The organism is Kribbella polygonati, assembly GCF_050320105.1.
Taxonomy (GTDB): domain Bacteria; phylum Actinomycetota; class Actinomycetes; order Propionibacteriales; family Kribbellaceae; genus Kribbella.
Window position 1 is genome coordinate 6309749 of sequence record NZ_CP190129.1, and the last position, 447544, is coordinate 6757292.

The following is a 447544-nucleotide window of genomic DNA, read 5'->3' on the forward strand; positions in this document are numbered from 1 at the left end:
GTACGCCGGCGACGCTGCCAGTACCGGCGAGTTTGTGGATCTGACGACCCGACAGGCCTTCCTCGGCGGCGGCCAGCACGAGCAGCACCGGCCCGTCGAGTGACGGTACGACGGTGCTGATCGGGCGCGCGAGGTCCACCGCAGCACCTTAGTGACGATCGGCACTCGCTCCGCAATCACACTGACGGCTCAGGGTCCACTCAGGATCGCGTACGTACGTTCGCGGGTATGGAGCGCCGTACAGTCCTGCGATCGGCACTGCTGGCACTAGGCACGGGCGCGTTGGCGGACTGCTCGAGCACCGAGCAGACCAAGGCCCCTCCAGCCTCGGCGCAATCGTCCGCTTCGCCCCCGCCCGTCACAACGACGAAGCCGAAGCAGCGGCCGAAGCCCGTGCCGCCGACCGAGGCCGTCGAGATCGGGCACGGCCCGCGGACGATGCCGCGGGTGGCGCTGACGTTCCACGGCAACGGTGATCCGGCACTCGGCACCAAACTGCTCGACCTCGTCGAACACGCCGGCGCCAAGGTCAGCGTGCTCGCGGTCGGCACGTGGCTGGTCGCGCATCCGGAGATGGCGACCCGGGTCCTCCAGGGCGGGCACGACCTCGGGAACCACACGATGCACCACAAGCCGATGCGCAAGCTCGCCGCGGCCGACGCCCACCGCGAGGTCCACGACTGCGCGGCGGTGTTACGCCGTACGGCGAAGTCGCAAGGGCGCTGGTTCCGCGCCTCGGGAACCCAGCAGACCACGCCGCTGATCCGCTCGGCGGCGGCCGCGTCCGGCTACGCTGCCTGTGTGTCGTACGACGTCGACGGCCTCGACTGGGAGGATCCGCCTGCCGCGACCGTCGTGAAGGCGGTCCTGGACGGCGCGCGCCCGGGTTCGATCGTCAGCCTGCACCTCGGCCACCCGGTGACGCTCAGCGCGCTGCCGCAGATCCTCTCCGGCCTACATGCCAAGCACCTCACCCCGGTCACCTTGAGCGAACTGCTGCGATGAAACGTGCCGTTGCCCTGAGCATGGTTCTGCTGCTGGCCGCCGGTGGTTGTTCCGGCAACAACCACACCGACATCTCGACCACGCCGGCGCCCTCGTCGACGCTGGTTCCGACGCAGGGTCCGCACGTCACGCCGGCCGCGAAGAACACCCTGCTCCCCGGGATGCCGCGGCCGCTGTCGCCCACCGACGTCTGGGCCGCCGACCGTCCGGGCATGTTCGCCGCCTCCGTACGCCGGTTCCCGGAGCGCATCTACGTACCGAACAGCGGCAGCAACACCGTGACCGAGATCGATCCGCGCACGTACAAGGTGATCCGTACGTTCCGGACCGGTCGCGAGCCGCAGCACGTCGTACCGTCGTGGGATCTGAAGACGCTGTGGGTGAACAACGACCTCGGCAACAGCCTGACCCCGATCAACCCGCTGACCGGCATACCGGGGAAGGCTGTCGCCGTCCACGACCCGTACAACCTGTACTTCACGCCGGACGGCAAGCACGCGGTCGTGATGGCGTCGAACGACAAGCAACTGGTCTTCCGCGATCCGCACACGATGGCGGTACAGAAGACGGTGCCCGTCCCGTGCGCCGGGGTGAACCACGCGGACTTCACCGCGGACGGTACGTCGTTCCTGGTGTCCTGCGAGTTCTCCGCCGACCTGCTCGTGGTCGACACGGCCGCGGAGAAGGTGACGCAGGTGGTGCACCTGCCCATGCGCCGGCGGATGGGCATGCCGATGCCCCAGGACGTGAAGCTGTCGCCGAACGGGCGGTTCTACTTCGTCGCGGACATGGTCAGCAACGGGATCTGGGTCCTGAACGCACGACCGCCGGTCGCGATCAAGGCGTTCATCCCGACCGGCAAGGGCGCGCACGGGCTCTACGTCACCCGGAACTCGCGGTACCTGCTCATCACGAACCGCGGCGAGGGGTCGATCTCGCTGCTCGACTTCCGGACCCGCAAGGTGGTGCGGAAGATCAAGATCACCGGCGGTGGCAGCCCCGACATGGGCGGGTTGTCGCCGGACGGCCTGGTGTTCTGGGTGTCCGGCCGGTACAACTCGGTGGTCTACGCGATCCGGTTGAGCGACGGCAAGCTGCTGGCGAAGATCCGCGTCGGCAAGGGACCGCACGGCCTGGCGGTTTATCCACAGCCTGGGCGGTACTCGCTCGGGCATACGGGAGTGTTCCGCTAGAGGCCTCGGGCGTTGGCGCGGGGGCCTGGGGTCGACGTGCGGAGTTCGGTCGTGAAGGCGTAGCGGTCGCCGCGGTACACGGCCGACGTGTACTCGAAGACGCGGTCGCGGCTGTCGAAGCTGATGCCGTGCAGGGCGAGGCACGGCTGGGTGGTCGGGATGTCCAGCCAGCCGGCCGTCTTCGCGTCCGGCATCATCGGCTCGAGCCGGGAGGTCCCGCTCACCACGTCGATGCCGTAGCGGGTGGTCAGCAGGTCGTACAGCGAGCCGTTCAGGTCCTCGGCGCGCAGCCCCGGGACGTACGCCGCCGGCAGCGTGGTGCGCTCCACCACCATCGGGTGGTCGTCGGCCAGCCGCAGCCGGGTGAAGGCGATGATCGGGTCGCCGACCGGGATCCGCAGCCGCCGCGCCGCGGCCCGCTCGGCCTTCTGGTGCCGGAACTCCAGCATCGTGCTGCCCGGCCGCATCCCGCGCCGCCGGATGTCCTCGGAGAACCCGATCATCCCGAGCCAGCGCGCCACCTTCGGCCGGGTCGTGTACGTGCCGCTGCCGTGCCGGCGTACCAGCAGCTCCTCGATCACCAGCTCGTCGACGGCCCGCCGGAGCGTCATCCGGGCGACGTTCCAGCGGGCGGCGAGCTCGCGCTCGGGCGGCAGCGCGGCACCTTCCGGCAGCGTGTCGATCAGACTCAGCAGCAACGCCCGGATCTCGGCGGCCTTCCCCGGCAGCGAACCATGCATCTCACCTGAGTAGCACCGCCCGGACCACCCCCGAAAGCCTTTAGACCTCCGTTGAACAGACCACCCGGAGCGAAAAACAAGCATGCTTGATTCTTTTTCCCCGGAGTGGGAGGCTCGGCTGCATCGATCCCCGGCGAGGGAGTGCGGCGTGCGAGTGGACGAGGTACTGGCCGATCTGTCGGTCGAGAGTGCTGAACTGGATCGGCTGGTCGGCGGGCTGGCGGCGGACAAGTGGTCTACTCCGACGCCCGCGCCGGGGTGGACGATCGCGCACCAGATCGGGCATCTCGCCTGGACCGACGAGGCCGCGCGGCTGGCCGCCACCGATCCGGAGGGTTTCAAGGCGTCGTTGCAGGTCGCGGCGGCGAGTCCGGCGACGTACGTCGACGACGGGGCCGCGGAGACTGCCGCGCTGCCGCCCGACCAGCTGCTGACGTACTGGCGGGAGACGCGGGCCGCGGTCGTGGAGGCGTTGCGGAAGGTGCCGGACGGGGCGAAGGTGCTCTGGTACGGGCCGCCGATGAGTCCGACGTCGATGGCGACGGCGCGGTTGATGGAGACATGGGCGCACGGGCAGGACGTGTTCGACGCCCTCGGCGTACGGCGGCAGCCGAGCAACCGGCTGCGGCATGTCGCGCATCTGGCGGTGCGGACTCGGGACTTCGCTTACCTGCTGAACAACCGTCAGCCACCCGCGGAGGCGTTCCGGGTGGAGCTGACCGGGCCCGATGGTGAGGTGTGGGCGTTCGGTCCCGAGGACGCCGCGCAGCGGGTGGTCGGACCGGCGCTCGACTTCTGTTTGCTGGCCACGCAGCGGCGGAATCGCGCCGACCTGTCGGTACGAGCCGCGGGGGCCGACGCCGAGGAGTGGCTGGGGATCATCCAGGCGTTCGCCGGGTTGCCCGGGAAGGGCCGCGAGGCGGGGCACCATGACTGAGCCGCTGCGGGTCGGGAATGCCTCTGGGTTCTACGGGGATCGGTTCACAGCCGTGCAGGAGATGCTGACTGGCGGGCCGTTGGACGTACTCACGGGTGACTATCTGGCTGAGCTGACGATGCTGATTCTCGGGCGGGATCGGCTGAAGGATCCGGGGCTGGGGTACGCGAAGACGTTCCTCAAGCAGCTGGAGCACGGGTTGGGGGAGGCGCTCGATCGGGGTGTTCGCATTGTCAGTAATGCGGGTGGCTTGAACCCCGCAGGGCTGGCGGCGGCGATCTCCGGACTGGCTGACCGGTTGGGGTTGCATCCGAACGTTGCGTACGTCGAAGGCGACGATCTCCTGCCTAGGACTGTGGAGTTGGGGTTAGGTCAGCCGCTGACGGCTAACGCTTACCTTGGGGCATGGGGGATTGCTGAGGCGATCCAAGCCGGTGCTGATGTCGTGGTGACGGGGCGGGTGACCGACGCCTCGGTGATCGTCGGGCCGGCGGCGGCGCACCACGGGTGGCAGCGGACGCAGTACGACGAACTCGCCGGCGCGGTCGCGGCGGGGCACGTGATCGAGTGCGGCTGCCAGGCGACCGGCGGGAACTACGCGTTCTTCACCGAGATCCGCGACTTCGGGCGGCCCGGCTTCCCGATCGCGGAGATCCACGCGGACGGCAGCAGCGTGATCACCAAGCACGACGGCACCGGCGGCGCGGTCACGATCGACACGGTCAAGGCGCAACTGCTGTACGAGATCACCGGCGCCCGGTACGCCGGTCCGGACGTCACCACCCGGCTCGACACGATCGAGCTGACCGCGGACGGTCCCGACCGGGTCCGGATCTCCGGCGTCCGCGGCGAGGCCCCGCCACCGACGTACAAGGTGTCACTGAACAGCGTCGGCGGCTTCCGCAACGAGGTCGACTTCGTCCTCACCGGACTGCAGCTGGAGCAGAAGGCGGAGCTCGTCCAGAAACAACTGGAGCAGGCCCTCCCGAAGCGCCCGGCCGAGCTGAAGTGGTCGCTCGCCTGGACCGAGAAACCGAACGCCGACACCGAGGAGGAGGCGAGCGTCTTCCTCCGCTGCGCGGTGAAGGACCCGGACCCGAAGGTCGTCGGGCGCGCGTTCAGCAGCGCGGCCGTGGAGCTGGCGCTGGCGAGCTACCCCGGGTTCCACGTGACCGCGCCGCCCGGTGAGGGTTCGCCGTACGGCGTGTTCCGGGCCGGGTACGTCGACATCCACGACGTCGAGCACGTCGTCGTACTGCCGGACGGGACCCGGAAGGTCGTCGCACCGGCGGCCGAGACGCTACCGCTCGCGCCGGTCGACGGCATCGAGGAGCCGATGCCGTTGCTGCAACTGTCGAGCGGACCGCCGCGGACCCGCGAGGTGCCGCTCGGCCGGATCGCCGGGGCGCGGTCGGGGGACAAGGGCGGCGACGCGAACGTCGGGGTCTGGGTACGGGACGAGAAGGCTTGGCGGTGGCTCGCCCATACGCTCACGGTGCCGCTGTTCCAGGAGTTGCTGCCGGAGACGCGGGCGCTGACGGTGACGCGGTACTTGCTGCCGAACTTGTGGGCGGTGAACTTCGTCGTCGAGGGGTTGCTCGGCGAGGGGGTGGCGGCGCAGGCCCGGTTCGACCCGCAGGCGAAGGCGGTCGCGGAGTGGCTGCGGTCGCGGTACGTCGACGTACCGGAGGTGCTGCTGTGAACGACTTCCGGGAGTCGGTACGGCGGTTCATGGCGGCGGAGGTGCTGCCTTCGTTGGACCAGTGGGAGCGTTCCGGCGAGCTGCCGCGGGAGCTGCACAAGAAGGCCGGCGCTTTGGGGTTGCTCGGCGTCGGGTTCCCGGAGGCTGTCGGCGGTGGCGGCGGTTCCCTCCTGGACGCGATCGCGGTCGTCGAGGAGATGCACTACACGGGCGGCTCCGGCGGTCTGGTCGCCTCCCTCCTCACCTGCGGGATCGCACTTCCCCACATCATTGCTGGGGGCAACGAACAGCACATCGAGCGGTGGGTTCGTCCGACCTTGGACGGTGAGCTGATCGGGGCGCTGGCGATCACGGAGCCTGGTGGTGGGTCCGATGTGGCGTCGCTTCGTACGACGGCACGGCGCGAAGGTGATGTGTTTGTGGTGAACGGTTCCAAGACGTTCATCACCTCCGGATGCCGGGCGGACTTTGTCACTACTGCGGTCCGTACTGATGGCCCGGGACCGCACGGGATCAGCTTGCTGGTGATCGAGAAGGGTGCGGCTGGTTTCGAGGTGTCGCGGAAGCTGGAGAAGATGGGGTGGTTGTGCTCGGACACGGCTGAGCTGTCGTTCACGGATGTTCGCGTGCCGGTCGGGAATCTGGTGGGGGCCCAGGGATCCGGTTTTGTGCAGCTCGCGGTGAACTTCGTGGCTGAGCGATTGACGTTGGCGGTGCAGGCGTATGCGGGGGCGCAGCGGGCGCTCGATCTCACGGTCGCCTGGTGTCGCGACCGGGAGACGTTCGGCCGGCCGTTGATCTCGCGGCAGACGGTGCAACACACGTTGACCGAGATGGCTCGGCGGATCTCCGTTGCGCGGGTCTACGTGCACGAGGTCGCGCGGCGGGCGGCCGCGGGCGAGGACGTGATCGCCGAAACCTGCTTCGCGAAGAACACCGCCGTCGAGGCCGGCCAATGGGTCTGCGACCAGGCCCTCCAACTCCACGGCGGCCTCGGCTACATGCGAGACATCGAGGTCGAACGCCAGTACCGCGACCAGAAAATCCTCGCCATCGGCGGCGGCACCACCGAAATCCTCACCACCCTCGCCTCCAAACGACTGGGGTACACCACATGAGCATCCCCCACCCCACCCCCACACCACCCGCGGTGCGAACCACACCATCCGCACCCACCCTCGCACCCGTGCTCACGCTGCGCACCAAACCACCCGAACTCGCACGCGCATTCGCCCCCGTACCCGCCCCCGCACGCACGCTCGCCCCCGCACTGCACACCACACCATCTGCACCCGCCCCGCCGCACCCCGCACGACCCCCACTCGCCGTGCACACAACACCGTCCGCACCCGCCCCCGCGCTGCACACCAAACCACCCACCGCCGCACCCGCACTCGCCCCGGCACTCACCCTGCACGCCACACCATCCGCCCACGCGCTGCACACCAAACCACCCGCACCTGCACCCGCAGGGTGCTTCTTTCCGTCTGCGGGTGCGGGGCGACGGGGAGCGGGCGCATGAGCAACCGGGAAGTGATGTTGGAGAAGCTTGCTGCGCTCGACACCGAGCACGAGAAGGCGCTGGCTGGGGGTGGGGCGAAGTATGTCGAGCGGCATCACCAGCGGGGGAAGTTGCTGGCGCGGGAGCGGATCGAACTGTTGCTTGATCCGGACTCGTACTTTCTCGAGCTTTCGCCGCTCGCCGGCTGGGGGTCCGACTTCACCGTCGGGGCCAGCTTGGTGACTGGGATCGGGGTGGTCGAGGGTGTCGAGTGCCTGATCACGGCGAACGACCCGACGGTGAAGGGTGGCGCCAGCAACCCCTGGACGTTGAAGAAGGCGTTGCGCTCGGACGAGATCGCACGGGCCAACCGGCTGCCGGTGATCAGTCTGGTCGAGTCCGGTGGTGCGGATCTGCCGACGCAGAAGGAGATCTTCATCCCGGGCGGCGCGATGTTCCGGAACCTGACCCGGCTGTCCGCGGAAGGCATCCCGACGATCGCGCTGGTGTTCGGCAACTCGACCGCGGGCGGCGCGTACATCCCGGGCATGAGCGACTACGTCGTGATGGTCGACGGCGGCGCAAAGGTGTTCCTCGCGGGACCGCCGTTGGTGAAGATGGCGACCGGGGAGGACGCCGACGACGAGTCGCTCGGGGGTGCCTCGATGCACGCCCGGCAGTCCGGGCTGGCAGACTACTTCGCGGTCGACGAGCAGGACGCGATCCGGCTCGGCCGGCAGATCGTGTCCCGCCTGAACTGGCGGAAGGCCGGCCCCGCGCCGAGTACGACGTACGCCGAACCGCTGCACGACGCCGACGACCTGCTGGACATCGTCCCGGGCGACCTGAAGATCCCGTTCGATCCGCGGGACGTGATCGCCCGGGTGGTGGACGGCTCGGTGTTCGACGAGTTCAAGCCGCTGTACGGCGCGTCGCTGGCGACCGGGTGGGCGTCCGTGCACGGGTACCCGGTCGGCATCCTCGCGAACGCGCGCGGGGTCCTGTTCAGCGAGGAGTCGCAGAAGGCGGCGCAGTTCATCCAGCTCGCGAACCGGGCGAACACGCCGCTGATCTTCCTGCACAACACGACCGGGTACATGGTCGGGCAGGAGTACGAGCAGGGCGGGATCATCAAGCACGGCGCGCAGATGATCAACGCGGTCTCGAACTCCAAGGTCCCGCACATCTCGATCCTGATGGGCGCGTCGTACGGCGCCGGCCACTACGGGATGTGCGGGCGGGCGTTCGACCCGCGCTTCCTCTTCGCGTGGCCGTCGGCGAAGTCCGCGGTGATGGGCCCGCAGCAGCTCGCCGGCGTCCTGTCGATCGTCGCGCGGGCGGCCGCGCAGGCGAAGGGCATGCCGTACGACGAGGACGGCGACCAGCAGATGCGCGCATACGTCGAGGGTCAGATCGAGGCGGAGTCGCTGCCGATGTTCCTGTCCGGCCGGCTGTACGACGACGGCGTGATCGACCCGCGGGACACCCGCACCGTCCTCGGCATCTGCCTGTCCGCCATCCATTCCGCCCCGGTCGAAGGCACGTCGTCCTTCGGCGTGTTCAGGATGTGACGCCGATGATTTCCGCTGTGCTGGTGGCCAATCGGGGCGAGATCGCCCGCCGCGTCTTCCGGACCGCCCGGGCGCTCGGACTGTCGACGGTGGCCGTGTACTCGACGGCTGACGCGCGGATGCCGTACGTCGACGAGGCAGATGCCGGCGTACACCTGCCGGGGAACGCGCCGGCGGAGACGTACCTGCGGGCCGACCTGATCGTGGCGGCGGCGCTGCGGGCCGGGGCGGACGCCGTACATCCGGGGTACGGGTTCCTGTCGGAGAACGCGGGGTTCGCGCGGGCGGTGATCGACGCGGGGCTGACGTGGATCGGGCCGCCGGTGGACGCGATCTCGTCGATGGGGTCGAAGATCGAGGCGAAGAAGCTGATGGCGGCGGCCGGGGTGCCGGTGCTGGCCGAGCTCACGCCGGCCGAGGTTTCTGCCGCCGACCTGCCGGTGCTGGTGAAGGCGTCGACCGGTGGTGGTGGGCGCGGGATGCGGGTGGTGTCGCGGCTGGAGGACCTGGCCGGGGAGATCGAGGCGGCGTCGGCGGAGGCGCTGTCGGCGTTCGGGGACGGGACGGTGTTCTGCGAGCGGTATCTGGCGAGCGGGCGGCATGTCGAAGTGCAGGTCATGGCGGATCAGCACGGGACGATCTGGGCCGTCGGGGAGCGCGAGTGCTCGATCCAGCGGCGGCACCAGAAGGTGGTGGAGGAGGCGCCGTCGCCGCTGGTCGAGCGGATTCCGTCGATGCGGCCCGCGTTGTTCGATGCGGCGCGGAAGGCGGCGGCGGCGATCGGGTACGTCGGCGCCGGGACGGTCGAGTTCCTGGCGGACGAGAACGGGAACTTCTACTTCCTCGAGATGAACACGCGCCTGCAGGTGGAGCATCCGGTGACCGAGGAGACGACCGGTCTGGATCTGGTCGAACTTCAGTTTGCCGTCGCGGCGGGCGAGCACCTACCGCCCGCACCACCGCAAGCGTCCGGCCACGCGATCGAGGTCCGGCTGTACGCCGAGGACCCGCTGAACAACTGGCAACCGCAGACCGGTGTCCTGCAGCGGTTCGAGGTTCGCGGAACAAGTTCGCCGCCTGGTGCGGGAAATGTTCCGCAAACCCTTCGTGTCGATGCCGGTGTCGAGTCGGGTTCGGAGGTTTCGCCGTACTACGACCCGATGCTGGCCAAGGTGATCGCGCACGGGTCCTCGCGGACGGCGGTGGCGCGACGGCTGGCCGGCGTACTGGAGCGCGCGGCGATCCACGGGGTCGGCACCAACCGCGACCTGCTGGCGTGGATCCTGCGCCATCCGGCGTTCCTCGCGGGCGAGACCGATACGGCGTTCTTCGAAACGTACGGCGTCGGCGCGCCGGTGGACGCGGACGTGGTGCGGGTGTCGGCGCTCGCCGCGGCGTTGGCGGATGCCGCGGGGCGGCGTACTCCGGTGCGGGTGCCGAGCGGGTGGCGGAACCTCCCGTCGCAACCCCAGCGGAAGAGCTATCGGTGCGGCGATGACGTGGTCGAGGTCGAGTACCGGACGACGCGGGACGGACTGGTCGTCGACGGCGACGTTGCGCTGATTTCGCAGGACTGTGAGCGGGTCGTGCTCGAGGTGGACGGTGTGCGCAGGGTGTTCGAGGTGGCGACGTACGGCGGGAGCACGCCGGCGTCGGCCGGGCTGGTTTGTGTGGACTCGGCGCTCGGCAGCGTCACGCTGACCCCGGTGGGGCGGTTCACCGATCCGGCGCAGCAGGTGGCGGCGGGGTCGTTGGTCGCGCCAATGCCGGGGACCGTGGTCCGGGTTGGTGTGCAGGTGGGTGACGTGGTGACGCAAGGGCAGCCGTTGGTGTGGTTGGAGGCGATGAAGATGGAGCATCTGATCGCCGCACCCGTGGACGGCGTGGTCGGTGAACTGAAGGTGACGGCGGGACAGCAGGTCGAGGTCGGCGCCGTACTGGCCGTGGTGGGAGAGGACGCATGAGTTTCGTCGAATCGGAAGAGCGCCGGGAGCTGCGGAAGGTCGTCGCGGAGCTCGGCAAGAAGTACGGCTACGAGTGGTTCAACCGGCAGGCCCGTTCCGGCGGGAGCACCGCCGAGCTGTGGCTGGAGGCCGGCAAGCTCGGCTTCCTCGGCGTGAATCTCCCAGAACGGTACGGCGGCGGAGGCGGCGGGATGGCCGACCTGTCGATCGTGCTGGAGGAGCTCGGCGCGGCCGGCTGCCCGTTGCTGATGATGGTGGTCTCGCCGTCGATCTGCGGCACGGTGATCTCCCGCTTCGGCACCGACGACCAGAAGCAGCGCTGGCTGCCGGGGCTCGCCGACGGTACGACGATCATGGCGTTCGCGATCACCGAACCCGACGCCGGCTCGAACTCGCACCAGATCACCACCACCGCCCGCCGTACCGACGACGGCTGGTCGCTGTCCGGGCGCAAGGTCTTCATCTCCGGCCTCGACGTCGCGAAGGCGGTCCTGGTCGTCGGCCGCACCGAGGACGCACGGACCGGCAAGCTCAAGCCGGCGCTGTTCATCGTCCCGGTCGACGCGCCGGGCGTGGAGTTCCGGCAGATCGAGATGGACCTGATCAGCCCGGACAAGCAGTACGCGTTGTTCCTGGACGACGTACGGCTCCCGCGCGAGGCCCTGGTCGGATCCGAGGACGCGGCGCTGATGCAGCTGTTCGCGGGCCTGAACCCGGAGCGGATCATGGCGTCCGCGTTCGCGCTCGGGATCGCCCGGCACGCGCTCGGCAAGGCGACGGCGTACGTCAAGGAACGCCAGGTGTGGAAGCACCCGATCGGCGCGCACCAGGGACTCGCGCACCCGCTCGCGCAGATCAAGATCGAGCTCGAACTGGCCCGGCTGATGATGCAGAAGGCGGCCGCCCTGTACGACGCGGGCGACGACATGGGCGCCGGCGAGGCCGCGAACATGGCGAAGTACGCCGCCGGCGAGGTCGCCGTCCGCGCCACCGACCAGGCCGTGCAATCCCTCGGCGGGAACGGTATGACGGTCGAGTACGGCGTCGCCTCCCTGGTCGCCGCCGCCCGCGCGACCCGGATCGCCCCGGTGAGCCGGGAGATGATCCTGAACTTCGTCGCACAACACAGCCTCGGGTTGCCGAAGTCGTACTAGGAGGAGTGGGGCCATGATCATCACCAGCCAGTTCCCGCCCGTCGAGGTGCTCGACGTACCGATCCACGACGCCGTTCTCGGCAGAGCCCAGGAGTACGGCGACCGGCCCGCGATGGTCGACGGCGTCACCGGCAAGACACTGACCTACGCGGAGCTGGACCACCTGACCCGCCGGGTCGCGGCCGGTCTCGCCGAGCTCGGCGTCCGGCACGGGGACGTGATCGCGCTCTACAGCCCGAACTCGATCCTCTACCCGGTGGTGTTCTACGGCGCGACCCGGGCCGGCGCGACCGTGACCACGGTGAACGCGCTGTACACGGCGGACGAGTTGCACAAGCAGTTGATCGACTCGAAGGCGAAGTTGCTGGTGACGATTTCGCTGTTCCTGCCGGCCGCGACGGCGGCGGTCGAGGGGACTGGCGTCGAGCAGATCTTCGTCTGCGACCAGGCCGAGGGGTATCGCTCGATCCAGGAGCTGTTCGCGTCGACCGGCCCGGAGCCGGTGGTGCAGATCGACCCGGCCTCGGACGTCGCGGTGCTGCCGTACTCGAGCGGGACCACCGGCGCGGCCAAGGGCGTGATGCTCACGCATCGGAACATCGCGACGAACATCTCGCAGGCCGAGGTGATGATCACGCTCGGCGACGAGGAGCGGATCATCGCGATTCTCCCGTTCTTCCACATCTACGGGCTGTCGGTGTTGATGAACCTGCCGCTGCGGCTCGGCGCGACGGTCGTCGTACTGCCCAAGTTCGACCTGCAGCAGTTCCTCACCACGCTGGACGAGCAGCGGATCACCCGGGCGTTCGTGGCCCCGCCCGTCGTACTCGCGTTGGCGAAACACCCGGCGGTGGACGGCGTCGACCTGTCCGCGTTGAAGTACGTGACCTCGGCCGCGGCGCCGCTCGACGGCGAGCTGGCCGCGGCGTGCGCGAAGCGCCTCGGGTTGCACGCCGTACTCCAGGCGTACGGGATGACGGAGCTGTCGCCCGGGACGCACGCCGTACCGCAGGACGACCCGGAGCCACCGGCGGGTGCGGTCGGGAAGCTGTTCCCGTCCACCGAGATGCGGCTGGTCGGTGCCGATGGCAACGATGCGGACGAGGGCGAGATCTGGATCCGCGGGCCGCAGGTGATGAAGGGGTACCTCGGGCGACCGGCCGACACCGACGCCACCGTCGACGCGGACGGGTGGCTGCACACCGGCGACATCGGACGGGTCGACGAACGCGGCTACCTGTACGTCGTGGACCGGGTGAAGGAGCTGATCAAGTACCACGGGTACCAGGTGCCGCCCGCGGAGCTGGAGGCCGTGCTGCTCACCGACGAAAGGATCGCGGACGCGGCCGTGATCGGGGTCGACGCGGACGGGACCGAAGTACCCAAGGCGTTCGTGGTCCCGATGCCGGGGGTGTCGCTGACCGCCGATGAGGTGATGGAGTACGTCGCCTCGCGGGTGGCGCCGTACAAGAAGGTGCGGCAGGTCGAGTTCATCGACGCGGTGCCGAAGGCGGCGTCCGGGAAGATCCTCCGGCGGGAGCTGCGGGCCCGTGAGTGACGTACTGAAGGCGCCACAGCAGGACCGTTCGCGGGCGACCCGGCAGCGGCTGCTGGAGGCCGCGGTCGAGTCGCTCGCCGAGGTCGGGTACGCCGCGACCACGGTGAGCGTGGTCGCGACGCGGGCCGGGGTGTCGCGGGGGGCGGCGCAGCATCACTTCCCGACGCGGGCGGATCTGTTCGCGGCGGCGGTCGAGTACATGACCGAGGTACGACTGGCGGAGATCCGGGCGCAGGCTGCCGCGTTGCCGAGCGGGGCGGGGCGGACCGAGGCGATCGTGGGGATGCTCGCGGATGTGTACACCGGGCCGTTGTTCCGGGCCGCGTTGCACTTGTGGGTGGCGGCGTCGACCGAGGACGCGTTGCGGGCGCAGATCGTGCGGCTGGAGGCGCATGTGGGACGGCAGGCGCACCGGGCGTTGCTGGAGGTGTTGGAGGTGAGCGAGCGGACGCCCGGGGTGCGGGAGACCGTGCAAGGGGTGCTGGACCTGGCGCGCGGGCTCGGGCTGGCGGATCTGCTGACCGACGACAGCGCGCGCCGCAAGGGCATCGTCCGGCAGTGGAGCCGGATCCTCGATCAGGCGCTGCGCGAACCCGCCGCGTGACCGACGCCGCGCTCCGCGATCCGGCGGTCGACCTTCGCGGCGAGCTCGTCGGGCGTGCATTCGGCCAGGTGGTCGCGGACGAGCAGATGGATGAACGCGTACTGGCTCCGGCCGGTGCGTGCCAGTACGTATCGGTCCGCGGCGTACTGCAGGAACGCTCGGCGCCGCCACGACAGGTAGCCGGTCCACCGCAGCAGCAGGCCGTGCAGCCAACGCGACAACGGGCCGGCCAGCACAGGTGGTCGCCGACGCCACGCCTTCGCGGCGACAGCTCCCACCACGACCCCTGCGGCTGCTTCCAGCTGCGGTGACGATAGATCGGCTCCGAGCAGTACTGCGATCAAGAACGCAGCCACTGCACCGCCAGCGACCCACAGGTCCATCCGCCAGGTGTCACCGACCTCAGCCGCGGGCAGGTGGTCCGTCGGCAACGACTTGACCATCCGGATGCCCTGAGCAACCAGCAGTCCGATAGCCACACCAGAAACGAACGGCCCGGCGTCACCGAGACTCAACACGACCCAGCTCGCCACCACGACCGCTAACAGCCGCACTCCCAGTAGCAACCGCCGCCGGTTGTCGTGAAAGACGATCAGCTCGACCCCATAGGCGCCAGCAACCAGCGCGGCCTCGACAGCAAGAGCCACCTTGGCCGTCAGCAACTCCACCAGCCCCAGCGCAGCACCCGTCACCGCAACCGCACCGGCCGTGCCTGTCAGCAGCACAACCGCATAGAGCAGGAGCTGCCGCGGCCCAGTCCCGGCAAGCTTCTGCCACGGATGCGGCAGCAGATGGACGAGCACCAGCGCCGCACCGGCAACAGCCAGCCCGGCGAGTGCGCCGTACTGCGCAACCATCACCAACGTCGCGCCCGCGCTGAGCGCTCCGAACAGGGCCGGCAGGCAGACCGCATGCGTCAGGTAGTCGACCTCAGGCAGTGCCAGCCCGTACCAGCCGTCCGGCGTCATCCACCGCGGAACGGCGGTCCGGTCGCCGGCCCTGCTCCGGGTCCACCACGCCAGACACCACAGGCGCCGTACGGCGGTCTTGGCGTCGTACTGTCTGCCGATCTTGCGGTTGCGGGCGAGGACCTCGCAGATGAACGTGTCGAAGAGCTCACGCCGCAGGTCGGCGACCCCGCCCGCGGCGACGTCCTCCGGCGCGCGGCCCTGGTACGCAAGCGTCATCACGTTCAGCATCAGCGGTGAGCTGATCAGGTCCCACAGCTCGTCGTCCTGCTCGATCGCGGCCCGCGCACCGTCCAATACCGGGCCGACGGCGGCGAAGTAGTCGAGCACCTGCTGCCTCGACAGCGGTCTGATGTGGACGGCGCCGTACAGGCTGAGCCGGCGCGGCAGGCGCTCGTAGTCGTGTGTCCGGCAGGTGACCGCGAGCTGGTTGACCCGGTAGTTGTGGCGGAGCTCCTCCAGGACCGGTTCGAGCTTGGGGCGGTCCGGCTCGGCGATCTCGTCGAGTCCGTCGAGCAGCAACGCCAGCCGGCCGGCCCGCAACCACGTCCGGCCGACACCGGGCGGGATCCGGTAGCGGTCGTTCAGCTCGTACAGCAGCCACTGGACGAAGCCCGCGAGCAATGCGCTGTCGTTGGGGTCGTCGTCGGTGCGGTGCGACGTCTGGGTGCTCCAGCCGGCCAGGTCGACCACGACCGGGATCGGCTGCTGCTCGTCCGTCTGCGCCTGAGCCGACAGTCGGCGGGCCAGGTTGAGCAGCATCGTGGTCTTGCCCGCACCGGGCGCGCCGAGGATCAGCATGCTGTCCTCGAGGTTGTCGAACACGGTCGCGATGTCGGTGCCGTCCGGGATCCGGGTGGGCGGCTTGTCCAACGGATGTACGAGCAGGTCGAACGGGCGGACCGCGTCCGGCTCCCCGTCCAGCGCGAGCGCGACCCGGGTCCGCGCGGCGAGCGAGCCGGCGCGGCGTTCGGACAGGTACCGGTCGACCTGGAGCAGCGCGTTCTGCCGGTTCCGCGGCTGGTCGGCGGTCCGGTTCGAGATCCGCGGCTGCCGGCGGTTCCGAACCTCGAGCAGCGCCGTACCGACCGCGACCACCCAGAGCACGCCGATCGCCGGCCACACCAGGCCGACGTACGGCTCGAGGAACGCGGGCGCGGTGCCGCCGGTGCCGACGTTGATCGCGATCGGGAGGAGTACGACGGTCAGCGACACGGTCACCACGAGTACGGCGCCGCTCACGAAAGACCGCATCCTCACCCCCGGAGCGTAACGGCCGGTGAGCCGACCGTCCCCGCGGTCCGGCAGGCGATCTCCGGATGCGGGAATGCCTGCCCGTTCACAGAGATTGTTGACCAATATGACTACTGAGCGGATCGACCGGACGAGTGTGGGGCTTCGGTCGGAACGGGGCCCGATCCTGCTCGCGGTGATGCTGAGCGTCGGCCTGGTCGCGATCGACGCGACGATCCTGGCCACCGCCGTACCGTCCGTGGTCGCGGACCTCGGCGGGTTCACCCAGTTCCCGTGGCTGTTCTCGATCTACCTGCTCGCCCAGGCCGTGTCGGTGCCGATCTACGGCAAGCTCGCCGACCAGCGCGGGCGGAAGCCGATGATGCTGCTCGGAGTCGGGCTGTTCCTGCTCGGGTCGGTGCTGTGCGGGTTCGCCTGGAGCATGCCGGCGCTGATCGCGTTCCGGCTGATCCAGGGGCTCGGCGCGGGCGCCATCCAGCCGATCGGGATGACGATCATCGGCGACATCTACACGGTCGCGGAGCGCGCCAAGGTCCAGGGGTACGTCGCCAGCGTCTGGGGCATCTCGTCGTTCGTCGGGCCGACCCTCGGCGGCGTCTTCTCGGACTACATCTCCTGGCGGTGGATCTTCTTCGTGAACATCCCGCTCGGGATCGCGGCCGCCTGGGTGCTGGTCCGCCGGTTCGAGGAGAAGGTCGCGGACAAGAAGGGCCACACGATCGACTACGCCGGCGCGGTATTGCTCGCGGCCGGTGGTTCGCTGCTGCTGCTCGGGCTGCTCGAGGGCGGCGTGATGTGGGACTGGGGATCGGTGCGGAGCATCGTGATCCTGGCGGCGGCCGTCGTACTGCTGGTCGCCTTCGTCCTCGTCGAGCGGCGGGCGGCGGAGCCGATCCTGCCGTTGTGGGTGCTCGGCCAGCGGGTGCTGAACTCGGCGAACTCGGCCGCGCTGCTGATCGGGCTGCTGATGATCGGGCTGTCGACGTACGTGCCGCTGTTCGCGCAGAGCGTCCTCGGTACGTCGGCGTTGGTCGCGGGGTTCACGCTCGCCGCGATGACGCTCGGGTGGCCGATCGCGGCGTCGTTCGCGGGGCGGATCTACCTGCGGGTCGGGTTCCGGACGACGATGCTGATGGGGGCGGTGATCGTCGTACTCGGCTCCGGCATCCTGCTCACGGTCGGCCCGCACAGCTCCGTCCTGCACCTCGCCCTGGCCTGCTTCGTGATCGGCATCGGGCTCGGCTTCTCCGCCTCGCCGTCGGTGGTCGCGGCGCAGTCCTCGGTCGACTGGCAGACTCGCGGCGTGGTGACTGGCGCGAACATGTTCGCCCGCTCGGTCGGCAGCGCCGTCGGCGTGGCGGTCTTCGGTGCCGTCGCGAACGGCGTCGTCGCCGCCCACCTCGGCGACAACCACGCCGACCTTGAGAAGGTCCCGGCCGGCGTCCTCGCTCCGGCGGTCCACGACGTCTACTACGGCGCCGCCGCGGCCGCACTCCTCCTGGTCGTCGCCGTCGTCTTCATGCCGAACCGGATCACCGAGCGACCGCTCCGGTAGCTAGGTTGGCTGCATGCGTGCCGTCGACTGTGTTGGGGCCCTGATCCGGGACGAAGAGCATCGCGTCTATCTGCAGCGCCGTACCGCGGAGCGACGGTTGCTGCCGGGGATCTGGGACATCGTCGGCGGGCACCTCGAGCCCGGGGAGACGCCCGAACAGGCGCTCGTCCGGGAGGTCGAGGAGGAGACCGGGTGGAAGGTCCGCGACATCGTCCGGACCGTGGCGGACTGGGAATGGGAGTGGGAAGGGCGGGTACGCCGGGAGGTCGACTACCTGGTCACCGTCGACGGTGACCTCACCCGCCCGCGACTCGAAGCCGGCAAGCACGACCGGTCCGCCTGGGCGGGACCCGACGACCTCGACCTCCTGATGGTCAACCGCACCGACGGCGACCGCCGCCTGCGGGACCTGGTCGCCCACGCCGTCCGCACCCGCTTCACCGACCGCCTCCGGCTCGAACCCATCACCGGACCGAACGGGGTCCTTCCCGGACATGCGGCGGACCTGGAGCGGATCTTCGCGGACCCGTGGGTGTCGCGGTGGTACGACCTCACCCTGACACCGGAGCAGGCCGCAGCCCAGGCCGCGAAACACCAGGCCGACTGGGACCGCGACGGCGCCGGCAAGTGGATCGCGTACGACCGCACAACCGGCGCCCTGGCCGGCCGCGGCGGCCTCTCCCGCATCCCCGCCGCCACCCCGACCGCCGAGGCGATCACCGCCCTGGTCGGCCCCGACTGGGCAACCGACCGCCTGGAACTCGGCTGGGCGCTGATCGAGCCGGCCCGCGGCCAAGGCCTCGCCACCGAACTCGGCCGCGCCGGCCTCACCTACGCCTTCACCACCCTGAAAGCATCCGCGGTCATCGCCTTCACCGAACAGTCCAACACCACCTCCCAAGCCGTCATGCAACGCCTCGGCATGACCTACGCCGGCCCCATCCACGCCGAAGGCTGGTCCGCCGACGCCTCCGAGGTACAACCGCACGCTCCCTTCGCCGTCTACGTCGCCAACCACGCAACCCGAGCGCAGGAGGTCGACGAGGTCGTCGGCGACGCCGTGCGATGGGCGGCGGAACAGGCGGACATCCGCGGTATGGCGATGGTCGGCTCGTGGGCGCGAGGCACGGCGCGGATGGCGTCCGACCTGGACGTGATCGTGCTGACCGACGTACCGGAGCGGTACCTCGGGAACGACGACTGGCTCGAGGCGTTCGGCGCGGTGAACGTCGTACGCCGGCAGCAGTGGGGACCGCACCTGACCGAGGTCCGGCTCCAGCGGGCCTCCGGGCTGGAGGTCGAGGTCGGCATCACGGCGACCGCCTGGGCCGCGACCGACCCGGTCGACCCCGGCACGCGCCGCGTGCTGACAGACGGCGTACGCGTCCTCCACGATCCCGAGCAGTTGCTCGCCGCTCTGGTCCGGGCCTGCACCGAAACGGACATCTAGCGGTCCAAGGCGGTCATGAAGCGGGTAAGGAGGGTTGCGAAGGTCTGCTGGTCGGTGGGGGTCCAGTCGTGCATGGCGGCGGCGAAGTGGGTGCGGCGGTGGGTGTGGGCGGCGTCCAGTTGGGCTTGGCCGGCGGGGGTGAGGACGAGGTTTGTGCGGCGGCCGTCAGCTTGGTCGGCTTCGCGGCGGATCAGGCCTGCCTTGACGGCGGCGGCGACGAGTTTGCTGGCGCGGGGTTGGTCGACGCCCAGGGCGGTGGCGATCGCGTTCACGCCGAGGGGGGTGGGGGCGGCGGCTTCGATGGCGTCGAGGACGTCCTGGGTCGGCGTACCGGCCTGAGGGGCGAGGGTACGGCGGGTTTGGCGGCGGCGGATTGTGATCATCGCGGCCTCGACCGCGGCGACCGGGTCGGGGTTGTCCATGTCCAGCTCCAACTATATGCTCATTGACATGTATATGTCGGATGACAACAAGCCTATCGGCTGGTGGCTGAAGGAGGTCGACCGGCTACTGGAGGCGTCGTTCGAGCAGCTGCTCACCGAGGAGGGCCTGACCCGCCGGCAGTGGCAGGCGCTGAACGCGGCCGCGGGCGGCCAGACGGTCGCGGCGGCACTGGCGCCGTTCCTGAGCGGCGACCCGGCCGAGCTCGCCGCGGTGACGAATCCGCTGGTCGAGCGCGAGTGGCTGACCGGCGACGAGCTGACGGCGGCCGGGTCGCGTGCCCTGGCGGACCTGACGATCAAGGTCCGGGCGCAACGCCGCAGGATCACGGCGGGCATCTCCACCGAGGAGTACCTGGCCACCGTCGACGTCCTCCGACGGATGGCGGGCAACCTCAGCTAAGGGGCTCCGGGTGTGACCGCCCAGGCGCGGCGGTCACACTCGGAGCCGGCCACCTCAAGGGGGAGGTTCCCGGTGAGGTGTCGGGAGCCTCCGGTGTCCTACCGCCCAGGACACTCGGCCCTGCCTGACCCGAGGTGTCGGTCAGGAGGTGGTTGGAACGGCTGGGCGGCGGCGATACAGGGAACTCAACCGCCAAGCCCAGCCGGGTCGGTGGGCGGCGCGGTCCGGAGTTGAGGAGTACTCCGGACCGCACCTGGGTTTCGTCCGGGGCTGAGGAGTGCCCCGAACCTTCCAGCGCCGGCCCTGGACGTGAGGAGACCCCAGGGTCAGCATCACCAGGTCTGAGGAGGACCCGGCAGCATCGGGTGTTTCAGTCGGTGGAGTCGAGCGGACCGAGCAGGTCGTTGGTGACCTTGAGACCGGCGAAACGGCGCCGCATCGCCTGTTCGTAGCGGGCCGCCAGCGGCGCGTCCGCGACGTACTGCGCGATCACGTGCTCGCCGAACCAGACCCGGACTCTGCGCCGGTGCTGTCTCGACGTCATTTCCGCGATGGTCACAACCTCTCACCCCGTAACTCTCAGGCCTTGCAACCAGTTGGACTTACTGGTTGTCATGGCAGTAATGGTGCACGAGCCCAACGTGACCGCTCTAGGACCTGGACCGGACCTTTGCCGGACCTCTTCCGGTCCTCTCGCGGACATCTGGGGGACAGCACCTTGTCGTGGGGCACAAGTCGAGACAACGTCTGACTGACGTGAACGGGAGGAACGATGGCGGGTAGGTACGCGCCAAAGACGGTCCTGGCGCACCTGATCCAGCGCCGGAACCAGACCTACTCCGAGATCGTCGCCGAGTTCGTCGAGCTGGGTGGAACCATCACCGAGCGGCACCTGCGGCGGCTCGCATCGGGCGAGCGCGCAGGGACCACTCCTCAGACCCGGCGCACCCTGCAACGCATGTTCGGCAAGCCGGTCGAGGAACTTCTCTCGCCGTACGTCGCCGAACCGGCCGCCCAGGTGGTGCCGGCACCTGCCGCGAGTGGACGGATCACGACAGGTAACGAGATGGAGGTTCTCGACATGGCTGCCAGCCGAGCAAGGGCGTTCGCCCTTGCGGCCCAGTCCGGTCTCGGAAGCGAGGCCATGGAACAGGTGTACGACGACGTACGCCACGCCGCCCAGGCGTACCCACAGCGCCCATTGCCGGAGATCCTCGGCCAGCTGGTCGAGACCCAGGACCTGGTGTTCGGTCTGCTGGAGAGCCGGCAACGCCCGGAGAACCACCGCCAGCTGTACTTCCTGGCCGGTGTCACCGGTGGGCTGCTCGCGAAGGCCTCCCACGACCTCGGCAACCCGCACGCCGCCCTGACCCAGGCGCGGACCGCCTTCATGTGTGCCGACAACGCCGATCACCACGGGCTGCGCGCCTGGGTGCGCGGCCTCCAGTCGCTGGTCTCCTACTGGGCCGGCAACCCCCACGACTCGGTGCGCTACGCCCAGCTCGGCGCCGGTTACGCCGCGCAGGCGAACAGCACCACCAGCGTCTGGCTCCCGGTCAGCGAGGCCCGCGCCTGGGCCGCGCTCGGCAACCCGGAGGCCACCCGCGCCGCGCTCGAGCGCGCCGAGGAGGCGTGGAACTCGGTGCACAACGACGACCTGGACGACATGGGCGGCCTCTGCACCTTCGGCCGCAACCGCCAGCTGTACTACGCCGCCGACGCGCTCGCGCAGCTCCCCGGCGAGGTCGAGCAGGCCCAGCGGTACTCCAGCCAGGCCGTCGACGCGTACACCGATCAGAACCACCCGGAGTGGGCCTTCGGCGACGCCGCCGGCAGCCACGCCGCGATGGCGATCACCCGGATCGCGAGCGGTGAGCTGGACGGTGCCGCGGACGCCCTCGCCCCGGTGCTGACGCTGCCCACCGAGCGCCGGATCAACGGTGTCGTGAACTCGGCCCGCCGGGTCCACCAGGCGCTGCGGCAGTCGGGCCGGGCGGACGACGCACGCGAGCTCCAGGAGGAGATCGAGTCCTTCACCCGGACTCCGATGCAGTCCTTCCCCCGGTAGCCTGCGCCAATGGAGCTCAGCGGACAGCTGACTGTGTTGCGCGAATTCCGGTCCTCGGACCTCGACGACTACCTGGCCGTCGCCGGTGACGACCGGGTGACGACCTGGATGGCGTTCGACAGCTACGACCGGGCCAAGGCCGAGCAGAACCTGGCCGGTATCGTCCAGCGGTCGGCGCAGCAGGACCGGCCCGACTACATGCTCGCGGTCACCCGGCCGGACGACGACCGGGTGATCGGGTTCGGCCGGATCGCGCCGAGCGGGCCGTGGGCGGCCAAGCTCGGCTACGCGATCGGCGCCGACCACTGGGGGCACGGGTACGCGACCGACGCGGCCCGGGCCCTCTTGCAGTTCGCCTTCGGGCAGCTCGGCCGGCACCGGGTGACGGCCGCGATCGGCCCGGAGAACGAGGCCTCGATCGCGGTGGTGAAGCGGATCGGCTTCACCTACGAGGGCCAACTGCGCGACCACGTGTTCACCAACGGCGCCTGGCGCGATTCGCGCCTCTACTCGCTGCTGGACGACGAGTACGACGCCTGAGCAACACTGGTGCCATGATCGAACCGCTGCGGGACGGGCTTGCCCGGATGATCCTGACGAAGGTCGCCGGGCCGGATCCGCAGGCTGAGCGGGACCGGGTGCACAGCACGCCGGGGCCGCGCTGGTTCGCGCCGGACCGGCCGATCCGGCGGGTGCACGGTGACGCGTCGATGTTCGCCGGCGGTCTGCGGGCGCTCCTGCTGCAGTCGCTGCACCCGCTCGCGATGGCCGCGGTCGCGGCGCACTCCGGGTACCGGGGCGACCCGTGGGGACGGCTGCGGCGGACCAGCTACTTCCTGGCGATCACGACGTACGGCGCGATTCCGGACGCGGAGGAGGCGATCGCGCGGGTCCGGGCGGTGCACGAGCGGGTGCGCGGGACCAGTCCGGACGGGGTGAAGTACCGGGCGTCGGACCCGCACCTGCTGAAGTGGGTGCACGTGGCGGAGGTGGACAGCTTCCTCGCGGCGCACCAGCGGTACGGCGCGCATCCGCTGACCGCGGCGGAGCAGGACCTGTACGTCGAGGACGCGGCGCTCGTGGCGGAGCGGCTGGGCGTGATCGACCCGCCCACCACGCTCGCCGAGGTGCGACAGCTGCTCAAGGAGTACCAGCCCGAGCTCCGCGGTACGACGGAAGCTCGCCAGGCGGCCCGCTTCATCCTGGTACACCCGCCCGTCCCGTGGGCCGCGCGGCCGGCGTACGGCGTACTGACCGCGGCCGCCGTCGGGCTGCTCCCGTGGTGGACCCGCCTGCCGCTGCGGCTCCCGTACCTCCCGCTGGCCGAGCAGACCGTCGTACGCGCGGCCGGTGACGGGCTCACCAGAACGATCCGCTGGGCGCTGGCGTCGCCAACACTGGCAGAAACCCCCGCATAGGGCCCTCCGCTTGTAGGTTGTTCTCGTGCCGCTGCGTCCTCATCGTCCGCTTCCCCTGGCTACGCCGGCGGGAATCGAGGTGCTGACCAAGATCCTGACCCAGGGGCCGATCCCACGGGTGGAGATCGCGCGTCGCACGGGGCTGTCGCAGGCGGCGGTGACGAAGGCGGTCGCGCCGCTGATCGAGACCGGGTTCGTCACGGACGCGCCGGTGGGCGAGGAGGGTCAGCTCGGGATCGGGCGGCCGGTCAGCCCGCTGACCGTCGTACCCAGCAGCGTGTCGGTGATCGGCGTCAAGGTCACGCCGACCAGCCTGATCGGGGTCACCACCGACTTCACCGCCGGAATCCTGAACGTGCGGCACGAGGAGCTGGACAGTACCGATCCGGAGGTGGTGATCGACCGCCTCGCGGACCATGTGAAAGCCCTGATCAGCGCGCTCAAGACCGGTACGGCGATGGCCGGCCCGCTGGCCGGGATCGGGATCGCGGTCTCGGGTGACGTCGACGCGACGCACGGTGTGGTCCGGGACTCGCCGCTGATGGGCTGGCGCGGCGTCCCGGTCGCGGAACTGCTCGGCAAGCGGATCCGGGTGCCGATCCTGGTGTCGAACGACGTACGGGCGCTGACCGTCGCCGAGCACTGGTTCGGTGCCGGGGTGAACGCGGACTCGTTCGCCGTGGTCACGATCGGCTCCGGCATCGGCTGCGGGCTCTACATCAACGGCGAGGTCGTCTCCGGCGCGTACGGCGTGTCCGGCGAACTCGGCCATCTGCCGTTGGCGCCGGGCGAGCTGGTGTGTACCTGTGGACGGCGCGGCTGTGTCGAGACGGTCGCCTCGTCGGACGCGATCCTCGCGCGGACGCGGGAGCGGACCGGGCGGCCGGAGCTGGATCTGGCCGGGGCGATCGAGCTGGCGCACGAGGGGAACCAGCAGGCGCGCGAGGCGTTCGACCGGGCCGGTGAGGTGATCGGCGCGGCGCTCGCGGCGATGGTGAACCTGGTCGGGCCGGAGCTGGTGATGATCGCCGGCGAGGGCGTGGCGGAGTACGCGCTGTACGAGGAGCGGATGCGGCGCGCGTTCGCGGAGCACGCGTTCGGCGCGGCCGGGGACTGCCGGCTGACGCTCCGCTCACACACGTTCGACGACTGGGCCCGCGGTGCGGCGGCCACCGTGATCCGCTCCTACGTCCGAGGCGAACCGCCGCTCCAACGGTGACGGTCTAGGTACGTGCCGCGGCGAGGATCTTGCGCCAGACCTTCTTGTAGGACTCGAGGCCGTCGGAGGCGAGGGGGCCGGTCGGGCCGGCGGTGATCGAGACGCGCTCGGGGATCGTGCCCCAGACCGGGATGTTCTCGGCGGCGTAGTGCTGCATCGCCTCCTGGTAGGAGCGGGTGTACGTCCGGGCCGAGCAGACCACCAGTCCGGCCGGTACGTCGTCCGGCACGAGCTCGAGCACGGCCTTCACCCGCGGGGTCTCGACGCCGCCGACGCGGGTCGGGATGACCACGATCCGGGCGCGTTCGAGCGCCTTGTTCAGCAGCCGCTCGTGGGACGGCGGCATGTCGACGATGCCGATGCCCTCCGGCGGGACCTTGTCGAGCGCCTTGTTCAGCAGGCGCTCCGTCGGTGCCTCCGCGATCTCGATCCTGGCGAGGTGTTCGTCGCTGGAGTCCGCGATCCAGTCCGCCGCGCTGCCTTGCGGATCCGCGTCGACCAGGGTGGATGTGCGACGGTTGGAAGATGCCAGCGCGGCCAAGTACACCGACGTGGTTGTCTTACCGACCCCGCCCTTCAGTGCAGCTGTCACGATGATCATGGGCACGAACTTACCCGGTTTCGCCGGAATTCCGGCGTGTCGTCGGCGTTGCCGAACCACATCGTGATAGTTGCCCCCGGCCCGTGTGTACAAGCTCAACCACCCTTCAGCCGAGAATCCTTTCCACCGCGGCGCCGTCGTCCTCCGCCGGCGGGCCCGTGGCTGACCTCGACGAACAGCTCGTCCGCGCCGCCCAGCACGGCGACGTCGACGCGCTCACGATGCTGGTCGCGGACTCGCATCCGACCGTACGGCGGTTCGCCCGGACGCTGTGCGCGACGCCCGAGGACGCGGAGGACGCGGCGCAGGAGGCGCTGATCATCCTGTACCGCAAGATCGGGATGCTCCGCGCGACCAGCGCGCTGACGTCGTGGATGTTCCGGATCATCCGCAACGAGTGCCTGCGCCGGGCGCGGTCCGTGCTCCGCGAGCATCCCGTCGTACCGGATCCGGCTCCGTCGGCCGAGGACGAGGCGCTGCGGCAGCTGGAGGCGCAGGCGGTCGCGGCGGCGATCGCGCGACTGCCACCGGACCAGCGCAGCGTCCTCGTCCTGCGTGACGTCCAGGGCTACAGCGGGCCGATGGTCGCCAAGGCCCTCGGCCTCACCGTTCCCGCCATGAAGTCCCGTCTGCACCGCGCGCGGGCGACCGTGCGCGAGACGTTAGGAGTCCCCACATGACCTTCGCCAGCACCTCCGTACCTCGTCACCTCCTCCGCGGAGCCATCGGCTTCGGCTCGCTGATTGCCGCCTTCGCACTCATCCCGGTCGTCGGCGCGTGGAGTCTTCTGCTGCTACCTGTCACCTTCCTCGCCTTCCGCGGTTGTCCGACCTGCTGGGTGATCGGACTGCTCGAGACGATCTCCCGCGGAAAGCTGCAGCGCGAGTGCGTCGACGGCGTATGCAAGCTGACTACGGCTTCCTGACCATCTCGGCCAGCGCGCTCAGACCGTTGCCGCCGAACCCCGCCGCGTCCGCACGAGCGAACAGCTCAGCCACGGCAGCAGGCACCGTCACGTCGAGGCCTGCCTCGGTGAACGCCTGTACAACGTGTTCCGAGCCGACGGCTTGCATGTGGAGGTTGTTCTCGCCGCCTAGGTACTCACCGGCCTCGAGCTCGCGGGTCAGGATCCGCAGGAAGCCCATCGGGCCGTCCTGGGTGAGGTCGGTGAGCATCGTGGCGACATACGGGCGCAGGTGCTCGGCGTTTCCGACCAGGGAGGCGGAGTAGAAGTAGCTGATCAACGTGGTCCAGAAGACGTTCAGCATGGCCTGGTAGTAGAGCATCGCCACGCCGGGGTCGGTGCCGACGTGGTCTACACGGCCGAGGACCTCCAGGGTGGCTCGGTGGGCGTCGATCGCGTCCCCGGGTCCGGCGTAGAAGGCGTAGGCGCCGGGCTTCCCGATGCCCGGGGGCGGGACCATGATGCCGCCGGTCACCAAGGTGCCGCCACGCTCGGCGACCCATTCGGCTGCCTCCCGGAGTCGTCCGGGGCTGTCCGAGCTGAGGTTGACCAGCACGCGACCGTGCAGGTCCGCGTCGGCCAACGAGTCGAACATCGCTGGGTAGTCGACCTGGCTGATCACCACGACCGTGCTCGCCGCAACCGCCTCGGCTGCGGTCGTTGCCGGTACGGCGCCGAGGCCGTCCGCTTTGCCGGGCGTCCGGTTCCAGACGGTGGTCGGGTGGCCGGCGGCGACGTACGTGCGGGCCATCGTGGAGCCCATCGCGCCGAGGCCGATCACTGTCACTGCTTCTCGTGAACTCATGCGGCCGATGCTCGGCGAACGCGCTACGGGTTTACTACGGGTATGTACTTCGGGGTGCTCGGTCCGCTGCTCGTGCGGACGGACACCGGTGTGCCGGTCGCCGTACCCGACACGAAGGTGCGGGTTCTGCTGCTGGATCTGCTGGCGAATCTCGGTACGCCGGTCAGCGCCGACCGGTTGATCGAGGACCTGTGGGGGTCGCGGCCGCCGCGGAACGCGACCGGGACGTTGCAGGCGCGGGTGTCCCAGCTGCGGTCGACGCTCGAGCGGGCGGAGGCCGGCTCGCGGGGGTTGGTGCGGTACGGGCCGGCCGGGTACATGCTCGAGGCGGAGGTTGTCGACAGCAACGTCTTCGAGGGGTACGCGCGGGGTGGGCGGCTGCGGGAGGCGCTGGAGCTGTGGCGGGGGACGCCGTACGTCGAGGTGCTTGACCACGAGTTCGCCCGGGCGGCGCGTGAGCACCTGGAGGAGCTGTATCTGACGGTGCTCGAGCGCGGGGACGACGTACTCCATCGGACTACCGCGCTCGTGCGAGAACGCCCGCTCGACGAACGGGTGCACGCCGTACATCTGAAGGCGCTGTACCGCGCGGGGCGGCAACACGAGGCGCTGCGGGCGTACACCGACCTCCGGGCCGCGCTGTCCGACGAGCTCGGCGCCGACCCCGGGCCGGAGCTGGCCGGCCTCCACCAGGCGATCCTCCGCCACGACCCGTCCCTACAACCCTCCCCACCGCTGCCCGCGCCACTCAACCCACTGGTCGGCCGAGCCGACACGCTGGCCGTCGTCCGCCAGCAGCTCGCCACCAACCGACTGGTCACGCTGGTCGGCCCCGGCGGCGTCGGCAAAACCCGCCTGGCCCTGGAGGTGGGCCGCGGCATCGGCCCGACCCACCCGGAGTCCCAGGCGGGCGGCGGCGACCGGCTGGAGTCAGCGGCGGGCGGGGACGGCGGCGCCCGGCTGGAGGCGCGAGTGGGCGGGGAGGGCGGCGCGCGGCTGGAGTCAGAGGCGGGTGGGGAGGGCGGCGCGCGGCTGGAGTCAGAGGCGGGCGGGGACAGCGGCAGCGGCAGCGGGCTGGAGTCGCAGGTGGGCGGGGACGGCGGCGCCCGGCTGGAGTCAGAGGCGGGCGGGGACAGCGGCGGCCGGCTGGAGCCGCGGGTGGGTGGGGACGGCGGCGCCCGGCTGGAGGCGCGGGTGGGTGGGGAGGGTGGCGCCAGGCCGGAGGCGCGGGTGGGTGGGGAGGGCGGTGGCCGGTTGGAGTTGGGGGTGGGGCGGGGTGGTGGTGGGGTGTGGTTGGTGGAGTTGGCGGGGGTGCGGGAGGGGGATGTGCTGGGGGCGTTGGCCGGTGTGTTGGGGCTTCGGGATGAGGCGGGGGAGCTGTTGCCTCGGCTGGTGGATTCGTTGCGGGTTCGGGAGGTGCTGCTGATTCTGGACAACTGCGAGCACCTGGAGCTGGCGGAGCTTGTGCAGCGTCTGCTGGTGGCCGCGCCGGGGCTTCGGGTGTTGGCTACCAGTCGGGAAGCGCTCGGGGTGCCGGGGGAACTGGTGGTTGAGGTGCCGCCGTTGGCGCCGGCGGCTGCGGTTGAGCTGTTCCAGGCGCGGGCCGGCGTCACCGAGGACGTGACGGCGATCTGCGAGCGTCTCGACGGGATCCCGCTCGCGCTGGAGCTGGCTGCGACTCGTGTACGGGCGCTAGGCGTCCAAGGACTGGCAGAACGGCTCGACGACCGGTTCCGGCTCCTGTCTGGCGGCAAGGCCGGCCCAGAGCGTCAGCGCACCCTCCGCGCCACCATCGACTGGAGCTGGGACCTGCTGGACGCGGAGGAGCGCCAGATGCTCCGGAGCCTCGCCGTACACGCCGGCACGTTCTCCCTGGAAGCAGCGGCGCAAGTGAGCGACCTACCGGAGCACGTGCTCCTGGCTCTCGTCGACAAGTCGCTTGTGGTCGCAACAGACGGCCGCTACCGCCTGCTGGAGTCCATAGCGGCGTACAGCCTCGAAAAGCTCGACAACGAAACAACCCTGCGGCAGCGGCACGCGACCTACTACCTCCAGCTCGCCCAGCAGGCCGAGCTGCACGGTGAGCGGCAGCGCGAATGGCTGCGCCGCCTCGACCAAGAGGTCCAGAACTTCCGCCTCCTTCCGCCGTCCCTCGAGCTGGCCAACGCCCTCGCCTGGTACTGGTACCTCCGCGGCCGCTACGGAGAGGCCCGCCGTACCCTTGACGCCGCCCTCGACCTCCCCGACCAACCGCCCGCCCTCCGCGCCCGCGCCGCAGTCTGGCTCGCTGGCATGACCGCAACCGACGCCCACGGCACCACGGCCGCCAGTGACAGCGCACTCGCGGCGGTAGGCGACGACCCGGATGCACTGTGGTTCCTCACGATGACCCGCTGGGCGTACGGCGACCCCGGCGTACTCATGCAGCGCATCGACCGCGCCATCACGCTCTTCACCGAACGCGGCGACCGCTGGGGCCTGGCCGCCGCACTGAGCACCCGCGCGCAGCTCAACATCGTCCACGCGGACCTGGAGGCGATGCAGCGGGACAGCCGTCGCAGCCTGGCGATCTTCGACGAACTCGACGACGACTGGGGTCGCCTGCAGGCGACGTACGCGCTGATCGTGGCCGCCGAGATCTCCGGCGACTATCCGACGGCGACGGCGTACCTGGAGGACGCGGTCCGGCATGCGAAGGACCTCGGCCTGTGGACGGAGGTGTCGTTCCGTACGGCGGGACTCGGCCGGATCGCGATGCTGACCGGCGACTACGCCCGCGCCGACGAGCTGCACGAACAGGCCCGCCAGCTCGCGGTCGAGCAGTCGAACAAGTCCGCCGAGGAGTACGCCGAGGTCGGGCTCGGCCTGTCCGCGCGCCGCCAGGGTCGCCTCGACGACGCCGAACGGCACTTCACCAAGTGGCTCGCCTGGCTGGAACAGGTCGGCGGGACGCCCGGGATCGGGTTCATCAACAACCAGCTCGGCTACGTCGCCGAACAGCGCGGCGACCTGGCCGAGGCACGGCGGTTGCACGAGCGCGGCCTCGAGCTCGGGCAGCGGACCGGCGACAAGCGGGCGATCGCCCTGGCCCTCGAAGGGCTGGCGGGCGCGACCGAGGATCCCGGCCGCGCCCTGTCCCTGCTCGCCGAGGCTGAAGCTCTGCGGCAACAGGTCGGCGTACCACTGCCGTCCGCCGAGCGCTTCGATGTGGAAAGAGCTATTTCCCGAGCCAGGCGTTGACCTTGGACTGGTTGTCCTTGACCCACTTCTCGGCGGCCTGGTCCGGCGTCAGCTTGTCGACCGCGATCATCCGCGCGACCGTGTTCTGGTCCTCGTTGGTCCACTGGAAGTTCTTCACCAGGTCGTACGCCGGGCTGCCGGAGTCGGCGAACTTCTTCGACACGATCTTGTCCAGGTCGTACGGCGGGTAGTCGCAGGCGACCTTCGCCGGGACCGCGTCACAGCCGGCCTTGTACGCGGGCAGGTTGATCTTCACCAGCTTGACCTCGTTGAAGAACCACTGCGGCTCGTAGAAGTACGCGAGCAGCGGCTTCTTGTTCTTCTCCGCGTCCCGGAACGCCTGGATCAGCGCGGTCTCGCTACCGCTCTGCACGACCTTGTAGTTCAGCGCCAGGTTCTTCACCAGCGCCTCGTCGTTGGTCACGTACGACGGATCGCCGTCGAGCAGCTGGCCCTTGCCGCCGGACTCCGACGTCTTGAACAAGCCGGCGTACTTGTTCAGGTTCTTCCAGTCGGTGATGTCCGGGTACTTGGCTGCCATCCACGGCGGCACGTACCAGCCGATGACGCCCTTGACGCCGGTGGAGCCGGCCTCGACCGCGACCTTGTCGTCGGTGATGTACTTCTTCTTCAGGTCCTCGTGGCCCCAGTTCTCCAGGTTCACGTCCACCTCACCGGTGGCGAAGCCCTGCCAGGCGACCTGCTCGGCCAGGTTCTTCTCCACGACCTTGCAGCCGAGGTCCTTGGTCGCGACGTACGACACCACCGCCGCGTTCGCCGCGTACCCGACCCACGGGCTGACGGTCAGGTTGAACGAACCGCACTCCTTGCCACCGGCGGCCGGCTTGTCGGTCCCGACCTTCTGCCCACCGCAGCCTGCGACCGCCAGCGCGACCGCCGTCAGCACACCGGCGTACCGGAGTCTCTTCACCGCTTGTCTCCTTCATAGTTGTGGGTACGGCGGGCCGCCGCCTGTGTCACCCGATCGAGCAACACCCCCAGAAGAACGATCGCCAAACCTGCCGCGAGCCCCTTGCCGTACAGGTCGCTCTGCGCGAAGCCCGCGGACACGTCGTACCCGAGCGCGCCCGCGCCGACCAAGCCGCCGACGACGACCATCGACAGTACGTAGATCAGGCCCTGGTTGACCGCGAGCGTGATCGCCCGCCGGGCCACCGGCAGCTGCACCTTGCTGATCACCTGCCAGCTGCTGGAGCCGACCGAGTTCGCCGCCTCGACGGTCGCGACCGGCACCGCCTTGATGCCGTCGGCAACGATCTTGGTGGTGACCGGGACCGCGAACACCACCGCGGCCGCGATCGCGGTGAACCGACTGGTCCCGAACAACGCGAGGAACGGCACCAGGTACACGAACGGCGGCATCGTCTGCCCGGCGTCCAGCACCGGCCGGATCCACACGTCGACCCGCCGGTTCCGCCCGGCCCACACGCCGAGCGCGAGCCCGACGGCGACCACGACGACGGTCGCGAGCAGCGTCGACGCGAGCGTGACCATGCTGTCGTGCCACACGCCGGTCGCGACCAGCAGCCCCAGGCAGACGGCGGCCGGCGCCGCGCCCCGCCAGCCGCCGAGTACGGCGGCCAGCGCGACGACGACCACGGACACGAGCCACCAGGGCGAGCCGGTCAGCAGTGCCTCGAGCGGATTCAGGAGCGCGTTGGTCACGACGTCGCGCACGCCGTACGTGAAGCCGCCGAAGACGTCCTGCAGCCAGTTCGTCACGTCAGTGGTGACCGTCGCGATCCGCGAACCGACCTCGACCGACGGGAACTCGGCCGCCCACACGTAGGTCCGCGAGAACCAGACCGCGACGAGCACCGCGACCGCTCCCGCGCCGAGCAGGACCTTCCGCCGGACACTCGCCGTACGCCAGGGCCGGTCGCCGGCCGCGGTCGTCACCCGGTCGAGGACGATCGCCAGTACGACGATCGCGAGGCCGGCGTTGAACGCGACGCCGACGTCCAGCGTCTGCAGCGCCTTCAAGACGGTCTGGCCGAGGCCGGGTGCGTCGATCAGCGCGGCCACGGTCACCATCGAGAGCGCGGCCATGATCGTCTGGTTGATGCCGACCACCACCGTCGAACGCGACATCGGCAGCAGCACCTTGAGCAGCGTCTGGCCGCCGGTCGAGCCGAGCGAACGGGCCGCCTCGACGCTCTCCGGCGGCACCGAACGGATCGCGTGCGCGGTCAGCCGGACCGCGGGCGGCGCCGCGTAGATCAGCGTCGCGATCGTCGCCGCGGCCGGGCCGATCGCGAAGAACAGGGTCAGCGGCGCGAGGTACACGAAGGTCGGCAGCGTCTGCATCAGGTCGAGGACCAGCGTCGCGACCTTGAACGCGCGGTCCGAAAGCCCCGCCCAGATCCCGAGCGGGATCGCGACCAGCAACGACAACAGCACCGCCGCGATCGTCAGCGCGAGCGTGTCCATGCTCTGCTGCCACAACCCCTGCAGCCCGACGAACCCGAGCCCGGCGGCCGTCAGTACGGCGACCTTCCAGTTGCCGAACGCCCACGCGCAGTACGCCGCGATCGCGATCACGCCCAGCCAGCCGATCACCGGCACCGGGCGGTCGAACGACGGCTGCGAGATGACGTCCTGGAGCAGCACCACGACCTGGTCGACGGCGACCCGGATCGCGCCGAAGAACCCGTTGCCCTGGCCGACGTCGTCGCGGTGATCGGTCAGCCAGCGGTGCAGCGCGGTCGTGTCCTGCCCGCCGAGGACGAGCGTGTCGATCCCGCGCAGGCCGAAGTACGCCGCGACCCAGACGATCAGCAGTACGCCGGCAACCACACTGCGCCGCGGCCGGCGTACCTCGACCTCGACGTCGCTGGTGACGGCAGCCATCAGGCGTCCGCGACGACGGCGAGGATCTCTTCGTCGCTGATGACGCCGAGCAGGGTGCCGTTGTCGACGACCTTCACCGGGCGGTCCGACTCGAGCACCAGGCGGGTCGCCTCGCGGACGAGGACGTCGGGGCCGAGCTCTGGGCCGTCCAGCGGCTCGTCCGGGTGCGGGTCGCGGGCGATCCAGCGCAGCGTGAGGACGTCGGCTCGCGGTACGTCGCGGACGAACTCGCGGACGTAGTCGTCCGCCGGGGCGCCGACCAGCTCGTCGCCGGTGCCGAGCTGGACGGCGGCGCCGTCGCGCATCAGCAGGATCCGGTCGCCGAGCTTCAGCGCCTCCGACAGGTCGTGGGTGATGAACACCATCGTCTTGCCGACCTCGCGGTGCAGTCGCACCACCTCGGTCTGCATCTCCCGCCGGATCAGCGGGTCGAGCGCGGAGAACGGCTCGTCGAACAGGAGTACGTCGGGGTCGTTCGCCAGCGCCCGCGCGAGGCCGACGCGTTGCTGCATGCCGCCGGACAGCTGCTCCGGGTACAGGTGCTCGTTGCCGGCCAGGCCGACCAGGTCGATCACCTCCTGGGCGCGGCGACGGCGGTCGGGCTTGCTCTCACCGCGGATCTCCAGGCCGTACGAGACGTTGTCGATCACCTTGCGGTGCGGGAGCAGGCCGAAGTGCTGGAACACCATCGAGAACTTGCTCCGCCGGAGCGCGCGCAGCCGCTTCTCGTCGGCCGCGCGCAGATCCTCGCCCTCGAACGTCAGCCGCCCGGCGGTCGGCTCGATCAGGCGGGTCAGGCAGCGTACGAGCGTCGACTTGCCCGACCCTGACAGCCCCATCACGACGAACACCTCACCCGGCGCCACGTCGAAGCTCAGATCGCGGACCGCCGCCGTACAGCCGGTCTTCGTGTACAGCTCCGCCCGGTCGAGCGCCGCGAGATCCGCCCGCCGCGGCACCCGCTGCGCCTTCGGGCCGAACACCTTCCACAGCCCCTGCACGGACAGCAGCGCGCCGGAATCCTGTACGTCGGGGTACTCGAGCTGAGCGGTCACACGTAAACCCTCGCATCCCCGGCGGCAGACACAGCGTGAACCGGGACTTTACCCAACCCGTGGGGCCGCGACTCCTGTCAGGGCTGGTACGGGGGCGCTTCGCCCCAGCCCCAGTGGGGGACGGGGGCCTGTGGGGGTGGGGTGGCGCCTGGCTGGGAGTTTGCGAGGGCGATGCGGGTGCCCCATTCGATGTAGGCGACGAACGCCGAGCGGAACTCCGGGTCGTCGGGCAGGCCGGCCGGGTCGGCGCTCTTCGCGATCAGGGCCGCCCAGCGGGAACGCTGTTCCTCGGTCAGGCCGAGGTTCAGGTGGTGGCCGAGCATCGCCGGGTAGCCGCCGAGCTCGTCGGTGTAGCGGCTGGGGCCGCGGAACACCTCGCCGAGCCAGATCGCCACGTGCTCACGGTGGTTCTCGCTCATGTGCGCGAAGACCGGCGCGAGGACCGGGTCCTCGAGCACCTGGTCGTAGAACACCTCGGTCAGCCGGCGGAGCGCGTCATGCCCGCCGGCCCAGTCGTACAGCGTCGGAGTTGTCACGTAATCATGTAATCATGAGAACAGGGCACTGGCCACTGCCGCCACTTCCGCCTCGATTCGGGTGTCGCCGTCCTCGACGAACCAGAGCACGTTCTGCAGGAACCGCCCCGCCGTCCAGGCGAGCGCGCGGTCCCGGTCGATCCCGGTGACCTCGAGCATCAGGTCGAAGCGGTTCCGGATCGCCTGGGACAGGTCGCCGGTCGCGACCAGGTCGTCCCATCGGTTCCACAGCACCGGGAACAGGTCGAACGCCGGGTCGCCGGCGAGCGGCTTCGGGTCGATCACCAGCCACGGCTGCCGGTCCGCCGCCATCACGTTCAGGTAGTGCAGGTCCCAGTGCAGCAGGCGGTCACCCGGCTCCGGCAGCACCTCCTGCACCATGGCGACGAATCTCCGGACCAAAGCCTGCTCGCCCGGTTCCTCCAACCGTGGGATCAGGCGTGGGGCGTCGTCGATCATCCCGGCGGCGATGTCCGCGAGCCGCCGGACACCCGGCGGGGCAGCGACGGCGCTGAGGTGGTTGAGGAGCTCGGCGAGGATCCGCGTCGCCTCGACGTCGTCGGGCAGGTCGTCGAGGGTCCTGGGCTCGAGTCGTTCGAGCAGCAACGTCGACGTCTGCGGGTCGTCCTCGAGGACCTCGACGACGTCGTCGTGGTGCCAGGTGCGGAGGGCGAGGGCCTCGCTTTCGCTCTCGTCGTTCACCGACTGGAGTTTGAGCATCGCCGCGGTGCCGTCCCGCCGTACGACGGGCACGATCAGCGACGCCTCGCCGCTCATCACCTCCCCGTCGACGGTCAGGTCCCACTCGCCGACGTACCGCTCGACCGAACCCGGCAGGCTGTCCAGCCAGTCGGGTGCCTTCTCGCGGTGGTTCCGGATGAGCTTCGCGGGAATCTCGATCACCCGATGCACAGTAGGTGCTCGGCCGGGTGATGTGCTTGGGTTTTCCCGTGGAGAGCAGGCATCTGCGGGTGCAGCGGATCGTGGCGGCGACGTACTTGGGTATCCCGGTGCTGTTAGTGGTCGTCGTGGCGGTGATCGCGTCCCGCGGTACGGCGGCCGCGTGGATCGGGTGCGTCGTACCGCTGGCGCTGCTCGCGCTCGGGTTCGTACTACGCCGCCGGCACCGCTACCAGCCGCGCTGGTGGGCGATCGTCGGCGGCTCGTTCGGCGCAGTGACCGGCCTGATGGTGACGCTGTTCCCGCTGGCGGTCGGCGCGTGGTGGCCGGCCGTGCTCGCGCTGCCCGCGCTGATCGTCGGCGTAGCGGCCGGTTTCCTCCTGGCCCGTACAGCGAACCGCGCACTGCTGGTCCCGTTCGACCCGGAGCTCGCGGGTACGCCGTACGAGCTCGTCTTCCGGCTCCGCGGGATGCCGCTGGCGGCCGTCCTCGTCGGTGCCGACCAGGTCACCGTCCAGGCGCACCCGTTCCCGCGTGCCGAGCACCAGACGCGCAGCTACCCGCTGACCGCGATCACCGGCACCCACGGGTTCGACCTCTCGGGCGTCGAACGCCTCAAGTTCCCGATCGCGGTCACGCACGCGGTCGCGACCCCGGGCCCGGCCGTCATCCTCCAGGCGAACGGCGAGGACTGGGTCCTCCCGACCAACCAGGCAACGACCCTGATCGACGTATTGACGGTCCGCCGGGGCTAGCCGGCGGCTTCCTCACGCTTCCTGGTTTCGGCCTTCTCGGCCTGCCAGCCGTCCTCGTTCTTGCCGAGGCGCCAGTAGCCGGACAGCGAGACCCGGTCGCGGGGAAGGGCGCGCTCCTGGAAGAGGTTCTTGCGGATCCGGAAGACGAAGCCGGCCTCGCCGTGGACGAACACGTGCGGCGTTCCGGCGGGGAAGTCGAGGGCCTCGACGGCGGCGACCAGGGCGTCACCCCGGGAGCCGTCCGCGCGGTGGAACCACTGGAGGTCGACGTCGGCCGACGTACTGAACTTCTGCTGCTCGGTCTCGTCCGCTACCTCGACGAGGACCGTCGCCCGCGCACCGGCGGGCAGGTGCTCGACGGCCGCGCCGATCGCCGGGAGCGCACTCTCGTCGCCGACCAGCAGGTGCCAGTCGGCCGCCTCGTCCGGCGCGTACGCGCCGCCGGGCCCGTTGAACCACAGCACGTCACCGGGCTGCGCCGACGCTGCCCACGGACCCGCGACACCCTCGCCGCCGTGGTGCACGAAGTCGATCGTCAGCTCGCGGGTCGCCTCGTCCCAGCCGCGGACGGTGTACGTCCGCATCGTCGGCCACTGCTCGCTCGGGAACGTCTCCCGCACCACGCCCATGTCCAGCGGCTCGGGGTACTCGACGCCGTCCTGCCCGAACAGCAGCTTCACGTACGTGTCGGTGAAGTCGTTGCCGGCGAAGTCGTCGGAGGTCAGCACGACCCGGATCATGTGCGGGGTGATCCGCTCGGTCCGCTGGACGACGGCACGCTTGCAGACGCGGTTACGACGGGGTGCGGGGCTGGGCACGCGACCACTTTCCTCTCGGGCGGATAGGTAAGGTCACCCTAACCCATCCGCCCAAGCACCCTAGGTTCCGCGGATGTAGAACGCCTTGCTGAAGGCGGCGATCGAGTTGCAGGCCGGAACGTACGACCGGTACGCGATGCTGCCCTTGTACGCCGGCTGGGCGTTCACCGTGTAGCGCCCGGACGAGCGGACCTGTCCGGTGCTGACGGTGCGCCACTGGGTCGCGCCGTACAGCCGCTGGAGGTACACCTTGCAGCCGGACGCGACCGTGTGCACGGATCCGTTGACCGGCACGATCGTGCCGACCGGTGCGCTGGTCCGGGACGGTACCGCGGTCACCGTCGGCTTGGTGACCGGACGGGCCACGAAGAACGACAGCCAGCCGATCGGGGCCGGGTCGCCCGGCAACAGCAGGCAGTTGAGGTAGTCACCCAGGGAGCCCGGATAGGACTTCGTCACGACGCCGTTGACGTCGGTGAGGTTCGTGTAGCCCGGCCCGAAGGACTCGACACACCAGTTGTCGTTCTGCAGCGCGACCCGGAGCCGGGATCCGTACGGCTTGCCGGTCTGCGCGTCGGTGACCGCCCACCGGATCGTGTACGGCGCGTTGCGTGGCACCAGCTTCGGCGACACCGTGGCGGTGATCTTCGGCTGGTGTGTTCCGGTGACGGTGATCGTCTGACCGGAGTACGGCGTCGGGTCGGTCATGTTCCCGCTGCCCGGGTTGTACGGGCCGGTCATCACAGCGCTCACCTTGAAGGTGCCGTTCGCCGTCGACGGGACCAGCAGCGACCCGGTCCAGGTGCCGGCGGACTCGTTCCGGACCAGGTTGGTGGACAGCAGCGAATCGTCCATCCCGGAGCCGCCGGTCCGCGACAGGATCACGTTCACCGGCTGGGTCGGCTCGGGCGCGTACGACCCCTTGACCGTCACGGTGACCGGCACCGTGTTCAGGCCGCTGACGGCCACCGCGGTCTTGTTCAGCGTGATCGAGGTGATCTTCAGATCCGGATCGGGCGACGCGTGCGCCGCCAGCGGCGCGGCTGCGAACCCCAGCGCCGCGATCGGTACCGCGAGCAGCGCGGACAGCACTCGTTTCATGGTCACGTCCCTCGGATGTAGAAGGTTTTGCTGACTCCCGCGACCACAGAGCTACAGGCCGGGAAGTAGGCGCGGTAGGGGATCGGCCCCTTGTACGCCGGTTGCGCGTTGAGCGTGAACCGCCCGGACGTCCGCAGGTTCCCGGTCCCGACGGTCCGCCACTGCGAGGCGCCGTACAGCCGCTGGAGTTGCACCGGGCAACTACGGGTCACGTGGTACACCGAGCCGTTCACCGGCACGATCGAGCCGACCGGCGCGGCGGCCTTCGCCGGGGCCGCCGAGACGATCGCCGGGCGCGCGACGCTGATCCACTGGCCGGCGATGTAGTACGGGTCGGTGTAGATGTGCGCGCAGTTCAGCAGGTCGCCGTCGGCGGCCGTGTAGGACTTGGCGATCAGCCCGTTCGTGCCGGTCCGGTACATCGGGCTGCCGCCCTCGGCGCACGGTACGTCGACGCCGAGGCCGATCGGGACCCGGGTGCCGTACGGCTTGCCGGTCGCGCTGTTCGTGACCGCCCAGGTGATCGAGTACGGCTTGCCCCACGGCACCACCCGCGGGTTCACCGCGGCGGTGATCCGCGGCTGGTTCGTGCCCCGGACGGTGAGTGTCTGGCCGGCGTACGGCGTCACGTCGTACGGCGTGCCGGCGACCGGCGCGCCGTACGGGCCGAGCGCCACGCCGGTCACCTTGAAGGTGCCGTTCGCGGTCGAGGCGACGTTCAGCCGGCCGGTCCAGGTGCCGTTCTCGATCGTGCCGCCGGTCCGCTTCAGGTCCGTCGACACGATGTCCTGGCGCCCTCCGGTCCCGCCGGTGCGCTCGAGGTACACGTTCAGGACGGCATGGTCGTCACTGCTGTTGCCCGAGTGGTAACCGCCCTTGACGGTGACGTTGACGGGGTAGGTGTTCAGTCCGGACACCGCGACCGACGTACGGTCGAGGGTGACCTGGGAGACGGTCAGGTCGGGATCGGGAGCGGCCTGGGCGGCCGGCACACCACCGAGCAATCCTCCCGCGAGAGGAATCACAGACAAGGCCGCGAGTACTCGACAGATTCGCATGCCACTCAGCGTGACAGCGGTACAGGCCGGTTCCAATCATTTCGGCGCGGATCTGCGCGATCGGGCGGCCGCACCTAGACCGGATCAGCGGTTGCCGGATTCAACTTCCGGGAGCCGACTGTTAACCCGTAGGTAACTCACCGACAGTGTCGGCGACCGCTACGATCCGCAGGCTGTTCCAATGAGTCAGGTCCCGGGGGTCGACCGTGTCACGCGCACCGACCGGCTCGGCAATCCGATCTCGCTCGGCGACGTGCTGCCGGAGAGCAAGGCGATCCTGTTCACCGGCGCGCCCGGGATGGGCAAGAGCACCGAGCTCGACCGCGCCGAGGACCTGGCCGCACAGCACGGCTGGACCACGATCCGGATGTCGGCGTCGGCCAACATCCCGATCGAGCACCACCTGACCGGGGCGGTCCGGAACAGCCTGGACACCCTGGACCGCCGGTTCCGCGGGCGCCGACCGCCGACCACCGGCATCGGCCGGATGATCGCCCGGTTCCGCCCGGACCCGCTGCGCAAGCTCCGCAAGACCGTCAACGACCTGACCCGCAGCGGCCGGAAGACCCGGGTCGGGGTCGAGACCCGGGTCGGCGGCGGCCCGGTCCAGGTGATCCACAAGACCGAGCAGGACACCACGGCGTACGACAAGCTCGGCACCACGCTGAACGACTTCGCCGACGAGCTCGGCAAGCTGACCGAGATCGACAACAAGCCGATCCTGCTGCTGGTCGACAACATCGACAAGGCGGAGGAGCCGGACCGGGCCGGCCTGAACGAACTGGCGATCCACATCGAGGGCCTGGACCGCCCGGTCTGGCTGATCGCGGCCGGCGGCTCGCTGTCGACCAGCAGCCTGATGGTCGCGTCCCGGCGGATGTCCGGGATCGCGACCACGACCTCGAACCAGTTCGACATCCGCGAGCTCGAGCCGGTCGCGGACGAGCAGCTCCGGCCGGCCGTCACCGGGCCGCTGGACGCCGCCCGGATCCCGTACGACGACCTCGCGATCCAGAACCTGCTCGCCGCCGCCAACGGTCACCCCGCGCGGATCCGGAACTTCTGCAACGCCGCGGTCGCGTACCGGGACCCGGAGCAGGGCATCACCGTGCTGGCCGCGGCCCGGGCGATCGCGCACGTGAACGCCGACGCGGCACAGATGTACCAGGACGTGTGGGACCAGAAGGACACCAACGCCGCGCAGAAGGACCTGCTCGCCCGGGTCGCCGCCGAGGGGTCGAACGGCCTGGCGATGCCGGCCGTCACGCAGGCCGCCGATCCGGGTGCCTGGCAGCAGATCGACGAGGCCCGCCAGGACCTGGTCGCCCGCGGCCTGCTCCGTGAGCACGACGGCACGGTCGTCACGATCCCCGACCACGGCTTCCGGGACTGGCTGAACGACTACCTCGGCCAGACCCCGAAGCCGCCGGCCGCGGCGCCGCTGCCGCCGGAGACCGCCGCCGGGTCCGGTGCACTCGCCCCGGCGCACCCGACCGGCAAGCTCGAGCGGGCCAACGAGGTGTTCGGGTCCGGGACGAAGCTCGTCCACCAGGTCGACCGGAAGGACGAGCGCGGCCGGGCGATCTCGCTCGACCAGCGGGTTCCCCGCGGTACGTCGGTGTTGTTCACCGGCCCGCCCGGATCCGGGACCAGCCAGGAGCTGAACCGGACCAAGCAGCTCGCCGACCAGGAGGGCTGGATCTCGATCCGGCTGGACGCCACCCGCCGGGAGCCGATCGAGGCCCGGGTGATCCGCTCGCTGCAGAGCCAGATGAGCACGTTCGAGGCGCGGTTCCCGCCCGGCGAGGTGAACCAGCTGAAGAAGCTGGTGAACGGGATGGCGATCCGGACCCAGAACCGGATGCACACCGCGCAGGCCCGGTTCGGCTGGCCGGGGGCGTTCCAGGTCGGCGTCCACCGGTCCTGGGAGGGGGTCGCCAAGGACTCGGTCGGGGCGACGCTGAACGACGTGGCCGCGCAGCTCGGCAAGATGGCCGCGCCGACCGGACAGCCGATCCTGCTGATGGTGGACAACCTGGACGCCGCCTCGAAGTCGGACCTGACCACGCTGACCGACCTGTCGTCGCACCTGCGCCGGGAGAAGAAGCCGCTGTTCCTGATCGCGGCCGGCGGCGAGGAGGCGACCAGCCGGTTGCTCGAGGCATCGGGCGGGAAGGCCGGCAAGGAGACCATGGAGGCCGCGCGCTGGGACGTCCGCCGGCTGACCCCGCTGAACGCGGAGCAGCTGCGGCCGGCGCTGACCCGCCCGCTCCAGGAGGCCGGCATCCGGTCGACTCCGCAGGCGGTCGACCAGTTGCTCGCGGCAGCGAACGGCAACCCGAGCCGGCTGCGCACCCTCACCGCGGAGGCGATCGACCTGGCCGGCCCGGACCAGGCGCTCACCGCGGAGACCGTCGGTACGGCGATCGAGCAGCACCAGATCCGGTCCCGGGTGCTGTACGACGCCGCCTGGTACAACTGCACGCCCGAGCAGAAGGACCTGCTGGCCCGGACCGCGGCGCACGGCGCGCAGGGGATCCCGATCCCGGCCCGGTCCGGTGCCGACCCGGACCGCTGGTCGCTCGACGGCGCCGCGCAGAAGCTCGTCTCCAACGGTCTGCTGACCCGGACCGGGCAGCAGATCAAGGTCGGCGACCCGGGCTTCCAGAAGTGGGTGCAGACCCGGCTCGGGGTCGCCGCCGCGCAGTCCGGCGTCGTCCAGGCCGCACAGGTCAAGGCCGCCGTACCGACCGGCGAACGGGCGCCCGAGCTGCGGGCCGTCGGGCAGAACCGGGACCTGCAGGCCAACAGGTAAGGGCCGCGCCTCCAGGAGACGCGGCCCTCGGGGTTCAGAACCTCACGGCCAGATCGAGCTGATCCACTCCGGGTGGTCGATGAACGGGTTCCGGTTGTGCTGGAACTGGTTGTAGATGACCTCGTTGCGGTTCTTCTCGAACGCGTCCGGCGGGTCGGCCGCCGCCCACGCCTTCAGGACCGAGAGCTTGCCGATGTACGGCGCGGTGCCGTTGCCGACCTTGTCGTCGAGCTCCAGGTTCGCGAAGCCGTCGTCGCCCTCGTAGCGGACGGCCATGTAGAAGATCATCCGGGCGACGTCGCCGCGGACGGCCGGGCGGGGCGCGAACGAGTCCGCGTCCGCCGTACAACCGGTGCACTGGGCAACCGCCGTACCGCCGTTGTCGAAGTCGAGGTTGCCGCGCGCCGAGTTCACCGAGACGTCCTCCGGGCGGAGGTGGTGGATGTCGGTGCCGGGGCCGGTCACGGTCCCGAAGTCGCCGTGCGACTTGGCCCAGACGTGCTCCCGGTTCCAGTCGTCGACGCCGCCGCCCTGGCTGCTCTTCGCGATCGAGCGGCCGGAGTAGACCTCGATGATGTTGTTGCTGTTGTTCGGGTCCTGGTCGGTGACCTTGAGCGCGTCCCAGACCTGGTCGTAGGTGAGCTTGGTCTGCTGCGAGATGATCGTGTGCAGCGCGGCCTTCAGCGCGGCACCGCTCTTGCCGGCGGCAGCGGCGTAGTAGTCGCCGGGGTCGGTCGGCGGATCACCCGGGTCCGAACCGCCACCGCCGGCGAAGGCGGTCGCGTTCTTCAGGCCGGGATGCGAGAAGTACGCCGAGAGCGCACCGGTAACGGTGATCTGCTGACCGAGCAGGCTCGGGTTGCTCTGCAGCCCGTACGACGCGCGGAACGCGGCCGGGATCTGCACGTAGAGCATCGCCGACGTACTGGTCTGCGACGCCGAGTCGGCGAGCGCCAGTGCGTAGTCGTTCGGGAAGTTGCTGCGGACAACGGTGCTGGTCGCGGTCGGCTGCCCGACCACGTACCCGGTGACCGAGGCGGTCGAGTTGTCCTGACGGCCGATCGCGGTGGCGACCGTGATCGTGGTGGCGGCGTTCGAGGGCGTGATGCCGAAGCCGAGAAGCGCTAGGACGGCGGTGACGAGCAGCGCCGGACGGAACAATCGGGACACGGCTACTCCCAGGGGCGGGTGGGGACCGGACCTTCACAGATTGCCCGCCCGACCCCCATCGTGAAACCTCCCGCCGGCTGAAACTTGCCGGACCATCGGGCGAACCGTCGGTCACGAGTCAGGATCAGGACAGCTGGATCTCGCCGATCGGGTTGCTGTCGACAACCGGCTTCTTGCTGGGCTTGGCCGGCCCGGGCAGGTCTTCGTAGAGCTGGTACGAACCCGTCGGCAACGGTCCGCCCGTACAGGACCGGACGTCGATGCGCGCGTCGACGACGTTCGCCTGCCCCGGCCGCAGTTCGACCTGATCCGCCGTCGTACTCACCGTCGCCCGGCCGACCATCCGGCCGCTGCCGACGACCGCGATCCACCGTGGTGGCAGCCCGGCGATCAGCGGGTGCGGCAGGCCGCCCTGGTACAGGTACTTCGACCGGACGACCCCGGACCAGCCGGTGGAGGTCCGGTGGACGCTCTTCTGGGTCAAGGTGACAACGGCAACCAAATGGTCCTTCTCGCCTGGTGTCGGAGCCGGGAACGCGACGCCACACTCGTACGGCGCGATCGGCATCGTCACGGTCGACGGTGTGGCGGCCGGACCCGCCGGGGTCGCGGTAGGTCCGGGCAGCGCGGCGTACGCGCCGGCCGCGAGCACCACGACGGCCGCCGCTCCGGACGCGCCGACAAGCCCGGCGCGCACCCGGCGCCGCCGGCGGATCCGGGGCAGCAGCTCGTGCTCCGCGAGGTCCGGGGCGGCGCTGCGGCCGGCCATCTCCTCGAGCAGGTTCTTCAGGTCGGTCATCTCAGGTTCTCCTCGGGTACGGCGAGCTGCGTGGCGAGCTTGCTCCGGGCATCGGCCAGGTGGCGTTTGACCGTCCCTTCCGCGCAGTCGAGTTGCGCTGCGATCTGCGGCACCGTCAGGTCCTCGTAGTACCGGAGCACCACGCACGCCCGTTGCCGCGGCGACAGCGTGGTCAGGGCGCGCCGGACGTCATCGGCGAGCCCGTGATCCGGCTCCTCGGCGACCGGCTGGACGAGCAGGTGCCGCCTCGCCCGCCAGAGCCCGGCGCGCCGCCGCCCGTCGACGTACCGGTTCAGCATCGCCCGCCGGACGTAGCTCTCGAGCCGGTCGATGTCGTCGCCGAGCCGCAGGCGGCTGAAGACGCGCAGGAACGCGTCCTGCACCAGATCGGCCGCCGCGGCCTGCTCTCCGGTCAGGAGATAGCCGTACGCATGCAGCGCGGCCCCTCGCTCGGCGTGGAGCGTCCGGATCGCTTGTTCCCAGTCGGCCATGGCACCCGTTCCGTCGATTGGGCCGTCAGATTCGCACTGTCAGCCGTCAAGACGAGGCGGAACGCCGAAGCGTTGGGGAGGTACGCGAGAAGTTTGAACCGGTGGGGTGCTGAAGGAGTGAGTGTCTCTCAGCACCCCACCTGGGCAAGCGGGCCCCCATCAGGCCGTGACGAGCCGCCGCAGCCTGCTCTGCCCACCTACCAGCGAGGTACCACTGGCGGGCGGCACCTCACCGACTCGGCGGCGTCGGGCGGACGCCGTTACGGACCGTACTCATTTCGACACGTCTTGTCCATACCCGAGCACCGGCCCAGCAGCGCTCGCACATCCCCAGGAACGGCGAAGTGCCGGCGGCCGATGCTGGCGGTTCTGGCGTGGTTGCGCCATGTCGCAGGGACGGCAGTGATGGACAGGGCGGATTTCCGTGACGTGATTGCAAACTCTGTCGGAAGGCTGTCCCGCCCGAAGGAGAAACCGCCATGTCCTCCCCCCGACGGATCGCCGCGCTGACCACAGCGGCGGTCCTTGCCCTCGGCGCGGCGACGGTGGTCCCGTCCGTCGCTGCCCCGCCACCGTCCGCGAACCGGACCACCGGAAAGACCTCCACGGTCACGCTGATCACCGGCGACGTCGTCGAGGTGACAGACGCCGGCGGTGGCCGGAAGGCCGCCACCGTGCACCCGGCGGCGGGCCGCGAAGGCGTCTCGTTTCACACCGTCGAAGCCGACGGCGGCCTGCGGGTGCTGCCGAGCGACGCCGTCCCGTACATCTCGACCGGCGTCCTGGACGTGAACCTGTTCGACGTCGATGAGCTGATCGCGGACGGGTACGGCGCCGCCGCGGACCTCCCGCTGATCGTCAAGGACACGCCCGGGCTCCGGGCCGCGCAGAACCTGACCGGTACGACGACCACCCGGCAGCTGCCGTCGATCGGCGGCCGCGCCGTCGAGGCCGCGAAGGACCAGCTCCCGGCGCTGTGGAAGTCGCTGAAGCCGTCCGTCGGCGTCCAGTCGCTGAACAGCGGGGTCACCAAGATCTGGCTGGACGGCAAGGTGAAGCCGGTGCTGGACAAGAGCGTCCCGCAGATCGGCGCACCGGACGCGTGGAAGGCCGGGTACGAGGGGTCCGGCGTCGAGGTGGCCGTACTGGACACCGGCGTCGACGCGAACCACCCGGACCTGCAGGGCAAGGTCAAGGAGAGCCAGGACTTCTCCGGCAGCCCGAGCGGTACCGAGGACCACTTCGGCCACGGCACCCACGTCGCGGCGACGATCGCCGGTACCGGCGCCGGCGCGGGCGGGACCCGGAAGGGCGTCGCGCCGAAGGCCGACCTGCTGGTCGGCAAGGTGCTCGGCGACGACGGGTACGGGTACGACTCGTGGATCATCGCCGGGATGGAGTGGGCGGCCAACTCGGGCGCCAAGGTCGTGAACATGAGCCTCGGCGGCGACGCCACCGACGGCACCGACCCGCTCAGCCAGGCGGTCAACGACATCACCGCGCAGACCGGCACGCTGTTCGTCGTTGCGGCCGGCAACGAGGGCCAGGACGAGACTGTCGGTACGCCGGGCGCTGCCGCCGCGGCGCTGACCGTCGGCGCCGTCGACCGGCAGGACAAGCTCGCCGACTTCTCCAGCCGCGGCCCGCGCCTCGGCGACTCGGGCCTGAAGCCGGAGATCACCGCGCCCGGCGTCGGCATCATCGCCGCCCGCGCCGCCGGCACCGCGATGGGCGACCCGGTCGACGAGCTCTACACGGCCGCCTCAGGTACGTCGATGGCGACGCCGCACGTCGCCGGTGCCGCCGCGCTGCTCGCCCAGCAGCACCCGGACTGGAAGGCAGACCAGCTGAAGAACGCGCTGGTCAGTACGGCGAAGACGCAACCCGGCCAGACCGTGTACCAGCAGGGCGCCGGCCGCGTCGACCTCACCCGCGCCGTCGCGCAGAAGGTGACCGCGAGCGGGGTCGCGGACTTCGGCCTGCAGACCACGACCGACACGACCACCCGGACCATCACGTACCGGAACGACGCCGACAACGCGGTCACGCTGAACCTCGCCGCCCAGATCACGAACCTCGACAGCGGCAAGCCGACGACCGCCGGCTTCACGGTCCCCGGCACGGTGACGGTGCCTGCGCACGGCACGGCCGACGTACCGCTGGCGCTGGACGCGGCGCAGGTCGGCCGCGGTCAGTACAGCGGCTGGGTCGTCGCCACCGGGCCTGACGGCGTCGTCACGCACACCGCGGTCGGCGCGCTCCGGTCCGGCCCGAAGCACAAGGTCACGGTCCGCGCCGTCGACATGGACGGTCAGCCGACGGGTGTGCCGGTGTTCTCGCTGTACGGCGACAACTCGCGGTCCGACGTACTGGCGTGGCTCCGCGACGGGCAGTCGTACACCGCCGAGGTCGAAGAGGGCACGTACCTGATGCACGCGCTGGTCGAGCACAACGACCCGCAGGACGAGCAGGCCAGCCTGGTCACCGATCCGAACGTGGTGATCGACAAGGACACCGAACTCGTCATCGACGCCCGGAAGGCGGTCCCGATCACGATCGAGACCCCGAAGCCGTCCGAGCAGCAGGCGGTGCTGAGCTACTACGTGCACCGGGTCTACGGCAACGGCCGGTCGATCTCGCACGGGGTGATGCACTTCAGCACGGTCCAGAAGGTCAACGTGACACCCACGAAGCCGGTCAAGGACGGCACCTTCGAGTTCTCCTCCCGCTGGCAACTGGTCGCCCCGATGGTCCAGGCAACCGTCCCCGGCGTGCCTGCTGTGCCCGGCACCCCGCTGGACATCAACCTGCTCGGCCAATCCCCGGCATTCGAAGGCAAACGCCGCTTCCCGCTCGTGTCCACGGATTCGTCCCTCGACGGCGTGCGGGGTGCCGTCGCACTCATGCCCTCTGACGACGAGTCAGCTCAGGTAGAAGCGGCAGCCGCGGCAGGCGCCGCCGGCATCATCCTCGTCCGCCCCGCCGACTGGACCGCCTGGACCGTCTGGCGCCCGACCGGCGACCGCCTGCCCATCCCGGCGATGGTCACCACCACCAAGGACGGCCAAAAGCTGCTGGACCGGATCAAGCGCGGCGGCGCCACGATCGATCTGACGCTGACCACCTCCAGCCCGTACCTGTACGACGTACAGCAGGTGTCGACCGGCGCGATCCCCGCCAAGATCGACTACAAGGTGACCCCGGCGAACAGCGCCCGGATCACCACCCGGTACGCCGACAACGGCGGGTTCAACTGGGCCAAGGAGCAGCGGTTCGGGTGGCGTCCGTGGCAGGAGTACTCCTGGAACGACGCGCAGCGGTTCGTCGAGACGCCGAAGGTGCGCGAGGAGTGGGTGACCTCGGGCGACTCGCTCTGGCAGCACCGGGTGCACCACCTGTACACGTGGGACACGATGAACCCGCTCGGCGGCGGGATGACGTCCGTACCGCAGAGCTACCGGGCCGCGAAGTCGGACGAGACCTGGTTCGGTCCCGTCGTACGGCCGGCGGCCGCGCCGGGGGTGCCGTCGACGCGGACCGGTGACCGGCTGTCGCTGCGGATCCCGACGTTCGTGGACGCGGCCGGGCACTACACCCGCGGCGAGACCACATCCGCGTCGGCGACGCTGTCCCGGGACGGGAAGGTGGTCGCGGAGCTGCCGAACGCGTGGGCGGACGTGATCACGACGAGCGCGGACGCGGCGTACACGCTGAACCTGTCGACCGCGCGGATCGACGAGGACGGCGAGTGGAACTGGGGGACGCGGACGCAGACCTCGTGGGAGTTCCGCTCGGCGAAGCAGCCGGAGGACAAGGCTGTGCCGCTGACGCTGCAGCAGGTCAACTACAAGATCCCGGTCGATCTGACGGGCCGAGTCGCCACCCGCACGCACGTCATCGGCCTGGACTCGCCAGGGGCTACTTCTTTGAAGGCCTGGGCCTCCTACGACGAGGGCACCACCTGGCAACGGCTGGCCGTCGCGGGTGCGCTCGGACACTACGTAGCTGTGGTCCCCAACGCCCACGACACGGTGTCGCTGAAGGTAGAAGCCTCCGGTCTTAACCACACCAAGATCACCCAAACCATCACCCGCGCCTACGGCGTCCGCTGACAAACCCCGCCAAGCGCAACTGGTGCTACAGCCAGTTGCGCTTGGCGGCCTGGAAGGCTAGGCCGGTTCTGGTGTCCACGCCGGCCAGGGCCATCAGGCGGTCCAGGCGGCGTTGGACTGTACGGCGGCTGATGCCCAGCTGGGTGGCGATGGACTTGTCGGGTACGCCGCCGACCAGGAGTGACAGGAGTAGCCGCTCGGAGTCGTCGAGCCCTTCGGGTTCCTCGACGCCGGGCTGCAGGCGCACGGGGGTGGCGAACTCCCAGTAGCTTTCGAAGAGGGCGAGCAGGGCGTCCAGCAACTGACCCTGGTTGATGATCGCGGCGGACGGCTCACCGACGGTCTCGTCGTCGCGGACGAGCGGGCAGATCGCCGTCGACCGATCCACGATGGCGAGCCGGACCGGCAGCGTCGGCACGACCCTCGCCTCCTCACCCCAGCTGACCCCTTCGGCGATCGAATCCAGCTCACCCGGCGTCTCGATCAGCGCGCGCTCGTAGATCGCCCGGTACCGCACCCCGCGCGACAACGCGCCGTACTCCTCGGTGTTCTCGGCGCCCTGCATCGCCAGCGGGTTCGCCCGGCAGAACCAGAGGATCTCCTCGCGCGCCGCGTTCTGCAGATCGCGCAGCCGCTCCCGCAGGGTCGTCGCACCGACGATGACCTCGACCAGGTGGTGCGCGTCCCGCCGGCCCGCGCTCGCCCGGAACTCCTCGCTGAGCGCGGCCACCGTCTTCCGCGCGGCCTCGAGCGACTCCTGCCGGCGGAGCAGCGTCGTACCGAAGGCGACATCCGGCGGCAACGGCCGGAACACCGGCTCCTCGGCCGGCTGCACCGACACCAGGCCCTTGGCCTGCAACCGCTGCAGCACCTCGTCGGCCTCCTGTGGCGGCAACTCCGCGACCTCGGCGAGCTCCGCGGCCCGCGCGGCGGACAGCCCGACCAGCAGCCGGTACGTGTGCTCCTCGTGCGCGTCGAGCAACGAGCCTTCCTGCATGCACCCACCTAACAGCCTTACCCATCAGGAAGCGAGCGCTTTCCCAATGGCACAACAGAGCCATGACCCGTCCGTGCCATCAGAGGCCGGGTGCGCACCCGTCACTCCCCCGTCAAGCGGAACTCGTCGCCGCCCAGCGAACCGCCCTGGAGAAGAGACCGATGATGAGCATGACCGACTACGCCGGCATCGCCGGCCTGATCGCCGCGGCCGCCGTCGCGATCTGGATGCTGCGCAACCACCGCACCGCCCCCGCCACCGCCCGCACCGGCAAACACCGCGGCGCCCCTACCCTCCGCCTACCGCGCCCCACCCACCCCGAGCGCGCTTCTTCGCGTAGATAGCTCAGCGCCGACCTGAGCTGAAACAGGTCAAGGACCGTAGTGATAGCGGCAGGCAACGATGTGGATTCCGTCGTCGGCGATCCGGTACACGAGGCGATGCTCCGAGTTGATCCGCCGTGACCAGTAGCCGGCGAAATCGTGGCGCAGCGGCTCGGGCTTGCCGATGCCTTCATTCTCGATGCGGTCGATGTCCTCGATCAACTGGTTGATCCGCTGCAGGAGCTTCCGGTCATTGGTCTGCCACCACAGGTAGTCGTCCCAACCATGATCCAGGAAGACGACCTTCACGCCGCGCCGCCGGCCGTTCCGCCGTCATCGGCGGAGTCGGCGTCGGCCAGCTCGCGAACTGTGCCGCCGCCTGCCCGGTCCTGCTCGATCGCCTCACGCAGCCGCCGCGCGTTGCCCGGCGAGCGCATCAGATAGTCGGTTTCCTTCAGCGACTCGTACTCGGCCAGCGTGACGACGACGACAGGCTCGTGCCCGGCACGGGTGATCACCAACTCCTCCGCATCACTCTCGACCGCGTCGAGGGCGGCTGCGAGGTTGGCGCGCGTCTCGGTAAAACTCATCGTCTTCACGATGTACAGAATAACGTACAGCGCGCTTCTTCGCGTAGTAGTAGGTGAGGCCGCCGTAGGCGTACATCGACAGGCCTAGGGTGGCCATCAGGGCGATCACGACCCATTGCCATGGGCCGTTCTGGTAGAGGGCCAGGAACCATGACTTGGAGCTGTGGCTGCCGGTCAGTTTGATGATGGCTGGTACGACGGCCTGTGGGATCAAGGGGATCGCGCCGAACCCCAGGCAGAAGCCGGCCAGACCGCGGCGCCACTTCGGGAGTGCGTCGAGGCCTGCGGTCTTCTTGGCCTGCTCCGCGGGCGACCGGCCGTGACGGAGCAGTGTGAGTAGCTCCGGGCCGCGCGCGTCCAGCCGGCGGGCTGCGACGCGGCCGAAGAACCACCAGGCGAGTACGCCGGACAGCACCCCCAGCGGCACGCCCCACCAGCCCAGGTAGAGCGCAACGATCAGGGCCGGTGCACAGGTCGTCGCGACCAGCACGAGCATCACGTAGACGATGCCCATCGTCTCGCCCTCGTTCTCACCCGAGTTGAGCGGGTTACCGGACCGCTTGTGCGCGTCGGTCGTCGGTACGGCGGCGTACACCGAGCACGCGACCACCAGGCCCGCGGCACCACCCAGCAGCGCAGGCAGCACGCTCAGCACCAGCGGCCACGCACTGGCCACGCCTGACCACCACGTCAGCAGCACGGTGATCAGCACCGTCACCGGCCCGAACACGAGCAGGAACGCCCGCTGACGCGCACGGACGTCCGCCCGGCTGGACCCAGGCGTCATCAGCGTCATCCAGTACGCCGTACCGTCCGCGCCGTACAGGTTCGCGCACATCGAGCCGGCCATCACGACCGCCGCCGGACCCGCCCACGGCAGCATCGACCGCATGCCGATCGCCAGCGGCATCAGGCAGAAGAACAGCCCGTACGCGATCGCGAACACCGCCTTGTGCCCATAGAGCAGGTCCCGGCTCCACGAGCGGATCTCCTTGCCCGCCGCGGCACCCTGCGCCGTCTTTGCGGTCAACAGCCGTCGCGGCGTACCCCCGGCCCGGGCTGCGGTCGTACGGCGTACCAGCAGCGCAGACCACGCATAAAGCATCACCACGACGAGCACTACGAGCGCCAGCAACAGCCCGACCACCTGCAGCCAGTCCCCACGCCCAGCAGCCTGTACTGCGTCGAAACCCCAACCGGACGGCGCAATCCGGGCAGCCCGCGCGATCGTCCCCTGTACGTCGGTCGACACGAACGCCGCGATCAACGCCCACCCCTGCGCCATGAACGCCAAGATGAACGCGTTGACGAGCGCGGCGATCACCGCACCGGCCGGCACCTGCAGGAGTACGCCGTACACCGCGACAGCGAGCCGCGATGCCAGGACGAAGCAGAACAGCTGTAACAGCAGTGCGGGCACCGCGACAAGTCCAGCAACAACGCCCCCGCTCGCGACAACAAGGCTGACCAGTGCGATCAGGCTGATCACCGGCGCCACCCCAGCCAGCGCAGCCACCAGCAGCCCGGTGGACAACGTCCGCGGTGACAGCGGAAGCATCGTGAAGTACTCCGGCTTGAGCGTCTCGTCACCGCCGCCCGCGAACAACGGCCCGACCACCCAGCCCAGCATCCACACACCCAGGACGACGACCAGTACGTCGGACTTCCCGGCCGCAGCGAGCCAGATCGTGCCGCCCGCGAGCGCGAGCCCGACGAACGCCCCGGTGACGATCCACGACCGCCGGAACTGGTCCTTCAGCGCGTGCCGGAACGCGGCCAGCCGCATCCGGACCAGCGTGTCCGAGGTGGAGTACGTCAGTGCGAGAGCCACGTCAGCCCCTCCGCGCCGCGCGTCGACGCGCCGACCAGCGACACGAACGCGTCCTCCAGGCTGCCGCCCGCCCGCACCTCCGAGACCGTGCCCGCGGCAACGACCTTCCCGTCCGCGACCACCGCGACCCGGTCGCACAGCTGCTCGACCAGGGCCATCACGTGGCTGGAGATGACGACCGACCCGCCGCCGGCGATGAACCGGTGCAGGATCGTCCGGATGGTCGCGGCCGACACCGGGTCGACCGCCTCGAACGGCTCGTCCAGCACCAGCAGCCGCGGCGCGTGCAGCAGCGCGACCGCGAGCCCGAGCTTCTTCCGCATCCCGGTCGAGTAGCCGATCACCTGCTTGTCGTCCTCGTGGTCGAGCTCGAGCACCTCCAGCAGCTCGGCCGTACGCCGCCGTACCTCGTCCTCGGGCAGTCCGCGGAGCAGGCCGAGGTACGTGAGCACCTCCCGCCCGGTCAGCCGTTCGGGCATCCCCAGCCCGTCCGGCAACACGCCGACGAGGGCCTTCGCCCGCGTCGGCTCGCGCCACACGTCGACGCCGAAGATCCGCGCCGTACCGCCGTCGGGCCGCAGCAGCCCGACCGCCATCGACAGCGACGTCGTCTTCCCGGCCCCGTTCGGCCCGAGCATCCCGAAGAACGACCCGGCCGGCACGCTCAGACTCAGCTCGTCGACGGCCCGCTGCTCCCCGAACACCTTGGTCAGCCCGTCGAGCTCCAGCGCCTGTTCCATACCCGGAACTCTTCCATCGGGACCGCGCCCGCCGCGTCAGTCCAACGGCGGACCCGCAGCATCAACCATCAGGCCAAGCAGCGCCGGCGGGAGAAAGTTACCGGTCGGGTCAGCCGAATCATCCGAAAGGACGAAATCGGGTCCGGCAACGCAAAAGTCCCGGTCGAGAGTCTCGACCGGGACTTTGTCTGTGCGCGAGGGGGGAGTTGAACCCCCACGCCCTTTCGGGCACACGGACCTGAACCGTGCGCGTCTGCCTATTCCGCCACCCGCGCGCAGCCGCCTGAGATGATCTCCTGGCGACGAGAAGGAACAGTAGCACGGGTTGTGCCGGTGCTTCACATTGCGGGTTCGGTCGAACCTCCCGATACGATCGATCGTCGTACCCGGTGTGTCCGCCACGACCGGTGGACGACAGATGGCGTACCGACGGTGGAGGAGGAGGCGTGCGACCGCTACAGCGCTTCGAGCGACGCCTGGAAGGCATTGTCAGCGGTGTCTTCGCGCGCGCTTTCAAGGGTGATGTGGAGCCGATCGAGCTGGCCGCGGCTCTCAAGCGTGAGATCGACAACACCGCGCGGATCCTGTCCCGGGACCGCCGGCTGGTGCCGAACCACTTCACGATCGAGCTCGGCCCGGACGACTTCGAGCGGCTGAACGCCTACGGCCGGACCCTGAACCACGAGCTCGCGAACGAGCTGCGGGACCACGCGGACATCCAGCGGTACACGTTCTCCGGACCCATCGACATCGAGCTGGTCCAGCAGGATGATCTGCCGACCGGTAAGTTCCGGGTGGTCAGCGAGACGGCCGGGACGCCCCAGCGGCGGCCGGCCGAGTACCAGCAGCCCGAGCCCCAGCCCTACCAGCAGGAGCCCTACGTGCCGCCGAACCCGCCGCCGGTCGCCCCGCAGTATCAACAGCAGCCTCCGCAACCGCCGCAGCAGCAGTCGCCGCGCCGCGGCCACCCGCAGGTGATGCTCGAGGTGAACGGCCGTCGCCGCCCGGTCAACCCGCCCGGCGTGGTGCTCGGCCGCGGCACCGACGCGGACATCCAGATCAACGACCCGGGCGTCTCCCGGCGGCACGCCGAGATCCGGCTGATGCCCGAGGGCCCCGGCGGGATCCGGGTGGTGCTGGTCGACCTCGGTTCCACCAACGGCACGCTGGTGAACGGCCGTCGGTCCACCGAGGCCGAGCTGGTCGACGGCTCCACGGTCCGGATCGGCAACACGACCATGACGCTGCGTCTCGCGGACGAGCCGATGGCCCAGCCGCCGAGCAGCGGGTGGTGACTGACCTTCCATGTCGGAACTGACCCTGACCCTGATCAAACTGGGGTTCCTGGCGCTGCTGTGGATGTTCGTCCTGGCGGTGCTGTCCGTGATCAGGTCGGACCTGTTCGGTGCCAAGGTGGACAGCCGGGCGGCGGCCGCCGCCCCGGCGCAGCCCACCCGGACGCCGAAGCCCGCGAAGCCGGCCAAGAAGCGCAAGGGCCTGCCCGGGTCGCTGAGTATCGCGGACGGTCCGCAGGCGGGGGTCGGCGCGTCGCTGGTCGACGAGCCGGTGATCATCGGTCGTGGTTCGGACTGCCAGATCCGGCTGGACGACGACTACTCCTCCACCCGGCACGCCCGGTTGTTCCTGTCCGAGGGCCAGTGGTGGGTCGAGGACCTCGGCTCCACCAACGGCACGTACCTGGACGGCCAGCGGGTCACCCGCCCGGTCCCGGCCGAGATCGGCGGTTCGATCCGGATCGGCCGGACGACGCTGAACATCGCGAAGTAGGCCTGCCCCGATGACCCTGTCGCTCGACTACGCAACCCTTTCCGACGTCGGACGGGTGCGCCGCAACAACGAGGACTCGGCGTACGCCGGTCCGCACCTGCTGCTGCTCGCCGACGGGATGGGCGGCGCGGCCGCCGGTGAGGTGGCCAGTGCCGCCGCGGTCCAGGTGATCCGCCGGCTGGACACCGCCGACATCGGCGGCGAGGACATGATCGAGGCGCTGGCCGGCGCCGTGCACCGCGCGAACGAGCGGCTCTCCGAGCTGGTCGAGGAGGACCCCGAGCGCGAGGGCATGGGCTCGACCGTGACCGCGCTGATGTTCGACGGCAAGCAGCTCGGGCTGGCGCACCTCGGCGACTCCCGCGCGTACCGGTTGCGCGACGGGCAGCTGTACCAGCTGAGCCACGACCACACGTTCGTCCAGTCGCTGGTCGACGAGGGCCGGATCTCCCAGGAGGAGGCCTTCACGCACCCGCACCGGAACCTGATCCTGCGGGTGCTGGACGGCCGCCCGGACTCCGACCCGGACCTGCAGATCCTCGACGTCCAGGCCGGCGACCGGCTGATGCTGTGCAGCGACGGCCTGCCCGACTACGTCAGCGACGACGTGATCCTCGCCTCGATGTCGTCCGGTACGCCGGACTCGGTCGTGGTGGAGCTGATCACGCACGCACTCGAGGCCGGGTCGAACGACAACGTCACCTGTGTGGTGGCGGACGTCGTCGAGACCGAGCCCGCGAGCGGGGTCCAGCCGCAGCTGGTCGGCGCGGCGGCCGAGCTGGCCCAGGGCAGCACCGGTCGCGGTGAACCGACGGTCGCGGTCGGCGCCACCGGCAGCGGTTCCGGAGGCGGCGGTGGCCACGGCGCCGCGGTCGACCCGGAGGAGCTGCGGTACGCGCCGCGCCCGCCGAAACGGTTCCTGTGGGCGCGGCGGATCGTCGTACTGGCCGTGGTGCTGGCGGTGATCGTCGGCGGCGCCTGGTTCGCGTACAGCTGGACCCAGAAGCAGTACTACGTCGGCTCCGACGGCGACTACGTGGCGATCTTCCAGGGCGTCGAGGCGGACCTGCCCGGCATCTCGTTGTCGAAGGTGTACGAGCGGCAGTCGCTGCAGGTGGACAAGCTGCCGACGTACAGCCGTGAGCAGGTGGAGGGCAACATCCAGGCGGACAACCTGGCCGGGGCGCGGTCGATCGTCGCCCAGCTCGAGCAGACCGCCGCCCAGTGCGCCGCGAAGGCCAAGCAGACGCCCAAGCCGACGGTGAAACCGACCGTCAAGCCGACAGTGAAGCCAACAGTGAAGCCGCCCACGTCGGTGCCGGTCTCGAAGCCGCCGGCCACCGTGCCGGCGAGCACCCGGCCCAGTACGACGCCGACGTCGACCCCGAGTACGCCGGTCGACGCCGACGACTGCGACGGCGTCCGATGAGCATCGCGTCCACGTCCGTCATCCAGATCATCCCGCGCACCCGGCGCGGGGTGGAGCTGCTGCTGCTCGTGATCGCTGTCGCGGTCGCGGTCGCGGCGTACGTGAACATCGGCATCACGGCCCAGAACTCGGTCCCGGCCAGCACCGGGTACTACGCCGCCGGCATCGGGCTGCTCGCGCTGATCGCGCACCTCGTGCTCCGCTTCCGGGCGCCGTACGCCGACCCCGTGCTGCTGCCCTGCGCCGTGCTGCTGAACGGCCTCGGCGTCGCGATGATCCACCGGATCGACCTCGGCCTGACCGCGATGGGGCGGACCCGCGGCGTCCCGTTCGCGCCGCAGCAGATCACCTGGACGGCGGTCGGCGTGGTGCTGTTCGTCGGCGTCATCGTGGTGGTCCGCGACCACCGCCGGCTGCAGGGCCTGACGTACACCGCCGGCCTGGCCGGTCTGGTGCTGCTCGTGCTGCCGCTCGTCCCGGGCATCGGCCGGACCGTGAACGGCGCCCCGATCTGGATCCACATCGCCGGCATGTCGTTCCAGCCGGGCGAGTTCGCGAAGGTCTGCCTGGTCATCTTCTTCGCCGGCTACCTGGTCGTGAAGCGCGACGTGCTGACGCTGGCCGGCCGCCGGTTCCTCGGGCTGGACCTGCCGCGGGCCCGCGACCTCGGGCCGATCCTGATCGCCTGGCTGGCCAGCCTGGGCGTCCTGGTGTTCGAGAGCGACCTCGGGTCCTCGCTGCTGTTCTTCGGCCTGTTCCTGTTCCTGCTGTACGTCTCCACCGAGCGGGCCGGCTGGCTGATCATCGGTGGCCTGCTGTTCGTCGGCGGCGCCTACTTCGCGTACGTGACGTTCGGTCACGTGCACAGCCGGGTCACCGACTGGCTGAACCCGTGGGCGATCGACGGCGGCCAGATCAAGCTCGGGCTGATGGGCCAGGCGTGGGGCGGGGTCCTCGGCCGCGGCCTCGGGCAGGGTCACCCGGAGCTCACGCTGTACGCGAACAGCGACATGATCATCTCCTCGATGGCCGAGGAGCTCGGCCTCACCGGCCTGATCGCGATCATCCTGATCTACACGCTGATCGTCGAGCGCGGCCTGCGCGCGGCGCTCGGCTGCCGGGACATCTTCGGCAAGCTGGTGGCGACCGGCCTGGCGATGTCGTTCGCGCTGCAGGTGTTCGTGATCGTCGGCGGCGTCACCGCGCTGATCCCGCTGACCGGTCTGGCCACGCCGTTCATGGCGCTCGGCGGTACGTCGCTGGTCGCGAACTGGGCGATCATCGCGCTGCTGCTGCGGATCAGCGACCAGGCCCGGCGACCACAAACACCGGCCGCTCCGGTGTCCGACGAAACGATCGCGATGGCGGTGCAGAAGCAGTGAACTCGGCGATCCGACGACTGGCCGTGGCGGCGATCATCCTGATGCTCGCGCTGATGGCGAACTCGACGTACCTGCAGGCGTTCCGGTCGAGCGAGATCAACGGCCGCAACGACAACAAGCGGGTCCGGGACTCGCAGTTCTCGGTGAACCGCGGCCCGATCCTGATCGGCACCACCCCGATCGCCAAGAGCGACCCGTCGAACGACCAGTTCAAGTACCAGCGCAAGTACCCGTCCGGTCTGGTGTACGCGCCGGCCACCGGGTACTACTCGTACCTGTTCGGCCGCGGCGGCATCGAGCTGACGATGAACTCCGAGCTGAACGGCTCCGACCCGTCGATGGCGTTCCGGCGGATCATCGACGTGATCAGCAACCGCCCGCAGCAGGGCGGCAGCGTCACGCTCACGCTGAACGCTGCGGCCCAGCAGGCGGCGTACGACGGCCTCGCCGGGAAGATCGGTGCGGTGGTGGCGATCGAGCCGAAGACCGGGAAGATCCTGGCGATGGCGACCCGCCCGTCGTACGACCCGAACCTGCTGGCCTCGCACGACACCACCAAGGTTTCGACGGCCTGGAAGAACCTGCTCGCGGACAAGACCCAGCCGCTGTCGAACCGCGCGGTCCAGGAGCTGTACCCGCCGGGGTCGACGTTCAAGCTGGTCACCGCCGCGGCCGCGCTGTCCAGCGGCAAGTACACGCCGACCAGCACGGTGAACTCGCCGGCCCAGCTGCCGCTCCCGCAGACCACGGTCCCGCTGGTGAACGAGGACGGCAAGAACTGCGGCGGCAGCAACAACGCGACGCTGACGATCGCGCTGCGCTACTCGTGCAACACGGCGTTCGGCACCGTCGGTATGGCCCTCGGCGCGGACGCGCTGAACGCGCAGGCGGCGAAGTTCGGCTTCGGCTCCCGGCCGCTGACCGAGCTGCCGGGTGTCGCGACCAGCCAGTTCCCCGGCGACCCGAACGAGCCGCAGACCGCGCAGTCCGCGATCGGCCAGTTCGACGTCCGGGCCACCCCGCTGCAGATGGCGATGGTGGCCGCCGGGATCGCGAACCAGGGCAACGTGATGAAGCCGTACCTGGTCCAGAACGTGCAGACCCCGGACCTCAAGACGGTCTCCGAGACCAAGCCGGAATCGCTACACCAGGCCGTCACCCCGCAGGTTGCGACCCAGTTGACCGACATGATGATCGACGTGGTCAACAACGGCACCGGCAAGCCGGGCCGGATCAGCGGCGTCCAGGTGGCCGGCAAGACCGGTACGGCGCAGACGTCGAAGGACCGTCCGCCGTTCGCCTGGTTCACCGCGTTCGCGCCGGCGAAGGACCCGAAGGTCGCGGTGGCGGTGCTGATCGAGGACGCCAACGTGCCGCGCACCGACGTGGCCGGCGGCACGCTGGCCGCTCCGATCGCCAAGAAGGTGATGGAGGCGGTGCTGGGCCAATGAGCACGATACGGAATGATGCGACCACAAGGCGTCTTTCCAACGGGGCCCCAGGTGTGGCGATCGCTACCTTGGGCAAATTGAGTGTGTTTTTTGTGAGTGGTTCTCAGACAGGTTGGAAGGCTGGGTCATGACATCGCAGGCACGTCTCGTCGGCGGCCGGTACGAAGAAGGCGAGCCGCTCGGCCGCGGCGGCATGGCCGAGGTCCGCAAGGGCGTGGACAACCGGCTCGGCCGGAGCGTCGCGATCAAACGGCTGCGGGTGGACCTGGCCAGTGATGCAACCTTCCAGGCCCGGTTCCGCCGCGAGGCGCAGTCGGCCGCGTCGCTGAACCACCCGACGATCGTCTCGGTCTACGACACCGGCGAGGAGCCGGACCCGAACGGCTCCGGCGTCACGATCCCGTACATCGTGATGGAGCTGGTCACCGGCAAGACGCTGCGGGACCTGATCCGCGAGGGCCGCAAGATCATGCCGGAGCGCGCCCTGGAGATCACCTCCGGCGTGCTCGAGGCGCTCGACTACAGCCACCGGGCCGGCATTGTGCACCGCGACATCAAGCCCGGGAACGTGATGCTGACCCCGCAGGGCCAGGTCAAGGTGATGGACTTCGGCATCGCCCGCGCGGTCGCCGACACGTCCTCCACGATGACCCAGACCGCGGCCGTCATCGGTACGGCGCAGTACCTGTCGCCGGAGCAGGCCCGCGGCGAGACCGTCGACGCCCGCTCCGACCTGTACTCGACCGGCTGCCTGCTGTACGAACTGCTCACCGGCCGGCCGCCGTTCGTCGGCGAGTCCCCGGTCTCGGTGGCCTACCAGCACGTCCGGGAACAGCCGCTGCCGCCGTCCTCGTTCGACCCGGACATCCCGCCGGAGGTCGACGCCGTCGTCCTGAAGGCGCTGGCGAAGAACCGCGAGGAGCGGTACCAGAGCGCGTCCGAGATGCGCGCCGACATCCACCGGGTGCTGGCCGGCCAGCAGGTGACCGCGCCGATGGCGGCGGTCGCGGAGACCCGGCAGATGCAGCCGACCCAGCTGGCGCCGACGGCCGCCACCCAGCAGCTGCGGCAGACCGGCGGCAACGACCTGCTGCCGCCCGGCGGTGACGACCTGGAGGAAGGCGACGACGGCCGCTCCCGGCGGAACCGTGGCCTGGCGTACTTCCTGCTCGGGCTGGCGATCGTCGCGATCGCGATCGGCGCGTACGCGCTGTACTCGAAGTACAACAGCAACAACGCCGGCGGCGGCCCGACCACGTCGAACACGCCACCCGCGAAGGTCCAGGTGCCTGATCTGCAGAACCAGTCGGTCCCCGCGGCGACCCAGTTGCTGTCGGCGAAGAACCTGAAGATCAGCTCGACCTCGGAGAAGAGCGACTCGGTCGGCAAGGGCTTCATCATCCGCCAGACGCCGGCCGCCGGTACCGAGGCTGACCCGGGTTCGACGGTCGCCGTCGTGGTCTCGGCCGGCAAGAACGCGTACGGCGTGCCGGACGTGATCGGGATGAGCGAGTCCAAGGCCCGCAAGGCGATCGAGGCCGCGGCCGGGCAGTTCACGGTCAAGGACCAGGTCGTCGAGCAGGACAGCGACCAGAAGAAGGGCGTCGTGATCGGCCTGAACCCGGACGCGGGCGGCACCTACCCGCCGGGCACCGAGTTCACGCTGATCGTGTCCAGCGGCGTCGTACAGGTCGACGTACCGAACGTCGTCACGCAGACGTTCGACGATGCGAAGCTGACGCTGGAGCAGGCCGGCTTCCGGGTCGGTCAGACGTTCGGCAACGACCAGAACGCGGCCGAGGGCGCCGTTCTGCAGCAGTCCGTGAAGGCCAACACCAAGGCGCCGAAGGGCACGCTGATCACGCTGACCGTGAACAAGCTGCAGGAGCAGCCGACGCCGCCGCCGTCCTCGCCGCCGCCGAGTGGGGACCCGAGCGGCGGGCCCAGCACGCCGGTCATCACGATCCCGGGCGGCTGACCGGTCCAGAACGTACCGAAACCCCTCGAGGCGCTCGCCTCGAGGGGTTTCGGTTTGCTGGGGTCAGCTGACCACCGGCGCGAGGCCGGCGGAGTTGGCGACCGCGTCCGGGTCGCCGCAGATCGTCAGCCAGTTCGCGAGCATCCGGTGGCCGCCCTCGGTGAGCACGGACTCCGGGTGGAACTGGACGCCCTCGACCGCGAGCTCGCGGTGCCGGGCCGCCATGATCACGCCGGCCTCGGTCCGCGCGGTCACCTCGAGTACGTCGGGGACGCTGTCCTCGGCGATCGCCAGCGAGTGGTACCGGGTCGCGGTGAACGGCGACGGGAGCCCGGTGAGTACGCCGGCGCCCTGGTGGAACACCTCGCTGGTCTTCCCGTGCAGCAGCTCGTCCGCCCGCCCGACGACCCCGCCGTACGCGACACCGATCGCCTGCAGGCCGAGGCACACCCCGAAGATCGGGACCTTGCCGCCGGCTTCCTTCACGATGTCGACGCAGGCGCCGGCCTCTTCCGGCGTACCGGGACCGGGGGAGAGCAGCACCCCGTCGTACTCCGCGGCCTGCCAAGGGGTCACTTCGTCGTTGCGCAGCACGGTGGTGTCGGCCCGCAGTTGCTGCAGGTACTGCACCAGGTTGTAGACGAACGAGTCGTAGTTGTCGACGACGAGGATCCGCGGCATGCGGTCCATTGTGACAGCTATCGTCCAGTCACGGACGGGCTGACCGAGGGAGTGTGCGGGAAGCCCGGCACGGTCGCGGTCTGCAGGTCGAGCGTGCCCTCGTAGGCCGGCATCTGGATCGAGGACTGGTTCTTCACGTCGTACCCGAGCTGGAACTTCACCACGTAGTCCTGCAGGTTCTGGATGTACTGCGAGTCGTCGAGCGCCTTCTGCAGCTTCCGCCGATCGCCGATCGCGGTGATCTGGTACGGCGGCAGGTACGGGACGCCGTGCAGCACGACCGAGTTGCCGACGCACTTCACGCCGGTGGTGGAGATGACCCGCTGGTTCTGGATCGTCATCGCCTCGGCACCGCCGGCCCAGAGCGCGTTCACCACGGCCTGGATGTCCTGCTGGTGGATGACCAGCCAGTTCTCGTCGACGTCCGGGTTGTCCTTGACCACCTCGGGCGGCGCGTCCCGGAGCGTCACGGTCAGGCCCGGGCCGGTGACCGGGCGGGTGCCGACCTGTTCGGACAGGTCCTCGAACTGCTTGGCGAGCTTCGGGTCGATGGACCCCTGCTGCGCCTGCAACGCCTCGATGTCGTGGGTCAGCGCCGCGTGCTGTTTGACCAGGCTGGCGCTGCGCCGGCTCTGTTCCTCCACGAGACCCGCGAGCGTAGTGTTACGGCTGGGTCGCAGGTCGGTACCCCGGGCGTTGGTGGCACTGGTCGCGAACAGCAGACCGGCACACATCAGCGCCAGCGGCGCGCCCACGCGCCACAGTGAAATCCGCCTCAACCTACGCACCCGTGATCTCCACATTGCTCTCTGCACTACGCTAGCGCGGGACCGGACCGGAACAGGTCCTGCTGCGGTCAGCTTATGCGTCCTTACAAGGAGTTCAGACGTGCCCGAGTCGAGCAGTCGCAACAAGAAGAAGACCGAGAAGGTCAAGGCCGAGAAGACGCCGAAGAAGCCACGTACCCAGTCACGCGTCTGGGTGGCGCCACTGATGCTGGCGTGCTGGCTGCTCGGTCTCGCCTGGCTGGTCGTCTTCTACGTGGCCGGCCAGGACATCCCGGTGATGAAGGACCTCGGAAACTGGAACCTGCTGATCGGCATGGGCTTGATCGCGGTCGGTTTCGTCGTCTCGACCCAGTGGGTCTGACCGCTCACTCCTGCTCCGCACAGACCTCGACCGGGCCCACGGGCGTCCCGGTCGAGGTTCTTTTTTGCCTCGACCCCAGAGTTATCCACATCCGCGTCCCCAGGTGTGCACACGGATTTGTGGGAGTTATCCCCAGGTTGGGAGTTAGTTCTCCACTGAATGTGTCCAAAACTGGGCCAAATCTGTGGATAACTCAGGTTTGGCTGCTGGAGTTTCCACATCGTTCAGGTTGGCAGCGGGCGGTTGTCCACAATCTTCTTCATCACGATGGTGGAGGTGAGGCGCAGTACGCCGGGCAGCCGCGCCAGGCGCTCGTCGCGTAGCTTCTGGAACGACTCCAGGTCCGCGGTCGCCACCCGGATGAAGTAGTCGGGCTCACCGAACAGCCGCTCCGCGTGCACCACGTCCGGGATCGCCGCGAGCCCCGCCTCGAACTCGGCCACTGCCCCTTCCCGGTCGATGGTCACCGCGAGCAGTACTTCGAACCCGTGCCCGACAGCCGCGCCGTCGACCACCGCGCGGTACCCGCGAATCACCCCGGACCGCTCCAGCTCCCGGAGCCGGCGGTGACACGGGGCCGCACTGAGCCTGACCCGCTGCGCCAGTTCAGTGACGGTCAGCCGACCCTCGGCCTGGAGCACGGCAAGGATCTGTCGGTCGATGGCATCCACGGCAAGAATCCTATCGCCAGTGCCGGATTCAGAGCATGAATTCGCACAAATCGTTCAAGCGGTCAGACGTAATCTTGCTCCATGCTCGACTTCCTGCCCATCGCCGCCGCCTGTTTCGGCATCCCGCAGTACCTCCCGCAGATCCTCAAACTGCGGCGCACTGGCGACACCGCAGGAGTCTCCTGGGCGTGGGCGACGCTGACGAGCATCAACAACGCGGCGTGGTTCGGCTACTTCATGGCCTCGGGCTACTGGACCGCCGGCCTGCCGTCGACCGCGGCATCGACGCTGGCCGGCACGCTCTCCGTCCTCCTGGTACGCCGCGGCGCGTTGAACCGTCGCGCGATCGGATGGATCTCCGCGTGGTCCGCACTGCTCCTGCTCGCGGCGATCGTCGGCGGCCGGATCGGCTTGGGCACCGTGCTGGCCGCCGCGTCGATCGTCCAGGTCACGCCGTCGTTGTGGACGGCGTACCGAACCGCGCGGCCGACCGGCATTTCGGCCGGTACCTGGAGCCTGGTCCTCGGCGAACTGACCTGCTGGTTCGTGTTCGGCCTGCACAAGGCCGACACCCGCCTGATCGTCCTCGGTGCCACCGGCGTGCTCGCGAGCATCCTGATGCTCGCCCGCGCCCGCCGCGCGGGCGTACCGTCGAAATGCCAACTTGCGGCCTGAGAGACGGGGAGGGTCTCACCATGTTCGTTCAGGTCATTCAGGGCCAGGTCACCGACGAAGCGCAGGCGCATGCCGCGATGGATCGGTGGATGGAAGAACTCGCGCCCGAGGCAACCGGCTGGCTGGGGACGACCGCCGGTGTCACCGCGGACGGGCAGTTCATCGCGCTGGCACGCTTCGACTCCGCCGACGCCGCGCGGCGGAACAGCGACTCACCGGCGCAGGACAAGTGGTGGCACGAGTTCACTTCGCTGCTCAGCGGCGATGCCACCTTCCACGACACCGAGGACGTGGTCACCGACATCCACGGCGATCCGGACTCGGCCGGCTTCGTCCAGGTCATGCAGGGTGCCGGCAGCAACCCGGAGCGCGCGCGTGAAGTGATGGGCCAGCACCGCGACGAATGGGCCGTCTTCCGGCCGGAGATCATCGGCAGCGAGGTCGCCATGTACGACCAGGGCGACTACACGATGGCGATGTACTTCACGACCGAGGCCGAAGCCCGCGAGGGCGAGCAGAAGCAGCCTCCACCGGAGCTGCAGGCGGACATGGACGAGATGAACAGCCTCGCCTCCGGCCCGCCGGCCTTCTTCGACCTGAAGCACCCCTGGCTGTACTCACCGAGGTAAAGGCGGCTCGAACGGCCCGCGACGGATCCCCGTCGCGGGCCGTTCCGCGTCTACGTACAGATCTACGTAGACATAGGCGGAGAGATCTGCGTATAGTTCTACGTAGGAGGAGAGCGATGCCCAACAAGACGATCTATGTGTCCGACGACGACCTGCCGCTCTACAAGCGTGCGCAGGAGATTGCCGGGAACCTGTCCTCGGCGATCTCGATCGCGTTGCGCAAGTACGTCGAGATGGAGGAGGGGCGCCTCGAGGGGTACGACGAGATCACCGTGCGGGTGGGCCGGGGGACCGGCCGCAAGCAGCGGTTCTCCGGCGTACTGCTGGCCGAGGGCGGCCGGTCCAGCAGCACCGGCTACGAGGCCTTCCAGGTCTACCGGAGCCGGACCGGGAAGTTCGTCCTGCACGCGGATCGCCGGAACCAGTTCAAGCAGGGCGCCGACGACGAGCGCTACCTGACCGGCTGGCGCTCCTGGGTCGGCAACTGGAGCAGCGACCAGTCCTGGAGCATGGCGCAGGGCGAGGCCACGCTGTACGTCGTGGACACCGTCGAGGAGCTCCGCGCGCTGATCCCGGAAGACCTCTACGAACTCGTCGAGGAGGCCGCCGAACAGCCGGCCGTCGAGGACCTCGACATCTAACTGAACTTCACACCACCGGACGCCCCTAGCTGAGCGCCCGGGCGGTCAGACACGCCCAGATCCACCCATCGAGCCACTGGGCCGGTTCCCCCTGCCCGAAAGGACCTCTCATGTCACCAGCGATCGACGTCCGCGGACTGCGCAAGTCCTACGGCGACAAACTCGTGCTCGACGGCATCGACCTGAACGTTGCCGAAGGCACCATCTTTTCCCTGCTCGGCCCGAACGGCGCCGGCAAGACCACCGTGGTGCGGATCCTGTCCACCCTGGCCGCGGCCGACGCCGGCGAGATCCGGGTGGCCGGCCACGACCTGGCGAAGGACCCGGAGGCGGTCCGGGCCGCGATCGGTGTCACCGGCCAGTTCTCCGCGGTCGACGGCCTGATGACCGGCCGCGAGAACCTGATCCTGATGGCCGACCTGTACCACCTCGGCAAGCAGGAGGCCCGTCGCCGGGCGGACGAGCTGCTCGAGCAGTTCGACCTCACCGACGCCGGCAAGAAGCTCGCGATGACGTACTCCGGCGGCATGAAGCGCCGGCTCGACCTGGCGATGACGCTGGTCGGCCGCCCGCGGATCATCTTCCTGGACGAGCCGACGACGGGTCTCGACCCGCGCAGCCGGCACAGCATGTGGACGATGATCCGCGACCTGGTCGCCGGCGGCGTCACGGTCCTGCTCACCACGCAGTACCTCGAAGAGGCCGACCAGCTGGCCGACCGGATCGCGGTCCTCGAACACGGCCGGCTCGTCGCCCAAGGTACGGCGGAGGAGCTGAAGCGGCTCGCCCCGGGCGGCCACATCCGGCTGCGGTTCACGTCCCCCGAGCAGTTCACGCTCGCGGGCCGGGTGCTGCCGACCGCCGTACCGAACCACGAAGCCCTCGTGCTGCAGGTGCCGAACGACGGCAGCGTGCACGCGCTCCGCGACCTGCTGGCCACGATCGACGACGCCTCGCTCGAGGTCGGCGAACTGACTGTCCACACCCCTGACCTCGACGACGTGTTCTTCGCCGTCACGGGTCAGCCCACCGAGAAGGTCACCGCATCATGAGCTACGCACTCCAAGACACGTCGACGATGCTCCGCCGCACGCTACGGCACGCCCAGCGGTACCCGGGCCTGTCCCTCGGCGCCCTCGGGATGCCGGTGATCATGATCCTGCTGTTCGGCCTGGTCTTCGGCGACACGTTCGCGCACGGCCTCGGCGGTGGCGGCGGGCGCCGGGAGTACATCAACTTCCTCACCCCGGGCATCCTGCTGATGTCGATCGCGTCCGGGACGATGTCGCCCGCGGTCGCGGTCTGCATGGACATGACCGAGGGCATCGTCGCCCGATTCCGGACGATGGCGATCTTCCGGCCCGCCGTACTGACCGGGCATGTGCTCGGGAACGTGCTGGTGACGATCGTGAGCCTGGCGCTCGTGGTCGGGTTCGCGATCCTGATCGGGTTCCGCCCGGACGCGTCCGTCGTCGACTGGCTGCTCGCGGCGGTGCTGATGATCGCGTTGACGTTCGGCCTGACCTGGTTCGCGATCGCGCTCGGGCTGACCAGCAAGACGCCCGAGGCCGCGAGCAACGTGGTCCTGCCGATCAGCCTGCTGCTGCCGTTCCTGAGCAACACGTTCATCCCGCTGGACGCGATGCCGGGCGCGATCCGCTGGTTCGCCCGGTACCAGCCGTTCACGCCGATCATCGACACCCTGCGGCACCTGCTGCTGGGGACGCCGATGGCGAGCGGCAACGGCTGGCTGGCCGCCGGGTGGTGCGTGGCGATCGCGATCGTCGGCTACTTCTGGGCCCAGAAGAACTACAACAAGGGGACCGTGGCCTAAGACGGTGCACCCAGCAGGTTCGCGCGGGTGCGGACGTGGGCGGGGACCAGCAGGTCGCAGTCCGGGTTGTTCTCCGGTTCGCCGGCGACGACGTGGAGTGGGATGACGCCTGTCCAGTACGGCAGGTCGAAGTCCTCCTCGTCGTCGTTGGCGGCACCGGACCGGGTCTTCACCGAGGCCTCGGTGAGCGAGAGGGCGAGGACGGAGGTCTTCGCCAACTCCTTCCGGTTCGGCGGCCGGACGGCGAGCGAGCGGCCCGGGACCAGGTGGTCGACGATCCGGTTCAGCCCGTGCAGCTTCTCGTCCGGGTCGGTGACCAGCCGTGGTACGCCGAAGATGACCGCGGACCGGTAGTTCACCGAGTGGTGGAACGCCGACCGCGCCAGCACCAGCCCGTCGGCGTGCGTGACCGTCGCGCAGACGGTCTGCTCCGGCGCGGCGACCATGCTCCGGGCGGCGACCGAGCCGTGCAGGTACAGCGTCCCGTCCAGCCCGCGCTCCAGGTCCACGCCGTACGCCGTCGGCAGTACGACCGGATCGCCGTCGAGCACGACGCCCAGATGGCAGAACATGCCGTCGAGCAACACGTCGTACAGCGCCTGGCGATCGGTGGCGGCGCGTTCCTTGGAGCGGCGGAGGGACGTCCGGGCAGTCGGCTGCAATGTGGTCATGCCTCCAGGGTCGATCCGCAGTGGCCTGGCGGCACGGGCCATTCCGCGACGAATCAGCTAGTCCATTCGCGCAGCGGGACCGCCGGGCGGACGACGTGCCGGCGCCGGACCGGCAGGCCCAGGGTCGGGTTCACGACGCCCCAGGCGGCGCCCTTGCAGATCGACTCCTTGTAGACCGCGGCCACCCGCCCGGTGAGCGCGGCGTTGACCGCGCGGTCGTCGCTGGTCACGTACTGGATCAGCCCGTCCTTGCGACCCAGCGAGATGCATTGGTTGAAGTACGCCAGCGGCGCGTGCGGGAGCTTGCCGCCGGTCAGCCGGGCCGCGATCGAGTCGGCGGCCTGCCAGGCCATCGGCTGCCCCGAGGCGCAGGACATCCGCAACGGCTTGTTCTTCGAGCCCATCGCGTACGCCGCGTCGCCGATCGCGTAGACGTCCGGGTGCGAGACGGACCGCATCGTCTGGTCGACCACGATCCGCCCGGTGTCCGAGACCTCCAGCGCGGTCGCCTGCACGATCGGATGTACGGCGAACCCGGCCGTCCACACCGTGACCGCGCTCGGGATCCGCGAGTTGCCGATCGCCACGTGATCGGCGGCGACCTCGGTGACCCGGGCGTTCTCGTGCACGGTGATGCCGAGCCGGTCGACGACCTTTCGCAGATGCCGGCGGCCCTTGGGCGACAGCCAGTCCCCGAGCCCACCGCGGACGACGAGTGCGACGTCGAGGTCGGGCCGCGACTCGGCGAGCTCGGTCACGAACTCCACGCCGGTCAGCCCACCACCGACGACGGTCACCGGCTGGTCGGCCGACAATGACGCCAGCCGTTCGCGCACCCGGAGCGCGCCGGGGCGGCTCGCGATCTGGTACGCGTGTTCGGCCGCACCGGGCACGCCGTGCGAGTTCCACCCGCTGCCGAGTGCGTACACGAGCGTGTCGTACTCCAGGTCCTCCGACTCCAGCGCGACCGTCTTGCGTTCGACGTCCACCGCGGTGACCTTCGCGAGTTTCAGGTCCACGCCGGTGCCGGCGAACAGGTCGGCGTACGGCCGGTGTTTCAGGTCGCGGCCGGTGGCGACCTCGTGCATCCGGACCCGCTCGACGAAGTCGGGCTCGGCGTTGACCAGCGTGATGCTGACCTCGTCGCGGAACAACCGGGCGGCGAGGCGGCCGGCGGCGACGGCTCCGGAGTACCCGGCGCCGAGGACGACGATGCGGTGCTTCATATCCGTGCTCCTGTCTGCTGCGGTGTCGACCCTTGAACCGGGCAGCCCGCCGGTTCATGACAGGAACACGCTGTGAAGCAGCTCACAGGATGGTCAGCAGCGGCTCTCCGTGCTCCGCGGCCGCGAACAGTTCGGTCGCGCGGGCCAGCTTGTCCGGGTTCGCCTGGGTGCGGACCGAAGCGATGCCGTCGGCGGTCACCTGCACGCAGATCACGCCGATGACCTCGCCGTTCACGAGCACCACCAGCGCGGGCTCGCCGTTGGCCGGCCAGGCGTAGACCTCCGCCGCACCGCCGACGTACAGCCGTTTCGCGTCGGTCGGCTTGAAGACACCGCGCAGGTAGCGGGCCACCGCGAGGGCGCCCTCGACCGCGGTCGTCCGGGCCGGGACCTTGCCGCCGCCGTCGCCGACCGAGACCGCGTCGGCGGTGAGCAGCCGGACGATCGACTCGGTCTGCCCGCTGGTCGCGGCGAGGATGAACTCGTCGACGATCCGCCGCGCCGCCGCCTCGTCGACCTCGGCCCGGGCGCGGCCGTCCGCGAGGTGCTGCCGCGCGCGGCGGAACAGTTGCTGGCTGGCGGACTCGGTCAGCTCGAGGATCTCGGCGATGTCCCGATGCGGGTAGTCGAACGCCTCCCGCAGTACGTAGACCGCCCGCTCGTTCGGTGACAGCCGCTCCAGCAGCGTGAGGACGGCGTACGACACCGACTCGCGCTGCTCGGCCGTGTCCGCCGGACCGAGCATCGGGTCGCCGTCGAGCAGCGGCTCCGGCAGCCACTGGCCGACGTACGTCTCCCGCCGCGCGCGGGCCGAGGTCAGCTGGTTCAGGCAGAGGTTGGTCAGCACCTTCGTCAGCCACGCCTCGGGTACGTCGATCCGCCCGAGGTCCGCGGCCTGCCAGCGCAGGAACGTCTCCTGGACGGCGTCCTCGGCCTCGGCCGCCGAACCGAGCAGCCGGTACGCGATGGCCTCGAGCCGGCGCCGGGACCGCTCGAACCGGGACACGTCCTCCGCGGTCATGGCCATGCTGGAATCCTAGACGCGTGCAGAGTTCGCTGCCGCTGACGATCGACCGGGCCTCCGGGGTGCCGCTGCACCTGCAGGTGGCCGAGCAGTTCCGCGCTGCCGTCCTGGACGGCCGGTTGCAGGCGGGGCACCGGCTGCCGTCCACGCGGGACCTCGCGCGGGAGCTGTCGGTGTCGCGGTCGGTGACGCAGGCGGCGTACGACCAGTTGCACGCGGAGGGCTGGATCGAGGGCCGGACCGGCGCGGGCACCTTCGTCACGGACGTCGTACCCCTGCAGCCTGCCGTCCGGCGTCGTACGGCGCACCGGAAGGACGCCGACGCCCGGTTGCTGACGTTGCGGCCCGGCATCCCGTACATCGCGCCGACGCCCGACCCCGGCTGGCGGCGCGCCTGGCGGGAGGTGTCCACGCAGTCCCCGCCCCGCGGGTACGACGACGCGCCCGGCCTGCCCGCGCTCCGTGCCGCGCTCGCGGACCACGTCGCGCGGGTCCGCGGGATCGCCTGCGGGCCGGAGAACGTGCTGGTCACGAACGGGACCGTGCACGGGCTGCGGCTGCTCCTGACCGTGACGCGGCGACCGGGCGACCGGATCGCGATCGAGGACCCCGGCTACCTGAACGCGGTCGCCGCCGCGCGCGACCACCGGTTGGAGATCGTCGACGTACCGGTCGACGAGGACGGGCTGCAGGTCGCGGCGCTGACCGGCGACGCACAGGCCGTGTACGTGACGCCGTCCCACCAGTACCCGCTCGGCGGCCGGCTACCCGTTGCCCGGCGCAACGAGCTGGTGCGCTGGGCACGCCGTACCGGCAGCCTGTTGATCGAGGACGACTACGACAGCGAGTTCCGGTACGACGTCGCGCCGCTGCCCGCACTGGCCCAGCTCGACCTGGACCGGGTCGTCCATCTCGGCACCCTGTCGAAGACGCTCAGCCCGGCGCTCCGTCTCGGCTGGCTGGTCGCGTCCGAGGCGATGGTCGACCGGCTCGCCCTGCACCGCGAGGACACCGGCGACTGGCCCGCCTGGCCGATGCAGGCCGCCCTGCTCGCGATGCTCCGCGACGGTTACCTGGACCGCGTCGTCCGACGCAGCCGCCGGCTGTACGCGGAACGCCGTACCCACACGTGCGAGATGCTGGCACCGTACGGCCAGGTGATCGGCCAGGACGCCGGCCTGCACATCACACTGCTGCTCTCCGGCAACACCGACGACCGCCACATCGCCGCCGCAGCAAGAGCGGCCGGCGTCGTGGTCGCACCCCTCTCCGAATACCGCCGCAGCACCCCCGGCCCACCCGGCCTGGTGATCGGCTACGCAACCCCGTCAACCCCCGACCTCCACCGCGCACTGACGATCCTGACCGACGTCCTCAGTCGCCGTTGAACCGGTCGCGGCCTACGGCTGCAGGGGATTCTGTGCGAGTGGTGGTTGTACTACTGGGACGTCGCCGTGCCAGGTCAGCTTGGACAGCCACATTGTGCGGCCCTTGGGGTCGGTGCCGGGGTGCTTCGGATCCCAGGCGTGGTAGACGAACCAGTCGCCGAGGACCATGTTGTGGCCCGGGCCTGCGGCGTCGGGGGAGGTGGAGAGGATCGGGTCGCCGGACTTCACGCACGGTCCGGTCGGGGACTCGCACAGTGCATGGCCGACGGCGTACGTCGCTTTGTCGTAAGCGTTTCCGGAGTAGAACAGGTGGAACTTCCCGTCCCGCTCGACCATGTACGGCGCCTCGACCAGCGCGCCCTCCCACGGCAGGTCCTGCTTGATCATCCGGTGCACCGGGCCGACCAGCATGAGACCGTCGTCGGACAGCTCGGAGACGTAGATCCAGGTGTCCACACCGATCGCGTTGCCGTCGTTCTTCCAGTACAGCCAGCGCTTGCCGGTCGAGTCCTGGAACGGCGACGCGTCGATCGACCCGCCCTCGTCGGCCTGACTGATCAGCGGACTAGTCGATTTGTCGACATATGGACCTTCGGGCGAGGTCGCCACCGCGACGCCGACCGCCTGCCGATCGGCGGCGGCGTCGCGGGACGTGTAGTACATGACGTACCGGTCCGGGCCGTGCACCGCGACCTCCGGTGCCCAGACCCGGCCGGGGATCGTCCAACCCGGCACCGCCGGCAGCGCGTCACCCACCGGCTGCCACGACACCAGGTCGCGGGAGGTCAGCGTCTGCACGTTGCCGAGCGGTCCGTTGGTCGCGAACGCGTAGTACTCGTTGCCCACCGCAATGATCTGCGGATCGGCGAAACCACCGTCGTACACCGGGTTGGAGAACATTCACTTGCTTTCGTAGAAGTTGAGGTAGTCGAACGTCGCGACCGGCGGCGGGTTCGCGCCGGTGAACTCGCCGTGCGCGTAGATGCCGATCTTCGCCGCGGACGGCAGCACCCAGGACGCGCCCCAGGTCCAGTTCTTCCCGTCCACCGACGTGCCCGCGCGGTACACGTGCTCACCGGCGGCGTTCTTGTGGTACGCGAGCCGCATCCACAGCGTCGGCGCCGACCGGCCGATCGCGGCCGCGCCGTACGACGTGGCGCCGTCGGACGGGCGTGCGACGAGCTCCCGGCCGTACTCCGTCTGCCGGGTCTTCCAGATCGCCACGTTGCCGAGCCGGGCGAAGTCGTTGTCGTTGATGTACGCGATCATCCCGGCCTGCTGGTAGTTGCGGACATCCCCCTGCCCGGTGTCGAGGTGCAGCTTGGTCTCGGCGATCCAGCTGTCCCCGGCCGGCGTGGTGTGGAACAGCAGCCCGGCGTTGTTCGACGAGCCGGTCATGTCGGCGTTCTCCAACGGCCACGACAACTTGCCGTCGGCAACGGTCGCCTTGTCGTCCTTGCGCACCCAGGACCAGTCGGCCCCGAGCGTACCGTCGAAGCTGTCACCGGTCAGCAACTTCCCGGTCCGCGGCACCGCCACCATCTTCTTCACAGGCTTGGCGACGGACCGCACGGTCAGGTTGTCCACCTCAGCAGACCCCACCCACCGCACAGGTGCCGCCTTGAGCTCCAGCCCGGGTACGGCGAGCTGCGCCTCCCCGTAGACATCTCCTAGGCCGGCGTCATTCAGTCGTGCCGTCACGGTGGATTCGGAGACTTGTACCGACAGTTTGTTCCACTGCGTACGGTCGAAGTCCGCCGGCAACTGCACCGAAGACGTACGCCGGCCGACCGTCACCGTCAGACGATTGTTCGCGACAGTCGTCACCACCTGATCGCCTAGAACCGTGGTGAAGGAGGTGCCTAGTTTGGCGTCTGCTTCCACCCGGAGGGGGCCGTCCGGGGCGGACTGGCGGGTTTGGGCGGCGCCGTTGATGGTGGCGGTGGGGCCGCCGAGGGCGTCGCCCGGCTGGCGGGTGGCGCCCAGCAAACCGGCGGCCGGGTCGGTGGAGTCGATGCCGAGTGCGGAGCCGGTCGCCGGTGCGGCGACCGGGTTCTCCGACGGGCCGGCGCCGGCGTTGGTGCGTGGCCAGCCGTCGATCCAGTCGATGTTGTCGATCAGCATCGGCCGCCGGTTGATCCCGAACGGCGTGGTCAGCCACGACTGGTTCCGGTCGATCGCGTGGTAGACGATGTGGTCCTGCCCGGCCGCGTCGGTGATGAACGCGTGGTGCCCGGGTCCGATCCAGCGGTTGCCGTTCTGGGTGATGACCGTCGTACCGCCGACCCGCGAGTCGGTGAGCGCCGCGCCGTCGGCGTCGAGGAACGGGCCCTTCGGCGAGCGGGAGCGGCCGGCGAACACGGAGTACCCGGTGGTGGGGCCGGCGCAGCAGTTCATCGACGAGCCCATGAAGTAGTACCAGCCGTCGCGGTAGACGACGTACGAGCCTTCGTAGCGGTCGCCGATCGTGACCTGGGTCGGCGTACCGACCGCGTGCATGCCGTCGGGGCTCAGTTCGGTGACGGAGATGCCGCCGTAGAAGCCGCCGTAGTACAGGTAGCGCTTGCCGTCGGCGGCGGTCAGCATCGCCGGGTCGATGGTGCCGAGATAGCCGCCGTTGCCGTCCGGGCGCGGTGCGACGACAGGGCCGCCGGTCGCGGTCCATGGACCCGCAGGCGTCGGGGCGGTCGCGACGCCGATGGCCGGGTCGCCGCCGGGGTTGGCGAGGGTGTCGGTGACGGTGAAGTACATGACGTAGTGACCGTCGAAGTACCGGATGTCGGGCGCCCAGAAGAACGAGCCGGGCGCCGCCCAGGACGGTTTCGTCTGGTCGTTGAAGACCGTGCCGAGGTACTCCCAGGAGCTGAAGTCCTTGGTCCTGGCCATGTGCATCAGGCCGAACGGGCCGTTCGCCACCAACGGGTCGGAGGTGGCGTACGCGTACCAGTAGCCGTCCCGGCCCTGGATGATCGACGGGTCGGCGAACGTGTCGGCGAAGCCGGCGGTGACCGGGTTCTTCGTGGTCACCACGGGTGCGGCGGTCGCGGCCGTCGTACCGGCGGCGATCGCGGCCACAGTCATGACTGCGGCGAGTAGTCGTTTCGGAGGCACGGGCGGGTCCTCTCTCGAACTCAACTGCTGAGTTGGATCACGTGCCACGATGCGGGCGGCAGCGTGGCACGGCAGACACCGTCGACAACGGCGGTGGTGTCGACGGCCCGGGGCTGGACCCGGTCCGGATCGTCCGCCGTGTTCACGGCGGTGCGGTCCTCGTCGTAGAGGGCGAGGTGCCGGACAAGCCGTCCGGTCACCGGGACTTCCAGGTCGATCTTGTCGGTCTCGCTCCGGTTCGCCACGAAGATCGCGGTCTCCCCGGTGGCCTCGTCGTACGTCGCGGTGCTCCACAACGCCGGGATCCGCCCGAAGGCGGCGGTCTCGAGGTCGGGTCCACCGGCGATCGCGGTCTGCAGCACGGTCGGGCCGGCGTACTGCGCGGTCAGCGCGAACGGGTAGAAGATCGTCTGCCGCCAGGCGCGGCCGCCCGGCTCGGTGCGGATCGGCCCGATCACGTTCACCAGTTGCGCGAGGCAAGCGATCTTCACCCGGTCGGCGTGCCGGAGCAGCGTGATCAGCAGGCTGCCGACCACCACCGCGTCGTCGACCGTGTAGGTGTCCTCGATCAGCGGGCCGGCCTCGCGGATGTCCAGGCCGAGCTCGCCGGGGAACTCCTGCTGGCGCCAGACATTCCACTCGTCGAACGACAGCGTCAGCTCCTTGTCGCTGCGCTTCAGCGCCTTGACGTGGTCGGCGGTCGCGATCACCGCGGAGATCATCCGGTCCATCTCCTCGGCGCAACCCAGGAAGCTGGTCTGGTCGCGGTCCTTCGGTTCGTAGTACGCGTGCAGGCTGATGTGGTCGACCAGGTCGTAGCAGCGTTCCAGGACGACACGCTCCCATTCGCCGAACGTCGGCATCCCGGCGTTGCTCGATCCGCAGGCGACCAGCTCGAGCCCGGGGTCGACCCGGCGCATCGCGTTCGCGGTCTCCTCGGCGATCCGCGCGTACTCCTCGGCGGTCTTGTGCCCGATCTGCCACGGGCCGTCCATCTCGTTGCCCAGGCACCAGGTCCGGATGTCGTGCGGCTCCGGACTGCCGTTCGCGACCCGCCGGTCGGACAGGGCGGTGCCGGCCGGCAGGTTGCAGTACTCGAGCAGGTTGACCGCGTCCCGGATGCCGCGGGTGCCGAGGTTCACGGCCCAGATCGGCCGTACGGCGGCCTTCCGCGCCCAGGCGACGAACTCGTCGGTGCCGAACTGGTTCGGCTCGATCGCCCGCCAGGCCAGGTCCAGCCGCCGCGGCCGGTGCTCCTTCGGGCCGACGCCGTCCTCCCAGCGGTAGTTCGAGACGAAGTTGCCGCCCGGGTACCGCACCGCGGTGACGCCGAGCTCGCGGACCAGGTCGAGCACGTCCTGCCGGAAGCCGTCCGGGTCGGCGCTCGGATGCCCGGGCTCGTAGATGCCGGTGTAGACGCAACGGCCCATGTGCTCGACGAACGAGCCGAACAACCGCCGGTCCAACGCACCGACCACGAACGCCGGGTCCACCACGAGCCGAGCCACAGGGCCTCCCCATCGACGTTTACAACGTTTAACGTGGATGTCTACAACGATTGACAATCGGTGTAAAGGGTTCGGCGGTGGGACACTCGGGCGACAGCTGCACGACAGGAGGTTCGGATGGCGACCAGGCTGAGTGACGTGGCCGCGCGGGCCGGGGTCTCGGTGAAGACCGTCTCGAACGTGATCAACGACTATCCGCACATCACCGCGCAGACCCGGGCCAAGGTCGAGGCCGCGATCGCCGCGCTGGACTACACCCCGAACGTCAGCGCCCGCTCACTGCGCAAGGGCCGCTCGGACTTCATCGCGCTGGCCATCCCGGAGATGGGCTCGCCGTACTTCGCCGAGCTCGGCGCGGAGATCTCCCGGGCCGCGAAGCGCCGCGGGATCACCGTGCTGATCGACCAGACCGAGGGCGAGGCCGCCGCCGAGCGGTTCGTGCTGGACGGGATGCGCGGGCAGCTGATCGACGGCATCATCTTCTCGCCGCTCGCGACCGCCCCGGCGAAGCTCACCTCGGTCGCGATCGGGAAGCCGCTGGTGCTGCTCGGCGAGCGCCCGGCCGGCGGGCAGTTCGATCGTGTCGCGGTGGATTCGGTGCAGGCGTCGTACGACGCGACCACGCACCTGATCTCGCTCGGCCGGACCCGGATCGCGGCCATCGGCGTCGGCGGCACGAGTACGGGCGCCGTCCGGCGGAAGGGCTACCGGAAGGCGCTGAAGGAGGCCGGACTGCCGCACGACCCGGCGCTGGAGCTGGCCGGATCGGGGTACCACCGGGCGGACGGCGCGGCGGCGATGCGCGAACTGCTGGCGTTGCCGACGCCGCCGGACGCGGTGTTCTGCTTCAACGACCTGATGGCTCTGGGCGCACTGCGGACGCTGGCCGACGCCGGGCTGAGCGTGCCCGAGGACGTCGCCGTGGCCGGGTTCGACGACATCGAGGACGGCCGGTTCCACTCGCCGTCACTGACCACGGTCTCACCGGACAAGGAGTGGCTGGCCGACAACGCGGTCGCGCTGCTACTCGACCGGATCACCGGCGACGACAACTCCGCCCACCGCGACCTGATCGTCCCGCACACGCTGGAGATCCGCGAGTCGACCGCCGGTTAGCGCTCCGGGAAGCCGGCGAGCTGCTTGGCCAGGTCGTTCTGGGTCTTCCCGACCCGGCCCGCCAGCGTGAGTACGGCGTTGCGCACCGGGCGGATCGGGCGGGGAACGTTGGCGAGCCGGGTCAGCCGGTGCGCCAGGCCGATCACGCGGACCGCCTCGGCGCGGCTGTTCGTGGCGTAGGTGTCGAGGCCCGACTCGTCGCCGGCGAGCGCCTGCGAGAGGGCGTCGGCGAGCGCGACGGCGTCCCGCAGCCCGAGGTTCATGCCCTGACCGCCGGCCGGGCTGTGCGTGTGGGCGGCGTCGCCGGCCAGTAGCACGCGGCCGGCGCGGTACTTGTCCGCCACCCGCTCGTGGATCCGGAAGCGCGAGCCCCAGACCACCTCGGTGACCTGCGGGTGCGCCCTGCGCGGGCCGCGGTCGGCCAGCAGCTGCTGCGCGAACGCGACGTCCGGGTGCTCCGGCGCGTCGTGCACCTCGGCCACCAGGCGGAAGCTCCCGTCCGGCAGCGGCGCCACCACGAGCATCCCGGCAGCCGCGAAGTACAGCCCGACCTCATCGGTCGGCAGGCCGCCCGCGACCCGTACGTCGACCAGGCTCAGCGACAGCTCGAGCGTGTTGCCGGGCATCCGCAGGCCGGCGAGCTCCCGGACCGTGCTGTGCATGCCGTCCGCAGCCACGACGTACTGCGCGTGGATCACGTCACCGTTGTCCAGCGTCACGTCGACGCCGTCGGCGGTCTGGCTTAGGCCGGTGGCGGCGTACGGGCGGAGGACCGAACCGCCCAGCTCCTGCAGGCGCTCGAGCAGGACCTGTTCGGTGACCGGCTGCGGGATCATCGTGACGAACGGGTACGCCGTGGGCAGGTCCGCGAAGCCGACCGGGATCAGCTGCCGGTCGCCGGACCGGACCGCGAAGTCCTGCAGCTCCAGGCCGAGGTCGACGAGCCGCTTCGTGACGCCGAGCTGCTCCAGGACCTCCAGCGTCCGCGGGTGGATCACGCAGGCTCGCGAGGTGTTCGCACCCTCGGCCAGCTTGTCCACGACCACCACGTCGTGCCCGTGCAGCCGCAGCCCGACCCCCACCGCGAGTCCGACCGGCCCGGCGCCCACCACGACAACCTCTGCGTTCATCGTTCCTCCCTTGCCAACACCTGTTGACTTTTACGCTAGGACCGCCCGCTCGAAAAGTCAACAAGTGTTGGCATATGCTGTTGGCATGGCGGAGAAGAAGTCCGATCGAACCCGGGCGGCGATTCTCGCGGCGGCCCGGGAGCGGTTCGGCGCGGACGGGTACGAGCGCGCGACGATCCGGGCGATCGCGGCCGACGCGGCGATCGACCCGGCGATGGTGATGCGGTACTACGGCAGCAAGGAGAAGCTGTTCGCGGCAGCGGCCGAGTTCGACGTTCGGCTGCCCGAGCTGCATGACGTACCGAAGGATCGGCTCGGGGAGGTGCTCGTCCGGCACCTCGTCGAGCGGTGGGAGGAGGACGACACGCTGCGGGTGCTGCTACGGACGGCGGTGACCAACGAGTCGGCGGCCGAACGGATGCGGCAGGTGTTCATCGGGCAGCTGATGCCGGCGTTCCAGCGCGCCTCGATCGACCGGCCCGCCGTACGGGCAGGGCTGATCGCGACGCAGGCGCTCGGCTTCGCGCTGTGCCGCTACATCCTCGAGCTCCGGCCGGTGGTCGACCTGACGACCGATGAGGTGGTCGCCTGGCTCGGACCAACCGTGACGCGCTACCTGACCGAGCCCTCGCCCAGCCAGGCGTGAACGGCGGGCAGTGTTTCGGCCAGCGACGGCAAGTGCGGGTGCCACTTCAGCTCCCACTCCAGTGAGAGCGGGTAATCGGTGCCGTCGAGCGCGGCCAGTAGGTCCTGGATCGGGAAGTCGCCGTCATCGATCGCGACGGGTCGATAGTCCTGCCGCGAATCAGCCTGCTTGAACTGGACGAGCTCCAGCCACGGCCGCAGCAGCGCGTACGACTCGGCCGCCGTCTCGCCGTGCGACCACGTGTGCGAGCTGTCCCAGAGCGCCCGCACCTGGTGGCCCGGCGCGTCGGTGTCGAGCAGCGCGAGGAACGCCGCGACCTGACGGCCGGTCGAGTGCGAGTCGTGGGTCTCGAACAGGATCGGCACGTCGCGCGGCGCGGACGTCACCCGGTCCAGCGCGCGGATCTCGCCGGCGCTCGGACCGTCCGGCGTACCGGCGTCGGTGTCCGTGTCGTCACCCGGGAAGACCCGGACGCCGAGCGCGCCGAGGTCGGCCGCCAGCTCCAGGTGCGCCTCCAGCGGCTGCTCCTCGACGGCGCAGAGCCGGACGTAGCTGCTGATCGCGAAGATCTCCAGCCCGGCGTCCTCGATCCTGCCGCGCAGCTCCCGTCGCTGCGCCGGCGTCAGACCGGTGTGGGTGAACTCTTCCGGAGCGGCACGCAGCTCCAGACCGGTGAAGTTGTTGCCCTTGGCAAGTGCCAGGACGTCGTCGAGTGAAGCTCCGGGACAACCGAGGGTGGCGAAACCTAAACGCATACGCTCTATCTGATCAGACCCAGCGGCCACGGCGCGGTTGGGTCCGCGGGCCGTTCGGCTGCTCGGGTTCGGCCGGCTGCTGCTCCTGCGGGTACTGGTACTCGGTCTGCTCCGGGTACTGCGACCCGTACGACTGGTAGCTCTCGTACGACTGGTTGCTGCCGTTCTCGTACGAGTAGCCGCTGTAGTCCGAGGTGTACGACGACGAGCCGTAGTCCGTGTAGTCGTTGCTCGGCGTGTACGTCGGCTCCGGCCCGTACGACGGCACCGGCGGGAGCGGCTTCGACGGAGTCAGGAAGTCGTCCTGTACGTCGTGGCTCGGCGCGGGCTCGTAGTACCCCGAGGACGCCGACACATGCGACGACGGCTGCGAGTGCTCGGACTGCCCGTAGACGGTGTGGTCCTGGTACGCCGACTGCGTGGTGTGCCCGGAGTGCGCGGCGTGCGTAGTGTGCGTGGTGTGGTCCCCGACGGCCGGCTGGATCGCCGACGGGCTGTCGACCGCGACCCGAGCGGCCCGGCGACCAGCGCGCGCAACGGGTGCGGGCTCGGGCTCGGGTGCGGTCTGTGCCTCCGCGGGGGAGGACGTCGAGGTGTAGTCCGACTCGTAGGAGTACGGCTCGGAGTAGCGGGCCGCCCAGTGCTCTTCCTGCGCGGGCTGCTGCGGCTGGTACGAGTACGGGTCCGGCTGAGCGGTCGGCTCCGCACGCCAGCTGCTCGCGGAACCGAGCGTGTCCTGGGTGATGGTGTTGCGGTACTCCTCCCAGGTCGGCTCGGCGGTGTACGACGTCTCCGCGGCCGGCTGCTCTTCCTGCCAGTCCTGGATCGGGCTGAACTGCTCGGTCGCGGGCCCGCCGTCGTTGTCCTGCCAGTTCTGCGCGGCCGGGGCGAACGGGCTCCACTTCGGCGCTTCCGCGGGCTGCTGCGGCTGGTGTTGAGGCTGGTGCTGCGGCTGCTGGGGGGCACCGCCGTACGCGGCCGGAGCGGCGGCGCCGTCGCCCGGGAAGCCCTGCGGCTGCTGCGGCGCGAACGGGCTCGCGACCGGAGCCTCCGGCGCCTGGGGAGCGAACGGGTTGTTCGACTGCATCTGCTGCTGCGGCGCGCCGGCCATCTGCAACTGCGGCTCGCGGACCAGGCCCAGCGACGGCGCGATCGGCTCCGAGATCACCGGCTGCTCGTCGGTGTCGTCGTTCGCGTACGACGGGACCTGGGTCACCTCGTACGTCGGGACGGCGCTCAACTTCGGGCCCTGGTCCCACCACGGCACCCACTTGCGAGTGGTCTGCATGTGGTTGATCTTGCGGATGATCATCGTCGCGGCGACCGCGGAGATCGCGGTCAGCACCAGCGACGCCGTACCCGCCATCGCGATCCCGCGCAGCGAGCCGACCGTCGCCTCCATCCACATCAGGAACCGGCGGACCACCACGTCGAACGCAAGCGCGCCGATCCAGGCCACCCACCAGACTGAGGTCAGCGGGGGAGTCCTGAACCGGCGCAGGTCGTCGGCGTAGACCGGGGTCTTCGGATCGCTGGCGATCCAGACGTCGTCCACGATCTGTTTCGGGTACCAGAGGTTCGGTCCGGGGACGAACCAGCTGGCCAGCACCCAGCCGTGGCTGCGGCGGTGGTCGGCCTGCGAGAAGACCTCGGAGTTGACCCGGACCCGCCACAACCAGATGACGAAGACGACCGCGGCGGCCACCGAGACGATGACGTTCGGAACGGCGGTCACCTTGGCGATCGCGTCCGCGCGGTTCAGATCCGCGTCGTCGACGTTCGGCATCCCGCCGAGGTAGCGGTGCACCACCGAGTACGTGTTCCAGTCGGACCAGGTGGACAGCAGATGCGTCACCGTGGACGCGCCCAGCAGGGCGACGGCGAGCTTGCCGACCGTCCCGATCTGCTGGAACTCCTCAGCCGCGTGCGGCTGCCACTCTTCCTCGTCCTCGACAGGGGTCATCAATGCCTGCGGGTGGCTCACGTCTCGCGTCCCTCGCGTTGCTGGAACTCCGTCGTCTGTCCGGCGCTTCGGCCCGGCCCTGCCCCCGCGTGACCGAGCCACATTGATACCACGAAGTAGGTAGGCCAGGGCAGTCGGCCCCAGCACAGAGGGTGTCGACTTAACGTGTTCTTTTCGTACGCCCATCACCATTGGTAACGAGGCACTGGGCAGGGCGTGACGGTTTGGTTTACCGCGCAGGTGGATGAAACCCGTTCTGAGGTGTCCCGAGCGCCCACCAAGGCACCCATGGGCGCATGCTCTGGAGCTCGTCGACGCGCTGGATCAGGATCACCGCGAACACCGCCGCGCCGGTCGTGAACAGCGCGGAGACGGAGGACAGTATGACGTTCGTCCGCAGGTCTCCCAGCTGCGACGCGCCGGAGAGAACGCCTCTTTGCACGATGTTTCCGGTCACCAGTCCGGTCACCCAGGTCAGCCACCACGCCCAGACCAGCCGGGTGCCCGGAACCTCCTTGAGTTCCGGGGTCAACGGATCGGTCCGCGGGTCGCTGGCCGCGACGATGTCGTCGACGACCTGCTTCGGGTACCAGAGGTTCACCACCGGCACGAGCCAGCAGCCGAGCACCCAGCCGCGGGTGTACCGGTGCTGGCCGCGGCAGAACATCTCCGCGTTCCACCGGACCCGCCAGAGCCAGACGATGAACACCGCCGCCGCCGCGAACAGCGCGAGCGCCGCGACGATCCCGAGCGAGCCGGAGATCAGGTTCGCCTCGGACCACCGGTCGGCGTTGTCGCCGTACGTCCGGCGGGTCCGGTACAGATTGAAGTCCGACCACGCGGTCGACCAACTCGTCACGGTGACCAGGCCGATCAGGACGGACGCACCGATACCCATCGCCCGCTCGGAACTGAACCAGCGGTCGAACGGCGGTACCTGTGCGGGCCGGCTCGGCATGGATCAGGCATAGCACAACACGGCGTGACCGGGCGAGAACATCAGGTTGCGGCCACTCCGTGGCGCTTTTCTGCCAGAAAGTGTCGGTGATCGCGGGGAGGATGGGCGTATGCACTGGTCCGTGGTCGACTCACCGATCGGCGACCTCACGCTCGCGGTCGACGAGACCGGGCTCTGCCGGCTGCACTTCGGCGGCACCGACCGGCCGCTGTCCGGCGACCCGCTGCTGACCGAGGCCGCCGAGCAACTGAAGGCGTACTTCGCCGGCGAGCTCCAGGAGTTCAGGCTGCCGCTGTCGATCCGCGGCGGGTCCGGCTTCGAGCGCGCGGTCTGGCAACAACTGACCCGGATCCCGTACGGCGAGATGCAGACCTACGGCGACGTCGCGAAGATCGTCGGCGACCTCGGCGCCGCCCGCGCCGTCGGCACCGCCTGCAACAGGAACCCGATCGCGATCGTGGTGCCGTGCCACCGGGTGGTCGGCGCCGGCGGCAAGATGGTCGGCTTCGGCGGCGGCATCCCGACCAAGCGGCACCTGCTCGAGCTCGAGGCCCGGGTCAGCTTCGAGACGATGTGGAACTAACGAAGATCTGACACCCGGGCAGGCCGTCTCGAGGCGCGACCGACATCCGTGGGCACTAACGTTTGAAGCGAGCGATTCAGTAGGTCCTCCCAAGCCCTTGGAAGACACATAAATGAACAAAGCCCGCACCACTGACCACCTGCACCCGGACCTCAGCGCGCTGATGGACAAGAGCGCCGAGGAATGGTCGGCCCCGGAGATCCAGGACACCGCCCGCGCGGCGCTCCAGATGCACGCCCCGGACCGGGAGCCGCTGACCTGGACCAGGCGGTTCAAGATCGTCCCTTGGCTGCACCGCAACGACGCGGTCTGCATGAGCTGCGGCGGCTCCTACCCGTGCATCACGCACCGGTACGCCACCCAGCTGCTGTCCGCCGGTCGCTACACGATGACCAAGGGCGAGGAACAGGAGCCGCAGGACGACTGAGAGCGTCGTACGCGCAAGGCGACGCCCCGGACAGACGAAGGTCCCGGACCCCACCTGGGGTTCGGGACCTTCGCCGTTGCGGTGGTGTCAGGAGTCGCTCGGGCGGCTCTCGCCCGCCGGCTTCCTGGTGGTGGTCTTCTTGGTGGCGCCGTTCGACGCGGCCTTCACCTCGTCCTTGGCGTCCTCCACCTTGGCCTCGGGCTTCGCCTCGGCCTTCGGTGCGTCCGCCGTCGGCTCTTCCGGCTTCGCGTCGGACTTGCCGTTCGACGCCGTCCCGTTGGACGCGGTGGTGTCGGCCGGGCGGGTCGACGTACCGGCCGGGGCGGAGCTGTAGTCGCGGCCGCTGGTCGGGGTCGACTGCCAGGCCGGCTCCGGCGGGGTCAGCAGCTTCTTCACCGCTGCCGCGGCCAGCGCGCCGAGGCCCAGGAACAGCGCCACATTGCGGAGCTTGTGGCTCTTCTTCTTCGGTACGTCGAGCTCGCCCTTGAGCGCGGCCTTGGTGGCCTTGCCCCGGCGGGTGGTCTCCTCGACGACCGGCTCGGCGGCCGCTGCCAGGGTGGCCAGTGCGGCGGTCACCTTCGGCAGTACGTCGTCGTTCAACCGCTCGCGGGCCTTCTCGGCCGCGTGCTCGGTGGCCGGGCCGACCTTCGCGAGTGCGTCGTCGAGCACCGGACCGGCCTTCTCCACCGCCTGGTGGGCCAGGTGTGCGCCCCGCTCGACAGCCTTCTCGGCGTACGGCGACACCTTCTCCCGTGCGGTGCCAACGGCCGGCGCGAGGTGCTCACGGACCTGGCCGACGGCCGGTCCGAGCTTCTCGCTCGCCGACTCGGCGAGCGGCCGGACGCGGTCCTTGGCGGCCTCGACCCGGTCCTTGGACTTCCTCAAACCCACGGTTCCCTCCTCGGTGCCGCCCGCCCCGCGGACAGCTCTCCCGCCCATCGGCGACATGGGCTTGTTTCCTGATGACAACTCTGGACAAATCCGGCTGCATCTGCATCGTACGACGTCACGAGCCGATAACCCTGTGCCCCCACCACCCAATCCCACACCTTCTTTGAACGGCATGACAGGATCGAGGGCGTAAGCAGTGGTAACCCGACTAGGAGTGACTCCCGTGGCCGAAGAGCTGTACGCGACCCTGCAGACGAACAAGGGCGACGTCGTCATCAGGTTGTTCCCCAACCACGCGCCGAAGACGGTGAGCAACTTCGTCGGCCTCGCCGAGGGCACCAAGGAGTGGACCGACCCGGAGACCGGCCAGCAGGTCAGCAAGCCGTTCTACGACGGCCTCGGCTTCCACCGGGTGATCGACGGCTTCATGATCCAGGGCGGCTGCCCGCTCGGCACCGGCACCGGCACGCCGGGATACCAGTTCGACGACGAGATCCACCCGGAGCTCCAGTTCGACCGTCCGTACCTGCTCGCGATGGCGAACGCCGGCATCCAGTTCGGGCACGGCACCAACGGCTCGCAGTTCTTCGTGACCGTGGTCCCGACCCCGCACCTGAACCGCAAGCACACGATCTTCGGCGAGGTCGCCGACGACGAGTCGAAGAAGGTCGTGGACGCGATCGCGACCGCGAAGACCGCGCCGGGCGACCGGCCGATCGACCCGATCGTGATCAACAAGGTCGTCGTCGAGCGTAAGAACGCCTGACACAGCTTCATCGTGGGGCCGGGACGTGCCCGGCCCCGCGCTCCCAGAGAGGGACCCCGTGACCGAGACCGTCTGCTACCGGCACCCGGATCGGCCCGCCGGGGTGCGCTGCCAGCGCTGCGACCGGCCGATCTGCCCGGCGTGCATGAACAGCGCCGCCGTCGGCTTCCAGTGCCCGAGCTGTTTCAACGAGGGCGTCCGCTCGGTGCCCCGCACCCGCACCTCGCTCGGCGGCATCCAGCGCGGCGGCAGCCAGCAGATCGTCACCTACACGATCCTGGCGCTGAACGTGCTGGTCTTCATCGCGGCCCGGTACGGCAGCCCGCAGATCCTGAACGATTTCGTGATGGTGCCGGCGCTGGCGAGCAGCGAGCCGTGGCGGCTACTGACGTCGGCGTTCACGCACGTACAGCTCTTCCACATCTTCTCGAACCTGTTCATGCTCTGGCAGCTCGGTCCACCGCTGGAGCAGATGCTCGGACGGCTCCGGTTCACGATCCTGTACCTGCTGTCCGCGCTCGGCGGCAGCATCGCGGTCTGGCTGCTGTCCGCCCCCGGCGGCGCGACCCTCGGCGCGTCCGGCGCGGTCCTCGGCCTGGTCGGCGCCCTGCTGGTGATCCACCGCGCCCGCGGCTTGGACATCACCTGGATCATCATGTACGTCGCGGTGACGGCGTTCCTGTCCTTCGCCATCCCGAACGTCTCCTGGGAAGGCCACCTCGGCGGCTTCGTCGTCGGCGCCGCCACCGCCTGGGTCTTCCTCCAACTGTCGAAGCCCAGGCGCCGCAACAATCAAGCGGCATAGGCCACAACTTCGGCTCAGTTGCATCAAACCAGGTGACAACCGAGGGGAACTGCTCGTCTAATCAGGTGACGTCCCGACGGGGGACCAGCTTGGTAAGGACATCCACATGAGCCCACGCGCAGTGGACAAACGCGCCCGCCCCGGCAACGAACATCAGATAACCCGCCCCGCGGCACCGGAGACCCCGAGCGCGGTCACCGCGCTCAAGGCCGCCGACCACACCACGAACCGCATCTCGCAGCACAAGCCGCCGACGAAGGCCGCCTCCTGACTCAGCGCAGCAGCAGGCAACTGTCGCCGAATTCGTGCCAGAGGTAGTTGTGCTGGATGGCGGCGTCGTACGCGCGTTGGACCTGGTCGCGGCCGGCGACCGACTCGAGGAGCAGCAGGTGCGAGGCCTCGGGGGCGTGCCAGCCGGTGATCAGGCCGTCGACGACCTGCGGCTGGTTGCCGGGGCCGAGCACGAGGTCGGTCCAGCCGCGGGACGGGACGACCGTTCCGCCGACGGCGGCCGATTCGATCGCGCGTACGGCGGTGGTGCCGACCGCGATCACCCGTCCGCCGTTCGCCTTGACCCAGTTGACGAGGCGGGCCGTGTGCGTGGGTACGTCGTACCGCTCGGGCTGAGGTGGTTCGTGGCTTTCCAGCGAGGAGACACCGCAGTGCAGCAGGATCGGCGCGATCAGTACGCCCTGTGACGCCAGGTGGCTCACCAGCTCGAAGCTGAACGGCCGGGCCGCGCTGGGCATCTCCGCGCTGCCGGGCTCACGCGCGAAGACGGTCTGGTACGACGCCAGCGGCCAGCGCTTCCCCACGTAGTTGTAGGTGATCGGCCGCCCGTGCCGCTGCAGGTACCCGAGTACGTCGGGCCTCGGCGGCTTCGCGATCCACAGACGGCCGGGCGAGGCCTGGTACGGCGCCAGCAGGGTCAGTTCGCCTTCGGGCAGTTCTACCCGCTGTCCCGGCGTACCGCCGAACATCGGGGCGCCGCCGTCGCGCAGCTCGACCACCCAGGTGCCGTCGTCGAGCGGTGTGGAGAAGTGCACGGTGTACCTCGTACCGTCGACGGCCGCGGCCAGCGTCCCGGAGGTGTTGACCAGCAGCAGGTCGCCCGGCCAGAGGTGGTCGCCGATCCGGTCGAAGCGCGTGTGCGTGACGGTCGACCCCTCCGCGACCAGCAGCTTCACGTGGTCGCGGGAGAGGCCGCGCGCCTCGGGTGGTTCGCCGGCGTTCAACGCGTCCGGCAGCTCGAACCGGGTGTGCGGGTGCACCCTCACGATGTCACCGCCGGCGCGAACTCGGACGCGCGGTACCTGCCGCTGGCCGGTCGCTTGTCGAGCAACTGCAGGAACGACGGTACGACGGTCGCGGGCTCCGGCCGGTCCGAGATGTCCTCACCGGGGAACGCGGCCTGGTGCATCGCCGTACGCAGATCACCCGGGTCGACGGCGTACACCGCCAGCGCTGGATTCTCCGCGGCCAGGACCTTCGTGGCGTGGTCAAGCGCCGCCTTGGCGGAGCCGTAGCCGCCCCAGGTCTCGTAGGCCTCCACGGCAGCGTCGGAGCTGATGTTGATCAGCACACCGGACGCCGTTGTGAGTGCCGGGAGCAGGAGCTGCGTGAGCGCGAGTGGCGCGAGTACGTCGACCTCGTAGACGCGACGGAGCTCGTCGAGGTCGGCCTCGGCCAGCGCCTGCAGCGGGCTCGGGCCTAGGTAGCTGGCGTTGTTCACGAGCAGGTCGAGCCGGCCCAGCTCGGTGACCGCGTCGAGCAGGTCGGCGCGGTGCTCCGGGTCGGCGACGTCACCCGCCAGCGGTACGACGTCGGTCCGGGCCGCGAGCGCGTCCGCCGCGTCCTTGAGCGCTTCCGCGCCCCGCGCGTCGATCACCAACGTCCACCCGCGCTCGGCCAGCCCATGCGCCAACGCGAGCCCGAGCCCCGCGGAGGCACCGGTGATCAGAGCAACAGGACTTTCAAGAGTCATACGGACACGGTCATACCTCAAGAAAGCTTGAAGTCAAGGGAGCAAGATGCCGGGGTTCATGACGTGGTCCGGGTCGAGAGTTTGTTTGACAGCCTGTAAGGCTTCGGTGGCGAGACCGCCGATCTCCGCTACGTAGGCGTCTTGGTGGTCGGTGCCGACGCCGTGGTGGTGCGAGATAGTGCCACCGGCTGCCGCGATGGCCTGATTGGCGGCGGCCTTGGCGGTTCGCCACTGGCTGATCGGGTCGTCGGCCTGGGCGCAGACGACGGTGAAGTAGAGCGAAGCGCCCGTCTCGTACACGTGTGAGATGTGGCAGAGCACCAGCGGCGGCGTCGTCGGCAGCGCGCCGACCAGTGCCTCGGTGACCGCGGCCTTCAGGGCCGGGATGCGGGACCAGAAGGCGGCGGTCTCCAGGGTCTCGACCAGCGCCCCCTCGTCGAGCAGCGGATCGCGCAGGTACGGCGCGCGGTACCGGCCGACCCGCCAGGTCTCACCGGGTCCCTCGCCGAGGTTCGTCCCGCCGGCCGCCGCGAGTACGTCGGCGGTCGCCTGGTGGTACGGGCCGTCGAAGCCGATGATCGCGAGTACGCCGCCCGCGCTGCCGCCGAGCACGTCCGGATCGGCGAGGTTCACCGCGGTCTCGACCTCGTCCGACAACCGCAGCACGGTCGGCAGCGGCCCGTCCTGCGCGAGCCGCCGTACCGCGGTCAGGCCGGCGTCGAAGGTGTCGAACTTCCAGCCTTCGAAGTGCCGCTCGGACGGGCGCGGGCGGATCCGGACCACGACCGAGGTGATGACGCCGAACGCGCCTTCGGAGCCGAGGAACAGCTGGCGGAGGTCCGGACCGGCAGCGGACATCGGGGCGCGGCCCAGCTCGATCGTGCCGCGCGGGGTGGCGACCGTGAGGCCGACGACCATCTGGTCGAAACGGCCGTAGCCGGCGGACGACTGACCGCTGGAGCGGGCGGCCGCGTAGCCGCCGATCGAAGCGCCCTCGTAGGACTGCGGGAAGTGGCCGAGCGTGTAACCGCGCTCGGCGAGCAGGGCCTCGGCCGCCGGGCCGCGGACGCCGGCTTGCAGGGTCGCCGTCCGTGAGACCTCATCCAGGTCGGTGAGTTGGTCGAGCCGGCGGAGGTCGAGGGTGACGAAGCTTCTGGTCGGGGCCAGGCCGCCGACCACCGAGGTGCCCCCCGAGTACGGGACGACGGCCAGGTCGTGCTCGGCGGCGCGTTCGAGGATCGCTTGCACTTCGTCGTGGCTCGCCGGGAAGACGACGGCGTCCGGTACGTCGGTGGTGTCGGCGGCGCGGAAGCGCAGGAGGTCTGTCGTCGAGTAGCCGCGGGTGTGGGCCCAGCGAATCTGCCACTCGGTCGTCACGTACTGAGGGCCTACGACTGAGGTGAGGAACTTCAGTTGCCGGTCTGTGGCTCCTGGCCGTGGCTGCGGTTCGGTGGGTGAGGGTGGGCGGTGGATGCCTAGGTGTTTGACGGCGTCCAGGGCGGCGGCGGGGAGTTCCGCGGGGTGCGCCGGGTCGCCCCAGCGGCCGGGGGTGAGTTGCGCCACCGGGAGGTCGGATTCGGTCATCGGTGACTCCCTTTCGGCCAGTGCGCGAGGTAGCGTCCAGGGGAGGTGGAGCCCCCTGGCTCCCACCTCCCCTGGACAGTTCCGGGATGCCGAAGGCGCTGATACACTTTGGCATGTGATGTCTCAGCGTAGCAGCGAATCAGAGCAAGAGACCAGTGCCCGTCCGACCCCGGCGAACGCGATCGGCGAGGAGCGGATCCTGGACGCGGCGTACGAACTGCTGCTCGCGATCGGGATGCGCCGGATGACGATGGCCGACATCGCCCGGCATGCCGAGGTCTCCCGCGCGACGCTGTACCGGCGCTGGCCGAACGTGCAGGCCGTGGTCGCCGCGCTGATGACCCGGGAGTGGACGATCGCGCTGGTGTCGGCGTTCCAGCCGGACGCCGCCGACGGCCGCGCGCGCCTGGTCGAGGGCGTCGTCGAGGTGGTCGCGAAGACCCGCGTGCACCCGCTGATGCGGAAGATCATCGAGCTCGACCCGGAGTTCCTCACGCCGTACCTGCTCGAGCGCCGCGGCAGCAGCACGGTCGCGCACCTCGCGCTGGTCGAGGAGGGCCTCCGCCAAGGTCAGGCGGACGGCTCGATCCGCGCCGGCGACCCGGTCTGGCTGGCCCGGCAGATCATCCTGGTCTCGCTGGCGTCCGCGGTGTCCGGCCCGGTAATGGCCGCGAAGGACGAGTACCCGAAGCTCGACGAGGAGCTCCGCGTGATGCTGACGAGGTACCTGATGCCATGAGCACCATCGGCAACGCGAGTCTGAACGCGGCACGGCGTACCCAGGAGCTCAACGAGCTGAAAGCCGTCGACGTGCTTGTGATCGGTGGTGGTGTGACCGGGGCCGGTGTGGCGCTGGACGCGGCCGCGCGTGGGTTGAGCGTTGCGCTGGTGGAGAAGCACGATCTGGCGTTCGGGACCAGCCGGTGGAGTTCGAAGCTCGTGCACGGCGGGCTTCGGTACCTGGCGTCCGGGCATGTCGGGATCGCGTACGAGAGCGCCGTCGAGCGCGGCATCCTGATGAAGACGACCGCGCCGCACCTGGTGCATCCGGTCCCGCAGATCGCGCCGTGGTTGCCGCAGGCAAAGTTCGTGCAGGCCGCGCTGCTGCGGTCGGCGTTCCTCGGCGGCGACGTACTGCGGACCTTCGCGCGGACCAGCGACGACTACCTCCCGCACTCCCGCCGGGTGTCGTCGGCGGAGATCCTCCGCTACGCGCCGACGCTGCGCCCGGAGGGGATGCGCGGCGGCTTCCTCACCTGGGACGGGCAGCTGTACGACGACGCCCGCCTGGTGGTCGCGATCGCCCGGACCGCGGCGCAGTACGGCGCCCGGATCCTGACCCACGTGGCCGCGACCGAGGTTACCGGGCAGGGCGCAGTCCTGGTCGACCAGCTGACCGGCGACCAGCGGTCGGTGGACGCGCGGATCGTGATCAACGCGACCGGGATCTGGGCGGATCAGGTTGCCTCCGGCATCAAGCTCCGGCCGAGCCGCGGCACCCATCTGGTGCTGCCGCAGTCCGTGTTCGGCGGCCTGTCCGCGGTCCTCACAGTGCCGGTGCCGGGCGAGCTGCGCCGGGTGGTGATGGCGATCCCGGCGCCGGACGACCGGGTGTACGTCGGCCTCACGGACGTCGACGCACCGGGCCCGGTCGACGACGTACCGCGGGCGACCGAGGCCGAGATCGACTTCCTGCTGAACACGATCAGCGCCGCCGTCCAGCAGCCGGTGACCCGCGCGGACCTGCTCGGTACGTACGCCGGCCTGCGGCCGCTGCTCGACACCGGCCACCACAGCGGCACCGCCGACATCTCCCGGCGGCACGCGGTGATCACCAGCGACGACGGCGTGGTCACGATCGTCGGCGGCAAGCTCACGACGTACCGGCGGATGGCGCAGGACGCGCTCGACACCGCGCTCGACCGGTCGGACGTCGAGGTACGGCGGCAGTGTGAGACGCACCGGATCCCGCTCGTCGGCGCGGCCGACCGCGTCCACCTCGCCGCGGTCCGGGCGCCGGCCCGGTTCGTCCAGCGGTACGGCGTGGAGGCGCCGCGGGTGATCGACGGTCCGCCCGAGCTACGGGAGCCGATCGCGCCCGGGTTGCGGACGACGTACGCCGAGCTGAGGTTCGCCGTACGGCACGAAGGCGCGCTGACCGAGGACGACGTACTCGATCGTCGGACGCGGATCGGGCTGTCGGCGGCGGACCGGGAACTGGCGCTGCCCGCGGTGCGGGAGGCGTTCGCAGCGGTCTAGACGGGCTTGGGTTACCTTGGCCGCGGGGAGGTGGAAGGTGACGCAGCCGTATCCGGGGCAGTTTCAGCCTGGGCCGTATCAGCCGGTGCCGTACCAGCCGGTGCTGCCGCGGTTCCGGTCGTTGCGGACGGTCGCGATCGTCAGCATGGTGCTGATGGGGCTGAGCGTGGTCGCCGCGATCATCCAGTGCGTGCTGCTCTGGCGGTCGTACGACCAGGTCAAACGGCTCGTTTACGGGCTGCTCTCCGACGCCGAGCTCGAACGCGGCGCCCGCTCGGTCGCGGGAACCGGACCGCTGCTGGACCTGCTCGGCTATCTGTTGATCGGGACCGCGGTCGCCTTCCTGCTCTGGCTGTGGCGCGCCCGCGACAACGTCGACTTCCTGCACTCGCCGTTCGCACCGCGGCCGGTCATGCCGCAGTACCCGCCGCACCGGCACGCGCCGGGCTGGGTGATCGGCTCGTGGTTCTGCCCGGTCGTGCAGTTCTGGTACCCGTTCCAGATCGTCGAGGACGTCGTCCGCGCCAGCAGGCCGCCCGCGCGGCCGCTCGGTCGGGTCCGCGAGTTGCTGTACGGCTGGTGGGCGACCTGGACCGGCTTCTGGGTGATCATGGTCGGCGGCGGAACGGTCGCCGTGGTCGGCTTCATCGTCTGGGTCGTACGGCTCGTCCAGGCGACCGACAACGGTGCCGGCGGGTACGTCGACGTCTACGACCTGCAGGACTTCATGGTGCACGTGGCGCTCGGCGTCGACATCGGCTTCACGGTCGCGACCGTACTGCTGATCGTGTCGGGTGTCGCGATGGTGCTGCTGATGCGCCAGATCGGCGACTGGCAGGACGAGCGGATGGCGCCACCGCCCGCCGTGCAGGACCACCTACCACCGCAGTACGCCCCGCGCCCGGGCTTCCCGACCTACGGCCGCTGAAGCAGTACGACGCTCGCGTCGTCGTACTGCTTCCACCGCCCGCCTCCTGCCGCGTCGTACTGACGGACCCGATCGATCAGCTGTCGTGGACCCGCGGTCGTCAGTACGTCGATCAGCTCGTCCCAGGAGTGCCCGTACAGCTCGGTGAAGCGGGAGGCGCCGTCGGAGAGGATGGCGACCACGTCCACGGCGGCCAGATCGGTGCTGCCGGTGATCGCCTCGTACGCCGCCTTCGGCTCGGTACTCGCGGCCCAGAAACCGCCCGGCTGGTTGCGCAAGCGGCGGACCGCCTCGAGGGTCCGCTCCGGGAGGCGCTCGACCCGGTCGTCGTGGTGGACGGTGATCCGGCCGGCGGGAGAACGCATGACGACGGGTGAGTCGGCGAGGACGAGGTGCTCGACGTGGTCCGGGTGCAGCCGCACGATCGAGACGGTGGACGACGGACTGTCCGGGTTGCTGACGTCGCAGGTGTCCGCGTGGGTCGCCCGCACCGCGGCGATCGCCTCCGCGAGCAGGTCGGGCAGCGGTACGGACGCCTGCGCGAGGAGCGCCGGCGCCAGTTGGATCGCGAACTGCCTCACCAGCCACGGGACGTCGTGGAGGCAGCCCGAGTCGACGCCCTTCGGCGCGGTGGCGCCGTCGAGGACGAGCGCGAAGTCGGGTCCGGTCAGGACGAGGTCCTCGTTGACGGCAGGTGGTCGCCGATCCGGCGCGGCCTCACTCAGCGAACGAATCTGCACGGACCCAGTCTGGCTCAGCCCTGGTCCGGTTCGGCCCAGCTGTCGGCGAGGGACTGCTCGAGGGCGACCTTGGGGGACCAGCCGAGCTGCTGGCCGATCAGCGTGCTGTCCGCCTGCTGCCACGGCGCCCCGAGAAGCGTCTCCTGGCCGGCCTCGTCGACGATCCTCGCCGCCAGCCCGCTGAGCTCGAAGAGCTGCCCGGCGACGTCGCGAGCGAGAGTCGCCCGGCCGGTGCCGACGTTCAGCAGCGGCGGCAGCTTCCCGTCCGCGAGCGCGACCGCGAGCACGGCCTCGGCCACGTCCCGGACGTCGACGAAGTCGCGCCAGACGTCCAGCGCCCCGACCTCGATCAGCTGCCGCGTCCGCAGGTCCCGGATCACCCGGCCGGTGAGCGTACTGTCCGGCGCCCCCGGCCCGATCACGTCGAAGATCCGCAGTACGACGGCGTCCGCGCCGGCCCGCTGCGCCCGCAGGACGAGCTCGGATCCGGCCAGCTTGGTGATCCCGTACGGCCCGAGCGGGTGCGGCGCGCTGTCCTCGGGCATGCTCGTCCCGTGCGCGGCACCGCCGTACTCGGCCGCGGACCCCAGCTGGACGAACCGCGCGTGACCGGCGTGGTCGCGGACCGACGCGAGCAGCGCCTCGACCGCGATCACGTTCGCCCGGACCAGTTCGGCCGGCGCACCGAACGTGGCGCCGACGGCGTTGACGACCACGGTCGGCTTGTACATCCCGATCTGGGTGTCCAGCGCGTACGGGTGCATCGCGGTCAGGTCGCACCGCCGGTACGGCTCGCTCCGGGTCCGGCTCAGCCCGCGGTACTCGATCCCGCGGTCGGCGAGCAGCGCGCAGATCCTGGCGCCGAGAAAGCCTCCCGCGCCGAACACCATCACCCGCTCAGTTCCGGTCACCTCTCCATCGTGCGGCCCGTATTTGTCGGTCGGCCTACCGTTCTCCTGCCTTACCATCACAACTCTGTCCGTACGACGTGGCAGTGTGACGGCATGGCTGATCGTGTGGACGGGCGTCCGGCAGCACCTACCGAGTCGACGGTCCGGGACTGGGACGACGCGGATCCGTCCGGGCAGACGTACCGGCGGGTGCTGTTCGTCGACTCGGATCTGACCGAGGTGGACAACCGCGGGGCGGTCTTCGAGGAGTGCACGTTCCGCGGGGTGCGGTTCAACGCGTCGACGCACACCGATGCCGCGTTCGTGAACTGCACGTTCGTCCGCTGCTCGCTGTTCGACACGACGTTCACCCGGTGCAAGTTCGTCGGCAGCTTCTTCGACCAGTGCGCGCACAGCCTGATGAAGGTGTCCGGGGGCGACTGGTCGTTCACCGGGCTGCCGGGCGCGGACCTGAAGGGCGCGGAGTTCACCGGGGTGAAGCTGCGCGAGGCCGACCTGACCGGCGTCCGGGCGCCGAAGGCGGTGCTCCGGGACCTCGACCTGTCCGGCGCGATGCTGCAGAAGGCCGACTTCTCCGGCGCCGACCTGCGCGGATCGGACCTCTCGACGCTCGATCCGCTGACCGTCACGCTCAAGGACGCCCGGATCGACGTTACCCAAGCGATGGTGATCGCCGCCGCCCTGGGACTCGACGTACGACCGTGACCTGTGGATATCCCCAGGCGGCCACACGGCAATCCACGGCCCCATCCACAGCCTGTGGATAACTATCCGGATAACTGTGTATTCGTTCTGTGATATCTCCCAGCAGCGTTACGGCGCCGCGGTGCCACCAGCGTCGCGCGCCGATGCCGGGCCGGCGGTCTGGACCGTACGACGAGCAGCCCGGCGTGCTCGACGACGTACGGCGGGGTGACGAGCCGCCCGCGGGTCGTGGTCAGGACCCCGTGGGCGATCGTCTGTACGGCGGCCGCGAGGCCGACGCCGCAGACCGAGCCGAGCGAGTTCGTCAGCACGTCGTGCAGCTGGCAGGTCCGCCCCAGCGACGGGACCAGCGACTGGATCGCCTCGATCGCCGCCGACAGCCCGATCCCGGCCGCGATCGCGTCCGCGCGGCGACTGCCGGCCAGCGTCAGCATCCCCGTGAACGGGACGAACAGCAGGACGTTCAGCGGCGCCTGGATCGAGGTCAGGCCGCCGATGCCTTCCAACCGGGAGCCGCACATCCCGACCGGTCCGTACCGGAGCGGAGTCGGGGTGAGCGTCGCGGCGACCACCAGCGCGAACGCCGCCGGCAGGCAGAACGCCGCCAGCCGCGGGAGCAGGTCGCCACGCCGGCGCACCGCGGAGAAGGCGATCGGCAGGGTCATGCCGGTGAGCACGAGCCAGGTGTCCAACAGATGTGGGATACCGCGATAAGTCTCGAGCACGCGTCTGGTCCTCCGTGGTCGACCGGCTGACTCGAACCCTTCTCGACTTCCAGGACGACCATCTGCCGCCGCCTCCCGCCGCCGGAAGTGCCATCCGGACATCTGCACGCAGCCGTAAGCCGTCCGTGACAGTTCGTGACCATCCGTGCACAAACTGACACGGAAGGAAGGTGCTCAAGGCAACGATCATGTGCCACCGGCGGACCGGTGGAGGGCCGCGATCAACCGATCGGTGGAGGCGGATGGGACCGCCCGGGCGATGTGCCGGAAGGGGCCCGAACGGGACATTCGTAGTACCGAAACAGCGCCCCGAAAGGACCACCGAGATGACCACTCCCGCGAACGTCGAACACCCGCGCAGCGCCTCCGCGTTGCGGAGCGTGCAACTGCTGGTGACCGGCTACGTCGCGATCAGCGTGCTCACCCTGATCGCCATCATCGTCCTCCGGAACCACAGCACGGTCGTCAACGCCGCCGTCTGGATCCGCGGAACGATCGTCGTCGGCAGCTCGCTGCTGACCTTCCTCTTCGCCCGCAGCGCGGCCAAGGGCTCCCATCGGGGGTACCTGCGGCTCCGGATCGTGTCGGCCGTGATGCTGGTCGCCATCGTCGTGATCATCGCCCTGCCCGGCACCTTCCCCCTGTGGATGAAGGGCGAGCAGGCGGTCTGCGGACTCCTCCTGCTCGGCGTGACACTCGTGGTGAACAGCAAGCACCTCCGCTCGGTGTTCACTAAGTGACATGAGCGAGCGCGTCTGGCCGGTGCGTTTGACGGTGGTGCCGTATGTGTTCCTTGCCTGCCTCACCGCCGTCACCATCCTGATCAAGCGCGACCGGCCCGGGTCGCTCACCATCGACCTGGTGCTGTGCGCGCTGATCGCGGTGTGGACGCTCGGCATGTTCACCCTCCGCCCGGCGAGGCGGACCGACCACCGCTGGATCGGCGTCTTCATCGCCGGGTACGTACTGCTGCTGGCCGTGCTGGTGGTGCGGGATCCGTGGTTCGGGTTCCTCACCCCGGCCGGCTACTTCTACACGTTCATCCTGTTGCCCTGGCCGATCGAACTGCTCGGCGTCGGCAGCGTCGCGGTCGTCGCCGGCTACGCCCAGGCGTACGCGATCCCGAAGTCGGACGTCTTCGGACTGCTCGGGACCGCGGCCGTGATCGGCGTGAACGTGGTCGGGATGTGCCTCGCGTCCTGGCTCGGCCGCCGCGGCGAGGTACTGAGCCAGCAGCGCAAGGACGCGGTCGACGCCCTGACCGAGACCAACCTCCGGCTCGAGGCAACGCTCGCGGAGAACGCCGTACTGCACGAGCAGCTGGTGACCCAGGCCCGGGAGGCCGGGGTGACCGACGAGCGGCAGCGGATGGCCCGCGAGATCCACGACACGCTCGCGCAGGGGCTGACCGGGATCGTCGCCCAACTGCAGGCCGCCGAGACCGCGGACGACTGGCGGCGGTACGTGACCACCGCGATCGGGCTCGCCCGCGAGAGCCTGACCGAGGCGCGGCGTTCGGTGCACGCGCTGCGTCCGCAGCCGCTGCAGTCGGCGACGCTGGACGAGGCGATCGCGGACGTCGTACGGCGATGGTCGGCGTTGCACGGGATCGACGTACGACTGACCACGACCGGCACGCGGCGGGTGATGACGCCCGAGGCGGAGTCGACCCTGCTCCGCGCGACTCAGGAGGCACTGGCGAACGTGGCGAAGTATGCCGAGGCGACCCGAGTGGGTGTGACCCTGTCGTACATGGAGAAGAAGGTCGCGCTGGACGTGCGGGACGACGGCGCCGGGTTCGATCCGGCGCTGCCCCGGCCGGCGTCGGAGTCCGGCGGATTCGGCCTGGTCGCGATGCGGCAGCGGGTCGAGGCGCTGAACGGGACGCTCGAGATCGAGTCCGAGCCGGGCTTCGGTACGGCGATCTCGGCGACCGTGCCGTTGACCGGAGCGGGCGCATGATCCGGCTGCTGATCGCCGACGACCACCCGATCGTCCGCGACGGACTCAGCGGGATGTTCGCGGCCGAGCCGGGTTTCGAGGTGGTCGGCCAGGCGGGCGACGGCGCGGAGGCGGTCCGGCTGGCGGTGGCGCTGCGGCCGGACGTGATCCTGATGGACCTGCAGATGCCCGGCATGAACGGCCTGGACGCGATCAGCGAACTCGCCGAGCGCGGCGTCGGGTCGCGCGTGCTGGTGCTGACGACGTACGACACCGACGGGTATGTCGTCCCCGCGATCGAGGCCGGCGCCACCGGGTACCTGTTGAAGGACGCGCCGCGGGACGAACTGCTCCGCGCGGTCCGGTCCGCCGCCGAGGGCCGTTCGGTGCTCGCGCCGTCGGTCGCCGACACGCTGATGAACCACGTCCGCGCGCCGCGCGCCCCGGAACAGCTGCTGAGCCCGCGGGAGCTCGAAGTACTGCAACTGGTTGCCGGCGGCAACACCAACCGCGAGGCCGCGCGGCACCTGTTCATCAGCGAGGCCACGGTGAAGACGCATCTGCTGAACATCTACGCCAAGCTCGACGTCTCCGACCGCGCGGCCGCCGTCGCGGAGGCGTACAACCGCGGCCTGCTCAAGCCGGGCTGAGCCGGTACTCGCTGTCGCGCCGGTCGGTGACGAACATGTACCCGGGCGCGTGCGTGATCGCGTACGGCGGGCGGGACGCCATCAACGCCGCCTGCGGAGTCACGCCACACGCCCAGAACACCGGTACGTCGCCGTCCGCCGCGTCGACGGGATCGCCGAAGTCCGGGGCGCCGAGGTCCGCGATCCCGAGCCCGGCCGGATCGCCGACGTGCACCGGACCACCGTGCACGGCCGGCATCGCCCGGGTGATCCGGACCGCGTCGTCGACCCGGTCCGCGGGGAGCTGCCGCATCGAGACCACCAGCGGACCGTGCAGCCGACCGGCCGGTACGCACTCGCGATCGGTCAGGTACATCGCGACGTTCCGGCCCTGCTCGACGTGCCGCAGCGGGATCCCCTCGGCCGCCAGCGCGGACTCGAACGTGAAGCTGCAGCCGAGCGAGAACGCGACCAGATCGTCCCGCCAGAACTCGGTCGCGTCCGGCACCTCGGCGGCCAGCTCGCCGTCGCGCCAGATCCGGTACCGCGGGAGGTCGGTCCGGAGATCGGCGCCGGACGCCAGCCGGGTCGTCGGGTCACCCGGATCGCCGACGTCGAGGACCGGGCAGGCCTGCGGGTTGCGCGTGCAGAACAGCAGCACGTCGTACGCCCAGTCGGCGGGGACGGCGATCAGGTTGGTCTGCGTGTAGCCGCCGGCCCAGCCGGTGGTCGGCACGCTGCAGTCGTCCCGGAACAGGGAGCGCGCCTGCGCCGCGGTGAGCGTTGCGATCGTCATGAGACCCCCTTCTCAGGTGACCCCACTCACGATAGAGATTGTTGAACAATACGACAAGAGATCGCGTCAGTTCGGGCGGTGCTTCCCGACGGCTTCCGCCAGGTCGTCGGCGTGGGTCTCGTGCAGACCGTCGATCACACCGTCGATATCCGCCGCCGGTCGGTTCTGGCTGAGCTTGAACTTGGCCTCGATCCGCGAGATCGCGACCTCCACACCGACGATCGCGCGGAGCTGGCCGCCGATGTACTTCGCCGGCGCGTCGTCCACCGACCACGGCTCGGGCCGCCCCGCTTCGTGCAGCTGCGACAGCCGCCGTACGACGTCCTCGACCCAGGCGGGGTCGTCGTGGACGGTCAGCGTGCCGTAGACGTGAGCGGTGATGTAGTTCCAGGTCGGGACGACGCGACCGTGCTCCTGCTTGGAGGCGTACCAGGCGGGGGAGACGTACGCGTCCGGGCCGCGCATGATCACCAGCGCGTCCCCGATCGCCGGCTGCTGCCAGTGCGGGTTGTTCCGCGCGAGGTGCCCGAGCAGGACGTTCCGGTCGTCGTCGTACACGAACGGCAGCATGGTCGCCAGCAGTCCGTCCGCCGTCGTCGTGACCAGATCCGCCGCACCGTGCCGCGCCAGCAGCTCCTGCACGGCGCCCTCGTCAGGCGCGAAGTGCGCGGGAACGTACATCATCCACATCCTCAACTCGCCGGGTACGTCCCCAGTATTCGGCTCGGCCGCCGGTCTCGGCAGGTCCAATCGGCAGGCGTTTCAGCAGCCCATTCAGGCCTCGCGGTAGCGGGTGCGAAGATCGGCGGCCTGGTCGTAGTCGCGACGCCAGTCGCCGGTCGGGGGCAGGATCACGCGTTCGGTACCGGCGGCCTCGTACGCGGCGAGTTGTTCGAGCGGGTCGCCGGTGAGCTGCGGGGCGACCACCGTGGCCTTCAGTTGTTTGCCGTCGGCAAGTTCGTTGATCCGGTCCAGGTTCGCGCGGACCTCGTCCGGCGGCAGCGCGATCGTCGCCCAGCCGCCGGCGTACTTCGCCGCCCGGCGCTGCGCCCGTACGCCGCTCCCGGCCACGAAGATCGGCGGCACCTGCACGCTCGGCGAGATCTCCGCACCGGCGATCAGGTCCGGCAGCACGGCGAGCGCCTCGTCCGTGAGCCGGCCGCGGTCCGCGTACGCGACGCCGGCCGCCTCCCATCCCGCGGCACCATGCGCCGGGTTGCCCGTGCCGACCCCGACCACGACCCGGTCGTTCGACACGTACTGCAGCGCGCTGATCTGCTTCGCCGCCCACGCCACCGGCCGCAGCGCCAGCAGCATCACGTTGTACCCGATCGTGATCCGCTCGGTCACCGCTGCCGCCGTCGCCAGTACGACGGAACTCTCCAGCAGCGGGGCGCTCGCGATCAGGTGATCCGTCGACCAGACCGAGTCCAGCCCCGCCTCCTCGGCGTACCGCGCGCTCTCCCGGACGTCACCGAGAATGGGCCGCTCCGGATCAGGCGTCGACGTCGGCAGGATCACCCCGAACTCAAGACTCATACTCGGCGGCAACCCCGCCGTCTTCGGGCCTATTCCTGGTCGGCCTTGGTGAGCGAGAGGACCGCCGGGCGGAGCAACTCGACGATCTCGTCGGGGTCGGCGTCGGCGAGCTCGTCGAGTTTGACCAGGTGCCGGCCGAGGACCACGCCGATCAGGATCGCGCTCACCACGGCGGCGCGGAGGTTGCCGTCCACACCGGGGATGGCCTTGCTGACCTTGACGCGTTCGGCGTGCGCGTTGCCGACCTCGGCGGCGGCGTCGGGATGCGTGAGCATCGAGCGCAGCGCGGCCAGGGAGGCGATCGGCTCCTCGATCAGCGACTGGCGGAGAATCCCGAGCAGCTGCTCGGCGACCTCCTCCGGGGTCTCACCGGTGACCAGCGGCGTCTCGGTCTTCGCCGCCTGCGCGAACAGTTGTTCCTTGCTGCCGAAGTAGTGCATCACCAGGCCGGCGTCCACCTCGGCCGCGGCGGCGACCGCGCGGATCGTGGTCCGGTCGTACCCGAGCGCGGCGAACAGCCGGCCCGCGGCGGACAGGATCCGCTCCTGGGTGTCGATCCGCTGCTGGGCCCGCGACGGCCGGGGCGTGGGCTCACTCATCGGTTCATTCTACGGCCGTTGACCCGTCCGGAGTTTCGTTCTACGCTCGTTGAACCGTTCTACATCCGTTGAATGAAGGAGCCTGATGACCCCGCTCGACGTACTCGAACTCCGCCGCAAGCACCTGATCGCCCGCGACTTCGACGCGTTCGCCGACCTCTTCGCCGAGGACGGCGTGATCGAACTCCCGTTCGCCGTCGGCAGCCTCCCCACCCGCCTCGAAGGCCGCGAAGCGATCCGCGAGTTCTCGCTGCGCACCAGCGACCGCCCGATCGACATCATCGACCTGCACACCGTCCAGCTCCACCAGACCACCGACCCCGAGGTCGTCATCCTCGAACTCACCACGGAGGCGCGGCACACCACCACAGGCGTCCCTTTCGAAGCCCGTTGCATCCAGGTCTTCCGCATCCAGAACGGCAAGATCAAACTCTTCCGCGACTACGTCAGCGCCCACACCATCCCGGACCTGACCAACTGATGGTCTAAGGTCCGGCCCATGGCAGAGGGCACCTGGCGCACGTTCTACCTCGTCCGCGACGACCTGGATCGCCGCACCGACGCCGAGGTGGACGCGGCCGAAGCCGCCCTCGGCCTGACGTTGCCGCGGGGCTACCGCGAACTGATGACCGAGCTCGGCCTCGGCGAAGTCAGCCGGGTACTGCGCGCATATGCGCCGGACCGGATCGTGTCGGAGCAGGCGTTCTACCAAGAGCTGATCGACACCGCCTGGTTCTTCGAGAACCTGACGCCCGAGTACGCCCGCGAGTGCGTCGTACTGGGGGACAACGGCGACGGGGACCAGATCGTCTTCCATCCGGCAAACGCTCAACTGCACGTTCTGCCTCGACACGACGAGCGAACGTACGCCGTGGGAGACGATCTCTGGCAGGTCGTCGACTGGTTCCAGGGGGCCGGCGTTCTGGTGCGGCCGCATCCGTTCCGGTACTTCGAATCGTTCGTCGGCCCGGTTGAGGCCGCCAACGGCGCCGGTGAAGATCCCGACCGGATCCGGGCCGCGATCGAGGCGTTGAACCTGCACAACGAACTCGAAGCGACGGAGCACGACCGCACGTATTTCGTGAAGGCGATCGGCGGGTACATCTCAGTCTTCCGCAGCGGTGAACAGGCGAATGTCCACCTGAGCTACTGCCCCGGCAAATCCCCTGCTGTGCGTACTCAACTCTGGGAGGCGGTTGCGGCCGCTGGTGTTGAGTGGGGGCCGACCTGGGAGACCGTGAAGTAGTGGCGGGTTAGGGTCCGGGGATGAGTCAGCGGGTGGGTGCGTATGCCGTGTGCGTCGACGACGGGCGGGTGTTGCTGGCGCGGTACGTGTCGCCGTACGGGGACGGCAGTTGGTGGACCCTGCCGGGCGGCGGTGTCGAGCAGAACGAGGATCCGTTCGACGCGGTGACGCGGGAGGTTGCCGAGGAGACCGGGTACGAGTCGGTGGTCGAGGAGCTGCTCGGCGTCGACTCCCGCGTGGTACCGGCCGCGATACGCCGGCGGCGGGGGCGCGGGGATCACCAGAACCTCGGGATCTTCTACGCGGTCCGCGTCATCGGCGGCACCACCCGTCCGGAGCCGAACGGCGAGACGGCGGAGTCGGCGTGGACACCGATCGCCGACGTACCGGGGCTGCATCGAGCGGCGCTCGTCGACGTCGGGATCGCGCTGTGGGAATCCCGGCCACGAACGGGTCGCGTGGCACCGATCGCAGTCGGCGGCTTGGTCGAACACTGACAGCCTGTCAAATTTCCCACGGGAGGTGGCATGGACGCCAAAGGTGAGATGTTGCGGGCGTTGCAGGAGGCCCGGGTGGGGTTGCTCGGGAAGTTGGACGGGCTGGGGGAGTACGAGTTGCGGCGGCCGTTGGTACCGACGGGGACCAACCTGCTGGGACTGGTGAAGCACGTGGCGGGCCTGGAGTACGGGTACCTGGGTGAGGCCGTCGGACGCGTGCCCGCGGTCCGGCCGTCGTGGTTTCGGGACGACGTCTCGACGGAGATCGACATGTGGGCAACGCCGGACGAGTCGAGTGAGTACGTCGTCGCCACGTACCGCCGACTCGCCGCGCACTCCGACCGGACCGTCGCAGACCTCGAGCTCGACAGTCCGGCGTACGTCGCACACTGGGCGGACGGGCACCGCGAGACGACCCTCGGCGTACTGCTGATCCGGATGCTCGCCGAGACCAGCCGGCACGCCGGACATGCCGACATCCTTCGCGAACAACTCGACGGCGGAGGCGCCACGGTGGCCGAGAACGAAGGGTTCTGGAACGACCGGCGGGCCCAGGTTCAGGCGGCCGCCGACCACTTCCGGCCGTGAGTCAGCGGTGATCCCCGTCGCCGTGCAGGACGCCGCGCGAGGCCCGGTCCGCGAGTTTCGCGATGTTGCGCTCGGCAACGTCCTCGAGCCGGATGCCGAGCCTGGTGGACAGCTCCGACAGGTACCAGAGCACGTCGCCCAGCTCCAGCGTCAACGCTTCCCGGTCCGCGTCGGTGACCACGCCCGCCCGGTCCCGGAAGATCTTCTTCACCTTGCCGGCGACCTCACCCGCCTCGTTCACGAGCCCCAAAGTTGGGTACACAATCGGGTGATCGGTCGCGACCGGACCTCCGGTCCGCGCCGCAGCCTCCTGGTAACCACTGAAGTCGAACGCACTCTGATCGGCCACGGCAGCAGTCTGCCAGCCCGAACCGCCAACCTGACGGAGAGATCGATGGACGACAGCACCGGTGAGTTCGTCACCGAGACCTTCGCGTACGACGGCGGCCGGCAGGTCACGGTCTACGTACCGCCGGCCGCTCCGGAGGCAGTCGTGTACGCCGGCGACGGCCAGCTGATCTCGACATGGGGCCCGGACCTCGTGACTGCCGGCGTACCTCCGACGCTGGTGGTCGGCGTACACCGGACGGACGATCCGGACGAGATGGTGCGGATCCGCGAGTACTCGCCGTCCTTCGAGCCGGAGCAGTTCGCGGCGCACGAGACGTTCTTTGTCGACGAGGTCCGCGAGTGGGTCCGGACGCGCTTCGGCGTCGTACTCCCGGCCGAGCGGACCGCGGTGTTCGGCGTCTCGGCGAGCGCGGAACTCGCGCTGGCGATGGGGGTCCGGCACCCCGACGTCTACGGCTCGGTCTTCGCGGCCTCACCTGGAGGCGGCTACCACCCGCCCGAGGTACTGCCGGACGGGCTGCCGCGCACGTACCTTGTCGCCGGCACCGAGGAACCCTGGTTCCTCGAGAACGCTGCCCGGTGGTACGACGCGTTGCACGCCGCGGACGTCGACGTGGTCATGACGGAGCGGCCCGGGAACCACGGCGACCCGTTCTGGCGGGCCGAGTTCCCGTTGATGGTGAGCTGGGCGTTCTAGTCCGACTCGACGACGTCGACGGAGATCTCAACCGCGGGGACCGTGCCTCGGTTCTCCAGCCAGTGCACGGTGTTCCGGTCCTCGGGCCAGCCCGGACCCGGGCCGTACTCCGTCGTCTTCCCGTCCCGGTGATCCGTGATCGTGCCCTCGAGGACGTACACCGTCCCGGGCCGGCCGACGTGATCGTGCACCGGGCCGAAGACCCCGCCCGGCTCGATCGTCACCATCCGCATCCGCAGTCGGCGCCCGTCCATCCCCGCGATCTCGGCGCCGAGATCGACCGACGCCAGCAACTCCACGGAGACCCCTTTGGGCTCCGCCTGTTCAGCGCTCATGTGTGCCCCTCCCCGCTAAGGGGATTGTGCACCCGCCGGACGTGAACGGCTACTCGCCGGTGACACCGTCGATGCACTCACGGAGCAGATCCGCGTGCCCGTTGTGCCGGGCGTACTCCTCGATCATGTGCAGGTAGATCCACCGGAGCGTGTAGTCCTCGCCGGGGCTGCGCTCGTCCAGGTCGCGCCCGGCGACCGCGGCACGCGATCGGGCGACGCTGGCCTGGTAGCTGGCGAGGTCGTCGTCCGCGCGGGCGGGATCGGCGCCCTCGAACCCGGTGGAGGCGCCGTAGTTCCAGAAGTACAGGTGGTCCGGCCGGCCGTCGTACTCGTGGAACCACGCCTCGACGCCGGACAGATGCCGCACCATCCCCAGCAGCGACATCGTGGACGGCGGCACGGCCCGCAGTACCAGCTGCTCGGGCGTCAGACCACCGCACTTCAGCAGGAGGGTGGTCCGCTGAAACTCCAGCCGGTCCACCAACGCAGCCAACTCGTCCACCGGATCAACCGGCGGCTCGACCCGCTCAGGAACACTCCACACCGACATCCCCGCAACCTACTCAATAGCCGGTGGCACCGTCGATGCTCTCCCGAATGATGTCCGCGTGCCCGTTGTGCCGCGCCGTCTCCTGCACCATGTGCATCAGAATCGCCCGCAGATTGACCTCCGCCCCCGACGGCGTCCTCACCACGTCATCCAGCCCACCGGCCGCCACGACCTCGCGCGCCCGCTCACAAACCCGCAGGTACGCCCCGACCAGCCCCTCGGCCGTCTCCCCGTCCCCCACCCGAAAGTCCTCGTCCGCGGGCCACAACTCCGGCTCGTCCGCCCCCGCGTAAACGCAGATGAACCACCCGTGCTCGGTCGCCGCCAGATGCTTCACCAACCCCAGCAAACTGACCCCCGACCCAGTCATCGGCCGCCGCAACGCCGCATCCTCGAGCCCGTCCAACTTCCCCACCAACGTAGCCCGCTGAAACTCCAACTGCTGCCCCAAAGCCTCCCGCTCCCCAACCACCCGCTGAGGCACAACCCGCTCGACCCGCGACATAAACACCATGGCCCCGACCATAAGCCGGGGCGAGGTTTGGTTCACCGCTGTCGGAGGCGCGGTGGTGAAGTTGATTGGTGGAGACGAGGGGACTTGAACCCCTAACCCCTGCCTTGCAAAGGCAGTGCTCTGCCAGTTGAGCTACGCCCCCGTGAGGGTGGTCAGTGGCCCGGGGTTACCGGGTCGGCGACCTCGGCCCAGAGGTCCTTTTCGGCGCGGGACTGCTGGGTCTTCTTGTAGACGAAGTATCCACCGACGCCGGCCAGCAGCACCAGCAGGAACTTTCTGAGCACTGGGACTCCTCGGATCAGAACTTCGTGACTACGTGATGGGTGGGCCTAACTGGATTTGAACCAGTGACCTCTGCCTTATCAGGGCAGCGCTCTAACCAACTGAGCTATAGGCCCGCGTTCTGCGGTGTCGAACCCGGGAGAGATTACCGCACCAAGTGCCGTACTCCCAAACCGGTTACGGCCGGGCCTCGGCGGGCCCGGCCGGGGCCGGTCAGTCCTCCGACGCCAGCGTGACTTCGAGGCCGCCGAGGAGCGCGGCGGCGATGTTGTAGAGGAAGGATCCGAGGGTCGCGAGCGCGGTGATGATCAGCACATCGGCGCACGCGAGCAGGGTGGTGAAACCCATCACCTTGCCGGTGTTGATGTAGTTCTCCACCCGGAACGGCTCGCCGGTCGGCGTGCCCAGGACCTCGCGGACGGTCGAGTTGATGTTGTCGAACACACCGGCCGCACCGATCGCGGACCAAATGATGAAGACCGCCACCCAGGTGACGATGCCGAACGCGATCGCCAGCAGGAACGCCGTCTTCATCACCGACCATGGGTCGATCCGGGACATCCGCAGCCGCGCCTTCCGGGTCTGCGGCCGGCCCGACGACTTCGTGTCCTTCTCGGCGGCCCGGGCCTGCTTGGCCTCGGCCCGCTCGGCGCGCTCCGCCGACTTGTCCGGCTTCGCCGCCTTCACCGCGGCAGCCTTGTCCAGGACGGCCTGCCGCGCCGCGTTCATCCGGTCACCCAACGACTCGGTCTTCGACACGACCTGCTCGCCGTACGCCGCCCCGTTGGAGGCCGCACCGTTCGCGGCGGCCTCGCCCGGCACCGGGCCCGGGGCCCAGGGCTCCGGGCGGCCCGGCGTACTCGGGGCCGGCTGCTGCGGACGCGCCGGAGCGGTCCCGGCACCCGGCGTACCCGGCCGGGGCTGCGGACGGTACTCCGACGACGGCCGTTGACCGTTCGGAGCGGCTGCTCGCTGGCCGTTGGCGCCGGGGACGCCGTTGGAACGACCGTTGGAAGCCGGATTGCCCGGGGCAGCAGCCGGCTTCCCGCCCGGCGCGGTGCGCTGGGACTTGGAGCCGTCGGCCGCACCCTCAGGCCAGTTCGGCCTCGCGCGGTTGGTCATCAGTCACCCTCCTGGCCGGCTTCGTCGCTTTCGACGGTAGCCGCGCCGTCAACCTCCGTCGAACGCTCGTCACCATTCTGGACGCTCTCAGAGGGGGATTCGGTTGTCGATCCGTCCACATTCTGGGCATCTTCAGCGACAGTACCCTCGTCGGACCCCTCTGACTCCTCCTCGGCGACGGTCAGATCGGTGTTCCGCGCGATCGCGACCACGGCGTCGGACTCGCCGACCCCGGCGAACCGGACGCCCATCGTGTCCCGGCCCTTGACCGGCACGCTGTCCACCCGGCTGCGGACGACCTGGCCGCTGGCCTTGATCGCCAGCACCTGGTCCTCCTCGACCACGATAATCGCGCCGACCAGCGAGCCGCGCTCGTCGTTCAGCTTGACCGCCTTGATGCCGAGCCCGCCGCGGCCCTGCTGGCGGTACTCCGCGACCTTCGAGCGCTTGGCGTACCCGGCGTCGGTCACGGTGAAGACGAACTGCGAGTCCTCGTCCGCGCCGGCCCGGATCACCGACATCGACAGCAGTTCGTCGCCGGACCGGAACTTCATCCCGGTCACACCGGACGTCGCCCGGCCCATCGGCCGCAACTGGTCGTCACTCGCGGTGAACCGGATCGACTGGCCCTTGCGGGACACCAGCAGCAGGTCGTCCTCGGCGCTGGCCAGGTCCGCACCGATCAGCTCGTCGTCGTCCTCGCGGAAGTTCACCGCGATGATGCCGCTCTGCCGCGCGGAGTCGTAGTCCCGGAGTGCCGTCTTCTTGACCAGGCCCTTCTTGGTCGCGAGCACCAGGTAGTCAGACTGGTCGTAGTCACGCAGCGTCAGCACCTGCGCGATCTCCTCGTCCGGCTGGAAGGACAGCAGGCCGGCCACGTGCGAGCCCTTGGCGTCGCGGGCGGACTCGGGCAGCTGCCACACCTTCGCCCGGTACACCCGGCCCTTGGTGGTGAAGAACAGCATCCAGTGGTGGTTCGTGGTGGCGAAGAAGTGGTTGATCTCGTCCTCGGCCCGCAACTGCGCGCCCCGGACCCCCTTGCCGCCGCGGTTCTGCGTCCGGTACAGGTCGGTCTTGGTCCGCTTGGCGTAGCCGCCGCGGGAGATCGTGACGACGACCTCCTCGTCCGGCACCAGGTCCTGCACCGACAGGTCGCCGTCGGCGGCGATGATCTCGGTACGGCGTTCGTCGCCGTACCGGTCGACGATCTCGGCAAGCTCGTCCTTGACGATCGTGCGCTGCCGCTGCGGGCTGGCCAGGATGTCCTCGAGGTCGGCGATGATCGCCTCGAGCTCCTGCAACCGCTCGATGATCTTCTGCCGCTCCAGGGCGGCCAGCCGGCGCAGCTGCATGTCCAGGATCGCCTGCGCCTGGATCTCGTCGATGTCGAGCAGCTGGATCAGGCCGGTACGCGCCTCGTCCACGTCGGGGCTGCGCCGGATCAGCGCGATCACCTCGTCGAGGGCGTCCAGCGCCTTCACGTACCCGCGGTAGATGTGCGCGTTCTTCTCGGCCTCACGCAGGCGGAACCGGGTCCGCCGCTGGATGACCTCGATCTGGTGGTCGATCCAGTGGCTGATGAACAGGTCCACACTGAGCGTCCGCGGCACACCGTCGACGAGAGCCAGCATGTTGCAGCCGAAGGTGTCCTGCAGCGGCGTGTGCTTGTACAGGTTGTTCAGTACGACGCGCGGCTGGGCGTCCCGCTTCAGCACGATGACCAGGCGCTGACCGGTCCGGGACGAGCTGTCGTCGCGGATGTCGGCGATGCCGGTCATCTTGCCGGTGTTCACCAGCTCGGCGATCTTCAGCGCCAGGTTGTCCGGGTTGACCATGTACGGCAACTCGGTGACGACCAGGCTGGTCCGGCCCTTGGCGTCTTCCTCGATGTCGACGACCGCGCGCATCGTCACCGAGCCGCGGCCGGTGCGGTACGCGTCGTCGATGCCCTTGTAGCCGACGATCAGCGCGCCGTTCGGGAAGTCCGGGCCCTTGATGTTCTGCAGGCAGGCCTCGAGCAGCTCCTCGCGGGTCGCGTCCGGGTGCTCCAGTGCCCAGTCGACCGCGGCCGCGACCTCGCGCAGGTTGTGCGGCGGGATGTTCGTCGCCATCCCCACTGCGATGCCGGACGAGCCGTTGACCAGCAGGTTCGGGAAGCGGGCCGGCAGGATCACCGGCTCCTGCGACTTGCCGTCGTAGTTCGGCCGGAAGTCGACGGTCTCCTGGTCGATGTCGCGGACCATCTCCATCGCCAGCGGCGCCATCCGGCACTCCGTGTACCGCATGGCGGCCGCCGGGTCGTTACCGGGCGAGCCGAAGTTTCCCTGGCCCTGGATCAGCGGCGCCCGCATCACCCACGGCTGCGCGAGCCGGACCAGGGTGTCGTAGATCGCCGAGTCGCCGTGCGGGTGGTACTGACCCATGACGTCACCGACGACGCGGGAGCACTTGTTGAAACCGCGGTCCGGCCGGTAGCCGCCGTCGTACATCGCGTAGAGGATGCGGCGGTGCACCGGCTTCAGGCCGTCACGTACCTCGGGCAGCGCCCGGCCGACGATGACGGCCATCGCGTAGTCGAGGTACGACTGCTGCATCTCGGTCTGCAGGTCGAGCGGTTCGACCCGGTCGTGGCCAGTGGGGGTCTCGGTCATGAAAAAGTCCCGTTCAGATCAGTACGTCGGTGAGCAGCGAGATCAGATGTCGAGGAAGCGGACGTCCTTGGCATTGCGCTGGATGAAACTGCGCCGCGCCTCGATGTCGTCGCCCATCAGCGTCTGGAAGGTCTCGTCGGCCCGGATCGCGTCGTCGAGGGTGATCTGCAGCAGCACCCGGTTGGCCGGGTCCATCGTGGTGTCCCACAGCTCGTTCGCGTTCATCTCGCCCAGACCCTTGTAGCGCTGGATCGGGTTCTCCTTGGGCAGCTTCTTGCCTGCCTCGTAGCCGGCCTCGAGCAGGCCGTCGCGCTCGCGGTCGGTGTAGGCCAGTTCGTCGGGCTGGTTGCTCCAGCGGATCTTGTACAGCGGCGGCTGCGCGGCGTACACGTGACCGCGCTCGATCAGCGGGCGCATGAACCGGAACAGGAGGGTGAGCAGCAGCGTCCGGATGTGCTGGCCGTCGACGTCGGCGTCGGCCATGATCACGATCTTGTGGTACCGGAGCTTCTCCTCGTCGAAGTCCTCGTGGATGCCGGTGCCGAGCGCCGAGATGATGGCCTGGACCTCGTTGTTCTGCAGGACCTTGTCGATCCGGGCCTTCTCGACGTTCAGGATCTTGCCCCGGATCGGCAGGATGGCCTGGAACTTCGGGTCCCGGCCGCCCTTCGCGGAGCCGCCCGCCGAGTCACCCTCGACGATGTAGACCTCGCACTCCTCCGGGTTCGTCGACTGGCAGTCGGCCAGCTTGCCGGGGAGGCCGCCGCCGCCGAGCAGGCCCTTGCGGTTCCGGGCCAGGTCGCGGGCCTTGCGGGCCGCGATCCGGGCGCTCGCCGCGGCGCTCGCCTTGCGGATGATCTCGCGGCCCTCGGCCGGGTTCTGCTCGAACCAGGCACCGAGCTTGTCGTTCACGACCCGCTGGACGAAGCCCTTGACCTCGGTGTTGCCGAGCTTGGTCTTGGTCTGGCCCTCGAACTGCGGCTCGGCCAGCTTCACCGAGATGATCGCGGTCAGGCCCTCGCGGATGTCGTCACCCGTGAGCCTGTCCTCTTTCTTCTTGATCATCCCCTGGTCCTCGCCGAACGAGTTGACCAGCGAGGTGAGCGCGGCCCGGAAGCCCTCTTCGTGGGTACCGCCCTCGTGCGTGTTGATCGCGTTCGCGAAGGTGTGCACGGACTCCTGGAAGGAGCCGCTCCACTGCAGCGCGACCTCGAGACTCATGGTGTCGTCGGCGGTCGCGGCCTCGAACGAGATCACGTCCCGGTGCACGGTCTCGCGGATCCCGGTCAGGTACTTCACGTAGTCGACCAGGCCGTCGGCGTACCGGAAGGACTGCTCGAGCGGCTTGCCGTCCTCGTCCAGGTGGTCGGGGCGCTCGTCCCGGATCACCAGCTCGAGGCCTTTGTTCAGGAACGCGTACTCACGGAACCGGGTGGCCAGCGTCTCGTACGAGTACGTCGTGGTCTCGAAGACGTCCGGGCTGGCCCAGAAGGTGATCGTCGTACCGTTCGAGGTCGACGTACCGATCTCGGCGAGGTCGGCGTCGGGGTTGCCCATCGTGAAGGTCTGCGTGTACAGCTTGCCCTTCAGCCGGACGTCGACCTGGAGCTTCGTGGACAACGCGTTCACCACGGAGACGCCGACGCCGTGCAGACCGCCGGACACCTTGTACCCGCCGCCGCCGAACTTGCCGCCGGCGTGCAGCACGGTCAGCACGACCGTGACGGCCGGCTTGCCCTCGGACTCGACGATGTCGACCGGGATACCGCGGCCGTTGTCCTCGACCCGGACCCCACCGTCGGCGAGCAGCGTCACCACGATGCGGTCGCCGAACCCGGCCATCGCCTCGTCCACCGCGTTGTCCACAACCTCGGTGACCAGGTGGTGCAGGCCCCGCTCACCGGTGGACCCGATGTACATACCCGGCCGCTTGCGGACCGCGTCCAGACCCTCCAGGACCTGGATCGCGCTCGCGTCGTACTCCCGTTCGACGACCGACGACGGGATCTCGTCGAGATCGGGTGCGGCGGTATCACTGGGGCCGATGGGGTCGGCGGACTGGTTGGCGTCGATCTCGATCGGCTCGTCGGTCACCGGTGGTTGTCCTCCTCGGACCCCGCGTTCGCGAGGCATCGCGGCACAGTAGAGCCGCCCTCTACGGTGATGGCAAAGGCGCGGCTCGCTCTACGCCGTCCATTCTACCCGTCGACCGAAGCAGAACCTGCCACCAGGCGCCTGAAACTCACCTCAGGGCGTCTTTTCTCCCTCGTCGCCATGTCCCCTCTCGCGGGTGGGGGGCCGGAAAGCGCTCACGGGCACTCAGTGGCCTTCGACCGTTTCGCGACTGACCGTTCCGTCGATCACCGGTCCAGACCGCTCACCGCCATCCTGAGCGGCGGTGGAGGACGGGGTGGACGACAGTTGACCGGCGCGCACCCACCGCCCCTTAGGATCGCAGCCGTGGAGAGTCTCGACGAGGTCATCGACGCGATGATCGCCGACCGGGTGATTCACCGGCACCGCCGAGTCTGGCTGCTGGTGATCGCCCTGCTCATCGTGGCGATCCTGGTGATCCTGGCGACCGGCGGCTGGAAAGAGAAGAAGGGCCGCACGGTCCCCACCCTCGACGCCCCGGCCACAGTCACCGCCGGCCGCTTCGAGTACACGTTCACCAAGGCGGAGATCGTCCGCAAGCCCAAAACCGAGTACAGCAAGGCCGAGGCCAGCCTGAAGGTCTACTTCACCGCCAAGAACATCGACTCCGAAGAACAGAAGAGCGACTCGATCACGGGCGAGTTGCTGAGGCTCGTGCCCGGAGGCGGCGCGGACCTCGTCGAGTCCAACGGCGACTCGTGCAAGGGCGACAACCTGAACTGGGTGCTCGTCTACGGGCTGCCGCCCGAGGACTGCAGCACCAAGTTCGAAGTCGGCCCGAACTTCAACGCCGAGGTCGTCGAGATCGGCGTACTGCAGGAGCACTACGAGGGTGACAACTCCGCGCTCGGCGCGGACCCGAAGCCGTACTGGCACAACGAGGACCCAGCCGCGGTCGTGCGGCTGAAGCCGACCGTTGTCATCGACGACGGGAAAGCCAAATGAAGCTGTACCGCCCCGCGACCATCCTGGTCGGCCTGGTGTTCGTCCTGCTCGGCGGAATCATCCGCCTGGCCGGCTCGGACAACGTGTACCACGACACCCCGAACCTTGCGATCGTCCGCGGCCAGATCGGTCAGTCGCTCGAGTTCGCCGGTACCGGGACGATGTTCAAGGTGACCCGGATCAAGTTCGCGCAGAAGATCATCAGCGCCAAGGCAAGTGACGACGACAAGCCGATCGAGACGAACGGCGTCTTCGTCGCGGTCGAGTGGGACGCGGTCCGCGGCGTCGTCAAGCCTGACACCTTCACCCCGACCCTCACCACCGCCGGCGGCAGTGTCTACGCGGAGGTCAGCGACCCGTCCAACAGCGGGATCAACTTCCCGGACGCCGGCTTCGCACGAACCGGAGCGATCGTGTTCGAGGCCAACCCGGCCGATCTGAAGGACCTCACGCTCCGGCTGAAGCCGAGCCTGTTCTTCAACGTGAACAGCAGCGAGATCCGGGTCGACCTCGGGGTCCCGACCGAGGCCATCGCACAGCAGATGGTCGACACCGCGGAGGAGCAGTACGTCGTGAACGACGCCGTCACCCGGGTGGCCTCGTGAACCTGGGGAGCCGGGCGACCCGGCTGGTCGCGCAGGTCCTGGTGCTGGTCGCTCTCCTGGCCGTCGGCGCGTTCGCCATGCTGCACCCGTACCTCAGCGACGACGAGGACGCCTACAAGGAAGGCCGCATCGACCAGGTCGTGAGTCAAGGTCCGGTGACCGTCGCGAACGTCGAGTGGAAGCTCGACTCGATGAAGGTCTACACGAAGATCCTGAACGGGGACGGCGAGCCGATCGAGCTCGACGGCCCGGCCGGTACCGTGATCGTGCTGGCCACCATCACGGTGACGCCGAAGCCTGGCCTCTACCTCAAGGACCACAGCTTCACCTGCGACGCCGTACTGCGGGACACCAAGGGCAACACGTGGGACGACGAGCAGGCGTACGGCTACCCGTTGCCGACGTACTGCGGTGACAACGACCACCCGTTCACGATGGACAAGCCGGCCAAGATCGCGAAGATCTACGTCGTGCCGAAGAACGTCGTGCCGGACCTGGTCGGCATCACGACCGAGGACTTCTACCTGCACAAGCGGGTCCTGATCACGCCCTGATCAGGACCGGAACGGTCAGGCGCCGGCGGTCACAGGTTGCGCCGCCTGCGGTGCCTTGGCGTCGGCGATGGCCTTCGCCTCGACGCGACGTTCGGTGCCGACCGAGATGCACAGGTCGAAGGCGGCCGCCAGCAGGGCGATCCGGAGCGGCTCGAAGATCAGGCCCTCGATCATGCTGGCGATCTCCATGTCCATCAGGCCCCAGTTCGACCCGTGGATGCCGATCAGTCGCTCCAGTACGACGAACGCCCAGTCGTCTGCGAGCCACCAGAGCGTGTACACCAGGCAGACGACGCCGAGGAAGACGGGTCCGACCCGGACGAGCAGCCGGAACGCGTTGATCGCCGGGTAGAACTTCTCCCGCAGACCGCCGAGTACCAGGTCCGGTGCCTTGTAGGTCAGGCTCACCAGCCGGCCGCGCTGCGGCTCTTCCTCCTGCGCTCCCTGCGCTCCGAGCCGGCGTTCGATGCGCGTGCCCCGGAAGACGCCGCCACTCGACAACACGCGGTGGCCGAACACCACGGTGGTGATCGCCAGCCAGGTCAGCGGCTCGGCGATGCCATCCTTGAACAGCGGCCACAGCGAGTCCCAGAAGAAGCCCCAGAGGAACTCGATACCGGCCGGGATCGGGATATGAATCTTGTCGAAGAAGCCCTTCAGGCCGTCCCACCAGTCCAGCGACCAGTACCAGAAGCTCCGGTCCTTGAACCATTCCTTGCCCTCGGAGATCGCGAACGGCGTGATCACAACCGTGAGCAGCACGAAGAAGGACTCGGCCCAGACCTGGGCGAACTTGACCGGACGGCTCGGCCACCGGTCGTCGACGGACTGCAGCACCCGGCGGAGCACCAGCAGGATGATGAGCGCCGGCAGGTAGTTGTGCCAGCTGTGAATTCCTACCTTGAAGAATCCACCGCCCTGCTGCAGGCCGTTCTGGACCAGATCGGTCGCGCTCAGCTGGCTGACCTGCTTGTCGAAGAAGCCCCAGGCCGACCACACCGCCACGAGCGGCAGCAGCGTGACAGCCAGCAGCTCGAGCAGGCCGCGCTGCGTCGGGTCGGCGGTCTCCTCGGCCTCACTGCTCGCCGCGTCCCGCCAGCGGTACAGCGACATGGCACAGGTCCGGATCATGCCGACCGTCGCCGTGATCTGCAGCAGCACACCGACCGCGAACAGGCCGGTACCGAGACTCGAGTGCGTGTGCTTGGCCAGCCAGATCGCACCCTGCGAGCAGAGCGTGAACCCGAGGAACCCTGCCGCCCACCAAGTGGTCATGGGCAGCAGGTTCTTCCACCAGAGCCGGAACGTATCCCCGATCAGGTGGACCATCTCGCGAAAGCCGTCGACGAGCGTGCGCATCGCGCCTGATCCTAGGGGAGGCGTGGGTCCTCCCAGCAACCCAGGCCGTTATCCGTAGGTGTCCCGGGGGCCGCGGCCGCCGCGGACTGTGCGGGTGCCTTTGCGCCAGGTGTAGGTGTTGGGGCCCAGGACCTTGACCTGGGTGACCGTGCCTTCGCCCAGTTCGGCGTTCAGGCGGAAGAGGAGTTGGGGGACCAGGAGGTCGAGTTGGACCTTCCAGGCGGTGGACGACGTACGGACGGTGAGCACGGTGTCGTCGTACGACTCCGGGGTGCAGTGTTCGGCCATTTCGGGACCGACGATGGTCTGCCAGCGGGCCATCACGCCGTGGACGGCGACGTCGACCTCCCAGCCCTGGTCACGCATCAGGCGGCCTAGGGTGTTGGTCAGTTTCTGCGGGTCGCGGTCGTCGGGGCGGGCGCTGCTGATCTGGGCGCCGTCGATCCGGGGCCGGCGGCGGCGTTTGACCGGCTTGAAGCCGCCCTTGGCCGCCTGTTGCTTGAGGCGGCCGGCGAGCGACTTGGCCAGATCCAGGCCCTGCTTGTCGTGCTCTTCGTCCGTCTCGGGGACGTTGTCGGAGGAATCCGGGGGTTCAGCCACGCCGAACGGCCCCCTCACCCACCTCGAAGCGCGCTCCGCTGAGCTCAGCGGGCACGTCAGCGCCGACCGCCGCGGTCACCAGCACCTGCTCGGCCGGGGCGACCAGCTCGGCGAGCCGGTCCCGGCGCTGCGAGTCCAACTCGGCGAACACGTCGTCGAGGATCAGCACCGGTTCACCTCCGTCCGCGCGCAGCAGTTCGTACGACGCCAGCCGCAGCGCGAGCGCGAACGACCAGGACTCACCGTGACTCGCGTACCCCTTCGCAGGCAAGTCGCCGAGCCCGAGTACGACGTCGTCACGGTGCGGGCCGACCAGCGACACCCCGCGGTCCAGCTCGTCCTGGCGCTTCTCCCGGACAGCCGCGAGCAGTACCTCCTCGAGCTGTTCGCGGGACGCCACCCCGGGCTCGAGGACCACCGATGACTTGTACTCCAGCCGCGCATCACCCTTGCCGCGGGCAACGGCGTCGTACGCGCTGGAGACCAACGGGCGCAGGGCTTCCAGCAGCTCCAGCCGGGTCGCGAGCAGCTCGGCGCCGGTCCGGGCGAGGTTCGAGTCCCAGACCTCGAGCGTGCGCAACTGGCCCTCGGCGGCACTCGAACGGTTCTGCCGGCGGGCCTGCGAGGCGCTCCGGAGCAACGAGTTCCGTTGCTTGAGCACCCGTTCGTAGTCCTGCCGTACGCCGGCCATCCGCGGCGCACGCAGAGTCAGCAGCTCGTCGAGGAACCGCCGCCGCTCGGACGGGTCGCCCTTCACCAGGGCCAGGTCCTCCGGCGCGAACAGGACGGTCCGCAACAGCCCGAGCACCTCCCGCGGCCGCGGGACCGGCGAACGGTTGATCCGGGCCCGGTTCGCCTTGCCCGGGTTGATCTCGATTTCGACGACCACGTCCCGGTCGTACTGGCTGCGGACCTCGGTACGGATGATCGCCCGGGTGGCGCCGGCCCGCACCAGCGGTGCGTCGTTCGCCACCCGGTGCGAGCCGAGGGTCGCGGTGTAGTGGATCGCCTCGACCAGGTTGGTCTTGCCGTGGCCGTTCGGCCCGACGAAGGCCGTCACGCCCTGCGCGAGCTGGACCTCCGCCTGCTGGTAGGACCGGAAGTCGAGCAGACCCAGGGCGGTGACGTACACCTCAGTGCTTGGGTGGGGTGGCGTACGACGGGTCCGCGGCCTCGGCGCCCTTCACCGCGTGACCGCCGAACTGGTTCCGCATCGCGGCGATCGCCTTCATCGCCGGCGAGTCGTCCTGCCGGGACGCGAACCGGGCGAACAGCGACGAAGCGATCACCGGCACCGGTACGGCGAGGTCGATCGCGGCCTCGACGGTCCAGCGGCCCTCGCCGGAGTCGTCGGCGTACCCGCGGATCTTCTCCAGGTGGTTGTCGTCCTCGAGCGCGTTCACCAGCAGGTCGAGCAGCCAGGACCGGATCACGGTGCCCTCGCGCCAGGACTGGAACGCCTCCGGCACGTTCTCGACGATGTCGGACGCCTCGAGCAGCTCGTAGCCCTCGGCGTACGCCTGCATGATGCCGTACTCGATGCCGTTGTGGACCATCTTCGAGAAGTGCCCGGCGCCGACCTTGCCGGCGTGCACGAAGCCGAACTCGCCCTCGGGCTTCAGCGCCTCGAAGATCGGCATCACGACGTCGACGGTGGCCTTGTCGCCGCCGCACATCAGCGCGTACCCGTTCTCCAGGCCCCAGACGCCGCCGGAGACGCCGCAGTCGACGAAGCGGATGTCCTTCTCGGCCAACTGGGCGGCGCGGCGGGTGTCGTCGGTCCAGCGGCTGTTGCCGCCGTCGATCACGATGTCACCGGGGGAGAGCAGCTCGGCCAGCTCGGTGACGACCGGGTCGATGGCCTGCACCGGCACCATCACCCAGACCACCTTCGGCTGGTCGGTGGCGGTCAGCTTGCCGACCATGTCGGCAAGGTCCTTGGAGTCGGAGATGTCCTGGTTGTTGTCGAGTCCGACCACGGTGTGCCCCGCGTTACGGATCCGCTGGCGCATGTTGCCGCCCATCTTGCCGAGACCGACAAGGCCGAGCTCCATCTGAATCCCCTTGTTCTGTTGGCTTTTCAGCTGTTCAGGCGGACCGGCATCAGCACGTACCGGAACTCACTGATCGGTTCGCCGTCGAAGTCCCGCACACCGGTCAGTTCGGCCGGCTTCGTCGCCTGCGTGAAGGCCAGGTGCGCGACCGGCGTACCGATCGCACCGAGGCCGTCGAGCAGGTACGTCGGATTGAAGCCTACGGTCACCGGGTCGCCGACCACACGCGCCTCCAGCGACTCCGACGCCTGCGCCTCGTCGCCGCTGCCGGCGTCCAGCGTCACGCTGTCCTCGTCGAAGGTCAGCCGGACCGGGGCGTTCCGCTCGGCGACCAGCGCGACCCGCTTGACCGCCTCGACCAGGGTCGCGGTGTCGATCCGCACCCGGGTCGCGATCGACGCGTCGTTCGGGATGATGCCGCGGACCTTCGGGAACTCGCCGTCCAGCAGCCGGGTGGTGGCGCGGCGGTTGCCGCCGGACACCTGGCCCTCGAAGCCGACGATGCCGTCGCCGGTGCCGGGAGCGGCCAGCGAGACGGTCACGTCCGAGCCGGTCATCGCCTTCGCGGTGTCGGACAGCACCCGGGCCGGTACGAGCGCGGCCGCGGACGCGTCGGGGGACTCCGGGTTCCACTCGAGCTCGCGGATCGCCAGCCGGTAGCGGTCGGTGGCCAGCAGGGAGATCGTGGAGCCCTCGATCTCGACCCGGACACCGGTCAGCACCGGCAGCGTGTCCTCGCGCCCGGCGGCCGTGACGACCTGTGAGACGGCCTGGGCGAAGACGTCGGCCTTCACCGTGCCGCTGGCCGCCGGAAGCGCCGGCAGGGCCGGATATTCCTCGGTGGGAAGCGTCTGGAGGGTGAAGCGCGAGCTGCCACAGGTGACCTGTGCCTTCGCGCCGTCGACCGCGACGTCCACGGGCTGGTTCGGAAGACTCTTGGAGATGTCGGCGACCAGCCGGCCGGAGATCAGGCACTTGCCGGCGTCCGCGACCTGCGCGGGCACAGTGACCCGGACCGAGGTCTCGTAGTCGAAGCCGGACAGGGTGATCTGCCCGTCCTCCGCCTCGACCAGAAGGCCGGCGAGGATCGGGACGCTGGGGCGACTGGGCAAGCTGCGCGCGGCCCAGGCCACCGATTCGGCCAGTACGTCGCGCTCGACGCGAAACTTCACCGCTGGGTGCCTCCTGTTTCGGCTGTGTGCCAGGCAGATCCTGCCACGGACAAGTGTGCTGTGCGCCATTCGGGCCGGACGTGGCGCTTCGGGCGGGTCGCGTCGGCGTCGTACCGGTCGTGCTCGTGCTGCCTTCGGGAACAGCCTGACAGGTCCCGCAAGCCGGCGCGAGATCGGGGTTTTCCCCAGATCGGGCCGCTCGATCGTTTTCCGGCCTTCGAGCTATCTATAGATTCCATAGCGTTCTTAGCACCGGTGGATAGTGTGGAAAAGCGGCGACTTCGCAGGTCAGACCCCACATTGCCATGTGGATGCCGTGTGGACAGTCCCCGCTTCGGTTGAGGACGGCCGTGGACGAAGATTTCTGTCCCCACAGCCGATCCACAACCACAACCGAGGTTTCCCACAGTTTTCCACAGCTGCGTCCCCAACCTGTGCGTCCTGATTACTGCTGCTTCGCCTGATGTTTGATGCGGTTCGTCAGCTCGGTCACCTGGTTGAAAACACTGCGTCGCTCGGACATCAGCTGGCGGATCTTCCGCTCGGCATGCATCACGGTCGTGTGGTCGCGGCCGCCGAACTGCTGGCCGATCTTCGGCAGCGACAGATCGGTCAGCTCGCGGCACAGGTACATCGCGATCTGCCGGGCGGTCACGAGCACCCGGCTGCGGCTCGAACCGCACAGGTCGTCGATCGAGAGACCGAAGTACGACGCCGTCTGGCCCATGATCATGCTGGCCGTCACCTCGGGCTTACTGCCGTCGGGGATCAGGTCCTTCAGCACGATCTCGGCGAGGCTCAGGTCGACCGGCTGCCGGTTCAGGCTGGCGAACGCGGTGACCCGGATCAGCGCGCCCTCGAGCTCCCGGATGTTCGTCTGCACCTTCGACGCGATGAACTCCAGCACCTCCGGCGGCGCGGTCAGCCGCTCGGTCGCCGCCTTCTTCCGGAGGATCGCGATCCGGGTCTCCAGGTCGGGCGGCTGGATGTCGGTGATCAGACCCCACTCGAACCGGTTCCGCAGCCGGTCCTCCAGCGCCTCCAGGCGTTTCGGCGCCCGGTCGGAGCTGATCACGATCTGCTTGTTCGCGTTGTGCAGCGTGTTGAACGTGTGGAAGAACTCTTCCTGGGTCTGGATCTTGCCTTCCAGGAACTGGATGTCGTCGATCAGCAGTACGTCGACATCGCGGTACCGGCGCTGGAACTGGGACGCCTTGTCGTCGCGGATCGCGTTGATGAAGTCGTTGGTGAACTCTTCGCTGGAGACGTACCGGACGCGCGCACCGGTGTAGAGGCTGCGTACGTAGTGGCCGATCGCGTGCAGCAGGTGCGTCTTGCCCAGACCGGAGTCGCCGTAGATCAGCTGTGGGTTGTACGCCTTACCCGGTGCCTCGGCGACCGCCACCGCGGCGGCGTGCGCGAACCGGTTCGAGCTGCCGATGACGAAGGTCTCGAAGGTGTACTTCGGGTTCAGGCGTGCCTCGCCCTGTGCCTCCGTGGCCGGCTGGCTGGACCCGTTCGGCGGCGGCGCGACCGAGCCGAGCGGCTGACCGAACGGGTTCTGCGGGGCCGGCTGCTCGTACTGCGGTTGCGCGGGCGGCTGGTTGTACTGCGGGACGTTGTCCGGGTCGGTCAGGGCGGACTGGATCGTTGGCTGGTACGCGCCGTCGGTGCGGAGTGGCTCACGTACGGCGGGGGGCTGCTGCACGGGCTGTTGGACCGGCTGCTGCTGATACTGCTGCTGCGGAGCTGGCGGTTGTTGCAAGGGGTTCGGCTGCAGCGGGTGTTGCTGTTGCTGGGGCTGCTGGTGCGGTGGTTGGTGTTGGGGAGCCTGCTGCTGCTCGGGGTCGAGCGACGGGTCGACGGTGACGGCGATGCGGATGTCGCGGCCGAAGCTCTCGGTGAGGATGCGCTCCAGGTCCGGGCGCAGGCGGGTCTCGAGCTGGCCGCGGGTGAAGTCGTCGGGGACCGCGACGATCGCCGTGCTCTCGTGGAGTGTGACGGGGCGCGAGTTGGTCAGCCAGGCACGCTGGTTCGGCGGCAGGCCCGCGAGTACACGCGCCCAGGCTTCCCCTAGGTCGGTAACAGCCGGGGCTACCTCGCTGATGCGCGGCTGCTGCATCGCCGGCTGCTGCAGATGCTGCTGCTGAGCCGACTGTTGCTGCACAGGTTGCTGAGCGGCGGGCTGTTGCAGCGGCTGAGCATGCTGCTGGATAACAGGCTGCTGACCAGGCTGCTGACCAGGCTGCTGACCAGGCTGCTGACCAGGCTGCTGACCAGGCTGCTGACCAGGCTGCTGACCAGGCTGCTGACCAGGCTGCTGACCAGGCTGCTGACCAGGCTGCTGACCGGTCGGCTGCTGGGCCTGCTGCTGACCGAGCTGCTGCGTCGTCGAGTGCTGGGCGTCCTGATGAGCCGGCAGGTGGTGCTGCTGAGCCTGCTGGGTGGTCGGTTGCTGCTGAGCGTGCTGTTGAGCCGCGGGTTGCTGTTGAGCCTGCTGGATCGTGGGCTGCTGGTGCTGCTGTTGAGCCGCGGGCTGGTGCTGGGGCTGCTGGTAGGCGGTGGGCTCGTGTGCGGGCTGTTCCAGTGGCTGGTGGAGCTGCTGCGGAATGTGCTGCTCTGGGGCCTGCGGCTGTGCGGTCTGGTGCTCGGGAGCTTGCTGCGGAGCCTGGTGCTCGGAAGCCTGTTGCTGCGGGGTCTGGTGCTCGGAAGCGTGCTGGTGTGGGGCCTGCTGGTGCTCGGGCGTCTGTTGCTGTGGGAGTTGCTGGTGCTCGGGCGTCTGCTGGGCCTGGTGCAGTAAGTGCTGCTCAGGTGCGGGCTGCTGGGAGACCGGCTGCTGCAGGGCAGGCTGCTGCGAGGTCGGCTGCTGCGAGGTCGGCTGCTGCGCGCTCGGCTGGTGCGCGCTCGTCTGATGCGCGGCAGGCTCTTGTGGTGCGGGCTGGTGGAGTTGGGGCTCCATGGGAGCTTGGTCTTGGGGGGTCTGCTGGTGCTGGTCGGCGTTCACCTGGTCACGCGGCTGCTGCGGCAGGTGTGGCTCGGTCGGGCGGTCCGGCTGGTGGTCGGAGGGCGACTGGCTGGGGACGGCCTGGTCGGGGGTCCCGGGGTGGTCGGCAGCGGGTGGGTGCTGCGGGCGGTTGTCGTCGGGTGACCACTGGTTGTTGTCCACACGTGCCTCGCCCTCGTTCGGTGCCGAGCCAGCTGCGTTGGAGCTGCCGGTACCCCAATCCGCCGTACCCCAGGCAGCACCTGGGTCCGGCCGGCGGTAGTTGCCGACGGCTGGGGCCGCGCCGAAGTACGTCGTACCTGCGGTGGGCATGGGTGGGCCGGCCGGGAGATCGGTGGCCGCACGTTCGAGCTCGGACCGGTAGCCGTACGGCGCCGGCGGCGGCGCGGGACGATACCCGAAGGCCGACGGCTCGGGCATCGGGATCGGGAGCGACGGGCTCAGGTAGTCACCGGGGTCCATCCGCGGCGCCGGCTCCGGCAGGGCAATCGGCAAAGTCTCCGCCTGCGGCGCAAAGTCCGTACGCCGCCGCAACTCCCCCCGCGACGCCGCCCCAGCACCACCCCCAGGCTCCACCCGCCCCCCGAACCGCCCACCAGCCGCCGCCTCCGCCCCGCCCGGGTGCTCCGCACCAACTGAGTGCCCCGTACCTGCCGCGTGCTCCGCACTTGCCGCGGGCGTCACACCTGCCGCGAGCTCCGCACTAGCTGCGGGCGTCACACCTGCCGCGAGCTCCGCACTTGCGGTGGGCGCCGCACCTGCCGCGAGCTCCGCACCTGCCGCGAGCTCCGCACTTGCCGTGGGCGTCGCACCAGCGGCGAGCCCGGCACCTGCCGCAAGCCCGGCACCTGCCGCAAGCCCGGCACCTGCCGCAAGCCCGGCACCTGCCGCGCGCTCCGCACCTGCCGTGGGTGTTGCAGCAGCCGCGAGCCCTGCACTAGCCGCGTGCGCCGTGCCAGCCGCGAGCCCCGTGCCAGCCGCGAGCCCCGTGCCAGCCGCGAGCCCCGTGCCAGCCGCGAGCCCCGTGCCAGCCGCGAGCCCCGTGCCAGCCGCGAGCCCCGTGCCAGCCGCTAGTACCCCGCCAGCGAGGCCTGCGCCAGCCGCGGGCTCCGCGCCTGGCGGGGGTGTCGCGCCTGGGGTGGGGATCGCGCTTGGCGTGGGCTCCGTCAGGGGTGCTGGGTGTGAGCCGAGTGTGGCGTCTGTGTGGGGCGCCGGCTGGGCGTTGAATGTGGGCTCCACGCGGGGTGCCGGTTCTGGGCGGAGTGCGGGCTCCAGGCGGAGGTCGGGCTCCGGGCGCGGGTGGGGTTCTGGGGCGGGTGGGAGTTCGGTGCGGAAGTTGGCTTCGGGTTCGGGGCGGATGTCGGCGTCGGGCTCGGGCCGCAGATCCTGGCGGCCGGTGGCGCGGTGGTCCGTCCGGTACTCGCTTCCCGTGAATTCCGCCGGTGTGAATTCCGCACTGGCGGAATGGTCCTCGACCACGCGTTGCTCCCCGAATCCATCGCTGCGGTGGCCGGCGCGATCCGGAGGAATCCGGGTTGCGCGACCGTTCGACCCGACACCGTGCTGCCGCTCTGTCCACACGGTTGTCCACAGTTGTGAACGACCGCCGGGACGGGTTGGTTACCGATTGCGGGGTGTGGGCCTTCTGGTGTGAGGGAGTGACGCTAACAAGTCTGACCAGCCACCTACAAGCCGTCATCCACAGGCTATGAACAGGAAATTGGGGGCAACCTGCGGCGTGTCGGGTAGACGCCGGAGCGTAGTCATGGTTGGCGATCGCTCTCTGTCGCCACCCGGTCCGGACAGTGACGGGCCGTCCACCAACCAGTTGTCCACTAGACTGTCCACAAGCCTGTGGAAAACTCTGGGGATACCTGGTTTGACCTGTCCACAGGAGGCCACGTACCGTGGATCGGTCGGTGTTGAGCCGGCCCTTTCGTGCTGCGCTCGCTGCGGGACCCTCGTCTGGTTCTCCGACGGTGTGCAGGACAGGCACCCGGGCAGATCCAATCAGTGGATTTGTCGACAAATTTGTGATCTCGAGTAACCGGAGTCATTCCAGTGAGCAAGCGGACGTTCCAGCCGAACAACCGTCGCCGGCACAAGAAGCACGGCTTCCGTCTTCGGATGCGTACCCGTGCGGGTCGCGCCATCATCGCCGCCCGCCGTGGCAAGGGTCGTCAGCGCCTCGCGGCCTGAGCGACCCGTCTGACGGTGACCACCTCGTGTTGCCCGCGTCGAACCGCTTGGTCCGGTCCGACGATTTCCGTCGCGCCGTCCGGTCCGGTCGGCGTGCGGCGCGACGCGCGGTGGTCCTGCATGTGTTATCGGAGGCCGGCCACACCGGCCCCCCGCGCGTCGGATTCGTTGTGAACAAGGCGGTGGGCAACGCGGTTCTGCGGAACCGGGTCCACCGCCGTCTGCGTGCTGTCCTGGCAGCGCGGATCCCGCAGTTGCCGGACGGCAGCCTGACGGTCGTCCGCGCGCTGCCGTCGGCCGCCGCGGCGTCGTACGACGAGCTCGTCGCGGACGTCGACGGTGCGTTCCGCCGATTGTCGAAATCATGATGCGGTTCAATCCCGTGCGCAGCGGGATCATCGGTTTCCTGAAGCTGTACCGCCTGCTGATCAGCCCGCTGTACGGGCAGGTCTGCAGGTTCTACCCGAGTTGTTCGGCGTATGCCCTGGAAGCGGTCGAGCGCCACGGTGCGGTGCGCGGTAGCTGGCTGGCGGTGAGGCGACTTCTCCGCTGCCACCCGTGGAACCCCGGAGGCTACGACCCCGTTCCACCCAAAGATGTCGACCAGCGCGGAGAGTCTGTCTCCGCCAACCAGCCCGGATCGTCGGCCGACGCCGGGCCTGTGCAGCGAGGTGTGTGAGTGACTCTTCTGGCCATCCCCGGGCTCGCGGTGTGGGACGGGATCGTAGATCTGTTCAACACGGTCATGACGCCGCTGTACTGGGCCGTATCGGCACTGCTGGTCGGGTGGCACTGGCTCCTCAGCCAGGTGCTCGATCCGAACAGCGGCTGGGCCTGGGCACTGTCGATCGTCGGCCTGACGATCACCATCCGGACCTTGCTGATCCCGCTGTTCGTCCGGCAGATCCGCTCCAGCCGGAACATGCAGCTGCTGCAGCCGAAGATGAAGGAGCTGCAGAAGAAGTACGGCCACGACCGGGAGAAGCTCGGTCAGGAAATGATGAAGCTGTACAAGGAGACCGGGACGAACCCGTTCTCCTCGTGCCTGCCGCTGCTGCTGCAGTCGCCGATCTTCCTGGCGCTGTTCCGGGTGCTCGACTACGCGGCCAAGGGCCAGTGGCACAGCGAGATCATGAAGCCGTACGTCCAGTCGGTGCAGCACGCGAAGATCTTCGGTGCGGAGATCTCGCAGACCTTCCTGAAGGCGAACGGTTCGGGATCCGGCAACGTCAAGGTTGTCGCGATCGTGCTGATCATCCTGATGACGGCGACGATGTTCACCACGCAGCTGCAGCTGATGCGGAAGAACATGCCGAAGGAGGCCCTCGAGGGCCAGGCCGCCCAGATGCAGAAGATCATGCTGTACGTCTTCCCGGTCTTCTTCCTGATCGGTGGCTTCAACTTCCCGATCGGTGTGCTGATCTACTGGTTCATCTCGAACCTGTGGACGATGGGCCAGCAGTTCTACGTGATCCGCCGCAACCCGGCTCCGGGCACCGCGGCGTACGACGCGATGCAGGCCCGTAAGCGCGAGCACAACCTGCGCCACGGCCGCCCAGCGGACGAGAACGTCCCGGGGACCGCCGGTGCGGTGACCGACACCGAGACGAGCGACCGGCGGCCGGCGCAGCGGCAGCAGCCGAAGCGGCAATCGCGGAGCGACCGGAAGAGCGGCCCGGCGGCGAGCAACGGCCAGACGTCCGCCCGGGCGGCGGATGCTCCGGCGGTTCAGGACGCGACGCCGAAGCAGGACGCGCCCAAGAAGACTCAGGCCGGCGCTGCCAAGAAGCAGCCGGCCGCCAAGAAGGGGTCGGGAGCCAAGCGCCAGCCCGCGGCGAAGTCGGCCGCGCAGAAGAAGGCGGCGCAGAAGCGCTCAGGCGGTTCGCGCTGACCCCAGCGCACCGCAGTCCCGTTCTTTGACGAACCCGGGTCCCCGTGGGGCGGATCTTGACACTATGAAGGAGTGGCCGTGACCGACGGCATGCAGAACACCGAGACGGCGGACGAGTCCGCCGGCCCGAAGAGCTCCGCGTCGGAGCGACTGAAGGCACTCGAGGCGGAGAGCGACATCGCGGCCGACTACCTCGAGGAACTTCTCGACATCGCCGACCTCGACGGCGACATCGACATGGACATCGACGGCGATCGGGCCGCGGTCTCGATCGTCGGTGCCGAGCTGAATAACCTGGTCGGCGAGAACGGCAAGGTCCTGGAGGCGCTCCAGGAGTTGACCCGGCTGGCTGTGTACCGGGAGACCGGCGAGCGTTCGCGGCTGATGCTGGACGTCTCGAACTACCGGGCGAACAGGAAGGCCGAGCTCGAAGAGGTCGGCCGTAAGGCGGTCGAGGAGGCGAAGGCGACCGGTACGCCGGTGCGCCTGGACCCGATGACGCCGTTCGAGCGCAAGGTCGTCCACGACGTCGTCGCGGCCGCCGGCCTGACGTCGGAGTCCGAGGGCGAGGAGCCGCGCCGCCGCGTGGTGGTGCAGCCGTGACGCCCGCATGACCGATCACGTTTCACGTGAAACGCCGCCGCTCGTGGACAAGCTGTTCCCACGGGCGGCGGTCCGGCTTTCGGCGTACGCCGAGTTACTGGCCACCGAAGGCACGTTGCGCGGACTGATCGGGCCGCGGGAGGTGCCGCGGCTCTGGGACCGGCACCTGTTGAACTGTGCGGTCGTCGAACGGCTGATCCCCGAGGAGTCGTCGGTCGCCGACGTCGGCACCGGTGCGGGACTGCCTGGGATCGTGCTCGCGATCGTCCGGCCGGATCTTCAGGTCGACCTGGTCGAGCCGCTGCTGCGGAGGACGACGTTCCTCCAGGAGGCCGTCGACGCGTTGGAGCTCGGCAACGCGCGGGTCGTCCGGGCGCGGGCCGAGGAGTTGCCGCCGGCGTCGTACGACGTGGTCACTTCGCGGGCGGTCGCTCCGCTGGCCAAGCTGGCGCGCTGGTGTCTGCCGCTCTGTGTCGAGGGTGGGCTGATGCTGGCGATGAAAGGGGCGTCCGCAGAGGAGGAACTGGACGGCTCAGAACGCGAATTGATGAAGCTTGGTGCAGAGGTTTGTCATATTCACCAACTCGGCGGCGATGAACTGGCCCTCCCCACGACTGTGGTGAGTATTGTGGCCGGACGTGCTGCAGGGGGATCCCGGCACGGACGACACGGGAGGTGAGCGGGTTGGTGAGTCGTGCCCTCGGATGGCCCGAGAAGAGCACCGGTGAGCCGAGGTCATCACAGGGCATCGGCTGGCCGACAGATGCGGACCCCGCCGTTCGCGTCGTGACTCCGGAACCCGCTCCGGACACCTCGCCGGCACCGGCGCCTCCGGTTGCCACCGCCTCGTCGACCGCGACCGCCTCGCCGACCGCCTCGCCGACCGCCACTGCCTCGCCGACCGCCACTGCCCCGCCGACTGCGGCCGCCTCATCGTCTACCGCGGCCGCTTCACCGCCGGCCGCGACCGCCTCCCGGTCGGCTGAGCGGCCGGCAGTGGTGCCTCCGATCGACACCTCGGGGCTGCAAGCGGCTGCGGCCGCCGGTCTTGGCGGACCAACTGCTGATGACACCCCTGCTGTTTCACGTGAAACGTCGGAGATGCGAGATGATGTTCCCGGGTCCGAGTCGGCGCCACTGGTGGACGCCGAGACGGACCTTTCGGGATCTCCACTGCCTGTGGATGACCACCGCATGAAACTGCCCCCGCACACGGGAATTCGTCCACAGAAGCCTGTGGACGGAGCTGGGGGTAGACCCGCCCCGACCCCTACAGACATCCTCTTCGGGCCGAGTCCCGCACCTATTGGAATGGGCGCTATGACTGCCGCACAGATCGCCGCGCGGGCCACGACGGACGAGCTTCAGCGACGACTCCTCGAGACTCCGATCGCCGCCGCGACCGAACGGACCCTGCTGGTGAATGAAGGACGCACAATGGGCCGCGAGTTCCCGCTGCCCGCCCAGACCCGAGTGTTCGTCGTCGCCAACCAGAAGGGCGGCGTCGGCAAGACCACCACGACGGTGAACGTCGCGGCCGGCCTGGCGTTGTACGGCGCGAAGATCCTCGTCATCGACCTGGACCCGCAGGGCAACGCGTCGACGGCGCTCGGCATCGAGCACGCCGAAGGTACGCCGGGCGTGTACGAGGCGATCATCGAGGGCGAGCCGCTGAGCAAGCTGACGCAGCCGTGCGCGGAGCACCCCGGTATCCAGGTCATCCCTGCGACGATCGACCTGGCCGGCGCGGAGATCGAGCTCGTCAGCCTGGTCGCCCGGGAGAGTCGACTGAAGAGCGTGCTCGAAGCCTTCCTGGCCGAAACCGAGGCCGCGGGGGAGAAGTACGACTACGTCTTCATCGACTGCCCGCCGTCGCTCGGCCTGCTGACCGTGAACGCGCTGACCGCCGCGCGCGAGGTGCTGGTCCCGATCCAGAGCGAGTACTACGCGCTCGAGGGGCTGTCCCAGCTGCTCCGCCACATCGACATGGTGAAGTCGCACCTGAACCCCGGGCTCGACGTATCCACGATCCTGCTGACGATGTACGACGCCCGCACGAAGCTCGCCGGCGAGGTCGCGGCCGAAGTACGCGGCCACTTCAAGGACGCCGTACTGCGGACCGCCGTGCCGCGCTCGGTGCGGATCTCGGAGGCCCCGAGCCACGGGCAGACCGTGCTCGCGTACGACCCGGCCTCGGCCGGCGCGCTGTCGTACCTGGAGGCGTCGCGCGAGATCGCCATGCGGAACAACGCCTGAAGACCTTGCGTTGTGTGGCAGCGTTTCACGTGAAACGAGACACGGGGGCCGGAGTACGCGTGGCGGCACCCGTTCGGCGTTGTGATAGTCCAGCAGTAGCTCAGGATGTCGAACTCGAGGGAGCGCGATGAACACCCGACTCGGACGCGGACTTGGTGCGCTGATCCCCAGCTCGCCGGCCGCCGGCACCACGACCCTCGGCAGCAAGTCGAACTCGATCCCGGGCGCACCCCCGGTGGCGAGGCCGGAGGCGTCGACGGAGCCGGAGCTCACCGCGGTCCCCGGCGCGTCGTTCGCCGAGATCGACGTCGAGAAGATCACGCCGAACCCGAAGCAGCCGCGGTCGGTCTTCGACGAGGACGCGATGGACGAGCTGGTCCACTCGGTGAAGGAGATCGGCCTCCTGCAGCCGATCGTCGTCCGGAAGCTCGAGGACGACAAGTTCGAGCTGGTGATGGGTGAGCGCCGCTGGCGTGCGACCCAGGCCGCCGGGCTGACCACGATCCCCGCGATCGTCCGCGAGACGTCCGACGACGCGATGCTGCGCGACGCGCTGCTGGAGAACCTGCACCGGAGCCAGCTGAACCCGCTGGAAGAGGCGGCGGCGTACCAGCAGATGCTCGACGACTTCGGGTGTACGCAGGAAGTCCTCGCGACGCGGATCGGCCGGTCCCGGCCGCAGATCTCGAACACGCTGCGGCTGCTGAAGCTGCCGGCGTCGGTCCAGCGTCGCGTTGCTGCCGGCGTACTGTCGGCCGGTCACGCGCGGGCGCTGCTCGGCCTGCCGAGCGGGGACGCGATCGAACGGCTCGCGCAGCGGATCGTTGCCGAGGGACTGTCGGTGCGTACGGTCGAGGAGATCGTGGCGCTCGGCGACATGAACGGTGACGACACCGCCGCGCCGCGGCGACGCAACAAGCCGGTCGCCCCGCGACTGGTCGACCTCGCCGACCGGTTGTCCGATCGGTTCGAGACCCGGGTGAAGGTCGACCTCGGGAAGACCAAGGGGAAGATCACCGTCGAGTTCGCGTCGCTGGACGATCTGGAGCGGATCGTCACGCTGATGGATCCGAACAAGCAGAACGAGTCCTGACAAGCCGACACGCCGGAGCAGGCACCCGAATTCTCCGGCGAGTTGGCCAGGAATCACAGAGATGTAAGTCGGTCGAGACAGCTTAGGATCGCGTTCAGCGAGGTAGTTCGAAGTACGAAGTACAGCCAAATCTCGGCAAGGTGATTTGTCGACAAAGTCATCTACGGACTTCCGGGCGATGTTCCACGTGAAACATTGCGCGTCGCCTGGATCAGGTAGGTGGCGGGGATGGCGGAAGCTGCCGGACCGAGGCCGGGATAGCTCTCCGGGTCCGGGGCCTCCGAGAACCTGGTGAGGGTGAGGCCGGCCTTCAGGAGTGCGGTGATGACATCGCTCGGCGGCCAGATGAAGGCCTGGAAGGTCGGAGCGTCCGGGTTGTCCCGGGCGCCGGTCGGCCGCTTCGAGTTCTCGACCGCGGCCAGTGGATTGGTGCGGCCGAAGTAGTTGGCGGTGACCTCGAGTTGGTTCGGTCCGCGGACGGCCAGCGTCTCCCAGACGGGGTGATGCTCGGCGATCAGTACCGAACCGCCGGCCACGAGCCGGGCGGCGACCGACGTGGCGAAGACGTCGAGATCCGGGACCCAGCAGATGGCGCCCCAACTGAGGTAGATCAGATCGAAGCCGGTCAGCGACTCGGGCAGTGCGAGCATGTCGGCGCGGATGAAGCCGGCCGGGATCCCGGTGGCCGTCGACTTCTCGATCGCCATCGCGAGAGCGACCTCGGAGATGTCGACGCCGGTGACCGAGGCGCCGAGCTGCGCCCAGGACAGGACCTCGTCGCCGCAGGAGCAGGCGAGGTGCAGAACCCGGCGGCCACGAACATCGCCCGCCGCGGCGAGCTCCTCCTCGGTGAGGGTGGAGCCACCCGCGACGAAGAAGGACGCGGGCTCGCCGGGGCGGGCGTGGTGGATCTGGTTCCAGCTGGCGCGGTTCGCCGCGGTGATGTCGTGGAGCATGCGGGCGACGCTAGGGCCGCCCGCCGCGGCAGCACAACGGGATTAGCGACCGAGGAGCTCGTGCGACGTCTTGCGCTCGGCGTAGAACGACAGGAACGGGATCGTGCCGGCCAGTGCCATCAGGACGAGTCGCGGGAACGACCAGCGCACCCGGCGGAACAGGTCGAACGTCAGTAGCAGGTACACGACGTACAGAAAGCCGTGCAGCGGGCCGATGACGTTCATGGCACCCGGGTTGTCGCCGAAGTACTTCAGCGGCATCGCCAGGAACACCAGCAGGAGCAGCATCACGCCCACCACGTACGCGATCACGCGGTACCGGGTCAGCGCGCCGCGGACGGCCGGAGTGATCGGCTTCGCGGAGGTGGCGGGGTCGGCAGAGGAAGTCACGCTGAAACGGTACCGCTTGGCTCCACGGCCGCCTCGCCCTGGTCGGCCTCGGCGTCACCGTGGCCTGCGGGATCGTCGGCCCGGCCACCGTCGCCAGAGCGGACGCGAAGACCGTCGCCAGGGCCGTCGTGCGGGCGGTTGCCGGTGGGGTCGGCAGTGGGGTCGGCAGTGGGGTCGGCGTCGGGGTCGGCGTCGGGGGAGCGGTGCGCGTCCAGCACCATCCGGCCCCACATCCACAGCGTGAACGCCGCGAAGATCCACCACTGGAACGCGTACGCCACGTTCCGCAGGCCCGCGTGATCGGTCGGCGGCGGAGGCGGTACGACGGCAGCCGGCGCGGGCGACGTACCGGCCGCGGATGTCTGTACGACGAACGCGTCGTACACCCGGTACTTCACCAGGTGCACGATCGTCGGGATCCGCAGCGACGACAGCACCCGTCCCTTCGCGGCGTCGTCCGACGAGTCCTCGGCCTCCGAGGCAACCACAGCGCCGGTCAGCGACACCGGCCCGCTCGGCGCCTTCGCCGCCGGATCCGTCACCGACGCGACCCAGCCGCGCACCACCATCACCGCATCGGCATCGGACAGCTTCAGTGGTGACACCACCCAGAACCCTTGATGCCCGCCCTGCAGCCGATCCGCGACGAACACCTGGTCCGCCGTCGGACCCCAGGTGCCCGAGATCGTCACCTGCCGACCGACCGCCTTGGCGGGCAGACCCTCGTCGATCGAGAACAGCGACCGCAACGGAACCGGCGCCGCCGCGGCGCGTTCCGCCGTCGCCGCGGCCGTCTTCGACTTGTAGACGCCGAGCTGCCAGACCCCCATCGCGGTCATCACGGCCGCGATCGCCAGCGCGAGAGCGAGCAGCCCAAGCCAGCGTGGCTGAACGGCGGTCCGCCAGATCGGTTGAGGCGTGGCGTCAGACATGAGGCGTCAGCGGGCGGCAGCAGTAGCGAGCAGGTCGCGGCACAGCACGCCGAGCTCGATCCCGGCCGCCTCTGCGGCCAGCGGGACGAGCGACGTTTCCGTCATCCCCGGCGCCACGTTCACCTCCAGGAACCACGGAACGCCCGCTGCGTCGACAACCAGGTCGGTCCGGGACAAGTCCCGCAGGCCGAGCGCCTGGTGCGCCTGAACGGCCGCCGCGGCGCACGCGCCGGCAGCTTCCGGCTCCAGCCGCGCCGGTACGACGAACTGCGTCGCGCCGGCCGTGTACCGGGCCTCGTAGTCGTAGAACCCGGAGTCCGGGCGGATCTCCACGGCAGGCAACGCCCGCGGCCCGTCGCCCGTGTCGACGACCGTCACGGCGACCTCGGTGCCGTCGATGTACTGCTCGATCAGCGCGACCGGACCGTACGCGTAGCAGTTCACCATCGCCGCGGGCAGCTCGTCCGCCGACCGCACGATCGACGCACCGAGCGCCGAACCGCCGCGCGCGGGCTTCACCACGAGCGGCAGCCCGATCTGCGAGACCACGGCCTCCATCAGCGCAGCGGCGCCCAGCTCGCGGAACGTGTCATGCCCGAGTACGACGGACGCCGGCGTGTGCAGCCCCGCGTTGCCGACGACCGTCGACGCCACCGGCTTGTCGAACGCCGTACGGCACGCGGCCGCGTCGGCACCGACGTACGGGACGCCGTACAGGTCGAGGACCTGGCGGAGTGCGCCGTCCTCGCCGGTGACACCGTGCAGGACGGGGAAGACCGCGTCCGGTGGATCCTCGCGCAATCGATCGACGAGGGAGGCGTCGACGTCCCGCTGCTCGACCTCGACGCCGACGCTGCGCAGAGCGTCCGCCACGCGGCGACCGGAACGCAGCGAGACGTCACGCTCGTGCGACAGACCGCCGGCCAGAACCAGCACTCGACCCAGATCACTCATCACAAATATCCCGATCACTCGTGGGCGTCTCCGGCGCGGTCGCCGGCCCCGAGGCCCACTGGAACGGTACCCCTACCGCATCATGGACCCCCGGCCACCCGTTGGTCCCTTGCGCAACCTTTGCGGAGGGTCCTAACTCAGCTCCGGGCCCGGAGCGTCGTAGTCGCGGCCGGCGCCCGGGGGCAGCGGGCCGAAGGTCTGCCGGAGCTCGAGCTCCTCGTTGATCACCGCGGCCAGTCTGCCGACCCCCTCGGTGATCCGCTCCGGCGTCGGATGACAGTACGACAACCGCATGCACTGGGAGCCGAAACCGTCGGCGAAGAAGGCGGTTCCGGGCACGTACGCGACCCGCGCCGTGACCGCCCGCGGCAGCATCGCCTTCGCGTCCAGCCCCTCCGGCAGTGTCAACCAGACGTAGAAGCCGCCCCGCGGCCGCGTCCAGGTCGTTGCCGCCGGCATCTTCTCGGTCAACGCCGCGAGCATCGCGTCCCGGCGCTCGCGGTACATCTCGCGGAACTGCTTCACCTGCCCCATCCAGTCGTGCCGGATCAGGTACGACGAGATGGCGAGCTGACTGAACGTCGGCGGGCACAGCGTCGCGGACTCCTGCGCCAGCACGAGCTTCTCCCGGACCGCGTGCGGCGCGACCGCCCAGCCGACCCGGAACCCGGGCGCGAACGTCTTCGAGAACGAGCCGAGGTAGATGACGCCCTCGCGATCCGCGGCCCGCAAGGCCTTCTGCGGCTCGCCCTCGAACCCGAGCAACCCGTACGGGTTGTCCTCCAGCACCAGGACCGAGGCCTGCTGGCAGATCTCCAGCACCCGCGCGCGCCGCTCGTCGGACAGCGAGACGCCGGCCGGGTTGTGGAAGTTCGGGATCGTGTAGAAGAACTTGATCCGCTTGCCTGCCGCCCGCACCGACGCGATCGCCTGCTCGAGCGCCTCCGGTACGACGCCGTCGTCGTCCATCGCGACGTGCACGACCTCGCACTGGTACGCGCGGAAGACGCCGAGCGCACCGACGTACGACGGCGCCTCGCAGATCACCACGTCGCCCGGGTCGCAGAACACCCGGGTCACCAGGTCGACGGCCTGCTGGCTGCCGACCGTGACCACGACGTCGTCGGGATGCGCCTCGATGCCCTCCAGCCGCATGATGTCGCAGATCTGGTCCCGCAGCGTCGGGTCGCCCTGCCCGGAGCCGTACTGCATCGCGACGGCTCCGTTGTCGATCACCAGGTCGCGGACCGCGCCGCCGACCACGTCCAGCGGCAGGCCGGCGATGTTCGGCATCCCGCCGGCCAGCGACACCACCTCGGGCCGGCTGGCGACCGAGAACAGCGCGCGGATCTCCGATGCGGTCATGCCCTTCGTCCGGGCTGCGTACGCCTCGACGTAGTTGTCGAGACGGGTCTGCCGGACATCGGGCACGTCAGCACTCACGAGGGCACTCCAACGGTGATCGAGGGGGAAGTCACCAGGTTACGTCGATACACCTCAGTCGGGGCTGGGGATCGGCGTGACCTCTCACTACCATGCCTTATAGGGGCAGGTTCGACCATGCCCGAATCTGGCTGCTGAGACAGCCGGCCAGTCCGGTGCGGCCTGAGAGGTGGAACGGAATGAGCGTGGGCAAGACAGCCGGGTGGACGCTGGCCGGCCTGTTGCTGGGTGTGCTGGCAGGGTTCGCCGCGGAGCTGTTCCGGCGGCAGCCGGTCGAGGTGCGGCAGCGGTACGTCGCCCCGCAGGCGACCCGTACCCCGGATGTTCGGCCGCCGGCCACCGTCCCGCGACCGGTGACCGAGCCGGCCGGTCGATGACCCGTCGTGACGAACCTAACAGCCTGTATCGCTGATCGGATGCGCTGATGGCCCGCCGGCTCGAACCGCTGACCCTCGACAACCTCGACGGGTTACCGGTGCCGTGCCGGGAGTGCGTGTTCTGGGAGCTCGACCCGGTCGCCGCGCGGCACGCGATCCGGAACGGCGACACCGCGCTCGAGAAGGAGGCGTGGCTGTCCCAGTTGCTGCTCGACTGGGGGACCGCCGGGATCGTGCTGTACGTCGACGACGAGCCGGCCGGGTTCGCCGTCTACGCGCCGGCGAAGTACCTGCCGCGGATCCAGGCCTTCCCGACCGCGCCGGTCAGCCCGGATGCCGTCGTACTGGCGACCGGGCGGATCCTGCCGCGGTACCTGGGGCTCGGGCTCGGGAAGATCCTGGTGCAGGCGATCGCGAAGGACGTGATGAAGCGCGGGTTCCGGGCCGTGGAGGCGTTCGGGGACTCGCGCTGGGACGGGCCGAGCTGCGTGTGGCCGACCGAGTTCCTGCGAGCCGTCGGGTTCGGGGTGGTGCGGGAGCATCCACGGAACCCGCGGCTGCGGCTCGACCTGCGGTCCGCGATCACCTGGCGAAGCGAGATGGAGGCCGCGGTGGAGCGGCTGATGGGCGCGATCCGGCCGGAGCAGTCGCCGTCCGCGCCCGTGACCGTCCGGGATGCGTTGCGGTCGGGCCCGGAGTAGACCATGGTCTGGCGCGCGCTGGCCGACCTCGTCGCGGTCGTGCACGGCGCCGTGTTGCTGTTCTTCCTGGTCGGCGGCTTCCTCGCCTGGCGGTGGCCGCGGCTGATCTGGTTCCACCTCGTCATCGTGGTGTGGAACGTCGCCATCACGCTGGCGAGCTTCACCTGCCCGGTGACGTGGACCGAGCAGTACTTCCGGAGCCGGGCCGGCGAACCCCGCTACCGGGGCGGCTTCATCCGCCACTACTTCGAAGGCCGGCTGTGGCCGGCGGGCGATACGCCGATCGTCACGTGGGTGGGTTTCGCCGTGGTCGTGATCGCGTACCTCGGCTTCTTCGTCGTACTGCGTCGGCGGCGGACGGCGCGAGCCTTTCGACCCTGATCGACAGGCAGGCCCCGGGGCAGAGGTTGTGCTTTGCTCGCCCGCATGGACAAGGGGCGGGTTCTGGTCGTCGGCGCGAGTATCGCCGGTCCGGCGTTGGCGTGGTGGCTGACCAAGTACGGGTACGAGGTGACGGTCGTCGAACGGGCACCCGAGCTGCGGGCGGGCGGGTACAAGATCGACATCCGCGGCGCCGCGATCGACGTGGTCGAGCGGATGGGGCTGAAGGACGTCCTCCAAGGGCTCGAGACCGACATGCGGTTCATGTCGTTCGTGAACGGCGCCGGCAAGCGGATGGTCGACGTACCGGCGGACCTGTTCATGGGGCGCGGCGAGGCCGACCTCGAGGTGATGCGGGGTGACCTCAGCCGGATCCTGTACGACGAGACCCGGGACACCGTGGAGTACCTGTTCGGCGAGACCGTCACGGGGCTGGACGTGGAGACCGGCGACGTCACGTTCGGGCAGGCCGCGCCGCGGTCGTTCGACCTGGTGTTCGGCGCCGACGGGCTGCACTCCGCCGTACGCGAGCTCGCTCTCGGAGGCAGCGCGCTCGACGATCTCGGCCACCTGGTCTCGATCGGCACCGTGCCGAACCACCTGGAGCTGGACCGCTGGGAGCTGATCTACTCGGTGCCTGGCCGGACCGTGAACCTCTACAGCACTGCGGGCAGCGCCGACGCCAAGGTGCTGTTCCTGACCGCGACACCGGAGGGCCTGTTCGACCGGCACGACCGCCCCGGGCAGCTGCGGATCCTCGAGGACACGTTCCGCGGCGTGGGTTGGGACACGGACCGCTTGCTCGACGGGATCGCCCAGGCGGACGACTTCTACTTCGACACGGTCAGCCAGGTCCGGCTCGACCGGTACAGCCGGGGACGCGTTGCGCTGCTCGGCGACGCGGCGTACTGCCCGTCGTTCGCCTCGGGGCAGGGGACCAGCCTCGCGCTCGTCGGTGCGTACGTGCTGGCGGGCGAGCTGTCCCGGTCGGAGCCGGCCGCCGCGTTCGAGCGGTACGAACAGCTGATGCGGCCGTACGTCGAGCAGAACCTGAAGCTCGGTCGGGACAACCTCGGCCGGATGGTGTCGAAGAGCAAGCTGCAGAGCTGGTTCGGGGCGCAGATGCTCCGCGTGCTGCCGCGGATGCCGGGCAATGACGCGTTGGTCGCGAAGGTGACCAAACCGATCCACGACGCGGCCCGCGCGATCGACCTGCCACGGTATTGATCAGGGGTGACTCAGTGGGACCCCGGACGTGACGTGGGCGGAGGCTCCCCATACTGGAGGGGTGTCCAAAACCAGTACGCCGGTCGACGACTACCTGGCGGCGTTGCGCCGGGAACTGCGCGGGCCGCGGCGGCGGAAGGCGGACCTGCTGGCGGAGGCTCGCGACCATCTGACCGATGCGACCGAGGCGTTCGAGGCGGACGGACACGAGCGGTACGACGCGGAGCGCGAGGCGGTCGCCGACTTCGGTGAACTGCGGGACGTGGTGCCCGGGTATCGCGCCGAGCTGGCGATCAGCCAGAGCCGGCGGACCGCGATGATGCTGCTCTTCGCGCTGATGATCCAACCGATCGTCTGGCAGAGCGGTGCCTGGATCTGGACGCAGGGGCCGGAGCCGACGAGCGCTCTCAACGACATGCTGCAGACGGTCGTCCGTGCGATCGGCGGCGTAGTGATCGCCGGTGCGGTGCTCGCCGTACTAGCGACCGGGATCGGCGTTCGCTACACCGTGGTGCGCGAGCACCTGAGCCGGGTGACAGCGCTCTTCGCGCTGGTCGGATCCGCACTGGTCGCCGGGATCGGCGTACTGATGGCAGCGACCAGCAGCCACGCGCCGGGTGTGCCGGCGTTCGGCGTGGTCGGGACGTTCGTCGTGCTGCCGCTGGCGTTCGTCAGCGTGCAGGCCGCGCGCGGCCTACGCCTGGCTCGGGCGTAGCACCCCTTCCACCACGGCCCGGAACGTCAGCCAGTCCTGCTTCCCGGACGCGAGCATCTTCGCGCCGGAGCTGGTGAGCTGGTAGGTACGCCGCTTCCGCCCGCTGACCGTGCTCCACTCGCTGGCCAGGTACCCCGCCCGCTCGAGGCGCCGGAGCGCCGGGTAGAGCGTGCCGGTCGGCAGGTCGAGCTCCCCGCCGCTGCGCTCGAGCAGCGCCTCCATGATCGCGTAGCCGTGCAGCGGTTCGGCCTCGACGACCGCCAGGATCATCGGGTCCAGGTGTCCACGCAACGCATCCGCCTTCATGTAGCCAGTCTACTCATATGCCTGCTAGTGTCGAGAGGCAACATGTAGCCAACCTACTTATCAAGGACTTGCGATGGCCGTGGACACCCCGATCCGACGAGCGACCCGACCCGGCTTGCTGCACCGGGTGTCGGGCTGGGCGATGCGGCACGCCGGCCTGGCGCTCGTGCTCTGGGTGCTGGTCCTCGCCGCCGTCACCGGAGCCGCGACGGCGGTCGGCGCCAACTACCGCAGCGACAACTCGCTCCCCGGCACCGACTCCCAGCGGGTGGCGGACATCTTCACGGCGCACCAGCCGAAGGGCGACATCGCGTCCGTGCAGATCGTGGTCCGCGCCGACGGCGGCCTGGATGCGGACAAGTCCAGGGTCGAGTCGATGCTCGCCGCGGTCCGGGTACTCCCGCACGTCTCCGCGGTCGCCGACCCGTTCGGTGGACAGAGCGATTTGTCGACAGATCGACGTACGGCGTACGCGACCGTGAGCCTCGACGCGGCCGCCGCGGACGTGCCGGTGGACGGCGTACGGACGATCATCCGGCGCGCGCAGGACTTCGCCCGGCCGGGATTCCAGGTCGAGGTCGGGGGAGACCTGGCGCGGAGCGCGTCCGACAGCTCGGGCGGTGCCGCCGAGGGGGCCGGAATCCTTGCCGCACTGGTGATCCTGGTGTTCCTGTTCGGATCGTTGCTTGCGGCAACACTTCCGCTGCTGACCGCGGTGTTCGCCGTCGGCAGCACGGTCGGCCTGCTGATGCTGGCGTCACATCTGTTCAAGGTGCCGGAGTACACGACGCCGGTGATGATGCTGGTCGGGCTCGGCGTCGGCATCGACTACGCGTTGCTGATCTTCTCCCGGTACCGGCACGAGCTGTTGAAGGGCGAGGGCGATCCGAAGGTCGTCGCGCTGGACACCGCGGGGCGGTCGGTGATGTTCGCCGGGTGCACGGTGGTGATCGCGCTGCTCGGCCTGCTCGCGTTGGGACTTGGCTCGTTGCAAGGCATTGCGCTCGGCGTGACGATGACCGTCCTGATGACGATGCTCGCGGCGGTGACGTTGCTGCCGTCGTTGCTGACGCTGTTCGGGAAGCGGATCGAGCGGAGCGTGCGGAAGCATGCCGCGAAGCAACGGCGTACGCCTGGCGACGGGTGGCGGAAGCTGGCCGGCGCGGTGCAGCGTGGGCCGTGGGTGCCACTCGTACTGGGTGTTGTCGCGCTCGGCGCGTTGTCGCTGCCGGCGTTGGGAATGCGGCTCGGGTTCGCGGACGCCGGGACCGACGATCCGGCGAAGACCAGCCGGAAGGCGTACGACCTGCTGGCGGAGGGTTTCGGGCCTGGGTTCAACGGCCCGCTCGTCGTCGTGTCGGAGAACGGGGACGCGCAACTGCTAGGGCAGACGCTCGCGAAGGATCCCGGCATCGCCGCGGTGACCCCGCCGCAGCAGACACCGGACGGGAAGATCACGACCGTACTGGCGTTCCCGAAGTCGGCGCCGCAGGACGCCGCGACGAGCGACCTGGTCCAGCGGTTGCGCGACGACACGTCGCCGAGGCTGGAAGGGACGTACCTGGTCGGCGGATCGACGGCGGCCGCGGACGACTTCGCCGGGGCGGTCAGCAAGCGGCTGCCGATCTTCGTCGTCGTGGTGGTCGGGCTGTCGGCGGTGTTGCTGATGGCGGTCTTCCGTTCGGTGCTGATCCCATTGAAGGCCGCCGTACTCAACCTGCTGAGCATCGGCGCCTCGCTCGGCGTGATCACGTTGGTCTTCCAGCGCGGCTGGTTCGGCGCGCAGGCGGGCCCGATCGAGGCGTTCGTCCCGGTGATGATCTTCGCGATCGTGTTCGGGCTGTCGATGGACTACGAGGTGTTCCTGGTGTCCCGCATCCACGAGGAATGGCGGCGTACCAAGGACGCGACGGCCGCGGTCCGGGAAGGGCTCGCGACCACCGGGAGTGTGATCACCGCGGCGGCCGCGATCATGATCGTCGTGTTCGGCGCCTTCCTGCTCAGCCCGGACCGAATGCTGAAGCAGTTCGGACTAGGCCTCGCCACCGCGGTACTCCTCGACGCCCTGCTGATCCGCTGCATCATCGTGCCCGCCGTACTGCGCCTGCTCGGCGAACGAGCGTGGTGGCTGCCACGAGGCCTGAACCGCATCCTGCCCAGAATCAAGCTCGAGGATCACTCGTAGCGTTCGTGTCGAAGGTTGCCAGCCCCAATGACTTCCACGCATCGAGGAGGCGTTTGTCCCCGGACGCGACGACGAGATCCGCGTCCTCCAACTGTTCGGCGGATGCGCAGTGGATGGCGTCGTACCCGCGCAGCGCCAGGAGGTCGGCGATTTCGGCCGCGCGTCGAACCAGTTCCTCGTCCACCTCGGTGATCTCCAGTTGCGGCCACAACTCGTCCAGCAGTAGCCGGCATGACGAATACGCCCGGTCGTCCAGGCGCGCCATCCGATGCGCCTGCGCGAGCGCGGCCGCGGTCTCGACATACAGCAGTCGGCTCGACACCACGGCGTCGGCATCATCCCAGAACCGGCGACAGGCCTCACTGGTCGGCTCGCTGACCAGCAGTGGCACGAACGCCGACGTATCGAGATAGCCAATCACCGGCGCTGCTCGGCGATGAGCTCACCAACCAAGCCCTCGGCAGGAATCGGATCGGGCGCAGGCTGCTTCTTCTGGCGGGCGGGCTGAACACGCCCCTCGGAGCGAAGCTGCTCCAGCCGTGTCGGTCGTCCGACAGGCACGATGCGAGCCACTGGTTGCCCGTGGTCGGTGACTGTCACCGTGTGACCGGAACGGACGTCGGCCAGGTGACGGCTCAGGTTGTCGCGTAGTTCCCGAACGCCGACCTCCACGTTGTCCACCCTCCTGTGGCTACATTCCCTGATGGAATTATAGCCACAAGGACCTACACGGTCAGCTGGCCGAGGCGGAGCATGCCGGTGGCGGCGTCTTGCTCCGGGGGGAGGTAGACGCGCTGGATCGCGACCACGATCGACTCCGCGATCACGTCCCGGAACGCCGGGTCGGCGAGTCGGGCCGAGTCGTGCGGGTTCGTCACGTAGCCGATCTCCAGGCGGACCGCCGGCATCTTCGTGCGGCGCAGCAGGTCCCAGGTCTTGGCGTGCGTACGGCAGTCCAGCAGGTCGGTCCGGGCGACGATCTCGCGCTGCACCAGCCCGGCGAACTGCTCCCCGACGCTCGACGACGCACCGTGCAGGTCGTTGCCGTAGTAGTACGTCGCGACGCCCTGCGCGTCCGGGTTCATCGAACCGTCGGTGTGCAGCGAGACGCACAGGTTCGCGTCCGTCTCGTTCGCGAACGCCGCCCGCGCCAGCTCGTCCGGCCCCTGGTCCCGGCCGCGCGAGAGATACGCCCGTACGCCGGTGGCGCCGAGCCGGCCCTCGATCCGGGCGGCCAGGTCGTACGCGATGTCCGACTCGCGCAGCCCGTACCCCTCCCAGCCGTAGTCGAAGCCGCCGTGCCCCGCGTCGATCACGACCGTCTTGCCCGACAGCCGCGGCCCGGCGGCACGCACCGCTTCCCGCGCCCGCAGCGCGTCCGGGCGGCCGCCGGTGGCCATCGGGCGGATCCGCTGCAGCGCCTTGAACGTCGACGGCCCGCAGGTCCCGTCGGCCGGCAGGCCCATGTTCCGCTGGAACTCGGTCACCGCGCGCTGCGTGTCGGCGCCGAAGATCCCGTCGATCCGGGCGACCGCGAACCCGAGCTCCTGCAGCTTCGCCTGCAGACTCAGTACGTCGTCACCGCTCAGCGGATGCGTGGGGACGAACGTCAGCAGCCGGTCGCCCAGCCGCCAGCGGGCGTCGTCGATCGCGCGGTACGTCTGCGGGCCGACGATCCCGTCGATCATCAGCCCGCGTTGCTGCTGGAACCCCCGGACAGCGTGTGCGGTCGCTTCGTCGTAGACGTCGTGGCCGCCGGTGAGCAGCCCCAGTCTCTGCAGCTTGCCGACGATCTCGGCGACCGCCTCACCGCTGTCGCCGATCCGGTACACGCCGTGCGGGGATTCCATCAGGTAAAGCTCCTTGCCGGTGTGGCTCGACCAACTCAGGCGGTGAAGTCTGCCAGCTCCTTCAGCAGCGCAGCCTTCGGCTTGGCGCCGACGATGGACTTCGCCAGCTCACCGTTCACGTAGACGTTGATAGTAGGGATACCGGTGACCCTGTAGTTGCTCGGGGTGACCGGGTTCTCGTCGACGTTCATCTTCAGGAACGTGATCTTGTCGCCGTGGTCCTGGTTCAGCTCCTCCAGGATCGGGGACACCTGGCGGCACGGGCCACACCACTCGGCCCAGAAGTCCACCAGCACCGGCTTGTCGCTCTTCAGCACGGTCTGGTCGAACTCGGCGTCGGTGACGGCATTCATCTTCTCGCCCACGGGCGTACTCCTTCAGGTGTTTGTGTGTGGAGGTTCAGACGGAGACGGGCTCGGTGGCGGCCGCGGCGTGCTCCGCGTCCTCCAGGGTGGCGAGGAAGCGCTCCGCGTCCAGCGCGGCCGCGCAGCCGGTGCCGGCGGCGGTGATCGCCTGCCGGTAGGTGTGGTCCACCAGGTCGCCGGCCGCGAACACGCCGCGCAGGTTGGTCTCGGTGCTGTCCGGCTTGACCAGCACGTACCCTTCCTCGTCCAGGTCGACCTGGCCCTTGACCAGCTCGGAGCGCGGGTCGTGGCCGATCGCGATGAACAGCCCGGTGGCCGGCAGCTCGCGCGTCTCGCCGGTGACGGTGTCCTTCAGCGTCAGGTGGCTGAGCTTGTCCTCACCGTGGATCTTGTCGACCGCGGAGTTCCACTGGAACTCGAGCTTGTCGTTGGCGAACGCCCGGTCGGCCATGATCTTCGAGGCGCGCAGCTCGTCGCGGCGGTGCACCAAGTGCACCTTCTTCGCGAACTTGGTCAGGAAGGTGGCCTCCTCGACGGCGGAGTCGCCGCCGCCGACGACCGCGATCTCCTGGTCGCGGAAGAAGAAGCCGTCACAGGTCGCACACCAGGACACGCCGTGCCCGGACATCCGGTCCTCGTCGGCCAGGCCGAGCTTGCGGTAGCCCGAGCCCATCGCCAGGATGACGGCCTTCGCGCGGTGCTCGGTGCCGGCCGAGTCGGTGACCACCTTGATGTCGCCGGTCAGGTCGACCTTGATCACGTCGTCCGGCACCAGTTCGGCGCCGAAGCGCTCGGCCTGGGTGCGCATCTCGTCCATCAGCGCCGGGCCCATGATGCCCTGCGCGAAGCCGGGGAAGTTCTCCACCTCGGTGGTGTTCATCAGCGCGCCGCCGGCGGTGACGGAGCCCTCGAACACCAACGGTTCCAGCGCCGCACGGGCGGCGTACACGGCAGCGGTGTACCCGGCCGGGCCGGAGCCGACGATGATGACGTTGCGGACTGCGGTGGACTCGCTCATGCAGGCGTTCCTCGGTGTCGTCGAGACAGTGACGTCGTACTCAACGGATCCTAGAGGCCGACCATTCCCCGGAGCCGGGTGGTGGGGTGGGACCGTGTGAATACGGTACCCACCGACAGCCTGCTCTACCGCATCGGCTGATTCAGCGGTTGCGGAGCGTCACCGTCGTGTCGTAGAACGACGTACCGACGCCGCCCGGGGAGCTACATCCGGTGACCGCGAAGATCTGGATCTGGCTCACCGCGGCGCCCTGCAGCCCGACGAGGGTGGCCCGCTTGCCGTCCACCTTGGCGGGCTGGACGAGCCGGACGTTCGAGTTCGAGCGGCCGGCCGCGAACGCCCGGGCGCAGGCCTGCTCGTCGGTCGAGCCGTGCAGGATCGCGTTCGGCGTGTTGTCCAGCCAGCGCTTGGCGGCCGGGCCGATGTCCTTGCTCGCGATCGTCACGGTGTCGGCCGGCGGCGTGTTCGCGTCGGTGGCGGCGGCGCCGTCGTTCGCCTGGTCCTTGGTGGCGAACACCACCCCGACACCGAGTGCGGCGATCAGCACCACACCGGCGGCGGCACCGAGCAGCTTCGGCAGGTGCCGGCGCGGCTGCTCGCGGATCTGGGCCAGCGAGTGCACCCCGACCGTGGACGCGCGCAGCACCGACTCGGACACGATCACCGCGTCCAGGTGCTCGGCGACGTCGGCCGGCATCGGGATGTCGCTGCGGCCCTCCTCGGCGAGGTCCGCGGTCAGTTGCACGAGGGCGTCGTACGTCTGCTGGCACTCCGGGCATGCCTTCACATGCTCACGAGCGCTGTGTGCCTCGGGGGCAGGCAGCAGGTTCTCGATCAGGTCGGCGATCGTGTCCGTGTCCAGGTGCTCGAGGTGCTCACTGGTCGGCAGACCGGGATCGGTCATCGGGGGCTCGCCTCCTCACGGGAGGTGCGCGGCGTGTTCATAAGAGGACTCCGGTAGGGGTCAGTCGTTCGGTCGCCAGAGGCAGGCGACTTCGCTTCGACGGCATACCCACTCATTCGGTTCCCACTGCTTCCGCGGCGGACTCTTTTCGGGAAGTTTGCCAGTGCCGCAGCAGCGGCAACAGTTTCGCGCGCCCGCGCGCACACCGGGACTTGACCGTGCCGGGCGCGCAGTCCAGGATCGCGGCCGCCTCCTCGATCGAGTACCCCTCCATGTCGACCAGGACCAGCGCCGCACGCTGGTCCTCGTTGATCTGCTTCAGGGCGTTCAGCACGTCGAGCCGGCGCTCGCGGACCTCGGCCGGGTCGTCCTCGGCCGGGCCGGCCAGCTCGGCCGCGCGGTCCTCGTCCTCGGGCAGCGGGTCCGCGGCCCGCACCTGGCGGCGGCGGATCCGGTCCAGACAGGCGTTCACCACGATCCGGTGCAGCCAGGTGGTCACCTTCGCGTCGCCGCGGAACGAGTCCGCCCGGCGGAACGCCGAGATGAACGCCTCCTGGAGCGCGTCGGCGGCCTCCTCGGGCTCGCCGAGGGTCCGGATCGCGACCGCCCACATCCGGTCCCGGTGCCGCTTGACCAGGAACCCGAACGAGTCCGGGTTGCCGGCGACGTGCATCCGGAGCAGCTCGTGGTCGTCCAGCTCGTCGAGGCCGGCCGGCCCGCTCGGCCGGGCAGGCTGCGCGCCACCCTGGGCGACCGGGTCCTCCGTGCCGATGCGCGGAACCTCCGGACGACGGGGCGGCGGATTGCCCGAGTCGACATGCGCGGTCATTTCTGGATCGTGACCTCCGAGATGGTGCCCTGGTAACCGTCCGACACCTTCGGCAGCTTGGTCAGCCAGACCAGTACGTACCGCGTCTCGGTCGGCGCCGAGGGGGTCAGGGTCACCGTACCTTCGGGCTGGTCCGCCTTGGTCGCGACGGCCGTCCAGCCGCTGATCGCGGTCGGCGACGTACTGGTGTCGCCCTTCGGGACCATCAGCTGGATGCTGGTGTCGTTACCCTGCAGGGCGACCGCGACCTTCGACACCGGGGTCTTGGTGCCGAGGTCGTAGATGATGCCGACGCCGGTCTTCAGGCCGCCGAGGTTCGGGTTGCCCTTGTACGACTGCGTCTTCCAGGTGGTGCTCGGGTCGCCGTCGTACGTGTTCGGGACGTCCTTGTGGTGCTCCTCGCCGTTGCCCGGCGGCGGGTCGAAGTCCTGGGCGCCGGCGATCGTCGCCTTCCCGCCGGTGGTCGACGGGGTCGTGCTGGTCTGCGGCGGGGCACTGGTCGTGGTGCCGCCGGAGCCGCCGTTGGAGTTGCTGTTGTCCTTGTTCATCGCGCCCTTGAGCAGGAACTGCGCGAGCAGGATCACCGACAGCAGCGCGAGGATCGCGAGCAGGATCAGGATCCGGCCGCCCCACGAGCCCTTCTGCTTCTGCTTCGGCTCGTCCCGGCGGCGGCCGTTCCCGTTCGACGGCGTGGGCTGGCGGCGGACCGGCCGGGTGTCGGTCGACGGTTCGTACGCCGGTTGCGGCGGGCGGTACCCGTTCGGCTCCGAGTTGTACGTCGGGTCGAGCGCCGGCGGCCGGGCCTGCGGCACCACCTGGGTGGCGTCGTCGACGCTGCCGTTCTGGCTGGCGACCTGCACCGTCTCGTCCATCTGGTTCGGCGGCTCGTGCGAGCTGCCGACGACGCCGGACAGCGCGGCGGACAGGCCGGCCGCGCTCGTGATCGGCGGCGCGTGGTGCCGCGGCGGGTCGCCGAGCAGCCGGTCGCTGATGTCGTCCAGCGAGCGCGGTACGCCGGCACGCACCTGGCGCGGGCTCAGCAGCCGGCCGTGCTCGACCGGCGCCGGCTGGAGACCCCAGGCCGGCGCCGGGCCGGGCCAGCGGCCGGTGAGCGACGCGAAAAGCAGTTGGCCGAGCGAGTGCACGTCCTCCTCGGGCGAACCCGCGCCGGACGAGCGCAGCGCCGCCTCGGTGGCGACACCGACGACCTTGATCGCGCCGGCGTCCGTGACCACCACGGTCGCCGGGCTGATCGCGCCGTGCGCGTAGCCGGTACGGTGCAGGTTCTCCAGGGCCTCGGACACCTCGCGGGCCAGCCAGCCCGCCTGCTGCCCGGTGAGCGGGCCGCTGCTGAGCATCCGCTCCAGGGTCCGGCCGCCGGCCCACTCGCGGACGCAGTACGTCACGCCGTCGTGCATGTCGCAGTCGAGCACCCGCAGGAACCGCGGGTCGTTCGCCGCGGCGGCCCGGCGGGCGGCGTCGAAGAGCAGGTTGGTGCGTGGGTCCCCGACCGGCAGCACGTCGACCACGACCGCGCGGCTGAGGACCTCGTCGACGGCGCGCCACACCCGGGCACCGTCGATCTCCGCGAGCAACTCGGCGATCCGGTACCGCCCGGCCAGCAGAGCACCAGGACTCACGGTCTGGTTCGACACGGTGTCTCTCGCCCTCCTAGAAGCGCCAGCGGCCTGATCGCAGGCCCCATGTTAGTGCCCCACTGACCCGACAGGTGGTGCACTAATGCACAAGCGGTTCGGATCAACGCCCGATCGGCAGCTTCGATGTGACCATGGACACCACATCGTTCACCTCATGGATACGGAGTACCCGCGACACGGCGGCGTACACCGGCAGCATCACGATCGCCGCCACCGCGAGCTCGAGGAGCGCGCCGAGCGGTCCGGACCAGTCGATCGCCAGGCTCAGCACCCACAGCACGATCTTGCCCGCACCGGCGCCGGCCACCGCGGCGATCACCATCGCGAGCAGCGGCAGCCCGATCCCGGCGCCCGGCACCCGCGGCACCCTCCGCCGCAGGACCGGCCGGGAGAGCAGTACGGCGACCAGGTAGGCGAGCGCGTACGCCGCGCCGAGCACCACGCCGCTGAACCGCAGGTGGTCCTCGTCGAGCAGCACCCGGACCCCGATCACCGCGGCCGCGATGTTCGTCGCCGCGATCACGCACTGCAGGAAGAACGGCGTACGGGTGTCCTCGAAGGCGTAGAACGTGCGCAGCTGGAAGTACTGGATGGTGAACGGGACGATGCCGAGCGCGAGCGTCATCAGCGTGTACGACATCAGCGGCAGGTTGTTCTTGCCGGAGCCGTAGCCTGCGATCAGCGTGACGATCGGGTACGCGAACGCGATCATCGCGGCCGCCGCCGGGACCACGATCGCCAGCGTCTGCCGGATCGAGCGGGACGACATCCGGGCCACCTCGGCGGTGTCGCCGTCGGCCGCGAGCGCGGACATCTGCGGCAGCGCCGCCGTGGCGAGCGAGACCGTGACGATGCCGTGCGGCACCAGGATGATCAGCATCGCGGTGCTGTACGCGAACAGACCGGCCTTCGCGCCCGGGTCGTCCGAGGCACTACCGGCGATCGCCAGCTGGGTGACGACCACCAGGGTCACCTGGTTGACCGCGACGAACAGCACCGTCCACAGGCCGAGCCGGGCAGTGTGGCCCAGACCGGTGCCACGGAGGCCGAACTTGACCCGGTACCGGTGCCCGCTGGCCCTCAGGTACGGGAGCAGCACGAGCAGCTGTACGGCGATCCCGAGCGTGTGCCCGAGCCCGAGCAGCAGCTCCTCGCCGTGGCTGTACGTCGGCGGCGTGTCGCCGACCCGGTAGATGAACAGGAAGGCCACGATCGAGGCGCACGCGACGATGTTGTTCGCGATCGGCGCCCACATCATCGGGCCGAACCGGCGACGCGCGTTCAGCACCTGGCCGACCAGGACGAAGGCGCCGTAGAAGAAGATCTGCGGCAGGCAGAGCCGGACGAACATCACCATCGACGCCCGCTCGGACGCCCGGGACGGTTCGTGCAGCTCCTTCGGCAGGTACAGCTCCGCGATCGCCGGCGCCAGCAGCACACAGCCGACCGTGACGACCGCGAGTACGACGAAGCCGAAGGTCAGCACCCGGTTGGTGAAGTCCTGGCCGCCGTCGTCGTGGTTCTTGATCGCGCGCACCAGCTGCGGGACCAGCACGGTGTTGAACACCCCGCCGGCCAGCAGGATGTACAGACTGTTCGGGATCGTGTTCGCGGCGGTGAAGATGTCGCCGCGCAGCGCGGTGCCGATGGCGGCCGCGAGCAGGGCGATCCGGATGAATCCGAGCAGGCGGGACAGCACCGTTCCGGCTGCCATCACCGCCGCGGAGCGCAGGGTGCGGTCAGCCATCCTTCGAACCGACTCCTTCTTTCAGCGACGGTCCCGGGGTCTGTTCGGGAACGCCGTTCGCCGCATGGCGGCCGTGGGCGGGATCAGGGGTTTCGTCGCCGGGTTCCTCGGACTCGGCCGGCTCGGTGGGCTCGGTGGCCGTGGTGACCGCGGCCGGGTTGCGGCGCTCGATCCGGATCCGGCGGTAGATCCGGACGAACGACGTACCGAACAGCAGCGCGCAGGCGGCACCGACGAAGATCCATCCGACGCTGCCGTACTGGCTCGCCTGGATCAGTATCTGCTGCGGCTTGCCGACGGGCTCTCCGGCCGCGTTGGTCACCTGGGCGTTGGCCTGGATGAGCCCGTTCTGCTCGGCGCTCGCGCTGATTCGCGGCGTCCACTTCTGGCCGGGGCCGAGGACGACGGTCTGCGGGGTCTTGATCTTCAGGTCGGTCCGGTTCACCGGCGTGACCACGATGCCGACCCGGACCGACCAGCTGGTGTCGTTGGCGATCGTCAGCGGGAATGTTCCCTTGCTGCCGGCCAGGTTGACCTTGATCTCCTTGCGCTGCCCGCTGTCCACCTTGGCGTTGATCAGGTGCACCTTGCCGAGCTGCTGGCTCGCGGAGCCGCGTTCGATCGAGGTGAAGTACCGCGCCTCCTCGGGGTGCCCGGTCCAGCTGGACGAGGTGGACCGCAGCAGCGCCTGGGTCATCACCTCGGGCAGTTGGCTCCCGTCGACGAGCAGGCTCTGCATCGTGGTGGTCGCGCTGTCGAGCTGCGAGACGGCCTGCATCTGGGCCTCGGGCAGTACGCCGTTGGTCCGCGGCGCGGTCGGCGCCCTGGTCGCCTGCGGCTTCGGGTTGGCCGCCACGATGGTGCCGAGGTCGGCGGACTTGATCCACGGCAGCGACGACAGGCTGGCCGCGAGCGCCGCGGTGGCGGTGCCGTTCGGGTCCCAGCCGCGCGGCGGGAGTGCGACCACCGACGCGGTGTTCGTGCCGGCGGCCGCGATCAGCGCGGTCACCGCCGCGAACCGCTGCCGCACCTGGAGCGGGCTGTCCGCGGTCTCCGGGTCGGGACCGCCCTCGGTCAGCGCGGAGTCCGCGATCACGGTCCGGACGGTGTGGTCGGGGCTTTCCGGCGTGAGCACGTTGTAGACCGGGGTGCTGGTGAGGACCGGACGGGTACGCGCGGTCCAGGAAGCGCTGTTGACCAGGTTCAGGTCGTCCGAGGTGGCGCCGGTGAAGCCGCCGGACGCCGCGCCCAGGTACCGGCTCGCGGCCGCGCCGCCCTCGAGCCAGAGTCCGTTGGTGAAGGTCCGGGTCAGCTCGCCGCCGGAGTGCTCGGTCTTGGTGCGGGCCTGCCCGACGAGGTCCTTCAACGGGGCACCGGAGTCCAGCAGCCCGGCGACGTCCGGGTCGCCGTACGGGAGCAGGACGACCTCGTTGCCCTTCGAGGTCGACGCCTCGAACTCCTTCAGCCAGGCGGCCGCGACGGCCTGCCCGGTGCCGGGTGTGGTCTGGCCGTTCTGGCCGAGGATCACGTAGCCCTTGGCCATCTGCTTGACCTCGTCGAGCGTCGCGGGATCCGCCAGCCACGTCACCTTGCGCTGCGCGCCCAGGGCCAGCAGGCGGCCGAGCTCACCCCTCGGGGCGAGGGCCTTGGCGAGTGCCTCGTTCGCGAAGTTGCGACCGCCGAGCTGGGTCGGGCGGAAGCGCAGCGGTACGACGAGGGCCGTGTTGACGGCGCGCTTCAACGGCTGCTTGCCGATCACCGGCATCAGCAGCCGCGCCCGGCCGGCCATCACCCGGCCGCCGTCCGGCGTATCGCCGCGGAACGTCACGCCGACGACGTACACGCCGGTCTCGCCGGAGATCCGCCACTCCTTCCACGGCACCGTCAGCGAGAAGTTGACCGTCTGCTTCGGCGCCAGCGGCTGCTCGAACGGCTGGAACGTATGGCTGTCGTTGGTCAGGTTGCTGCAGCTGTCCCGCTTGTCCATCGGGACGCTCTGCTCGGTCGGGATCGCCTCCAGCGCGGATGTGCTGGACAGCCGGGTGCGGTCGATACAGGCCAGCGCCTGCGGGTTCTCGAAGGTGACCGAGCTGGTGTTCGTCACCCGGCCCTTGATCACCACCGGCTGATCCGGCTTCGGCGCGACCGGGCCGAAGGTGTCGATCGTGACCTCGACCGTCGGGCCGTCGTCGACCGGATGCGCATCGGCCGGAGCACTGAGAGTCGCTGCCGAAGCAGCAACCAACAGGGAGGCACCCAGCACCGCTGGGAGCCTCAGTCGCCGTCTGAACACGCCGTCACCGTAACCTAGTTCCCCGTGTCACCCTTTGCCGACCAGTCAGCCTCCGCCGGATCGTTGTCCGGCGTCCAGCGGCGCGCCGTCCAGGCCCTGCTGGAACTCGCTCCCGTCGTCGACGAACTGGGCTCCCGGTTCGCTGCCGCAGGCCACGAGATCGCCCTGGTCGGCGGTCCTGTCAGGGACATTCTCCTCGGCCGGGGGAGCAAGGATCTCGACTTCACCACGTCAGCGCACCCCGACGTGATCGAGCGGTTGCTGTCCGGCTGGGCGGACCACGTGTGGGACATCGGCAAGGCGTTCGGCACCATCGGCAGTCGCAAGGGGGATTGGGTCCTCGAGGTCACGACGTACAGGTCGGAGACCTACGATCCCACCTCGCGCAAACCGGAGGTGGCCTACGGCGACAGCCTGGAGGGCGACCTGGCCCGCCGGGACTTCGCGATGAATGCGATGGCGGTGCGGCTGCCGTCGCGGCAGTTCGTCGACCCGTACGGCGGGATCGAGGACGTCGCGAACAAGCGGATCAGGACGCCCGGTACACCGGAGGACTCGTTCAGTGACGACCCGCTGCGGATGATGCGGGCGGCCCGGTTCGCGGCCCAGCTCGGCTTCACGCCGGACCCGGCCGTGGTGACCGCGATGCGGGCGATGGCCGACCGGATCACGATCGTGTCCGCGGAGCGGGTCCGGGACGAGCTGGAGAAGCTGATCTGCGCCGACCAGCCGCGGATCGGGCTCGACCTGCTGGTGGCCACCGGGCTGGCCAGGCACGTGCTGCCGGAGCTGCCGGCGCTGCTGGAGACGGCCGACGAGCACCAGCGGCACAAGGATGTGTACCAGCACTCGCTCACCGTCCTCGATCAGGCCATCGATCTGGAACCCCGTCTGTCTGTTCCGACGCCCGATTTCGTCGTTCGGTTCGCCGCGTTGATCCACGACATCGGGAAACCGAAGACCCGGCGGTTCGAGGACGGCGGGAAGGTGACGTTCCACCACCACGACGTCAAGGGCGCGAAGATGGCCCGGAAGCGGATGAAGGCGCTGCGCTTCAGCAACGAGCAGATCGACCAGGTCAGCAAGCTCATCGAGCTGCATCTGCGCTTCCACGGGTACGGCGAGGGCGAGTGGACCGACTCCGCCGTACGCCGCTACGTCCGCGACGCCGGCGACCAGCTCGAGCGCCTGCACGTCCTCACCCGCGCCGACTGCACCACCCGGAACCGCCGCAAGGCCGAGTCCCTGCGCGCCGCGTACGACGACCTCGAGGCCCGCATCGCCCGCCTCCAGGAACAGGAGGAGCTCGACGCCCTCCGCCCGGACCTCGACGGCAACCAGATCATGCGGATCCTCGGCATCCCCCCGGGCCGCGAGGTCGGCGAGGCCTACAAGTTCCTGATGAACCTCCGCCTCGACGAGGGCCCCCTCGGCGAAGACCGAGCCCGCGAAGCCCTCCTCCAGTGGTGGTCCGAGCGTTCCTGACCGGGTTTTCCACAGCCACCGTTTCTTCGCAGAACCGAGACCTGAAACACATATGCTCTTTGTGTGCTGGGGCGTGTGCCAAGCACCCAGAAAGCAGGTATCTCGATGACCGAGTCGCTCTCTCATTTCGGACCGTGGACCACGGCCGATCTCGCCGGTCTGCCCGACGACGGGCAGCGCTACGAGATCATCGACGGGAGCCTGATCGTGACACCGGGGCCCGCACCCCTGCACCAACTGGTAGCCGGACGAATTTCGGTGTTCCTGCGCGAGTCGGCGCCCGACGCGGCCGATGTCATCGAGGCGAGCAATCTGCAACTGTCCACGGGGCGGCTGCTCATTCCAGACGTTGTCGTCGCCGAGTCCGCCGCCATCTTCGCTCGTTCCGTAGCGCTCGAGCCGGCGGACGTGTATCTGGTGGTCGAGGTGGTTTCGCCTTCGAACGCAGCCATGGACAGGATCTTCAAGCCGCAGCTGTACGCGACCGCGGGCATCCAGTGGATGTGGCGCGTCGAGCTCGGCGCCGACAGCGTCGAGATCGTGGTTCTCGACCTGAGGTCCGGTTCGCCTGTCGTTCATGCTCGGTCGAGCGACGTGCTCCAGGTGGATGTGCCGTTCTCCGTGGAGATCCCGGTCGCTCGTCTGCTGGCCAGCCGGGCTGCGTTGTGGGGTGACCATTCGGCCGCCGATCTCGAGGGCTGAGTCAGATCGGCTGGGCCGTGACTGCTGAGTAGGCGCTCGCGATCGCGTTGGCTGATTCGGGGTGGGGTTGATAGGTGACTTCGTTGATGGCGGCGACAGACAGGGCTGGGTCGATGGAGTTGGTCAGGTACGCCGCGTCGAAGGTGGTCAGGGCGGCCAGGGGGACTGGTTCGGTGGAGTAGGTCGGTAGGGCTCGTTGGAGGGTTTGCTGGCGGATGCCCGCGAGGGTGGGGGCTGCGGGGAAGGTCAGGTGGGGGCCGCGGGCGAAGCAGATGTTCCAGATGGAGGCTTCGGAGATGTGGCCGGTGGGGGTGTGGAAGAGGGCGTCGTCGTAGCCGTCGGCCTTCGCCTTGCGGGCGTAGTAGGTGAGGTCGAAGGTGCCGGTGTGTTTGAGGTGCGGGACAGCGCGGTCGTGCTGGTACGTGCGGAGGCGGACCGGCCGGGTCGCGGGCGGGACGGGCGGGCCGACGCGGGTGAGCAGGTGGACGTCGTCGTCGGCGAAGACGTTGACGCGGACCGAAAGGTCGTCGGCGCCTGCCTCCCGGAGAGCCGCGCGCAGCTCGGCACGGACGCGGTCGGCCGGGAGCGGTCGGTCGAAGAGCTCGCGGGTGCTGCGGTCCAGCCGTTCGAAGTGCAGGTCGAGGCCGTCGACGTGACCGGCGCGGACCTGCAGCGAGGTGAAGTGGCCGAAACTGGTTGCGCGCAGCAACATCGGGTCGACCGTCGGCAACCGGGCGCCGTCCAGCAGCAGGAACTCGTTCACGCGCATTAGTCTCCCGCTGTGGACGTGTGGAGTGTCATCGGGTGGGGCGGGTCGGCGCTCGTCGTGCTGTCGTTGCTGCAGACGCGGATCCTCCGGCTGCGGCTGCTGAACCTGGTCGGCTGCGTGATCCTGGTCGCGTTCAACGCGGTGGTCGGCGTCTGGCCGATGGTCGGGATGAACGCCGTACTCGCGGTCATCAACGTCGTACACCTGTGGCGGCTGCTGCGGCACCGGCACGACGAGGCGGCGTACGAGGTGCTGCAGGTGGGCGACGGGGACGCGTACCTCGGGTTCGTCCTGGAGCGGCACCAGAAGGACATCAGCCGGTTCAACCCGGGCTTCACGGCCGGGTCCAGCCCGTACGCGTTCCTCGTGCAGCACGGCGACCGGACCGTCGGGGTGGTCCTCGCGCACGACGCCGGCACCGGGCGCGCGCAGATCGACCTCGACTACGTGGTGCCGAAGTACCGCGACTTCACGCCGGGCGAGTTCGTGTACCGGCGCAGCGACGTGTTCACCGAGCAGGGGTTCCGGCAGGTGATCGCTCCACGCCGGATGCGCGACTCGTCGACGTACCTGAAGAAGCTCGGCTTCCGCCGCGAGGGCGACGACCTCGTGCTGAACCTCTAGAGATCCTTCGCGAAGCAGGTCGAGGCGACGGAGTTCTCGAACGGCGGGTACGGCGGCGTCGGGCGGTACCCGTGGTTCGTGTAGAGCGCGATCGCCTCCACCTGCTGCAGCCCGGTCTCCAGCCGGAGCGTGGTGAGACCGTCGGACCTGGCCTGGGACTCGACGGCGTCCAGCAGCACCCGCGACAGTCCCCACCCGCGGGCGGCCGGGGTGACGTACATCCGTTTGATCTCCCCGAGCCCCGCGGCGACCGGTTGCAGGCCGACGCAGCCCGCCGCGGTCCCGTCCAGGGTCAGCACGGTGAACCTGATGTCAGGATGCAGCCCGACCAGCGGCTGGTCGTCGCCGTACATCCCGGCCAGTTCGGCTTGCTGGGCGGCGGTGAGCGCCAGTACGTCGGGATCCGTCGGCGCGGCCGTGCGCAGTTCCACTCCCTCGATCACCATGCCGTCGGACGGTAGCAACCTGGCATGACGCTGCTGTTTCCGTTTCCTCTCCGGCCTCGCGGACAGGCGTGAGACTCAGGCGCCGAACAGCTTCCACTCGCCCTCGCTGATCACCTCGACGGCGCCGTCGACGACCTTGATCGCGGTGTCGTCGTCGATCGCGTACGTCGGCACCGGGATGCCGGCCGCCCACTTCCCGATGTTCTCCGGGGTGGTGTCCGCCATGTCCGGGTGCCCGAGGTGCGGGTACAGCGTGAAGTCGACCAGCCCGAGCGCCCGCTCGGCACCTTCCCCCATGTCGCTGCCGGGCGGCACGAACTCCAGGTCGAACTCCGCGTCGCAGTTGTACGGCGTCACCGCGATGCTCCCCGCGCTCACCCCGACGTACACCGAGGTCAGCGAAGGCAGGAGGTCCGCGAGCCCGGACTGCCGCATCCAGTACGTCAGGTACAGAACGTCGCCGCCCCACACCAGCAACGCGTCGGCCTCCCGGACAGTCGGGACCCAGCTCTCTTCCCGGATGGTCGGCAGCGCCGTGAGCTCCAGCACGCTCAAGGACTTCCAGCCCAGATCGCACAGCGGACCCTTGGCGTTCCCGGAGATCGCCCGCCACGCCTGGGCCCCGCCGCCGGGGAACGGGTAGATCGCGGTCGGGACGATCAGCGCGTCGCACTCCGCGATCGGCTTGCCGAGCAACTCGACGAGGGCGTCGGAGATGCTCTGGTTACGGATGCCGGAGGACGTGAGCAGGAACTTCATGACGGGACGTTATCCCCAGATCCGGTGATCACGACAGGGCGGCTGTGGTCTGATGCCGGTGTGAGGTCTCTGCAGGAAATCGCTGCCGGCGTACGGGCGGGATCCGTCGACCCGGTGGAGCTTGTCGAGGAGGCGTTCGCGCGGGCCGCCGACGCCGCCGACCTGAACGCCGTCGTCCATCTGGACGTCAACGGTGCGCGGAAGGCCGCGGCGGCACACGACCGGCGCGGGGCGCTGGCGGGCGTGCCGGTGCTGGTGAAGGAGATCATCGAGGTCGAGGGCCTGCCGTACCGCTGCGGCTCGGCGTCGATGGACGAGACCGGCCGGCAGGACGCGGACGTCGTACGGCGGTTGCGCGCGGCCGGGGCGATCGTGATCGGGCTGTCGCACACGCACGAGTTCGCGTACGGCTGCACGGGTACGTCGAACCGGGTCGGCCCGTGCCGGAACCCGCACGACCCGGAGCGGATGACGGGCGGTTCGAGTTCGGGATCCGCGGCGGCGGTCGCGGCGGGCGTCGTACCGCTGGCGCTCGGCACGGACACGGCCGGCTCGGTCCGCATCCCCGCGGCGTTGTGCGGGGTGGTCGGGTTCAAGCCGGCGTACGGCACGTTGCCGACGGACCGGGTGTTCCCGCTGTCGCAATCGCTCGACCACGTGGGCGTGCTCACCCGGACCGCGGTCGACGCGACGTACGCCCTCGCAGCGTTGGGGATGCCAACAGCTCGCAGAGCCCCTCGCTTGGGCATAGCGACAAACCCGGAGTACTTCCAACTCAGTCCCGAGGCAAGCAGTGCGTGGTCATCTGCACTACGGACATTCGACGCGGTGGAAGTGCGGCTGCCGGACTGGGAACGCAGCTTCACCACCGGAGCCAACCTGCAAGGCCCCGAAGCCACCGCCAACCACGCCGGCCGCTCTCACGACCTCTACCAACCCGATGTGCAGCAGCGGCTCCGGGAGGCCGCGGAGGTGCGCGCAGTGAACTACGAACGGGCGAAGGAGGACGCGATTGCCATCACTGCCGAGCTGGACGCTGTGTTCCAGCAGGTCGACGCGGTGCTCGCTCCGACCGTCCTCACGACCGCACCATTCATCACCGAAGCCGATACCGTACGCAGGCTGCTCCTCAACAACACGCGCCTGGCGAACGTCACCCGGCACGCGGCCGTCAGCCTCCCACTCCCGGCTGACGGCCTGCCCGTCGGGCTCCAAGTAATTGCTTCAAGCAACGAAAAGGCAGCGGCGGCCGCCTGCTGGATCGAGGCTCACCTGTAGACCCGTAGATCCGCCAGACTCCACCAGTTGCCCGCGCTCCCGGTCTGTGTGACCCGGATGTACCGTGCGTGCGTCGGCCGGAAGGTCACCGTCGTCAGCTGACCGCTGGGTGTTCCGCTCGCAACAGATCGCCAACTGCCGCCATCGTTGCTCACGGCAACCTCATACCCGCGCGCATAGTCGCCAGCATTCCCACCACTGTCCAACGCGACCTGACGGAACGTCTGCGCCTTCCCGAGATCCACTTGCACCCATTGCCCGGGCGTCTGCGCGGCCTTGCTCTGCCACACCGTCGACCCGTCCTGATCGACCAACTGCCCGGCATCGGCGGCATTGTCGCTCGCCGTGGCCGCCACCGCGGTCAGCTCCTGCGGTACGTCGGCCGCGGTCCGGCCCCACGTGTACGTCGCGATCGCCCCGCCGGGCAGTTCGTACTCGAACGACTGGCCACCCACCGCGACGGCGAACGCCCGCGGATCGTCGTTCTCGTTGTGTACGACGAGCGCCGTCGTACCGTCCGGATTGCGGAACGCCGCCGACATCAGCTGCCCGTTCCACCCGGTCGTCCCGTACGACGTACTCCCGATCCGCACCGCGCCCGGCCGCACGAACTTCGACAGGTGCCCGATCGTGTAGTACTCCGCGTCGGTCGACACCGTTCCGTCCGGCTGCAACGTGACCAGCCCGGTGCAGGTGTCGCAGCCGCCGAGGTGCGGTCCGCCGGTGGAGTCGAGCGCGAGGTTCCAGTTGACGACCGACTTCGCCCAGTTGCGCGTCGTACCGATCATCAACGTCCGCGCGTGCCAGGTGAGCGTGCCGCGGAAGATCTGCGGCGGCGTGTCGTTCGGCCCGTGCGAGCCGGAGCACTCGGTGAACCAGATCCCCTTGGTGGGGAAGGCGTTGTGCAGGTCGGTCTGCTTCGACGGATCACCGGAGTAGCAGTGGTACGCCGTACCCGCGAGCCACTTCGCCGCCGACGTCCGCAGCAGCTTGTACGGGTAGTCGGTCTCCGGGTCCTCACCGGGCGGGGTGGAGGCGACGTCGCCGGGATGAGTCGTCCAGTTGTGGTCGTAGCCGAGGATCTTGGTCCGCGGACTGACCTTCTGCAGCAGCGGCCCGAGCGCGGTGATGACCGCGGCCTCCTGGCGGACCGGCATGTCCGTGCCGGGGTAGCCGCTGGGCTTGCGGTTCTGCGGCTCGTTCTGGATCGAGAGGTAGTCGACCGGTACGTCGGCCTTCGCGTACGCCTGCACGAACTTCACCAGGTAGCGCGCGTACGCGTCGTACACCTTCGGGTCGTCCTTCAGCCGGCCGCCGACTAGCGAGTCGCCGGTCTTCATCCAGGCCGGCGGGCTCCACGGCGTCGCCATCACCGTGAGCTGTGGATTGAGCTGCTTGGCGCGCCGGAGCAGCGGCAGCACCTGTTGCTCGTCGTGCGCGACGCTGAAGTGCTTCAGGCCGAAGTCCGTCTGGCCGGCCGGTACGTCGTCGTACGTGTAGTGCTCGCTCGCGGCGGTGAAGTCGGACGAGCCGACGGGCTGCCGCAGGAAGCTGACGCCGATGCCCTGGTTCGGGTCGAACAGCTTCCGCATCGTCTGCTCGCGGTCGGCCGGGCTCAGCCGGTACAGCACGGCCGCGGCCGAGTCGGTCAGCGCGGCACCGAAGCCGTCCATGGTCTGGTACGTCGTCCGCGGGTCGACCGTGATCGTGGTCCGGTCGCTCGCACCGTCGTGGAAGGAAACCGGCGCGCGCTCGTGCAGCAGCTCGGCGCGGTCCGGTGTGGTGACCCAGACACTGACCTGGGTCGTCGGGGGATGGGCCTGAGCGGGGCCGGTGAGCGACGCCACCGCGAGAGCAAGGGCGACGCCGAAGGCGGGTGTTCTCATCGCACTCCTCGAGGGGATGTAACAAACGGCCTCAGGAAACGACCGCAGTTGACCACTGTCAACCTCTGGGAGCGTTGTTCTAGAGTGCTGAGCGTGAAACAAGGTGATGTAACAAATGCCGCGCGCTAGAGCGACCATGCGCGACGTGGCGGCCGCCGCCGGCGTCTCGCTCGCCACCGTCTCCCGCGTGGTCAACCAGCTCAGTGGCATCTCGCCGGAGACCCGGCGGCTGGTCGAGCAGGCCATCGAGGAGCTCGGGTTGCCCGCGCCCGTCCCCCGGGGCGGTACGCCGAAACCGGTCGAGGGCGCCGTCTACGTCCGCTGCCCGTACGTGCTCACCGACTACTTCGGCCTGATCGTCTCCTCGATCGCCGAGACGCTGGAGCAGCACGGCCGCCAGGTCGTCCTGAACGCGGGCGAGGCCGCCGTACAGGATCCTGTTCTGACCAGGCTGGCCTCCCGCCGGGACATCGGCGGCGCGATCCTGATCCTCCCGCCGGAGCCGAGCGAGGACCTCGTCCGGCTCAGCTCCCGCCGGTTCCCGTTCGTGGTGGTCGACCCGCGGACGGCGCTCCCGCGCGACATCCCGTCCGTCTCGGCCGCGCACCACTCCGGTGCCCGCCAACTGACCGCCCACCTGACGAGCCTCGGTCACACCCGCATCGGTGTCATCGCCGGCCCTCGTGAATGGCTGGCCGCCGACGCCCGCCTGAGCGGCCACTCGGCCGCACTCGCCGACGCCGGCATCCTCCCCGACCCGGCACTCGTCCGCCACGACCAGCCGACGACGCTCCACGGCTACCGAGCGGCTCGCGACCTGCTGGCCCTCGACCCACGCCCCACCGCGCTCGTCGCGTTCAACGACAAGGCCGCCATCGGCGCACTGCAGGCTGCCGCCGAACTCGGCCTCATTGTCCCTGACGACCTGTCCATCACCGGCTTCGACGACCTCGACCTGAGCCGGGCGACCACACCCCAACTGACCACCGTTCGCCAGCCCCTGCAGGAGATGGGCCGGATGGCCGTCAGCCTGCTCACGCGTCTGCTCGACCGGCACGAGCTGGAGGCTCGGCATGTCGAGCTGGCTGTCGATCTGGTCGTTCGGGGGTCGACGGCCCGCCGGCGCTAGCACGGCCGCGGAGGTATCGCTGCTCGGCGGTGTTGGTGGTGAGCTTCGCCGCCATCAGATACGTCTCGGCGGCTTGACCACGGTCGCCGCGGAGTTCGAGGAGATGGGCCCGGACGGCGTGGTAGCGATGACCGCGGACGACCTGCTGGTTCGCCGACAGCGTGTAGAGGAGTGCCAGACCCGCGTCCGGGCCGTGCACCATCGCGGTCGCGACCGCGCGATTCAGCCGGACCACGGGACCCTCGAGCAGTGGCTCCAGCAGGTTGTAGAGCGCGAGAATCTGCCGCCAGTCGGTCTCGCCCGGTTCGCTGTGGACGGCGGCGATCGCTGCCTGCAACTGGTACGGCCCGAGCGCCGTCGTGCGCATCGCCAAGGTGATCAGCTCGGTCCCCTCGGCGATCTCGGCGGCATCCCACAGCGAGCGGTCCTGTTCCTCCAGCGGGACGAGCGCGCCCCCGGCCGTCGTACGTGCGGCGCGGCGCGCGTCCGTCAGCAGCATCAGGGCCAGCAGCCCGGCGACCTCGCCGTCGTCGGGCAGTGCCCGCCGGAGCATCCGGGTGAGCCGGATCGCCTCGCGGGCCAGCTCGACCCGGTCGAGCGCGTCGCCCGCCGTACTCGTGTAACCCTCGTTGAAGATCAGGTAGAGGACCTGCAGTACGGCGGGCAGCCGCTCGTCGTACGTCTCCGGAGGGCGGAACGGCTGCCCGCGGAGCTTCTGTTTGGCACGGCTGATCCGCTGGCCGATCGTGGCCTCCGGTGTCAGCAGGGCCGCGGCGATCTCGCTGGTGGTGAGACCGCCGACCGCCCGTAGCGTCAGCGGGAGCTGGGACGCGACCGGCAGTGCCGGGTAACAGCACAGGAACAGGACGATCAGCGAATCGTCGGCACTGTTGGCCGGAGCCGCGGCAATGTCCGGCGTACGCACCGTGTCCTCGCGCCGCCGCCGAGCCTCCTCGTTGCGGAGCAGGTCGATCAACCGCCGCGAGGCGACCCGGATGAGCCACGTACGCGGCTCGTCCGGGACACCCTGCTTCGGCCACTGCTCCGCCGCGACCAGGAGAGCCTCCTGTACGGCGTCCTCACACGTCTCGAAGTGCCCGTACCGGCGAACCAAGGCGCCGAGCACCTGCGGCGTGAGGCTGCGCCACAGCTCCTCCATTGTCAGAGGTCCGGTCGCATGTCCTCGGGACCGGCCATGATCGGCCGCACCTCGACCGTGTCGCCGACCGCCTCGACGATCCGGTGCGCGATCGCCATCGCCCGGTCGTGGCTGTCGCAGTCAACGATCGCGAAGCTGGCCAGGACCTCCTTCGACTCCGCGAACGGTCCCTCGCTCGCGACCGGCCCGGCAGCGGTACGCCGTACCGTCCGGCTCAGTGCGGGATGCGCCAGCCCCTCCGTGCCGAGCAGCTCGCCGCTCGCGGTCAGCTCCGCCGCCAGGTCCTCGTAGAACTTGCACGCCGCGAGGAACTCCGGGCTGTTCACGTCCACCGTGTCCCAGCCCGCCTGGTCGCCGTACGCCAGCATCAAGTACTTCATCGGTTCCTCCTCAGCCCGCGGTCCGGACCATCGTCGCGTGGTACCCGCCGCCCGGGTACACCCAGTCTCCGGTCAGCCGGTCGCCGCCCTCGGAGAACGTTCCTTTGAAGTAACCCGGCGAGCCCTTGTACCCGCCCCAGATGGTCAGCTCGTCCCCGGCCGGCTCGTACACGTAGTCGAGCGTGTTGCCGTCGGCGTCGTACACCCGTGACTTCACCTCGGTCCCGCGCTCGCCGCCGAACGGGTGCTCGTACCCGATGATCTCGGTGAGCCGCACCTGACGGCCCTCGTGGTCGAGCGTTCCGCGCTGCATCAGGAAGTGCCCGCCGTCCATCCACTCGAACGTGGTGGTGCCGGTCGCGCCGCCCGAGATGGCCCAGGTGCCGACCAGCCGGTCGAGCTGCCGCAGTTCGTTCGTCATGTCCGTCGTCCTCTCCGGTTTCCGTCTGTGCTGCTACCTCGAAGCTGTCCGGCGGCTTTCGACAGCTCTGCTTTGTCCAGATTTGAACCGGGGGGAGTGCGCGAAACGGCTCGGTTGTGGCAAGTTTTGGGCATGAACCTTCGGATCGGCATTGCCGGGATCGCCATCGAGTCCAGCACGTTCTCGCCGCACCGGGCCGGGTTGGCCGACTTCGACGTACGGCGCGGAGACCACCTGCTGGAGCGGTACACCGACTTCCTCGGGAAGGACTGGGCGCAGGGGATCGAGTGGGTGCCGCTCGTACACGCGCGCTCGCTGCCCGGCGGCGCGGTGCTGCCGGAGGTGTACGACGACCTGTCGGCGGAGATCATCACCCGCCTGAAGGACGCCGGCGAGCTGGACGGGTTCTTCTTCGACATCCACGGCGCGATGAGCGTCGTCGGACGGCAGGACGCGGAGGCCGACCTCGCCACCCGGATCCGCGACGTGCTCGGTCCCGACGTACTCATGTCGGCGTCGATGGACCTGCACGGCAACGTCTCCCGCGAGCTCGGTACGGCCGTCGATCTGATCACGTGCTACCGGATGGCGCCGCACGAGGACGCGATGGAGAGCCGCGAGCGCGCGCTGCGGAACCTCGTCGAGCGGCTGCGCGCCGGCGGCGGGAAGCCCGGGAAGGCGTGGATCCAGGTACCGGTGCTGCTGCCGGGCGAGAAGACGTCGACGCGGCTCGAGCCGGCGAAGTCGATCTACCACCGGGTCGCCGAGATCGCGGACGAGCCCGGCGTACTGGATGCGGCCGTCTGGGTCGGGTACGCGTGGGCGGACGAGCCGCGCTGCCGGGCCGCCGTCGTGGTGACCGGCGACGACACCGAGCTGATCACCGCGCGGGCGAACGAACTGGCGAAGGCGTACTGGGACGCCCGGGACGGGTTCGCGTTCGTGGCCCCGACCGGGACGCTGGACGAGTGCGTCACGGCCGGCCTCGCCAGCAGCGCACGTCCGTTCCTGATCAGCGACTCCGGCGACAACCCGACCGCGGGCGGCGCCGGTGACGTGTCCTGGACGCTCGGCGAACTGCTGAAGGTCGAGGACCTCACCTCTGGCAAGGCCACTGCGATCCACGCCAGCATCACCGACCCGGACGCGGTCGCCGCCTGTGTGGCGGCCGGCGTCGGCAACCCGGTCGAGGTCACCGCCGGCGGCAAGGTCGACCCCGGCCCGGCCGGACCGGTCGCGCTCGCCGGCACTGTGTTCTCGATCTCCGAGGACCCGGTCGGCGGCACGGTCGCGGTCGTCAAGGCCGGCGGCCTGCACTCGATCCTCACCAGCCGCCGCAAGCCGTACCACCACCTCGCCGACTTCACGCTCCTCGGCCTCGATCCCGCGAAGACGGACCTGGTCATCGTCAAGATCGGCTACCTGGAACCGGAGCTCTACGACCTCGCCGCCGACTGGCTCCTCGCCCTCACCCCGGGCGGCGTCGACCAGGACCTGCTCCGCCTCGGGCACCACGGCGTACTGCGTCCGCTGTTCCCGTTCGACCCGGAGATGGCCGACCCGGACCTGGCGCCGGAGTTGTTGCCCTGAGCACTGGCTAGGGAGCGAAGCGCGGGTGTAGCGTCATAACGCCTCGTGATCGTGGTGCTGGGGGTAGCGCTTACGTGGGTGACGCTGATCGTTACGGAGCGTCGCCGGGGGTGGGGATCCGACGCCGACGGCGTTCCAGGCGGGGGGACCCATGGTTCGTCGACGGCTGCACGCGGTGGTGCGCGGTCCGCCGGTTCACGGCGTACCGACGGTCGATCTCCGGCACGCCCCTGCCGGGCAGTCGCCTGCCCACGTCCTGCCTGACCGCGGGACGATGCCGCGTCCCCGACTGGTGGGGCAGCCCTTGGACACGGCCGCACCACACATCTCCGTGCTCCACAGCGGAAGGGCACAACCGTGACTTCGCGAAGCACGTCGCAACCGCTCCGGCGGCTGCGGCGACCCCTGATATTCGCGTCCACCGCGGCGTTGCTGCTGGCCATGACACCGGCCGCCGACGCCATCCTGGCGGGCAGCACCTTCGAAGGAAACGACGGCAACATGGTCGTCAACACGTCCGGGAACACCGACTGGGTGAACGCCCCGAACCGGGTCCGCGGCGACGATCTGCCCAGCGGGTCGACGGACAACGCGTTCGGTCAGGGCACCAAGGAAGACGACCCGGCCGTGTCCGTGGTGACCGGCTCGATTCCGCCGCAGAAGAGCGACCTGACCCGCTTCTACGTCGGCAGTGAGACGGCCGGCGGGAACGTCTACCTGTATCTGGCCTGGGAGCGGTCCAACGTCCTCGGCTCGGCCAACATGGACTTCGAGATCAACCAGAAGGCTCAGCCCAACCTGACCACCACCGGAGCGAAGACGCTCAACCGGACGGCCAACGACATCCTCATCACCTTTGACTTCACCAACGGTGGCGGCAACCCGGTTCTCGGTCTGCTCCGCTGGATCCCCGCGGGCGGCAGCGGCACGTGCTTCTCCGCGAACGCCGCGCCGTGCTGGGGCAACCGGGTCAACCTGAGCGCAGCCGGCTTCGCCGAGGGCGCAGTCAACCCCGGCACCATCTCGGAGCCGATCGCCGGCGGCACCCTGGCCGGGCTGGAGTTCGGCGAGGCAGCGATCAACATGACCGCGGCGGGCATCTTCTCCTCCAACGTGTGCACCGCGTTCGGGAGCGCGTTCCTGAAGAGCCGTTCGTCGGCGTCGTTCCCGGCCGAGGTCAAGGACTTCGTCGCACCGCAGCCGGTGAACATCGCGAACTGCGGCAAGATCGTCATCCACAAGGTCACCGAGAACGGCGACGCGACGTTCGGCTACACCACCACCGGTGGTCTGAGCCCGGCGACGTTCAACCTGTCCAACGGCGGCACGCAGACGTACAGCGACACGACCCAGGTCCAGGCAGGCAACTACAGCGTCACGGAGTCGACCGTACCGGCCGGCTGGACGTTGAAGAGCCTGGTCTGTACCGCGACAGGCGCGGGAACGAGTTACTCGGTCAGTGGTGCCACCACGAACATCACGATGGCACCTGAAGGTGTGGTCGACTGCACGTACACCAACCACATCAACGCTCATCCTTCGATCGCCACGACCCTGTCCGCGACCACGGTCGTCGTCGGCGGCTCCGTCCACGACTCGGCAACCCTGTCGAACGCGACAGCCAACGCCGGTGGGACGGTGACCTACACCGTCTACACCAACACGGCGTGTTCCACGGGCGCCCAGGGTGCGGGGACCGTGACGGTGACGAACGGCGTGGTGCCGGACTCGAACGCGATCACGTTCAACTCGACCGGTGACTTCTACTGGCAGGCGGCGTACAGCGGTGACGCCAACAACGACCCCGCCACCAGTGCCTGCACCAGCGAGCATCTGGTCGTGACCAAGAAGTCGCCGTCGATCGCCACCACGCTGTCGGACACGACAGTCACGGTCGGCGGTACGGTGCACGACTCGGCGACGTTGTCCGGGGCAACCTCGGATGCCAGTGGAACGGTGACCTACACCGTCTACACCGACACCGCCTGCTCCACGGGTGCACAAGACGCGGGCACGGTGACCGTGGCGAACGGCGCCGTACCGGACTCGAACCCGATCACGTTCAACACAGCGGGCGACTTCTACTGGCAGGCCGTGTACAGCGGTGACGCCAACAACAACGGCGCGACGAGCGTGTGCACGAGTGAGCACCTGGTCGTCGCCAAGGCGAGCCCGGCGATGGCGACCGCTCCCAACGTGATCCCGAACGACGACGCCACGATCAGCGGCGCCTTCAGCCCGACCGGCTCGGTCACGTTCAAGCTGTTCGCTCCGGCCGACGCCACGTGTTCCGGCTCCGCGGCGTTCTCGCAGACCGTGACCGTGAGCGGCAACGGCACGTACAGCACGTCCAATGCGGCGTTCGTCGCGAGCACGCTCGGGACCTGGCGCTGGCTCGTCACCTACTCCGGTGACGGGAACAACAACCCAACCACGTCCGCCTGCGGCGTCGAGCGCTTCACGCTCGCCAACGGCTGACCTGACGGATCGGGGCCGGCCAGGTGGGGCGGCCCCGGTCTACAGCTTCCGCAGTACGTGCAGGGCCTCGATCGCGTGGTCGATCAGCCGGCCGGCGCCGTACGGGCGGTCCTTTGCGGCGAGGCCGGACCATTCGATCGCCAGGTCCTCGGTGTAGGACAGCCAGGCGTGGATGCGGAGGTACTCGGCCGACGTCGGGTCGTCGGCCACCTCGGGGGTGCCGAGGTAGGTGAGGATCCGCTTGGTCAGGCCCGCACGGGTCTCGTCGTACACCTCGACGGCGAAGTCGTCGCCGCCCGCGGCGCCGCGGACGAACGAGATGTACGCCGTCCGGCGGCGCTCGATGAACGCGACGAACTGGGTCAGCATCTCGCGGAGCTGCTGCTCGGGGGCGAGCGCGGCGTCGGGCTTGGTGACCCGGAGCAGCCGGCGGCCGGCCGCGGAGATGACCGCGACGTAGTAGTCGCGCTTGCTCGGGAAGTAGTGGAACAGCAGCCCGCGGGAGATCCCGGCGGCGCTCGCGATCTCGTCGATCGACAGCTCGTGGATCGGTTTGCTGCGAAGCATCATCAGGCCGATCTTGACCAGTTGCTTCTTGCGGTCGTCCGCTGTCAGACGGTGTTCCATCTATTGAGCATTGCTTAGACGCTGAGCTACGGTCAAGCTGAGGGAGAGGAGTCTTGATGGGGTTCGAACCTTCGGACCGGGCTCAGGATCTGATCGGCCGCGTGCAGACCTTCCTGCGGACCGAGATCGAGCCGGCCGAGGCAACGCTGCACAGTGCGATCCGCGCCGCCGGAGACCCGTGGCAGCCGCAGCCGATCATGAAGGAGCTCCAGGAGAAGGCCCGCGCGGCCGGTCTCTGGAACCTCTTCCTGCCGCCCGCCGAGCCGGGCAACGAGCAGTACGGCGAGGGCCTGAGCAACCTCGACTACGCCCCGATCGCGGAGCTCACCGGCCGTTCGTTCATCGCGCCGTACGTCTTCAACTGCAACGCACCGGACACCGGCAACATGGAGGTGCTCCTCCGGTACGGCGACGAGGAGCAGCGGAAGCGCTGGCTGGAACCGTTGCTGGACGGCACGATCCGGTCGGCGTTCTGCATGACCGAGCCGGACGTCGCGTCGTCGGACGCCACCAACATGGAGGCGACCGCGGTCGTCGACGGCGACGAGGTCGTGCTGAACGGCCGCAAGTGGTGGAGCACCGGCATCGGCCACCCGGACTGCCGGTTGCTGATCTTCATGGGCCTCACCGACCCCGACGCACACCGGTACGCGCGGCACACGATGGTGCTCGTACCACGCGACGCCCCGGGCGTGAAGGTCGAGCGCCTGCTGCCGACGATGAGCCGGTACGACGAACCGTACGGCCACGGCGAAGTCTCGTTCACCGAGGTCCGGGTGCCGGCCGCGAACATCCTGGTCGGACCGGGCAAGGCGTTCGAGATCGCCCAGGGCCGCCTCGGTCCGGGACGTGTGCACCACTGCATGCGGCTGATCGGCCTGGCGGAGAAGGCGCTCGAGTTGGCGCTGCAGCGCGGTACCAGCCGGACCGCGTTCGGCAAGCCGCTCGTCAACCTGGGCGGCAACCGCGAGCGGATCGCCGAGGCGCGAATCGCCATCAACCAGGCGCGGTTGCTGGTGCTGCAGACGGCGTACCTGCTGGACACCCAAGGGCTGGCCGGGGCGTTGAGCGAGGTCAGTCAGATCAAGGTCGCGGTGCCTCGGATGGCGCAGGACGTCGTCGACATGGCGATCCAGCTGCACGGCGGCGGTGGGCTGTCCGACGACTTCCCGCTCGCGGCCGCGTGGACGAGTGCGCGCGCGTTGCGGCTGGCCGACGGGCCGGACGAGGTGCATCGTGGGGTGATCGCCAGGATCGAGCTGGCGTCGTACCTGTCCGCCGTCCAGGAGGCCAAGTGAGTCGCGTCCTCGTCACCGGCGCCGCGAGCGGTCTCGGCGCGGCCCTCGTCGCCCGGTTTGTTGCTGACGGCCACCAGGTTCTCAGTACGGACGTCGGCGCGGACGGCGCGGCGCCGTACCTGAAGCTCGACGTGCGGGACCCCGCGGACTGGGACGCGGCGGTCGCGTGGTGCCAGGACAACTGGGGCGGCCTGGACATCCTGGTGAACAACGCCGGCATCGCGACCGGCGGGCGGATCGACGTCGAGACGCTCGACGAGTGGGACCGGGTCGTCGACATCAACCTGATGGGCGTGGTCCGCGGGTGCCGGGCGTTCGTCCCGGTGTTCAAGCGGCAGCGGTCCGGGTACATCGTGAACACCGCGTCGGCGGCCGGGCTCGTCCATCCGCCGATGATGAGCTCGTACAACACGGTGAAGGCCGGCGTGGTCGCGCTGTCGGAGACGCTGTCGCACGAGTTGCACCCGTACGGCATCACCGTGTCCGTGGTCTGCCCGTCGTTCTTCCGGACCAATCTGGCGGACTCGATCCGCGGCGCCGACAGCGCGATGGGCGCCACCGCGCGGCAGCTGATCGAGAAGTCGCCGCGGACGGCGGACGACATCGCGGCGGTGGTCGTGGCCGGGATCGGCAAGCAGCGGCACCTGATCATCCCGGACCGGCCGGCCCGGGTCGCGTACTGGACGAAGCGCCTGGTGCGGCCGCTGTACAACAGCCAGATGCGCAGGATCGCGGAGCGGGCCCGGCAGCGGGCCGAGGCCAAGGATGGGTGATGGCGCGCGGGCCGTCCGCGCCGAGGACGCGTTCGACATACCGGCGGTGGACGCCTGGCTGCGGCAGCAGACCGCGCTGCCGGCGGGCCTGCCGGAGGTCAAGCAGTTCTCAGGTGGGGCGTCGAACCTCACCTATTTGCTGAGGTACGACGGGCACGACCTGATCCTGCGGCGCCCGCCGGCCGGTACGAAGGCCAAGGGCGCGCACGACATGGGCCGCGAGTTCCGTATCCAGAACGGGCTCAAGCCGGTCTACCGGTACGTCCCGGAGATGATTGCCCACTGCAACGACGCGTCGGTGATCGGCTCCGAGTTCTACGTGATGGAGCGGGTCGCGGGGACGATCCCCGGGCACCACCGGCTGGGGGTCGACCTGACGCCGGCGCAGACGCGGCAGCTCGGGTTCACGTTGATCGACACGCTCGTCGAGCTGCATGCCGTCGATCCTTCGGCTGCCGGTCTCGCCGACCTCGGCCGCGGATCCGGGTACGTCGAACGTCAGGTCAGCGGCTGGACCGAGCGCTACCGCAAGGCGAAGACGTGGAACGTGCCGAGCTACGAGCGCGTGATGGCCTGGCTCGCGGCGAATCAGCCTGTGGATATCCGGACGTGCGTTATCCACAACGACTTCCGGCTCGACAACGTCGTACTCGCGCCGGACGATCCGCTGCGGGTGGTCGGCGTACTGGACTGGGAGCTCGCAACGCTCGGCGATCCGCTGATGGATCTCGGCAGCGCGCTCGCGTACTGGGTGCAGGCCGACGACGACTGGGCATTCCGCCGGTTCAAGCTGCAACCGTCCGACGTACCGGGGATGCTGACCCGCGCCGAGATCGTGGACTACTACGTGAAGCAGTCGGGGCTGCCTGTGGATAACTGGGCGTTCTACGAGGTGTTCGGGCTGTTCCGGCTGGCGGTGATCGCGCAGCAGATCTACTACCGCTACCACCACAAGCAGACCCGGAACCCGCGGTTCAAGAACTTCTGGCTCCCGGTCAACCTGCTCGAGCGGCGCTGCCGCCGGATCATCCGGCAGGCGTAGATGGCGGTCGTCTACCTGATCCGGCACGCGCAGGCGTCGTTCGGTGCGCGCGACTACGACAAGCTGTCGCCGCTCGGCGAGCAACAGGCTGTGCGGTTGGGCTCGACGTTGGGCTCGACGTTGGGCGAAGTCCGGGCGGATCTCGTGGTGTCGGGTTCGATGCTCAGGCACCAGCAGACCGCGTCGCTGGCGGGCTTCACCCCGGAGGTGGATGCGGGGTACGACGAGTTCGACCACCAGGAGCTGATCGTCGCCCACCGGCCGGCGTACAAGCGGCACGCCGTGATGGTCGCGGACCTGGCGCGCAGCGGGCACCCGAAGCGGGCGTTCCAGGAGATGTTCACGGCGGCGACCCAGCGCTGGATCGACGGCGGCGACGGGTACACCGAGTCGTTCCAGGCGTTCTGCGAGCGGTCGGAGGCGGCGGTGCGGCGTACTGCCGGGCGGCTCGGAAAGGGGGAGACGGCGCTCGTCTTCACGTCCGGTGGACCGATCGCGGCCGTCGTCGGGCGGCTGCTGTCCGGCGGCGACGGGCTGTGGACAAAGCTGAACCCGGTCACGATCAACACCGCGATCACGAAGGTCGTGTCCGGGCGCGGCGGGCTGACTGTGGTGAGCTACAACGAGCACGTCCACCTCGGTGCGGACCTGCTCACTTACAGATAGGACATCCCCCGATGCGACGGAACCTCCTGATCACCGGCGCCAGTTCCGGCCTCGGTGCGGAGATGGCGCGGCAGTTCGCCGCGAAGGGCCACGACCTGGCGCTGACCGCCCGGCGTACCGAGCGGCTGGAAGCGCTCCGGGACGAGCTTGCCGCGAGTTATCCACAGGCGAAGGTGGTTATCCACAGTCTGGATGTGACTGACCACGACCAGGTGTTCGAGGTGTTCCGCGCGATTGACGCCGAGCTGCCGCTGGACCGGATCGTGGTGAACGCCGGCCTCGGCAAGGGCGCGCCGCTCGGCACCGGGCGGTTCGACGCGAACCGGGAGACCGCCCTCACGAACTTCGTCGGCGCCCTCGCCCAGGCGGAGGCCGCGCTCGAACTGTTCCGGGCGCGGAACGCCGGGCACCTCGTGCTGATCGCGTCGATCTCCGCGTTGCGCGGCTTCCCGAAGACGGTCACGACGTACGCCGCGACGAAGGCAGGACTGGCCTCGCTGGGGGAGGGGCTCCGGCTGGAACTGCTCGGCAAGCCGATCAAGGTCAGCACGATCTACCCCGGGTACATTCGGTCGGAGATGAACGACCGGGTGAAACACACGCCGTTCATCGTCGACACCGAGCTGGGGGTGCGGGCGATGGTGGCCGCGATCGAGGCGGAGAAGGCGAAGGCGTACGTTCCGGCGCGGCCGTGGTGGCCGTTGGCCCAGGTGATGCGGGTGGCGCCGCTGCCGTTGCTGAAGAGGCTGATCTGAATGCGTTGGGGCCTGACTGTTCCGCTGACGGGCGTACCGCTGCGGGACCATCGTGCGTTGATCTCTGAGCTGTTTTCGCTCGGGTACACCGACTTGTGGTCGGCGGAGGTGGCGGGCGCGGACGCGTTCACGCCGCTGGTGCTCGCGTCCGAGTGGGACTCGTCGCTGCGGCTGGGGACGGCCGTCGTACCGGTGCACACCCGCGGGCCGGCCGCGCTCGCGATGAGTGCCGCGGCGCTGGCGGACCTCGCCCCCGGGCGGTTCGTGCTCGGGATCGGGGCGTCGTCGGAGACCATCGTGACCGGGTGGAACGGGATCACGTACGACCCGCCGCTGGCGCGGACCCGCGACGTACTGCGGTTCCTGCGGCAGGCGTTCGCGGGGGAACGCGTGGACGGGAAGTTCGACAGCTTCACCATCGAGCGGTTCCGGCTGGAGAAGGCACCCGACGTACCACCGTCGATCATGCTCGCCGCGCTGCGTCCACAGATGCTCCGGCTCGCGGCCCGGGAGGCCGACGGCGCGATCACCAACTGGCTGTCGGCGGACGACGTACGCCGGGTCCGCGCCGAACTCGGCCCCGGCAAGGAACTCGCCGCCCGGATCTTCGTCTGCGTCACCGAGGACGCCGAAATGGCCCGCAACATCGGCCGCTACCTGATCGCCACCTACCTCACCGTCCCCGGCTACGCCGCCTTCCACGACTGGCTAGGCCGCACCGACCTCATGCGCCCCATGCGCGAAGCCTGGTCCGCCGGCGACCGCAACGCCGCCATGGCTGCTGTCCCCGAGTCCCTCATCGACGCCCTCATCGTCCACGGCACCCCCACCGAATGCCGCACCCACATCAACCGCTACCTCGACAACGGCCTGGACACCCCCATCATCGCCACCCTCCCCACCGGCACGAGCCTCCTAGAAACCGCCCGCTCCCTAGCCCCCTGAACGACACGACGCGAAAGGTCGCCGCTCCGCGGCGGCTGCCTGTTGGCGCCTTCGGCGCGCGCGGGACGGTGCTCCCAGGCGGAGGTACTGGCGAAGCCGGAGGTTGATCCATAGTGGGCGCCCACCGGACACGCGCGCTGACCGGAAAGGACACCGCGCGAAAGGTCGCCGCTTCGCGGCGGCTGTCTTGTTGACGCCTTCGGCGCGCGCGGGAGGTGGTCGCGGGCGGACGTGCTGGCGAGGTCCTCGGCCGACCCGTCGATGGTTCCTGGGATCGCGCCGGCTCAGGGGTGTGATCGGCGGATGGGGCTGACGGCGTGCCTCCAGCTCGTGGTGGCGGCTGAGGTGTTCCTGCCTCGACGACACGGTGCTCCCGGACCTGCAGGGGCCGACAGCTCCCGGACAGGCAAGGGACCGACGGCTCCCCTCGGGTCGATCCCGGCGGGTGTTGTCAGGGCGCTGGTTGTCGACGCCTGCGTCCCGGAAGCCGACGTACGCGCGATGACCAAGGCGCAGGCGGTCCAGCGGCTGGCTGACTTCTACACGAACGGGACGTAGGTCAGCTGAGGCGGTTTTCGTTCAGCCAGGTGGTGGCTCGGCGGGGGGAGGCTCGGGAGAGCCAGGCGTCTTGGATTACTTCGGTGAGTTCGTGTTTGGTGAGGGCGCCCAGGTCGCGGGCGCGGACGAGGACGGACGGGTGGCCATCGAAGTGGGGCGTGGTGAAGAACGGGTTGGTGTCGTCGGAGAGCAGGGCGAGTTTCTCGGACTCGGATTCGACCCAGATCATGATCACGTCGTCGTACTTCTCGCCGGTGACTGGGTCGACGGCGTCGGGGCGGGGTGTGCGGAAGAAGACGAAGGACTTGCCGCCGACCTGGTAGACGGGGCGGTCGGTGCCGTCGTCGCGTTCCCACTTGGTGACGTGCGGCATCCCGGACGCGATCTCGTGGACATCGGCCAGCCGCGCCTTCCTCGAAGCCATGGCAGCGAGTCTAGGCGGGGATCCAGATCGTGAAGGTGGAGCCGGAGCCGGGGCGGCTGGTGACGGTGATGTGGCCTTGGTGGGCTTCGACGAGGTGTTTGGTGATGGCCAGGCCGAGGCCGCTGCCGCCGGTGGTGCGGGTGCGGGAGACGTCGGCGCGGTAGAACCGGTCGAAGACGTGGGGGAGATGTTCGGCGGCGATCCCCGTGCCGTTGTCGGTCACGGTGAGGTTGTAGCCGTTGTCCACAGGGCGTATGCCGACCAGCACGCGGCCGCCGGTCGGTGTGTACCTGATGGCGTTGGAGACCAAGTTTCCGAGAGCCTGACGTATGCGAGCGCTGTCGACGATTGCTGGTGAGGGCCCAGAAGCTGTGGACAAGAGGCTGACCGAAGCCGCTTCAGCAGCTGGCCGGTGGGCCGACACAACTTGCTGTGTCAACTCGGACAGGTCGCGTTCGGACGGATGCAGGCGGAGCATGCCGGCGTCGGCGAGCGCGAGGTCCTGGAGGTCCGCGACCAGGTGTTCGAGGAGCGCGGTCTCCTCGAGCAGGGACGTGACGAGCGCGCCGTCGAGCGGTACGACACCGTCCTCGGACGCGACCAGGTAACCCTTGATGTTCGCAAGCGGCGTGCGTAGTTCGTGGGCGACGTCGCTGACCATCGCCTTGCGCTGGAAGTCGTGCCGCTGGATCGCCTCGGCCATGTCGTTGAACGCGTGACCCAGCCGCGCGACCTCGTCCTTCCCGCTGACCGGGACCCGCGCCGCGTGGTCGCCGTTCCGCATCCGTTGCGCCGCCCCGGTCAGCGCGACGATTGGCCGTACCAACCGTCGGCCCGCGAACAGCATCACCAGTGCCGCGATCAGCAGTACGCCGAGCGCGGTCGCCGCCGTACGCAGCAGGCCCTCGCCGGAGAAGACGTTGAACGTGCTCTTGGCGCCGAGGTACAGCTTCGCCGGCGGGGCGACGTACGGCGTCAACGCCTGCACGCGGGCCTGGGTGACGCAGTTCGCGAACGTCTCGTCGACCGCGTCCTCCGTCACGGCCGGATCGACGGATCGCAGACCGTTGAAGTCGTTGATCTTGTAGGTGATCCCGGCCGCGTCCAGGCACGCCGTGGACCGCCGTACCTCGTCGTCGTTGACGAGCTTCGCCTTCGCACTCGGCGCGTACAGACCGGGCGGCAGGCACTCGTCCTTCGTGGTCGTGGTGGAGTTCACCGCGACGCCGCCGACCGACTGCTTCGACTCGATCATCACCTGTGGAACGGTCCCGTCGCTGCGCGCCACACTCGCCGACTTGCCCTTCGTGCCGAGGCACTTCACGGCCTGCTTCGCGAGCTGGTTCCGCTGCGCGATCTCGTCGTCCGTCAGCCCCCAGTCCGAAGCGGGCATGAACGGCGGACCGACCGCCGCGGTCGCCGCGAACCCGCTCGCGACCGCCACCGGCTTGCGCAGCTGGTACACGGTCATCGTCCCGCCCAGCTTGCCGATCCCGCCGCCGCGCGCGTCGATGGTTGCCGCCGGCACCGAAGGGAGCTCGGGTGCGGCACCGAGCATCCGGGCCGAGTCCGCGATCACCGACCCGTCCTCGGTGGTGACCGCGACCCGCCGCCCGAGCCGGTCGGCCAGGTCGTGCACGACCTTGTCCACACCCGACCAGGTCGGATGGTCGGAGGCGTACTTCGACAGCTCGCCGTAGATCTCGCCGTCGACCTGCAACTGCCCGGTGTTCGCGTCGATCTCGCCCTGGAGCTTCTCCGAGGTGCTGTACGTCGCGATCAGCGCGGTCGCGATCACCGCCCCGAGCGCCACGGCCAGCGACAACCCGAGGAAGCGGAGCAGCACGCTACGACGCATGGGACGCCTCCGCCAGCTTGTAGCCCACGCCGTACACGGTCCGCAGGTACGTCGGGGCGCCCGGCGACGGCTCGATCTTCTTCCGCAGGTTCATCACGTGGACGTCGACGGTCCGGTCGAACACGTAGTGGTCGAAGCCGAACGCGTGCTCCAGCAGCTGCTGCCGCGAGAACGCCCGCCCCGGCGAGGCGGCCAGACAGGCGAGGATCTTGAACTCGGCCGGCGTCAGCTCGATCAGCCTCCCGGCCAGCCGGACCTCGTGCCGGGACGGGTCGATCTCCAGTTCGCCGACCCGGTACACCTCGCCCTCGGAGCGGATCCGTGTACGCCGCAGCACCGTCCGGACCCGGGCGACCAGCTCGCGCGGGTTGTACGGCTTGGTCAGGTAGTCGTCCGCGCCGAGGTCGAGGCCGAGCAGCAGGTCGTCGTCGGTGGACCGCGCCGTCAGCATGATGATCGGCACGTCGGCGCCGTTCGACGAGTCGGCCCGCAGCACCCGGCAGACGTCCAGGCCGTCGACCTTCGGCATCATCACGTCGAGCACCAGCAGGTCCGGGCTGCGCCGGCGGGCCTCGTCGATGGCCTCCCGCCCGTCGTGCACGACGACGGTCAGGTGCCCTTCGCGTTCGAGGTACCGCCGGATCAGCTCGGCCTGCTTGAGGTCGTCTTCGGCGACCAGGATCCGCGCTGGCATAGTCCTCAATGTCCCGGAAAGAGATGAGAATCCGATGAAGATCGGCTGAGAGCATCGGGTGCAAACCGGTCCTTCACAGGTTCTTCACGACCCGGGCGGCACGCTCGACCGCCATGAAGAGCAAAACAGCACTCGCCCTGGTGGCGGTCCTCGCGTTGGCTGCCTGCGGCAACGACAAGGCGCCGGTCGCGTCCGATCAGCAGAGCGGCAAGAGCCCGCTCGCGGAGTACATGGGCGATGGCTTCGTGAGCTCGTCGTCCGGGGGCGGCTCGTTCCGGATCGCGACCCGGGCCGGCGGCGCGCAGCAGCCGAGCGACGAGGAGCTCGCGAAACAGCGGAAGGTCGAGGACGCCACCGTCGCGTGTATGAAGGACGCCGGCTTCGAGTACGTCGCCGTACCGCCGGAGCAGCAGGCCAAGGGGAAGTTCAGCGACGCGTTCAACCTGCCACCGGACAAGTTCGCCGAGCAGTACGGGTACGGGATCAGCACGATCGACTGGTCGAAGGCCGGGGACAACGACAGCAACCCGAACACCAAGATCCGCAAGGCGCTCTCGCCGACCGCACAGAAGGCGTACGACAAGGCGCTGAACGGGCCGAACGCCACCGGGAACGGCGCGGTCGTGATCCAGGGCGGCGGGCCGAACTCGAGCGGCGAGCAGGACCTCGGATGCCGCGGCAAGGCGGTCAAGCAGGTGTACGGCGACAACAAGGGCGCCATCGACTTCAAGAAGTTCGACAGCCTGTTCAAGGACATCCAGGCTCTGCAGAAGCGGATCGACTCCGATCAGCGGGTCTTGGACGCGACCACCGCCTGGACCGACTGCATGGCCGACGCCGGGCACTCCGGGTACAAGAAGGTGTCGGACCCGCGGGACGAAGTACAGCAGAAGCTCGACACGCTGACCGGGAACCAGCCGCCGGCCAAGGGCGGACCGGCGAAGACGATCACGGGTCCGCCGTCGTTCGACAAGGTCGACTCGGCGAAGCTGTCCGATCTGCGCAAGCTGGAGATCGAGCTCGCGGTCGCGGACCAGAAGTGCAAGGCCAAGGGGTATGACGACGCCTACAAGAAGGTGCAGTACGAGCAGGAGAAGGAGTTCGTCGACCAGCACAAGGCCGAGCTCGAGGCGTACCGCGACGAGATGGCGAACCGGTGACCGCTTCGCCAAAGTCCCGCCGCCGGGTCCTGGTCGGCGTGGCCGGGGTGGCCGTGGTCTCGCTCGGGATCGGGGTCGCGGCGGGCAGCCGGATCAGCTCGCCGGAGGACGCGGCCGCGAAGACCGCGCCGCCGGCCGCGTCCCAGATCACCGTGCCGGTGGCGAAGAAGCTGCTGTCGAGCAAGGTCGTCGGGCGGGGTGACGCGTCGTTCGACGGCGCGGTCAACATCCGCGTCGAGACGTCCGGGCTGACCACGCCCGCGATCGTCACGGGCAAGGTCCCGACGGTCGGGTCGACGATCACCGAGGGCAAGGCCTTGCTGGAGATCACGGGACGCCCGGTGATCGGGTTGGCCGGAGTACTGCCGATGTATCGGACGCTGTCGCCGGGGAGCAAGGGGCCGGACGTGCTGCAGCTGGAACAGACGCTCGACCGGCTCGGGTACAACCCGGGGACGGTCGACGACGAGTACACGCTGTCCACCTCGGCCGCGGTCGAGAAGCTGTACGAGAACGCCGGGTACGACCCGCCCGCGCCGGAGGACCGCCTCACGCAGGCCGTCGACCAGGCGAAGAAGCAGGTGGACGCGGCGAAGAAGCAGCTCCGCCTGGCGCAGTCGCAGCTGAAGGCGGCCAAGGATGCGAAGGCGAAGGACACCTCGGTGCAGCAGGGCGCCGTCGACGACGCCCAGCAGAACCTGTCGGACGCCGAGCAGGCGCGCACCGACGCCGAGTTCAAGGCCGGTACGCCGTTGCCGGTGTCGGAGGTCGTCTACGTGAAGACGCTTCCGCGCCGGGTCGACGACGTGAAGGTCGAGCGCGGCGGGACCGTGAACGGCGTGGTGATGTCTGCCAGCGGCGCCTCGCTGGTCGTCACGCTCAAGGTCGACGCGGAGACGGCGCAGCGGTTGAAGGCGGGGATGGCGGCGGCGCTCGAGCTCAGCGACGGTACGTCGGTCGCGTCGAAGGTCCGGCGCGTGACCAAGAACGGGGCGCAGTACGACGTGGTGGTCGCGCCGAACGCGCTGACCGGCGCCCAGTTGGCGCTGCTCCGGGACGCGAACGTGCGGGTGACGATCCCGGTGAAGAGCACCAGCGGCAAGGTGCTCGCCGTACCGGTGGCCGCGTTGTCGTCCGGGTCCGACGGGGCGTCGCGGGTCGAGGTACTGCGGAACGGGCAGGTCGAGCTGGTGCCGGTCACGGTCGGGCTGTCGGCGGACGGGTTCGCGCAGGTGACGCCGAAGGGCGACGCGAAGCTCAGCGAGGGCGATCAGGTGGTGGTGGGGAAGTGAGTACCGCGGTGGCGCTGCCGGCGCCGGTGGTGGAGATGATCGGGGTACGACGGTTCTTCCCGGGACCGCCCGAGGTCCGCGCGATCAAGGGGATCGACCTGACTATCGGGCAGGGGGAGTACCTGTCGATCGTGGGGCCGTCCGGGTCCGGGAAGTCGACGCTGCTGCATCTGCTCGGGTTGTTGGACAACCCAACGGACGGGGTGTACCGGCTGGACGGCGTGGACACGATGAGCCTGCGCGAACGGCGCCGGGCGGTGTTGCGCGGGCAGCGGATCGGGTTCGTGTTCCAGTCGTTCCATCTGCTCGACCATCGGACGGTGCTGGAGAACGTCGCGCTCTCGCTGGTGTACGTCGGGGTGCCGCGACGCGAGCGGCTCGCCCGCGCCCGGGTTGCGCTGGAGCGGGTCGGCCTGGCGCACCGGATGGAGTTCGCGCCGACGACACTCTCGGGCGGTGAACGGCAGCGGGTGGCGATCGCCCGGGCGCTGGTCGCCGAACCGAGCCTGCTGCTTGCGGACGAGCCGACCGGCAACCTCGACAGCAAGAACGCGGAGGCGATCCTGCAGGTGTTCGACGAACTGCACTCCGAGGGCATGACGCTGGCCGTCATCACCCACGACGACTACGTCAGCCGCCGCTCCCAACGCCAGGTCCGCATCGTCGACGGAACCCTCCAGTGGTAACCCATTCAGGCCCCCCGGACCCGACCGGCGGGCCGTCCACTTCCCCCGACCCCACCGGGCCGAACACACCCAACCCCGCCGGGCGGGACACTCCCGGCTCTGGCGGGCAGGGTGCTGGACGAGGGCTCGGTCGGAGCGTCCCACCACCTGCCGGCCCCGCCGGACCGCTGGGGGCGGGGCGGCGGCGGGCGCGACCGCGCGTCGCGCTTGCGCGACTCATCCGAAGGACGTCCGGCACCAACCCCCAGCCGCAGCAGCGGCGGCGGTCTCGGCCGGCTGTGCGGGACCTGCTCGACGAGGCCTTGGCCGGTGTCGCTGCGCGTCCTACTCGGTTGATTCTCACCACGCTCGGGACTGTGCTTGGGGTTGCGGCGTTGGTGGGGACTGTGGGGTTGGGGCAGACGGCGGCGGGGCAGATCACGCAGCGGTTCGATCTGGCGGCGGCTACGCGGGTGGTGGTGTCGCCGGACGACAAGGGTGGGCAGCAGGGGGAGGCCGCGACGCAGCTTCCGTGGGATGCGCCGGAGCGGATCCAGCGGTTGAACGGTGTCGAGGCGGTCGGCACGGTCTCCAACCTGCAGATCGGCGACGACCTCGTACAGAACGTCACCGGCCTCGACGACGGTGCCGGCAAGGCGCTCCCGGTGATGGCCGGATCCGCCGGCCTCTGGGACGCCGTACGCGCGGTGCTGAAAACCGGCAGGTTCTTCGACGAGGGCCACGACCGCCGCGCCGACAAGGTGGTTGTCCTCGGCAAGCACGCCGCCGAACGCCTCGGCATCAACCGGGTCGACGCGCAACCGGCCGTGTTCATCGGCGCCGAGCCGTACACCGTGATCGGCATCCTCGACTCGGTCACCGGCCGCGCCGAGCTGAACGACGCGGTGATCATGCCGAACGGAACGGCCCGCCAGGCCTACAACCTGGAGTCACCCGACGCGGTCGAGATCCGCACCGCGGTAGGCGCCGCCCAGCTCATCGCCGAGCAGGCCCCGATCGCGATCCAGCCGAACGACCCGAGCACCCTGAACGTCGACGCCCCGCCGAAGCAAGGCGCCGTACGCAAAGGCGTCGAGTCCGACCTGAACGCGCTCTTCCTCCTCCTCGGAGCAGTGGCGCTCCTCGTCGGCGGCCTCGGCATCGCCAACGTGACGCTCCTGTCGGTCCTGGAACGCATCTCGGAGATCGGCCTCCGCCGCGCCCTCGGCGCCGCGCGAAGACACATCGCCGTGCAGTTCCTGGTGGAGAGCGTGATCGTCGGCTTCCTCGGCGGACTGCTCGGTACGGCGGTCGGCGTGATCCTGACCGTCAGCGTGTCCTGGATCCGCGACTGGACGCCGATCCTCGACAACCGGCTGGCGTTCGGTTCACCCCTGCTGGGTGCGTTCATCGGTCTGGTCGCCGGAACGTACCCCGCCTGGAAGGCCTCCGCCATCCAGCCGATCACCGCGCTGCGAGGCACGTGAGTACAGCAAGGCGGTGAGGGCGTACCCGGCCACGATCACGGCGAGCACCGGGTACGACTTCCCGCTGTCGGGCAGGACCGCCGCGCCGAGTGCGGCCGCGGAGACCTGCCCGACGTTGTAGATCATGTCGTACAGCGCGAACACCCGGCCGCGGTACACGTCGTCGACACCCGTCTGGACGAGGGTGTCGACGCTGATCTTGATGCCCTGCGAGCAGAACCCGACGAGGAACCCGCCGATCACCAGCGCGGGCTTGGTGTAGAACCCGATCGGTACGGCGCTGACGACCGCGGCGCCGACGAACAACCAGGTGATCCACCGGCGCAGCGACATCACCCGGGTACCCCAGGGCGTGATCAGCGCGGCGACGAACACCCCGGCGCCGACCGCGCCGGTCGCGATCGCCAGCCCGCCGAACGCCCGGTCGAGCTGCCCGGGCCCGTAGAAGTGGTTGCGGTACAGCAGGATCATCGAGACCGTCATCAGCCCGAAGAAGAACCGCAGCGAGCCGATCGCGGCGAGGCCGAGCGCGGGCTGCCGGCGTTCGCGCAGGTGCCGGCCGCCGTCGACCAGACCGGCCGCGATCGTCCGGAGTGCTTCGAGGATGCCGGGTTCGTCGCCGCTCAGGTCCGGGCCGAGCTGGTCGCGGCGCAGTCGCAGGGCGAGCAGAGCGGCGGTGGTGTAGATGACCACGGTCAGCCCGAGGACGGTGAGGTCCGAGTCGACCAGCAGCTTCACCGCGGCGCCGATCCCGCCGCCGACCAGGAAGGCCGCCGTACCGGACGTGGGGGTGACCGCGTTCGCCATCACCAGCTCGTCGCGTTCGACGACGTGCGGGAGGCCCGCGGACAGGCCGGAGAGCAGGAAGCGGTTGACGCCGAGGGTGAGCAGTACGGCGAGGTAGAACGGAACGCCCGCGTTGCCGACAGCGACGAGTGCGCCGACGCCGATCACGAGCACCGCGCGGGTCAGGTTCGCGCCGAACAGGATCTGACGGCGCGACCACCGGTCCAGCAGTACGCCGGTGAACGGCCCGAGGATCGAGTACGGCAGCAACGACACCGCGAACAGCCCCGCGATCGCGGCCGCATCCGGCGCCCGCTCCGGCGAGAACAGCACGTACGACGCCAGCGCGACCTGGAACACCCCGTCCCCGCACTGCGACGTCAACCGAACCGCAAACAACCGCCGGAAATCCCGCCGCCGCAACAACGTCCACAGATCCCGGATGAACCGCACGCCTGCACTGTAACCGCCGGGCCTGTCGAGAACCCCCGGCCTGCTCCGACGTACCGGACATGAACGACAAGCCGTGGATCGACATCACCGCCGCCGACGCGCAGGCGGCCCGGGACTTCTACGCCGAGCTGTTCGGCTGGCGACTGCAGCTGCTGGAGGCGGCGAACTACGCGCTCGTCGAGCCCGGACCGGGCGGCATCGGGCAGGCCGACGCGACCCACCCGCGCGGCATCGTCACGTACTTCCCGGTGGACGACGTCGAGGCGACCCTCGCCCGCGCCGTCGAGCTCGGCGCGCGGGCGGACACCCCGCCGTGGACCGTCCCCGGCCTCGGCACGATGGCGATCTTCGTCGACCGCGACGGCAACCGCGTCGGTCTCTGGAAGGACTAGGACTTCAGGCGTTCGGCGGCGGTGTCGCCGCGTTGACCCACCGGTACGACGCCTTGCACGCGGCCGAGGCCGAGGAGGGGCATGTTGCCGTAGACGGTCTCGGTGTTGCCGGCCGGGACGACGTACGTCTCGTGCCAGATGCCTGTCGCGCCGCTCTTGTAGGCGTTCCGGAAGAACGCGACCCACGCGGGCCGGTGCTTCCGGTTGTCGTCGTTCGCGAACGCCTGGAGTTTCTCCACGGACTCCCAGTACTGGATCAGCGTGACACCCCGCCACGTCGGCAACGTCCGTACGCCGAGCAGCCCGCTGTCCTTGTCCTTCGACAGCTCCCGCAGCATCGGCCCCATCGCCCGCGCCACCGGCCACCATTCCTTGACCCGGCGTACCGAGTTGATCCGCAGCCCGATCAGGAACACCACCAGTTCCCCGTCGTACGCCGCAGTCTGCCGGCCCTCGACCACGTCACCCATCGGTCCACCCCACGTCGTCCGATTCAAGCCTCTGTTAAGGACATTGTCGGACGCGCCGCAGCTGATGGACGTGACGCCGTACGGGAGTAGTGTTTTTGTGCCGGTGTCACCGTCAGTGGCGTGCCGGTTACGATGGTTCTCAGCTCTGAGCCGCAGTGCGGATGGGATGTTCATGGCCGAATCGCGGAACGCCGAAGTCGACCCGGGGGTCTACGAGCAGCTGCGGCTCGACCGGCCGCACGCGGCCCGCGTGTACGACTACTTCCTCGGTGGCAAGGACAACTTCGCCATCGACCGGCAGGCGGCCGAGCACCTGCTGAAGGCGTTCCCGGGCTGCCGCGTCACCGCCCAGTCGAACCGGATGTGGATGCACCGCGCCGCGCGGTACGCCGCCGAGCAGGGCATCACGCAGTTCCTCGACGTCGGCACCGGCATCCCGACCAGCCCGAACCTGCACGAGATCGTCCAGAAGATCGTCCCCGAGGCGCACGTCGTGTACGTCGACAACGACCCGATCGTGCTCACCCACGCGCGCGCCCTGCTCTCCAGCGGTCCGCTCGGCAAGACGGCGTACCTCGACGCCGACATCACCGTGCCGGGGTCGGTCCTGCAGTCCGAAGAGGTCCGGGAGCTGATCGACTTCAGCAAGCCGGTCGCGCTCAGCCTGGTCGGCGTACTGCACTCGCTCGCCGACGACCTGAAGCCGTACGAGATGGTCCGCGACCTGCTCGAGCCGCTGGCGCCGGGATCGCTGCTGATCATCTCGCACGCGACGCAAGACTTCGCGCCGGAGATGTGGGACCGCGCGGTGCAGGGGTACAAGTCCGACGGCGGCGGCAACGCGCAGGTGCGGAACAAGGAGGACGTCACCCGCTTCTTCGCCGGCACCGAGCTGATCGAGCCGGGCGTGGTGTCGCCGATCCGGTGGTTCCCCGACGACGAGACCAACCGCCGGGTCGACTCGGGGGAGTTCACCGAGATCATGTGCAGTCTGTACTGCGGGGTCGGCCGCAAGCCGTAACCGACCGATGGAGCGTGCAGCGTATCCGCACCACCTGGCGATCACGCTGCGGTGGAAGGACAACGACGTCTACGGGCACGTCAACAACGTCGAGTACTACAGCTTCTTCGACACCGTGATCAACGACTTCCTGATCCGCTCCGGCGGGCTCGACATCCACGGCGGCGAGGTGATCGGGTTGTGCGTCGACTCGCAGTGCACGTTCAAGCAACCACTGGAGTTCCCCGGGGTGGTCGACGCCGGCCTGCGCTGCGCCCAACTCGGCAACTCCAGCGTCCGCTACGAGATCGGCCTCTTCCGCGAGGACTCCACCCGCCCCGCCGCCACCGGCCGCTTCGTCCACGTCTTCGTAAACCGCACCACCCGCCGCCCGATCCCCGTCCCCACCCCCATCCGCACCGCCCTCGAGAGAATCGCGCCGTGATCGTGCGGGGCGCAGTGCTGCGCGAGATGGGGCTGCCGGCGCCGTACGCCGAATCGCGGCCGCTGCGGGTGGAAGAGGTCGAACTCGCGCCGCCCGGCCCGGGGGAGTTGCTCGTCCGGATCCGGGCCGCCGGCCTGTGCCACTCGGACCTCTCGGTCATCAACGGTTCGCGCCCCCGCGTGATGCCGATGCTGCTCGGCCACGAGGCCACCGGCGAGGTCATCCACTCCAAGGCTCCCGGGTTCGCCGCCGGCGACATCATCGCCTGCGCCTTCGTCCCCGCCTGCGGCACGTGCGCCCCCTGCGCCTCCGGCCGCCCCGCCCTCTGCGAACCAGGCGCCGCCGCCAACACCACCGGCACCCTCCTCACCGGCGCCCACCGCCTGTCCGCCGACTCCGGCGTCATCCACCACCACCTGGGCATCTCCGCCTTCGCCGACCACGCGGTGATCTCGGCACACTCGGCCGTGAAGATCGACCCCTCCCTCCCACCCGAGATCGCCGCCCTCTTCGGCTGCGCGGTCCTCACCGGAGTAGGCGCGGTAGTAAACACAGCCCAACTCCAAGCAGGCCGCAGTACCGCGATCTTCGGCCTAGGCGGCGTAGGCCTCTCCGCCCTCCTCGGCGCGGTCCTCGTCGGCGCAAACCCGATCGTCGCCGTCGACGTCGTACCCGCCAAACTCCAACTCGCCCTCGAACTCGGCGCAACCGCAGCCATCGACGCCAACGCCCCCGACGTCGTCGACCAGGTCCGCGCGGCGACCGCCGGCGGAGCGGAGTACGCCTTCGAGACGGTCGGCAGTGCCAAGGTCCTCGAGCAGGCGTACGCCGCAACCGGCCGCGGCGGTACGACGATCACCGTCGGCCTCCCGCACCCGTCGCAGTCGTTCGCGGTACCGGCGGTCTCCCTCGTCGCCGAGGAACGCACCGTAAAGGGCTCGTACCTCGGCTCGTCGGTACCGTCCCGCGACATCCCGCGGTACGTCGCGCTCTACCGAGCCGGCCGCCTCCCGGTCGACCGGCTGCTCACCGCCACCGTCGGACTCGACGACCTCAACGAGGCGTTCGACGACCTCGCCGCCGGTACGTCGATCCGTCAGGTGCTGCTGTTCTGAAGGTTCTCCGCCGCCTTCTGGAAGGTCACCTCGTTCCGGTGCTGGGCCTCGTCGGTGTAGTTGTCGCCGAAGAAGTCGGCGGTGGGGACCGGCCGGATCTCCAGTTGGCCGGAGGTCTGCGGGTCGCCGACGCCCAGGGCGTCCGCCGCGATACACCGCCAGCCCCACTCCTCGGCCTCCGCCCGGGACGCCACCTCGATCAGGCAGAACCCGGCGATCAGTTCCTTGGTCTCGGTGAACGGACCGTCGACCACCCGCCGGCTGCCCTTGTCGAGTTGCAGCCGGAAGCCTTCCGAGCTCGGCAGCAGCCCGTCGCCCGCCAGCAGCACACCCTTCTCCGCCATCTCGGCCATCACCAGGCCCATCGCGGTCAGCGCCTCCTCGCTCGGCGGCTGCCCGGCCTCGGACTCCTCGCTGGCCTTGAAGATCATCATGAATCGCATCGGGACCCTCCCAAGTCGGCGTTAAATCCCGAGACGAATCTATACAGCCGCGGGGACCTTCGGGCAGGCTACGCTGAGTGCGTTCGCGTACACCGCTCGTGAAGATGTCAAGTGAGGCACGCCGGAGTACCTGAGGAGTCCCCGCCCCATGCCGACCCGCCGCCCCCTGAGTCATGCCTTCAACCGCCGCCGAATCGGTGCGTTCGCTGTCGCCGGTGCGCTCGCCTGTGGTTCCCTGGCCGTCGCGCTGGGCAACCAGGCCGACGCCAACGAGCCCGCGCCGCTCGCCATCGACCAACTGCTCGGCCAGGAGCTCCCGGGCCGGACCGCGCTCGGCCGCGTCCAGTCCCGCCTCGACGAGGTCGCCGCGAAGAACAAGCTGTCCACCGACCGGCTGCGACAGATCCTGACCACCGACAAGACGGCTTGGCTCGACCACGCCGGCCGGCTGTTCTACCGCGAGCCGGTCGCCACTGCCACCGAGCGGGCCGCCGACGCCACCGTTTCGCCACGCTGGGCGAAGACCGCGGTCGCCGCCGCCGCGGGTCCGGCGTTCGAGCTGCACAGCAAGCCCGGCTCGAACCGGGTGATCTACCTCGACTTCACGGGTCACACGATCACCGGTACGGCGTGGAACGCGAACGGCAAGCCCGCGACGGTCAACATCACGCCATACGACACCGACGGCAACGCCGGCAACTGGAGCACGGCGGAGCAGGACGTCGTCCATGACGTCTGGGCCCGGGTCGCGGAGGACTACGCGCCGTTCGACGTCGACGTGACGACGCAGCAGCCCACCGCGGCGGCGATCGACCGTACGGGCGCGTCGGACACGCAGTACGGCACGCGCGTCGTGATCGACCCGACGACCTGGTACCAGTCGGGCTGCGGTTGTGGCGGGGTCGCGTACGTCGGGGTGTACGACAACGCCAGCAACCACGCGTACTACCAGCCGGCGCTGGTGTTCACGAAGGGCGTCGGCACCGGCGCGAAGAACATCGCCGAAGCCGCCGCACACGAGGCCGGGCACAACGTCGGCCTGTCGCACGACGGCACTTCTTCCGTCGGGTACTACGCGGGTCATGGCGCGTGGGCGCCGATCATGGGCGTCGGCTACTCCAAGGCGATCAGCCAATGGAGCAAGGGCGAGTACGCCGGCGCGAACAACAAGGAAGACGACTACGCGGTGATCGCCCAGAACGGGCTGACGCTCCGCGCCGACGACCATGGGAACACCACCGCGACCGCGGACGCGCTCACCCTCGGCACGAGCACGAAGGGGATCTACGAGAAGGACACCGACGTCGATGTGTTCCGGATCGACCTCAAGGCCGGCACGTTCACGTTCGCCGCGAACGCCGCCGCGGCCGGCGCGGACCTGGACATCAAGCTCCAGTTGCTCGACTCGTCCGGCGCCGTCGTCGCCACCGCCAACCCGGCGTCCGGCCAGTCCAACGCGAGTACGCCGACCGGCCTGAGCGCGAGCATCAGCCGCCAGGTCGCCGCCGGCCGGTACTACCTGCGCGTCGAGAACTCCGGGTACGGCGATCCGCTCAACACCGGCTACTCGACGTACGGCAGTCGCGGCGCCTACACCGTCCGCGTCACCGCCGCCTGAGCGACCCGGGGCCGTCGATCCCACCGAGACCGACGGCCCCGGGTCTGTTGTCCGGGGGGATCCGCCCGCGGGGGGACGTGAGGAGGAACCCGTATGAACAGAATCCGCCGCGCCGGCGTACTCGCGTGTGCCGGTGCTGTCGCCTTCGGAGGGCTGACTGTCGCGCTCGGCAGCCAGGCCGATGCGCAACAGACGCCGATCGACCAACTGCTGTCCCAGCCGGTGGCCGGCAGCCAGGCGCTCGGAAAGGTGCAGTCGCGGCTGGCCGAGGTTGCCGCGCACAACGGCCTGCCCACCGAGCAGCTGCGCCAGATCCTGGCCACCGACAAGACCGCGTGGCTCGATGCCGACAGCAAGTTGTTCTACCGCGAGCCCGGGCTGACCGCGCCACAGAAGGCGGCCGAGGCCTCGCCGCGGTGGGCGCGTACGGCGGTTGCCGGCGCGACCGGTCCGGCGTTCGAGCTGCACAGCAAGCCCGGTTCGAACCGGGTCATCTACCTGGACTTCGACGGTCACACGATCACCGGTACGGCCTGGAACGCGTCGAAGGGCGTCGACCCGGTCAACGTGTCGGCGTACGACACCGACGGCGATCCTTCGAGTTTCAGCACGGCCGAGCAGGACGTCGTCCACGAGACGTGGGCCCGGGTCGCGGAGGACTACGCGCCGTTCGACGTGGACGTGACGACGCAGGAACCGTCGGCGGCCGCGATCGACCGGTCGGGAACCGCGGACCAGCAGTACGGCACGCGGGTGCTGATCGACCCGGACACCTGGTACCAGTCCGGCTGCGGTTGCGGCGGCGTGGCGTACGTCGGGGTGTACGACAACTCCTCGCAGCACGCGTACTACCAGCCGGCGCTGGTGTTCACCAAGGGCGTCGGAACCGGCGCGAAGAACCTGGCCGAGGCGGCGTCGCACGAGGCCGGCCACACGGTCGGGCTGTCGCACGACGGCACGTCGACGGTCGGGTACTACCAGGGTCACGGCGCCTGGGCTCCGATCATGGGCGTCGGGTACTACCGCGGCATCAGCCAGTGGAGCAAGGGCGAGTACGCCGACGCGAACAACAAGGAAGACGACTTCGCGGTCGTCGGCACCCACGGCCTTGCCCTGCGTGCCGACGAGGCGGGCGACACGACGGCTGACGCGGCCGCGCTGACCGTCGGTACTCCGGTGTCCGGGATCATCGCGGCCGAGGACGACACCGACGTGTACCGCGTCGACGTAGGTGCCGCGGGCAACTACACCGCGACGGCGAGCCCCGCCGCGGTCGGTGGCAACCTGGACATCAAGCTCGACCTGCTGGACGCCTCCGGCGCGATCGTCGCCTCGAACGACCCGGCCTCCGGCCAGACCGACGCCGGTACGCCGACAGGCCTCGGCGCGAGTGTTACCGGCACCCTCCAGCCGGGTACGTACTACCTGCGGATCGACAACGTGGGGTACGGCGACCCGCTCAACACGGGGTACTCCACCTACGGCAGCCGCGGCGCGTACACGCTCGGCATCTCGCCGTCCTGAACCCCTGTGGCTGGTCGATCTTCTGGCGGATCGACCAGCCACAGGTCTCTAGATCGCCCGCTCCAGCGGGGCCGTCAGTGACTGCGGCGCGACCTCCAGCCGGTCGAACCGCCAGCCGTCAGGCGTCCGGCGCGCTCCGTAGTAGTGAATCGCGGCGGCGATCTCCTCGGTCATGTCGTGCCGGACGAGTACCGCGAGGTCGTTGGCCCGCACGGTCGCGGTGTCGCCGTCGAGCTGGATCACCAGGTTCGACTTGTTGTGCAGGGTACGGATGTAGTTGTCGTGACCCTTGCGGGCGAGCTGGACGAGCGCCTCGATGCCGGCGGCTTCGCCGCGGAGCGACTTCACCACGACGTCGTCGGTGAACAGCTGGTCGCTCTCGTCGTACCGCAGTTCGTCGATCCACAGGCTGTGCCGGGCGACCAGCTCGGCGAGCTCGCTGCGGTCGATGAGTTCGCGGAGGTCGGGCATGGTCGGACTCCTTAATAGTTAGGCAGACTAACATTGGCGCCGCCAATGAATATAGGTCGTTAGTCCGACTAACGCAATAGGCGTACGCTGGGCCGCATGGACGACGATCTGCGGTTCGACCACGGCGACCAGACGCCCGAACGGCTGAAGGCGCAGCTCTCCCGTCTGGTCGGGATGACCGCGGCCCAGACGCAGCGCGTCTCCAGCGAGGCGCTCCGTACGATCGGCGCGCACAAGGACCACTTCGTCGTACTCGCCGCGCTGGCCGAGTTCGGGCCGGCCAGCCAGGCAGCGGTCGCGGGGCGGGCGCGCGTCTACAAGAGCGACCTGGTCGCGGTACTCAACGAACTGTCGGACGGCGGCTGGATCCAGCGCGCCCCGGACCCGACCGACAAGCGCCGCAACGTCATCACGATCACCGCCGCCGGGTCCGCGCGGTTAGCGGAGCTCGACAAAGTCCTGTCCGCGGTCAACAACCACATCACGGCGCCCCTGACCGCGGACGAACGAACTCAGCTCTTCACCCTCCTGACCCGGGTCAACGACCACCTCTCTGCTTCTCCCAATCTCTGAACTAGCGTCGGATCAGGTGGCGAGCCGCCAGCTCAGCGAGTGCCGCCGCGTTGTCGCCCAGGACCGCATCGTCGAACCGCACGACACTGGAGTGATTCGACGGCGCCTCACCCGCGGCCACGTCGTCCGGTCGCGCGCCGACCATCGTGAACGTGCCCGGCACCTCCCGGAGCACCATCGAGAAGTCCTCAGCACCCATCAACGGGTTCGTCAACTGCTCCACCCGCTCGGCGCCGAACAATCCGGTCAGCACCTCGGTCGTCTCCGCCGTACGCCCGGCATCGTTCACCGTCACCGGGTACTGCGGGTTCAGCCGCGCGTCGACGGTGCAGCCGTGCGCGGCCGCGATCCGCTCCGCGAGCGCCGGGAGGTCGCGGGTCAGCTGCTCGAGCATCGCCTCCGACAGCGTCCGCACCGTCGCGCCCAGGCGGGCCGAGTTCGGGATGACGTTGATCGCGACGCCGGCCTCGAGTTGCGTCACGGTGACCACCACCGGGTCGAACACGTCCACCCGCCGCGTCACGTACGCCTGCAACGCCAGCACGATCTCCGCCACCACCGACACCGGATCCACCGTCGTCGCCGGCATCGACCCGTGCCCACCCTTGCCGTACACGGTGATGTGCAACTGGTTCGAACTTGCCATCATCGTGCCCGGCCGCAACTGGAACACACCCTTCGCGGCCTGCGCCCAGACATGCAACGCGTACGCCGCGATCGGCTTGTCACCCGTCGCGTCCAGCAACCCTTCACGCAGCATGTACCCGGCCCCGCCGAGCCCTTCTTCGCCGGGCTGGAACATGAAGATCACGTTCCCGTGCAGCTCCTCCCGATGCGCACTCAACAGCCGAGCCGCACCAACCAGCCCCGCCGTGTGCAGATCGTGGCCGCAGGCATGCATGTTCCCGTTCTCCGCCGCATACTCGAGCCCCGTCTCCTCGACCACCGGCAACGCATCCATATCCCCCCGCAACAACACCGTCGGCCCCGGCGCCCCACCCCGCAACACCCCAACCACCGACGTCACCTCACGCCCAGCACTCACCTCCAACGGCAACCCCGCCAACGCATCCATCACCACCTCCTGAGTCCGCGGCAACACCAACCCCACCTCAGGCCCCCGATGCAAAACCCGCCGCAACTCCACCAACCCACCCAAAACCCCCACACCCTCACCAACAAACCCCACAACCAACCTCCATTCCCAAACCAACCCAACCGAACCAACCACGCGACCGAACCAACCACGCCACCGAACCAACCACGCGACCGAACCAACCACGCCACCGAACCGGCCACCCGACCGAACCGAGCACCCGAGCACACCGACCACCCGAGCACACCAAACCCTGATCAGCACATCAGCCTGTTGGCTACCAAGCTCCTGGCCCACTAGCCTGCCTGCGCACCAACCTGCTGGCACGCCGGCTCGCTCAGTACACCAACTTGGCGCCCACGGTATCCACAGCCGCCGGCCTCACCCCACCGCTGCCGTCAGCTCCGCGACACTCCACCCGGCCGATCCGGGCGGCTTGCGGAGTTCCCCGCCGGCCCCGATGCCAACGGCCGACGATCACCAGCCTTGGCATGCCAACTCGGCCGTTGCCCCGACTCCCCACCCTCACCGCGCGAACCGTCGGCACCCCGACCGTCCCGCTGCGGCTTCCGAAGTGGCGTGGTCGCCCCAAGCCCGGCATCAAGCGTCCGACGCAACTCCTGGTGCCCCGCCCAATGCTCAGCAATCGTCTGAACTTCCGCACTGGCGTTCCGGAAGGCTGCGCGTCCCGCCATACCGGACATGCGAATGTCGGACGGGTCCTTCGGGTCGTAGTCATGGATAGCAGCGAACGGCCCATGCATGGATTCGGCAATGCGCCCGATGGCATCCGCTTTCGCAGTCTCGGGAACCAGCGCGCTCAAGTGTTTCGCGTACAAGAGTTCGGCCGCCACCGGGAACTTCTGCGCCGCGTTGACCACTGCCATACGGTGGACCACCTCGGCGGGCTCAAGACCGACGTTCTTGCCGACGGCCGCCGAGAACTCGTCGACCGCTGGAATGTATGCCGCATAGGCACCTTGTGTATTCGCCGTCCGGATACCCGGTGCGACCTGCTCGAGGTCGAGAGCATCGATGTAGTTGGTGAGTTCGTTTCGCGTCGCGCGCTCGGTCACTCCCTCCTCGAAGACCTTGTGTGCTTTCCCTTCGTACTCGTCGAGCGGAAAGACCAACGTCGTACCCGGACCGGCCATCAGATGGATGTTCTCGTGCAACACGGTGCGGATGGCTTCGCGATACCTGACGAGCGTCCTGTCGTCATGCTGCTGCCCGGCACGATCGAACATCTCCTGGACCGGATCGATGACATCGATGGGGTTGTACTCGATGGTGCCGTCCCAGGTCACCTTGGACGCCAGTTCGTCAATCGGTGGGAGTACTTCGTACCGCTTGCTCCAGGTCGAATGATGTGCGCGCAGGGTTGCGACAGCGACATCGGCCTGGACCCGCATCAGTTCGGCCGGACTTGAGACCACGATGTTGGTCCTTGCTATTCGGTCCGTCCTTGGTAGCCCGGGTGGGTGGGGTCGTTGTGGATACGGATGGTTTCGATGTCCATCGCGAGTGGTTCGTTCAGATGGCGGATGCTGCTTGCCTCAGCCCCGTCGACCGATGCGGCGATCCGGCCGATCTCTGTCATTGCGGTCTTGAGGAGCGCAATGCGTTCTTCCGGGGTGCCTTTGCTGAGGAAGGCCTTCGATTGGACCCGGATCGCGGCTGCCATCTCGTCCGACATTGGCGGAGGCTTGAGATTCAGCACGCGCTCCAGCGACTCCATGCTGTCCTCGGCGCGCTGGCGATCGGCCATCGGCTCCACCGATGGGATGAGGGTCTTCAACCGGTCGACCTCGATCCACAGATCTTCCTCGGAGATCGACTTGGCCATCACCGCATCGACCAGCCGCTGTTCCTGCTCGTCGTACGCCGCGTAATCCATGGCTCCCAGTATTGCGTGTGATGGCCTCACCGACGGCGCTATGAGTGAGTCCGGCCTGGTCGATAGTTGGGCCGTTCGGCGGCGATTGCTTGGTCGAGGGGGGCTAGTAGGCGGGTGGCGCGTAGGCGGTCGGACTTGGGGTGGAGGGTGGTGGCGAGGGTTCGTAGGCGGTTGGCTTCGGTGGTTAGTTGGGTTGTGGTCAGGGACTCGATCGACATGAGGAGGTGGTGGTACTCGGTTTGGAAGGCCTTGTAGTCCATGGGTTATCTCGTCAGTTCTGGGATGCGGGCGGGTGGACGGAGGGGAGTGGTGGGGGTGGGGGCGATTGCGGTTGGGCGGGGGGTGGCGAGGCCTGAGAGGGCTGTGTAGGTGGATTCGGCGGTGTGGATCTGCTGGTTGAGGTGGGTCAGGAGGTTTTGGGCGACGAGGTGGGACTTGGTGGTGGCTTCGTTGAGGGAGGTGAGTTCGTAGGTGGCCAGGTGGGAGAGGCCGCTGCGGAGGAGGGACTCGAGGTGGTTGCGGGTGGGGGTGTCTGGGGGTTCGAGGGTCGGGAGGCGGGTGGAGTTGTAGAGGGTGTCGAGCAGGAGGGGGAACTGGCCGGCGGCGGTTTGGCGGTTGAGGGTGGCGAGGGTGTGGCCGGGTGGGTTGCCGTTGCGGGTGTCGAGGTCTGTGGTCAGGTCGCGGACGGCGGGGACGAAGGCGGGGTAGTAGCCGCCCGAGCTGACAGATTCGATGCCAGGGGCAACCTTGTCGATGCCTAGGCGGTGGATGTACTCGTCGAGGTGGTCCTGGGCCCAGGCCTCGGTGACGCCTTCCTCCAGTTCGCGGCTGCCGAGTTTGAGGAAGCCTTCGCGGGCGGCGTCCTGGGTGGCGCCGGACGGGCCGAGGAAATGGGCGTGTTCGTGGAGGATCGTCGCCAGCGACTCCTTGTAGGCGAGCAGGACCGGCGGCGCGTGGTATTCGCCGGCGTGCTCGTACAGATGCTGGAGGGGTTCGAGGATCGCCTCGCGGTCGAGGTACAGCGTGCCGTCCCAGTGGGCGAGGCCGAGCATCACGCTGGAGGTCGCGACGATTCCTCCGTTCCACGCGGACTGGTCCGCGCCGGCGAGCTCGCGGGCGGTTTCGCCGCTGATCGTGAGCAGCTCGCCGAGCGATTCCGGCGTACTCACGGGCGCATCGCGAGCGCGAGCCGGGCGAGGGAGTCGGCGGCGCGGCGGTATCTGGTCTGCTCATGGGGATCGTCGGCGGTCGCCGCGAGCCGGCTGAGCTCGGTGATCAGCCAGTCGTTGCGGGCGCGCCGCTCGGCGTGGGCGTCGGTGCTGGCCGTGGGGTCGGTCGAATGCTCCATGGGTTGTCCTCCCGAGTCGTGAAGTCGGCGGAGAACATACGGAGTTCGGCGCCGTTTCCACGGAGAACTTCTGGAGCTGTGGATAACTAGAACAGCGTGGGCGGCTCGGTTTCGACGGGCTCTGGGAGCGGGGCCAGCGTGGAAACGGCCGCGGCGACGGTTGCGTGGAAGCGGCGGGCGAGATTGAGCGCCTCGGCGTTGTCGGGCGTGTGCAGGAAGATCGTCGGCGAGCGGCCTTCGGAGAGCCAGTGCACGACCAGTTCGACGAGGTACGCCCAGCCGTCGACGGTCTCGGCGGCGGAGTCGCGGCCGATGTAGCGGACGATCGGGTACTCGGTCAGTGCGCGGGTCCGGCGGGCGACGCGCGGCTTCTTCATCCACGCGTCGCGCTCGGCGAAGCTGGTCGGGCGGCGCGAGAACAGCGTGCCGGTGTCGAACGGGATCCACTCCGCCTGCGCGCGGGCCAGCACCCGTTCGAGGTTTCCGGCCGCGCCGGCGTCCTCGAAGAAGGCGCGATGCCGGACCTCCACGGCGTACCGATGAGCATCGGGCGCCTTGTGCAGGAAGGCGGCCAGCGTGCCGAGGTCGGTGGGGGAGAACGCGGCCGGCAGCTGGATCCAGACCGCGTGGTTGCGCGGGCCGAGCGGCTCGATCGCGGTGAGGAACGCGCTGAGCTCCGCGTCGACGTTGGTGAGACGCCGTTCGTGCGTGATGACCTGCGGCAGCTTCACCACGAACCGGAAGTCGGGCGGCGTCTGCGCGGCCCAGTTCTCGACCGCGGAACGGGACGGCGTCGCGTAGAAGGTCGTGTTGCTCTCGACCGCGTTGCACCACGACGCGTACGACCGCAGCTTGTCCCGCGACGGCTGATCCCAGGCGGCATGCGTCCACTGTGCGCATCCGACGTGCAACAGCATGCCTACAACCTTCGCACGTACTGCCTACAGACATGCACCCGCCCGAACCGCTCCCGCATCGCCGCCTCGGCCGAGATCGGCGCCTGCATGAACGCGGTCACCACCCGGTCCACACCCTCCGGCGCGACGAGGCCTTCGTCCGACCAGGTCTTGTAGACATGGAGATACCGGAACTCCTCCGCGAACCCGGACCGCTGGTACCACGCGTTCGCGCCCGCATCCCCGCGCGTCCATGCATCCAGTACGTCGACCGACAAACGCGGAAGTACCGCGTCGAGAAGCCGCGTCGCCAGGCCACGACGCTGATGATCGGGGTGGATCGCGAGTACGGCGATGGTCGCGCGGTCCGGGAAGATCTCCACGTCCATCAACCCGACGACCGCGCCGTGGTCGACGGCGACGAGCCGGTGGGCGACGTTCGAGAACGTCGGACGCTCGACGACCACGTCGTCGAAGTACTCGGTGTTGAAGAAGGTCAGCAGGCGGCAGCGCAGCCAGCTGTCGGCGTCGGAGTCGCGGTACTCACGGATCTCGGTCATCCGGCGCCATGATGGCACGCCGCCCCGGTCTCCCGGAGCGGCGTGCCGTTACGACCAGGTCAGCGCTCGACCTCGCCGCGGATGAACTTCTCGACCAGCTCGCGGCAGACGTCGTCGGCGTACTGCTCCGGCGGCGACTTCATGAAGTACGACGAGGCCGACAGGATCGGGCCGCCGATGCCGCGGTCCTTGGCGATCTTCGCGGCGCGGATCGCGTCGATGATGATGCCGGCCGAGTTCGGCGAGTCCCAGACCTCGAGCTTGTACTCCAGCGACAGCGGTACGTCGCCGAAGTTGCGGCCCTCGAGCCGGATGAAGGCCCACTTGCGGTCGTCCAGCCAGGCCACGTAGTCCGACGGGCCGATGTGGACGTTGCGGTCCTCGATCTCCTCGCGCAGCTGGGAGGTGACCGACTGGGTCTTGGAGATCTTCTTGGACTCCAGGCGCTCGCGCTCGAGCATGTTCTTGAAGTCCATGTTGCCGCCGACGTTCAGCTGGTACGTGCGGTCCACCGTGACGCCGCGGTCCTCGAACAGCTTGGTCAGCACGCGGTGCGTGATGGTGGCGCCGATCTGCGACTTGATGTCGTCGCCGACGATCGGCAGGCCGGCCGCCTCGAACTTGTCCGCCCACTCCTTGGTGCCGGCGATGAACACCGGCAGCGCGTTCACGAACGCGACACCCGCGTCGATCGCGCACTGCGCGTAGAACTTCGCCGCCTGCTCGGAGCCGACCGGCAGGTAGCACACGAGGACGTCGACGGCAGCCTCGCGCAGCGCCGCCACCACGTCGACCGGCGCGGCGTCCGACTCGGTGATGGTCTCGCGGTAGTACTTGCCGAGGCCGTCGAGGGTGTGACCGCGCTGCACCGTCACGCCGGTCGACGGTACGTCGCAGATCTTGATCGTGTTGTTCTCGCTGGCGCCGATCGCGTCGGCGAGGTCCAGGCCGACCTTCTTGCCGTCGACGTCGAACGCCGCGACGAACTCGACGTCGCGCACGTGGTACTCGCCGAACACGACGTGCATCAGACCCGGGACACGCTCCTCGGGCTTGGCGTCGCGGTAGTAGTGCACGCCCTGGACGAGCGAGCTTGCGCAGTTGCCGACGCCGACGATCGCCACTCGGATCGAGGTCATCTGGAATCTCCTTGGGTAGGCGGATGGTGCTGGTCAGGGGGCCGCTGTTGGCGCCGCTCGCCGTCGATCAACTCGTTCAGCCAGCGGACCTCGCGCTCGGCCGACTCCAGGCCGTGCCGTTGCAGCTCGAGGGTGTAGGCGTCGACCCGCTCCGCCGTCCGGCTCATCGCCGCCCGGAAGTTGGCCAGCCGCTCCTCCATCCGGGCCCTGCGGCCCTCGAGGATGCGCAACCGGGTGGCCGGATCGGTCCGGCCGAAGAACGAGAAGCGGACGCCGAAGGTGTCGTCCTCCCAGGCCGACGGACCGGCTTCGTGCATCGCGTGCGCGAAGTAGTCCTTCCCGTCGGCGGTGATCGTGTACACGATCTTGGGCCGGCGACCCGACTCCGGCGTCCCGGGGTCGGCCGTGATCAGCCCGTTGCGGAGCATCGCCTTCAGGCACGGGTAGAGCGAACCGAACGACAGCACGCGTCCCCAGCCGAACTGGGCGTTGACGCGCTTGCGGAGCTCGTAGCCGTGCATCGGCGCTTCGTGCAGCAGACCGAGTACGGCGAGCTCCAGGACCCCACTGCGGTTTCCCATGACTCACCTCCCACGGTCTAGTTTGTCATGACCTGATGTATCGGTTCGATACATCGTGCCGCCACTGTAAGCAGACCCGCTGCCTGTGGACAACTCTTGACAAACACGGCCTTTGTCACCTCTCGATCCCGCCGCGCCGGGAAAGCTGTTACGTCAGGCGCCGAGCTGCGTTAATCGAATGACACCCAGCGTCGTAGCCCGGGAGCGGAGGGTAATGACCGACAGTCATGGGAAGCACGCCCGATCCGAGGTCGAGGCCGAGGGCGTGCTCGCCCGGCTGGCCCTGCGGTTCACCGCGTTCACCGAGAAATGGCTCCCGGACGCGTTCGGGTTCGTGCTGGTCGGCACGTTCGTGGTGCTGCTGTTCGGCCTGGTCACCGGCGAGCCGCTGCTGAAACGCCCCGACGACCCGGCCGCGACCAAGGGCTTCGGGATGGTCGATGCCTGGGGCATCGGCTTCTGGTCGCTGATCACGTTCACCCTGCAGATGGCGATGATCATCATCGGCGGGTACGCCGTCGCCACCAGCGGCCCGGTCGCCCGGTTGATCACCCGGCTCGCGCGAATCCCGAAGAGCCCGCGGAGTGCGGTCGCGTTCGTCGCCGCGGTCGCGATGGCGGCGTCGTACCTGAACTGGGCGTTCAGCCTGATCTTCGCCGCGATCCTGGCCCGCGAGGTGGCCCGGAACGTGCCGAAGGCGGACTATCGCGCGCTCGGTGCGATGGCGTTCCTCGGCCTCGGAACCGTGTGGGCGCAGGGGTTGTCGGGCTCGGCCGCGCTGCAGGTCGCGAGTGCGAGCAGCAGTCCGCCGCCGGTGCAGGAGGTCATCAAGGCGGCGGGTCATGCCGACGGCCTGATCCCGCTCAGCGACACGATCTTCACCTGGCAGGCGGTCGTCGCGACGTTGATCGTGTACGTCGTCGGCGTCGCGATGGCGTGGTTCATCGCGCCGTGCGAGGGCAGTTCGCGGACCGCGGAGGACATCGGCATCGAGCTCAAACCGTTGATCGGCCGCGGATCGGCGTACAACGGTCAACGGCAGGAGAAGCGGAGGCCTGGCGACTGGCTGGAGCATTCGCCGGTGTTCAGCGTGCTGATCGTGCTGCTCGGTGCGGTGTACCTGGTGCGCTACTTCGAGGGCAAGAACTTCTTCAACGCGCTCGATCTGAACACCGTCAACCTGGTGCTGTTCCTGCTCGCGATGTTGTTGCACTGGCGCCCGTGGCGGATGGCGCGCGCGGTCCGGGACGGTGCTCCGGCGGCGGCCGGCGTACTGCTCCAGTTCCCCTTGTACGGCGGGATCTTCGGGATGATCGCGTACACCGGGATCTCCGGGCGTCTGGCCGGCTGGCTGGTGCAGGCGAGCAGTCAGTTCCTGTTCCCGCCGCTGGTCGCGATCTACTCGTGCGTGCTCGGCATCTTCGTACCGAGCGGCGGCAGCAAGTGGGTGATCGAGGCGCCGTACGTGCTGCAGGCCGCGAACACGCTGCACGTCGACGCGGGCTGGATGGTCGTCGTGTACGACCTCGGGGAGGCGAGCGCCAACCTGCTGCAACCGTTCTGGATGCTGCCGACGCTCGCCATCCTCGGACTCAAGGCCCGGGACATCATGGGCTACACGTTCACGATGTTCCTGGCCTGTTTCCCCGCCGCACTGATCGCCGTGACGCTACTCGCGCCGCACGTCACCTCATGACCCTGAAGTAGTCGAACTGCGCGGTCGCCTTGCCGTACTGCGCTTCCGTCTGCGCCGACGAGCCCTGTGACACCAGGCCGATCCGGGGCGTCGTACCGGCGGGCAGTGTCCACGCCGCGCCCCACACCCAGTGCTTCCCGTCGGTGCTGGACGCCGCGCGGTACCTGTGCTCGCCGGTCTGCGGTACGACGTCGTGCGCCAGCCGCAGCCAGGTCGTCTCGGCCGGCGGGCCGATCATCGCGCCGCCGAACGTGACCACCGACGGAGCGCCGACCGGCGTGAACCGCATCCGCTTGCCGAACTCGATGAACCGGCCGGTGCCGCCGGCAACATGGTCGAGCCGCATCCAGTTCTCGTCGTCGACGTACACCAGCAGACCTGCCTGCTGGTAGTTCCGGACGGTGCCGGTGCCGACGTCGAGGTGCAGCTTGGTCTCCACCACGAAGTTGCCGGTCGGCTGGTCGCGGAGCAGCAGCGACGCCTTGGCCGCGGTGTTGTTGTCGGTGAGGTCGTTGGCCTCGGTCTTCCAGTGCAGCGCGCCGTTGGTGACGGTGGCGTCCGGGCTGACGTTGCGCCAGGTCCAGCCAGCGCCCAGACCGTTCGTGAACTCGTCGGAGTACTGCGTGTCCACGCTGCCGATGCGTGGTGTGGGTGCTGCGCGGGTGACGGGTTTGAAGAGAGGTGCGACGGAGAAGTTGGCCGCGCCGCCCACGGGGGATGCGGGTCCACCGCCGAGTGCAGGCAGTTGCACTGTCGCTAACGGATCGCCCAGGCGGTCCTCACTGAACTCTGCGGTCGCCTGGTCCCCGCGCACCTCTAGCGCGATAGTCCCTGGCACGTTGAGCGGTACAGGCACGCTACGGCTGAAGCCGGCTCGGTTGGTCACCTTGAGGTTGCCCTGGCTGAGTACCGCTGTCACACCGTGCGCAGAGACGCCCTGGCCAGCGTCTGTGACGTCTGCTTCGGTCCGTACATTGCCGGCCGTTGTTGTAGACGTGGTGACCGGTGAGACCTTGCTGGACTCGCTAGGACCGGTACCGGCGTTCACTTCCGGCCAGCCGTCGATCCAGTCGAGCCGGTCGAGCAGCATCGGCCGGAGCAGCCAGCCGTTGCTGTTGGTCACGAACGGGTCGGTGCGGTCGACAGCGTGGTACGCGAGCCATTGCTGGCCGCTGAGGTCCGTGACGACCGACGAGTGGCCGGTACCGACCCATCGGTTGCCGTTCGACGCGACTACCGGCGTGCCTCCGGTGCGGGACGCGTTCAGGTCGTGGCCTTCCCGATCCACGAACGGCCCGAGCGGGCTGCGCGACCGTCCAGCGAACACGGCGTACCCGGTGGTCGGGCCGGCGCAGCAGTTCGAGGAGGAGCCGAAGAGGTAGTAGTACCCGTCGTGCTTCACGACGTACGCGCCCTCGAAGCGGTCGCGGGCGACGTCGGTGACCGCTCCGGCCGTACGGAGGCCGTCAGGCGTCAGCCGTACGGCGTGGATGCCGCCGTTGTAGCTGCCCCAGTACAGGTACCGCGTACCGTCGGAGTCGGTGAACCCGGCCGGGTCGATGGTCCACTGGAATCCACCGCCCGCGGCCGGACGCGGCGCGACCACCGGCGCGCCGGAGTCGGTCCACGGACCGGCCGGCGTCGGCGCGGTGGCGGCGCCGATCGCGTAGTCCCAGTCGCCCGGGGGTCGTGGTCGTGTTCGGGACGGTGAAGTACAGGACGTACTTCCCGTCGAGGTAGCGGATGTCCGGCGCCCAGAACCCGCTGTTCGGGTCGGCCCAGGTCGGCCGGTTGGCCGCGTTGAACACCGAGCCGACCTTCTCCCAGTGGGTGAGGTCGCGGGAACGGGCGATCTTGTACGAGTCGCCGTCGTGCCCGTCCTTCGCGTACGGGCCGCCGGTCGAGTAGGCGTACCACCAGCCGTCGCGGCCCTTGATCATCGAAGGGTCCGGGAAGTCGGCGGAGTACCCGGCGGTGACGGGATTCGTGTAGCCGACGGCCGGCGGGGCCGCGGCGTGACTGACCGAGGAGACGAGCAGCGTCAGGCCCGCTGCGAGCAGTGAGAGGCGGATCACATCCCCAGGGAACCGGATGCTTCCAACGTTGTAAAGGCTCTACCTGAGAGTTTGGGTGGACCACTGTCGCCAGGTCGGCCGGGGATTGCTAGCATCCTGTGCGGATTCGGGCCTGTTACCACACCCACCGTAGTCTGTGGGGCAATGACTCCCGCGAGATCGTCGAGGATTGCACAGTGAGTGAAGCTCGTAGAAAGGCCAGCCCGCCGCGCCGGCGGAAGAAGCACTGGGCGCTGCGGGTACTGGGCTGGCTCACCGCACTCCTGTTCCTCGGCGTCATCGCGGCGGTGGCAGCGTTCTTCATCATCTATCAGACGACGAAGATCCCGACCGCCAACGAGGCGTTCCAGGCCAACACGACCACGGTGACGTACTCCAGTTCGTCCCAGCCGCTCGGCCAGTTCTTCGACCAGAACCGGCACTCGGTGCCGCTCGCCCAGATCCCGAAGCACGTCCAGGACGCGGTGATCGCGGCCGAGGACCGGACGTTCTGGACGAACCCGGGTATCTCTCCGCAAGGCATGGTGCGGGCTGCCTGGAACATCGCTCGCGGTCAGCAGTTGCAGGGTGGCTCGACGATCACCCAGCAGTACGTCAAGGTCATGTACCTGACCCAGGAGCGGACCCTGACCCGAAAGCTCCAGGAACTGTTCATCGCCACCAAGCTCGGCCGGACGCACGACAAGAGCAGCACGCTCGAGGGCTACCTGAACACGATCTACTTCGGCAAGGGCGCGTACGGCATCTCGGCCGCCGGCGACGCCTACTTCAGCCAGCCCGACCCGAAGAAGCTGAGCGTCCCGCAGGCAGCGTTGCTGGCGACGGTCCTGAACAACCCCACGCTCTTCAACGTCGACAGGACCGATGTCGCGACGAAGCGGCGGATCATCGAGCGGTATCACTACGTGCTGGACGGCATGCAGCAGATGGGCACGATCACGGCTGCCCAAGAGGCGAGGTACGCCAAGACGCTGCCCCCGCTGAAGCCGAAGAAGAAGCAGAACGTCTACGCGGGGGCCAAAGGGTTCCTGCTCGACATGGCCCGCAAGGAGCTGTTGCAGCGGGGATTCTCCGAGGAGCAGATCAGCGGCGGCGGCCTCAAGGTGACGACCACCTTCAGCTACACCCAGCAGAAGCAGATGGTGGACGCGGCCGAGAACGAACTGCCGAACAAGAAGGGCAACCTCCATGTCGGGATGGCCACGGTCGAGCCGGGGACCGGACGGCTGCTCGCGATGTACGGCGGGCCGGACTTCCTGACGAGTCAGCTGAACTGGGCGACGGCGAAGGCCCGGCCGGGGTCGGGCTTCAAGCCGTTCGCACTGGCCGCGGCGCTGGAGGACGGGAAGAGCCTCTACGACATCTTCCAAGGTGACAGCCCGATCAAGATCCAGGGTCAGAAGCTCGGTAACGAGTTCAACCGCGACTACGGCGATGTCACCCTGCTGAAGGCCACCGAGCAGTCGATCAACACCGCCTTCTACGACCTCGTCGACAACAAGATGCAGGACGGCCCGAACAAGGTCGTCAACGCGGCCGAGGCGGCCGGCGTCCCGAGAACGAAGGTCCTCGAAGACGGGCGGCACAATCCGTCGACAGTGCTCGGTCCGGACCCGTACGCGTCCGCGGTCGACATGGCCGAGGCTTACGCCACGTTCGCGGCGGACGGAATGTACGCGCCGATGCACGTCATCAGCGAGGTCAAGGGTGCGGACGGCAAGGTGCTGTTCACCGACAAGAGTCTCGACAAGTACAAGAAGCAGGCCATTCGCCAGGATGTTGCGCGGACGGTCAACTTCGCGCTGCAGGATGTCGTGACCGCCGGTACCGGTGTCGGCGCCAAGGACCTGGGTCGCCCGGTGGCCGGCAAGACCGGTACGGCGGGTGGCGTGGCCGTCGAGGACCGGGCGAAGGACAAGGCCTGTGGCGGCTGTATGCAAGGCTCCGCGACGCTGACGTCGTGGTGGACCGGCTACACCCCGCAGATGTCGACGGCGGTGGTCTACCGGGCCGGTAAGACCGGTGAGAGCAACCTCGACCCGTACTCGAGCGACAAGGCGTTCTTCGGTGGTAACTGGCCGCTGAAGACCTGGCTGGCGTTCATGAAGCCGGCCCTGGAAGGGGCACCCGAGGAGTCCTTCCCGGACCCGAGCGGGGACCAGATCAAGGACACCACCACCCCGACGTACACGCCGCCGCCGAGTACGCCGACGAACACGCCGACCAGCACCCCGCCGCCGAGTACGCCGCCCCCGAGCACGCCTCCGCCGAGCACGCCTCCGCCGAACACCCCCACCAACACCCCGACGAAGACCAAGCCCACCAAGACCAAGCCGACCCAACCGCCGAACACCCCGGTGATCCCGCTCCCGACGGGCGGCGGGACAACCAAGCCGCCGAGCACCCCCGGCTCCGGCGGCCAGTAGTCCTCGAGGTCGCCCGGGCGGCTGGAACCCGGCTGGAACCCGGATGGGGGACGATAGGGGCGTGACTCGGGCGGACTGTGGTGTGCGGTGGTGGCGGCGTGTTTGAGCGCGCGGCTGCCGGCGAGCCTCGGCCGGGGCGGGCGCGGCGGGCCCGGGTTGACGGGGTCTGGTGGCAGCGGTGGATGCCGTCGGCGCTCGGGCGGGAGGTGCTCGGGTGGTGGCTGGTGTCCCGGGTCGGGCTGTTCGTGCTGTCGGTGTCGGCGCCGCTGCTGTTCAACCGCGGTACCGACTACCCGAACGTGTGGCGGGCCTGGCTGCAGTGGGACGTCTGGCACCTCAACGCGGTCGCCCAGTACGGGTACAACCACGGTGAGCCGTCCGGTGCCCCGCTGGCGGCGTTCTTTCCAGGTTTTCCGTTGCTTGTGCACATCGTCGCGTACACCGGCATCGGTTACGTTGCCTCGGGCATCGTGGTCTCGGCTGTCGCCAGTGCGGTCGCGGGCGCGTACCTGGCGCGGCTGGCGGAGTACGAGTTCCCGGAGCTGAAGGGGATCGGGCCGAACGCGGCCATGGTCTGGTACGGCGCACCGGTGGGCGTGTTCCTTGCCGCCGGGTACACGGAGTCGCTGTTCTGCGCTTTCGCGTTCCCCGCCTGGCTGGCGGCGCGGCAGGGGCGTTGGGCGCGCGCGGCGATCTTCGTCGCCCTGGCGTCGACCGTACGAGTCTCCGGCCTGTTCCTGATCTTCGCGCTCGGTGTCGAGTTCCTGACCTCGAAGAAGCGGGACTGGTTGTCGCTGCCATGGCTGGCGCTTCCCCTGGTACCGGTGCTGGGCTTCATGGCGTACCTGAAGCAGATCCACGGGTCCTGGTTCGCCTGGCACGAGGCGCAGGAGAAGGGGTGGCCCCGCAAGTTCACCTGGCCGTGGACTGCGCTGCAGCACACCGTTGAGGCCGCAACCAAGGGCCGGTTCCCGGCTGACCGTACCGACTGGACCTGGATGTTCCGGGCAGAGCTGGTCGCGTTGGTGGTCTGCCTGCTGCTCCTGGTCTGGCTGGTGTGGCGACGCTCCTGGGGCGAGTCAGCGTGGGTCGCTTCGACCTTGGGCGCCTTCTGTACGTCGTACTGGGTCTTCTCGCTCACCCGGGCCACCCTGCTGCTGTGGCCGCTGTGGATCGGCCTGGCGGTCCTGATCAAGCGAAAGCCGTGGCTGGGGCGGTTCTACCTAGGCCTGGCGATACCACTGGCCGCTGTTTGGGCGGCCGCGTTCTTCACGGGCCGCTGGTCCGGCTGAGCCGTCTCGATGTCCGGCATGTGGACAGTTTTCGGCGGAGGCAACCCCTGAGCGGGTTCGAGCGTCGATAGGGAAGAAGGGGTGGCAGTCCGGGCGGGGACCGCCACCCCTCATCAAGTTCCGGCGGAACCTCTCAGGGGCAGGCTCCGCCGGGTAACCCGTACCGAGGGCGACGGCGGCTGCCGTCGCCCTCTGGTTTCGTCAGCCCCAGTTCCGGTCGATCGACTGGGACGGGGTCGGGCTCGGCTTGGCCGCGGCGCGCTTGTCGCTCGGGTGGGTGCCGGGCTCGACGCCCTTGAGGGTGCCAAGGAGTTCGAGTTCGGCGAGCGTGACGCCGTCGGCCGCCGGCGCGAAGACCAGCCGGTACTGCGTGTAGGCCTTCGGCGAGGCGACGCTGAAGGACCTCGTGTACGACGCCCACGCCCACGACTCGCCCGTACGGCGATCCACGGTCGTCCACGTCGTACCGTCGTTCGAGCCCTCCAGCGTCCAGGCGGACGGCGCCGTACCGGTGGTGCCGCTGGTCAGCGTGTACATGCCGACCGGGCGGCCCTGCGGGAGGGCGACCGTGACGGTCGGCCGGGCGCCGGTCAGCGTGACCTGCGTCTTCGCGTCGTTGTCGATCAGCTTGGACACGTCGGTACCACCCGCACCGATCACCGCGCCGGTGTCCGAGGTGGAGTCCCGCCAGGTCATCGGGTCCTCGCCCGGCGTGGTGATCGACGGCGGGGCGTCGTTGCGGCCGGTGCCCCACTTGGTCGGCTGGTCGGTCATCTCGAACTCGATCTTGCCGCCGTTAGCGATCAGGTCGTGCGGCAGCGAGGTCGAGGTCCAGTTCTTGCCGTTGACCTTGACGCTCTTCACATAGATGTTGTTCGACGAGTTCTGCGGCGCGCTGACCACAAGCTTCTTGCCGCCGGCAAGCTTGATCGTCGCCTTGGTGAACAGTGGCGAGCCGATCGCGTACGTCGGCGAGCCGACCTGCAGCGGGTAGAACCCGAGCGAGCTGAACAGGTACCACGACGACATCTCGCCGTTGTCCTCGTCGCCCGGGTACCCCTGCCCGATCTCGGAACCTGTGTACAGCCGCGACAGCACCTCCCGGACCTTCTCCTGCGTCTTCCACGGCTGTCCGGCCACGTCGTACATGTAGGTGATGTGGTGCGACGGCTGGTTGCTGTGACCGTACTGGCCCATCCGGACGTCACGGGCCTCGAGCATCTCGTGGATCGTCCCGCCGTACCCGCCGGTGTGCAGGGCGTCCTCGGGCGTGCTGAAGAACTCGTCCAGCTTCTTCGCCAGCCCGTCCCGGCCGCCGTAGATCGCGGCCAGCCCGGCCCCGTCCTGCGGGGTCGAGAAGGCCATGTTCCAGGCGTTCGTCTCGGTGTAGTCGTGGCCCCAGTCGCGCGGGTCGAACGTGCTGGGCGCGTTGCCCCAGACGCCGTTGGGGTCCTTGCCCTGGAAGAACCCGACCGCCGGGTCGAACAGTGTGACGTAGTTGCGCGCCCGGTTCAGGAAGTACTTGTAGTTGTCCAGGTACTCCTGCTTGCGCGGGTCGTTCTTCTTCGCCTTGTCGTACAACGCCTTCGACAGGTTCGCGATGCCGAAGTCGTTGATGTAGCCGTCCATCGACCAGCTGAAGCCCTCGCCGGTGGTGTTGGCGGTGTAGCCGTTGAACGTGGACAGGTCCATGCCCTTGCGGCCGACGTTCTGCGACGGCGGTACGACGGACGCGTTCTTCACGGCCGCATCGTACATGTCCTGGACGTCGATGCCCTTGATCCCCTTGAGGTACGCGTCCGCGAAGGCGACGTCGGACGACGTACCGACCATCAGGTTCGCGTAGCCGGGGGAGGACCAGCGGGAGATCCAGCCGCCGTCCTTGTACTGCTGGACGAACCCGTTGACCAGCGCGGCCGCGTCGTCCTGGGAGAACAGCGAGTACGCCGGCCACACCGTGCGGTAGGTGTCCCAGAAGCCGTTGTTGACGTACGTCTGGCCGGCCACGATCTTCGAACCGGTCTCGGTCGGGGTGTCGGTGCCCACCTTCGGCGAGGTCGGCGACGCGTACTCGATCACCGGGTCCTTGGTGGTGCCGGTGTTCTCGGAGCCGTTGTTCGGGTAGAGGAACAGGCGGTAGAGGTTCGAGTACAGCGAGGTCAGCTGGTCGGCTGTCGCGCCCTCGACCTCGATCGTGCTCAGCTTGGAGTCCCACGCGGCCTGGGCGGCGTCCTTGACCTTGCTGAACGTCGAGCCGGCCGGGAGCTCCATCTCCAGGTTCTTACGAGCCTGCTCGGTGCCGATCAGCGAGGTCGCGATCCGGAGCTGCATCTGGGTGGTCTTGGCGTCGAACATGAAATAGCCGCCGACGTTCGCGCCGCCGCCGTTCGACAGTTTGCCCGAGGCCAGCACCTTCTGGTCGACCACGCCGTACACGAACAGCCGGCCGGCGCCTGTGGACAACCCGCTCTTGATGTCGGAGTACCCGGTCACGACGCCGGTGGCCGGGTCGAGGGCCAGCCCGCCGCTGTTGCTGACGTTGTCGAAGACCAGCGACGCCTTGCCGGCCGGGAAGCTGAAGCGCAGCATCGCGGCGTGGTCGGTCGGCGCGATCTCGGCCGCGTTGCCGTTGTCGAACGTGACGCCGTAGTAGTACGGACGGGCGATCTCGTTGTCGTGGCTGAACGACCAGGCCCGCGCCTTACGGTCTGCGGTTGGCGTGTCCGCTGTCGACGGCATCACCTGGAACGTCTGCCGGTCACCCATCCACGGGCTGGGCTCGTGGCTGATCGACAACGCCTGCATGGTCGGCCGGTTGGCCTCGTTGTTGCCCTTGGCATAGTCGTACAGCCAGGACGTCGAGCCGGCGTTCGTGACCGGCGTCCAGAAGTTGAAGCCGTGCGGTACGGCGGTCGCCGGGAAGTTGTTGCCCCGCGAGAAGCCGCCGGTGGCGTTCGTACCGCGGGTGGTCAGTGCGAGGTCCGAGGGGTGCTTGGCCGCGGTCTTCTGGGCCGCACGGTCCGGGTTGATCGCGGCGGCGATCCGGATGTCGTCGACCCAGCCGCGGAAGTCGGCAGGGCCGGACGGCTTGTCGTAGCCGATCAGGATCCGCTTGATCGTCTTGCCGGCGGCCACCGCGCCGAGGTCGGCCTCGACGTTGTTCCACTGGTTCGTGTAGAGCGCCTTCGAGTCGCCTTGACCGCGCGGGCTCAGCTCGAACCCGTGATGGTCCTTCGCTTTGAGGTCGCTCAGGTACGTGCCGTCGTCGAACGCCAGATCCAGCGCGGCGTACGTACTTGGGTAGCTGAGGTCGCCCTCTACGTGCTCAGGGAAGATCTTGTACGACAGCCGGGTGTCCTTGCCGACCTTGAGGTCGACGTCGGAGATCTTGTTCCACGTGTAGCCACGGCCTGTCGCGTCCTGATGACCGGCGTACCGGAAGGACTTCACGCCGGTGAAGCCGACCCGGGCGCGGGCGTTGTACGCACTGGTCGGGCCGGAGTCGAGCCGCGACTCGGCGACCGGGCCGGGCGGCGGCAGCGGGTCGCCGTTCGAGAGGTACCAGTCCGCGAGCTGGACGATGTTCTCGCCGTGGTTCAGCGTGACGTCGAGCTTGAAGTACGTGTACGCCGTGTCGTTGGCGAAGCTGTACTCCTTGGTCTGGAACCGGTTCGCGAAGTCCTGGTTCGTCTGGGTGTCCAGCGTGGTCCAGGTGGTGCCGTCGTTCGAACCGGACACCGTCCAGTTCTTCGGGTCGCGGCCGTCGGCGTCGTTCGCCGAGGTCAGGGCGTACTTCTTGATCACCACCGGCGCCGACGTCTGGTAGACGAGCCAGCCCGTCGGCTCGAACACCAGCCACTTGGTGAACTTGTCACCGTCGGCGGCGTTGGTGGCGATCTCGCCGCCACCGGTGTTCTCGCCGTTCGCGGTCACCTTGGTGACCTTGTCCATCTGACTGCCGCCGATCCCGGTCGGCGTCGGGCCGCGGACACCGTCGGTGCGCGGTTTCCCGTCCGGACCGGTCTCCACGGCGTCGGTGTAGCCGGGCTGCGGCTGCCCGGGCTCGAACGAGGTGAAGTACGACGAACCGCTGGCCACCGGCTGCTCGGAGGCAGTAGGTGACGCGGCATGCGCTGGCGTCATGGCAACAGACATTGTCACAACCAGCGTGAGAGACGTGACGAGCCCCAGTGGGCGGCGGAGATCCATCTACGCTCCTAGCACGGCCGTACCGACGCGACCCCCGTCCGCCGGTGTGGGTACGCGGCCCCGATGACAAGGTTGTCAGCCCGCGCCCGGCCGGAATCGTCTCCCGTCGATCACTCGCGGTCAAGACCTCGTCGCACTCGGTCCGCCTGGCGTGCGAGTTTTCCACAAGCTGCAACGCGATCGGGCTGCGACAGGCACAGTCGGTAACTACAGTTGCCTTGCGTGGTCCGGTGGAGACCGCACGTTCTACTTCACGGGGAGGCCGGAGTGGCGGTGCAGGCCGTGCGTCGGCAGTACACGCACCTGCTGCTGCCGCACGCCTCGCTGGACGATCCGCAGCGGGCGCTGTTCGAGGTGGCGCTGCGCCCGGCCGGCTGGGTCGCGGATCCGGACGAGAACTCGACGATGTCGCTGCGCTGGACGAAGGGTCACGCGTCGCTTCGGGTGCAGACGCTCGGGTGGTTCCCGCTGCTGGTGACGGTCGGGCCGATCGGGAGGCCGTCGGCGGTGCACCGGGACGCTGCGGCGCGGCTGACCGCTGCGGCGCTGGCTGGTGGCGGCAAGAGCTTCACCGACCGGCAGTTGGTCGAGTACCTGCCGCAGGCGCAGCTTCGCTGGCAGCGGGCACTTCTGGAGCGGCAGCGGTTGTCCACAGCCGAGCGGATGCTCCAGGCGCGGCGTTGCTCGTACTGCGGGACCTGGTCGGACACGTCCGCGACGCACTGCGCGGGGTGCCGGCGGCGGTTCACCACGGCTGACGACCAGGAACGGGACATGACGGTCAGCCGCGCCACGGCGACGGTCAAGGAGGCGGAGCTGGCGCTCGCCCAGCTGGCACGTGGTGTGGTGCTGGAGCGGCTGGGCGGTGTTACCCGTGGCTGAGGCAGTTGCGACTCGTGAGGCCGAGCAGTGGGGTTGGGAGTACCGCGGGCGTGAGGTCGTGGTCGTCGAGCAGCACGACCCGCCGGTTCCCGCCGTACCGCCGCCGTCTGCTCTGGCTGCGTTGGAGAGTAAGCGCGCTACGGCTGAGCGGCTGCGGCCTGTGCTGGTGTGGGTTGCGGTTGGCGCCGCGGTGGCGACTGTTGTGGTTGCTGCTGCGGTGCAGCCGTTGATGGCGTTGATACCTGCGGTGTTGGCGTTGGGTGTCGTGTGGCTGTGCTGGGGACGGCCTGAGTTGTTGCGGCGGGCAACCGTGAAGGAACACCAGCTGTGGATGGCGAACTGCGTCAGCACGATGGCTGGATTCGAGCGGGACGTGCAGGCCTGGCAGGAGGACCTCCGGGAGCGCGAGCGCAGCAGGGCGCTCGAGGTCGACGCAGTACGGCCGTGGGTGCCTGTGGGGCCGGTGACGAAGGAACGGGTCGACCTGTACGGCGGTACTGCTGCGGGTTGGCGTGCTGCGTTGCTGGCAATGGGTACGTCGCTGATGAGCGCGGGCGGGCGACTGGTCGTTCTTGATCTCACACAGGACACGGTTGTTGGGCCGTTGCGCCAGTTGGCGGAGGAACACGGTGCGCCGATCCGTGCGTCCGTCGTACCGGAGCACTCCTTGAACCCGTTGGCCGAGTTGAGTGCCGACGAGGTCGGTGTGGTTGTGGCTGAAGGGCTGCGGGCGGCAGAGCCTGAGCAGAGCGAGTCGCGGGGTGTGGACGCGACTTTGGTGCAGCAGGTGGCCGAGTGCCTTAAAGACGCGCCTGTCACGTTCAAGAGGCTGCACCTGGCGTTTCAGGTGTTGCTGCGGCAGCTGACGCCGGATCAGCGTGGTCTGCTGACACGGTCCGAGTACGCGACGCTGACTGATCTGCTGAGCGAGTCTGCGCGGCGGTCGGCTGAAGCTCGGCTGTTCCGGTTGGCGGCTGGGGTGCAGCGGTTGGCCGCTGTTACCGGTGACGGGGCGATGGACGGGTGGGACGGCGAGGAGGTTTCGCTGCGGGTGTTCGAGCTGTCGCACCGGGAGTCCGAGCTGACCGCGTCGTTGCTGCGGCATCTCCTGTTCCAGATCACGATGGTGCGGATCCAGCGCGGCGAGTTGTCCGGGCGGGGCGAGCGGATCGTCGTGATCGCCGGGGCGGACGCGTTCGCGCGGCCGGAGCTCGAGCGGTTCGACAGCATCTGCCGGCGCAACGGGCTTCGACTGGTGCTGTTGTTCGCGCATCTGCGGGACAGCGCGGTCGAGGTGCTCGGCGGCGGGGACGCCGTACTGTTCATGCGGCTCGGCAACGCGAAGGAGGCCGAGCAGGCGGCGACGTTCATCGGGCGGCAGCACCGGCTGGTGGCGAGCCAGTTCACGTACTCGCACGGGACGAACACTTCTGTGTCCACGTCGGACAGCACGACGCGCGGGAACAGCGCGTCGACGAGCGAGTCGAGCGGCGTACAGACGTCGGACAGTCGGCAGGCGACGTTCGGGTTGCTGTTCAGCCGGCGGCATCGGTCGGGGTCGAAGACGAGCGGGGAGCAGTACTCCGAGTCGACCACCGGCGGTACGTCGTGGTCGGAGTCGACGTCGACATCCGCGTCGAGCGGGACTACGGAGAGTACGTCGATCGGGTATCAGCGGACGTACGAGTACGCGATGGAGCCGACCGTGCTGCAGGGGTTGTCGCCGACCGCGTTCGTGATGGTCGACCCGCTCGATCCCGCGAGTCCTCGCCTTGGCGACTGCGATCCACGACTGGGAGCTCTGTGATCCCGTGGGCAGGCGTGTCGGCGGTTCCGCGCCCGGGGATCCCCGCGAGTCCGTGGCCGGGATTCCCCGCGAGTCCGCGGCCGGGGGTGTTGTGATTCCGCGGGTGCGGATCGTCGAGGTGCCGCTGGCCGGCGGGCCGGAGGCGGATGCGGCGCAGCGGTTGATCGCGTTGCGGCGCGGGTTGTTGCCGGCGTTGACGCTGCAGGCGGCGGCCGGGCAGCCCTTCAGCTTTTGCTGGACCCGCACTGCGGTCGGTGGGCCGCTTGAAGTGCGGACGTCTGTTGGGGATTACCCGGTTGGTGCGCGGGTCGTCGACGCGGAGCCGGTCGAGTTTCCGTGCTGGGTGGACGTCGGCGGCGTGCACGACGTACTCACGGCACTGCCCGAGGCCGAGGTCGAGCCGGCCGGGCTGCTCGAGGACCTCGCGGAGGCGCTGCCGCCGTTCGCCTGGCTGGTCGAGGCGGTGCCGATCACGGACCGGCGCGAACTGCTCGACGACCTGCACCTGCGGATGACGATCGGCCTGGACCGCGAGAAGATCTCCGGCCGCGACGCGCTCGACCTGGAGCGGAACCGCGCCCGCTACCGCGACTTCTCCGCGGCCCCAGGCGGCCTGTGGACAGTGCGCGTCCACGCCGGCGCCGCGGACGACCGGACCGCCCGGACGATCGCCCACACCTTGAGCGCCACCGCCGACCTCCACGAAACGCCGTACACGCTCACGGTCCAGGACTCGACCGGCTTCGAGGCGACCGGCTTCGAGGCGACCGGCTTCGAGGCGACCGGAGAGCTGCTGGCGGCGATCGCCCGCCCGCCGATGCGGGAGATCGTGGGTGTGCGGGCGGTCGAACAGGTCCGCTTCGACCTGACCCCGGAGACCCCCGCGGACGGCATCCCGCTCGGCGACGTGATCGATACCGCGGGCCGGGCCGTGGCGCCGATGACGGTCTCGCGGGACACGCTCAACCGGCACGCGTTCGTCGCCGGCGCCACCGGGTCGGGCAAGTCGCAGACGATCCGGCACCTGCTCGAAGGGCTCAGCGCGGCCTCCGTTCCGTGGCTGGTGATCGAGCCGGCGAAGGCGGAGTACGCCGGGATGGCCGGCCGGATCGGCGCCGACTCCTCCGTCGCGGTGATCCGCCTCGGCGACCCGGACGCCGTACCGCTGAGCCTCAACCCGCTCGAACCCGAAGCCGGCTTCCCCCTGCAGACCCACCTCGACCTCGTCCGCGCGCTGTTCCTCGCCGCCTTCGAAGCACACGAACCTTTTCCACAGGTGCTGAGCCAGGCCTTGACCCGGTGCTACACGTCGTACGGCTGGGACCTGGCGCTCAGCCGCGGCGCCACGCAGTACCCGACCCTCGCGGACCTGCAGACCACGGCCCGCGCGGTCGTCGACGACATCGGGTACGGCGCCGAGCTCGCCGCCGACGTCCGCGGGTTCGTGGACGTCCGGCTGACCTCGCTCCTCCTCGGCACCCCCGGCCGCTTCCTCGGCGGCGGTCATCCCCTCGACGTCGCGGACCTGCTGCGGCGCAACGTCGTACTGGAACTCGAAGACGTCGGCGACGACCAGGACAAGGCGTTCTGCATGGGCGTCGTCCTGATCCGCCTGATCGAACACCTCCGCGTCCACCGCACCGCCGCCTCCGGCCTGCAGCACGTCACGGTCGTCGAAGAGGCCCACCGGTTGCTCAAAGCAACCACCGACGGTACGGCGAACCACGCCGTCGAACTGTTCGCCGGCCTGCTCGCCGAGATCCGCGCGTACGGCGAAGGCATCGTGATCGCCGAACAGATCCCCAGCAAGGTCATCCCCGACGTCGTCAAGAACTCCGCCCTGAAGATCCTGCACCGCCTCCCCGCCGCCGACGACCGCGAAACCGTCGGCGCCACCATGAACCTCACCGACCCCCAGTCCCGAGCCGTAGTCTCCCTCCCACCCGGCCAAGCCACCACCTTCACCGACGGCATGGACCGTCCCGTCCTGATCCGCATCCCCCACGGCGAACGCCGCGAACACCGAGCCGCCGCACCCCCGACGGTCGCCGTCGCCGGGCGCCGGAGTCCGACCTGCGGAGTGAGCTGCGGTGGGCGACTCTGCACGGTTCGCGACATCGCGGACGCGGCGCGGTTTCTGGAGAAGAACCCGAGGTTCGTCCTGTGGGTGGAGTTGTTGACTGTGGCGCATCTCGCCGCGGTCCCCAAGCCGGTTCCGGCGGAGCCGTGGACGTTCGGCGGCGTACCCGAGCGGGTCGTGGAATGCGCGATCGCCGAGTCGGTCGGGGTCGCCGTACTCGGACGCGCGGAGACGCTCGGGCGGGACGTCGTACCGGCGCTGCTCGTGGACCACCTGGCCGGGGTCGCCATCGGCCACGTCAGGCAAGGAACGCTGAGCTGCCCGGCGACCGAGATCGAATGGCAGGGCGGCGACTTCCGGTTCGCGGACGTCGCGGACGCGCTGCGGACCTACACCGGCCCGTTCGACGCGCCGCACCCTTCGACCCCTGACTGGGAGCGGCGCGGCCTGAAGCTCTGGGGCTCGACCATCGAAGAACAGATCGGCAGCTTCCTGAAGAGCCACTCCGCCAAGGTCTCACCCACCTTGCTCCTCGGCGACGGCACCCTCCTCCGCACCGCCGCCACCCTCTCGAGGTCCACCGACCCCTATCTCCAACTACTCACCGCAACCCATGGCCTCACCATCCCCGGCAGCTGGCATCGCTACGTCTTCCGCTCCCTGGAAACGAAGGCCAAGTAGCCCATGGACCGACCATCCCGCAGACCCGAGCCCCTCGAACCGAACGAGCCCGCCGAGTCACGTGCCGAGCCGCAGGACCAGCCGACTGCGTCCAGCTCAGCACTGGAGGAGACCCAACCGCATCGCCGCACCGACGATGCGTCAGATCCCGCACCCGTCGAAGGCCACCGAAGCCAAGCCACCGACCGAACACCCGAGACCGCCCAACGTCCCGACGACTCGACGCCCGCAATGTCCGCCTCGGACGCCGCTCACGGCAATGACGCCGCCGACGCCTGTGACGCCACGGACGAGCGAGGCGACCGTGAGACAGCGCCGGTTGTGATTGCCCGTCCAGCCGACAACTCACCGGAAGCCGACCGCGACATCTCAGCGCAGCTACCCGCCGAGCTCCGTGAACAGATGCTCCAGGACCCGATATTCACACGCCTCGGCTGGGGAACCGACGACCATGCTGAGTCGGACGGTGATGACGGCATCGGTTCCGGCGAGCAGCTCGTAGTCCATTCCTCCGACACCGAACGGCCTTCAGCTCCGCAAGAACACCCCGTCGACGACAGACAACCCGCTGCCGGCGGGGGTGCAGCAGGAGCAGCAGGTGCCGAGCGAACCGAGATCGACCAGGCGGTCATCGATGAACCGGTCATTTATCCGCCGCGGGACCAGCCATCCGACGCGGTATCCGACGTGGAACCGCCCGGTGCGAAGTCTGCAGACAACGACCCCGATGGTGCACAGGACCTTTCCGAGCAACCTTCGGGTGAGAGCAGCAAGACTGATGAACGGGATGGCGATCGCATCACGCATACCGAAGTGGACCAGGCTGATGGGATTGCACAAACTACAGGTCTGGAATCAGAGACACCTGCTGACTCCGTGGGGCGGTCCAGGAGCAACACCGTCGATGTCGCGATCGGGGAGGAAACCCTGGCCCAGCGACTCGGCCGTTGGGACGCCGATCGCCTGAACCTCCCTCGGCCCTCGTTTGCCGATCAGCGTGACGCTGCCCCGGACATCGACCAGCGAAGCGCCGACGAAGCCAATGCGGTCGCCTACATTGCCGCCAACAAGGAACAGAGCCCGTGGCTTGCCCCGGCGGCCGACTGCGAACCTGCGGTTCAGAGCATCTACGCATCGCTGGATCAAGGGTCAGGCCACGCGCATGTTCGACATGGACCAGCCGTTGACTCGCAGGCCCTGGCCGCGAGAGTCGCGCGGCTAGAAGATCCTGCCCAGTTGGACGGCAGTCTGCGGGACCGCGGCGTGGATGGGCTCGATCCGACGAAGATGCATTACTGCGGTCGATATGCGACAGCGATCGTGGACGCCCGTGCCTTCGCCGCAGCCATCGCGATGCTGAGTGAACATCCAGATGTACAGGATGCCCTGCGCAGTGACTGGGACGGGCCGAAACCCGATCAGCTCGAGATTCCCATCTCGGAGGTCCTCGGGGAGCGTGGTCATGAGCACTGTCTCGGCTTTCGGCTCGTCGGTGACTGGAACGACGCTCGAGTAGAGCGCAAACAGTGGATGCTGGCGAAGGCGACCGGGGCGGATCTCGGGGCCTTGCGCGAGCCTCGGGCAGAGCCGATCCCGACGTTCGAGGGCGGGGATTTTGTTGTGATATTCAAGCGTAACCACGCTGCGTCGAAGTTCGAGATAAGTACCACCTTCCCGAATCCTGCAGAATCATGAAGCGCGCGAGAGGAACGAAAAACGTGCCTGGAAGTAGGTCGTATTGGCTGAGGGACCGTTCGGTGCCGTTCGCAACGTTCCTTGCAATCATTCAGAGCTATTACCACCCTGAGGCCCGCAATGACAGCTTCGACGAACTGGTCGAGATGGCGCGAACCGGTCGAGGTGGAGAGCGAATGGCGACGTTCAAAGCCGAACTGGAGCGGCTGGTCCGAGGTGATCGTGACGGCTTGCGGGATGGTGCGATCGGCGATGCCACGGAGTACGACGACTGGAACACCGACGAGGAGTTCCTCGACTGGCTGTGGCGGGAGTTGTATCCGGGGGAGCCGGCGCCCAGCGCGGACGAGTGACGATCTGCAGTCGCTGTGGCGTGAGCTCTATCCCTCCGAGCCGTTGCCGCAGCCGTCGTAACTGTTCAGACCTGTCGGTGTCGGAAGGAACGCCGATCGTGTCCAAATCGATGCCGCGACGTACGACGGATGGAAGACGACGACTGGCCCAGTACTGGCTCGAGGAGCGATCCACGTGAGCTACTCGGGCGACTACTGGTTGACGCATCCGGATACACCGTTTGCCACCTTCCTGTCGGTTGTACAGACGCATCTTCACTCGGAGGCTGACCCGGACAACTTCTCTGCTCTCAAGCGGCGGGCGGAGGCAGACCGCCCGGACGACTCGGAGTTGCAGACCTTCAAGGCGGAGTTCGCGCGCCTGCTGCAAGGGGATCGCGATGGACTGCCGAGGGACGCATTGAGCCTCGCCGCGGACGGGGACGACTGGACGACCGAGGACGAGTTCTTTGTGTGGCTGTGGCAGGAGTTGTATCCGGGTGAGGCTCTGCCGGTTGAGGGTGAGGGTGGCCGTGACTGACGTGCGGGTGTTTGCGGGGTGGGAGGGGTGGGGTGCCGCGGCAGCGGAGTTGAGTGGGGTGCTTCCGCCGGGGGTGGTTGGGGAGTTGGGGGTGGCGTTCGAGGGGGCGGTTGGGTGGCATGGGGGGCAGGTGCGGCCGGCGGGGGAGGGGTATTGGGAGCACTTGTTGCAGGTGGTGGATGTGTTGGTGCGGGGGCTTGGGGTGATGGATGTGGATCTGTTGCGGGCGGGGTTGTTGCATGACGTGGTGGAGGACACCGACGGGACGCTGGAGGACGTGGCGGAGCGGTTCGGGGAGCGTACGGCGGGGTTTGTGGGGGCGGTGACGATCGGGCCGGAGGGGCGTACGGCGTATCTGGACAAGTTGGCGCATGCGTCGCGGGATGTGTTGTTGCTGAAGTTGTCGGATCGGTACAGCAATGTGCAGCGGTTGCACACGCATCCGCGGGTGGGGAAGCAGCGGTCGTACTACGCGGAGACCGTGGCGCGGTTTGTGCCGTTGGCGGTTGTGGATAAGCGGCTGGAGGAGTTGTACACAGCCTGGGCGGCGGCGTACTCGTATCTTGAAGGGCCTGTGGACACGGTGGAAGCGGCGGACAAGTTGGCGGCCGCGGTGCATCGGGAGCAGGTCGACAAGAGTGGTGAGCCGTATGTGCTGCACGTGCGGGGTGCGGCCCCGATCGCGCGGCGGGATGGCGCGGACGAGTACCAGCAGATGGCGGCGCTGCTGCACGATTCGGTCGAGGACACGAGTTGCACCCTGGAGCAGCTGACGGAGCTGGGTGTTCCGGCGCAGGTGGTGGAGATGGTCGACGCGCTCACCCATAGAGCCGGCGAGACGCAGGACGACTACCTGACCCGGCTGATCCGTACACCGGCGGCCGTGCCGGTGAAGCGGGCCGATATCGAGCACAACAGCAGCCCCGCGCGGCGGAGCCGGCTTGATCCGGAGACGCAGGAGCGGCTGCGGAAGAAGTACGCGCATGCGCTCGAAGTGCTCGATCGGTGACGGCGGGTGACGAGCATGGTCGGGGGTGGACCGGCGCAGGTAGGTTGAGCGGTATGGATGAGCGTGTGCTGGTCACCGGGGCCTCCGGATTCATCGGGCGGGCCGTGGTGGCGGCTCTGCGGGAGCGGGATGTGCCGGTGACCGCGGTGGACCGTGAGCCGCCGGATGCCTCGTGGGACGCGGGGGTGCACGTGGTGACCGGGGACCTTGCGGAGCAGGAGACCTGTGTCGCGGCGTTCGAGACGCGGCCGACCGCGGTGGTGCATCTCGCGGCGTTGACGTCGGTGTTGCGGTCGGTGGACGCGCCGATGCAGACGTTCGCGCAGAACGTGACGATCACGCAGGTCCTGCTGGAGTTGTCGCGGGGCAGCGGCGTGGACCGGTTCGTGCTCGCGTCCACCAACGCGGTGGTCGGTGACGTCGGTACGTCGACCATCACCGCGAACCTCCCGCTCCGGCCGCTGACGCCGTACGGCGCGACGAAGGCCGCGTGCGAGATGCTGCTCTCGGCGTACTCGGGCAGCTACGGGATGGCCACCGCCGCGCTGCGGTTCACCAACGTGTACGGGCCGGGGATGTCGCACAAGGACAGCTTCGTGCCGCGGATGATGCGGGCCGCGCTGAGCGACGGCGGCGTCCGGGTGTACGGCGACGGGCAGCAGCGCCGGGACCTGGTCTTCATCGACGACGTGGTGAGCGGCATCCTGCTCGCGCTGGACAGCAGGTACGACGGCCGCGCGATCATCGGGTCCGGGCGTTCGGTGTCGGTGCTGGAGATGATCGAGACGGTGCGCGCGGTGACCGGATGCCCGGTGCCGGCCGAGCACATCGACGCGCCGGCGGGCGAGATGCCGGCCGTGGTCGTGGACATCACCAACGATCTCGGATACCGGCCGACGGTCTCGCTGGACGACGGCCTCGCCCGCACGTGGCAGTACTTCAAGAACCAGTGAACCCCAGGAAGGCGCTGCGGACGCACTGGCTGCTCGCCGTCTTTCTGACCCTGGGTCTGGTACTGCGGATCCTCGCGACCGTCGCCTACACGCCGGCGATCGTCTACGTGGACTCCGTGCAGTACCTGACCAACATGGGCAAGCTCAGCCCGGAGCAGCTGAACCCGATCGGGTACGACTTCGTCCTCGGCCCGCTGGTCTGGCTCGGCGGGCTGAAGCTGGTCGTGATCATTCAGCACCTGGTCGGACTGCTCCTGGGCGTCGTGATCTACGTGCTCGCCCGGAAGCTGACGGTCTACCGCTGGCTGTCCGCGGTCGCCGCCGCGCCGATCCTGCTCGACGCGTACCAGGTGCAGATCGAGCAGAACATCATGGCCGAGACCACGTTCGACGTGATCCTGGTGGCGATCCTGTGGCTGCTGCTGGCGAAGGGCGTGCCGGGGTGGCGTCGCGCCGCGGTGGTCGGCGTACTCGTCGGTGCCGCGTTCACGGTCCGCGCGATCGGCCTGGTGCTGCTGATCGCCGTGGTGCTCTACCTGCTCGTCGCCTGGCGCAAACGACGAGTGGACGTGGTACGGCGTACCGCTGCCGTCGTCGCCGGGTTCGCCCTGGTCTTCGTTGCGTACGGCGCGTACTTCCGGATCGACACCGGCCGCTGGGGCTTCACCGGCGCCGAGAACGAGATCCTGTACGGACGGACCGCCACGGTCGCGAACTGCGACAAGCTGCCGCTCAACGACGGCACCCGCTTGTTCTGCCCGAAGGAGCCGCTCGGACAGCGTCTGGGCGTCGACAAGTACGCCCACGACCGGTACGGCGACAAGAACTGGCCAGGACCGTTGCCGCCCGGTACGACGAAGCGCCAGTTGGCGACGGAGTTCGCGCATCTCGTCATCAGGCACCAGCCGCTGGACGTGACGTGGGCGGCGTTGAAGGACTTTGCGAAGGGGTTCGGGCCGACCCGGACGACGTCGCCTGACGACGTACCGCTGGACCGTTGGCAGTTCCAGTTGGTCTACCCGAACCTCAAGGACCCCAACACCGCCAAGGCGGCGGTGAAATGGGGAGGGTCTCAGCCACATGTCTCCCACGTGCCTGCGGTCATTCTGCGTGCCTACCAACTGCATGGTGGCTACACGTCGGGCACACTGCTCGGGCTGTGCGCCCTGATCGCTCTTGCTGCTGCAGCGGGCTTGGGACGTGCCAAGACGTCAGGGCTTCGTTCCAGAGCACTCTTTGCGGCTGCGGCCGGCCTTATCCTCCTACTCGGCTCAGCCGCTTTCGAGTTCTCTTGGCGCTACCAGCTGCCTGGGCTGGTCTTCTTCCCGCTCGCAGGTGCCATAGGTCTCCGCGCCATCCTCGGCAAGGACCAGGCACGCCCCCCGATGGCTCCTTACCCCGACGCAGTGGATTCAGCGGCTGCCAAAGGCCTCACCCAAGACTTCGCCCCGGTCGTTGTTGTGATCGCGGCGTACAACGAGGCTGCCGGAATCGGCCCGGTGCTGACGAACATGCCCAAGACGTGCGCCGGCATGCCCGTCGACGTCCTGGTCGTCGTCGACGGTGCGACCGACGACACCGCCGACGTCGCGAAGGACCACGGCGCGTACGTCTGCGTCGCCCCGGCGAACCGCGGCCAGGGCGCCGCGCTCCGGCTCGGGTACCACCTGGCGGCTGCGGGCGGAGCGCAGTACGTCGTCACCACCGACGCGGACGGGCAGTACGACAACGACGAGCTGGAGGTCCTGCTCGAGCCGATCCTGCTCGACCGGGCCGACTTCGTCACCGGGTCCCGCCGGCTCGGGGCCGAGGACGCGGACAGCCGGCTGCGCTGGGTCGGCGTCCGCGTGTTCGCCGTACTGGCGTCGATCCTGACCCGGACGAAGCTGACCGACACCTCGTTCGGGTTCCGCGCGATGCGGGCCGAGCTCGCGACCGCGGTGACGTTGCGGGAGCCGCAGTACCAATCGTCCGAACTCCTGCTGGGTGCGCTCGCCCTACAAGCCCGCGTGGTCGAGCTGCCGATGACGATGCGCCGCCGCGGCGACGGCAGCAGCAAGAAGGGCCCGGGGATCGTGTACGGCGCGAACTACGGGCGAGTGATGACGACTACGTGGCTACGGGAGTACGTGCTTCGGCGGCGGGGGCGGCGGCCGGCTTGGCGAACACCAGCCGATCGAACAGTACGAACTTCACGATGAACAGCACCGCGTAGGTCCCGAAGTACGAGCCGGTGACCAGGAGTGTCTTCCAGGCGTGTGAGTCGATCCCCCGGACCAGGTGGTCGGTCAGCGAGGTGACCAGCGCGGCGGAGACGGCGGAGCCGACCACGATCAGGGTGTACGGCAGCTTCTGGCCGCTGCGGCCCCAGGTGTAGCGGCGGTTCAGCACGTAGTTCGGGACGGCGCCTGCGAACCAGGCGACCAGGGTCGCGACGAGGGCCGGCGCACCGAACCAGTAGCAGAGGGCGAATGCGAGCTGGCTGACCACGGTCGCGACTACGGAGGACGCCGAGTACTTCGCCCACAGCAACCATCTGCCGCGGCGGGACCTGAGCTTGGTGAGAGCGCGCATCGGGGCCTATTCTGCACCCCCGCCCCAGCCTGCGGCAGAGCGGCGAGAATTCTCAGCCGATTGCCAGCGAATAGATGACTCCTGTCACGTTACGGGAGTGGGTACTCAGGATATGAAGGATTCTGACGACGTTTCTGACGGAAGGCGGCCGAACCGTGCGCGTACTCGTACTGGGCGGTGACGGCTACCTAGGGTGGCCGACTGCTCTGCACCTCTCCGACCGCGGCCATGACACGGCTGTGCTCGACAACATGGCCCGCCGCGGGTACGACCGCGAGCTGGGTGTCCAGAGCCTGGTCCCGATCGAGGATCTCGAGTCCCGCGTGCAGGCGTGGAAGGAGGTCTCCGGCCAGACGATCCCGGCGTACGTCGGGGACCTGCTCGACGCGGACTTCGTCTACCGGGTGCTCCGGGAGTTCAACCCGGACGCGATCGTGCACTTCGCCGAGCAGCGGGCGGCGCCGTACTCGATGATCGACCGCGAACACGCTGTGTACACGCAGCACAACAACGTGGTCGGCACGCTGAACCTGATGTACGCGATCGCCGAGGTCAACCCGGACATCCACCTGGTGAAGCTCGGCACGATGGGCGAGTACGGGACGCCGAACATCGACATCGAGGAAGGCTGGCTGGAGGTCGAGCACAACGGGCGCAAGGACCGGATGCTCTACCCGAAGAAGCCCGGCTCGTTCTACCACCTCAGCAAGGTGCACGACTCGCACAACCTCGAGTTCGGCTGCCGGATCTGGGGGATGCGGGTCACCGACCTCAACCAGGGCGTCGTTTACGGCCAGCAGACCGACCAGACCGTGCGGGATACACGGCTGCAGACCCGGTTCGACTACGACGCCGTCTTCGGCACCGTGCTCAACCGCTTCTGCATCCAGGCCGTCCTCGGCGAGCCGCTGACGGTGTACGGCGCCGGCGGTCAGACGCGCGGCTTCCTGGACATCCGCGACACCGTCGAGTGCATCCGGCTCGCGGTGGAGAACCCGGCGGACCAGGGCGAGTTCCGGGTCTTCAACCAGATGACCGAGAGCTACTCGGTCTCTCAGCTCGCGGACCTGGTTGCTGAGTGTTTCCCCGGCCCGGTCCAGGTCGAGCACCTGGAGAACCCGCGCGTCGAGCAGGCCGAGCACTACTACAACGTCAAGCACACCGGCCTGGTAGTCCTTGGCCTCCAGCCGCACCTGCTGTCCGAGACCCTGATCGAGTCCATGTTCGACATCGTCTCCGCCAACAAGGACCGCGTCGACCCGGCCGCGCTGCTGCCGACAGTCCGCTGGCAGGGTCCGCTCAAGCGGTAGCCGACACCAGGAGCGTCGGGATCGCGGCCAGGAAGCGATCCCGACGGCCTCGGCCTGCCTGCTCGGACAGCCAGCCGGCCGCGTCCTCCTGCGTGATCAAAGCTTTCGCGACAGCCGCCTCGGCCGCGCTCTTGAGCTGCGGGGCCATCAGCTTGTAGTCGGTCACGACCTCGTTGTGTACGGCGACCTCGACGTCGTGGAAGCGATGGTCGAGGAGTACGTCGCGGAGCGTCCGGGCCGCGCGGGGTGAAACCGTACGCGACTCCAGGCCGAGGCGGATGACGTCGGTGAGGTCCTGGTCGGAGCTGTCGATCAGGAAGAAGCCGTAGTCCTGGCCGCCGACGACGATCCGGCCGCCGGCCCGCAGTACCCGGTGCGCTTCGGCGATCGTCGGCCGCGGATCGTCGAGCAGGTGGAACAGCCGGAGCGCCCGGTACCCGTCCATCGACGCGTCCTCGAGCGGCAGGTCGTCGGAATGTGCCACGTGAAACATCGCGCCGGGCGCGCGTTCGCGGGCGGCCTCGATCGCGTCCGGGTCCACGTCGACCCCGGTCACCTTGAGGCCTTTCCGGGTCAGCTCGGCGACCGCGTGTCCCGCGCCGCACGCGACGTCCACGCAGGCCGCCCCGCGCTTCAGCGCCAGCAGCCGGTACGACGCCGCGCGCAACTCGGCCGCGCCGGGCCGCTCCTCGATCCACTCCAGAAAGCTCATACCCTCCACGCTGCAACTTCAGGTGGACCTGAAGTCAATCCATCGACACCTTGTCGTAGGTCGTGATGGTGTGCCGGACGTCCAGGTCGATCTCGTCGCCGACCGCCGGCGGGGCCACCGCGGCGGGCAGGAACAGCATGCTGGCCTGCATGTGCGGCGGCTCCGCGAACCACCGCTGCTTGCCCTCGATGCTGAACGGCGACAGCGCCATCCCGGCCGCGTCGAGGCCGCCCTTGGCCATCGCGATCGCCCGCTGCCGGACGGTCGCCGCACCGGTCGGCGCCTCCAGCCCGACGCCGTTCGCCGTACCGCCGGAGACGATGATGATGTGCCCGTCGCCGCTCACCCGGCGCTGCCGGTACCCGACCCGCTCGCCGCGGCGGACCGAATGCACGTCGAGCACGGTCGCCTTCACCGTCAGCGCGCCGCGGTCGCCGAGCCACAGCCCGGTGCCCATCCGGAGCTTCACGTCGTCGCCGATGTCGCCGAGCTTCTGCGCCGGTACGTGCGACACCCAGAGCGTGTTCTTCCGTACGTCGAGGGCCGCCTTGGCCAGTTGCTGCGCCTCGCGGAGGTTCGCCGACGTACCGCCCGCGCCCATCGGGAAGTGCAGCGACCAGCCCTCGAACCGGATCCGGTCGAGCGCGTTCAGCAGCATCGTGTGCCGCAGCTCGCGGGCGCCGATGCCGTGCCGGCGCATCGAGGTCATCACCTCGATCAGCACCCGGCTGCCGGCCGGGATCGAGACCAGGTCGGCCAGCCGGCTGACCGTGTGGATCACGTTCTGGCTCTTCGGCATCTCCAGGAACGGCCGCCACGGCGACAGCACCACGACGTCCTCGCGCGGCTCCGCGGGGACCTCGAAGTACGTGCCGACCGCGACTGTCCGCGCGCCGAGTGCGCGCGCCTCCGCGAACAGGCGGTGGTTCCCGAACCCGTACCCGTTGCCCTTGGCGACCGGGACGATGTCGGGGTTCCACGTGGAACGGAGGTGGTCACGCCATCGATCGGAATCGACGTGCAGGACTAGGGGCATGGTGTCAACGCCGTCTCATGTAGAGGTCGAATGCGGTGTAGAGCGCCTTGTTCAACGGCAGATCCCACTCACCGACGTACTCGACGGCCTCGCCGCCGGTACCGGTCTTGAACTGGATCAGCCCGACGTGCGGGTCGTTCGGGTCCAAGGTGTCGGTGATGCCCCGTAGGTCGTACACGGTTGCACCCGCCGCGAGTGCGTCCGTCATCATGCGCCACTGGATCGCGTTCGATCCGCGCACGTCCCGCTTGGCGGTCGAGCTGGCACCGTAGGAGTACCAGGAATGACCGCCGACCCGGACCCAGATCGTCGACGCGACCAGGTCGCCCTCGTGGTGGGCGTTGTAGATCCGGAAGTCACAGCAATCGGCCGGCTGGTTCGCCATCGCGGCGTACATCTTCTCGAAGTACGGCAGCGGCCGCGGCGTGAAGTGGTCGCGCTGCGCGGTCTCGACGTACAGCCCGTGGAAGGCCTTGATGTCCTCCGGTCCGCCCTGCGTCACCTCGACGCCGGACTTCGCGGCCTTCTTGATGTTCCGCCGCCAGAGCTGGTTCATGCCCTTCAGCAGGTCGTCCTCGGTGCGGCCGGCCAGCGGCACCTGGAAGACGTACTGCGGCTGCCCGGCCGCGAAGCCCTCCGCGATCCGGGGCGGCTTCCAGCCGAGCTTGCGGAGCTTGTCGCCGACGGTCGCGCCGGACGGCTCGATCACGTCCGGGCGGACGTCGCCGAGCTTCGGCTGCTGCCCGCCGGCGATCGCGTCCTTGATGGTCTGCGCGCCCCAGCGGCGGGTCGCCACCGGCGGACCCATCCGGATCCCGAATGCGCCCCGCTCGGCCAGGTGCGCGGCCAGCGGCCGCAGGTAGCTGCCGAGGTCGATCGCGTCCCAGTCGACGACCGGGCCCTCCGGGAGGTACGCGAGGTACCGCTTGACCTTCGGCATCTGCCGGTAGAGCACCAGGCCGACGCCGACGAGTTGGCCGGGCGTGCCCGGCTCGTACCAGCCGAGGGACTCTGCCTTCCATTCGCTCTTCACCGCGGCCCAGCCGGGCGTCTGCAGGAAGCTCGCCGCCGGCTGCGCCGCGATGTACGCGGCGTGCTCGTCGGACGAGATGGTCCGGATGCTCAAGTCACTCACGGTGGGTCAGGCTACCGGCCCAGCCCCGGGAACCGTAGCTGAGCCGGTTTCTGATCAAATCAGCTTCTCGGACAGGTCCCACAACCGAGTGGCCGACTCCGGATCGAGGGCGTACGGCGCGACGCCGGTGTTCTCGCCCGCGACGTTGGGCAGTGCCTCGTTGTTGTCCTCGAAGTACTTGCCCGTCACGCCCTGCACCAGCGGTGAAGCCGCCAGCAGTACGGAGGTGGCCGCGCCCTGCTCGACGGTCTTCCAGCGGTACTGGTCCCAGTCCTGCTGCACCTCCGCCGGGACGTGCCGCTGCAGCGCCGTCCGGATGCCGCCCGGCATCAGCGCGTTCACGACGATCCCGTCCGCGGCCCACCGCTTGGCGCCCTCGACGGCGAACAGGATGTTCGCGGTCTTCGACTGCCCGTACGCCGCCCACGGCTCGTACGGCCGGTTCTCGAAGTGCAGGTCGTCGAGGTGTACGCCGGAACGCAGGTGGGCGCTCGAGCTCACCGACACGACCCGGGCGTCGCCGGCGGCCGCGAGCGCGTCGTACAGGCCGAGGGCGAGGCCGAAGTGCCCGAGGTGGTTGGTGGCGAACTGGTGCTCCCAGCCTTCCGGGGTGCGCTGGAGCGGCTCGGCCATCACGCCGGCGTTGTTGACCAGGATGTGCAGCGGGCCGGTCCAGCTCTGCGCGAACGCACGCACCGAGCCGCGGTCGGCGAGCTCGATCGGTGCGACGAAGACGTGATTGTTGCCGGTGTCCTCGATGATCTGCCCGGCGACCCGCTCGCCGGCGGCGGTGTTCCGGACCGCGAGGGTCACCTCGGCGCCGGCCGCGGCGAGCGCCCGGACGGTCTCGACCCCGATCCCGGACGCGCCACCGGTGACGACCGCGCGCCGACCGGCCAGGTCGACCCCGGCGAGCACCTCGGCCGCGGTCGACTCGTAGCCGAAGGGTGTGGTGATTCTGCTCATCAGCATCCGTCCCTAGACTGTATCCGGAGGAGCCTCCGGTACTTTCGAGTCAACCGGAGGTGCCTCCGGATATCAAGTTCCGCTAGGTTGTGGACTCCGGAGGGGAGGGGACATGGGCAGTACGAGCGAGCGCCCGCTGCGTGCGGACGCCCAGCGCAACCGGGGGCAGATCCTGACCGCGGCGTCGCAGGCGTTCACGAAATGCGGTCTGGAGGCGACCCTCGAGGGCATCGCCAAGGACGCCGGCGTCGGGATCGGCACGCTCTACCGGCACTTCCCGACCCGGGAGGCGCTGATCGAGGCGGCGTACCGCAGCGAGCTCGCGGCCGTCTGCGAGGCCGCGCCGCGGCTCCTCGCCAAGCTGCCGCCGGCGGAGGCGCTGCGCGCCTGGATGGATCGCTTCATCGACTACATGGGCCGCAAGCTCGGCATGGCCGACGCGCTGCGGGCCGTGATCGCGTCCGGTGCGGACCCGTACGCGCAGAGCCGCGACCTGCTGGTCGGTGCGATCACCCCGCTGCTCGAGGCCGGCGCGGCCTCCGGCGAGCTGCGCTCCGACGTGACCGCGGACGACGTACTGCTGAGCCTGAGCGGGGTCGGACTGGCCGCGGGCGGTCGCCGCGAACAAGCCGACCGCCTGCTCAACCTGCTCCTCGACGGTCTCCGGTACGGCGCGTGAAGGTCGCGCTCGTCACCGGGTCGGCCTCCGGGATCGGCGAGGCGACCGTACGGCGGCTGGCCGCGGACGGGATGACCGTCGCGGTGCACTCGCGGTCGACCCGGTCCGCGGGGGAGAAGCTGGCCGCGGAGCTCGGCGGGTCGTACCACCAGGCCGACCTCTCCGACGACACGGCCGCCGCGGCGCTCGTACCGGAGGTGCTGGCCGCGCACGGGCGGCTCGACGTACTCGTGAACAACGCCGGCATCAGCTGGCCGGTGCCGCACGCCGACCTGGACGGGTTGACCGCCTCCGACTGGCGACAGTTGCTCGACGTGAACCTGATCGCGCCCTGGCTCCTGTGTACGGCGGCCGTGCCCGCACTACGCGACGCCGGCGGGTGCATCGTCAACGTCACCAGCCATGCGGGCGTTCGGCCGAAGGGCAGCTCGATCGCGTACGCCGCGTCGAAGGCGGCGCTGAACCATGTGACCAAGCTCCTCGCCGCGGCGCTCGGGCCGGACGTCCGGGTGAATGCGGTCGCGCCCGGCCTCGTCGACACACCCCTCACCGAGTCCTGGACCGAAGCCCAGGACCTGTGGAAAACCTCGAGCCCGATGCGCCGCGCCGCACAACCTGTGGATATCGCGGACCTGATCTCGGCGGTTGTCCACAACTCCTACCTGACCGGCGAAGTCATCCTGCTCGACGGCGGTCTCAACCTCCGCTAGCGGTCGGCCGGGCCGACGGCATCGCCGCGCGCGGCGGCTCGGTCCCACAAGGAGCCGACCATTCCGGCGAGCAGGTACGAGACGCGCTCGGCCAGCTCGTCGTCGCGGGCCGGCGTACCGGCGTCCAGCCAGGCCAGGAAGGCCTGCTGCACGGTTTCGATGACGACTGTGGCGAGCCAGCGACGGACCGTCGGATCGGCGACGTTGGCCAGCCGCGCCTCGACCTGGCGGCGCTCGCGTTTCGTCCGCTTCGTGACGAACTCGGCGAACTCCGGCTCGCGCGCGGCGTGCCGGACCAGCAGGCGGTATGCGTCGGGCAGCTCGCGCACCACCGCGAAGCGACGGCGCAGTACCTCGGCCGTGGCCTCGATCGCCGGTCCGCCGTCGCGGGCGTGCACCGGTGCGTGGGACTCCTCGACCGCGTCCAGCCGAGTGCCGATCTGCTGGAGGATCGCCAGGTAGAGCTCGCGTTTGGAGTTGAAGTGCCGGTACACGATCAGCTTGCTGACGCCGGCCGCCGCGGCGACCTGGTCGAGCGTCGTGGCCGCGTACCCGTTGCGGGCGAACGCGGTGGCCGCGGCCGACAGGATGCTCGCCGAGCGCTCGGGCGCGGCGAGGAGCTTGCGTTTAGCTGGCGTGCTGGGCATCGCCGATCATCATCTCGTACCCGCGCCGCTGCGCCGGCCGCCGGCGTATCAGCAGGACTGCGACGAGTCCGCCGTACACGAGTGCGGCGCAGGTGATTTCGAGGGCGTTGGCAGTCCGGAGGTACACCGGCCAGTCGGTGCGCTGGATCAACGGCAGCCAGGCGTTGAAGGCCGCGAACACCACGGCGACGGCGAGCCACGCGCCGCGCCGGGAGCGGGCGATCAGCGCGACGAACGCCCCGAGGACCAGCGCGTGCAGGACGCCGCGGATGAGTTCGCCGCCCATCACGACCGACGTACTCGGCACCGTGAACTTGGTGCCGGACTCGTGGTAGTAGCGGTGCACGAACGGCGCGTCCAGTGCCGCGAACGTCAGGTAGACGGGCACCCAGGCAAGGGTGGCGACGATCAGCCGCCAGGTCCACGACCACCAGCGCCGGCTCGCGAGCGTTGCGCGCAGCAGTTCGCCGACGCTGTGGCCGGTCGATGCGGGCGGGAACAGGATCGCTGTCGGCACCGCGAGCGCGACGGCGATCACGGCTCCGGTGAGCGGAATCAGTGCGCTCGACGCCCGGATGAACAGCACCGCCTCGACGTCGTTGCTGATGGTGCTCACCAGATACACCAGCAGGGCGAGTACGGCGGCACGCTGCGCGGTGGGCAGCTGGAGCCGGCGCGAGAGTGACGCGAGTACCGCGACGCCGACGAGACCCGCCAGTACGGAGAGACCGATCGCGGCCGGCGCGGGCGGATGCGCCGGATGGGCGATCACCGCGGCGAGCACGGAGCCGACCACGAAGCTGACCACGACCACGCCGAACCGCCGCACGCTGTCCATCACTGTTAACCCCCTGGTGTTAACTGATGAGTTAACAGTAGGAAACTCGCCGACGGATGGCAACAGGTTCTGTCGGTGCCCGGTTCTACGATCGCGGGATGTCTTTGGGTCGAGACTTCCGGCGGTTGTGGGTTGCGTTCACGGTCAGCGCGTTCGGATCGGCGGTCGGACTCGGTGCGCTGCCGCTGGTCGCCGTACTCGCCCTGGACTCCACGACCTTCCAGGTCTCGATGCTGGCCGCGTTGTCGGCGCTGGCCGGCGCGGCGCTCGCGTTGCCGATGGGGGACTTCATCGAGCAGCGGCACAAGCGGCCGGTGATGATCGCGTCGGACCTGGTGCGGTTCGCGGCGCTGGCGTCGGTGCCGGTCGCGGCGGCGTTCGGCGTACTGACGTATGTGCACCTGTGTGTCGCCGGCGTGCTGCAGGCGGCGGGGACGATCGCCTTCCAGGCGGCGAGTGGCGCGCACCTGAAGGCGCTGGTGCCGGCCGCGGGGCGGGCCGAGGCGAACAGCCGGTTCGAGCAGACGAACTGGGTGTCGTTGAGCGTCGGCCCGGCGATCGGAGGTGCGCTGGTCAGCCTGGTCGGCGCGACCGCGACACTCGCGATCGACGCGGTGTCGTTCCTCGGATCGGCGCTCGGCATCCGGCGGATCCAGCAGCCCGAGCCGGAGCCGATGAAGCGCGAGGGCAAGCGCGACATCACGGCCGGCTGGCGGTACATCCTGCGGCATCGCGGGCTCCGCGCCCTGTTCTGGAACGCCATGCTCTTCGGCGGTCCGGTGATGATGACGTCGCCGTTGCTGACCGTCTTCATGCTGCGCGACCTGGGCCTCGCGCCGTGGAGCTACGGCGTGATGCTCGGGGTGTCCTGCATCGGCGGTGTGGTCGGCGCCCGGCTCGCACCACGGTTGACCGCGCGGCATGGCCTGCACTGGATGCTGCTGGTGTTCGGCGTACTGCGGGCTCCTTGGCTGTTGCTGTTCCCGTTGGCGCCGCACGGGTGGGGCGGCTTCGTCGTACTCACGGTGGCCGAGACGGCGTTGCTCGTCGGCGCGGGCGCCTTCAACCCGTCGTTCTCGACGTACCGGATGGAGGTCACCGAGGACGGGTTCATGGCGCGCGTCCTCGGGTCGTGGTCGATCAGCTCGCGGTGCGTGCAGCCGGCGTTCATCGCGCTGGGCGGTGGGCTCGCGACGCTGGTCGGGATGCGGGGTGCGCTCTGGGTCGCGGGGATCTGCTGCACGCTGAGCGCCGTACTGCTGCCGTGGAAGTCGGCTAAACCAGCTGCATTGCCTGAGCCAGCCTGACGATCGAACCCACCTCTTCGACCTGGCCGTCGAGGTACTTGGCCGCCTCGTCGGGCGGCAGCACGAGTACGTCGGTGACCTGTTCGCCGTCCTCGGGGTTGGTCGGCGGCTGCTCGATCACCACGTCCGCGACGTAGTTCGCCCAGTACGACACCGGGTGCGGGAGATGCGGACGGTACGGCGCCGGGCGGCGATGGTCCGCGCGGTGGGCGCCGAGCCAGGTGAGCGGGCCCGTGAGCCGCGCGCCGGCCTCCTCGAGCAGTTCGCGCCGGACGAGCTGCTCGATCGTCTCGCCCGGTTCGCGGGTCCCGCCGGGCAGGAAGCGCCAGCCAAGATCGTTGGTGCAGACAACGACACCGTCGACGGTCCGGCAGACCACGTGCGCGTTGCTGATCAGCTCGTCCGGCGGCTGCTCCAAGGTGTACCGGACGTCCAGCTCACCCCACTCCCAGTGCCCCGGTGCGAACAGGTCGGGGAACCGCTCCACCCAGGGCCGCATAACCTCATTCTGCGCTACCGTCGCTGCCATGGCCCAGTCAGACCCCGAGCCCGCCCCGGTCGCCGACACCTCCACAGCGGAGCTGAACGGGCAGACCGAGCCGGACGACGCAGAGCCGACTGAGGCCGAAGCTGCTGCTGAGGGTGAGCCGGAGCCGACTCCCGAGGAGAAGGCCCGGCGGACGGCGCGCACGTTCCTGTGGACGTGCGGCTGGCTGACCCTCCTCGCAGCCGCGTTCCTGCTGTCCGACATCGTCCAGTCCAACAAGTCCTTCGGTTTCGTCGGCTGGCTCAGCGTGGCGCTGACCTACCTGTGCGTACTCGTACTCGTTGCCGGGTACTTCGCCTGCGCCCGGGAGAAGGCCACGCTGCGCACCCGGCTGTTCGGCCGCTTCGACCTCTTCCAGGTCAGCACCCTGGTCGTCGTGGTCGCGGTGGTCTTCGGCTTGCTGATCCCGACGAGTCACAAGGCCGTGCTGGCACTCTCGTTGCCGTGGGCGCTGACCTACTGGATGTACGGCCTCGACCGGACGAAGCCGCCGGCGGACACGACTACGTGAGGTGCGCCCGGAGGTAGTCGAGGTCGGCCTTCTGGCCGTTGTCGGCGTTCGGGGTCTCGACGACGACCGGGGCGCCGGCGGCCTGGACGACCGCGACGATGTCGGCCGGGTCGATGTGACCCTCCTCGAAGTTGCTGTGCCGGTCCGCGCCGGAGCCGAACTCGTCCCGGGACCCGTTCGCATGCACGAGGTCGATCCGCCCGGTGATCGCCAGCACCCGCTCGACGATCGTCGGCAGCTCCTCGCCGGCCGCGTGGAAGTGGCACGTGTCCAGGCAGAACCCGACGTTCTCCAGCCGGTCGTTCCCGGACGCGTGCACCGCCTCCCACAGCCGTTCGATCCGCTCCAGCTGGCGGGCCATCGCGTTCTCGCCGCCGGCGGTGTTCTCGATCAGCAGCGGCACCGGCAGCTCGGCCCGCTCGATGCACTTGCGCCAGTTGTCGAACCCGGCCTCCGGGTCGTCCTCGTCGCCGACGTGCCCGCCGTGCACGATCACACCCTTGACGTCGATCTCGGCCGCCTTGTCCAGCGTCTGCTGCAGCAGCTTCCGGCTCGGGATCCGGATCCGGTTGTTCGTGTTCGCGACGTTCAACCGGTACGGCGCGTGCACGTACAGGTCCACGCCCGCCGCGGCGGCGCGCTCCTTCAGCGCGTCCTCACCGTCGGCGTACGCGAGCTTGGGCGCCTTGTAGTCCTGCGGATTCCCCAGGAAGAACTGCACCAGATCGGCACCCCGATCGGCAGCCTCCGCCAACGGGTCCTCCTGGTCCACATGCGCACCGAGCTTCACAGTCATACCCCCACCCTAGAACCGCCCACCGACAGTTCACGAACCCCAGCCGGCCGAGCGGGTGACCTGGCGTTGGTCGGGGGCCGGGGGTTGGACCGGGCGGCCTTCGAACTCGGTGGACAGGACGATGTGGGTGTTCATCTCGCCGTGTTCGCCGAGGCGTTCGAAGAGGCCTTCGAGGTGTTGCATCGAGGTGACGCGGACGCGCAGCATCGAGCAGGAGTTGCCGCTGAGCTTGTGGATCTCGAGTACTTCGGGGAAGTCCTCGGCGCGGGTGGTCTTGAGCAGGCACCGGCCGGTCGTGCAGCGCATCTGGACGAACGCCGACAGCGGCTGCCCGGCCCGCGCCGGGTCCACCTCGGCGTGGTAGCCGGTGATCACACCGGCCTCTTCCAGGCGGCGTACCCGGTCGGCGACCGCGGGTGGTGAGAGGTTGACCCGCTTGCCGAGCTGGTTGAACGACAGGCGCCCGTCGGACTGCAGTGCGGCGAGGATCTGCCAGTCGGTGGAGTCCAGCTCACGCTCCTGAAAGGTCATCTCCCCAGAACACCTTCGATGTCGACGGTGCACAAGCCCCGACGCCTTACTTCTGGCATTCAACGCGAGGCCCGGCCTTTCTAGCGTGGTTGCCATGCTGACTCCCGTCGTTCTCGCCGCCGCCCTGATGAACGCCGCGATGGTCGCCGCCAGCGCGGTCAGCGCGATCCTGATCGCCGACGACCTCGGCCCGGCGCTGGCCGGCCTCCCCAACACCGCGGGCGTCCTCGGCACCGCGGCAGGCGCCGTACTGATCGGCCGCTGGACTGCCCGCCTCAACCGCGCCCAAGCGCTCCGCTTCGGGTACGGCCTCGGTGTAGCCGGCGGCGCAACCACCGTCCTGGCCGCGGTCGGCGGTCCGATAACCCTGCTCTTCGCAGGCATGTTCCTCCTGGGCGCGGGCAACGCCGCCGCTCTCCTCTCGCGCTACGCCGCAGCCGACCTCGCACCTGTAAGCAAACGGTCCAGGGCAATGAGTACCGTTGTCTGGGCAAGCACACTCGGAGCCGCCGGCGGCCCCTTCCTCCTCGCCCCGTCTCAATCAGCCGCGTCCGTCGCGGGCCTCCCCGCGATCGCAGGCCCGTTCCTGCTGGCCCTGGCCGCGGTCTTCTCCGCCCTGGTCGCGTCGACGTACATCCGCCGTGCCAAGCCTGCTGACGAACCACAGGTGCCCACAGCAACCAGCGGACGCCCCGTGCTGCTTGCTGCCGGAGTCATGGTCGTCGGCCAGCTCGTCATGGTCTCGGTTATGACCGCGGTCCCTGTCCACACCCACCTGCACCACGATGGCCTCGGCGTGCTCGGAGTGATGCTGTCTGTCCACACCCTGGGGATGTTCGCGTTGTCCCCGCTGACAGGCTGGTGGATCGACCGCTCCGGGCCACGCGCGGTGATGCTCACGGGACTCGTTGGCCTGCTGGTTGTCGCCGTACTGGTCACCCGGACCGGTATGGCGTTCACGCCGGCGCTGTTCCTGCTCGGGTATGCCTGGAACCTCTGTTACCTCGGCGGCAGCGCCCAGCTCGGGTCAGCCGCGCTGGAGAGCCGCGTGGAGTCCTCGATCTGGGCTGTGTCAGCCCTTGCAACAGCTACGTCGCCCTGGCTGTTCACCCTGGGCGGTTTCCCGGTCCTGGCGGCAGTCTCACTCGCCCTCGCCGTGCCCTTGCTGGTCCTCGTACTGCGTCAGCGCTCAGTCACCACGGCCGCGCGCGTCTCTCTCCCGCGGACCTAGTTCCTTGGCCGGGCTTCTCCTCGCTTGTTCACCCATCTCCTGGACTCTGACCTGTTCTGTCTCCGGGACTCTGCCTGCCTCCAAGATCTTGGCCATGATCTCCTGCTTGCTCAGGCCGTTGTGCGAGTCCTTGCGGCTTTCCGCAACCTGCTCTGGTGTGACGCCTGTCTGTTCTCGGATGAACTGCGAGGTCTCCCGGTCCCTGGCCAGCTCCTGGGCCTTCAGCTCTCGCTGCGCTCGCTCGAACCAGTCGTCTGCAATCTCCGGCGTACGGGCCGGCTTCGGATCCGTGTAGCTGCCGCCGAACCCGTTCCAGGTGGATTCCAGCTCGCGCCCGTACGCGATGAACTTCTGCACCAGGTCGATGCCGTTCGACCTGTCCCTAAGCAGTCCGTTGGCTGTGTTGATGAGTCGGCTGACGCTGCCTGCGCCGGCCTGGTTCGGCCCCTTCTCGATCAGCAGCTCGACCTGCCGGCGCAGCTCCTGGGCGGTCCGCCCTTCGCTCCGGTCGATCCGCTGCAGGGCTTCTTTGAGGTGGGGCTGCAGCTCCGGACCTGCCTTCTTCAAGGCCCGTTCCTGCAGCCGCTCCAGCTCCTGCTTGACGCGCTTCTCGTGTTTGGCCAGCCGGGCTCGGCGCTGGGCGTCGGTCTCGGCGCCGGACTCGACGTACATCGGCTCTACGCTCGATCGGCGTCGAACGACGGGTACGGCGGTGTCCGGTACGTCCCACGCGGAGCCCACGAACGGCGCCAGCGACTCGAAGTCGGCACGCTCGTTGGCAGCACGGTGGAGCCGGCTGTTGGTGACGCTGCGTAGAGATTCCAGCTGCTCCTCGACGATGCCCTCGTGCTCGGCGATCGCCTGCCGGGCCTCCCGCACCCGAGGATGCCCGGCCTCGAGCCGGCTCCACAGCTCGCCGACCGCGCGTTGGTGCTCGTCGATCGCCGCTTCCGCGTCACGCACGTCCGGATACTCGGCCCTCAGCCGGTCCCACCGCTCGCGGATCGCCCGTCGATGCCCTTCGATCGCGGCCGTGTCCTCATGCGCCTCCAGCCAGTCGACGTACTGGAGATGCGCCCGTACGTCGGACAGCGCGGCCCTGAACGCCGGATGGCGCTCCCGCTGCTGCCGGAGGTCCTCGATCGCGGCGTGGAGCTCGTCGAACCGCGGCCCGGCCTCCCGGACCGCCTCGTGGGCCGCAAGCTCGGCCTTCCGGTCCGCGATGAGCTCCTGATGCCGCTCGATCACCGCGATCGTGCGGGGTACGCCGTACTCCTCGGCCAGCCGGATGTGGACGAGCTCGTGTACGACGAGCGTGTGGAGGCCGGAGTCCGACACACCGTCGCGCAGGGCCCCGAGCGTGGCGGCGATCCGGGGACTCGGATCGAGGTGGTCCAGGATGACGCTGCCGTCCGCGCCGAGCCGGGGATGCCGGTGGACGACGAGCTGGTCGACCACGCCGCGCAGCACGGCCTCGTACCCGGCCCGCGACTTGTCAGACATCAGCTCAGCCGGGATGTCGTCGAAGAAGCCGCGGCGATGCAGCTCGGAGGCGGCCGCGGCGAAGTCGAGTACGGCAGGTAGACAGCTGTACAGGCGCTCCAACTCGTCCAGTTCGGGCTCGGCACATCCGATGGTCATGCTTGAACAAACCTCCACGGTCCGGCGTCCTGAGGTACGACGGTGACGCCGTCGGAGCCTGCCGGGACCGCGCTGGCCTGGTCCGGCCAGGCGTTGGCCGGTTCGAGCAACAGGCCTGTGGATATGGTCAAGTGGCAGTCCGAACGCTGGTACTCTTTTCGGTGTGGCCCGGTCCATCGACCGGGCTCATTGCTTGGCGCCGGTGGCAAGTGCCGGCGCGGAGCGCACCGCATCGCCCTCCTGCCACGGAGAGACCGTGGCCGCCAAGTCCGAAGGAGGTGGAGTTCGCGCATGCGTCGTTACGAAGTCATGGTGATCCTCGACCCGGAGCTCGATGAGCGCACCGTGGAGCCGTCCATCGACCAGTACCTGAACATCGTCCGCAAGGAAGGTGGCACGGTCGAGAAGCTCGACATCTGGGGTCGTCGCAAGCTCGCTTATGACGTGAAGAAGAAGTCCGAAGGCATCTATGCCGTCGTCGACCTGACCGCCGAGCCGGCGGTCGTGAAGGAGCTCGACCGTCAGCTCACGCTGAACGAGTCGATCCTGCGCACCAAGGTCATCCGGCCGGACCAGCACTGAACCTGGGGTCGTCAGCAGCCATCGGTACTGTCGGTTCCAGCCGATACCAATAGCTGTAGACACAGCCACACCCGATAGCAGGAGGAACGGCAATGGCAGGCGAACCACCCATCACCCTGATCGGAAACCTCACGGGTGACCCGGAACTGCGCTTCACGCCCTCGGGCGCCGCGGTGGCGAATTTCACCGTCGCGTCGACCCCGCGGACGCTGGACCGGCAGAGCAACGAGTGGAAGGACGGGGAGACCCTCTTCATCTCGTGTTCGGTGTGGCGGCAGGTCGCCGAGAACGTTGCCGAGTCCCTCACCCGCGGATCCCGGGTCGTCGTGACCGGGCGCCTGAAGGCGCGCAGCTACGACGACCGCGACGGGAACAAGCGCACCGTGTTCGAGTGTGACGTCGAGGAGATCGGCGCCAGCATGCGTTACGCGACGCTGAAGATCTCCAAGACCTCGCGAGAGGGCGGTGGCGGTGGCGGTGGCTTCGGCGGTGGCGGCAACCAGGGTGGCGGCGGCTACCAAGGCGGCGGCAACCAGGGCGGCGGCTACGGCGGCGGTCAGGGTGGCGGTCAAGGCGGCGGCAACCAGCAGAACGACCCCTGGGCAACCCCGCAGGGCGGCGGTCAGTCCGCCCAGCAGAACGACCCCTGGGCCAGCCAGGGCGGCGGCTCGATGGAGGAGCCTCCGTTCTGATCGGCCCGCACCATCATCACTAGTCAGTGACCATTCCGGCAGTCCTGCCGGGCTCTGGAAATAGGAAGAGAGCACCACAATGGCCAAGATCGTTCGGAAGCCGAAGAAGAAGGTCTGCGGCTTCTGCAAGGACAAGGCGACGTACGTCGATTACAAGGACACCGCGCTGCTGCGCAAGTTCATCTCGGACCGCGGCAAGATCCGCGCCCGCCGGGTGACCGGGAACTGCGTGCAGCACCAGCGCGACGTGGCCACCGCTATCAAGAACGCTCGTGAGGTGGCGCTGCTGCCGTACACGAGCACGGCTCGCTGAGGGAGGCGCGGACCATGAAGCTCATCCTGTCTCAGGAGGTCGAGGGCCTCGGAGCCCCCGGCGACATCGTCGAGGTCAAGGACGGCTACGGCCGGAACTACCTCGTCCCGCGCGGCCTGGCCATCGGCTGGACCCGTGGCGCGGAGAAGCAGATCCAGACGATCAAGCGGGCGCGTGACGCCCGGGCGATCCAGGGCAAGGAGCACGCGAGCGAGGTCAAGAACCAGCTCGAGCAGCTTGCCGTGACGCTGGCGGTCAAGGCGGGTGACACCGGCCGGCTGTTCGGTTCGGTCACCCCGGCCGACATCGCCGGTGCGATCAAGGCCGCCGGCGGCCCGCTGGTCGAGAAGCGGGCGATCGCGATCGGCTCGCCGATCAAGACCACCGGCAAGCACCAGGTCGCCGTCCAGCTGCACCCGGAGGTGGCCGCCACGGTCCGCCTCGAGGTCGCGGCCGGCTGACGTCCACGCCGTACGCACAAGGCCCGCGTCCCCCTGGGGGGCGCGGGCCTTGTCCGTTGCGCGATCAGTTCTGGGCCGGGGTCGGCCAGTCGACCGGTTGCGGCTCGCTGGCCTGGCCGCCGGCGGAGTCGGATGTCGACAGGGTCGGCCATTCCGTCGGTGCGGGTTCGGCGGCGCTGCCCTGGTCCACGACTGTGACGGTCGGCCAGGTGGTCGGGGACGGCTCGTTGTCGTCGGCGAGTGCACGCCCTGCCGGCAGCAGCAGGGTCACGACAACGAGCGCACTCGTGAACTGCGCCGTCCGGCGCCCGGCCCCGCTCACTTCTTGGGGTCCAGGGCGTAGAGGACCGATCCGTACACGAGGATCGCGTGGTTGCTCGCGATGGCCCACGGCCGCGTCATGCCGGCCGGCATCGGGTAGCTCTTGCCGAGCGGCGCCACGGCGAACAGCTTCGTGGCGATCGTGCCGTAGACGTAGGTGGAACCGCTGAGCGACAACGGCTGGAAGTCCTGCAGCGTCCGCGTCTTGCCCGCGGAGAGGTCGATCAGGCAAGGCCCCCAGGCGGCGATCTTGCGCTGCGGGTCGGGTACCCAGGCCCAGCTGCTGGGCTCGCCGGACGAGGCGTCCGAACAGACCGCGACGACCTTCCCGCTGGCGGTCGAATGCACGACCGGGATCACCTGATCCGGCTGCTTCGGGTCCGTCCAGAGCACCAGCGCGTAGTCGGCGCTCGCGGTCACCACCTGCTGGAGGTTCTCCGCCGGCACGCCCTTCGGCGGCACTGGGGTGAGCGTTACGCGGTCCTTGCCCGGCTGCGACCAGCCGAGCGGCCCCTTCGGTCGTGCGTACAGGGTCCGGTCACCGTCGGCGAGCAGCGGTGTGGAGAATCGTTCTCCTTCTGGTGAGGCCACCAGCTTGCCTCCGGACACCACCATCGAACCGGCATCGCTGCCCAGCAGGATCAGCGGAGACTTGCCGAAGAAGGTCACCTTGGCACTGTCCGGCAGCGAGAGCTTGGTCGGCAGGGCGCCGCCGCCTGGCCAGTACGACAGGGTGTCCTGCGATGCGACCGCGAGCACCAGCTTGGAGTCGACGGTCGTGTAGACCGGGCTCATGGCGTCGTTCGGCACCTTGTCCTGCCAGAGCAGCTTGCCTGCGCTGCTGAAGACCGCCACCTTCTGATCGGTCGTCAGGACCGCGACCTCGGTGCCGTCCGGCTTGATCGCCGGTGTGCTGTTGGGGGCGATACCGACGGTCCAGCTGGCATGGGCCGACCAGCCGAGCGGCTGCGTCCGGGGTGGGAAGTCGTCCGGTCCCACGCTCGGGCCGGGCAGTTCCGGGAGCTTGGGTGACGTCGTGACCGTCGGCTTGTCGTTGCCGAGCTTGCTGAAGACCGTGATGTACAGGGCAGTGCCGGCGATCAGTACGACGGCGACGGCCATCGCCACGTAGATCGGCCACACCGGCTTCTTGTTCCGCTTGGAGTCGGTCTCGATCGAATCCACCTGACCGTCCGGGTGGATGACGAGGGGCCACGAGGCGCCGTCGGCCTCGACGGCGGTGGCCTTCACCGGGCGGCCGAGCTGCGCGGCCCGCTCCGCGACGAGCTGGATTGCAGCGGCTCGCGGATCGGAGTTGTTGAGCGGATGACTACGGCCCGCGATCTTCACTTCGGCGTTGTGATCGTCGTACAGCCGAATCGTGACCTTCGGCCAGGAAGGGATCTTCTCAGCCACGATGGCCTCTCATTCCCGCCACAGGTCTCCCTCGTTCATCCGGTTCCGACGTCCTCGTTCTAGCATGTCCCCCGCACGAGGCATGCCAGGGATTCCGGGCACGCAGAAACCACGCGGGCCCGGCGGCTCGACTGACCCCGACAAGGGGGTAGAAACATCCTCGCCTGTGGATGGGTCATGAAAGTACACCCGGAAAGCGAGAGAATACGGTGGGCGACTGCCTGTGACGGAACGCGAGAGGAGGGGCCATGACGCAGAACCCGTGGACACGAGAGCAGTCTCCGGGTCCACAACAGCAGGCGTCAGTGGCTCCGGGACCTCAGCCGGACATCACCCCGCGGGGGCCGTCCGCCCCGCAGCACGGGGTGCCGGCGCCCGCGGAGGATCAGCGCTTGCCCAAGTTCGCGATTCCGGCGGCGGACACGTTGTGGTGGGTCGGGGTGCACGGTGGCGCCGGCGAGACCACGATGTCCGTGCTGCTTCCGGGGACCCGGGCGGCCAACCACCGTTGGCCGATCCCGCCACCGCCGGTGCCGACACCGGTGATCCTGGTCGCCCGGACCCACGGGTCCGGTCTGCGCGCCGCGCAGCGAGCCGCGATCGAGTGGGCCTCGGGAGTCGTCCAGGGTGTCGCCGTGCTCGGCCTGGTGCTCATCGCGGACGCCCCGGGCCGGCTGCCCCGAGTGCTCGACGACTTCGCCGACATCGTCGGCGGGGGCGTCCCGAGGGTCTGGGACATTCCGTGGATCGAGGAGTGGCGTCGAGGGGAGGCTCCCACGCCTGACAACACCCCCGACGAGGTTTTCGAAGTACTTGAATCCATCTACGCACTTCGCGCGTCAAACCCAGCGGACTACCCCGCCCCGTACTGAAAGGTAAACAACCACCATGATGTTCGCACACCACCTGCTGACGGAGCTCCCGAACGTGCTCCCCCAGGACGCGCCTCCGGGCGTGGAGACCAACCTGCGGAAGGTCCTGGGCTGGGTGAAGTGGCTTGCTTATGGCGTCTGCACGCTCGGCATCATCATCGCCGGCGGCATGATGGCGGTCGGCCAGCGCCGCGGTGAGGGCGGCGAGCACGCTGCCCGCCTCGGCTGGGTGCTGGCGGCCTGCATCGTCATCGGCGCCGCGACCGCGCTGACCCAGGCTCTGGGAGGCTGGTAGTAAGTGGGGCTGTTCAGCGGGAGCACTGACTCCGACGGCGATTCCGACAGCGAGAAGAACCCTCGCTCCTTCCTCGAGGAGCGTGGGTTCGTCGCGTCGGCCATCATCATCGGAGCAGTGCTGATCTGCCTGGTGGTCTGGTTCCTGGCGCGGGGCTCGGGCAACAACCCGACCGCCGGCGCGAGCCAGTCGCCGAGCACGGTCGCTCCCACCGAACAGCCCACCGAAGTAGGTCCCACCGGGCCGCCCGCAACGCCGATCGACACGCCGACCGCCACCCGGACGGCTCCGCCGCCGCCGAACAGTCACACCGGCGGATGCCACGACAAGACTCCGGACCAGGGGATTCCGCGGATCGCCGCGCCGCCCGCGGTCACCTGGCAGTACGAGGCCGAGATGCTGGTCCCGCTGCAGGCTGCCAGCGGTCCGGCGACGACTGGTACGGACGGCGTGCGTTCGTGCTTCGCGCACTCGCCTACCGGCGCAGTGTTCGCCGCGATGGTCCTGCTCGGCCAGGTCCAGAACTCGGCGGTCAGCGTCGCCGCGCTGAACCAGCGCGTGCTGGCCGGTCCGGGCAAGGCCCTGGCCCTCGCCGCCGCGAAGGAAGACGCACGAACGCCACCGACCGACCCCGGCAGCGTGCAGTTCTCCGGCTTCAAAGTGCTCTACTATCCGCAGAACGCCACGCAGGCGATCGTCCAGATCGCCTGCAACCTGAACAACAAAGCGTTCGGGGCGATTCAGGTCACCATGCAGTGGTATCGCGGTGACTGGTACGCCGTCCTGCAGGACGACGGAACGTTCAACGGAACTGTGGAGCCAGACATCCTGTCCAGTCTCGACGGCTACGTTAGGTTCAGTGGTTCATCATGATCGCGCTGGGATGCTCGAAGTGGCCTTGGGACTGGGGCGACTGCATCAAGGATGCGATGAAGAACATCGCCGAGTGGGCGTTCGGGAAGATCTTCGACTTCATCTTCGAGGCGATCAAGAACGTGGTGGTGTCCGCCGTCGAGACAGTTCTGAACGGCGTCGGACTGATCTGGGTCAATATCCAGACCCCGGACATCTCGGAGAACACCCCGGCGATCTGGATCCAGCAGCACACCAGCTTCATCATGTTCTTCATCGCCACGCTCGCGGTGATCGCGGGTGCGATGCAGATGGCGTTCTCGCACCGTGGTGAGCCGGCCAGGGACATCTTGCGCTCGCTGATCACCCTGATCGTGGTCTCCGGCTCGACGACCGCGTTCGCCGGGGTGCTGATCTCGTCCGCGGACGATTTCTCGACCTGGATCATCCATCAGGCGCTGGGCACGAACGACCACGAGTTCGCGGCCCGCATCGGCGAGCTGCTGACCGATCCGCTGAAGGGACCGGGCGACGCGCTCGGGTTCGTCCTGGTGATCTTCGTCGGCATCCTGATGGTGATCACCGCGATCATCCAGCTCGGCCTGATGCTCGTCCGGTACGCGATGCTGATCCTCCTGGTCGGTGTGCTTCCGCTGACCGCGGCGGCGACGAACACCGAGATGGGCATGATGTGGCTCAAGCGCTCGGTGTCCTGGCTGGTCGCGTTCATCATCTACAAACCGGTCGCGGCGCTGATCTACGCCTCGGCGATCTACATGATGTCCGCGACCACGCCGACGTCCTCGCATGCGACGGGCGACACGAGCGTGACTCTCAAGATCGTCATCGGGGTCACGATGATGATCGTGGCAGTCGTCGCACTGCCGGCCCTTCTCAGATTCGTCTCGCCAAAGGCCTCTTGACATGATTCCGCTCGAGAATTGGGCCGAGAAGTTACTCCGGGAAGCGATCGACAAGGTCATTGGCCCCGTATTGGAAGCGGTGATGAAGTTCGTGTTCGAGCCCATCTTGAACGCCATCGCCAAGGCCGTCGGAACGCTGATGGCCACGATCGCCACCTTCTGGATCTATGTCCCTACGCCGGCTGTCGGCAACGACAACGGCCAGCCGGCCAACGACACGGTCAGCTGGGTTTGGCAGCACACCCAGTTCATCGCCCTTTTCGTCGCCGGTCTGGGATTGGTCTTCGGCTGCGTCCAGATCGCCTGGGCACAGCGTGGCGACTCCGCCCGCGAGATACTGAAGTCGCTGATCACGCTCGGTGTCGCGTCCGCCTTCGTGGTCGCCGTCGCACAGGTCCTGGTGACGGCCGGCGACACCTTCTCCAGTTGCATCGTGACCAGCGCCCTCGACTCCGGTAGTAATGCTGGTTGGACCGACAAATGCCAAAATCTGACCAGCGCCGACCCGACAGCCTTCGGTACGGCGATGACAACAGTGCTGGGCTTCGGTGCGGCAGCCGCCGTCGCGGGTTCACCGCTGTTGATCGGCATCATGATCGCAATCGGCATCCTGACCGTGATCGCGAGCCTGATCCAGATCGTCCTGATGGTGGTCCGGACAGCGATGCTGATCCTGCTGCTCGGGGTGCTGCCGATCGCGGCGGCCGCCACCAACACCGAGATGGGCAAGAACTGGTTCAAACGAATAATCTCGTGGTTGCTCGCGTTCCTGTTGTACAAACCGGTCGCGGCGATCATCTACGCGACGGCGATCCGCCTGGTGTCGAACAACGGCAAGCTCAAGTTCAGCTACGAGACGACCGAGCAGATGCTCAAGGATCCGCACAACCTCGGCATGATGATGATGAACGTCGTCACCGGTCTGACCATGCTGGTCCTGGCCTTGTTCGCGATGCCTGCGTTGATGCGGTTCATCGCACCGATGGTCGGGGCGACGGCCGGAGCGGCCGGAGCAGGCATGATCGCGGCCAAGCTCTCGCCCGGCCTGGAGAAGTTCGGCGACATGGCGAACAAGAACGCTGAGCAGAGCAGCAGCGAAGGCAGCAGCGGCAGTAGCGGTGGCAGCGACGGGCCGAGCGGAGCCCAGAACGTCGGAAACGCGCGGCAACAAGCGCCGAGCGGAGGTGGCTCGGCCGGCGGTGAGGGTGCGGCCGCGGGCGGTGAGGGTGCCGCAGGCGCCGGTGGTGGGGCCGCCGCCGGTGGCGGGGCTGCCGCGGGCGGTGGAGCTGCTGCAGGTGGTGGGGCTGCCGCGGGCGGTGGTGCGGCCGCTGCGGGTGGCGGTGCTGCCGCGGCTGGACCGGTCGGAGTCGCGGCGGTGGTCGCGATCAAGGCCGGCAAGGCAGTGAAGGACGGCGCCCAGACACTGAGCACGGAAGCCATGGGCGAGGACGCCGGCGGTGGCGGTGGCGGTGGTGGCGGCGGTGGCCCGTCCGGCAGCACCCGCAATACTGCGCAAGGCTCAAACGACAGCGGTGGCGGAAACCAGCCACCACCTCCAGCACCGGACGGACCAAGTGGCAGCGGCTGAGAACGTACGACGCGCACCTCGCACCTACGGCAACTGGCGGCAGCCCGCCTCGGCGGGTATCGCCGGGCTGGGCATGCTCGGCACCGGCCTCCTGATGGGCGGCCTGCTGGCGGTCGTCTTCGCGACGATGGCGGGCGGCATCCAGGCCGCTCTCATCACGTTGCTGATTGTTGGCGCGGGGCTCGGGCTCCTGGTCACCAAGGACAAGCACGGGCAGTCCACGCTGCAGCGGCTCTCGACCTACATTGGATGGCAACGAGCAAAGATGGCTAAGCACAACCTTTACCGCTCCGGCCCGCTCGGCCGGACCGCCTGGGGCAAGTTCCAGCTTCCCGGTCTCGCCGCGGCCTCCCAGCTGAGTGAGTACCAGGACTCCTACGGCCGCCCGTTCGCGCTCTTGTTCTACCCGAGCACCCGGCACTTCACCGTCGTCATCAACGCTGAGCCTGACGGTGCCTCGCTGGTGGACGAGGAGCAGGTGGACATCTGGGTGGCGCACTGGGGCCAGTGGCTGGCGTCGCTCGGGCACGAGCCGGGCATCGTCGCCGCCTCGGTGACCGTGGAGACGGCCCCCGACACCGGCATGCGGCTGCGCCGCGAAGTCGGATCCAACATGATGGACGGCACGCCGCCGATCGCGCGCGCGATGCTGACCGAGGTCGTCCAGACGTACCCGGAGGGGTCGGCGCTGGTCTCGGCTCGGGTCGCGCTGACCTTCAAGGGCACTGACCGGAGCGGCAAGCGGCGCAAGGAAGACGACATGGGCCGGGAGCTCGCTTCCCGGTTGCCCGCCTTGACGCAGAGCCTGAACGCGACGGGTGCGGGCGCCGCCCGGCCGGTCAGTGCGCAGGAGCTGTGTGAGGCGATCCGGATCGCGTACGACCCGGCGTCGGCCGCGCTGATCGACGAGGCGCGGAGCCAGGGCATGCCGCCCGAGATGCAGTGGACCGATGTCGGCCCGGCGGCCGCCCAGGCGTTCTGGGACAAGTACCGGCACGACTCGGCCTGGTCCGTCACCTGGCAGATGTCGCAGGCACCCCGCGGTGAGGTGTTCTCGTCGGTGCTGTCGCAGCTGGTCGCGCCGCACCCGGACATCGACCGCAAGCGGGTCACGTTGCTCTACCGCCCGTTGGACGCCGGTACGGCGGCCCGGATGGTGGAAGCCGACAAGCGCAACGCGTCGTTCCGGGCCACCGCGTCCGCGCGACCGTCGGCCCGAAGCCTCGCGGAAGCCCGAGCAGCCGACCGCTCCGCGCAGGAGGAGGCCCGGGGCGCGGGTCTGGTCAACTTCGGGATGGTGGTGACCGGGACCGTGATGACGCCCGAGCAGATCCCGGACATGATCGCGGCGGTCGACAACCTCGGAGCCACCGCGCGTGTGTTGCTGCGGACGGCATACGGGTCCCAGGACTCGGCCTTCATCGCCGGACTGCCGTTGGGTGTCGTGATCTCCAGCCACCTCGCGGTTCCGGCCGGGCTGCGGGAATCTCTATGATTGAGGCCCGCACAGTGGCACCTGGGGAGTCACAGTGAGCGACAAGAAGCAGAAGAAGCCGGTCGATCCGACCCGTCGCGGCCGACGGCCGATGCCTCGTGGCTGGCCGGGAGCGGGCGGGGGTTACTCGACGTACCTGCAGGCTGCGCAGGAGTGGCGTGGTACGACGGTGCAGGTCTGTGGGATGTGGCCGTTCGGGGCCGGTACGGGCAGCCCGATGGTGGGTGTGCCGATCGGCCGGAACATCCTGTCCGGCGCGACCATGTGCTGCGACCCGATCAGCTGGTTCATGCGGGCCAAGCTGATCTCGAACCCGTCGATGTTCGTGCTCGGCAAGCCGGGTCTGGGCAAGTCGACGATCACCCGGCGGATGGCCCTCGGCCTCGCCGGGTACGGCGTACAGCCGCTGGTGCTCGGCGACCTGAAGCCGGACTACAAGGACCTGATCGAGGCGCTCGGCGGCCAGGTCATCCAGCTCGGCCGCGGTCGCGGTCACCTGAACGTGCTCGACCCGGGCGAGTCCCGGGAGGCCGCGCTCCGGCTGACCGGCAAGGCCCGGGAAGCGATCCAGGCCGACGCGCACGGCCGCCGGCAGACGATGGTGTCGGCGCTGATCGCGATCATGCGGAACCAGAACCCGAACGACCGCGAGGAGACCATCCTCGACGAGGCGCTGAAGGTCCTGGACGAGCGGTTCCAAGGTACGCCGGTGCTCCGCGACCTGCTGCAGGTCATCCAGGACGCCCCGGACCGGGTCCGCAACGTGGCCCTGGACCGCGGCAGCCTGGACCGCTACCGGCAGATCACCGAAGGCCTCGAGGCCTCGCTGATCGGTCTGGTCGGCGGCGGCCGGCTGGGGGAGATCTTCTCCGAGCAGACCGACAACCCGATGCAGATGGACCGCCCGGTGGTGTTCGACGTGTCGAACGTCGACGACTCCGAGACCAGCCTGCAGGCCGCCGTACTGCTGGCCTGCTGGTCGTACGGCTTCGGCGCGGTCGCGGTCTCGCAGGCGCTCGCGGACGCCGGGCTGGAGCCGCGGCGGCACTACTTCGTCATCCTCGACGAGCTCTGGCGGGTACTGCGGGCCGGCAGCGGCCTGGTCGACCGGGTCGACGCGCTGACCCGGCTGAACCGGCAGCGCGGTGTCGGTATGGCGATGATCTCGCACACCATGTCCGACCTGCTGGCGCTGCCGAACCCCGAGGACCGGATGAAGGCGAAGGGTTTCGTCGAGCGTTCCGGCATGGTGATCTGCGGCGGGCTGCCGCGCGCCGAGATGGACAACCTGACCGAGGTCGTGTCGATGTCCATGGAGGAGCAGAACATGCTGGTCGGCTGGCAGGACCCGCCGGCCTGGGACCCGGCGACCGGCAAGGAAGCGGCGCCCCCCGGCCGAGGCAACTTCCTGATCAAGGTCGGTGGCCGCCCGGGTATCCCGGTGCATGTCGGCCTGACCTCGGTCGAGCGCGAGATCAACGACACGAACAAGCTGTGGACGACGGGCGAGAGCGGCGTGCCACAGGTGGTGGAGGTCGCGCCGGACGGTACGCAGGAGGTCGTCGGGGAGTACCGGATGGACGACCCGTCGATGCTGCCGCCGCCGGACCCGACCACCCGGGTCACCGCCCGGACGGGAGTTGACGAGTAATGGCGGACGGCAAGCGGAGCACCGGGCCGGGCGGGATCTCGCCCGAGGCGATCTTCATCTTCGTGGCCGTGGGCGCGCTCGCGGTCGTGGTGTTCGTGCTGTGGGTCGCGCTGAAGGTCGCGTCGCTGGTCAACAAGACGTTGCCCGCGAACAACCCGTTCAACGCGATCGTCGACCTGGCGAAGGGCAACCTGTCCTGGTCGGGCGCCGCGACCGGCGTTCTGATCGTCGAGGTCGTCGTCCTGCTCGGCATCGGCGGCGGCGTCTGGTGGATGGTCCGGAACCGGAAGCAGTCGGTCGGGCGGGTGGACCGGCAGGCGTCGTTGATGGCGAAGCGGTCGGAGATCTACAAGCTGACTCGCGAAGGCGCGCAGGAGAAGGCGAACCAGCTCGGCATCGCGGACTCGGGTCCGGGCATCCTGATCGGCCGGACGGTGCAGGGCAACCTCGAGGTCTTCGGCAACTGGGAAGACATGCACGTCGACATCTGGGGTCCTCGTACCGGTAAGACCACGTCGCGGGCGGTGCCGGCCATCCTGGACGCGCCGGGCTGCGTGATCGCCACCTCGAACAAGCGCGACATCGTCGACGCCACCCGCGGCCCGCGCTCGGAGAAGGGCCCGCTGTGGGTGTTCGACCCGCAGGAGGTCTGTGAGGAGCCGCCGAACTGGTGGTGGAACCCGCTGACCTACATCACCGACGAGACCAAGGCGCGTGAGCTCGCCGAGCATTTCGTCGCCTCGCAGCGCACGGTCGGCGCGCAGACCGACGCGTTCTTCGACGCTGCCGGTACCGACCTGCTGGCCGGCCTGCTGCTCGCCGCCGCGGTGGCGAAGCGGCCGATCACCCAGGTCTACAGCTGGCTCGCCGACCAGCGGAACGACGAGCCCGAGCGGATCCTGCGCAACACCCCGGGCCTGCAGCTGTCCGCGGACGCGCTGGCCGGTGTCATCAACGCGCCGGACAAGCAGCGCGCCGGTGTCTACGGTACGGCGCAGCAGAGCGCGCAGTTCCTGGTCAACCGCAAGGTCACCCGCTGGGTGATCCCGAACGGGCCGAACGACAACCGCCCGCAGTTCAACCCGCACGAGTTCGTCCGCAAGGGCGGCACGCTGTACAGCCTGTCCAAGGAAGGCGCCGGTACGGCAGGCCCGCTGGTGACCGCGCTGACCGTCGCCGTCGCCGAGGCCGCCGAGCAGTACGCCCGCGGCTGTCCGCTCGGCCGGATGCCGAAGCCGCTGGTCGGCGTACTGGACGAGGCCGCGAACGTCTGCCGCTGGAAGAACCTCCCGGACCTTTACTCGCACTTCGGCTCCCGCGGCATCGTGCTGATGACGATCCTGCAGTCCTGGGCGCAGGGCCAGGAGTGCTGGGGCGACCACGGCATGGAGAAGCTCTGGGGCTCGGCCAACATCCGCGTGTACGGCGGTGGCGGCGCGGACCCGAACTTCCTCGAGCGGCTCAGCAAGATGGTCGGCGAGTACGACATCCAGTCCAACTCGGTGTCGTACAACGAGGGCAAGCGCGGTACCAGCCAGCAGGTCCAGCGGCACAACATCTTCGACGTGTCCGCGCTCGCCGCACTGCCGGCCGGGCGGGCCGTCGTCCTGTCGTCGGGTCAGCCGGCGACGCTGGTGAAGACCGTCCCGTGGTTCACCCGGCCGGACGCCGGTACGGTGAAGGCGTCGCTGGCGAAGTACGATCCCGGAGCGGCGACGAACATCCCGGTGAGCAACAACCCGTGGGTGGCGTCGCAGCAGCCGGCGCTCCAGCAGCGCGGCCCGGAGCGCCCGGTCTGGGAGCAGAACGAGGGGAACAGCGGTGGATGGTGAGCAGGAACTGTTCTACCCGCACGTCGCGGAGTTCGTCGAAGACCGGCTGATCTATCTGTACACGCGGCGGCTCGGGCAGCAGTTCGTCTGGTGCCCGGAGTGGTACCGGCACGCCGAGGCGCTCAGCCGGCTGGACTCGATCTGGCGTGCCTGGGAGCACCTGCGGCTGGACCCGGCGACCGGGATGTCGGTCTGGTGGCGGGACCACGCCGACCCGCACATGATGGCGCTGCTGGACCCGGACGGCCCGTTCGCCGCCTGCCGGAACAACCAGCACACCGACTACCCGATCCCGCCGCTGCCGGTGCAGGAGCCGCCGGCCGGCCTGTTCTTCGACCAGCGCCAGCCGAACATCCGCGGCGTCTGAGATGTGGAAGGCGGCGAACCTGCTGCTCGCCTTCCTCGTCGAGATCCTGGCCCTGGGCGTCTTCGCGCGCTGGGGCTGGGTCACCGGCGGTACGACGGCAACCCGCATCCTGCTCGCGGTCGGCCTGCCGGTCGTGGCGGCCGTCCTGTGGGGACTGTTCGCAGCGCCGACCGCGAACCGCGGACAGATCCCGCGCTGGATCGTGAAGATCCTCGTCTTCGCCCTCACCGGCGCCGCCCTATGGAGCCTCGGCCACCCCCTGCTCGCCCTCGCTTTCCTGCTGGTCGTCGCCGCGAACCTAGCGATCATCCACACCCAAAACCTGCAGCCCTAGGCCCCACCTCCCCACCCCCGCCCACCGCGAGGCGCAGCGCGCCCGACCCCTCACGCCGATTGGGGGGCGCGGAGCGCCCGAGTCCCTCAGGCCTTCTGTTGGGTGCGGAGCGCCTGGCGACTTCTCGTGGCGGGGTGGGGCAGGGCGCGTGCGGTGGTCAGCGGTCGCGGCGGCGGTCGATGGTGAGGTCGGGGGTGCCGGCGCGGCTGGGGTTCGGTTTCAGGGCCTTGCCCTTCTGGTCCCGGACCTGGGCGTGGCCACGGACGTGCAGCCGCGCTTGGGGGAGCTGCGCCTCAGGCGCTTCCTCCGGCGGCGTCCGGACGGCCTCGGACGCGTGCGGCTGCGCCTCGCGAGCCTCTGCGCGGTGGTCCTGTGCGGAGGCGTCGTAGCTGTCGGCGATCCGGTCCTCCGCGACGGCGCTACGCTCCTCGAGGGTGGCCAGGTTCTCCATCCGCCGGCCGGCAGCGTCGAGCCCCGCGGCACCGGGCTCGTCGGGACGCGCGGCCGCCTCGTCGCGCTCGTGCCGTCCGTGGGCGCGGTCACCGATCCCACGCTGCTTGTCGTTGGCGGCGTACTGCCGGTGTACGTCGCGGGACTGCTCGTCGGCGTACGCGAGCTGCATCGCCCGAGTAGTCTCCGCGGTGGCGTCGAGCACCTCCCCGCGGAGGCGGTGCTCCTCGAGCGCCTGCTGGTCCTTGGAGGCGAGCTCGATCTCCTCGCTGCGGGCAGCCGCGTCCTCCTCGTCCAGGCGCGCCTCCGCGTCCTCTTCGTCGAGGTGCTTGCGGGCCTCGTCGTCCAGGTCGTGGGTCGGGAACTTGTCGGCCTGAGCCCGGGCCTTGGCGGCACGCCGCTCGCGGGCGGCCTCAGTGTCGTCGTCGCCCTGCTCCCGCTGAACGGGGTCGAGCTCGACGGACAGGTCGTCGTCGGTGTCGGGCATGCCGCTCCTTTCCTTCTGCGCAACGATGCCGTACCGCAGGGTCAGCGGACAGCCCCCGTGACCAGCCAGCTCTCCCGGCGCTCCCGCGTCGTCAGCGTGAGGAATCGGAGCAACATGTACCCGCCGAAGGCCCACCAGAGCGCGACGATCCCGCCGCCCGCCCACAGCACCGCCAGCGCGAGCGGAACGTACAGAACGAGCGCGACCACGCCCGCCATCGCCAGGTAGCGCCCGTCCCCGGCACCGATCAGTACGCCGTCCAGCACGAACACCACCCCGTTCACCGGCTGCCAGAGCGCGGCCACGATCAGGATGCCCGCCAGGGTCCGCCGTACGTCGGGATCCGACGTGAACCAGGGGACGTAGACGCCCCGCAGACCCCACAGCGCGAGGCCGCCGATCAGCCCGGAGAACAGGCCCCACCACATCATCCGGCGGGTGATCGCCCGCGTCCCGGCGACGTCGCCCGCGCCGAGCGCGCGGCCGGTGAGCGCCTGCGCGGCGATCGCGATCGCGTCCAGCGCGAGCGCCAGGAACGACCAGAGCGTGAACGCCACCTGATGCGCCGCGACCGACGTCGTACCGAGCGCGGTCGCGACGAACGTGAGCAGGATGATCGCCGCCCGGAGCGTGAGCGTCCGGACGATCAGCGGCACGCCCATCTGCGCCGACGCGAGGATGCCGGGCCGGTCCGGGCGGAGCTTGGCGCCGTCCCTCCTGGCGCCGCGGACCACGACGACCACGAGCGCCACCCCGGCCCCGGTCTGCGCGAGCGCCGTACCGAGGGCGGAGCCGGCGATGTTCAGGTGTACGCCGTACACGAGGAGGACGTTCAGCCCGATGTTCGCGAGGTTCGCCGTGATCGCAACGACCATCGGCGTCTTCGTGTCCTGCAGACCACGCAGTACGCCGGTGGCCGCGAGCAGGAGCAGCATCGAAGGGATCCCGAAGCAGCTGATCCGCAGGTACGTCACGGCGTACCCGGCGACCTCGGGTGTCGGGTCGAACGCGCCGATGGCCTGCGGCGCGAGCACCAGCCCGACCACCGCGAGTACGACGCCGAGCAGCAACGCGAGCCACAGTCCGTCGATGCCCTGGGCGAGCGCGCCTTTGTGGTCGCCGGCGCCGATCCGCCGGGCGACCGCGGACGTGGTGCCGTACGCCAGGAACACGCAGATCCCGACCAGGGTCTGCAGGATCGTCCCGGCGACCCCGAGCGCGGCCAGTTGCGGCGTACCGAGGTGGCCGACGATCGCCGAGTCGGCGAGCAGCATCAGCGGTTCGGACACCAGCGCGAAGAACGCCGGGACCGCGAGGCGGAGGATCTCGCGGTCCTGATTCCGTGTCAGCGCCAGGGGCATAACCGGTATTGTGCCTTACTCGGCCTGTGGAAAACCTGCTCCTTCCCAGACTCCGGAAGAACCATCGGAAGTTTTTCTCCTCCACAGCTGTGTATCGGAGAAATCCCAGGTCAGAGTGCCCTTGTGGATCTCTTGCCCACAGATATCCACGGGCTTGTGCGCAACCTGTGCACACGACTTCGGCACGTTACCCACAGCTCTTCCCCACCCCCTGTGGACGGCCAGGTGGCTTTGGGTGACGGGACCGGCGTACGGTCGCGAGGCCGATGCCGTCCGGCGATCAGAAAACTGTCCGTGGGACTGGCTATGGTTCGATCAGGTGTTCGAATCCGGCACCGATGATCGGCAAGGTCGGCGAGGAGGTCGGGCGAAGTGAGCGTGGCGGAGTTCCGCGGGGGCCAGGACGACGGCCACGAAGAGCGCAGTCCGGCGATGGGCTTCGACCGCACGCCGCCGCAGGACCTGGCGGCCGAGCAGTGCGTGCTCGGCGCGATGATGCTGAGCAAGGACGCGATCGCGGACGTGATCGAGAACCTGCGCAGTACCGACTTCTACCGGCCGGCGCACGAGGTGGTCTTCGACGCGATCACCGACCTGTACGCGCGGGGCGAGCCGGCCGACGCGATCACCGTCGCGGCCGAGCTCAACAAGCGCGGCGAGATGACCCGGATCGGCGGCGCGCCGTATGTGCACACGCTGGTCGCGTCCGTCCCGCTCGCGGCGAACGCGTCGTACTACGCGCACATCGTCCGGGAGAAGGCGATCCTCCGCCGCCTGGTCGAGGCCGGTACGAAGATCGTCCAGCTCGGGTATGCCGGTGAGGGCGAGGTCGACGACGTCGTCGACGAGGCGCAGGCGGAGATCTACTCGGTCACCGAGAAGCGCACCGCCGAGGACTACGCCCCGCTGAAGGACATCATGGAGGGCACCCTCGACGAGATCGAGGCGATCGACTCCCGGGGTGACGCGATGGTCGGCGTACCGACCGGGTTCACCGACCTGGACGAGCTGACCAACGGGCTGCACCCCGGCCAGATGATCATCGTCGCGGCCCGTCCCGCGATGGGTAAGGCGCTCGCGCTCGACACCCCGCTGCCGACGCCGGCCGGCTGGACCACGATGGCCGAGGTCGCGGTCGGCGACCAGTTGCTGGACGCGGACGGGCTGCCGACGACGGTGGTCGCGGCGACCGAGGTGATGGTGGACCGGCCGTGCTTCCGGCTGTCGTTCTCGGACGGCAGCACGATCGTCGCCGACGCCGAGCACCAGTGGCGGGTCGAGGACGGCGGCCGCCCGGTGATCTGCACGACCGAGGACCTCTACACGGCGATGTCGGCGAGTCCCGGACTGACACCGTCGATCCCGGGGTCGGCGCCGCGGCAGATCACCGGGCACGGCTACCCGGCCGCGCTGACCGGCGAGGGGGAGCGGCGGCTCGAGTGGGTCGACCCGGTCGCCAGCGTCCCGGTGCGCTGTGTCGAGGTCGACAACGCCGACCACCTCTACCTGGCCGGCAAGACGATGATCCCGACCCACAACTCCACGCTCGGCTTGGACTTCGCCCGGTCCTGCTCGATCAAGCACGGCCTGACCTCATGCATCTTCTCGCTGGAGATGAGCCGCAACGAGATCACCATGCGACTGCTCTCCGCCGAGGCGAAGGTGCCGCTGCACCACATGCGCAACGGCAAGATGACCGACGAGGACTGGGCCCGGCTGGCCCGCAAGATGGGCGAGGTCTCCGAGGCCCCGCTGTTCATCGACGACTCGCCGAACCTCACGATGATGGAGATCCGCGCCAAGGCCCGCCGCCTGAAACAGCGCCACGACCTGAAGCTGATCATCATCGACTACCTGCAGCTGATGACGTCCGGCAAGAAGGTCGAGTCCCGCCAGCTCGAAGTCTCCGAGTTCTCCCGCTCGATCAAACTCCTCGCCAAGGAACTCGAGCTCCCCGTGGTCGCCATCTGCCAGCTGAACCGAGGCTCCGAACAACGCTCCGACAAACGCCCCATGGCCTCCGACCTCCGCGAATCCGGCAGCTTGGAGCAGGATGCTGACGTTGTCATCCTGTTGCATCGCGAGGATGCGTACGAGCGGGAGTCGACCCGGCCTGGTGAGGCGGACTTTATTGTGGCCAAGCACCGGAACGGGCCGACTGCGGATGTGGTTGTGGCGTTTCAGGGGCACTACTCGCGGTTTGTGGACATGGCCCACGACGGTTAGGCGAGTTCTGGTTCGGCCCAGGTGGAGAGGCAGAAGGGGTGGCCGGCCGGGTCGGCGTAGACGTAGCAGTGGTCTGAGTTCGGCTGGTAGGTGAAGCGGGTGGCGCCGGCCGCCAGGGCTCGGCGTTCGGTGGCTTCGAGGTCGTCGACGTAGAACTCGAGGTGCATCTGCATCGGGACATCGCCGTCCGGCCAGTCGGGTGGGCGGAAGTCGGCGACCTGCTGGAAGCCGATGCTGCCGCCGTCGCCAGTGGCCATCGCCCAGTGTTCGTCGCCCTTCGCGATGCCGCGGGTGAGCTCGGCGTAGAAGTTCGCGAGGGCCAGGGCGTCCGGGGCGTTCACGGTCACGCCGTTGAACTTGATCCGGTCCGACATCAGTCGACCTTGGTGGCTTCGTACGCCGAGGACAGCTCGGTCCAGCGTTCGTGCCAGGCCGTGGCGGGCCGCTCGCCCGACCAGCCGCCTTGGTGTGCGGCGCCGCCGAGTGCGAGTGACCGTCCGAGGTCCTCGAGATGGGCCTGCCAGCCCGCTCCGTAGTGGTGGAGCTTGTCGACCGGCAGCCCGCGCTCCTCGACGACCAGCCTGGTCCGCGACCCCTCCGCGGTGAGCCACGCCTCGAGCTGACCCTCGTCCTCCGCGCCCGGCTCCGACGTGATCAACAGATGGCCGGGCGGCTCGCAGATCTCGATCCGCGCCGAACCGTTCCACGAACTGGTGAAGACGAGCTGGACCGTGCCGCCCACCCGGAGCTCGCCCGATACCTGGGCGATCCAGCGCGCGAGCCGGTCCGGCGTCGTACACGACGCCCAGAGGTCGTCGATGTCTGTGTCGTACACGTCCTCGACGCGCACCGCTCCACGGGTCTCGTCGAGTGCCCGCATGGTCCCGATCAGGTTCACTTCCGCTCCTTCTTTCCCCGGGCGATCTCGGTGTGCAGCGCGTCCAGCCGGTTCCGCCAGAGCGCGCGATAGCCGTCCAGCCATTCGTCCACCTCGACGAGCGCCTCGGGGCGCAGGCGGTAGATCCGCCGCTGCGCCTCCTGCCGTACGTCGACCAGCCCGGCCTCTCGCAGCACCCGCAGGTGCCGGGAGACGCCGGGCCGGGCGATCGGCAGCGCGTCGGCCAGTTCGCCGGCCGTCGCCTGGTGGTCCCGAAGGATCTCGAGCATCGTGCGCCGGCTCTCGTCGGCCAGCGCGTGCAGCACCGCATCCATGCGGTTCAGCGTACCCAATCGGTTACGTACCCACAAGGGTACATAGATCAGAAGCGAGCCACCGCGACGAAGACCGACAGGGCGAGCAGTACGACGTTCATCGCGACGCTCGAGTACTCCGAGCGGCGCGCGTGGGTGATGATCGCGCCGAGCATCGTGACGGCCAGGCCGATCGCGGCGACCGGGGTCAGCCACGGGGCGATGTCGAAGGCGCGGGGGAGGATCAGGCCGACGGCGCCCGCGATCTCCGCGACGCCGATGAACTTGATCAGCTCGATCGGGAACGGCGCCGCCCAGCCCATCCGCGGGTTCGCGGCCAGGGCCGCCTTGGTGGCGGGGACCTTCATCACGCCGGACATCAGGAACAGTGCGGCGAGTACGCCGGCGACGATCCAGGCGGCGACGTTCATGCGGCCACCGGCTCACCGACGCGGACCTGCTTCAGCGCACCGGCCCACGACTCGAGCTGGTCGAACAGCACCGCGGCCTGGTCGGCGTACTGCGGTCCGGGCGTGAAGGTGCTGAAGTTCTCGAAGTCCGTGAAGAGCGAGAACGACAGCTGCTGACGTACGTCGGCGATCTGCAGTTCGGCGCTGATCGCGCGCAGGTGCTCGATCGCCCGCGCCCCGCCGAGCGATCCGTACGACACGAAGCCGGCGGCCTTGTTGTTCCACTCGCCGTACAGGTAGTCGATCGCGTTCTTCAGTACGCCGGACGTCGAGTGGTTGTACTCCGGCGTGACGAAGACGAACCCGTCGTACGCCGCGATCGTCGCGGCCCAGGCCTTGGTGTGCTCCCCGGCGTACTGCCCGGCCGCCGGCGGGACCGCCTCGTCCAGGTGTGGCAGCGGGTAGTCCGCCAGGTCGATCAGTTCATAGGTCGCGCCGCTCCGCTGCTGCGCCTGGGTGATGACCCAGTCGGCGACCGCCTTGCCGTTGCGGCCGGGGCGGGTGCTGCCGAGGATGACCGCGATCTTGAGGTCGCTCATCGCGACGACTCCTTCGAGTTCGAGGAAGGGATGACTTGAAACTTCAAGTAAGACCATAGAGCGATTGACATGAAGATTCAAGTCATTGCGGAGCTGGCTATGCTGCAGGCATGGGGAGTGGGACGCGCTGGCTTCAGGACGACGAGCTCGAGACCTGGAAGACCCTGCAGCTCACGATGGCCCTGCTGACCAGTGCCCTCGGCGAGCAACTCCAGCGCGACTCGAACCTGAGCTTCCTGGAGTACTACGTTCTCGCCGGCCTCTCGGACCAGCCCGAGCACACGATGCGGCTGAGCAACCTCGCCGTACTGGCGAACTCCGAGCTCTCCCGGCTGTCACACCTGATCCGCCGCCTGGAGAACCGCGGCCTGGTGCGCCGCGAGCCTGATCCCAATGACGGCCGCTTCACCAATGCGATCCTCACGCCCGACGGTTACGCGGAACTGGTGAAGGCCGCGCCCGGCCATGTCGAACTGGTCCGCAAACTGGTCTTCGATCCGCTGACCGACGACGAAGGGCGCGCCCTGCAGAAGGCGATGGCCAAGCTGCTGCCCGGTCTCCTCGGCGACTGCTAGCGATCCTTCCAGCGCTCGGCCGAGATCGACTCCTGGGCGAGCAGTCGGAGTGATGCGATCAGCGTCTCGCCGAGGATCGTGCCGATCACGACCGACTCGGCCAACTGGTCGCGCGTGGGGTTGCTGGTGACGGCGTCGATCTCGAAGCGGGTGAAGCGCTCGACGGAGTCCGCGTAGGTGTCGAGGTGCGCGATCAGGTTGTCCTGCCCAAGGCTGCGGAACGCCGCAATCGTGTCGATCAGGGTCGCCAGGGCCGGGGCTTCGGGATCGACGGTCCAGTCGCGGTCGTGGATCAGCTTGGTGACCTGCGCGGTCGCGGCGTCGCGGGCCTCGTCGGTCGCGGTCAGCCGGCGCGTCGGGGTGAGTGCGCGATGGGCGCGCCCGATCTGTTCGTGCAGCGGCTCGGTGTCCGAGTCGAGTGATTCGAGGATCTCTTTCACCGTGGCCACCGGTACCTGTGCGAGTTCGATCAGCGCGCGGATCAGCCGCAGCCGGCGGACGTGCGGCTCGCCGTACGACGCCTGGTTCGGGCTGCTGAGCTCGCCGGCCGGCAGCAGACCCTCGCGCAGGTAGTACTTGATCGTCGGCACCGGGACGTCGGTCGCCTTGCTGAGTTCCCCGATTCGCATCGCTTGCCTTCCCGTTGACTGTGATGGATAGTATCAGTATCCATAAGCGGATACCTGAACTATCCATAAGGAGGCGAGCCGGATGATTCCGCTCGTACTGATCCTGGCGACCGCCGGCTTCCGGGCGCTGGGTGCGCTCGGCGTCCGCCGGTTCGCGGCCTGGCCGGTGGCCGCGGCGCACGCGATGGCCGTGATGCTCGTGCTGACCGCGAGCGCGCACTTCGTCCCGGCGAGCGTGACGGTGATGCCCAACCACGCCGACATGGTGCGGATGGTCCCGCCGTCCCTGCCGTACGCCGACGCGCTCGTCTACCTGACCGGCGTACTCGAGCTGCTCGGCGCCGCCGGTCTCGTGGTCACCGCAACGCGCAAGCCGGCCGGTTACGCCCTGGCCGCGCTCTTCGTCGCGCTGCTGCCGGCCAACATCCACGCCGCCGTGGCGCACGTACCGTTCGCGGGCGGCGCGGCGACCCCGCTGTGGCAGCGGATCCCCGAACAGATCCTCTACCTCGCCGTCGCGGTCTGGATCGCGCGGTCGGCCACCACAACCACACCAGTCAAGGAGCGCGTGTTCGCATGACCGAGGCATCCCGCACTATCGCCGGCGCCATCCTGCTCACGATCGTGACGATCCAGTTCGGCGGCTACTTCATGACCCGGATCGTCCGCGGTCAGGTGCCGATGACCGACTTCCAGAAGTCCTTCGCCCGCGCGGGGCACGCGCACGCCGGCGTCCTCGTGATCCTCGGCCTGGTCGGCCTGCTGTACGTCGACCAGACCGGGCTGAGCGGGTTCTGGCTGTGGGTCGCGCGGCTCGCGATCCCGGTGGCGGCGATCCTGATGTCCGGCGGCTTCTTCGCGTCGTCGGCCGGCAAGGACCGGACCGGGCCGAACCAGTTCCTGTGGATCCTCTGGCTCGGCGCGGCGTCACTCGCGCTCGGCGTCGTCACGCTTGGGGTCGGCCTGATCGTTGCCTAGTGCAAACGCCCGGGCGAGCCGTTCGCCGACTCCGCTGATCAGTTCGGCCGTCTCGGGGGTCGCCTGGTCGACGGTGAGCGGGCCGAGCGCGGCCAGGGCGGCCACCTGGGTGAGGAGCATGCCCGGGGTGTCGGCGCTGAACCGGACCTTGCAGGATGACTCGTCGACCGGCGTCACGATGCCACGAACAACCCCTTCGAACGTCGAGGTGACCTCGGCCGCCGGCGCTCCGACGGTCACCTCGACGCTGTGCTGGTACTGCGCCGACACGAAAGACTCCACCAGGTACGTCGGCCCGTCCACCACTCGCGGCGTGAACCGGTGCAGGACCGAAGCCGCCGAGGAGATCCGGTCGACGCGGAACGTCCGCCAGTCGTCCCGGTCCGGGTCGAACGCGAGCAGATACCACCGCCAGGCCAGCGTGAGCAGTTGGTGCGGCTCGACCCGCCGCCGCGTCGGCTCCCGGCTGCGCCCGGCGTAGTCGAACGCGACGATCTCGTGGTTCCGGCAGCAGCGGGCGAGTACGGCGAGTACGCCCGGATCGACCAGCGGGAGACCGGGTCGCGGGATCGCCTCCGCGGCCGATCCGACCGCCGCGAGCTGCGGCCGCAGCCGCGCGGGCAGGACCTGCTCCAGCTTGGCCAGCGCGCTCATCGAACTGTCCGCCATCCCGCTCACCCCGCCGCCGGCCGCGCCGACCAGGCTGACCGCGACGGCAATCGCCTCGTCGTCGTCCAGCTGCAGCGGCGGCAGGTGCGTACCCGAGCCGAGGCGGTACCCGCCCGCGGTCCCGGTCGTGCCGGTCACCGGGTAGTCGAGCGCCCGCAGCCGCTCGACGTCCCGCCGTACCGTCCGTTCGGTGACGCCGAGGCGGTCGGCGAGCTCGTGGCCGGACCACTCGCGGCGACTCTGCAGCAGCGACAACAACCGCAGCAGCCGGCCAGGCATGTCTCTCATGAGCCCATGATTCCTTGCGGACAGGATATGTCCGCAAGGGCTTCTAGCGTGATCTTCATGATGCTGACGACGACAAGCACGGGGTACGACGAGGCGCGGCTCGGGTTCCAGCGGCGGGACCCGCACCGGCCGGCGGTGATCTTCCCGGTCACGAGCGCGGACGAGGTGCGGGAGGCGGTCCGGTACGCGATGCACCACGACCTGCGGATCGCGGTGCAGGCGGCCGGGCACGGGGTGATCGAGGGGATCGACGGCGGCGTGCTGATCGCGACCTCCGGCTTCAACGGCGTGACCGTCGACGCCGAGAACAGGACGGCCTGGATCGAGGCGGGCGCGACCTGGCGGGACGTGCTGGCCGCGACCACGCCGTACGGGCTGGCGCCGCTGTCCGGGAGTTCGCCCGGCGTCGGCGCGATCTCGTACACGCTCGGCGGCGGGCTGGGCCTGATGGCCAGACGGTTTGGGTACGCCGCGGACCACGTGCGGCGGATCGAGGTCGTGACCGCGGACGGCGTACGACGGAACGCCGAGGAGGATCCGGACCTGTTCTGGGCGCTGCGGGGCGGTGGCGGGAACTTCGGGGTGGTGACCCGGATCGAGGTCGACCTGTTCGACGTACCGACGATCTTCGGCGGCAGCCTGTACTTCGATCTCGCCGACTACCCGGAGGTACCCGAGGTGTGGCGGGAGTGGACGCGGACGGTGCCGGAGGAGGTGACGTCGGCGATCGCGATCCTGCCGATCCCGGACCTCCCGCAGGTGCCGGCGCCGCTGCGCGGGAAGTTCATCGGCCAGCTCCAGGTCGCGATCCTCGGCGACGACGGCGCGGAGCTGATCGCACCGCTCAAGGCGATCGGCAAGCCCGTCCTGGACACGGTCGGCGAGCTGCCGTACGTCGACTCCTGGAAGATCTTCGCCGAGCCGGAGCGCCCGGACGCCTACACCTCGTGCAACGTACTCCTCACCGACCTCGAGGCGCTGAAGACGCTGCCGGGACCGGACGCACCGCGGATGCACGTGATCGGCATCCGGCACCTCGGCGGCGCGCTGGCCCGGCAACCCGGGATCCCGAACGCCGTCGGCCACCGGGACGCGGCCTACTCACTGACCGTGCTCACACCCGGCACCGGCGCGGCGGCGACCGACATACTCGAACCGTGGCGCGAGGCAACCATTGGCCGCGCCCTCAACTTCACCTTCAGTAAGCTCGCCCCCGAAGAGGTCGCCGAGGCGTACGACGACTACGACCGCCTCGTCGAGCTCAGGCGCCGGTACGACCCGGCCCGCCGCTTGTGGGCGAACCATCAGCTCTAGCGATCATCTCCTCGACCAACGCGCCCTTGCCGGTGACGTACGCGCCGCGGTCGGTGGTGAGCAGGTGCGCCAGCTCGCGTTTGCGGGCGGCGTACCGCTCCCGGTCGGCCGCGTCCGCGCGCAGATGATCGCGGAGCAGCACGTGGTCCCGGTGTGCTTTGTTGCCGTCCACAACGACGTACAGATGGTGGTAGTGCACCGCGTCAGGCGGCAGTGCGAACGCCTCGCGACCGGCGATGCCCTGGTCGCCTTCATGGACGTACCCGGCCGCGGCCAGTCGCGCGATCGCGGTCGGGACCAGCTCGGCGGACGGTACGACGACGTCCACGTCGATGATCGGCTTCGCCGCCAGCCCGGGGACCGCCGTACTGCCGACGTGCTCGACCCGGTGCTGGAACTCGGCGAGGTACGGCGCCAGCCGCCCGCGGATCTCCGCGAACCACAACGGCCAGCGCGGGTCGTAGTCGACGACCTCGGCGGGGACGATCACAGAGCCGCGGTGACGTCGACCTCGACGAGCTGTCCCGGGAACCCGAGCTGGGCGACGCCGAGCAGCGTGCTCGCGGTCGTGAAGGCCGGCGCGAGGGGTGACTCGTTCAGTTGCGTCCACACCGTACTCAAGTCGTCCCGCTCGGAGCTGGCCACGTAGATCACGGTACGGACGACCTGGTCAGGCGTCGCGCCGACGGCCGTCAGCGCGGCCAGGATGTTGTCGATCACCTGCGTGGTCTGCCCTTCGAGACCGCCTGGAGCGAGCTCGCCGGACGGCTGCAACGGGCACTGCCCGGCGAGGAACACCATGGTGTCCGCCTGGACCCGCGTCACGTGGTGATATCCGGGCGTGGCATGCAGCCCTTCAGGGTTGCTTCGCTCGATCGTCACGCCTCGACCCAACGCGATCCTTCACGCCCCGGTCAAGAGATTTTGCACGTACCGCCGCTGCCACGGCGTCTCCACCGCGTGCTTGTCGTACCGCTGCCGCACGTAGTCGACCGCCTGATCAGCCGGCACACCATCGAGTACGGCGAGGCACGCCAGCGCCGTACCGGTCCGGCCGCGGCCGCCGTTGCAGACCAGCTCGACCCGTCCGGTCGCGGTGCGCTCCAAGGCCTCACGGAAGGCCGCCAGCGCCTGTGGACGATCCACGGGCAGCCGGAAGTCGGGCCACTTCACCCAGTGCGCCTCCCACGGCACGTCCGGCGGCTCCTTGCCGAGCAGATACACGCCGTACGTCGGGAACGGCGCTGCCGCCGGGCCGTGCCGCAGACCGCGTCCGCGGACGAGCCGACCCGACGGCAGCTCCATCACTCCTGGTGCTTGCTTGTCCCAGTGGCCCACAGGATCAGACTACGAGGCGCTCCTCGGTCGAGGTGGAGAACAGGTGCAGCTTCTCCGGGTCCGGAGCCAGGTAGACCTCGTTGCCCTTGTCGTTGTGCAGCCGGGTGCCGATCCGGGCGATGATCTGCTGGTTCTCGGCGTGGTCGGCCGAGCCGTACAGGAACGCGTCCGAGCCGAGCTCCTCGATCACCGAGACCTTCACCGGCAGGCCCTTGTCGGCCAGGTGCAGCGCCTCCGGGCGGACACCGATCGTCAGGGTCTTGTCGTCGCCGGCCTTCGCCAGCAGCTCGCGGGAGATCGGGACCAGGAAGTCGCCGATCATCGCGCCGCCGTCGGTGATCTCGGCGGTGATCAGGTTCATCGCCGGGGAACCGATGAAGCCCGCGACGAACTTGTTCCGCGGCCGGTCGTACAGGTTCAGCGGGGTGTCGACCTGCTGCAGTACGCCGTCCTTCAGCACGGCCACGCGGTCGCCCATGGTCATGGCCTCGACCTGGTCGTGGGTGACGTAGACGGTGGTGACGCCGAGCCGGTGCTGCAGCTCGGCGATCTGCGTCCGGGTCTGGACGCGGAGCTTGGCGTCGAGGTTGGACAGCGGCTCGTCCATCAGGAAGACCTGCGGGTTACGCACGATGGCCCGTCCCATCGCGACCCGCTGACGCTGACCGCCGGACAGTGCCTTCGGCTTGCGGTCGAGGTACTCCTCCAGACCGAGCAGCTTGGCCGCTTCCTGCACGCGCTGAGCGCGTTCGTCCTTGTGGATGCCCTGCATCTTCAGGGCGAAGCCCATGTTGTCGGCCACCGACATGTGCGGGTAGAGCGCATAGTTCTGGAACACCATCGCGATGTCCCGTTCCTTCGGCGGGGCGTTGGTGACGTCCCGGTCGCCGATGAAGATCGATCCTTCGTTCACTTCCTCGAGCCCGGCCAGCATTCGCAGCGCGGTCGACTTGCCGGAACCCGACGGGCCGACGAGGACCATGAACTCGCCGTCCTCGATGTCCAGGTCGAGCGTGTCCACCGCGGGAATGTCGGTGCCCGGGTACACCCGGGTGGCTCCCTTGAACGACACAGTTGCCATGTCGCTTCCTCTCCTTCGCCGGCAGGAACGTGCCGGACGATCCGTAGCAAAGGCCCCCAGGTCTTGGGTGTCTGCTCCGTACAACCGTCGTCCGCAGACTTACATTCCCCGGTGAAGCAAGAGCTAGAAGTACCGGCCGTCCGGGCCGACGAGCTCGAGCAGGGCCGTCACCGCCCGACTCGGCGGGCGTCCGGCGAGGGTTGCCACGGACAACGTCCAGGTCAGGCCGACGCCCGTCAGCGGGATCTTGGCGACGCCGTTCCCACCGGTCAGCTCGGGCTCCGGGACGACCGCGACCCCGAGCCCGGCGCGGACGTAGTCCGGGATCGCGGTCAGTTCGGGGACCTCGACCTGGATCCGCCGTGGGCGCCCGATCGCCTCGAACGCCCGGTCGACCATCTTCCGGTTCCCGAAGCCGCCCGGCATGTCGACGAAGCGTTCGCCGGCGAGGTCCTCGAGGCGCAGCGCCTCCCGCCCGGCGAGGTCGTGCCCGCCGGGGACCAGCGCGACGAAGTCGACGGTGGCGATCTCGCGGACGTCGAGCCCGCTGAGCTCCGGCCGCGGCAGGCCGAGCAGCGCGACGTCGAGCCGGCCGTGCCGTACGTCGTCCGCGAGGCCGGTCGACCCGGTCGGCGAGGTGGCGACCTGCACCTCGACCAGCGGGTACTTGCGATGGAAGGCGCCGAGCAGCTCGGCCAGATTGACCAGGCTGAGCCGGGCGAGGGTGCCGATCCGGACGTTGCCGCGCAGACCGGTCGAGGCCTCCTCGACCACGGCGCGCGCCCGGTCCAGCGCCTCCAGCGCGGCCTTCGCCTCGGGCAGCAGCGCCTGCCCGGCGGTCGACAGCACGACCCGGCGCGTCGAGCGGTCGAAGAGCGTGGTCTTCAGATCGGTCTCCAGCGCGCGTACGGCGGCCGACACCGTGGACTGGACCGTGAACATCCGCTGCGCCGCGCGGGTGAAGCTCAGCTCCTCGGCGACCGCGACGAAGTACTCCAGTTGGCGGCTGTCCACAGGAGTAATTATCGGAGTTGCCGATAAGAGCATGCAAGGACTTTCGTTGGACTCGATAGATCCGGCGCGGCAACCTGGAACCATGTCGACCATGACGTCTTCGCGGACCGGCGCACGGATCCGGTTCGCACATGCTCCGGGGTTCTGGGTGATCGCGGCGGCCTTCCTCACCACGATGGCCTTCTCGACGATCCCGACCCCGCTCTATGCGATCTACCAGCAGCGCGACGGGTTCCCGACGTACGTGATCACCGTCATCTTCGCCAGCTACGCGGTCGGGGTGATGGCCTCGCTGTACCTCGCCGGTCACGTCAGCGACTGGCTCGGGCGGCGGCGGGTCGCATTGCTCGCCGTACTCGCGGAAGCTCTGTCCGCGGCGATCTTCCTGAGCTGGCCGGCTGTCCCGGGGCTGCTGATCGCGCGGTTCATCTGCGGTGTCGGGGTCGGCGTACTGACGGCGACCGCGACGGCTCACCTGTCCGAGCTGCGGCAGATCGCGCGGCCGGGGGAGGACCCGAGCCGGTCCGCGTTGATCTCGAGCATGGTGAACCTCGGCGGGCTGGCGTTCGGCCCGCTCGTGGGCGGGCTGCTCGCGCAGTACGTCGACGCGCCGCTGCGGCGCCCGTACGAGATCTTCCTGGTGTTGCTGCTGCTCAGCGCGGTCGGGATCGCGTTGGTGCCGGAGACCGTGGAGCGGCTCGAGGAGCGTCCGGCGTACCGGCCGCAGCGGGTCGCGTTGCCTTCGTCGGCGCGGCCGTTGTTCTTCGCGTCGGCGATCGGGGCGTTCGCGGCGTTCGCGATCTTCGGGTTGTTCACGTCGCTGGCGGCGACGTTCCTGGCCGGCGTCCTGCACCACACGTCGCGGCTGCTGGCCGGGGTGGTCACGTTCGCGGTCTTCATCGCGGGAGCGGGGAGTCAGGTCGTGTTCGTGCGGATGTCGCGGCCGCGTCAGTTGCGGCTCGGCCTGGTCGCGATGACCGTCGGGCTGGTCGGCGTCGCCGCCGGCGGGCTGCTGCCGAACCTCTGGCTGTTCGTCGTCGGTGGCGTTGTCGCGGGCGCCGGTGTCGGCCTGGTGTTCCGTGGTGCGGTCGCCACGGCCGCCGCGCTCGCGGACCCGTCGTCGCGCGGCGAGGTGCTCGCGGCCCTGTTCCTGATCGCGTACGCCGGCCTCGCGATCCCGGTACTCGCGATCGGCCTCGGCATCGCGCTGCTCCCGGCCCAGGTCGCACTGCTGATCTTCTCGGTACTGATCCTGGTGCTGGTCAACGCCGCCGTATTACGGATGCTTGCCGCGCAGGAGAAGTGATCTGATGCGGGAGTGGACCTCCTGCGCGACTACGGGCTGACCGTCGGCGAACTCGTACCGCATTCCGGCGGGTTCGCCACCGAGGGCTGGGTGGCGGACCGTCGGTGGTTCGTGAAGCGGTGGCGTGGGGAGGCCCCGCGAGGGCTGGAGCAGTTGGGGGAGTTGCATGCGCTCGGTCTGCCCGTGGTCGAGCCGCTGCGTGCCGTCGACGGCAAGCTGTTCGCGACGAGCGGCGGGCAGGCGTACGCCGTCTTTCCTTATGTACAAGGAAGGACGGCGACCTGGGACGACTGGCGGGTGGTGGCGCGCGCATTGCGTCTGGTGCATGCGGCGCCGCAGCAGGTGACCCTTCCGCCCGCGGACGTGCGCGAGCCCCACGTCCACAACCTGGTCGAGTACCTGCGGCACCCGTGGATCGCGGATCGCGCGGGCGTGGTGCGGACGGCGATCGCGCGGCTGGACGACGTACGGGCGCGGCTCCAGCCGGTGCGGGAGGTCGTGTGCCACACCGACTTCCACGGGCTGAACGTGCTGATCGGCGCGGACGGTGAGGTGGCGGCGATCCTCGACTGGGAGAGTGCGGTGATCGGACCCCGCGAGTACGACCTGTGGGTCGCGGCCGACGGTGAGCCGATCGTGGAGTTCCTCGATGCTTATGGGGCCCACGATCTGGACGCCGACCATCTGGAGTTCGCGCTGCTCGCCCGTGGGCTGCGGGATCTCGCGGCGCGGGTGATGAACGAGGTGGACCGGCCAGGCGTCGACACCTGGGGCTTCGACCGGATCGGCCGCGTGGACAGCAATCTTGCGATCTTCAGGCGGTACTGCGCTTAGCGCCAGGTCCGGGCAGTACGTCGATGTCGTCCGCGTGCATCGGCTTGCCGCAGTGCGCGCAGACCAGGTCGACGTGGCTGATCTCGCCGCACGCGTGGTGCCGGTACAGCACCGGCGGGCCCGCCGTACCGGCCAGCCATTTGTCGCCCCAGGCAACCATCACCATCAGTACGTCGACCAGCTCGCGGCCGCGGGCGGTCAGGACGTACTCGTAGCGCGGGCGGGCGTCGTACGGCCGGCGCTCGATCACCTCGCGGTCGACCAGGTGGTTGAGCCGCTCGGTGAGCACCTTGCGGGAGATCCCGAGATCCGCCTGGAGCTGCTCGAACCGGGAGAGGCCGACCCAGATGTCGCGCAGGATCAGCGGCGACCACGGCTCGCCGATCACGTCCAGCGTGCGCGCGATCGAGCACGCCATCTCACTGAAGTCCGTTCGCTGCATGGAAACAGTCTAGCCGTTGGGGTTCCCTTAGGGAACTTTGGCGTGTTAGCGTTCCTTCAAGGAACTCCGAATGGAAGGACGGCACGATGAGCAAGGTCTTCGCCGCGCTGGCGGTCTCGGTCGACGGGTACATCAGCGGTCGCGGCTCCGGCCCGGACCACGGCCTCGGCGACGCGCCGATGCTGTTCGACTGGTACTTCGACGGGGACACCCCGAGCCGGGCCTTCGACGGTTTCAAGCTCAGCGCGCCGAGTGCGCGGGTGTTCGACACAGCCGCCACCCGGGTCGGGGCGGTGATCGCCGGGCACAAGACGTACGACGACTCCGGGCACTTCGGCGGGAACAGCCCGCACCCGAACGCGTCGCTCGTCGTGCTCAGCCACGGACCGGTCGCGGAGATCAGCGAGCGGCAGACCCTCGCACACACCGTCGAGGACGCGGTCGCCGCCGCGCGTGAACTGGCCGGCGGGAAGGACGTCGGGCTGATGGGCGGTGGTGTCGTCACCTCGGCGCTGCGGGCCGGGCTGGTCGACGAGCTGATCCTGCACCAGGTGCCGATCCTGCTCGGCGGCGGTCGGCCGTTCTTCCAGGAGCTGCCGGACCACATTCGGCTGAACCTTCTCGAGGCCGTGCCGGCCCCGGGTGTCACCCACCTCCACTACGAAATCGTTCGCTGAAGGAGCTCGCTGTGTTGAAGCCCGCCGTACGCGCCGCCGTCGAGAGCACGTCGATCGCCCACCTCGCCACCGTCCTCCCGGACGGCTCCCCGCACTCGATCCCGCTCTGGGTCAGCACCCTCGACGACAAGATCATCTTCCTCACCGGCCCCAACTCCCAGAAGGCCCACAACCTCCGCCGCGACCCCCGCGTCGCCCTCTCCCTCGCTCCTGTCGACAACCCGTACGAGCCGATCATCATCCGCGGCCGCGTCGTCAACTGGATCGACGGCGACAAGGGCTGGTCCCTCGTGGACGAGATCGCCATGAAGTACATCGGCCAGCCGTACTCACGGGACCTAGCCCGAGTAATCGGCGTCATCGAGGTCGATCACCAGACCGTTGGCATTTAGAACTAACAACTGAGGTTCTACGCGGGGGAAGAGCTGACACGGGAGGTTGCGCGGGAGGTTGCGCGGGAGGGGAGCGGACCCGTCGGCTCAGACGCCTGCTCGAGTCTCGCGCCGGGGGCGGGCGTCGCCGGTCAGTCCGCGCCTCTCGTACCGGGGCAGGCGCTGTCGGTCCGCCCACCGGCTCCCGCACCGGGGCAGGCGCTGCCGGTCCGCCCACCGGCTCCCGTACCGGGGGCGGGCGCCGCCGGTCGGTCCGCGCCGCCGGTCAGCCCACCGGCTCCCGTACCGGGGGCAGGCTCCGCCGGTCAGTCCGCGCATCTCGCACCCGGGGCAGGCGCCGCCGGTCAGCCCGCGCACCCCGCGCCGGGGGCAGGCACCGCCGGTCAGCCCATCGCCTCCCGGACCAGGCGGTCCCGGGCGCACTACTCCCCACGCGCCAACCCCAGGTACGTGCGCAGCACGTGCCCGCGCGAAGCCGCCGTTTCAGAGGTGAGACCGCAACGCACGCCGCGCCCCGCGGGCCCGCCTACGAGGTTGGGGAGGATTTCCGCCCGGATCGGCACAAGATCCTCCCCAGACCGGCCGCGACAGGTGTGCCGACGCGACCCGGAGGTTTCATTAGGATCTGCGTATGGGTGTGACGGTGACGGTTGGGGAGCAGGGCGCGTATCTGGCGCGGGTCGGGCGGGCGGGGATGTTGCTGCTGCCGATGGTCACCGGGATCGGTGAGCAGATCCGGGAGTGGGCGGACGAGCTGGCTGGTGAGGGGATCACCGCGTTGGTGTGGGATCCGTTCAAGGGGCGGAGTACGGACAACGCGACCATCGCGGAGCTCAGTGGGATGTTGCGGGAGATGGACGACGATGCCGCGCTGGCGGAGCAGTCGGCGTTGCTGGATCACCTGTTCGACGAGCTCGGGTGCGACACGGTCGGGGTGATCGGGTGGTGCCTGGGTGGGCGGTTCGCGTTGCTGCTCGGGGCGCGGGACCAGCGGGTGGCGAACGTGGTCGCGTTCCATCCGACGGTGCCGTCGAACCGGCCGCCGCACCACACGTACGACGCGATCGCCGAGGCGGCCGAGATCACCGCGCCGGTGCTGGTGAGCTACCCGGGCGCGGACACCGCCGTACCGAACGCGGACTTCGAGACGTTGCAGACGGTGCTGCAGGCGCGAACCGCGGGTGCGACGTTCGCGCAGTACTTCCCGGGTGCGGACCACGGGTTCTCGGACAGGTCGCGGCGCGAGAAGGACGTGAACGCGGACGCGTTCCGGCTGGCGTGGCCGCAGGCGCTCGCGTTCATGAAGTCGACGGTTGCCTGAGCGAGGTTTCAACCTGCCGGTGTAGCTCGCCCAGCCGGCCGCGGCCGGGTGTGCCGTCCGGGTAACGCGCCAGTACGTCGCGCACCACGTCCGGAACCCGCTCGACCGCCCACCGTACGACGGCGTCGCCCGCCGCCGGATCCCCGGCCGCCAGCTCCTCGGCGTACGCCGCGTACTGCGCCGCCGCCACGATGTGCTTCACCTGAGTAGCCGCCGCGAACGGATGCAGGTACGCCGACCCCGCCGCCCCCACCGCAGCCCGAGCAGCCGCCTCAGCAGCCGGATCCGTCAGCTCCCCGGCCGCCTTGAGCGCCGCGAACGCGGTCATCCGGATCGCCTTCGTCCGAGCCCCTCCACCCGCGAACTCCCGCACAGCCGCGATCGCCTCCCGCGGCCGCGGATCATCCACCAGCGGCAGCACCCGCTCCGCACAGTCGGCCGACCACCGACTGAGCTCCCGCAACTCGTCAAGACTCAAAGGAATGTCGGGCTGTCCCATGAGCCTCAACCATATCGTTGAACTAGACGGTTGAGACTTTCAGGCTGCGCGGCGGTGGTCGGTTGGGGTGATGCCGCGGACTCGTTTGAAGGCGACGCTGAGGGCGAAGGCGTTGGCGTAGCCGACGCGGCGGGCGATGGTTTCCACGGTGTCGCGGGTGGAGCGGAGTTGGTCGGCGGCGAGGGTGATGCGCCAGCCGGTCAGGTAGCTCATCGGGGCCTCGCCGACGACGGCGGTGAAGCGGCGGGCGAGCGACGCCCGCGACACTCCGACCCGGTCCGCGAGCTCGGTCACGTTCCACGGATGCGCGGGATCCTCGTGCAGCAACCGCAGGGCCGAGCCCGCCACCGGATCCGTCTGCGCCTGGTACCACCCCGGTGCATGCGACTCCGGGCGCGCGAACCACGCCCGCAACGTGGTGATCAGGGCCAGGTCGAGCCACCGATCCAGCACCGTCTGCTGCCCGGGAACATCCCGCTGGATCTCGCTGGTGATCATGTCCATCACCGCCCCCGCCACCTCCGCCGCCGGTACGACGAGCACCGACGGCAGCGCGGTGACCAGCCGCCGGCTGACATCGCCCGCCACCGAATAGGTGCCGGAAGCAACCATGATCTCGCCGGACTTCCGGCCGCCGAACGTCCGCACGCCGAGCTGCGCCGAGTAGTCGATCGGTGCCCCGGGCAACCGTTCGCAGCTGCCGCCGGGATGGATCCGCAGGACGGGTGCGGTCGCGGTCGTGTCGCCGACGACGTACGGCTCGGGCCCGGTGACGATCGCGACGTCGCCCTGCTCCATCCGCTGCGGTTCGACCCCGGCGCGCGTCAGCCAGCCGGAGCCGCGGACGATCGTGGCGAGCGCCAGCGGTGCCTCGTCGCGGATCTCCAGCGCCCACGGCAGATCCAGGATGGTCATGTTGAACACCCCGTCCTGCGCGCGCGTCCCGGTGAGCAGTTCGTCGAGCACGTCCATGTCCAGAGCCTAGAACAGCTTGAGCGTTTCGAACATCCTATTGCGGCGAACAACCATGGTTTGTCTCACTCCGAGCCGGTGGACTGGAGCCATGACAGAGATCCTGATCCTCAGTGGCAAAGGCAAGACCGGCCGCCGCGTCGCGGCCCAGCTCGACGCGCGCGGCGTCCCGTACCGGCCGGCGTCCCGTTCCAGCGCGCAACGCTTCGACTGGTACGACGAGAGCACCTGGGCAGACGCGGTCCGCGGTACGACCACGGCGTACCTCGCGCCGCCGGTCGGGCCGACCGGGCTCGCGCAGGCCGGCAAGTTCGTCCAGCAGGCGGACGGGTTGCGGCGGTTGGTGCTGCTGTCCGGGCGCGGCGTCGGCAGCCCGGGGCGGGACTTCGCCGTGTACGACGGGCAGCTCGAGCTGGAGAGCGTCGTACAGGCGAGCGGGCTGGAGTGGACGATCGTGCAGCCGGCCTGGTTCGCGCAGGGGTTCAGCGAGGACTTCCTGCGGTACGACGTACTCGCCGGGCAGATCCGGTTGTCCGCGGGGAACGGCGGGGAGGCGTGGATCGACACCGACGACGTCGGCGACGTGATGACCACGGCGCTGCTGGACGAGTCGTACGCCGGGCAGGTGCTCGCGATCTCCGGACCGCGGGTCCTCACGATGACCGACATCGCCGGCGAACTGACCGCGGCGACCGGCCGGCCGATCGAGTACGTCGACCTCGACCCGGAGACGCACGTCGCCGAACTACGCGCGCAGGGCCTGCCGCCGGAGGACGCCGAGGCGGTCCGCGACCTGTTCACGGTGATCCGCAACCACCGCTCCGAGTACGTCTCCGACGGCGTCGAACGCGTCCTCGGCCGCCCCGCCCGCGACTTCACCGACTGGGCGCGAGCGGCCGCCAAGACCGGAGTGTGGTGATCCGCGGACGCCCAGCACTCAATAACCGCAGCTTCCCGGGCCCCCGCACGCTCACGCCAACCGTGCGCCGGCCAGTTGTGTAGTGCTGGCGGTCCGCCTCCTCGCCCACCTGAGGTGCGGGGAGACGGACCGGGTTCAGCGGAGGGCGAGGGCCTCTTCGTGGGTGAGTTCGCGGAGCTCCGACGCCGGGGTCTTCGCGCGCGGCTCGGTGCCGCCGCCGACCGCGCCGCCGCCGAAGACGATGTTGGCCCAGTTGTTCTGGGCGATCAGCACCGACGTGGTCTTGTCGCCGTTGATGTCGGCCGCGGTGGTGGTGTCGTTGGTGTCACCATCACAGTTCCAGTCGATCGGCTGGTTCGCGGCGCCGGTCGTGGTCCGGGTCTTGCCGTCCGGGCACTTCCAGCTGGTCCTGTACCCGGCGCCGAGGCTGCCGAGTCCGACCGTCTCGTCCGGACGGGCCTCGTTGATCGACGCCGGCTGGACGTTCGAGTAGCCCCAGTACTTGGTGCCGTCGGCCTTGAGCACACCGCCGAGCTGGAACGAATAGTTCATCACGCTCAGGTAGTTCGGCTTGTAGTTCAGCCCGTCGGCGCCCCCGTGCTGCAGCCCGAGGTTGTGCCCGAGCTCGTGCACGAACGTGCCGACGTTGGTATCGTCCGTCGCGTTCCAGCTGCACTTCTGGCCGACCGTGACGATGAATGTGTCGTTCGGGATGTTGAACGCCTGCCCGCTGCTGCAGCCGCCGTCGTAGCTGTCGCCCCAGAGCATGTAGTGAAAGACGGCCTTCCGGGCGGCCGCGAAGTTCGCCGCCTTGATCGCGTTCGTCTGGGTGGCCGACGGGTTCAGGTCGTCGTCGTACGCGACCTCGTTGCCGCCGCCCAGGTCGTACTTCGCCCCGCGGGCGGCGCCCGCGTCGAGGTGGATCGTGATGCCGGTGCTGCCGTCCGGGTTGCTCACCGGTGCGGTCGCGAACACCTGCACGATCCGGTCCAGGGCCGCCGTACTCGCGAGCCGGCCGGACATGTAGTCCATCTCGACGAACAGGTCCTTCTTGTTCGGGTTCGCGCCCATCGCGGGCAGGTCGACGTCCACGACGCCGTCGCCGTTCGCGTCGTACCCGTTGGTCTCCCAGGCGTCCGGCAGCGAGTCGCCGTCGGTGTCGGTCGCGGCCGCCACGGCGGTGTCGGGGACGGGGGCTGCAACGGCGTGGGAGCCGGCGAGGGCGGTGACGGCCAGCGAGGTCAGGGCGACAAACAAGGCGGGGCGGGGCCTCATCAGATCTCCTTCGGGGGCGGTGGGTGATCTCTGCGCTACCGTAGGTGATATCCATCGATGAGGACGGCGCAGTGGCGACAGTGGCTCATTTGGGTCAGCTGTCGGTAGCGGACAGAACCTGACCGCTACCCGTGGCAGGCTGACCACATGGCCGAAACCTCCGCCCGCCTCCTCGCGCTGTTGTCGCTGCTGCAGGCCCGGCGCGACTGGCCGGGCGCGCTGCTCGCCTCCCGGCTCGAGGTGAGCCCACGGACGGTACGCCGCGATGTCGACCGGCTGCGCGACCTCGGCTATCCGGTCCGCGCGACCAAGGGCCCCGACGGCGGGTACCGCCTGGATGCCGGCGCCGAGCTGCCGCCGCTGCTGTTCGACGACGACCAGGCGATCGCGGTCGCGGTGGCGTTGCAGACGGCAACGACCACGGTCACCGGGATCGAGGAGGGCGCGCTCCGGGCGTTGGCCACGGTCCGCCAGGTGATGCCCGCACGGCTGCGGCAGCGGGTCGACGCCCTGCAGGTCACCACGGTCGACCGGTACGCCCATCGCCGTACGACGGTGGACTCGGACCAGCTGATCGCGATCGGGATGGCGGTCCGCGCCCAGGAGGTACTGCGGTTCGACTACGCCGCGCCCGGTACGCCGGAGGGGGAGTGGGCGCCGCCGCGGAAGGTGGAGCCGCAGCACCTGGTGACGTGGGGCGGGCGCTGGTACCTGGTCGGCTGGGACCTGGATCGCCAGGACTGGCGGACGTTCCGGGTCGACCGGATGACGCCGAAGACGCCGACCGGTCCACGGTTCACGCCGCGCGAACTGCCCGCGCCGGACATCGCGACGTTCATCTCCAGCCGGTTCCGCGGGCAGGACAAGAGCCCGTGCCGGGGCGAGGCGATCCTGCAGGCGAAGGCGTCGGACATCGCGCAGTGGGCCGGGTACGGCGCGGTCGTCGAGGAACTGTCGCCGACGAGCTGCCGGCTGGCGCTCAGCGGCTGGTCGTGGACCGGGCTGGCCGCGACGTTCGGGATGTTCGAGTGCGAGCTGGAGTTCATCGGCCCGCAGGAGTTGAAGGATGCCGCGATCCAGCTCGCGGATCGTTACCGGGAGGCGTTGTCGTGAGTACGGAACTGATCGTCGTGGATGCGGCAGCCTGGCGCGACTGGTTGCGGGCGAACCACCGGGAGCCGGAGGGCGTCTGGCTCGTGCTGGCGAAGAAGAACGTGACGACACCGACCAGCCTGACGTACGACGAGGCGCTCGAAGAGGCCTTGTGTCACGGGTGGATCGACGGGCAGCGCCGCGGGCGGGACGAGCAGACGTTCATCCAGCGGTACACGCCGCGCCGTACGCGCAGCATGTGGTCGAAGCGGAACGTCGACCTGATCGCCCGCCTCGAACAGGACGGCCGGATGCACGCCGCCGGCCGCGCCGAGGTCGAGCGGGCGAAGGCCGACGGCCGCTGGGACAAGGCGTACGGCGGTGCGAGTGCCCGCGAGGTCCCCGACGACCTGGCCGCCGCACTGGCCGCGGAACCGCGGGCGCGGGCGATGTTCGACATCCTGACCAGCGCGAACCGGTTCGCGGTGATCTTCCGGGTCAACGATGCGAAACGCCCCGAGACCAGGACGAAACGCATCACGCAGTACGTCGCTCAACTCGCCCGCGGCGAGACGATCTACCCCCAGAAGCGGACGCTCTAGACGAGGTCGAGTGTCGCGTCCTGCCCCTCGGTGAGTGGGAAGTAGGCGAGGAAGGTGACGCCCTCGTCGGCGGTGTCGAATCGGCTGATCCGGTCGACGGCCGGCTCGTAGAACACGTCGCCGGCGTGCAGGACCCGCGGCTCGTCGTCGGCGCCCTGCTGGTAGATCGCCGACCCGGAGACGATGTTCCCGAACACGGGCCCGTTGTGGACGTGCGCGCCGAGGGCGGTGTGCGGCTCGATGGTGATCCGCCGTACCTCGACGCGCCGCACCGGGAGTGCGGCCGGCAGGTGCTGGTCGAGGACGACGACACGGCTGATCGCTTCGGTCATGCCGTACATACTAATAGGTACAGAGGTCAGTAGACGACCGGGTTCAGCGGGGAGGAGACGGTCTCGCCGGGCTGGTTGCCGGGCATCCAGGTGGCCAGGTCCGCGACCTGGTTCGCGTTCACCGGCGTGGAGATCTCCATCGTGGCGTCGACGTAGATGACCGTCATCACCCGGCGCGGGATGCGGGTGGTGTTCGGCGGCGCGTGGTGGAACGTCCAGCCGAGGTGGTAGCTGACCTCGCCGAGCTCGTACGGCTCCGAGACCTCGGTGAAGTTCTGCTCGGCGAGCGCCTCCTGCAGGACCCGCTCGGACTCGTCGCTGATCGGCAGGTCACGCCCGAACTCGAACGTCTGGCTGCCCGCCGCGAACGACAGCGGCCCCATCTCCATCGGGGTGTCCTGCAGCGGCACCCAGATCGTCACGCAGCGGTCGGTCGCGAACGGCCAGTAGTACTGGTCCGCGTGCCACGGGGTGACGCCGCCGCCGGACTCCTTGTAGAGCGCCTGGTCGTGGTACAGCCGCACTGACTGCACCCCGAGCAGCTGCGCCGCAATCCGCGCCAGCCGCGGCGACGACACGAACTCCAGCACCCGCTCGCTGTCCTGCCAGAGGTTCGACACCTGCAGGAAAGCCTTCCCGTAGGTGTCCCGCTCCTCGAGCGGCAGGTGCTGCGTGTTCAGCTCGATCACCTTGCCGGTGATCTCGGGCTCGTACTCCGCGATCGTCTCGGCGCTGAGCACGTTCTTCAGCTTCACGAATCCGTGCTCGGCGAAGTGCGCGATGTCGGACCGGCTGAGGGTGTAGTCGGTCTCGAGCTCCGGGCGGGTCAGAGTCATGGGAGACAAGGGTTCCCGCGTCTTTGACGGCTGTAAAGATCAGTGATCAAATCTTTGCCCGCCGTGCACGTGCATGTGCAAAATCCGGTCAGGACCGTAAGGCGAAACGGTCCAGTGCGTCCAGGATCAACTCCTGCGTGGACCGCCCGCCGGCGCCGTGTCCCTCCTGCTCGACCAGGTGCAGGTCCGCATCCGGCCACGCCTTCGCCATCCGCCACGCGACCTCCACCGGACTGCTGATGTCGAGCCGCCCGTGGATCAGCACCCCGGGGATCCCCGCGAGTTTGCCGGCCTCCCGCACCAGCACGTCCTCGTCCAGCCAGGCCGCATGTCCCCAGTAGTGCGTGACCAGCCGCGCGAGGCGCAGTCGCACCACCGGGTCGTCGTACCGCGAGTCCGGCCGCCAGTCCGGGTGGGTGCGCACGTGGGTGTCCTCCCAGGCACACCAGTCCTTGGCGGCCTGCTCCCGTACGGCGGGATCCGGATCGTGCAGCAGCCGGCTGTAGGCGAGCGCGAGATTCCCGTCCCGCTCCGCCGCCGGTACACCGTCCCGGAATCGCGCCCACTCCTCGGGGAAGATCCGGCCCATGTCCCGGGTGATCCACTCGACCTCCCGCCGGGTGGTGTTCGTAACGCTGAACAGCACGATCTCCGAGATCGCCTCCGGGTGCTGTTCGGCGTACGCGAGCCCGAGCGTCGCACCCCAGGACGCCCCGAGCAACAACCACCGCTCGATCCCGAGCAGCTGCCGCAGCTGCTCGAAGTCCCCGATCAGCTGCGCGGTGGTGTTCGTCCGCAGGTCCACCTCAGGCTCGGCGGCATCCGGCGTACTGCGCCCGCAGTTCCGTTGGTCGACGAGCACCACCCGATACCTGGCGGGATCGAAGTACCGCCGCCACCAGGCCCCGGCCCCGGATCCCGGCCCGCCGTGCACGACGAGCGCCGGCTTCCCGTCTGGGTTCCCGCAGACCTCCCAGTACACGCGGTGCCCGTCGCCCGCATCGAGCAGGCCGTGGGCGTGGGGCTCGGTCTCGGGGTACATGGTCAGAGGACTCCGGTGTAGGTGAGGGCGAAGGCGGCGCAGGGGAGGAGGAAGAGTGTGGCGAGGGTGATGATGCCTTTGAAGGACTGGTGGGGGCCAATGAGTTTGGGGTACGCCGCGACCAGGACCGGGACCATCACGAGCTCGAGGGGGAGCATGCCGCGGGGGATGATCGTGCCGGTGGCGGCGAGCACCACCGAGAGGGTGGCGGCGGCGATCCAGGCGATGTAGCCGAGGCGGTACGTCGTGCGGGCGCCGAAGCGGACCGCGATCGTGTGGTAGCCGGCGGCGCGGTCCGCGTCGAGGTCGGCGAGGGTCGTGGGGAGGTAGAGGCCGACCGCGGCGAGCGTGCCCTGGAGGCCCATCAGCCAGGGGAAGTCGCTGAGGTCGGGGTTGATCGCGGCCCACCCGGCGAGCGGTCCGAAGGCGCCCAGTGCAAGCGCGTTCACCGCGACGTCGAAGCCGGCACGGGTCTTCAACCGAACGGGAGGGACGGAGTACGCGTACCCGAGCAGTACGGCGAGCAGCATGCCCAGCGCGAACACGACCCCGACCAGCAGGCTCAACCCGACCGCCGCGACCGCCGCCGCGAAGGCCAGCCGCAACGCCGCCCGGAGCGTGACCCGCCCGTCGAGCAGCGGCGACTTGGCCTTGCGCGGGTTGAGCCGGTCGCTCGGCAGGTCGTACGCGTCGTTGACCGCGAGGACGGCGAGCCACACCAGCGGGCCCATCACGACCGCGCCGATGATCAGCCGCGGCCACTCCGCGACCGGCGGGATCAGCCGGTGCGTCGCGAGCAGGATCCCTGTGTAGTAAGGGACGATCGACACCACCCAGAACGCGGGCCGCCCGACCGCGACGACGTCACGAACCCGCGGCCCTCGTACCTGCACGTCCGTGCTCACACCACCACTGTCCACCTCCCGAGAGCATCCCGTCCTCCCTCCACAGGGTGAACCTCCTCACCCGCGAGGCTCGATGTGAGCCACGGAACCCTTCTCCAGCGCGACCCACACCGAACCGTCCGCCGACAACCCGTGCGGCTCGGCGCCGTCGGCGAACTCCACCTGCTCGATGACGTTGCCCTTGGCATCGACCCGGGCCGCGGCCGACGCCGCCCACAAGGTGATCCAGCACCCGTCCGCCGTCGCCGCCACGGCATGCGGCTTCGACCCGGCCGGCAGCGCGAACTCCTCGATCGTCCCGTCCTCGTCGATCCGCCCGGCCTTGTCCGCCAGCAGCTCGACGAACCAAACACCGGATGGCCCGGCGCTGATCCCGACCGGCCCGGCGCCGTCGGTCGGCAGGGGATAGGTGGTGACCTCCCCGGCCACGGTCATCCGCCCGATCGCGTTCGCCTGGTTGAGTGTGAACCACAGGTCCCCGCCGTACGTCGTGATCATCGCCGGGAACGCACCCGTCGTGCCGATCGGGTACGTCGTGACCTCGCCGGCCGGCGTGATCCGCCCGATCGCGTCGCTGCTCATCAACGTGCACCACAACGCGCCGTCCGGCCCCACACACAGCCCGTACGGCGCGCCCGCGACCTGCACGGCCGACACCGCGCCGTCGTACCCGATCCGCCCGACCCGGTCGTCGCCGTTCCGGGTGAACCAGACCGCGTCGTCCGGCCCGTCCACGATCACACTCGGCCGCGACTCCGGTGCCTCCAGGTCGAACACCTTCCCGGACAAGGTCGCGACCCGGCCGGTGTGGACGAGCGTCGTCCACACCTCACCCCCGGCGACGACCACGCCGTACGGCGCACCGTCAACCGCATGCTCGCTAACTGACATAGGTCTTCTCCTCCATTTCGAGCACAGTTCCGCGCCAGCGGGATGCGAAGCGGCGGTCGTGGCTGACGACCACGAGGGCGCCGGCGTAGCGGTCCAGCGCGGCCTCCAGTTCTTCCACCAGGACGAGCGACAGGTGGTTCGTCGGCTCGTCCAGCAGCAGTACGTCGTACGTCGTGGTCAGCACGCGGGCCAGCGCAAGACGTCGGCGCTGACCTGTGGACAACGCGCCGACCCGGGTCTGCAGCTGCTCCTGCCGGAACAGCCCGAGCCCGGCCGCGCCCGGGTGCCGCGCGAGCGCCTGACGCAACGTGTCGTCTGGCCGCGGCTCCACCACCTCCTGCGGGAGGTACCCGATCCGCCCGCGACGCTCGACGTACCCGGAGTCCGGCGGAAGCACGCCCGCGAGTACGTCGAGGAACGTCGACTTGCCCGCACCGTTCGGCCCGGTGATCAGCACCCGGCCACCCGCCGGTACCTCGAGCGACGCCGGCCGCAGCCGCCCGGACACCGCCACGCCGACCGCGTCCAGCCCGGCGGCGGCGCCCGTCGTACGGATCGACGCGGTGAACCGGAGCGGCTTCGCCGGCACCGGCGCCGGGTCCTCCTCCAACCGGCGCAGGCGTTCCTTCGCGTTCCGGATCTTGCTCCGCTCGGCCTCGTTGACGCGGCCCGTCGCGCGGTCGTACGCGACCTTGTTGTTGTCCTTCATCGGCCGCCCGTACGCGACCCGGTCGGCCGTGGTCCGGACGAGCCCGCGCAGCTCCGCGACGTCGTCCTCCCACTGCTGCCGCGCCTGTTCGAGCCGCGCCCGTTCGGCGGCCTTCTCGTCCAGGTAGCCCTGGAAACCGTTGCCGTACCGCGTCATCCGGTGCGTGTCGCCGTCCACCTCGAACAGCGTCGTCGCGACCCGCTCCAGGAAGGCGCGGTCGTGCGACACGACCACCGTCGTACCGCGCCGGGACCGCAGGTGATCCTCCAGCCAGACTGCGGCCGACACGTCCAGGTGGTTGGTCGGCTCGTCGAGCAGCAGCACCTCCGGCGACGATGCGAGCACCGCGGCGAGGTGCAGCCGGACGAGCTCACCGCCGGACAACTCGGACAGCCGACGATCACCGGGCAACGCGGACAACCCCAGCCCGTATGTCGCACGGGCGAACCGGGCGTCCGCGTCGTACCCCTCCCGAATCTCGAAGGCGGTCTGCAGCTCGCCGTACTCGGTCAGGACATCCTGACCCTGCGCCAACTGATCTTCGAGCTCGCGGAGACGGGCCTCGATCCGGCGCAGGTCGGCGAGCGCGTGGTCGGCCAGCGCCCGTACGTCGAGGTCGAGCGGCAGCGGGTTGTCCTGCGCCAGGAAGCCGATGCTGCCGGCAACGGTCGTCGTACCGTCGGTGGCCGGCTCGAGACCGGCCAGGATCCGCAACAGTGTCGACTTGCCGGAGCCGTTCTCGCCGATCAGGCCGCTGACCTGCCCGGGAGGGAAGGCGCAGCTGATCCGGTCGAGCACCAGACGGTGGTCGTAGGACTTGGTGACGTCGTGCAGGGACAGCTGGGTAGACATGAGGATCCTCCTGACCTCTCGCGGGTTCGTGGTTGGCGAACGGCGGGTCAGAAGATCACTGGCTGCTCCCTAAATGCGACGAATGTTGCGTTAGGATGATCGCATGACGGATGGGGTTCGCGCAAGCAGGCCGGGAGGGCGGACCGCCCGGGTGCGCTCCGAGGTGCTCGCGGCCGTGGAGGCCGAGCTGGCCGAGCACGGGTACGACGGGCTCACGATCGACGCGGTCGCCGTACGCTCCGGGGTCCATCGCACGACGCTCTACCGGCGCTGGAAGACCGTGCCCGGTCTGCTCGTCGACCTGCTCGAAGCCGGCGCCGACGACGCGTGGGAGCCGGCCGACACGGGCTCGCTGGAGGGCGACCTGATCGCGGTCAACCGCGAGGTCCACGCCGCGCTGACCGCCCGCCCGTCGGTCACCCAGGCGGTGATCGCAGCCTCGTTCCGTACGCCGGAAGCCGCCGAGGCGCTCACCCGCTTCTGGGAGGACCGCTACGCGCGCACTGCCCTGCTCGTCCACAGAGCTGTCGAGCGGGGCGAGATCACGGCCGGCGTGGACGCCCATCAGCTCCTGCTGACCGCGACGGCGCCGCTCTACCACCAGCTCGTGCTGCTCCGGCAGCCGATGTCCCGGGCGAAGGCCGATCACCACGCCCGCGTCGCGGCCGCATCCGTCCGCTGAGCCGCAAAAGCCTTTGCGGCCGCGCGTGGCGCCGACCTACCGTGACCGCATGGGCACCTCTCTGTATGCGCTGTCGATCGACGCGAAGGATCCGGCCGGTCTCGCGCGGTTCTGGGCCGGCATGCTCGGGTTCGAACCGGCCGAGGGGAACGAACTGGTGCCGAAGGACAACACCGGGTTCCGGCTGCGGTTCCTGCCGAGCGACGTGGCGAAGGACCGGCAGAACCAGGCCCACTTCGACCTGACCAGCCAGACGCCGGAGCAGCAGCAGGAGACCGTCGCCCGGGCGCTCGAGCTCGGCGGCCGGCACATCGACATCGGCCAGACGGGCGAGGAGGGGCACATCGTCCTGGGGGATCCGGAGGGCAACGAGTTCTGCGTGATCGAGGCCGGGAACAACTTCCTCAAGGACACCGCGTTCATTGGTGCGCTCTCGTCCGACGGGTCGCAGGCGGTCGGGTACTTCTGGAGCAAGGCGCTCGACTGGCCGCTGGTCTGGGACCAGGACGAGGAGACCGCGATTCAGGCGCCGTCCGGCGGACCGAAGATCACCTGGGGCGGCCCGCCGGTGGGTCCGAAGGCGCCGAAGAACCGGCTGCACCTGGACCTGGTGGCCGACGGCGACCCGGAGGCAGAGGCTGCCCGGCTGGTGGCGCTGGGCGCGACCCGGCTGGAGAGCGGTCAGGAAGGCGCCGCCGCGATCCCGATGGCCGACCCGGACGGCAACGAGTTCTGCATCCTGATCACCGCACAGTCCTGAACAACACCCCGACTAGGGTCGTACCCGACGCCTAGAGTGAGGGAGACGTTGTGACTGGCCGGTTGGCGAACGAGGTTGTGCTGGTGACGGGGGCCGCGCGCGGGATCGGCCGGGCGGTCGCGGCGAAGGCCGCGGCGGAAGGTGCGGCGGTCGGGCTGGTCGACATTCGCGCCGACGAGCTGACCGCGACCACCGCGGAGCTGGGCGAGACCGGGGCGAAGGTGGCCGCGGCGGTCGGTGACATCACCGACGAGGTGTCGGTCCGGCAGGCGGTCGGCAAGCTCACCGACGACCTCGGCGGCCCGGTCACCGTGCTGGTCAACAACGCCGGCAAGAACTCGTACGCCGACCCGGCGCGGATGTCGGTGGCCGAATGGGACGACGTGTTCGACGTCGACCTGAAGGGCGCGTTCCTGATGTCCCGCCAGGTGCTGCAGCCGATGATCGACGCCAAGCGCGGCTCGATCGTGAACATCGCCTCGATCCACTCCAAGCTCACGCAGGCCGGCATGTTCCCGTACGCCGCCGCGAAGTCCGGGCTGGTCGGGATGACCCGCTCGCTCGCGCTCGACGTCGCGCCGCACAACGTCCGGGTGAACGCGGTCAGCCCCGGCTACATCGCCACCGACCTGCTCGAGGAGTTCTTCGACACGATCCCGGGCGAACGCGAGAAGGCCCTCGGCGTGCACCCGCTCGGCCGGATCGGCACACCGGCGGACGTCGCCGAGGTCGTCTGCTTCCTCGCCTCCGATGCCGCCGCCTTCGTCACCGGTGCGAACTGGGCGGTCGACGGCGGCCTGGGCATCCGCTACGCCTAGCCCGTCGCTCCCGGGTTGTACGCGCACGCCGACGTGAGGTCGCCGCTGTCGGGTTTAGGGGTGACCTTCGGCTGGGTCGCCGTGGTGGTACGGCGCGGTACCGGCTTCGTACTGCGGACCGGGTTGATCGCCTGCGCCACGATCGCGCGCATCGCGGCGTAGTCCGGGTTCCGGCCGTTCGGGAAGTTCTTCTTCTTGTCCAGGTCGACGTTCGTGATCTTCCCGGTCTTCACCCGCTGCCCGACGTCGACCAGCGGCCCCAGCAGCTTCCCGGGGATGTCGGTGCGGATCATCTGCTCGCCGGCCCGCGCGATCTCCTGGTAGTTGGCGAGCACGTTCTGCGGCGTGGCCCGCTCGACGATCGCCTTGACCGTGCAGCGCTGCCGGGCCTGGCGGGCCAGGTCGGCGGTCGCGAGCCCGTACCGCCCGCGCGCGAACCACAGCGCGTCGGACCCGTTCAGGTGTACGTCGCGGCCCGGCTGCAGGTACCGGCTCGGCGGGATCTTCTTGTCGTCGTTCCCGCCGACCGGAACCCGGTAGTTGATGTTCACGGTGATCCCGCCGAGCGCGTCCACCAGCTTCGCGAACCCGGCCAGGTTGACCTGCACGTAGTAGTGGATCTGCAGCCCGAGCGCCGCGCCGACCGACAGCTTCAGCACGTCCGCGCCGGGGTTGTCCGACGGGCCGATCAGCTCCGGGTACAGCTTCGGGACGTTCCGGTACATGGCGTCCAGGTAGAACTCCGGCTGTTCCGTGCCGGGCGGGAGACTCGGGTCCCAGAACCCGGTCGGGAACTTCTCGTGCAACGGCGTACCGGCCGGGAACGGCATCCGCATGAAGTTCCGGGTCAGCGAGATCAGCGACGTGTCGCCGGTCTTGGTGTCGATGCTCGCGACCATTACCGAGTCGGTCCGGACGCCGTCCCGGTCGGCGCCGTCGTCCGCGCCGAGCAGTAGGACGTTCAGCCGCGGGAGTTGCTCCCAGATGTCCTTCTTCGGGACGATCGTCGGCCGCGTCTGGCTCTTCGTCTCCGAGCCCGCGAACACCTTCGTGACCAGTTCGCGCTGCGCGACCAGCGTCTGCGCGCCGCTCGCCGTACCCATCGCGAGTGCGAAACACAGCCCGCCGATCACCAGCGACCCGAGGGTCCGGGACGCCGGCCCGGCGGTCAGCGGGCGGAGCATCTTGTACGACGTGACCAGCACGAGGACCCACGCGAGCGCGAGCGTGACCAGGCCGGCGACCATCCACAGCAGCACCGTCGGATCCAGCGCCCAGGCGATCACCGCGTCCCGCTGCCGGAGCGCGAGGTACGCGGCCCCGCCGTACAGCCCGAGGCTGATCAGTGTCACCGCCGTACCGAGCCTGGTCCGCCGGGCCGCCAGGTACGCGGTCCCGGGGATCAGGACGCCGAGGACGGCGATCGCCAGCGCCCCGATCCCGGTCGGTCGGCGTGGTCCGGCGCGACGTGCGCGGGCTGCGCGCGGGGCTCTGGTCTGGGCCATATCAGCTACGATTCAGCGCCCCGGGAAAAAGTTGGCATGATCGATAAAGTGAACGAAACTCAGACACAACAGCCGCTGGTACGCCGGGCCGGGGCGGCCGATGCGGAGTCGCTGGTCCAGTTACGCGCACTGATGCTTTCCGCGATGGGCACCGATGCCGGCGGGCCGGACGCGCCGTGGCGGATCGGCGCCCGCACGTGGTTCGCGGAACAGCTCGCCTCGCCGGACACCTTCGCGGCGTACGTCGTCGAGGACCCGCGGGCAGGTGTGGTCGCCGGGGCGGCCGGCAACGTGCACGAGCACCCGCCGGGCCCGCACGACGCGTCGACCGTCCGCGGACACCTCTACAACGTCTGCACCCACCCGGACTTCCGGCGTCGCGGACTGGCCAAGGCGTGCGTGGTGGCGCTGCTGGACTGGTTCCGGGACGAGACCGCCGTCGGTCAGATCGAGCTGCACGCGACCGACGACGGCATCGACCTCTACCGGGGACTCGGGTTCACCGAGTCGAGGTTTCCGACGCTGCGGCTGCGGACCACCACGGCGTAGCGCGGCTGGTGTCGCGGAGCGCGTTGGTCGAGCAGTGCACCTCGCCGCCGCCGAGGTGGGCCCACCGGAAGTCCTCGACCCAGCGCACCCGTACGCCGTTGCGGGCCAGCGCGCGCTCCGTCGCCTGCCGGAACACGTCCTGTCCGTTCAGGCGCGGCCCGTGCGGATCGGGCACGGCGTACTCGCGGTCGGTGATCGACAACCCGTTCGCCGGGCCGGGCGTCATCGCCTTGAGCAGCCCGTAGCCGGGCACGCGGTTGAAGATCTCCGGCAGCCGGACCAACTCGTCCGGCTGCAGTCCGGTGGCCTTCAGCAGAACCTTCAACTGGTCGTCGATGTGCTTCGCCGCTGCCTCGTTGTCGGCCATCCCGGTGCGGAGTACGTCGTCGACGGTCGGCTTGTGCGGCGACTTCGTGTCCGCGAACAACCGCTGCTTGCCGCCACCCAGCCGTTGCACCTCACGCAACAGTTGCGCGCCGAGCCGCGGGTCGGCGACCGCGAGTGTCCAGCCGCGGGCGTTGTCCGCGCGTACGACGTGCACCGTCTCGTCGACGTGGCCGATCATCAGCCAGGACGTGTCGATCACCAGCGACGGCTGGTACCCCTGGCTGGTCAGCATCGTCAGGAACCCGGCGTCGGGGTGCCGCTCGGCCATTGCGCCGTACAGCAGCCGGCCGTGTGGATAACCGGCGTACGGCGGGAGCGACTCGAGGTTGCCGCCCATGTTCAGCAGGTCGTTCGAACCGGAGGACGCCTGGCCGGCGAGCTCCTGGACGACGCCGACGTCGGGTCCGCGCAGGTCGCGGTACAGCAACCGGCCGGCCGGACGCGGCGTGTTGGCGGCAGGCATGTCCCACACGTTGCCGGAGCGGATCAGGATCCGCATCGTGTGCGGGCCGCCGACGGCCGGCATGCTCGCGGTGGCGGGCTCGAACCAGTCCTGCGCCCACATGTCCTTCCAGCCCTCGTGCGTACCCTGGATGAACCGGACCTTGGTTGCTTTACGCAACGTCGACGCGAACTGCGGCCAGTCGCCCGGAGCGCCCTGCTCGTACGGCGGCGTACGGCCCCAGAAGCCCTGCCCGGTGTTCGGTTTGCTCGCGAGGACGGTCTGCGCGGGCTGCAGGTCGTTCTGCAGCATCAGTGGTGCGACCCGCATCCGTACGGCGTCGGTGCCGGTGCGGCCGCGGTCCGTGACGGACAGCGTGACCGTGATCTGCCCGTCCCACTGCTTCGGATCGCGGACGATGTCGCGGCCCTCGAGCAGCAGGCGTACGCCGTGCCGCAGGTCCCGCGCGGTGAGCGTGCCGACCGGGCGGCCGTTCGCGAAGACACGGGCCTTGTCCGCCGGGGTGATCGTGACGGTGCCGGTGGCGTCGCCGGAAAGGTTGCGCTCGGCATCGATCGCCAGCGGCGCGAGATCCGCGGCGTCGCGCGGACCGTTGATCCGGTCGTCGGCCGCGTCGTTGCAGGCGGCAAGCTTGTCGTCGACCGCGCGGCCCGGTGCGTCGAGGTCGGCGGGGTCGACCTCGCAGCGGCGTTCGTCGTCGTCCAGGTTCGGCAGGAAGATCGCGCCGCGGGCGTCGGTCCAGGTGGTCTTGCCGGCGTCGTCGGCGGCCGTGAGTACGCCGTCCCGGTTGACGTCGGCGGTCAGCCGTGGTGCCGGCGCCGTACCGGCCGTTCCCCAGGCGGTGGCCGCGAGCAGGCTGGTGACGGCTGCGATCCAGCGGTTCATCGAAGGCTCCTTATTTAGTACAGGTGTGCTTCTTCGATGAAACTACCCAGCGGTGCGGTGTGGCCGGGAGATGGAGAATCCCTTCTCCACCCGTGGGCGGAGAAGGGATGGTCCTACTGCTGGATGAGCGAGAGGATGTTGCCCGCCGGGTCCTTGAACCAGGCGATCAGCGGGCCGCCGCCGCGGTTGATCCCGAGCTCGTCCTGGGCCTCGTTGTACCGCTCGAACGCGACACCGAGCGCGGTCAGCGCCCGCACGGTCTCCTCGATGTCCGCGACCGGGAAGTTGAGCACGGTGTACTCGGCCGGAACGTGGTTGTCCTTCGGGTACACGAGCACGGAGTTCCCGCCGCCGGTGCGCAGTTGCAGCATCCCGTGCTCTTCACCGACGTCGAGACCCAACGTCTTCGTGTAGAACTCCTTGGCCCGCGGAATGTCGTCCACCGAGAACCCACTGAACGCCTTGCTGTCCTGAAGCATCTGATGCCCTCCTAGTCACTCGACACCAGCTACGTCGTTACCACCAAGCCGTTCTCGACACTAGTTGTGGGACAACGCGGGATTCACCGCCGCGGCGACGGAGGCGGACTCGAGGCCGTCGGCGACGGTGTGGAGGAGGCGGACGAGGTGGGCGGCGTCGGTCGGGCCGAGGATGCCGGTGACGACGTCGAGCACGCGGACGGTGAGGCCGTCGAGCTGGGACAGGCGCGCCTGGCCCAGGCCGGTGACGGTCAGTGCCGGCGTGGTCCGGACCATGCCGAGGGTTTCGAGGTCGGCGATCGCCAGCTCGGCCTCGCCGTTGGTGATGCCGACCTGCTTGGCGACCTGGTGGGCGGTGGTCCGGCCGTTCGCGATCGCGCTCAGCACCAGCGCGGCCGGCATCTTGATCCCGACCGCCTCCTGCAGGCCGAGGATCAACGGGTGCGCGTGCCCGCGGACGCGCTCGACCGCGTCCAGCAGCCGGAGCGCGTCGCCGACGTCACTGATCAGATGCTCGGTCTGGACGGCCGCGATACCCGCGGGACCCGGCCGGACCGGCGACGGTACGACGCCGCCGATCACCCGCTCAGGGACGACGAGAGCGTTCGCCACGACCGGCTCCTGCACCGGAGCGGTCAGCGGCCTGATACCAGCGTCTTCGATGGTCACGCCTCCAGCGTACGGAGCGGTTCCGACAGCTTCGGCGTGTCTTTCCTGAGGAATCACTGTGAATCTCATGACGTTCCCGCGGATCGCGCCGGACGGCGGGGTGCCCGTCCCCGAGCCGTTCCAGTAATCGAACATACGCACGAAAGAATGCTTCCGGAGAAGTTTTGGGGATTGTCCAGAATTTCCGGAATCGGGCGTGACCTCGGCTCTCCGTCCTCCGTTGGAAGTGACGTGACGGTGAACACAACACGGCGCACCGGCACCGCGCTCGCCCGCGTTTTCCAGGCCGACCACCCCTCGAAGTAACAGCCAGGAGGACCCGTGACAACCGCCACCGCCACTCAGACCGTTCAGCGCCGACGCGTGCGTGTCTGGTTCGGTGAGCACGTCATCGCCGACTACAACGCCGAGCCGGCGTTGGCCGAGCGGTATGCAGACGCCATGAGCCGCCGATTCGCCGGTCTCCGGGTCACGAACGACCCGATGCCGATGATCGACAAGCTCCCCGACCCCCTGCCCGGCGAGCGCATGTGGGACGTAGCGCCCCGCTGAGAAAAGAATCCCCGGTGCTTCGCGTTCCGTATCTCACCAGACAACCCACGACGGAACGTACGCCAGGTCGAGCGCCTCACCTCGATCGTTGAAGGACCGGTGTCGGGCGGCAGGTGAGCGTGGGCGTTCTGCCCCTCGCCTGCCGCCCTTTTTCTCCCCTGTGAAATGCGCCTGAAAATCCACGTTCGCACCGGATCCCCCAGATCCGGTGCGACCGTTTTTCACTTTTGCGTGTAGTACTCGGGCTTCATCTGGATCAACTGGACGTAATTTCCGTCCGGGTCGACCACGGTCGCGAACCAGCCGAGCCCGCGGTCCTCCGGGTGCACCAGCCATTCGACGTCCAGCGTCCGCAGGTGCGCGGCCGCTTCCTCGATGTCGTCGACGCCGAAGTTCACGATGTGCCGCCCGGGCTCGGGGTTCTTGCCCGCGACGTCGTCGCGCTGCTCGATCACCAGCCCGAACCCGCCCAGGTCCAGGTTCCCGTACCCGTCGACCTCGGCCCGGAACCCGTCCCGGTACCACGCCTTCAACCGCTCGGCGTTCGTACTCCCGAGCAACATGCTGTTCAGAATCACCGCTACTCCTTCCACCAACCTGACCCCGGTACGTCGGAGCCGCCACCGCAGTCTCGACATGACCTGCCGGACTCGCATGATGGAGCGATGAAGTTCACCGCGGAACTCCTGTCCACCGGCAAGAACACGGCCGGCTTCGAGGTCCCCGACGCGGTCGTCGAGGAACTCGGTGGCGGCGGCCGCCCGAAGGTCAGTGCGACCGTCAACGGCCTCACCTTCCGTACGTCGATCGCGCGGATGGGCGGGCGGTACCTGCTCGGCGTTAGCGCGGAACGACGTACCGAGGCCGGCGTCGCGCCCGGTGACGTGGTCGACGTCGAGGTCGAACTGGACACCGCGCCGCGCGAGCTCGACGTACCCGAACCGCTGGCCGCGGCGCTCGCGGCGGACCCGGACGCGCGGGCGTTCTGGGACACGCTGAGCTACAGCAACCGGCAGTGGCACGTGCTGCAGGTGACGTCGGCGAAGACCGACGCGACCCGGGACCGGCGGATCGAGAAGTCGGTCGGGATGCTCCGGGAGCGGCGCGCCCGCTGACCTCACGCGACCCGGTCGCAGGAGCGGCGAACGGTTCATTTCGCGCACATCTCGTGGTCATGGACACCGGCGATGATCCCGCCGATTCCGCCATGAGAGGACAGTCGATGGGGCACTCGCACGACCACCCGCACAGTCACCCGCACACCCATGACCACGAGCACGACCACGGTCATGGGCACGACCACCACCACCCGAACACCGAGCTGGACCAGGCGACCCTGGCCGCGCTGGACACCACCGTGCCGGACAGCGATCTGTCCCCCACCGAGGTGACCCGTCGCGGTCTGCTCCGATCGGCCGGCATCCTCGGCGGTACGGCGGCGCTCGCGGTGACCGGTGCGCAGTTCGCGGCGGCGGCCGCGCCGAAGGACGGGTGGGTCTTCCAGCAGGGCAACCGCCCCAAGGTCTGGCTGGCCGGCGACCACCACATCCACACCCAGCTCAGCTCGGACGGCATGTACCGCGTCATCGACCAGGCCCGGCACGCGGCGGCGTACGGCCTGGACTGGCTGGTCATCACCGACCACGGCGGCGCGACGCACGCGCGGATCGGCGTCGACCTGGTCAACCCGCAGATCAAGGCGGCTCGCGCCGAACTGCGCGACACGCTGATCTTCCAGGGCCTGGAGTGGAACATCCCGGCCGCCGAGCACGGCACGGTCTTCGTCGCCCCGGGCAGCCGCGAGGTCGACGTACTGAAGCAGTTCGAGAACAGCTACGACGGCAGCGTCAAGAACGCGAGCTCGAACTCGCCGGCCAACGAGGCGCTCGCGGTGTCCGGCATCCAGTGGCTCGGCCAGCAGGTCGACCGGCGCCAGGTCGCCGACGCCCTGTTCCTCGCCAACCACCCGGCCCGGAACGGCATCGACAGCCCGCACGAGATCCGGAACTGGCGCGACGCCGACCCGCGGATCGCCGTCGGCTTCGAGGGCGCGCCCGGCCACCAGGCGGCCGGCCTGCCGGCCCCGATCGGCGGCGGCAGCGCCCGTGGGTACTACGGCAACTCGCCGAACGCGAACTCGTTCCCCGGCTACCCGGCCGAGAGCTACCGCACCTGGGGCGGCTTCGACTGGATGACCGCGACCGTCGGCGGGCTCTGGGACAGCCTGCTCGCCGAGGGCAAGCCGTGGTGGATCTCCGCGAACTCCGACTCGCACGTGAACTGGAACGAGACCTCCCGCCGCCCCGACGGCTCCAGCCAGGCGCAGTTCGACCGCGACGGCCGGTACATGGACCCGGTCTACGGCAACGCGATCAACACCACCGCCGGTGACTTCTGGCCGGGCTACTACAGCCGTACGCACGTCGGCGCCGACCGCCGCGACTACCTCGCGGTGATGGAGGGCCTGCGCAACGGCCGGGTCTGGGTGGACCACGGCGGACTGGTCAAGGGCGTCGAGGTCGAGGTCCGCGAGGTCGGCAAGCCGTACGGCGAACCGCTCGGCGGCGCGCTGCTGGTGAAGAAGGGCCGCGCGATCGAACTGGTCGTCCGGATCACCGCGCAGACGATGCCGAACTGGTCGAACTTCGTCCCGGCGCTGAACCGGGTCGACGTGATCCAGGGCTCGGTCACCGGGCCGGTCGCCGACAGGGACACGATGACCGCGCCGGACACCAAGGTAGTCCGGCAGTGGGACACCTCGGGCAAGCGCGGCACCTTCGAACTGATCCACCCGCTCGGCCGCGCGGACGAGGCGCAGTACGTCCGGGTCCGCGGTACCGACGGGAACCGCAGCCAGCCCGGGTACCGCGGCGCGGCGGTGGACCCGGCCGGGCCGAAGCTGGACGTGGTCGGCGACGCGGACCCGTGGGTCGACCTGTGGTTCTACACCAACCCGATCTGGGTGCTCCCCAAGTAAAGGACACACCGTTGTGATCATCGCGATCGATGCCGGCAGCGCGGACACGGCGGCCGCCGACCACCTGCTGTACGAGGTGATCGACGGCCTCGAGCAGCCGGTCCTCGCCCTCACCCACATGGTGGCGGGCGACGACCGGCCGCACGTCGCGGTCTCGCTGACCAGTACCGCCGACCTCGCCGACCCGGTCCGCGCGATGGTTGCCGAACGCAACGTCGGGCTGGCGGTCACCCGGCCCGGCGCGTCCGAGCCGGAGCTGGCCGGCCCGAGCCGGCTGGTCCGCGGCGCGTACGTCGCCGCGGTCGAGGCGGCCCTCGGTACGTCGGGACGCGTGGTCCGCTGGCCCGGTCACGAGCAGGCGCACGGCGTACTGCCCGCGGCCGAGCTGCGGACCCGCTGCGGCATCGATCACCTGGAGGGCATCGGCGGCGTGCCGGTCGAGGACGGCACCTTGATCGACACCCTCGACTTCCTCCGCCCGGTCCGTCGCGACGGCCGACTGGTCCTCCAGGTCCAGCCGGCCGCCGGCGACGTACTGATCCCGTTCGAACTCCAGCACCAGCAGAAGTGCTGCGCCGACCACTGACCGCGCTACTGTCGGGGTATGGGCGGTAAGACCGGCAAGTTCCTTGGTATTCCCTACGACTGGCGGCCTCTGACCGGGGAGCGGCTCAAGTCCCGTTGGTGGAACCCCGACGACCCGCGGCTGTTCACGCCGAAGGCGCTCGGCTGGGGGTTCGACGTGAACTTCGCCCGGCTCCTCGGGCGGAAGGGCAAGGACTCAGAGGGCGTCTGAGAACCCTCCGCCTACTGCGGGGCACTCGGCACGGCACCTCGCCGCACAGGTGCAAAGGCCACGATGCTCCGCATCGAGACCTTCGCCCCCGCGCGCCGAGCTACCGCACCGAGCACCTCCTCGCTACGGCGGAGGGTTCTCAGACGCCCTCTCACCCCCAGGCAGCTGACTCCCGTAGTACGTCGGGGAGTTCGCCGACGACGCCGAGGCGCTGGGTGCAACGGGTGAGGGCCACGTACAGGTCGCGCAGGCCGCGCGGCGACTCGATCACGATGCCGTCCGGGTCGACGACCAGCACCGAGTCGAACTCGAGGCCCTTCGCCTCGCGGGCGGTCAGCACCGTGACCCCGCTGAGCCCGTCGACCGCCTCCTGGATCAGCTCGAGCCGGCTGCGGGACGTGATCACCCCGACCTCGCCGTACGCCGTCTCCTCGGCCGCCATCTTGTAGACGTACAGCGCCTGCTCAGCCGCCGGTACGTCGGCGTGCCACGGGCGCACGCCCGTCGACCGGACCGATCGCGGCGCCTTCGCGGACGGGTCGACCTCCCGGAGTACGGCGTTCGCCAGGTCCATCACCTCGGCCGGCGTACGGTAGTTCAACGTCAGCTCGGCCAGCCGCCAGCGGTCGCCGAACGTCTCACCGAGCGCGCTCGACCACGACGTACCGCCGCCGATCGCGCTCGTCTGCGCCACGTCCCCGACGACCGTCATCGAGCGCAGCGGGCAGCGCCGGGCGATCGCCCGCCACGCCATCGGCGACAGCTCCTGCGCCTCGTCGACGATCACGTGCCCGTACGTCCACCGCCGGTCCGCGGCGGCCCGGTCGGCCAGCGTCCGGTCGTCGTCCGCCTCGTACCGCTCGGCGAACGCCGCCGCGTCCAGGATGTCCTTCGCGGTCAGGATCTCCGCCTCGTCGTCCTCGTCGAAGTCCGTCGACCCGGACCCCGCGAGTACGTCGAGCGCCCCCTGGGCATAGGCGACCGCGCGCGCCCGGGCGGCCCGCTCCCGCGCCGCCTCGGTGCCGTCGTCGCCGAGCAGCTCCGCCGCCTCGTCGAGCAGCGGTACGTCGGCCGTGCTCCAGTCGGCGCCGTACCGCAGGAGATGCTCGCGATCCAGCGCGGACAACCCCGGAGCGGCCGATGCCAGCCGGGCCTCATCGCCGTACAGGTCCTCCAGGAGCTGCTGCGGGCTGAGCAATGGCCAGAGTTGCTCGAGCAGAGCCTGTACGGCGGGCTCCGCGAGCACCTCGTTGCGCAGCTCGGCCAGGTCGTACTCGTCGAGCAGTTGCTCCCCGTCGAGCGGGTCGGTGCCGATCAGCTCGGCGTACTGGTTCGTGAGGTGGTCGGTGATCTCGTTCAGCACGAACGGGCGCGCCTGGTTGTGGGTGAGGTTGCGGTTCCGCACCCTTGCGTGGGTCTCACCAACAACCTCCGGGTCGAGCGTCAGCTCGGTGCGCTCGACGGTCACGTGCACCGGGCCGTCCGGGACCCACTGCCGGTCGGTGACCGCCTGGGCGATCACGTCGGCCATCACCGTCCGGCCCTTCACTTCGGCGCTCTCCGGCGGCTCCGGGCGGGTGGCGTTGACGCCCGGGTCCAGCTCGGCGATCGTGACCAGCCGGACGCCGTCCTCACCGAGCGACGGAAGCACCTGGCCGATGAACCGCAGGAACGCCGCATTCGGGCCGACGACGAGAATTCCGCGCTTTTCCAGCTGCTCACGGTGCGTGTACAACAGAAATGCCGCGCGGTGCAGTGCGATTGCCGTCTTTCCGGTCCCGGGACCACCCTGGACGACCAGGATTCCGGGCAGTTCGGAGCGGATGATCCGGTCCTGGTCGGCCTGGATCGTCTGCACGATCGACTCCATCCGGCCGGTCCGCCGGGCCTCCAGCGCCTTCATCAGCACGGCCTCGCCGATCACCCCGGTGCCGGGCTTCGACGGGTCCGCGGCCTCCCGCCCGAGGTCGAGCTGCTCGTCCTGGACGTCGATCACCCGGCGCAACCGGGTCTGCACGTGCCGGCGGCGGACGACGCCCAGGTTCGCCACCGCGGTCGCGATGTAGAACGGCCGCGCCGCAGGCGCCCGCCAGTCGACCAGCAGCGGTTCGTACTCGTCGTCGTGCAGCCCGATCCGGCCGAGGTGCAGCACCTCGCCGTCGGCGGTGTCCAGCCGGCCGAAGTACAGCCCCTCCTCGGCGGCGTTCAGCCGGGCCTGGCGGAGCTTGAGGTCCCGGATCCGCCCGTCCCGCTGGTGCAGCGCCCTGGGCGTTCCGGGTGTGCACGAGCTGCTCGTCGTCGGCCCGCGCGTCCGTCCGCTCCCGCTCGGTGTCGAGCGCGGCGTAGAACCTGACCAGGTTGTCCTGCTCGGCGTCAACAGGATTCGGCAATTCGCTATCCCTTGTGTTAAAATGCGCGCGTTGGTTTTCGGGTCGCATTTCCGGAATTCGCTCCGACGCGGCCACAAATCCTTGAGTTTATCCCGGTGCCGGGTTTTCCTGTAGTGGTGTTCCACTCCATCGTCCCGCCGTATCTGCTCGAGCAGCTCGAGCAGTCCGCGGGTGACCCCAGCGTCCGTGCCCGGATCCGGCAGTCGTTGCAGCACGACGCCGTACTGCGAACCCGGCCCGCGGCCGGCCGCGAGGCCGTTGCCGCCGCGGCGGGTGGCCGGCAGCGCACGGTGTACGACGCGCAGAACGGCACCGACCTGCCCGGCACGCTGGTCCGCTCCGAGGGGCAGGACCCCGTCCAGGACCAGCCGGTCAACCAGGCGTACGACGGCACCGGCGCGACGTGGACGCTGTACAAGGAGTGCTTCGGGCGCGACTCGATCGACGGCAAGGGCCTCGTCCTGATCTCGACGGTGCACTACGACCGCGGGTACGCGAACGCGTTCTGGGACGGCTCGCAGATGGTGTTCGGCGACGGGGACGGGGTGATCTTCGGCAACTTCACCTCGTCGATCGACGTCACCGGGCACGAGTTGACGCACGGAGTCACGCAGTACACGGCGAACCTCGACTACCAGGGCCAGTCCGGGGCGCTGAACGAGAGCATCTCGGACGTGTTCGGGTCGCTGGCCAAGCAGTACGCGAACCACCAGAGCGCGGCGGACGCCGACTGGCTGATCGGGGCGGGCCTGTTCCTGCCCGGCGTACAGGGCGTTGCTTTGCGGTCGATGAAGGCGCCGGGGACGGCGTACGACGACCCGCGGCTGGGCAAGGACCCGCAGCCGGCCGACATGTCCGGGTACGTCGACACGCAGGACGACAACGGCGGCGTACACATCAACTCCGGCATCCCGAACCGCGCGTTCTACCTGGTCGCGACGGCGATCGGCGGCAACGCGTACGACGACGCCGGCAAGATCTGGTACGGCACGCTGATCGGCGGCAAACTCGCGTCCTCCGCCACCTTCAAGGACTTCGCCGAAGCCACCCAGACCACCGCCCGCACCCTCTTCGGCGACACCTCCACCCAACTCGCCGCCGTCACCACCGCCTGGCAGACAGTCGGCGTCCTGGGCGACCAAACCCCCCTCATGAACGCCGCCCAAACCGACCTGCACACCACCACCCCACCGTCCGCACCCCCGGAATGAGACGGTTTGACCTCAAGTGTTGTTGAGGTATTAGCGTCGTTGGTGTGACAGTTCATCCGCTGCGGCTCGTCGTGTTGACGCGCAATGTCGAGGGTGGGCGGTTCGGAACCGCGGTGACGCGGTGGTTCGTGCGGGAGGTGGAGCGGTCGGGTGAGTTCAAGCTCGACCTGGTGGACCTCAGTTGCACGCCGCTCGCGGAGTTGCCGGGGCGGATCGAGGACGCGGACGCGGTGATGATCGTCACGGCCGAGTACAACCACGCGTACCCGGGTGACGTGAAGACCGCGATCGACGCCGTACGCCGCCCCTGGTACGCGAAGCCGGTCGGCTTCGTCGTGTACGGCGGCCGCTCCGGCGGTCTCCGCGCGGCCGAACAACTCCGCCTGGTCTTCGGCGAACTCCACGCCGTCACCATCCGCGACACCCTCGCCTTCCGCGAGGAAGACTTCGGCAACGGCGAACCGACCGACCCGACAACATCCCTCGCCGCCGAGGCCCTGCTAACCCAACTAGCCTGGTGGTCCCGCTCCCTCCGCGACGCCCGCACCACCACCCCCTACCCATCCTGACCCCACCCCCACGGCCCACGGCTCCGCGCGCACCGTCCCCGCGCCAACCGCCCCCGCGCCAACCGCTCACCGCCACCGCGCTCACCGCCACCGCGCCCGCCTCCTCCGCTTCCGTGGCCGTCGCGGACCTGCAGGCCATCACAATCGCCCTCCGTCCCGCCGCTCCACGCTCAGGCGCCGGGCGAGGGGCTGATTGTGATGGCCTGGAGGTACGGAATACCTGTCGGCCGGCTTGCGTTGACAACCATCCGTGAGTGCCGAAGCGATGCCCCTGTCCGTGCTCGACCTCTCGCCGGTGCCGTCAGGCACTCGTCCGTCGGAGGCGTTGCACGAGACGCTCGAGCTCGCCCGCACCGCCGAGGCGGCCGGCTACCACCGGTTCTGGCTCGCCGAGCACCACAACATCCCCAGCGTCGCGAGTTCCACCCCAGAGGTGATGATCGCGGCGGTCGCCGCGGCCACCTCGACGATCCGCGTCGGGTCCGGCGGGATCATGCTGCCGAACCATTCCCCGCTCAAGGTCGCCGAGACCTTCCGCGTACTCGGCGGGCTCTACCCGGACCGCATCGACCTCGGCCTCGGCCGCGCGCCCGGCACCGACCAGCGCACCGCCCTCGCCCTGCGCCGCAGCCGTGAAGCCCTCGGCGCCGACGACTTCACCGAGCAGTACGCCGAACTCCGCGCGTACGTCGACGGCTTCCCCGCCGGCCACCCGTTCGAGCCGATCACCGCGCAACCGTCCGACGTACCGCTCCCACCGATCTGGATCCTCGGCTCCAGCACGTACGGCGGGCAGGCGGCCGCCGCGCTCGGCACCGGGTTCGCGTACGCCGGCCATTTCGGCACGCTCGACCCGGCCGGCGTGATCTCGGCGTACAAGACCAACTTCCAGCGCTTCGAGCACGACGGCGAACCGCACGCGATCCTCGCGCTGGCCGCGATCGTCGCCGAGACCGAGGAACGCGCCGCCCAGCTCGCCCGCGCGAACGCGCTCTCCACCCTCCGCCTCCGCTCCGGCCGCCCCGGCCCGCTCCCGTCCCCGGAGGAAGCGGCCGACTACCCGTGGAGCGACGCCGAGGAGGCCGCGATCGAGGAGTGGACCGGCCTGGTCACCGTCGGTACGCCGGACCGGGTCGCCGCCGAGCTCCGCGCCAAGGCGAACGCCGCCGGCGCCGACGAGCTGATCATCACCACGAACGTCCACAACCCCGCCGAACGCCGCCACTCCTTCCGGCTCCTCGCCGAAGCCTGGGGCCTGAAGCCGCGCTGATCGCGGACCCGCACCACTCACCAATCCACGGCGACCGCCCGGACCGCCCGTAGTCCGAGCATCAGCTGCCCGGCGTGCGCGAGGTTGATGAGTGCCGCACGTCCGGCGTCGCCCGGACGTGTTCGAAGATCAGGCTCGTCTCGGCGTGCGTGACCGCGGGATCCGCGGTCAGGTGGTCGAGGACGAACTCGCGCAGCGCATCCGGCGTGCTCGCCGACACGTGCAACAGATAGTCGTTCGCACCGCTCACATGAAACAGCGAGAGCACTCCAGGCAGTCGGGGCACCTTGGTGCGGAACCGGTCGATCTCGTCGCGGGAGTGGGCGCCGATCCGGATCGCGATCAGCGCCTGCAGCGGCTGGCCGAGCGCGGCCAGGTCCACGTCGGCGTGGAACCCGCGGATCACCCCGCGTTCGCGTAACGAGCGGACCCGGGTCAGGCAGGTCGACGGCGCGATGCCGACAGCCTCGGCGAGCGCGTTGTTCGGCATCCGGCCGTCGGCCGTGAGCAGCCGGACCAGCTGCCGGTCCACCGCGTCGAGCCCGTCCGGGACTGGCCGCGGAGCCGGCCCGGGGCTCCGACGATCCTTCGGCATGCCACCTACTGTAGGGCCATCCACAGAATCCACAGCGTGTGGACGAGCCTGTGGACGAATTTTCTTCGGAACTCTTGCCTCTACATCGCAGAAGATTCCACAGTCACCTCAGTTATCCACAGGCGGAGGAGGCTCTCATGCTGGACACCCGGGCGGTACACGCCGGCCGCGACGACCTGACCGCGCGCGGTCTCCACGTCCCGCCGATCGACCTGTCCACGACCTATCCGCTGCCCGACGTCGACACCGGCGGAGCGTCGTACGACGAACTCGCGCAGGGCCGCGGCCCGGACGGCGGGAGCCTCGTCTACCAGCGCCTGTGGAACCCGAACGTCGCTCGCTTCGAGGACGCGCTCGCCGAACTCGAGCACACCGACGGCGCGGTCGCCTTCGGTTCCGGGATGGCCGCGCTGACCGCCTGCCTGCTCGCCACCGTCGCCGAGGGCCGTCCGCACGTGGTCGCCGTCCGGCCGTTGTACGGCGGCACCGACCACCTGTTGTCCACAGGCCTCCTGGGGACAACCGTCAGCTATGCACAACCCGGCGAAGTGGCGGCCGCGATCCGCCCGGACACCGGCCTGGTGATCGTCGAGACGCCGGCCAACCCGACCGTGGACCTCGTCGACCTCCGGTACGTCGCGGCTGCGGCCGGCGACGTACCGCTGCTGGTGGACAACACCTTCGCGACGCCGGTCCTGCAGCAGCCGGCCCGGCACGGGGCGAGCCTGGTGTTGCACTCGGCAACCAAGTACCTCGGCGGGCACGGCGACGTCATGGGAGGCGTCGTCGCGGCCGGCGTGGAGTGGGTCGGCCGGCTCCGGCAGATCCGCGCTGTGACCGGTGGCCTGCTGCACCCGCTGGCGGCGTACGAACTGCACAGGGGACTGCAGACGCTGCCGGTCCGAGTACGGGCGCAGCAGGCGACCGCGATGAAGGTCGCGGACTGGCTGTCCGCGCAGCCCGCCGTCGAGCGGGTCTACTACCCCGGGCTGAACGACCCGCACGGCCTGATCGGCCGGCAGCAGTCCGGTCCAGGCGCCGTCCTCGCGTTCACGGTCAGTGGCGGATATGCGGCGGCGTCCAGGGTGGCGAGCAGGCTGAAGCTGATCACGCACGCCGTGTCGCTCGGAGGGGTCGACACGCTGATCCAGCACCCGGCCGCGCTCACCCACCGGCTGGTCGCGGCGGAGGCGAAGCCGGGCGACGGACTGCTCCGGCTGAGCCTCGGTCTCGAGGACCCCGAGGACCTGACCTCGGACCTCCGCCAGGCGCTCGAAGACTGATTTAGCGCAGAGCAGAAAGTCTGCTCAGGGCAGATCCGGTCCGGGCGGCCCGTGCCGGATGGCACACTCGGTACAGGAGATCCGGAGGCGAGGAGGGCCCGTCGTGTTGCTACGCCAGGTGATCGGGAACGTGTTCCGCCGGCTGCGGCGCGAGCGGGGCATCACCCTGCGTGAGCTCGCCGAGCTGGCCCAGGTGTCGGTGCCGTACCTGTCCGAGATCGAGCGCGGCCGCAAGGAGCCGTCCTCGGAGATCCTCGCCGCGATCTGCCGGGCGCTCGAGCTCGAGCTGACCGACCTGCTGGCCGAGGTGCAGTTCGACCTGACCACCGCGGTCCGGTCCACGCTCCCGGTCCACCTCCAGACCGCCGCGATCCGGGTCGAGGACCGAGCCGCGCACCGGATCCCGTCCGGCCCGCGTGCCTACTCGTCGATCCCGACGGCGTACACACTCGTCGCGTAGAAACTCGGTCCCGGTCGGACGCCGATGCGCCTAGCCTGACCGGGTGACGCACACAAAACGCCGCCCGCCCGCGGTCCCGGGGTCGATCCCGGACGTCCTGAACATCTTCGAGTCCGAGGTGCGCTTCTACCGCGAGGTCGCGCCGTACGTCGGGGTCCGCGTGCCCGAGTGCTACCAGGCGGAGTCCGGCCCGGACGGAACGCTGCTCGTCCTGGAGGACCTGTCCGCGTGGGCACCCGGCGCCGGACCGGTCGGTGGGGCGCGGGCGCTCCGCGACCTCCATGACCGCTGGACCGGCCAGGCCCACGAACGCTGGCCATGGCTCCGACCGCTGGGCGCCGGCGCCGACCTGGTGGCGGACCTCTACGACCGCACTTGGCCCACGCTCGCCGCACGGCAGGACCTCACCGCCCCGGTCCGCGAGTTCGGCGAAGGCCTCGTCGGGAAGGTCGTCGAGGCTGAGCGCGCCGTCGCGGGGGCGGGTCCACTGACCCTCGTCCACGGGGACGCCTCCGCGCAGAACCTGCGGACGTCACCCGACGGCGAGGTCGCCTTCCTCGATTGGGAGGACATATCGGCGGCACCTGGCGTCCTCGACCTCGCCTGGTTCCTGGTGTCTTCCGTGGACCCCGCTGATTGGCCGGACGCCCTGGCCGCCTACGGACAGGCAGACGAGCTGACCGCGGTCCTGCCGTCCGTCGCAGTCCAGGGATACCTGAGCATGTCGCACCTGCCGGACGGCGCGGCCGCCGGGTGGATCGCCCGGCTGGAAGCGGCGGCGGAGATGCTGTGAAGTACGTCGTACGTTTCGAGGTGGACGATCGTGAGCTGTCCGCTCTGCACGCGGCCGCTTTCGAAGGTGAGACCGAGGTCCAGCCCTGGGCGGAGCGGCTGGACCGCTGGGCGCTCACCTGGGTCGGTGCCTTCAGCAACGATCAGCTGGTCGGGTTCGTGCAGGTGTGCTGGGACGGCGGTGCGCACGCGTTCGTGTTGGACACCGCCGTACACCCGGACCACGGCCGGCGCGGCATCGGCAGGCAGCTTGTGCTGACCGCGGCCGAGGAGGCGCGCAAGGCAGGCTGTGAATGGCTGCACGTCGACTTCGAGCCGCACCTGACCGCGTTCTACCTCGACGCCTGCGGCTTCCGGCCGACCGACGCCGGCCTGCTCAAGCTTCGATAGCGGTCAGGAACTCGGTCGCGATGCAGGACGTCAGGCAGCGTTCCTTCGCGTCGCCGAGCAGGTCCGCCGTCCACGTGGTGAACCCGCCGTCGCCGATCTCGTTGCCCGGTACGCCGAGCGCCAGCGCCGTACCGGCGTAGTAGTTCGCGCTCTTCGTCCGCTCGGTGTCCTCGGTCAGCGGCACCCCGAGCGCCGGGCGGACGGTGTCCTCGAACCGGTCCCGCAGCGCGGACTCCTTGAAGAGCGTGAACTTCAGCTCGGCCTTCTCACCCAGTACCGCGTGCCAGAAGCGGAAGTGGTCGACCAGCAGCTCCGCCTCGGTCCGGAACGACCCGCTGTCCCGCGCGCTCGACACCAGCACGAACAGCTCGAAGTGCGCCGTGAGCCCGGGCGTGTCGAACGGTTGCGCGCGTACCACCCGCTGACACGCGGCCAGGTGCACGCGTTCCGCCCCGGCGCGCCGACGTACGGCGGCCTCGATCGCCAGTTCGTTGGTGGGGTCGCTGGCGACCTCGGTGCCGCGGATCGTGCTGACGATCTGGTGCTGGTTGATCGTCGCGACCGACGAACACGTCCCGAGCGGCGCGAGCGGCGACAGCTGTACGCCGGCGAACTTCTCCGGCAGCAGCTCCCACAGCCGCTGCTGCGTCTTCACCAGTTCGCGCGGATCGACGGTCGACGGCCAGACGAACCGGTCCTGCTTCCACCGCTGCAGCAACCGCGCGGGCTTCACCTTGGCGGCCCGCTCGCGCGTCACGTCCAGCAGGACGGACTGCAGCTCGGACTGGCTCAACCCGTCGACCAGGGCGTCCCGGCTGCCCTCCGGCAGCTTCGCCCAGAACCGTTCGCTGACGTCTCCCATCGCTCTACTCTGACGGATATTCGCCGCGTGCCGCGCGGCATTTACCGGTATCGTCGAAGCATGAGCCCCCCACGTTGACGTACTGAGCGAGCGCTGCCGGCCCGGATCGTCGCGGTGAACGCGCTGCACGACTTCATCCCGCTCTATCCGCTGTACCAGCTGCTCTTCAAGGACCACGGGCTGTCGCCTGCCCAGATCTCGCTGCTGTTCGTGATCTGGTCCGCGACCGGATTCGTGCTCGAGATCCCGTCGGGCGCCTGGGCGGACTCGTTCTCGCGGCGCAAGCTGCTGATCCTCGGCGCGCTGATCAGCGGGCTCGGGTACGCCGTCTGGATCACGCTGCCGTCGTTCGCCGGGTTCGCGGCCGGATTCGTCCTGTGGGGCGCGTCGTCGGCGCTGATCTCCGGTACGTACGAAGCCTTCGTGTACGACGAACTCACCGCGCGCGGCCGTGCCGGCTTCTATCCGACGCTGCTGGGCCGTGCCCGATCCGCCGCGTTCGTGGCCAATCTGGTGGCGACCTTGATCGCGGGGCCGCTGTTCGAACTCGGCGGCCATGTCCTCGCCGGTGCGGTGAGTGTGCTGAGTTGCCTGGTCGAGGCGGCCGTCGCGTGGTCGCTGCCCGAAGCGCGCGCCGTCGACAGCGCGCGCACGGTGGGCTACGTCCACATGCTGCGGACCGGCATGTCCGAGGTTCTGACGAGTCGCGTCGTACGGCGGGCAGTCCTGCTGGTCGCGCTGCTCGGCGGATTCCTCGCGTTCGACGAGTACTTCCCGTTGTTCGCCACCGAGACCGGTGCGGCCACCGGCGTGATCCCGTTGCTGATCGCGGGCACCGTCGCCGCGCAGGCGGTCGGCGGAGCGCTCGCGGGACCGGCGTACAAGTTGCCCGTAGCAACCTTCACGCTCGGGCTGACGGCGGCCGCGGTCCTGATCGCGACCGGCGCGCTCGGCCGGTCGGCCTGGGGATTCCTGCCGATCGCGATCGGGTACGGCGTACTCCAGTTGGTGATCGTGGTGTCCGAGGCGCGGCTGCAGGACTCGATCAGCGGACCGGCGCGGGCGACCGTCACGTCGGTGTCCGGCCTGTTCTCCGAGGTGTCGGCGATCGCCGTGTACGGCGGGTTCGCGCTCGGGTCGATCTGGTTCCCGATGTCGGTGCTGCTCGCGGCGCTGACGGTGCCGGTGCTGCTGACCGGGTTCGTCGTACCGCTCGCGCTGCCGGCGCCTGGTAGTTCGGCGGAGACCGAAGCAACCGACACCTAGCCTCACAGCATGGACGCCGAGAACGTTGTACGAGCATGAGGAAACAGGACGCGTTCGCGGCCGGGGCCGCCGCGGTAACGGTGGTGTTGTGGGCGTCGGCGTTCGTCGCGATCCGGCACGTCGGCGCGGACATCTCGGCGGGTGCGCTGTCGCTCGGGCGATTGCTGGTGGGCAGCGTCGTACTCGGGATCTTCGTGTTCACGCGGCCGAGGCGCTGGCCGGGTCGGGCGGACTGGAAGTTGCTGCTGGCGTGCGGACTGCTGTGGTTCGGGGTGTACAACCTCGCGCTGAACGAGGCGGAGCGGCACCTCGACGCGGGGACGACCGCGATGCTCGTGAACATCGGGCCGCTGCTGATCGCCTTGCTGGCGGGGCTGTTCCTGCGGGAGGGGTTTCCGCGGCGGTTGGTGGTTGGGAGCCTGGTCGCGTTCGGCGGCGTGGTCGTGATCGGGCTGTCGTCGTCGCACGGGAGCGCGGAGACGTGGGGCGTGGTGCTGTGCCTGATCGCGGCGGCGGCGTACGCGATAGGTGTCGTGTCACAGAAGCCGCTGCTCGGACGTCTGCCCGCGTTGGAGGTCACGTGGTTGTCGTGCGTGATCGGCACGGTCGCTTGTCTGCCGTTCGGACCTGCGTTGGTCCGGGAGGTTCGGCCGTCGTCGGTGTGGTGGATCGTGTTCCTTGGGGCCTTCCCGACCGCGATTGCCTTCACTACCTGGGCCTATGCGTTGGCGCGGACGACCGCGGGCCGGATGGGCGCCACGACGTACCTCGTGCCGCCGCTGGCGATCTTCCTCGGCTGGCTGCTGCTCGGCGAGAGCCCGGCGCCGCTCGCGTACGCCGGCGGCGCGCTCTGCCTGGTCGGCGTCGCGATCTCGCGTTACCGGCCGAGGCCGGCGATCAAGGTGGACAGCCCCGACTCGAACCCGCTGTCGAAGTCGTAGGCGAGTCCCTCCGGGCCGAGCTCGGCGACGATACGGGTCAGCGTCGGCGCCTTCCCCGGCGGCAGGTCGCGGACGCGGGCCAGCAGATCGGGGGCGAGCTCGAACGTGTCCGCCTGGACGGACGTCTCGCCGAGCGTGAACCCGTGGATGAAGTCGACCAGCATGTTCGCGGCCTCGAAGATCTGCCGTGGCGCGAGGCCCGCGCGATCGAGCGCGCGGTAGAACGGCTCCATCGTCACCACCACGACACTCGAGACGGCGGAGGTGTCGGACAGCACCTGGAGCGCGAGGTTCGGGTGGGCGCGCAGGCCGTTCCGGTACGCGCGGGCCGCGTCCTTGAGCTGCTCGTCCCACGGCACCGCGGGACCCGGATCGGGCAGCTCGAGCTCGGCGAAGACCAGCTCCGCGAGGCCCGCGAGTACGGCGGCCTTGTTCGGCAGGTGGTGGTAGAGCGACATCGGGTTGACCTGCAGCGTCGCCGCGAGCCGGCGCATGGTCAGCGCGTCGAGGCCCTCGTCGTCGACGATCCGCAGCGCCGCGGACAGGATCGTGGTCCGGCTCAGCCGCTCCTCCCCCGCGCGCGGTCGTCCGGAGCGGTTGCCGACGTTAACCATACGCCGTATGGTACATAATCGTACAGTGTATGGATATGGGTATGGATAGGAGGACGGATGCAACCGTTGGCGGGGAAGGTGGCGCTGGTCGCCGGGGCGACCCGGGCGGCCGGGCGCGGGATCGCGGTCGAGCTCGGGGCGGCCGGTGCGACCGTGTACGTGACCGGTCGCAGTACGCGGGCGCGGCGGTCGGAGATGGACCGGCCGGAGACGATCGAGGACACCGCGGAGCTCGTCGACAAGGCCGGCGGGCGCGGGATCGCCGTACCGGTGGATCATCTGGATCCGGAGCAGGTACGGGCGCTGGTCGAGCGGATCGAGCGCGAACAGGGCGCGCTGCACATCCTGGTCAACGACATCTGGGGGCAGCACGGCGAGCCCGAGTGGGACAAGACCGTGTGGGAGAGCGACCTGGCCGGCGGGCTGCGATTGCTGGAGCTGGGCGTCAACACCCATGTGATCACCGCGCACTACGCGCTGCCGTTGCTGATCAAGTCGCCGGGCGGCCTGGTGATCGAGATGACGGACGGTACGGCCGAGTACAACGCGGAGACCTATCGGGTGTCGTTCTTCTACGACCTGGCGAAGGGCGCGGTCGGGCGGATCGCGTTCGCGTTGGCGCACGAGCTGGACAAGTACGAGGCGACCGCCGTACTGCTGTCGCCCGGGTGGTTGCGGTCGGAGGCGATGCTCGACGGGTTCGGCGTCCGCGAGGACAACTGGCGGGACGCGACGGCGCAGGTCCCGCACTTCGCGATCTCGGAGAGCCCGTCGTACGTCGGCCGTGCGGTGGCGGCGCTGGCGGCCGATCCCGGCGTACGGCGCTGGAACGGCAAGTCCACGTCGAGCGGTGAACTGGCCCAGGTGTACGACTTCACCGACCTCGACGGCAGCCGCCCGGACGCCTGGCGCTACATCGTCGAGGTAGAACACGCCGGCAAACCCGCCGACACCACGGGCTACCGCTGACTCGCTTGGGGCGGGCCGTCGTTGGCTAGAGCTTGTAGGGCCGGCAGACGTCGTCGGCGTTGTCTGTGGAGCCGACCAGCTCACCCGTCGGCGACAACGCCGCCGGCGGATGCGCGGCCGCGATCGGCACCCCCATCGCGGCCGCCAACGCCAGCACCTCCCGCCGCGACGTCACCGCCCGTGCCGGATCCCGCTCGTACACATAGGTCAACTCCGGCCGCCGCGCCTGCGCCGCATGCACGAACACGTCCCCACCGAGAATCGCCCGCTCCGTCACGACCGCCTGGTGCCCCGGCGTATGCCCCGGCGTCGGCATCAGCCGGGCCCCGCGCACTATCGCCGTACCGTCCACCACCCGCAACTGCCCAGCCTCCACCACCGGCCGGATCCGCCGCTCGTACGTCGTCCCGCCCCGCACATGCTCCAGCTCGTCCCGCTGCACGACGTACTCCGCCCGCGGAAACCCGACCCGCAGCCCGTCCGACACCCACCCCACGTGATCCAGATGCACATGCGTCAGCACCACCGCATCCACATCCTCGACCCCCACCCCCACCTGCCCCAGCAACCCCGGCAACCGCCCCGAAACCCCCAACCACTCCGCCGCCTCCCCACCCGCCGGCCCAACCCCCGCATCCACCAGCACAACCCCCGACTCCCCCACCACCAAGTAACTATGAAAATGCAACAACCACCCCTCCTCCCCCACCCCCGGCAACGCCACCTCAACCGCCTCCGGAAACACCGCCACCGCATCACACAACACAGTCACGTCCACAGCTCCTGGATATCAGGCGAGGAGCATCCAGGTTGCGAGGGTTGTCATGAGGAGGGCTATGGCGGTGTCGAGGAGTTGCCAGGCTCGGGGGCGGGTGAAGAAGGGGGTCAGTTTGCGCGAGAAGAAGCCCAGGGAGAAGAACCAGAGGAAGCTGGCGGTGACGGCGCCGAGGCCGTAGAGCCAGCGGCCGCTGGTGCCTCGTTGGTTGGCCAGGGAGCCTAGGAGTACGACGGTGTCGAGGTAGACGTGCGGGTTGAGGTACGTGAAGCCGAGGCAGGCGAGTACGACGCTGCGCAGGGCGGCGGGGGCGTGGTCCGTCAGCGTGATGGCGCCGGGGTGGAAGGCGCGTTTCGTGGCGAGGAACGCGTACGTGTAGAGGAACGCGGCGCCGCCGAACTTCGCGATGTCCAGGGCCAACTGGCTGCGGGTGAGGAGGGCGCCGAGGCCGAGGATGCCGCTGGAGATCAGCAGGGCGTCGGAGAGCGCGCAGGTGAGGACGACCGGGAGGACGTGTTCGCGGCGGAGGCCCTGGCGGAGGACGAAGGCGTTCTGGGCGCCGATCGCGACGATCAGCGACAACGACGTGACGAATCCGGCCAGGAGGGGCATGTCTCCGACCGTAAGCAGCACGCCGCCTTCAAACCAACTAAAGATTCTGAAGCACCATTAGGATTGCTTCATCATGCAGTTCGACTCGGTGCAGCTGGAGACGTTCGTGGCGGTCCTCGACGAGGGCAGCTTCGACGCGGCCGCGCGCCGGCTGAGCGTGACGCCGTCGGCGGTCAGCCAACGGATCAAGGCGCTGGAGAGCCGCCTCGGTCAGGTCGTGGTGATGCGCGGCAAGCCGGCCCGGGCGACCGCGGCGGGGGAGGCGCTGCTCCGGCTCGCGCGGCAGGTGGCGCTGCTCGAGGTCGAGGCGATCGCCGCGGTCCGCGGGACGGTCGACGCGCAGCGGATCCCGATCGCGGTGAACGCGGACTCGCTGAACAACTGGTTCCTGCCCGCGATGCTCGACCTGTCCCGCACGCACGACGCCCGGTTCCTGGTGCACCAGGAGGACGAGGAGCACTCGGCGGAGTACCTGCGCAACGGTACGGTCCTGGCCGCGGTGACCGCGGACCCGCGCCCGGTGCAGGGCTGCCGCGTCGTACCGCTGGGAAAGATGCGGTACCTCCCGCTCGCGACCCCGGAGTACGCCGAACGCTGGCTGGCCGGGAGACCGTTGCCCGAGGCCCTTGCCGAGGCGCCGATGGTGATCTTCAACGAGAAGGACGTGCTCCAGCACCGGCTGCTCCGCAAGGTCACCCGCCGGAAGCTGGATCCGCCGGCGCATGCGATCCCGGCGTCCGCGCCGTTCCACGAGGCGGTCCGGATCGGCCTCGGCTGGGGGATGATCGAGGATCAGCTGGCGGGACCCGAGCTGGCCGCGGGGCGAATGGTCAACGTTGCCCCGGGCAAATACATCGACGTGCCGCTGTACTGGCAGCACTGGAAGCTCGAGTCCGGCATCCTCGACTCGCTCACGGCCGCCGTACTGCGCGCGGCGGAGGCAGGTCTTCGGACAACGGCCGCTTCCCGGCGTTGAGCCGGTCGGATCAGTCCCAGCGCATAGCCATCGGGTTGTCGGCGGGGATCAGCCCGTCGGCCATCAGTACGGCGCTCAGCGGGTACACCAGGTCGTACAACTCGGCTGCCGCCTCATCTCCGAGCGCCCGCCACCCCTGATCCGCCAGGGCGTCGGTCGTGTCCTCGACCTGCTGCCGCAGCGCCCGCCCGTCAGCGGTCAGCGCACCTGCAGCATCGAGCAACCCCCGCGCCCGAAGATCATCGGACGCCGAAGACCACTCCTCGTCGCTCCAGCGGCGGTTGAGCTGGAAGACGTCCTTGCCCGGTCCGCCGGCCGCCGAGATCGTCACCAGCGCCTGGCACGGGCTGAGTCCGGCCGCGACCAGGGCCGCGACATGCCCGTCACCCCGCGACTCCCGCAGGATCGTGGTCGCCTGCCAGAGCACCAGCGCCGGGTCCGTTGGCCATTCCAACGATGCATTCGCGGCCGCGAGCGGCCGCCCCGCGACCGGTGCCAGCTCCGCCGCCCGCCGCGCCAGCTCGGCCGCCCGGTCGAACCTCGCGTCCGGGAACAACCGCCGTACGGCGTGATCCACCGCCGTCAGCCGGGCCGCGAGGAGTTGTTCCGGCGGCGCGTAGGTCCACGCGTCCGGGATCGACCGCGCGACCATCGCGGGATGGAAGTTGTAGAACACCGCCGCCACGAACTCCGGCCCGACCGCACCCAACGGCGCGGCACGGCACCCGAAGTAGCTCATCCACCCGCCCTTGAGCCCGAGCGCGTCCGTCGCCTGCCGAGTCTCCGGCGCGAAGTACGTGATCGCATGAAACGGCTCGAGCGCTTTCCACATCCGGCGGGCGCGATTCATGGCAACGGACGGTACATCACATGCAATCCGACGTACCCGAGCTTCGGGTGGTCGAAGGCTTCCGGGACGGTGCCGGCGATGCGGAAGCCGAGGGACTGCCAGAGGTGTACGGCGGGTTCGTTGGACTCGACGACCGCGTTGAACTGGATCGAGCGGAACCCGGTCCGCCCGGCCCACGCGATCATGTCCTCGCAGAGCGCGCGCCCGACACCGCGACCGCGGGCCGCGCCGTCGACCATGAAGCTCGCGCTCGCCACGTGCGCGCCGGGCCCGGGCCGGTTCGGGTACATGCTCGCGCTGCCGAGGACGGTGCCGTCGGCATCGACCGCGACCGTGGTCCGTGCCAACGGTGAGCTGGACGGCGACATCCACAGGGCCCGCGCCTGCTCCTCGGTGAGGTCCGGGTCGTACGTGTAGGTCTCCCGCGCGGTCACGATCTGGTGGAAGAACGGCCAGATGGCCGGCCAGTCGTCGGCGGTCGCGTTCCTGATTTCCACAGACATAGTGGGAGAAGCATCACCCGTCGTTCACCGGATGCCAAGCCGATTGCGGCTAGGCTCTCTGGGGATGAGTAGATCCGTGACCCAAGGGCTGCCGAAGTGGACCCTTGTCGTGCCCGCGCTCGCCTTCCTGGACCTCGTGGGGTCCTGGCACCGGGACCTGGGCACGGTGCTGCTGCTCCTGGTCTGTCTCGGTCTCGGCGCCGCCGTGTTCGCGGCCGTCCACCATGCCGAGGTGGTCGCGCACAAGGTCGGTGAGCCGTTCGGCACGCTGATCCTGGCGCTCGCGGTGACGGTCATCGAGGTCGCGCTGATCGTGACGCTGATGGCGTCCGGTGGCGACAAGGCCGCGTCGCTGGCCCGGGACACCGTGTTCGCCGCGGTGATGATCACCTGCAACGGCATCCTGGGCCTGGCGCTGGTGCTCGGCTCGCTGCGGCACAAGGTCCAGGTGTTCCGGGTGCAGGCTTCGTACTCCGCGCTGACCGTGATGACCGCGCTGGTCACGTTGAGCCTCGTGCTGCCGACGTTCACCACGAGCGCGGAAGGCCCGCGGTTCAGCCCGGCGCAGCTCGCGTTCGCCGGTGTGACGTCGCTGGTGCTGTACGGCGTGTTCGTGTTCATCCAGACGATCCGGCACCGCGACTACTTCCTCCCGGTCGGCGCCGACGGCGACGTCGACGAGGACGAGGACCACCATGCCGAGGCGCCGAGCACGGCGACCGCGCTGCTCAGCCTCGGGCTGCTGTTCGTCTGCCTGATCTCGGTGGTCGGCCTCGCGAAGACCGTCTCGCCGAACCTCGAGCACGCCGTCCAGTCGGCCGGCCTGCCGTTGTCCGTGGTCGGTGTCGTGATCGCGCTGCTGGTGCTGCTCCCGGAGACGATCGCGGCAGTGCGGGCCGCACTGCGCAACCGTCTCCAGACCAGCGTCAACCTGGCGCTCGGCTCAGCACTGGCCAGTATCGGCCTGACCATCCCCGCGATCGCGCTCGCCTCGATCTGGCTGACGGGCCCGCTCGTCCTCGGGCTCGGCGGCAAGGAGATGGTGCTGTTCGCGCTGACTGTCGTGACCGGCATCATCACGCTCTCGACCGGTCGCGCCACGCTGTTGCAGGGCGCCGTTCACCTCGCGGTGTTCAGCGCGTTCCTGTTCCTTGCGGTAAGCCCCTGAGGTAGGCGGCCACCGCGTCCTGGTGGTTGTGTTCGGCCCAGCTGAGCGCGTTGCCGTGGTAGTTCGGGTCGCGCAGTTCCGGGTCGGCGCCGAGCTCGATCAGCTTCCGGACCGTCTCCAGGTGACCGCTGATCGCGGCCCGGTGGATCGGCGCGGCCCCGTTGACGACCCGGCTCAGGTCGTACCCGAGTCGCTGCAGCGGCTCCATCGCCTCGGTCCGCCCGTCCTCGGCGGCCCGGACCGGAAGCCGGCGGTACCGGGCCACCGCACGGGCCGCCAGCGCGGGATCGACGTCGCGCACCTCGCCGCGCATCGCGGCGGCGTACACCTCGTGGAGCTCGTCCAACGGCCTCGCGCCCCGCGCGCGGAGCAGCTCGGCGATCTCCGTATGCCCCTGGACGGCGGCAAGCTCGTACGGGCGTTCGCCGCTGAAGCCGGGGTGCTGCGTTCCGGTCCCCTCCGGGTCGGTGCCCTGGGCAAGGACCAGCTCGACGCGATGGAGCAGACCGGCCATCGACGCGAACACCAGCTCGTCCTCGAGCAACTGCTGCGGGGTCGGGTGCGCCGTCGTCATCCGCTCGTGCCACGGCCCGCCGTCACCACGGCCGAGTCCGTACTCCAGCAGCAGCTCCAGGTGCACATCGTCGTACGGCGGGGGACACCCGGGACCGCAGTTGTACATGGTCTGGCTGTCGTTGGGATCGGCGCCCGCGTCGAGGAGCAGCCGCGCCAGGTCGACGCGCTGGCGGTGCGGCGGCTGATCGCCCTCGCCGCGGCCGAACACGCCGGTGAGGGCGGTGAACGGTGACGGCATGCCCTGCCAGAGGTAGCCGGCGTTCGGGTCGGCGCCGTTCTGGAGAAGGTTGTGGGCAATCTCGAGCTGATGTGGAGCCTCGAGCCGGCTGTAGGTGAGGTAGAGCAGCGGCTCCCAGCGGTACGGTCCGCCCTCGACGCCCGCCTGCGAGTAGTCGATGTCGGTGTCGCCGGCCACGACCTGCGTATAGATGTTGCTCTGGGCAATGTCCGGGAAGCGTTCCAGCAGGTCGCGCGCGGACCGTTGCCGGGCCGGGTCGTCCTCCCCGTAGTGCAGCGTCGCGAGCCGGAGGAACTCGTCGGCGCGTTGCTCCGGCGTGTCCAGCGGTCCGCCGACGGACTGCCGGTGCGGCGAGCGGCTGTAGCGGTCCACGAGTTCGAGATGCCGCACGATCCGCGGCCAGCTGGGGAATCCGTAGCTGCGGGCGACCACCAGCTGCGCGTCCGCCAGTGTCTGCACGGGATGGAACTCGGCCGCCAGCGCGACGGCTTCGCTGTCCTGAGCGCGCACACCCCTGAGCAGGGCTTTGGCCTGACCGCGCAGGTGCTCGAGGTTCGGGTCGTCCGGAAGGTGTCGGGTCGGCATCGCCGACCTCCTCTCTACGAGCCTGCTGTCCGCGTCGTCAGGCGAGAAAGGAGGTCAAACTCTTCCCAGGTGGAGCAACTCAGGTGGGCTGTGCCCTTCCCGCGGACCGGTGGCACCCTGAGCGCCTACGCCCGAGAGTAGCTCACCGCGGCTTCTCCATCCACCACTCGGTGAACTCGAACGCCCGGTCCTTGTCCAGCCGGATCACCCAGAGGTTGCTGAACTCGCCCGGCGGATTCGTCAGGTACGTCGTCCAGCCCCGGACGAAGGCCACACCGTCGCCGAACCCCAGCACCTCGTACTCGAACGTCGTCTCGCCAGGCGCGTCCGCGAGGTCGATCCAGGCCTCGACGATCGCGTCCTGCCCCGCAACCGGCGGCTCGTCCGGCCGCCGGTACCAGACGGCGTCCGCGGTCCAGAGCGCGGCGATGTCCTTCGGGTCGTTGGTCTCCCACGCCTTCCGGTACTGCTGCACCCAGCGGTCGAGGTCCTTCTCCTTCATCCGATCCGCCGGCCGTTGAGGACCACCGCCGCGGGGCGCGCCAGTACGCCGGGGTGCTCGCGCGGGTCCGCGTCGTACGTGACGAGGTTGCCGGCGCCGGTCAGCCCGAGGTACGCCTGCGCGCCGGTAGACGCCGCGGTGATTGCCTGCTCGACGGTCAGCCCGTGCTTGACCAGCATGTCGATCTCGCCCGCGACCGTGCCGACCACGTCGGATCCGGTCAGCACGTGTACGCCGTACCGCTCGGCCAGCGGGAGGACGGACGCGAGGTACGCCGACCGCTCCTCGCGGCGCGCCTTCCGCTCGGGGGTCTCGTCCGGGCCCGGGCTGACCGAGGCGCTCAGCGTCGGGGTCCACGCGCCGCCGCGGGCGCCGAGGACCTCCAGGTCCTGCTCGGTCAGCGCCGTACCGTGTTCGACCGAGTCGATGCCTGCCTCGATCAGGCCGGTCACGTGGTCGGTGTTGACGTGGGCCGCAACCCGGGCGTTGCGGGAGTGGGCCAGCTCGACCATCGCGGCGACCAGGTCGAGGTCGTACGTCGGGCTGATCTTGCTGCCCCGGATCGGGCCGTCCGGGCCGACCTCCGGGAAGTCGCCGACGAGCTTGAGCCAGGTCGCGCCGTCGGCGATCTCGGCCTCGACCGCGGCCAGCAGGTCCTCCGGGGCGACCGGTTCGTAGGCCCGCGGGAAGTACGCGCCGGCCGGGGCGAGGAACCGGCCGGCCGCGAGCACGAGCGGCCGGCCGTCGTCCGCGTCCCGGGCGAGCCGGAGCGTGACGTCGCGGTTGCCGCCGACGTCGCGGAGCGCGCTCACGCCGGCGCCCGCCAGCTCGGCCAGCCGGTCGGCGGCGAAGTCCTCGCCGCGCAGCACCGGCCCGTCCGGTGTCGCGTCGAAGGTCAGGTGGCAATGCGAGTCGACCAGACCGGGTACGGCGTACCGGCCGGGCAGCTGTTCGCCGGCCGGATCCGCGCCGAACGTCAGGCGGGTGCTGTCGCCGGTGGGAAGCACGGTTCCTTCGAAGACCCAGGTCGTCATTCCCCCATCGTGCCCCAGATCACGTCCAGCTCGACTTGAACATGTTCAAAACTTCGGCGTACCGTCAGGGTCACAAGGATTTGAACGTGTTCAAGACGTGGGGTGGATGATGGACATGACAGTCACGACCTACCTGCTCTACCTGCTGATCGCGGTGCCGCTGACGATCTGGGTGGCCCGGACGCTGAGCCGGTACGGGCGGATCTTCCTGGTCGACGTGTTCCACGGGAACGAGGACATCGCGGGCGCGGTGAACAAGCTGCTGGTGGTCGGGTTCTACCTGCTCAACCTCGGCTTCGTGACGCTGTTCCTGCGCAGCGGGACGCCGGTCGAGGACGCCAGCGGGATCTTCGAGCAGCTCAGCGTGAAGCTCGGGATCGTGATGCTCGTGCTCGGCGTGGTGCACCTGACGAACGTGTGGATCTTCAACAAGATCCGCAACCGCAGCAAGCTCGACACGATGACCCGCCCGCCGGTGCCGCCGAACGACAACGTCGCTCCGCTGACGATGACCGAGCAGGTCGCGCGGTACGGGTATTGAAGGCCGCCGGGCCGTGCGTGAACTGACAGTGCTGTACGACGCCGAATGCCCGCTGTGCCGCCGCTTCACCAGGTGGCTGGCCGGACAGCGGCCGGCGCCGGACGGGTACGGCGGGGTGGTGCGGTTGCGGTTCGTCGCGGCGGGGTCGGCGAACGCGCGGGCGCGCTACCCCGCGCTCGACCACGCGGCGACGCTGCGCGACATCACCGTGGTCGCGGACGACGGGTCCGTGTACGTCGGCGACCGGGCGTGGATCGTCTGCCTGTGGGCCACGGGGGAGCACAGGCACACCGCGGTCCTGCTCTCGAGTCCGGCGATGCGGCCCGTGGCGCGGGCGATGGTGCAGGCCGCGGCTGGGCTGCGGCGGTTGACGGGAGGTGATTACGCTGACGGGTGTGACGGACGGTGCGACCGCGAAGGGCGAGCAGACGCGTGAGCTGATCCTGACGACGGCGCTGCGGCTGTTCCGGGAGCAGGGGTACGGCAAGACCACGATGCGGGCGATCGCCAACGAGGCGGGCGTTTCGGTCGGGAACGCGTACTACTACTACGGTTCCAAGGACCACCTGATGCAGGCGTACTACGACCTGCTCCAGGAGCAGCACCGCGTCGCGGTCGAGCCGGTGCTCGCGGCCGAGGAGGCGTTCGTACCGCGGATGACCGGCGTACTGCGGACCTGGCTCGAGGTGGCTGCGCCGTACCACGAGTTCGCCGGCACGTTCTTCAAGACGGCGGCCGATCCGAAGAGCCCGTTGTCGCCGTTCAGTGACGAGTCGCGCCCGGCGCGGGACGCGAGCGTGGAGATCTTCCGGCAGGTCGTGGACGGGTCGGACCTGAAGCTGCCGGCCGATCTGCGGTCGGAGTTGCCCGAGCTGCTGTGGCTGTTCCAGATGGGGATCGTGCTGTTCTGGGTACACGACCAGTCCGAGGACGTACGACGTACCCGCGCGCTGATCACGCGCGCCGTACCGTTGCTGGATCGGCTGTTGCGGCTGACCCGGATTCCTGGGGTGCGCGGTGTCACCAAGGATGTTGTGGCACTCATCCACTCGATCAAGCCGTAGCGGCTACTCGTCCACTCGATCAAGCCGTAGCGGCTACTCGCCGGTGGCGCCGTCGAGGCGTTCGCGGAGGAGGTCGGCGTGGCCGTTGTGGCGGGAGTACTCCTCGATCAGGTGGATGTAGAGGTAGCGGAGCGAGTACTGCCCGTCGTGGCCGGGGCGGACGAACGTGTCGTCGAGGGAGTAGTTCGCGGCGAGCTCGTCGGAGAGCCGGACGATCGCGCGGTGGTCGGCGAGGTCCTGTTCGGCCTGCTCGGGCGTGACCAGGTCGAAGTCGCCGTCGGGGTGTGCCGCGGTCCAGTGCTTCGGCGGTGAGTCGTGGCCGGCGAGGGCGCGGTGGAACCAGTACTTCTCGACCTCGCTCAGATGCCGGACCAGACCGATCAGCGACAGGCTCGACGGGTCGGCGGTACGCCGTGCCAGCTGGTCGCCGGTCAGGCCGGAGACCTTCCATAGCAGCGTGCCGCGGTGGTAGTCGAGGAAGCCCTGCAGGAGCGTACGTTCGTCGGCCGCGGTGGGCGGGTCCACACGGAAGTCGGTCACGTGCCGAAGGTACCCGTGTGACGTGGGTCCTGGGGATAATTCGACCGGTCGCACCCACCGGTGCCGTAGACTGTTCGTGACGGCCCGCCCAGTTCTGCCTCGGGCCGGTGAGCGCGATGACTTTGCGCCAGCAGTCGACCACCACGCGCCGCGGCCCCACCGGCCGCGCCGGGCAGGACGACCCCCGAACTTTTGGAGTACTTCTATGGCGGCCCGCCGCCCCACGCACAATCAACCCACGTCCCAGAACCGCAAGCCCGCGACCGACGCCGCGCGCCCGGCCACTTCGCGCACCGAGTCTTCGCGCACTGAGTCTGCGCGGACCGGCGCCGCGCGCACGGGTGCTTCCCGTGCCGTGTCCTCGCGGGCCGGCGCCGCGCGTACCGAGTCCTCGCGGACCGGAGTCGCGCGTACCGGTGCGCCGCGTCGGCGGCGCCGGTCCGGTGCGGCTCGCGACGCGCAGTCCGCCGGCCGCGTCGACGTTGCTGTGAGCAACGATCTGGAGACCCTCGGCGACGACGTCGTCGAGACAGTTGCCGACGACAACCGTACGTTCGCGGACCTCGGCGTACCCACGGCGCTCGTGACCGCGCTGGCCGCGGCCGGCGTGCACAAGCCGTTCCCGATCCAGGCGGCGACGCTGCCGGATTCGCTGGCCGGCAAGGACGTTCTCGGCCGCGGCCGGACCGGTTCCGGCAAGACGTACGCGTTCGTGCTTCCGGTGCTCGCGCGACTCGCCGCGAGCGGTACCAAGCGCCGGCCGAACCAGCCGCGCGCGCTGATCCTCGCGCCGACCCGTGAGCTCGCGACCCAGATCCAGGCGTCGATCACGCCGCTCGCCGACAAGCTCGGGCTGCGCTCGATGACGATCTTCGGCGGCGTCGGCCACGGCCCGCAGATCAGCGGCCTGCGGAAGGGCGCCGACATCGTCGTCGCCTGCCCCGGGCGGCTGGAGGACCACGTCCAGGCCGGGCACGCGAAGCTCGGCGCGGTGGAGATCACCGTGCTCGACGAGGCCGACCACATGGCGGACCTCGGCTTCCTGCCCGCCGTACGGCGGATCCTCGACCTGACTCCGGCCACCGCCCAGCGGTTGCTGTTCTCGGCGACGCTGGACGCCGGGGTCGACGTTCTCGTCCGGCGGTTCATGACCGATCCGGTCACGCACAGCGTCGACTCGGCGCGGTCGCCGGTCGCGAAGATGACGCACCACGTGCTGCACGTGCGGTCGGATTCGCGGCTGCCGGTGCTGGTGGATCTGACCGCCGCGCCTGGTCGTTCGCTGGTGTTCACGCGGACGAAGTACGGCGCGAAGGCGCTGACGAAGAAGCTGATCGCCCAGGGTGTGCCCGCGGTCGAGCTGCACGGGAACCTGTCGCAGGGCGCCCGTACCAGGAACCTCGAGGCGTTCGCGGACGGTACGGCGCGCACGCTGGTCGCGACGGACATCGCGGCGCGCGGGATCCACGTCGACGGTGTCACGCTGGTCATCCACGCCGACCCGCCGGTCGAACACAAGGCCTACCTGCACCGCTCCGGCCGCACCGCCCGGGCCGGCGCCGAGGGCACGGTCGTCACGCTGATGACCGACGACCAGGTCCGCGACGTCCGCGACCTCACCCGCAAGGCGGGCATCACGCCCACCACCACCAAACTCGATCCCGGCCACCCGTTGCTGACGGAGCTGGCCCCCGGCGACCGCACGTACGTCGCCCCCGCCCCGAAGGAATCCCCCACCAAGCAACAGTCCACGAGCAGCCCCTCCGGCCGACGCTCCTCCCGGCGCTCCGGCTCCAACCGTTCCGCAGGCACCCGCGGCGGAGCCACCCAAGCAGCGGCACCCACCCACCCCAACACCGGCGGCGCCAACACCGCCCGCCCGGAGAACAGCCGCCCTGGCAGCTCCAACCGCCGCCGCCGCCGCGGCGGCCGCCGCCGCTCACCCGGCCAGCAAGCCGCCTGAACCACGCAGTACGCGCAGGCGCTCGCTGCCTGAACCACGAGGACGACCAACCGGAGCCTGCCTGGACACGGTGGGGCGACCGACCAGAGCCTGCCTGGACACGGTGGGGCGACCGGCCGGAGGCTGCCTGCATCCACTTGCCTGCCCCGGCGCAGCTGGGGCGGGCTATTGTTTGGTGGGCTGACGGAGAGGGTGATGATGCGGGTTCGTACGGTGCTGAACGATCTGGTGCCCGGGGCGCTGGGGATTACCGACTCGCATGATCACCTGTTCTTCCGGTCGGCCGCGTTGCCGGCCGATCAGGTGCTGGACGACGGGGAGGCGGCGGTCGCCGAGGTGCGGGCGTTTGCGGATGCCGGCGGGCAAGCGGTCGTGCAGTGGACGCCCCACTGCCTGAACCGGCGGGCCGACCTGCTGCCGAGCATCTCCACCCGCACCGGCGTAGCGATCGTCGCCGCGACCGGGCTGCACCGGCGCGAGCACTACCCGGACGGGTACGTCGACAAGGTCTACGACCAGCTCGCCGAGATCTTCGTCCGCGAGCTGACCACCGGGATCGCCGGCACCCAGGTCCGGGCGGGCCTGATCAAGGTCGCCGGCGGCTTCCACGTCCTCGACGCGCACGCGGAACACGTGATGCGCGCCGCCGCCGAGGCCCACCACGCCACCAACGCCCCGATCGCCGTCCACCACGAGCTCGGTTCCGCCGCCGACGCCGTACTCGAGCTGCTCGTCGACAAGCTCGACGTGCACCCGGGCGCCGTCATCCTCGGCCACCTGAACCGCTTCCCCGACCACCGCGCCCACCTCGACCTGGCCCGTCGCGGCGCCTGGCTCGCGTTCGACGGACCGTCGCGGGCGAACAACGCGACAGACCCGCACCTGATGGACTGCCTCGCCGCGTTGATCGACGCCGGGTACGCCGACCGCCTGCTGCTCGGCGGTGACACCACCACGGCCCGCGCCCGCGCCGCCTCCGGCGAAGGCCCCGGCATGCCGTACCTGCTCACCCACCTCCGCCCGCGGATCACGCAGTACTTCGGCGCCGACGTCGCCGACGCGGTGTTCCGGAGCAACCCGGCGCGTGCCTTCGCGACGGATTGGCGCGGGTAGCGGTACCTTCCCCGCATGAGCGTGATCGCGCAGATCTTCGTCGTCGTCGCGGGGCTGTTCCACCTGGTCGTGTTCGCCATGGAGAGCCTGCTGTTCCGCAAGCCGAGCACGTACGGCCGGTTCCTGGTGAAGGAGCACGAGGTCGAGGCCGCGCGCCCGTGGGCCTTCAACCAGGGGTTCTACAACCTGTTCCTGGCGATCGGTGCGCTCGGCGGGCTGGTCTGGGGCGGCGACAAGGGGCACGCGATCGCGCTCTTCGCGTGTGCGTGCATGGCCGGTGCCGGCGTCGTACTGATCGCCTCCGACCGCCGGATGGCCCGCGCCGCGGCCACCCAGGCCGTGCCGCCGATCGTCGCGCTCGTGCTCGCCGCGGTGCTGTAGTTGACTTAAAGCGCACTTGAGGAGCGATGGTCTTCGAGTGACCACAGTTGCCGAGCCTGCCACCGAGACCGGTGGTGTCCTCTCCCCGAAGTACCGCGCGCTGACTGTCGGGATGGTCGCGCTGATCACGCTGACCGCGTTCGAGGCGCTGGCGGTCGCGACCGCGATGCCGACCGTGGCGCAGGCGCTCGACGGGCTCAGCCTGTACGCGCTCGCGTTCGGCGGACCGCTCGCGTCCGGTGTCGTCGCGATGGTTGTCTCCGGCACCTGGTGCGACCTGAAGGGTCCGACCCGCCCGCTCTGGCACGGTACGGCGTGGTTCCTGGCCGGGCTGGTCATCGCGGGCCTGGCGCCGTCGATGGGCGTCCTGGTCGTCGGTCGCGTGATCCAGGGGTTCGGCTCCGGTCTGCTGACGGTCGCCTTGTACGTCGTCGTCGGCCACCTGTACCCGGCCGCCCTACGCCCGCGGATCTTCGCCGCGTTCGCGGCCGGCTGGGTCGTACCGTCGCTGGTCGGACCAACGATCGCGGGCCTGATCGTCGAGCACACCAGCTGGCGGCTCGTGTTCCTCGCGGTGCCGGCGATCGCGATTCCCGCGGTGCTCGTGATGCGCCCGGGGCTGGCCCGGGGGAACGCGTACGACGTACGTCCGGGCAAGCTGTGGGACAAGCGCGCGCTGTGGGCGGTCGCGGCCGCGGTGGGTGTCGGGCTGCTGCACTACGGCGGCCAGCAGCGCGGCGTACTGCAGCTCGTGCTGCTGACGGTCGGTCTTGCCGGGGTCGTCGGGTTCGGGCCGCGGTTGCTGCCGTCGGGGACGTTCGCGTTCGGGCGTGGGCTGCCGTCGGTGATCGCGTTGCGCGGGCTGGTCGCGGCGTCCGGGTTCGGCGCGGAGGTGTTCCTGCCGTTGATGCTGACCCGGCAGCGCGGGTTGTCGCCGGCGCTCGCAGGTCTCGTACTGACGGTCAGCGCGCTGAGCTGGTCGGCGGCGTCCTGGTACCGCGGCCGGCCGAAGCAGCCGTTCTCGCACGCGGTCTTCCTGCAGGCGGGGATGGTCGCGATCGTGCTGGGGATCGTCACAGCGGCGCTGACGCTCAGCCCGCAGGTGCCGATCCTGGTCGGGATCCTCGGCTGGAGCCTGACCGGGCTCGGGATGGGCACGGTGTTCCCGACGCTGTCGGTGCTGGTGCTGGAGTACTCCGAACGCGACGAGCAGGGCGCCAACAGCTCCGCGGCGCAGCTCAGCGACTCGTTGTCAACAGCAACGATCCTGGCGATCGGCGGGTCGTTGTTCGCGGCCATGGAACCGCACTCCGCCGTCCTGGCGTACCTCGTCGCCTTCGGCCTTCCCGCCGTACTCGCGCTGCTCGGCGTACCCGCCGGACGCCGGACTAGTCCTTCGTCCCGGTGACCGCGATGCCGGCGCCGAGGCCGATGATCATCAGGCCGCCGGTGCCGCCGACCAGTTCGAGGCGGCGAGGGGAGCGGGCGAACCACTCCCGCGCCGTCCCGGCCACGAACGCCCAGACGCTGTCCGAGCAGAGCGCGATCACGATGAAGATCAGGCCGAGGATCAGGATCTGCGCCCAGGCCGGGCTGCTCGCGCCCTTGTCCACGAACTGCGGCAGCGCGGCCGCGAAGAAGACCGCGGTCTTGGCGTTCGTCACGCCCACCAGGAACCCCTGCCGGATCGTCTTCCGCCCGCTGCTCGGCTTGACGCCGGACGCGAGCGCCTCGGCCAGCGACTTCCGGGTCCGGAAGGCGTGCACGCCGAGAGAGATCAGGTACGCCGCGCCGCCGAGCTTCACCACGGTCAGCGCGATCGCGCTCGCGGCGATCAACGTGCCGAGACCGGCGGAGATCAGGACCAGCATCAGCGCGGCGCCGACGGTGTTGCCGAGCATCGTCAGTACGGCCTCTCGGCGCCCGACCGCGAGCGCCCGCCCGACGATGAACAGCACGCTCGGCCCCGGCACGACGATGATGATGAACGCGGTGACCGCGAACGCGATCAGGTGATGTGCGGACGGCATCTGTCCAGCGTAGGTACGACGGCGTCGCGGCGCACCGGGGTATCCGCGAAGTGGTCCCTGGTCATCCGGGCGTTCGGCTGCGACACTGCGGTAACCCGGTCCCGCGCCCCCAGTGGACCGGACGTCACGGGGAGTAACGATGGCGGTGTCCGAACAGCTGGCCGAGCGGTTCCGCGCGAATCACGAGCTGCTCGTCGGCGCTCGCGACCGCCTGCAGGCGGCGGTGGACGCCGGTACGGCGAGTGACGACGAGCGGAAGCGGCTCGACACCGTCACGAAGCTGCTCGTCCCGGTCAAGACCACCTCGGTCGATGCCGGCGGCAACGTGGTCGAGGTCGAGCGGCCGCGGCAGTTCCTGAAGGTCGACGCCGACGGCAAGGGCCGGGCGGTCGAGGTGCTCGGCGATCTGGAGCACGCGAGGCACCTGGCGGTCGTGGTGCCTGGGATGGGGAACAGCCTGGACACGTTCCCGGGGCAGTCGGACCGCGGCGAGCTGATCCGGCAGGAGGCCGGGCCGGACAGCGCTGTCGTCGTGTGGTTCGACTACGACTCGCCGGCGGGTCTCGAGGAGGCGGCGAGCAAGGAGGCCGCGATCGAGGGCGGGCCGCGGCTGGCGGAGTGCCTGGACGAGCTGGACGAGCTGAAGGACGACGAGGCCGAGGTGACGGTCGTCGCGCACTCGTACGGCACCGACGTGGCGGCCGAGGCGGTGATGGAATGCGGCGCCCGCCCGGCGCGGCTGGTGCTGACCGGGTCGCCAGGGATCGAGAAGTACGTCGACGAGGCCGCCGACTTCGTCCAGCCGCCGACGCGGTTGTTCACCGAGCGGGCGCCCGGGGACTACGTGTCGTACTCCGAGTGGCACGGGCCGGATCCCGCGACGTTCCCGGACGCGATCCGGATGGCGACCGCCGACCCGCACGGCCAGGACCCGGTGTCGGTGCACTGGCACAACGAGTACTACCGGCAGAACAGCGAGGCGCTGCGGAACGTCGGCCGGGTGGTCCGGGGCGACCTGAACGCGGTCACCACCACGGACACCAGCCGCGGCGAGGAGACCAAGCTCGGGTGGGCCGTGCCGCTGAACAAGCTGTCCCACGCGGTGTCGACGTTGTACAACAAGATCACCGGCGGTCGGCACCAGGGAGTCGAGCTGGGTGACGGGATGTCGGGCGGCGGCCGGCGTGAAGGACGCGACGGTGCGGCGGCGGCGTTCGACGGCGTCGCGGCCCTGTCCGGTCCGTCGGTCGCGTCCGCGACGTCGGCCGTCACACAGGTCAAGGCAACCATCGCCTCCCGCGGCGAACGCTCGGAAGGACGGCGACGATGACTGGTGAGCGGGAGTTCCTGCGGGGCGAGCTGGTGGCGGTCGCGGAGGCCGTCGTACCGGGGCAGCGGCCGGTTGTCACGGGTGATCCGGGGCCGGTGAATCCCGGCGTACTGTTCGACGGTCGTGGGCCGGCGACGGTGTCGCGGGTGACGGTGGAGACCGGGAACCCGAACGCGCCGGATCCGGTCGCCGAGGTGGCGGCCGCGGCGGCGGCGTTCCGCGCCCGCGGGTGGAGCGTGGACGTCGTACCGCCCGAGGACGGGCACTACCGGGTCGCCGCCGAGCGGGACGGGTACGACGTAACGGTGCACGCGTGGGCGACGGACTGGCGCATCACCCTGTCCGGGGAGACCCCGGAGCTTTAGGAGGTCGCGGCGCGTTCGGATTCGCTGCGGAGGACGCAGAACTCGTTGCCCTCGGGGTCCTGCATGACGACCCAGCCCTTGCCGTCGGGGTCGCGGTGGTCGCGGGCGACGGTGGCACCGAGCGTGAGCAGCCAGGCGACCTCCTCGTCCCGGCTGGTGTCCGGGACCAGGTCGAGGTGGGCGCGGTTCTTCACAACCTTGTCGTCGTTGTTCTGCTCGAACAGCACGGTGATCCCGTCGGCGGGGACCGCGGCGTACGGGTCGCCGGGGTGGTCGTCGTCAGGGCGCTCGGCCTTCAGGACCTGCAGCCAGAAGCCGGCCAGCTCGTAGGGATTGTGGGCATCGAACGTCACGGTCCGCACGCGAGAAGTCATGCGCAGAGGCTACTTCTGAAACAGCAGCCGGTCCTCGGGAATATCGCTCACCTGGTACGGCGTGAGTCCCGCCGCGGCCGCGAGGTCGGTCAGCGCCGGCCCCGTCCAGCGGTGGACGTAGATGTTCATCGGGTGGCCGCCGTACCCCGAGGTCTTGTGGGTGGACTGCTCGCCGACGTGGAACCCGAGCAGCAGGAACCCGCCCGGTGCGAGCACCCGGTGGAACTCCGCGAAAGCCTGCGGTACGACGTCCCGCGGCAGGTGGATGATCGACCACCAGGACACCACCGCGGCGACCGAGCTGTCCGGAAGGTCCAGCGCGGTCATCGAGCCGACCCGGAAGTCGAGGTCCGGGTGGTCGCGGCGGGCGACCTCGATCATCCCCGGCGAGAGGTCGATCCCGATCACCGGCAGATCCCGCCCGGCCAGCAGTCCCGTCGTACGGCCCGGCCCGCAACCGACGTCCAGCACCGGTCGCCCACTCCCGGCGACCAGCTTGCCGAGCAACTCGAACGCCTCGACCTCCCAGTCCGCGCCGTCCACGATCATGGCCGCGTACGAGGCGGCGACGTTGTCGTACGAGCTGCTGATGTCGTCGAGATAGTCCACCCGGCCGACCCTAGAGCCGGCCGGGGACAGTTTTTCAGGCCTTGCCGAGGGACTGCTTCTGGCGGCCGAGGCCTTCGATCTCGAGTTCCATCGTGTCGCCGGGGGAGAGGTACGGGAAGCGGCCGGACAGTGCGACGCCCTCCGGCGTGCCGGTGTTCACGATGTCGCCCGGGCTCAGCACCATGTACTGCGAGAGGTCGCGGATCAGCGCGGCCACCGAGAAGATCATGTCCCGGGTGTTCGAGTCCTGCCGCGGCTCGCCGTTCACCCAGGAGCGCAGGTTCAGGTTCGTGGGGTCGACCTCGTCGGCCGGGACCAGCGCGGGCCCGAGCGGGTTGAACGTCTCGCAGCACTTGCCCTTCGACCACTGGCCGCCGGAGACCTCGATCTGGAACGTCCGCTCGGAGACGTCGTTCGAGACCGTGTACGCCGCGACGCAGGCGAGCGCCTCCTCGTCGGTCTCGACGTACCGCGCCTGCTTGCCGATCACGACCGCGAGCTCGACCTCCCAGTCGGTCTTCACGGAGCCGCGCGGGACGAGGACGTCGTCGTTCGGGCCGACGACGGTGTTCGGGTGCTTGAAGAACACGATCGGCTGCTTCGGCGGCTCGGCGCCGCCCTCGGCCGCGTGCGCCGCGTAGTTCATGCCGATGCAGACCACCGCGCCCGGCCGGGCGATCGGCGCGCCGGTCCGGAGCCCCTCGACGTCGGCCACGGGCAGCTCGCCGGCTTCGAGTGCCGCGCGCGTCCGGGCGATGCCGTCGGCAGCCAGGAAGGCCCCGTCGATGTCAGCGGTCAGTGGGATCAGATCGTGAACGGTGCCGTCGGCGGCGCGCACGTACGGGCGCTCCTCGCCGACCGCCCCGAGGCGGAGCAGTTCCACAGGTTGTCTCCCTAGGACTGGTCGAACATGGGCCGTAGCCGGGCGCGGGAGGCCTCGATGTGCGACCGCATCGCCGCGGCCGCCTCCTCCGCGTTGCCCTTGCGGACGGCGGTCACCACTGTCTTGTGCTCTCGCAACGCCTTCGTCGCGATGCCGCCACCGTAGTACAGCCGGAACAGGTGCAGGTGGCAGTGTGTCCGCTGGAAGGACAGCCGAGCGGTCTCGTTGCCGGACAGCTCCAGCACCAGGTCGTGGAACCGCTGGTCGTGCGCGGCCATCGCGCGGTAGCTCTCGTACGACGGACGGTCCGGTACGTCGGTGTAGCTGAGCATCTCGTCCTTGAGCCGGGCGAGGTCGTCGTCACCCGCCCGCTCCGCGGCCCGTCCGGCCGCCCACGGCTCGATGTGCAGCCGGTACTCGAAGAGGTCCTCGAACTCGTCCCGGGTCAGCCGCGACGACACCCGGTACCCGCGCAGCGGCTCCTTGATCACCAGGCCGTCGGACTCCAGCCGGGCCAGCGACTCGCGGATCGGGGTCTGGGAAATGCCCAGCTCGCGGGTCAGTGCGTCGATGTTGAGCCGCGTGCCCGGCTCGACGACGCTGTCCATGATCAGGCCCTTGACCGTCTCGTACACGTCGTCGCTCAGCACCTGGCGCTGCGGCAGCCGGGTGAGCTGCCCGGCCAGACCTGCGTGCGCATCAGTCACCTGTCGCTCCTCCCGCTTGACCCGTCCAGTGTGAAGGGGCAGCATCTAGATGCGCAATATCCTATAGGATCTTGGAGGCTCATGTGAGTACGGCGATCGTCCGGGCCGAGGCGTTCCTGGTGGATCTCGAGGTCGAAACCGTCCGGACCGACGCCGTGCAGGCGTTCCTCAAGCAGGAGACCGTTTTCGTGCGGCTGACCACCGCGGACGGATTGAGCGGCCTCGGGTACTCGTACACGATCGGCACCGGCGGCACCGCCGTACTCGCACTGCTCCGCGACCATCTGCTGCCGCGGCTGGTCGGCGCGGACGCCCGCAACGTCGAGGCCCTGTGGTCGGATCTCTTCTGGTCCACGCATGCGACGACTGTAGGCGCGATCACCTCGCTCGCGCTGGCCTCGGTCGACACGGCCCTGTGGGATCTGCGCTGCCTGCGCGCGGGCGAGCCGCTCTGGCGGTTGGCCGGCGGGTACCGGCAGCAGGTCCCGCTGTACGACACCGAGGGCGGTTGGTTGCACCTGACAACGGACGAGTTGGTCGCCGGCGCGCTCGCGTCGCAGAAGGCCGGCTGGCCGGGCGTGAAGCTCAAGGTCGGGAAGCCGCGCGTCCACGAGGACCTCGAGCGGCTCCGCGCGGTCCGGGACGCGGTCGGGCCGGCGCTGGACATCATGGTCGACGCGAACCAGTCGATGACGTACCCGGAGGCGCGCCGGCGGGCGGCGGCGTTCGAGGCCGTCGACCTGACCTGGTTCGAGGAGCCGCTGCCGGCCGACGATGTCACCGGTCACGTCCGGCTGGCCTCAGGGACCTCGATCCCGATCGCGGTCGGCGAGTCGCTGTACTCCGTCTCCCAGTTCCGCGAGTACGCCGCGGCCGGTGGCGCGGGCATCATCCAGGTCGACGTCGCCCGGATCGGCGGCATCACCCCGTGGCTGAAGGTCGCGCACCTGGCCGAGACGTTCAACCTCGAGGTTTGCCCACACTTCCTGATGGAGTTGCACGTCAGCCTCACGGCCGCCGTACCGAACGGGCGGTATGTCGAACACATCCCGCAGCTGCGGGCGATCACGTCGTCCGAGATGGAGATCGCCGACGGGCACGCGGTCGCCCCCGACGTACCGGGTCTCGGCATCGACTGGAACCAGGACGCCATCGACGACCGCCGGGTCGGATGAGAAGGTACGGCGCATGAGCAGAGTCGACGCACACCACCACGTCTGGGACCTGACCGTCCGCGAGCAGAGCTGGATGACCGGTCCGGAGATGGATCCGATCCGGCGCAACTTCTCGATCGCCGACCTCGAACCACTCGCCGCGGCGGCCGGTGTCACCGCGACGGTCCTCGTCCAGACCGTCGGGCTGCTCGACGAGACGGCCGAGTTCCTGGAGATTGCCGCCGGCAACGACCTGGTGGCGGGCGTGGTCGGCTGGGTCGACCTCACCGCACCCGACGTCGCAGACACCCTCGCGGCGCTGCAGGCTCGCCCGGACGGCGCGTACCTGAAGGCGATCCGGCACCAGGTCCACGACGAACCGGACGTTGACTGGCTGCTGCGACCCGACGTCCAGCGCGGCCTGAAAGCCGTCGCCGACGCCGGCCTCGCCTACGACCTGCTCACCAAGACGCCGCATCTTCCCGCTGCGATCCAGGCCGCCCGCAACCTGCCCGGCCTGTCCTTCGTCGTCGACCACATCTCCAAGCCGGTCATCGGCGATCCGTTGACCCCCTGGTCCACCTCGTTGGAGGCGCTGGCCGCTCTCCCCAACGTGACCTGCAAACTCTCCGGCATGGTCACCGAGGCGCCCTGGCAGACCTGGAAGCCCGCCGACCTCCAGCCGTACGCAGACGTCGTCCTCAACGCGTTCGGCCCGGAGCGGGTCATGTTCGGCTCCGACTGGCCCGTCTGCCTCCTGGCCGCGTCGTACGCCGATGTCGTGTCGGCCGCGGAAACCCTCACCTCCACGCTGTCCGTCTCCGACCAGCAGGCCGTCTTCAGCACCACAGCCACTCGCGTCTACGACCTCTGAACCGGTGGACCTACGAGCGATCGAACGCGAGCCGGACGCGTTTCAGCGCGGCCTGACCGCGCCGCAGATCGCGGCGATCTGCCGCCGCGCCTTCGGACCGGACGCGGATCTGGTGGCGGCAGTGGAGCTGGGGTACGGCGGCTACAACAGCGTCTACCGGATCGACCTGCCCGAGCCGGTGATCCTGCGGGTGGCGCCCGCGGAAGCCGTGCAGTTCAGGTCCGAGCTGCACCTGATGCGGAACGAGTACGCGAGCGTCCCGTGGCTGACCCCGATCGCTCCGCTGATGCCGCGGGTGCTGGCCGTCGACTGGTCGCACGACGTCGTCGACCGCGACTGGATGATCCAGTCCTGCCTGACCGGCGTACCCGCCCCGGAACACCTCGACCGCTATCCACGCTCCGGCCGTACGACGTTCTTCCGCCAGCTCGGCGCGATCACCCGCACCGTGCACGACGTACGCGGCCCGTCCTTCGGCCGCGTCGACAACCCGTCGTACGAACGCTGGAGCGACGCCGTCATCACCAGCTTCCACCGGATCGCCGACGACCTGGAACACGCCGGCCTCGACGCCACCGACGTACGACGAGCCGCCGCCCTGGCGATCCGCGGCCGCGCCACCCTCGACGAAATCCGCGAACCACGCCTCCTCACCGGCGACCTCTGGACCGTCAACTGCCTCCTCGACCCCACCGCCCCCGAACCCCTCATCACCGGCGTCCTGGACTTCGACCGCACCGAGTTCGGCGACCCCGCCGCCGACTGGCCCATCCGCATGGCCCAAGCCAAACCCGACGAACGCAAGTCCTTCTGGACCACCTACGGCCCCCTGACCACCACTCCACCCGCCACCTGGCGAGCCACCCTCTACGAAGCCCGGCACCTAGCAACTCTCCGCCTGGAACGCCACCGCCTGAACAACCCCGAAGCCGTCCACCAAAGCTTTGACACCATGTCAAAGCTCCTCGCCGACCTCACCTAGCCCTGCTCCGGCGGGACGAATTCGACGCGGACGCCGAGCAGGCGGATGGGGCGGCGGAGGTCGAACTTTTCCAGGAGGGTCAGGGCGGTGGTGGCGATTACTTCGGGGTCCTGGGTGGGGGAGGGGAGTTTGCGGCTCTTGATCGGGGTATAGAAGTTGACGAAGCGGAGTTTGACCCAGACGCGTTGGATCGTGCGGCCTTCGGCGACGACTTCCTCGGTCACCTCGACGGCGATGCGGTGGAGTTCGCGTTCGACGGACTCGCGGTCGGGGAGGTCGGTGGGGAAGGTTTCCTCGTGGCTGCGGGAGACGGGTTCGCGGGGGACGTCGGTGAGTTGGGTGTCGCCGAGGCCGCGGCCGAGGGCGGCGTACCAGGTGCCCATCTTGGGGCCGAAGCGTTTCTTCAGTACGTCGACGTCGGCCGCGGCGAGGTCGGCGACCGTCGACAGGCCGAGCTCGTTGAGGTTGTGTTCCATCCGGGCGCCGATGCCCCACAGGTCGCGGACCGGGCGGTGGTCCATCACCTCCCGCCAGTTCGCGGCGGTGAGGCGGTAGCTGCCGGTGCGTTCCTCGGCGGCCTTCGCGAAGTTCGTGGCGAGTTTGGCGCGGGTCTTGTTGTCGCCGATGCCGACGCAGCAGGTCAGCCCGGTCCGTTCGAGTACGGCGGCCCGCAGGTCGCCGGCGAGTTGCTCGGGATCGTCCGTCGAGGCGCCGACGAAGCACTCGTCCCAGCCCCACACCTCGACCACCACCGGGAACGTCCGCAGCGTGTCCATCACCTCGGCCGACGCCGCGTCGTACGCCTTCGGGTCCGACGGCAGGAACACCGCGTCCGGGCACTTCTTGTACGCCGCCCGCACCGGCATCCCCGAATGGACCCCGAACGCGCGGGCTTCGTACGACGCGGTGGCGACCACCTGTCGTGGCAGGGCCGGATCGCCCGAACCACCCACCACGACAGGCAGCCCGCGAAGCTCAGGCCGGCGCCGGATCTCGACGGCCGCGATGAACTGATCCATGTCCACGTGCAGGACCCACCAGCTCATACCTCACAGGTAACCACATCAGCTGGACGCACTGGAGTACGTCAGCACCCCGCGCCGCCACACCAGCCGTACCAGCAGCAACGCCACCACGGACAGCCCGAGCCCAAGCGCCACGGGTGACCACCCGAGGTCGCCGGCCAGCGCGCGTACCGGGAAGGTCGTCGCGAACGCCACCGGGAACGCGAACGTCAGGAACGTCCGTACCGCCACCGGAAAGAACACCAACGGGTACCGCCCGGCCTCCACCATGCTGAGGAACACGATCCCGATGGGGTTCACCGACTGCAGCCAGAACGCCAGGAACGCCAGCGCCGACCACACGCACGTCAGCAAAACGAGCCCGCAGCACATCAGCACCAACGCCTGGACGACCTGCCCGGGTCCGAAGCTGAGACCGGCCTGCACCAGCCCGATCACGAGTACGACGATGCCGCTGGCAACGTTCGTCAGCTCCGCGACGTTGATCCACCGCAGCGTCAGGTAGAACTGGCTCGACACCGGCCGCAGCAGTACGCCGTCCAGCTCGCCCTCGGTGAGGTACGTCGTCATCCGGTTCAGGTTCGGCGCGACGAACGTGGCGATCAGCCCGGTGACGATCTGGAACACGCCGACCAGCGCGATCACCTCCGCCCGCGTCCACCCGTGCACCTCGGAGGTGAACCCGAACAGCAGCAGCGTCGGTACGATCCCCAGCCCGAGCTGCACCAGCCCGACCAGCAACGTGGTCAGGAAGTGCGCCCGGTAGTGCGTCTCGCGGACGACGGCCTGCAGGAAGAACCGCCGCCACAGCTTCACGTGCAGCCAGATCCTCATGCGCCCACCGCCGAGTACGCGCGGATCCCGGCCGCCCAGACGACGCGGGCCAGTACGCCGAGCACCACGACGTACCCGAGCTGGAAACCGAGCCCGGCCAGCAACTCCCGCCCGCTCAACTGCCCGGCGACGATCTCCACCGGGAACGACACCGTGTACCGGAACGGCTGGTGGTCGACGAACCCCCGCGACCACGACGGCATCAGCGCCAGCGGTACGACGGCACCCGACAGCACACTCGACACGATCACGCGGGCCTGGACCAGCGCGCTCACGTCGTCCATCCAGAACGCCAGTGACGCGATCAGGATGTCGATCGTGAACGTCAGTGCCGCGCCGAACACGATGCTGATCGCGAACAGCGCCCAGCGTCCCGGACCGGCCGCGATGTTCATCGAGTCCCGGAAGATCCACCACACGATCCCGATCATCGGCACCAGTGCGATCAGCTTCAGGAACTTCTCCGACAGGTTGTTCGCGACGAACCCGACCAGCAGCGACGCCGGCCGGATCATCCAGCTGGACAGCTTGCCGAGCCGGATGTCCTGCGCGAGGAACCCCGCCATCCACGACGACGTCGCCATCGTGACGAACCCGAGCAGCACGAAGTACGTCGTCACGTACCGCTCGTCGACCGGCAGCTTCGCCCCGCTGGCGAGCGCGGTCCGCCAGATCAGCAGCGAGATGATCGGCACGCAGATGTTCGCGAGCATGAAGATCACCCACGCCGCGCGGTACACGGACTGCTGCGCGATCTCGGCCGCCGTCATCCGGCGTACGACGCGGAGGTTCCGCGTGAGCGTGCTCATCAGGCGTCACCGAGCGTGCTGCGGTGCAGGAACAGGTCCCGCATGATGTCCTCGATGTCGGCGTCCGCGACGTCCAGGTCGACGAGCGGGCCGAGCTTGATCAGCTGCTCCAGCACCTCACCGGCGCGTTCCCGGTCCGCCTCGAGCTCGACCGTCGTGCCGGAGACCGCGGTCACCCCGTCGAGCCGGCCGGCGTCGACCGGGGTCGCGTACGTCGCCCGCACCAGCTTGCGCGGGCGCGCCGCACGGACCAGATCGTCCAGCCCGCCGTCGAACTGGAGCCGGCCGTGGTCGATGATCATCACCCGCGAGCAGAGCGCCTCGATGTCGTCCATGTCGTGGCTGGTGATCAGGATCGTGGTGCCGCGGAGCCGGTTCACGTCGGCCAGGAACGAGCGGACGCGGGCCTTGGCGACCACGTCCAGCCCGATCGTCGGCTCGTCCAGGAACAGGATCTCCGGGCCGTGGACGAGCGCCGCCATCAGCTCGAGCTTCATCCGCTCGCCGAGCGAGGTCTTGCGGACCTGCACGTTCAGCAGGTGCTCGACCTCGAGCAGCTCGGCGAGCTCGGCGACGTTCCGGTCGAACTCGGCGGTGGTCAGCCCGTACATGTCCTTGTGCAGCAGCAGGCTTTCCATCGCCGGGACGTCCCACCACAGCATGGTCTTCTGGCCCATCACCAGCGCGATCCGGCGCAGGTAGTCGGGTCTGCGGTCGGACGGGGTGTGGCCGAGGACCTCCAGGTCGCCGGAGGTCGTGTAGAGCAGACCGGACAGCATCTTCAGCGTCGTCGTCTTGCCGGCGCCGTTCGGGCCGAGCAGTCCGACGACCTCGCCGCTGCCGATCGTGAACGAGATCTTGTCGACGGCGAGCCGGGTCTCGTACTTGCGCCGTACCAGGCTCTTCAGCGCACCGCCGAGTCCGGCGCGCTGCTGGTGGAACGTGTAGGTCTTGGTCAGGTCATGTGCCGCGATAACAGGCGTCACGAATCGCACCGCTTTCGAGAGAATGTCGGGACCGGGCAGCGTCAACGCGCAAACGCGCAGAGCGCAGGCCACGCACCTCAGCCGAAATCAACCCTTGTCTCGGCGAGATGTCGACATCGCTCCCTGTGGGTCCTTTCGACGTGCGGCTGCCACCCCCACGGTATTCCGACCCGGAAAGCGTCGTCCAGCAGGTTTCAGCGCCGGAACGCCTCCCGATGCGCCCCGACCCAGTCCGCGAACGACCGGGCCGGCCGCCCGAGAACCCGCTCGACGGTGTCCGTCGCCGCCGGCGTCACGACCTTCGCGTACCGCTCCATCAGCGCCCGGGCGAACTCCTCCGGCAGACCGTTGGCAACCATCCCCCGTACGGCGGCCTCCGCCGGCACCTCCTGGAACTGCAACGGCAGCCCGAGAACCGCACCGATGACGTCCACCAACTCCCGCTGGGTCAACCGCTCCGGCCCCGTGACCGCGAGCCGCTCCCCGTCCCACCGGTCGTCCACCAGCACCTCGGCCAGCACAGCCGACACGTCAGCCTCGTCGATCAACGCCTCGGCGAAGTCCCCGTGCGGCGCCCGCACGACATCGCCGGCCCGGACCTGCGCCCCGAACAGCCCGGCCACGTTCGCCGCGAACGACGTCGGCCGGACGGCGACCCACGGCAGCCCGCCCGCGACGACCGCCGCCTCGACCTCCCGGTTCCGGTCGCCGTTCCACCGCGACGGCTGCAGCGCCGGATCGTCGTCGACGTTGATCGCCGACATCACCACGACCCGCCGTACGCCGTGCTCGGCCGCGAGCGCGGCCAGCCCGGCCGCCTGCTCCCCGACCGCCCGCGGGTGCACGAACAGTACGTCGACGTCCTTCAGCGCGGGCGCCACGCTGCCCAGGTCGCCGAGGTCCGCCGCGAACCGCTCGACCCCTGCCGGCACGTCCGTCACGGACCGCCCGACCACCCGAACCGTCGCCCCACGCCCGACGAGCGACGCAACCAGCGGCCGCCCGACCGTCCCTGTCCCACCGGTGACCAGAATCATCATCCACTCCTGAGTACGAGTTCCATATATTATGATTCCCATACTAACCACGAAGGAGGCCGATGAACGAGCTCGAGCTGTCCGCCGGCACCCTCCAGTACGTCGACCGCGGGACCGGGCCGGTCGTCGTACTGCTGCACGGACTCCTGATGGACGCGTCGCTGTGGGACGACGTGATCGCCGACCTGTCCGCGGACCACCGCTGCCTCGCGCCGACGCTGCCGTTCGGCGCGCACCGGATGCCGATGAACGCCGACCTCTCGCTCCCGGGGATCGCCCGCCTGGTCGGGGAGTTCCTCGACCGGCTCGACCTGCGGGACGTCGTACTCGTCGGGAACGACACCGGGGGAGCCGTTGTCCAGCTCGTCCTCCGGGACGATCCGAAGCGGGTCGGCCGGGCGGTGCTCGCGTCCTGCGAGGCGTTCGGCAACCTCCCGCCCGGGCTGACGGGACGGACGCTCGCGCTGTCCGGCAAGCTGCCGCCCGCGCTGTTCGGGGCCTTCATGCAGCAGCTCCGGGTGAAGGCGATCCGGCGATCGCCGCTCGCGTTCGGGACGTTGACGAAGCGCGGCGACGCCACGACCGCGCGCTGGATCCGCCCGGTTCTCGAGCAGCCGGAGATCCGCGCGGAGACGGTGCGAATGCTGCGCGCGGTCTTCGCGGACCGCCGGGTCCTCGAGGAGGCCGCACCGGATCTCGCGCACTTCGACCGCCCTGCGCTGGTGGTGTGGGCAGCCGAGGACCGCGTGATGCCGCTCGACCACGGCCGCCGCCTCGCCGAGTTGCTGCCGCAGGGCGAGCTCGCACTGGTCGAGGACAGCTACACGCTGATCCCACTGGACCAGGCGGCGCGGTTCGCGGAGCTGATCAGGCGGTTCGGCTAGAGGCTCTTGCGCATCTGCTGCGAGGTCACGACGTACCCGAGCGAGTCGTACAACCCGATCGCCGTCGCGTTGTCGCCGAACACGTTCAGCTCGAGCGCGTCGTACCCGCGCCGGCGGCACTCGTCCTCGGCGGCGAGCATGATCGCCCGGCCGTAGCCCTTGCCGCGCTGGTCGGCCGCCACCTCGACGCCGTACACGAACGGCATCCGCGCCCGCGTACTGATCCAGAGCGTCCCGACCGGTACGCCGTCCGCGACCGCGATCCAGAGCAACTGCTGCTCCGTGTCCGGCCCGTCCGGCAGCAGCTTCTCGGTCTCGGCGTACGAGACCTTCAGCGCCTCCTCCGCGGTCAACCCGCGGGCCGGCCCGATCGCCGTCGCGAACGTGGTCGCAAGCTGTTCCTTGAACTCCGGATACTCGCCCGCAGTCATCGGACGAAGCTCCACCGTCGGCGTACTCACAGGCCGACTCTAGGCTGAGCTGCATGGAGTTGACGCTCGAGGTGGCTCAGAAGCTGTTGGCGACGCAGCCGTTCAGTGTGTTGGTCGGGGCGCGGGTGACCGCGTTCGGGGACGGTGGGGCGACGCTGGAGCTCGACATCCGCGAGGAGCTGCAGCAGCAGAACGGGTTCCTGCACGGTGGGGTGCTGAGCTACGCAGCCGACAACGCCCTCACGTTCGCGGGCGGTACGGCGCTCGGTCCGGAGGTGCTGACGGGCGGGTTCACCATCAACTACCTCCGCCCGGCGCAGGGCGACGTACTTCGGGCCGTCGCCAAGGTCGCGCACGCCACCAGCCGCCAGGCCACCTGCACCTGTGAACTACGCACCGTCGACGGCACCACCGAAACCCTGTGCGCCTTGGCCCAGGGCACGGTGATCGCCGTCCGGCGGTGACTACTTGAAGCTGGAGAGGAAGGTTTTCAGGATGGGGCCGGCGGTGTGCGAGCCGGATTCGCCGCCTTCGACGATGACGGCGAAGGCCACGTCGCCGCGATAGCCGGCCATCCAGGCGTTGGTGGTGACCTTGCCGTTCACCACGACCTCGGCGGTACCGGTCTTCGCGGCGACCGCGCCGTTGCCGGCGAGCACCTTCGCCGTACCGCCGGTGACCGTCGTCCGCATGAACGTCCGGAGCGCCGCCACCGTCGCCGCGGGCAGCGGGGAAGCTGCCGCGCCGGCCGCGTCCTTGCCCTGCACCAGCACCGGCTTCATCGCCGTACCGTGGTCGACCGCCGCGGCGACCAGCGAGATCGCCAGCGGGCTGGCGGTGACCGTGCCCTGGCCGATCATCGACGCGGCCTCCTCGACGTCGTCCTTCGGCGCCGGCACCTGGCCGCCGTACGCGCCGATCGACAGGCCCAGGTCGCGGCCGATGCCGAACATCGCGGCGGTCTTCGTCATCGCGTCCTTCGGCAGCTTCGCGTGCTGCGAGATGAACGCGGTGTTGCAGGACTCGTTGAACGCCTTCTGCATGGTGCCCGCGCCGTACGCGGTCAGGCCGTCGTAGTTCTTGAAGGTCTTGCCGAACACGTTGATCGTCGGCGTGCACGGCAGCGGCGTCGTGGTGGTCTCACCGGCGCCGAGCAGCGCGGCCGAGGTGACGATCTTGAACGTCGAACCCGGCGCGTACCGGCCCTGGAAGGCGCGGTTGTAGTTGGTCGGCTGCGGACCGTTCGCCGCGGCCAGGATCTGCCCGGTGGAGGCCTGCACCGCGACCAGCGAGGCCGGCAGCTTGCTGGTCGCCAGCGCGGCCTCGGCGACCTTCTGCATGTTCGTGTCGAGGGTCGTCTTCACCGGCTGGCCGGCGGTGCCCTTCTGGGTGAAGACCGTCTTGATCGTCAGCTTCGTCTTGCCGTCCCGCAGCGTGACCGTGCCGCCCGGCGTACCGGCGAGCTGCTGCTGGAACGCGTACTGCAGGCCCGTCGTACCGACCTGGTCCTGCGCCGACGCCGTCGGGCCGGCGTTCTTCAGCGTGTCCGCGGTCGCGGTCTTCATCGTGCCGAGGATCGACTTCGCGAACGTCGCGGTCGGCGGCAGCGACTGGGTGCCACCCATCGTCAGTACGCCGGGCAGCGCCTGCATCTTCGGCCGCAGCGCCTCCCACTCCTCGGCGCGGATCGTGATCGCGTCGACGAACTGCCCGGCCGGGGCCGCCTTCGCCCGCGCGGCCAGCTTCGCACCGTCGACCTGCAGGTACTGCGTGAACGCCGCGTACGTCGCCGCGGTCGCCTTCGTACCGGACGCGACGCCGACGATCACGACCGGCCGGTTCGTGGTCAGCGCGACACCGTTGCGGTCCAGGATCGACGCCCGGGCCGGCAACGCCCGGACCCGCTTCAGGTAGTTGTTGTCGCCGAGGCCCGGGTAGATGGTGTCGCCGGAGGCCTTGATCTTCCAGGTGTCACCGGTCTTCACGGCGGTCGCCGTACTGGTCCACTTCATCGTGCCGATGCCGCGCAGTTGCGCCTCGACGGCCAGGTCCTGCGTGCAGTTGTTGGCGTCGGAGCACTTCGGGAGGTCCTGCGGGGAGACGGTCACGGTGCTCGCCACCAGCGCCGTGTCGACGTCGTCGAGGCGCTTGGCGAACACGGTCGGGTTGTCGGTCAGTGCGCCGGCCGCGGCGGGCTTCCCGTTCGGTGCCCAGGCCGCCACCCAGGCGTCGGCGAACTGCTTGATGACCGCTCCGGACGCCTTCTGCTCGTCGTTCCCGGACTTGCCGCCGCCGGACTTGCTGTCCGAACAACCGGCGGTGATCAGCAGACTACTCAGGCAGACGATCGCAGTGGTTCGCTTCACGTTCCCAACTCTCGCACGACGACGGATGGACACCGGGACACGGGCTTCGGCGTGTGGCTACCTCGGAAACCTACTCAATCCCCCCAAGTACGACGCAGGTTCCGGCGCCGGAGTTGTCCGCAGAGCCGGTGCGAATCGCGACCAAGACGATCCGCGAATTGGTCTGCCGGAATCTGGAACCGCGTTCCACGGCCGCCCCGCGCGGCGTATTCTGCTCGTTTGTGACCCGCCTTGCGCTGCACAGCCGCCTGATCCCCGGAACCGAAGAGGCCTACGAGACCGAGCACGCCCGTGTCTGGCCGGAACTGATCACGGTGATGCACGCCGCCGGGATCAGCGACTGGTCGATCTGGCGCAGCGGCCGGGACCTGTTCCACCTGGTCGAGTCCGACGACTACGAGTCCGCGGTCGCGTACCTGCGCGACAACCCCACCGACCAGCGCTGGCAGCAGCACATGAGCCAGTTCGTCGAGGGCTTCGCCGAGAACCCCGAGGGCGTCGCCGGCCAGTCCCTGCGGCACGTCTGGACGATGAGCGAGCAGCACGACTAGTACATCTCCCACACCAGCACCTCGGCCCCGTCCGGCCCGGCGGTGACCCGTCCGCCGGCGTCGGTCAGCCGTACGGCGTCCGCCGTACCGAGCGCGGCGTCGTCGAGGGTCGCCGTACCGGTGGCGACGAAGAGATGCAGGTACGGCGCACCCGGAAGTTCCACCGTCCCGCCAGGGCTCAACCGGGCCACGGACATCCCGGCCGCCGGCTGGTTGATGTGGATCGCGGTCGACGACGCGTGCTTGGCCAGCCCCGACGCCACCGGGACCAGCTCGCCCGTGGACAGGTCGAGCTCGGCCTGTTCGTACGACGGCGGCAGGTCGAACCGGTCCGGGCGGACCCACATCTGGACGTAGTGCACCGGGTCGGTGCCGTCGTTCCACTCCGAGTGCCGGATGCCGGAGCCCGCGGTCATCCGCTGCGCGAGCCCGGGATGCACCTCGCCGCTGTTCCCCTCCGAGTCCCGGTGTGCCAGCGCGCCCCGCAGTACCCAGGTGACGATCTCCAGGTCCTGGTGCGGATGCGTGCCGAAACCGGTGCCGGGGGCAACCGTCTCGTCGTTGTGCGCGAGCAGGAAGCCGAATCCGACGTTCGCCGGATCGTAGTGCGGCCCGAACGAGAACGAGTGCCGCGAGTCCAGCCACTCACTCGCGGTCCGGAACCGTTCGTCGGCCCGATGGATCTCCACAGGCTCTAGTAATACCCCTTGTGCCCGTCGAGCAGTTCCCGCATCGCGTCCAGGTGCCCGACGTGCCGCGCGGTCTCCTCGACCATGTGCAGCAGCATCCAGCGCAGCGTCGCCTGCGCCGACTTGAACTCCGGGTGCTTCCCGGTGTCGTCGAGCGAGTGCGCCGCGACGATCTCGTTCGACCGCGCGCACTGCGCCTCGAACTCGTCCACCAGTTGCGCCAGCGGCACGCCGGTGACCCGCATGTCGGCGTCCTCCGGCTCCTCCTGGAACTGCGGGTTGCCGTCGTACGACTCGCCCAGGAACAGCACGTCGAACCAGCAGTGCTCGGTCCACCGCATGTGCGACACCAGCCCGGCCGGCGTCATCAGCGGGGAGTCCGGCAGCACGGCCCGGTACTCGTCGGCAGCGGCCAGCCCCTCCAGCTTCCAGCGCACCAGCGCGCGCTGCTGGTCCAGCCAGCCGACCAGCTGCGTCCGCTCGTCCGCGACCAGCGGCGGCCTCTCCCGGGAAAGTGTCATGCCGCGAACCGTAGCCAATTCGCCCGCCCGCCGCAGGGCAATAAAAGAGGACTGCGCCGCTCGGTGGGCGGCGCAGTCCGGTCTACTGGGTGAGACGCGCGATCAGCCCGTCGGGTTCCCGTTGTCGGAGCCGAGTGTCGCGGTGATCGTCTGGGTCTTGCCGCTGCGGGTAACGGTGAGCTTCACCTGATCGCCCGGGCGGTGCGAGCGGACCGCGGCGACCAACGCGTCCCCTGACGCGATCGCCTTGCCGTCCACAGCGGTGACCACATCACCTGACTGCAGACCGGCCTTGTCCGCCGCACCGCCGGACGTGACCTCGCCGAGGCGTGCTCCGTTCGTGAGCCCGTCGGAGGACTGCGCGTCGCCGACCGTCACACCGAGCCGCGCATGCGTGGCCTTGCCCTTGGCCACCAGCTCGTCGATGATCGGCTTGGCCTGGTCGATCGGGATTGCGAAGCCCAGGCCGATGTTCCCGCCCTCGGATTGTCCCGATCCGCCGGCGGTCTTGATCGCGCTGTTGATACCGACCACCTGGCCGGCGAGGTCGATCAGGGCGCCGCCGGAGTTCCCCGGATTGATCGCGGCGTCCGTCTGGATTGCTGGGAAGACTGTCGTGCTGTCCTGCTGCTGGTCGCCCGAGGTCACCGGCCGGTTCAGCGCGGAGACGATCCCGCTGGTCACGGTCGCCTCCAGGCCGTACGGCGAACCGATCGCGACCACGCCCTGCCCGACCGCCAGCCTCCCGCTCTGGCCGAGGGTGGCCGGCGTCAGGTCGGTGGCGTTCGCGTGGATGACAGCGAGGTCGGTGAGCGGGTCCGTGCCCTTGACCGTGGCCGGTATCGTGCGGCCGTCGTTCAGGATCACGGTCAGCGTCGCGCCCTGACCGGCGCCGGCGACCACGTGGTTGTTGGTGACGATCAGGCCGTCCTTGCTGATCACGATGCCCGACCCGGTCGCCTGGCCCTGCTGGCTGGCGACCGCGATCTTCACCACGCTCGGCAGGACCTTCGCGGCCGCGCTCTGCACGGTGCCGTCCGGCGCCGACGCGGGGGCCGCCTGGTTGCCGTTCAGCGGAGCAGTCACCGACGGGGTGTTCGTGGAGTGGTCGTTGCTGGCCGAGTACACGGCCGCGCCGCCGACACCGCCCGCCGTACCGACCAGCAGCGCGGTGAGCGCTACGGCGGCCAGCCCGAGGCGGCGCTTCGGCTTGGGCGCCGTTGCCGTGGCCTGCTGCGGTCCGAGGGGCCAGTTCGGGCCTGGAGACGTCCCCTGATGCGTCCCCGGCCCGAACTGCGGGTAAGTGCCCCCACCTGCGGGGTACTGGCCCTGCCGCTGCCCCTGCGGCCCCGAGTCCAGCCGCGGCTGCCCGCCCTGCGGCGCGTACTGCTGCTGCTGATGCTGCCCGTACATCGGCAACTGCTGCGTCCGCTCCGGCCCTTGCGGTCCCTGTGCGTTCTGGCCGGGTTGCGGCTGCGGCTGCTGCGGCTGGTTCTCGGTCATGGCAGGTACTTTGTCCGCCGGACCTGAAAACCGCCTGAAGATCCGCTCGGAGTGACCGAAGAACTCCATGAAGATCCTCTGAAGGACCTGTCAGGTTCCTCTCAGCGGGTCTGGGTCGCCGCGTGCGGCAGCCACAGCGTGAACTGCGCGCCGGCTCCGGGGGCGTTGCGGGCGTAGATCATCCCGCCGTGCTGCTCGGCCGCGTGCTTGACGATTGCCAGGCCCAGGCCGGAGCCCGGGCGGCTGCGGGCTTCGCTGGAGCGGTAGAAGCGGTCGAAGACGTGCGGCAGGTCCGCCTCGGCGATGCCGGGGCCGGAGTCGGTCACGGTCAGTACGCCGTCGAGCAGCCGGACCGTGACGTGGCCGACTGGCGGGCCGTCGGTGCGCTGCTCCGCGCCGTCCGGGACGCTGTACTTCGCGGCGTTGTCGAGCAGGTTCGTCACCGCGCGACCGAGCAGCCGCTCGTCACCCCAGACCGGGAACGGCGTCAGCTGCACGTCCCATTCCAGTCCGGGTGCGCGTCGGCGTACCTTGATCACCGCGTCCTGGACCACGTTCGAGAGCTCGATCAGCTCGGCGTTCCGGACCTGCGGGGTGTCGCGGGCGAGCTCGGTCAGGTCGCCGATCAGCTGGGTCAGCTCGTCCATTTGTGCGCGTACGTCGTCCAGCAGTTGCTGGCGATCCTCCGGGCGGAGACCGCCGCGCTTGTCCGCCTGGGCGAGCAGGTCGAGGTTGGTGCGGACGCTGGTCAACGGCGTACGCAACTCGTGCCCGGCATCACCGACCAGCCGCCGCTGCCGGTCCCGAGACTGCGCGAGCGCACCGAGCATCGCGTTGAACGCCACCGCCAACCGGGAGATCTCGTCCGTACCGGTCACCGGAATCGGCTTCAGATCCTCGGTCGCCGCGATGTGTTCCACCCCGCCGGTCAGGCGCGCCAGCGGGCGCAGACCTGAGCGGGCCACCGCGTTGCCGGCGAGCGCGGCCCCGATGACGCCGATCAATCCGAACGCCCACAGAACGATGCCGAGGTTGTGCAACGTCTGGTCGATCGACTCCAACGACTGCGCCACCACCAGCGCGCCTGGCTGAAGGAAGTTGGCATTGTTCTCGCACTCGTCACTCCAGCCGACCGGACAGAACCGAGCTGTTACAGCGACCACCCGGAAGTGGGATCCGCCGTTGCGGACACCGACGGTTCGCAAGCTCACCACGTTGTCCTGGGAACGGGCTACCTGGAGCTCGGCGTCGCCCAACGGCGGCAGCGGACTGTTCGTCGGCGCGAACGACTGCCCGTTCGCGGCGAGCACCGCGACCCTGATGTCGCTCAGCCCGAGGGCGTCGGCGGACGCCTTCTGCAGGTTGCTGAGGTTGGTCAGGACGCCCTTCTGGGACGCTTGGACCGCGCGCTGCGTCAGGCTGTTGTCCAAGTTCTGGTACATCTGTTGGCGCACCGTCACGTATGCCGCGACGCTGACGATTGCTACCGCGAGGCCGACGGCTACCGCGGCGAGCAGGGTTACGCGGGCGTGCAGGCTCAGTTTGTGGAGGGTCTCGTTCCACCAGGTCTGGGTGCGGGCGGCGGTCGCTGCCACCCGGTTGCCGTTGGCAACGGGTGCAGCCGGCGCCGGCTGCGGTGCGGCCGGTTGCTGTGGACCGTCGGCGTACGACGGGAAGTCCTGGGGGTGTTGCTGGCTCACGGTGGGGTGTCTCTCAGCACGTAGCCGATGCCGCGCACGGTGTGGATCAGGCGCGGCAGACCGTTCACCTCGGTCTTGCGGCGCAGGTATCCGATGTAGACCTCGAGCGAGTTCGCGGTGGTCGGGAAGTCGTAGCCCCAGACCGCGTCCAGGATGACGGCCCGCTCCAGCACGCGGCGCGGGTTCCGGATCAGCAGTTCGAGCAGCGAGAACTCGGTCCGGGTGAGCTGGATCGCGACGTCGCCGCGGTGCACCTCGTGCGCGTCGACGTCGACCACCAGGTCGCCGTACTGCAGCACCTCGCCGCGCTGGCCGCCCTCGCCGGGCGCGGTGCTGCGGCGCAGCAGCGCGCGCAGCCGGGCCAGCAGTTCCTCGAGCGCGAACGGCTTCGTCAGGTAGTCGTCGCCGCCGGCGTCCAGGCCGTCCACCCGGTCCGCGACCGCGTCCCGCGCGGTCAGCACCAGGATCGGCACATTGTTGCCCGCGGCCCGCAACGCCTTGGTGGTCTCCAGCCCGTCCAGGCGCGGCATCATCACGTCCATCACGACGACGTCCGGCTCGACGTTGCCGATCACCGCGAGCGCCTCGGCACCGTCGGCCGCGGTCACCACCTCGAAGTCGTTGAACTCCAGCGAACGGCGCAGCGAGTCCCGGACCGCCCGGTCGTCGTCCACCACCAGTACCCGCATGTCTGCCCCGCTCCGCTCGAAGTTCCGCCACCGAGAGTAAGTCGCTTCTGTGAGAATCGCCTGAGAACCCGCTGATGGCTCGCACAACACCTTAAGTTCCCGTTATGGACGTTCTGGAATTCACCCCTGAGCCCGCCGATTTCGCCTGGACGTTCGGGGGCGTCCCGCCGGTCCGCCGGGTCAGGCCCGGTACGGCGCTGCGCCTGTGGACCGAGGACGCGTTCGCCGGCAGCCTCCGCAGTACGTCGGACCTCGCGAGCGCCTCGCTGAACATGCCGTTCGTGAACCCGCAGACCGGACCCTTCTACGTCGAGGGCGCCGAGCCGGGGGACACCCTGGTGCTGCATTTCGTCGAGCTGACGCCCGCCCGGAGCTGGGGCGCGTCGGCGACGATCCCGTTCTTCGGCGGGCTGACCAGCACCGACCGGACCGCCACGCTGCAGGACCCGCTCCCGGAGCGGACCTGGATCTACGAGGTGGACAGCGCCCGGCGGACGGTCGGGTTCCAGGCGCAGGGGAGCGAGCTGGAGATCGCGCTGCCGCTGGAGCCGATGCTCGGCACGGTCGGCGTGGCCCCGGCGGGCGGTGAGGTCCGCTCGGCGCTGGTGCCGGACATGTTCGGCGGCAACATGGACACCCCCGAGATGCGGGCCGGGACCACCTGCTACCTGCGGGTGAACGTGGAGGGCGCAATGTTCTCGGTGGGCGACGGGCACTACCGCCAGGGCGAGGGGGAGTCCTGCGGGACGGCCGTCGAGGGTGCGATGAACGTCGTACTGATCGTCGAGCTGTTGAAGACGCCCGGACCGGTGTGGCCGCGGTTGGAGAGTGACGAGTACCTGTCGGTCATCGGGTCGAGCCGTCCGCTGGAGGACGCGTGGCGGGCCGGCCAGGTCGACATGGTGCGCTGGCTGGGCGAGCTGTACGGCCTGGACACGCTGGACGCGTACCAGCTGCTCAGCCAGGTCAGTGAGGTCCCCCTGGCGAACGTTGTCGATGCCAATTACAGCGTGGTCACCAAGATCCCGAAACGTCTGCTCCCACGAGTAACGGCGTACGACGGGATCCACCAGCAGCTCAAGCAGATCTCCGTGAGATAGCAACGCCCGCCAGGCACATCGCACCGCCGCCCAGTGCCAGCAGCGTTGGGGTCTCACCCAGCAGTAGCCAGGCCAGCAGGATCGCTACGACCGGTACGGCGTACACCGTGACGCCCATGCGTCCCGCACTGGTACGGCGGAGCGCAAACGCCCATGTGGTGAAGCCGAGCGCGGTGGGGAACGCTGCGAGGTACACGATCCACCAGATCGTTGCTGTGTCGGCGGACCGGACGTCGCTGATCAGTGCTGGCGTGAACGGGAGGCAGACGACCGCACCGATCGTGCAGGCGAGCCACGTGACCTCTGCGGCCGGCAGACGGCTCAGGAGCGGCTTCTGGGTGACCACGCCGACGGCGTACGAGATCGCGGCGACCACGCACAGGACGACGCCCCACGTCTCGGCGCGGCCGTTCGACGTCGACGTACCGATCACGACGATGCCCGCGAACGCGACCAGGCCGCCGACGATCAGCTGCCGCGGGAAGCCTTCGCCGAGGCCGATGCCGGCGAGTACTGCGATCAGCAGCGGGGCGATGTGGACGAGCATGGCGGCTGTACCGGCGTCCAGGCGCCGTTCCGCCTCGTTGAGCGCGAGGTTGTAGACGCCGAACCACAGCACGCCGCACGCGATCAGCGGCAGCCAGTCCCGCCCGGCCGGCCAGCGACGGTGTGGGCGCCTGAGCAGGAGCGCACCGAGGAAGATGCTGCCCAGCCCGAGCCGCGCCAGTGAGAGGGCACCTGCGGAGACCTCCGTGCCGACGTGGCGGATGGCGACGAACGACGAGGCCCACAGGAGCACGGTGATGGCGGCGGCGGCAGTAGTCACGTCGATTACCGTAGAAAGCAGATCTGCAGGCTTCCATGGCAGATCGGAGGCTAGGAGGCGTTTGTGCTTACCGAAATGAGAAGTGCCGGGCTGGACGAGCTGAACATCCGGATCCTGGAGGAGCTGTCCGCGGATCCCCGGCTGCGGACCACCGAGCTGGCCCGGCGGCTCGGGGTGTCGACGCCGACGGTCCGCGAGCGGGTCGGGCGGCTGGAGGAGTCCGGCGTGATCCGCGGGTACCGCCTCGACGTCGACCCGGCCGCGCTCGGCCGGCCGGTCGCCGCCTGGGTCCGGCTGCGGCCCGGGCCGCACCAGATCCCGAAGATCGTCGCGCTCGCCGAGCGCACCCCGGAGGTGGTCGAGTGCCACCGGATCTCCGGCGAGGACTGCTTCCTGCTCCGCGTCCAGGTCGCCGAGATCGCCGCGCTGGAAAGCGTCCTCGACAACTTCCAGGTCCACGGCCAGACCACGAGCTCGTTCGTCGTCTCCACCCCGGTCCCGCCGAGGGCGGTCCCGCTCCGCGGACCTGGGACACTCACCAACCCCGCCTAGCCCAGCGTTCCACGCCGCGCAGGGGCGTGGAACGCTGGGCCTGAGCGACTTGGTGCGTGCTGGAGGTCCGCAAGCTGGGACCGACCACTCCCCGCAGTGGTCCACATCACTAGTCTGGTGGCGACTTCAGAGACACTCCGGAAGGACCGAGGACCATGGCTGTCCGCAGAGTTGCCCTGCTCACCGCCGGCGGGCTTGCGCCCTGCCTGTCGTCCGCCGTCGGCGGGCTGATCGAGCGCTACACCGAGGTGGCGCCCGACGTGGAGATCATCGCCTACCTGAACGGGTACCACGGCCTGCTCAGCGGCCGGTTCCTCGAGGTCACGCCGGAGGTGCGGGCGAAGGCGTCGCTGCTGCACAAGTTCGGCGGCAGCCCGATCGGCAACAGCCGGGTGAAGCTCACCAACACCGCCGACCTGGTCAAGCGCGGCCTGATCGAGGACGGCCAGAACGCCCTCCAGGTGGCCGCCGAGCGGCTGGTCGCGGACGGTGTCGACGTACTGCACACGATCGGCGGCGACGACACCAACACGACCGCGGCCGACCTCGCGGCGTACCTGCAGGAGCACGACTACAGCCTGACCGTGGTCGGCCTGCCGAAGACGATCGACAACGACGTGATCCCGATCCGGCAGAGCCTCGGCGCCTGGACCGCGGCCGAGCAGGGCGCGCTGTTTGCCCGGAACATCATCGGCGAGCACAGCTCGAACCCGCGGATGCTGATCGTCCACGAGGTGATGGGGCGGAACTGCGGCTGGCTGACCGCGGCAACGGCGCAGGCGTACCAGCAGTGGGTCGACGAGCAGGAGTGGAACCCGGGGATCGGCCTGGACCGGGGCGGCTGGTCGGTGCACGCCGTGTACGTGCCGGAGGCAACGATCGATCTGGACGCCGAGGCGGACCGGCTGCGCAAGGTGATGGACGCCGAGGACTGCGTGAACATCTTCCTGTCCGAGGGTGCCGGTGTGTCGTCGATCGTCGCCGAGATGGAGGCCCGCGGCGAGGAGGTCGGCCGGGACCCGTTCGGGCACGTCAAGCTGGACACGATCAACCCGGGCGCGTGGTTCGCGAAGCAGTTCGCGGAGCGGATCGGCGCCGAGAAGACGATGGTGCAGAAGAGCGGCTACTTCAGCCGGTCGGCCGCGGCGAACGACCGCGACCTCGCGCTGATCAAGGAGTGCACCGACTACGCCGTCGACGCGGCGCTGCGCGGTGAGTCCGGCGTGGTCGGACACGACGAGGAGCGCGGCGACGAACTGCGCGCGATCGAGTTCCCGCGGATCGCCGGCGGCAAGGAGTTCGACCCGGGCGTGGAGTGGTTCGTCAACCTGAAGTCGGAGATCGGTCAGGCTTAGGCCCTGGCTGATCACGGAGGCGGTCGACCCAGGTGCCGGCCGCCTTCTCGATCTGGGTGAGGACCTCGTCGAAGCCGTCGTCCTCGCCGTAGTACGGGTCCGGTACGTCGTCGCGCGCGAACAGTTGCGCGGCGACGCCGTACCGGGTGAGCGTGTCCAGGTGGCCCGAGTCCATCGCGAGGACCAGGTCCCGGTCCGCGGACCGTTCGTACTGCTGGGCGCGGTGTGCGCTCCCGTCGTACCCGCGGCGCCGGAGCGCGGCCGCCGCGCGGGGGTCCATCCGGTCGCCGGCGTGCCAGCCGCCGGTCCCCGAGCTCGAGACCTGTACGCCGTCGACGCCCGCCTCGGCGAGCTTGTGCCGTAGCACGACCTCGCCCATCGGCGACCGGCAGATGTTCCCGGTGCAGACGATCTCGACCCGCATGCTCAGTGGATCTCGGCCTTCTCCGGGAGCACGGTGTTGATCAGCATGCCGACGACGCTGATGATCAGCGCGCCCCACAGCGCCGGCCAGAACCCGGCGACGTGGAACTGGACGTCCAGCTTGCCGGTGATCCAGGACGTCAGCCAGAGCATCACGGCGTTGATGACGAAGGTCAGCAGGCCGAGCGTGAGGATCAGGAACGGGAAGGACAGCACCTTCACGACCGGCTTCACGACGGCGTTCACGACGCCGAAGATCGCGGCCACGATCAGCAGCGTGACCACCCGGCGGCTGGTGGTCGCGCCCTCCAGGGTGATTCCGGACACCAGCCAGCTCGCCACCGCCAGCGCGACGGCGTTCGCCAGCAACCTGATGATCAAGTTCTTCATACCGTCGATCCTCCCACCCAGGCGGTAGCACCACTCTCCGTACACACCCTGGTCGAACCCTGGGTCTTGACACCGAAAATGACCAAGTGATCTGATCATTTTCATGAAACGGCCCCTGGTTGCGGTTGTCGCGTTGTCCCTCACGGCAGCAGGCCTCGCTGTCCCCGCCGCGTCCGCGGCCCCGTCGACGTGCAGCGCCGTCCAGACGAACTGGACCGCGAAGACGACCCCGCACGCCGCCCCCGAGGGGTTGCTGAACGCGTACAGCAACACCGGCAAGGGCTGGACCGGCGCGGACAGTACGTATTCCGTGCCGCTGGCCGGCGGCCGTACGGCGTGGATCTTCTCCGACACGTTCCTCGGCCCGGTCAACGCGGACGGCAGCCGTCCGAAGACCACGCCGTTCATCAACAACTCGTTCGTGATCCAGCACGGCACGGACCTGAAGACGGTCACCGGCGGTACGGCGGCCGACCCGACGGCGCTGGTACCGCCGCCGTCCGACGGCTGGTACTGGTTCGGCGCCGCGCAGACGAGCCACGCCGGTCAGGACCTCGACGTGGTCGCGCTGCGGTTCCAGAAGACCGGCACGGGCCAGTGGGACTGGAAGTGGGCCAGCAACTACCTGGCGCGGTTCGACAGCAAGACGTTCAAGCTGAAGTCGCTGACGCAGCTCCCGTCCGCCGCGAACGTGCAGTGGTCCGGCTGGCTGCTGCGCGACCAGGGCTACACGTACGTGTACGGCGTCGAGGACCTGGGCGCCTCGAAGTACCAGCACGTCGCCCGTGTCCGTGGTGACGACCTCACGGCCAAGCCCTGGGAGTACTGGACGGGCTCAGGCTGGTCTGCGGACGAGACGGCCTCCGCCCGGGTGCTGGAGGGCGTGGCCAACGAGCACAGCGTGACCCGTTGGGGTGACGGCTACCTGCTGACCACGCACAACACCAACGAGCTGTTCAGCAAGAGCGTCCTCGGGTACTTCTCCTGCTCGCCGACCGGCCCGTGGGTGAAGCCGGTAGAGCTGTACCAGACCCCCGAGACCGGCGGGAACATCATCACGTACAACTCCCACGAGCACCCGGACCTGCGGCAAGGCGCCTCGCTGCTGGTCAGCTACAACGTGAACAGCCTGGTCAGCGACGAGCTGTACGGCGACGTGAGCATCTACCGGCCGCGCTTCCTCTCGGTCACGCTGGCGGCGGCGCAGTGAGCGCGTCCGGCGGCGTCGTACGGCGCAGTCTCCTGGACGACCTGGCGACGTCGATGCTCACCCTGATCGCGGAGCGGAAGCTGGCGCCGGGCGATCAGTTCGAGGCCGTACGGTCGCTGGCCGAGCGGTTCAAGGTCGCCGTACCGACGGTGCGGGAGGCACTGCGCCGGCTGGAGGCGACCGGGGCCGTGGAACTCCGGCACGGCTCCGGGGTGTACGTCGGCCCGAACGTCGGCCGGCTGGTTCTGGCGAACCCCCTCGCGCTGGAACCGAGCCCGGACCGGCTGGTGGAGCTGCTGCAGGCCCGTGCCCTGATCGAGCCGCCGGTCGCCGCGCTGGCAGCGAAGACCCGCGCCGAGGCGCCGCTCGAACAGATGGCCAAGGACCTGGAGGCCGCGGCGGAGCTGATCGCCTCCGGCGACCACACGCGGCTGGCCGAGGTGAACATGGACTTCCACCGCTCACTGGCGCTGGCGTCCGGGAACGCGACGCTGGCCGAAGTGGTCGAGTCCGTCACGGTCGTGAACGCCCGCGAACAGCTGGAGATCCTGCACATCCACGGTGACCGCCAGGCCGACCTGGACGAACACCGCGCGATCTACGACGCGATCCGGTCCGGCGACCCCGACCTGGCCGAACTGCTCACCCGCGAGCACCTGGACGGCGTACTGGCCGTCATCAACGAACGACTTCAGCATCCCTGAGCTGGAAGGACGCAACACATGCAACGCAACAACCGCAAGGCGCTGGCTGCTCTGGTGGTTGCCGGCACGCTCGCGCTGTCGGCCTGTGGCGGGGGCGCCAAGCCCGGCAAGGCCACCGAGGACAAGCCGGTCGACTCGCTGAAGTTCTACAACGACAAGGGCGGCTGGAAGGACGCGTTCACGCAGGTCGGCGCGGCCAGCAAGAAGGACATCGGCGTCGGCATGGAGCCGGTCGGGTACTCCGACTCGAACACGTACACGGCGTTCATCCGGTCCTCGTTCCGGACCAAGGAGAAGGCCGACCTGTTCACCTGGCACACCGGCAAGGAGCTTCAGGATCTGGTGGACCAGAAGCTCGTCGCCGAGACCACCGACCAGTGGACCAAGGCGGTTGCCGACGGCAACGTCCCGGAGCAGCTCAAGCAGTACTTCACCTACGACGACAAGCAGTACTGCGTCCCGCTGAACGCCGGGTACTGGGTGATGTACTACAACAAGGCCGTCTTCAAGAAGGCCGGGATCACCGCGGCGCCGAAGACCTGGGCCGAGTTGCAGCAAGCGGCGGACAAGGTGAAGGCGATCGGCGTGAAGCCGTTCTACCAGACCAACATCCTGTTCTCGTTCGTCTGGTTCGAGACCCTGCTGGCCGGCAAGGACCCCGACCTGTACGACAAGCTCGCGACCGGCAAGGCGAAGTACACCGACCAGGGTGTCGTCGACGTGATGAACGAGTGGAAGAAGATGATCGACGCCGGTGACTTCAGCGACCCGGGATCGAAGACCGAGCCGCAGGCGCAGCTGAAGAACGGCGACGTCGCGATGATCAACTTCGGCACCTGGTTCAGCGGCAACCTGAACACGCTGAAGATGCAGGCCGGCACGGACTACGACTTCTTCGTGATCCCGAACGTGAACCCGTCGCTGCCGAAGACGTCGATGATCTTCGAGACCGGCCCGGTCTGTTCCGCGGCCGCGAGCGACCACGCGTCGACGGTGAAGAAGTGGACCGACTGGTGGCTCACCCCGCAGGCGCAGACCGACTGGGCGAACAGCCGCGGCGACCTGTCGTTCAACCCGAGGGCCGAGGTCAAGGACGCAGGCCTCGCTCAGCTGAACAAGGACGTCAACGGGTACCGCTTGATCAACAGGTGGTTCGAGGCGACGCCGGTGCCGGTGGCGAACAAGGCGCTCGAGGTGTTCGGCGCGTTCGTGACGAAGCCGGGTGACCCGATGCCGGGCCTGCAGAAGATCCAGGCCGAGGCGGACGCGTACTGGGCCAAGCAGAAGTGAAGGACCGTACCGGCGCGCGGGCAGCGCCCCTGTTCGGGCTGCCCGCGGTAGCTGTCGTCGCGCTGCTGCTGTACGTGCCGTTCCTGTGGACGACGTACGTCAGTTTCACGTCGTACGACGGACTGGCGTCGCCCGTGTGGTCCGGGCTGGCCAACTACAAGGCGATGTTCAGCGACCCCGATCTGGTCGGGGCGCTGGTCAACACGCTGCTGTGGGTGGTCGGCATGATCACGCTGCCGGTCGCGCTCGGCCTGCTGGTCGCCGTGCTGACGTACGGGCACCGGTGGGGGACGTGGCTGCGGTTGCCGTTCCTGCTGCCGTACGCGATCTCCGGCGTGGCCGTCGGGGTTATCTGGGGATTCGTACTGCAGCCGGACGGCGCACTGGGACAGGCACTCGGGTTCTTCGGGCTCCCGGGTGCCCACACCGGCTGGCTGCAGTCCGGGCCCGGCAACACGATCATGATGATCGTGGCCACCACCTGGCAGGCCGCCGGCGTCAACGCCCTGCTTTTCGTAGTAGGCCTCCAGTCGATCCCAACCGAGCCCCTGGAAGCAGCCCGCCTGGACGGTGCCGACGGCTTCAAGCTCTTCCGCTTCCACCTCTGGCCACAGCTGAGGGCTATCACCACAGTCGTCATCGGCCTCTCACTCGTCGGAAGCCTGAAAACCTTCGACGTGGTCTGGGTGATGACGCAAGGCGGCCCTGGTACGTCGAGCGAGACCCTGGCGCTCTCCATGTACAAGGAGACCTTCGTCCTGAACGACTACGGCCAAGGCGCGGCGATCGCGCTGTTCCTGAGCCTGGTCACCTTCGCGGCCTCGATCCTGTACCTGCGCTACCAGCTGGGAGACGCCCGTGAGCAAGGTTAAGACGGGGGTCCTGATCGTCCTGGGGCTGTTGTGGTTGGCACCGGTGTACCTGCTGGTCGTCAACGCCTCGAAGTCCGTCGACGGGTACGACGCGAAGACCGTGTGGAAACCCGCCGGGTTCGACCTGTTCGCGAACTTCGGTGACGCGTGGAGCAAGGCGTCGCTCGGCGACACGTTGGTCTCGACGACGCTGTACAGCGTGGTCGCGCCGGTGCTCGCGGTGCTGGTCGGCGCGGCCGCCGGGTACGCGATCGTCGTACTCAAGCTGAAGCGCGGGTTCCTGTGGTTCGTGTTCATCTTCGGCGGGACGATCTTCCCGTTGCAGATGATCCTGATGCCGCTGTTCTCCGGGTACGCGAACTCCGGGCTGTACGACACCCGGGTCGGGATGATCATCGTGTACACCGCGATCAGCGTGCCGTTCTCGGCGTTCGTGATGCGGAACTTCTTCACCGGGATCGCCCGCAGCGTGTTCGAGGCCGCGGTGGTCGACGGCGGCGGGCTGTTCCGGATCTTCCGCAGCATCTACCTGCCGATGGCGGGCTCGGCGCTGGCCGCGATCTTCATCCTCCAGGCGACCTTCGTCTGGAACGACCTGCTGCTCGGCCTGACGTTGTCGCAGTCCGACTCGGTCCGCCCGATCATGCCGGCCCTCACCGGCCTGCAGAGCACGTACGGCGGCGCCGCCCTCCCGACGGTCCTCGCCGGCGGCCTGCTCGTCTCGCTCCCCACCGTCATCCTGTTCCTCGCCGCCCAGCGCTTCTTCTCCCGGGGCCTCGCCCTGGGTCAGTTCTGATCTTCATCGGAGGAAATATGCGAACCGCCACGCCATCACAATCGCCCGCAGCTCGCCTCGGCGAGCGGGCGCCGCACGCGAACGGAGGATTGTGATGGCCCCGGAGTCCGCCGCCGCCCCACCCGCCGCGAGCGACGGTCCGCGCACGGTCGTGGTCACGGGCGGAGCAGCCGGCATCGGCCGAGGCGCCGTGGAGCGCTTCCTAGCAGCCGGCGACCACGTTGTAGTGCTCGACCGCACCACCTCCTCTCTCTCAGTCCTGGGCGATCGGGTGACCGGCGTCCAAGTAGATGTCTCGGACCGGGCAGCATTGGCAGCAGCCGCGAAAGAGATCGGCGACGTGGACGTGCTGGTGTGCGCCGCGGGCGTCCAACGCTATGGGACTGTTGTTGATACACCCTGGGATGTGTACGACGAAGTGATGGCGGTGAACGTCGGCGGTGTGTTCTTCGCCTGCCAGGCATTCGTCCCGCGGTTGAAGCGCGGCGGAAGTGTCGTGGTGGTCGCCTCCGTGCAGGCGTACGCCGCGCAGACCGGCGTCGCGGCGTACTCGATGGGTAAAGGCGCCCTGCTCAGCCTCGTCCGTGCGATGGCGGTCGACCACGCCCCGGACGGGATCCGCGTGAACGCCGTCTGCCCAGGCTCCGTCGACACCCCGATGCTCCGCACCTCCGCCGCCCAGTTCGCCAACGGCCGGACGACCGACGAGGTGGTCGCGGAGTGGGGCCGCTCGCACCCGCTCGGCCGGGTCGCGAACCCGGAAGAAGTTGCCGAGGTCATCTACTTCCTGTCCTCGCCGGCCGCGTCGTTCATGACCGGCGCGGACGTGAAGGTCGACGGCGGCCTGACCGCCGGACTGCCCGTCGTACTGCCGGAGGACGAGAAGTGAAGATCGTCGACGTACGCGCCACCACGGTCACGATTCCGCTGGAGGCGCCGCTGCGACACAGCAACGGAGCGCACTGGGGACGTTTCGTACGGACTGTCGTGGAGGTCGAGGCCGACAACGGGCTGATCGGCCTGGGCGAGATGGGTGGCGGTGGGCAGAGCGCCGAGGCCGCGGTCGCGGGGCTGAAGGAGTACTTGGTCGGCCACGACCCGGCCCGCACCGAGGCGCTCCGCTGGATGCTCGCGAACCCGACCGCGAGCCTGTACAACAACCGCACCCAGTTGCTCGCGGCCATCGAGTTCGCCTGCCTGGACCTGCAGGGCCGCGAGCTCGGCGTACCTGTGCACGCGCTGCTCGGCGGCAAGGTGCGGGACCGGGTGCCGTTCGCCAGCTACCTGTTCTTCCGGCACGCGAATCCCGACGGCACCGGCGAGATCCGGACCGCGGAACAGTTGGTGGCGCACGCCCGATCGTTGGTCGACGAGCACGGGTTCAGCGTGCACAAGCTGAAGGGCGGCGTGTTCCCGCCGGACTACGAGCGCGAGTGTTTCCGCGCGCTGGCCGAGGCGTTCCCCGGGCATCGGGTCCGGTTCGACCCGAACGGCGCGTTCAGCGTCGAGGAGGCGATCCGGTTCGCGCGCGGCATCGAGGATCTCGACAACGACTACCTCGAGGACCCGACCTGGGGCCTGAACGGGATGCGCCGGGTCCGCCGGAACACCCCGATCCCGCTCGCCACCAACACGGTCGTGGTGAACTTCGAGCAGCTCGCGGCGAACGTCCTCGACCCGGCGGTCGACGTGATCCTGCTGGACACCACGTTCTGGGGCGGTATCCGGCCGTGCATCAAGGCGGCCGGCGTCTGCGAGACGTTCCAGCTCGGCGTCGCGGTGCACTCGTCCGGCGAGCTCGGCATCCAGCTCGCGACCATGCTGCACCTCGGGGCCGTCGTACCGAACCTCTCGTTCGCCGCGGACGCGCACTACCACCACCTGCGCGACGACATCATTGCCGGCGGCAAGCTTCCGTACGCCGACGGCGCGATCGCGGTCCCGGACGCGCCCGGCCTCGGCGTCGAGCTGGACCGCGACAAGCTGGCCGAGTACGCCGAACTGTTCCGCGAGCTCGGCCCCTACCCGTACGACCGCGATCCGGCCCGCCCGGACTGGTACCCCCTGCTACCGAACACCGATTGGGCAGACCCGTCATGACGATCCCGCGTTCCGCCGACCTGGCGAGCGACGTCCTCACGCACACGTACGACGACATGTTCAACCCGCCCGGGCTGACGAACTTCCTCGGCACCGCGCAGGTCGACCACGACGTCGTCGCGATCCGCAGCGTGAACTTCCCGCCGTACTCGCACGGCGACGCGATCACCGGCCAGCTGTACGTCGACGGCCGGCTGGCCCGCTCGTACGGCGGCACGGTGGAGGTCGTGTGGCGCCCGGACCAGGTGGTCCGCTCCACCACGGTCGCCGACCTCCACATCCGCACCACAACGGCCTGCGCCCCCGGCAGACCGGCTGTGGTCGTACGACTGGACATTGCTGGGCAACCGGGGCGGTCCGTGCGGCTGGGGCTTTCGCTGGCTAGTACTGCCACCCGCTCGCCGTCCGGGTGGCTGCGCCCGGAGCCACCCTCCGAGCCCAACACACTGACGGTTGTCGGCGATCGGATTGTCGGCACCGGCGAGTCCGAATCAGCCGTGAGCGTGCAAGGTCTTGATGTGCCCAGCACTGTGGACCGAGGGATGCTCGAGACGACCGTCGTGTTGGACGAGGCGGGGAAGGGGCGGTTGTCGTACGTGCATGTGCTGGCGGGGACGGTGGCAGAGGCGGCGGAGCACTTCGACGTGTGCGTGGCCGACGTACCGGCCGTCGTCTCGGTCGCGGAGAGCATGTGGGACGTGGCGATCGCGGACGCGTTCGACCCGTCCAGTGAAGGCTTCAGCGGGTCCTTGCCGGTGCTGGAGACCTCGAACGAGGCCCTGCAGAAGCTGTACTGGTGGGGCGTTCTCGGCGTGATCTGGTTCCGCCGTGACAACCCGGCGAGCGTCATCGGGCGGACGTACGACACGTTGATGCCGCGGTACTGGCAGACCACGACGTTCATCTGGGACTACAGCCTGTCCTCGCTGACGCATGCCCTGCTCGACCCGGAGCCGATGCGCAAGCACATCGAGCACTGGATCGACCTGGACATCCACAAGCACTTCGGCACCGAATGGCTGACCGGTGGACCGGTAGGGCAGTGGTACTCGGTCAACGACTTCGCCATGACCTGTCTCGTACGCGACTACGTACGATTCACCGGCGACGACGCGTTCCTGGACGTTTCTGTCGGCCCGAAGGCCGTGGGGGAGCACGTGCACGACTGGGCGACCGCCTGGCGCGGGCTGCGCGGAGAGCACGCCCTTGCGGACTACGGCGGCATCGACAACCTGCTGGAGTGCGTGAGCAGCTACGTGCACGAGGTGGCCAGCTTCAACGCAGCCAACGTCTGGTGCATGCGGGTGGCGGCTGAGATCGCGGACCGCTCGGGTGACACGGACCGTGCGGCTTTACTCCGCAAGGAGGCGTCTGCGCAAGCAGGGCACGTCAACGAGCTGTACGTCGAGGGCAAGGGCTTCTGGCACGCCCGCCAGCCCGACGGCACGCTCGTACCGGTACGGCACTGCTACGACTTCAACATCATCGGTACGACGATCCCGGACGACCTGTCCGAGTCGCAGTGCGCAGAGATGGTGACGTTCTTCCAGAACGAGCTCCAGACACCCACCTGGATGCGCGCGCTGTCGCCGTACGACGCCGACGCCGCGTTCAGCGTCCGCCCGGACCATCAGTGGAACGGCGCGTACCCGGCCTGGCCTGCTGACGCCGGGCGTGCGCTGTTCGCCCTCGGGCGTGGCGACGTACTCCTCGACTGGCTACCAGGCCTCGCCAAGACCGCCAACCAGGGCCCGTGCGGCCAGGCCCACTTCGTCGAAGAGGCCCAGCCCGCCATGGCCGGCGGCGCCCAGAAGTCACCGCCCCAGTTCCCCTACCTGATCGACTGGGCCTGCTCCTCCTCCGGCGCCTGGGTCAGCCTGGTCCTGGAAGGCATCTTCGGCCTCGAAGTAGCCCTGGACGGCACAGTCACCGCCAACCCCCAGCTCGCCGACCTAGACCCCCAAGCCCGCCTGACCGGCCTCCGAGTCGGCACGACGACGTACGACGTCACAGCCGACGGCCTGACCGAGCCGACGACCTGACCGAGCCGACGACCTGACCGAGCCGAGGGCCTGACCGAGCCGAGGGCCTGACCGGGCCCGCCGGCTGACGCCGAACGCGCTGGCAGCTCGGAAGCGCCGCCCGCCGCACCGCGGAGGGGCCTCGACCGACAGTCAGCCCGGCGGCATCGCGATGGCTTCGAGGAGGGACTCCTCGGCGCCGGCGAGGTGCCGCCGGAGCTCGGCGACGCACTCGTCGAGCTCACCGCGCTCGAGCAGCCGGATCAGCTTGCGGTGCGACGCGACCTGCTGCCGCGCGTCCTGACGCAGCGCGTCCACCCGCGCCAGCGCCAACCGCGCCTCACCCGTCACCGAGTCCGCCGTAGCAATCAACCGCTCACTCCCCGTGAGTGCAACCAGGCTCCGGTGGATCGCCAGATGCGTCTCGGTCAGCGCCTCCGGATCCGCCCCCTCCTTGGCGGTCGCCGCGAACACCCGCATCGCCTCCCGGACCCGCTCCCGAGCCGCCTCGTCCGCATCGAACCAGGCTCGGATCCCCGCCGACTCCAGCACGAACCGCGCCCGGCAGATGTCCGCCACCGCCGCCGGATGCAGGATCGCGACGCTGACCCCCTTGTTCGGCTCCCGCACCGCGAGCCCCTCGGTGACCAGCATCGTCATCGCCTCCCGGATCGTGCTCCGGGCCACCCCCAACGCCTCCGCCAACGGCTGCTCCCGCAACGGCGTACCAGGCTCCAGATCCCCGGCGAACAGCGCCGCCCGCAACGCGTCCACCACCCGATCCACCGTGGTCGAGCGGTCCACCCGCAGCCGTTCGTACATGAGAGGATTCTCGTCCAGACCAGGCCCGTTGTCGCGCCCGCCCCGCCCCGACCACCCACCCTGTGGATAACTCCCGACACGATGACCCGGTTTTCAGGCACCATTTTCCCCAAGTGGCCGCCCCTTCCGTGGACTGGCGCGGAAGCCACGTGACCGAGCGAGGAGAGCATCGTGGGAGACAGCAAAGCGCTGCCGATCCTCGGCGGTATCGGGCTCGTGCTCATCCTGCCATTGCTCATCGTGCTCGTCATGCTGCTCAGCGTCCTGGGAGGTCTCGGCTCGGCCGAGGCGCAGTGTGCCCAGGCCGCGGAGGAGACGAGCCTGTTCGGCTACCCGACCTCGGCACAGAAGATCGACGTCGACTGGACTGCCCCGGCGCCGGGCCTCCCGGGGCACTCAGGCTACGACTTCGCCGTCAAGGCGGGCTCCCCGGTCTACTCCTCGATGGACGGCACGGTCTCCCAGGCGTCCAACAATGAGGTCCGGATCCGCCGCGAGGACGTCGAGACGCGGTACTCCTACATGGGCAGCATCACGGTCGCGGTCGGTCAGGCCGTGAAGCGTGGTGCCCAGATCGGCACGTCCGGTACGGGGTCCGAAGTTGCCCCCGGCATGACTGGCGACCACCTGCACTGGGAGCTGTGGGTCGACAAGGACGGCAACGGAAAGTGGTCGACGCAGAAGCCTGACAAGAATCCGTTCGAGATCGATCCCTCGGACAGCGCAGGCGGCTGCAGTTGCCAGGGCGGCAACCTCTCAGGTGCGAACAACCAGCAGAAGGCTTTCAACTACTTCGTCTCGGTGGGCTACACCAAGGAGCAGTCGGCCGGCATCGTCGGCAACATGATCGCCGAGTCCGGCGTCGAGCCCGGCCGCAAGCAGGGCACCGCCCCCGGCACCGTGACCAAGCCGGCCGACGTGGTGGACGCCGCGAGCGACGTCGGCTGGGGCATCGTGCAGTGGACCCCGCCCGGCAAGATGATCAGGCCCGCTCGCGCCTCGGGGGCGACCGACGACCAGATCGGCACGCTGGCGTTCCAACTGGACTTCCTGCACAAACAGCTCCTCGGTCAAGCGGAGCCTTCGGAGAAGGCCGCCGGAGACGCCGTCAAGGCCGCCGGCAACGTCGATGACGCCGCGGTCGCGTTCGGCGGCAAGTACGAGCGGTTCGCCGGGTACGAGGATCCGAACAACTCGCGCTACGCCGAGCGCAAGTCGAACGCCGAGCACGTGCTGAGCACGTTCGGCGGCGTGGCACCGACCACCACCGATCCCAAGGACGCGGCGGCCACCTCGGACCCGTGCGGTGCCGGTAGCGGCAACATCGCTCAGGTCGCGAAGAACCTGGCATGGCCCGACGACCCGCACAAGCACTGGGGTACGGACGCGAGCCTGGCGAAGCCGGAGTACGTCGCCGCGATGGCGAAGTTCAACGACGGCCCCAACGGACAGACGCCGTACAGTGACTGTGGGCGGTTCGTTGCGACCGTGCTGCACATGAGCGGCGCCGACCCGAAGTTCCCGAACGTGTCGACCTCGGCGCAGAAGGACTACATGCTGGCTCATCCGGAGATCTGGGACCACTGGGAGACGACGCCGCCGGGCGGTATGAAACCGGGCGATGTCCTCAATGGACCGGGCCACACCTACCTGTACGTCGGACCGTGGGGTGACGGCGGCGGGTTCGACTCGGCAGCCGCCTCTCTCGGTGACCACGTCCCCACTGCGGACCACCTCTACAACGTCGGCCCGAGCGGCTTCTGGGTGTTCCGGGTCAAGGGCGGCACCACCCCCACGACGACGCCGACCAAGTGAGTTAGGACGGGAACAGCGATGCTTGAGGAGAACCGGCGGCCGCTGATGATCGGCGGCGTGGTGCTGGTGGTGCTCATCGTTCTGATCGGCAGCATCGCACTGTCCCGGCGCGGGGGCCCGGAGACCAAGCTCAACGTGCAGTCGGTCCCGAACGACCTCACGCTGACCCTGGACGGGCATCAGATCCCGGCGAACGGCGAGATCAAGGTCAAGTCCGGCCGGCACACCATCGAGGGAACGCGGCGCGGGTTCCAGAGCTACAGCCAGGACATCACCGTGACCGGCGATACGTCCAGCTACAAGATGTACCTCTACGCGAACAGCGCCGAGGGGCGCGAGTGGGCCAAGAGCAACCCGGAGCAGGAGCGGCAAGCGGAGGCCGAGGCCGGCCGTCGCTTCGACGAGATGCAGGCCCGGTTGCTCGACAAGTACCCGGTGATCGGGTATCTCCCGTACGTCGGCGACGGCTTCGAGGCCACCCGCGCCCCGTCGAAGACCGACCCGAAGAACCCCGAGGCGATCTCGCTCGCCATCGAGGTCTACGGACCCCAGGGCAGAACCAAGGCCATGCAATGGATCCAGGGCTACGGTTGGGACCCGGCCACCCTCGACATCATCTGGACCACCGGCAAGTAGCCGCCGCCTCGCGCGGCCTACCGGAGCACCAGTCGCGCCCGCCCGAACACCCACCCAGCGCACCCGGTCGGTAGGACTCCCCTGGTCCGCTGGCGAGATGCCCCGGCCAGGCGCTCCGGCCGTGTACCAGCCCCGGGCCGGCCGCATGCGCACCGCACGCGTCGCACCGCGGCGCCGCACCCTCGCGCCAGACCGCCGCACCGCACCGCGCACCGCACCGCACGGCACCCCCAGCGCCGCGCCGGCCGCACCACCGCACCACCGCGCCGGACCGCCGCGCCGCGCCGCAGGCGCGGGCCCGCACATTCAGCTCGCGGCGAGCCGCCGAGTCGGTCGGCAGGGTAGGTGCTTCATCGTCGGCGGGACCGCGTCGACCACACGGTGACGTTCCGCTTCGGGTTCGTCCCCCACCCGGCGAAAGGTGAGGGACGGCCATTCGCATCAGCTCGTACGCTTCAGCGGACCTCCAGTTGTCAGGCGGGGAGGTGGAGTTCTCCGCCTGGGGTGGTGATTGAGGTGAGCGGGAAGTCCAGGGGGTTGGTGAGGCAGCGGGCGGAGCCGCCGCCCTTGTGGAATTCGGTGAGGTCGAGGACGACGACCCGCAGGCCGAGGGTGGTGAGGATGTCGCGCAGGCGCGGGGAGCAGGCCGGCATGATGATCGTCTCGCCGACCACGATCGAGTTCGCCGAGAACGCGAACGCCTCCTCGTCGGTGAGGACGATCGGGTCCGGGACGATGCCCGCCAGTTCGCCCTGGCTCGCGGTGTCGAAGGCCGGCGGGTAGACCATCGCGTGGGTGCTGTCCACCGGGCAGAACGGCAGGTCGAGGTGGTACATCCCCTCGTGCGCGATCCGCAGTCCGCGGACCCGGATGTTCCACTCGGTCGCGAGGTGCTTGAGCGCCTCCGCGTCGGTCCGCGGTCCGTACCCGACGACCAGGCTGTCGCCGTACACGAACGCGTCGCCCGACTCGAAGTGCGGCCCGACGCCCTCGCCGCCGACCCGGTCGAGCTGGAACCCGTGCCCGGTGAACCACTCCGCGGCGCTCAGCGACTCCGCCCGGCGCGGCTCGAACCGCATGTGCGAGAGCATCGCGCGCCCGTCGGCGGCGGCCAGCCCGAGGTTCATCGCGTAGACCATGTCGGGCGAGTCGGCGCGCTGCTCCAGCACCTCGACCTCGCCGCCGGCGTCCAGGATCGCCTGCCGTAGCGCGTCCCACTGCTTCAGCGTCAGCGCCGGGTCCGGCTGGTCCTGCGTCGACATGTACGGGTTGATCACGTAGTCGATCCGGAAGTGGTCCGGCCGGACCATCAGATAGCGACGACCCCACTCCAGCGGCTGTCCCACGAGTACCTCCCTGACCGTTGAGATCCCAGTGCAGGATCCCCTGATTGTCCGACAATCAGTCAGTTTGAGGCTCGCCGTTCCCGGAGTCAAACGGTCGCCCCGGGGAGGCTGGTTCCGGTGTGCGGTAAGGACTAACCTGCGGGCATGACCCCTGACAATGAGGTTCGCTTCCGCGCCTGTCTGGACGACGTTCCGGCTTACAAGCCGGGCCGTCCGCCGGAGCGCACCGACGGCCGGCCGACGTACAAGTTGTCCAGCAACGAGAACCCATACCCGCCGCTCCCGGGCGTGCTCGCCGCCGCCACCGAGGCCGCCGCGCAGATGAACCGCTACCCGGACATGGGCGCGGTCGACCTGCTCGAGGCGCTGTCGAAGCGGTTCGGCGTACCGGTGAGCGACCTCGCGGTCGGTACCGGGTCGGTCGCGCTGCTGTACCACCTGCTGCAGGCTTCGGTCGCGGACGGTGACGAGGTCGTTTACGCCTGGCGCTCGTTCGAGGCGTACCCGATCGCGGTGCAGCTGACCGGCGCGACGTCGGTCCAGGTGCCGCTCACGCCCGACGCGCGACACGACTTCAAGGCGATGGAGGCGGCGATCACCGACCGTACGAAGGTCGTGCTGGTCTGTACCCCGAACAACCCGACCGGCCCGGTGGTACGCCGCGACGAGCTGATCGCGTTCGTCGACGCCGTACCGTCCGACGTGCTGGTCGTGGTGGACGAGGCGTACCGCGAGTTCGTCCGGGAGACCGACGTCGTCGACGGGGTCGAGCTGTACCGCGACCGGCCGAACGTGCTCGTACTGCGAACCTTCTCGAAGGCGTACGGCCTCGCCGGCTTCCGCGTCGGGTACGCGATCGGTCACCCGTCCGTGGTCGCCGCGATCCGCAAGTGCGCGCTCCCGTTCGGCGTCAGCTACGTCGCCCAGGCGGCCGCAATCGCCTCCCTCGCCGTCGAGGACGAACTCCTCGAGCGTGTCGACGCCCTGATCGAGGAACGCCAACGCGTCGTCGCCGAACTCCAGGCCGCCGGCTGGACCGTCCCCGAGTCGGAAACCAACTTCGTCTGGCTCGAACTCGGCGAAGACACCGTCAAGTTCGCCGAAGCCGTCCAAGCCGAAGGCGTCTCGGTCCGCCCCTTCCCCGGCGACGGCGTCCGAGTAACCATCGGCGAACCCGAAGCCAACAACCTCTTCCTCACCGTAGCCCGCACCTGGCACCAGCAAACAAACCCACGCTGACCCCCGCGCGACCCGCCAGCTTCGTTGTGCTGTTCAGGCCCGGCCGCTCCGCGTGCTGCCCTGCCCGTGTGCTGCCCTGCCCGTGTGCTGCCGGCTGGCACGCGCGTGCTGACGGCTGGCGTCGGGGTGTTGTGAGCTGACGCTCACGGGTGGGTGCTTGGTGCGGGCCCGTGGGTGGGGGAGGCGGTGACTCGGCGGGCGTGGTTGTCCCCTGCGTGCTGCGCCGCCCCTTGCGTCGTCGCTACGGTCTTTGGGCGCGGCTGCTCCGCGCGCTCTCGCCCGCCCGTGTGTTGCGGGGCTGGCGCCCGTGCTGCCGGCTGGCGTCGGGATGTTGCGAGCTGACGCTCACGGGGGGCGCGGGTGGGCGGGGGCGTGGGTGAGCGGGGGAGGTTGTCGCTGGGCTCGGTGGTTCGTCAGCCGCGTGTGGCTGGCGAACCGCGTGTGGCTGGCGTACCGCGTGTGGCTGGCGTACCGCGTGTGGCTGCTGTAGTGCGTGTGGCTGGCGTAGTGCGCGGGGTGTGGGAGTGCGGTCGCGCAAAGAAGAAGCGGCGCCGGGAGGAGTGAGGCTTGCTCCCGGCGCCGCGGTGGTGCGCCGAATCAGTCAACCCACCGAGGTGGCTGGTTCGGGTCCTGCATCACTGACCAGGGAGGGTCAGTTGTTCTGCTCGTTGCTCTGCTCGCAGGTCTTCAGCGAGTCGATCGAGTTGCCGTTGTTGTCCAGACCGAGGATGCCGGTCGGGTTCGTCAGCGGAACGGTGCCGCCGATGCCGGTGGCGTCGATCTCGTTGTGGCAGACCTGCCACGGGCCGACCTTGTTGTCGCTCACCGAGACAACGCCGTTGCCGTCAGCCTTGTACCACTTGCGGTTCTGCTGGTTGTCCTGCTCGCAGGTCTTGACGGCGGTGATGCTGTTGCCGTTGTTGCCCCAGCCGATGATGCCGGTGATGTCCTGGGCCGGAACCGTGCCGCCGATGCCGGTACCGGCACCGAAGTTGTGGCAGGCCTGGACCGCGCCGAGGTCGTTGCGGTCGATGGCAACCAGCGAACCGTCCTTGCGAACGCCCCACCAGCGAGCGTGGTCCGCGTCGTAGTTGCCCGCGCCCTGGGACAGAGCCGACACCTGGTCGGACAGACCCTCGACCTGGGCCTTCTTCTGCGCGTCGTCGAGCATGTTGGCGCCCGCGAAGCTCGCGACACCAAGGGTGGCAACGGTCGCCGCCGCGGCTGCGATGACGATCTTGCGAGTTACCTGCATTATGCCAGGTTTCCTTTCGGGTTTGACGGATTCGTCTTAGTGGTAACGACCCCTGGCGCGGCCGGTTACAAACTTTTTCGTCAACTATTTTCCCTGATACGGCAGTGATATTGGTGAGCGGAAGTTGAGACGGAGGGGCCCGTAACCAGGCCTGATGTGCGTCGTTGAGTCAGCGCGGGTGACGGATGGCCCGGTGAATCGGCGATTGTTTCGGTGGGCTCGGTGGCTGCCGAATTGGCAATAGCACGATTCGTCGGAACAATTTGGAACCATTGCCGGAGTTTCGTGCCGTGTTTTTTCGGGGCAGGGCGCGACCGGCAGCCAGACCCGCTGCCGCGCGCATCGGCAGCGGTGGGAGACCCGGGTCCCTTGGGCCCGGGTCTTTCCTTTTCAGGTCCGGCGGCGCTCGGCCGTCACGACCAGCGCGACCCCGACGATGATCACCGCGCCACCCAGCAGGATCTGCCAGGTCAGGCTCTCGTTCAGGATCAGCCACCCGAGGAACACCGCGACCGCGGGGTTCACGTACGCGTAGGTTCCGACCAGCGAGATCGGCGCGTTCGCGAGCAGATACGAGTACGCCGTGTACGCGAGCAGCGACCCGAACACCACCAGGTACGCCAGCCCGATCCACCCGCTGCCGTGGATCCGGTCGAAGTGCAGCCGGGCCGGCTCGCCCCGCAGTACGCCGAGCAGCACCATCGCCGTACCGCCGAACACCATCTCGTAGAGCGCCGTCACCAGCGGGTCCCGCGGCAGGCCGAGGCGGGGCGCGTACCGCGAACCGGTGGCCCAGCAGATCGTGCCGGCGACCAGGATCGCCACCGACAGCGGCTTCGCGCTCGTGTTGCCGCCTGACAGCGCGAGCAGCGCCGCCCCGCCGAACCCGATCAGTACGCCGACCCACGTCATCGCGCGCGGCCGTTCGCCGCCGCCGACGCGGAGCAGCATCAGCCACAGCGGGATCGCCGCGACCAGCAGCGCGGCCAGTCCGGACGGCACCGTCTGTTCCGCGATCGCGACGGCGCCGTTGCCGAGGGCAAGCAGCAGGACGCCGACCGTGGCCGCGCCGATCGCCTCCCGGCGGGTGATCCGCAACCGCCGCCACCCGGACCTGAGCGCCAGCCCGGCCGCCATCAGTACCGACGCGGTGAGGAACCGGGTGGCCATCCCGAGCATCGGCGGGATCTCCGCCTCGACCACGACCCGGATCGCCAGGTACGTCGAACCCCAGACGACGTACACCACCGCGAGCGCGGTCCAGATCATCGCGCCGGAGGCCGGCCGGGCGCCGGTCCCGACCACTTCGGCGGGGGCAGTGGCCATCGCGACCCTCCTCGGGGTGTCAGGGGTGTCATGTACGAACGATGCTTACACTAGGCCTCGCGCGCGCGGGCGCGCAAGGAGATATCCGGCCACCCGGCGGCCGGATCCCGCCAGCCGCCGTCCGTCGAGACGAAGTTGTGACGCATCACAGTCGAGGCGCTCGTACGCTGCCGGACGAGCCTGCGGATAGGACCAGTGGATGGACTGGTGTCTCATCCCAGGACCGATTTCGGTACCGCCGTACCCGCTGGAGTCCAGGAAGTTAGCGGATCAGGCACCTGGTCTGTACGGTGTCCGGCAAGATGGGAGTGAGACCAGTGAGGAGGTCCACTGCCAGCAGTGCATCAACCCCTGGAATCACGCGGACCAGCCTGCGAAAGCCGCACCCGGCAACAGCGGGGGGACCCGTGCAACGTTGCGGTCGCGGCGATCCCGCGCTCGAACCCGAGGAGTGCATGTGAGTGAGTCGGTGCCGGGCCTTGCCCCGGAAGTGTTCGCGCCACACGAGGCGCCGGTCAGTCCGCCCCAGGCCTCCGAAGAGGTCGAGTTCGTCCAGCTCCTGACGCCCGAAGGTGAGCGCGTCGAGCACCCGGACTACTCGTTCGACCTCGACGACGAGGCGATCAAGGGTTTCTACCGGGACATGGTCCTGGTACGGCGGATCGACGCCGAGGCGACCGCCCTGCAGCGTCAGGGTGAGCTCGGCCTGTGGGCGTCGCTGCTCGGCCAGGAGGCCGCGCAGATCGGATCCGGCCGGGCGCTGAACAAGAAGGACATGGTCTTCCCGACGTACCGGGAGCACGGCGTCGCGTGGTGTCAGGGGGTCAACCCGCTGAACCTGCTCGGCCTGTTCCGCGGCGTCGACCAGGGCGCCTGGGACCCGAAGGACAACAACTTCCACCTGTACACGATCGTGATCGGCGCCCAGACGCTGCACGCCACCGGGTACGCGATGGGCCAGCAGCGCGACCACGCGATCGGCGACGCCGACAACGGCGAGGCGACGATCGCGTACTTCGGCGACGGCGCCAGCAGCCAGGGCGACGTCAACGAGGCGTTCATCTGGTCCTCGGTCTTCAACGCGCCGGTGGTCTTCTTCTGCCAGAACAACCAGTGGGCGATCTCGGAGCCGATCGACCGGCAGACCCGGATCCCGCTGTACCAGCGCGCCGCCGGCTTCGGCTTCCCGGGCGTCCGCGTCGACGGCAACGACGTACTCGCGACGTACGCCGTCACCCAGCAGGCGCTGAAGCGTGCCCGTGAGGGCAGCGGGCCGTCGCTGATCGAGGCGTACACGTACCGGATGGGCGCGCACACCACCTCCGACGACCCGACGAAGTACCGGCTGAACGAGGACCTCGAGCACTGGAAGCTCAAGGACCCGATCGAGCGGGTGCACGCGTACCTGACCCGGCACGCCGGCGTCGACCACGACTTCTTCGACGAGATCGACGCCGAGGGCGACAAGATCGCCGCCGAGCTGCGGGCCGGCTGCCTCGCACTGCCGGATCCGGTGCTCACCGACTTCTTCCAGAACGTGTACGTCGACGAGACGCCGCAGCTGGCCGAACAACGTGACCAGTACGCCGCGTACGCCGCGTCGTTCGAAGGCGAGGGCTGAGCGATGACCAAGATCACTCTCGGCAAGGCCATCAACGCGGGCCTGCGGGCCGCGATGGAGAAGGACCCGAAGGTCGTCGTGATGGGCGAGGACATCGGCAAGCTCGGCGGTGTCTTCCGGGTCACCGAAGGCCTGCAGAAGGACTTCGGCGAGGACCGGGTGATCGACACCCCGCTGGCCGAGTCCGGGATCATCGGTACGGCGGTCGGGCTCGCGCTGCGCGGGTACCGCCCGGTGTGCGAGATCCAGTTCGACGGGTTCGTGTTCCCGGCGTACGACCAGATCATCAACCAGGTCGCGAAGATGCACTACCGGTCGATGGGCAAGATCAGGATGCCGGTCGTCATCCGGATCCCGTACGGCGGCGGCATCGGCGCGGTCGAGCACCACTCGGAGTCGCCGGAGACGCTGTTCGCGCACGTGCCCGGGCTCAAGGTGATCTCCTGCGGCGACCCGGTCGACGCGTACTGGATGATCCAGCAGGCGATCGCGTCCGACGACCCGGTGGTGTTCTTCGAGCCGAAGCGCCGGTACCACGAGAAGGCCGAGCTGGACGAGTCCGCCGGGCCGTCGCTGCCGCTGCACAAGGCGAAGGTGGTGCGGGAGGGTTCCGACGCGACACTGCTCTGTTACGGGCCGATGGTGAAGACGTGCGTGCAGGCCGCGGAGGCTGCGGTCGAGGACGGGCGGAACCTGGAGGTCGTGGATCTGCGGACGATCGCGCCGTTCGATCTGGCGACGATCTTCGCGTCCGTCAAGAAGACGCGGCGGGCTGTGGTGGTGCATGAGGCGCCGTACTCGTTCGGGCCCGGGTCGGAGATCGCGGCGCGGGTGACGGAGGAGTGCTTCTACCACCTCGAGGCGCCGGTACTGCGCGTGACCGGGTACGACACGCCGTACCCGCCGTCGCGGATGGAGGACGAGTACCTGCCGGACCTGGACCGGGTGCTGGACGGCGTCGACCGGGTGATGGGGTACTGATGGGCATCCAGCAGTTCCGCCTCCCGGACGTCGGTGAGGGGCTCGTCGAGGCCGAGATCGTCAGCTGGAAGGTCAAGCCCGGCGACACGGTCAAACTGAACGACACAGTCGTCGAGATCGAGACCGCGAAGTCCCTCGTCGAACTCCCGGTCCCGTTCGCCGGCACCATCACCGAGCTGTTGGTCCCCGAAGGCGAGACGGTCCCCGTCGGTACGCCGATCATCTCGGTCCAGACCGACTCCGTCGACGAGCCCGCACCAGAGCCCGACGACAACGGCGGCCGCACCGCAGTCCTCGTCGGCTACGGCCCCAAAACCACCGAAGCCAAACGCCGCCAACGCAAACCCGCGGGCACCGCAGCTGAGCCAGTCGAGGTACCCGTGGTTGAGGCTCCAGTCCCACCGCCGGTACTCGCACCTGCTCCTGCAGCTGTGGAAACCGGGACCGTGCACGTGCTGGCGAAGCCGCCGGTGCGGAAGTTGGCGAAGGATCTGGGGATTGATCTGGGGGCGGTCTCGCCGACCGGTGCCGGGGGAGTGATCACCCGCGCGGATGTCGAGGCGTACGTCGCGGCTCCGGTGGCGGGCGAGTTGCCGAGCGTGACGGCGTACCAGCCTGCACCGGTGGTGAGCGCCCAAGGCGACACCCGCGTCCCGGTGAAGGGCGTACAGAAGGTGATGGCGCAGGCGATGGTTGCCAGCGCGTTCACGGCGCCGCACGTGACCGAGTGGATCACCGTCGACGTCAGCGCCACGATGGAGCTCGTCGAGCGGCTCAAGTCGGACAAGGCGTTCCGCGACCTCCGCGTCTCCCCGCTCCTGATCGTCGCGAAGGCCGTCACGCTGGCGGCCCGCCGTACGCCGATCGTGAACGCGGCCTGGGACGAGCAGGCCCAGGAGATCGTCTACAAGGGCGCGGTCAACCTCGGCATCGCCGCGGCCACCCCGCGCGGGTTGATCGTCCCGAACATCAAGGGCGCCGACTCGCTCACCCTGCCCGACCTCTGCCGGGCGCTGAACGACCTGGTCGCCACCGCCCGCGAGGGCAAGACCCAGCCGGCGGACCAGGCGGGCGGTTCGTTCACGATCACGAACGTCGGCGTGTTCGGCGTCGACGCCGGTACGCCGATCATCAACCCGGGCGAGGCCGCGATCCTCGCGTTCGGCGCGGTCCGGAAGCAGCCGTGGGTGGTGGACGACGAGATCGTCCCGCGCTGGATCACCACGCTCGCGCTGTCCTTCGACCACCGCCTGATCGACGGCGAGAAGGGCTCCACCTTCCTCGCCGACGTCGCGAGCATCCTCGAGGATCCGGCGCGCGCACTGATGTTCTGAGACGAAGGGCCGGGCTGTCGCCCGGCCCTTCTCTTTTGCGGACCGCCACCACTCACCAACGCCGCTCCCGGCCGCCGACGGCCGCGGCGAGACGCGTGAGCGCGGGTGGCGACCGCCGGTTGCTGAGTGGCACAGGTCCGGTTGACCTCAAGCGCTTGAGGTGTGTGACCGCGACACCCCCGCGAACCACCATCCTCGAAACCGCACAGAGCCTCCGCCTACTACCCCCAGGCGTCCTCTGACCGCCAGCGCCAACCAGCCATCGACGGTCGTCCGCGCCGGCCGACGACCAGCGAGCTGTACGTCGCGCGCCAGGTCCGCGGCGGCCGGCGCAGGGTCCGCCGTACGTCGTCCGAGTCGATGTCGATCGGGAACCGCAGAAAGATCTGGAACCGCTCGTCCTTCGCATTAAGCGCGACAAGGAACTTCTGTGGATCCCGATAATCGGCCCCGGCCCAGGTGAGCTCCAACCCGGCCGGCGTGAGGTCGAGCCCGTTGTCGATCGGCGGAGGCTGCCAGTTGAGCCGCCCCACCTCTGCGTGGTACCGCGTGGCGTCGAAGGAGACGCCGTGGTCCAGCGGCGCGTCGCCGAACCAGTCCCAGTGCACGACGCCGTCCGTCCGGCTGATCTGCGCCTCGGTGGAACCGCAACCCGGCTCCCCACATCCGCAGCGACCGACGACGACCCGACTCAGTTCAGCCAGCCGATTGCAGGGTACGAGGAGGTCGAACGGATGCATGCCCATCCCGTCGAGCGGCTCGGCGATGTTCAGGTTGTTGATGCGGACAAGCACCTCCGGCCCGAGTTCGCCGTCCACGATCTCCAGGCGGAGCGTGTCGGTCGGCAGTCGTGCGTACGGCGTACCGTCGATCACCTGACCGGGTACGCGCGGATCAGGTCGAGGTATTCCCAATTCGTGAAGCGCCGCGATCAGCAGCCCCCCGCGCCGACGGGTGCTCGCCGGCGCGGCGGTGAGCGCCCGAAGCGACGGCGCGTCGAGCCCATCCGCGATGGCGTCAGCTGCCGCGGCGGCCAGGTCGTCACCGCGCGCCGCGGCGTCGTACAGCCGCTGCTCGGGTGACGTGTCCACCGCAACATCATCCGCCTGACCGGCCCCGGTCGTGGTGAGAGGGTGTTCGAGTGGTGGTGATCTTGGTGGTGCTGGGGGCGGCGGTTCTGCATGCCACGTGGAATGCGATGGCGCACGGGGCGCCGGACCGGGTTGCCGGGTTGGCGTTGTTCGAGGTGGCGGCCGGGGTGATCGGGCTGGTCGCGGTGCTGGTGATGGGGCTGCCGCCGGCCGGGACGTGGGGGTACATCGTCGCGTCGGCGCTTCTGCACCTCGCGTACCTCGGCGGGCTGTTGGCGTCGTACCAGTTGGGGCAGTTCAGCCAGATGTATCCGTTGGCTCGCGGTACGTCGCCGTGGGTGGTGGCTGTGGTGTCGATCGTCGTACTGCATCAGCAACTGGCACTGCTCGAGTTGGCCGGCGTACTGCTGGTCTCGGCGGGGCTGATCGGCCTTGTCTTCATCGGTCGTCCCGGTCGCAACCAGCTCCCGGCGATCCTTGCCGCGGTCGGGACCGGGTTGATGATCGCGTCGTACACGGTGGTCGACGGGGTCGCCGTACACAAGATGCCGGTGGCAACGTACATGGGCTGGGTCTTCATGCTCCAAGGATTCGCCGTACCACTGGCCGTCCTGGCGTGGCGCGGCCCGCGGACGTTCGACCTCCCGCGTTCGGCGATCCTCTCGGGCCTCGCGGGCGGGGTCGTGTCGATGGCGGCGTACGGGCTGGTGCTGTGGGCCCAGACCCGCGGCACCCTCGCCGCCATCGCCGCGCTCCGCGAGACCAGCATCATCTTCGGCGCGATCATCGGCGCGCTGTTCTTCCACGAACGCTTCGGCCCGAAACGAGCGACCGCGGCGGCCGTCGTCGTCGCCGGGATCGTGCTGATCACAACGGGTTAGTCGCAGGTACGGTCGGCACTCCGCGGGTCGTCGACCTTCTGGCTGCGGTAGATCTCGCCTTCCAGCGCCGCGTCCCGCCACGGTCGCGCTCGTTCGAACCAGACGTCGTAGTCCAGCCGGTTCAGGTCGGCGTACACCAGGCCTTCGCGACCGTCGAGTCGTACGAGGTAGCGCCCGTCGGGGCCGATGACGCCGGAGTTCATCAGGTGGGCGGTCTGGGAGGGCAGGGACATGGCGACCCAGTACGTGTTGATCGACGCGTGCGCGCGGGCCTTCACCTCGAAGACCTCGTCGACCGGGTACGCCGAAAAGAGCAGGCAGTCGACTCCGAGCGCGCGGTACTCCGCGAACAGGTCGGGAAAATTGATCTCGACACAGATCGCCGCCCCGAACCGGAACCCGTCGACCTCGAACACCACCGGCTCGAATCCGGGACTGTAGAACCTGGTGATCTCGGTGTGCGAGCAGAACCGCTTGTCGTACCGGTCGACGATCTTCCCGCCGTCCGAGATCACGTACAGGCTGTTGTGCGGACGGTGCGGCGGCGTCAGCGGATGGGCGGATCCCAGTACGACCCAGATGCCGAGCTCGCCGGCGAGTGCCGTGATCTGCCGGAGTTCATCGCGTACGGCGGGCCAATCGACGTCGTCCCAGTCGTCGACCTGTTCCTTCGCGTACCCGGACAGGAACCCCTCCGGGAACTGCAGCAGCCGGGCGTTCTGCGCGGCGGCGTCGCGCATCAGCCGGCGTACCGTATCGCCGTTGCGACGTACATCGGCGGTGGCAGTCGTCTGGGCGACCGCGATGCGAAACGATTGCGTGGTCATTGGCGTCCCTCATGCCCCGGCGCACGGTTTCTCAGCAACCACGCCCGAGACAGTCGGACCGACGACAACGACCCGAGACCAAGGTCCCTTTGCCTTCACACCAGACCGTGCTGAGAACGGCCACCGAAGGTTAGGCGCAGGCCACGCCGCCCCACATCGTGCCCGCTGATCCGACCCGCGTCAATCAAACACGACCTGCAGATTGCGCTGGTGCGGCCCCATCATCCAGTCCTGTTCCATCCGTACGTCGACGGGCTCCTGCCGCCGCCGTAGCGCATCGACGTACGCCCGATCCGCCGCGAGCCGCGCCGCCACCTCAGCCCTGTCGGCCACGGCCCCGTGCCCCGGAACGACGACGTCGACGTGCTGGACAGCCTCCTCGAGCCGGTCGAGCGCCGCCTCGTAGGCATCGAACTGCCCAGGCCGACCCGGGTCGAGCATCGGAATCAGTACGTTCGGCCTGAGCCAGCGCCTTGCCTGTTAGCTCTTGCTCTGCGTAACTACACCGTTTGTCAGTTCCTTCAGAGCTAGTACCCCAGTTGTCAGATCTTGGTGGTCGTAGTACCTCGCCTGTTAGGGCTTGAGGGTGAGTGGGGGTCCCGGGCGGTGGACCCCCACTCGGATTGGGGGTTAGCGGGTTACCGCGTCTAGGGCGTCGGCTATGCCTTCGCCGTAGAAGGAGTTGTTGGCGGTGGTGCCGGTGCAGCGGGGGTCGGGGGTGGTGGGGCAGGCGGTGTCGTCGGCCTCAGCTTGGAGGGCTCGTTCGATGTCGCGGGGGCCCCACGAGGGGTGGGTGGACTTGATGAGGGCGGCGATGCCGGTGACGTGGGGGGAGGCCATGGAGGTGCCGCTCATCAGGCCGTAGCCGCCGCCGGGGAGGGTGGACAGGATCGAGCTGCCGGGGGCGGCGACGTCGATCTTGTTCAGGCCGAAGTTGGAGAAGCTGCTGCGGGCGGTGGTCCTGGTGGTGCTGGCGACGGTGATCACGCCGGGGAGTTCGGTCGGCATGTCGAGGCAGTTGCTGTTGATGGTCCGCGGGGTCGCGGTGGAGTCGTTCGGGCTGCCGTTGTCGGTGGTCTTGTTGGCGAGGTCGTAGTTCGAGTTGCCGGCGGCCGCGACGGACAGGGTGCCCTGGTCGGTGGCCCACGCGTACGCGCGGCGTACCGCTTCCTGGACCGCGCCCTGGTCGCCGTTGTCCTTGCACCAGAACTCGAACGGGTCGATGAAGTAGCTGTGGTTCGTGACGGCCATGTGGTGTTCGGCGGCCCACACGATGCCGCAGATCGAGTACTCCGGGTAGATGAAGCCCGCGTCGTTCACCACCTTCACGGACGCGATCCGGACGCCGGGCGCGACGCCGACGATGCCGATGCCGTTGCGGGCGGCCGCGACGGTGCCGGCGACGTGCGTACCGTGCGAGCTGGTCGTCGGGCGCCAGGCGCCGGCGGTGCGGTCCGGTACGCCGTTGTTGATGCAGCTGACCGAGTCCGCCGCGTCGAAGTTCGGGGCGAGGTCCGGGTGGTTGTCGTCGACGCCGCTGTCGTTGATGCCGACAAGGACGCTGCGGGACCCGTCGGTGATCGCGTGCGCCTGGTCCGCCTTGATCTGCTGCATGTCCCACTGCTCGCCCTCGCGCGGGTCGGCGACCGGGGTGGCGGTGGCCTCGTCCAGGGCGTTCATGCCGCCCTCGCTGACCGCGGCGGTGCGGGTGGCGCCGACCGACTCGACCTCGCGGCCGTTGTGGGTGGCGCGGAGGTCGGTGCGGAAGCCGGGGTTGGTCGACTGGGCGATCACCACGCCGAACTGCTGGTACGAGACCAGGACCTTCCCGCCGGCGTCCTTGATCGCGTCCTCGGTCTTGCGGACGTGACCGGGGGTGGCCTTGGTGTTGACCACGTAGTTCATCAGCGGGCCATCCGTGGTCGCGGCGTGCGCGCCGGTGGTGGCGCCGAGCGACACGCAGGCGAGCGCGGCGGCGGCGAGACCGGCGGCCAGCCGGCGGGGACGGGGAGTTCGGGACACGAGGCCTCCTCAGGGCAGGGGCCGGACGGACGGGTCCGGACCGGTAACCCGAGACTCTAGGCCGGATCGCGGGGAAGCGGAGTTCTTCGTCCACAACGCAGGGGAAACCCTGCGCCAAGCTGTGCACATCCTGTGGATACCCCTGTGGATAACCTGGGGAATATTCGGCTTCGCCAGTGGATTGCCTGTGGGTGTAAGATAGATACAACAAAGATACGAGTCGTATGGGTGGGGTGTGGGTGGCAACCGGGGACGCGGGACGTGACGCGTTGACATTGGGTGACGAGACCGCGGAGATCGCGCGCGTGGTGGTCGAGGCGGCGCCGGGGGTGGAGAAGATCCCCGCGGCGGAGCGCGTGTACGCGTACGTCAAGGCAGCGATCCTCGACCGGGCGTACCCGGGTGGCGAGCTCCTCACCGAGGGTGAGCTGGCGACTGCGGTAGGTGTCTCCCGTACGCCGGTCCGCGAGGCGCTGCTCCGGCTCGAGGAGTCCGGCCTGGTCAAGCTCTACCCGAAGAAGGGCGCGCTGGTCCTGCCGGTGCTGCCGCAGGAGATCGACGACGTGCTCGAGGCCCGTGAGCTGCTCGAGACGCACGCCGCCGCCAAGGTCTGGCCGCGCCGCAAGCAGCTGATCGAGGCGCTGACCGAGCGCGTCGACGAGATGCGCGCGCACCGCAAGGCCAACGACGCGAAGCGGTTCCTGGAGGCCGACCGTGCCTTCCACGAGGCGATCGTCGATGCCGCGGGCAACCAAATCCTGGCCAAGCTCTACAACAGCCTCCGGGACCGCCAGGTCCGGATGGGGGTGCCCGGGATCGAGGTCCAGCCGGCCCGGATGGACAAGTCGATCACCGCGCACCAGGAGATGATCGAGGCGCTCGGCGGGAACAGCGTGAAGCGGTTCCGCGAGCTCGTGATCGCGCACATCGAGACCGCCGCGACGGATCTGCGGGGCACGCGGTGAACGAACTTCGCTACCCCCTGGGCGGACGGCGTGCCTGGGCGGTGTGGGCCACTGCTGTCCTCACGTACCTCGTCACCGTGCTGCACCGCGGCTCCATGAGCGTGGCCGGTCTGCAGGCCGCGGAGCGCTTCCACATCTCCGCGTCCGCGCTGGCCAGCTTCACCGTCGTACAGCTGACGGTGTACGCCGCCATGCAGGTCCCGGTCGGTGTACTGCTCGATCGTTACGGCTCCAAGCGGCTCCTGATCGCCGCGTCCGGGCTGCTGTTCGTAGCGCAGTCCGCGTTCAGCATGGTCAACTCGTACCCAGCCGCACTCGCCGCACGCGCAGTACTAGGTGTTGGCGACGCCCTGGTGTTCATCAGTGTGCTGCGCGTGGTCATGTCCTGGTTCCCTGCGCTACGTCAGCCCGTGATGTCACAGGCGACAGGAATGCTCGGTGGTCTCGGCGCGATCATGTCGACCGTTCCGATGGCTGCTGCCTTCCATGCGTTCGGCTGGACGCCGACGTTCGCTGCTGCGTCAGTGCTGAGCCTGGTGACGGGCGTGCTGGTGCTACTGCTCGTCAGGAACACGCCGTACGACGAGCAGCTCCGCCGCGCGAAGCCGCCGCTCAACGAGGTCAAGAAGAATCTGCGCCGCGCCTGGAGAGAACCAGGCACGCGCCTGGGCCTGTGGACGCACTTCACGACAAGCTTCTCCGGGAGCACGTTCGGCCTGCTCTGGGGCTACCCGTTCCTCGTGCAGGGTGAGGGGGTCGCCCCAACGACCGCTGCGGCCATGCTGATCATCCCTGTGCTCGCAGGGCTCTGCTACGGACCGCTAGTCGGACGGTACGCCGCCAAGTTCCCGTTCTACCGGTCCTGGATCGTGCTGGCGGTGATCGCGGGCTCGGTGCTGATGTGGACCGTCGTACTGCTGTGGCCTGGGCGTGCGCCGATGCCCGTGCTGCTGGCGTTGATCGTCGTACAGGCAGCCGGCGGGCCGGGCTCGATGCTGGGCCTGGACTACGCCCGTACGTTCAACCCGACCACACGGTTCGGGGCGGCGAACGGGATGGTCAACACCGGCGGTTTCATCGCGACGCTGCTCTGCATCGGGATGGTCGGCGTACTGCTGGACGCGTCGTCCGGCGGCGCACCGCAGGCGATCGGTGACTTCAAGGTCGCGCTGGCGTTCCAGTACGTGCTGTGGGCGATCGGTACCCGGCAGATCCTCAAGTACCGGCGCAAGGCGCGTGGCAACCTCGCGCGCTACAACCCGGAGGCGTACCAGGCGCTGCTGGCGAACCAGATCGTGCCGCTGAAGGGCTGAGACAGCGCCGTGCCAGGCCTGTGCCAGCACGTCGGGAGACCGTGGTCCCAGTAAGCAACAACTGGGAGGAACCCGATGACCACAACGAACCAGGTCGCCATCGAGGCGGTCGGCTTGGTCAAGAAATATGGCAGTACGACCGCTCTTGCCGGCGTCGACCTGAGCGTGCCGACCGGCACCGTTCTCGGGGTCCTCGGCCCGAACGGCGCCGGCAAGACGACCGCGGTCCGCATTCTCGGCACACTGCTCCGGCCGGACGCCGGGCACGCAGTAGTCGGTGGGTACGACGTCGTCCGCGACGCGGGGAAGGTCCGCGGCATCATCGGCCTGACCGGGCAGTACGCGTCGGTCGACGAGGACATGTCCGGGCGCCGGAACCTGATCATGATCGGCCGGCTGCTCGGGTACTCGCGGCCGCGGGCGCGGGCCAAGGCGGACGAACTGCTCGAGCGGTTCGAGCTGACCGCCGCCGGCGACCGGATCGCGAAGACCTACTCCGGCGGTATGCGCCGCCGCCTCGACCTGGCCGCGAGCCTGGTCGGCAACCCGAGCATCCTCTACCTGGACGAGCCCACCACGGGCCTCGACCCGCACGCCCGCAACGGCGTCTGGGAGACGGTCCGCAACCTGGTCCTCGACGGTACGACGGTCCTGCTCACGACGCAGTACCTCGAGGAGGCCGACGCGCTCGCCGACTCGATCGTGGTGTTCGACAAGGGCGCCGTGGTCGCGAACGGACGGCCCGCCGAGCTGAAGGCGCAGGCCGGCAAGCAGTCGCTGGACGTGCGCCCGGCCGAGCCCTCGCACATCGAGCGGGTGGCCGCGATCGTGGCCGAATCGGTCGGTACCCGGCCGACCGTCGACGTGGTGAACGCGCTGGTCAGCGTGCCGGTGACGGACGGCTCGTCGATGCCGGTCGTCGTACGGCGGCTGGACGAGGCCGGGATCGCGGTGACCGAGCTGTCGCTGCGGCTGCCCAGCCTGGACGAGGTGTTCCTGGCGCTCACCGGCCACACGGCGGAGGAGCCGAAGGTCCTGGAAGGAGCGGGCCGATGAGCACTGTCGCCATCGAAACCAGAAGGACGAACCCGTTCGCCTGGGTGCAGCAGAGCCTGACGCTCGCCTGGCGGAACATCGTCCGGATCCGGCAGAACCCGGAAGCTCTGGCGGACGTGACGTTCCAGCCGATCATCTTCCTGGTGCTGTTCCTGTTCGTGTTCGGCGGTGCGATCGCGCAGGGCGCCGGCTGGCGCGACTACCTGCCGTTCCTGCTGCCCGGTCTGCTCGTGCAGACGGTCGTGTTCTCCACGATGGGCACCGGCGTCGCGCTGAACGACGACTTCGCGAAGGGCGTGTTCGACCGGTTCCGGTCGCTGCCGATCGCCCGGATCGCGCCATTGGTCGGCGCGGTGCTCGGCGACGCGGTCCGGTACAGCCTGTCGATCGTGATCCTGATGGGGACCGGCTTCGCGCTCGGGTTCCGGTTCCAGAACGGCGTCGGGTACGGCGTACTCGCGCTCGTGATCGTGCTGGCGTTCGCGCTGTCGATGTGCTGGATCTGGGTCTGGCTGGGGCTGTCGCTGAAGACCGCCCAGGGCGTGCAGGGGGTGGCGTTCCTGGTGATGTTCCCGCTGACGTTCGGCAGCAACGTGTTCGTGAAGACCGACACGCTGCCGGGCTTCCTGCAGGCGTTCGTGAAGGTCAACCCGGTCAAGTACCTGGTGGACACGATGCGCGGGCTGATGCTCGGCGGCCCGATCGAGAGGCCGCTGCTGATCACGCTCGCCTGGATGGTCGGCCTGGTCGGGGTCTTCGCCCCGCTGGCGATCCGCGCCTACCGCCGCCGTACCTGAGGAAAACTGTCGGTGGTGGGCGTCAGAGTGGTCGCATGACGACCAAGTGGACGCTCACCTTCGACTGCGCCGATCCTGCTGTGGTCGCGCGCTTCTGGTGTACGGCGCTCGGCTACACGGAGTCGGCTCCGCCGCAGGGGTGGGACAGCTGGGAGGCGTGGTTCACCGACCTGAACGTCCCCGAGGACGAGTGGAACGACGGCGCCTCGATCTCCGACCCGAACGGCGTGCTGCCGTCGATCTCGTTCCTGAAGGTCCCGGAGCCGCGCACCGTCAAGAACCGCCTGCACCTGGACCTTCAGGTCGCAGGCGGTCGCGCGCAACCCCAGCATCTCCGCGAGCAACGCATCCGCAGCACCGGCGACAAACTCCAGGCCGCCGGTGCCACGCTGGTCGAGGAGTTCGCGACCGGCGACGTCCTCGACCACCTCTGGATGCAGGACCCCGAGGGCAACGACTTCTGCGTGGTCTAGACGGGGTTGATCTCGCCGAAGGACAGCGGCTCGCGGGTGCACAGGTAGGTTGCCCAGTGCAACTTTATCGGGCGCCCGGCCGGGTCGCGGGTGATCTGCAGCAGCTCGCCGGTCTCGCGGCCGGAGACCGTGCGGTACGTGTCGTCGGCGACGCGCTCGAAGACCGCGGGCGACTGGTACTCGGCCGCGCCCGGGGACTTCGCCTCGAGTACGCCGTTCCGCACCGAGAACACGAACGGCGACCCTTCGGTGAACCAGGTGCCGAGTACGCCGGTCAGCTCGTCGGGGACCGCCGTACCCGGGACCCAGGCCTCGGGCGGCAGCGGGTCGTCCTCGAGGACCTTGATGATCAGGTCGGTCGCCAGCGCGCTCGGGGCCGGCGACGAGGTGGCGCCAAACAGCGCGATCCCCGCCGTGCCGGAGGAGCGGTCGACGAATGTCGACGTGATGTGGCCGGGCATCCCGCCGTCGTGGCCGACGAACAGCCGGTCGCCGCGGCGCAGCAGCATGAACCCGAGGCCGAAGGCCAGTTGCCAGCGGTCCACGTCGGCCATGATCTGCACCTGGCACATCTCCTCGAGGGTGTCCTTGGACAGCACCTCGTCGACCGGGTTCGCGACGAACATCGCCCACTTCGCCAGGTCCTCCGCGGTCGACGCCAGCCCGCCGCAGGCGTCCATCGCGCCGATGTCGAGCAGCGGTTCGCGGACCGGTACGTCGGAGAACGGCGGCACGTAGTACCCGGTTTGGGCCGGCCCGCCGTCCATGCCGACCGTGGTCCGGCGCATCTGCAGCGGGTCGAGGATCCGCGCCTTCACCGCGTCGTACCAGGACCGGCCGTCGAGTCGCGCGACGATCTCGCCGAGCAGCGAGAACACCAGGTTCGAGTAGTGGAACCGGTGGTGCGGCTTGCCGATCCGCTCGGCCGCGTTCCAGCCCGGGACGAGCTCCTCGCGGGACGGGAACTTCATCAGGTCCCAGACGTCGCCGACCGGCTCGCGCTGCATGCCGCTGGCGTGGCTGAGCATCTGCCGGACCGTGATGCCCTCGTGGGTGCTGTCCGGGATCAGCTTCTCGATCGTGTCGTCGAGGCTGAGCTTGCCCTCGTCGCGGAGCGCCATGATCGTGACCGCGGTCAGCGTCTTGCTCTGCGACGCGATCAGGAACTGCGAGTCGGCGGTCGGCGGTACGCCGGGACTGTCCAGGTCCGCCGATCCGGCCCCGGCCGACCAGGCCAGCGATCCGGCGCGGGCGACGGCGCCCACCACCCCGGGAACCCGGCCCTTGGATTGACGTTCGGCGACGATTCGGGAGAGCGCGACCTGGGTCGGCGCGGCAATTTCTGTCACGTCTCCCGACCCTAAGGGAGCGAAGTGACAAAAGGCAGGGTGTTTGGTCGGAAGGATGTGCGAGGCTGGTGAAGTGCGCATAGCGGTGCTCGGTCCTCTCGCGATGTGGGCGGCCGACGGGACTCCGCTCGACATCCGCGGCGTTCGCCTGCGCGGGCTGCTGGCGCGGCTGGCGCTGAGCGCGGGGCGGCCGGTCAGTGTCGAGACGCTGGTCGACGGGCTGTGGGGCAGCGAGGCACCGAGCGCGAACGCGCTGCAGTCGCTGGTCTCGCGCCTCCGGGGCAGCCTGCCGACGACCGAATCGAGCATCTCGGTCCAGTCAGGCCCGGCCGGCTACACGCTGACGATCGGCCCGGACTGTGTGGACACCCTCCAGTTCGAGGACCTGGTACGGCGGGGCCGCGCGGTCCTCACGTCCGACCCGGAGCAGGCGCACGCACTGCTCACCCAGGCTGACAAGCTCTGGCGGGGCGAGGCCCTGACCGACCTGCGTGACCTCCCGTTCGCCGCGGTCGAGGCGGATCGGCTCGCTGAGCTGCGGCTGGCCGCCGCGGAGGACCTGGCCGAGGCTGCGGTCAGCTGCGGTCACGCCCGCGACCTGATCGCCGACCTCGAACACCTCGCCGTCACACACCCGCTGCGCGAACGCGTCCACGAGCTCCTCATCCGAGCCCTGTACGCCGACGGTCGCCAGGCGGAGGCCCTGACGGCGTACGAACGTATCCGCACCACCCTGGCCGACGAGCTCGGCGCTGATCCCGGTCTACGGCTCCGGGACCTGCATGTGTCGGTGCTGCGGGGCGATGCGGTGGATCCTGCGGCCAGGAGCACCGCCGTACCCGCTCCTGCTCCGGCTGTGCCGCGGAACAACCTGCGGGCTCCGCTGACGAGTTTTGTCGGCCGCCGGGAGGACGTGGTCGAGCTGACCCGGCTGCTGAGCAACGGGACCCGGCTGGTCACCATGGTCGGCCCTGGCGGTGCTGGGAAGACCAGGCTCGCCACTGAGACCGGTAGGTCGCTCGTGGACCAGTCAGGCGACGGCATCTGGTTCGTGGAGCTGGCACCGTTGGGTGACGCGGCTGACGTCGCCCCCGCCGTGCTGTCGACTCTTGGCGCTAGTGAGTACGTCGACGTCACGCAGGCTCGGTTTGCGCCGCAACACATCCCAACCAGCCGCGCCGCGACCCAGCGGCTCGTGGAGGTCATCGGCGACCGCCGGATCCTGCTCGTGTTCGACAACTGCGAGCACCTGGTCCAGGAGGTCGCAGGACTCGTCGACTCGCTGCTCGCGTCGTGCCCGCGGCTGCGGGTGCTGACAACGAGTCGTGAGCCTTTGAGCATCCCCGGTGAGCACCTGCACCCGGTCGGTCCGCTGGACCTGCCGCCGGAGGACGCGGACACCGACGAGTACCCGTCGATACAACTCTTCGTCGACCGCGCCCGCGCCGTACGGTCCGACTTCCAGCTGACCGACGCGAACCGGGAAGCCGTGGCGGAGATCTGCCGCCGGCTGGACGGTATGCCGTTGGCGATCGAGCTGGCTGCGGCGCGTCTCAGGGCCCTCAACCCGCCGCAGATCGTCGACCGGCTGGCGGACCGGTTCCGGCTGCTGACCAGTGGCTCGCGTACGGCGCTGCCGCGGCACCAGACGCTGCGGGCGGTCGTGGAGTGGAGCTGGGACCTGCTGGACCCCGACGAGCAGGCGGTCGCCCGGCGGCTGTCGCTCTTCTCCGGCGGTGCCACCCTGGACGCGGCTGAGCAGATCTGCAGCGACGAGAACCTCCCCGCGGAGTCCGTGCTCGGCGTGCTCGCATCGCTTGTCGACAAGTCGCTCGTGGAAGCCGCCGCCGACGAACGGTCCGTGCGCTACCGGATGCTGGAGACGGTCCGCGCGTACGGCGCCGAGCAGCTGAAGGCCTCGGGGGAGTACGACCGCTTCCGCTGGGCGCACACCGTGTACTTCAGCCGGATCCTCCGCAAGGCGCGGCCCAAGCTGCGGACCGGCGAGCAGATCGAGTGGATCGCCCGGCTCACCGCCGACAACGAGAACCTGATCGACGCGCTCCGGACCGCGATCGACACCGGCTCCGCGCGGGTCGCCGTACAGATGGTCGCGGTGCTGGGGGAGTACTGGACGATGAGCGGGCGCCCGGCCGAGGCGGTGACCTGGATGCAGGCCGCGCTCGCTGTACCCGGGCGGACCGTGCCGCTGGACAAGGCCGAGGCGCTGTACCTGCTCGCGCTCGGCCGGATGTCGACCGGGCAGGACCCTGCGAAGGCGTTCCAGCAGGCGGCCCGCGGGCTGGCCACGGTCCGGTGGATGACGCGCAAGCACCCGATCCTGGTCGACTCCGGGATCGGGCTGTTCACCAACGCGGTCTGGGCCGCCGTACGCCGGGACAAGGCGACCTGCTTCGCCGAACTGGAGGCCGCCGGGCGGCACCCCGACCCGTGGATCCGGAACATGGGCGTGATGACCAGCGCGATGTTCCGCGAGAACGAGGGCGAGGTCACCGAGATGGCGGCCGACCTGACGATCGCGCTGGACGGGTTCCGGGAGATCGGTGACCGGTTCGGTACGTCGATGGCGCTGCGCGGGCTCGCCGGATACCAGGCCAGCACCGGGGATCATGCGGCCGCGCTGGAATCGCTGGTCGAGGCGCTCCGGCTGATCGAGGAGCTCGGTACCACCGAAGGCGTCGGGCAGTTGCTCGGCAGCTGCGCGATGAGCCGGGTCGAGCTGGGCGACTACGACGGCGCCCGCGCCGACCTGCAGCGGGCGTTGCAGCTGTCCGAGCAGACGGGGTCGCGCGGCGGCGAGGCGATGGCGTACATGGGGCTCGCCAAGGTGGAGTTCCGGCTCGGGCGGGTCGAGGAGGCGCGCGAGCTGGCGGAACGCGCGTACGCGACGCTCGACCTGGACGCCGAGCGGATGGCGCCGCACGGGCAGGCGGTGATGCTCGGCCAGCTGAGCCGGATCTACGCGTCCACCGGCGACGTCGAGAAGGCCCAGCAGTGCGCCCGGGAGGCGATCGAGCTGGCGCTCGGCACCGAGGACATGCCGGTCGCGGCCGCCGTCGTCGAGATCGGGCTGCACGCCGACCTGCTGACCAGCGAGCCCGCGGAGGTGGCCCGGGTGCTCGGGCTCGCCGCCACGATGAAGGGCCTGCGCACGATCCCGGACGCCGACGTACAGCGGCTCGTCGACGAACTCCGCGATGCCCTGGGCAACGAAGCCTACGAGGCCGCCTACACCGCCGGCGCCGCCGTACCGCGCGACGAGGCCCTCGCCGAACTGCGGAAGCGCTACCTCGACTAGGCCGTGATCAGCTGGACGGCCAGGTCGCGGAGGGACTTCTGGATCTTCTGTTCCGGTGGGCGGGGGTCGGCGAGCATCCAGTCGTGGACGACCGCGTTCACCGCGCCGAGGAATGCCAGTGCGAGGAAGCGGAAGTCCTTGCGCTTGATCTCGCCGCGTTCCACCGCGGTGTCGCCGAGGTCGCGGACCTTGCCGACCAGTAGCTCCCGGAACGCGTTCCGCTGCTCCTCGACCGCCGGGCTGGTGCCGACCACCTCGACGAACGAGATCCGGGCCCGCCGCAGGTCCGCCATGATGGTCCGCAGGTACGAGTCGACGGCCGCGGTGATCCGCTCCCGCACCGGCTGGTCGGCGGTCCGGGTGAGTGCGTCCCCCGTGTTCCGGACCGCCAACTCGATCACCTGCGCGTGCACCGCGAGCAGTACGGCTTCCTTGTTCTGGAACTCGTGGTAGAAGTGCCGGGTGGACACTTTCGCCTGTGTGCACAGGCGTTCCACGGATGTCGCCGGATATCCCTCGGTCCCGAAGAGCTCGAGCGCGGCAGCCAGCAGCCGTTCCCGGCGCGCGGCCTTCCACTCTTCGACTGACCGCCCGGAATAACGGCGTACGGAGGGTTCCCTCATCACACCTCTTGTCGCTACCCCGTGCCAGATGCCGGACATCCTATCCACCCCTCGGCGCAGGCGTAACCGGGTTACTCCAGCTTGGTGTATCCCGTGGCGCCGTCGAGGAGTTCGCGGATGATGTCGAGGTGGCCGACGTGGCGGGCGGTCTCCTCGATCATGTGACACAGCACGTACCGCAGGGATGCTGCCTTGTCAGCGGGTTGGCCCGCCTCCACGGTCTCCAGCGGAAGGTTCGCGATCGTCGCGTTCGAGCGCCGGCACTCCTCGTCGTACTCGTCGAGCAGCTGGGCGATCGGTACGTCGTCGACGAACATCTCGGCGTCGACGTGCCCGCCCTCGGTCCACGGCGTCTGGCCGGTGTCGGGGACGCCCGCGATACCGAGCTGGAACCACGAGTACTCGTTCCAGCGCAGGTGCGCGACCAGCCCGGCCGGCGACATCAGCGGCGAGGTGGGTACGACGTTGCGGTGGGCATCGGCCTCGCTCAGCCCGGTGCACTTCATCCGGACGAACGAGCGCTGCACATCGAGCCATCCGATCAACTGCTCCCGCTCTCCGGCGGTCAGCGACGGACGTTGTACTTCGGTCATACGACTTCTCCTAGGTGGTACGACGCCACCCCCGGTCAGCCGCGGACACGGCAGCGGGGCAGCACGACAGTCGGACTCGACATCGCGCTCACCTCCTCTCCGTCGCCGGGGTGCCGAAGCCTCCGGCCCTCGCACCGTAGCCGACCGGCGCCGGGGAGGAAACCCCATTTCTGGCACTCTATGGAGGACAAGCGCCCGCACCGCGCATCGAGGTGAGACGTGGATCCACGGTTCGACCTGCCGCTGTACACCCGCGCCGAGGTGGCGCTCCACCTCGGGCTGCCGGCCACCACGCTCGGCGACTGGCTGCGGTCCGGGGCGCTGGAGGCGGGCCGCGGTGGTCGCGGTGAGCCGACGGTGACGTTCGCCGGCCTGGTGGAGACGCACATGCTCCGGCACCTGCGCCGTACCGGACTGTCCCTGCACGCGATCGGCGAGGCCGCGATCGCGCTCCGCTCCCGGACCGGCCGCCGGTACCCGCTGGCCTGGTCCGGGCTCGCGCACGACGGCCGCGACCTGCTGGTCGAGATCGCCGCCGAGGGCCGCGAGGCCGGCTGGGAACGGATCCGCGACAGCCAGGGCGGCTTCCCCGGCGTACTGCGCCGCGGCTCCGCCGCCATCGGCTGGTCCGACGACGGGTACGCCGGCACGCTCCGGCTGGTGATCTACCCGGACATCGACGTGCTCGTCGACCCGGCCCGCGCCCACGGCCGGCCACTCGTCGACGACGTCCCGGTCGAGGACATCCTCACCGAGATCCGCCACGGCGCCGCGTACCGCGACATCGCCGCCAAGTTCAACCTGGAGGACTTCGAACTGGAGGCCCTGATCCGCCCCCACCTCCGCCCACCCGCCTTCCGCAAACCCCACCACACCGATCCACAGCCCGACGCCCTCCTCTAGCCGTACCGAAGAACGGGTAATGGTCCGCCTCCACCCCCACCATCACCACCGCCGCCCGCTCAGCGAGACCCGCAACCGGGCACCACTACCCGTTCTTCGGTACGCCTACCGGTCGTCGCGGATCCGCTTGGCCTTGCCGAGGGAGCGTTCGAGGGCGTGTGGGGCGACGACTTCCACGGCGGCGGTGACGCCTACCCGGTCCTTGATGCGGCGGGCGAGGGCCGCGGCGGCGGTGGGGCGGTCGGTCAGGTTGGGGGTGGCTTCGACCTGGACGGTGAGTTCGTCGAGGCGGCCGGGGCGGGTGAGGACGCACAGGTAGTGCGGGGTCAGGCCGGGGACCAGGAGGATCTGTTCCTCGATCTGGGTGGGGAAGACGTTGACGCCGCGGACGATCATCATGTCGTCGGTACGGCCGGTGATCTTCTCCATCCGGCGCATCCCGGGACGGGCGGTGCCGGGCAGCAGGCGGGTCAGGTCGCGGGTGCGGTAGCGCAGTACCGGGAACGCTTCCTTGGTGAGCGTCGTGAACACCAGCTCGCCCTCGGAGCCGTCGGGCAGTACCTCGCCGGTCACCGGGTCGATGATCTCCGGGTAGAAGTGGTCCTCCCAGATGTGCAGGCCGTCCTTCGTCTCCACGCACTCCTGCGCGACACCCGGCCCCATCACCTCGGACAGGCCGTAGATGTCGACGGCGTGGATCCCGGTGCGTTCCTCGACCTCGGTCCGCATCGCCTCGGTCCACGGCTCGGCGCCGAAGATCCCGATCCGCAGCGACGTGTCCCGCGGGTCCAGCCCGCGGCGTTCCAGTTCGTCGACGATCGACAGGAAGTACGACGGGGTGACCATGATGATCCGCGCCCCGAAGTCGCGGAGCAGGTCCACCTGCCGCTCGGTCATCCCGCCCGAGATCGGTACGACGGTGCACCCGAGCCGCTCGGCCCCGTAGTGCGCGCCCAGCCCACCCGTGAACAACCCGTACCCATAGGCCACATGGCACACGTCCCCGGCACGCCCGCCGGCGGCGCGGATCGACCGCGCCATCAGATCGGCCCAGTTGTCCAGATCCCGCCGCGTATACCCGACCACCGTCGGCCGCCCGGTCGTCCCGGACGAGGCATGCACCCGCACCACCTCAGTTCTGGGCACCGCAAACATCCCGAACGGGTAGTTGTCCCGCAAGTCTTTCTTGGCGGTGAACGGCAGCCGCGAAAGATCCGCCAACGACTGCAGATCACCCGGCTTGAAGCCGACCGCGTCCAGCGCGGAACGATAGTGCGGCACGTTCTCGTAGGCCCGCCGTACGGTTGCCTGCAGCAACGACAGCTGGCGGGCGCGGAGCTCGTCGACGGACAGCTTCTCGCCGGGGTCCCGCAGTTCCGCGGGACAAGGCTCACCGAGCATGAACGACTCCTAAGGACGGGCGAGCAGGGTCGCGATGCCCTGGCCGACGCCGATACACATGGTGGCCAGCGCGTACTGCGCGTCGCGGTGCCGAAGCTCGAGCGCGGCCGTCAACGCCAACCGTGCGCCCGACATCCCGAGCGGGTGGCCGAGGGCGATCGCGCCGCCGTTCGGGTTCACGTGCTCCGCGTCGTCGGGCAGGCCGAGCTCCCGCAGTACGGCGAGGGACTGCGACGCGAACGCCTCGTTCAGCTCGATCACCTCGATGTCCGGCAACGCGACGCCGGTCCGCTCGAGCAGCTTCCGGGTCGCCGGCGCCGGCCCGATCCCCATGATCCGCGGCGGCACCCCCGCGGCAGCGGTCCCGACAACCCGAGCAAGCGGCGTCACCCCGTACCGCTCGACAGCCTCCCCACTCATCACCAGCAAAGCCGCCGCCCCGTCGTTCACCCCCGAGGCATTCCCTGCCGTGACAGTCCCAGGCGATCGGAAAGGTGTCTTCAAACCCGCCAAAGCTTCGAGCGACGTCTCCCGCGGATGCTCGTCGGCATCGACAGTTGTGACAGCGCCCCGTTTCCCAGGCACGTCGACCGAGACGATCTCCTCCGCCAGCCGCCCGTTCGCCTGCGCCTTCGCCGCCCGCTGCTGCGAACGCAACGCGAACAGGTCCTGGTCTTCGCGGGAGACGGCGAACTCGGCGGCGACGTTCTCCGCCGTCTCCGGCATCGAGTCGACCCCGTACTGCGCCTTCAGCACCGGGTTCACGAACCGCCACCCGATCGTGGTGTCGTACACCTCCGCCTGCCGGGCGAAGGCGGTCGTCGCCTTCGGCATCACGAACGGTGCCCGCGACATCGACTCCACCCCGCCGGCCACCACGATGTCGTTGTCCCCGGCAATGATCGACCGGGCCGCGTACGCGACCGCGTCCAGCCCGGACCCGCACAGCCGGTTGATCGTCGTACCGGGCACCGAGTCCGGCAGCCCGGCGAGCAGCAGCGCCATCCGGGCGACGTTCCGGTTGTCCTCGCCGGCCTGGTTCGCGCAGCCGAGGACCACGTCGTCGATCCGGGCCGGGTCGAGCGCGGTCCGGTTCAGCAACGACGAGACGACATGCGCGGCGAGGTCGTCGGGCCGCACCGCCGACAGCGCCCCGGCATACCGCCCGATCGGCGTCCGTACGCCGTCCACCAGAAACGCCTCGCGCGTCATGCTTCCTCCGGAATGATCGTGCCGGACAGTTGCCGGCTGCGGCCGCGGAACTCGGCGATCACCTCGTCGCCGCGGGTGACCGTGATGTCGTAGATCCCGTTCCGGCCGAAGCTTGTCCGCTCGGCAGCCGAAGCGACCAGTACGTCGCCGCGGTGCGCCGGGGCCACGAACACGATGTCGCAGGCCTGCGCGACCGTGACCCGGTTGCGCGAGTTGCACGCGAACGCGAACGCCGAGTCGGCCAGACTGAACACGAATCCACCATGCGCGATTCCGTGCCCGTTGACCATGTCCTCGCGGACAGTCATCTCGAGCCGTGCGCTGCCCTCGCCGACGTCGACCAGCCTCATCCCGAGACCGGCGCTGGCGGTGTCCTCCGCCCACATCGCCGCGGCCACCCGCGCCGCCAAGTCACTCATAGGCCACCTCAAACTCTTGTGACACCCTGGTACCGATTGCGCCATTGACTGTAACATCGCAGACATGACCACGGACCTGCTCTCCTCCCACCGTGAGCGCCTCGACGGCGCGCTGAAGGCGATCCACGACCGCGGCTACCACTCCGCGTTCCCCGAGTCGCCGAGCCCCCGGGTGTACGGCGAGACCGCGGCGGCGGACGGCAAGGCGGCGTTCGAGGCCCATCTCGGTACGGCGTACGCGCTGGACGTCCCCGGAGCCCGCGGCACGGTCGTGACCGAGCAGTCGCCGTACGGGATCGCGATGGACGTCGCGTACCCGCGGGTGGTCGAGGACGGTCTGGACGAGCTGCTCGCGGCCGCCCGGCAGGGGCTCGCGGACTGGCGGCGGGCCGGGATCGACGGGCGGACTGGGGTCGCGCTGGAGATCCTCGACCGGCTGCACCGGCGGATCTTCGAGCTGGCGAACGCGGTCCAGCACACCAGCGGGCAGGCGTTCGTGATGGCGTTCCAGGCCGGCGGCGCGCACGCGCTGGACCGGGCGCTGGAGGCCGTCGCGTACGCGTACGAGGAGATGAACCGCTACCCGGCCACCGCGACCTGGGAGAAGCCCGCGAAGGGTGACCCGATCCGGATGGAGAAGACGTTCACGGTCACCGGCCGCGGCGTCGCGCTGGTGATCGGCTGCAACACGTTCCCGACCTGGAACTCCTGGCCCGGCCTGTTCGCCTCGCTGGTCACCGGGAACGCCGTCGTCGTAAAGCCGCACCCGCTGGCCGTGCTGCCGCTGGCGATCACGGTCGAGGTCTGCCGCGAGGTCCTGGCCGAGGCGGGCTTCGACCCGAACCTAGTCACGCTCGCCACCGAGCGCGCCGGCGACGGCCTGGCCAAGCCGCTGGCCCAGCGCCCCGAGGTGAAGCTGATCGACTTCACCGGCGGCAGCGAGTTCGGCGAATGGCTCGAGCAGAACGCCACCCAGGCCACCGTCTTCACCGAGAAGGCCGGCGTCAACGCGGTCGTCGTCGACTCGACCGACTCCTTCAAGGCGCTCTGCAACAACCTCGCCTTCACACTGAGCCTGTACTCGGGCCAGATGTGCACCACCACCCAGAACCTGTTCGTCCCGGCCGGCGGGATCGACACCGACGAGGGCCACAAGTCCTTCGACGAGGTCGGCGCCGGGATCGGGGCCGCGATCGGCAAGCTGCTCGGCGACGACCCCCGCGCGGTCGAGATCCTCGGCGGCATCGTCAACCAGGCCGTGATCAGCCGCCTCGAGCTGGCCGACGAGTACGGCGACGTCGTCCTCGCGTCCCGCGCGATCCAGCACCCGGCGTACCCGGACGCGGTCGTGCGTACGCCGCTGCTGGTCGCGATCGACGCCGCGGACGCCGACGTGTACGGGCGGGAGTGCTTCGGGCCGGTGTCGTTCCTGGTCCGGACGGCCGACACCGCGCAGTCGATCGAGCTGTTCCGGTCGACCGTGACCGAGGACGGCGCGATGACCGCCGGGATCTACTCGACCGACCCGAAGGTGCTCGACGAGGCCCGGGACGCGGCCCTCGACGCGGGCGTCGCACTGTCCGAGAACCTCACCGGCCAGGTGTTCGTGAATCAATCGGCCGCTTTCAGCGATTTCCACGGCACCGGGGCCAATCCGGCGGCCAACGCGACATACACCGACGGTGCATACGTTGCGAGTCGCTTCCGCGTCATTCAATCTAGGCGTCATGTCTGAGGCCCTGAATCCTGAAAACCTGCGCGAAGCGCTCGCCTATTACGACAGCTGGCTGAAGTACAACCAGCACTACCAGCGGATCCCGGGGGTCCAGGTCGCGGTGTACGCCGGCGACCGGGTGGTGTTCTCCGCCGCGTACGGCCACGCCGACGTGGAGAACGACGTACCGCTGACCGACCGGCACCTGTTCCGGATCGCGTCGCACTCGAAGACGTTCACCGGGACCGCGATCCTGCAGCTGGTCGAGCAGGGGCTGGTGCGGCTGGACGACACGGCGGCGCAGCACGTCACCGAGCTCGCCGGTACGCCGATCGGGGAGCGGACCGTCCGCGAACTGCTCGCGCACGCGGGCGGCGTCACCCGGGACAGCCAGGACGCCGACTGGTGGCAGCTGGCGATTGCGTTCCCGGACCGCGACCAGTTGCTCGCCGTACTGCGGGACGCGGAGTCGGCGGTGATCCCGGAGAACGAGCGCTTCAAGTACTCGAACATCGGCTTCGGGCTGCTCGGGCTGATCATCGAGGCGGCCGGCGGGACGTCGTACAACGAGTTCGTCCGGACGTCGATCGTGGACAAGCTCGGGGTGACCGGCCTCGGTCCGGAGCTGGACCCGGCGCGGCTGACGGAGTACGCGGTCGGCTACAGCGCGCTGGCGTACGCCGACACGCGGGTCCCGATCGAGCACGTCGACACCCGGGCGCTGGCCTCGGCGACCGGGTTCTTCGGCAACGCGCACGACCTGGTGACGTACTTCTCCGCGCACCTGCCTGGCGACGACCGGCTGCTGACGGACAAGTCGAAGCGTGAGATGCAGCACCCGCTGTGGACGACTGGGAGCGACGAGAAGGCGCGGTACGGCCTCGGGATCGCGGTGACGAAGGTCGGTGACCGGGAGGTGATCGGGCACGGCGGCGGGTACCCGGGCCACATCACCCGGACGCTGGTCGACCCGGAGCAGCGGCTGATCGTGGCCGTACTGACGAACGCGATCGACGGGCCGGCCTCCCAGCTCGCGGAGGGCCTCTTCCGGCTGCTGGACCTGGCCGGGTCGAAGGACCGCGGCGACGCGGCCGGCCTGGAGCGCTTCACCGGCCGCTTCGCGAACCTGTGGGGCATCACCGACGTGATGCTGCTCGGTGGCCGGCTCTACATCACCGACCCCTCCGGCCCGAACCCGGCCGAGGAGCCGATGCCGGTCGAGGCGGACGGCGACGCGCTGCGGGTCACCGGCGGCAACGGCTACAGCTCGTACGGCGAGTCGTACAAGTTCACGTTCGGCGCGGACGGGTCCGTGGAGACGGTGCGCGGCTCCAGTGGACTCACCCTGCACCCGCTCGACACCTACACCCTCCCGGAGCGCGTTACCGTGGCCGGGTGACCATTCACGGCGACCACCCGTTCCTGCCGCCCGAGTCCGAGCGGAGCCCGGTACGGCGGTTCCGCGGGCGGCTGGCGTCGCCGGTGGGGCTGTGGACGACGGCGTACGAGGGGAAACGGGCCGGGCTCACCGTGTCGTCGATGCTGGTCGCGGACGGGGAGCCCGGGTACGTGATCGGGCTGCTCGACCCGGACTCGGACCTGTGGGAGACGTTGCGCGAGGCAAGGACCGCGGTCGTCTCGCTGCTCGGCGAACCGCACCGGCAGCTGGCCGACGCCTTCGGGTACGTCGCGCCGGCGCCGGGCGGTCCGTTCAAGCTGATCGACTGGACCGACACCGCGTGGGGCCCGGCCCCGGTCGGCGTCAGCACCTGGGCCGGCTGCACGCTGGTCGACCCGGACCCGCCGGAGGTCGGGTGGGGCCTGCAGGTGCAGCTGGAGATCGCCCACGTCGAGTTCGGCGCGGACGACGTACCCGCCCTGGCCCACCGGCGCGGACGCTACGTGACGGTCTAGTGGCCTGAGATTTGTGCGCAGTCGCTCTGTTCGAACAGGGAATGTGCGCGCTCTCACACTGTCAACCCACGCGGGGTCACGGCTGCGCAACGCGCCTGCGCGGAACGTTGACACTCGCCAGTAGCAGTTCCAGAGTGGGGGCGGTCAAGGGGGCATCGTTGTCAGGCGGCTCCATCAACAATGATCGGAGAATGAATCATGCGTGGTGGTCTGAGTAAGACCCTGGCGCTGGTGGGTGCGGCGGGTCTTCTCGCGGTGAGCGCCTGCGGGAACAGCGACAAGAGCAGCGGTGGCGGCAACTCGTCGGCGAGCAAGGACGTCACTGTCTTCACCTGGTGGGCCGACGGTGGTGAGAAGGCCGGTCTGGACGGCCTGGTGTCGGTGTTCGGCACCGAGTGCAAGGACTACAAGTTCGTGAACTCGGCCGTCGCCGGCGGCGCGGGCTCGAACGCCAAGCAGGTGCTGGCGAACGACCTGCAGGCGGGCAAGCCCCCGTCCACGTTCCAGGCGCACGCGGGCGCCGAGCTGAAGGACTACATCAACGCCGGCCAGGTCGACGACGTCAGCCAGCTGTACAAGGACTACGGGCTGGACAAGGCCTTCCCGCAGAACCTGCTCGACAACCTGACCGTCGACGGCAAGATCTACTCGATCCCGGCGAACATCCACCGGGCGAACGTGGTCTGGGCGAACCCGACCGTGCTGAAGAAGGCGAGCATCGACGCCACCAAGGCTCCGGCCTCCGTGGACGCGTGGATCGCCGACCTGACCAAGCTGAAGGCGGCAGGCGTGACCGCGCCGCTGGCGATCTCCAAGGGCTTCGCGCAGGAGATGCTGGTCGAGGCCGTACTGCTGGGCGAGCTCGGGCCCGACAAGTTCAAGGGCCTGTGGGACGGCAAGACCGACTGGGCAGGCGGCGACGTGACCGCGGCGCTGAACAAGTACAAGACGCTGCTGACCTTCACGAACACCGACCGCGAGGCGATCGACTGGCCGGACGCGCTGGGCTACGTGAACAGCGGCAAGGCCGGCTACACGCTGATGGGTGACTGGGTCGCCGCGCAGCAGCTCGCCGACAAGGTCCCGGACACGGCGTACACCTACTGGCCGGCGCCGGGTACCTCGCAGGACTTCCAGTTCCTCGCCGACTCGTTCACGCTGCCGACCAACGGCGCGGACCCGGACGGCGCGAAGTGCTGGCTGAAGGTCGTCGGTTCGGCCGAGGGCCAGAAGGCGTTCAACACCAAGAAGGGCTCGATCCCGGCCCGTTCGGACGCCAACCCGGCGGACTACCCGAAGTACCAGCAGACCGCGATGGCGGACTGGAAGAAGGACCAGATCGTCCCGTCCTGCGCCCACGGTGCGGCCTGCACGCTGGGGCAGAACAACGACATCCTGTCCGCGCTGAGCCAGTTCAGCGGCAGTCCGGACGTCGCGAAGCTGCAGACAGCGCTCGGTACCGCGATGAAGACGAGCTGATGTGTCGCGAGTTGCGAACCGATGAGTTGGAGGACTGAGCGTGCACGGAAGAATCCGCACCTGGGGACCCGGAGCCCTGGTGCTGCTGCCGACCGTGCTGTTGCTCGGGTACTTCGTCTACGGGCTGATCGCGTGGTCCTTCAACACCTCGCTGACGAACCGGCACACCGCTCGTAAGGGCCCGGCGGACTACGTCGGGTTCGAGAACTACGGGCACCTGTTCGGTGAGGACCGGTTCCTCAACTCGCTGAAGAACCTCGGCGTGCTCACGGTGGCGTTCATCGTGGGCACGCTGATCTTCGGCCTGCTCTGGGCGCTGCTGCTGGAGAAGGGCGTGCCTGGCGAGTCGATCTTCCGGTCGATCTACCTGTTCCCGATGGCGATCTCGATGATCGCCTCCGGCGTCGTCTGGGGCTGGTTGCTGAACCCGTCCCAGGGCGCCGACGCCCGCGGGCTGAACCGGCTGTTCGAGATCCTCCATCTGAACTTCCTGGAGAATCCGTGGTGGACCGCCGGCAGCAGATGGACGACGATGGCGTCCATCGCGCTCCCCGCGGTCTGGCAGCTGTCGGGCTACATCATGGCGCTGTTCCTGGCCGGTTTCCGCGGGATCCCGCCGGAGCTGCGCGAGGCGGCCCGGGTGGACGGCGCGTCCGAGTTCAAGCTGTACCGGCACGTGCTGTTCCCGCAACTGTCGCCGATCGCGCTGTCCGCGCTGATCATCCTCGGTCACATGTCGCTGAAGCTCTTCGACCTGATCTACGCGATCACCGGGCCGAACCAGTTCCGTACCGAGGTGCCCGCGATCTACATGTGGAACACCTTGCTGCGCAGTGACATGGCCAAGTCGGCCGCGATCGCGATCGTGCTGCTGGCTGTTGTCGCTGTCCTGGTCATCCCGTACATCGCGTACACCGTCCGGCAGGAGAACGAGGAATGAGCGCCGACACCGCAGCCGCAACCGGCACCGCCGCCGCGGCGGTCCGCCGGAAGCCGCCGAAGAGCCGCGGCGTGATCGCGGACGGCTCCACCCGGCGCAGCCGGACGGTCCGTTACGTCCTGCTGCTGCTGTTCCTGCTGTTCGTCCTGATCCCGGTGTACGTCGTACTGGTCACCAGCTTCAAGACCTCCGGCGACACCACCGCGGCCTCGCAGTGGAACCTGCCGAAGACCTGGACGCTGGATCCCTGGCGCAAGGCCTGGGACGTGCTGCAGCCGTACATGATCCGGTCGCTGTCGCTGGCGATCCCGGCCGCGATCATCTCCTCGCTGATCGGGTCCGTGAACGGGTTCGTCCTGGCCCGCTGGCGGTTCCCGGGGGCGAACATCGTGTTCGCGTTCATCCTGTTCGGGATGTTCATCCCGTACCAGGCGGTGATGCTGCCGCTGCGGACGACGTTCACCGAGCTGGACGTCACCCGGGGCGTGCCGACGCTGATCGTCGCGCACTGCATCTACGGCATCCCGATCTGCACTCTGATCTTCCGGAACTACTACGCCACGATCGTGCCGAACGAGATCATCGAGTCGGCCCGGGTGGACGGGGCCGGGCTGGTGCAGACGTACCTGCGGATCATCCTGCCGATCTCGATCTCCGGGTTCGTGGTGACGCTGATCTGGCAGTTCACCTCGGTCTGGAACGACTTCCTGTTCGCGCTGTTCCTGACCCAGCAGGACAACGGTCCCGTCACGCTCGGGCTGGCGGCGCTGGCGGGCGGTCAGAAGGTCGACTACGCCGCCTCGATGGCGGGTGCGCTGATCACGTCGCTGCCGACGCTGATCGTCTACATCGTGCTCGGCCGCTGGTTCATCGGCGGCCTGATGGCGGGCGCGCTGAAGGGCTGAACCCCGCGGTACCCCCGACGGCCCGTGCTCGCCCGAGCACGGGCCGTCGCTCTGAGTTGTCCACAGGACGCGCGCAGGAGCCTGCGGCGGACCGGCTCCGGACGGTAATCTCACGGAGGTGACCAAGTCTCCGAGTGGACGGGACGGACGGCGCAGCCACCTGCGGCTCGTCGGCTCCGATCCCGGCGAACCGTACGCGCCGCCGGCGGGTGTCGATGTCGACACCACGCCGAGCGTCGCTGTGCTGGAGACCCTGCTGGAAACGCTTGCCCTCGACCTGGCCGCCGCGCCGGCCGCGCTGCACCCGGTGATCGCCGAGGCGTCCGTGGCCCGCTCGGCTGCGATGCTCGCCGACCAGCTGTGGCCGGCCGGGCGTCCGGACGAGATCGGTGAGGTGGAGCGCTTCTTCTGGGCCGACGCAGCCCGGGTGCTCGGTGAGCGCCGTGACCTGGAGTCCTTCGTCCTGCTGACCAGCCTGGCCCGGACCGTCGGCCCGGCCGGGCGGCTGCCGCTGCAGCGAGCGCACGTGTCGCGGCTGCGGACGCAGGACGAGGTGCCCGAGTGGGTGACCCGGATCGCCGGGTTCCGGCTGACCAGCGCGATCGTGTCCGAGGACATCACCGGTGACGGGCTGAGTGTCGTGCTGGACTACGACGACGAGCAGCACCCGCACACCGTGGTGGTGTTCATCGACAACAACATCGGCGCGATCATCAAGGACGTGTTCGTCGGCCCGCCGGTGGACCGCGTCCTGGAGGCGTACCAGCGCGGCGGCCGGGTGACCATCCGGACCGTGCGGCCGCCGATCGCGGCCGGGATCATCCTGCAGGCGCTCGGCGAGACCCGGGACTACGACGATCCGCCGGTCAGCGAGGACTTCGAGTTCTTCACCGGCCTGCTGGTGAACCGGCTGACCCAGATGCCGGACCGCCCGGTCCGCCCGCCGATGCGGCCGTTGCTGACCCCGCGGCAGCGCGAGCAGCTGGTCGAGGAGTTCCTCGAGTCGCGGTTCGCCGTTGGCCTGCCCGACGACGCGCCGGACGTCGTCCGGCTCTGGATCGACCACGCGGTCGACCACACCGTCGGCGGCCCGCTGCGGGTCAGCGGGGTGCTGGTCGAGCTGTTCCTGGCGCACTGGCTGCCCCGGAAGGTGCTTGCCGACAGCACCTACTTCGACGCGGTCCCGGTGGTGGTGAAGGCCTGGCTGGAGTTCGCCGGCGACCGTGGCAGCCTGCCGCTGGACACCGTCGACGAGGCGGTCGACGCGGTCGACGTCTGGCAGCCCGCGCTGGAGGCGGCCGCGATGATCGACCCGGTCGGCTCGAAGCCCGGCGAGCGGGTCTTCCTCGACGACACCACCAACGACCTCGAGGACGCGTACCGCGCCCTGGCCGGCCTCGGCACCCCGCCGCAGCCCGACCTCCAGGGCCTCGACAACCACCAGGCCGCGACGCTCTCGGTGCTGGCCCCGCACGCCTGGCTGATGGCCGGCGAGACCTTGGGGACGTCGTACGCCCCCGACGCCTTCGACATCGCCGAACGCCTGGTCCGCGAGGCCCCTGACCTCCTCGCCAAGGCCCGCCTCTCCACCTGGCCCCGCGCCATCGTCTGGCTGATCGCCCACCGCCACCGCCTGGTCGGCCCCGGCGAGACCCTCACCCCCTACACCCTCGCCACCGACCTCTCCTCCTCCCCGGCCACCCTCCGCAAAACCGCCAAACTCCTCACCGACACCCTCGTCCTGCCCCGCTGATCCGCCACGGTTGTGCCACGGCGGAGAATGGGTGGCATGCATGTGCGTGCGCCGGAGTTGCGGGGTCGTGGGTGGTTGAACACTGGCGGCCGGGAGTTGGCCTTGGCGGACTTCCGGGGCCGCTTTTTGTTGCTCGATTTTTGGACGTTCTGTTGCATCAACTGTCTGCATGTGCTGGACGAGTTGCGGCCGTTGGAGGAGAAGTACGGCGACGCGCTGGTGATCGTCGGGGTGCATTCGCCGAAGTTCGCGCACGAAGGGGAGGAGGCGGCGGTTCGGGCCGCTGTCGAGCGGTACGAGGTGGGGCATCCGGTGCTGGACGACCCGGAGCTCGTCACCTGGCAGAACTACACGGCGCGTGCCTGGCCGACGCTGGTGCTGGTGGATCCGAACGGGTACATCGTCGCGCAGTACTCCGGTGAAGGACACCTGCACGCGCTGGACGCGTTGCTGGCGGAGCTCGTCGTCGAGCACGAGGCGGCCGGTACGTTGACCCACGGCAAGTCGCCGTACGTCGCTCCCGCGGCGGAGCCGACCGACCTGCGGTTCCCGGCGAAGGTGGTTGCGCTGGACAACGGGTTCCTGGTCGCCGACGCCGGCAACCACAGCATCGTGGAACTCGCCGCGGACGCGACGACCGTCGTACGGCGGATCGGCACCGGCGAGCGTGGTTTCGTCGACGGCGGCGCCTCCGAGGCGCGCTTCTCCGAGCCGAACGGGCTGGTGCTGCTCCCGGACGACGTCGCGGCCCGGACCGGGTACGACGTGGTCGTGGCGGACACGGTCAACCACGCGCTCCGCGGGATCCACCTGCAGAGCGGCGAGGTGACGACGCTGGCCGGCACCGGGAAGCAGTGGATGGACGGCGACGGGACCGGCGTCCTGAGTTCGCCGTGGGACGTCGCGTGGTGGGGCGGCAAGGTGTGGATCGCGATGGCCGGTGTACATCAGCTGTGGACGTTCGACCCGTTCGGCAAGGTGACCGAGGTGGCCGCGGGGACGACCAACGAAGGGCTGAAGGACGGGCCGCTCGGCGAGGCGTGGTTCGCGCAGACCAGCGGGCTCGCGGCGGACGGGGAGCGGTTGTGGCTCGCGGACTCCGAGATCTCCGCGCTGCGCTGGATCGACACGTCCGTCCACACCGCCGTCGGCACTGGGCTGTTCGACTTCGGGCTGCGCGACGGCAAGGCGAGCGAGGCGCTCCTGCAGCACCCGCTCGGCGTGACGGTGCTGCCGGACGGCTCGGTCGCGATCGCCGACACGTACAACGGCGCCGTACGGCGGTACGACCCGGCCACCGAGACGGTCGAGACGATGGCCACCGGGCTGGCCGAGCCGAGCGGTGCCGTTGTCGTGGGCAACGAACTGCTGGTGGTCGAGTCCGCCGCGCACCGGCTGACCCGGATCCCGCTCGGCGCGTCGGCGACCGCGGCCGAGTTCAGCACCCGTACCCAGCGGCCGCCGATGGACCTGGCCGCCGGCGAGGTCACCCTCGAGGTCGTCTTCACCCCACCGCCCGGCCAGAAGCTCGACGACCGCTACGGCCCGTCGACCCGGCTGCTGGTCTCGTCGACGCCGGACAACCTCCTCCGCGAGGGCGCCGGCGACTCGACGGATCTCGTCCGCCGGCTGATCATAGACCCGCACGCCGGTTCCGGCGTACTGCACGTAGCCGTCCAGGCCGCTTCCTGCGACGACTCCGCCGAGGTCGAGTTCCCCGCCTGCCACATGCACCGCCAGGACTGGGGCGTCCCCGTCACCATCACCCCCACCGGCCCGAACCACCTCGAACTGGTGCTCTCGGGCGCCAAGTAGGAGTTTGTGGTCCGGGTACAGGGAGGGCGTCAGACAGCCGCGGCCCGGAGGGAAGCGAGTCGATGAGTATCGGTGCGGGCATCTTTCTGATGGTGGTGGGCGCCGTCCTGGCGTTCGCGGTCCGGGACACCTGGGACGCCGTCAACCTGCAGGTGGTCGGCTACATCTTGATGCTGGCCGGCCTGGCCGGCATCGTGCTGTCGTTCTACATCACGAACCGCCGCCGCCGGGTGGAGACCAACGCCATCGACCCGGCCGTCGAAGAGGAATACCGCGTCGTCGAGGAACACCACCGCGACGTCAGCGAGTAGCGATCAGCTGGTGCGGAGTTCGATGTCGCCGGAGGTGGTGGTGGCGGAGACGGAGTGGGCGCCGGTGTCGGTGTTGCCGAGTTTGTTGTCGATGTCGCCGTTCCTGGAGTCGGTGCTGACCTTGTAGTCGGTGCCGGGGGCGGTGATCTGGATGTCGCCGCTGGTGTCCTTGGCGTTCACGTCGTTCGCCTCGGCGAGGTTCAGTTCGATGTCGCCGGAGGTGGTCTCGACGGCGACCGGGCCGCCCTTCAGGTCCTTGGCCTCGATGTCGCCGGACCTCGCCTTGACGTCGAGCGTGCCGTTCAGGCCGTGCACCGACACGTCGCCGGACGTCACGTCCAGGTTGACGTCGCCGTCGATGTCGCGGAGTTCGAGTTTGCCTGAGGTGGACTTCGCGTCGACCCCCGCGACCCCGGCGAGCTGTACGTCGCCGCTGCCGTTCTCGCCGGTCACCTTCGTGCCGCGCGGGACGGTCACCTCGTAGTCGGCGGAGCACTGCCAGCCGCACTTCCCGTCCAGCTTGAGTACGCCGTCGTGCACCGAGTACGCGTCGCCGTGCTTGAAGAACCAGAACTTGCGCTTCTCCCGCACCGTCGTCTGGCTGTCGTCGGAAACCCTGATCGTGATGTCGGAGTGGCCGGCCGCGAGCTGGACGGTGGTGATCTTGTCGTCGATCTTGTGTGTGTCGTCGGAGCCCCGGTCCGCGAACTGCCAGAACGCCAGCCCGGCCGCCGCTACCAGCAGGATCACGCCGAGCTGCTTGTTCTCCGCCATCGTCCGCCTCTTCTCGAGCCCACCCGCGTTGTCGCAACGACAGTAGGCGTCGAGCCTGCCCCGGAGGATCCGGCAGATCCCCCGAGGCCACCCTGAGCGCTCCTCAGGGATCTACCGGTGCAGCTCACCCCGGGACACTGCAGTGGACAGGTCGTCGCCGGTTGTGCCGAAGAAGGTTCGCGCCCAGAGCGAGTCCTCGTACCAGTACGGGCCGTCCTTGCCGGGCAGCGACTGGGGCGCCGACCCGCGCCGCAGCGCCTGCCGGCACTCGTTGCACAGCGGAAGCGTCAACGTGGTCCCGTTCGACTCGACCTTCGTCGGCCGCCCGGTGGACCGGCCGTGCAGCGGGTTGAACGCACACAGCTCCGGTACGTCGGCCACCCGCCGGCCGGCCGCGGTCGCGACGGCGGCGTCGTACGCGCGGCGGCCCTTGTCCAGCAGCACCATCGCGCCGACCAGGTCGACGAGGTCCGGCGCCGTACCGTCGAGGATCTTCGACGCGGCGGCGTGGTCGTCGAGCGCCGCCTGCTGGTGCGCCAGGCCGGCGCCTTCGGTCGTCGGCAGCGCCGCGAGCTGCGAGCCGAGCGTGGTGAGCTCGGCGGTCGTGTCCCGGGTCAGCTTCCGGCGCCGCTCGGCCGCCACCGTCGCGGCGACGTGCGGCGGGATCCGGAACGTCTTCTCCCGGCGCGGCGCCGACCCCGAACCGGCTCCGCGCACTCGTCCGATCACCAGACCGAGCGCCACCAGGACCAGCAGTCCGCCGACGATGCTGAGCGTGATGACGGTCCCGTGGCCGCCGGACTCGGAGGAGTCGCGGCGCGTCGGCGTCCCGGAGTTCGGGCGTTTGGTCGTCTTCGGGATCCCCGGCTGGGCAAGCAGCTCGTACATCCGGGCGACCACCTCGGTCGGCCCCGCGTCGTACCCGGTGTCGTCGAGCGCGCGCTGCCGGGACGCGTTCAGCTTCTCGTCGCTGACCTGCGGCAGGTCCTTGGCCTCGTACCACGGGAAGCGGCTGCCGCCGTCGACCACGACGTACAGCCCGGGCTTGCGGAGCGCGTCCATCACCAGCGTGAGGACGTTGTCCTCCTTGCCCTCGAACTCGTCGCTCGGGGTCAGCGGCAGGATGATCGTGTACGTCGGGTACCCGAGCGCGGCCGCCTTCTTCTTGACGTCGGCGCGCAGGTTCTCCGGCAGCGCCGTCTTGTAGGCCGGGTCGATGTACAGCGGGTCCTTCAGCAACGCGGTCGCGATCTCGTGCGCCCGCTCCGCCGGGGTCCCGTCCGGTGCGGCCTGCGCCGGTGCCGCGACCATCGTGGTCAGCGCGGCCACCAGGCAAGCGAGAAGAATCCGGGCCTTCACGAGCGTTCCTTCCGTCGTCGTGGGGTGCCGATCGCTGCCGCGATCAGGACGATGCCGCCGAGGACGCCGCCGCCCATCAGCCCGAGCACGGTGCCGCCGCCGCCGTTCGCCAGCGCCTTGCCGACGGTGAACTTGTCCTCGGACGAGGACGAGGACGGCTCGGGCGTGGGTGTCGGCGTCGGCGTGGTCCGGGCGGGTTCCGGCGTACTCGACTTGTACTGCTTGATCCCGTCCACGTAGTCCTTGAGCTGACTGCTCAGCGACTGCTTCCCGGTCCCGTAGGTCCAGTCCGGCGCGTACGCCGCGATCTCGTTGGCGACGCCGTACGACCGGTCGCCGTCCATCACGACGTACACCCCTGGCTTGTGGTTCGCGGCTGCGAGCCGGCCGGCCAGCAGCGCGGTGTCGCCGCGCTCCGGGAACCACTCCCCGGTCGGTACGACGGCCACGTACACCGGCACGCTCGTCTCGGAGATCACCTTGACGAGCTCGTCCTGGTCGGCCGTCGAGGCGTAGTCCGGGTCGACGTACAGCGGCCGCACAGCCCAGGCCGCGACCGCGCCGGTGATCCGCGGATCGGTCGGCGTGGCCGCCCAGGCGGTCCCGGTCAGCAGTACGAACGTTGCCGCCAGCAACAGGAAGAGCCGCCTCATCGGACCTCGTCCTTCCAGGCCTCGACCCGCTCCGGCAGGTCGTCCGAGAGCGCGCCGAAACCGCTCGCGACCATCGGGTTGTCCGGCTCGAGCGTCCAGTACGGCACCTGCTTGCGGTCGTGGCCGAGCAGCCCCGACTTGCTCCACACCCGGAGCCCGCGCGGCGTCTTCCCGCGCCGTACGACGCTCGCGCACTGCTGGCACGCCGGCACTTCGACGTCGTCCGACCAGTCGACCTTCGCCGTACCGGGGTTGTGCCTCGGGTCGAAGAAGCACGGTGGCTGCAGGGCCGCGCCGGACGCGACCCGCTCGGCCTGCCGGGCGAGGACCAGCGCACCGGCCGCGGCGAGCAGGTCGTCGGGATGGTCGGCGCGCAGAGTGCGCGCGGCGTCCAGCCGGCGGCACGCGTCGTCGCGCCTGTCCAGCTGCTCCGTCGTCCGGTTGCCGCGCTTGTCGAGCCGCGCGACGGAGCGCTCCGCGGCCTTGATCTTGTCGTCGGCCTTGAGCTCCACGTCCGACGAGTCGATCGGCGGGTCGTTCTTGGCCGGCAGTTCAGTCCGCTGGATCTTCGTCCGCCGGCGGCGGCGCAGCCCGAGCACCAGCGTCAGCGCGAATCCGAGGACCCCGCCGATCCCCAGCCCGACGAACGTCGACCGGTCCTCCTTGTCGGTGGTCGACAGGCCGTGGTCGCTGTGGTCGATCGGCGGCCGGCGGTCACCGGCGGGCACGGCCGGCAGCGCGCGGCCGTCGAGTGCCGTCGAGGCCTCCTGGATGGTCCGGACGATCGGCGGCGCCGGGCGGTCCGTGACCACCTCGAGGCGCTGCTTGTCGTCGTTCTGCACGCTGACCAGCTCGCGGCCGCGCAGCCCGCCCGCCCGGTACAGCTCCGCGCTGATCGACCAGTACGTGTCGTTCACCACCGCGAGCAGGTACAGGCCCGGCGTACCGATCCGGGCGTGCAGCAGGGTCGGCATGGTGTACGACACCTCCCGCAGCGGCGGCGTCGACGGCACGATCGCGACGTACACCGGCATGCCCGCGGTCCGCATCGCGGTGCGGATCCGGGTCAGCTCGGTGGCCGGGATGCCGCCGGCCAGCCGCGGATCCACCGACAGGTGGTCGGTCCGCCAGGCGGCGGCGATCCGGTCCGGCAACTCGGGCGTGTCCGCCCGCGCCGGGACGGCGGGGACGAGGAGGAGGGCCGCGAGCGGGGCGGTGAGGAAACGGGCGCGCATCGCGGACAGCGTACGACGACCAGACCTGGGCACAGGCATACGGACGCAACGAGGCATCGGACGGTTCCAGTCGCCGAAGTTGACGCGACCCTGGCTCGGACAGGGGAAACCAAGCCAGGGTCACGGTGTTTCAGGGCAGCAACGTTGCCGCATGATCACCCTCCGCAACAGGGCAGATCGTGGGGCAACCTGGGGCAGATCGGCGAAATCATGCCCCGAATCCTCCGGCTCGACCCGCGCAAGTGGCCGAGCCGGAGGAGCCTCAGAACGCGGACTCGGGGAGGTCCATCACGTCCAGATCGGTGAGCTCGGCCTTGATCCGCTCGGCCCGCACGGACGGCATCGTGGACCGCACGAACCACTGCGCCGCGGCCACCTTGCCCGTGTAAAAGTCCTGGTCAGCGGCCGAAAGCTCGCCGCCGAGCCGCTCCAGCGCGACCTCGGCCTGGCGGAGCATCAGCCACGAGCAGACCACGTCGCCGAGGACGAACAGCAGCCGTGAGGTGTTCAGCCCGACCTTGTAGATGTTGCGGGGGTCGCCGTTCTCGGCCTGGGGGTTGCTGGCCATCAGGGCCTGCCCCATGATGCCCAGGATCTTCTGCGTGTCCTCGAGGCCCTTGGCGAGCAGTCCACGCTCCTCCTTGAGGCGGCCGTTGCCCGCCTCGGAGGCGACGAACGCCTGTACCTGCTCGGCGAGATGGCCGAGCGCCTTGCCCTGGTCCTTGATGATCTTGCGGAAGAACAGGTCCTGGCCCTGGATCGCGGTCGTGCCCTCGTAGAGGGTGTCGATCTTCGCGTCCCGGACGTACTGCTCGATCGGGTAGTCCTGCAGGAAGCCGGAGCCGCCGAACGTCTGCAGCGACTCGGTACCGAGCAGCGTCCACGACTTCTCCGAGCCGTACCCCTTCACCAGCGGCAGCAGCAGGTCGTTGACCCGCTCCGCGAGGTCGTCGTGCTCCCCGGCGTACCGGGCCTGCTCGGCGCGGTCCTGGTACGTCGCCGTGAACAGCACGAGCGCCCGCAGCGCCTCGGCGTACGCCTTCTGCGTCAGCAGCGACCGCCGTACGTCGGGGTGGTGCGTGATCGTGACGCGCGGCGCGTCCTTGGCCGGCTGGGTGAGGTCCGCGCCCTGCACCCGCTCCTTCGCGTACTCGAGCGCGTTCAGGTAGCCGGTGGAGAGGGTGGCGATCGCCTTGGTGCCGACCATCATCCGGGCGTACTCGATCACCTGGAACATCTGCGCGATGCCGTCGTGCACCTCGCCGAGCAGCCAGCCCTGGGCGGGGATCCCGTCGCCGAAGGTGATCTCGCAGGTCGTGGAGACCTTGATGCCCATCTTCTTCTCGACGTTCGTGACGAAGGCGCCGTTGCGCTCGCCGGTCAGCTCACCGGTCTCGAGGTCGAAGTGGTACTTCGGGACCACGAACAGGCTGAGGCCCTTCGTGCCCGGACCGCCGACGCCCTCGATGCCCTGCGGCCGGGCCAGCACCAGGTGCACGATGTTCTCGGTCATGTCCTGCTCGCCCGAGGTGATGAACCGCTTGACGCCCTCGATGTGCCAGGAGCCGTCCTCCTGCAGCGTGGCCTTGGTCCGCCCCGCGCCGACGTCGGAGCCGGCGTCCGGCTCGGTCAGCACCATGGTGGCGCCCCAGCCGCGCTCGATGATGTGGTGCGCGATCTTCTGGTCCCGCTCGGTGCCGTTGCGCCACAGGACGTGTGCGAAGTTCGGGCCGGCGGCGTACATGTGCACCGGCGGGTTGGCGCCCAGGACCAGCTCGGCGGCGGCCCAGCGCAGCGACGGCGGGGTCGGCTGACCTCCGAGCTCAGCCGGCAGCTCGAGCTTGAACCACTCGGCGTCCATGTAGGCGTGGTAGCTCTTCTTGAACGCCTCCGGCATCCGGACCTCGTGGGCCTCCGGGTCGAAGACCGGCGGGTTCCGGTCGGCCTCCGCGAACGACTCGGCCAGCTCGTGCTTGGCCAGCCGGTCCACCTCCGCGAGCACCTCGCGGGCGGTGTCGACGTCCATCTCGGCGTACGGGCCCTGTCCGAGCACGTCGCCCCGGCCCAGCACCTCGAGCAGGTTGAACTCGATGTCCCGCAGATTCGACTTGTAGTGACTCACAGAGGCTCCCCTGGATTGTTACTCACGAGTAATTTAAGTATATACCCGTCGGTAATGAGGGCAAAGGGGGTTTCCTGTGACCTGTGACCAGGCTGATATACGAGACGCACTCGATCACGGTGGACAACGAGCGCGGGCACGCGACCGGGTGGTTGCCGGGGGAGCTGTCGGCGGAGGGGCGGCGGCTCGCGGAGGAGTTGGGTGAGCGGCGGCAGGACGTCGACGTGGTGTTCAGCTCGGATCTGCGCCGAGCGGTGGAGACTGTCGAGCTGGCGGGGCTGAGCGCGCCACATCTGCAGGACTGGCGGTTGCGGGAGTGCGACTACGGCGAGCTCAACGGAGGGCCGGTGGACGCGCTCGCCCCCAGGGTCGAGCGCGTCCGGAACCCGTTTCCGGGTGGTCAGTCGTACGCCGACGTCGTCGAGCTGACCCGTTCGTTCCTTGCGGATGTGAAGCAGTGGTACGACGCGGCAACCGTCCTCGTGGTTGCCCACTCCGCCAACCGGTGGGCGCTGGAGCACCTGCTGAGGAGCGGGCGACCGATGGAGGAACTGATCGAGGCGCCGTTCGACTGGCAGCCGGGCTGGACCTACGCGTTGTAGACGGTGTTGCTGCCGTAGAGCTTCTGGGTGAACGCGGACATGTACGACGACGTGTCCGACTCGGTCAGGTTGTACGTGAGGAACACGCCGTACCCTCCGCTGACCGTGCGCTGGGCGAGGCTTGCCGCGGTGGACGAGCTGGTCGCGGTGTACGAGACGGCGGCGGGGGAGACCCGGGCCTTCTCGCTCGGTGCGCTCGGGACCGACCAGCTGCCGTAGTACGGGTTCCAGCCGTAGTCGAAGGTCTCGACGATGCTCTGGCCGTTGTACGTCAGGCGGTCCGCGGCCGGGCCGATGTCGTACAGCGTGATCAGCTTGTTCGGCAGCTTCGCGCGGAGCGCCTGGACCAGGTACACGAACGAGAAGTCGTTCGGCTGGCCGGTGCCGTTGTTGCCGTACTCCGCGTACTCGTCGTCGAAGTCGATGCCGTCCAGGCCGTACTGGTTGACGGCGTCCGCGAGCTGTTGCGCGAACGCGTCCGCGGACGCCTGGTCCGGGAAGTTCGCGAAGCCGGCGCCCTGGTGGTTGCCGAGGATCGACAGCAGCACCTTGATGCCCTTCGCCTGCAGCGGGCGGACCTGGGTGGCGACGTTGTCGAGCACGCTCTGGACCTGCTGGTTGAACGACAGGTACGCCTTGGTGCCGTCGTAGTTGATGTTCGCGGCGAAGATGACCGCGATGTCGATCACCGGTGATCCGCCGTTCGCCAGCGTGTACTTGCCGGCGCTCAGCATGCTGTGGTCGTTGACCTCGATGTATGCGACGGTCACCGGTCCGGTCTTCGCGCGCGGGCGTCGCTTGCCGGCGGCATCGGCCGGGAGTGCGGCACCGGTCGCGGCCGCCGCGGTACCGGCGGCCAGGGCTGACAACAGGGTCCTTCGCTTCATGAGCTGATCGACTCCTCGTCAAGGTGGGCGGTATCGCTATATCGGTTAAGTTGCTCCCACCACCTGCCGGATTGGCGGTTCGGTCACAGGAGATAAACCGGTATAGCGTCACTGATCATCAATCCGTGATCACCGGCTGTCAAGACCCCGGGTTGATGACCGAGACTGGAGGTTGCGACCGGCCACCGACGGGAGTGACATGCGAGTGATCGGACTGATGTCCGGGACGTCGTACGACGCGATCGACGCCGCTGCCGCGGACCTGCGGCTGGACGGGGACCAGCTCGTACTGACACCGCTGGGGATGCTCAGCCAGCCGTACCCGGACGAGCTCCGCGCGGCGGTCGCGGCCGCGTTGCCGCCGGCGCCGACCACGATGGAGCAGGTCTGCACGCTCGACACCGGGATCGGGCAGGCGTTCGCGGCGGTCGCTCGGCAGGCGGTCGAGCAGCTCTGCGGCGGGTACGCGGACCTGATCGTGTCGCACGGGCAGACGATGTTCCACTGGGTCGACGACGGCGCGGTGCGCGGGACGCTGCAGCTCGGGCAGCCCGCCTGGATCGCGGAGGCCACCGGCGTACCGGTCGTGTCGGACCTGCGGGCGCGGGACGTCGCCGCGGGCGGTCAGGGGGCGCCGCTGGTCAGCATCATCGACGTACTGTGGCTGCGCGGGCGCCCCGGCGTACCGGTGGCACTGAACCTCGGCGGGATCGCGAACATCACGGTCGTGCACGGCGACCCGGTCGCGTTCGACACCGGCCCGGCGAACGCCCTGATCGACGCGGTCGTGACCGAGCTGACCGGGCGGCCGTTCGACGCGGACGGCGTGATGGCGGCCCGCGGGCAGGTACATCTCGAGCTGCTCGACCGGCTGCTGGCGGAGCCGTACTACGGACGCCCGGCGCCGAAGTCGACCGGCAAGGAGCTCTTCAACCTCGCGTACGTCGCCCACGCTCTCGAAGGACTGCCGGTCGTCCCGGCCGAGGACCTCGTCGCCACCGTGACCACACTGACCGCGCGGACCGTGGCCGACGCGGTCCGGCGGTACGGCGGGACCGAGGTGGTGGCGTCCGGCGGCGGGATCCGGAACCCGGTCCTGATGCATCTGCTCGCGGACGAGCTGGAGATTCCGGTCCGGACCACGGACGAGCTGGGGATGCCGTCGGCGGCGAAGGAGGCGTACGCGTTCGCCGTACTCGGGTTCCTGACCGTGCACGGGTTGGGCGGGACGGTGCCAAGTTGTACGGGCGCGCGGCACTCCAGCGTGCTCGGATCGGTGACTCCGGGACCGAGCGGGCTGCCGGCGATTTCGGGCGAAGCGCGGCCTCCTGTGCGGTTACTGGTGGAATGACCGCACACTAGGAACGTGACGAGGTTGTTCGTGGTGACCGGTGCGCCCGGTTCGGGAAAGTCGACGGTTGTGCCGGAGCTGGTCCGGCTCAACCCGGGCAATCTGGTCGTGATGGACATGGACGAGCTGCTGGACGACAACGGCCGGCTGCTCGGCATCTCGATCGCGAGTCCGACGGCGGCGCCGATCTGGCCGGCGTACAACGCGCTGTGGCTGCGGATCACCGAGCTGATCCGGCGCTCCGGGATCCCGGTGCTGCTGCTCACGCCGGGGTTGCCGTCCGAGCTGCCGGAGGGTCGGTGGCTGCATCTGGACTGCCCGGACGCCGTACGGCGGAAGCGGCTGGCGGCACGGGGGTGGCCCGCGGTGCAGATCGAGGAGGCGGTCGCGGACGCGGCCGAGCTGCGGAAGTACGTGCCGCGGTCGGTGCTGTCGGACGTGAACCCGGAGCGGTGCGCGAAGGGGATCCTGGACTGGATCCGCGGCGAGCGCTTCGGGAAGACCCTCAGCCTGTGGGGCCGGCTCCGGAGTTGACCTTCGAGTGGGTGCAGGGATGAGGGTCGTGCGTATGACGATCAGTGAGTTCGCACGGCTGGTGGGGCTGGCGCCGAGTGCGCTGCGGTTCTACGACGACTGCGGTCTGCTCCCACCCGCCGAGGTCGACGCGACCAACGGCTACCGCTACTACGACCCATCCCAGGCCGACCGCGCCCGCCTGCTCCGCGACCTCCGCGAGATCGACCTGCCGCTACCGGACGTCCGCCAAGCCCTGGACGCCGCGCCAGCCGAGGTCGCCGACCTGATCCGGGCCCACCTCCGCACCCTGGAAGCCAAGTCCACCGCCACCCAGGAAGCCGCCACCCGCCTCCTCACCCAGCTCCTCTCCCACCACACCACCGCCACCCTCGGCGGCGCCGAACTCTCCAGCGCCATCCGCCAGGTGACGCCGACTGCGGCCGCGGACGAAGACGGGGAGCTGGGGGTGGTGTTGAGCTGTGTACTGGTGGAGGTCTCGCCGGATGAGGTTGTGTTCGTGGCGACCGATCGGTACCGGCTCGCGGTGCGGAGCGTGCGGCCGGTGGAGTTCGGTGGGGTGAGTGGGCGGGCGCTGGTGCGGGCCGTCGACCTGGCCGCGGTGAGCAGGTGGGTCGCGGCGGGGGACGTCGTACGGATGGAGGTGGACGGCGGACTCACGCTGGTACGAGGGGACGAGTCGCGCGAGCTGGAGACCGTCGACGCGGAGTACCCGGCGTACCAGCAGATCCTGGACGGGCTGCCGTCGCCGGCCTGCCGGGTGGTGGTGGACCGCCTGCGGCTGCTCGACGTACTCGCGGGCCGCGAGATTGTTGCCTTTGACATCGACTCGGAAGTACTGCGGATCGGGGACGAGGTGCGGCTCGACGTGATCGGCACCGGTGCTGCGCGGATCGGGTTCACCGCGAGCCTGCTGACCGCGGCCCTGGAGGCGAGCGTCGGCCCCGACGTACTGCTGGAGATCGGCGACCCGTCCCGCCCAGTCGTCGTACGGTCGGCCGACCAGGGCACCTTCACCACGCTGGTGATGCCCGTCCGGCTGGACGGGTGAATCGCAGGTACTACGGCTGGCTGGCAGGATCCACGCTCTCGGCATTCGGCGACTCCGCCCTGTTCTTCGCGCTCGGCTGGGCGGCGACCGGCATCGGCCCGCGGGTCGCCGCGCTCGTCCTGACCGGGTTCACCCTGCCGCGCGCCGTACTGCTCCTGCTCGGCGGCGTCCTCGGCGACCGCCTCGGCCCGCGCCGCCTGCTGCTGATCTGCACCGCGATCGTCGGTGCGTGCTGCTTCCTGCTCGCGCTCGTCGTGGGAGTACGCGGCGTCTCGGCCGGCGTACTGCTGGCGACGTCGATCACGGTCGGCACCGTCGACGCGTTCGCCTTGCCCGCGTCCGGCGTACTGCCGCGACTCTTCGTACCGGACGATCAGTTGCCTCGGGCAATGGCTCTGCGGATGTCGGCCACCCAGGTGATCACGCTCGCCGGCGGACCGGTCAGCGGCCTGCTCGTCGCCACGGTGGGACTGGTCGGCGCGCTGATGCTGGACGGGGCGACGTTCGCCGTACTGTTCCTTGTTTTGCTGATCTTGAGACCGCCGTACGACGTACCTCCGCAGCCCGACCGCCCGTCCGCCGTACGGTCCGCGCTGGACGGACTGCGGGTGGCGATCGCGGATCCGGTGCTACGGATGATCCTCGGGGTGGTCGGGCTGGTCGCGGCCTTCGTCCTGCCGGTGACGTCGCTCTGCGTCCCGCTCCTCGCCCGCGCCCACGGCTGGACCGCCGGCCAAGCAGGATTCGTTGTCGCAGGCAACGTCTGCGGAAGCCTGCTGGTCACCGTCCTGGTGGCCCGCGTCGGCACCTTCTCCCGCGCGGGACTCGCGGGCGGCACCGGCTGCCTACTCGCCGCCGCAGGCATCTCAGCCCTCGCGCTTGCCCCCACGGTCCCCTCGCCGTCGCCGCAACCCTCCTCCAAGGCCTGGGCATAGGCCTCTTCACCTCCCACCTCGCGCCGGTCTTCGTCCGCAGTACGCCGAAGTCCCACCTCACCCGCCTGCAGTCCCTGCTGTCCCTCGTACAGACCGTCCCGCTGATCGCCTCCACCAACCTCCTCGCAACCCTCGACGTACACCACGCCCTCCCCCTCGCCGCCACCGCAACCGCCGCCGCCGGCCTCATGCTCCTGAGGCTCTGAAATCAATCCCGAACGTCGGGTACTCCGGCTGCGGACACGGCTCCCCGCGATACCCGAGCGCCTCGTAGAACGGCGCCGACCGCTCGTGATGCGCCTGCCACTCCAAATACCGCACCCGCGTCGAGGCCCACTCCACCACCGCCTCCATTAACGCCCGCCCGACGCCATTCCCGCGCCGCTCCGGCACGACGTACAGATCATGCAACCGCCCGTGATGGCGCGCCCCGCCCCGCAAATGCGTCCCGTAGTCCTGCACGGCCGCATACCCCATCAGCTCGCCATCGTCGTACCCCAACGCCACCCACCGCGGATCAGCCACCAACTCCGCGAAGAACCCCCGACTCTCCCCCTCCGAAAACGCAGTCCCAAACCCCCTCACCAAGGGCCAAAACCCGTCCCAGTCCTCCAACGTCACCACCCGAACGCCCATCCCCCCACCCTCCCAGCGCCTGGCCCGGAAGGCATCACGTTTCAGAGTATTGACAACATACTGTCGTTATGACAGTGTGTTGTCTATGGAGACGGCATATGTGGCGGTGTACGAGACGTTGGCGGACTGGGAGATCGGGCATCTGGTGGTCGAGTTGCGGACCGGGCGGTTTACCGGGGTGCCGTGGCGGGTGGTGACGGTGGGGGAGTCGGTCGAGGCGGTGGTCACGATGGGTGGGATGCGGGTGGTGCCGGATGTGACGATCGCGGACGTGGCGCCGGACGCGGGGGATGTGTTGGTGCTGGCCGGGTCGGGGCAGTGGGACAACGGGGGTGGGGAGGCGTTCGCGAAGTTGGCGGGGCGGTTCCTGGATGAGGGTGTGCCGGTGGCGGCGATCTGTGGTGCGACGGCGGGGCTGGCGCGGGCCGGGCTGCTGGACGGGCGGAAGCACACGAGTGCCGCGAAGGAGTACCTGCAGGCGACCGGGTACCAGGGTGCGGACGGGTACGTCGATGCCCGCGCGGTGATCGGCGGGGACCTGATCACGGCCGGGCCGGACTCGCCGGTGCAGTTCGCGCGGGCGGTGCTGGAGCGGCTCGGGCTGGCGGACGAGCGGAAGCTGGAGGCGTACGAGGGCGTGTTCCACCGTGCGGACCCGGCCGCCTACGCGACGCTGGTGGGATGACCCGCGAGGACGAGACGCCGCCGCGTGAGGAGTGGCCGACACCAGGCCCGCAGTCGGAAGGTGGTGCGGCGTTCACGGACGTCGTACTCGCCACCTTCCGGCTGAACGCGCGACTGATGGAGGCCGCGCAGGGTCTGGCCGCTCACGGTGGGCTCACCGCGGCGTGGTGGCAGGTGCTCGGCGGCGTACTGCGGGAGCCGCATTCGGTCGCCGATGTCGGCCGGATCATGGGCGTGAGCCGGCAGGGCGTGCAGCGGATCGCCGATCTGCTGGTGGAGCGTGGGCTGGCGGAGTACCGACCGAACCCGGCCCATCGGCGGGCGAAGCTGCTGGCCTGCACCGAGGCCGGGTACTACGCGATCCGGCAGATCGCGGTCGCGCAGCACCCGTGGACCTCGGAGGTGGCGGAGACCGTCGACCTCGACGATCTCCGGACCACGTTGCGGACGATGCAGGCGCTGATCACCAGGCTGGAACAAGCTTGACGGAGATGCTCGCGCCGTAGGTGTGGCGGGTGCTGAAGGTCAACCTGGTGCCCGTCGCGGTGCGGGTCACCTGCACTCCTTGGGCTGGGGCAGCCGGCTTGAGGTACTGCGCTTGCAGCGTCACGGTGATGGTGTCCCGCTGCGTCGTCGGGTCGGAGACGGCCAACTGCACGGTTGCTGCCTGACGACGGACGAGCACCGAGGCCGGACCGTCGACGGTCAACCCCGGGAGGTGGTGCAGGCCGGGGCCGAAGGAGTTGGCGGCGGTCAGGCGGAGGCCGTCGTGCTGGATCGCCTGGAGCCTGGTCGTGTTGGCGAGCAGGGTGAGACGGCCGTGCTGATACGAGTTCAGCGCCGATTCTGTTGCGTTGGGCACCAACGCGTAGGCGAGCGTGTGCTTGCGGCCGGCCGGTTGGGCGTAGGTCAAGCTGAAGACCTGCTTGGTGACCGCCGTGTCCGGGTTCGACGTACGCACGACCCGACGGCTCCGCGTCACCGTCTCCACCTGCGCCGAGACATCCGCCGCCTGCAGCAGGTAGTAGCCGACGGCAACCGTTCCGTCGGTGTACCGCAACCACCGCGACGACCGCGAGACGTTCACCGGCGCGGTGGCGGACGCGATGCGCGTGTCGAGCGTCGTGGTGACCGATCGGGTGTCGTCGCCGACCCCGGCAGCCAGTACGACGATCTCGTCGTCGAGGAGGAACCACGACTTGGTCGCGGACGCGTTCTTGTAGACCACGAAGTCCGCGGGCAGCGTGTCCCGCGACGCGTACGCGAAGTCGTCCGACTGCACCCATCCGGCCGCGCCGTACGCGTCGAGCGTCGCGCCACCGGAATACGTGTTCGTCCCTACCGGAAAGTACACGTAGGTGTTCTGCGACTCCGACGACGCGGTGAAACCCGCCGCCGCGTTGTCGTAGTACGCCGTCCCGTACAGCTCCGGCACCGACTTGCGCGTCTCGACCGGTGCGGTCACGCCGCCCAGTGCGTACGGCGACACCGTGGTGAAGTAGTCGATGCCGAACGCCTGCGTCTGGTCCTGCCCCGACAGGTACAGGTAGTGCGCGCCGTCGCCCTGGAACCAGGGCAGCAGGTTCTCCCCGCTCATGTACTCGTACTTGCTGATCCGCGACGAGTTCCGCGCCAGCGCGAACGCGTACCCCGGGCGGCGGTGCACGGTCCGGTCCATCGCGTTGAACGCCGTACTGAGCGCCGCCGGGTTGAGGTCGGTGGGCACGATCGACGCGTCCGCCTTGAGGTCCGCGAACCGCCCGACGCTGACCGGCGACACGAAGCTGTTCACGTTGATCGTCGGCCGCGCGGTGAACTTCGCGAACGCCTTCAGCCGGGCCGCGTCCGCGCCGGCGGCGTAGTCCGCGAGGTCCACGATCGCCTCCACGACGACCGCGACGTCGTCGTACCCGGTGCCGGTCCGGGAGACCGCGCGGCCCTTGACGATCTCCATCATCCAGCCCTCGAAGATCAGCGGCGCGAACCCGTGCTCGACCCACCCCTGCACCACGCCGACCAGGTCGTCGCTCTGCGCGTACGCCGTTCCCGCCAGCACCTTGATCGTCTGCACGACCCGACTGAGCAGGCCCTTCCCGTACGAACCCGTGTACGCGACCGACGCGTGCTGGATGAACGAGCCGTCCGCGTAGTACCCGTCCGTCACGCCGTGCCGCAGGTTGTACGGGTCGACGGTCGCGAACACCGTGAACTGGTCCTGCAGCGCCTTCCGGATCCGCGCGTCGTCGGTCAGCAACGCGCCCTGGAGCACCCGGTTCGCGGTGATGTCGACGAGGTTCGCGCCGGTGTGGAAACGCGAGTCGAGGTCGACGTCGCCGTCCTTCCCGTTCCGCAGGTACGCGTCCATCGAGGCGACGTACGTCGTGACCAGGTCGGCCGGCGCGTCGACGAGCGCGAGCGTCTTCGACACGAACGTCGAGATGCCGATCTCCCAGGTGAACCAGTTGCCGTAGTACCCCTTGGACTGGTCGCCGTAGTAGTTGTCGTGCAGCCAGACCAGGCCGTTCACGACCTTGTCGCGGACGGCCGCGGTCGCCAGGTCGGCCGCCGCGCCCGGGCGGCGGTAGGCGAGCGCGATCTCGTACAGGTGCTGGTACGACGAGCTCAGGTTCGGGTCGCTGGTCCCGAGCGGGAGGCCCGCGAACAACTCGCCGGTGCCGGCGCGGCCGAGGGCGGTCAGCCAGGTACGGGCGGTGCTGTCGATCGCGGCGACCTTCGCGGCGACCTCGGGGCGCGCGTTCGACTCCGCCGTACCGGCGTAGATTGCGATCATGTTCGCCAGCAGCACGTTCGGCTCGGCGGCCTGGGCCGTCGAGGCAGGCCGGACGGCGGTCAGCAGTGCGGTGGCGGGGACGAAGGACAGCAGGCGGCGACGGGTGAGCTCCACTGGTACTCCCGGGCGGAGGGGAAAACCTGACCCCGGGAGTCAATCAGTAGAAACTATCTTTCGGCAATCGCTTACCGGTCAGACTTTTCAGAGACCGCCGGCGCCGATCAGCTGCGGGTCGATCGACAGCACCTGGACCTGCTTGCCGGACTCCTTCGTCGGGATCACCAGCGCGACCTGGTGCAGGTAGTCCTGGTGCAGGCTCTGCGTGTACTTGACCATGCTGCTGAACGCGGTCGCCTCGCCGCTGGTCCAGTACGCGTTCGAGCCCGGCTCGACGCGCTGCAGGTACTGCTCGGTGATCGACAGGAACACCAGCGCGTCGCCGTTCGAGGTGATGAACGACAGCGGCGAACCGGACGGCAGGAACGCGTCGTTGACGCTCGCGATGTACGGCTCGGCGGTGTCGGAGGCCTTCGTCTTCGCGCGCAGGTCGAGCAGGCTCTGCAGGCTCGGCGAGGCCGCGAAGGACTTCGCCTCCGGGGCCTTCGCGCCGCCGGTCAGGTACGCCGCGAGGTCCTTCGCGACGGCGTCCGGCTGCGCGCGGAGGAGGTTCAGGTCGGCGGTGTCCGGCGTTCGCAGACCGTCCAGGGAGGGGACCGGGGTGGTCTTGGCCGGGTAGACCGAGTGCGTCAGCAGCCACGGGTCGCCCGCGCTCTGCCGCTGCCAGACGCCGAGCTGGCGGCTGCCCGGGGCGTTCGAGACGCCGGAGCTGACCACGAAGCGCATCGGGTACGACGCGAACTGCGGGGCGCCGATCTGCGGGTTCGTGTAGCTGAACGGCTTCGACACCTCCTTGCCCGCCGCGTCGAGCTTGCGGCCGATCGCGAAGCCCGCCTGGGTCTGCGCGAGCGTCGGGTTCCCCTCGATCGTCGCGGAGATCTTGCCGTCGCGGGTCCGGTTCGCCTGGTTGTTGAGCTGGTTGTACCGCTGGACCACGGCCTGCGCGTCGGCGAGCGTCACCGCCGGCCGGGCGTCCGGCACGGTCAGGCTGTTCTTCGGCGGCAACAACCCGCAACTCGTTGTCGTCAGCAACAACGCCCCGCTGGCCAGCAGCGCCGCGGTCCGCCGCACCGCCTCGTCGCTCTTCACGAACTCCGGCGACTCGGCCAGCGGAACAGTCTCCTCGGCCTCGGGTTCCGCGGGCTCCTCGTACCGGGCTCCGGCGCCGATCAGTACGGGCGCCTTCGCCCGCTGGACCGCGGCGGCCGACATGAACATCGGCGCCGTCCGCACCGCGACCGGTGTGGCGGGAACAGGCATCACGACCGGGGCTGGCTCGACCTGGGCGACTGCCGCGGCCTGCTCCTCGGCGACCACTGCGACCGGTTCCTCGGCGAATGCTGCGGCCGGCTCGTCGGCGACCGCGGCGGCCGGCTCCTCCTCCTGTTCCGGGAGGGGGGCGAAGGGGCTCACCCGGTCGGGGTGGAAGGGGGAGATGCGATACGCCGGGGCGAGTTGCTCGTCGTCGTACTCCGCCGGGGCGGTCGGCAGCTCGGCGGGAGCGGTCGCGGCCAGCGCCGGGATGCGGGTGTTGATGACCGGGATCTCCCGCGTGTCGGCGGCCTCGGCCCGCGCCGGGCGACGGCGCCGCAGCAGCGCGACGCCGAGAGCCAGCACCAGTACGCCGGCCCCGAGCACCAGCAGGCAGAGGCCGAACAGCCGGTGCACCTGGAGGCCGAACGTGACCTGCGCGCCGACGGCCGGCGTACCGTCCGCGTTCATCACGACGACGTCGTACCGCCCGTCCTGGACCGGCCAGCTGAGGGACTGGGTCCCGGTCGCGGACTGCGCGACCCACCAGTCCAGCTCGCCCGGCGGCGTCAGCTTGTTGGTGCGGCCACGCACCTCCTCGGTGCCGAACGCGGCCGGCAGCCCGAACCGCGTCACCTGCGTGTGCGCGCTGCCAGCCAGGTAGGAGCGGACGTCGAGATCCTGGGCGACGCCAACGAACAGCGGCTTGTCCCCGGACACGCTGACGTGCAGCGTCGGACCGTGCCGGTCGAGCAGCTCCGGCGAACTGACGACGGCGAGGCCCTTGGCGGCGAGCTCGCGGCTTGGGGTCGTGATCGTGTTGTCCGGGCCGACCAGCCAGAAGGCCGCGACGGCCCCGGCGACGGTGGCCACCAGGCCTGACAGTGCCAGCAGCAGGCCCAGGGTAATGCGGGCGAAACGCATGAAGAGGCTCCCGTTGGTACGACGAGCCCGGCCACGGACGGGTGCAGCCGGACGGCGGGATCGCGGTCCGGACCGCCTTCGGCAGGCCGAAAGCAGTATCCGAAACCTCACCCGTTGTCACTGACTAACTGATCCAACAAGGATCTGTTACGATCTCGGATATTAGCGAATGGCCATTCACAAACTCGGAGGCGCCGCGATGGCCCGGCCACGGCTGGTGAGTGACGACGTGATCCTCGACGCGACCCGGGAGGTGCTGGCCGAGCTGGGGCCGGTGAAGCTCACCCTCGCGGCGGTCGGGGCACGTGCCGGACTCGCCCCGCCGACCCTGCTGCAGCGGTTCGGGTCGAAGCGCGGACTGCTGCTCGCGTCCGCCGCGCGGTCCCCGCTGATGGTGCAGCGGCTCGCCGAGGCGGTGGCCGGCCGGAACAGCTCGCCGCTCGCCACCCTCCGGGACTTCGCGCTGTCCGCGGTCGCCCACATCGAGCACCGCGAGCAGCTCGGCAACGGCCTCGGATTCGTCCAGCTCGACGTCGCGGACCCGGAGTTCCGGCGGCACGCGCTGGCGCACTCGGCCGCGATCGTCGACAGCTGCGACCGGTTCTACCGGGCGGCGGTGGAAGCGGGCGAGTTGCGCGCGGACACCGACGTACCGGCGCTGGCGCGGCACACCCTTGTCTGTTTCAACGGCGCGCTCCAGGTCTGGGCGGTGAACGGCTGGGGCTCGCTGACCGAGTTCCTCGGCGAGCAGCTCGACCTGATGATCGCGCCCTATCTCATCCAGGAGTAGCAGTGTTCTTGCGGGTGGTGGTCTTCTATCTGGCCACGATGGTGTTCAGCGGGATCCTGAACGCGCTGCAGTCGGCGACCGGGCCGAGTCCCGACCTGATCCAGCTGGTGCAGTTCGCGCCGGCGCTCGGCGTGGGCGTGATGTTCCTGGCGTTCCGGCGTACGACGAGGGTCGACGTACGGTTCACGCCCGTGAGGGTCGCGGCCGGGCGGAGCGCGCTCGTGGTGGGCGTCGTGGTTGCGGCGATGCTGGTGTCGGTGCTGGTGCACGTGGTCGCGGGGCGGTCGTGGCGCGGCGGGAGCCTGCCGTTCCCGTTCTGGGTGCTGGTGCTGACGATGATCGTCGGCGCGGCGGGCGAGGAGCTCGGCTGGCGCGCGTACCTGCAGCCGTATCTGCAGACCCGGTTCTCGGTACTGCGTTCCTCGCTGATCGTCGGCGTGCTGTGGGGGTTCTGGCACATCGGCGGGTTCGCCAACGGTCTCGTCTACATGGGCCTGTTCGTGGTGATGGCGGTCGCGTTGTCCGTGGTGATGGGTGCGGTGCTGCAGGATGCCCGGCGTACCAACCTCGTGGTCGCGACGGCGGCGCACGCGGCGGTGAACCTCGGGCTGATCCTGCTCTTCGACGAGGAGGGCGGCGACGTGTTCTCGATGGGCGTGCTGGCCGCGGTCTGGACGGTCGCGGCAATCGTCCTAACGAAGGTACGACGCCCCGTTGAAGTCGAGGACCGCGCCGCTGGCCCAGTTCGCGTCGGCTGAGGCGAGCCAGTAGATCGCGTTCCCGACCTCCTCGGCGGTGGCGACCCGGTCGAACGGGCTCTGCGCCCGGATCGCGTCGCCACCGGGGCCGGCCAGGAACGACTCGGTCATGTCGGTGGCGATGAACCCGGGCGCGATTGACGTCACGGTGATGTCATGCGGCGCCAGCGACACCGCCAGGGACTGTCCGAGCGCGTGCAGCCCCGCCTTGGAGGCGCCGTACGCCGGGACGTCGGGCTCCCCGCGGTACGCGCCACGGGAGCCGACGTTGACGATCGCGCCCCGCCGGACGCCGTCGTCCGGGTCGACGTCGAGCATCTGCCGCGCCACGCACCAGGTCACGTGCGCGGCACCCTCCAGGTTGACGGCGAGCGTACGGCGCCAGGTCGCGACCCACTCGTCGTACGACGTCTCGGCCAGCGGGTGACCGACCCGCCGCGAGCCCGCGACCGGCTCGTCGACGAACATCGCCGCGTTGTTCACGAGTACGTCGATCCGCCCGAGCGCTGCGGCCGATTCCGCAACCAGGGCAGGGATCGCGGCCGGATCGCCGAGGTCCGCGGCGACCACCGCGTGCCCGTCGCCCGGGAGTTCCGCGCGGATCTCGTTCGCCCGGTCGACGGCGCCGCGGCAGTGCAGTACGACGCGGTCGCCGGCGGCCGCGAACGCCCGCGCCGCAGCCGCGCCGACACCTCTGGAAGCACCCGTGATCAGTACGCCTCTACCCATGGGCTCATTCTGCCCTGACGCCAGTTCGACGGCGTCATGACATCACGGGGGTTGACAGTGACGTCACCATGACGTCATGATTGCTGTCATGGAACTTGACCACTACCTCGAGTCGGTCCGGCGGAGCGTCGAGAACGCGACCGCCCTGGCCGACGAGCAAACCCGCTCCGTGGCACAGCGCCTCGGGGCCACGCTGGATGACGCGGGCCGCCTGGCCCTCATCTCAGCCCTGTCCGACGCCGCCGGGGAGATCAGCCGCGAGCTGTCCCCGGGCTCGGTCGAGCTCCGGATGGCCGGCGGCCGCCCGGAGTTCGTGGTCACGCCGGCGCCCAGCCAGCTGACCGGTCCGGACGAGACCGACGACCTCGAGGACGACGTCCAGGACGCGACTGCCGAGCAGTTCGTGCCGGACGCCGACGAGCCGACCGCGCGGATCACGCTGCGGCTGCCGATGTCGATCAAGAACAAGGTGGACGAAGCCGCCGACGCCGAGGGCATCTCCTCGAACGCGTGGCTGATGCGCACCGTGATGACCGAGCTGAGTGTCGGCCGCCGCGGCGGACCGCGCCCGCCCCGGCCGCCGCGCCCGCCGCGCGGACCGGTGTTCGGCCCCGAGGGCCCGCTGGGCCCGAACGGACCGCTCGGCCCCGACGGCGTCTTCGGCCCGAACGGCGTCTTCGGTCCGAACGGGCCGTTCGGCGACGAGGGCGTGTTCGGCGCGGACCGCGGGCGGGACCGCCGCCGGGACGACCGGGAACGCCGCCGCGAGGACAAGGACCGGCGGCGTGAGGACAAGGAACGGCGCCGCGGCGGCCACGGCCCGGGCCAGCGAGTGACGGGATGGGCCGAATGAGCGAGCACAGCGCGACTCAGCTGAACGACGACGAGAACGACCGGATCGACCGGATCCGGATCGAGATCGGCTCCGGACTGATCGAGCTCGGGCCCAACCCCGACGGCGAGGGCACCCTGGTCTCGATGGTGGTCGAGGGTGACGACGACGGCGTGATCTGCGAGGTCCGGGACGGCGAACTGATCATCGAGAGCCCGCGGAACGTCCGGCGCGGACCGGAGATCACGGTCCGGATCGCCACCTCCGCGGTGCTCGACGCCCGGGTGAAGACCGGGTCCGGCGACATCGTGTCCGACGTACCGCTCGGATCGGCGCGGCTCGCCACCGGGTCCGGCGACGTACGGCTCACGCAGGTCGAGAGCGAGCTCGGCGTCAACACCGGCAGCGGTGACGTCAAGGTGCAGAACGCCGTCGGGGCGGTCCGGGCCAGCACCGGCTCCGGCTCGATCGACATCGAGGAGGCCGGCGATGCGCTCGGTCTCAGCACCGGCTCCGGCGACGTCACGATCGGCGACGCCGCCGGTCCCACCTCCGTCAAGGTCGGCTCGGGGGACATCACCATCGAGCGGATCCGCGACCACTCGGTCGCCACCTCCGGTTCCGGCGACGTCAAGGTCGAGATCGCCGACGGACCGAGCGTCCAGGCCGAGACGGCCCGGGGCGACGTACAGATCGGGGTCCCGGACGGACTCCGGACATACCTGGACCTGAAGACCGTCACCGGCCGGATCCGGTGCGACCTCGAGCCCGGCGAGAAGCCGGCCGAGGGCGAGCGCGCCCTGATGCTGCGCGCCCGCACGGTGTCCGGCGACATCACCGTCGTCAAGGTCTGATCCAGCGCCCGGCACGTGTCGGACTGGACCGGCCGGGTTCGTTGTCTTGATGTAGGTCCCACCACTGGGGGCGGGACCTCGGTTCAGCACTGCCAAAAACAGCACGGGGACCATCCGAGGGGAGCACCATCATGATCACGGAACAGCAGGAAGTCGCCCGCTACCGCGTCGCCGAGCAGCTGCGCGCGGCCGAGGCCAGAGCACTGCAGCACGACCGGAAGCCGCGCACGAGCCCACGCGAAGGCCTGGCCGCCGCCCTGCGCCGCCTGGCCGACAAGCTGGAGCCCGCCTCCCGCCGCCTGACCGACCCCACCGCCCGCCCGGCCGACCCCCGGCCCCGCGCCACCGGCCTCTCCATCGTCCGATGACCGGCCCGGTACTACTCGCTCCGCGCCCGTCGGCGCCGGCCACGCCGGCCGCGCGGAGCACCTCAGGTGGGGCCGCGAGTGCCGCGGTGTACGCGCTGCTGGAGCGGTTGGGGCTGATCGGGGCGGGGTCCCGGGGGCGCGAGTAGCAGGAAACTGCAGGTTGATGCAACGCCTGTGGATAACTCCCGGGACCGACCCACGAACACTGCTAGCGTTCAGTCGATCATTCTCGGTCGACCTGGGAGAGAAACCAACGATGTTGCGTCCGATGGTGGCAACCACAGCTGTCACCGCAGCCCTGATCCTGCTCGCAGGCTGCGGCGGCGACAAGAAGTCCGACTCGGGCTCGAACAACAACAACAGCAACTCCACGACGTCCGCCTCGCCCACGGCCCCGAGCATCCCCACCTTCGACCCACCGAAGGCCTTCGCCATCGGCGCGGCGTACCCGGTCCTCAAGGACACCAACGACCTCACGGTGGTCGAGCACGCGGACGTGGCACTCGTCGGCCATGTGGCGGTGGCCAGTAACAAGAAGGCCCTCAACGGCCACGACGTCACCGATCCGAACAAGAGCTGGTCGCTCCAGGCGACCCCGGCGACGACCACGACGGTCAATGCCGTGCTCCCGCCGCGGGCGGTGAAGCTCGACGGCAAGGACGCCGCCGTCGTCATCTACTCCGAGACCGACAAGGGCAACGGCACCCAGAAGCCCCAGGGCCTCGTGGTGATCCGCTGGGTCGATGTGGCGACCGGCGAGGCGATCGCCGAGACGAAGACGAAGACCCTCGACGACAAGGGCGGCGCCGGGGGCGCGGTGTACGACATCGAAACCGGCCAGGTCGCCCTCGGGATCAACGGCCCGCCCGACTCGAACGGGTCGACGACCTCCGCCCTGTACGCCGACCCCGCGACGAAGAAGACCGCGATCGTGCCGGGGCTGGACCCGGCTGCCGTGCACAACGGCACGATCGCGGGCGCGACCTGGCCATCGTCCTACCGCGCGAACGATTCCATGCTGGCGCTCGCCGACGGCCCGAGCGGGAAGATCACGAAGAAGCTCGGACACCCGCAGACGTCGTACGACAAGATCGCCGGGACGGGCAAGCACGGCTACTTCTACGGCAAGACGTACGTCACTGCCAAGGACAAGTGGGACCTCGGGATCTATTCGGTCGACCTGTCGACCGGAGCGGTCGCGGTGACTCCGCTGCCGCCGTCGAACAGCAGTACCGACATCGCGGCGTGGTCGTGCCTCTGGGACGAGGCGAGCACGATCGCCTGCACGGGCAAGACGACGTACACCACCAACGGGACCGACACGATGCTCGGCTTCGACGACTCGACCGGTAAGAAGGCCTGGGGCTTCTCGAACGATTCCGGGAACCGGAACGTTCCGGACTTGACCGCGGCCTACCACGGCGTTCTCTACGCCCAGACCGAGGCGCAGAACGTCCTGCTCGACGCGAAGACCGGTGCGGACCTGCCGAGCCCGACGCCGTCCGGGAGCCCGAGCTCGAGCGACAGCCCGTCCGCCGGCAGCACGCCCTCGGACGGCAGCAGCCCGACGGCCGGCGACACGCCGTCCGACGGGTCGACGCCGGGCACCAACCCGAACAGCAATCTCGCGCTGTTCGACGGCAAGCTCAAGGCGCCGACGTCGGTGTCCCAGTACGGTGGCGTCTACAGCCAAGGGGACCCCAATAACGACTACGACAGCAGCAATGACCTCGATTCGGTCTGCGTCTTCCTGAAGGCGACCGCCTGATCCGACGAAAAGGGCCCCGGGAGATTTCCCGGGGCCCTTTTTCGTTGGTCAGATGTCGGTGCGGTGGAAGTTTTTGAAGGAGCGGGACGGGGTGGGGCCGCGTTGGCCCTGGTAGCGGGAGCCGTACTTGGAGGAGCCGTACGGGTGTTCCGCGGGGGAGGAGAGGCGGAAGAAGCAGAGCTGGCCGATCTTCATGCCGGGCCAGAGCTTGATCGGGAGGGTGGCGACGTTCGAGAGTTCGAGCGTGACGTGGCCGGAGAAGCCCGGGTCGATGAAGCCGGCGGTGGAGTGCGTGAGCAGGCCGAGGCGGCCGAGGGAGGACTTGCCCTCGAGGCGGGCGGCGACGTCGTCGGGGAGGGTGACCAGCTCGTACGTCGATCCCAGGACGAACTCACCGGGATGCAGGATGAACGGTTCCTCGCCGTCGGGCTCGACCAGCCGGGTCAGGTCCGGCTGTTCCTCGGACGGGTCGATATGCGGGTACCGGTGGTTCTCGAAGACCCGGAAGAACCGGTCCAGCCGTACGTCGACACTCGACGGTTGCACCATCGCGGCGTCGAACGGGTCCAGCTGGACCCGTTTCGCGTCGAGCTCGGACAGGATGTCACGGTCGGAGAGCAGCACGCTCGCACGTTAGCAGCGTGCTGCCCATCCGCACAGCTCGCGTCGGCCCTTCCGGTGGTGGAGCGTCCGGAGCCCTCAGCTCTCCGGCGGGCCGCACCACCAGACCTGGGCCTGAGGCAACGATCGTCAGTTGGCCAGTTTGTTGAACTTCGACACCTGGGTGGCGAAGGTCTTCACCTGCGACGGGGACCAGTCCTTGAGCAGGTCCTCGATCACCTTGTGCCGCTTCTTCCGGGCCGCCGTCAGCTTGCGCTTGCCGGCCGCGGTCAGCGTCAGCAGGGTCGCACGCGCGTCCGACTTGTCGGCCGCCCGCTTCAGCAGGCCCTCTTCCTCCAGTCGCGCGCAGGCCCGGCTGACCGGCCCCTTGTCCACCTCGAGTGCTGCCACCAGGTCGGCCATCCGCACCGGCGCCAGTTCTTCCACGTGGTTCAGCAACGCGTACTGTGCCGGCTCCAGGTCCGGGTGCGCCTCGTCGGACAGCGTCCGCTGCAGACCGCGCAGCCGGCGTGCCAACGTGACGAGCTCCTTCTCCAGGTTGTCCACCGCGTCACTTGCGTCTGTTGCCACCGTTCACCCCTTCATCCAGTTGCCCCGCAACCAGCTCGCCCGGTCCAGGACTCGCGTCCTCACGTTGCGTCAAATGTTGCCCCCGGCAACGCGTTCTAATCTGCCAGAAGATCACGAACCTGCCCAGCCCTGAACGTGCCCTTTGTGAAAAACTGCCCAAGAACCCCCGGTGCAAACCGTCCGGACGGCTCTTTTCGATGCGTCCGGCACCTTCTCGAGGTGTATCCCGCTGACGCCGCAGCAAACCTCCTTCCGGGCAGTCCGCTGCCTGGAACGAGGCAGCCGATTCCGCCGCGCGGACCCGGCGTGGTTGCGGGCCCCGACATCGGCTATGCTCTTCACCGCTGCCGGGAGACCGGCTCGGCGGGTGTAGTTCAATGGCAGAACATCAGCTTCCCAAGCTGACAGTGCGGGTTCGATTCCCGTCACCCGCTCACGAGAGAACCCCGTGGGTCAGGAGATGGTTTCCGGCTCGCGGGGTTTCGTGGTTTTCGGTGCCGGGCGTAATCAAGCGCTCGATGGAGGTGCTCGGGTTCGTCGGTACGGCCTATCGTTTGGCGGCATGAGCTATCCGCCGCAGCAGCCGCCGCCGCAGTTCCAGCCGCAGCCGCAGTTCCAGCCGCAGTATCAGCCGCAGCCACCGATGGGGATGCTGCAGCTCACCGTGCAGGGCAGTGTGATGACGTCGAGCCTGATTCCGCCGACGGTGCACCTGAACGGGTATCCGGTGCAGGTCAAGTACGGCCGGAACGACATCCCGGTGCCGGCCGGGCCGCTGCACATCGACGTGCACTGCCAGTGGATGCTCACCTACGGCCGGGCGGCGCTCGACTGTACGGTGGCGCCGAACCAGGCCGTGCCGGTGTTCTACGCGTCGCCGTACCACCAGTTCACGTCCGGGAGCATCGGCCACAGCAAGGTGAAGCGGAAGGGCCTCGGCACGCTCCTGGGCATCGTCGGGGCGATTCTTGTCGTGGTCGTCCTGATGTCCGTACTCGCGGCCCTCAACGGCTGACCCGACCGGCTGTTGCCTCGGTCAACCGTAGATCTCGAGTTCGACGATGCGGGAGTAGGTGTGGTCGTTGCCGTCGAGGCAGCGGATGCGTACGGCGTCGGCGCGGGTCGGGGGGAATTCGGAGGTGACGTGGCCGACGGTGTTGCCGCGGACCTGGGCGACGGTTTGCCAGGCGCCGTCGGCCTTGACCTGGACGTCCCAGTCGCGGAGGCCGTTGACGCGGGCCGGGTACTTGGCCGAGTCCAGGGTGTAGAGCTCGACCCGGTTGACGGTGGCCGGTGTCGACAGGGCGACGTCGTACGTGTCGGGGAACGCGGCGCGGGTGCCGTCGTTCCAGCCGGTGAGGGTGTCCCAGTGTTCGGAGTCCTTGTCGCCGTCGACGGCGCCGCAGAGGGTGAAGTTGCCGTGGGTGGAGGAGGCGGTGGCCTGTTCGCCGAGGGCGAGGTTGTCGCCGGGTCCCTTCGGCGGCAGCGGCTCGATGGTGACCGGGACGTTCACCTGGGTACGGTCGACCTGTACGCCGATCTTGTACGACCCGGGCTTCGCGTCCCGCGGGACCCGGACCTCGACCGGCGCGGTCACCGGCTGATCCGGGTCGACCGCGGGCAGCCACGACGAGAAGAGCGTCCGCGACAACTGCAGCGGTCCGGTCGGCGCGAGCGTCAGGTCGGCGTACCGGTCCGTGGCGCCGGTGTTGGTCATCGTCAGGTTCAGCGTGCCGGGCAGGCAGGGGAGCCCGACGACGCTGAGCTGCCCGGGTACGACGCTCACCGCGACGCTGGAAGTTGCCGCGGGCATCGAACTCGAGCCGAGCAGGGCGGCGGCCGCGAGCGTGCCGGCCGCGACGACGGTCTGCCGGGGGATCCTCATGCCTGTACCTCCGCGATGCCGGGCCGGCCGTCCTCGACGAGGAGCTTGGCGCGGGTGCTGACGGTGCCGTTCTGGACCGAGACCTTGTCGACGACGCGGTAGTCGGAGATCCACCGCTGGGGTGTGATCGTGCAGCTGACGTAGCCGCGCTGGAAGTTGCCGAACTTGATGTGCGGGTTCTCCCGGAGCAGCGTGGCGCCGCCGGCGTCCAGGTCCTCGCCGTCGATGCCGGACGTGATCGACGTACCGACGAACTCGGCGCCGACGGTCGCGGAGGACGGGTCGGTGAAGTCGAGCTTGAGGTCCGACGCGACGCTGCGGTGCAGGTCGCCGGCGATCGACACCAGGTTGCGGACCTTGCGTTGCGCGGCGCCGCCGAGGACCCGGTTGCGCGAGGCCTCGTACCCGTCCCAGGTGTCCATCGGTACCAGGACCTCCGGACCGTCCTTCGTGTCCAGGCGGGCGATCGCGGTCTGGTGTGCCATCACGTTCCAGCGCGCCGAAGACGCGGACCAGCCGTCCAGCAGCCACTTCTCCTGCGCGTCGCCGGTGATCGTCCGCGCCGGGTCGGCGGTCTCGGGGCCGGGCGCCTTGGTGCCGTCGCCGTACGCCTGGTCGGACCGGTACTGGCGGGTGTCGAGCACGCTGAACTCGGCGAGCCGTCCGTACCGGATCCGCCGGTACAGCTGCATGTCCGGGCCCTTCGGGAGTTGCGCGAGCCGGAGCGGCATGTGTTCCCAGTACGCGCGGAACGCGTTGGCGCGGCGTACCAGGAACTGCGTCGGCGGCGCGCTCGGGTGCGCCTCGTCGGCCCAGTTGTCGACCACCTCATGGTCGTCGAGCGTGACGACCCACGGCGCGACCGCGTGCGCGTGCTGCAGATCGGGATCCAGCTTGTACGCCGCGTACCGCTGCCGGTACTCGTCCAGCGTCACGGTCTGCTGGGTGATGTACGGCTCGTTCGAGTGCGGCCGGATGCCGCGGTCGATGCCGAACTCGTAGATGTAGTCGCCGAGGAAGAACACGACGTCGTGGTCCCGCCGGGCCAGGTCGGCGTACGCCGTGTACCAGCCCTCCCACCACGCCTGGCAGGACGCGAACGCCAGCGACAACGAGGGCAGTACGGCGTCGTACGCCGGTGCCGTCCTGGTTCGGCCGACCGGGCTGAGCTCCCCGTTCACGCGGAAGCGGTACCAGTAGTGCCGCCACGGCCGCAAGCCCCGTACGTCGACGTGGACCGAGTGACTGGCCTCCGGCCCCGCTGTGACCGTGCCGTGACGGACGACCCGGCGGAACTGCTCGTCCTCCGCGACCTGCCACTGCACCTCGACCGGCCGGCGGTCCATCCCGCCGAACGGCGCGAGTGGATCAGGGGCGAGCCGGGTCCAGATCACCACCGCGTCCGGCAGGGGGTCGCCGGACGCGACGCCGAGCGTGAACGGGTCGCGCCGGTCCGGCTGTCCTGTCCAGCCGGCCGCCGCGGACCGGATCTCCGGGAGACTCCCGCTCAGCGCGAGCGCCGCCGCGGCCCCGCTGACGGTGAGGAAGGTACGTCGTGTGCTGCGCATCGGCATCCACCCACCCGATCATCCCGAGGTGATCACATCCGTAACGGGAGATTACGAGAAGTTCACATGGGCGAGCGGGAAGATGACCGATACCGGTCGTTACTTCACGGTCGTGCTCGCCGGCGGCGCCGACGGCCGGTAGCCGGTGGGTTTGTGGTCGCAGGCGGCCAGCCCGAGAACGAGTGTTGCGGCGGCGACGGCGGCGATCGCGGCGCGGAGTTTCATCGCGGTTCTTCCTCCCCAGGTGATGCAGCCGCAGGAGTTTACGGTCTGGACCACCTGAGAAGGAAGGCGGATTGCAGCTAGTTGCAGCTACTCGCCACGCTTGACCGAGGCGAGCAGCAGCTGGGCGACGTCCTGCACCTCGACCTCTTCGCGGGCCGACCCGTTGGCCTGCTTCGCGGTCAGCCCGTCGGACAGCATCACCCGGCAGAACGGGCAGCCGGTGGCGATCTTGTCCGCGCCGGTCTCGACCGCCTCGGTGGTCCGGTTCAGGTTGATCCGGGTGCCGAGCTTCTCCTCCATCCACATCCGCGCACCGCCCGCGCCGCAGCAGAACGACTTCGTCTGGTTGCGGGGCATCTCGGCGTACTCCGCGCCCGGGATGATGTCGAGCAGTTCGCGCGGGGCGTCGTACACCTGGTTGTGGCGACCGAGGTAGCACGGGTCGTGGTACGTGATCTTCTGGCCGTTGAGCGAGCTGTCGGCCGGGGCGACCGGGGTCAGCTTGCCGTCGCGGACGAGCCGGTTCAGCAGCTGGGTATGGTGGATGACGTCGAGCTCGACGCCAAGCTGGGAGTACTCGTTCTTCAGCGTGTTGAAGCAGTGCGCGCAGGTGGAGACGACCTTGCGGACCTTCGCCTCCTTGAAGACCTCGGCGTTCTGCATCGCGAGCTGCTGGAACACGAACTCGTTGCCGGACCGCCGCGCCGGGTCGCCCGTACAGGTCTCGCCGTCACCCAGTACGGCGAACGAGACGCCGGCGATGTTGAGCAGCTCGGCGACCGCCTGGGTGGTCTTCTTCGCGCGGTCCTCGAAGGCGCCCGCGCAGCCGACCCAGAACAGGTAGTCGACCTCGTCCAGCGACTCGACGTCCGTACCGACCTGCTTCACCTCGAACGGCAGGTCCTTGGCCCAGTCCATCCGGCCGGACGGGTTCATGTTCCACGGGTTGCCCTTGTTCTCCAGGCCCTTGAACAGCCCGTTGAGCTCGGACGGGAACGACGACTCGATCAGTACCTGGTACCGGCGCATGTCCATGATCGCGTCGACGTGCTCGATGTCGACCGGGCACTGCTGTACGCACGCGCCGCACGACGTACACGCCCACAGCGCTTCCTCGTCGATGACCGCGACGTCCGCGGGACCGACCAGCGGCTTCTCCTGCTCCGCCAGCACCAACTCGGGCAGCGACTTACGCGCGTCGTCATCAGCAGCCAGCAGGTACGGGGCTTTGGCGTACGCGTGCTCGCGCAGCCCCATCATGATCAGCTTCGGCGACAGCGGCTTGTCGGTGTTCCACGCGGGGCACTGCGACTGGCAGCGGCCGCACTCGGTGCAGGTGGTGAAGTCGAGCAGGCCCTTCCAGGTGAAGTCCTCGATCTTGCCGACGCCGAGCGCCGCGTCCTCGTCGAGCTCGTCGATGTTCTCGAAGTCGATCGGGGCGCCGTTCACCATGATCGGCTGCAGCGCGCCGAGCGCCGTACCGCCGTCGGCCTCGCGCTTGAACCAGATGTTCGGCCAGGCGGTGAACCGGTGCCAGGCGACACCCATCGTCGCGTTCAGCGAGATCGTGATCATCCAGGCGAACGAGATCAGGATCTTGAGCATCGCGACCAGGTAGACCGTGTTCTCCAGGCCGTGCGTGCTCAGCCCGCCGAACAAGCCGGTGCCGAGGAAGAACGTCATCGGGAAGTGGAACGTGGAAGCGCCGCTCAGCTGGTACTCGAGGCCGCGGAGCAGCAGGATGCAGATCAGTACGCCGAGGATGGTGTACTCGACGTAGTACGCCTGCCACGAGGTCGAGCCGTAGAACCGGGACGAGCGCGGCTTGTCACCCTTCGGGAGATGCATCAGCCGGTAGACGATCAGCCCGACGATCGAGATCAGGCCGGTCCAGGTGAGCGCCTCGCTGACCCACTCGAACACGAACCAGTGCCCGATCACCGGCAGCGCCCAGTGCGGGTCGAACAGCTGGCCGAACGCGGTCACCAGGGTCAGGAACAACCCGATGAACCCGAACGCGACGAACCAGTGCATCACCCCGATGTGGCTCCACTGCAGCATCCGGGTGTGGCCGAGGGACTCCTTGACCAGGGTGAGGGTCCGCTTGCCCGGGTCGTTCGTCCGTCCGGCCGGCTGCCCGAGCTTGATCACGGACACGATGTGCCCGATCGTCTTGCCGAACAACGCGACGGCGACCAGAGTCACCGCGAGCGAGACGACGATGGCGAGGATCTGCATACCAGCGATGTTATTGGTTGGTTACTCGCGAGTCATGTCCTTGCGGCCCTCATCACGCCCGCGTGTTCCGGCTCACGTTGCGCACGACGAGATCGCGAACGGGTCAGGCGAGCAGGCGGTGCAGGCGGGCGGCGACTGCGGCGTGGCGGGGGTCGGCTGTCGGGAGGGCGGCCTCGAGGGACTCGAAGATCTCCAGGTCCTCGGCGCCGGTTGCGGTCTGGGCGAAGCGCCACAGTGCGTCGGCGTTGTGGGCGTCGAGGGCGGCGCGGCGGATGGTCGCGTCGAGTTCGTCGCGTTCGGCGCGGAGGGCCGGGGCGTCGGAGCGGGCGAGCAGCGGGCCGGCGTACAGGTCGAGGGCCGTCGGCAGGTCGCCGGTACGGAGGGCCTGCTGTACTTCGGTGACGTCGCCGGTGACGTCCGCGATGATCCGGTACGGCTTGGTGTCGAGGACCCCGCCGCCGAGCAGGTTCCGCAGCCGGTGCATCTCGGCGCGGACCGTCGTCGGGTTGCCCTCGTCGCCGTACAGCTGCAACATCAGCTGCTCCGCGGTCAGCCCGGTCGGCTGCAGTAACAACAGTGCGAGTACTTCGGCCCGCCGCAACGTCAGCGCGATCTCGCGGCCGCCGACGACCGCGATCGGCTGCCCGGACCCGAGCAGCTTCAGCCGGAGCGACGGCCGGGTACGGCGCACCGGCGTACCCGGCATCCGCAACAGGTAGCCCTCGTCGAGGCGTTCGACGAGTCCTTCGCGGCCGTCGCCGAGGTCGATCCGGTCGGCGCCGTCCGGGACCACGAGCCGGTCCGGCAGCCATTCGAGCGGCTGTACGGCGAGCACCCGGCCGGTCGGCGTGAGCAACGCGCCGGGGGCGTCGCCGAGCGCCATCAGGTGCCGCATGTTCCGGGCGCGCAGCATCTCGTCGGCGGCGGCCATCCGGACCTTGAGCTGTCCCTCGGCGAGCTGGGCCGCTGCGGTGACCAGCGCGACCATCGCGGGATGGACGGTACGCAACGGGCCGGAGACGTCGACGGCGCCCAGCAGCTTGCCGGTGTCGGGGTCGTGGACGGGCGCGGCGGCACACGTCCACTCGTGGATCCGGCGGACCAGGTGTTCCGCGGAGTGGATCTGGACCGGCTCGCCGACCGCGAGCGCCGTACCCATGCCGTTGGTCCCGACCTGGTCCTCGGACCAGACCGCGCCCTCGGACAGCGCGATCCGGTCGGCCGTCCGTTTCACGTCGGCGGCGCCCTCGCGCCACAGGATCATGCCTTGCGCGTCGGTGACAATCATGATGTGCGACGCCTCGTCGGCGATCGTCGTCAGGGTCTGCCGGAGCACCGGGAGAACGGCGCGGAGCGGGTGGTTGGCCCGGAGCTCCTCGACCATCCGCTGCTCGAGGATCATCGGCGGCAGGTCGAGGTCCGGGTCGACGGCGGCGGCCAGCGAGCGTTCCCAGGAGGCCGCCACCAGCGGGCGCGGGTCGGTCGCGGGGCGGCTCCCGCCGAGCACGTCGTCGTACAGCCCGCTCAACCGGCGGGCCTGCTCCGGTGCGTCCATCCGACCTCACTCCACGGTGCAACGTCCGTGCAACGTCATGGTCCCTAGGTTCGGTCCTACGCCACATCCGTTGGAGGACCTATGACGATCTTCGCAGCTCCCGGGCAGGATGGCAGCCCGGTCGCGTACAAATCGCGCTACGACCACTACATCGGCGGCGAGTGGGTCCCGCCGGTCAAGGGCCAGTACTTCGAGAACCCGACCCCGGTCACCGGCCAGAACTTCACCGAGATCGCCCGCGGTACGGCGGGGGACGTCGAGGCCGCGCTGGACGCCGCGCACGGCGCCGCGCCGGGCTGGGGCCGGACGTCGCCGGCCGAACGCGCGAACATCCTGAACAAGATCGCCGACCGGATCGAGGCGAACCTCGAACTGCTCGCGGTCGCCGAGACCTGGGACAACGGCAAGGCGGTCCGGGAGACGCTGGCCGCCGACCTGCCGCTGGCGGTCGACCACTTCCGGTACTTCGCCGGCGCGCTCCGGGCCCAGGAGGGTTCGGTGTCGGTGATCGACGACGACACGATCGCGTACCACTTCCACGAGCCGCTCGGCGTGGTCGGTCAGATCATCCCGTGGAACTTCCCGATCCTGATGGCGGTCTGGAAGCTGGCGCCCGCCCTCGCGGCCGGGAACGCCGTCGTGCTGAAGCCCGCCGAGCAGACCCCGGCCTCCATCCACGTACTGATGGAGCTGATCGGCGACCTGCTGCCGCCGGGTGTGGTGAACATCGTCAACGGGTTCGGCGTCGAGGCCGGCAAACCGCTTGCCTCCAGCAACAGAGTTGCCAAGGTCGCGTTCACTGGTGAGACCACGACCGGCCGGCTGATCATGCAGTACGCGTCGGAGAACATCATCCCGGTCACGCTCGAGCTCGGCGGGAAGAGCCCGAACGTGTTCTTCGCCGACGTGGCGTCGTCGCGGGACGACTTCTACGACAAGGCGCTCGAGGGCTTCACGATGTTCGCGCTGAACCAAGGTGAGGTCTGCACCTGCCCGTCGCGGGCGCTGATCCAGTCGTCGATCTACGACTCGTTCCTGGCCGACGCGACCGCGCGGACGCAGGCGGTCAAGCTCGGCAACCCGCTGGACACGGACACGATGATGGGCGCCCAGGCGAGCAACGACCAGTACGAGAAGATCCTCGCCTACATCGGGATCGGCAAGGAGGAAGGCGCCCGGGTGGTCACCGGCGGCGCGCCCGCCGAGCTCGGCGGCGACCTGGCCGGCGGGTACTACATCCAGCCGACGATCTTCGAGGGCGACAACAAGATGCGGATCTTCCAGGAGGAGATCTTCGGCCCGGTCGTCTCGGTCACCCGGTTCGACGACTACGCCGACGCGATGAAGATCGCCAACGACACGCTGTACGGCCTCGGTGCGGGCGTGTGGTCGCGCGACATCAACACGGCGTACCGGGCCGGTCGTGAGATCCAGGCCGGGCGGGTGTGGACGAACAACTACCACGCGTACCCGGCGCACGCGGCGTTCGGCGGGTACAAGAACTCGGGCATCGGCCGGGAGAACCACAAGATGATGCTCGACCACTACCAGCAGACGAAGAACCTGCTGGTCAGCTACAGCCCCTCGAAGCTCGGGTTCTTCTGAGCCGATGGTCGACAAGGTGCTGCTCACCGACGAGGCGGCGCAGTGGTTGCGCCGCCTCACCGGGATGCACGGTCCGCTGATGTTCCACCAGTCCGGCGGGTGCTGCGACGGCAGTTCGCCGATGTGCTACCCGGACGGTGAGTTCAGAACGGGGGCCGCGGACGTGCATCTCGGTGACCTGACGGTCGACGGTGTGGACAAGCCGATCGGGTTCTGGATGTCCGCGAACCAGTACGAGTACTGGAAGCACACCCAGCTCACCGTCGACGTGGTGAAAGGCCGCGGCAGCGGGTTCTCGGTGGAGGCCCCCGAGGGCGTCCGCTTCCTGATCCGCTCCCGGCTGTTCACCGACCAAGAGTCCGCGGAACTCGGACTCCTCTGAACGAGTGCCGCCCGTCCGGTGGCGTTGCCGGACGGCCGGCACTCTCAGGTCGTTGAGATCACTAGCGGGCTGCCCGGGTTGTCGATGGCGTACGTCGTGCCGTCGACACTGACCGTTTGCAGGTCGAGGTGACCGGACTCGCAGGTGAGCGTGAGAGTGCCTGAGGAGTACGTGGCGATTCCCCAGCCGGTGTTGGTGGTGAAGGGGAATCGCCAGCCTCCCTCTGCGCGGGCCAGGTCCAGCGGGGCGAAGGTGATGGTCTTGGTGATCGCGTTGTAGCGGTAGCCGGTCAGGGCTTCCAGGACGGACCAGCCGGCGGCGTTGCGGATGTAGTGGTCGCCGCACTCGATCGGGTTGAACGGGTTACGCCGGGTGCCGTCGTACCGCGCCCACATGCCGTGCAGGATCGACATGCCCTCGTCGGTGAGGCCTTCGTACAGGCAATGCGCGGCGACCTGGTACTCCGAGCCGGTCCACACCTCGTCGCAGTACCGGGTGGGTACGTCGGGGCGCCCGCCGTGCGGCCAGGTGCACATCAGCAGGCCGGTGTCGTCCTCGTCCGCGAAGACGCGGTACGGGTGCTCGAAGTCGTGGAAGCCGGTGCGGAGGTTGTGCCGGACGACGTTGCGCAGCGCCGTACGCACGTGGTCCTCGGGGAGCAGGTAGCCGAGGTCGAGCTGGTGTGCCCACCACTGGCCGATCAGCTGGTCGGCCAGGCAGCCGTCGCCCCACTGGAAGTCACGGGTCTCGTCCGGGTCCAGGATCTGCCGGTAGTACTCACCGGTGAACAGGAGCTCGTCGTACGCCGTGCTGCCGGTCTCGAAGAGCGTGCGGTACTGCTTCGGGTCCTCGCCCAGCAGGAGCGCCATCTCCTCGGCGGCACGCAGCGCGGCCAGCCAGAGCGTGCCCATGAACGAGTTGACGCCGCACAGGTCGATGTCGTGGGTGCTGGGCTGGATTCCCCGCAGTACGCCGTCGCGCAGCCACTTGCCGTGGATGTGGTCGAGCAGACGTACGACGTTCGGCCAGCGGTGGCGGAGCCAGTCGAGGCCGGCGCCCTGGCGCACCTCGCGGTACGTCTTGAGGACGTTGCCGAGCATGCCGTCGAGAGCGGGCTCCTCCGGTCCGCCGATGACCACGTCCCAGAGCTGCTTCATGTACAGCGGGGCGCGGACGCGGTGCGGGAGGTAGCCCTCGGGCGCCTGCATCACGTCGTACTCCGTGTCCCGCATGTTCTGCTCGAGGGACGGGAAGAGGCGCGACAGGGTCTGCTCGTAGTTCCAGACGTGGGTGCAGTTGAGCGGGCACGACCCGCCGTACCGGCCGCCCCACATGACGGTGGACGCGCCTAGGACGCCTTCGAAGCCGAGGACGTCGCCCTGGGCGGTTTGGAAGACGGTTGGGCTGCGTACGTCGGCTGCCAGGGCCGCGAGTCGCGCGCCAGCTTCGCCGGGGAGCGTGCTGTTGTCGAAGGCCTCGGTCCAGGTGGTGGTGAGGTCCTGCAGCTCGTCCCAGTGGGCGATGAAGTGGTCGGCCGCGGCGACGGCGTCCGGCGTACGGCGGGTGTACGCGTTGCCGAGCCAGAAGCGGCTGTGGCCGTACTCCGGGTGCGGGCCGAACTGGTTGAAGTCGACATATCGGTTCGGGAAGTGCCAGGCGATCAGGAACCGGAACTGCTTGCTCTCACCTGGCTCCAGGTGGAACGGGACCGCCAGGCCGCCGTTCCAGGTGGTCCCAGGTGCGCTGGCGCCGCTCGCGGGAGTGACCGGACCGTTGAGGAAGGCAACGAATTCTTCGGGTCGGGTCCATTGCGGATGGACGAACGCTTTGCCGTGAGCAGCAAGCACCGTTTGCCCAGCACCGGGATGGTCGAGGGGCAGGTCGCCGTTCTCGAGCACCAGGGAGGTCCAGCCGTTGGCCTGGCGGACGCGGTTGGTGTTGCCGCCGTACAGGCTGCAGGAGGTGCCGTCGACGGGGGAGACGCCGTCCCAGCCGACCGCGTTCTGAAGGGCGCCGGCGAGCTTGCCGTGGACCGGGATGGGACCAGGGTTGTGCAGCGTGAACGTGAACCCCACTACCGGCTGCGAACTTGCGTCGGCATCACCCGGCACCAACGGGTTGAACACGTCCAGCGCCACCTCGACAGGTAGCTCGGTCTCGTACTCCACACGTGCCTGGGGGTACGTGGCAGTCACCTTGGTCGGACCGATCGGCTCGATGACGTCGTACAGGTGCTGCTCGCCGACAGGTACTACGTCGTCCGTGACCAACGGGGTGTTGGACGGTGTGGCAGGCGGTCCTTGGAGCAGGCGTACCTCGTCCAGCGGCGGTTCCACGCGGGACAGGCGCAGGGCGAAGAAGCTGTTCGGTACGTGGCCCTCGTGGTTGCCCAGGTTGTGCAGCTGCCACTGGCGCAGCGCACCGTTGCCGGCCAGCGCCACAGTGCCGGTGCCGAGACCTCCCAGCGGCAGTGCGAAGTGTCGAAGGGTGTCACCGGTGTAGTGCATGCTTCTCCGTCCATGTACCAGCAGAGGCGAACAACGCAACAGGTCCTGGGGCGAGCAGTAACAGTGAAGCGGTAACCGACGTACCGAGCAGTAGTGCGACAAACGCAAGCGCCAGTACGCCGAGAGGCACCAGCGGGGCACGGGCTACCAGGTGGAGCGCGGTGAACCACAACCGCTTGCCCCTCAGCTCAGCAGTCACCCGCAGGCTGAAGGCGTAACAGGAGGCGAGTACCAGGAGCACGCTTGCACACCCGCTAACAGCCAACGGCACCAGGAACACAGGCCCGGAGTACAGCTCCCAGTTCAACAACCCCACAGCCACCACAACCCCCGGCACCAACCCAACCCCCACTCCAGCCAGTGCATGCCTCCTGATGTTCCTGAACAGTGCTGGGACACCACCGCGATCCTCTCGTACGACTGCATCCGTGGTCGCGACAACACCAGCCCAGACGGGAGAGACGACGAATGCACCAAGTAGAGCAGCAACCGGTGATAGCCCTGGACTGAGGAAAACGACGAGGGCTGACGCTGCGCAGAGCAGTATCCCGGAGGTGGCGAGGACGGGGAGTTCGTGCCAGAGCGCCTTGAAGGCGGCCGGGAGGTAGGTCATGCGCGCAACCCGGTGGTGGCGATCGACGCGATGAACGAGCGCTGGAAGATCAGGAACAGGACCAGGATCGGCAGCACCACCAGCGTGATCGCCGCGAACAGTACGACGGCCGGACCGCCGCCGACTGAGCCCTGCAACGACACCAGCCCCACCGGCAGCGTCATCTTCTCCGGCGACGACAGGAAGATGTACGGCCAGAAGAAGTTGTTCCACGACGCCTCGAACACGAAGATCCCGAGCGCGGTCAACCCGGGCCGCGCGAGCGGCAGGATCACCCGGAACAGGATCCAGAAATGCCCGGCGCCGTCCATGATCGCGGCCTCGTCGAGCTCCCGCGGGATCGACGAGATGTACTGCCGCAGGAAGAAGATCCCGAACACGTTCACCAGCGCCGGCAACCAGATCGCCACCGTGGTGTCCACGAGGTGCAGCCACCGCATCATGATGAAGATCGGTACGACGGTCAGCTGCACCGGCACCACCAGCGCCGCGAGCAGCACCGAGAAGATCTGGTCCCGCCCTGGGAACCGCAGCCGGTTGAACGCGTACGCCGCCAGCGCGCTCGTGAGCAACGCCCCGGCCGTCGTGAGCACGGCGATCTGCAGACTGTTCCACGCCATCCGGGCGAACGGGATCAGCCCCGGTACCTGCTGGAAGTTCTGCAACGTCGGCGGGTTCGGGATCCACCGCGGCGGCAACTGGAACGCGTTGATCGGCTCCGACAGCGCGTTCACGATCAGCCACACCAGCGGGGCGATCATCACCAGCCCGCCGAGCACCAGCACGAGGTCGAGCAGCTTGCCCTTCACTGGTGCACCCACCGGCGCGACAGGCGGAACTGCAGGCCGGTGACGACCATGATCACCACGAACAGCACCAGCGACAGCGCCGCGGCGTACCCGACCTCGAACGACTGGAAGCCCTTCTCGTACGTGTACTGCACGATGCTCCGGGTCGCGCCGTCCGGGCCGCCCTGGGTCATGATCACCATCGGGTCGAAGATCTGGAACGCGCCGATGAACGTGATCACGGTCGCGAAGAAGATCGTCGGCGACATCACCGGCAGCGTCACGCTCCAGAACCGCCACCACGCGTTCGCGCCGTCCACCCGCGCGGCTTCGTGCAGCTGCGCCGGCACGGTCTGCAGCCCGGCGAGCAGGATGATGAACGTGTACCCGATCGTGTGCCACCAGTCGACCACGATCAGCGTGGGCAACGCCCAGGTCGGCGACGCCAGCCAGTTGGTCGTCGTGTGCAGGTAGTACGCCGCGATCCCGAACGTCGGATCCAGCACGTACTTCCAGATCAGCGCGACCGCGGCCCACGACACCAGGAACGGGAAGAAGTACGCCGTCCGGACGAAGTACTTCGTGCCGCGGGTCATCGTCCGGTGGACGCCGAGCGCGAGCAGCATCCCGAGCCCGATGTGCGTGACCACCGACGCCAGCGCGAACACGAACGTGTTGACCACCGCGCGGATCGTCGTACCGTCACTCACCAGCTGCTTGAAGTTGTCCAGCCCGGCGAACTCCGGCGTACTCAGCAGGTCCCAGTGGAACAGGCTCAGCCCGAACGCCGCGAGCAGCGGCAGGGCGACGAAGACGAGGAAGAGCAGGACGGCCGGACTGATGAAGAGGTAGCCCGGCAACCAGTCCCGGCGTTGCGGTTTCAGACCAACCCCTCCAGCGTCGTCTGCGCCTTCCCGAGCGCGTCGGCCGGCGCGGCGTTGCCGGTCAGGACCTGCTTCCAGCCGTCCTCGATCGCCTTCTGGATCGCGGCGCCCTTGTCCGGCGACGGGATCGGCGTCGCGTAGCCGAGCGCCTCGTACAGGTACTGCGTACCGGAGGGCGCGTCCTCGAGGAACGACTGGCTGTTCGCGATCGACTTGCGGGCCGGGACGATCGTGCCGCCGAGCTGCGCGAACGTCGACGAGCCTTCCTTCGAGATCAGGAACTTGATGAACGTCCAGGCGTCGTCCTTCTTCTTCGACGCCTTCAGGATCGGGTACCCGTTCCAGCCGACCGGCGAGCCCTGCCGGACCTTCGTCGGCCACGGCACGATGCCCATCTTCTGGGTGGCCTTCAGGTTCCGGATGCTGATGATCGGCCAGCGCCCGCCGCCGAACATCGCCAGCTTGCCCTGCGCCGCGGCCGTGAACGCGTCGAACGTGCCGCCGGGCGGCGGCGACAGCTTGTCCGCGACCAGCTTCCGGTTGAACTCGGCCGCCTCGACCGCCTTGGGATCGTTGTACGTCGGCTTCGACCAGTCCTCGGTGAAGCTGCTGGTGCCGTTCGTGAGCAGCCACGGCATGATCGCGGCGAAGTATGCCGAGTCGGCCGCGTACCCGAACGCACCGGTCTTGGCCTTGATCTGCTCGCACGCGTGCCGGAAGTCGTCCCAGGTCCACTTCGGCGTCGGTGCCGGTACGCCGGCCTTCGCGAACAGGTCCTTCGAGTACCACATGCACATCGTGTTGAACTCGCCCGGCAGGTAGTACGTCTTGCCGTCGGTGGACGCGTACTTCTTGTCCCATTCGATCAGGTTCGGGTCCATGTCGGCGTAGTACTCGTCGATCGTCGACTGGTCCTTCTTGATGTAGTCGTCGAGCGGCGCGAGCAGGCCCTTGGACGCGAACAGCCGCTGGCCCTCGGTGGCGATCTGGATGACGTCCGGTACCTGGCCGCCGGCGATCCGGGTGGACAGCTTGTTGAAGAAGTCGCCCCAGTTCGACAGCGGGATGCCCTCGGCCTTGAGCTTGATCTCCGGGTGCTGCTCGGTGAACTTCGCGAACAGCTTGTTCCAGGTCGCCTGCTGCTCCGCCGTCCCCATGTAGACGAACGACAGTTCCTTGGACGACGACCCGCCGCCGCTCCCACCGCCGCCGCACCCGGCGAGCGCGGCCGCTAATGCCGTCCCGCCGGTGGTCTGCAGAAACCGTCGACGGCTGAGCGATCGCTGATCCATCGGTGGACCTCTCTGGACGGGAAATCGATTTCTCGGCAGCATAGTCCCGGCCGCCGAAACGGTGTCAAGACTCGGGCGCCAGGAAACTCAGGGGGAATCCTTCACCGCTCCAAGAACTGCTGGTGACCGCGTGATCACGCGGCAATTCCGGTCTGGCCGGGACATTTGTCACGGTGCCACCCATGACGGATGTCAGTGGTCCAACCGCTGGCCACCGCGGTGGCGCCGGACGGACGATGCGAAGACCCCCAAATCAAGCCGGCCTCCGCCCTCTGGCCGATCGGGACCGTCCGCGGAGGCCTGCCCAACCTCGAGGAGTCCAGTTGAGGCAACGGATTCTCGTCTCCGCCCTGAGCGCGGGTGCGCTGGCTGTGGTCGGAGCGACCGCGGCGATGGCGAGTGCATCAGCACAAACCGGAGCAGCGCCCACGCCGTACACCGCCGGGAAGCATGCAGCGAAGGTCTGCTCGGCGACGACAGCGGCCCATACGGCGGTCTGTGACGCGGTCAAATTGGTGGACGCCAAGGGCGCCGCACCCCGTTCCAGCACCCCACCGTCGACGGGCCTGACCCCGTCCGGCCTGCAGGACGCCTACAAGCTCACGGGCCTGAAGGCGAACGGGCGTACGGTCGCCATCGTCGACGCGTACGGCTACCCGAGCCTGGAGCGCGACCTCGGCGTCTACCGCTCGCAGTTCGGGCTGTCGGCGTGTACGACGGCCAACGGCTGCCTGAAGGTGATCGACCAGAACGGCGGTACGTCGCTGCCGAAGTTCAACGCCGGCTGGGCCGGCGAGCAGGCGCTCGACGTGGACGCGGTCTCGGCCGCGGCGCCGGACGCGAAGATCATCGTCGTCCAGGCCAAGTCCGCGAGCTTCGCGGACCTCGGCGCGGCGGTGCAGACGGCCGCCAAGCAGCCCGGGGTCGTTGCCATCTCCAACAGTTACGGCGGCGGCGACGCGGACGACGCGACGTACGGCGCGTACTACAACCACCCGGGCATCGCGGTCACCGCGTCCACCGGTGACAACGGTTACCAGGGCGGCAGCTACCCGGCGTCCTCGTCGTACACGACGGCCGTCGGCGGTACGTCGTTGGTTGCCGCGAGCAACTCCCGGGGCTGGAGCGAGTCCGTGTGGAGCGGTGCCGGCTCGGGCTGCTCGACGTACAACACGGCGCTGAGCGCGGCGTCGTCGTTCGACACCGGCTGCTCGAAGCGGGCGATGGCGGACGTGTCCGCGGCGGCCGACCCGGGCAAGGGCGGGATGGCGATCTACTACCCGACCAGCAGGACCGCGTCGACCTGGGCGCAGTTCGGCGGGACGAGTGAGGCGGCGCCGATCATCGCCGCCGTGTACGCGCTGTCCGGCAACACCACCGGCTACGCGAACGCGCTGCCGTACGGTCACGCGAGCTCGCTGTTCGACGTGACCAGTGGCAGCAACGGCAGCTGCCCGACGACCCAGTGGTGCAACGCGCGCACCGGCTGGGACGGCCCGACCGGCCTCGGTACGCCGAACGGCGCCGGCGCCTTCTGATCGAACACTGGGAGCGACCGGGCGATTGCTACGTGCAATCCCCCGGTTGCTCCCAGTACTGTTCCCACCACGAAGGACAACCCTCAACTCCGCGGCAATCCGGTGATTTCTCTTCCCCGGACGCCCCCACAGGCTTAAGGTCAGCCCCCGGGACGGGTCGTGGAGGGCGACCCGCTGATTCGAACTCCATGGAGATTTGCTGTGACCACATCACGCAGAGGGCGGGGGCTCCTGGCAGTCTCAGCCGTCTCCGCGGCCGCCATCGCGCTGGCCATGACCGCCGGTGGCGCGGACGCCGCGCAGAATTCCGGTGCCGAAGGCAAGAAGCCGGCACAGGCCGAGAAGCAGGCCGCCGGCAAGGAGCGGAAGGGCAACTTCGACGCCCGGACGCCGAACGCCAAGACCACCTACGCCCGGGCCGCCCAGGTCGAGGGCAAGGAGACCGCGGCGGCGAAGAAGTTCAGTGAGTCGCTCGGTGCCCAGGGCGTCGTCTCGGTCGACCCGAACACCGGCACCCCGGCCCAGGTCACCAAGCTGAACGGCTTCCTGACCGGCAAGAGCGGCAAGAAGGCCACCGACATCGCGCTCGGCTACGTGAAGGCGCACCCCGAGGTCTTCAAGCTGTCCGACGCCGACCTCGGCACGCTGCAGCTGCGCAAGGACTACGTCGACGACCTCGGCACCCACCACATCTTCTGGACGCAGGTCGTCGACGGTGTCGAGGTCTTCGGCAACGGCCTGAAGGCCAACGTCACCAAGAACGGCCAGCTGATCTCGGTGATGGGCTCGCCGGTCTCCGGCCTGACCACCGCCGCGCAGACCCGGTCCGCCGCGGCCGCGCCGAAGGTCACCGCCGCGGGCGCCCGCAGCGCCGCCATCCAGGACGTCGGCGGCACCGCGAAGACCGCGACCGCCAAGACGGCGGGCGCCGACACCACCTGGAGCAACGGCGACACCGCCAAGCCGGTCTGGTTCCACACCGCCGACGGGCTCCGCAAGGGCTGGATGACCTACACCAACTCCGGTGGCAAGAACATCTACAGCCACGTCGTCGACGCCCAGACCGGTGCCACGCTGTACCGCAAGGACCTGGTCAGCGAGGGCAACGGCGACGCCCTGGTCCAGGACTACTACCCGGGCGCGCCGGTCGGCGGCACCCAGCGGGTCGAGAACCTGATCTACAACAAGTGGCTGCCGAAGAACGCGAAGACCCTCCTCGACGGTACGTCGGTCGCGGCCTGGGCGGACGTCAACGACGACAACCAGCCGAACGCCGGCGAGACGGTCAAGGTGCCCGGCACCAAGACCGGCGCCGAGTACAAGCTGACCACCTTCCAGAACGCGTCGTCGTTCTGCTCGGCCTCGTTCATCTGCACCTGGGACCCGGCGAAGCCGGACTCCTGGAAGGTGAACATGAACCAGGACGTCACCAACGCGTTCTACCTGGCCAGCAACTTCCACGACTGGCTGGCCAAGCCGCCGATCAGCTTCACCCCGGCGGCCGGCTCGTTCGACGCCGCGGGCGGCGACCCGGTGCACCTGAACGCGCTGGACGGCGCGGCCACCGGTGCCGACGGCGGCCCGGACGCGAACCACATCGACAACGCGAACATGTCGACCCCGCCGGACGGCACCTCGCCGACCATGCAGATGTACCTGTGGCACTCGCCGGGCGCCACCGACGCCCAGGACCCGTGGGTCCCGTCCAGCGGTGCGAACGACGCCAGCATCCTGTACCACGAGTACACCCACGGCCTGTCGAACCGTCTGGTCGTCGACGCCACCGGCAACTCGACGCTGAACAGCATCCAGGCCGGCTCGATGGGCGAGGCGTGGAGCGACTTCTACGCGATGGACTACCTGGTCTCGCACGGCCTGGAGAAGGACACCACCAAGCCGGGTGAGGTCCTCGAGGGCAGGTACGTCGCGCACGGCGACCTGTTCCGGACCCAGGCCATCGACTGCCGGGTGCACGCGGTCAGCCCGAACTGCATCCAGCCCGACGGCTCGAAGGGCGGTTACACGTACGCCGACTTCCCGACCATCGGCGGTTCGCCCGAGGTGCACGCCTCCGGCGAGGTGTGGGCGCAGACCCTCTGGGACCTGCGTGAGCGCTTCGGCCGCGCGTACGCGATGAGCATCATCACCCGCGCGATGGAGCTGTCGCCGGCCGACCCGACGATGCTCGACATGCGCAACGCGATCGTCCAGGCCGACCTGGTGCAGAGCGGCGGCAAGAACGCCGACACCATCTGGACCGTGTTCGCCAACCGCGGCATGGGCTGGTACGCCGGTGTCGTCGACGGCGGCGACGCCTACCCGGCGGAGGACTTCCACAAGCCGCCGACAGGCGCCACCACGACGCTCAGCGGCACCGTGAAGGACAAGGACACCGGCGCTCCGGTGGCCGGCGCGCTGGTCTACATCGGCGGTCACTCGTCCGGCTACGCCGGCGACTACGCCGCGGCGACCGATGCCCAGGGCAACTACAGCATCACCGGTGTGGCGCCGGGCACGTACCCGAAGGTCGTCGTCTCGGCTCCGGGTTACGAGCTGATCGTCCAGTCGGTCAAGGTCACCCCGGGTGTCAAGGCAGCCTTCACGCCGCGCCGCAACTGGGCGGCCTCGTCCGGCGGCGGCACGATCGCCGGCTTCAACGGTCCGGACTTCAGCTCCTCCGGCTGCGGCCCTACCGGAGCGATCGACAACGCGCAGGGCACCGGCTGGGGCAGCACCACCGGTGACGACAACGGCACGGCGACGAACACGATGATCGCCAAGCACATCGACATCAAGCTGCCGGCGAAGGTCAACATCAGCGACTTCAACGTCGACCCGTCGAACACCTGCGGCGACCCGGGCAGTTCGTCGACCGGCCAGTACAAGATCGAGACCTCGGCCGACGGCACCACCTGGGCGACGGCGGCGCAGGGTACCTTCGACGCCACCAACCGGGGCAAGTACAACCTGGTCGCCCCGACCGGCAACGCGACCGGCGTCCAGTACGTCCGCTTCTGGATGCTCAGCCCGCAGGTCCCGGACTTCCAGAACAACTGCCCGAACGGCGCGTTCGGCGGCTGCAAGTTCACCGACATGACCGAGATCCAGGTCTTCGGCACCAAGTAGCACCCCCTCCCGCGAAGGCCGGCCGAGCATCCCGCTCGGCCGGCCTTCCGGCGTTTCAGGAGTGCTTCGGCGGTTTCGCCGGCGGGACGGTCTGGGCCCAGTCGGCCCAGTCGGCGAGGGCGGTGTAGACCCGGATGCCGGCCTCGATCGTGACCCGCATCGACTGGGTCTGCTCGCTGTAGCCGAACTCGCCGCGGTCCTTGCGGGCGGCGTAGTCGGTGTACTGCCCGGCGAGGTCGCGGTAGTACCGGGCCTCGGCCTCCAGGTGCTGCTGGAGCTCGTCGCGGTCCATCATCCAGAAGAACAGCGAGCGCAGCAGCGGCTGCAGCCGCATCGTGTGGTCGACGTCGACCTCGGTCAGCCAGCGTTTCACCTCGGCGACGCCGGCGTCGGTGATCCGGTACGCCTTCCGGCGCCGCGGCCCCTCGCTCTCGACCTCGACCAGTCCCTCGCCGGCCAGCTTGTTCAGCTCGGCGTAGATCTTCGGGTGCTGCGCCGGCCAGATCGACCCGAGCACCTCGGTGAACCGGCGAGCCAGGTCGTACCCACTGGCCGGCCCCTCCGCGAGCAGCCCGAGCAGTCCGTGCCGCAGTGACATCCCTGCCTCCTTTGCTGACCGCCATCTTGACATGTCCCCACGGACATGTGCATGCTCGAATATGTCCCTAGGGACATGTCCTAGAGAACATCTCAAAGGAGTCGATATGAAGGCTGTGCTCGTCACGGGTTCGACCGGCGGCATCGGTACGGCGACGGTCGGACAGCTGCGGCGGCGCGGATTCACGGTGTACGCCGGGGCGCGCGGACCGGCGGACTTCGGGCCGGACGTCCGCGTCGTACCGCTCGACGTCGCCGATCCGGAGAGCGTCGCGGCGGCGGCGAAACGGATCGCGGGCGAGGTCGAGGTGCTGGCGGCGGTGATCAACAACGCCGGCGTGATCGTGCAAGGCCCGCTCGAACTGGTACCCGCCGACGAGTGGCGGCGACAGCTGGAGGTGAACACGCTCGGCCCGGCGTCGGTGATCCGCGAATTCCTGCCGCTCCTACGCGCGGGGACGGCAGCCGGCTCCCCTGGGCGGATCGTGAACGTCAGCGCGGCGACCGGGCGGGTGGCGATGCCGCTGCTCGGTGCACTGTCCGCGAGCAAGGCCGGCCTCGAGGCGTTGTCGAACGCGCTCCGCCTGGAGTTGGCGCCGTGGAAGATCCCCGTCGTGGTGATCGAGCCCGGTACGACCGAGACCGAGATCTTCACCCGCGCCGGCGTCGCCGCGGCCGCCGCACTGGAACGGGTCGACGATTCGCGCGTCGACCTCTACCGCGGACACCTGGCGGCGTACGAGAAGGCCATGAGCCGCTTCAAACCGGGCCCGGTCGGCAAGGTCGCCGAGGTCATCGTCCAGGCCGTCGAAGCCCGCCACCCCCGCCGCCGCTACGCGATCGCCGAAGCCCGCACCTTCGGCGCAGTCCTCCCCAACCTGCCCGCCCCCCTCCGAGACAAACTCCTCACCACCGCCACCGGTCTGGGCGGAGTAAAGGTCGCCGAGTCGTGAGTATCGGCGGCGAAATCGGACCACGATCCACGACTCGACGGACCGGGCGCCGACCAACTGCCACGACTCGGCGGGAGGTGGCGGGGTGAGTACGGTGGTGTTGGTGGGGGCGACCTCGGGGATAGGGCGGCGGGTGGCCGAGCAGCTCGCCGACGGTGGGCATCGGCTGGTGCTGGTGGGGCGCGATCCGGGGGCGGGCCGCCGACTTGGCGAAACGGTTGCCGGGGGCAAAGGTCGTGGCGGCGGACGTCTCCGTGCGGGCCGGTGTCGAGCGTACGGCGGCCGCGGTCGATGGGCGGGTCGACGTACTGATCAACAACGCCGGCGTGATGACGCCGACGTACCAGCAGACCTCCGAAGGTGTCGAGCTGAATCTGGCGGTGCATCACCTCGCGCCGTGGCGGACGGTGGCGGCGCTCGGGGAGCTGATCCCGGCCGGTGGGCGGATCGTGAACGTGAACTCCGCGGGGCATCGGTCGCCGATGCGCGGCGGGACGGTGCGGATCGATCCAAAGCGGCTGATGGACGGCCCGGAGCAGTTCGACCCGTTCCTGACGTACAGCAGGACGAAGCTCGCCAACCTGCTGTTCACGTACGAACTCCAGCGCCGCCGCCCGGACTGGCACGTGGTCGCCCTCCATCCGGGCGTCGTACGGACGGAC

At 69.4% G+C, this 447544-nt stretch carries 449 protein-coding genes, 4 tRNA genes and 2 pseudogenes (2 of these 455 cut by a window edge); 237 read left to right on the forward strand and 218 right to left on the reverse strand.

Translation table 11 applies throughout. From position 1 onward, the window contains the following. Positions 1–139, reverse strand: the beginning of a protein-coding gene (locus ACQHIV_RS29915; RefSeq protein ID WP_427887195.1) for a hypothetical protein. Its footprint begins 533 nt before the window's first position; the window shows 139 of its 672 coding nt (coding positions 1–139); the start codon lies at positions 137–139; the stop codon falls past the left edge of the window. 89 nt (positions 140–228) lie between these two features. Between ACQHIV_RS29915 and ACQHIV_RS29920 the strand changes: the two genes are divergently transcribed. Both ACQHIV_RS29920 and ACQHIV_RS29925 read left to right on the forward strand, forming a co-directional pair. After that, entirely contained in the window at positions 229–1005 is a 777-nt protein-coding gene (locus tag ACQHIV_RS29920; RefSeq protein WP_427887196.1) for a polysaccharide deacetylase family protein, read from the forward strand. Continuing rightward, on the forward strand, positions 1002–2198 hold the full coding sequence (locus ACQHIV_RS29925) for a YncE family protein (protein ID WP_427887197.1): 1197 nt from the start codon (positions 1002–1004) through the stop codon (positions 2196–2198). Before ACQHIV_RS29920 ends, ACQHIV_RS29925 begins: the two co-directional genes overlap by 4 nt. Here the strand turns inward: ACQHIV_RS29925 and ACQHIV_RS29930 are convergent. After that, positions 2195–2938 (reverse strand): GntR family transcriptional regulator, encoded by a 744-nt coding sequence (locus tag ACQHIV_RS29930; protein WP_427887198.1) that lies wholly within the window; start codon positions 2936–2938, stop codon positions 2195–2197. The genes ACQHIV_RS29925 and ACQHIV_RS29930 overlap by 4 nt on opposite strands. Positions 2939–3086: 148 nt before the next feature. Between ACQHIV_RS29930 and ACQHIV_RS29935 the strand changes: the two genes are divergently transcribed. The 8 genes from ACQHIV_RS29935 (at position 3087) to ACQHIV_RS29970 (ending at position 13929) form a co-directional block, all read left to right on the forward strand. Then, positions 3087–3875, forward strand: coding sequence for a TIGR03084 family metal-binding protein (locus tag ACQHIV_RS29935; RefSeq protein WP_427887199.1), 789 nt, complete (start codon positions 3087–3089; stop codon positions 3873–3875). Beyond that, positions 3868–5577 (forward strand): acyclic terpene utilization AtuA family protein, encoded by a 1710-nt coding sequence (locus tag ACQHIV_RS29940; protein WP_427887200.1) that lies wholly within the window; start codon positions 3868–3870, stop codon positions 5575–5577. Before ACQHIV_RS29935 ends, ACQHIV_RS29940 begins: the two co-directional genes overlap by 8 nt. After that, a complete protein-coding gene (locus ACQHIV_RS29945) occupies positions 5574–6695 on the forward strand; it encodes an acyl-CoA dehydrogenase family protein (RefSeq protein ID WP_427887201.1) in 1122 nt (373 codons plus the stop codon). Before ACQHIV_RS29940 ends, ACQHIV_RS29945 begins: the two co-directional genes overlap by 4 nt. A 400-nt stretch (positions 6696–7095) precedes the next feature. After that, positions 7096–8649, forward strand: a complete 1554-nt coding sequence (locus ACQHIV_RS29950; protein WP_427887202.1) for an acyl-CoA carboxylase subunit beta — start codon at positions 7096–7098, stop codon at positions 8647–8649. A gap of 5 nt (positions 8650–8654) precedes the next feature. Next, the gene (locus ACQHIV_RS29955) at positions 8655–10613 is read left to right on the forward strand and encodes an acetyl/propionyl/methylcrotonyl-CoA carboxylase subunit alpha (RefSeq protein ID WP_427887203.1); all 1959 of its coding nucleotides are present in this window, start codon (positions 8655–8657) and stop codon (positions 10611–10613) included. Beyond that, entirely contained in the window at positions 10610–11767 is a 1158-nt protein-coding gene (locus ACQHIV_RS29960; protein ID WP_427887204.1) for an acyl-CoA dehydrogenase family protein, read from the forward strand. The genes ACQHIV_RS29955 and ACQHIV_RS29960 overlap by 4 nt, the downstream gene beginning before the upstream one ends. Before the next feature lie 13 nt (positions 11768–11780). After that, entirely contained in the window at positions 11781–13325 is a 1545-nt protein-coding gene (locus tag ACQHIV_RS29965) for an AMP-binding protein (RefSeq protein ID WP_427887205.1), read from the forward strand. Further along, the gene (locus ACQHIV_RS29970) at positions 13318–13929 is read left to right on the forward strand and encodes a TetR/AcrR family transcriptional regulator (RefSeq protein ID WP_427887206.1); all 612 of its coding nucleotides are present in this window, start codon (positions 13318–13320) and stop codon (positions 13927–13929) included. Before ACQHIV_RS29965 ends, ACQHIV_RS29970 begins: the two co-directional genes overlap by 8 nt. Here the strand turns inward: ACQHIV_RS29970 and ACQHIV_RS29975 are convergent. Further along, positions 13902–16151: an NACHT domain-containing protein gene (locus tag ACQHIV_RS29975; protein WP_427896594.1), complete on the reverse strand. Its 2250-nt coding sequence runs from the start codon at positions 16149–16151 to the stop codon at positions 13902–13904. The two genes, ACQHIV_RS29970 and ACQHIV_RS29975, sit on opposite strands and share 28 nt — an antisense overlap. A 106-nt stretch (positions 16152–16257) precedes the next feature. On the opposite strand from ACQHIV_RS29975, the gene ACQHIV_RS29980 reads away from it, so the two are divergent. Both ACQHIV_RS29980 and ACQHIV_RS29985 read left to right on the forward strand, forming a co-directional pair. Further along, entirely contained in the window at positions 16258–17706 is a 1449-nt protein-coding gene (locus ACQHIV_RS29980) for an MDR family MFS transporter (protein WP_427887207.1), read from the forward strand. 13 nt (positions 17707–17719) lie between these two features. Beyond that, positions 17720–19156 (forward strand): GNAT family N-acetyltransferase, encoded by a 1437-nt coding sequence (locus tag ACQHIV_RS29985; protein ID WP_427887208.1) that lies wholly within the window; start codon positions 17720–17722, stop codon positions 19154–19156. Here ACQHIV_RS29985 and ACQHIV_RS29990 read toward each other — a convergent pair. Next, the gene (locus ACQHIV_RS29990) at positions 19153–19578 is read right to left on the reverse strand and encodes a MarR family winged helix-turn-helix transcriptional regulator (RefSeq protein WP_427887209.1); all 426 of its coding nucleotides are present in this window, start codon (positions 19576–19578) and stop codon (positions 19153–19155) included. The two genes, ACQHIV_RS29985 and ACQHIV_RS29990, sit on opposite strands and share 4 nt — an antisense overlap. A gap of 28 nt (positions 19579–19606) precedes the next feature. Here ACQHIV_RS29990 and ACQHIV_RS29995 point away from each other — a divergent pair, with 28 nt between their 5' ends. Next, positions 19607–19999: a MarR family winged helix-turn-helix transcriptional regulator gene (locus ACQHIV_RS29995; RefSeq protein ID WP_427887210.1), complete on the forward strand. Its 393-nt coding sequence runs from the start codon at positions 19607–19609 to the stop codon at positions 19997–19999. Positions 20000–20369: 370 nt separating this feature from the next. Here the strand turns inward: ACQHIV_RS29995 and ACQHIV_RS30000 are convergent, their stop codons facing one another. Then, positions 20370–20543 carry a hypothetical protein gene (locus ACQHIV_RS30000; RefSeq protein ID WP_427887211.1) on the reverse strand — a complete coding sequence of 58 codons (174 nt, stop codon included), beginning with the start codon at positions 20541–20543 and terminating at the stop codon, positions 20370–20372. Positions 20544–20771: 228 nt separating this feature from the next. Between ACQHIV_RS30000 and ACQHIV_RS30005 the strand changes: the two genes are divergently transcribed. The 4 genes from ACQHIV_RS30005 to ACQHIV_RS30020 are packed head-to-tail and all read left to right on the forward strand — an operon-like array spanning position 20772 to position 24704. Then, positions 20772–22067, forward strand: a complete 1296-nt coding sequence (locus ACQHIV_RS30005; RefSeq protein ID WP_427887212.1) for an XRE family transcriptional regulator — start codon at positions 20772–20774, stop codon at positions 22065–22067. 9 nt (positions 22068–22076) lie between these two features. After that, positions 22077–22607 (forward strand): GNAT family N-acetyltransferase, encoded by a 531-nt coding sequence (locus tag ACQHIV_RS30010; RefSeq protein ID WP_427887213.1) that lies wholly within the window; start codon positions 22077–22079, stop codon positions 22605–22607. 14 nt (positions 22608–22621) lie between these two features. After that, positions 22622–23485, forward strand: coding sequence for an oxygenase MpaB family protein (locus tag ACQHIV_RS30015; protein WP_427887214.1), 864 nt, complete (start codon positions 22622–22624; stop codon positions 23483–23485). A gap of 25 nt (positions 23486–23510) precedes the next feature. Next, positions 23511–24704 (forward strand): ROK family transcriptional regulator, encoded by a 1194-nt coding sequence (locus ACQHIV_RS30020; protein ID WP_427887215.1) that lies wholly within the window; start codon positions 23511–23513, stop codon positions 24702–24704. A 4-nt stretch (positions 24705–24708) separates the two neighbouring features. On the opposite strand, the gene ACQHIV_RS30025 is transcribed toward ACQHIV_RS30020, so the two are convergent. Continuing rightward, positions 24709–25305 (reverse strand): ParA family protein, encoded by a 597-nt coding sequence (locus tag ACQHIV_RS30025; protein WP_427887216.1) that lies wholly within the window; start codon positions 25303–25305, stop codon positions 24709–24711. A 158-nt stretch (positions 25306–25463) separates the two neighbouring features. Between ACQHIV_RS30025 and ACQHIV_RS30030 the strand changes: the two genes are divergently transcribed. Both ACQHIV_RS30030 and ACQHIV_RS30035 read left to right on the forward strand, forming a co-directional pair. Next, a complete protein-coding gene (locus ACQHIV_RS30030; protein WP_427887217.1) occupies positions 25464–25985 on the forward strand; it encodes an RNA polymerase sigma factor in 522 nt (173 codons plus the stop codon). Then, a complete protein-coding gene (locus tag ACQHIV_RS30035; protein ID WP_427887218.1) occupies positions 25982–26230 on the forward strand; it encodes a hypothetical protein in 249 nt (82 codons plus the stop codon). Before ACQHIV_RS30030 ends, ACQHIV_RS30035 begins: the two co-directional genes overlap by 4 nt. On the opposite strand, the gene ACQHIV_RS30040 is transcribed toward ACQHIV_RS30035, so the two are convergent. Continuing rightward, entirely contained in the window at positions 26217–27074 is an 858-nt protein-coding gene (locus ACQHIV_RS30040) for an NAD(P)-dependent oxidoreductase (RefSeq protein ID WP_427887219.1), read from the reverse strand. The genes ACQHIV_RS30035 and ACQHIV_RS30040 overlap by 14 nt on opposite strands. A gap of 42 nt (positions 27075–27116) precedes the next feature. Here ACQHIV_RS30040 and ACQHIV_RS30045 point away from each other — a divergent pair, with 42 nt between their 5' ends. Further along, entirely contained in the window at positions 27117–30314 is a 3198-nt protein-coding gene (locus tag ACQHIV_RS30045; RefSeq protein ID WP_427887220.1) for an AfsR/SARP family transcriptional regulator, read from the forward strand. On the opposite strand, the gene ACQHIV_RS30050 is transcribed toward ACQHIV_RS30045, so the two are convergent. The 5 genes from ACQHIV_RS30050 to ACQHIV_RS30070 all read right to left on the reverse strand — a co-directional run bounded on the left by ACQHIV_RS30050 (position 30292) and on the right by ACQHIV_RS30070 (position 35679). Then, positions 30292–31245 carry an ABC transporter substrate-binding protein gene (locus tag ACQHIV_RS30050; RefSeq protein WP_427887221.1) on the reverse strand — a complete coding sequence of 318 codons (954 nt, stop codon included), beginning with the start codon at positions 31243–31245 and terminating at the stop codon, positions 30292–30294. The genes ACQHIV_RS30045 and ACQHIV_RS30050 overlap by 23 nt on opposite strands. Continuing rightward, on the reverse strand, positions 31242–33185 hold the full coding sequence (locus tag ACQHIV_RS30055) for an ABC transporter permease subunit (RefSeq protein WP_427887222.1): 1944 nt from the start codon (positions 33183–33185) through the stop codon (positions 31242–31244). The genes ACQHIV_RS30050 and ACQHIV_RS30055 overlap by 4 nt, the downstream gene beginning before the upstream one ends. Continuing rightward, positions 33185–34240 (reverse strand): quaternary amine ABC transporter ATP-binding protein, encoded by a 1056-nt coding sequence (locus ACQHIV_RS30060; RefSeq protein ID WP_427887223.1) that lies wholly within the window; start codon positions 34238–34240, stop codon positions 33185–33187. Before ACQHIV_RS30060 ends, ACQHIV_RS30055 begins: the two co-directional genes overlap by 1 nt. 77 nt (positions 34241–34317) lie before the next feature. Next, positions 34318–34776, reverse strand: coding sequence for a group II truncated hemoglobin (locus ACQHIV_RS30065; RefSeq protein ID WP_427887224.1), 459 nt, complete (start codon positions 34774–34776; stop codon positions 34318–34320). A gap of 12 nt (positions 34777–34788) precedes the next feature. After that, positions 34789–35679 (reverse strand): aminoglycoside phosphotransferase family protein, encoded by an 891-nt coding sequence (locus tag ACQHIV_RS30070; RefSeq protein WP_427887225.1) that lies wholly within the window; start codon positions 35677–35679, stop codon positions 34789–34791. Positions 35680–35726: 47 nt separating this feature from the next. Between ACQHIV_RS30070 and ACQHIV_RS30075 the strand changes: the two genes are divergently transcribed. Further along, on the forward strand, positions 35727–36431 hold the full coding sequence (locus ACQHIV_RS30075) for a hypothetical protein (protein WP_427887226.1): 705 nt from the start codon (positions 35727–35729) through the stop codon (positions 36429–36431). Here the strand turns inward: ACQHIV_RS30075 and ACQHIV_RS30080 are convergent. Genes ACQHIV_RS30080 through ACQHIV_RS30090 form a run of 3 tightly spaced genes read right to left on the reverse strand, consistent with a single transcriptional unit; the run spans position 36428 to position 39342 of the window. After that, positions 36428–37249: a siderophore-interacting protein gene (locus tag ACQHIV_RS30080; RefSeq protein ID WP_427887227.1), complete on the reverse strand. Its 822-nt coding sequence runs from the start codon at positions 37247–37249 to the stop codon at positions 36428–36430. The two genes, ACQHIV_RS30075 and ACQHIV_RS30080, sit on opposite strands and share 4 nt — an antisense overlap. A gap of 60 nt (positions 37250–37309) precedes the next feature. Next, positions 37310–38350 (reverse strand): hypothetical protein, encoded by a 1041-nt coding sequence (locus ACQHIV_RS30085; RefSeq protein ID WP_427887228.1) that lies wholly within the window; start codon positions 38348–38350, stop codon positions 37310–37312. A 2-nt stretch (positions 38351–38352) separates the two neighbouring features. Then, complete coding sequence (locus tag ACQHIV_RS30090) at positions 38353–39342, reverse strand: hypothetical protein (protein WP_427887229.1); 990 nt, start codon at positions 39340–39342, stop codon at positions 38353–38355. Positions 39343–39589: 247 nt separating this feature from the next. Between ACQHIV_RS30090 and ACQHIV_RS30095 the strand changes: the two genes are divergently transcribed. Then, positions 39590–42223, forward strand: a complete 2634-nt coding sequence (locus tag ACQHIV_RS30095; RefSeq protein WP_427887230.1) for a hypothetical protein — start codon at positions 39590–39592, stop codon at positions 42221–42223. Between the two features lie 42 nt (positions 42224–42265). Here the strand turns inward: ACQHIV_RS30095 and ACQHIV_RS30100 are convergent, their stop codons facing one another. The 3 genes from ACQHIV_RS30100 to ACQHIV_RS30110 form a co-directional block, all read right to left on the reverse strand. Then, positions 42266–43393 (reverse strand): endonuclease, encoded by a 1128-nt coding sequence (locus ACQHIV_RS30100; protein ID WP_427887231.1) that lies wholly within the window; start codon positions 43391–43393, stop codon positions 42266–42268. A 124-nt stretch (positions 43394–43517) separates the two neighbouring features. Continuing rightward, positions 43518–44192 carry a hypothetical protein gene (locus ACQHIV_RS30105; RefSeq protein ID WP_427887232.1) on the reverse strand — a complete coding sequence of 225 codons (675 nt, stop codon included), beginning with the start codon at positions 44190–44192 and terminating at the stop codon, positions 43518–43520. Beyond that, positions 44189–44683: an RNA polymerase sigma factor gene (locus ACQHIV_RS30110; RefSeq protein ID WP_427887233.1), complete on the reverse strand. Its 495-nt coding sequence runs from the start codon at positions 44681–44683 to the stop codon at positions 44189–44191. The genes ACQHIV_RS30105 and ACQHIV_RS30110 overlap by 4 nt, the downstream gene beginning before the upstream one ends. Before the next feature lie 479 nt (positions 44684–45162). Here ACQHIV_RS30110 and ACQHIV_RS30115 point away from each other — a divergent pair, with 479 nt between their 5' ends. Next, on the forward strand, positions 45163–48795 hold the full coding sequence (locus ACQHIV_RS30115; RefSeq protein ID WP_427887234.1) for a S8 family serine peptidase: 3633 nt from the start codon (positions 45163–45165) through the stop codon (positions 48793–48795). A 25-nt stretch (positions 48796–48820) separates the two neighbouring features. Here the strand turns inward: ACQHIV_RS30115 and ACQHIV_RS30120 are convergent, their stop codons facing one another. After that, a complete protein-coding gene (locus ACQHIV_RS30120) occupies positions 48821–49792 on the reverse strand; it encodes a helix-turn-helix domain-containing protein (RefSeq protein WP_427887235.1) in 972 nt (323 codons plus the stop codon). Positions 49793–49953: 161 nt separating this feature from the next. Between ACQHIV_RS30120 and ACQHIV_RS30125 the strand changes: the two genes are divergently transcribed. Beyond that, positions 49954–50136, forward strand: a complete 183-nt coding sequence (locus tag ACQHIV_RS30125; RefSeq protein WP_427887236.1) for a hypothetical protein — start codon at positions 49954–49956, stop codon at positions 50134–50136. Between the two features lie 27 nt (positions 50137–50163). On the opposite strand, the gene ACQHIV_RS30130 is transcribed toward ACQHIV_RS30125, so the two are convergent. The 5 genes from ACQHIV_RS30130 to ACQHIV_RS30150 form a co-directional block, all read right to left on the reverse strand. Further along, a complete protein-coding gene (locus tag ACQHIV_RS30130; RefSeq protein WP_427887237.1) occupies positions 50164–50424 on the reverse strand; it encodes a Txe/YoeB family addiction module toxin in 261 nt (86 codons plus the stop codon). Beyond that, entirely contained in the window at positions 50421–50705 is a 285-nt protein-coding gene (locus ACQHIV_RS30135) for a type II toxin-antitoxin system Phd/YefM family antitoxin (protein WP_427887238.1), read from the reverse strand. The genes ACQHIV_RS30130 and ACQHIV_RS30135 overlap by 4 nt, the downstream gene beginning before the upstream one ends. Continuing rightward, positions 50647–52536 (reverse strand): hypothetical protein, encoded by a 1890-nt coding sequence (locus tag ACQHIV_RS30140; protein WP_427887239.1) that lies wholly within the window; start codon positions 52534–52536, stop codon positions 50647–50649. Before ACQHIV_RS30140 ends, ACQHIV_RS30135 begins: the two co-directional genes overlap by 59 nt. After that, entirely contained in the window at positions 52521–53276 is a 756-nt protein-coding gene (locus ACQHIV_RS30145; RefSeq protein ID WP_427887240.1) for an ABC transporter ATP-binding protein, read from the reverse strand. Before ACQHIV_RS30145 ends, ACQHIV_RS30140 begins: the two co-directional genes overlap by 16 nt. A gap of 191 nt (positions 53277–53467) precedes the next feature. Then, positions 53468–53551, reverse strand: a tRNA-Leu gene (locus ACQHIV_RS30150). A gap of 171 nt (positions 53552–53722) precedes the next feature. On the opposite strand from ACQHIV_RS30150, the gene ACQHIV_RS30155 reads away from it, so the two are divergent. The 6 genes from ACQHIV_RS30155 to pknB all read left to right on the forward strand — a co-directional run bounded on the left by ACQHIV_RS30155 (position 53723) and on the right by pknB (position 61304). Next, on the forward strand, positions 53723–54571 hold the full coding sequence (locus ACQHIV_RS30155) for an FhaA domain-containing protein (protein ID WP_427887241.1): 849 nt from the start codon (positions 53723–53725) through the stop codon (positions 54569–54571). 10 nt (positions 54572–54581) lie between these two features. Next, positions 54582–55064 (forward strand): FHA domain-containing protein FhaB/FipA, encoded by a 483-nt coding sequence (locus tag ACQHIV_RS30160; protein ID WP_427887242.1) that lies wholly within the window; start codon positions 54582–54584, stop codon positions 55062–55064. A gap of 10 nt (positions 55065–55074) precedes the next feature. Beyond that, on the forward strand, positions 55075–56493 hold the full coding sequence (locus ACQHIV_RS30165) for a protein phosphatase 2C domain-containing protein (protein WP_427887243.1): 1419 nt from the start codon (positions 55075–55077) through the stop codon (positions 56491–56493). Continuing rightward, a complete protein-coding gene (locus tag ACQHIV_RS30170) occupies positions 56490–57875 on the forward strand; it encodes an FtsW/RodA/SpoVE family cell cycle protein (protein ID WP_427887244.1) in 1386 nt (461 codons plus the stop codon). The genes ACQHIV_RS30165 and ACQHIV_RS30170 overlap by 4 nt, the downstream gene beginning before the upstream one ends. Beyond that, positions 57872–59326 (forward strand): peptidoglycan D,D-transpeptidase FtsI family protein, encoded by a 1455-nt coding sequence (locus ACQHIV_RS30175; protein ID WP_427887245.1) that lies wholly within the window; start codon positions 57872–57874, stop codon positions 59324–59326. Before ACQHIV_RS30170 ends, ACQHIV_RS30175 begins: the two co-directional genes overlap by 4 nt. Before the next feature lie 127 nt (positions 59327–59453). Next, a complete protein-coding gene (gene pknB, locus ACQHIV_RS30180) occupies positions 59454–61304 on the forward strand; it encodes a Stk1 family PASTA domain-containing Ser/Thr kinase (RefSeq protein WP_427887246.1) in 1851 nt (616 codons plus the stop codon). A 63-nt stretch (positions 61305–61367) separates the two neighbouring features. Here the strand turns inward: pknB and ACQHIV_RS30185 are convergent, their stop codons facing one another. Beyond that, positions 61368–61985: an aminodeoxychorismate/anthranilate synthase component II gene (locus tag ACQHIV_RS30185; RefSeq protein WP_380190086.1), complete on the reverse strand. Its 618-nt coding sequence runs from the start codon at positions 61983–61985 to the stop codon at positions 61368–61370. Positions 61986–62002: 17 nt separating this feature from the next. Then, positions 62003–62629, reverse strand: a complete 627-nt coding sequence (locus ACQHIV_RS30190) for a DUF881 domain-containing protein (protein ID WP_427887247.1) — start codon at positions 62627–62629, stop codon at positions 62003–62005. A 244-nt stretch (positions 62630–62873) separates the two neighbouring features. Between ACQHIV_RS30190 and ACQHIV_RS30195 the strand changes: the two genes are divergently transcribed. Beyond that, a complete protein-coding gene (locus tag ACQHIV_RS30195) occupies positions 62874–63134 on the forward strand; it encodes a cell division protein CrgA (RefSeq protein ID WP_325039995.1) in 261 nt (86 codons plus the stop codon). Positions 63135–63358: 224 nt separating this feature from the next. On the opposite strand, the gene ACQHIV_RS30200 is transcribed toward ACQHIV_RS30195, so the two are convergent. After that, positions 63359–63805 (reverse strand): Lrp/AsnC family transcriptional regulator, encoded by a 447-nt coding sequence (locus tag ACQHIV_RS30200; RefSeq protein WP_427887248.1) that lies wholly within the window; start codon positions 63803–63805, stop codon positions 63359–63361. An 81-nt stretch (positions 63806–63886) separates the two neighbouring features. Here ACQHIV_RS30200 and ACQHIV_RS30205 point away from each other — a divergent pair, with 81 nt between their 5' ends. From ACQHIV_RS30205 to ACQHIV_RS30225, 5 genes are all read left to right on the forward strand, one after another. Further along, positions 63887–64480: a hypothetical protein gene (locus tag ACQHIV_RS30205; RefSeq protein WP_427887249.1), complete on the forward strand. Its 594-nt coding sequence runs from the start codon at positions 63887–63889 to the stop codon at positions 64478–64480. A gap of 20 nt (positions 64481–64500) precedes the next feature. Beyond that, on the forward strand, positions 64501–65109 hold the full coding sequence (locus ACQHIV_RS30210; protein ID WP_427887250.1) for a hypothetical protein: 609 nt from the start codon (positions 64501–64503) through the stop codon (positions 65107–65109). Positions 65110–65225: 116 nt separating this feature from the next. Then, a complete protein-coding gene (locus tag ACQHIV_RS30215; RefSeq protein ID WP_141856749.1) occupies positions 65226–65750 on the forward strand; it encodes an EXLDI protein in 525 nt (174 codons plus the stop codon). Between the two features lie 110 nt (positions 65751–65860). Then, complete coding sequence (locus ACQHIV_RS30220; RefSeq protein ID WP_427887251.1) at positions 65861–66802, forward strand: ATP-binding cassette domain-containing protein; 942 nt, start codon at positions 65861–65863, stop codon at positions 66800–66802. Continuing rightward, positions 66799–67584, forward strand: a complete 786-nt coding sequence (locus tag ACQHIV_RS30225) for an ABC transporter permease (RefSeq protein WP_427887252.1) — start codon at positions 66799–66801, stop codon at positions 67582–67584. Before ACQHIV_RS30220 ends, ACQHIV_RS30225 begins: the two co-directional genes overlap by 4 nt. Here the strand turns inward: ACQHIV_RS30225 and ACQHIV_RS30230 are convergent. The 3 genes from ACQHIV_RS30230 to sigJ all read right to left on the reverse strand — a co-directional run bounded on the left by ACQHIV_RS30230 (position 67581) and on the right by sigJ (position 70508). After that, complete coding sequence (locus ACQHIV_RS30230) at positions 67581–68255, reverse strand: pyridoxamine 5'-phosphate oxidase family protein (RefSeq protein WP_427887253.1); 675 nt, start codon at positions 68253–68255, stop codon at positions 67581–67583. The genes ACQHIV_RS30225 and ACQHIV_RS30230 overlap by 4 nt on opposite strands. A 53-nt stretch (positions 68256–68308) precedes the next feature. Then, positions 68309–69481, reverse strand: a complete 1173-nt coding sequence (locus ACQHIV_RS30235) for an NAD(P)/FAD-dependent oxidoreductase (RefSeq protein WP_427887254.1) — start codon at positions 69479–69481, stop codon at positions 68309–68311. A gap of 82 nt (positions 69482–69563) precedes the next feature. Next, positions 69564–70508 (reverse strand): RNA polymerase sigma factor SigJ, encoded by a 945-nt coding sequence (gene sigJ, locus ACQHIV_RS30240; protein ID WP_427887255.1) that lies wholly within the window; start codon positions 70506–70508, stop codon positions 69564–69566. Positions 70509–70525: 17 nt separating this feature from the next. Between sigJ and ACQHIV_RS30245 the strand changes: the two genes are divergently transcribed. Further along, positions 70526–71893, forward strand: coding sequence for a PLP-dependent aminotransferase family protein (locus tag ACQHIV_RS30245; RefSeq protein ID WP_427887256.1), 1368 nt, complete (start codon positions 70526–70528; stop codon positions 71891–71893). Positions 71894–71905: 12 nt separating this feature from the next. On the opposite strand, the gene ACQHIV_RS30250 is transcribed toward ACQHIV_RS30245, so the two are convergent. The 3 genes from ACQHIV_RS30250 to ACQHIV_RS30260 are packed head-to-tail and all read right to left on the reverse strand — an operon-like array spanning position 71906 to position 76512. Further along, the gene (locus ACQHIV_RS30250) at positions 71906–72793 is read right to left on the reverse strand and encodes a glycoside hydrolase family 43 protein (protein WP_427887257.1); all 888 of its coding nucleotides are present in this window, start codon (positions 72791–72793) and stop codon (positions 71906–71908) included. After that, positions 72794–75004 carry a family 43 glycosylhydrolase gene (locus ACQHIV_RS30255; RefSeq protein ID WP_427887258.1) on the reverse strand — a complete coding sequence of 737 codons (2211 nt, stop codon included), beginning with the start codon at positions 75002–75004 and terminating at the stop codon, positions 72794–72796. Between the two features lie 20 nt (positions 75005–75024). Beyond that, entirely contained in the window at positions 75025–76512 is a 1488-nt protein-coding gene (locus ACQHIV_RS30260; RefSeq protein ID WP_427887259.1) for an alpha-N-arabinofuranosidase, read from the reverse strand. A 117-nt stretch (positions 76513–76629) separates the two neighbouring features. Here ACQHIV_RS30260 and ACQHIV_RS30265 point away from each other — a divergent pair, with 117 nt between their 5' ends. Next, on the forward strand, positions 76630–77628 hold the full coding sequence (locus tag ACQHIV_RS30265; protein WP_427887260.1) for a LacI family DNA-binding transcriptional regulator: 999 nt from the start codon (positions 76630–76632) through the stop codon (positions 77626–77628). Here the strand turns inward: ACQHIV_RS30265 and ACQHIV_RS30270 are convergent. Then, positions 77625–78758 (reverse strand): FAD-dependent oxidoreductase, encoded by a 1134-nt coding sequence (locus tag ACQHIV_RS30270; RefSeq protein WP_427887261.1) that lies wholly within the window; start codon positions 78756–78758, stop codon positions 77625–77627. The two genes, ACQHIV_RS30265 and ACQHIV_RS30270, sit on opposite strands and share 4 nt — an antisense overlap. Positions 78759–78843: 85 nt before the next feature. Between ACQHIV_RS30270 and ACQHIV_RS30275 the strand changes: the two genes are divergently transcribed. Further along, positions 78844–79404 carry a TetR family transcriptional regulator gene (locus ACQHIV_RS30275; protein WP_427887262.1) on the forward strand — a complete coding sequence of 187 codons (561 nt, stop codon included), beginning with the start codon at positions 78844–78846 and terminating at the stop codon, positions 79402–79404. On the opposite strand, the gene ACQHIV_RS30280 is transcribed toward ACQHIV_RS30275, so the two are convergent. The 3 genes from ACQHIV_RS30280 to ACQHIV_RS30290 all read right to left on the reverse strand — a co-directional run bounded on the left by ACQHIV_RS30280 (position 79371) and on the right by ACQHIV_RS30290 (position 83080). Next, positions 79371–80159, reverse strand: a complete 789-nt coding sequence (locus ACQHIV_RS30280) for a sugar phosphate isomerase/epimerase family protein (RefSeq protein WP_427887263.1) — start codon at positions 80157–80159, stop codon at positions 79371–79373. The genes ACQHIV_RS30275 and ACQHIV_RS30280 overlap by 34 nt on opposite strands. A 13-nt stretch (positions 80160–80172) precedes the next feature. Beyond that, a complete protein-coding gene (locus tag ACQHIV_RS30285) occupies positions 80173–82122 on the reverse strand; it encodes a DUF4328 domain-containing protein (RefSeq protein ID WP_427887264.1) in 1950 nt (649 codons plus the stop codon). A gap of 229 nt (positions 82123–82351) precedes the next feature. After that, complete coding sequence (locus ACQHIV_RS30290; RefSeq protein ID WP_427887265.1) at positions 82352–83080, reverse strand: DUF4328 domain-containing protein; 729 nt, start codon at positions 83078–83080, stop codon at positions 82352–82354. A gap of 109 nt (positions 83081–83189) precedes the next feature. Here ACQHIV_RS30290 and ACQHIV_RS30295 point away from each other — a divergent pair, with 109 nt between their 5' ends. Both ACQHIV_RS30295 and ACQHIV_RS30300 read left to right on the forward strand, forming a co-directional pair. Further along, positions 83190–83663, forward strand: a complete 474-nt coding sequence (locus ACQHIV_RS30295; protein ID WP_427887266.1) for a methylated-DNA--[protein]-cysteine S-methyltransferase — start codon at positions 83190–83192, stop codon at positions 83661–83663. A gap of 112 nt (positions 83664–83775) precedes the next feature. Further along, positions 83776–84090, forward strand: coding sequence for a hypothetical protein (locus tag ACQHIV_RS30300; protein WP_427887267.1), 315 nt, complete (start codon positions 83776–83778; stop codon positions 84088–84090). 87 nt (positions 84091–84177) lie between these two features. On the opposite strand, the gene ACQHIV_RS30305 is transcribed toward ACQHIV_RS30300, so the two are convergent. Continuing rightward, positions 84178–84981, reverse strand: coding sequence for a hypothetical protein (locus ACQHIV_RS30305; protein ID WP_427887268.1), 804 nt, complete (start codon positions 84979–84981; stop codon positions 84178–84180). Positions 84982–85204: 223 nt separating this feature from the next. On the opposite strand from ACQHIV_RS30305, the gene ACQHIV_RS30310 reads away from it, so the two are divergent. The 3 genes from ACQHIV_RS30310 to ACQHIV_RS30320 all read left to right on the forward strand — a co-directional run bounded on the left by ACQHIV_RS30310 (position 85205) and on the right by ACQHIV_RS30320 (position 86823). Further along, entirely contained in the window at positions 85205–85747 is a 543-nt protein-coding gene (locus ACQHIV_RS30310; RefSeq protein ID WP_427887269.1) for a peptidylprolyl isomerase, read from the forward strand. A gap of 58 nt (positions 85748–85805) precedes the next feature. Then, positions 85806–86552 (forward strand): rhomboid family intramembrane serine protease, encoded by a 747-nt coding sequence (locus ACQHIV_RS30315; RefSeq protein WP_427887270.1) that lies wholly within the window; start codon positions 85806–85808, stop codon positions 86550–86552. 106 nt (positions 86553–86658) lie between these two features. After that, complete coding sequence (locus tag ACQHIV_RS30320) at positions 86659–86823, forward strand: hypothetical protein (protein WP_427887271.1); 165 nt, start codon at positions 86659–86661, stop codon at positions 86821–86823. A gap of 1 nt (position 86824) precedes the next feature. On the opposite strand, the gene ACQHIV_RS30325 is transcribed toward ACQHIV_RS30320, so the two are convergent. The 3 genes from ACQHIV_RS30325 to ACQHIV_RS30335 are packed head-to-tail and all read right to left on the reverse strand — an operon-like array spanning position 86825 to position 90120. Next, a complete protein-coding gene (locus ACQHIV_RS30325) occupies positions 86825–87829 on the reverse strand; it encodes an S-adenosylmethionine:tRNA ribosyltransferase-isomerase (protein WP_427887272.1) in 1005 nt (334 codons plus the stop codon). Further along, positions 87826–88536 (reverse strand): SDR family NAD(P)-dependent oxidoreductase, encoded by a 711-nt coding sequence (locus tag ACQHIV_RS30330; RefSeq protein WP_427887273.1) that lies wholly within the window; start codon positions 88534–88536, stop codon positions 87826–87828. Before ACQHIV_RS30330 ends, ACQHIV_RS30325 begins: the two co-directional genes overlap by 4 nt. 33 nt (positions 88537–88569) lie before the next feature. Continuing rightward, complete coding sequence (locus ACQHIV_RS30335; protein ID WP_427887274.1) at positions 88570–90120, reverse strand: FAD-binding oxidoreductase; 1551 nt, start codon at positions 90118–90120, stop codon at positions 88570–88572. 118 nt (positions 90121–90238) lie between these two features. Between ACQHIV_RS30335 and ACQHIV_RS30340 the strand changes: the two genes are divergently transcribed. Genes ACQHIV_RS30340 through ACQHIV_RS30350 form a run of 3 tightly spaced genes read left to right on the forward strand, consistent with a single transcriptional unit; the run spans position 90239 to position 93307 of the window. After that, positions 90239–90859, forward strand: coding sequence for a TetR/AcrR family transcriptional regulator (locus tag ACQHIV_RS30340; protein ID WP_427887275.1), 621 nt, complete (start codon positions 90239–90241; stop codon positions 90857–90859). Next, positions 90856–92379, forward strand: a complete 1524-nt coding sequence (locus tag ACQHIV_RS30345; RefSeq protein ID WP_427887276.1) for a glycerol-3-phosphate dehydrogenase/oxidase — start codon at positions 90856–90858, stop codon at positions 92377–92379. The genes ACQHIV_RS30340 and ACQHIV_RS30345 overlap by 4 nt, the downstream gene beginning before the upstream one ends. Before the next feature lie 37 nt (positions 92380–92416). After that, positions 92417–93307 carry a DUF4328 domain-containing protein gene (locus ACQHIV_RS30350; RefSeq protein ID WP_427887277.1) on the forward strand — a complete coding sequence of 297 codons (891 nt, stop codon included), beginning with the start codon at positions 92417–92419 and terminating at the stop codon, positions 93305–93307. Here the strand turns inward: ACQHIV_RS30350 and ACQHIV_RS30355 are convergent. Next, positions 93295–94047 (reverse strand): protein phosphatase 2C domain-containing protein, encoded by a 753-nt coding sequence (locus tag ACQHIV_RS30355; protein WP_427887278.1) that lies wholly within the window; start codon positions 94045–94047, stop codon positions 93295–93297. The genes ACQHIV_RS30350 and ACQHIV_RS30355 overlap by 13 nt on opposite strands. Positions 94048–94061: 14 nt before the next feature. After that, a complete protein-coding gene (locus tag ACQHIV_RS30360; protein ID WP_427887279.1) occupies positions 94062–94958 on the reverse strand; it encodes an NAD-dependent epimerase/dehydratase family protein in 897 nt (298 codons plus the stop codon). Between the two features lie 93 nt (positions 94959–95051). Here ACQHIV_RS30360 and ACQHIV_RS30365 point away from each other — a divergent pair, with 93 nt between their 5' ends. Beyond that, positions 95052–95663 carry a pentapeptide repeat-containing protein gene (locus ACQHIV_RS30365; protein ID WP_427887280.1) on the forward strand — a complete coding sequence of 204 codons (612 nt, stop codon included), beginning with the start codon at positions 95052–95054 and terminating at the stop codon, positions 95661–95663. A gap of 62 nt (positions 95664–95725) precedes the next feature. Here ACQHIV_RS30365 and ACQHIV_RS30370 read toward each other — a convergent pair whose 3' ends face one another. After that, the gene (locus tag ACQHIV_RS30370; protein ID WP_427887281.1) at positions 95726–96355 is read right to left on the reverse strand and encodes a VanZ family protein; all 630 of its coding nucleotides are present in this window, start codon (positions 96353–96355) and stop codon (positions 95726–95728) included. 359 nt (positions 96356–96714) lie between these two features. Here ACQHIV_RS30370 and ACQHIV_RS30375 point away from each other — a divergent pair, with 359 nt between their 5' ends. From ACQHIV_RS30375 to ACQHIV_RS30385, 3 genes are read left to right on the forward strand one after another with little or no spacing between them, the layout of a single operon-like run. After that, positions 96715–97128: a hypothetical protein gene (locus ACQHIV_RS30375; protein WP_427887282.1), complete on the forward strand. Its 414-nt coding sequence runs from the start codon at positions 96715–96717 to the stop codon at positions 97126–97128. A gap of 1 nt (position 97129) precedes the next feature. Continuing rightward, the gene (locus tag ACQHIV_RS30380; RefSeq protein WP_427887283.1) at positions 97130–98350 is read left to right on the forward strand and encodes a sensor histidine kinase; all 1221 of its coding nucleotides are present in this window, start codon (positions 97130–97132) and stop codon (positions 98348–98350) included. After that, positions 98347–98979 carry a response regulator gene (locus tag ACQHIV_RS30385; protein ID WP_427887284.1) on the forward strand — a complete coding sequence of 211 codons (633 nt, stop codon included), beginning with the start codon at positions 98347–98349 and terminating at the stop codon, positions 98977–98979. The genes ACQHIV_RS30380 and ACQHIV_RS30385 overlap by 4 nt, the downstream gene beginning before the upstream one ends. On the opposite strand, the gene ACQHIV_RS30390 is transcribed toward ACQHIV_RS30385, so the two are convergent. From ACQHIV_RS30390 to ACQHIV_RS30405, 4 genes are all read right to left on the reverse strand, one after another. Then, positions 98966–99754: a putative hydro-lyase gene (locus ACQHIV_RS30390; RefSeq protein WP_427887285.1), complete on the reverse strand. Its 789-nt coding sequence runs from the start codon at positions 99752–99754 to the stop codon at positions 98966–98968. The genes ACQHIV_RS30385 and ACQHIV_RS30390 overlap by 14 nt on opposite strands. A 66-nt stretch (positions 99755–99820) precedes the next feature. Further along, positions 99821–100438: an FMN-binding negative transcriptional regulator gene (locus ACQHIV_RS30395; RefSeq protein WP_427887286.1), complete on the reverse strand. Its 618-nt coding sequence runs from the start codon at positions 100436–100438 to the stop codon at positions 99821–99823. A gap of 90 nt (positions 100439–100528) precedes the next feature. After that, a complete protein-coding gene (locus ACQHIV_RS30400; protein ID WP_427887287.1) occupies positions 100529–101293 on the reverse strand; it encodes an LLM class flavin-dependent oxidoreductase in 765 nt (254 codons plus the stop codon). Between the two features lie 29 nt (positions 101294–101322). After that, positions 101323–101892, reverse strand: coding sequence for a TetR family transcriptional regulator (locus ACQHIV_RS30405; RefSeq protein ID WP_427887288.1), 570 nt, complete (start codon positions 101890–101892; stop codon positions 101323–101325). Between the two features lie 85 nt (positions 101893–101977). Here ACQHIV_RS30405 and ACQHIV_RS30410 point away from each other — a divergent pair, with 85 nt between their 5' ends. The 4 genes from ACQHIV_RS30410 to ACQHIV_RS30425 are packed head-to-tail and all read left to right on the forward strand — an operon-like array spanning position 101978 to position 104223. After that, positions 101978–102373, forward strand: a complete 396-nt coding sequence (locus ACQHIV_RS30410; protein ID WP_427887289.1) for a nuclear transport factor 2 family protein — start codon at positions 101978–101980, stop codon at positions 102371–102373. Positions 102374–102391: 18 nt separating this feature from the next. After that, entirely contained in the window at positions 102392–103138 is a 747-nt protein-coding gene (locus ACQHIV_RS30415) for an SMI1/KNR4 family protein (protein ID WP_427887290.1), read from the forward strand. A 20-nt stretch (positions 103139–103158) separates the two neighbouring features. Next, the gene (locus ACQHIV_RS30420) at positions 103159–103635 is read left to right on the forward strand and encodes an NUDIX hydrolase (RefSeq protein WP_427887291.1); all 477 of its coding nucleotides are present in this window, start codon (positions 103159–103161) and stop codon (positions 103633–103635) included. Positions 103636–103665: 30 nt separating this feature from the next. Continuing rightward, positions 103666–104223 (forward strand): DinB family protein, encoded by a 558-nt coding sequence (locus ACQHIV_RS30425; RefSeq protein WP_427887292.1) that lies wholly within the window; start codon positions 103666–103668, stop codon positions 104221–104223. A gap of 1 nt (position 104224) precedes the next feature. Here ACQHIV_RS30425 and ACQHIV_RS30430 read toward each other — a convergent pair whose 3' ends face one another. Next, positions 104225–104572: a nucleoside triphosphate pyrophosphohydrolase family protein gene (locus tag ACQHIV_RS30430; RefSeq protein ID WP_427887293.1), complete on the reverse strand. Its 348-nt coding sequence runs from the start codon at positions 104570–104572 to the stop codon at positions 104225–104227. Between the two features lie 45 nt (positions 104573–104617). On the opposite strand from ACQHIV_RS30430, the gene ACQHIV_RS30435 reads away from it, so the two are divergent. Next, positions 104618–105271, forward strand: a complete 654-nt coding sequence (locus ACQHIV_RS30435; RefSeq protein ID WP_427887294.1) for an alpha/beta hydrolase — start codon at positions 104618–104620, stop codon at positions 105269–105271. On the opposite strand, the gene ACQHIV_RS30440 is transcribed toward ACQHIV_RS30435, so the two are convergent. From ACQHIV_RS30440 to gyrB, 9 genes are all read right to left on the reverse strand, one after another. Then, positions 105268–105606, reverse strand: coding sequence for a cupin domain-containing protein (locus tag ACQHIV_RS30440; protein ID WP_427887295.1), 339 nt, complete (start codon positions 105604–105606; stop codon positions 105268–105270). The genes ACQHIV_RS30435 and ACQHIV_RS30440 overlap by 4 nt on opposite strands. A 49-nt stretch (positions 105607–105655) precedes the next feature. After that, positions 105656–106156, reverse strand: a complete 501-nt coding sequence (locus ACQHIV_RS30445) for a DinB family protein (RefSeq protein WP_427887296.1) — start codon at positions 106154–106156, stop codon at positions 105656–105658. 13 nt (positions 106157–106169) lie between these two features. Further along, complete coding sequence (locus ACQHIV_RS30450; RefSeq protein ID WP_427887297.1) at positions 106170–106682, reverse strand: DinB family protein; 513 nt, start codon at positions 106680–106682, stop codon at positions 106170–106172. Between the two features lie 54 nt (positions 106683–106736). Further along, positions 106737–106812, reverse strand: a tRNA-Ala gene (locus ACQHIV_RS30455). A gap of 10 nt (positions 106813–106822) precedes the next feature. Beyond that, positions 106823–106954, reverse strand: a complete 132-nt coding sequence (locus ACQHIV_RS30460) for a DLW-39 family protein (RefSeq protein ID WP_209696738.1) — start codon at positions 106952–106954, stop codon at positions 106823–106825. Between the two features lie 40 nt (positions 106955–106994). Beyond that, positions 106995–107068, reverse strand: a tRNA-Ile gene (locus tag ACQHIV_RS30465). 97 nt (positions 107069–107165) lie between these two features. Next, positions 107166–108074, reverse strand: a complete 909-nt coding sequence (locus ACQHIV_RS30470) for a DUF3566 domain-containing protein (RefSeq protein WP_427887298.1) — start codon at positions 108072–108074, stop codon at positions 107166–107168. After that, entirely contained in the window at positions 108074–110725 is a 2652-nt protein-coding gene (gene gyrA, locus ACQHIV_RS30475) for a DNA gyrase subunit A (RefSeq protein ID WP_427887299.1), read from the reverse strand. The genes ACQHIV_RS30470 and gyrA overlap by 1 nt, the downstream gene beginning before the upstream one ends. A 42-nt stretch (positions 110726–110767) precedes the next feature. Next, on the reverse strand, positions 110768–112858 hold the full coding sequence (gene gyrB, locus ACQHIV_RS30480) for a DNA topoisomerase (ATP-hydrolyzing) subunit B (protein WP_427887300.1): 2091 nt from the start codon (positions 112856–112858) through the stop codon (positions 110768–110770). Between the two features lie 327 nt (positions 112859–113185). On the opposite strand from gyrB, the gene ACQHIV_RS30485 reads away from it, so the two are divergent. Genes ACQHIV_RS30485 through ACQHIV_RS30495 form a run of 3 tightly spaced genes read left to right on the forward strand, consistent with a single transcriptional unit; the run spans position 113186 to position 114983 of the window. Then, on the forward strand, positions 113186–113824 hold the full coding sequence (locus ACQHIV_RS30485; RefSeq protein WP_427887301.1) for a hypothetical protein: 639 nt from the start codon (positions 113186–113188) through the stop codon (positions 113822–113824). Continuing rightward, the gene (locus ACQHIV_RS30490; RefSeq protein ID WP_427887302.1) at positions 113821–114429 is read left to right on the forward strand and encodes a hypothetical protein; all 609 of its coding nucleotides are present in this window, start codon (positions 113821–113823) and stop codon (positions 114427–114429) included. The genes ACQHIV_RS30485 and ACQHIV_RS30490 overlap by 4 nt, the downstream gene beginning before the upstream one ends. Next, a complete protein-coding gene (locus ACQHIV_RS30495; RefSeq protein ID WP_427887303.1) occupies positions 114426–114983 on the forward strand; it encodes a hypothetical protein in 558 nt (185 codons plus the stop codon). The genes ACQHIV_RS30490 and ACQHIV_RS30495 overlap by 4 nt, the downstream gene beginning before the upstream one ends. Positions 114984–114998: 15 nt before the next feature. Here the strand turns inward: ACQHIV_RS30495 and ACQHIV_RS30500 are convergent, their stop codons facing one another. The 6 genes from ACQHIV_RS30500 to dnaA form a co-directional block, all read right to left on the reverse strand. Further along, positions 114999–116342 carry a hypothetical protein gene (locus tag ACQHIV_RS30500; protein WP_427887304.1) on the reverse strand — a complete coding sequence of 448 codons (1344 nt, stop codon included), beginning with the start codon at positions 116340–116342 and terminating at the stop codon, positions 114999–115001. A 48-nt stretch (positions 116343–116390) separates the two neighbouring features. Continuing rightward, on the reverse strand, positions 116391–116942 hold the full coding sequence (locus tag ACQHIV_RS30505) for a DUF721 domain-containing protein (protein ID WP_427887305.1): 552 nt from the start codon (positions 116940–116942) through the stop codon (positions 116391–116393). Continuing rightward, entirely contained in the window at positions 116935–118074 is a 1140-nt protein-coding gene (recF, locus tag ACQHIV_RS30510; RefSeq protein WP_427887306.1) for a DNA replication/repair protein RecF, read from the reverse strand. The genes ACQHIV_RS30505 and recF overlap by 8 nt, the downstream gene beginning before the upstream one ends. A 1-nt stretch (position 118075) precedes the next feature. Beyond that, the gene (gnd, locus tag ACQHIV_RS30515; protein WP_427887307.1) at positions 118076–118996 is read right to left on the reverse strand and encodes a phosphogluconate dehydrogenase (NAD(+)-dependent, decarboxylating); all 921 of its coding nucleotides are present in this window, start codon (positions 118994–118996) and stop codon (positions 118076–118078) included. Between the two features lie 26 nt (positions 118997–119022). Beyond that, positions 119023–120168, reverse strand: coding sequence for a DNA polymerase III subunit beta (gene dnaN, locus ACQHIV_RS30520; protein ID WP_427887308.1), 1146 nt, complete (start codon positions 120166–120168; stop codon positions 119023–119025). Positions 120169–120613: 445 nt separating this feature from the next. Then, entirely contained in the window at positions 120614–122188 is a 1575-nt protein-coding gene (gene dnaA, locus ACQHIV_RS30525; protein ID WP_427896596.1) for a chromosomal replication initiator protein DnaA, read from the reverse strand. Positions 122189–122305: 117 nt separating this feature from the next. Between dnaA and ACQHIV_RS30530 the strand changes: the two genes are divergently transcribed. The 10 genes and pseudogenes from ACQHIV_RS30530 to ACQHIV_RS30575 all read left to right on the forward strand — a co-directional run bounded on the left by ACQHIV_RS30530 (position 122306) and on the right by ACQHIV_RS30575 (position 131214). Beyond that, positions 122306–122968 carry a hypothetical protein gene (locus ACQHIV_RS30530; RefSeq protein WP_427887309.1) on the forward strand — a complete coding sequence of 221 codons (663 nt, stop codon included), beginning with the start codon at positions 122306–122308 and terminating at the stop codon, positions 122966–122968. Positions 122969–123139: 171 nt separating this feature from the next. Then, entirely contained in the window at positions 123140–123316 is a 177-nt protein-coding gene (locus ACQHIV_RS30535; protein WP_427887310.1) for a hypothetical protein, read from the forward strand. 1917 nt (positions 123317–125233) lie between these two features. Further along, positions 125234–125371, forward strand: a complete 138-nt coding sequence (rpmH, locus tag ACQHIV_RS30540; protein ID WP_130386492.1) for a 50S ribosomal protein L34 — start codon at positions 125234–125236, stop codon at positions 125369–125371. Positions 125372–125397: 26 nt separating this feature from the next. After that, complete coding sequence (rnpA, locus tag ACQHIV_RS30545; RefSeq protein WP_427887311.1) at positions 125398–125739, forward strand: ribonuclease P protein component; 342 nt, start codon at positions 125398–125400, stop codon at positions 125737–125739. Then, positions 125736–126050: a membrane protein insertion efficiency factor YidD gene (gene yidD / locus ACQHIV_RS30550; RefSeq protein WP_427887312.1), complete on the forward strand. Its 315-nt coding sequence runs from the start codon at positions 125736–125738 to the stop codon at positions 126048–126050. Before rnpA ends, yidD begins: the two co-directional genes overlap by 4 nt. A gap of 9 nt (positions 126051–126059) precedes the next feature. After that, a pseudogene (gene yidC, locus ACQHIV_RS30555) lies at positions 126060–127040 on the forward strand (membrane protein insertase YidC); the annotation flags it as partial. Between the two features lie 300 nt (positions 127041–127340). After that, positions 127341–127865: a protein jag gene (locus ACQHIV_RS30560; RefSeq protein WP_427887313.1), complete on the forward strand. Its 525-nt coding sequence runs from the start codon at positions 127341–127343 to the stop codon at positions 127863–127865. A gap of 7 nt (positions 127866–127872) precedes the next feature. Continuing rightward, the gene (gene rsmG / locus ACQHIV_RS30565) at positions 127873–128544 is read left to right on the forward strand and encodes a 16S rRNA (guanine(527)-N(7))-methyltransferase RsmG (protein WP_427887314.1); all 672 of its coding nucleotides are present in this window, start codon (positions 127873–127875) and stop codon (positions 128542–128544) included. Positions 128545–129185: 641 nt separating this feature from the next. Beyond that, on the forward strand, positions 129186–130121 hold the full coding sequence (locus ACQHIV_RS30570) for a ParA family protein (protein ID WP_427887315.1): 936 nt from the start codon (positions 129186–129188) through the stop codon (positions 130119–130121). Positions 130122–130248: 127 nt separating this feature from the next. Further along, positions 130249–131214: a ParB/RepB/Spo0J family partition protein gene (locus tag ACQHIV_RS30575; protein WP_427887316.1), complete on the forward strand. Its 966-nt coding sequence runs from the start codon at positions 130249–130251 to the stop codon at positions 131212–131214. A 161-nt stretch (positions 131215–131375) separates the two neighbouring features. Here ACQHIV_RS30575 and ACQHIV_RS30580 read toward each other — a convergent pair whose 3' ends face one another. From ACQHIV_RS30580 to ACQHIV_RS30600, 5 genes are all read right to left on the reverse strand, one after another. Beyond that, on the reverse strand, positions 131376–132170 hold the full coding sequence (locus tag ACQHIV_RS30580; RefSeq protein WP_427887317.1) for a class I SAM-dependent methyltransferase: 795 nt from the start codon (positions 132168–132170) through the stop codon (positions 131376–131378). Positions 132171–132212: 42 nt separating this feature from the next. Next, positions 132213–132560 carry a DUF3817 domain-containing protein gene (locus tag ACQHIV_RS30585; protein ID WP_325035228.1) on the reverse strand — a complete coding sequence of 116 codons (348 nt, stop codon included), beginning with the start codon at positions 132558–132560 and terminating at the stop codon, positions 132213–132215. After that, positions 132557–133492, reverse strand: a complete 936-nt coding sequence (locus ACQHIV_RS30590) for an SURF1 family protein (RefSeq protein WP_427887318.1) — start codon at positions 133490–133492, stop codon at positions 132557–132559. Before ACQHIV_RS30590 ends, ACQHIV_RS30585 begins: the two co-directional genes overlap by 4 nt. A gap of 6 nt (positions 133493–133498) precedes the next feature. Continuing rightward, positions 133499–134446 (reverse strand): D-alanine--D-alanine ligase family protein, encoded by a 948-nt coding sequence (locus ACQHIV_RS30595; RefSeq protein ID WP_427887319.1) that lies wholly within the window; start codon positions 134444–134446, stop codon positions 133499–133501. Positions 134447–134578: 132 nt separating this feature from the next. After that, positions 134579–135889, reverse strand: a complete 1311-nt coding sequence (locus tag ACQHIV_RS30600) for a PLP-dependent aminotransferase family protein (protein WP_427887320.1) — start codon at positions 135887–135889, stop codon at positions 134579–134581. Between the two features lie 179 nt (positions 135890–136068). On the opposite strand from ACQHIV_RS30600, the gene ACQHIV_RS30605 reads away from it, so the two are divergent. From ACQHIV_RS30605 to ACQHIV_RS30625, 5 genes are all read left to right on the forward strand, one after another. Continuing rightward, positions 136069–136266 carry a hypothetical protein gene (locus ACQHIV_RS30605; RefSeq protein WP_427887321.1) on the forward strand — a complete coding sequence of 66 codons (198 nt, stop codon included), beginning with the start codon at positions 136069–136071 and terminating at the stop codon, positions 136264–136266. Positions 136267–136313: 47 nt separating this feature from the next. Then, positions 136314–136967: a GNAT family N-acetyltransferase gene (locus ACQHIV_RS30610; protein WP_427887322.1), complete on the forward strand. Its 654-nt coding sequence runs from the start codon at positions 136314–136316 to the stop codon at positions 136965–136967. A gap of 3 nt (positions 136968–136970) precedes the next feature. Then, positions 136971–137348: a DUF2784 domain-containing protein gene (locus tag ACQHIV_RS30615; protein WP_427887323.1), complete on the forward strand. Its 378-nt coding sequence runs from the start codon at positions 136971–136973 to the stop codon at positions 137346–137348. Positions 137349–137393: 45 nt separating this feature from the next. Further along, positions 137394–138575 (forward strand): FAD-dependent monooxygenase, encoded by a 1182-nt coding sequence (locus tag ACQHIV_RS30620; RefSeq protein ID WP_427887324.1) that lies wholly within the window; start codon positions 137394–137396, stop codon positions 138573–138575. A gap of 61 nt (positions 138576–138636) precedes the next feature. After that, complete coding sequence (locus ACQHIV_RS30625) at positions 138637–139290, forward strand: permease prefix domain 1-containing protein (RefSeq protein WP_427887325.1); 654 nt, start codon at positions 138637–138639, stop codon at positions 139288–139290. On the opposite strand, the gene ACQHIV_RS30630 is transcribed toward ACQHIV_RS30625, so the two are convergent. Further along, positions 139270–139596 carry a PadR family transcriptional regulator gene (locus ACQHIV_RS30630; RefSeq protein WP_344193560.1) on the reverse strand — a complete coding sequence of 109 codons (327 nt, stop codon included), beginning with the start codon at positions 139594–139596 and terminating at the stop codon, positions 139270–139272. The two genes, ACQHIV_RS30625 and ACQHIV_RS30630, sit on opposite strands and share 21 nt — an antisense overlap. A 73-nt stretch (positions 139597–139669) precedes the next feature. Between ACQHIV_RS30630 and ACQHIV_RS30635 the strand changes: the two genes are divergently transcribed. Beyond that, complete coding sequence (locus tag ACQHIV_RS30635; protein WP_427887326.1) at positions 139670–141781, forward strand: MMPL family transporter; 2112 nt, start codon at positions 139670–139672, stop codon at positions 141779–141781. On the opposite strand, the gene ACQHIV_RS30640 is transcribed toward ACQHIV_RS30635, so the two are convergent. The 10 genes from ACQHIV_RS30640 to ACQHIV_RS30685 all read right to left on the reverse strand — a co-directional run bounded on the left by ACQHIV_RS30640 (position 141759) and on the right by ACQHIV_RS30685 (position 152415). Continuing rightward, positions 141759–142202 carry a type II toxin-antitoxin system VapC family toxin gene (locus ACQHIV_RS30640; RefSeq protein ID WP_427887327.1) on the reverse strand — a complete coding sequence of 148 codons (444 nt, stop codon included), beginning with the start codon at positions 142200–142202 and terminating at the stop codon, positions 141759–141761. The two genes, ACQHIV_RS30635 and ACQHIV_RS30640, sit on opposite strands and share 23 nt — an antisense overlap. Beyond that, positions 142199–142462, reverse strand: a complete 264-nt coding sequence (locus tag ACQHIV_RS30645; RefSeq protein ID WP_427887328.1) for a type II toxin-antitoxin system Phd/YefM family antitoxin — start codon at positions 142460–142462, stop codon at positions 142199–142201. The genes ACQHIV_RS30640 and ACQHIV_RS30645 overlap by 4 nt, the downstream gene beginning before the upstream one ends. A 44-nt stretch (positions 142463–142506) precedes the next feature. Next, positions 142507–143631, reverse strand: coding sequence for an N-acetylmuramoyl-L-alanine amidase (locus ACQHIV_RS30650; RefSeq protein WP_427887329.1), 1125 nt, complete (start codon positions 143629–143631; stop codon positions 142507–142509). 35 nt (positions 143632–143666) lie between these two features. Beyond that, positions 143667–143984: a thioredoxin gene (trxA, locus tag ACQHIV_RS30655; RefSeq protein WP_245360192.1), complete on the reverse strand. Its 318-nt coding sequence runs from the start codon at positions 143982–143984 to the stop codon at positions 143667–143669. A gap of 46 nt (positions 143985–144030) precedes the next feature. Beyond that, on the reverse strand, positions 144031–145014 hold the full coding sequence (trxB, locus tag ACQHIV_RS30660) for a thioredoxin-disulfide reductase (protein ID WP_427887330.1): 984 nt from the start codon (positions 145012–145014) through the stop codon (positions 144031–144033). Positions 145015–145156: 142 nt separating this feature from the next. Beyond that, on the reverse strand, positions 145157–145918 hold the full coding sequence (locus ACQHIV_RS30665; RefSeq protein WP_427887331.1) for an anti-sigma factor family protein: 762 nt from the start codon (positions 145916–145918) through the stop codon (positions 145157–145159). A 112-nt stretch (positions 145919–146030) separates the two neighbouring features. Beyond that, positions 146031–146747, reverse strand: coding sequence for an RNA polymerase sigma factor SigM (gene sigM / locus ACQHIV_RS30670; protein WP_427887332.1), 717 nt, complete (start codon positions 146745–146747; stop codon positions 146031–146033). After that, positions 146744–148402: a protein kinase family protein gene (locus tag ACQHIV_RS30675; RefSeq protein ID WP_427887333.1), complete on the reverse strand. Its 1659-nt coding sequence runs from the start codon at positions 148400–148402 to the stop codon at positions 146744–146746. Before ACQHIV_RS30675 ends, sigM begins: the two co-directional genes overlap by 4 nt. 103 nt (positions 148403–148505) lie before the next feature. Continuing rightward, positions 148506–150152, reverse strand: a complete 1647-nt coding sequence (gene murJ / locus ACQHIV_RS30680) for a murein biosynthesis integral membrane protein MurJ (protein WP_427887334.1) — start codon at positions 150150–150152, stop codon at positions 148506–148508. Then, on the reverse strand, positions 150145–152415 hold the full coding sequence (locus tag ACQHIV_RS30685; RefSeq protein ID WP_427887335.1) for a hypothetical protein: 2271 nt from the start codon (positions 152413–152415) through the stop codon (positions 150145–150147). Before ACQHIV_RS30685 ends, murJ begins: the two co-directional genes overlap by 8 nt. Positions 152416–152508: 93 nt before the next feature. Between ACQHIV_RS30685 and ACQHIV_RS30690 the strand changes: the two genes are divergently transcribed. Then, positions 152509–153930: a CCA tRNA nucleotidyltransferase gene (locus ACQHIV_RS30690; protein WP_427896598.1), complete on the forward strand. Its 1422-nt coding sequence runs from the start codon at positions 152509–152511 to the stop codon at positions 153928–153930. Between the two features lie 105 nt (positions 153931–154035). Further along, positions 154036–154632 (forward strand): Uma2 family endonuclease, encoded by a 597-nt coding sequence (locus ACQHIV_RS30695; RefSeq protein ID WP_427887336.1) that lies wholly within the window; start codon positions 154036–154038, stop codon positions 154630–154632. A gap of 1 nt (position 154633) precedes the next feature. Here the strand turns inward: ACQHIV_RS30695 and ACQHIV_RS30700 are convergent, their stop codons facing one another. Then, a complete protein-coding gene (locus ACQHIV_RS30700) occupies positions 154634–155395 on the reverse strand; it encodes an aminotransferase class IV (RefSeq protein ID WP_427887337.1) in 762 nt (253 codons plus the stop codon). Positions 155396–155413: 18 nt separating this feature from the next. Between ACQHIV_RS30700 and ACQHIV_RS30705 the strand changes: the two genes are divergently transcribed. Then, positions 155414–156025, forward strand: coding sequence for a hypothetical protein (locus ACQHIV_RS30705; protein WP_427887338.1), 612 nt, complete (start codon positions 155414–155416; stop codon positions 156023–156025). Here the strand turns inward: ACQHIV_RS30705 and ACQHIV_RS30710 are convergent. Together ACQHIV_RS30710 and ACQHIV_RS30715 are read right to left on the reverse strand one after the other, a co-directional pair. Next, entirely contained in the window at positions 156022–156471 is a 450-nt protein-coding gene (locus ACQHIV_RS30710) for a GNAT family N-acetyltransferase (RefSeq protein WP_427887339.1), read from the reverse strand. The genes ACQHIV_RS30705 and ACQHIV_RS30710 overlap by 4 nt on opposite strands. 75 nt (positions 156472–156546) lie before the next feature. Further along, positions 156547–157230, reverse strand: a complete 684-nt coding sequence (locus ACQHIV_RS30715; protein ID WP_427887340.1) for a Type 1 glutamine amidotransferase-like domain-containing protein — start codon at positions 157228–157230, stop codon at positions 156547–156549. A 60-nt stretch (positions 157231–157290) separates the two neighbouring features. Here ACQHIV_RS30715 and ACQHIV_RS30720 point away from each other — a divergent pair, with 60 nt between their 5' ends. Further along, the gene (locus ACQHIV_RS30720) at positions 157291–158508 is read left to right on the forward strand and encodes an amidase (RefSeq protein ID WP_427887341.1); all 1218 of its coding nucleotides are present in this window, start codon (positions 157291–157293) and stop codon (positions 158506–158508) included. On the opposite strand, the gene ACQHIV_RS30725 is transcribed toward ACQHIV_RS30720, so the two are convergent. Then, positions 158499–160394 carry a discoidin domain-containing protein gene (locus tag ACQHIV_RS30725; RefSeq protein ID WP_427887342.1) on the reverse strand — a complete coding sequence of 632 codons (1896 nt, stop codon included), beginning with the start codon at positions 160392–160394 and terminating at the stop codon, positions 158499–158501. The two genes, ACQHIV_RS30720 and ACQHIV_RS30725, sit on opposite strands and share 10 nt — an antisense overlap. Positions 160395–160509: 115 nt before the next feature. On the opposite strand from ACQHIV_RS30725, the gene ACQHIV_RS30730 reads away from it, so the two are divergent. After that, positions 160510–161523 (forward strand): LacI family DNA-binding transcriptional regulator, encoded by a 1014-nt coding sequence (locus tag ACQHIV_RS30730; protein ID WP_427887343.1) that lies wholly within the window; start codon positions 160510–160512, stop codon positions 161521–161523. Here ACQHIV_RS30730 and ACQHIV_RS30735 read toward each other — a convergent pair. Genes ACQHIV_RS30735 through ACQHIV_RS30745 form a run of 3 tightly spaced genes read right to left on the reverse strand, consistent with a single transcriptional unit; the run spans position 161429 to position 163483 of the window. Next, positions 161429–162682: an RNA polymerase sigma factor gene (locus ACQHIV_RS30735; RefSeq protein WP_427887344.1), complete on the reverse strand. Its 1254-nt coding sequence runs from the start codon at positions 162680–162682 to the stop codon at positions 161429–161431. The genes ACQHIV_RS30730 and ACQHIV_RS30735 overlap by 95 nt on opposite strands. Positions 162683–162684: 2 nt before the next feature. Further along, complete coding sequence (locus ACQHIV_RS30740) at positions 162685–163062, reverse strand: YciI family protein (protein ID WP_427887345.1); 378 nt, start codon at positions 163060–163062, stop codon at positions 162685–162687. 10 nt (positions 163063–163072) lie between these two features. Continuing rightward, the gene (locus tag ACQHIV_RS30745; protein WP_427887346.1) at positions 163073–163483 is read right to left on the reverse strand and encodes a hypothetical protein; all 411 of its coding nucleotides are present in this window, start codon (positions 163481–163483) and stop codon (positions 163073–163075) included. A gap of 132 nt (positions 163484–163615) precedes the next feature. Between ACQHIV_RS30745 and ACQHIV_RS30750 the strand changes: the two genes are divergently transcribed. Both ACQHIV_RS30750 and ACQHIV_RS30755 read left to right on the forward strand, forming a co-directional pair. Beyond that, positions 163616–165073 carry a M81 family metallopeptidase gene (locus ACQHIV_RS30750; RefSeq protein WP_427887347.1) on the forward strand — a complete coding sequence of 486 codons (1458 nt, stop codon included), beginning with the start codon at positions 163616–163618 and terminating at the stop codon, positions 165071–165073. A 357-nt stretch (positions 165074–165430) separates the two neighbouring features. After that, positions 165431–167551, forward strand: a complete 2121-nt coding sequence (locus ACQHIV_RS30755; protein ID WP_427887348.1) for a prealbumin-like fold domain-containing protein — start codon at positions 165431–165433, stop codon at positions 167549–167551. 39 nt (positions 167552–167590) lie between these two features. On the opposite strand, the gene ACQHIV_RS30760 is transcribed toward ACQHIV_RS30755, so the two are convergent. Then, positions 167591–168178 carry a TetR/AcrR family transcriptional regulator gene (locus tag ACQHIV_RS30760; protein ID WP_427887349.1) on the reverse strand — a complete coding sequence of 196 codons (588 nt, stop codon included), beginning with the start codon at positions 168176–168178 and terminating at the stop codon, positions 167591–167593. 56 nt (positions 168179–168234) lie between these two features. Between ACQHIV_RS30760 and ACQHIV_RS30765 the strand changes: the two genes are divergently transcribed. The 7 genes from ACQHIV_RS30765 (at position 168235) to ACQHIV_RS30795 (ending at position 174215) form a co-directional block, all read left to right on the forward strand. After that, the gene (locus tag ACQHIV_RS30765) at positions 168235–169476 is read left to right on the forward strand and encodes an acyl-CoA dehydrogenase family protein (protein ID WP_427887350.1); all 1242 of its coding nucleotides are present in this window, start codon (positions 168235–168237) and stop codon (positions 169474–169476) included. Further along, positions 169473–170249, forward strand: coding sequence for an SDR family NAD(P)-dependent oxidoreductase (locus ACQHIV_RS30770; RefSeq protein WP_427887351.1), 777 nt, complete (start codon positions 169473–169475; stop codon positions 170247–170249). Before ACQHIV_RS30765 ends, ACQHIV_RS30770 begins: the two co-directional genes overlap by 4 nt. Next, positions 170242–171291, forward strand: coding sequence for a phosphotransferase family protein (locus tag ACQHIV_RS30775; protein WP_427887352.1), 1050 nt, complete (start codon positions 170242–170244; stop codon positions 171289–171291). Before ACQHIV_RS30770 ends, ACQHIV_RS30775 begins: the two co-directional genes overlap by 8 nt. Next, positions 171292–171957, forward strand: coding sequence for a histidine phosphatase family protein (locus tag ACQHIV_RS30780; RefSeq protein WP_427887353.1), 666 nt, complete (start codon positions 171292–171294; stop codon positions 171955–171957). 11 nt (positions 171958–171968) lie between these two features. Continuing rightward, the gene (locus ACQHIV_RS30785) at positions 171969–172712 is read left to right on the forward strand and encodes an SDR family oxidoreductase (RefSeq protein ID WP_427887354.1); all 744 of its coding nucleotides are present in this window, start codon (positions 171969–171971) and stop codon (positions 172710–172712) included. Then, positions 172713–173657 (forward strand): LLM class F420-dependent oxidoreductase, encoded by a 945-nt coding sequence (locus ACQHIV_RS30790; protein WP_427887355.1) that lies wholly within the window; start codon positions 172713–172715, stop codon positions 173655–173657. It abuts the gene before it with no gap. Positions 173658–173960: 303 nt separating this feature from the next. Further along, on the forward strand, positions 173961–174215 hold the full coding sequence (locus ACQHIV_RS30795; protein ID WP_427887356.1) for a hypothetical protein: 255 nt from the start codon (positions 173961–173963) through the stop codon (positions 174213–174215). Position 174216: 1 nt separating this feature from the next. Here the strand turns inward: ACQHIV_RS30795 and ACQHIV_RS30800 are convergent, their stop codons facing one another. Genes ACQHIV_RS30800 through ACQHIV_RS30810 form a run of 3 tightly spaced genes read right to left on the reverse strand, consistent with a single transcriptional unit; the run spans position 174217 to position 177191 of the window. Next, positions 174217–174639, reverse strand: coding sequence for an MmcQ/YjbR family DNA-binding protein (locus tag ACQHIV_RS30800; RefSeq protein ID WP_427887357.1), 423 nt, complete (start codon positions 174637–174639; stop codon positions 174217–174219). 10 nt (positions 174640–174649) lie between these two features. Beyond that, positions 174650–176497, reverse strand: a complete 1848-nt coding sequence (locus tag ACQHIV_RS30805; protein WP_427887358.1) for a sensor histidine kinase — start codon at positions 176495–176497, stop codon at positions 174650–174652. Beyond that, positions 176487–177191: a response regulator transcription factor gene (locus tag ACQHIV_RS30810; RefSeq protein ID WP_427887359.1), complete on the reverse strand. Its 705-nt coding sequence runs from the start codon at positions 177189–177191 to the stop codon at positions 176487–176489. Before ACQHIV_RS30810 ends, ACQHIV_RS30805 begins: the two co-directional genes overlap by 11 nt. A 113-nt stretch (positions 177192–177304) precedes the next feature. On the opposite strand from ACQHIV_RS30810, the gene ACQHIV_RS30815 reads away from it, so the two are divergent. From ACQHIV_RS30815 to ACQHIV_RS30830, 4 genes are all read left to right on the forward strand, one after another. Beyond that, complete coding sequence (locus tag ACQHIV_RS30815; protein WP_427887360.1) at positions 177305–178351, forward strand: hypothetical protein; 1047 nt, start codon at positions 177305–177307, stop codon at positions 178349–178351. Further along, positions 178348–179643: a peptidoglycan-binding protein gene (locus ACQHIV_RS30820; protein ID WP_427887361.1), complete on the forward strand. Its 1296-nt coding sequence runs from the start codon at positions 178348–178350 to the stop codon at positions 179641–179643. The genes ACQHIV_RS30815 and ACQHIV_RS30820 overlap by 4 nt, the downstream gene beginning before the upstream one ends. A 35-nt stretch (positions 179644–179678) precedes the next feature. After that, positions 179679–180329: an ABC transporter ATP-binding protein gene (locus tag ACQHIV_RS30825; RefSeq protein WP_427896600.1), complete on the forward strand. Its 651-nt coding sequence runs from the start codon at positions 179679–179681 to the stop codon at positions 180327–180329. Between the two features lie 278 nt (positions 180330–180607). After that, positions 180608–181795 carry an ABC transporter permease gene (locus tag ACQHIV_RS30830; RefSeq protein ID WP_427887362.1) on the forward strand — a complete coding sequence of 396 codons (1188 nt, stop codon included), beginning with the start codon at positions 180608–180610 and terminating at the stop codon, positions 181793–181795. Here ACQHIV_RS30830 and ACQHIV_RS30835 read toward each other — a convergent pair. Continuing rightward, positions 181697–183034, reverse strand: coding sequence for an MFS transporter (locus ACQHIV_RS30835; protein ID WP_427887363.1), 1338 nt, complete (start codon positions 183032–183034; stop codon positions 181697–181699). The genes ACQHIV_RS30830 and ACQHIV_RS30835 overlap by 99 nt on opposite strands. A 59-nt stretch (positions 183035–183093) precedes the next feature. Between ACQHIV_RS30835 and ACQHIV_RS30840 the strand changes: the two genes are divergently transcribed. Beyond that, the gene (locus ACQHIV_RS30840; RefSeq protein WP_427887364.1) at positions 183094–183426 is read left to right on the forward strand and encodes a VOC family protein; all 333 of its coding nucleotides are present in this window, start codon (positions 183094–183096) and stop codon (positions 183424–183426) included. Here the strand turns inward: ACQHIV_RS30840 and ACQHIV_RS30845 are convergent. Continuing rightward, a complete protein-coding gene (locus tag ACQHIV_RS30845) occupies positions 183423–183896 on the reverse strand; it encodes a DUF4188 domain-containing protein (protein WP_427887365.1) in 474 nt (157 codons plus the stop codon). The genes ACQHIV_RS30840 and ACQHIV_RS30845 overlap by 4 nt on opposite strands. A 172-nt stretch (positions 183897–184068) precedes the next feature. Between ACQHIV_RS30845 and ACQHIV_RS30850 the strand changes: the two genes are divergently transcribed. The 3 genes from ACQHIV_RS30850 to ACQHIV_RS30860 are packed head-to-tail and all read left to right on the forward strand — an operon-like array spanning position 184069 to position 186456. Continuing rightward, complete coding sequence (locus ACQHIV_RS30850; RefSeq protein ID WP_427887366.1) at positions 184069–184917, forward strand: SAM-dependent methyltransferase; 849 nt, start codon at positions 184069–184071, stop codon at positions 184915–184917. A 7-nt stretch (positions 184918–184924) separates the two neighbouring features. Then, a complete protein-coding gene (locus tag ACQHIV_RS30855) occupies positions 184925–185341 on the forward strand; it encodes an acyl-CoA thioesterase (RefSeq protein WP_427887367.1) in 417 nt (138 codons plus the stop codon). After that, positions 185338–186456 carry a zinc-dependent alcohol dehydrogenase family protein gene (locus tag ACQHIV_RS30860; RefSeq protein ID WP_427887368.1) on the forward strand — a complete coding sequence of 373 codons (1119 nt, stop codon included), beginning with the start codon at positions 185338–185340 and terminating at the stop codon, positions 186454–186456. Before ACQHIV_RS30855 ends, ACQHIV_RS30860 begins: the two co-directional genes overlap by 4 nt. Here the strand turns inward: ACQHIV_RS30860 and ACQHIV_RS30865 are convergent. Further along, positions 186438–186899, reverse strand: a complete 462-nt coding sequence (locus tag ACQHIV_RS30865) for a YciI family protein (RefSeq protein WP_427887369.1) — start codon at positions 186897–186899, stop codon at positions 186438–186440. The two genes, ACQHIV_RS30860 and ACQHIV_RS30865, sit on opposite strands and share 19 nt — an antisense overlap. Positions 186900–187047: 148 nt before the next feature. Here ACQHIV_RS30865 and ACQHIV_RS30870 point away from each other — a divergent pair, with 148 nt between their 5' ends. Then, positions 187048–188517, forward strand: coding sequence for a pre-peptidase C-terminal domain-containing protein (locus ACQHIV_RS30870; RefSeq protein WP_427887370.1), 1470 nt, complete (start codon positions 187048–187050; stop codon positions 188515–188517). A 93-nt stretch (positions 188518–188610) separates the two neighbouring features. Further along, positions 188611–190041 (forward strand): zinc-dependent metalloprotease family protein, encoded by a 1431-nt coding sequence (locus tag ACQHIV_RS30875; protein WP_427887371.1) that lies wholly within the window; start codon positions 188611–188613, stop codon positions 190039–190041. Positions 190042–190089: 48 nt separating this feature from the next. On the opposite strand, the gene ACQHIV_RS30880 is transcribed toward ACQHIV_RS30875, so the two are convergent. After that, positions 190090–190512: a nuclear transport factor 2 family protein gene (locus ACQHIV_RS30880; RefSeq protein WP_427887372.1), complete on the reverse strand. Its 423-nt coding sequence runs from the start codon at positions 190510–190512 to the stop codon at positions 190090–190092. Between the two features lie 96 nt (positions 190513–190608). On the opposite strand from ACQHIV_RS30880, the gene ACQHIV_RS30885 reads away from it, so the two are divergent. Next, entirely contained in the window at positions 190609–191085 is a 477-nt protein-coding gene (locus ACQHIV_RS30885) for a MarR family winged helix-turn-helix transcriptional regulator (RefSeq protein WP_427887373.1), read from the forward strand. Position 191086: 1 nt separating this feature from the next. On the opposite strand, the gene ACQHIV_RS30890 is transcribed toward ACQHIV_RS30885, so the two are convergent. From ACQHIV_RS30890 to ACQHIV_RS30930, 9 genes are all read right to left on the reverse strand, one after another. Next, the gene (locus ACQHIV_RS30890) at positions 191087–192274 is read right to left on the reverse strand and encodes a M20 metallopeptidase family protein (RefSeq protein WP_427887374.1); all 1188 of its coding nucleotides are present in this window, start codon (positions 192272–192274) and stop codon (positions 191087–191089) included. Positions 192275–192579: 305 nt separating this feature from the next. Beyond that, on the reverse strand, positions 192580–193617 hold the full coding sequence (locus ACQHIV_RS30895; RefSeq protein WP_427887375.1) for a hypothetical protein: 1038 nt from the start codon (positions 193615–193617) through the stop codon (positions 192580–192582). Positions 193618–193631: 14 nt separating this feature from the next. Beyond that, positions 193632–194078, reverse strand: a complete 447-nt coding sequence (locus ACQHIV_RS30900; protein ID WP_427887376.1) for a hypothetical protein — start codon at positions 194076–194078, stop codon at positions 193632–193634. 263 nt (positions 194079–194341) lie between these two features. Then, a complete protein-coding gene (locus tag ACQHIV_RS30905) occupies positions 194342–195247 on the reverse strand; it encodes a hypothetical protein (protein WP_427887377.1) in 906 nt (301 codons plus the stop codon). Next, the gene (locus tag ACQHIV_RS30910; RefSeq protein WP_427887378.1) at positions 195244–195426 is read right to left on the reverse strand and encodes a hypothetical protein; all 183 of its coding nucleotides are present in this window, start codon (positions 195424–195426) and stop codon (positions 195244–195246) included. The genes ACQHIV_RS30905 and ACQHIV_RS30910 overlap by 4 nt, the downstream gene beginning before the upstream one ends. An 86-nt stretch (positions 195427–195512) precedes the next feature. Continuing rightward, positions 195513–196343, reverse strand: a complete 831-nt coding sequence (locus tag ACQHIV_RS30915) for a DUF72 domain-containing protein (protein WP_427887379.1) — start codon at positions 196341–196343, stop codon at positions 195513–195515. 2 nt (positions 196344–196345) lie between these two features. Next, complete coding sequence (locus tag ACQHIV_RS30920) at positions 196346–196882, reverse strand: GNAT family N-acetyltransferase (RefSeq protein WP_427887380.1); 537 nt, start codon at positions 196880–196882, stop codon at positions 196346–196348. A 59-nt stretch (positions 196883–196941) separates the two neighbouring features. Further along, complete coding sequence (locus ACQHIV_RS30925; protein ID WP_427887381.1) at positions 196942–198021, reverse strand: inositol-3-phosphate synthase; 1080 nt, start codon at positions 198019–198021, stop codon at positions 196942–196944. Then, positions 198018–198602, reverse strand: coding sequence for a PadR family transcriptional regulator (locus ACQHIV_RS30930; protein WP_131284360.1), 585 nt, complete (start codon positions 198600–198602; stop codon positions 198018–198020). Before ACQHIV_RS30930 ends, ACQHIV_RS30925 begins: the two co-directional genes overlap by 4 nt. 214 nt (positions 198603–198816) lie before the next feature. Between ACQHIV_RS30930 and ACQHIV_RS30935 the strand changes: the two genes are divergently transcribed. Then, on the forward strand, positions 198817–200298 hold the full coding sequence (locus ACQHIV_RS30935; RefSeq protein WP_427887382.1) for a short-chain fatty acid transporter: 1482 nt from the start codon (positions 198817–198819) through the stop codon (positions 200296–200298). Here ACQHIV_RS30935 and ACQHIV_RS30940 read toward each other — a convergent pair. Continuing rightward, complete coding sequence (locus ACQHIV_RS30940) at positions 200288–201961, reverse strand: family 43 glycosylhydrolase (protein WP_427896602.1); 1674 nt, start codon at positions 201959–201961, stop codon at positions 200288–200290. The two genes, ACQHIV_RS30935 and ACQHIV_RS30940, sit on opposite strands and share 11 nt — an antisense overlap. Before the next feature lie 43 nt (positions 201962–202004). Beyond that, positions 202005–202373 (reverse strand): annotated as a pseudogene (locus ACQHIV_RS30945) (family 43 glycosylhydrolase); the annotation flags it as partial. Between the two features lie 176 nt (positions 202374–202549). On the opposite strand from ACQHIV_RS30945, the gene ACQHIV_RS30950 reads away from it, so the two are divergent. Together ACQHIV_RS30950 and ACQHIV_RS30955 are read left to right on the forward strand one after the other, a co-directional pair. Continuing rightward, positions 202550–204799 (forward strand): transglycosylase domain-containing protein, encoded by a 2250-nt coding sequence (locus tag ACQHIV_RS30950; RefSeq protein ID WP_427887383.1) that lies wholly within the window; start codon positions 202550–202552, stop codon positions 204797–204799. 98 nt (positions 204800–204897) lie between these two features. Then, positions 204898–206091 (forward strand): mannosyltransferase family protein, encoded by a 1194-nt coding sequence (locus ACQHIV_RS30955; RefSeq protein WP_427887384.1) that lies wholly within the window; start codon positions 204898–204900, stop codon positions 206089–206091. A 201-nt stretch (positions 206092–206292) separates the two neighbouring features. On the opposite strand, the gene ACQHIV_RS30960 is transcribed toward ACQHIV_RS30955, so the two are convergent. Beyond that, complete coding sequence (locus ACQHIV_RS30960) at positions 206293–210234, reverse strand: GH92 family glycosyl hydrolase (RefSeq protein ID WP_427887385.1); 3942 nt, start codon at positions 210232–210234, stop codon at positions 206293–206295. A gap of 339 nt (positions 210235–210573) precedes the next feature. On the opposite strand from ACQHIV_RS30960, the gene ACQHIV_RS30965 reads away from it, so the two are divergent. The 9 genes from ACQHIV_RS30965 (at position 210574) to ACQHIV_RS31005 (ending at position 222481) form a co-directional block, all read left to right on the forward strand. Then, positions 210574–211182, forward strand: coding sequence for a hypothetical protein (locus ACQHIV_RS30965; protein WP_427887386.1), 609 nt, complete (start codon positions 210574–210576; stop codon positions 211180–211182). Beyond that, a complete protein-coding gene (locus ACQHIV_RS30970) occupies positions 211175–212989 on the forward strand; it encodes a hypothetical protein (protein WP_427887387.1) in 1815 nt (604 codons plus the stop codon). Before ACQHIV_RS30965 ends, ACQHIV_RS30970 begins: the two co-directional genes overlap by 8 nt. A 91-nt stretch (positions 212990–213080) precedes the next feature. Then, entirely contained in the window at positions 213081–215750 is a 2670-nt protein-coding gene (locus ACQHIV_RS30975) for an ATP-binding protein (RefSeq protein ID WP_427887388.1), read from the forward strand. Positions 215751–215981: 231 nt separating this feature from the next. Next, the gene (locus ACQHIV_RS30980; RefSeq protein ID WP_427887389.1) at positions 215982–217445 is read left to right on the forward strand and encodes a hypothetical protein; all 1464 of its coding nucleotides are present in this window, start codon (positions 215982–215984) and stop codon (positions 217443–217445) included. A 62-nt stretch (positions 217446–217507) separates the two neighbouring features. Next, a complete protein-coding gene (locus ACQHIV_RS30985; protein ID WP_427887390.1) occupies positions 217508–217798 on the forward strand; it encodes a hypothetical protein in 291 nt (96 codons plus the stop codon). Positions 217799–217973: 175 nt separating this feature from the next. Further along, the gene (locus ACQHIV_RS30990; RefSeq protein ID WP_427887391.1) at positions 217974–218318 is read left to right on the forward strand and encodes a hypothetical protein; all 345 of its coding nucleotides are present in this window, start codon (positions 217974–217976) and stop codon (positions 218316–218318) included. Positions 218319–218409: 91 nt separating this feature from the next. After that, a complete protein-coding gene (locus ACQHIV_RS30995) occupies positions 218410–219327 on the forward strand; it encodes an HD domain-containing protein (RefSeq protein ID WP_427887392.1) in 918 nt (305 codons plus the stop codon). Between the two features lie 53 nt (positions 219328–219380). Next, the gene (locus ACQHIV_RS31000; protein WP_427887393.1) at positions 219381–220280 is read left to right on the forward strand and encodes an NAD-dependent epimerase/dehydratase family protein; all 900 of its coding nucleotides are present in this window, start codon (positions 219381–219383) and stop codon (positions 220278–220280) included. Further along, entirely contained in the window at positions 220277–222481 is a 2205-nt protein-coding gene (locus tag ACQHIV_RS31005) for a glycosyltransferase family 2 protein (protein WP_427887394.1), read from the forward strand. The genes ACQHIV_RS31000 and ACQHIV_RS31005 overlap by 4 nt, the downstream gene beginning before the upstream one ends. Here ACQHIV_RS31005 and ACQHIV_RS31010 read toward each other — a convergent pair. Continuing rightward, positions 222390–222854 (reverse strand): GtrA family protein, encoded by a 465-nt coding sequence (locus ACQHIV_RS31010; RefSeq protein ID WP_427887395.1) that lies wholly within the window; start codon positions 222852–222854, stop codon positions 222390–222392. The two genes, ACQHIV_RS31005 and ACQHIV_RS31010, sit on opposite strands and share 92 nt — an antisense overlap. Positions 222855–223009: 155 nt before the next feature. On the opposite strand from ACQHIV_RS31010, the gene ACQHIV_RS31015 reads away from it, so the two are divergent. Next, a complete protein-coding gene (locus ACQHIV_RS31015) occupies positions 223010–224164 on the forward strand; it encodes an NAD-dependent epimerase/dehydratase family protein (RefSeq protein WP_427887396.1) in 1155 nt (384 codons plus the stop codon). Here the strand turns inward: ACQHIV_RS31015 and ACQHIV_RS31020 are convergent. The 4 genes from ACQHIV_RS31020 to ACQHIV_RS31035 are packed head-to-tail and all read right to left on the reverse strand — an operon-like array spanning position 224154 to position 228013. Beyond that, on the reverse strand, positions 224154–224876 hold the full coding sequence (locus tag ACQHIV_RS31020; RefSeq protein ID WP_427887397.1) for a methyltransferase domain-containing protein: 723 nt from the start codon (positions 224874–224876) through the stop codon (positions 224154–224156). The two genes, ACQHIV_RS31015 and ACQHIV_RS31020, sit on opposite strands and share 11 nt — an antisense overlap. Positions 224877–224910: 34 nt before the next feature. Then, positions 224911–225912, reverse strand: a complete 1002-nt coding sequence (locus tag ACQHIV_RS31025) for an alanine racemase (protein WP_427887398.1) — start codon at positions 225910–225912, stop codon at positions 224911–224913. Between the two features lie 4 nt (positions 225913–225916). Then, positions 225917–227047 carry a lipid II:glycine glycyltransferase FemX gene (locus ACQHIV_RS31030; RefSeq protein ID WP_427887399.1) on the reverse strand — a complete coding sequence of 377 codons (1131 nt, stop codon included), beginning with the start codon at positions 227045–227047 and terminating at the stop codon, positions 225917–225919. A 54-nt stretch (positions 227048–227101) separates the two neighbouring features. Continuing rightward, the gene (locus ACQHIV_RS31035) at positions 227102–228013 is read right to left on the reverse strand and encodes an SDR family NAD(P)-dependent oxidoreductase (protein WP_427887400.1); all 912 of its coding nucleotides are present in this window, start codon (positions 228011–228013) and stop codon (positions 227102–227104) included. A gap of 112 nt (positions 228014–228125) precedes the next feature. Between ACQHIV_RS31035 and ACQHIV_RS31040 the strand changes: the two genes are divergently transcribed. Together ACQHIV_RS31040 and ACQHIV_RS31045 are read left to right on the forward strand one after the other, a co-directional pair. After that, on the forward strand, positions 228126–228692 hold the full coding sequence (locus ACQHIV_RS31040; protein WP_427887401.1) for a TetR/AcrR family transcriptional regulator: 567 nt from the start codon (positions 228126–228128) through the stop codon (positions 228690–228692). Next, positions 228689–229402, forward strand: a complete 714-nt coding sequence (locus tag ACQHIV_RS31045) for an SDR family NAD(P)-dependent oxidoreductase (RefSeq protein ID WP_427887402.1) — start codon at positions 228689–228691, stop codon at positions 229400–229402. Before ACQHIV_RS31040 ends, ACQHIV_RS31045 begins: the two co-directional genes overlap by 4 nt. On the opposite strand, the gene ACQHIV_RS31050 is transcribed toward ACQHIV_RS31045, so the two are convergent. Together ACQHIV_RS31050 and ACQHIV_RS31055 are read right to left on the reverse strand one after the other, a co-directional pair. After that, a complete protein-coding gene (locus ACQHIV_RS31050; RefSeq protein ID WP_427887403.1) occupies positions 229399–230049 on the reverse strand; it encodes a TetR/AcrR family transcriptional regulator in 651 nt (216 codons plus the stop codon). The genes ACQHIV_RS31045 and ACQHIV_RS31050 overlap by 4 nt on opposite strands. Continuing rightward, complete coding sequence (locus ACQHIV_RS31055) at positions 230030–230887, reverse strand: hypothetical protein (RefSeq protein ID WP_427887404.1); 858 nt, start codon at positions 230885–230887, stop codon at positions 230030–230032. The genes ACQHIV_RS31050 and ACQHIV_RS31055 overlap by 20 nt, the downstream gene beginning before the upstream one ends. Positions 230888–230985: 98 nt before the next feature. Here ACQHIV_RS31055 and ACQHIV_RS31060 point away from each other — a divergent pair, with 98 nt between their 5' ends. Then, complete coding sequence (locus tag ACQHIV_RS31060) at positions 230986–232194, forward strand: MFS transporter (RefSeq protein WP_427887405.1); 1209 nt, start codon at positions 230986–230988, stop codon at positions 232192–232194. Here ACQHIV_RS31060 and ACQHIV_RS31065 read toward each other — a convergent pair. Continuing rightward, the gene (locus ACQHIV_RS31065) at positions 232163–232693 is read right to left on the reverse strand and encodes an NUDIX hydrolase (protein ID WP_427887406.1); all 531 of its coding nucleotides are present in this window, start codon (positions 232691–232693) and stop codon (positions 232163–232165) included. The genes ACQHIV_RS31060 and ACQHIV_RS31065 overlap by 32 nt on opposite strands. A gap of 28 nt (positions 232694–232721) precedes the next feature. On the opposite strand from ACQHIV_RS31065, the gene ACQHIV_RS31070 reads away from it, so the two are divergent. After that, positions 232722–233252, forward strand: a complete 531-nt coding sequence (locus ACQHIV_RS31070; RefSeq protein WP_427887407.1) for a hypothetical protein — start codon at positions 232722–232724, stop codon at positions 233250–233252. On the opposite strand, the gene ACQHIV_RS31075 is transcribed toward ACQHIV_RS31070, so the two are convergent. Together ACQHIV_RS31075 and ACQHIV_RS31080 are read right to left on the reverse strand one after the other, a co-directional pair. Further along, positions 233245–234048 (reverse strand): deoxyribonuclease IV, encoded by an 804-nt coding sequence (locus ACQHIV_RS31075; RefSeq protein WP_427887408.1) that lies wholly within the window; start codon positions 234046–234048, stop codon positions 233245–233247. The two genes, ACQHIV_RS31070 and ACQHIV_RS31075, sit on opposite strands and share 8 nt — an antisense overlap. A gap of 30 nt (positions 234049–234078) precedes the next feature. After that, a complete protein-coding gene (locus ACQHIV_RS31080; RefSeq protein ID WP_427887409.1) occupies positions 234079–234579 on the reverse strand; it encodes an Lrp/AsnC family transcriptional regulator in 501 nt (166 codons plus the stop codon). A 94-nt stretch (positions 234580–234673) separates the two neighbouring features. On the opposite strand from ACQHIV_RS31080, the gene ACQHIV_RS31085 reads away from it, so the two are divergent. Continuing rightward, a complete protein-coding gene (locus ACQHIV_RS31085; RefSeq protein ID WP_427887410.1) occupies positions 234674–235810 on the forward strand; it encodes an MFS transporter in 1137 nt (378 codons plus the stop codon). Here the strand turns inward: ACQHIV_RS31085 and ACQHIV_RS31090 are convergent. Then, positions 235769–237451: a hypothetical protein gene (locus tag ACQHIV_RS31090; RefSeq protein WP_427887411.1), complete on the reverse strand. Its 1683-nt coding sequence runs from the start codon at positions 237449–237451 to the stop codon at positions 235769–235771. The genes ACQHIV_RS31085 and ACQHIV_RS31090 overlap by 42 nt on opposite strands. A 291-nt stretch (positions 237452–237742) precedes the next feature. Between ACQHIV_RS31090 and rpsF the strand changes: the two genes are divergently transcribed. The 4 genes from rpsF (at position 237743) to rplI (ending at position 239499) form a co-directional block, all read left to right on the forward strand. Continuing rightward, positions 237743–238033: a 30S ribosomal protein S6 gene (gene rpsF / locus ACQHIV_RS31095; protein WP_130386399.1), complete on the forward strand. Its 291-nt coding sequence runs from the start codon at positions 237743–237745 to the stop codon at positions 238031–238033. 92 nt (positions 238034–238125) lie between these two features. Further along, positions 238126–238725 (forward strand): single-stranded DNA-binding protein, encoded by a 600-nt coding sequence (locus tag ACQHIV_RS31100; protein WP_427887412.1) that lies wholly within the window; start codon positions 238126–238128, stop codon positions 238723–238725. Between the two features lie 79 nt (positions 238726–238804). Beyond that, a complete protein-coding gene (gene rpsR / locus ACQHIV_RS31105; protein ID WP_132320771.1) occupies positions 238805–239038 on the forward strand; it encodes a 30S ribosomal protein S18 in 234 nt (77 codons plus the stop codon). A 14-nt stretch (positions 239039–239052) separates the two neighbouring features. Beyond that, positions 239053–239499 (forward strand): 50S ribosomal protein L9, encoded by a 447-nt coding sequence (gene rplI / locus ACQHIV_RS31110; RefSeq protein WP_427887413.1) that lies wholly within the window; start codon positions 239053–239055, stop codon positions 239497–239499. Between the two features lie 64 nt (positions 239500–239563). Here rplI and ACQHIV_RS31115 read toward each other — a convergent pair whose 3' ends face one another. Together ACQHIV_RS31115 and ACQHIV_RS31120 are read right to left on the reverse strand one after the other, a co-directional pair. Then, positions 239564–239821, reverse strand: a complete 258-nt coding sequence (locus ACQHIV_RS31115) for a hypothetical protein (RefSeq protein ID WP_427887414.1) — start codon at positions 239819–239821, stop codon at positions 239564–239566. Continuing rightward, the gene (locus tag ACQHIV_RS31120; protein WP_427887415.1) at positions 239818–241236 is read right to left on the reverse strand and encodes a hypothetical protein; all 1419 of its coding nucleotides are present in this window, start codon (positions 241234–241236) and stop codon (positions 239818–239820) included. The genes ACQHIV_RS31115 and ACQHIV_RS31120 overlap by 4 nt, the downstream gene beginning before the upstream one ends. A gap of 392 nt (positions 241237–241628) precedes the next feature. Between ACQHIV_RS31120 and ACQHIV_RS31125 the strand changes: the two genes are divergently transcribed. The 10 genes from ACQHIV_RS31125 (at position 241629) to ACQHIV_RS31170 (ending at position 251445) form a co-directional block, all read left to right on the forward strand. Then, on the forward strand, positions 241629–242108 hold the full coding sequence (locus ACQHIV_RS31125; RefSeq protein WP_325042293.1) for a DUF6668 family protein: 480 nt from the start codon (positions 241629–241631) through the stop codon (positions 242106–242108). Between the two features lie 16 nt (positions 242109–242124). After that, the gene (locus ACQHIV_RS31130; protein ID WP_427887416.1) at positions 242125–242403 is read left to right on the forward strand and encodes a TrbC/VirB2 family protein; all 279 of its coding nucleotides are present in this window, start codon (positions 242125–242127) and stop codon (positions 242401–242403) included. A 3-nt stretch (positions 242404–242406) separates the two neighbouring features. Further along, positions 242407–243276 carry a hypothetical protein gene (locus ACQHIV_RS31135; RefSeq protein ID WP_427887417.1) on the forward strand — a complete coding sequence of 290 codons (870 nt, stop codon included), beginning with the start codon at positions 242407–242409 and terminating at the stop codon, positions 243274–243276. After that, a complete protein-coding gene (locus ACQHIV_RS31140; protein WP_427887418.1) occupies positions 243273–244178 on the forward strand; it encodes a hypothetical protein in 906 nt (301 codons plus the stop codon). The genes ACQHIV_RS31135 and ACQHIV_RS31140 overlap by 4 nt, the downstream gene beginning before the upstream one ends. An 82-nt stretch (positions 244179–244260) precedes the next feature. After that, positions 244261–245766, forward strand: a complete 1506-nt coding sequence (locus tag ACQHIV_RS31145; protein WP_427887419.1) for a hypothetical protein — start codon at positions 244261–244263, stop codon at positions 245764–245766. Next, entirely contained in the window at positions 245753–247261 is a 1509-nt protein-coding gene (locus tag ACQHIV_RS31150) for an SCO6880 family protein (RefSeq protein WP_427887420.1), read from the forward strand. Before ACQHIV_RS31145 ends, ACQHIV_RS31150 begins: the two co-directional genes overlap by 14 nt. A gap of 34 nt (positions 247262–247295) precedes the next feature. Continuing rightward, positions 247296–248912, forward strand: a complete 1617-nt coding sequence (locus ACQHIV_RS31155; protein WP_427887421.1) for an ATP/GTP-binding protein — start codon at positions 247296–247298, stop codon at positions 248910–248912. Further along, positions 248912–250744: a type IV secretory system conjugative DNA transfer family protein gene (locus tag ACQHIV_RS31160; protein ID WP_427887422.1), complete on the forward strand. Its 1833-nt coding sequence runs from the start codon at positions 248912–248914 to the stop codon at positions 250742–250744. Before ACQHIV_RS31155 ends, ACQHIV_RS31160 begins: the two co-directional genes overlap by 1 nt. After that, positions 250734–251111, forward strand: coding sequence for a DUF4913 domain-containing protein (locus ACQHIV_RS31165; protein ID WP_141856453.1), 378 nt, complete (start codon positions 250734–250736; stop codon positions 251109–251111). Before ACQHIV_RS31160 ends, ACQHIV_RS31165 begins: the two co-directional genes overlap by 11 nt. A 1-nt stretch (position 251112) precedes the next feature. After that, positions 251113–251445: a YrdB family protein gene (locus ACQHIV_RS31170; protein ID WP_427887423.1), complete on the forward strand. Its 333-nt coding sequence runs from the start codon at positions 251113–251115 to the stop codon at positions 251443–251445. 157 nt (positions 251446–251602) lie between these two features. Here the strand turns inward: ACQHIV_RS31170 and ACQHIV_RS31175 are convergent, their stop codons facing one another. Further along, a complete protein-coding gene (locus ACQHIV_RS31175) occupies positions 251603–252382 on the reverse strand; it encodes a hypothetical protein (protein ID WP_427887424.1) in 780 nt (259 codons plus the stop codon). Positions 252383–252423: 41 nt separating this feature from the next. Then, complete coding sequence (locus ACQHIV_RS31180) at positions 252424–253743, reverse strand: MATE family efflux transporter (RefSeq protein WP_427887425.1); 1320 nt, start codon at positions 253741–253743, stop codon at positions 252424–252426. Between the two features lie 432 nt (positions 253744–254175). Here ACQHIV_RS31180 and dnaB point away from each other — a divergent pair, with 432 nt between their 5' ends. Next, positions 254176–255969, forward strand: a complete 1794-nt coding sequence (gene dnaB, locus ACQHIV_RS31185) for a replicative DNA helicase (protein WP_427896604.1) — start codon at positions 254176–254178, stop codon at positions 255967–255969. Here dnaB and ACQHIV_RS31190 read toward each other — a convergent pair. From ACQHIV_RS31190 to ACQHIV_RS31210, 5 genes are read right to left on the reverse strand one after another with little or no spacing between them, the layout of a single operon-like run. Continuing rightward, positions 255966–256343, reverse strand: coding sequence for a VOC family protein (locus ACQHIV_RS31190; RefSeq protein ID WP_427887426.1), 378 nt, complete (start codon positions 256341–256343; stop codon positions 255966–255968). The two genes, dnaB and ACQHIV_RS31190, sit on opposite strands and share 4 nt — an antisense overlap. Then, positions 256343–256867 carry an SRPBCC family protein gene (locus tag ACQHIV_RS31195; protein WP_427887427.1) on the reverse strand — a complete coding sequence of 175 codons (525 nt, stop codon included), beginning with the start codon at positions 256865–256867 and terminating at the stop codon, positions 256343–256345. The genes ACQHIV_RS31190 and ACQHIV_RS31195 overlap by 1 nt, the downstream gene beginning before the upstream one ends. After that, positions 256864–257181, reverse strand: coding sequence for an ArsR/SmtB family transcription factor (locus ACQHIV_RS31200; RefSeq protein ID WP_380189714.1), 318 nt, complete (start codon positions 257179–257181; stop codon positions 256864–256866). Before ACQHIV_RS31200 ends, ACQHIV_RS31195 begins: the two co-directional genes overlap by 4 nt. A gap of 47 nt (positions 257182–257228) precedes the next feature. Next, positions 257229–257591, reverse strand: a complete 363-nt coding sequence (locus tag ACQHIV_RS31205) for a DoxX family protein (RefSeq protein WP_427887428.1) — start codon at positions 257589–257591, stop codon at positions 257229–257231. Next, positions 257588–258169 carry an NADPH-dependent FMN reductase gene (locus tag ACQHIV_RS31210; RefSeq protein ID WP_427887429.1) on the reverse strand — a complete coding sequence of 194 codons (582 nt, stop codon included), beginning with the start codon at positions 258167–258169 and terminating at the stop codon, positions 257588–257590. Before ACQHIV_RS31210 ends, ACQHIV_RS31205 begins: the two co-directional genes overlap by 4 nt. Before the next feature lie 110 nt (positions 258170–258279). On the opposite strand from ACQHIV_RS31210, the gene ACQHIV_RS31215 reads away from it, so the two are divergent. Next, positions 258280–258744, forward strand: a complete 465-nt coding sequence (locus tag ACQHIV_RS31215) for a MarR family winged helix-turn-helix transcriptional regulator (protein WP_427887430.1) — start codon at positions 258280–258282, stop codon at positions 258742–258744. On the opposite strand, the gene ACQHIV_RS31220 is transcribed toward ACQHIV_RS31215, so the two are convergent. Beyond that, a complete protein-coding gene (locus ACQHIV_RS31220; protein WP_427887431.1) occupies positions 258741–259373 on the reverse strand; it encodes a MerR family transcriptional regulator in 633 nt (210 codons plus the stop codon). The two genes, ACQHIV_RS31215 and ACQHIV_RS31220, sit on opposite strands and share 4 nt — an antisense overlap. Positions 259374–259455: 82 nt before the next feature. On the opposite strand from ACQHIV_RS31220, the gene ACQHIV_RS31225 reads away from it, so the two are divergent. Beyond that, positions 259456–259953: a DoxX family protein gene (locus ACQHIV_RS31225; protein ID WP_427887432.1), complete on the forward strand. Its 498-nt coding sequence runs from the start codon at positions 259456–259458 to the stop codon at positions 259951–259953. Beyond that, positions 259950–260351 (forward strand): hypothetical protein, encoded by a 402-nt coding sequence (locus tag ACQHIV_RS31230; RefSeq protein WP_427887433.1) that lies wholly within the window; start codon positions 259950–259952, stop codon positions 260349–260351. Before ACQHIV_RS31225 ends, ACQHIV_RS31230 begins: the two co-directional genes overlap by 4 nt. Here the strand turns inward: ACQHIV_RS31230 and ACQHIV_RS31235 are convergent. Then, positions 260301–261308, reverse strand: a complete 1008-nt coding sequence (locus ACQHIV_RS31235) for a helix-turn-helix transcriptional regulator (RefSeq protein ID WP_427887434.1) — start codon at positions 261306–261308, stop codon at positions 260301–260303. The genes ACQHIV_RS31230 and ACQHIV_RS31235 overlap by 51 nt on opposite strands. A gap of 57 nt (positions 261309–261365) precedes the next feature. Between ACQHIV_RS31235 and ACQHIV_RS31240 the strand changes: the two genes are divergently transcribed. Beyond that, positions 261366–262622 carry an FAD-binding oxidoreductase gene (locus tag ACQHIV_RS31240; protein ID WP_427887435.1) on the forward strand — a complete coding sequence of 419 codons (1257 nt, stop codon included), beginning with the start codon at positions 261366–261368 and terminating at the stop codon, positions 262620–262622. On the opposite strand, the gene ACQHIV_RS31245 is transcribed toward ACQHIV_RS31240, so the two are convergent. The 5 genes from ACQHIV_RS31245 to ACQHIV_RS31265 all read right to left on the reverse strand — a co-directional run bounded on the left by ACQHIV_RS31245 (position 262570) and on the right by ACQHIV_RS31265 (position 266055). Continuing rightward, positions 262570–263112: a GrpB family protein gene (locus ACQHIV_RS31245; RefSeq protein ID WP_427887436.1), complete on the reverse strand. Its 543-nt coding sequence runs from the start codon at positions 263110–263112 to the stop codon at positions 262570–262572. The two genes, ACQHIV_RS31240 and ACQHIV_RS31245, sit on opposite strands and share 53 nt — an antisense overlap. After that, positions 263109–263504 (reverse strand): RidA family protein, encoded by a 396-nt coding sequence (locus ACQHIV_RS31250; RefSeq protein WP_427887437.1) that lies wholly within the window; start codon positions 263502–263504, stop codon positions 263109–263111. Before ACQHIV_RS31250 ends, ACQHIV_RS31245 begins: the two co-directional genes overlap by 4 nt. Before the next feature lie 21 nt (positions 263505–263525). Beyond that, positions 263526–263960, reverse strand: a complete 435-nt coding sequence (locus ACQHIV_RS31255; RefSeq protein WP_427887438.1) for a protein-tyrosine phosphatase family protein — start codon at positions 263958–263960, stop codon at positions 263526–263528. A gap of 4 nt (positions 263961–263964) precedes the next feature. After that, entirely contained in the window at positions 263965–265041 is a 1077-nt protein-coding gene (locus ACQHIV_RS31260; RefSeq protein ID WP_427887439.1) for an ABC transporter ATP-binding protein, read from the reverse strand. Positions 265042–265164: 123 nt separating this feature from the next. Then, a complete protein-coding gene (locus ACQHIV_RS31265) occupies positions 265165–266055 on the reverse strand; it encodes a LysR family transcriptional regulator (RefSeq protein WP_427887440.1) in 891 nt (296 codons plus the stop codon). 91 nt (positions 266056–266146) lie between these two features. Here ACQHIV_RS31265 and ACQHIV_RS31270 point away from each other — a divergent pair, with 91 nt between their 5' ends. Continuing rightward, positions 266147–267361: an MFS transporter gene (locus tag ACQHIV_RS31270; protein ID WP_427887441.1), complete on the forward strand. Its 1215-nt coding sequence runs from the start codon at positions 266147–266149 to the stop codon at positions 267359–267361. 12 nt (positions 267362–267373) lie between these two features. Further along, on the forward strand, positions 267374–268195 hold the full coding sequence (locus ACQHIV_RS31275; protein WP_427887442.1) for a phosphotransferase enzyme family protein: 822 nt from the start codon (positions 267374–267376) through the stop codon (positions 268193–268195). Here ACQHIV_RS31275 and ACQHIV_RS31280 read toward each other — a convergent pair. Next, positions 268176–268637 carry a winged helix-turn-helix transcriptional regulator gene (locus tag ACQHIV_RS31280; protein ID WP_427887443.1) on the reverse strand — a complete coding sequence of 154 codons (462 nt, stop codon included), beginning with the start codon at positions 268635–268637 and terminating at the stop codon, positions 268176–268178. The genes ACQHIV_RS31275 and ACQHIV_RS31280 overlap by 20 nt on opposite strands. An 86-nt stretch (positions 268638–268723) precedes the next feature. Between ACQHIV_RS31280 and ACQHIV_RS31285 the strand changes: the two genes are divergently transcribed. From ACQHIV_RS31285 to ACQHIV_RS31295, 3 genes are all read left to right on the forward strand, one after another. Beyond that, entirely contained in the window at positions 268724–269314 is a 591-nt protein-coding gene (locus ACQHIV_RS31285; RefSeq protein ID WP_427887444.1) for a dihydrofolate reductase family protein, read from the forward strand. Positions 269315–269325: 11 nt separating this feature from the next. Next, positions 269326–269706, forward strand: coding sequence for a pyridoxamine 5'-phosphate oxidase family protein (locus ACQHIV_RS31290; protein ID WP_427887445.1), 381 nt, complete (start codon positions 269326–269328; stop codon positions 269704–269706). Between the two features lie 631 nt (positions 269707–270337). Continuing rightward, a complete protein-coding gene (locus ACQHIV_RS31295) occupies positions 270338–271027 on the forward strand; it encodes a dienelactone hydrolase family protein (protein WP_427887446.1) in 690 nt (229 codons plus the stop codon). Here the strand turns inward: ACQHIV_RS31295 and ACQHIV_RS31300 are convergent. Together ACQHIV_RS31300 and ACQHIV_RS31305 are read right to left on the reverse strand one after the other, a co-directional pair. Beyond that, positions 271005–271526 (reverse strand): putative immunity protein, encoded by a 522-nt coding sequence (locus ACQHIV_RS31300; RefSeq protein WP_427887447.1) that lies wholly within the window; start codon positions 271524–271526, stop codon positions 271005–271007. The two genes, ACQHIV_RS31295 and ACQHIV_RS31300, sit on opposite strands and share 23 nt — an antisense overlap. Before the next feature lie 39 nt (positions 271527–271565). After that, positions 271566–272498: an AraC family transcriptional regulator gene (locus ACQHIV_RS31305; protein WP_427887448.1), complete on the reverse strand. Its 933-nt coding sequence runs from the start codon at positions 272496–272498 to the stop codon at positions 271566–271568. Between the two features lie 91 nt (positions 272499–272589). Here ACQHIV_RS31305 and ACQHIV_RS31310 point away from each other — a divergent pair, with 91 nt between their 5' ends. Next, positions 272590–273417 carry an NAD(P)H-binding protein gene (locus ACQHIV_RS31310; RefSeq protein WP_427887449.1) on the forward strand — a complete coding sequence of 276 codons (828 nt, stop codon included), beginning with the start codon at positions 272590–272592 and terminating at the stop codon, positions 273415–273417. Between the two features lie 135 nt (positions 273418–273552). On the opposite strand, the gene ACQHIV_RS31315 is transcribed toward ACQHIV_RS31310, so the two are convergent. After that, entirely contained in the window at positions 273553–274692 is a 1140-nt protein-coding gene (locus ACQHIV_RS31315) for a zinc-dependent metalloprotease family protein (RefSeq protein ID WP_427887450.1), read from the reverse strand. Positions 274693–274839: 147 nt separating this feature from the next. Here ACQHIV_RS31315 and ACQHIV_RS31320 point away from each other — a divergent pair, with 147 nt between their 5' ends. Next, positions 274840–275805, forward strand: coding sequence for a helix-turn-helix transcriptional regulator (locus ACQHIV_RS31320; protein WP_427887451.1), 966 nt, complete (start codon positions 274840–274842; stop codon positions 275803–275805). After that, positions 275802–276386, forward strand: coding sequence for a YdeI/OmpD-associated family protein (locus tag ACQHIV_RS31325; RefSeq protein ID WP_427887452.1), 585 nt, complete (start codon positions 275802–275804; stop codon positions 276384–276386). Before ACQHIV_RS31320 ends, ACQHIV_RS31325 begins: the two co-directional genes overlap by 4 nt. Here the strand turns inward: ACQHIV_RS31325 and ACQHIV_RS31330 are convergent. From ACQHIV_RS31330 to ACQHIV_RS31355, 6 genes are all read right to left on the reverse strand, one after another. Then, positions 276383–276718, reverse strand: coding sequence for a cupin domain-containing protein (locus ACQHIV_RS31330; RefSeq protein ID WP_427887453.1), 336 nt, complete (start codon positions 276716–276718; stop codon positions 276383–276385). The genes ACQHIV_RS31325 and ACQHIV_RS31330 overlap by 4 nt on opposite strands. A gap of 26 nt (positions 276719–276744) precedes the next feature. Beyond that, positions 276745–277554 carry a phytanoyl-CoA dioxygenase family protein gene (locus ACQHIV_RS31335; RefSeq protein WP_427887454.1) on the reverse strand — a complete coding sequence of 270 codons (810 nt, stop codon included), beginning with the start codon at positions 277552–277554 and terminating at the stop codon, positions 276745–276747. 88 nt (positions 277555–277642) lie between these two features. Continuing rightward, the gene (gene pip, locus ACQHIV_RS31340) at positions 277643–278596 is read right to left on the reverse strand and encodes a prolyl aminopeptidase (protein ID WP_427887455.1); all 954 of its coding nucleotides are present in this window, start codon (positions 278594–278596) and stop codon (positions 277643–277645) included. 2 nt (positions 278597–278598) lie between these two features. Then, positions 278599–279501 carry a UbiA prenyltransferase family protein gene (locus ACQHIV_RS31345; RefSeq protein ID WP_427887456.1) on the reverse strand — a complete coding sequence of 301 codons (903 nt, stop codon included), beginning with the start codon at positions 279499–279501 and terminating at the stop codon, positions 278599–278601. 57 nt (positions 279502–279558) lie between these two features. Further along, a complete protein-coding gene (locus ACQHIV_RS31350; protein WP_427887457.1) occupies positions 279559–280392 on the reverse strand; it encodes a virginiamycin B lyase family protein in 834 nt (277 codons plus the stop codon). After that, on the reverse strand, positions 280382–281953 hold the full coding sequence (locus tag ACQHIV_RS31355) for an ABC-F family ATP-binding cassette domain-containing protein (protein WP_427887458.1): 1572 nt from the start codon (positions 281951–281953) through the stop codon (positions 280382–280384). Before ACQHIV_RS31355 ends, ACQHIV_RS31350 begins: the two co-directional genes overlap by 11 nt. A gap of 103 nt (positions 281954–282056) precedes the next feature. Here ACQHIV_RS31355 and ACQHIV_RS31360 point away from each other — a divergent pair, with 103 nt between their 5' ends. Genes ACQHIV_RS31360 through ACQHIV_RS31370 form a run of 3 tightly spaced genes read left to right on the forward strand, consistent with a single transcriptional unit; the run spans position 282057 to position 284213 of the window. Continuing rightward, entirely contained in the window at positions 282057–282635 is a 579-nt protein-coding gene (locus ACQHIV_RS31360; protein WP_427887459.1) for a TetR/AcrR family transcriptional regulator, read from the forward strand. A gap of 49 nt (positions 282636–282684) precedes the next feature. Beyond that, positions 282685–283395, forward strand: a complete 711-nt coding sequence (locus ACQHIV_RS31365; protein ID WP_427887460.1) for a VOC family protein — start codon at positions 282685–282687, stop codon at positions 283393–283395. Positions 283396–283445: 50 nt separating this feature from the next. Next, positions 283446–284213 carry an SDR family NAD(P)-dependent oxidoreductase gene (locus ACQHIV_RS31370; protein WP_427887461.1) on the forward strand — a complete coding sequence of 256 codons (768 nt, stop codon included), beginning with the start codon at positions 283446–283448 and terminating at the stop codon, positions 284211–284213. Here the strand turns inward: ACQHIV_RS31370 and ACQHIV_RS31375 are convergent. Continuing rightward, positions 284210–285718: an LCP family protein gene (locus tag ACQHIV_RS31375; RefSeq protein ID WP_427887462.1), complete on the reverse strand. Its 1509-nt coding sequence runs from the start codon at positions 285716–285718 to the stop codon at positions 284210–284212. The two genes, ACQHIV_RS31370 and ACQHIV_RS31375, sit on opposite strands and share 4 nt — an antisense overlap. 48 nt (positions 285719–285766) lie before the next feature. Between ACQHIV_RS31375 and ACQHIV_RS31380 the strand changes: the two genes are divergently transcribed. After that, positions 285767–286267, forward strand: coding sequence for a GNAT family N-acetyltransferase (locus ACQHIV_RS31380; RefSeq protein ID WP_427887463.1), 501 nt, complete (start codon positions 285767–285769; stop codon positions 286265–286267). Here the strand turns inward: ACQHIV_RS31380 and ACQHIV_RS31385 are convergent. The 3 genes from ACQHIV_RS31385 to ACQHIV_RS31395 all read right to left on the reverse strand — a co-directional run bounded on the left by ACQHIV_RS31385 (position 286218) and on the right by ACQHIV_RS31395 (position 289150). Continuing rightward, positions 286218–288002, reverse strand: a complete 1785-nt coding sequence (locus ACQHIV_RS31385; RefSeq protein ID WP_427887464.1) for a protein-arginine deiminase family protein — start codon at positions 288000–288002, stop codon at positions 286218–286220. The two genes, ACQHIV_RS31380 and ACQHIV_RS31385, sit on opposite strands and share 50 nt — an antisense overlap. A gap of 113 nt (positions 288003–288115) precedes the next feature. Continuing rightward, the gene (locus ACQHIV_RS31390; RefSeq protein ID WP_427887465.1) at positions 288116–288481 is read right to left on the reverse strand and encodes a VOC family protein; all 366 of its coding nucleotides are present in this window, start codon (positions 288479–288481) and stop codon (positions 288116–288118) included. Between the two features lie 60 nt (positions 288482–288541). Next, positions 288542–289150: a MarR family transcriptional regulator gene (locus ACQHIV_RS31395; protein ID WP_427887466.1), complete on the reverse strand. Its 609-nt coding sequence runs from the start codon at positions 289148–289150 to the stop codon at positions 288542–288544. Between the two features lie 363 nt (positions 289151–289513). On the opposite strand from ACQHIV_RS31395, the gene ACQHIV_RS31400 reads away from it, so the two are divergent. After that, a complete protein-coding gene (locus ACQHIV_RS31400; RefSeq protein WP_325035132.1) occupies positions 289514–289702 on the forward strand; it encodes a hypothetical protein in 189 nt (62 codons plus the stop codon). 221 nt (positions 289703–289923) lie between these two features. Here the strand turns inward: ACQHIV_RS31400 and ACQHIV_RS31405 are convergent, their stop codons facing one another. Beyond that, positions 289924–290280: a VOC family protein gene (locus ACQHIV_RS31405; protein WP_427887467.1), complete on the reverse strand. Its 357-nt coding sequence runs from the start codon at positions 290278–290280 to the stop codon at positions 289924–289926. Between the two features lie 87 nt (positions 290281–290367). Between ACQHIV_RS31405 and ACQHIV_RS31410 the strand changes: the two genes are divergently transcribed. The 4 genes from ACQHIV_RS31410 to ACQHIV_RS31425 all read left to right on the forward strand — a co-directional run bounded on the left by ACQHIV_RS31410 (position 290368) and on the right by ACQHIV_RS31425 (position 293475). After that, a complete protein-coding gene (locus tag ACQHIV_RS31410) occupies positions 290368–290817 on the forward strand; it encodes a YdeI/OmpD-associated family protein (RefSeq protein ID WP_427887468.1) in 450 nt (149 codons plus the stop codon). Between the two features lie 107 nt (positions 290818–290924). Next, a complete protein-coding gene (locus ACQHIV_RS31415; RefSeq protein WP_427887469.1) occupies positions 290925–292679 on the forward strand; it encodes a PHP domain-containing protein in 1755 nt (584 codons plus the stop codon). 13 nt (positions 292680–292692) lie between these two features. Then, positions 292693–293265 carry a hypothetical protein gene (locus ACQHIV_RS31420; RefSeq protein WP_427887470.1) on the forward strand — a complete coding sequence of 191 codons (573 nt, stop codon included), beginning with the start codon at positions 292693–292695 and terminating at the stop codon, positions 293263–293265. A gap of 18 nt (positions 293266–293283) precedes the next feature. Beyond that, positions 293284–293475 carry a DUF5808 domain-containing protein gene (locus tag ACQHIV_RS31425; RefSeq protein WP_427887471.1) on the forward strand — a complete coding sequence of 64 codons (192 nt, stop codon included), beginning with the start codon at positions 293284–293286 and terminating at the stop codon, positions 293473–293475. A 151-nt stretch (positions 293476–293626) separates the two neighbouring features. On the opposite strand, the gene ACQHIV_RS31430 is transcribed toward ACQHIV_RS31425, so the two are convergent. Further along, positions 293627–295852 (reverse strand): HelD family protein, encoded by a 2226-nt coding sequence (locus ACQHIV_RS31430; RefSeq protein WP_427887472.1) that lies wholly within the window; start codon positions 295850–295852, stop codon positions 293627–293629. A 129-nt stretch (positions 295853–295981) separates the two neighbouring features. Here ACQHIV_RS31430 and ACQHIV_RS31435 point away from each other — a divergent pair, with 129 nt between their 5' ends. The 3 genes from ACQHIV_RS31435 (at position 295982) to ACQHIV_RS31445 (ending at position 298915) form a co-directional block, all read left to right on the forward strand. Further along, the gene (locus tag ACQHIV_RS31435; RefSeq protein ID WP_427887473.1) at positions 295982–297076 is read left to right on the forward strand and encodes a M4 family metallopeptidase; all 1095 of its coding nucleotides are present in this window, start codon (positions 295982–295984) and stop codon (positions 297074–297076) included. 44 nt (positions 297077–297120) lie between these two features. Next, positions 297121–297645, forward strand: a complete 525-nt coding sequence (locus ACQHIV_RS31440) for an NADPH-dependent FMN reductase (RefSeq protein WP_427887474.1) — start codon at positions 297121–297123, stop codon at positions 297643–297645. Between the two features lie 265 nt (positions 297646–297910). Then, complete coding sequence (locus tag ACQHIV_RS31445) at positions 297911–298915, forward strand: LLM class flavin-dependent oxidoreductase (RefSeq protein WP_427887475.1); 1005 nt, start codon at positions 297911–297913, stop codon at positions 298913–298915. A gap of 61 nt (positions 298916–298976) precedes the next feature. On the opposite strand, the gene ACQHIV_RS31450 is transcribed toward ACQHIV_RS31445, so the two are convergent. After that, entirely contained in the window at positions 298977–299510 is a 534-nt protein-coding gene (locus tag ACQHIV_RS31450) for an Lrp/AsnC family transcriptional regulator (protein ID WP_427887476.1), read from the reverse strand. A gap of 137 nt (positions 299511–299647) precedes the next feature. Between ACQHIV_RS31450 and ACQHIV_RS31455 the strand changes: the two genes are divergently transcribed. The 4 genes from ACQHIV_RS31455 to ACQHIV_RS31470 all read left to right on the forward strand — a co-directional run bounded on the left by ACQHIV_RS31455 (position 299648) and on the right by ACQHIV_RS31470 (position 302435). Then, on the forward strand, positions 299648–300793 hold the full coding sequence (locus ACQHIV_RS31455) for a trans-sulfuration enzyme family protein (protein ID WP_427887477.1): 1146 nt from the start codon (positions 299648–299650) through the stop codon (positions 300791–300793). 103 nt (positions 300794–300896) lie between these two features. Next, positions 300897–301253, forward strand: a complete 357-nt coding sequence (locus tag ACQHIV_RS31460) for a helix-turn-helix domain-containing protein (protein ID WP_427887478.1) — start codon at positions 300897–300899, stop codon at positions 301251–301253. A 43-nt stretch (positions 301254–301296) separates the two neighbouring features. Beyond that, on the forward strand, positions 301297–302046 hold the full coding sequence (locus tag ACQHIV_RS31465) for a phosphotransferase family protein (RefSeq protein ID WP_427887479.1): 750 nt from the start codon (positions 301297–301299) through the stop codon (positions 302044–302046). Further along, on the forward strand, positions 302043–302435 hold the full coding sequence (locus tag ACQHIV_RS31470; RefSeq protein WP_427887480.1) for a GNAT family N-acetyltransferase: 393 nt from the start codon (positions 302043–302045) through the stop codon (positions 302433–302435). The genes ACQHIV_RS31465 and ACQHIV_RS31470 overlap by 4 nt, the downstream gene beginning before the upstream one ends. Here ACQHIV_RS31470 and ACQHIV_RS31475 read toward each other — a convergent pair. Then, on the reverse strand, positions 302422–303297 hold the full coding sequence (locus ACQHIV_RS31475; RefSeq protein WP_427887481.1) for a hypothetical protein: 876 nt from the start codon (positions 303295–303297) through the stop codon (positions 302422–302424). The genes ACQHIV_RS31470 and ACQHIV_RS31475 overlap by 14 nt on opposite strands. A 114-nt stretch (positions 303298–303411) precedes the next feature. Here ACQHIV_RS31475 and ACQHIV_RS31480 point away from each other — a divergent pair, with 114 nt between their 5' ends. Next, positions 303412–304563, forward strand: a complete 1152-nt coding sequence (locus tag ACQHIV_RS31480; protein WP_427887482.1) for an MFS transporter — start codon at positions 303412–303414, stop codon at positions 304561–304563. A gap of 35 nt (positions 304564–304598) precedes the next feature. Further along, on the forward strand, positions 304599–305504 hold the full coding sequence (locus ACQHIV_RS31485; RefSeq protein WP_427887483.1) for a DMT family transporter: 906 nt from the start codon (positions 304599–304601) through the stop codon (positions 305502–305504). Here the strand turns inward: ACQHIV_RS31485 and ACQHIV_RS31490 are convergent. Beyond that, positions 305441–306118: a TetR/AcrR family transcriptional regulator C-terminal domain-containing protein gene (locus ACQHIV_RS31490; protein WP_427887484.1), complete on the reverse strand. Its 678-nt coding sequence runs from the start codon at positions 306116–306118 to the stop codon at positions 305441–305443. The two genes, ACQHIV_RS31485 and ACQHIV_RS31490, sit on opposite strands and share 64 nt — an antisense overlap. A 57-nt stretch (positions 306119–306175) precedes the next feature. On the opposite strand from ACQHIV_RS31490, the gene ACQHIV_RS31495 reads away from it, so the two are divergent. Then, on the forward strand, positions 306176–307087 hold the full coding sequence (locus ACQHIV_RS31495; RefSeq protein ID WP_427887485.1) for an SDR family oxidoreductase: 912 nt from the start codon (positions 306176–306178) through the stop codon (positions 307085–307087). Between the two features lie 25 nt (positions 307088–307112). Here ACQHIV_RS31495 and ACQHIV_RS31500 read toward each other — a convergent pair whose 3' ends face one another. Beyond that, positions 307113–307865, reverse strand: coding sequence for an MBL fold metallo-hydrolase (locus tag ACQHIV_RS31500; protein ID WP_427887486.1), 753 nt, complete (start codon positions 307863–307865; stop codon positions 307113–307115). 12 nt (positions 307866–307877) lie between these two features. Further along, on the reverse strand, positions 307878–308474 hold the full coding sequence (locus ACQHIV_RS31505; RefSeq protein ID WP_427887487.1) for a LysE/ArgO family amino acid transporter: 597 nt from the start codon (positions 308472–308474) through the stop codon (positions 307878–307880). A 73-nt stretch (positions 308475–308547) separates the two neighbouring features. On the opposite strand from ACQHIV_RS31505, the gene ACQHIV_RS31510 reads away from it, so the two are divergent. Beyond that, entirely contained in the window at positions 308548–309450 is a 903-nt protein-coding gene (locus tag ACQHIV_RS31510; protein ID WP_427887488.1) for a LysR family transcriptional regulator ArgP, read from the forward strand. Positions 309451–309460: 10 nt separating this feature from the next. On the opposite strand, the gene ACQHIV_RS31515 is transcribed toward ACQHIV_RS31510, so the two are convergent. Then, the gene (locus tag ACQHIV_RS31515; protein WP_427887489.1) at positions 309461–310300 is read right to left on the reverse strand and encodes an SCO6745 family protein; all 840 of its coding nucleotides are present in this window, start codon (positions 310298–310300) and stop codon (positions 309461–309463) included. Then, entirely contained in the window at positions 310297–310797 is a 501-nt protein-coding gene (locus tag ACQHIV_RS31520) for an N-acetyltransferase family protein (RefSeq protein ID WP_427887490.1), read from the reverse strand. The genes ACQHIV_RS31515 and ACQHIV_RS31520 overlap by 4 nt, the downstream gene beginning before the upstream one ends. 70 nt (positions 310798–310867) lie before the next feature. Here ACQHIV_RS31520 and ACQHIV_RS31525 point away from each other — a divergent pair, with 70 nt between their 5' ends. Continuing rightward, positions 310868–311971: a calcium:proton antiporter gene (locus ACQHIV_RS31525; protein ID WP_427887491.1), complete on the forward strand. Its 1104-nt coding sequence runs from the start codon at positions 310868–310870 to the stop codon at positions 311969–311971. On the opposite strand, the gene ACQHIV_RS31530 is transcribed toward ACQHIV_RS31525, so the two are convergent. The 3 genes from ACQHIV_RS31530 to ACQHIV_RS31540 all read right to left on the reverse strand — a co-directional run bounded on the left by ACQHIV_RS31530 (position 311937) and on the right by ACQHIV_RS31540 (position 314906). Beyond that, positions 311937–313370, reverse strand: coding sequence for an ankyrin repeat domain-containing protein (locus tag ACQHIV_RS31530; protein ID WP_427887492.1), 1434 nt, complete (start codon positions 313368–313370; stop codon positions 311937–311939). The genes ACQHIV_RS31525 and ACQHIV_RS31530 overlap by 35 nt on opposite strands. 142 nt (positions 313371–313512) lie before the next feature. Continuing rightward, positions 313513–313872 carry a YybH family protein gene (locus ACQHIV_RS31535; RefSeq protein WP_427887493.1) on the reverse strand — a complete coding sequence of 120 codons (360 nt, stop codon included), beginning with the start codon at positions 313870–313872 and terminating at the stop codon, positions 313513–313515. Then, entirely contained in the window at positions 313869–314906 is a 1038-nt protein-coding gene (locus tag ACQHIV_RS31540) for an amidohydrolase family protein (protein ID WP_427887494.1), read from the reverse strand. The genes ACQHIV_RS31535 and ACQHIV_RS31540 overlap by 4 nt, the downstream gene beginning before the upstream one ends. A 115-nt stretch (positions 314907–315021) precedes the next feature. Here ACQHIV_RS31540 and ACQHIV_RS31545 point away from each other — a divergent pair, with 115 nt between their 5' ends. Genes ACQHIV_RS31545 through ACQHIV_RS31555 form a run of 3 tightly spaced genes read left to right on the forward strand, consistent with a single transcriptional unit; the run spans position 315022 to position 316511 of the window. Beyond that, entirely contained in the window at positions 315022–315447 is a 426-nt protein-coding gene (locus ACQHIV_RS31545) for a hypothetical protein (RefSeq protein ID WP_427887495.1), read from the forward strand. Between the two features lie 13 nt (positions 315448–315460). Beyond that, positions 315461–315883, forward strand: a complete 423-nt coding sequence (locus ACQHIV_RS31550) for a thiol-disulfide oxidoreductase DCC family protein (protein ID WP_427887496.1) — start codon at positions 315461–315463, stop codon at positions 315881–315883. Continuing rightward, the gene (locus ACQHIV_RS31555) at positions 315843–316511 is read left to right on the forward strand and encodes a TetR family transcriptional regulator (protein ID WP_427887497.1); all 669 of its coding nucleotides are present in this window, start codon (positions 315843–315845) and stop codon (positions 316509–316511) included. Before ACQHIV_RS31550 ends, ACQHIV_RS31555 begins: the two co-directional genes overlap by 41 nt. A gap of 33 nt (positions 316512–316544) precedes the next feature. Here the strand turns inward: ACQHIV_RS31555 and ACQHIV_RS31560 are convergent, their stop codons facing one another. Beyond that, positions 316545–317051 carry a DinB family protein gene (locus ACQHIV_RS31560; RefSeq protein WP_427887498.1) on the reverse strand — a complete coding sequence of 169 codons (507 nt, stop codon included), beginning with the start codon at positions 317049–317051 and terminating at the stop codon, positions 316545–316547. Between the two features lie 355 nt (positions 317052–317406). Here ACQHIV_RS31560 and ACQHIV_RS31565 point away from each other — a divergent pair, with 355 nt between their 5' ends. The 4 genes from ACQHIV_RS31565 (at position 317407) to ACQHIV_RS31580 (ending at position 321916) form a co-directional block, all read left to right on the forward strand. Further along, entirely contained in the window at positions 317407–319014 is a 1608-nt protein-coding gene (locus tag ACQHIV_RS31565; protein ID WP_427887499.1) for a DEAD/DEAH box helicase, read from the forward strand. Positions 319015–319209: 195 nt separating this feature from the next. Further along, on the forward strand, positions 319210–320127 hold the full coding sequence (locus tag ACQHIV_RS31570) for a phosphotriesterase family protein (RefSeq protein ID WP_427887500.1): 918 nt from the start codon (positions 319210–319212) through the stop codon (positions 320125–320127). Positions 320128–320142: 15 nt separating this feature from the next. Then, entirely contained in the window at positions 320143–320508 is a 366-nt protein-coding gene (locus ACQHIV_RS31575) for a DUF1304 domain-containing protein (RefSeq protein WP_427887501.1), read from the forward strand. Between the two features lie 37 nt (positions 320509–320545). Next, the gene (locus tag ACQHIV_RS31580) at positions 320546–321916 is read left to right on the forward strand and encodes an MFS transporter (RefSeq protein WP_427887502.1); all 1371 of its coding nucleotides are present in this window, start codon (positions 320546–320548) and stop codon (positions 321914–321916) included. On the opposite strand, the gene ACQHIV_RS31585 is transcribed toward ACQHIV_RS31580, so the two are convergent. Further along, complete coding sequence (locus ACQHIV_RS31585; protein ID WP_427887503.1) at positions 321897–322538, reverse strand: LysE family translocator; 642 nt, start codon at positions 322536–322538, stop codon at positions 321897–321899. The genes ACQHIV_RS31580 and ACQHIV_RS31585 overlap by 20 nt on opposite strands. A gap of 139 nt (positions 322539–322677) precedes the next feature. Between ACQHIV_RS31585 and ACQHIV_RS31590 the strand changes: the two genes are divergently transcribed. Together ACQHIV_RS31590 and ACQHIV_RS31595 are read left to right on the forward strand one after the other, a co-directional pair. After that, positions 322678–323868, forward strand: a complete 1191-nt coding sequence (locus ACQHIV_RS31590) for an alpha/beta hydrolase (RefSeq protein WP_427887504.1) — start codon at positions 322678–322680, stop codon at positions 323866–323868. Then, positions 323865–324233: a hypothetical protein gene (locus ACQHIV_RS31595; RefSeq protein WP_427887505.1), complete on the forward strand. Its 369-nt coding sequence runs from the start codon at positions 323865–323867 to the stop codon at positions 324231–324233. Before ACQHIV_RS31590 ends, ACQHIV_RS31595 begins: the two co-directional genes overlap by 4 nt. On the opposite strand, the gene ACQHIV_RS31600 is transcribed toward ACQHIV_RS31595, so the two are convergent. Genes ACQHIV_RS31600 through ACQHIV_RS31615 form a run of 4 tightly spaced genes read right to left on the reverse strand, consistent with a single transcriptional unit; the run spans position 324230 to position 326806 of the window. Further along, complete coding sequence (locus ACQHIV_RS31600; protein ID WP_427887506.1) at positions 324230–324607, reverse strand: VOC family protein; 378 nt, start codon at positions 324605–324607, stop codon at positions 324230–324232. The genes ACQHIV_RS31595 and ACQHIV_RS31600 overlap by 4 nt on opposite strands. Positions 324608–324616: 9 nt before the next feature. Beyond that, positions 324617–325216: a class I SAM-dependent DNA methyltransferase gene (locus ACQHIV_RS31605; RefSeq protein ID WP_427887507.1), complete on the reverse strand. Its 600-nt coding sequence runs from the start codon at positions 325214–325216 to the stop codon at positions 324617–324619. Between the two features lie 34 nt (positions 325217–325250). After that, positions 325251–326099, reverse strand: coding sequence for a fumarylacetoacetate hydrolase family protein (locus ACQHIV_RS31610; protein WP_427887508.1), 849 nt, complete (start codon positions 326097–326099; stop codon positions 325251–325253). 11 nt (positions 326100–326110) lie between these two features. Next, entirely contained in the window at positions 326111–326806 is a 696-nt protein-coding gene (locus tag ACQHIV_RS31615; RefSeq protein ID WP_427887509.1) for a GntR family transcriptional regulator, read from the reverse strand. A gap of 71 nt (positions 326807–326877) precedes the next feature. Here ACQHIV_RS31615 and ACQHIV_RS31620 point away from each other — a divergent pair, with 71 nt between their 5' ends. From ACQHIV_RS31620 to ACQHIV_RS31630, 3 genes are read left to right on the forward strand one after another with little or no spacing between them, the layout of a single operon-like run. After that, positions 326878–327981: a mandelate racemase/muconate lactonizing enzyme family protein gene (locus tag ACQHIV_RS31620; protein ID WP_427887510.1), complete on the forward strand. Its 1104-nt coding sequence runs from the start codon at positions 326878–326880 to the stop codon at positions 327979–327981. A gap of 13 nt (positions 327982–327994) precedes the next feature. Continuing rightward, on the forward strand, positions 327995–328834 hold the full coding sequence (locus ACQHIV_RS31625; protein WP_427887511.1) for an amidohydrolase family protein: 840 nt from the start codon (positions 327995–327997) through the stop codon (positions 328832–328834). Positions 328835–328838: 4 nt separating this feature from the next. Further along, positions 328839–329816, forward strand: a complete 978-nt coding sequence (locus ACQHIV_RS31630; protein WP_427887512.1) for a phosphotransferase family protein — start codon at positions 328839–328841, stop codon at positions 329814–329816. On the opposite strand, the gene ACQHIV_RS31635 is transcribed toward ACQHIV_RS31630, so the two are convergent. The 5 genes from ACQHIV_RS31635 to ACQHIV_RS31655 all read right to left on the reverse strand — a co-directional run bounded on the left by ACQHIV_RS31635 (position 329813) and on the right by ACQHIV_RS31655 (position 334510). Beyond that, a complete protein-coding gene (locus tag ACQHIV_RS31635) occupies positions 329813–330862 on the reverse strand; it encodes a DNA polymerase IV (RefSeq protein ID WP_427887513.1) in 1050 nt (349 codons plus the stop codon). The genes ACQHIV_RS31630 and ACQHIV_RS31635 overlap by 4 nt on opposite strands. A gap of 18 nt (positions 330863–330880) precedes the next feature. Then, positions 330881–331675, reverse strand: a complete 795-nt coding sequence (locus ACQHIV_RS31640; protein ID WP_427887514.1) for an ABC transporter permease — start codon at positions 331673–331675, stop codon at positions 330881–330883. Beyond that, positions 331672–332484 (reverse strand): ABC transporter permease, encoded by an 813-nt coding sequence (locus ACQHIV_RS31645; protein WP_427887515.1) that lies wholly within the window; start codon positions 332482–332484, stop codon positions 331672–331674. The genes ACQHIV_RS31640 and ACQHIV_RS31645 overlap by 4 nt, the downstream gene beginning before the upstream one ends. Next, positions 332484–333470 (reverse strand): ABC transporter ATP-binding protein, encoded by a 987-nt coding sequence (locus tag ACQHIV_RS31650; RefSeq protein ID WP_427887516.1) that lies wholly within the window; start codon positions 333468–333470, stop codon positions 332484–332486. The genes ACQHIV_RS31645 and ACQHIV_RS31650 overlap by 1 nt, the downstream gene beginning before the upstream one ends. A 194-nt stretch (positions 333471–333664) precedes the next feature. Beyond that, positions 333665–334510, reverse strand: coding sequence for an NAD(P)H-binding protein (locus ACQHIV_RS31655; protein WP_427887517.1), 846 nt, complete (start codon positions 334508–334510; stop codon positions 333665–333667). A 59-nt stretch (positions 334511–334569) separates the two neighbouring features. On the opposite strand from ACQHIV_RS31655, the gene ACQHIV_RS31660 reads away from it, so the two are divergent. Continuing rightward, the gene (locus tag ACQHIV_RS31660; RefSeq protein ID WP_427887518.1) at positions 334570–335391 is read left to right on the forward strand and encodes an alpha/beta fold hydrolase; all 822 of its coding nucleotides are present in this window, start codon (positions 334570–334572) and stop codon (positions 335389–335391) included. Here the strand turns inward: ACQHIV_RS31660 and ACQHIV_RS31665 are convergent. Then, positions 335388–335852: an N-acetyltransferase family protein gene (locus tag ACQHIV_RS31665; protein WP_427887519.1), complete on the reverse strand. Its 465-nt coding sequence runs from the start codon at positions 335850–335852 to the stop codon at positions 335388–335390. The two genes, ACQHIV_RS31660 and ACQHIV_RS31665, sit on opposite strands and share 4 nt — an antisense overlap. Before the next feature lie 23 nt (positions 335853–335875). On the opposite strand from ACQHIV_RS31665, the gene ACQHIV_RS31670 reads away from it, so the two are divergent. Beyond that, positions 335876–336286, forward strand: coding sequence for a PaaI family thioesterase (locus tag ACQHIV_RS31670; protein WP_427887520.1), 411 nt, complete (start codon positions 335876–335878; stop codon positions 336284–336286). On the opposite strand, the gene ACQHIV_RS31675 is transcribed toward ACQHIV_RS31670, so the two are convergent. After that, positions 336287–338188 (reverse strand): penicillin-binding transpeptidase domain-containing protein, encoded by a 1902-nt coding sequence (locus ACQHIV_RS31675; RefSeq protein ID WP_427887521.1) that lies wholly within the window; start codon positions 338186–338188, stop codon positions 336287–336289. It abuts the gene before it with no gap. 221 nt (positions 338189–338409) lie between these two features. On the opposite strand from ACQHIV_RS31675, the gene ACQHIV_RS31680 reads away from it, so the two are divergent. After that, on the forward strand, positions 338410–338739 hold the full coding sequence (locus ACQHIV_RS31680; protein WP_427887522.1) for an L-rhamnose mutarotase: 330 nt from the start codon (positions 338410–338412) through the stop codon (positions 338737–338739). Here ACQHIV_RS31680 and ACQHIV_RS31685 read toward each other — a convergent pair. The 5 genes from ACQHIV_RS31685 to ACQHIV_RS31705 all read right to left on the reverse strand — a co-directional run bounded on the left by ACQHIV_RS31685 (position 338736) and on the right by ACQHIV_RS31705 (position 343841). Further along, on the reverse strand, positions 338736–339428 hold the full coding sequence (locus ACQHIV_RS31685; RefSeq protein ID WP_427887523.1) for a pirin family protein: 693 nt from the start codon (positions 339426–339428) through the stop codon (positions 338736–338738). The two genes, ACQHIV_RS31680 and ACQHIV_RS31685, sit on opposite strands and share 4 nt — an antisense overlap. A 5-nt stretch (positions 339429–339433) precedes the next feature. Beyond that, positions 339434–339949 carry a DinB family protein gene (locus ACQHIV_RS31690; protein WP_427887524.1) on the reverse strand — a complete coding sequence of 172 codons (516 nt, stop codon included), beginning with the start codon at positions 339947–339949 and terminating at the stop codon, positions 339434–339436. Positions 339950–340051: 102 nt separating this feature from the next. After that, positions 340052–341452 carry a S1C family serine protease gene (locus ACQHIV_RS31695; protein WP_427887525.1) on the reverse strand — a complete coding sequence of 467 codons (1401 nt, stop codon included), beginning with the start codon at positions 341450–341452 and terminating at the stop codon, positions 340052–340054. A 101-nt stretch (positions 341453–341553) separates the two neighbouring features. Further along, positions 341554–343152 carry a sensor histidine kinase gene (locus ACQHIV_RS31700; RefSeq protein ID WP_427887526.1) on the reverse strand — a complete coding sequence of 533 codons (1599 nt, stop codon included), beginning with the start codon at positions 343150–343152 and terminating at the stop codon, positions 341554–341556. Further along, positions 343149–343841, reverse strand: a complete 693-nt coding sequence (locus ACQHIV_RS31705; protein ID WP_380189483.1) for a response regulator transcription factor — start codon at positions 343839–343841, stop codon at positions 343149–343151. Before ACQHIV_RS31705 ends, ACQHIV_RS31700 begins: the two co-directional genes overlap by 4 nt. A gap of 104 nt (positions 343842–343945) precedes the next feature. Between ACQHIV_RS31705 and ACQHIV_RS31710 the strand changes: the two genes are divergently transcribed. Next, a complete protein-coding gene (locus ACQHIV_RS31710) occupies positions 343946–344941 on the forward strand; it encodes an acetamidase/formamidase family protein (protein WP_427887527.1) in 996 nt (331 codons plus the stop codon). On the opposite strand, the gene ACQHIV_RS31715 is transcribed toward ACQHIV_RS31710, so the two are convergent. Then, positions 344919–345767: a DMT family transporter gene (locus ACQHIV_RS31715; RefSeq protein ID WP_427887528.1), complete on the reverse strand. Its 849-nt coding sequence runs from the start codon at positions 345765–345767 to the stop codon at positions 344919–344921. The two genes, ACQHIV_RS31710 and ACQHIV_RS31715, sit on opposite strands and share 23 nt — an antisense overlap. A 75-nt stretch (positions 345768–345842) precedes the next feature. Here ACQHIV_RS31715 and ACQHIV_RS31720 point away from each other — a divergent pair, with 75 nt between their 5' ends. Continuing rightward, the gene (locus tag ACQHIV_RS31720; protein ID WP_427887529.1) at positions 345843–346319 is read left to right on the forward strand and encodes an Lrp/AsnC family transcriptional regulator; all 477 of its coding nucleotides are present in this window, start codon (positions 345843–345845) and stop codon (positions 346317–346319) included. 155 nt (positions 346320–346474) lie between these two features. After that, positions 346475–347674: a pyrophosphate--fructose-6-phosphate 1-phosphotransferase gene (locus ACQHIV_RS31725; RefSeq protein ID WP_427887530.1), complete on the forward strand. Its 1200-nt coding sequence runs from the start codon at positions 346475–346477 to the stop codon at positions 347672–347674. Here ACQHIV_RS31725 and ACQHIV_RS31730 read toward each other — a convergent pair. Together ACQHIV_RS31730 and ACQHIV_RS31735 are read right to left on the reverse strand one after the other, a co-directional pair. After that, on the reverse strand, positions 347643–348098 hold the full coding sequence (locus ACQHIV_RS31730) for a low molecular weight protein-tyrosine-phosphatase (RefSeq protein ID WP_427887531.1): 456 nt from the start codon (positions 348096–348098) through the stop codon (positions 347643–347645). The two genes, ACQHIV_RS31725 and ACQHIV_RS31730, sit on opposite strands and share 32 nt — an antisense overlap. A gap of 2 nt (positions 348099–348100) precedes the next feature. Further along, complete coding sequence (locus ACQHIV_RS31735) at positions 348101–348487, reverse strand: phage holin family protein (protein ID WP_427887532.1); 387 nt, start codon at positions 348485–348487, stop codon at positions 348101–348103. Positions 348488–348590: 103 nt separating this feature from the next. Between ACQHIV_RS31735 and ACQHIV_RS31740 the strand changes: the two genes are divergently transcribed. From ACQHIV_RS31740 to ACQHIV_RS31775, 8 genes are all read left to right on the forward strand, one after another. Next, positions 348591–349697: a DUF4185 domain-containing protein gene (locus ACQHIV_RS31740; RefSeq protein ID WP_427887533.1), complete on the forward strand. Its 1107-nt coding sequence runs from the start codon at positions 348591–348593 to the stop codon at positions 349695–349697. Beyond that, positions 349694–350401: a FadR/GntR family transcriptional regulator gene (locus ACQHIV_RS31745; RefSeq protein WP_427887534.1), complete on the forward strand. Its 708-nt coding sequence runs from the start codon at positions 349694–349696 to the stop codon at positions 350399–350401. Before ACQHIV_RS31740 ends, ACQHIV_RS31745 begins: the two co-directional genes overlap by 4 nt. 18 nt (positions 350402–350419) lie before the next feature. Then, the gene (locus ACQHIV_RS31750; protein ID WP_427887535.1) at positions 350420–351691 is read left to right on the forward strand and encodes an ABC transporter substrate-binding protein; all 1272 of its coding nucleotides are present in this window, start codon (positions 350420–350422) and stop codon (positions 351689–351691) included. Then, entirely contained in the window at positions 351688–352563 is an 876-nt protein-coding gene (locus ACQHIV_RS31755) for a carbohydrate ABC transporter permease (protein ID WP_427887536.1), read from the forward strand. Before ACQHIV_RS31750 ends, ACQHIV_RS31755 begins: the two co-directional genes overlap by 4 nt. Beyond that, on the forward strand, positions 352550–353359 hold the full coding sequence (locus tag ACQHIV_RS31760) for a carbohydrate ABC transporter permease (protein ID WP_427887537.1): 810 nt from the start codon (positions 352550–352552) through the stop codon (positions 353357–353359). Before ACQHIV_RS31755 ends, ACQHIV_RS31760 begins: the two co-directional genes overlap by 14 nt. Positions 353360–353453: 94 nt before the next feature. After that, the gene (locus ACQHIV_RS31765; protein WP_427887538.1) at positions 353454–354248 is read left to right on the forward strand and encodes an SDR family NAD(P)-dependent oxidoreductase; all 795 of its coding nucleotides are present in this window, start codon (positions 353454–353456) and stop codon (positions 354246–354248) included. Further along, positions 354245–355459 (forward strand): enolase C-terminal domain-like protein, encoded by a 1215-nt coding sequence (locus tag ACQHIV_RS31770; RefSeq protein ID WP_427887539.1) that lies wholly within the window; start codon positions 354245–354247, stop codon positions 355457–355459. The genes ACQHIV_RS31765 and ACQHIV_RS31770 overlap by 4 nt, the downstream gene beginning before the upstream one ends. Continuing rightward, positions 355456–357501, forward strand: a complete 2046-nt coding sequence (locus ACQHIV_RS31775; RefSeq protein ID WP_427887540.1) for a hypothetical protein — start codon at positions 355456–355458, stop codon at positions 357499–357501. The genes ACQHIV_RS31770 and ACQHIV_RS31775 overlap by 4 nt, the downstream gene beginning before the upstream one ends. A gap of 132 nt (positions 357502–357633) precedes the next feature. On the opposite strand, the gene ACQHIV_RS31780 is transcribed toward ACQHIV_RS31775, so the two are convergent. Next, complete coding sequence (locus tag ACQHIV_RS31780; RefSeq protein ID WP_427887541.1) at positions 357634–358302, reverse strand: GntR family transcriptional regulator; 669 nt, start codon at positions 358300–358302, stop codon at positions 357634–357636. 171 nt (positions 358303–358473) lie between these two features. On the opposite strand from ACQHIV_RS31780, the gene ACQHIV_RS31785 reads away from it, so the two are divergent. Both ACQHIV_RS31785 and ACQHIV_RS31790 read left to right on the forward strand, forming a co-directional pair. Continuing rightward, positions 358474–360117, forward strand: a complete 1644-nt coding sequence (locus ACQHIV_RS31785) for a phage tail tip lysozyme (protein ID WP_427887542.1) — start codon at positions 358474–358476, stop codon at positions 360115–360117. A gap of 18 nt (positions 360118–360135) precedes the next feature. Further along, entirely contained in the window at positions 360136–360753 is a 618-nt protein-coding gene (locus ACQHIV_RS31790) for a PEGA domain-containing protein (protein ID WP_427887543.1), read from the forward strand. Between the two features lie 473 nt (positions 360754–361226). Here the strand turns inward: ACQHIV_RS31790 and ACQHIV_RS31795 are convergent, their stop codons facing one another. Further along, positions 361227–362099 (reverse strand): dimethylarginine dimethylaminohydrolase family protein, encoded by an 873-nt coding sequence (locus ACQHIV_RS31795; protein WP_427887544.1) that lies wholly within the window; start codon positions 362097–362099, stop codon positions 361227–361229. A gap of 144 nt (positions 362100–362243) precedes the next feature. Between ACQHIV_RS31795 and hisC the strand changes: the two genes are divergently transcribed. After that, positions 362244–363338 carry a histidinol-phosphate transaminase gene (hisC, locus tag ACQHIV_RS31800; RefSeq protein WP_427887545.1) on the forward strand — a complete coding sequence of 365 codons (1095 nt, stop codon included), beginning with the start codon at positions 362244–362246 and terminating at the stop codon, positions 363336–363338. 652 nt (positions 363339–363990) lie between these two features. On the opposite strand, the gene ACQHIV_RS31805 is transcribed toward hisC, so the two are convergent. Continuing rightward, a complete protein-coding gene (locus tag ACQHIV_RS31805) occupies positions 363991–364593 on the reverse strand; it encodes a hypothetical protein (RefSeq protein ID WP_427887546.1) in 603 nt (200 codons plus the stop codon). A 390-nt stretch (positions 364594–364983) separates the two neighbouring features. Continuing rightward, on the reverse strand, positions 364984–365919 hold the full coding sequence (locus ACQHIV_RS31810) for an EamA family transporter (RefSeq protein WP_427887547.1): 936 nt from the start codon (positions 365917–365919) through the stop codon (positions 364984–364986). Between the two features lie 457 nt (positions 365920–366376). Between ACQHIV_RS31810 and pdhA the strand changes: the two genes are divergently transcribed. From pdhA to ACQHIV_RS31825, 3 genes are read left to right on the forward strand one after another with little or no spacing between them, the layout of a single operon-like run. Continuing rightward, positions 366377–367540, forward strand: a complete 1164-nt coding sequence (gene pdhA / locus ACQHIV_RS31815) for a pyruvate dehydrogenase (acetyl-transferring) E1 component subunit alpha (protein ID WP_427887548.1) — start codon at positions 366377–366379, stop codon at positions 367538–367540. A gap of 3 nt (positions 367541–367543) precedes the next feature. After that, positions 367544–368521: an alpha-ketoacid dehydrogenase subunit beta gene (locus ACQHIV_RS31820; RefSeq protein WP_427887549.1), complete on the forward strand. Its 978-nt coding sequence runs from the start codon at positions 367544–367546 to the stop codon at positions 368519–368521. After that, positions 368521–369855, forward strand: a complete 1335-nt coding sequence (locus ACQHIV_RS31825) for a dihydrolipoamide acetyltransferase family protein (RefSeq protein ID WP_427887550.1) — start codon at positions 368521–368523, stop codon at positions 369853–369855. The genes ACQHIV_RS31820 and ACQHIV_RS31825 overlap by 1 nt, the downstream gene beginning before the upstream one ends. Positions 369856–370076: 221 nt before the next feature. Here ACQHIV_RS31825 and ACQHIV_RS31830 read toward each other — a convergent pair whose 3' ends face one another. Next, positions 370077–370946 carry a hypothetical protein gene (locus ACQHIV_RS31830; protein WP_427887551.1) on the reverse strand — a complete coding sequence of 290 codons (870 nt, stop codon included), beginning with the start codon at positions 370944–370946 and terminating at the stop codon, positions 370077–370079. A gap of 50 nt (positions 370947–370996) precedes the next feature. Here ACQHIV_RS31830 and ACQHIV_RS31835 point away from each other — a divergent pair, with 50 nt between their 5' ends. Continuing rightward, the gene (locus ACQHIV_RS31835; RefSeq protein ID WP_427887552.1) at positions 370997–371827 is read left to right on the forward strand and encodes a DMT family transporter; all 831 of its coding nucleotides are present in this window, start codon (positions 370997–370999) and stop codon (positions 371825–371827) included. Here ACQHIV_RS31835 and ACQHIV_RS31840 read toward each other — a convergent pair. The 3 genes from ACQHIV_RS31840 to ACQHIV_RS31850 form a co-directional block, all read right to left on the reverse strand. Beyond that, positions 371824–372654, reverse strand: coding sequence for a carbon-nitrogen hydrolase family protein (locus tag ACQHIV_RS31840; protein ID WP_427887553.1), 831 nt, complete (start codon positions 372652–372654; stop codon positions 371824–371826). The genes ACQHIV_RS31835 and ACQHIV_RS31840 overlap by 4 nt on opposite strands. A 180-nt stretch (positions 372655–372834) precedes the next feature. Next, entirely contained in the window at positions 372835–373095 is a 261-nt protein-coding gene (locus ACQHIV_RS31845) for a hypothetical protein (RefSeq protein ID WP_427887554.1), read from the reverse strand. 189 nt (positions 373096–373284) lie between these two features. After that, the gene (locus tag ACQHIV_RS31850) at positions 373285–374676 is read right to left on the reverse strand and encodes a S8 family peptidase (protein ID WP_427887555.1); all 1392 of its coding nucleotides are present in this window, start codon (positions 374674–374676) and stop codon (positions 373285–373287) included. Between the two features lie 239 nt (positions 374677–374915). Here ACQHIV_RS31850 and ACQHIV_RS31855 point away from each other — a divergent pair, with 239 nt between their 5' ends. The 5 genes from ACQHIV_RS31855 to ACQHIV_RS31875 all read left to right on the forward strand — a co-directional run bounded on the left by ACQHIV_RS31855 (position 374916) and on the right by ACQHIV_RS31875 (position 379280). After that, positions 374916–375641: a GntR family transcriptional regulator gene (locus tag ACQHIV_RS31855; RefSeq protein WP_427887556.1), complete on the forward strand. Its 726-nt coding sequence runs from the start codon at positions 374916–374918 to the stop codon at positions 375639–375641. Next, a complete protein-coding gene (locus tag ACQHIV_RS31860) occupies positions 375638–376954 on the forward strand; it encodes an MFS transporter (RefSeq protein ID WP_427887557.1) in 1317 nt (438 codons plus the stop codon). The genes ACQHIV_RS31855 and ACQHIV_RS31860 overlap by 4 nt, the downstream gene beginning before the upstream one ends. Before the next feature lie 75 nt (positions 376955–377029). Continuing rightward, positions 377030–378010, forward strand: a complete 981-nt coding sequence (locus ACQHIV_RS31865) for an ATP-binding cassette domain-containing protein (RefSeq protein WP_427887558.1) — start codon at positions 377030–377032, stop codon at positions 378008–378010. Then, on the forward strand, positions 378007–378807 hold the full coding sequence (locus ACQHIV_RS31870) for an ABC transporter permease (RefSeq protein WP_427887559.1): 801 nt from the start codon (positions 378007–378009) through the stop codon (positions 378805–378807). Before ACQHIV_RS31865 ends, ACQHIV_RS31870 begins: the two co-directional genes overlap by 4 nt. Positions 378808–378842: 35 nt before the next feature. Further along, on the forward strand, positions 378843–379280 hold the full coding sequence (locus ACQHIV_RS31875) for a VOC family protein (RefSeq protein WP_427887560.1): 438 nt from the start codon (positions 378843–378845) through the stop codon (positions 379278–379280). Here the strand turns inward: ACQHIV_RS31875 and ACQHIV_RS31880 are convergent. After that, entirely contained in the window at positions 379277–380629 is a 1353-nt protein-coding gene (locus tag ACQHIV_RS31880) for a serine hydrolase domain-containing protein (RefSeq protein ID WP_427887561.1), read from the reverse strand. The genes ACQHIV_RS31875 and ACQHIV_RS31880 overlap by 4 nt on opposite strands. Positions 380630–380702: 73 nt before the next feature. Between ACQHIV_RS31880 and ACQHIV_RS31885 the strand changes: the two genes are divergently transcribed. After that, positions 380703–383948: a BTAD domain-containing putative transcriptional regulator gene (locus ACQHIV_RS31885; protein ID WP_427887562.1), complete on the forward strand. Its 3246-nt coding sequence runs from the start codon at positions 380703–380705 to the stop codon at positions 383946–383948. On the opposite strand, the gene ACQHIV_RS31890 is transcribed toward ACQHIV_RS31885, so the two are convergent. Next, positions 383945–384571 carry a TetR/AcrR family transcriptional regulator gene (locus ACQHIV_RS31890; RefSeq protein ID WP_427887563.1) on the reverse strand — a complete coding sequence of 209 codons (627 nt, stop codon included), beginning with the start codon at positions 384569–384571 and terminating at the stop codon, positions 383945–383947. The two genes, ACQHIV_RS31885 and ACQHIV_RS31890, sit on opposite strands and share 4 nt — an antisense overlap. A gap of 71 nt (positions 384572–384642) precedes the next feature. Beyond that, positions 384643–385164, reverse strand: coding sequence for a DinB family protein (locus tag ACQHIV_RS31895; protein ID WP_427887564.1), 522 nt, complete (start codon positions 385162–385164; stop codon positions 384643–384645). A 219-nt stretch (positions 385165–385383) separates the two neighbouring features. On the opposite strand from ACQHIV_RS31895, the gene ACQHIV_RS31900 reads away from it, so the two are divergent. Beyond that, the gene (locus tag ACQHIV_RS31900) at positions 385384–386067 is read left to right on the forward strand and encodes a hypothetical protein (RefSeq protein ID WP_427887565.1); all 684 of its coding nucleotides are present in this window, start codon (positions 385384–385386) and stop codon (positions 386065–386067) included. Positions 386068–386172: 105 nt separating this feature from the next. Here ACQHIV_RS31900 and paaK read toward each other — a convergent pair whose 3' ends face one another. Genes paaK through paaI form a run of 3 tightly spaced genes read right to left on the reverse strand, consistent with a single transcriptional unit; the run spans position 386173 to position 389099 of the window. Then, positions 386173–387468, reverse strand: coding sequence for a phenylacetate--CoA ligase PaaK (paaK, locus tag ACQHIV_RS31905; RefSeq protein WP_427887566.1), 1296 nt, complete (start codon positions 387466–387468; stop codon positions 386173–386175). Positions 387469–387477: 9 nt separating this feature from the next. After that, on the reverse strand, positions 387478–388680 hold the full coding sequence (gene pcaF / locus ACQHIV_RS31910) for a 3-oxoadipyl-CoA thiolase (protein ID WP_427887567.1): 1203 nt from the start codon (positions 388678–388680) through the stop codon (positions 387478–387480). Beyond that, positions 388677–389099 carry a hydroxyphenylacetyl-CoA thioesterase PaaI gene (gene paaI / locus ACQHIV_RS31915; RefSeq protein WP_427887568.1) on the reverse strand — a complete coding sequence of 141 codons (423 nt, stop codon included), beginning with the start codon at positions 389097–389099 and terminating at the stop codon, positions 388677–388679. Before paaI ends, pcaF begins: the two co-directional genes overlap by 4 nt. A gap of 64 nt (positions 389100–389163) precedes the next feature. Between paaI and paaN the strand changes: the two genes are divergently transcribed. The 9 genes from paaN to ACQHIV_RS31960 all read left to right on the forward strand — a co-directional run bounded on the left by paaN (position 389164) and on the right by ACQHIV_RS31960 (position 399930). Further along, positions 389164–390834, forward strand: a complete 1671-nt coding sequence (gene paaN, locus ACQHIV_RS31920) for a phenylacetic acid degradation protein PaaN (RefSeq protein ID WP_427887569.1) — start codon at positions 389164–389166, stop codon at positions 390832–390834. Then, positions 390827–392212 (forward strand): serine hydrolase domain-containing protein, encoded by a 1386-nt coding sequence (locus tag ACQHIV_RS31925; protein ID WP_427887570.1) that lies wholly within the window; start codon positions 390827–390829, stop codon positions 392210–392212. Before paaN ends, ACQHIV_RS31925 begins: the two co-directional genes overlap by 8 nt. Beyond that, complete coding sequence (locus tag ACQHIV_RS31930; RefSeq protein ID WP_427887571.1) at positions 392209–392727, forward strand: flavin reductase family protein; 519 nt, start codon at positions 392209–392211, stop codon at positions 392725–392727. Before ACQHIV_RS31925 ends, ACQHIV_RS31930 begins: the two co-directional genes overlap by 4 nt. Before the next feature lie 198 nt (positions 392728–392925). Then, positions 392926–394206 carry an ABC transporter substrate-binding protein gene (locus ACQHIV_RS31935; protein WP_427887572.1) on the forward strand — a complete coding sequence of 427 codons (1281 nt, stop codon included), beginning with the start codon at positions 392926–392928 and terminating at the stop codon, positions 394204–394206. A 40-nt stretch (positions 394207–394246) separates the two neighbouring features. Continuing rightward, positions 394247–395146 carry a carbohydrate ABC transporter permease gene (locus ACQHIV_RS31940; RefSeq protein WP_427887573.1) on the forward strand — a complete coding sequence of 300 codons (900 nt, stop codon included), beginning with the start codon at positions 394247–394249 and terminating at the stop codon, positions 395144–395146. Then, positions 395143–396051 (forward strand): carbohydrate ABC transporter permease, encoded by a 909-nt coding sequence (locus ACQHIV_RS31945; RefSeq protein WP_427887574.1) that lies wholly within the window; start codon positions 395143–395145, stop codon positions 396049–396051. Before ACQHIV_RS31940 ends, ACQHIV_RS31945 begins: the two co-directional genes overlap by 4 nt. Before the next feature lie 118 nt (positions 396052–396169). Then, the gene (locus ACQHIV_RS31950) at positions 396170–397804 is read left to right on the forward strand and encodes a hypothetical protein (protein ID WP_427887575.1); all 1635 of its coding nucleotides are present in this window, start codon (positions 396170–396172) and stop codon (positions 397802–397804) included. Between the two features lie 36 nt (positions 397805–397840). Beyond that, positions 397841–399619 (forward strand): NHL domain-containing thioredoxin family protein, encoded by a 1779-nt coding sequence (locus ACQHIV_RS31955; protein ID WP_427887576.1) that lies wholly within the window; start codon positions 397841–397843, stop codon positions 399617–399619. 62 nt (positions 399620–399681) lie between these two features. After that, positions 399682–399930 carry a DUF6458 family protein gene (locus tag ACQHIV_RS31960; protein ID WP_427887577.1) on the forward strand — a complete coding sequence of 83 codons (249 nt, stop codon included), beginning with the start codon at positions 399682–399684 and terminating at the stop codon, positions 399928–399930. Positions 399931–399933: 3 nt separating this feature from the next. Here the strand turns inward: ACQHIV_RS31960 and ACQHIV_RS31965 are convergent, their stop codons facing one another. From ACQHIV_RS31965 to ACQHIV_RS31985, 5 genes are all read right to left on the reverse strand, one after another. Further along, complete coding sequence (locus tag ACQHIV_RS31965; protein ID WP_427887578.1) at positions 399934–400704, reverse strand: DUF4097 family beta strand repeat-containing protein; 771 nt, start codon at positions 400702–400704, stop codon at positions 399934–399936. A gap of 111 nt (positions 400705–400815) precedes the next feature. Then, positions 400816–402063 carry a hypothetical protein gene (locus ACQHIV_RS31970; RefSeq protein WP_427887579.1) on the reverse strand — a complete coding sequence of 416 codons (1248 nt, stop codon included), beginning with the start codon at positions 402061–402063 and terminating at the stop codon, positions 400816–400818. After that, a complete protein-coding gene (locus ACQHIV_RS31975; protein WP_427887580.1) occupies positions 402060–402716 on the reverse strand; it encodes a hypothetical protein in 657 nt (218 codons plus the stop codon). The genes ACQHIV_RS31970 and ACQHIV_RS31975 overlap by 4 nt, the downstream gene beginning before the upstream one ends. Next, the gene (locus ACQHIV_RS31980) at positions 402713–403951 is read right to left on the reverse strand and encodes a hypothetical protein (RefSeq protein ID WP_427887581.1); all 1239 of its coding nucleotides are present in this window, start codon (positions 403949–403951) and stop codon (positions 402713–402715) included. Before ACQHIV_RS31980 ends, ACQHIV_RS31975 begins: the two co-directional genes overlap by 4 nt. Positions 403952–404213: 262 nt before the next feature. Further along, the gene (locus ACQHIV_RS31985; RefSeq protein WP_427887582.1) at positions 404214–406073 is read right to left on the reverse strand and encodes an acyl-CoA dehydrogenase; all 1860 of its coding nucleotides are present in this window, start codon (positions 406071–406073) and stop codon (positions 404214–404216) included. 83 nt (positions 406074–406156) lie between these two features. On the opposite strand from ACQHIV_RS31985, the gene ACQHIV_RS31990 reads away from it, so the two are divergent. Then, positions 406157–406675 (forward strand): histidine phosphatase family protein, encoded by a 519-nt coding sequence (locus ACQHIV_RS31990; RefSeq protein WP_427887583.1) that lies wholly within the window; start codon positions 406157–406159, stop codon positions 406673–406675. On the opposite strand, the gene ACQHIV_RS31995 is transcribed toward ACQHIV_RS31990, so the two are convergent. Beyond that, positions 406663–407562, reverse strand: coding sequence for an endo-beta-N-acetylglucosaminidase H (locus ACQHIV_RS31995; RefSeq protein WP_427887584.1), 900 nt, complete (start codon positions 407560–407562; stop codon positions 406663–406665). The genes ACQHIV_RS31990 and ACQHIV_RS31995 overlap by 13 nt on opposite strands. 199 nt (positions 407563–407761) lie before the next feature. Here ACQHIV_RS31995 and ACQHIV_RS32000 point away from each other — a divergent pair, with 199 nt between their 5' ends. The 4 genes from ACQHIV_RS32000 to ACQHIV_RS32015 are packed head-to-tail and all read left to right on the forward strand — an operon-like array spanning position 407762 to position 411433. Further along, positions 407762–408913, forward strand: a complete 1152-nt coding sequence (locus ACQHIV_RS32000) for an anhydro-N-acetylmuramic acid kinase (protein ID WP_427887585.1) — start codon at positions 407762–407764, stop codon at positions 408911–408913. Positions 408914–408928: 15 nt separating this feature from the next. Beyond that, entirely contained in the window at positions 408929–409447 is a 519-nt protein-coding gene (locus ACQHIV_RS32005; RefSeq protein ID WP_427887586.1) for an AAA family ATPase, read from the forward strand. Positions 409448–409481: 34 nt separating this feature from the next. Beyond that, positions 409482–410498 (forward strand): MerR family transcriptional regulator, encoded by a 1017-nt coding sequence (locus ACQHIV_RS32010; protein ID WP_427887587.1) that lies wholly within the window; start codon positions 409482–409484, stop codon positions 410496–410498. After that, entirely contained in the window at positions 410495–411433 is a 939-nt protein-coding gene (locus ACQHIV_RS32015) for an MFS transporter (RefSeq protein WP_427887588.1), read from the forward strand. The genes ACQHIV_RS32010 and ACQHIV_RS32015 overlap by 4 nt, the downstream gene beginning before the upstream one ends. A gap of 186 nt (positions 411434–411619) precedes the next feature. Here ACQHIV_RS32015 and ACQHIV_RS32020 read toward each other — a convergent pair whose 3' ends face one another. Continuing rightward, positions 411620–412069 (reverse strand): N-acetyltransferase family protein, encoded by a 450-nt coding sequence (locus ACQHIV_RS32020; protein ID WP_427887589.1) that lies wholly within the window; start codon positions 412067–412069, stop codon positions 411620–411622. A gap of 85 nt (positions 412070–412154) precedes the next feature. Here ACQHIV_RS32020 and ACQHIV_RS32025 point away from each other — a divergent pair, with 85 nt between their 5' ends. Beyond that, positions 412155–412754, forward strand: a complete 600-nt coding sequence (locus tag ACQHIV_RS32025; protein WP_427887590.1) for a DJ-1/PfpI family protein — start codon at positions 412155–412157, stop codon at positions 412752–412754. Further along, positions 412751–413239: a MarR family winged helix-turn-helix transcriptional regulator gene (locus ACQHIV_RS32030; RefSeq protein WP_427887591.1), complete on the forward strand. Its 489-nt coding sequence runs from the start codon at positions 412751–412753 to the stop codon at positions 413237–413239. The genes ACQHIV_RS32025 and ACQHIV_RS32030 overlap by 4 nt, the downstream gene beginning before the upstream one ends. On the opposite strand, the gene ACQHIV_RS32035 is transcribed toward ACQHIV_RS32030, so the two are convergent. Next, positions 413217–415658, reverse strand: a complete 2442-nt coding sequence (locus tag ACQHIV_RS32035; protein ID WP_427887592.1) for a polysaccharide lyase family 8 super-sandwich domain-containing protein — start codon at positions 415656–415658, stop codon at positions 413217–413219. The genes ACQHIV_RS32030 and ACQHIV_RS32035 overlap by 23 nt on opposite strands. Before the next feature lie 87 nt (positions 415659–415745). Beyond that, positions 415746–417836 (reverse strand): hypothetical protein, encoded by a 2091-nt coding sequence (locus tag ACQHIV_RS32040; RefSeq protein WP_427887593.1) that lies wholly within the window; start codon positions 417834–417836, stop codon positions 415746–415748. 199 nt (positions 417837–418035) lie between these two features. On the opposite strand from ACQHIV_RS32040, the gene ACQHIV_RS32045 reads away from it, so the two are divergent. Both ACQHIV_RS32045 and ACQHIV_RS32050 read left to right on the forward strand, forming a co-directional pair. After that, complete coding sequence (locus ACQHIV_RS32045) at positions 418036–418626, forward strand: TetR/AcrR family transcriptional regulator (protein ID WP_427887594.1); 591 nt, start codon at positions 418036–418038, stop codon at positions 418624–418626. A gap of 2 nt (positions 418627–418628) precedes the next feature. Then, complete coding sequence (locus ACQHIV_RS32050; RefSeq protein WP_427887595.1) at positions 418629–419384, forward strand: CPBP family intramembrane glutamic endopeptidase; 756 nt, start codon at positions 418629–418631, stop codon at positions 419382–419384. On the opposite strand, the gene ACQHIV_RS32055 is transcribed toward ACQHIV_RS32050, so the two are convergent. Further along, positions 419319–420113: an SDR family NAD(P)-dependent oxidoreductase gene (locus ACQHIV_RS32055; protein ID WP_427887596.1), complete on the reverse strand. Its 795-nt coding sequence runs from the start codon at positions 420111–420113 to the stop codon at positions 419319–419321. The genes ACQHIV_RS32050 and ACQHIV_RS32055 overlap by 66 nt on opposite strands. Before the next feature lie 88 nt (positions 420114–420201). Here ACQHIV_RS32055 and ACQHIV_RS32060 point away from each other — a divergent pair, with 88 nt between their 5' ends. The 5 genes from ACQHIV_RS32060 to ACQHIV_RS32080 all read left to right on the forward strand — a co-directional run bounded on the left by ACQHIV_RS32060 (position 420202) and on the right by ACQHIV_RS32080 (position 423935). Beyond that, the gene (locus ACQHIV_RS32060) at positions 420202–420966 is read left to right on the forward strand and encodes a hypothetical protein (RefSeq protein ID WP_427887597.1); all 765 of its coding nucleotides are present in this window, start codon (positions 420202–420204) and stop codon (positions 420964–420966) included. Beyond that, the gene (locus tag ACQHIV_RS32065; protein ID WP_427887598.1) at positions 420963–421799 is read left to right on the forward strand and encodes a DUF4097 family beta strand repeat-containing protein; all 837 of its coding nucleotides are present in this window, start codon (positions 420963–420965) and stop codon (positions 421797–421799) included. Before ACQHIV_RS32060 ends, ACQHIV_RS32065 begins: the two co-directional genes overlap by 4 nt. A gap of 131 nt (positions 421800–421930) precedes the next feature. After that, positions 421931–422167, forward strand: coding sequence for a hypothetical protein (locus tag ACQHIV_RS32070; RefSeq protein WP_427887599.1), 237 nt, complete (start codon positions 421931–421933; stop codon positions 422165–422167). Beyond that, positions 422164–422313 carry a hypothetical protein gene (locus ACQHIV_RS32075; RefSeq protein ID WP_427887600.1) on the forward strand — a complete coding sequence of 50 codons (150 nt, stop codon included), beginning with the start codon at positions 422164–422166 and terminating at the stop codon, positions 422311–422313. Before ACQHIV_RS32070 ends, ACQHIV_RS32075 begins: the two co-directional genes overlap by 4 nt. A gap of 122 nt (positions 422314–422435) precedes the next feature. Next, positions 422436–423935: a hypothetical protein gene (locus ACQHIV_RS32080; protein WP_427887601.1), complete on the forward strand. Its 1500-nt coding sequence runs from the start codon at positions 422436–422438 to the stop codon at positions 423933–423935. Between the two features lie 48 nt (positions 423936–423983). Here the strand turns inward: ACQHIV_RS32080 and dcd are convergent, their stop codons facing one another. Both dcd and ACQHIV_RS32090 read right to left on the reverse strand, forming a co-directional pair. Continuing rightward, positions 423984–424559, reverse strand: a complete 576-nt coding sequence (dcd, locus tag ACQHIV_RS32085) for a dCTP deaminase (RefSeq protein WP_427887602.1) — start codon at positions 424557–424559, stop codon at positions 423984–423986. Between the two features lie 126 nt (positions 424560–424685). Then, positions 424686–425126: a MarR family winged helix-turn-helix transcriptional regulator gene (locus tag ACQHIV_RS32090; protein WP_427887603.1), complete on the reverse strand. Its 441-nt coding sequence runs from the start codon at positions 425124–425126 to the stop codon at positions 424686–424688. A gap of 363 nt (positions 425127–425489) precedes the next feature. On the opposite strand from ACQHIV_RS32090, the gene ACQHIV_RS32095 reads away from it, so the two are divergent. Continuing rightward, positions 425490–425560: transfer RNA gene (locus tag ACQHIV_RS32095), tRNA-Gly, on the forward strand. Between the two features lie 128 nt (positions 425561–425688). Beyond that, a complete protein-coding gene (locus tag ACQHIV_RS32100; RefSeq protein ID WP_427887604.1) occupies positions 425689–426141 on the forward strand; it encodes a hypothetical protein in 453 nt (150 codons plus the stop codon). 21 nt (positions 426142–426162) lie between these two features. Here the strand turns inward: ACQHIV_RS32100 and ACQHIV_RS32105 are convergent, their stop codons facing one another. The 5 genes from ACQHIV_RS32105 to ACQHIV_RS32125 all read right to left on the reverse strand — a co-directional run bounded on the left by ACQHIV_RS32105 (position 426163) and on the right by ACQHIV_RS32125 (position 432597). Then, positions 426163–427011 carry an NEW3 domain-containing protein gene (locus tag ACQHIV_RS32105; RefSeq protein ID WP_427887606.1) on the reverse strand — a complete coding sequence of 283 codons (849 nt, stop codon included), beginning with the start codon at positions 427009–427011 and terminating at the stop codon, positions 426163–426165. After that, positions 427008–428579, reverse strand: a complete 1572-nt coding sequence (locus tag ACQHIV_RS32110; protein ID WP_427887608.1) for an alkaline phosphatase D family protein — start codon at positions 428577–428579, stop codon at positions 427008–427010. The genes ACQHIV_RS32105 and ACQHIV_RS32110 overlap by 4 nt, the downstream gene beginning before the upstream one ends. Positions 428580–428678: 99 nt before the next feature. Beyond that, complete coding sequence (locus ACQHIV_RS32115; protein WP_427887610.1) at positions 428679–428804, reverse strand: hypothetical protein; 126 nt, start codon at positions 428802–428804, stop codon at positions 428679–428681. Between the two features lie 87 nt (positions 428805–428891). Beyond that, positions 428892–431042 (reverse strand): (Fe-S)-binding protein, encoded by a 2151-nt coding sequence (locus ACQHIV_RS32120; RefSeq protein WP_427887611.1) that lies wholly within the window; start codon positions 431040–431042, stop codon positions 428892–428894. 103 nt (positions 431043–431145) lie between these two features. Continuing rightward, positions 431146–432597, reverse strand: a complete 1452-nt coding sequence (locus tag ACQHIV_RS32125) for a GAF domain-containing protein (protein ID WP_427887613.1) — start codon at positions 432595–432597, stop codon at positions 431146–431148. A gap of 81 nt (positions 432598–432678) precedes the next feature. Here ACQHIV_RS32125 and adh point away from each other — a divergent pair, with 81 nt between their 5' ends. Then, the gene (gene adh / locus ACQHIV_RS32130) at positions 432679–434202 is read left to right on the forward strand and encodes an aldehyde dehydrogenase (RefSeq protein ID WP_427887614.1); all 1524 of its coding nucleotides are present in this window, start codon (positions 432679–432681) and stop codon (positions 434200–434202) included. Positions 434203–434206: 4 nt separating this feature from the next. Then, complete coding sequence (locus ACQHIV_RS32135; RefSeq protein ID WP_427887616.1) at positions 434207–434584, forward strand: DUF779 domain-containing protein; 378 nt, start codon at positions 434207–434209, stop codon at positions 434582–434584. Between the two features lie 44 nt (positions 434585–434628). Here the strand turns inward: ACQHIV_RS32135 and ACQHIV_RS32140 are convergent, their stop codons facing one another. Genes ACQHIV_RS32140 through ACQHIV_RS32160 form a run of 5 tightly spaced genes read right to left on the reverse strand, consistent with a single transcriptional unit; the run spans position 434629 to position 440668 of the window. After that, positions 434629–437091, reverse strand: coding sequence for a GH116 family glycosyl-hydrolase (locus ACQHIV_RS32140; RefSeq protein WP_427887617.1), 2463 nt, complete (start codon positions 437089–437091; stop codon positions 434629–434631). Further along, on the reverse strand, positions 437075–437704 hold the full coding sequence (locus ACQHIV_RS32145) for a hypothetical protein (protein ID WP_427887619.1): 630 nt from the start codon (positions 437702–437704) through the stop codon (positions 437075–437077). Before ACQHIV_RS32145 ends, ACQHIV_RS32140 begins: the two co-directional genes overlap by 17 nt. Next, positions 437701–438513 (reverse strand): carbohydrate ABC transporter permease, encoded by an 813-nt coding sequence (locus ACQHIV_RS32150; RefSeq protein ID WP_427887621.1) that lies wholly within the window; start codon positions 438511–438513, stop codon positions 437701–437703. Before ACQHIV_RS32150 ends, ACQHIV_RS32145 begins: the two co-directional genes overlap by 4 nt. After that, positions 438510–439352: a carbohydrate ABC transporter permease gene (locus ACQHIV_RS32155; RefSeq protein ID WP_427887623.1), complete on the reverse strand. Its 843-nt coding sequence runs from the start codon at positions 439350–439352 to the stop codon at positions 438510–438512. Before ACQHIV_RS32155 ends, ACQHIV_RS32150 begins: the two co-directional genes overlap by 4 nt. Before the next feature lie 20 nt (positions 439353–439372). Next, a complete protein-coding gene (locus ACQHIV_RS32160) occupies positions 439373–440668 on the reverse strand; it encodes an ABC transporter substrate-binding protein (protein ID WP_427887625.1) in 1296 nt (431 codons plus the stop codon). A gap of 323 nt (positions 440669–440991) precedes the next feature. Here ACQHIV_RS32160 and ACQHIV_RS32165 point away from each other — a divergent pair, with 323 nt between their 5' ends. Continuing rightward, positions 440992–442206, forward strand: coding sequence for a S53 family peptidase (locus tag ACQHIV_RS32165; protein ID WP_427887627.1), 1215 nt, complete (start codon positions 440992–440994; stop codon positions 442204–442206). Positions 442207–442407: 201 nt separating this feature from the next. Further along, positions 442408–445332 carry a M36 family metallopeptidase gene (locus tag ACQHIV_RS32170; protein ID WP_427887629.1) on the forward strand — a complete coding sequence of 975 codons (2925 nt, stop codon included), beginning with the start codon at positions 442408–442410 and terminating at the stop codon, positions 445330–445332. Between the two features lie 55 nt (positions 445333–445387). On the opposite strand, the gene ACQHIV_RS32175 is transcribed toward ACQHIV_RS32170, so the two are convergent. Continuing rightward, on the reverse strand, positions 445388–445930 hold the full coding sequence (locus ACQHIV_RS32175; protein ID WP_427887630.1) for a helix-turn-helix transcriptional regulator: 543 nt from the start codon (positions 445928–445930) through the stop codon (positions 445388–445390). Between the two features lie 106 nt (positions 445931–446036). Between ACQHIV_RS32175 and ACQHIV_RS32180 the strand changes: the two genes are divergently transcribed. Further along, on the forward strand, positions 446037–446882 hold the full coding sequence (locus ACQHIV_RS32180; protein WP_427887632.1) for an SDR family NAD(P)-dependent oxidoreductase: 846 nt from the start codon (positions 446037–446039) through the stop codon (positions 446880–446882). A gap of 155 nt (positions 446883–447037) precedes the next feature. Beyond that, a protein-coding gene (locus ACQHIV_RS32185) for an SDR family NAD(P)-dependent oxidoreductase (RefSeq protein WP_427887634.1) crosses the window boundary here: on the forward strand, positions 447038–447544 show its 5' portion. Its footprint extends 240 nt past the window's final position; the window shows 507 of its 747 coding nt (coding positions 1–507); it begins with the start codon at positions 447038–447040; its stop codon lies beyond the right edge, outside the window.

Coding starts and splice junctions, on each gene's coding strand:
- ACQHIV_RS29920 (WP_427887196.1), top strand. CDS start 229: ATGGAGCGCCGTACAGTCCTGCGATCGGCACTGCTGGCACTAGGCACG.
- ACQHIV_RS29925 (WP_427887197.1), top strand. CDS start 1,002: ATGAAACGTGCCGTTGCCCTGAGCATGGTTCTGCTGCTGGCCGCCGGT.
- ACQHIV_RS29930 (WP_427887198.1), bottom strand. CDS start 2,938: ATGCATGGTTCGCTGCCGGGGAAGGCCGCCGAGATCCGGGCGTTGCTG.
- ACQHIV_RS29940 (WP_427887200.1), top strand. CDS start 3,868: ATGACTGAGCCGCTGCGGGTCGGGAATGCCTCTGGGTTCTACGGGGAT.
- ACQHIV_RS29950 (WP_427887202.1), top strand. CDS start 7,096: ATGAGCAACCGGGAAGTGATGTTGGAGAAGCTTGCTGCGCTCGACACC.
- ACQHIV_RS29955 (WP_427887203.1), top strand. CDS start 8,655: ATGATTTCCGCTGTGCTGGTGGCCAATCGGGGCGAGATCGCCCGCCGC.
- ACQHIV_RS29960 (WP_427887204.1), top strand. CDS start 10,610: ATGAGTTTCGTCGAATCGGAAGAGCGCCGGGAGCTGCGGAAGGTCGTC.
- ACQHIV_RS29965 (WP_427887205.1), top strand. CDS start 11,781: ATGATCATCACCAGCCAGTTCCCGCCCGTCGAGGTGCTCGACGTACCG.
- ACQHIV_RS29975 (WP_427896594.1), bottom strand. CDS start 16,151: ATGCGGTCTTTCGTGAGCGGCGCCGTACTCGTGGTGACCGTGTCGCTG.
- ACQHIV_RS29980 (WP_427887207.1), top strand. CDS start 16,258: ATGACTACTGAGCGGATCGACCGGACGAGTGTGGGGCTTCGGTCGGAA.
- ACQHIV_RS29985 (WP_427887208.1), top strand. CDS start 17,720: ATGCGTGCCGTCGACTGTGTTGGGGCCCTGATCCGGGACGAAGAGCAT.
- ACQHIV_RS29990 (WP_427887209.1), bottom strand. CDS start 19,578: ATGGACAACCCCGACCCGGTCGCCGCGGTCGAGGCCGCGATGATCACA.
- ACQHIV_RS29995 (WP_427887210.1), top strand. CDS start 19,607: ATGTATATGTCGGATGACAACAAGCCTATCGGCTGGTGGCTGAAGGAG.
- ACQHIV_RS30000 (WP_427887211.1), bottom strand. CDS start 20,543: ATGACGTCGAGACAGCACCGGCGCAGAGTCCGGGTCTGGTTCGGCGAG.
- ACQHIV_RS30005 (WP_427887212.1), top strand. CDS start 20,772: ATGGCGGGTAGGTACGCGCCAAAGACGGTCCTGGCGCACCTGATCCAG.
- ACQHIV_RS30010 (WP_427887213.1), top strand. CDS start 22,077: ATGGAGCTCAGCGGACAGCTGACTGTGTTGCGCGAATTCCGGTCCTCG.
- ACQHIV_RS30015 (WP_427887214.1), top strand. CDS start 22,622: ATGATCGAACCGCTGCGGGACGGGCTTGCCCGGATGATCCTGACGAAG.
- ACQHIV_RS30025 (WP_427887216.1), bottom strand. CDS start 25,305: ATGATCATCGTGACAGCTGCACTGAAGGGCGGGGTCGGTAAGACAACC.
- ACQHIV_RS30035 (WP_427887218.1), top strand. CDS start 25,982: ATGACCTTCGCCAGCACCTCCGTACCTCGTCACCTCCTCCGCGGAGCC.
- ACQHIV_RS30040 (WP_427887219.1), bottom strand. CDS start 27,074: ATGAGTTCACGAGAAGCAGTGACAGTGATCGGCCTCGGCGCGATGGGC.
- ACQHIV_RS30045 (WP_427887220.1), top strand. CDS start 27,117: ATGTACTTCGGGGTGCTCGGTCCGCTGCTCGTGCGGACGGACACCGGT.
- ACQHIV_RS30055 (WP_427887222.1), bottom strand. CDS start 33,185: ATGGCTGCCGTCACCAGCGACGTCGAGGTCGAGGTACGCCGGCCGCGG.
- ACQHIV_RS30085 (WP_427887228.1), bottom strand. CDS start 38,350: ATGAAACGAGTGCTGTCCGCGCTGCTCGCGGTACCGATCGCGGCGCTG.
- ACQHIV_RS30095 (WP_427887230.1), top strand. CDS start 39,590: ATGAGTCAGGTCCCGGGGGTCGACCGTGTCACGCGCACCGACCGGCTC.
- ACQHIV_RS30105 (WP_427887232.1), bottom strand. CDS start 44,192: ATGACCGACCTGAAGAACCTGCTCGAGGAGATGGCCGGCCGCAGCGCC.
- ACQHIV_RS30110 (WP_427887233.1), bottom strand. CDS start 44,683: ATGGCCGACTGGGAACAAGCGATCCGGACGCTCCACGCCGAGCGAGGG.
- ACQHIV_RS30115 (WP_427887234.1), top strand. CDS start 45,163: ATGTCCTCCCCCCGACGGATCGCCGCGCTGACCACAGCGGCGGTCCTT.
- ACQHIV_RS30120 (WP_427887235.1), bottom strand. CDS start 49,792: ATGCAGGAAGGCTCGTTGCTCGACGCGCACGAGGAGCACACGTACCGG.
- ACQHIV_RS30125 (WP_427887236.1), top strand. CDS start 49,954: ATGATGAGCATGACCGACTACGCCGGCATCGCCGGCCTGATCGCCGCG.
- ACQHIV_RS30135 (WP_427887238.1), bottom strand. CDS start 50,705: ATGAGTTTTACCGAGACGCGCGCCAACCTCGCAGCCGCCCTCGACGCG.
- ACQHIV_RS30145 (WP_427887240.1), bottom strand. CDS start 53,276: ATGGAACAGGCGCTGGAGCTCGACGGGCTGACCAAGGTGTTCGGGGAG.
- ACQHIV_RS30160 (WP_427887242.1), top strand. CDS start 54,582: ATGTCGGAACTGACCCTGACCCTGATCAAACTGGGGTTCCTGGCGCTG.
- ACQHIV_RS30165 (WP_427887243.1), top strand. CDS start 55,075: ATGACCCTGTCGCTCGACTACGCAACCCTTTCCGACGTCGGACGGGTG.
- ACQHIV_RS30170 (WP_427887244.1), top strand. CDS start 56,490: ATGAGCATCGCGTCCACGTCCGTCATCCAGATCATCCCGCGCACCCGG.
- pknB (WP_427887246.1), top strand. CDS start 59,454: ATGACATCGCAGGCACGTCTCGTCGGCGGCCGGTACGAAGAAGGCGAG.
- ACQHIV_RS30185 (WP_380190086.1), bottom strand. CDS start 61,985: ATGCCGCGGATCCTCGTCGTCGACAACTACGACTCGTTCGTCTACAAC.
- ACQHIV_RS30205 (WP_427887249.1), top strand. CDS start 63,887: ATGCTCGACTTCCTGCCCATCGCCGCCGCCTGTTTCGGCATCCCGCAG.
- ACQHIV_RS30210 (WP_427887250.1), top strand. CDS start 64,501: ATGTTCGTTCAGGTCATTCAGGGCCAGGTCACCGACGAAGCGCAGGCG.
- ACQHIV_RS30215 (WP_141856749.1), top strand. CDS start 65,226: ATGCCCAACAAGACGATCTATGTGTCCGACGACGACCTGCCGCTCTAC.
- ACQHIV_RS30220 (WP_427887251.1), top strand. CDS start 65,861: ATGTCACCAGCGATCGACGTCCGCGGACTGCGCAAGTCCTACGGCGAC.
- ACQHIV_RS30225 (WP_427887252.1), top strand. CDS start 66,799: ATGAGCTACGCACTCCAAGACACGTCGACGATGCTCCGCCGCACGCTA.
- ACQHIV_RS30230 (WP_427887253.1), bottom strand. CDS start 68,255: ATGACCACATTGCAGCCGACTGCCCGGACGTCCCTCCGCCGCTCCAAG.
- ACQHIV_RS30235 (WP_427887254.1), bottom strand. CDS start 69,481: ATGAAGCACCGCATCGTCGTCCTCGGCGCCGGGTACTCCGGAGCCGTC.
- sigJ (WP_427887255.1), bottom strand. CDS start 70,508: ATGGCCATGACCGCGGAGGACGTGTCCCGGTTCGAGCGGTCCCGGCGC.
- ACQHIV_RS30250 (WP_427887257.1), bottom strand. CDS start 72,793: ATGTTCTCCAACCCGGTGTACGACGGTGGTTTCGCCGATCCGCAGATC.
- ACQHIV_RS30265 (WP_427887260.1), top strand. CDS start 76,630: ATGGCGACCAGGCTGAGTGACGTGGCCGCGCGGGCCGGGGTCTCGGTG.
- ACQHIV_RS30270 (WP_427887261.1), bottom strand. CDS start 78,758: ATGAACGCAGAGGTTGTCGTGGTGGGCGCCGGGCCGGTCGGACTCGCG.
- ACQHIV_RS30275 (WP_427887262.1), top strand. CDS start 78,844: ATGGCGGAGAAGAAGTCCGATCGAACCCGGGCGGCGATTCTCGCGGCG.
- ACQHIV_RS30280 (WP_427887263.1), bottom strand. CDS start 80,159: ATGCGTTTAGGTTTCGCCACCCTCGGTTGTCCCGGAGCTTCACTCGAC.
- ACQHIV_RS30285 (WP_427887264.1), bottom strand. CDS start 82,122: ATGACCCCTGTCGAGGACGAGGAAGAGTGGCAGCCGCACGCGGCTGAG.
- ACQHIV_RS30290 (WP_427887265.1), bottom strand. CDS start 83,080: ATGCCGAGCCGGCCCGCACAGGTACCGCCGTTCGACCGCTGGTTCAGT.
- ACQHIV_RS30295 (WP_427887266.1), top strand. CDS start 83,190: ATGCACTGGTCCGTGGTCGACTCACCGATCGGCGACCTCACGCTCGCG.
- ACQHIV_RS30300 (WP_427887267.1), top strand. CDS start 83,776: ATGAACAAAGCCCGCACCACTGACCACCTGCACCCGGACCTCAGCGCG.
- ACQHIV_RS30320 (WP_427887271.1), top strand. CDS start 86,659: ATGAGCCCACGCGCAGTGGACAAACGCGCCCGCCCCGGCAACGAACAT.
- ACQHIV_RS30330 (WP_427887273.1), bottom strand. CDS start 88,536: ATGACTCTTGAAAGTCCTGTTGCTCTGATCACCGGTGCCTCCGCGGGG.
- ACQHIV_RS30335 (WP_427887274.1), bottom strand. CDS start 90,120: ATGACCGAATCCGACCTCCCGGTGGCGCAACTCACCCCCGGCCGCTGG.
- ACQHIV_RS30340 (WP_427887275.1), top strand. CDS start 90,239: ATGTCTCAGCGTAGCAGCGAATCAGAGCAAGAGACCAGTGCCCGTCCG.
- ACQHIV_RS30345 (WP_427887276.1), top strand. CDS start 90,856: ATGAGCACCATCGGCAACGCGAGTCTGAACGCGGCACGGCGTACCCAG.
- ACQHIV_RS30365 (WP_427887280.1), top strand. CDS start 95,052: ATGGCTGATCGTGTGGACGGGCGTCCGGCAGCACCTACCGAGTCGACG.
- ACQHIV_RS30375 (WP_427887282.1), top strand. CDS start 96,715: ATGACCACTCCCGCGAACGTCGAACACCCGCGCAGCGCCTCCGCGTTG.
- ACQHIV_RS30380 (WP_427887283.1), top strand. CDS start 97,130: ATGAGCGAGCGCGTCTGGCCGGTGCGTTTGACGGTGGTGCCGTATGTG.
- ACQHIV_RS30385 (WP_427887284.1), top strand. CDS start 98,347: ATGATCCGGCTGCTGATCGCCGACGACCACCCGATCGTCCGCGACGGA.
- ACQHIV_RS30390 (WP_427887285.1), bottom strand. CDS start 99,754: ATGACGATCGCAACGCTCACCGCGGCGCAGGCGCGCTCCCTGTTCCGG.
- ACQHIV_RS30395 (WP_427887286.1), bottom strand. CDS start 100,438: ATGATGTACGTTCCCGCGCACTTCGCGCCTGACGAGGGCGCCGTGCAG.
- ACQHIV_RS30400 (WP_427887287.1), bottom strand. CDS start 101,293: ATGAGTCTTGAGTTCGGGGTGATCCTGCCGACGTCGACGCCTGATCCG.
- ACQHIV_RS30405 (WP_427887288.1), bottom strand. CDS start 101,892: ATGAGTGAGCCCACGCCCCGGCCGTCGCGGGCCCAGCAGCGGATCGAC.
- ACQHIV_RS30410 (WP_427887289.1), top strand. CDS start 101,978: ATGACCCCGCTCGACGTACTCGAACTCCGCCGCAAGCACCTGATCGCC.
- ACQHIV_RS30415 (WP_427887290.1), top strand. CDS start 102,392: ATGGCAGAGGGCACCTGGCGCACGTTCTACCTCGTCCGCGACGACCTG.
- ACQHIV_RS30420 (WP_427887291.1), top strand. CDS start 103,159: ATGAGTCAGCGGGTGGGTGCGTATGCCGTGTGCGTCGACGACGGGCGG.
- ACQHIV_RS30425 (WP_427887292.1), top strand. CDS start 103,666: ATGGACGCCAAAGGTGAGATGTTGCGGGCGTTGCAGGAGGCCCGGGTG.
- ACQHIV_RS30435 (WP_427887294.1), top strand. CDS start 104,618: ATGGACGACAGCACCGGTGAGTTCGTCACCGAGACCTTCGCGTACGAC.
- ACQHIV_RS30440 (WP_427887295.1), bottom strand. CDS start 105,606: ATGAGCGCTGAACAGGCGGAGCCCAAAGGGGTCTCCGTGGAGTTGCTG.
- ACQHIV_RS30445 (WP_427887296.1), bottom strand. CDS start 106,156: ATGTCGGTGTGGAGTGTTCCTGAGCGGGTCGAGCCGCCGGTTGATCCG.
- ACQHIV_RS30450 (WP_427887297.1), bottom strand. CDS start 106,682: ATGGTCGGGGCCATGGTGTTTATGTCGCGGGTCGAGCGGGTTGTGCCT.
- ACQHIV_RS30470 (WP_427887298.1), bottom strand. CDS start 108,074: ATGACCAACCGCGCGAGGCCGAACTGGCCTGAGGGTGCGGCCGACGGC.
- gyrA (WP_427887299.1), bottom strand. CDS start 110,725: ATGACCGAGACCCCCACTGGCCACGACCGGGTCGAACCGCTCGACCTG.
- gyrB (WP_427887300.1), bottom strand. CDS start 112,858: ATGCCTCGCGAACGCGGGGTCCGAGGAGGACAACCACCGGTGACCGAC.
- ACQHIV_RS30490 (WP_427887302.1), top strand. CDS start 113,821: ATGAAGCTGTACCGCCCCGCGACCATCCTGGTCGGCCTGGTGTTCGTC.
- ACQHIV_RS30500 (WP_427887304.1), bottom strand. CDS start 116,342: ATGCGCACGCTCGTCGACGGCTTTCGCGAGATGGTCCACCTGATCGGG.
- gnd (WP_427887307.1), bottom strand. CDS start 118,996: ATGGAGCTCGGCCTTGTCGGTCTCGGCAAGATGGGCGGCAACATGCGC.
- ACQHIV_RS30530 (WP_427887309.1), top strand. CDS start 122,306: ATGCTGCTGCTGAGCCGACTGTTGCTGCACAGGTTGCTGAGCGGCGGG.
- yidD (WP_427887312.1), top strand. CDS start 125,736: ATGATGCGGTTCAATCCCGTGCGCAGCGGGATCATCGGTTTCCTGAAG.
- rsmG (WP_427887314.1), top strand. CDS start 127,873: ATGACCGATCACGTTTCACGTGAAACGCCGCCGCTCGTGGACAAGCTG.
- ACQHIV_RS30570 (WP_427887315.1), top strand. CDS start 129,186: ATGACTGCCGCACAGATCGCCGCGCGGGCCACGACGGACGAGCTTCAG.
- ACQHIV_RS30575 (WP_427887316.1), top strand. CDS start 130,249: ATGAACACCCGACTCGGACGCGGACTTGGTGCGCTGATCCCCAGCTCG.
- ACQHIV_RS30580 (WP_427887317.1), bottom strand. CDS start 132,170: ATGCTCCACGACATCACCGCGGCGAACCGCGCCAGCTGGAACCAGATC.
- ACQHIV_RS30590 (WP_427887318.1), bottom strand. CDS start 133,492: ATGTCTGACGCCACGCCTCAACCGATCTGGCGGACCGCCGTTCAGCCA.
- ACQHIV_RS30595 (WP_427887319.1), bottom strand. CDS start 134,446: ATGAGTGATCTGGGTCGAGTGCTGGTTCTGGCCGGCGGTCTGTCGCAC.
- ACQHIV_RS30605 (WP_427887321.1), top strand. CDS start 136,069: ATGAGCGTGGGCAAGACAGCCGGGTGGACGCTGGCCGGCCTGTTGCTG.
- ACQHIV_RS30610 (WP_427887322.1), top strand. CDS start 136,314: ATGGCCCGCCGGCTCGAACCGCTGACCCTCGACAACCTCGACGGGTTA.
- ACQHIV_RS30615 (WP_427887323.1), top strand. CDS start 136,971: ATGGTCTGGCGCGCGCTGGCCGACCTCGTCGCGGTCGTGCACGGCGCC.
- ACQHIV_RS30620 (WP_427887324.1), top strand. CDS start 137,394: ATGGACAAGGGGCGGGTTCTGGTCGTCGGCGCGAGTATCGCCGGTCCG.
- ACQHIV_RS30630 (WP_344193560.1), bottom strand. CDS start 139,596: ATGAAGGCGGATGCGTTGCGTGGACACCTGGACCCGATGATCCTGGCG.
- ACQHIV_RS30635 (WP_427887326.1), top strand. CDS start 139,670: ATGGCCGTGGACACCCCGATCCGACGAGCGACCCGACCCGGCTTGCTG.
- ACQHIV_RS30650 (WP_427887329.1), bottom strand. CDS start 143,631: ATGGAATCCCCGCACGGCGTGTACCGGATCGGCGACAGCGGTGAGGCG.
- trxA (WP_245360192.1), bottom strand. CDS start 143,984: ATGAATGCCGTCACCGACGCCGAGTTCGACCAGACCGTGCTGAAGAGC.
- trxB (WP_427887330.1), bottom strand. CDS start 145,014: ATGAGCGAGTCCACCGCAGTCCGCAACGTCATCATCGTCGGCTCCGGC.
- ACQHIV_RS30665 (WP_427887331.1), bottom strand. CDS start 145,918: ATGACCGATCCCGGTCTGCCGACCAGTGAGCACCTCGAGCACCTGGAC.
- sigM (WP_427887332.1), bottom strand. CDS start 146,747: ATGACCGCGCATGTCGACTCGGGCAATCCGCCGCCCCGTCGTCCGGAG.
- murJ (WP_427887334.1), bottom strand. CDS start 150,152: ATGGCTGACCGCACCCTGCGCTCCGCGGCGGTGATGGCAGCCGGAACG.
- ACQHIV_RS30695 (WP_427887336.1), top strand. CDS start 154,036: ATGACCGAGTCGCTCTCTCATTTCGGACCGTGGACCACGGCCGATCTC.
- ACQHIV_RS30710 (WP_427887339.1), bottom strand. CDS start 156,471: ATGGTGATCGAGGGAGTGGAACTGCGCACGGCCGCGCCGACGGATCCC.
- ACQHIV_RS30715 (WP_427887340.1), bottom strand. CDS start 157,230: ATGAAGTTCCTGCTCACGTCCTCCGGCATCCGTAACCAGAGCATCTCC.
- ACQHIV_RS30725 (WP_427887342.1), bottom strand. CDS start 160,394: ATGAGAACACCCGCCTTCGGCGTCGCCCTTGCTCTCGCGGTGGCGTCG.
- ACQHIV_RS30730 (WP_427887343.1), top strand. CDS start 160,510: ATGCCGCGCGCTAGAGCGACCATGCGCGACGTGGCGGCCGCCGCCGGC.
- ACQHIV_RS30735 (WP_427887344.1), bottom strand. CDS start 162,682: ATGGAGGAGCTGTGGCGCAGCCTCACGCCGCAGGTGCTCGGCGCCTTG.
- ACQHIV_RS30740 (WP_427887345.1), bottom strand. CDS start 163,062: ATGAAGTACTTGATGCTGGCGTACGGCGACCAGGCGGGCTGGGACACG.
- ACQHIV_RS30745 (WP_427887346.1), bottom strand. CDS start 163,483: ATGACGAACGAACTGCGGCAGCTCGACCGGCTGGTCGGCACCTGGGCC.
- ACQHIV_RS30750 (WP_427887347.1), top strand. CDS start 163,616: ATGAACCTTCGGATCGGCATTGCCGGGATCGCCATCGAGTCCAGCACG.
- ACQHIV_RS30760 (WP_427887349.1), bottom strand. CDS start 168,178: ATGGAACACCGTCTGACAGCGGACGACCGCAAGAAGCAACTGGTCAAG.
- ACQHIV_RS30765 (WP_427887350.1), top strand. CDS start 168,235: ATGGGGTTCGAACCTTCGGACCGGGCTCAGGATCTGATCGGCCGCGTG.
- ACQHIV_RS30775 (WP_427887352.1), top strand. CDS start 170,242: ATGGGTGATGGCGCGCGGGCCGTCCGCGCCGAGGACGCGTTCGACATA.
- ACQHIV_RS30780 (WP_427887353.1), top strand. CDS start 171,292: ATGGCGGTCGTCTACCTGATCCGGCACGCGCAGGCGTCGTTCGGTGCG.
- ACQHIV_RS30785 (WP_427887354.1), top strand. CDS start 171,969: ATGCGACGGAACCTCCTGATCACCGGCGCCAGTTCCGGCCTCGGTGCG.
- ACQHIV_RS30790 (WP_427887355.1), top strand. CDS start 172,713: ATGCGTTGGGGCCTGACTGTTCCGCTGACGGGCGTACCGCTGCGGGAC.
- ACQHIV_RS30795 (WP_427887356.1), top strand. CDS start 173,961: ATGGGGCTGACGGCGTGCCTCCAGCTCGTGGTGGCGGCTGAGGTGTTC.
- ACQHIV_RS30800 (WP_427887357.1), bottom strand. CDS start 174,639: ATGGCTTCGAGGAAGGCGCGGCTGGCCGATGTCCACGAGATCGCGTCC.
- ACQHIV_RS30805 (WP_427887358.1), bottom strand. CDS start 176,497: ATGCGTCGTAGCGTGCTGCTCCGCTTCCTCGGGTTGTCGCTGGCCGTG.
- ACQHIV_RS30810 (WP_427887359.1), bottom strand. CDS start 177,191: ATGCCAGCGCGGATCCTGGTCGCCGAAGACGACCTCAAGCAGGCCGAG.
- ACQHIV_RS30815 (WP_427887360.1), top strand. CDS start 177,305: ATGAAGAGCAAAACAGCACTCGCCCTGGTGGCGGTCCTCGCGTTGGCT.
- ACQHIV_RS30825 (WP_427896600.1), top strand. CDS start 179,679: ATGATCGGGGTACGACGGTTCTTCCCGGGACCGCCCGAGGTCCGCGCG.
- ACQHIV_RS30840 (WP_427887364.1), top strand. CDS start 183,094: ATGAACGACAAGCCGTGGATCGACATCACCGCCGCCGACGCGCAGGCG.
- ACQHIV_RS30845 (WP_427887365.1), bottom strand. CDS start 183,896: ATGGGTGACGTGGTCGAGGGCCGGCAGACTGCGGCGTACGACGGGGAA.
- ACQHIV_RS30850 (WP_427887366.1), top strand. CDS start 184,069: ATGGCCGAATCGCGGAACGCCGAAGTCGACCCGGGGGTCTACGAGCAG.
- ACQHIV_RS30855 (WP_427887367.1), top strand. CDS start 184,925: ATGGAGCGTGCAGCGTATCCGCACCACCTGGCGATCACGCTGCGGTGG.
- ACQHIV_RS30865 (WP_427887369.1), bottom strand. CDS start 186,899: ATGCGATTCATGATGATCTTCAAGGCCAGCGAGGAGTCCGAGGCCGGG.
- ACQHIV_RS30870 (WP_427887370.1), top strand. CDS start 187,048: ATGCCGACCCGCCGCCCCCTGAGTCATGCCTTCAACCGCCGCCGAATC.
- ACQHIV_RS30875 (WP_427887371.1), top strand. CDS start 188,611: ATGAACAGAATCCGCCGCGCCGGCGTACTCGCGTGTGCCGGTGCTGTC.
- ACQHIV_RS30880 (WP_427887372.1), bottom strand. CDS start 190,512: ATGCCCGACCTCCGCGAACTCATCGACCGCAGCGAGCTCGCCGAGCTG.
- ACQHIV_RS30885 (WP_427887373.1), top strand. CDS start 190,609: ATGGACGACGATCTGCGGTTCGACCACGGCGACCAGACGCCCGAACGG.
- ACQHIV_RS30900 (WP_427887376.1), bottom strand. CDS start 194,078: ATGGATTACGCGGCGTACGACGAGCAGGAACAGCGGCTGGTCGATGCG.
- ACQHIV_RS30910 (WP_427887378.1), bottom strand. CDS start 195,426: ATGGAGCATTCGACCGACCCCACGGCCAGCACCGACGCCCACGCCGAG.
- ACQHIV_RS30915 (WP_427887379.1), bottom strand. CDS start 196,343: ATGCTGTTGCACGTCGGATGCGCACAGTGGACGCATGCCGCCTGGGAT.
- ACQHIV_RS30920 (WP_427887380.1), bottom strand. CDS start 196,882: ATGACCGAGATCCGTGAGTACCGCGACTCCGACGCCGACAGCTGGCTG.
- ACQHIV_RS30925 (WP_427887381.1), bottom strand. CDS start 198,021: ATGACCTCGATCCGAGTGGCGATCGTCGGCGTCGGCAACTGCGCAAGC.
- ACQHIV_RS30930 (WP_131284360.1), bottom strand. CDS start 198,602: ATGGGAAACCGCAGTGGGGTCCTGGAGCTCGCCGTACTCGGTCTGCTG.
- ACQHIV_RS30935 (WP_427887382.1), top strand. CDS start 198,817: ATGACCGACAGTCATGGGAAGCACGCCCGATCCGAGGTCGAGGCCGAG.
- ACQHIV_RS30960 (WP_427887385.1), bottom strand. CDS start 210,234: ATGACGCCAGCGCATGCCGCGTCACCTACTGCCTCCGAGCAGCCGGTG.
- ACQHIV_RS30980 (WP_427887389.1), top strand. CDS start 215,982: ATGTCCGCCTCGGACGCCGCTCACGGCAATGACGCCGCCGACGCCTGT.
- ACQHIV_RS31000 (WP_427887393.1), top strand. CDS start 219,381: ATGGATGAGCGTGTGCTGGTCACCGGGGCCTCCGGATTCATCGGGCGG.
- ACQHIV_RS31010 (WP_427887395.1), bottom strand. CDS start 222,854: ATGCGCGCTCTCACCAAGCTCAGGTCCCGCCGCGGCAGATGGTTGCTG.
- ACQHIV_RS31020 (WP_427887397.1), bottom strand. CDS start 224,876: ATGAGCTTTCTGGAGTGGATCGAGGAGCGGCCCGGCGCGGCCGAGTTG.
- ACQHIV_RS31025 (WP_427887398.1), bottom strand. CDS start 225,912: ATGCCCCTAGTCCTGCACGTCGATTCCGATCGATGGCGTGACCACCTC.
- ACQHIV_RS31035 (WP_427887400.1), bottom strand. CDS start 228,013: ATGAGCAGAATCACCACACCCTTCGGCTACGAGTCGACCGCGGCCGAG.
- ACQHIV_RS31040 (WP_427887401.1), top strand. CDS start 228,126: ATGGGCAGTACGAGCGAGCGCCCGCTGCGTGCGGACGCCCAGCGCAAC.
- ACQHIV_RS31050 (WP_427887403.1), bottom strand. CDS start 230,049: ATGCCCAGCACGCCAGCTAAACGCAAGCTCCTCGCCGCGCCCGAGCGC.
- ACQHIV_RS31055 (WP_427887404.1), bottom strand. CDS start 230,887: ATGGACAGCGTGCGGCGGTTCGGCGTGGTCGTGGTCAGCTTCGTGGTC.
- ACQHIV_RS31060 (WP_427887405.1), top strand. CDS start 230,986: ATGTCTTTGGGTCGAGACTTCCGGCGGTTGTGGGTTGCGTTCACGGTC.
- ACQHIV_RS31065 (WP_427887406.1), bottom strand. CDS start 232,693: ATGCGGCCCTGGGTGGAGCGGTTCCCCGACCTGTTCGCACCGGGGCAC.
- ACQHIV_RS31070 (WP_427887407.1), top strand. CDS start 232,722: ATGGCCCAGTCAGACCCCGAGCCCGCCCCGGTCGCCGACACCTCCACA.
- ACQHIV_RS31075 (WP_427887408.1), bottom strand. CDS start 234,048: ATGACTGTGAAGCTCGGTGCGCATGTGGACCAGGAGGACCCGTTGGCG.
- ACQHIV_RS31080 (WP_427887409.1), bottom strand. CDS start 234,579: ATGACCTTTCAGGAGCGTGAGCTGGACTCCACCGACTGGCAGATCCTC.
- ACQHIV_RS31085 (WP_427887410.1), top strand. CDS start 234,674: ATGCTGACTCCCGTCGTTCTCGCCGCCGCCCTGATGAACGCCGCGATG.
- ACQHIV_RS31090 (WP_427887411.1), bottom strand. CDS start 237,451: ATGACCATCGGATGTGCCGAGCCCGAACTGGACGAGTTGGAGCGCCTG.
- rpsF (WP_130386399.1), top strand. CDS start 237,743: ATGCGTCGTTACGAAGTCATGGTGATCCTCGACCCGGAGCTCGATGAG.
- ACQHIV_RS31100 (WP_427887412.1), top strand. CDS start 238,126: ATGGCAGGCGAACCACCCATCACCCTGATCGGAAACCTCACGGGTGAC.
- rpsR (WP_132320771.1), top strand. CDS start 238,805: ATGGCCAAGATCGTTCGGAAGCCGAAGAAGAAGGTCTGCGGCTTCTGC.
- rplI (WP_427887413.1), top strand. CDS start 239,053: ATGAAGCTCATCCTGTCTCAGGAGGTCGAGGGCCTCGGAGCCCCCGGC.
- ACQHIV_RS31130 (WP_427887416.1), top strand. CDS start 242,125: ATGATGTTCGCACACCACCTGCTGACGGAGCTCCCGAACGTGCTCCCC.
- ACQHIV_RS31140 (WP_427887418.1), top strand. CDS start 243,273: ATGATCGCGCTGGGATGCTCGAAGTGGCCTTGGGACTGGGGCGACTGC.
- ACQHIV_RS31145 (WP_427887419.1), top strand. CDS start 244,261: ATGAAGTTCGTGTTCGAGCCCATCTTGAACGCCATCGCCAAGGCCGTC.
- ACQHIV_RS31160 (WP_427887422.1), top strand. CDS start 248,912: ATGGCGGACGGCAAGCGGAGCACCGGGCCGGGCGGGATCTCGCCCGAG.
- ACQHIV_RS31170 (WP_427887423.1), top strand. CDS start 251,113: ATGTGGAAGGCGGCGAACCTGCTGCTCGCCTTCCTCGTCGAGATCCTG.
- ACQHIV_RS31175 (WP_427887424.1), bottom strand. CDS start 252,382: ATGCCCGACACCGACGACGACCTGTCCGTCGAGCTCGACCCCGTTCAG.
- ACQHIV_RS31180 (WP_427887425.1), bottom strand. CDS start 253,743: ATGCCCCTGGCGCTGACACGGAATCAGGACCGCGAGATCCTCCGCCTC.
- dnaB (WP_427896604.1), top strand. CDS start 254,176: ATGGGCTTCGACCGCACGCCGCCGCAGGACCTGGCGGCCGAGCAGTGC.
- ACQHIV_RS31190 (WP_427887426.1), bottom strand. CDS start 256,343: ATGTCGGACCGGATCAAGTTCAACGGCGTGACCGTGAACGCCCCGGAC.
- ACQHIV_RS31200 (WP_380189714.1), bottom strand. CDS start 257,181: ATGGATGCGGTGCTGCACGCGCTGGCCGACGAGAGCCGGCGCACGATG.
- ACQHIV_RS31205 (WP_427887428.1), bottom strand. CDS start 257,591: ATGAACGTCGCCGCCTGGATCGTCGCCGGCGTACTCGCCGCACTGTTC.
- ACQHIV_RS31210 (WP_427887429.1), bottom strand. CDS start 258,169: ATGAGCGACCTCAAGATCGCGGTCATCCTCGGCAGCACCCGCCCCGGC.
- ACQHIV_RS31215 (WP_427887430.1), top strand. CDS start 258,280: ATGGGGAGTGGGACGCGCTGGCTTCAGGACGACGAGCTCGAGACCTGG.
- ACQHIV_RS31220 (WP_427887431.1), bottom strand. CDS start 259,373: ATGCGAATCGGGGAACTCAGCAAGGCGACCGACGTCCCGGTGCCGACG.
- ACQHIV_RS31225 (WP_427887432.1), top strand. CDS start 259,456: ATGATTCCGCTCGTACTGATCCTGGCGACCGCCGGCTTCCGGGCGCTG.
- ACQHIV_RS31230 (WP_427887433.1), top strand. CDS start 259,950: ATGACCGAGGCATCCCGCACTATCGCCGGCGCCATCCTGCTCACGATC.
- ACQHIV_RS31235 (WP_427887434.1), bottom strand. CDS start 261,308: ATGAGAGACATGCCTGGCCGGCTGCTGCGGTTGTTGTCGCTGCTGCAG.
- ACQHIV_RS31240 (WP_427887435.1), top strand. CDS start 261,366: ATGATGCTGACGACGACAAGCACGGGGTACGACGAGGCGCGGCTCGGG.
- ACQHIV_RS31260 (WP_427887439.1), bottom strand. CDS start 265,041: ATGGCAACTGTGTCGTTCAAGGGAGCCACCCGGGTGTACCCGGGCACC.
- ACQHIV_RS31270 (WP_427887441.1), top strand. CDS start 266,147: ATGACGTCTTCGCGGACCGGCGCACGGATCCGGTTCGCACATGCTCCG.
- ACQHIV_RS31280 (WP_427887443.1), bottom strand. CDS start 268,637: ATGCAGCGAACGGACTTCAGTGAGATGGCGTGCTCGATCGCGCGCACG.
- ACQHIV_RS31285 (WP_427887444.1), top strand. CDS start 268,724: ATGAGCAAGGTCTTCGCCGCGCTGGCGGTCTCGGTCGACGGGTACATC.
- ACQHIV_RS31295 (WP_427887446.1), top strand. CDS start 270,338: ATGGGTGTGACGGTGACGGTTGGGGAGCAGGGCGCGTATCTGGCGCGG.
- ACQHIV_RS31300 (WP_427887447.1), bottom strand. CDS start 271,526: ATGGGACAGCCCGACATTCCTTTGAGTCTTGACGAGTTGCGGGAGCTC.
- ACQHIV_RS31305 (WP_427887448.1), bottom strand. CDS start 272,498: ATGGACGTGCTCGACGAACTGCTCACCGGGACGCGCGCGCAGGACGGG.
- ACQHIV_RS31310 (WP_427887449.1), top strand. CDS start 272,590: ATGACAGAGATCCTGATCCTCAGTGGCAAAGGCAAGACCGGCCGCCGC.
- ACQHIV_RS31315 (WP_427887450.1), bottom strand. CDS start 274,692: ATGAGGCCCCGCCCCGCCTTGTTTGTCGCCCTGACCTCGCTGGCCGTC.
- ACQHIV_RS31320 (WP_427887451.1), top strand. CDS start 274,840: ATGGCCGAAACCTCCGCCCGCCTCCTCGCGCTGTTGTCGCTGCTGCAG.
- ACQHIV_RS31330 (WP_427887453.1), bottom strand. CDS start 276,718: ATGACCGAAGCGATCAGCCGTGTCGTCGTCCTCGACCAGCACCTGCCG.
- ACQHIV_RS31335 (WP_427887454.1), bottom strand. CDS start 277,554: ATGACTCTGACCCGCCCGGAGCTCGAGACCGACTACACCCTCAGCCGG.
- pip (WP_427887455.1), bottom strand. CDS start 278,596: ATGTACCCCGAGACCGAGCCCCACGCCCACGGCCTGCTCGATGCGGGC.
- ACQHIV_RS31350 (WP_427887457.1), bottom strand. CDS start 280,392: ATGTCAGTTAGCGAGCATGCGGTTGACGGTGCGCCGTACGGCGTGGTC.
- ACQHIV_RS31355 (WP_427887458.1), bottom strand. CDS start 281,953: ATGTCTACCCAGCTGTCCCTGCACGACGTCACCAAGTCCTACGACCAC.
- ACQHIV_RS31360 (WP_427887459.1), top strand. CDS start 282,057: ATGACGGATGGGGTTCGCGCAAGCAGGCCGGGAGGGCGGACCGCCCGG.
- ACQHIV_RS31365 (WP_427887460.1), top strand. CDS start 282,685: ATGGGCACCTCTCTGTATGCGCTGTCGATCGACGCGAAGGATCCGGCC.
- ACQHIV_RS31375 (WP_427887462.1), bottom strand. CDS start 285,718: ATGGCCCAGACCAGAGCCCCGCGCGCAGCCCGCGCACGTCGCGCCGGA.
- ACQHIV_RS31385 (WP_427887464.1), bottom strand. CDS start 288,002: ATGAACCGCTGGATCGCAGCCGTCACCAGCCTGCTCGCGGCCACCGCC.
- ACQHIV_RS31390 (WP_427887465.1), bottom strand. CDS start 288,481: ATGCTTCAGGACAGCAAGGCGTTCAGTGGGTTCTCGGTGGACGACATT.
- ACQHIV_RS31410 (WP_427887468.1), top strand. CDS start 290,368: ATGAAGTTCACCGCGGAACTCCTGTCCACCGGCAAGAACACGGCCGGC.
- ACQHIV_RS31415 (WP_427887469.1), top strand. CDS start 290,925: ATGGGGCACTCGCACGACCACCCGCACAGTCACCCGCACACCCATGAC.
- ACQHIV_RS31425 (WP_427887471.1), top strand. CDS start 293,284: ATGGGCGGTAAGACCGGCAAGTTCCTTGGTATTCCCTACGACTGGCGG.
- ACQHIV_RS31445 (WP_427887475.1), top strand. CDS start 297,911: ATGCCCCTGTCCGTGCTCGACCTCTCGCCGGTGCCGTCAGGCACTCGT.
- ACQHIV_RS31450 (WP_427887476.1), bottom strand. CDS start 299,510: ATGCCGAAGGATCGTCGGAGCCCCGGGCCGGCTCCGCGGCCAGTCCCG.
- ACQHIV_RS31455 (WP_427887477.1), top strand. CDS start 299,648: ATGCTGGACACCCGGGCGGTACACGCCGGCCGCGACGACCTGACCGCG.
- ACQHIV_RS31475 (WP_427887481.1), bottom strand. CDS start 303,297: ATGGGAGACGTCAGCGAACGGTTCTGGGCGAAGCTGCCGGAGGGCAGC.
- ACQHIV_RS31485 (WP_427887483.1), top strand. CDS start 304,599: ATGAGGAAACAGGACGCGTTCGCGGCCGGGGCCGCCGCGGTAACGGTG.
- ACQHIV_RS31490 (WP_427887484.1), bottom strand. CDS start 306,118: ATGGTTAACGTCGGCAACCGCTCCGGACGACCGCGCGCGGGGGAGGAG.
- ACQHIV_RS31495 (WP_427887485.1), top strand. CDS start 306,176: ATGCAACCGTTGGCGGGGAAGGTGGCGCTGGTCGCCGGGGCGACCCGG.
- ACQHIV_RS31505 (WP_427887487.1), bottom strand. CDS start 308,474: ATGCCCCTCCTGGCCGGATTCGTCACGTCGTTGTCGCTGATCGTCGCG.
- ACQHIV_RS31510 (WP_427887488.1), top strand. CDS start 308,548: ATGCAGTTCGACTCGGTGCAGCTGGAGACGTTCGTGGCGGTCCTCGAC.
- ACQHIV_RS31515 (WP_427887489.1), bottom strand. CDS start 310,300: ATGAATCGCGCCCGCCGGATGTGGAAAGCGCTCGAGCCGTTTCATGCG.
- ACQHIV_RS31525 (WP_427887491.1), top strand. CDS start 310,868: ATGAGTAGATCCGTGACCCAAGGGCTGCCGAAGTGGACCCTTGTCGTG.
- ACQHIV_RS31530 (WP_427887492.1), bottom strand. CDS start 313,370: ATGCCGACCCGACACCTTCCGGACGACCCGAACCTCGAGCACCTGCGC.
- ACQHIV_RS31535 (WP_427887493.1), bottom strand. CDS start 313,872: ATGAAGGAGAAGGACCTCGACCGCTGGGTGCAGCAGTACCGGAAGGCG.
- ACQHIV_RS31540 (WP_427887494.1), bottom strand. CDS start 314,906: ATGACGACCTGGGTCTTCGAAGGAACCGTGCTTCCCACCGGCGACAGC.
- ACQHIV_RS31545 (WP_427887495.1), top strand. CDS start 315,022: ATGACAGTCACGACCTACCTGCTCTACCTGCTGATCGCGGTGCCGCTG.
- ACQHIV_RS31570 (WP_427887500.1), top strand. CDS start 319,210: ATGATGCGGGTTCGTACGGTGCTGAACGATCTGGTGCCCGGGGCGCTG.
- ACQHIV_RS31575 (WP_427887501.1), top strand. CDS start 320,143: ATGAGCGTGATCGCGCAGATCTTCGTCGTCGTCGCGGGGCTGTTCCAC.
- ACQHIV_RS31585 (WP_427887503.1), bottom strand. CDS start 322,538: ATGCCGTCCGCACATCACCTGATCGCGTTCGCGGTCACCGCGTTCATC.
- ACQHIV_RS31590 (WP_427887504.1), top strand. CDS start 322,678: ATGGCGGTGTCCGAACAGCTGGCCGAGCGGTTCCGCGCGAATCACGAG.
- ACQHIV_RS31595 (WP_427887505.1), top strand. CDS start 323,865: ATGACTGGTGAGCGGGAGTTCCTGCGGGGCGAGCTGGTGGCGGTCGCG.
- ACQHIV_RS31600 (WP_427887506.1), bottom strand. CDS start 324,607: ATGACTTCTCGCGTGCGGACCGTGACGTTCGATGCCCACAATCCCTAC.
- ACQHIV_RS31625 (WP_427887511.1), top strand. CDS start 327,995: ATGAGCAGAGTCGACGCACACCACCACGTCTGGGACCTGACCGTCCGC.
- ACQHIV_RS31635 (WP_427887513.1), bottom strand. CDS start 330,862: ATGAGCTGGTGGGTCCTGCACGTGGACATGGATCAGTTCATCGCGGCC.
- ACQHIV_RS31640 (WP_427887514.1), bottom strand. CDS start 331,675: ATGAGGATCTGGCTGCACGTGAAGCTGTGGCGGCGGTTCTTCCTGCAG.
- ACQHIV_RS31645 (WP_427887515.1), bottom strand. CDS start 332,484: ATGAGCACGCTCACGCGGAACCTCCGCGTCGTACGCCGGATGACGGCG.
- ACQHIV_RS31655 (WP_427887517.1), bottom strand. CDS start 334,510: ATGATGATTCTGGTCACCGGTGGGACAGGGACGGTCGGGCGGCCGCTG.
- ACQHIV_RS31660 (WP_427887518.1), top strand. CDS start 334,570: ATGAACGAGCTCGAGCTGTCCGCCGGCACCCTCCAGTACGTCGACCGC.
- ACQHIV_RS31670 (WP_427887520.1), top strand. CDS start 335,876: ATGGAGTTGACGCTCGAGGTGGCTCAGAAGCTGTTGGCGACGCAGCCG.
- ACQHIV_RS31690 (WP_427887524.1), bottom strand. CDS start 339,949: ATGACACTTTCCCGGGAGAGGCCGCCGCTGGTCGCGGACGAGCGGACG.
- ACQHIV_RS31695 (WP_427887525.1), bottom strand. CDS start 341,452: ATGACCGAGAACCAGCCGCAGCAGCCGCAGCCGCAACCCGGCCAGAAC.
- ACQHIV_RS31705 (WP_380189483.1), bottom strand. CDS start 343,841: ATGCGGGTACTGGTGGTGGACGACGACCGGGCGGTCCGGGACTCGCTG.
- ACQHIV_RS31710 (WP_427887527.1), top strand. CDS start 343,946: ATGGACGTTCTGGAATTCACCCCTGAGCCCGCCGATTTCGCCTGGACG.
- ACQHIV_RS31720 (WP_427887529.1), top strand. CDS start 345,843: ATGAGAAGTGCCGGGCTGGACGAGCTGAACATCCGGATCCTGGAGGAG.
- ACQHIV_RS31725 (WP_427887530.1), top strand. CDS start 346,475: ATGGCTGTCCGCAGAGTTGCCCTGCTCACCGCCGGCGGGCTTGCGCCC.
- ACQHIV_RS31730 (WP_427887531.1), bottom strand. CDS start 348,098: ATGCGGGTCGAGATCGTCTGCACCGGGAACATCTGCCGGTCGCCGATG.
- ACQHIV_RS31735 (WP_427887532.1), bottom strand. CDS start 348,487: ATGAAGAACTTGATCATCAGGTTGCTGGCGAACGCCGTCGCGCTGGCG.
- ACQHIV_RS31740 (WP_427887533.1), top strand. CDS start 348,591: ATGAAACGGCCCCTGGTTGCGGTTGTCGCGTTGTCCCTCACGGCAGCA.
- ACQHIV_RS31750 (WP_427887535.1), top strand. CDS start 350,420: ATGCAACGCAACAACCGCAAGGCGCTGGCTGCTCTGGTGGTTGCCGGC.
- ACQHIV_RS31765 (WP_427887538.1), top strand. CDS start 353,454: ATGGCCCCGGAGTCCGCCGCCGCCCCACCCGCCGCGAGCGACGGTCCG.
- ACQHIV_RS31775 (WP_427887540.1), top strand. CDS start 355,456: ATGACGATCCCGCGTTCCGCCGACCTGGCGAGCGACGTCCTCACGCAC.
- ACQHIV_RS31780 (WP_427887541.1), bottom strand. CDS start 358,302: ATGTACGAACGGCTGCGGGTGGACCGCTCGACCACGGTGGATCGGGTG.
- ACQHIV_RS31790 (WP_427887543.1), top strand. CDS start 360,136: ATGCTTGAGGAGAACCGGCGGCCGCTGATGATCGGCGGCGTGGTGCTG.
- hisC (WP_427887545.1), top strand. CDS start 362,244: ATGACCCCTGACAATGAGGTTCGCTTCCGCGCCTGTCTGGACGACGTT.
- ACQHIV_RS31805 (WP_427887546.1), bottom strand. CDS start 364,593: ATGCAGGTAACTCGCAAGATCGTCATCGCAGCCGCGGCGGCGACCGTT.
- ACQHIV_RS31810 (WP_427887547.1), bottom strand. CDS start 365,919: ATGGCCACTGCCCCCGCCGAAGTGGTCGGGACCGGCGCCCGGCCGGCC.
- ACQHIV_RS31820 (WP_427887549.1), top strand. CDS start 367,544: ATGACCAAGATCACTCTCGGCAAGGCCATCAACGCGGGCCTGCGGGCC.
- ACQHIV_RS31825 (WP_427887550.1), top strand. CDS start 368,521: ATGGGCATCCAGCAGTTCCGCCTCCCGGACGTCGGTGAGGGGCTCGTC.
- ACQHIV_RS31840 (WP_427887553.1), bottom strand. CDS start 372,654: ATGACCACGCAATCGTTTCGCATCGCGGTCGCCCAGACGACTGCCACC.
- ACQHIV_RS31845 (WP_427887554.1), bottom strand. CDS start 373,095: ATGCTCGACCCGGGTCGGCCTGGGCAGTTCGATGCCTACGAGGCGGCG.
- ACQHIV_RS31865 (WP_427887558.1), top strand. CDS start 377,030: ATGACCACAACGAACCAGGTCGCCATCGAGGCGGTCGGCTTGGTCAAG.
- ACQHIV_RS31870 (WP_427887559.1), top strand. CDS start 378,007: ATGAGCACTGTCGCCATCGAAACCAGAAGGACGAACCCGTTCGCCTGG.
- ACQHIV_RS31875 (WP_427887560.1), top strand. CDS start 378,843: ATGACGACCAAGTGGACGCTCACCTTCGACTGCGCCGATCCTGCTGTG.
- ACQHIV_RS31890 (WP_427887563.1), bottom strand. CDS start 384,571: ATGAGGGAACCCTCCGTACGCCGTTATTCCGGGCGGTCAGTCGAAGAG.
- ACQHIV_RS31895 (WP_427887564.1), bottom strand. CDS start 385,164: ATGACCGAAGTACAACGTCCGTCGCTGACCGCCGGAGAGCGGGAGCAG.
- paaK (WP_427887566.1), bottom strand. CDS start 387,468: ATGCTCGGTGAGCCTTGTCCCGCGGAACTGCGGGACCCCGGCGAGAAG.
- pcaF (WP_427887567.1), bottom strand. CDS start 388,680: ATGACGCGCGAGGCGTTTCTGGTGGACGGCGTACGGACGCCGATCGGG.
- paaI (WP_427887568.1), bottom strand. CDS start 389,099: ATGAGTGACTTGGCGGCGCGGGTGGCCGCGGCGATGTGGGCGGAGGAC.
- paaN (WP_427887569.1), top strand. CDS start 389,164: ATGACCACGGACCTGCTCTCCTCCCACCGTGAGCGCCTCGACGGCGCG.
- ACQHIV_RS31925 (WP_427887570.1), top strand. CDS start 390,827: ATGTCTGAGGCCCTGAATCCTGAAAACCTGCGCGAAGCGCTCGCCTAT.
- ACQHIV_RS31935 (WP_427887572.1), top strand. CDS start 392,926: ATGCGTGGTGGTCTGAGTAAGACCCTGGCGCTGGTGGGTGCGGCGGGT.
- ACQHIV_RS31945 (WP_427887574.1), top strand. CDS start 395,143: ATGAGCGCCGACACCGCAGCCGCAACCGGCACCGCCGCCGCGGCGGTC.
- ACQHIV_RS31955 (WP_427887576.1), top strand. CDS start 397,841: ATGCATGTGCGTGCGCCGGAGTTGCGGGGTCGTGGGTGGTTGAACACT.
- ACQHIV_RS31960 (WP_427887577.1), top strand. CDS start 399,682: ATGAGTATCGGTGCGGGCATCTTTCTGATGGTGGTGGGCGCCGTCCTG.
- ACQHIV_RS31965 (WP_427887578.1), bottom strand. CDS start 400,704: ATGGCGGAGAACAAGCAGCTCGGCGTGATCCTGCTGGTAGCGGCGGCC.
- ACQHIV_RS31975 (WP_427887580.1), bottom strand. CDS start 402,716: ATGAGGCGGCTCTTCCTGTTGCTGGCGGCAACGTTCGTACTGCTGACC.
- ACQHIV_RS31980 (WP_427887581.1), bottom strand. CDS start 403,951: ATGCGCGCCCGTTTCCTCACCGCCCCGCTCGCGGCCCTCCTCCTCGTC.
- ACQHIV_RS31995 (WP_427887584.1), bottom strand. CDS start 407,562: ATGAAGCGAAGGACCCTGTTGTCAGCCCTGGCCGCCGGTACCGCGGCG.
- ACQHIV_RS32000 (WP_427887585.1), top strand. CDS start 407,762: ATGCGAGTGATCGGACTGATGTCCGGGACGTCGTACGACGCGATCGAC.
- ACQHIV_RS32010 (WP_427887587.1), top strand. CDS start 409,482: ATGACGATCAGTGAGTTCGCACGGCTGGTGGGGCTGGCGCCGAGTGCG.
- ACQHIV_RS32020 (WP_427887589.1), bottom strand. CDS start 412,069: ATGGGCGTTCGGGTGGTGACGTTGGAGGACTGGGACGGGTTTTGGCCC.
- ACQHIV_RS32025 (WP_427887590.1), top strand. CDS start 412,155: ATGGAGACGGCATATGTGGCGGTGTACGAGACGTTGGCGGACTGGGAG.
- ACQHIV_RS32030 (WP_427887591.1), top strand. CDS start 412,751: ATGACCCGCGAGGACGAGACGCCGCCGCGTGAGGAGTGGCCGACACCA.
- ACQHIV_RS32040 (WP_427887593.1), bottom strand. CDS start 417,836: ATGCGTTTCGCCCGCATTACCCTGGGCCTGCTGCTGGCACTGTCAGGC.
- ACQHIV_RS32045 (WP_427887594.1), top strand. CDS start 418,036: ATGGCCCGGCCACGGCTGGTGAGTGACGACGTGATCCTCGACGCGACC.
- ACQHIV_RS32055 (WP_427887596.1), bottom strand. CDS start 420,113: ATGGGTAGAGGCGTACTGATCACGGGTGCTTCCAGAGGTGTCGGCGCG.
- ACQHIV_RS32060 (WP_427887597.1), top strand. CDS start 420,202: ATGGAACTTGACCACTACCTCGAGTCGGTCCGGCGGAGCGTCGAGAAC.
- ACQHIV_RS32065 (WP_427887598.1), top strand. CDS start 420,963: ATGAGCGAGCACAGCGCGACTCAGCTGAACGACGACGAGAACGACCGG.
- ACQHIV_RS32070 (WP_427887599.1), top strand. CDS start 421,931: ATGATCACGGAACAGCAGGAAGTCGCCCGCTACCGCGTCGCCGAGCAG.
- ACQHIV_RS32075 (WP_427887600.1), top strand. CDS start 422,164: ATGACCGGCCCGGTACTACTCGCTCCGCGCCCGTCGGCGCCGGCCACG.
- ACQHIV_RS32080 (WP_427887601.1), top strand. CDS start 422,436: ATGGTGGCAACCACAGCTGTCACCGCAGCCCTGATCCTGCTCGCAGGC.
- ACQHIV_RS32100 (WP_427887604.1), top strand. CDS start 425,689: ATGAGCTATCCGCCGCAGCAGCCGCCGCCGCAGTTCCAGCCGCAGCCG.
- ACQHIV_RS32105 (WP_427887606.1), bottom strand. CDS start 427,011: ATGAGGATCCCCCGGCAGACCGTCGTCGCGGCCGGCACGCTCGCGGCC.
- ACQHIV_RS32110 (WP_427887608.1), bottom strand. CDS start 428,579: ATGCGCAGCACACGACGTACCTTCCTCACCGTCAGCGGGGCCGCGGCG.
- ACQHIV_RS32115 (WP_427887610.1), bottom strand. CDS start 428,804: ATGAAACTCCGCGCCGCGATCGCCGCCGTCGCCGCCGCAACACTCGTT.
- ACQHIV_RS32120 (WP_427887611.1), bottom strand. CDS start 431,042: ATGCAGATCCTCGCCATCGTCGTCTCGCTCGCGGTGACTCTGGTCGCC.
- ACQHIV_RS32125 (WP_427887613.1), bottom strand. CDS start 432,597: ATGGACGCACCGGAGCAGGCCCGCCGGTTGAGCGGGCTGTACGACGAC.
- adh (WP_427887614.1), top strand. CDS start 432,679: ATGACGATCTTCGCAGCTCCCGGGCAGGATGGCAGCCCGGTCGCGTAC.
- ACQHIV_RS32135 (WP_427887616.1), top strand. CDS start 434,207: ATGGTCGACAAGGTGCTGCTCACCGACGAGGCGGCGCAGTGGTTGCGC.
- ACQHIV_RS32140 (WP_427887617.1), bottom strand. CDS start 437,091: ATGCACTACACCGGTGACACCCTTCGACACTTCGCACTGCCGCTGGGA.
- ACQHIV_RS32145 (WP_427887619.1), bottom strand. CDS start 437,704: ATGACCTACCTCCCGGCCGCCTTCAAGGCGCTCTGGCACGAACTCCCC.
- ACQHIV_RS32160 (WP_427887625.1), bottom strand. CDS start 440,668: ATGGATCAGCGATCGCTCAGCCGTCGACGGTTTCTGCAGACCACCGGC.
- ACQHIV_RS32175 (WP_427887630.1), bottom strand. CDS start 445,930: ATGTCACTGCGGCACGGACTGCTCGGGCTGCTCGCGGAGGGGCCGGCC.
- ACQHIV_RS32180 (WP_427887632.1), top strand. CDS start 446,037: ATGAAGGCTGTGCTCGTCACGGGTTCGACCGGCGGCATCGGTACGGCG.